This is a genomic window from Marinobacter sp. (genome assembly GCF_044799475.1).
Lineage (GTDB): Bacteria > Pseudomonadota > Gammaproteobacteria > Pseudomonadales > Oleiphilaceae > Marinobacter.
In genome coordinates this window covers 1,483,878-1,945,250 of sequence record NZ_CP085217.1, presented here as the reverse complement: position 1 = coordinate 1,945,250, position 461,373 = coordinate 1,483,878, and the positions used below count along the sequence as shown (strand labels likewise).

Sequence of the window (461,373 nt, the reverse complement as noted above, 5' to 3'; positions counted from 1 at the left end):
TTTTCCAGCGAGGAGGAACCGCCGGGCGCCAGCAGCGACAGGGCTGTCACAATTTCCAGTTTCAGTGAGCTGTCCTGACAGGCGCGGTGGTATAACGCGTTGGCAAGGCGGACAGGCTTGCCGAGCCCCAGTGGCAGCCCCAGAATGATGTGCCTGCCCACCTGTTCGATGATTGCATCCACACAGGCATCAGCATCAGCCAGCGTCACTGGGGTATCAGCCATGAGCGATTCACTCCCTTGATGAACGTAATTTGGAAACAGCCACCGGGATGATCACATGTCGGCAGGAAACAGACAATGCGCTGAACGGTTGCGCCAACAGTCAGGTTTCGGGGACCGGAACGGCAGAGGGAGATTTCAGGGGTGATCAAAAGGTCAGGCAGTTCAGAAGTTCCAGCGCAGATTCAGGCAGGCTCCATCTTCGATAAGCGCCACGCCGTGATCTGCATGGGCCATGTCCGATGCGTAACTACGGGCAGCCGATTCAGTGCGGCTGAATCGCCAGCTCAGCAGCCGTGAGCCGAGCGTTGCAAGCACATCCACCTCTTCCTGAGCATCATAGTTACCGGACATGCGCTCCTGCAGCTCCGTGAGTTCCTCCGGATAGAGTAGCTCAGTGACCATCGGACGCTCACCGGCTTCCGCACGGACCACGAAGGCAACCATATTGAGCGCGAGGAGGAGAAGAAAAAGACGGATTACCATGACTGACCTGACCTTTACCAAGGAGACGAATATTAAAGATCTCTAAGGCCAAAGTCTAACGCCACCTTGATTTAACACTGTGATTCTGGACACATTCCTGCGCATTTTTTGTCACCGGATCACCGTCCTTCTGTTAACTTTCCTCCAGGTACCGTTTCATAATGTAACGACCGGGCCGACATCCCCGCGCCTCTACTGCTACCAGGAGCTTCAGGGGCAGGGATAAGTGAAGTCCCGGTGCACTTTTTCAATGCTTTCCAGCAGATCCGGCGTCAGACTTACGCTCGTGGACGCAAGGTTCTCACGCAACTGGGACAGGCTGGTGGCGCCGATTATGTTGCTGGTGACAAAGTCCCGGCTGTTTACCCATGCCAATGCCAGTTGCACCGGCGACAGACTGAAGTCCCGGGCCAGGTCGGCCCAGGCCTGGGCGGCAGCTTCAGCACGATCCCCGGCGTAACGGGCAAACCGGCTGTAACGGGTCAGCCGGGCGCCCTCCGGCCGCTGGCCGCCGAGGTACTTCCCGGTGAGCATGCCAAATGCCAGCGGCGAATAGGCCAGCAGGCCAACCTGTTCACGGTGGGAGATCTCGGCCCCACCAACCTCAAAGGTACGGTTCAGGAGATTGTAAGGGTTCTGGATGGATACCACTCGTGGCCAGCCATGTTTTTCTGCCAGAGCCAGATACTGCATGGTGCCCCAGGGGGTCTCGTTGGAGATGCCTACGTGCCGTACCTTCCCCTCTTTCACCAGTTCATCCAGGGCTCCCAGAGTCTCCTCCAGGGCCACCGGCCGCTCCTCCGGGTTGTGCTGATAAGCCAGCTCACCGAAGAAATTGGTGCTGCGCTCCGGCCAGTGCACCTGGTACAGGTCTATATAGTCCGTTCGCAGCCGCCTGAGGCTCTGCTCGCAGGCATCCCTGATATGGTCCCGGGACAGCCGGGGCCCGTTGCGGAGATAGCCCAGGCCATTGCCCGGCCCTGCCACTTTTGAGGCGATCACCAGATCATCCCGGCGGCCGCGATGGGCAAGCCAGTTCCCCAGGTAGCTCTCGGTCAGACCCTGGGTCTCGGCCCTCGGCGGTACCGGGTACATCTCTGCCGCATCGATGAAATTGATACCCTCGGCCGTGGCAAGATCCAACTGATCGAAGGCCTCTTCCTCGGTGTTCTGCTCTCCCCAGGTCATGGTCCCCAGACAGATCAGGCTCACGTCCAGATCCGTACGACCAAGCTTCCGCTTTTCCATGTTTTCTCCCGATGATTGATAACAGTCATAGTCTTACGACACAGATCCGCCCGCGGACGGCCACCCGTTTTCACCCGGCAGCCAGATGGACTATCGCCGATCACTCTTTAAACAGAATGTCATGGAATCGTAGCCGCGCTGTCACAGGCAATTTCCATAGTGGACTCATATGAAAAGACCACTGGAGACTACCGCCATTCCGTGGCTTCATCCAGGAGACCTCATGAACGAGCCCCGTCAGCCAGCCACAGCCAGCCGGCACATCGCACTGGTAACAGAAACTTTCTTCCCGGAAATCAATGGCGTTGCCAACACTCTAACCCATTTGCGCCAGGGTCTGATGCAACGCGGGCACAGGGTCAGTCTGGTTCGTCCCAGGCAGTCCCGGGACATGGGTTCCCTGGTGCGGGGCGCCGACAAGGATCTGTTTTCCGATGAGCATCTCGTCGCCAGCCTGCCCCTGCCGGGCTACCCTGGCCTGCAGCTTGGCCTTTCCAGAACGGCCACCCTGACTGGCCTCTGGCGCCGGAACAGGCCGGATTCCGTCTATGTAGCCACCCAGGGGCCGCTCGGTCTGGCTGCAGTTTCCGCGGCACGCCGCCTTCATATACCAGTGTGCTCCGGTTTCCACACCAATTTCCACGCCTACAGCCGCTATTACGGCGCCGGCTTCCTCGAAGCTATCCTGTGCCGCTATGGCCGCTGGTTCCACAATCGAACGGATCTGACCCTGGTACCCGCCCGCCGGACGCAGCAACTGCTCCGAGCCATGGGGATAGGGCCGACCGCTGTTCTGAACCGCGGTGTCGACTGTCAGAAGTTCTCCCCGTGCAAACGCAACAGTTCACTCAGGGAGACATGGGGGCTGGGGGCCAATGACCGGGCCATTCTCCATGTTGGCCGGCTGGCGCCGGAAAAGAACCTGCAGATGGTCGTGGCCTGCTTTGAGCGGATTCGTGCACTTCATCCCCGCGCCCGCCTGATTCTGGTGGGAGACGGGCCCCTTCGCAACCGTCTTGCAGCCCGGCACCCTGACTATATTTTCTGTGGCATACAGCAGGGAGAGGCCCTGGCACGGCATTACGCCTCCTCGGATGTCTTCCTGTTTCCCAGCAAAACCGACACATACGGCAATGTGGTTCTGGAGGCCATGGCAAGCGGACTCGGCGTGGTTGCTTTCAATGATGCTGCTGCCAGCGAGCACCTGCGGCATGAAGAGAACGGCATGGCTCCAGAACTCGGGGAGGATGAAGGATTTATCCAGAGTGCGCTGAAACTGCTCGAGCAACCAACGCTGCTTAGCCGTATCCGTGCCGGGGCAAGACTGGACGCCCTGGATCTGCAGTGGTCGCACATAATTGATCAGTTTGCCGAACTGACATTCAATGCACAGATGAGGGTTTCCCGGAATGACAACAGGCAGGGTATCCAGGTTTTTTAGTCAGGTTGACCAGCGGGAACTCGCACTCTGCCAGATGATCAATCGGTCCCAGCGATTTCGTCCGCTGCATCTCTATTTCCACATTGTCAGCCGACTTGGGGACGGCTGGTTCTGGTACGCGCTGATTCTGGCCATGCCAGTGCTGCGGCCCCGGGATGGTCTGGCCATTGCCCTGTTGATGGTCGCAAGTGGTCTGACCTGCACCATTACCTACAAATACCTGAAAAGCCGACTGGTCAGGGAACGCCCTTTCATTTCCTTCCCATCAATCAGTTGCGGCTCTCCGCCTCTGGACCGCTACAGTTTTCCCTCGGGCCATACGCTCCATGCGGTCTGCTTCAACACCATTGTCGCCGTAATGGCACCGGATCTCGCGCTGGCGCTGATACCTTTCACCCTCAGCGTGGCAGCGTCGCGAGTGGTGCTGGGACTGCACTACCCAACCGACGTGGCGGCGGGAGCCGTGATCGGCGGAGGAGTCGGCCTGCTGGCCAGCTACCAGCTCTCGGAGAATTTCATCATGTTGTTCGCCCTCTGAACCGCCTGCGGCTGCCGCTCAGTCAAACAGCCTCAGTTGGGTCACGGGCGCTTCATCATCCCGGAACCGCACACCCAGCCCCAGAAGCCGGACCGGCCTTGCGGTATCCGTCATCAGCTCCGCCAGCAGGGGCGCAAAATCTTCAGAATGAGGCTCGCGAATGCCCTCCCGTACCCGCTCCAGGGTATGGGTGGAAAAATCACTGTAGCGGATTTTCACAAACAGCTTGTGAATGGGCTTTTGCCGGGATTTGCGGGCCAGGCGTCTGTTGAGATCTTCCACCAGCGCCGGCACGACGCCATCACTGGCCGATTTGTCCGGCAGATCCTGGGAAAAGGTGCGCTCGACACTGACAGACTTGGGATTCCGGGTGACCACCACCGGCCGGTTGTCCTGGCCGTTAGCCATTTCGTGAAGCCTGAGGCCCTGGCGGCCGAACCTGTCCACCATAAACTCCGGCTTTAACTGCTGGATGTCACCGCAGGTGGCCAGCCCCAGGGCATGAAGCTTGCCGGCGGTTACCTGGCCCACTCCGTGAAGCTTCTCTACCGGGAGGGAGCGCACAAACTCATTCACGTCCTGGGGACGGATCACAAACAGACCGTCCGGCTTGCGCCAGTCGCTGGCAATCTTGGCAAGAAACTTGTTGGGTGCCACCCCAGCCGATACCGTGATCCCCACCTCTTCCCGGACCCGGGCGCGCAGGTATTCCGCCATCAGTGTGGCGCTGCCCCTGTGGCTTTCAACATCGCTGACATCCAGAAAGGCTTCATCCAGGGAGAGGGGCTCCACCTGATCGGTAATATCCCGGAAAATCGCCATTACCTGCTGTGATACCGCCCGGTAACGCGTCATGTCCACCGGCACTGTCACCAGGTCGGGACAGCGGCGCCGGGCCTCGGAGCCGGGCATGGCAGAGCGCACGCCGTATTCCCGGGCCCGGTAATTGCAGGTAGTCACCACGCCGCGACCACCCTCACCGCCAACCGCCAGCGGCACCGCGGCAAGAGAAGGGTCATCCCGCATTTCCACCGCGGCATAGAAGCAGTCACAATCTAGGTGAATAATCTTGCGCTGGGTCATGTCGGCCTGGGCATCATGGATACGATCTGTACATTCATACAGCCTTGTATCTTACGATAACATGCAGAGAATGTCAGGATTCCTGACCTGCCAGAACCAGGTCGACTTATCATCATTCAGTGATTTCCAGTCAGCCCTTAACAGGATGCAAAAACCTCATGGCAGATCAGATCCCGGAAGCTACCCAGAACGCCATCGAAGCCGCCGCCTTTCGTCGCCTGGTGAAGCACCTGCAGGAACGCACGGAGGTGCAGAACATCGACCTGATGAATCTGGCCGGCTTCTGCCGCAACTGCCTCTCCAAATGGTACCGGGCGGAAGCTGCCGAACGGGGCGTCGAGGTAAGCGATCCGGAAGCGCGGGAACTTATTCACGGCATGCCCTATGAAGACTGGAAAGCCCGCTATCAGACCGGATCGAAGAAAGATCACAAGGAGCGCCACCAGCCATGAACCTGACCCGGGCCATGCAGATCCACCTGGCGTCCCTGAGCGCCGGCCACGCGGATTTCGAGGACAGCCTTGCGCTGGTGGAACGCTACTTTGAATACACTCCCTCCGCCTTTCGCAACGGGCCTCTCCATAACGCGGCCGGAGAGAACGAGGGTTCCTGCAAACTCTTTGCCCTGGCCCAGCACTGCTACCTCACCGAAGCAGACACCCTCACCTGCTTTGGCAGACATTACCAGCAGGTGCTGGGTGACCCGGCAGGTTCCACTCATGGTAACATCCGTCAGTTCATGGGCAGCGGCTGGTCTGGCATCGAATTCGAAATCGCCCCGTTGCGGCCCCGGCCAGCGGGCGACTCCAGCAATCCCAGGGAAGAGACAGCACAATGACCGAAACCGCCACGACCGGCGCGCAACAGAGCTTCCAGCTCAAAGGGGCGACCGTCCCAATGACGGCACTGGAGCTGCACTATTTCGACACTGACGCCTTCGAAAACAATCTCCGGGAGAAGATCCGCCAGGCGCCGGGCTTCTTCCGCGACATACCGCTGATCATCAGCCTGGAAAAATACCAGGGTGCGGATACTGACCTGGATTTTTTCCAGATCATTGGCATCTGCCGCCGCCATAGCATCCAGGTGGTGGGGGTCCGTGGCGGCAACGAGGACCAGAATCGGCTTGCCCGCAATGCGTCCCTCGCCCTGCTGCCTTCAGCCAGCAACCGTGAACGCCCCGCGCCGGTGGCAGATGACATTACCGTAACCACCGAGCCATCAGAGCCCGCCCCTGCCGTTTCACCGACTCCGGCGAATGGGCCTGTGGCAGCACGGATCATCACCCAGCCGGTGCGCTCAGGCCAGCAGGTATACGCCCCCGAGGGCGATCTGGTGGTTCTGGCATCGGTGCAGCCGGGGGCCGAAGTACTCGCTGCGGGCAACATCCACGTTTACGGTCCGCTGCGGGGCCGGGCCCTGGCGGGGGTCCATGGGCTGGAATCAGCCCGAATCTTCTGTCAATCACTGGAAGCGGAGCTTGTGTCTATCGCCGGACACTATAAAATCTCCGAGGATCTGCAGGGCCAGGGCTGGAAGTCCCCGGTCCAGATCCAGCTCAGGGAGGACCTGCTGGTGGTCACACCACTGGACAGGGTCTGAGCCCGGACACACATTCGAACACAGCAAACAGGACTGCAACCTTGGCTAAAATCATTGTCGTTACCTCAGGTAAGGGCGGCGTAGGCAAAACCACCACCAGCGCATCAATCAGTACCGGTCTCGCCCGCCGCGGCCACAAGACGGTGGTGATTGACTTCGACGTGGGCCTGCGCAACCTGGATCTCATCATGAACTGCGAACGCCGGGTGGTGTATGACTTCGTCAACGTCATCCAGGGGGAAGCCACCCTCAACCAGGCACTGATCAGGGACAAACGGGTCAACACGCTTTACATTCTGCCTGCCTCCCAGACCCGGGAAAAAGAAGCGCTCACCCCGGAAGGCGTTGAAAAAATCATTACCGAGCTTTCAAAAACCTTCGACTACATTGTCTGTGACTCTCCTGCGGGGATTGAGCATGGCGCTCTGATGGCGCTTTACTACGCCGACGAAGCCATAGTGGTCACCAATCCGGAAGTTTCTTCCGTGCGTGACTCTGACCGGATCCTTGGCATCCTGCAGAGCAAATCCCGCCGTGCCGAAAAAGGTCTTGATCCGGTAAAAGAGCATCTTCTGCTTACCCGCTACAACCCGATCCGCGTGGAAAAAGGTGAAATGCTCTCGGTGGCCGACGTTGAGGAAATCCTCGCGATTCCGCTACTGGGCGTGATTCCGGAATCGCAGGTTGTGCTGAATGCCTCCAACCAGGGCCTTCCGGTCATTCTTGAGGACGACAGCGACGCGGGCCAGGCGTACGAGGACGCTGTCGCACGGCTGCTGGGTGAAGAGCGTGAGCATCGCTTCATGACAGCGGAGAAAAAAGGATTCTTCTCACGGATGTTCAAGGGGTGATGGCCGATGAGTTTTTTTGATTACTTCAAGAGCACCAAGAAAAACACCTCGGCCAGCGTCGCCAAGGAACGCCTGCAGATTATCGTTGCTCACGAGCGCGGCCAGCGGGACCTGCCAGACTACCTGCCGCAGCTGCAGCAGGAACTGCTGGCGGTGATCCGCAAATATGTCCAGATCGACGATGACATGGTCCACGTAGAGCTGGACAGAAACGAAAGCTGCTCGGTACTGGAACTGAACGTCACCCTCCCGGAAAAGTGATTCCGGACCGGGAATGCGGCTGGCTACAGGCCCGGTCGCATTCCGACACCACCGCTGGGACGTCATTTCAGGCCAAATCCCGGAGGTGGTCCGGCACCGGTTCACAAACCGCCAGGGCCCGCACTCTCCCCCGGGTGTGGGCATGATAAACTGGTCCGGTCTTTCTCAGAATGTTCCCGACGCGCTTTGGCCCCCACCGGAGTTTTTCCCTATGCCAAATCCCAGGACCCGCAGGGTATCGGCTGCGATAGTCACACTCGCGGGTGTATTTCTTGTCTCAACGGCAGGCGCGGAACTGCCCGGCGAGAATGCAGACTGGACACTGCAAAAAGAAGCTGACGACATCCGGATCTATACCATCGAACATCCCGATTCCCGCTTCCGCGCCTTCAAGGCTGTTGCCCTTCTGGATGCACCCATCGCCAACGTCATGGCCGTGATGATTAATCCGGAATCCTGCCTGGAATGGGTCCATGGCTGCTCCGACTCCTATGCGTTCGGTGAGGGCGACTTTTTCGACCGCTATGCCTACTCCGTCAATGACATGCCCTGGCCTGTGAGCGACCGGGACTACGTCATCCGTATCAGGACGCAAGGCAGTGAAGAAACTGGCGAAATCGTCATGAACCTGAATGCCACTCCTGACCGCCAGGAAGAAAAGGCCGGACTGGTCCGGGTGGATCGCTCGGATACCCTTTACCGCTTCATCCCCGAGGGCGATCAGACCCACATGGTCTGGGTACAGCACACGGATCCCAACGGCGCCCTGCCTGGCTGGCTGGTGAACTCGCTGGTGGTGGACATCCCTCTGAACTCAATGGAAAAACTGGAGGAAGTTGCCAACCGGCCGAGGTACCAGAACCATGAACTGGTCTTTGATGACAGCGGCCAGCTCGTTGCAGTAGAGGCCGAAGCCCAAACAGGTGATGACGAGAAGGAAGGGAACAGATAAGCTCAGCTATAAAGGACCCACCCAATCAGGACCGTGAAGCATGACTGTTCTTGCCCACGAGATCATGACGCCCAGCGTCAAGGCTGTGCCCCAATCATGGACCATGGAACATCTGGCCCGATTCCTGACCGACAACGAAATCACCGGCAGTCCGGTAACGGACGATGACGGCGAGATTGTTGGTATTGCCACTCTCAAGGACATCACCGAATTCCGCTGGTCTTCCAGCCGACCGGATCACGGCCAGGCGAACCTCACACCGGAAGAAGAAATTGAAGCCAGGCGCCTGCGGATGGCCATTTTTGAAGAGATGGGCAAAGTGCCAGTTGAAGTACGGGACATCATGACACCCATTGTTCTGTGCGTAGATGAAGACACCGCGGTAAAGCACATTGCCGACGTCATGATGAAAGAGCACGTTCACCGTATCTTTGTTACCCGGGACAAAAAAATCACCGGCATCATCACCACCTATGACATGCTCAAACTGATATCCGACAAAGCGCTGACCCGGCGCTGTGCCAGCGACGACTGAGTCCGTCAAGCCGGCAAGCCTGAATAGCACATGACCACCGCCCGCAAGAGAGGAATCGAGCCCTATGCCAAGAGCGCCGCAAGCTCGGAGAAAAATGTATGTCCTCGACACCAACGTCCTGATCCACGACCCCAACGCCCTCCTCAACTTTGAAGAACACGACGTCATCATTCCGATGACGGTACTGGAAGAGCTTGATGGCCTGAAATCCGGCAAACAGTCGGTTGCCGCAGACTGCCGCCAGGCCATCCGCACCATAGACCGGCTTCTTGGCGACGCCAGCCCAAAGGAGATAGAGCGTGGAGTGCCCATCGTCCGCGCCCTGAAGTCAGAGCCCCTCGGTACCCTGTCCATCCTGATGAGCACGGAGCACAACGGCGCCCACGCTCTCCCCGAGCACCTGAACGACAACAAGATCATCAACAATCTGGCCGCACTCCAGGCACGTCACAAGTCCCGGGACATCATCCTTGTCAGCAAGGACATCAACATGCGGCTCAAAGCTCGTGGCTTCGGTGTCGAAGCCGAGGATTACCACACCGATCAGCTGATCGATGACATAAATCTGCTCCCCCGGGGCTACAGGGAGTTCCCCAACTCCTTCTGGGACAATATCGCCAAGGTGGAGACTGTTCAGAGGGAAGGTATCACTGAACACATTCTCAAGCGGGAAGGCGAACTGGCAAAGCTGAACATCAATGAGTTTGTTATCGATGAACAGGGCTTTGTAGGCAAGGTGACAGACATAGAGGATGACCGCCTGGTGCTCCAGGACATGCACCAGCGTGACCTCATGAGCGAGGAGGTCTGGGGCCTGATGCCGCGGGATATCTACCAGTCCCTGGCCCTCAACCTGCTTCTGGACCCGGAGGTGCATCTGGTCAATCTGACCGGTTCCGCCGGTTCCGGCAAGACCATACTGGCGCTGGCGGCCTGCATTGAAATGACCGTGGCCAGCAAACAGTACAAACGCATTATCGCCACCCGGAGCACCCAGGGGCTGGATGAAGATATCGGCTTTCTGCCGGGCACCGAGGCCGAGAAGATGGAACCCTGGCTGGGCGCCATTGTCGACAACCTGGAGGCCCTGCACGAAGACGACGAGAATATGACCGCCAGTGTCGACTACATCCTCAGCAAGGTGCCCCTGCACTTCAAATCCCTGAATTACATCCGCGGCCGCAGCTTCCAGCACAGCCTGATCATCATTGATGAATCCCAGAACCTGACGCCGCACCAGATCAAAACCATCATCACCCGCGCCGGCACCGGCTCCAAGGTGATCTGCCTGGGCAATCTGGCCCAGATCGACACACCCTATCTGAGTGGCCTGAGTTCAGGACTGACCTACATGACTGAGCGTTTCAAAGGCTTCCGGCATGGTGGTCATATCCACCTGCAGGGCGTGCCCCGTTCGGCGCTGGCCGAGTTCGCAGAAGCCAATCTCTGATCCTTCGAACGACAGAGGCACCCCTCAGGGTGCCTCTGTCCCAGCCTCAAACACAGCTGCAATCAGACCCGGAATTCCTCAGCCGTCGTCCTCAGCTCACCAACAGCAGCTCCGATGGCCTGGCTGGCACTGTCGGAACGCTGGATTGCCACCACCGTCGATTCTGCCGCACGGGCCATATCGGCTACGTTTTCACTGATCTGCTGGGCCTGGGTGCTCTGCTCTTCAGCTGCTGCGGATATGGTCACCGCCCGCCCCTGAAGCTCGCCAAGCAGGCCGCTGATCTGCTCAAAGTGCTCATCGGCAGAGCGGAACTGCCGGCTGGACTCAGCCACCCGTTCGGAGGCCTGACCAATGGTGGCCACGGCCTTGTGACTGCCGGCCTGAAGCCGGTCAATGATGGCCCGTATCTCTGTTGTGGACTGCTGGGTCTTGCTGGCGAGGGAGCGCACTTCATCCGCCACCACGGCAAAACCCCGGCCACTTTCCCCGGCCCTGGCTGCCTCAATGGCCGCGTTGAGCGCCAGAAGGTTGGTCTGTTCCGCAATGCCGCCGATGACTGAAAGCACCGATCCAATCTGGTCACTCTGATGGTTGAGTTCCGTGACCACCGCGACGGCGGCCTCAACATCCGTGACCATCAGATCAAGCTGGCCCCGGGCCTCACGGGAAATGTCAGCGGTGGTTTCGCTCTCGGCATTGATGCTTCGAACGGAGTCAGCCACCTGCTGGATATTCTCCGCCACCTCCTGGATGCTGCCGGACATTTCACTTACCGTTGTGGCGACCTGATCAATCTCCTGCTGCTGCTGGTTAACCACCGCAACCGCCTGGCTGCTTGCTGCGCCCTGCTCCCGTGCCTGATCCGCGGCGGTATGGGCGGCAGCGTTGACCTGACTGATCATGGTCTGGATCCGGGCGATGAACCGGTTCATTCCATCAGCCATATGGGTCAGTTCACTGTTGCCGCCCAGATGCACCCTCTGGGTGAGGTCAGCATCACCATCCGCGATATCCCAGATTGCGTGATTCAGCCGGTGAATTTTCCTGAGTACGCCAAATCCCAGCACCAGAGCAATGAGGATCAGCAAAACCAGGGTCGAAACCACCAGCACAACCGAAAGGCTGGTCGTGAGGGCGCCTGTCTGATTTCCGATTCCCGCCACCGTGGTCTGGATTTCACTGCGGGTGGCTTCCTCGATGCCATTCAGCTGTTGTTGCAGCCGCTGGCTCACTTCTTCGGTCCGGGAGGACAGAATCGAACTTACTGCTTCGGCGCTCTCTGCTATGGTCGCCCCAAAGTCCGCCTCAAGCTGTTGCATGTCTCTGGCAATTGACTCGGTGGACAGCCCCAGTTTCAACTGACCTATGGCAGAGCCCTGGGGGGAGATATCCGCAGAGATGATGACCGTATCCGGATCGCGCTCTGCCGCATCCATCACCCTGCCGACTGCCCCGCGACCCTCCCCCTCGGCCATGAGGGCCTTGACCCGAGGGTCTGTGCGATCCACATAGCGGGTCATGCGCTCACCGTACTGATCAAAAAAAGCGGCGAATACGACCGATTCCCGGGCATCCATCAATTCCACAAGGCCCGTCAGTTTCGGAATATCACGGTCCCAGATCAGCGGCGCCGAAACTGCGGCCATCGCATCCGCAAGGCCCTGGGCCTCGGACATGACAGCCTGCTCCAGACTCTGGGCAATCTGCTGCTGGCGCTCATTCAGCTGCGCCTCCAGCTTCTGTGTCAGTTCCCTTGAGGCCTGAGCCCGCATTGCACCCAGACGCTGGTCGACATCTTCGTTAGCGGCAGAAAATTCCGCCCCCACCCTCTCCCTGCCAGCTTCAAGGGAGCTTTCCACCGATTCGCTCAGTGCGTTGACCTCGGTACGAATCAGCCACTGGCTAAGCAGCAACTGGGCGATGCCCGCCAGCACCAGAATAATGAAAACCGGTCGCAGCAGACGGCTGACCAACAGGTTCCTGAAGAACGATGAATGCATGTAACACTCCGATAAGCCGACCACTGGATCATGGGCATAAATCTGCCGATATCGCACAGTATGCTAGCTTAAACAGCGGGACCTGCATCTTTTTGTGTGGCCGTTTGGCAACCGGGCTGTTAACTTTTGTTGTCCCGCGTGCCTGTGTTCAGCGGCGCTCGCCAAGCCGTAGGGAGGGATTCAGTCATGCGAGGCCGGATTGGCTGTCACTGCCCCTGCAGCGTAGCCACAATCCTGCGGCCACCGGCCTGGTCCCGGTGCTCGCAGAGACAGATGCCCTGCCATGTCCCAAGGGCAAGCCGGCCCTCGGTGACGGGGAGAATGAGGGAGGGGCCGATGAGTACGTTCTTGATGTGGGCAGGCATGTCGTCCGGCCCTTCCGTCACGTGCTCATAATAGGACTGGTTTTCCGGCACCATCACATTGAAATGCCGTTCCAGGTCGCCGCGCACATCCGGGTCGGCGTTTTCACTGATCACCAGGGATGCGGAGGTGTGCTGCAGGAAAAGATGCAGAAGCCCTGCCTGGCAGCTGGTCAGGTCCGGCGCCTGCGACATCACGTCGTCTGTGACCAGATGAAACCCCCGGCCCCGGGGCCGGAGTTCAATGATGGTTTGATCCTGAATCATGGCAGCGTCCCCCCTATTCCTGCTGCTGTTCATCCCAGGGGTGAACCGGCATCACCGTTTCATTGCTGCCTTCCGGCTCGATTGAGGAGCGGAAATAGTCCATTGCCTTGCCCGCCTCCGCCAGTTCATCGAACCGCGCAATGTGATAGATCGCCTCGCCCTCGTTGACCAGTGGCAGGTTGTTCATGCCCACCACTATGCCAGAGCAGGGAGTGATCAACGCAGTCTCCGTTTCACCAAAGGGGTCCGCTATGAGCGCCAGCTTCTGGCCCTTGCGAACCTGTTGTCCCAGACGCACCAGGGGGCGCATGATGCCGTCTATCTCAGCCCTCACCCAGAGTGACGTGGCGGCCACCTCCGATCGCTTTCTGGGCATTGACCGCCCACCCTTTGCAGGCAGCATTTCGAGGGCCCGCATGACCCGGTTGACGCCCCGCACTCCACTGGAAATGACCACGTCGTCGAACCTCAATGCCTCGCCGCCCTCGAAGGTGATGACCGGTATACCCTGGGAGTCGGCGTATTCCCTGAGCGTACCTTCCCTCAGGCTCGCATTCAGAATGATGGGCGCGCCGAAGGCTTCAGCGATAAGGGCGGTTTGCGGATTGGCGAGTTCAGCCCGGATCTGGGGCAGATTGAAGCGATGAATGGCCCCTGTGTGGAGGTCGATGATGTGTGTCACATTTTCCATAATCTGGGTACGAAACAGGTAGGCAATGCGGGCCCCCAGGGAGCCGCTTTCGGAACCGGGAAAGCAGCGATTCAGGTCCCGCCGGTCGGGCAGGTAACGGGTGCGCTGGACGAAGCCGAACACATTGACAATCGGCACCGCAATCAGGGTGCCTCTGAGGTGACGCAGGGATGCATTCCGCAGAACCCGGCGGATGATCTCAACGCCGTTGATCTCGTCGCCGTGAAGCGCTGCGCATACCAGCAGTACAGGTCCGTCCCGGCGGCCGTGAACCACTTCCACGGGAATATGCAGAGGAGTATGGGTGTAGAGTTTGGCGACGGGCACTTCCACTGTCTGCCTGGTTCCAGCCTTTATTTCGGTGCCGGCAAAATGAAAAGATGCGCGGGCCATATCAACCTCTTCCCTTGGTCCGGGTCTTCCAGGGCGCCTGGTTGCGCTCGGTCCAGTCAATGATCATGCCGGCAACATTCTTGCCAGTTGCCGCTTCTATGCCTTCCAGTCCGGGAGAGGAGTTCACTTCCATGACGAGGGGCCCCCGGCTTGAACGCAGCAGGTCCACGCCAGCCACATTCAGGCCCATGGCCTTGGCGGACGCAATCGCCGTGCGACGTTCTTCGGGGGTGATACGTATCAGGGATGCGGTACCACCCCGGTGAAGATTGGAGCGAAACTCGCCGTCGGCTGCCTGTCGTTTCATGGCAGCGATCACCTTGTCGCCGATCACGAAACAGCGGATATCCGCGCCACCCGCTTCCTTTATGTATTCCTGCACCAGAATGTCTGCCTTCAGGCCCATGAAGGCCTCAATCACGCTCTCGGCCGCCTTGCGGGTTTCTGCCAGCACAACGCCTATGCCCTGGGTGCCCTGGAGGAGCTTGATGACCACCGGCGGGCTGCCCACCATCTTGATCAGATCCGGTACATTGTCCGGCTTGTTGGCGAAACCGGTAATGGGCATGCCAACGCCCTTGCGCGCCAGCAGCTGCAGGGAGCGCAGCTTGTCGCGGCTGCGGGTGATGGCGACGGACTCATTGACCGGAAAACAGCCCATCATTTCAAACTGACGCAGCACCGCCGTGCCGTAAAAAGTGACGGATGCCCCGATGCGAGGGATCACCACGTCAAAGTCAGTCAGGGTTTCGCCGTGGTAATGAATCTGCGGGTTGGCCGAGGTGATGTTCATGTAACAGTGCAGAGCGTCGATTACCCGGACTTCATGGCCCCTGTTCAATCCCTCTTCCACCAGGCGACGAGTGGAATAGAGGTTTTTGTTGCGCGAAAGCACAGCAATTTTCATTTCTTGGTCCTTACAACCGGTTCTCCGGCAAGGTAGGAAGATTCAGGCAGGACAACGCTGCGACCGGCCATGGCCGTGCGCCCGATCAGCATGCGGAAACGCATGGTATCCCGGTTGGTCAGCGTCATCTCCACGGGCCAGTGGCTGTCACCGACCTGCAGGGTTGTTTCTATAACCAGCCTCAGTTCCCGGTGACCACCGGAATCCGAGACCATCCGCTCATCCAGGATGGCAGCATCACACTCCACGACCTCATGGAGATCATTCTGGAGAGGATGCACCCAGAATCGGACCCGGCGCTGGCCATTCTCGTCGTAGGGTTCGGTGCGAAAGGTATGCAGACAGGAAGTCCGGGCCCCGGTATCTACCTTGGCCTTGATGCGATTGATGCCAAGGTCCGGCAGCGCCACCCATTCGCGCCAGCCCAGGGGTACCAGGTCCGTCGTGGCAGAGATATTCCCGGCGTTGGTTTCAGCCGTTTCCGTCGACATCAGCCTCTCCATTTCTGGTCCTTGTCGGGTGAAAGGGAATTCCGACTTCCCTCAGGGCCCAATGTTGTGTCTGAATGAATTATTGAGGCGTTTACTATAATCCAATTGCGGCGCCCCAGCGAATACACAAGTCCGTGATTTTTATTGATTTGCCTACAGGACGCCCAATGACCCAACTCGTCTGGTTCCGCAATGATCTGCGCACCTCTGACAACGCTGCTCTGACCGCCGCCTGCAGCCAGGAAGGGCCGGTACGGGCCTGTTTTATAGTCACCCCGGGCCAGTGGCGGGAGCATGACTGGTCTCCGGCACGCGTCCGATTCGTGGTCGATCATCTCAACAGCCTGTCACAGTCTCTGGCACAACTCGGCATTCCCCTGCACATTCTTGATGCCGACCAGTTTCGCGACAGCCCAGCTCTGCTTGAGTCCCTCTGCAGGGAATATGGAATTAGACAACTGCATCTCAACGAGGAATACGGAGTCAACGAGCGCCGCAGAGACAGGGCTGTTCAGGAAGCCCTTGGCGACAAAGGCGTCCAGGTCAGCAGGTACCGGGACCAGACGGCGGCCCCCGTAGGCACCATCCTCACCCAGCAGGATGAACCCTATTCCGTATTCACTCCCTTCTCCCGCCGCTGGCGACAATGGCTCGACGCCAACTCGCCCTCGCTTTATGGCACACCCCGGGCCGTGGCGGAATCCGTGCACCCAACCGAACTGGCGACAAGCCTGAAGGGCTACAGCGACGCCCCTGAGCCGCTGGTGCCCGTTGGTGAAGACGCCGCGCACAGGCAGCTTGAGCAGTTTCTCGAAAACCATGCGCAGGATTACAAAAAGCTTCGGGATTTCCCCGCGGTCGATGGCACCAGCCGCCTGTCTCCCTACCTGGCCAACGGGGTTCTCTCAGGACGCCAGTGCTGGCATGCAGTCAGGGAGGCAACAGCTGCCCGCGGGGAACAGGAGGGTTTGCTCACCTGGATGAACGAAATTGCGTGGCGGGACTTCTATATCAACATTCTGTATCACTATCCCAGAGTGAGCATGCATCGTGCCTTCAAGCCGGAAACCGAAGCGCTCCGGTGGAACGATCCTGGCGAGGAATTTGAAGCCTGGAAGGAAGGCCGGACCGGCATCCCCATTGTTGATGCTGCCATGCGTCAGCTGAACGAAACCGGCTGGATGCACAACCGCCTGCGCATGGTCACGGCCATGTTCCTGTCGAAAAACCTGTTTCTGGACTGGCGTCTGGGCGAGGCATACTTCATGTCCCGGCTGGTGGACGGTTTTCTAGCCTCAAACAATGGGGGCTGGCAGTGGAGTGCTTCCACGGGAACGGATTCTGCACCCTACTTCCGGGTCTTCAACCCAGCCACCCAGAGCGAACGCTTCGACCCGGACGGCGAGTTTATCCGCCTCTACGCACCCGAACTCTCAAAACTTGACAATAAACGCATTCACCAGCCCTGGACTGGCGTGATACCGAAGGGCTACCCACGGCCAATCGTGGACCTGAAGGAGAGCCGGAAAGAGGCTATTGCCAGGTTCCAGGCACTGAAAAATCAATGAGGGGTCAGATCAGGCTTGATCTGACCCCTCAAAGATCTGACCCCTCAAAGATCGTGTCCTGCACCACATACCGGACACCCCGGATCCTGCGCCAGCCTCATTTCCCGCCATTCCATGCGCCAGGCATCCAGCAACAGCAGTCGCCCGGTCAGAGCCTGCCCCACACCTGCAAGCACCTTTATGGCTTCCATGGCCTGGGCCGCGCCGATCATGCCCACAAGTGGGCCGATCACGCCCGCCTGGGAACAGCTGAGTTCCTCATTGCCCTGATCTGCATACAGGCACTGGTAACAGGGTGCGCCCGCCACCCCTGAATCAAAGACCGCCAGCTGACCTTCACCGCGAATGGCGGCTCCCGATACCAGAGGCACCCTCGCAGCCACACAGGCACGGTTGATGGCAAAACGGGCCGTGAAATTGTCGGTGCAGTCGAGAACCAGATCCACCGAAGCCACCTTCCGCACAAGCTCGTCCCCCATCAGGCGGCGGTCGACGGCCTCCACGGTGATCAGGGGGTTGATCTCTTTCACTCTGGCAGCCAGAACCTCAGCCTTGCTGCTACCGATCTGGCCATCCTCAAATGCGATCTGGCGCTGGAGATTCGCGACTTCGATATCGTCATCATCAGCGATCGCCAGATGCCCCACACCGGCGGCGCCCAGGTAAAGGGCGGCAGGACAGCCGAGTCCTCCCGCCCCCACGATCAGCACCCGGGAGGATTTGAGAGCAATCTGCCCGGGCACATCAAAGCCCGGCAGAAGGATCTGGCGGCTGTATCGCAGCAGTTCATCATCAGTAAGCATGCAAATCTTCCATCCGGTTATCTTCGCCGGCTTATGACAAGGGCAGACGACCACGGGTCAGCCGCGGCTGCCCGCCGTAGTCACGGATAGTGCTGACATCTACGAGCCCTGCTGCTTCGAAAAGCTCCCGGACCGCCGAGCCCTGATCATACCCGTGCTCAACCAACAGCCATCCCCCGGAGGACAGCCAGCCAGGAGCCTCACAGATGATATGCCGGAGGTCGTCAAGGCCCTCCACCCCGGCGACCAGGGCCGTCGCAGGTTCAAAGCGCACATCCCCTTCCCTGAGGTGCCGGTCATCCGCCGCAATGTAAGGGGGGTTTGAGACGATCAGGTCGAAGCGTCCCGGCGGCAGATCATCAAACCAGTGGCTCCGGGTCACTTCCAGGAGCAGTTCCAGTCTCCGGGCATTGGCCCGCGCCAGTTCAACAGCGGCAGGGACCGCATCACACGCAACTATCTGCCACGTGGGTTTTTCACTGGCCAGCGCCAGCGCAATGGCGCCGGTGCCCGTTCCCAGATCGAGAACCCGTGCGTCAGCGGCCAGGGGCAGATCAAGGGCTGTCTCAACCAGGCGCTCGGTGTCCGGCCTGGGAATCAGGGTGGCGTCACTGACCATCAGGGGCAGTGACCAGAACGCCTGCTCTCCCAGGATATGGGCGATGGGCCGTCCAGCCGCCCGTTGCGCAACACGGTGACCGAATTCCGCCAGCTGCTCGTCGCTGAGGGTCCGCTCCGGCCAGGCACGCAGTGAGGTGCGGGACCAGCCGGTAACGCTTTCCATGATCAGCTCCACATCCAGCCGGGGGGTTTCGCTGTCAATCCGGGCCACAGCCTTTCGTATCAGCTGCTCGCAGGTAAGCGATGACTCACTCATTGCCCAGGCTGGCCAGCAGTTCGGCCTGGTGCTCCTGCTGCAGGGGCACCACCACGGAATCCAGGTCGCCGCTCATCACCTCTTCCAGCTTGTATAGTGTCAGATTGATCCGGTGGTCGGTCACCCTGCCCTGGGGAAAATTGTAGGTGCGGATGCGTTCGGAACGATCGCCGCTCCCCACAAGGCTTTTGCGGGTTGCCGCCTGGCTTTGCTGCTGGCGCTCCGTCTCGGCGTTAGCAAGTCGGGCCTGCAGAAAACTCATGGCCCTGGCCCGGTTCTTGTGCTGGGAGCGTTCTTCCTGGCATTCGATCACTATGCCGCTGGGCAGATGGGTGATTCGAATGGCAGAGTCGGTTTTGTTCACATGCTGACCGCCAGCACCGGATGCCCGGAAGGTATCCACCCGGATATCCGCCTTGTTGATTTCAATCGCTTCCGCTTCATCCGCTTCCGGCATCACCGCCACGGTGCAGGCCGAGGTATGGATCCGCCCCTGGGATTCGGTTTCCGGAACCCGCTGCACCCGGTGGGCACCGGATTCAAACTTGAGGGCCCCGTATACACCCGTACCAGCCACACGGCTGATAACCTCCCGGTAGCCACCGTGCTCGCCCAGGCTCTCGCTGATGATCTCCACCTGCCAGCCCTGTCGTTCGGCGTAACGGAGGTACATCCGGAAGAGGTCGCCGGCAAAAATTGCAGCCTCATCGCCGCCCGTACCTGCCCGGATCTCGAGAAACACATTCTTGGTGTCGTCGGGATCCCGTGGCAGCATCAGGCGCTGCAGCTCTTCCGCAAGCTCTTCACTTCTCTGCCGGGCGGCCGCCAGCTCATCCTGAGCCATTTCCCGCATATCCGGGTCGCTGTCACGGGCCAGTTCTCCGGCTTCCGCCATGTCCGCTTCTGCCACCTGCCAGGCACGGAAGCAATGGACCACCGGTTCAATTTCAGCGAACTCCTTTGACAGCTCGCGGAAACGGTTCTGGTCGGCAATAACGCCCTGATCGCTCAGCAACGCACTGGCCTCATCAAACCGGTCGTTGAGCTGCTCAAGTCGGTTCTGTAACGATTCTTTCATAGATTTTCCGGGGTGGGGATAAGGGCATCGTCCTGGATCTCAAGCTGGTGCAGTTCCCGCAGCCAGTTGGTCACTTCCACCCGACCCTCGGCAGTCGCCTTGCGGACCTGGACCGAAGGCTCGTGCAGCAGTTTGTTCGTCAGCCCCCGCGCCAGCGCGCGCAGGACGGTTTCCGGATCACCGCCATTGCGCAGCAGACGCAGGGCCTTTGCGGTTTCCGCATCCCGCAGATCCTCGGCGTAATGACGGAACTGTTTCAGGGTGGCTACGGCATCCAGCGCCCTGAGCTGGGACATGAACTCCTGGGAGCCAGCGGTGATCAGGTTCTCAGCTTCGCGGGCGGCGCCCTCCCGGGTTCGCACATTTTCTTCGATCACCTGTTTCAGGTCATCAATGCTGTACAGATAGACATCGGCCAGGGAGGCCACTTCCGGCTCTATGTCCCTGGGTACGGCGATATCCACCATGAAATAAGGGCGGTGTTTGCGACGCTTCATTGAGCGTTCGACTGCCCCCTTGCCCAGGATCGGCAACTGACTGGCAGTGGATGAGATAACAATGTCCACATCAGCCAGTACATCGGGAATCTCAGAGAGCAGGATGCCACGCCCGCCATGAACCTGCGCCAGCGACTGGGCCCGCTCCAGGGTCCGGTTTGCCACCACAAAGTCCTTCACACCGGCTTCGGCGAGATGACGAGCCACCAGCTCGATGGTCCGGCCGGCACCAATCAGCAGTGCCCGGTTGCGCGACATGTCGGAAAAAATGTGATGAGCCATGCTGACAGCGGCATAGGCGACTGAAACCGGGTTTTCACCAATGGCGGTCTGGGTCCGTACCCGCTTTGCCACGGAAAATGTCTGTTCGAACAGGCGGGACAGAAAGGTTCCACTGGCACCATGCTCCCGGGCAAGGGCATAGGCGTCTTTCAACTGGCCAAGAATCTGGGGTTCCCCAAGCACCATGGAGTCAAGACCCGACGCGACACGCATGGTATGGCGAACGGCTTCAGCATCACGGTAAATATAGAGAGCCTGCTCAAGCTCAGCGGCATCAAGGCCATGAAAACCCGAAAGCCAGCGCAAAACGGTTGCAGCGCAGTCGTCGTCACCGGCAAAATACAGTTCCGTGCGATTGCAGGTAGACAGAATGGCCGCTTCGCTGGCACCCGAGGCTGCGCGCAGTTCAGCAAAGGCCGAGGCCATACGTTCCGGCGTGAACGCCACCCGCTCCCTCAGTTCCAGAGGGGCGGTGCGGTGATTGATTCCGAGGATAAGCAACGCCATATGCCGCTGAAACTGCCTTTTGCCAGATTGATTTCCTCTCCGCAGGTACCGGTCATTTTTTCCCGGTTGCGGGATCTGTCTCACGTCTTCTGCATTTTACCTACCGCACCGCACGGGTGCCACCTAATCCCCGCCAGGTCATGGAAATTACCGCTATTGCCCCGTCACCAGCAACGGATTGGGCAAGGTAGAAGGCTTGTGCCATCATAGTCCCTGCAAAAATCGTCCCGGCACAGATCGCTGCCCTCAGGGGCGCACCGTACAACAACTTCAGGATGTAACATGCACAAATCCGCCTTCTTGTTGTTAACCGGCATGCTTGGACTTGCCCTGACCGGCTGCGCCGGCATGATCGAAGACCGGGCTTCCGAACCGGCAGCCGGCGAGCAGACTCCGGTCAGCACGGTAAAAACGGCAGAACCCGGAGAGCTCCCGGAGTCCGGAGCCGGCTATGGAGAATTTGAGCCAGAGACCCTGTACCTGTTGCTGGCCGCGGAAATTGCCGCCCAGCGGGGCCGCTACGATGTGACCCTGGTCAATTACGTCGAGGCCGCCATGCAGTCCCGGGATAGCGGCGTCATTGAGCGGGCGATGCGAATTGCCCAGTCCCTCAATGCCGACAATGCCCAGCGTCAGCTCTCTGAACTGTGGCTTGAAACCGATCCTGACAATCTGGAAGCCCATCGCGTCGCTGCGATCCAGCAGATCAAGAAGAATAATCTTGAGGCCGCACTCCAGCACATGGAAACCATCCTTGATCTGGGCGGGGATGCAGATTTCGACAGTCTGGCCGCCATGGCTGCCAACCTGCCGCCAGACGATCAGCAGGAGTTGCTTGGGCTTTATCAGGCTCTGGAGGACCGGCATCCGGAAAACCTCGAGATCCAGTACAGCATTGCCCTTCTCCTCAAGGTCACCGGCAAGCCGGGAAAAGCCCTTGAGCAGCTGAATCCGCTGCTGGCCGAGCATCCGGATTTCCAGCCCGGACTGGTTCTCAAGGGCGATCTCCTCTACGAAACCGGCGAGAAGCAGGAAGCGCTGAGGCATCTGCTACAGAACACCCGGCGCTACCCGGATAATCGCCAGATGGGCACCCTTTACGCTCGCATGCTGATCGGCGAAGGCGAATTTCAGGCCGCGCAGGACGAATTCGCGCGGCTGATCGAACGGTTCCCGGAAGTGCCCGGCCTGAAACTCTCCCATGCTCTGGTGGCCCTTGAGAATGGCGAAACCGGCGTAGCCCGGGAAGATCTCACCCGGCTTATTGAGCAGGGCCACCACGTCAATGCCGCCCACTACTATTTGGGGCGTATCGCGCAGGAAGCCGGCAATATCGAGAACGCCATCGAGTACTACCAGAAAGTAGAGGAAGGACGCCACTTCTTGCCTGCCCTGGAACGCCTCAGTGCACTCAGGGTCGAGACTGGCCGGGTCGATGAAGCCAGGGAAGCCGTGGCAGAACTGCGCAAGCGCAATCCCGACAGGGCGGAGACTTTCTGGCTCATTGAAATCAACCTGCTGCTGGATGCAGACAGGCGGGAAGAAGCACTGGCAGCCGCCAACGAAGCTCTCGAATCCTATCCGGACAACATCCGCATTCTGTACGCCCGCGCCATGCTGCTGGACAGCCTGGGACAGCTGGATGCCGCGGAACGGGACCTTCGCCGGATCATCAAACTGCAGCCGGACAACGCGGTTGCCCTCAATGCCCTCGGTTACATCCTGACCACCCGGACCGATCGCCTGGAAGAAGCCAGGGATCTCATCGAACGCGCCCTGCGGATTGACCCCGACAACCCGGCAATTCTGGACAGCATGGGCTGGGTGCTGTTTCAACAGGGCGAAACAGACCGTGCGATAGACTATCTCAGGCGGGCCTACGAGGCTTTTCCGGACCCGGAAGTCGCAGCCCATCTTGGCGAGGCGCTCTGGGTAGACGGACAACAGGAACAGGCCCGGATTATCTGGCGGCGGGCCATGGAAGAAAACCCTGAGGATGAGCTTATTCCCGAGACCATTGAGCGCCTGCAGGTGGAGATGACCCAGTGACCGGCTCCCGCTCAGCGATATGGCTTCGCGGGACATGGCTGGCGCTGGCAGCGCTGGTGCTCGCCGGCTGCGCCGCAAAACCACTGGAGCCACTTCCCGAGGGCCTTACTGAACAGCCACCCGAAGACTGGAGCCAGCGACAGCAGGCCCTCCTGGCCTTTACCCACTGGACGCTGACGGGCAAGCTCGCTGTCCGCCAGGGGGAGGACAGCGGTTCTGCGGTCATCAACCGCTGGACACAAAGGGGCGCCAGCTATGAGCTGTCCCTGTCCTCCGCCTTCCTTGGCATGGGCCACACCAGGCTTTCAGGGGTACCCGGTTATCTGGAGCTCACCCTGCCGGATGGCGAAACCTACCGTTCCAGCGATCCTGATGCACTCACTGAGGCAGCGACTGGCTGGCAACTTCCCCTCGACAGCCTGGTGTGGTGGATCCGGGGCCTGCCGTCGCCAGCAAGTAATTTCCGTCTGCTTTTCGACGACCAGGACAGGCTTGCGGTCATTTACCAGCAGGGTTGGGAAATACGTTATGACCGATGGCGGGAATTTGTGCCCGGGAAGCCCGAGCTTCCTGCACGAATCAACGCCCTGAAGGAGGACAGACGGGTGAGAGTGGTGGTGACCAGCTGGCAGACCCTGGATGCTGAAGGCCGGTAATGCTTATCCTCCCCTCCCCTGCCAAGCTCAACCTTTTCCTTCACATCAATGGCCGCCGTCCCGACGGCTACCACGAGCTTCAGACCCTGTTTCAGTTTCTGGACTACGGCGATGAAATTGGGTTCGAACGGCGGGGCGATGGCCACATTCTGCTTGAAAATTCGCTGGACGGGGTGCCCGACAGCGATAATCTGATCATCCGGGCTGCCTGCCTGTTGCGGGCCTCCACCAGCCTGCCTGTGCCGGGGGTGAAGCTGTCCCTGATCAAACGCCTGCCCCTGGGCGGCGGCCTGGGTGGGGGGAGCTCCAATGCCGCCACCACCCTGCTCGGACTCAACCACCTCTGGGCGCTGAACAAATCCATCGATGAGCTTGCAGACCTGGGGCTGGAGCTGGGCGCCGACGTGCCTGTGTTCGTTCGCGGCTTCGCCGCCTGGGGGGAAGGCATCGGCGAAAAACTGACGCCGGCACAGCCTCCGGAGGACTGGTATGTGGTTCTGAAGCCCCCCTGCAACATCAACACCGCCCTGATTTTTTCCCGGCTGGACTTGACAAGGGACACCCCGCGAATCAAAATAGCGCCCGCTTTTGAGGGAGACGCCTCGAGGTACCGAAATGACTGTGAGGATGTAGTTTGCAGACTGTATCCCGAGGTTCGGCAGAGCCTGGAATGGCTGGCAAAATTCGGACCTGCAAGATTAACCGGAACCGGGGCTTGCATATTTGGACGTTTCCCAACAGAATCCAAAGCCCAAAAAGTCCGGGCACGCAAACCTTCCGGCATCACCGGGTTCGTAGCTAAAGGGGTGAACCATTCACCTCTACACAAAAAGCTGACTGAGCTGAAATGATGCCAAAAGAGCAAGATACTGGGGTGTCGCCAAGTGGTAAGGCAACGGGTTTTGATCCCGTCATGCGCAGGTTCGAATCCTGCCACCCCAGCCAATTACCCCCCGCTACTTCTGAATCCAACACCGAAATCGAAAAGGATACCCTCGTGTCCAAATTGATGATCTTTGCCGGTAATGCCCATCCGGAACTGGCCAAAAGCATTGCCCAGAAACTGCACATTCCCATGGGCCAGGCCACCGTCGGTAAGTTCAGTGATGGCGAGACCACCGTTGAAATCAACGAAAACGTCCGCGGTCACGATGTGTTCATCATCCAGCCCACCTGTTATCCGACCAACGATAATCTGATGGAACTGATTGTCATGGCCGATGCCCTGCGCCGGGCCTCTGCCACCAGAATCACGGCAGTCATTCCCTATTACGGCTATGCCCGTCAGGATCGCCGGGTCCGCTCCACCCGGGTTTCCATCAGTGCCAAGGTGGTGGCGGACATGATCACCAGTATTGGCATAGACCGCGTGCTGACCGTGGACCTTCACGCAGACCAGATTCAGGGGTTTTTCGATATCCCGGTGGACAACATCTACGCCACGCCGGTCATGCTGGAAGATATCGAAAAACAGCGTTTCGAGAACTTCATCGTGGTGTCACCGGACGTTGGCGGCGTGGTTCGCGCCCGTGCCGTTGCCAAGCGCCTTGATGATGCGGACCTCGCCATCATCGACAAACGCCGGCCAAAAGCCAACGTATCCCAGGTCATGCACATCATCGGTGACGTCAGGGACAAGACCTGCATCCTTGTGGACGACATCGTCGACACTGCAGGCACCCTGTGCAAGGCAGCCAACGCCCTGAAAGAGCATGGCGCGGCCCGCGTGGTGGCGTACATCACGCACCCGGTGCTCTCCGGCCCCGCGATTGACAACATCAATGCGTCACAGCTTGATGAACTGGTTGTCTGCGACACCATTCCACTGGATGACAAAGCGGCCAACTGTGATAGAATCCGCCCCCTCGGAATGGCGGACCTGCTCGCTGAGTCCATTCGTCGCGTCAGCAACGAAGAGTCAATCAGCGCACTGTTCGAATAAAGATCCATTTTCGCCAGCATTCAGACCGGGAGCCTCTTCAGGCTCCCGGTCTGTTTAACACGCCGGAAACAGACGTTTTTTATCCGGCAACACCAGAGAACCACCTGCAGTGTACTTGGTCGCGAGTCCTTCAGGTGTCAATGAGGTACATATCATGGCCCAGGAATTTGTAATTGAAGCATTCGCTCGTGGCGATCAGGGGAGAGGTGCGAGCCGCCGCCTGCGTCGCGAGGAACGGAAAATCCCGGCAATCATTTACGGCGGAAGCGGAGAAGCCGTATCGATTTCCATCTGGCACAACGAACTGAAGAAAGCGCTTGAAAATGAAGCCTTCTTTTCGCACGTTCTGACCCTCGATCTGGAAGGCAAGAAGGAATCCGTCATTCTCAAGGACCTTCAGCGCCATCCTTACAAGCCTCTGCTGACCCACGCTGACTTCCTGCGTGTAGACAAGGATCATGAGATCCACGTCAACGTCCCACTGCACTTCCTGAACGAAGACTCGGCACCGGCGATCAAGCTCCAGGGTGGCGTGCCGCTGCACCAGATGACCGAAGTGGAAGTCATCTGTCTGCCCCAGAACCTGCCGGAGTTCATTGAAGTGGACATGGCCAAGGTCGAAATGGATCAGGTCCTGCACCTGAGCGACCTGATTCTGCCAGAAGGCGTTCGTGTTGCTGCACTGCAGCAGGGCGCAGATCACGACCTGCCGGTCGTATCAATTCACAAGCCCCGCGGCGCAAGAACGGATGAAGTCGGCGAGGAAGGTGAAGAGGAAGAAGGCAAGGAGTAATCACTCCGGGGGTGACGGCATATGGCACAGCAGATCTTCGTGGTGGTGGGCCTGGGAAATCCCGGCAACGACTATGAAAATACCCGCCATAATGCCGGCGCCCTTTTTGTCGAAGCGCTGGCCCGCACTGCGGGCCAGACTCTCCGTCCGGAGAAGAAATACCACGGGCTTTATGCCCGTATCCATTGGCAGGGCCTGGACCTGCACCTTCTGAATCCTTCCACGTTCATGAATCGCAGCGGGCTCGCTATCAAGGCACTGGCTGATTTTTTCAAAATCCTGCCTGAACAGATCCTGGTGGCCCACGACGAGCTTGATCTTCCCCCCGGCACGGCGAAGCTGAAACAGGGCGGCGGCCATGGCGGGCACAATGGTCTAAGAGACACCATTGCCCATCTTGGCAGCAACAGCTTTTACCGCCTGCGTCTTGGCATTGGCCACCCAGGTGACAGCCGCCAGGTGACCAACTACGTCCTGGGCAGGCTTGGCAAACGGGAAACGGCGGATCTGGACGATGTCATTGATCAGGCCATCCGGGTTTTACCTGACGCGGCCACCGGCAACATGGCCCGCGCCATGAATGCACTGCACACCTTTCAGCCTGAAAACCGCTGATCCCGTTCGCGCCAGAGCGGCCACACCGGTATAATTCCGCTTTTCGCATTTTCATTCAGTTTTCGCATCCAGCAGAGGCTTTTCATGGGTTTCAACTGCGGCATCGTCGGCCTTCCAAACGTCGGCAAATCCACCCTGTTCAACGCACTGACCAAGGCCGGCATAGGTGCCGAGAACTTTCCGTTCTGCACCATTGAGCCCAACGCCGGGGTTGTTCCCATGCCGGATCCACGGCTGAACAGGCTCGCCGAAATCATCAAACCCCAGCGGGTCATCCCGACCACCATGGAGTTTGTCGACATTGCAGGCCTGGTAGCCGGAGCGTCCAAAGGCGAAGGCCTCGGCAACCAGTTTCTCGCCAACATTCGGCAAACCGATGCCATTGCCCATGTGGTTCGCTGCTTCGACGACAGCAACGTCATTCACGTGGCCAATAAAATTGATCCGGCCGCTGACATTGAGGTGATTAATACCGAACTCGCGCTGGCGGACATGGACACCGTCGAAAAAGCCATCAAGCGGGTTCAGCGGGTCGCAAAAAGCGGTGACAAGCTAGCCAAAGCCCAGCTGGAAATATTTGAACAGCTGCTGCCCGTGCTCAACGAAGGCAGACCGGTGCGAAGCATGGACCTCAGCGATGAGCAGCGTAGCCTGATCCGCGAGCTGTGCCTGCTGACCATCAAACCCACCATGTACATCGCCAACGTCGATGAGAATGGTTTTGAGAACAACCCGTACCTGGACACTGTGCAGAAAATCGCCGAGAGCGAAAATGCGGTCGTTGTGCCCATCTGCAACAAGCTGGAAGCTGAAATTGCCGAACTGGAAGACGACGAAAAATCGATCTTCCTCGAGGAAATGGGCATGGACGAGCCGGGCCTGGACAGGGTCATCCGCGCCGGCTACGGCCTGCTGGACCTTCAGACCTATTTCACGGCCGGACCCAAGGAGGTGCGGGCATGGACCGTCCGTGTGGGTGCAACAGCGCCCCAGGCAGCTGGTGTGATCCACACCGACTTTGAGCGCGGCTTCATCCGGGCCGAAGTGGTCAGCTACGAGGATTTCGTCAAATACAACGGCGAGGCCGGGGCCAAAGAGGCCGGCAAATGGCGTCTTGAAGGCAAGGACTATATCGTTAAAGACGGTGACATTATTCATTTCCGATTCAACGTCTGATTATTTCACCGCATTTGGCCATGGCACCGGCCAGGGCCTTGACACACACCCGTGAAATAATGAAAATACGCGCCTCGTTTGGGACCAGTTTCCCGATCGATGTGGCAAGGTAGCTCAGTTGGTTAGAGCACAGCACTCATAATGCTGGGGTCGGCGGTTCGACTCCGCCCCTTGCTACCAGTATTGCAAAAGCCCGGCTCGCAAGAGTCGGGCTTTTTTAATGCCCGGAAACATCGGAGTTGAACCGACGAAGGCGGTTTGGCCGGAGCATGCAACCTGCACATCCCTTGATGATTACCTTTTTTACAATTTGATCGACGTGGCATACTTGTCGGGCTGCCGCTGTAAGCGACTACATTCTTCCCCGTGACCTGACAAGGAATCAGAAAAATGAAGCTGGAAACACTGGCTCTACACGCCGGCTTTAGTGGCGACCCCACGACTCACGCTGCCACTACGCCCATTTATCAAACGACTTCTTACACCTTCGACGATACACAGCACGGGGCCGATCTTTTCGATCTCAAAGTCCAGGGCAACATCTATACCCGGATCATGAACCCGACCAATGCGGTACTTGAGGAAAGGATGACCCAGCTGGAAGGTGGAATCGGAGCGCTGGCTGTTGCTTCCGGCATGGCCGCCATCACCTATGCCCTTCAGACCATTTGCCGCGTTGGCAGCAACATTGTAAGCACCGGCCAGCTCTATGGCGGCACATACAACCTGTTTGCCCATTCGCTCCCCAATCAGGGAATCGAATGCAGATTTGCCGGGCACGATGACTTCGATGCGGTGGAAAAAGCCATCGACGACAAGACCCAGGCCCTGTTCTGCGAATCCATCGGCAACCCGGCTGGCAACGTCGTGGATATCCAGCGCTGGGCGGAAATTGCACACCGCCACGGCATTCCCCTTATTGTCGATAACACCGTGGCTACCCCTTTTCTCTGCCGACCCTTTGAGCACGGAGCGGATATCGTCGTTCACTCACTGACCAAGTACATTGGTGGCCACGGCACCACCGTGGCTGGCGTCGTAGTGGACTCAGGGAAGTTTGACTGGGCAGCCAACAGGGAAAGGTTTCCAATGCTCAATGAGCCGGACCCTTCCTACCATGGCGTCGTGTACACCGAAGCACTGGGTGAAGCTGCCTTCATCGGACGCTGCCGGGTGGTCCCTCTGCGCAACACGGGTGCAGCGCTGTCTCCCTTTAACGCATTCTTGATCATGCAGGGTCTTGAGACCCTTGGCCTGCGCATGGAGCGGCACTGCCAGAATGCTGAGAAGGTGGCGAATTATCTCGCAGATCATCACAAGGTCTCCTGGGTCAACTATGCCACCCTTGAAGACAGCCCCTATCGCGAGACCTGCGAGAAAATCTGCGGTGGCCGCGCTTCGGGCATCCTCAGCTTTGGCATCATTGGCGGACGCGAGGCGGGCGCCAGATTTATTGACGCGCTCCAACTGATCTACCGGTTGGTGAACATCGGGGACGCCAAGTCCCTGGCCTGTCATCCGGCCACTACTACGCACCGCCAGCTCAGCCCTGAAGAGCTCAAAAGCGCTGGTGTGAGCGAAGATCTGGTGCGCCTGTCGATCGGCCTTGAACACGTGGACGATATTCTGGCCGATATCACCCAGGCCCTGGATGTGGCTACCGCCTGATGCCTCCCGGCCAGGACAAATGTCCTGGCCGGGAATACCAGTGTTTCCCCGTATGCGCCTTGTATCACCGCCGCCACGCCATTACCCTTGAGGGTATTATCCCTTCACAATGAGAGTCCGGTTGTCATGAGCGACAGCGCCAAGCCCCGCATTATCAGTGGTTCCAAATTCCGCAACGAGCATGGCTTTTCTGCCATCAAGGATGGCCAGAAGAAATCTGCCCATGCCGAGACTCCTGTGGAGCGGAAACCCAGGTGGCTGCGCGCCAGAATGCCGGGGGGCGAGCGTTTTGAAGCAGTGAAACGCAACGTTCAGGACCACAAGCTCAGCACCGTCTGCCAGGAATCCCATTGCCCCAATATTGGCGAGTGCTGGAACAACGGCACCGCCACCATCATGGTCATGGGCTCCGTCTGCACCCGGGCCTGCCGCTTCTGTGCGGTGGATACGGGCAATCCCAGGGGCTGGCTGGATCATGACGAGCCGGAAAATACCGCCAAATCCGTCGAACTAATGGGGCTGCGTTATATTGTCCTGACCTCGGTGGACAGGGATGACCTTGAGGATGGCGGCGCGGCGCACTACGCAGCCTGCGTCGCGGCCATCAAGGAGCGGGCTCCGCAGGTTGCTGTGGAGGCCCTGACCCCGGATTTTGATGCCGTGATGGAGCATGTTGAACGGGTTGTGGATTCCGGGCTGGATGTATTTGCCCAGAATGTGGAAACCGTAGAGCGCCTGACCCATCGGGTGCGGGATCCCAGAGCCGGTTATGACAAGACTCTCAGTGTACTGGCTCATGCGAAACGCTACCGCCCTGATGTATTGACCAAAACCAGCCTGATGCTGGGCCTGGGCGAAACCGATGAGGAGATACTGGCCACCATGGATGACCTTCGGGCCATTGGCGTGGATATCCTTACTCTGGGCCAGTACCTGCGCCCCACGCCGAATCATCTGCCGGTGGAGCGTTATGTAACCCCCGAAGAATTCAACCGTTACCGTGATATCGGTCTGGCAAAGGGCTTCATGGAGGTTCCCTCGGGGCCCATGGTCCGGTCGAGCTATCGGGCCGACAGAGTCTTTGAAAAAAACAATCTGGGCCTGCCCGTGCCAGCTGTGCCCGCAAAAGCGGAACAGATTCCCGTTAAGAGCCTCGACTGAGCAGACGGACATACCGTCTGTCGAAAACCCGGTCCGGTATGATCCACCGCAAGGAAAACCTGCTGCTCCGATGCTATTCTGACCAGGCCTACCAACCCCCCCTCTTTTTATGGCTGACATGGGTCCTTCATGCTGAACCTGCTCAGAAATGCGCGTCTCAAATATAAATTCTGGCTGCTTAATATTGTTGTTCTTGCGGTGCTTGGGCTGCTGGCACTTTACGCCATGCAGCAGATTACCAGTGCCACCGGCGATTCTTTTGCCAACGTATTCCATGCCCATGCCGCCGGTTTTGCGGCGGTGGTGGCCGGCCTGATGATCCTGGAAATGGCCGGGTCGCAGTTGCTGATCTCGTTCATTGAACGGCATGTCAACCGGCTCAGGGACACCATGGTTTCGGTGCAGTCCTCAGGTGATCTGTGCGAGCGCGCCATGGTCGATTCCAGTGACGAGATTGGCCAGATGGGCCTCGCTTTCAATGCCATGCAGGAACGCACCATGAGCGTGGTCAGCGGCATAAAAGAAGCTATTTCAAGACTCCAGGCGGAAGCAGGAGAGCTCTCTGCGGCCGCCGAAAAGCGGCGTCACGATCTCGAGCGCCAGCAGGCCGGAGCCGACCGGTCTGCTGAAGTGGTGGAAAGCATGCTGCGCAGTTTCGCAGGCATAGCGGAACAGGCAGGCATGGCGCGAACCCTCTCCCAGGAAGCCCGTCTTTCAGCGGTCCAGGGGGAGGAGCAGGTTGCCCGCACAGCCAATTCCATTCAGGAGCTTGCGGGGGTGATCCGGGCTTCTGCTGAGAGCGTCCAGGCACTGGCAGAAAACAGCCAGGAAATCAGCCAGTCGGTGGCCGAGATCAAGGGTATTGCTGAGCAGACCAACCTGCTGGCACTGAACGCCGCCATTGAGGCTGCCCGCGCCGGAGAGCAGGGCCGCGGATTTGCCGTGGTAGCAGATGAGGTACGCAACCTGGCCCAGCGGGTCCAGGATTCCACCAGTCAGATACAGAACACTATTGATCGCCTGCTGGCTGCCATGGAGGCCAGCGTGGACCAGATGACAGGAAGTTCGGAAAGCGCCAGCCGCTGCGTCGACGAGGCCAATGAAGGCCGGAGGGCGCTGGAGGCGATAAATGCAGTGGTAACCAGGATAACCCAGGCCAATGAAGACATAGCCAGCGTTTCCGAGGAGCAGACCTCAGCCACGGACGAAGTACGGCTGAACGTTCAGGGAATCCGCGACACCACCCAGCAGATGGTTACCCAGCTTGCCGACAGCGCCGACATGGCGCGGAGACTGCGCGCTCTGGTGCAGGAACTGGAAACCTCTGCCGCCCGGGTTTCTGTGGGAAGCCAGAGCAACTGACAGGCTTCTCCCCTGCCGGACTCCATTCCGGCAGATTCTGTGGCAGACTGCACCCTGATTCAGAACCAGATGGCTACAACCTTCATGACTACCGCTGCCTCTCTCTATCGCCGGGTGATACTTGCCCACCCGGCTGCTGTATTGATCGCATTTGCACTGCTTCTGGTACTTGCCAGCCTCCGCCTGGACCAGTTCAGGCTGGACGCCTCGGCCGAATCGCTGGTACTGGAGGACGACCGCTCCCTTGAGCAGTACCGCATGGTCAACCGGCGTTTCGCCAACTCGGACGACTTTCTGATTGTTACCTATACGCCGGCCGGTGAGCTTTTCACTGAGCAGGCCATCGGTCGGCTCAAGTCCCTTCGCAACGAACTTGCGGAACTTGAGGCGGTCGGCTCAACCAACAGTATCCTGAGTGTCCCCCTGCTCTACAGCGCCGACCTGACTCTGGATAATGTAGAAGAGGAACTCCGCACCCTCGATGACGACGAGGTGCCCCTGGATACTGCCCGTCAGGCGCTGCTGGAAAATCCCCTCTACCCGGATCTGCTGATCAGTGAGGACGGCAGAACCACCGCCATCCAGGTCAACCTGCCGACTCCGGATCGATACTATGAGCTGCTGAATGAGCGCAATGACCTGCGGGACCGGGCCGACTCGGGCAATCTTGCCGAATCCGGTCAGCAGAAGCTCGAACAACTTGAACAGGAATTCATTGATCTCAAGGAGCGCCTGATAAACCGCCAGGACAAGACCATCACCGAAGTGCGGGCCATTCTGGAGAATTATCGGGAAGACGCCGAACTCCATCTGGGGGGAGTGCCGATGATTGTTGCCGACATGATCAACTTCATTGAGAGCGACCTGGCCACGTTTGGTATCGGCGTACTGCTGTTCATGATCCTGACGCTGGCGGTAATCTTCCGTCAATGGCAGTGGGTCGTTGTTCCACTGCTGTGCTGCACGTTTACCGTGTGGCTGGTAACCGGTTATCTGAGCTGGACGGACTGGCCCGTCACGGTGATCTCATCGAATTACATTTCGCTGCTGTTGATCATGACCCTGTCACTGACCATTCACCTGACCGTGCGCTATCGGGAGTTCCAGCATGAGGACCCGGAAGCCGATTCCCGGGAGATCGTCATGCGCACCGTCAGTGCAATGATCAAGCCCTGCTTTTTCATGGCCATTACGACCATCGTGGCCTTCGGCTCCCTCACTTTCAGCGGGATCCGGCCCGTCATGGATTTTGGCTGGATGATGACACTTGGTCTGGCCCTCGCATTCCTGATCGCCTTTCTCGTTTTTCCTCCCATGCTGATTCTGGTTTCGCCGCCAGCGACAGACCTGCCTGCAGATGAGGGGCGCGCTTTCACCCGGATCTTTGCAACGCTCACCGAACGCTTCGGCAAGCCGGTGCTGCTGACCTCCCTCGTGCTGGCAACGGTGTTCACCCTGGGCGTCAGCCGTCTGTCAGTTGAAAACAGCTTTATCGACTACTTCAAGTCCGACACTGAAATCCATCAGGGCATGATAATCATCGACAACAAGCTTGGCGGCACATCGCCGCTTGACGTGATCATCACGGACGAGCCTGCGCCCGAAGGGAGTGGAGGCGACCCTTTCGCCAGTGACTGCGACCCATTTCTTGAAGACTGTGAGGAACAGGAGACATACCGGGACACCTGGTTTACCCACCAGAAGATGCAGGAGCTGGAAAAGGTTCATGAGTATCTGAACGGACTGGAAGAAACCGGCAAGACGATTTCAATTACCACCACGCTACACCTGCTGGCCCAGGTCAATCAGGGACAGCCACTGGATCCGGTGCAACTGGCGTTCGTGCCGGCTGCACTGCCCCCGGATCTGGAGAAGATACTGCTTGATCCCTATATCTCGGAAGAGCATGACCAGGCACGCTTCAGCATCCGCCTGAGGGATTCCTCTCCGGATCTGAAACGGGATGCTCTGCTTACGGAAATCCGCCAGCATCTGACAGAAGATCTGGGCTACGAGGAGGACAGGATTCTGCTCACTGGCATGACAGTGATGTACAACAATATGCTGCAAAGCCTGTTTGATTCCCAGATCAAAACCCTGGGTCTGGTGTTTCTGGCCATCAGCATCATGTTCCTGGTGCTCTTCCGGTCCCTGAAGCTGGCATTTATCGGGATCGCACCCAACCTGCTTGCGGCCGCCAGCGTGCTGGGCCTGATGGGCTGGCTGGGAATTCCCCTGGACCTGATGACCATCACGGTCGCCTCCATCACTGTCGGCATCGCCGTGGACGATACCATCCACTATCTCCACCGCTTCCGTGTGGAGTTTGACCGGGACAGGGATTATCTGGCCACCATGCACCGCTGTCACCAGAGCATTGGCCGCGCCATGTTCTACACGTCGCTGACCATCATAATGGGCTTCTCGATACTGGTGCTGTCCAATTTTATCCCCACCATCTACTTCGGCCTGTTTACCGGCTTTGCCATGGCTGTAGCTCTGCTCGCATCATTGACCCTGCTGCCCGGGCTGATTGTTCTTGTTAAACCCTTTGGCGAGCCTCAGGAGAGCTAATGGCGGGGGCAGCTTGCGACCTGCCGGGGTAGCCACAAAAAAGCCGCCCTGAGGCGGCTTCGTACTGACACGACTGAGGCCGGAGGCCTTACTGTGGCATGCCCTGCTGCTGTTGCTGCTGCATCTGCTGCATCTGTTGCTGCATTTGCTGCATGCGCTGGTTCAGCTTCTCCCGCTGCTCTTCGGTGAACACCCTGTCCACTTTCGCCTGCATCAGTGTGGAGAGGGCGGAAATTTCACCGGTCAGCTCGCCCAGCTCCTCGGCTTCCCTGCGAATGGCCTCTTCATCGAAATCCGGTTGGACGCGGCCCTGAAGCTGCTGCTGAAGCTGCTGTGCCTCGACCTGCAGCGCCTGGATCCTGCTTTGCATGTCATCCAGAATGCCCCGGATCTCTTTCTGCTGCTCGTCGGTCAGGCCGACGATTTTGGCCAGCTGGTCCACCTGATCCCCCTGGGCCGGTGGCTGTTGCGCCATGACTGGCAGGCTCAGGCCGAGGGTGAGGATAGTTGCGCCAACAAGTTTGCTGAGTTTCATGGGTATCTCCAGGCTGTAGGATTGTTTTATAACGTGTTAGCTGTACACCCTAAAACAAATGACCAGATAATTTCACCCCGCTGAAGCCTTATTTGCAGCACATGCATGCGGGAACTGCAGCCAGGCCCGCTCCATGGCCGCGGCGAAGCCCAATGTGAAAATTTATTCATTCGCGTCCATAATGGCGCGATTCCATGCTGATCCTTCATTATCAGCAACGTTCAGCACCACATACGGAGCGCCCATCATGGCGATCAACTGGTTTCCCGGCCATATGCACAAGGCCCGCAAGGAAATCAAAAAAGTAATGCCCCAGATGGATCTCATTATCGAGGTTCTCGATGCCCGCCTTCCTTTCAGTAGCGAGAACCCCCTGGTTCCCGCTCTGCGACAGGATACGCCCCTCATCAAGGTGCTCAATAAACGGGACCTGGCGGATCCGGAAGTCACCCGCCAGTGGCAGGAGTCGATGGAGCGCGACAAGGGAGTCCGGGCTATTACCCTGACCCATAATCAGCGTGGCGAAGCGCTGGGGATCCTGAAGCTTGCCCGGGAAATGACTGCCCACCGCAACCTTGAGCGCAGCGCCCTCAGGGTGATGATCCTGGGCATTCCCAATGTCGGAAAATCCACGCTGATCAACACCCTCGCCGGCCGACCCATTGCGAAAACCGGCAATGAGCCAGCGGTAACCAAAGCCCAGCAGATAATAAAGCTGCCTGATAATATCCTGCTCTATGACACCCCCGGATTTCTCTGGCCCAAGCTGAGCCCTGCAGCCTGCGGCTACCGCCTTGCAGTGTCGGGAGCAATCCGGAGCGCCGTCATTGAGTACGATGATGTCGCCATGTTTGCCGCCGAATACCTTCTCCGGGCCTACCCTGAGGCCCTGAAGAGTCGATACGGGCTGGACCCTCTGCCCGCCGATGGCCTGGCCGTGCTTGATGCCATTGCTTCCCGGCGCAACTTCTTCTCCCGCGGGGGTGTGCCGGATCTTCACAAGGTCTCCGAGGTGCTGCTCAATGAACTGCGCTCCGGCAAGCTCGGTCGGATCAGCCTCGAAACACCAGTGATGGTCGCCGCGGAGGCCCAGGCGGAGGAGTCAGAAAAGCCGGCCCCCGGATAATTCCGGCATCGGGATCCTGCCCCTTACCAAGGTCAAATACACTCTGATAACAAAAGTCCCTACACTGGACCGAATGAATAATCATGAATTCTGTCCGTCCCGAGACGGATAGCAGTCAGGAGGTGTGTATGAGACGGGTTGTCATCACCGGAATGGGTATTGTGTCCTGTCTGGGCAATTCCACCGATGCGGTACTGGAGAGTCTGAAGAACGGCACCTCTGGCATCCGTTTCAACGAGACGTACCGGGACAAAGGGTTTCGCAGCCAGGTCTCCGGTTCGGTGGATGTGGATACCACGGCCATCGACCGTAAGCTCCGGCGCTTCATGGGACAGTCGGCCATGTACAGTTACCTGGCCATGCAACAGGCCATTGAATCTGCTGGCCTGACTCCGGACCTGATCTCCAATGACCGGACCGGCATCATTGCCGGCTCCGGCGGCGCCTCGTGTGCCAGCCAGGTCGAAGCCATAGATCTGATGCGGGAAAAAGGCGTCAAACGGATCGGCCCCTACATGGTGCCCCGCATCATGACTAGCACCGTCTCAGCCTGTCTGGCCACTGCGTTCCATATCCGGGGCGTGAACTACTCCATGTCTTCGGCCTGCGCTACCAGCGCCCACTGCATCGGCCACGCCATGGAGCAGATCCAGCTCGGCAAACAGGACATGGTATTCGCCGGCGGTGGTGAAGAAGAGGACTGGAGCCTGACCATGCTTTTTGACGCCATGGGGGCGCTTTCCACCAAGTATAATGATGCTCCCCACACTGCCTCGCGCCCCTTTGACAGTGGCCGGGACGGTTTTGTCATCGCAGGTGGCGGTGGCATGGTGGTGGTTGAAGAGCTGGAGCATGCCCGCAGGCGGGGCGCCAATATCATCGCCGAACTTACCGGCTACGGTGCCACCTCCGATGGCCACGACATGGTGGCACCCTCCGGCGAAGGCGCCGTGCGTTGCATGGGCCAGGCCATGTCGACCGTGAAGAGGCCCATAGATTACATCAATGCTCACGGCACCAGTACGCCCGTGGGCGACGTTGCGGAAATGGGGGCAGTGAAAACCGTGTTCGGCGAGCATATTCCGGCCATTTCGTCCACCAAATCCCTGTCCGGCCACTCCCTGGGGGCCGCCGGTGTCCAGGAGGCCATTTATTCACTTCTGATGCTCAAACACAACTTCATTAGTGGAACCGCCAATCTGCACTCCACCGATGCCAGAATCGCCACAGACATCCCCATTGTCGGGCCCGAAGCCAAAACTGCCCACCTGGAAACCGTTATGTCCAACAGCTTTGGCTTTGGTGGAACCAATGCCTCTCTGGTTTTCCAGAACCTCTCGTGATCCGGCCCTTCGGAGCTGCCGGTTATCCGCGCAGCTCCGCCTGTTGTGGTGGATGCTTACATGGTTTCGCTTGGCAAGACGCTCCGGGGCCATTAAGGTATATATTTGACATGTATCAACTCCACCGCGGAAAAATCCCATGGGCCAACCGATCGCCAGAAGCCATCCGTCAGCACTCAAGGCATCCTGCCACTCCTGCAGCCTTAGTGAGCTGTGCCTGCCTATCGCGGTAGGCGCCTCCGACATTGATCGCCTGGAAGACATTATCCAGCAGGGCCGGTCCTTCAGCCGGGGAGAAACCGTATTCAAACAGAGTGAACGGGCCCGCTCCTGCTTTGCCGTACGTAGCGGGGCCATCAAGACCTCGGTCGTCAACCACAGCGGTGAGGAGCAGGTGACCGGCTTTTTCCTGCCGGGTGAAATCATGGGGCTGGACAGCATCAGCGATGACCGCTACGCCTGTTCGGCCTTTGTCCTGGAGAGAACCAGTGTCTGCGAGCTGCCCATCTCGCACCTGGAGGAGCTGTCACGGAAACTGCCCAGTCTGCAGCACCATTTTTTCTCACTGATGAGTTCGGAAATACGGCATAGCCAGCAACACGCCATGCTGTTGAGCAGGAATACGGCCGAGGAGCGGATTGCTTCCCTGCTGCTATCCCTGTCTTCCCGCTTCGAGCGCCGGAAACTGTCGCCAACCCGGTTCACCCTGCCAATGGCCCGCAACGACATCGCCAATTTCCTGGGGCTGGCAGTGGAAACCGTGAGCCGGGTCATGACGCGTTTTCAGGGACAGGGCCTGATACAGGCAAAGGGAAGGGAAATTGAGCTTCTGGATCTCACAGCATTACAGGAAATAGCGCTGACCTTCGCGCGCTGCCGACCCTGAGGATGCATGCCCGGAAGCACCTGAGTGCTCCTGTGGGCGCGTTTTCAGGAAAAGTCAGCTCACCGTTTCATCCACCGGAGAGAGCGTGTGATCCTGGCGCAACAGCGCTGCCTCTGCTTCCAGTCCGCTGCGCCAAGGCAGCTGTTTGATGCCAAAGGCGTTGCGTATCCTGGTGCAGCCCAGCGTGGTGTTCTCCGGCTCCAGGGCTGCCCATTCCGGGACCTCATCGACCACCCTGACATTCTCAGGCATTCCCGGCATGGCCAGGATCGCCAGCCCCAGATCGTACTGGGAAACCTCTTCCGCCCCCGCATACTGATAGGTTCCCCAGACTTCGGCTCCACAGTCCATCTGAAGAATCACGGCTGTTATCACCCGGGCAAGATCATCGGACGACACAGGCTGGCCACGATGTCGGCTCGACAACGAGAGCGTATTCAGGGCACCCCCAAGTCGCTGGACCTTGCCCAGAAACCGACCCAGGCTCCAGCCTGTCCGCAGGATCAGGTGGCGTGGCAGAAGAGTCCGGATTGCCTGCTCGCACTCCCATTGCCAGTTGCCCAACTGACTGAAAGGCTGCCCGGGATTGGAGGCGATATACGCACTCTGCTTGCGACCGTCAAAGACATAGGCCGTCGACAGCTGCAACAGGGCCATGGAATGCTCGCGGGCGTGTTCGGCCAGCGCTATGGGCAGCGAGAAGACAGCCTGACGGGTAGCCTCGGGATCTTTCTCTGCTGCCTCGGGGTCGGCCAGCCATAGTGCGTTGACGATCAGATCCGTGTCGTCCGGAATCCAGTCAGCCAGCACGGACAGCTCCACGTTTTCCGGCTCACTGACAAGCAATGGGCTGATGCGTAGAGAGGTCTGCTTCAGGCGTTCCAGCAGGGCCCGGCCAAAGGGGCCATAATCATGTACAACAAGGACATTCACAGCGCGTCTGTCACTCCGCGTTTAACAACAGGATTTCCCGGCCACCAGTCTCCGGCTGGCGCCCGGATGCTCTGACTCTATTTGTATCACTTATCTGACAGTTGCGCATTCAGATTGAAGCCAATGGCTGAATACGCATGCGGACTACAATAGATGGCTCATGAAAGGATGTGCCGACAGATGAGCATACAACAACAGGACCATTTATGCTTAAACAACAAAGTCATATCGTTGCGCCTATCTCCGATCAGCTGAAAAACCGGGCGTTTTACACCGTAGCCGAGCTGCGGGAGCGCGGCACCGCCGACAAGGCTGCCATTGATCAGCTTTACGAACTCATTGTAGATCTGACAGAGGCCGGGCTGGACTTCTATTTCATGGAGCCGCTACGGAGGCTTCATGCCAGCAGCATGATGATGGGTATGGCCAGAATGGGTATTGGCAGCATGCTGAAAGGGAGCAAAATGGTCATTCACAAGGTGCTCAAAAAACTGGATGACCGCAGCATGAGCGACATTCTGGACTTCATCGAGGAGATCATCTGCGAGCCGGAAGCCGAGCCTGCAGACTGAACGGCGCCAGGGCCATCAGCCAGTGTAGACTCTCGGCACCCTCGCCGTGACGCCTGTCAGAAGTTCATAGGCAATGGAGCCGGCCGCGCCCGCGACTTCATCGATTCCCACGGTCTGGCCCCAGAGTTCCACCGGATCCCCCGGTCGGGCGTGAGGGACTGCCGACAGATCCACTGCCAGCATATCCATGGAAACCCTGCCAAGAAGGCGAACCCTGCGGCCATTGACGGCCACAGGGGTGCCTGTCCCGGCATGACGGGGGTAACCGTCGCCGTAGCCGACGGCCACTATGCCCATGGGCGTTGCTTTATCGGCCACCCAGGTGGCGCCATAACCAACCGTCATGCCCGCCTCAAGTACGCGCACCGTAATCAGCTCGGATTCCAGGGACATTACCGGCTTCAGCCCCAGCTCAGGTCCGGTGGCATGAAGCATCGGCGTGCCACCGTAGAGCATGATACCGGGGCGGCTCCAGTCGAACAGAGGCTGCCCCGAACGAAAGTGGGCAGCCGAGTTGCCGACACTGAGAAGCAGATGGGGAAATTCTGCACCCGCGGCCTGGATTGCCCGGGTCTGAACTTCAGTGAAACCATCTTCCCGGTCGTCGGCACAGGCAAAGTGGGTCATCAGGCCGCGAACAATAACGCCCGCTTTTTTCAGCTCTGCCATCAGGGCGGGCAGACGGGCCGGGGGGAAACCCAGACGATTCATGCCGGTATTGAGCTTGAGCCAGATGACGGGGCGGGAACCATCTTTGGTGAGCCAGTCTATTTGCACCTGGTCATGGAGCACCGGCTCAAATCCCTGGGCCTGACAGACCGCCAGGTCCTCGCCGGCGTGAACGCCTTCCAGCATGATCACCGGATGCCTGAGACCCGCCTGGCGAATGCTCAGGGCCTCCTCAAGACAGGCTACGGCATAGCATGGCGCCTCATCGGCCAGTGCGCGCGCCACGGCAGCAATGCCATGACCGTACCCATCGGCCTTGACCACAGCCATGGCCTCGCCCTTGCCTACAAGCTGCCGCGCGATGCGGTAATTATGGCGAAGTGCGGAAAGGTCAACTCTTGCCCGGGTATGTCGGGGCATCAGTAGTCCCCACCATAATCGCCGTGGGCAAGGTCCTCAAATTTGGTGAACTTGCCGATAAAAGCCAGACGGACGGTTCCTATGGGACCATTCCGCTGCTTGCCTATGATGATCTCTGCAATGCCCTTGTCCTGGGTGTCCTCGTTATACACTTCGTCACGATAGACAAACATGATGACATCCGCGTCCTGCTCGATGGCCCCGGACTCCCGGAGGTCGGAATTCACCGGGCGCTTGTTGGGCCGCTGCTCCAGACTCCGGTTAAGCTGGGAAAGCGCCACCACCGGGCAGCTCAGTTCCTTCGCAAGGCCCTTCAGGGAGCGGGAAATCTCGGAAATTTCCGCCGTGCGGCCTTCGGTACTTCCCGGGACCCGCATAAGCTGCAGATAGTCGGCCATGATCAGACCCAGCCGGCCGTTATTTTCCCTGGCGATGCGACGGGCCCGGGAGCGCATTTCCGTCGGGCTAAGACCGGGGGTATCATCAATGTAAAGCGGCTTGTCCTTGAGCAGACTGACGGCCGAAGTCAGTCTGGGCCAGTCATCCTCTTCGAGCCGGCCACTGCGCATGCGGCTCTGATCGATGCGGCCGAGGGAGGACAGCATACGCATGACCAGAGCATCGGCCGGCATCTCCATGCTGAATACCAGAATGGCCTCCTCGGAACTCAGCAGCGCATTCTCGACAATATTCATGGCGAAGGTGGTCTTGCCCATGGATGGGCGGCCAGCCACGATGATCAGATCCGATGGCTGCATGCCTGACGTCCACTCATCAAGATCCTTGAAGCCGGTTGTCAGGCCGGTAATGGAGTCCCCGGACTCGAAGAGCTGTTCGATCCGGCTCAGCGCCTTGGTGAGGATCGGATTAATAGCCTGGGGCCCGGATCCGTGCTTGGTCCGGGACTCTGCAATACGGAAAACATTGCGCTCGGCCTCATCCAGCAACTCGTCACTGTTTCGCCCCAGCGGGTTGAAGGCGGAGTCGGCAATATTTCCCGACACCTCAACCAGTTGCCGCATGATCGAACGCTCACGGACGATCTGGGCGTAGGCCTTGATGTTCGCCGCCCCTGGCGTTTTCTCGGCCAGCTCGGCAAGGTAGGACAGGCCGCCGGCGTCCTCGATATCGCCTGCACGCTCAAGGAACTCCGCGAGGGTAACCACGTCCAGGGGCTCACTGTCCCCTGCCAGACGCTCCGCCGCGCCAAAGATCAACCGATGGCCCTGACGGTAAAAATCGTCCGCCGTGATTATCTCCGACACCTCGTCAAACCGGCGGTTGTCGAGCATAAGACCACCCAGGACCGCCTGCTCCGCCTCTATGGAATGAGGAGGAACCTTGATCCGGCTGGTTTCACTGTCGGTCTGGGAAAGCTTCAGATTCGGGTTTGCCATGACTGCTTCTTCGGTGGTTTCACTGCCTGAATACTGGCCATCGCCTGGAGGTGGCCCAGCCATACTGATCCCGCAAGCATATCAGAAACAAACAGGCCCGGAAGCCGCTGTTGCGACTCCGGGCCTGTTTCTCCCCCTCCTTTTCCCTGGGGCAAGAAGAGAGGGAATCATCAGATCACGCCGGCGAACCGGTCATAGCCGGATTATTCGGCTACAACTGTGACCTTGATCTCTGCCGTTACATCAGAATGCAGCTGCAACTGGATGTCGTACTCTCCAGTCATCCGCAGCGGACCTTCCGGCAGGCGAACTTCGCTCTTGTCGATTTCCGTGCCGGTGGCGCTTACTGCGTCAGCGATATCACGGGGACCGATAGAACCAAACAGTTTGCCTTCGTCACCAGCTTTGGAGCTGATTGTGACCGAAGCACCGTTAAGGGCCTCGGCACGCGCCTGAGCCTGTGCCTGCTTGTCTGCCGCAGCCTTTTCAAGCTCCGCCCGACGCTCTTCAAATGCCTTTACATTGCTTTCCGTTGCCGGTACGGCTTTGCCGTAGGGCATCAGGAAATTGCGGCCATAGCCGGACTTTACTTTAACCTTGTCACCCAGGGATCCCAGGTTTGCCACTTTTTCGAGCAGAATAACTTCCATCTCGTTAACCTCTTCGCGCTTTATTCAGCTGGTCCGGCAGGCCTGATTCGCCCCCGTATATCCAGCCAGCTATCCACAAATGCCAGTACAACCAGTAACAACAACAGACTCGGACCAAGAATCAGCAGTGCTATATAAAAAATCACCAGCCACTGCGTGCCCATATTCCGAAGACCAACGACGCCGTGCACAAGGGCTATGGCAGCAACCACCATCGGGAAGCCCGCAGCCCAGACCACCAGCACCGGGTTCAGCCCCAGCAGAGAGCCACCCACCATGGCCAGCACACAGACAATGCCCGACGGCCCGGAGAGCCTGAAAGCATGAAACTCCTCCCGGAAACCGCCGGGGTTGTAGAGCTTTGCCTGCCAGGAGCGGGCCAGCATCGTCAGAACCACCCCGGCCACCAGGAATGTACCGGCCATGCTGGCATTCATGGTCTGACGGATGACCGGCTCCAGCTGATCTCCGAGTTCCCTGGCCACCTCAGCGTTATACTGCTGATAGAAGGAAACACCGGTCTGCACCAGCTGCTCCAGCATCGCCGGATACATCACCGGCAGCAGCAGGCCAATCACAATGGTCATGACACTGGCCGTCAGCAATGCCCGCTCCCAGGAACCCCGGGTACGCAGAATGGCCGTCATCACCACCACTATCATCAGAACGGCCAGCGACGTGGGGTCTCCCCCAACAGTCGCCCAGCCCAGCGCCGGTAATAGTGCCCAGATGCCAATATTGACACCCTGCCTGAGGCCAAGCCTCAGTATTACCAGACCGATGACGGCGGCTCCGATCCAGAACAGCAGGGGTATCGCCATGGTGACGACGGATACGCCGGCCGCCTGCAGGGGACCGCGCATTACAAACTGTGCCAATGCACGCATGGTCCCGAGTCCTGTTGTTACTTACTTGTCGTGGCTGTCCGAGTAAGGCAGCAGTGCCAGGAACCGAGCGCGTTTGATCGCACTGGACAGCTGACGCTGATAACGTGCCTTGGTGCCGGTAATGCGGCTGGGCACGATTTTGCCGGTTTCAGTGATGTAACCCTTCAGTGTGTCCAGATCCTTGTAATCGATCTGCTTCACACCCTCTGCCGTAAAGCGGCAGAACTTGCGACGTCTGAAAAAACGAGCCATGAATAACTCCTCAACTCCGGTGGTGGTTTACTCTTCTTCGTCCTGGGTTTCAGCCTGACGACCTTCGTCAGATTCGGCTGAACGTCTCGGCGCGCGCTCTTCGCTACCTGGGCGACGATCTTCGCGGGACTCTGAAGCTTTCATGGGTGACATCTCAGTAACCGCTTCGTCAGCGCGGGTGACAAGGTCACGGATTATCGCGTCATTGAACCGGAAGTTGTGAGCCAGCTCGTCCAGTGCTGCCTGTGAACATTCGATGTTCATCAGGACATAATGAGCCTTGTGAATCTTGTTGATCGGGTAAGCCAGATGACGACGGCCCCAATCTTCCAGGCGATGCACCTTTCCACCATCTTCAGTGATGGCGTTGGTGTAACGCTCGATCATCGCGGGCACCTGCTCGCTCTGATCCGGATGTACCATAAATACGACTTCGTAGTGACGCATGGGTTCTCCCTACGGTTTGAACAGCTTCTACAGGGGACGGGCCCGTGCGAAGCAAGGAGGTGACAGTCTGGAACTGCCGGTTTTACTGATTTTTTACAGTCGGCGCCGATCAAATGAAGTGTTTTCAGACAATACGGAACCACCCCCGCAAAAGGGGGAGACGCATTTTAGGCGTGTACCGGCTGCTATGCAAGTCTTTGGCGCAGAGCTTCGTAAAGACAGACACCAGTCGCCACGGAGACATTCAGGCTATCGACCTGACCCTGCATGGGGATATTGATCAGCAGATCACAGTGCTCCCGGGTCAGGCGGCGCATGCCCTTGCCTTCGGCTCCCATCACCAGCGCCACCGGGCCCCGGAAATCCGCCTGATAAAGTGACGTCTTTGCCTCCCCGGCGGTGCCGATCAGCCAGACGCCCTGATCCTGAAGCGTACGGAGAAAGCGCGCCAGGTTGGTCACCCTGACCAGAGGCACGGTTTCCGCAGCGCCACTGGCGACCTTCCGGGCTGTGGGTGTGAGCGATGCCGACTTGTCTTTCGGCACCACCACCGCCTGCACGCCGACCGCATCGGCGGTGCGAAGGCAGGCCCCCAGATTGTGGGGATCAGTCACGCCATCCAGGACAAGGAGAAAAGGCGGCTTGTCTGCGGAGGACAGGGCCGCGAGAAGATCCGCCTCATCCCATTCACGGCTCTCGCTGACCTGGGCAACAACCCCCTGATGAACTCCTGCCACCCGTGCATCCAGTTCCCGGCGATGCACAATCTGCCAGGGCACGGAAAGCTCATTCAGGACCTCAGTGATTTCCTGCACCCGCCGGTCCTGACGACCAGTCTGGATCCATACCTGCTGCAGGCGGCCAGGCTCCTGCTTCAGCACCGCCTCAATGGCATGCCAGCCAAAAACGAATTCATCAGCCACGGACAGTCTCTCTCACAGACGGTCAGTCTGACTTGCGGGATTTGGCGGGACGACGCGCACCACCGTCAGCACCGGCCTTTTTGCCGGCGGGCTTCTCCGCCTTGCCGGCACCGCCTCTGGATCGACCTTTGCCCGAGCCCTTGCCACCTGCACTTTTGGCAGCCTCTTCCGAGAGTTTTTCCTTGGCGCTCCGGGGCTTTGACGCTTTGGCTGCGGACTGCTTGCCGCGACTCTCACCCTTGCCCTTGCCCGATCCCTTTCCTGCAGGCTTGCGGCCACCGTCCTTCTTCCTGACCGGCAGGGCGTCCCGGTCGGCCTGACGACGCTGGGGCTCGCTGACAAGCTCCAGGTCCACTTTCCGGTCCTCAAGCCCGACTCGCACGATTTTCACCCGCGCGGCGTCGCCCAGCCGGAAACTGATTGCGGTCCGTTCGCCGATCAGGCGATGCTTGGCGGCGTCGTGGTGGAAATAGTCGCCACTCAGTGTTGAGACATGCACCAGACCCTCGATATAGACATCCTTGAGCTCGACAAAGAAGCCGAATGGGACCACCGCGGCGATCACGCCCTCAAATTCTTCCCCTACATGATCACGGAGATATTCACACTTGAGCCAGGCCATGACATCCCGGGTGGCGTCGTCCGCCCGTCGTTCCGTCATCGACACGTGCTCGCCGAGCCTGGTCATCTGGGCCTGGTCATAGGGGTAGGCCGCCAGTTCCGGATCTTTCTTTTTGGGCGCGGTTACCGTGTCCGTCGCTTCGTCGCCGTGGACAACGGATTTGATCGCGCGATGCACAATCAGATCCGCATACCGACGTATGGGGGAAGTGAAGTGGGTATAACTGGCAAAACCCAGACCGAAGTGACCGCTTTCATCCGGGCTGTACACCGCCTGACTGAGAGAACGGAGCATAACTGTCTGGATTACGTTGGCATCGGGACGGTCCTTGATGGAGGACAGCAACTCCTGGTAATCGGCCGAAGTGGGCTTGTCACCTCCGCCAAGCTGAAGCCCCAGCTCTCCAACGAATGACCGCACGGCCGCCAGGCGCTCCTCCGAGGGCCCGTCGTGGACACGATACAGGGCCGGAATTTTGTGCTTCTTGAGAAATCTTGCCGTCGCCACGTTCGCGCACAACATGCATTCCTCGACAATCTTGTGGGCATCGTTACGGTGAACCGGAACAATTTCTTCGATTTTCCGGCTGGCATCAAAGATAACCCGGGTCTCCGTTGTCTCGAAATCGATCGCACCGCGTTCCGTGCGCGCTTTGCGGAACAGCTTGTAGGCATCGTAAAGCACGTCCAGATGCGGCACGACATCTGCGTACTGGGCCCGCAGCAGCCTGCCCTGCTCGGAATCCGGATGCTCCAGCATCTGGCTGGCCTTGGTATAAGTCAGACGGGCATGGCTGAGCATGACCGCCTGATAGAACTTGTAACTGCTGATGCGGCCGGCGGCGCTGATGGTCATGTCGGCCACCACGCACAACCGGTCTACTCCGGGGTTGAGGGAGCAGAGGCCATTGGAGAGTTTCTCCGGCAGCATGGGCACCACGTGATCGGGAAAATACACCGAGTTGCCGCGATTGGTTGCCTCTTCATCCAGGGGCGAACCTGGCCGGACGTAGTGGGAGACATCGGCAATGGCCACAATCAGCCGGTAACCGCCACGGGGGCGGCGTTCGCAGAAAATGGCGTCATCGAAATCCCGCGCGTCCTCTCCGTCTATGGTGACCATGCGGAGGTTTCTCAGATCCACCCGGTTGGCCTTGTCGGCCTCGGTTACTTCCGCAGGAATATTCGCGGCCTGAGCGGTGGCCGCCGGCGGCCAGCTGTTGGGTATGTCATAGGAACGTATGGCAACGCCTATTTCCATGCCCGGCGCCATGTGGTCGCCCAGTACTTCCACCACCTTGCCTGTCGGCTTCGCCCGCATGGTGGGCTGGCGCATGATATCAACGACCACGTACTGGCCATCGTAAGCATCGCCGCAGAACTCTTCAGGAATCAGCACTTCATGGTTGATGCGCGCATTTTCGGGCACGACAAAAGAAATGCCGCTTTCCCGAAACAGTCTGCCAACCGTCTGCTGGGTACGATGTTCCAGCACTTCCACAATCACTCCTTCCCGGCGACCGCGGTCGTCCACCGCTTCCACCCGCGCAGCAACCCGGTCCCCATGAAACACCTGGCGCATCTGCCGGGCACTAAGGAACAGGTCCGAACCTTCGTCGTCGGTGATCAGGAAGCCGAAGCCGTCTCTGTGACCGACGACACGACCCGAAACCAGGTCTGCCTCATCAATGGGGAGGTAGGCGCCCATACGATTACAGATGGCCTGGCCATCCCGGCACATGGCAATCAGGCGCCGCCGCAGTGCTTCTATGCCCTCCGGTGTGCCCTGCCCGAGCTCTTCGCAAAGCGTCTCATGGGTGGCCGGAGCGCCACGCTGGCGGAGGTGGTCCAGGATGAATTCCCGGCTCTGGATCGGGCTTTCGTATTTCTGGGCCTCACGCTGGGCATGGGGATCGCTGTCTGTCTTTTTCCTGGACGCCATTCGTTGCTATGCCTTTAGTCTGCGGCGCAACCTGCTGATCAGGCTGCCTGGAATGAATTTACGCTGAGTATAACGCCGGGAAGCACTGGTGGCTAACCAGGTCGGCTTTTTGAGCCTGACAAAATTCTCTCAGGCAACGCAAAAATAATGTTTGACAGTAATTTTCCGAATGATTAAAGTACGCGCCATTGGTCGGGGGCAAGCCCCGAGCAGCGCAGAAATCCCGGCAATTCAGTAGCTAAAGCTGCAGAGAAGCCGGACACACTGCGAGTCACCTGCCGAGGTGGTGAAATTGGTAGACACGCTAGCTTCAGGTGCTAGTGGGGGCAACCCCGTGGAGGTTCAAGTCCTCTCCTCGGCACCATTCTAATTGAATGGCCTTCCGAATCAGATACTTACCCTAGAAACAGTAACTTACGGACCTCGCTGGTACACCATACTGGTACACAGGGTTAATCGTGAGTCTACGTATGTGCTCCCCTTATCGTCCGAAGAATAGTGGTAAGTACTGGGTTCGTAAGCGCGTCCCCAAAGAACTCAAAGCCGCTGTTGGACAAACTGAAATCAAGCGCTCATTGGGCACCACTGACCCAAGGGAAGCCCGGCGACTGGCTCCCATTGTCTGCGCTGAGATTGACCAGATCATCACAAAAGCCCGACGCTCACTCACTATGGATGCGTCAGACGTACAAGCCCTGTCCGGTGAGTACTCAAGGGAACGCCTGTCAGAAATCAAAGCAGATGCTATTAAACAGAACTGGGATTCCGGCACCTTTAGCCTTGCCCGTGAGCGGCTGATAGAGGCGCTAGACCGGAACCTACCATCCGGAATGGACACGCCCGAATACAGCCAGGCACAAGCAGAGCGGGCCTCTGAGTGGGGCTTGAAGGCCATACAACCTCTACTCGACCAACACGGGCTAAATCCCAACGACCGCATAAGGGACCGCTTGGGAGTCGAGGTATTCAAGGCAGAGCTTGAAGCATACGCAGGGGCAGACGCGGAACTACACGGAGACACCAGTTGGCAGGCGGCTCCTCTTGCAAAAGCGTCAGTACTGGAAGACCCAGCCACCCTGCCCGAACTGTTCGCCGATTTCGTGCGGGTCACTCCAAAGCTGGCGGCGCGCACCCGTGAGAGCTGGAAAACTTACATTGACCGGGCGCACAAATTCTTTGACAGCAAGCCTGCCGCTCGGGTCACACGAAAGGATGTCAGAGCCTTTGCCGACGCGCTACTTGCTGGAGACAAGAAGGCCGCACCCAAGGGTAAGCCCCTCGCCGGAAAGACCGTCAAAGACAATTACCTCGCGGCTCTCTCCGTCGTCTACAAGTTTGCCATTGACCGGGAACGACTCAAGGAAGACCCAACATTCAAAATTAAGATTCAGACCGAGAAAACAACCATCGTTGGCTACAGTCGAGAGGAAGCCTTGGCCGTGCTTCGCGCATCACGAGAACCACAGAGCAGCAGAACGCGGCCTGAGATTGTCAACGTCATACGCTGGGCACCATGGCTTGCCACCTTCACAGGCGCTCGGATCGGCGAACTGCTTTGGCTGGAGCGCAAGGACATCAGGTTTACTCAAGGTATCGCGTACATCAACATTCAGGCCGGCGCAGACGAGGGGGACGCACGGACAGTCAAAACTGATAGCTCTACGCGAACCGTTCCGCTTCACCCTGCGATCATCAATGAAGGCTTTCTCGACTACTGGCGCTCCCTGCCGGAAGGTGCGAGGTACTTATTCCCCGGTGACTGGTCTGACAAGAACGGTGACAGAACAAAGACACCAGCAAACAAGCTCCGTAACTGGATCAAACGCCAGCTACCTGACGCGGACTGGCAGAGACTCAGCCCCAACCACAGCTTTCGGCATTGGCTGATAGCAGAGTGTCGCCGGGTAAACATTGACGGTGACTACAGCCGCGTGTTGACTGGACATGAGGCTAAGGACGTCCATGGGCGCTACGGACCAGCAGACATCCCGACACTCTATGAGGCAGTCAAGCGGATACCTGCACCTGACGACTGGAACAACCAGACAGATGCACCCCAATAGCTATTAGAAGAGCTCAGGGTGCGTCAATGACGCAGTGAGGGTGACGCAGCGTCACCTCAAGCTACCTCAGAAACTGTTCATGTCTTCTTTAAGGTACTGCTCGAAAGCGGCAGGATTTTCAAGGTAGGACTCAAAGCGCTCCGCCAACTCCTCCTTGGAAATCCATTCTTGATTCCACGCTCGGAACAGCTCAATGAGGACTGCCTGCTCATGCTCGCTCTCTGCATTGATCTTCTCCAAAGTGGTCAGCCACCCGACAAGCCGCTCCTTCGTTGAGTACTCCCGGCCGGTATTCGACTGACGGGCCTGCTTCCAGGTCATTTGTGCTGCATCTTCTCCGAGCTCCACTCTTGCACTGACCATGCGATCCACCGTCTTGGGTGCAATTCCCATCAACCCCGCCAGCCTGCGTGCTGAAAATCCATCAGCCCATTTAGTGCCGTCGTGAAGCCTACCTACTTCACGCCATATCATCTGACTCTTTTCCTCATTGCCCAATGGGATGGTAGCGCTGTAGGAATTGAGGACCGTGGCGAGTAGGTGGGCTTCAGACTCCGTACACTCAATGACCCTAGCAGGCACAGTGTCGCGCTGGGCCGCCTTATAGCTGTCATACCTATGATGACCATCAACCAAGATCAGTCTCCCACCTACGTCACAAACCGTAACCGGCTCCGCGTGATGGTCCGGCCTCGCTGAAAGGTCGGCGGTTAGCTTTTTGACAATCTCTACTTCCTTCTCGCGGATGGCATTCCTCTGCGCATTAGCTTCCGTACTGGCGGCGCGTTTTTGGAATGTCCGGCGCTGCTCGATGTCGCTTAGCTGAATCGTGGTTGGTGTCTGGCTTTTGGTCTGCGCTATGAGCGCGTAAACCCGGTCATTTAATGTAAGCGTCCGGGCATCACACCTTGTCAGGTATAGCCGGCTGCCAGTTGTGGGGCAATAGCTCGTCGATGGCACTGTTCTTCTGCGTCGGTAGACGCGTCATTATATCCTTCAGATAGGCGTACGGATCATGCCCGTTCAGCTTGGCCGACTGGATCAGGCTCATGATGGCCGCCGCACGCTGGCCACTGCGCAGTGACCCGGCGAACAGCCAGTTGGAACGGCCCAGTGCCCATGGCCGGATCTGGTTTTCCACCCGGTTGTTGTCGATGGGTACAGCTCCGTCGTCCAGGTAGCGCGTCAGCGCTGCCCACCGTTTGAGGCTGTAATCCAGGGCTTTGGCCGTGCCGGAGCCATCCGGCACTTTCTGTCGGTGGGCCAGCATCCACTGATGCAACGCATCAGCAATGGGCCTGGCTTTCGCTTCCCGGATTTCCTGTCGTTTATCCGGCGGCAGGTCTCTGGTTTCCCGCTCGATCTCGTAGAGTCCGCCGATGTATTCCAGTGCCCTGGCAGCCAGCTCGCTCTTGTTGGCTTCGTGCAGGTCGTAGAACTTGCGCCGGGCGTGGGCCATGCAGCCGATCTCGGTAATGCCGTTGCCGAACCCGGCCTTGTAGCCGGCGTAATCATCACAGACCAGCTTGCCCTGCCAGTCACCCAGGAAGGTGCGGGCGTGTTCGCCTGCTCTACTCGGGGCGAAGTCGTAGACGGTCCCTTTCAGATCCGAGAACGGCGTGGTGCAGTAGGCCCAGACGTAGGCTTTATGGGTTTTCTTCTTACCCGGAGACAGCATGCTAACCGGTGTTTCATCGGCATGCAGAACATCGTGCTCCAGCAGGGTGTTTCTCAACGCATCCACCAGGGGCTGCAACTGCACACCGCAGGCACCGACCCATTCGGCCAGGGTAGAGCGCGGGATTTCAAGGCCGGCGCGACCGAAGATCCGTTCCTGACGGTACAGCGGCAGGTGGTCGGCGTACTTGGCCACCAGCACCTGAGCTAACAGACCGGCGGTTGGGATGCCCTTGTCGATCACTTGCGGTGGCACCGGGGCCTGGATCAGAGTCTCGCATTTGTCGCAGGCCCACTTGCCTCGGATGTGGCGCTCCACGGTGAACTCGCCCGGGACGTAATCCAGCTTCTCACTCACGTCCTCGCCAATGCGCTTAAGCTGGCAGCCGCAGCGGCACTGGGTGTTTTCGGGCTCGTGATGGATCAGGGTGCGGGGCAGTTCCGGCGGTAGCGGTGTGCGTTTGGGTTGCTGCCTGGGCCGAGCGGCTTTCTGCTCTTCGGTCATCGCCTGATCCAGTTCGGCTTCGATCGCCGCCAGGTCACTGTCGATCAGTTCGTCCAACAGCTTTCCCTGAACCGCGTCCAGCTGCTCGCTACGCCGGGCGTACTTGTGGCGCTTGAGGACGGCCAGTTCGTGGGTCAGCTTTTCGATGACCGCATCGCGATGTACCAGTGCCCGTTCCCTGGTCTCGACACGATCGAACAGTTCCGTAGCGAGAGCACGGAGCTGGTCGGCAGAGAGTTGGTCGAGATTGGGGCGCTGAGTCATGCCCGTTAGTATGCCAGGCCCTTGTGCTGCAAGCGATTCGCAGTTCTGGTTATGGCGATATCACGCAGCTTGTGGTTACAGGATGGAGATCACGCCGTCGGCCCCAAGACGCTGCCATGGTAAGCCCTGAACCATGGCGGACAACTGCTCTTCGGTCAGGCGCAACTGGTCACCGCGCCAGGATTCGCCCCAGTGGAACTTGCCCCGATTTAGCCGGCGGGCACACAACCAGATGCCCAGGCCATCGTGGATCAAGACCTTCATCCGGTTGCCCCGTTTGTTGGCAAACAGGTAGGCGCAATGTGGCCTGGCCGAACCAAAGACCTGAATAACCCGGGCCAGGGCCTTGTCGGGCCCGGCTCGCATATCCAGCGGTTCGGTAGCCAGCCAGATCTCGTCGATTCGGATCATCCCAGCAGGTCCCGCAACAGGGCAGCACACTGGTGCGCCTGCTCCGCCGGCCACTCCACCACCACCGCGCCACCCGCGCGGGGAATCTCGATGCGGATGGTGCTACGCTTGTCCGAGATCGACTGGTTGCCGGGCCCAGAGGGAACGGCTGGCAGATTAACCGGAACAAATGCCGGCGTTGCTGGTGCTTTATCCGCTCGCTGCGCTTCACTCATCCAGCGCCGGACCATGTTGGCGTTGAGACCGTTATCCAGCGAGATCCGGGAAACGGAGGCACCGGCCTCCAGGCATTGGGCGACGATCTCGGCTTTGAATTCGCGGGAAAACCGGCGACGGCGTTGGTAGGGCTTGGTTACGCTTACGTTGTTCATGTTAAGTGTCCACTAGAAAATAAGTGGACACTATCCTGACGGCGGCAGCGCCAGGCTCAAGATGGGATCACCGGACGCTTACCATTTAATGCTGTCATGGGATTCCGGTATCTAGGGCGTAGTGCGTCAATGACGCAGTGAGGTTGGCGCGGCGTGAGTTTACAATCCCGGCAGGTAAAACGACAGGGGATCAGACGTAAAGCAGTCTCTGACAGCTCTTTATCCCTAAGGTGTGGGTTATCAAATAACCAGCTCACCCGGCTTCTTTGGCATCTGCCAGCACCCGACACACGGTCGCTTTGGAGTACCCAGACAGCTTGGCGATGTCATTTAAGGTATGCCCTGCATCCCGCAATTCGATAACGCGCTGATGCCGCTTGGAGTCTGCCTGTCGCCCCCTGTACTTGCCTTCCTGCTTTGCCTTCTGAATGCCCTGCCCCTGACGCTTGCGCCGATCCTCGTAGTCCTTGCGGGCTATGGCTGCCAGCATATCCAGCATCATCGTATTGATTGCCTTCAACATTGACTGCATGAAGTCCTGGCCTTCCTTCACGTCAAACGCTTGGTAGGAGGTCGGGAGGTCCTTGGCCACCACCGAAAGCCCCTTGTCTTCGATCTGGCGCTTGAGACGCTGCCAATCTTCATCCTTGAGCCTCGTCAGGCGGTCTACTTGCTCCAAAAGCAGGATGTCACCGGGCTGTGAGTCATTGAGCAGACGCTGCAACTCGGGGCGGTCCAGCGTCGCCCCTGAGACGTTTTCGACGTAGTACGAGGCAATGCGTTGACCGTGCTCCTCAGCGAAGGCAGTCAGCTCCTCCCTCGCTCTCTCAGCATTCTGATCATCGGTTGAGGCTCGTAGATAAGCGCGGACAAACATGCAGTAGATTCCTTGTGTCTCATTAAGGTTGTCTCAACATTGCCTGTCTCATATAGGTTGTCAAGTAATTACTTTTCGGCGTGTATCAGGTGGTCGCATGGAGACATACCAATATAAGACATGGTCTAACCCTTGAGTGGGCAGTTTGGAGCATGAGCTGGGGCCGTGATCGGAAGATCTAGGGGCGAGAAAAGGACGAGGTTCAAGAACGTGAGAGAAGCCCCCGGCATGGGGGTATGCTGAGAGCTTATAGTTTGAAAATAGGGACGCAGATTTTTGTTGCAAATATGACCGAGAGTCACCATGCAAAACCTTTAGCGAGCTCCATCATGATTGAGACAATGCTGTTTCTCGCAACATCACGACTCTCGCACAGTCGCCCCTTCTGAAAATACTCAGCCTTTGCTGCATTGGACAATTAAGAACGTACACCTAAACTTCTAGTCAGGCACCTTTGCCCGGCGATGGCTTGGGCTCGCCACTAACTATCCATCAATGAGGACTTATGGGAGAAGCTAAGCGACGAAAACAAACCGATGCCAACTACGGGAGACTTCCCCAGTTCCGGGAGAAACGTGGTCTAGTAATCAGCCCACCTGTAGAAATCAATGGAAGCCAGCTCTACGCAAAAAGTTCCAACATTGATGAGATGGAGTTACGGTTCGCGCTCATGTATTGGGACAAGCTAGTCTGGCCTCAGTCGCGCGTCATCCACTTCTCCAGTAATCCTGACGAAGAATTTCTAGAAGCAGAGGGCGTGCTTCAACGTCCGGAGTACACCTTCTGGGGAGATGGAGCGCAGTCGATAGCTCAATCCCAAATTCAGGCATTCCTCGACCTAGACAAGAGTGAGCCAGGGGCTTGGGCCCTCTCCCAAGGCGAAAACTCGCTGTTACTTCATGACAACCATTTCGAGCGAGGTGGGGGCGGGCTGGTCGAATTATTCAGAGCCATTCCGATTCCCAGTCATGATGTTCCCTTAGCAGAAATATTAGAATTCAAACACCGCAGGAAAGATGAGCTGCACTTTCTTCGACTACACATCGATAAGCTGGTGTCTGAGCTAGAAAAGTCTGAGCACTCGGAAAGCATTATTAGGGAGCAAGTTGCAACAATTGATGAGGCATGCAGCGATCTGCTCAAACTCGGCAAGCAATGGCAGTTCCCAGCGTTTGTTTCTAACCTAAAGCTGTCTTTTACCTTAAGCGCTCAGTCGGTAGGTCCGTGGGCTGTCGGCGGGTGGCTCCTTGGGCAACAGTTCGGTTTGACTGCAGCCTCGTTAGCGTCAGCTGCAGGAGGGGCTATCAGTTCACTAGAATTAAAGGGAGACATCGGCCTGCGTTCCCCTCAAGCCCCCAAAAACCCTTTTCGCTACACCTACCTAGCACACGAGGAGCTACGTTGAACGTCTGCTTGACGCAAGACGCCAGGTTCGTCCGCTCCAAACCACCAAGGGCAGAAGCAAAACCAGATACGCTTCGTGCTCACACCGCTAAGCTGGCTGGGAATTCTGAAGTGTCAGGTATAAAACGCCAGCAGCGGACTTCTATTAAAATTCAGCTTTAGCTAGAATAAGCAGCAAGGGGCTGGCCACTCAACTGGTACACAAGCCCTGAAATGAGGTTCTGTAACCCACTGTTTTTAAAGCTATCACGAGGACCATGCAGCAAGTCCTCTCCTCGGCACCATTTCCTTCCTCAGGGAATGGCAAAACAGAATCCATTGAGAGATTTATCCCGTCAGTCCATCCGGTCTGAGTGTTTCCGTGCCGGAAATATTTGCGGCAGCGGACGATACTGCGCCGCGCGGACAGCAGAAATTCGTGCGTCCGTCCAGAGGCGGCGAGGCGTCAAGTCTACTCGGACTCCGCCACCAGCCGGTCGATGAGATAGTCAGACAGTGGCGAATACTCCGAGCCTATCCGTGCATAGATGCTGCCCCCGGAAAGCTCCACGGCACCGCCACAGCTGGCCACGCCACTGTATTGGTGAAGAGCCGCAGTTTTTACGAGACCCACCTGCATTGGCTCCCGCCCGGCATCCACCGGGAGGTGGTCGAATTCCCACTGTAGTCCGTTGTTGCTCACATCAACACCGGGATCGAGAAAGGCATAGCGCAGGAGGTTGTTCCGGTCTTCCCGGATATCCCAGTCCAGCCTGAGACCGCCAAAGCCCTGCGGCTGCGGCTCCTGACCGGTGAACTCATAGTCCTGCTGGGCAGATATGACTCTGGCCGCACCCGCGTCTTCTTCACTGACGAATCCTTCACAGGAATCCACGTCAGAGTTGAGAGCTACTGACTCAACAATCGTGTTGTCTGTATTGCTGGTGAGAGTGTAGCCAAAGAACGCGGGAGTAGCGTTTGTATAGTCCGGAGTCAGCGTCTGAAACCCATCGGTTATCGAGGTAACACGACCGGGATCCCCCTTCACCGTCCATTCATACACCAGTTCGGCATCTCCCCCCAGTTCCGGATTACCGACAAGAGCTGAATGGCAGGTGGTACCGGTATCAAACTCGGCTCTCTGGCCTGCCCAGTCCAGGGTCAGGCGCTCATCCACCGGCTCCTGATCTTCAAAATACAGAATACTACTCTGGGAAATCGAAATACCGGTCAACCCCTGCATGCTCGTCCTTGAAATACGCCCGCCGGCATTGGCCAGCCGCACCAGGTCTTTTAGTGAGGGTTTCATGCAGCCATTGGCTGTCACCGACTGCAGCAGGCCGGAGGCATCATAGTCATAAGTAAGCAGTGCAGACTGACCGAGATTGGCAGTGCTTCGCACGGGCAGAGTTTTGCCGCCGCCATCAGCAAAGACTTTCTGCCGACGCAGTACGACCGGATCATCCAGGTCCAGACCCTCTTCCGGTAACACCAGAACATCAATGTCCACGTTTGAATAGGAGCTGCCAGCCGCAGCCTGATCGACGGTATTAATTACAGCAAAAGCGTTTTTCAGCAGGGATATGCGGAGCAGGTTGAGGGCCTCGCTGTCCAGAGCCTGCTCAATGCCATCCTCCCCAAGAGCGCCTTCTGCTGAATCGGGAAACTGCTGCCCCATGAAGCGGGCCAGTGCCCGGGCATAGGCGTGGGCACGCTCGTTCTCCGCCAGCACATAGTCGCCCTGCAGGTTGATGTTTTCCAGGGCGCTGTCCAGATCCGCCAGGCTGGCCTCCTCCCGGTCAACGAACTGGGTACGCCTGGCCCGCTGGAGAGTGGTCAGAGGGGTGATATTGGTAACTCCGGGCTTCGCACTCATGGTGTAAGCGTGCTCGAGAGGAAAGCTGCCACTGCGGGTTTCTTGCATGGTTGTGCCGGGAATGACCACCGCAATGAGAGGATAATCCCTGGGGTCCAGGTCCGGCGCCAGCCGGGGAATATCCTCGGTTTCCCCCTGAAGCAGTTCTGTGGTGTCCAGGGTAAAACGGCCGCCAGCGCCACTCATGGCTGTTGGCTCACCGCCAGGAAGGATAACGGACTCGCCGGAGTCGAGCACAACCGTCAGAGGGCCAGGGGTGTACTGGTAATCTCCGTCCATATCCAGCCAGACCCGGGCCCCCTGCAGGTAGCCATCAATCACCCGGCCGCTGTACACGCCGGGCGTCTGATTGTTGACGCCATCAATCTCGCGACCGTCCACGGGAATATCTGACGATTCTTCACCGCAACCGGCCAGGGCGAGCATTAACAGGGTAAGAGGAACCAGGGCGAAACGTGTCATCTGCAACCGTTATCCTTGTCAGAGGTTGTGACGACACTTTATGCCATGTGGAAGCACGGAACCTTGATAGGCTTGGCAATTTGTAAATTCAGGTAACCGGAGCCCGCAGGACCCCGGAAGAAGAGAACTCGCTTCAGAAAGATCTGGCCACGATCTCCTTCATGATCTCGTTGGTGCCAGCGTAGATCCTCTGCACGCGGGAATCTGCCCAGGCCCGGGCGATGGGATATTCCCACATATAGCCATAGCCACCGTGAAGCTGAACGCACTCATCCATCACCCGGCACTGCAGATCGGTGGTGTGCTGCTTGAGCATGGCAGCCGTCGGGATGTCCAGTTTCTTTTCCAGATGCAGCTCCAGGCAGCGGTCGGTAAAGACCCTGGCGGCGGTGATCTCCGCTTTCATTTCCGCCATCTTGAAGCGGGTATTCTGGAACGCCATGACCGGCTTGCCAAAAGCCTTGCGCTCCTTGGTGTAGGCCAGCGTCCAGTCCCAGGCCGCTTCTGCTGCCGCCACGGCGGTCAGGGCCACCTGCAGGCGCTCGGCCGGCAGTTCCTGCATCAGCTGAAAGAAGCCCTGGCCTTCGCTTCTGCCGAGCAGGTGGGTTTCCGGAATCCGGACGTCCTGGAAAAACAGCTCGGAGGTGTCCTGGGACTTGAGCCCCACTTTCTCCAGATTGGTTCCTTTCTGGAACCCTTCCCAGGCCGATTCCACCAGAAACAGGCTGATGCCCTTCGCCCCTTCCTTCGGGTCGGTCTTGGCCACGACGATAACCAGATCCGCCATCTGACCATTGGTTATAAATGTCTTGGAACCGTTGAGAACATAGTGGTCCCCCTGCTTTACCGCCGTGCTTTTGACGCCCTGAAGGTCGGACCCGGCACCCGGCTCGGTCATGGCGATGGCGCCAATCATTTCACCGGAAGCCAGCTTTGGCAGATAGTTCTGCTTCTGGTCCTCGGCACCGTAGTTGAGGATATAGGGCGCAACTATGTCGGAGTGAAGGTTCCAGCCGATACCGGAGGTACCCGCCCTTGCCAGTTCCTCCATGATCACCGCACTGTAACGGAAATCCGCACCCACTCCGCCGTACTCTTCCGGCATGGTGGGACACAGGAAGCCGAGCTCCCCCGCCTTTTCCCAGACCTCACGGCTCACCTGCCCGTCCTTTTCCCACTGCGCCCGATGGGGCACCGCTTCCTGCTCAAGAAAACGGCGAACCGAGTCCCGGAAACCCTCAAGGTCGGCATCGAAGAGTGTGCGTGGAATCATTTTGAACCCCTGTGACTGTGCTGTTGTATTAGTCACCGAGTCTCATTGCCTGGCGGGGATTGCTCAATGGTGAAAAGCATCAATCACACTGACCAAATATATCGCCGGTGGCCGCCGGGGCGCTACGGCTTCACCAGTCCTTCAGGAAAGCTTTGTTCTGATCCTGTCTTCGCCCCAGCGGGGCATCAGGTCCTGGGGCAGGCCCAGATGATCAAGCAGGCGGGCAACCAGGAAGTCGATCAGGTCTTCAATACACTGCGGGCGGTGGTAAAAGCCAGGGCTGGCCGGCATGATCACTGCCCCCATCCGGGTAAGGCGGAGCATGTTTTCCAGGTGCACTTCGGAATAAGGCGCCTCGCGGGGCACAAGAATCAGTTGCCGCCGCTCTTTCAGGGCGACATCTCCTGCCCGCTCGATCAGGTTGTTGCTGGCGCCGGTGGCCAGTGCCGAGAGGGTTCCCGTGCTGCAGGGACAGATTACCAGCGGTGCCTTTTCCCCGGAGCCGGAAGCCGGAGGGGCAAACCAGTCCTCGCGGCCAAACACCAGAATCTGCCCCGGGTCCGCACCACAGTAATTGGCGAGAACCGTCTGGGCGCCCTCGGTGGAACCGGGCAGCCTGAGGTCGGTTTCGGTGGCAATCACCACCTGGGCCGCGCGGCTGATCATGACCTGCACCCGGCAGTCGGCTGCCACCAGACACTGCATCAGCCTCAGGCCATACTGGGCGCCCGAAGCCCCTGTTATGGCCAGATTGACCGTCCTGAGCCGGTCTGTTCCCGCTGCCCTGTTATCCAATCATCCGCTCCAGTTCCGCCACCAGTTTCCGATGAATACCGCCAAATCCGCCATTGCTCATGATCACAATGTGGCAGGGCCGATCCAGATCCGCCAGCGCCAGTTCTATCAGCGCCTCAACCGAGTCTTCCACCTGGTGCCGGCCAACACCCCCGGGAGAAACCGTGCGAATCAGCGCCGGCAGCCAGCCGAGATTCCCCAGATTCGCCCACAGCACCTGGTCTGCGGCCGCGGCGCTGGGCAACAGCGTTGTCTGATGTACGCCCTGCTGCATGGTATTGGATCTCGGCTCGATGATGGCAATGATGCGCTCCGCCCCCACCTTGTGACGCAGTCCTTCAAGGGTCGTCGCTATGGCTGTCGGGTGATGGGCAAAATCATCGTATACCCGGATACCGCCAATGTCGGCGAGCAGTTCCATGCGGCGTTTGACCCCGGAAAATCGACACAGGGCGGAAATGGCGTGATCCGGCGTCACCCCAACATGGCGGGCAGCGGCAATCGCAGCCATGGCGTTGCGCACATTGTGCAGGCCGGTCTGGGACCAGCGGACCTCTGCCACCGGCTGCTCTCCATGCATGACCATGAACTGGCTGCCGTCATCCGCAAGCAGCTCGGCGCGCCAGTCAGTGAGTTCAGCTTCGCCCCCCACTGCCGTGCTCTGGATGCCGCTCCAGCAGCCCATCGCCAGTGCCCGGTCCAGGTGCACATCAAGCGCCGGGCGGATGATCAGACCACTGGAAGGCACAGTGCGAACAAGATGATGAAACTGTCTCTCGATGGCTTCAACGTTTTCAAAAATGTCGGCGTGATCAAATTCCAGATTGTTCAGAATGAGGGTGCCGGGACGGTAATGGACGAACTTGGAGCGCTTGTCGAAGAAAGCGCTGTCGTACTCATCAGCTTCAATGACAAAAAAGTCACTGCCGCCCAGCCGTGCAGATACCGGGAAATCATTGGGTACGCCGCCGACCAGGTAGCCCGGGTCGAAACCCGCCTGCTCCAGAATCCACAGCAGCATGGCGGTGGTAGTGGTTTTGCCGTGGGTCCCCGCCACTGCGAGAACCCAGCGCTTGCGAAGCACCTCCCGGGCCAGCCATTCCGGGCCCGACATATAGTCCAGCCGGCGGTTCAGCACAGCCTCCAGCTCTACATTGCCGCGGGACATGGCGTTGCCCACGAGAACCAGATCCGGTGCCGGCTCCAGATGGCTGGCATCAAATCCCTCCATCAGCTCAATGCCCTGGGCTTCAAGCTGCGTGCTCATGGGAGGATAAACTCCCTGGTCGGATCCGGTCACCTTATGACCCAGTTGCCGGCCAAGTACCGCAAGACTGCCCATGAAGGTGCCGCAAATGCCCAGTATGTGAATATGCATTCCTGTACCGATCCCGCCCTGTTAACTGTTTACCCGACGGCCGTGCCTGTCGGCCCTGCCGAGGAGCCAAGCGTCCAGTATACACCCGATGCCGTCAAGCCTGTTCGAGCCGCCTGACGCTATCGGAGCCATGAAAAAGCCTGGCGTTTGGCGTATCATTCTCCCCACATGAAAATCCAGCAGGAGGCTCCAGCCCAAGATGTCTATCAAGAATGCGTTCTACGCACAGTCCGGTGGTGTAACCGCAGTCATCAATGCCAGCGCCTGCGGCGTAATCCAGACTGCCCGCAAACACCCGGACCAGATAGGCACCCTTTATGCGGGCCGAAATGGAATCATTGGTGCCCTGAGGGAAGAGCTGATCGATACCAGTGAGGAATCGGATGAAACCATAGCGGCACTCATGCACACCCCGGGCGGGGCGTTTGGGTCCTGCCGATACAAGCTCAAGAACTTCACTGAAAACAGACGGGAGTATGAGCGTCTGATCGAAGTCTTCCAGGCTCATAACATTGGTTATTTCTTCTACAATGGCGGCGGCGATTCCCAGGACACCGCCTTCAAGGTCTCCCAGATGGCCGACCGCATGGGATATCCCATCACCTGCATCGGAGTGCCCAAAACCGTCGACAACGATCTGCCCTTCACTGATTGCTGTCCAGGTTTCGGCTCTGTGGCGAAGTATGTCGCAACATCAATCCTTGAGGCCAGCCTCGACATCCGGTCCATGTGTGAATCCTCCACCAAGGTCTTCATCATGGAGGTCATGGGACGCCATGCCGGATGGATTGCGGCATCGGGAGGTCTTGCCGGCCAGAATGAACACGAGCCGCCACATATCATCCTGTTTCCGGAAGTGCCCTTCGACCGGGATACCTTCCTTGCGCGGGTTGAGCACTGCGTCAAGAGCTACGGTTATTGCGTGATTGTGGCCTCCGAAGGCGCCCAGTACGAAGATGGCCGCTTTCTGGCCGATGCGGGCAGCAAGGACGCCTTCGGCCATACCCAGCTTGGGGGCGTCGCACCGGCCCTCGCCAACATGGTAAAGCAGGCGCTTGGCTACAAAAACCACTGGGCCGTCGCGGACTATCTGCAGCGCGCTGCCAGGCACATTGCCTCCGCCACGGATGTGGAGCAGGCCTATGCCGTGGGCAAAGCTGCGGTTGAAATGGCGCTGGCGGGCAAGCAGGCGGTCATGCCTGTGATTGTGCGCGAACAGTCCCGGCCATACCGCTGGCGCATTGGCGAGGCACCGCTCAGTGAGGTGGCCAACCAGGAAAAGAAGATGCCGATCCACTTCATTACCGATGATGGCTATGGCATTACCCAGGACTGCCGGGATTACCTGCAGCCGCTGATTGCGGGGGAAAGCTTTCCGCCATTCGACAATGGCCTGCCGCGAGTTGCCCATCTGCAGGCAGTGCTGGCGGAGAAAAAACTGAGAACTCCGTTCAGCCTGCAGGGCTGAACAGAAGTAATAAAGAGGCGCCCGTAAGGGCGCCTCTTCGACCAGGCCGCGGGATCCTTATTTGATCATCGCTGCTTCACGCTGCTCCACGTATTTCGAGAACTGGTCAAAGCCGCCGATGTATTCCTGACCCACAAAGATCTGGGGCACAGTGGCCACCGGCCGGCCAACGGTTTTCTCCAGATCCGCCTTGCTGATACCTTCCTCTACGATATCCACATAACGGAAAGGTATGTCCTTGATCTCGCAAAGTTCCTTCGCACGCGTGCAGAAGCCGCAGCTGGAACGGCCGAAAATTGTTACACGATCCATAATGACAACCTCTTGAACCTGATGAGTAATGTGGGCGCCTCTGGACCTGACGGGAATCGGGCACCGGACCAACACGGCACGATATTGACAGACCTGGCCGGAAATTCAATCCCGGCAAAAGGATTGCCTCGATAGTTAAAACTGATCACCGGTGTATCGGCCGGCCACAAACACCCTCAGCTCTTCAGGCGTTCCTCCTAAAAATGGCCGGTAATGATCGTGCTGAGACCCATAAACAGAGGAAGTGAGATAACATGGGCCAGAGCTATGCTGGGAAAGCACTTTTTCATGAACGGGGCAGCCCTGCGGCCGGCGAGAATGTACTGATATGCCATCCGTCGCCGCGGGCCATCGCCAGAAACTGACATGCCGGAGTGACCTTTGGTTTACCTGAGCCTGTTCCTGACAGCCTTCGCAGCAGCTACGCTTCTACCCGCCTACTCCGAAGTCCTTCTTGGCGGGCTGATAAGCCAGGGGTATTCACCCTGGTGGCTCTGGTTCTGGGCCACTCTGGGGAACACTCTCGGCTCTGTCGTTAATGGGGTTATCGGCAGGCAGATCGAGCGCTTCAAGCACAAACGCTGGTTTCCGGTCCCGGAGAAGCAGCTTTTAAAGGGGCAGGAGCGTTTCAACCGCTACGGCCAGTGGTCGTTGCTGATGGGCTGGCTGCCCGTCGGCGGGGACGCCCTCACGGTGGTGGGAGGATTGATGCGGGTACCCTGGCTGAACTTCGTGGTGCTTGTGGCCATTGGCAAGGGACTGAGATACGCCGTGGTCATCTGGGTGGTATTTACCGCATCCTAGACTTTTCGGTCGCCGCTGTCGGCAACATCGGGGTTGCCGTAGAGATACTTCCGAAGCAGGTCCTCCCCGTTAAATTCAGCATTGAGGACCGCAATAAATGTATAAACGCCGATTAGCTTGCGATTGAGAAACACAAATTCCTTGGGCGGGATCCTGAAATAGCGGCTGATCGCCGAACGCGCCGCCTGACGCGCCACCCTCGAGGGCAGTTCGCTCTGTTTCCAGCGGTACTGGCCCTGTTCATTGACGGCTTCCGGCGGCCAGTTTTCCACGCCTTCCGCCAGCGGCTCAAGCACGGACATGCAGACCTCGCCGAAGCGCTTGAGCACATCGTCTGGCCAGCTGCGATCCATGAAGCGCAGCTCAATGCCGCCATCGATCACGCCCTGCAGGTCCTTTGCATAGGAAGCACGGATCATCCTGATCACCGGATCGAGAAATTCACTGGAATAGCTCTGTACGGCGCCGAAGTCCAGCAGCACAATCTGATCATAATTGGGATCGCCGTCGCGTTCGCCGGCAATACGAATTCGGTAATTACCAAAGTTGGGGTCGGTCTGCATCTCACCCCAGACGAACAGCTCCCGGAAAAACAGCTCCAGAGCAGCACGGCCGAGATCGCTGCGCCGGTCCAGCGACAGCTCCCGCACCGCCACCGAGCTCACGGAATGGCCCGGCTCATAGCTGGAGGCTATGACCAGATCAGTGGAGTAGTCCTCAAGCACCTGGGGAACCACAAATCGTGGATCATTCCTGAGCATCTGACGGAATTTTTCCGTGGTTTTGGCTTCCAGCCGGTAATCCACCTCCCGGTGCATCATGTCCCGGACTTCCTCCAGCCAGTCGCTGAACTCCGGGCCGAAAGAAACCAGGCGGGCCACCCGCAGCAGATTGGCAACGGAATCAAGGTCGCTGTCCACTGCATCGGCAACACCGGGATACTGGATTTTGAGTACAAGCTCGAGATCATCACTGCGCCGGCGGGCCCGATGCACCTGCCCGAGTGAGGCAGCTCCGATGGGATCCTGATCAATATCCAGATCGCTGAATCGCTTTTCTCCGAGTTCGCTTTTCAGCACTTTTTCAATGGCCGGCCAGGCCAGTGATGTGGTCTGGTCCTCCAGTGTGTGCAAGGCCTCAGTGACTTCCTCGGGCAGAAAATGCTCGCCGTAAAGAGCCATGACCTGGCCGATCTTCACCACGCTGCCCTTGAGCTTCCCCAGTTCGTCCACCAGGAATCTGGCCTGACTGGACATCATTGCCCGGTGACGGGCCTCCCGGGTTTCCTTGTTGCTGAACCAGTTGGTTGCCATGTGCGACGCCATGCGGGTACCTGCGAACAGGCCGGCCCGGGTGAGACTCAGGCGGCGCTCAAAACTGCCTGTCTTGATTCGGGAAACGGGAATTCTTGAGTCCTTGGAAGCCATCAATACCTGCCGTGTCCGGTAAATGGGTCATGGTTATCAGTATACGTTGATCGAGGATTTCATGGGTCACTGTCCAGCCGCAACCTTTCAGACCTGAAAGCCAATGTCCACGGGGATCAGGCTTCGTAAAAAGGGCGGCTCGCGAAGAGCACCGGCAATGAAAAACAGAACCGGCTTTATGCGGTAGGCAGATCTGAGAGCCCGGTGCTCCCGGGACTCGCCCAGGGATCGCTGGTCCGGTGAATAACCGAGCTGCCGGCCGCCAGCGAGGCTGTGAGGTGATGGAGCAGCCGCTCAGCTACTCTCTCCCGGGAGATTTCCGGCACAAGTTCACTGATCTGGCACATGGGCATTCCGGCGTAACCACAGGGGTTGATGCGGCTGAACGGTTCCATGTCCATGGCCACGTTTAGTGCAAGACCATGAAATGAACAGCCACGGCGCACCCGGAGCCCCAGGGACGCGATCTTCGCTCCTGCCACGTATACCCCCGGAGCGTCCGGCCTGGGCGCAGCCTCAATCTCCAGTTCCGCCAGGGTCGTAACAATTGACTGTTCCATGGCATCCACCAGGCTGCGGACACCCAGGCCCGCCCGCTTGAGATCGACCATCAGATACACCACAAGCTGGCCGGGACCGTGATAGGTCACCTGCCCACCCCTGTCCACCTGAACCACGGGAATGCTGCCGGGGGCAAGAATATGCTCGGGACGTCCCGCCTGCCCCTGGGTGTAAACCGGCGGATGCTCGAGGCACCAGAGTTCGTCCGGCGTTGCTTCATCCCTGGCCGCAGTAAATTCTTTCATTGCGGCCCAGGTTTCGGTATAGGGCCGGACCCCGAGAGACCTGACAATCATTTCGGCCATGTTTCAGAGCACCATGTGAACACGCCCGCTGGCCTTGAGCTCCTCAAACAGTGCCTTGAGCTGGGGCTCACCGGTTGCCACTATCTTCAGCTGAATGGATGAAAAACGGCCTTTGCTGCTGCTGTTCACGGCTACATCCTCCTCGGTAATGCCCGGCGCGTGCCGATCCACCACCGATACCACGAACTCCTGGAAGTCAGGCGCAGCATCGCCTATCACCCTGATCACGTAATCGCAGGGAAACTCGATTCTGGGTGGCTGTTGCTCAGTCATGACATGGTCCCCCTGTTCTGATGCTCTGCCATCAGGAAAAAAGCTGGGCAAAGAAGAGCTTGATGGCATCCCAGATGCGCTTGAAGAAGCCCCCTTCCTGCACTCCCACCAGGGCCACAACCGGCTCGTCTACAATAATTTCATCATTGAGGCTGACGGTGACCCGGCCAAGCTCCTGCCCGGTCTGAAGAGGAGCCTTGATGATGCTGTCCACGTCCACCACTGATTCCAGAGACCCTCTGGAACCCCGCGGGATGGTGATAAACACATCATCTCTGACACCAATCTGTACCTTCTCCGAAGCACCACCCCAGATCCGGCTTTCAAGCAGTTCCTGGCCGGCAGCGAACAGCTGATCGCTGACGTAGTAGCGGAACCCATAGTTGAGCATTTTCTGGATTTCCTGGGCCCGGGCCGCTGCACTGTCGGCGCCCATGACCACTGCAATGAACCGGGTTTCATCCCGTTTGGCCGAGGCCACCAGACAGTAACCTGCCTCCTGTGTGTGGCCGGTTTTCAGACCATCGACCGACGGATCACGCCAGAGCAGCGAGTTGCGGTTGGGCTGACGGATATTGTTGTAGGTGAAATGCTTTTCAGCGTAGAGAGGATAATTTTCCGGGTAATCGGTGATGATCGCCCGGGCAAGGATCGCCAGATCATAGGCCGACGAATACTGTTCCGGTGACGGCAGGCCCGTGGCATTGACAAAATGCGTGTCTTTCATGCCCAGCAACCGGGCCTGCTGGTTCATGATGTCGGCGAAGGCGGCTTCACTACCGGCGACAAACTCCGCCAGCGCAACGCTGGCATCATTGCCGGACTGGATAATCACACCCCGCAGCAGGTCGCCAACGGTTGCCTCAGTGCCCTCCTTGACGAAGGTACGCGAGCCGCCGGTTTTCCAGGCATTGACACTGATGGGCACCCGGTCACTCATGGCAATCCGCCCTTCATCCAGCTCACGCTCAACGATGTAGGCGGTCATCATCTTGGTCAGACTCGCAGGGGGCAGCCGCTCATGACTGTTCCCTTCCATCAGGACCATTCCGCTGAAAGGCTCCATGAGCACATGGGACGTGGCATCAATGGACGGTGGCGAGGGAATCAGAACCGCCTGCGCGTGGGCTCCGGCGGCGACCGCCAGCATGAGGACGGCCAGGAATGCTCTAAACATAGGAATGGTTGCCATGGTTCAATCGTAATCTGTTGGTTAAGTTCAGTTGTGTGGCGCGCTGCTGGAGCGCCGGTGCCGCTTCAGAGGTGGTCGGTCAGCACTGTGGCCTGGCCGAATCCCTGCCGCTCAAATGTTTTCTGCTCCTTCCGGGCTGCATTCGGATCCCGGAAGGGGCCTATCTGTACCCGGTGGAAAATCCCGGCAGCGGTATCCACCCTTCGCACCCGGACCGGATGGGAGGTCTGTCCACGTGCCTTCTCAGAGAGACTGCTGGCGCCTTCTGCAAGTCCAAAGGAACCGAGCTGCACGAACAGCCCTTCTCCTCTGCTCTCTGAAGGCGGGGACAGGGGCACGGGCGCACCGGCATCCGGAAACGGCTTGCCCGCAAGGCTCATGGTGCCGTCCTCACGAACCGTGATCGCTGCCACTTCTACCCGGGCCGTGCCCCGGGACTGGTAGCCAAGCTTTTTGGCGGCAGCCCAGGACAGGTCGATCAGCCGGTCACCATGAAATGGCCCCCGGTCATTCACCCGGACTATCACGGACTGGCCGTTATCCAGATTGGTTACCCTTGCATAGCCGGGAATCGGCAGGGACTTGTGGGCCGCAGACATGGCATACATGTCAAAGACCTCACCATTGGAGGTTTTGTGACCGTGGAACTTCTCACCATACCAGCTGGCAATGCCCCGCTCGACATAACCGTCCGCCGATGACATGACGTCGTAGCTTTTACCCCAGACCGTGTAAGGTGATCTGTTGCCCGCGGAGCGGGGAGCTTCGTACCTTGGGCTGGCATCCTCCAGACCGCTGACATCAACGTCACTGGCTGGCCCCCGGTCCTGGGAGATACTGTATCGGGACGAAGGCTCAGGGCTTTCGCTACGTGAGGCACAACCGGCGAGGACAAGGAGAGAAATCGTTGCCAGCAGCGCAAAACGCAATTCCGCAGCCGAAGACCGGCCTGTTCTGTTGATTGCAAACCTGTTCATTGGACGCCTGCATCCCGCGGAAGACACCTGTACGGCCGCACCGCACAAATGACTGCAATTATAGTGGATTGATGCCCTGAATCTGCGGGCATCAGGCCCGAGCGGCCAAGATTATCATGGGGCTTCCGTAATCCACCATCATCCGGATGCCATTCTAACCAAAAGGTAACCGCTGCTATGCAGTGATCATCCGTCTGTGGGTATGAATCGACATCAGAATGCCGAAAGCGGCCATCAGGGTCACAATGGATGTCCCGCCATAGCTGATCAGTGGCAAAGGCACGCCCACGATGGGCAACAGGCCGCTCACCATGCCCACATTGACGAAGATGTAAATAAAGAAAGTCATGGTAAGCGCACCTGCCAGCAGCCGGCTGAAGGAATCCTGGGCGTTCACCGCAATATACAGGCAGCGCAGAATTATCAGCAGGTACAGGGCCAGCAGCCCCAGTATTCCGAGAAACCCGAACTCTTCCGCCAGTACCGCCACGATAAAGTCGGTGTGGCTCTCAGGCAGAAACTCCAGGTGTGACTGGGTGCCCTGCAGCCAGCCCTTGCCGCTCCAGCCGCCGGAGCCGATAGCTGTCTTGGACTGAATGATATTCCAGCCAGCTCCCAGAGGGTCGCTTTCAGGATCCAGCAGGGTCAGCACCCGCTGTTTCTGGTAATCACGCATGACAAAGAACCACATCAGCGGCGCGGCCACCGATACCATGGCAAAAAAGGCGCCCACAATCCGCCAGCTGATGCCTGCGAAAAACACCACGAACACTCCCGCCGCTGCCACCAGTACCGAGGTTCCCAGGTCCGGCTGCTGGATGATCAGCGCCATGGGCAGGAACACCAGCACAAGCGCAAGTGCGACCCGGGACAGGCGTGGCGGCAGAAAGTGCCGCGACAGATACCAGGCGGCCATCATCGGCACCACCAGCTTCATCAGTTCCGACGGCTGGAAGCGCGGCAGTCCTGGCAGCGCCAGCCAGCGCTGGGCGCCCTTGGCACCCACGCCCACGAGGAGCACCGCTACCAGGCCAGCCAGGCCCGCCACGTAAAGCCAGGGAGCCCAGCGCCGGTAAACTGCCGGATCGAGCTGAGCAAACAGGACCATGACCAGAAAAGCGAGTCCAATACGCATGCCCTGGGCCTTGACGAGGGCAATCTCGCTATCGGCACCGCTGTACAGAATGAACAGCCCAAAAGATACCAGAGCCAGCAGCAACACAAGCAGAACCGGGTCCAGGTGAAGCATGGCCCAGGGACTTCTGGCACCGGAAAGGGGCTGAATGGTGGAATGATTCAGAAAGTTGCGGCCGGCCATCAGTGGGACTCCTCCGGCCGGGCTTCGGCAACCACCGGCGTCACCTCTGCCGGGAATCCGACCAGCCAGGCATCGAAGAGCGCGCGGGCAATCGGAGCAGCTGTTCCACTGCCGCTGCCGCCGTTTTCCACAATGACTGCGACTGCGATCCGGGGCTCATCCACCGGTGCAAACCCCACAAACAGGGCGTGATCCCGAAGCCGCTCCCGGACCTCTTCCTCTTCATACTCCTCGTCTTCCGCCAGACTGAAGACCTGGGCCGTTCCTGTCTTTCCTGCCATCAGATAGCTGGCTCCCCGCCCGGCTGCCCTGGCCGTCCCCTTGGGCCCATGCATTACGTCCTCCATGCCCTGGATCACATAATCCCAGTCGCTCTGATCAGCAAGCACTATGTCCTCCCGGGTGGCAGGCGGCGGACCCTGCAGAGAAGGCTGGTCGCCTATCACTTCCTTGAGCAGGCGCGGTTGTTCCCAGCGTCCCCGGTTTGCCATGACGGCGGTGGCGGTGGCCAGCTGCAATGGTGTAGCCAGCATAAACCCCTGCCCTATGCCAAGGTTGACGGAATCCCCCGGATACCACGGCTCATTGCGCGCCCCCCGCTTCCACTCCTTCGATGGAGCCAGGCCGGACAGCGCGCCGCTGATATCCAGGGACGTCTGTTCACCAAAACCGAACCTTGTGAGGTAGTCATGCATGGTGTCCACCCCCATCCTGACGGCCAGGTCATAGAAATAGATGTCGCAGGACTGGGCGATGGAGTCCTTCAGATCGACCCAGCCATGGCCGCTGCGTTTCCAGTCCCGGTACCGCCTGCCATTGGGGTTCAGCTTGAAATAACCCGGGTCCCAGATTTCGCGGTCACGGCTGGTAATGCCACTGTCCAGGCCGGCAATGCCATACATGGGCTTGATGGTTGAGCCGGGTGGGTATTGGCCCCGCAGGGCCCTGTTAAACAGCGGTTTGTCGGGGGACTCGTTGAGTTCGCGATAAGCTTCAACACCAATTCCGGTGACAAACAGATTGGCGTCGAATCCGGGCACACTGGCCAGTGCCAACACGCCCCCGGTGGCAGGTTCGATGGCGATCACGGCGCCACGCCGACCCTCAAGCAGGTTGAATGCCAGTTGCTGGAGCCGCATATCCAGATGAAGCCGGATATCTTCTCCGGACTCCGGATTTTCCCTTTCAAGAACTCTCAGGGTCCGACCCCTGGCATTGGTTTCCACATGCTGGTAGCCCACGGAACCGTGGAGCAGGTCCTCGTAAAATCGCTCAATGCCAGACTTGCCTATATAGTTGGTGCCCGCGTAGTCCACCGGGTCAATTCGCTGCAGTTCCTGGGGATTGATGCGGCCTACATAGCCAAGGGCATGGGCGGTCATTTCGGCATGGGGGTAGTAGCGAACCAGCTCGGCGCTAACCTCCACGCCGGGAAGTTCATGGCGGTGGATGGCCATGCTGGCTATTTCCTGCTCGGTCAGGTCATAACGCAGAGGCAGTTCCTGGAACGGGCGCCGGGGTTCCCGGAGCCTGCGCTGGAAACGCTCCAGATCCTCGTCTGGAATGTTCAGGATCCGCTGCAGCTCGGCGAGGGTCTCCGGCAGATTTTCCACCCGCTCGGGAACGATAGTGACACTGAATACCGGCCGATTTTCAGCCAGCAGGACACCATTCCGGTCATACACCAGGCCGCGAGTGGGAGCCACTGACTGCACCTGCACCCGGTTTTTGTCCGACATGGTTGAAAAGGTTTCGTGCTGTATAACCTGCAACTGATACATCCGTGCCAGCAGGATACCCATGAGCACTATCAGCATGACCACCATGAACAGGGTGCGGCTCTGGAAGATGCGGCGCTCGGCAGCCGTGTCTTTGAATTCACCCCAGGGCATAGGCTATTCCGGATTCAGGCACGGTGATAGGGGTGATTTCGGGTGACAGTCCATGCACGGTAAAGCTGTTCCGCAATCAGAATTCGAACCAGCGGGTGCGGCAGGGTGAGCGGCGAAAGTGACCACTGCTGAGCCGCCCGGTTACGGCAAGCCTCAGAAAGGCCATCCGGCCCTCCCACCATGAAGCTGACATCCTGCCCATCCTGTTGCCACCGCTCAAGCTGCTCCGCCAGATCTTCTGTCGACCAGGGCCGCCCTTTCACCTCCAGGGCTACAATCCGGTCTGCCCTGCCACAGGCAGCAAGAGCCGCATCTCCTTCACGCTGGACCAGCCGGGGAATGTCAGCATTTTTACCCCGGTGGGCAAGAGCTATCTCGGTTATCTCAAGAGGAAGCTCCGGCGGCATCCTCCGGGCATATTCCTGATAACCGTGACTGACCCAAGCCGGCATTTTCTGCCCGACGCAGATAAGCCTCAGCCGCATGCTTACTCGCTGCCTGCAGCGCCGATAGCGGGCGCATCCCGCCAGAGGCGCTCCAGATCATAGAACTCGCGGGTCGCAGGCATCATGACGTGCACCACCACATCGCCCAGGTCAATCAGAACCCAGTCACTGGCATCGGCGCCCTCAACACTGGCTGTTTTGAGGCCTTTGCCCTTGACCTCATTAACCACCGAGTCCGCCAGTGAACGAACATGACGGTTGGAAGTACCAGACGCCAGGACCATGTAATCCGTAACGCTGGTACGATCCCGGACGTCGATAATGCTGATATCCCGGGCCTTGACGTTTTCAAGTGCGTCAACCACTGCTTCTTTCAATTGCTCTGCCTGCATACTCACCCTGCTGAACCGCCGGGAGGCGGATTACCGCCCGGCAAATGATTTACGCCCCAATTGTATCACTAAAACCCCGCACCAGGTCATCCGGAAACGGCTCTGTGCTGCAGGCCTCAGGACTTCAGGCCATAAAGCTGCCGGGCCTGGATTTCCTCCCAGACCCGATCAGGCAAAAGGTAGCGGGGGGACCGCCCGGAGCGGATCCGGTCGCGGATCCCGGTTGCTGAGATCGCCAGCAGGGGGAGGTTCATCCTGAAGCACAGGCCCGCGGGGCTGGCCTCGAGTTCAGCGGCCTCCTTTGCCTGGCGTTCCGCAAGCAGGCGCCCGGCTTCGCTGTCCGGATCCAGATCCACCCCCGGGCGATTTACAATGATGATATGGGCCAGGTCCGGGATCGACTGCCAGTCCTGCCATTTGTGGAAAGAAGCAAAGGAATCAGTACCAACCACCATGGCAATGGATTTCTGGTCTCCGAGCTCCTTGCGCAGCTGACGAAGGCTCTCTGCTGTATAGGAGGCACCCGACCGGCCCAGCTCCCGGGGGTCAACGTGAAGACCCGGTTCATTGCCGATGGCCAGTTCAAGAAGATGAAGGCGGTCGTCACTGGATGTTCCTGGCTGCTCCCGATGAGGCGGGATGTGGCAGGGCATCAGTGCAACCCGGGGCACTCCCAGCCTTTCCCGGAGCTCCACTGCCAGCCTCAGGTGACCATTGTGAATGGGATCAAATGTACCCCCGAAAATCAGATGCATCGCATATCAGGTCCGTATGTGGCCGTCACCGAATACCACGTATTTCTGCGAGGTAAGCCCTTCCAGCCCGACCGGGCCGCGAGCGTGAATCTTGTCGGTGGATATGCCGATTTCAGCACCCAGGCCGTATTCAAAACCATCGGCGAACCGGGTGGACGCGTTAACCATCACTGATGCCGAATCCACTTCGGTGATGAAACGGCGGGCACGGGTGTAGTTCTCCGTCACAATGCTGTCGGTGTGCTGGGAGCTGTAGCGATTGATGTGCTCCATGGCTGCATCCAGGCCGTCAACCACCCGGATCGACAGCACCGGCGCCAGGTACTCAGTGGCCCAGTCTTCTTCCGTGGCGGTATTGATTCCACTCACCAGGCTTCGGGTCACTTCACAGCCCCGCAACTCCACGCCTTTTTCATGGAAGGCCTGGGCCAGCAATGGCAGGATGCTTTCGGCCACTTCCCGGTCCACCAGCAGGGTTTCCATGGTGTTGCAGGTGCCATAGCGCTGGGTTTTGGCATTCACTGCCACGCGCAGGGCCTTCCCGGGATCGGCTGCGCCATCTATATACACATGGCAGATCCCGTCCAGATGCTTGATGACAGGCACCCGGGCATCCCGGCTGATGCGCTCAATCAGGCCTTTGCCGCCCCTGGGCACAATAACATCGACGTATTTGGGCATGGTGATAAGCTCACCCACTGCTGCTCTGTCGGTGGTTCTGATCACCTGAACCCCGCTTTCCGGAAGGCCGGCCATCTCGAGCCCCCGCATGATGCACGCCGCAATGGCCTGGTTTGAGTGGATCGATTCGGAACCGCCCCGCAGGATCGCGGCATTGCCGGATTTCAGGCACAGACTCGCTGCCTCGACGGTCACATTGGGCCGGGACTCGTAAATAATGCCAATGACGCCAAGAGGCACCCGCATGCGCCCGACCTGGATTCCGGAAGGCCTGTAGGTCATGCCGGTGATCTCGCCAATCGGATCTGGCAGGGCGGCGACCTGACGCAGCCCTTCGATCATCGCGTCAATACGCGCAGAACTGAGTTCGAGACGGTCAAGCATGGCGGGTTCAAGACCGTTTTCCCGCCCTTTCTCCAGATCCCTGGCGTTCGCCATGACCAGTTCATTCCGGCCGGCATCGAGAATCTCCGCTATTGCCAGCAGGGCCTGGTTACGGACTGCGGTGGTGGAACGGGCCATGATTCTGGCCGCATCACGGGCCTGCTGGCCCACCTCAGCCATATAAGCTGCAATATCCATCTGAAACTATCCACATCTGACGTTAAAGTGACTACTGTACCTGCAGCGTGGGCGCTACGCACCCCGGATTTGAGTATCCGGACCCGCGTCTGGTATTGATTAGACATTGGCACTGGTTGCTCTATTATACCGCTGCAAAAGAGCTTTCAGGAAAATGGATTCAGAAGCCCGAGGGCGCCTGCGGCAAACAGGAAGACAGAAGGACGAGCGTAATGGCCCAGATGGCCGAAAAATTTTTATTGAGCCGCCTTGCCCGCACAGCCTGCCTGTTGCTGCTGGCCCTCTGTCTTTATGGCTTTCTGGCTTCGGGCTGGCTCCCAGCCCTTGCCGCAGCGACCGCTGCCGCCTTTATCTGGACCACACCCGCCGTACGCCCTGCCCACCAGCAACAACCCTGGCGCCACATCAACAGCGCACTGATCCTCCTGCTCGCTGTCGAGCTTTGTGCCAGCCTGTGGCTTGGACCGGCAAGCCTTAACTACTGGCTGTTCGTGCTGCCGCTGGCCCTTTTCGCAACCCTGCCTCTGGCACTGGCAGCAGTCATCACACTGGTATGCCTGACTGCAGTTGCTGTTTCTGATCTGACTGTCAGCGTTGGTCCGGACCGACTTCAGCTGATCGGCTCTCTTTTCCTGACAACTGCCCTGTCCTGCATCCTGGTGTTCATGCGGGAATACAAGAATCGCCAGCTGGCCCCGCTCAGGCGCACTGATGAACTGACCCAGGCCGCAAGCCGGGATTACCTGTCCGCTGACCTCCACAAGGAAATCCGGCGCAGCGAGCGGGAAGGCACTGACATGGCGGTGGCCATGATCGGCCTGGACACCCACCTCAGCAGCACCGACCCTGACGAAGACATTCGCGCAATTCTGCCCCGGATTGGCCGTTTTCTGCATTCCCAGCTGCGGGACTTTGATACCTATTACCGGGTGGCAGACCTCCAGTTCCTGATCATTCTGCCCGGCAATACCAGTGCTGAGGCAGCAGCGAGAGCTGCCGGAATCCGCAAAGGTCTGGGAGCCCTGCTGGCCTCCCATGACCTCGACCTGACAGTCAGCGCGGGGGTGGCAGGCCTGAACATTGGCGATACCGCCGACAGCCTTCAGCAATCTGTCGCCAATGCCCTGCGCCGTGCCCAGCGACAGGGAGGCAACCGGACCCAGTCCTACAGCGCCTGGTCGGATCAGCACGCCGCCGGAGCCGGCCCACGGGCAGCAGGAGCACAACCCCATGACTGAAACCCGCCTGCGCACCTATACCCATTTTGCAGGCTACCTGTTGGCCGCTCTGTTCATTATCGGGCTCGCCATCCAGAACCTCCGCTATGGCTTTTACGAGCTGTTTTATCTGGCAACGGCTCTCGTCATTCTTACTATCGCCGGGGCCGCATACACCCTGATATGGCGGCGTCAGCAACTGCGCGCCCCGGGCCACCTGGTTATTCTGTTTGCGCTGAATCTGGCACTGACGGGTGCCCTTATTACCATGGAGCGGGGGGATATCAGCTACTGGTGTCTCCCGGCCATCCTGCTTAACATTCTGATCCTGCCACTGCGCCAGGGGGTGATACTTTCCGTTGCCCTGTGTGTCCCGATGGCCTTTTATGTGTTCCGCCATCAGCCTTTGGCCGAGGCCCTGCTGATTATGGCTTCCGCGCTGCTGCTTCTGGCTACGGCAGGGCTCTGTATCTGGCAATACAATCACATGGCCCAGTCTGCGGAAGACCTGGCCATCACCGACCCCATCACCGGCGCTCACAACGCGAGATTTCTGGATGAAACGCTGCAGAAGGAGATCAGCCGTGCCACAGTTACCGGCCACTCCCTCTCGGTCATCATGCTGGCAGTCGATTACATAGATGAAATCAGGGACCTGCACGGCGAATCCGGCCGTCAGATGCTGGTCCACGAGGTCACCCAACAACTGTTTGAGGTGACCCGTGCCGGAGATACGCTATACACCCTGGATAACGGTGAGTTTTTCCTGATCCTGCCATTTACGCCAGAAGAAGGTGTCCGTGTTATCGCCGAGCGCATCCGGCGCACTCTCGGCGAGCACCGATGGCCGATTGTGGGCAGGCTGACCGTAAGCCTTGGCTGCACCACCCGGACAGCCACTGATACCCGCAGTGAAATCCTCCGCAACCGTGTCCGCCAGGCCCTTACAGAAGCGGTCCGGCGCGGCCATGACTCCATCTGGTATAGCCACGGGGCCCGCGGCTGACCATGGTTCCGGAATGGCTCGAAGGCATTTCCCAGTGGCTTTCCCTCAATCCCGGCTGGCTGGCCGTCGCGCTCGCCCTTGTTGCCTTTGCCGAGTCTCTCGCTGTGGTCGGCCTGGTAGTGCCAGGAGTGGCTATTCTGTTTGCCATCGCGCTGCTGGCTGGCCAGTCCGGCATGCCACTGATGCAGGTTCTGGTCTGGACGGCCCTCGGCGCAGTCGTTGGAGACAATGTGAGTTTCTGGCTTGGCCGCAGGTTCCAGGGTCGCCTGCATTCGATCTGGCCGTTCAGCCGCTACCCGTCAATGCTTGACCGGGGAGAAGTGTTTTTCCGCCAGCATGGAGGCAAGAGTATTGTGATTGGCCGCTTTGTGGGACCCATCCGGCCAGTCATTCCAATGGTGGCCGGAACGTTTGCCATGGATGGCCGCCGCTTTCTGGTTTTTAACCTGGCATCTGCCCTGGCCTGGGCGCCGTTTTATATCCTGCCTGGGTTTCTGGTGGGCAGCACCCTGGCCATGGACATTGATCTACCCCGCTATTTCTACCCGATTCTGGCGGTCAGCATTTTTTTACTCGTCATGTCCTGGCTGCTGTTTGTACGCGTCCAACTGGGGCTGGACAGCGGCAGCCGGTTTTATCTCCGGGTACAGTCGTGGATGGTGGGGGACGACGTTACTCATGGCGTCTGGCACGGCCTGAGCAGCCATCGGCCGGGGCAGCCCGGGGAGTTTCCGCTGGCATCACTGACACTCGCTCTCGCCGGCACGGCCCTGTTTCTCATCTGGTCGTCGCTGACACTGGCAACCGGGATGCTCGAAAGTCTCGACAGCTACGTACTCGGGTTCTTTCTCACCCTGAGGCATCCTCTCTTCGACCCCCCTGCGCTGGTAATGACACTGATGGGGGACCCGGAGTTTCTGGCCTTCACCGCCAGCGTCGCCATAGGGACCCTGGCGTTCCGGGGCTATTATGCGGCGGCCATTCATGTCGGTATGGCCATGCTGGTTACCGGGGTTACGGTCACACTGATGAAGAGCGGATTCGACATGCCGCGACCGGATGCCGTCCTTCGGCCGCCGGATTCCGGCTCCTACCCAAGTGGCCATGTCGCCGGCTCGGCGATTATACTCGGACTGGCAGCCAGCTTCGTCGCCAGGGAATCTGGCAGCCGTAAAAGATGGCGCGTTTACCTTGCATTTGGGGTACCGCTTCTGCTGATGGCCATCAGCCGTCTCTATCTTGGTGTCCACTGGCAAAGCGATGTCGTTGGCGGCCTGCTGCTGGGCCTGGCTATCTGCGGATTCACCCGGGTCAGTTACAGCCGCTATGATCAGACACCACTGTCCCTCGATGCTTTCAGCATTCTCGCTTTGGTGCTGTGGGTAGCCATGGCGATTATGTACACGGTTCTTTCATGGCCGGAAGCTCTGGTGATCTATGCTCCCACAGCTTCAGGCTGAGTCACTCCAGGGCTTCCAGCAGTGCATGGAGGCGTTCGAGGCGCTCAATGGGGTCCTGCAGCTCTACCAGCTTCTGCTTTTCCTGCTTGTCCAGCGGCAAAAGCTCAGTCAGACGCCACCCCACCTCCCGGGCATCCTCAAAGTCCACGGTCATTTCCAGGTCGTTGATTACAGGGTGTTTTAGCAGTGCCTTCAGCACAACGGGAAGCTCCGACAGGACGTCCGGCACGCCCGGATTCACCTCTGCTTTCAGCACGTCGACCTCGCCGAAATTCAGACCGTCGGGAGCCCGCCAGCACCGGCCAATGGCCACCTTGGACTCCCCCTCCACCGTGATTCCCAGCAGGCCGTTGTCCAACTGCTGAAAATCAACGATCCGCACGTACGTGCCCACGTCATGAAAGGGAGCAAACTGGCTGGTTTCGGTACCGTCCCGCAGCAGCACCACCACGAAACCGCTGTCCTCCTTGAGGCAACGGGTGAGCATGTCGATATAGCGGGGCTCAAACAGCTGGAGCGGAATCCGCCCGCGCGGGAGGACAATTGAATTTAGCGGAAAAAGCGGTACCTGCATGGACAAATCATTCACCTGGGGATCACTCCGGAATCTGCTTCAAGTGTAACTGGAGGGCATCAAAACAACCACGCGCCCGATTATTTATCTGGTATATTTCCGGCTTTCCGAACGACTACAAGAGACATTAACACCATGCCCCAGTATCGCTCCCGGACCTCAACCGCAGGCCGCAACATGGCCGGCGCCCGCGCACTATGGCGCGCCACCGGTATGAAGGATGATGATTTCGGCAAACCGATCATCGCTGTTGCCAACTCCTTCACCCAGTTTGTGCCCGGCCACGTGCACCTCAAGGACCTGGGCCAGTTGGTATGCCGGGAGATCGAGGCTGCAGGCGGCGTGGCCAAGGAGTTCAACACCATCGCCGTCGACGATGGCATTGCCATGGGGCACGATGGAATGCTGTATTCGCTGCCGTCCCGCGAGATCATCGCCGATTCCGTCGAATACATGGTTAACGCCCACTGCGCTGACGCCCTGGTATGCATCTCCAACTGCGACAAAATCACCCCTGGCATGTTGATGGCGGCCCTGCGTCTCAACATCCCCACAGTGTTTGTCTCCGGCGGCCCCATGGAGGCTGGCAAAACGAAGCTCTCCGAACACAAGCTGGACCTGGTTGATGCCATGGTGATTGCGGCGGATCCTGACGCCAGCGACGACAAGGTCGCGGAATATGAACGCAGTGCCTGCCCCACCTGTGGCTCCTGTTCCGGCATGTTTACCGCAAATTCCATGAACTGCCTCACCGAGGCCATCGGCCTGTCGCTGCCTGGTAATGGCTCACTGCTGGCGACACATTCTGACCGGGAAGAGCTGTTTTTGAAGGCAGGCCGCCAGATTGTGGAGAATGCCAGACGCTATTACGAACAGGATGATGCGAGTGTACTGCCCCTGAGCATCGCCTCCATGGCGGCGTTCGAGAATGCCATGGTGCTGGATGTGGCCATGGGAGGCTCCACCAATACCATCCTGCACCTGCTCGCGGCAGCCCAGGAAGGCGGGGTGCCTTTCACCCTCAACGACATTGACCAGCTATCCCGGAAAGTCCCCCAACTATGCAAGGTGGCCCCCAATTCTCCCAGGTATCACATGGAGGACGTGCACCGGGCCGGCGGAGTCATGGGCATACTTGGTGAGCTGGAGCGGGCGGGACTGATTGACGCCAGCCTGCCCACCGTCCATAGCAGGACCCTCGCCGAAGCTCTGGACCGCTGGGACATCATGCGCAATCCCACACCGGAAGTGATCGAATTTTTCCGGGCCGGGCCTGCTGGCATACCCACCCAGCAGGCTTTCAGCCAGAGTACCCGATGGCCGTCGGTGGACGGCGACCGCGCCACCGGCTGCATCCGTTCGGCAGAAAACGCCTACTCTGCCCAGGGGGGTCTGGCTGTTCTCTTTGGCAACATCGCCCTTGACGGATGTGTGGTCAAGACCGCGGGTGTCGACGAGAGCATTTACGTATTCGAGGGACCTGCCAGGATTTTTGAGAGTCAGGAAGACGCAGTAGCCGGTATTCTGGACGACCAGGTGAGGGCAGGCGAGGTCGTGATTATCCGCTACGAAGGGCCAAAGGGCGGCCCTGGTATGCAGGAAATGCTGTATCCGACCAGCTATCTGAAATCCAGAGGGCTGGGCAAGGACTGTGCCCTGCTGACAGACGGACGATTTTCCGGCGGAACGTCGGGCCTTTCCATCGGCCATGCGTCACCGGAAGCTGCAGCGGGAGGCGCAATCGGGCTGATTGAAAATGGCGATCTGATCCGTATAGATATTCCCGACCGGTCGATCCACGTACAGCTGGATCAGCATGAGCTGGATCGGCGCCGGGAACATCGTAACGCAACCGGATGGAAGCCGGATCAGCCCCGCCCACGCAAGGTCTCTGCGGCGCTCCGGGCCTATGCCCTGCTGGCAACCAGCGCCGACAAGGGCGCGGTGAGGGACCTGTCCAAGCTGGATTGAAGGCTCAGGCGGTGGGCCGGGCGTTATTCAGGCACGCCTAGAAAAACGACCAGCCACCGTCATCTTCTTCCGTCACAACCGGAGGGGCATCAGCCGCGGCTGGCTCAGCGGGCACCACGAGATCATCCTCGGACTCCCCGCCCGCCTGTTGAGAGTTGGCGGCAATCTCCACAGACACAATACCAAGCGCTTTTCTGGTTGGCTCATCAACTTCACCGGTAACGGCGAGGTCAGGATGGTCCTTCTGGAAAGCCTTCAGCGCCTCGCGAGTCGCGTCACCCATCTCCGGACTGACATTGTCGATGTCATAGCCTGCGCCATAAAGGGCATGCTTGACCGCAACCGTCTCATTCGCCTGGACGCCGGCTCCGGCTCCGACCAGGGCCGCAAAAACAGCTCCGGCAGCCAGAGACCTGCCCCCGAAATTCCTGAAAAATCCTGTCATGCCTGTCTCCTGCTACGCTCCTGTTATAAGAATCCGGCCTGATCGCGAGCTTCGGTCAGGCCTGCTGCGAGGCTCTGGTGTCCGCCTCCCTGCTCATACTTTAGCACAACGCCCCGGAGGTGAACCCGTAATGACACCCGGGTGAGCGCGCTCCCGCTATTCCCCGCCCTGATCCCCGGTTCCGCCAGCACCACCTTCGCTGGCGGATTCCGTGGCGCCGGTCGGCCGGCGCGTGCCTTCACCTTCGCTGAACTCACGCATAAAGATCCCCCAGAATGCCATGAACAGGGCGGCTACCAGCGGTCCCATCACAAAGCCATTAATGCCAAACATCACTATGCCGCCGAGGGTCGAGAGCAACACTATATAATCGGGCAGCTTGGTGTCCCGCCCAACCAGAATGGGCCGCAGAACGTTGTCCGCGAGCCCTATAACCACCACCCCGAAGGCGGTCAGGATAATCGCCGGGATAATGCTGCCGATGGCGGCGAGATAGAGAGCTGCAGGTACCCATACCAGTGCCGCCCCTACCGCCGGAAGCAGTGACACAATGGCCATCACTACCCCCCAGATCAGGGCGCCCTGGATACCCAGGGCCCAGAAGATGCCACCGCCGAGTGCACCCTGGATCAGGGCAATCAGAAGATTCCCCTTGACCGTCGCCCGGGTGACCTCGGCAAACTTGTTGAAGAGCAGGCGTTCCCGCTCATCTCCCAGCGGCAGAGCCCTGATGAGCAGATCCACGAGGCGGGTGCCATCACGGAGGAGGAAGAACGCCAGGTAGACCATCAGGGCAAGACCAAGAAAAAACTGAAAGGTGTTCTGGCCAAAACCCAGGGCCTGCTTTGCGAAGAACTGGGTGGCGCCTACAAACGCATTGGAAGCTCTGTCCCGGAGTTCCGCGAAATCGATATTGAACTGGCCGAGAAACCCCTGGATGGCAGGAAATGACGCATTGATCCTGTCGATATATTCCCCTGGCCGGATTTCTCCTGCCTGTATCTGCTGGTACAGGCTCACGCCCTCTGCCACCAGGGAAGAAACCAGAACGATAACGGGAATCACCACGATGAACATGCAGGTCAGCAATGTCAGCAGTGCCACGATATTTGGCCGGTTACCCAGCCGCCGGATCAGGACCCTCTGCAAGGGGTGGAAAATCAGGGCAATGGCCACCGCCCAGAATATGGGACCGGCAAACGGTTTCATCAGCAGCAGGAATGCCAGAGTCACCAGCACAAGCATGGCGAGAAATGACCGCCTTTCCAGAGCGTCGTACATAAACCCTTCCATCATTTGTGTTGCTGTTCAGGAGCCCCGCATTCCATCGTCCGATGTGCGATCAGGCGGTTGCATACCTTACCATGAGGCCCATGGTAAGGGAGATTGCAGGCAGGCTATAGTGATTGTCCGCGACGGCCAACAGAAACTGCACAGCGGGACCGAAAAGGGACCAGGAACGGACCAGATCATTGAATACTGATACGTTTGACACAGACACAGCGCTGGAAGCTGCCCGCGCCCTTGACCGAATCCTGGCGAGCCGAATGCATCGCAGAAAGGTCATGGGGCAGGAGGTGCTCGTTCCTGGGCAGCTGGGCCAGGCGCTTCGCCTGCCGCTGCTGCTTCGACGCCTGCAAAGCCGCCAACTGCGACAGCGGGAAAAAGGCCTGGAGGATTTCAATGCCCTCTGGGAGACCCTCTCCGGACCCACCCGGCGGAGGGTGCTTGATGCTCTGGGCCGGTATGACCCCCAAGCCCTGAGCTGGGAAGACAAGCGTTCCAATCGGCGTCCGCGCGGTAGCATTGACGATCCCTGAACTCTGCTGCCCTTTAAATGACACACTCGTACCTTATAGTTTAAAGATAGACAAAAAATTAAACGGAAGGGCCCAGCCGGCCAAGGAGCATGCTCAATGACCCACCAGACACATTATCAGGCACAGCTGGCACAGAGCTCAGTCAACCCATCACTGCTATGCGGCCACTGCAACTCCATACTGTCGCCATCAAAAATCTTCCGTAACCCGGGGGACCGGGATTTCGACGGCTCATGTGCTGTCATAGGCCTTTGCAGCGCTGATGACTGTGGCTCAGTAAACTGCTGTGATGACGCTCTCTCCCGGGTGGACAATCCATCCCGCATCGTGGATCTCGCATCCTGAAGCAATCGGGCAACGCGCTGTTACGCAAACGAAACACATCTTTTTGCCATCTGATTTAAGCTGGTATCGAGCTCGCCATACAACGGCCGGGCATCCTATCAGTCAGGACAGTCGATGGCATGCGCATCCTAAAAACCGACGAAGCCCGCTTTGCCGGGTTGGCAGATTATCCTTTTGCTCCAAACTATCTGGACGTCGATCCCCGACTGAGAATGCACTATGTTGACGAGGGACCAGGGGATCAACATCCGGTTGTAATGCTGCATGGCGAACCTTCCTGGTCCTATCTTTACCGCCACGTGATTCCCCGGGTTGCAGGGGAGGGCCACAGAGTACTGGCGCCGGACCTGATCGGTTTTGGCAAATCGGACAAGCCGTCCGAGATTGCGGACTACAGCTACGACAATCATTTACGGTGGCTGAATTGCTGGCTGGAAAGCCTGAATCTGCATCACATCACCCTGGTGTGCCAGAACTGGGGCTCACTGCTGGGCCTGCGGCTGGTGGCCGAGCATCCGGACCGTTTTGAGCGGATCATCGTGGGCAACGGGATGCTCCCTACTGGAGAAGAAACTGCTCCCACCGCCTTCACCGTCTGGAAAAATTTTGCCAGATACAGCCCCTGGTTCCCCATCAGTCGCATAATTCAGCTGGGCACCGCCCGGACGCTCAGCCGTGCAGAGCTTTCTGCCTATGAAGCGCCCTTTCCCACAGCACTCCACAAGGCTGGCGCCCGCGCCTTTCCCCGCCTCATGCCCACATCCCCGGAGGACCCCACCAGTCTCGCCAACCGCGAAGCCTGGGAGGTCCTGAAGAAATGGCGCAAGCCGTTTATTACCTGCTTCAGTAGCGGCGACCCCGTTCACCAGGGCGGTGACCGGTATCTTCAGCGCCACATTCCGGGCGCCCACGGACAGCCTCACATAACCCTGAAGGGTGGCCATTTTCTGCAGGAAGACTCACCGGAGGACTTTGCCCGCATTATCACTGATGCCTGCAAGGCCTCGCTCGCGGCCTGACAAATCCGCCCGGGCCGGCATTCCTGAACACTAGCCGAATACGGTCACCGCCTGGCGGCTGACTGCCACCAGCTCGCCTTTTCGTGTCCATATTCCGGCATGGGTGTGGCCATAACCATGCCCGGCCTGATCAATGGTTGCGCGATAGAGAAGCCATTCATCCGGATTGATGGCAGGGCGGGGGTGGACGATATCAAATGACCAGCTCAGGGTGCTCGTCAGGGCGGGGCTCTTCAGGTGCGGCAACAGCGTAGGTGGCCAGGCATCAATGAGCGCAATCAGCTGGGCATCACCGATGGAGGAAGGGGGTGATCTGAATCTCATCCAGCCGCCCATGTGTCGACCTCCCCGGCCGCTGAAAGGCATCGAGCCGAAGGCCCAGCGCATCTCTATATGCTGGATGAATTCCGGAGTAACGCCTTCCGTGTAAGGCAGGCCCTGACAGGCCTCCGGGTCTGCCGCCTCGGGCGCGGGCTCAGCTTCCACATGTACCGTCGATTCACGCCCGCCACCAAAGCTCGCCAGGGCCGCCAGCCTGGTCTCGCCCTCCTGAATGATATTGGCCCGGGCCTGGCTGACGCCTCTGCCCTCACGAAGAAGCTCTGCCTCAATGGCCAGCTCGCAGTCCGGGGTCACCGGTCCCACGAACGAAACCTGCATTGAGCGCATTGGACGGTCCGCAGCGACGGTTCTGGCCATACGATCATAGGCAAGAGCTGCCACCAATCCGCCAAAGGTGGCACGTCCCTGTGCCCAGGATGCAGGTGCTTTGAGACCCTGACTGGCCGGGCTCGCCAATAGTTCATCGAAATTCATTTACAATTCTCCAGGATTTTCGAAGGGTGGCAGGACGAGCCTGCGAACAAGACCCGACGAACCGGGCAATTACCTACGCCCGGTCGTCGCGAATGCGTACAAAACCATACGACAAACAGGTATACTGTGTCACAACCCGCGCGGTCTCTGCTGCGCCTTACACTCCGAATTCTGAGTTATTTCATGTCTATAGAATCTTTTGCCAATCTCGGTCTTGACCCGGCTGTGCTTGAAGCCGTTGCCGCTGTTGGCTATGAAACGCCCTCGCCCATCCAGGCTCAGGCCATCCCTATTCTGCTCGCCGGCGACAATCTGCTGGGCACCGCCCAGACGGGTACTGGCAAGACCGCAGCCTTTGCCCTTCCGCTGCTCAGCCGCATTGAACATACAGCCAATGTGCCACAGATCCTGGTGCTGACTCCCACCCGGGAGCTTGCCATCCAGGTGGCAGAGGCTTTTACCACCTACGCCAGCTCCTTCCGGAACTTCCATGTCCTGCCAATTTACGGCGGCCAGGATTTCCATCCGCAGCTCAAGGCACTCAAGCGCGGAGTCCAGGTAATTGTGGGTACACCGGGGCGGCTGCTGGATCACCTGCGGCGCGGCACTCTCAAACTGGACACGCTGAAGGCCCTGGTGCTGGACGAAGCGGATGAAATGCTCCGGATGGGCTTCATTGATGACATTGAAGCCATCCTGGCGGCAACACCGGAAAACTGCCAGCGGGCACTATTCTCGGCAACCATGCCTCCGGCAATCAGGAAAGTTGCCCAGACCTATCTGAGCAATGCGAAAGAAGTCAAAATCGAGAACCAGGCCAAAACTGACAAGCTGATCAGACAGTTCGTTCTGCCGGTCTACGCCGAACGCAAACTCGATGCCCTGACCCGGATACTGGAAGTCGAGCCCTTTGATGCAGTGATTATTTTCGTGCGCACCAAGGCCGAGACCACGGTTCTGGCGGAAAAACTGTTCGCCCGAGGCCATGCGGTTGCGCCGTTGAATGGCGACCTGAACCAGCGCCAGCGTGAGCTGACGGTGGACGAACTCCGTCGTGGTAAAAAGGACATACTGGTAGCCACGGATGTGGCGGCCAGAGGTCTGGATGTGCCCCGCATCACCCACGTCATCAATTACGACGTGCCTTATGATGCTGAAGCCTATGTGCACCGGGTCGGACGTACCGGTCGGGCCGGTCGCGAAGGCAAGGCCATTCTGCTGGTCACACCACGGGAGCGAAGCTGGCTGCGTACTCTTGAGCGTGTAACAAACTCGCCCATGGAGTCCTATCAGCTGCCGTCTCCGACGGATCTCCAGAAGCTGCGGGAAGAGCAGTTCGAGACCCAGTTAATTGGGCTCGCCGGGGACACCAGGCTCCCCAGAGCCATTGAGTTGCTGCAAAGTATTGCGGAACGCAATGACATGGATATATCCCAGTTGGCCGGTGCCATGGCCTGTCTGATGGAATCGATTCAGCCGGGCACACTGCCTCTGGAACAGCCGACGGCTCTGCCCATTCCCTCCGCCGAACGCCGGGGTCGGGACGACCGGGGAAGCCGTCCGGGCGACAAGCGCGGTCCCAAACCAGGCTTCAAAAAGGGTCCTGGCGGCGGCGACAAGGGCAAACCCAATCGCCCATCAGCGCCGCCCAGAGGCGGAAAGCCCTCGGGTCCTGGTGGCAAGCCGCCGACCAAACGGCCCGTGCGTCAGTCAGACGACAATCGCTGATAGACCAGAAAGCTGTAATCATAGGGATTGTTATCGGACGCGGAGAAATCCTCCCGTCCGATTTCTTCCCACTCCTGCCAGTTCACCTCTGGGAACCATGCGTCTCCCGGAACCTCATCATGAACCAGCGTGACGTACATCCTGTCCACGTGGGGTAGCGCTTCGGCGTATATCTGTCCTCCGCCGATCACCATGATTTCCTCCCGATTCTCAATTTCTGCCCGGGCCTCCGCCCTGACAAAAGCATCTTCCAGTGATCCCGCTTTGACCGTCCCGTCCGGGGCCTCCCAGTCAGGGTCCCGTGACACCACCACATTCAGCCGTCCCGGCAGGGGTCGCCCGATGGAATCCCAGGTTTTACGACCCATGATGATGGGTTTGCCCATGGTTACCTGTTTGAAGTAACGCAGGTCGCCTGGCAGATACCAGGGCAACTTGTTGTTACGGCCGATGACCCGGTTCCGGGACATGGCCACTATCAGGGCTTTTCTCATAGGTAGTCCTTATGGTTCGAGGTTTAAGCTGCGGGCTGCGGGCAAATGGGGGTAATGGTTCAGAAATGTGCGGAGCCAGGGATGGCGGAGCCCAAGCGTACAGGGACGTATTCACAGCGTTTTTCGGAAAACCCTACCCGCCGGTGTGCCACTCCCAGCTATCGATCAAATTGCAATTGGCGCCCTGATCAATGGATGCGGGTTATAGCCCTCGAATTCAAAATCCTCCAGCTCATACTCGAAAATGGAAGCCGGCTTGCGCTTGATCGCCAGTTTCGGCAGAGGCCGTGGCTCGCGCCGGAGCTGCTCGAACACTATGTCGTCTGTCAGATGGTTCTGGTACAGATGGCAATCACCAAAGGTATGAACAAAGTCGCCGACCTCCAGATCACACTGATGGGCAATCATGTGTGTCAGCAGACTGTAGGATGCGATATTGAACGGCACCCCAAGAAAAAGATCAGCACTGCGCTGGTAAAGCTGGCAGGACAGGCGGCCCTCTGCCACGTAGAACTGGAACAGGCAGTGACAGGGCGCCAAGGCCATTCGCCCCTCTTCCACGTTGGCCTGTGGGGTGAGGGATTCATCCGGCAGCTCCGCCGGATTCCACGCGGATACGATCAGGCGACGCGAATTGGGTCTGGTCCGGATCTGGTGAATCACCTCAGTGATCTGGTCCACCACTTCACCATTGGGACACTGCCAGCTGCGCCACTGCTTGCCATAGATTGGCCCGAGATCGCCGTTTTCCAGCGCCCACTCATTCCAGATGCTGACTTTGCGCTCCTGCAGCCAGCGGTTGTCGGTGGAGCCCTGCAGAAACCAGAGCAGCTCATAAATGATACTGCGCAGGTGGATTTTCTTGGTGGTGACCAGGGGAAAGCCTTCCGAAAGGTCAAACCGTATCTGCCGTCCGAACACCGAGCGGGTGCCGACTCCGGTTCGGTCGCCCCGGTCCAGACCGTTGTCCACCACGTCTTTGATGAGATCCAGATAGGCTTTCATTGAGCCTCTCTCCTGTATGCGTACACCATCATCGCCACCCCGGCCAGAATCATCGGGAAAGACAGCACCTGGCCCATGGTGAGCCAGCCCCAGGCCAGATATCCCAGATGGGGATCGGGCTGTCGTACGAACTCAACTGCAAATCGGAAAATCCCATACAGGGTCAGGAAGCAGCCGCTGACCGCCATCCGCGGCCTCGGTTTTGACGAGAACCACCAGAGCACGATGAACAGCACTACCCCTTCAAGAGCAAACTGGTAAAGCTGGGAGGGGTGGCGCGCCAGGGAATCCGGCGCCTGGGGAAACACCATGCCCCAGGGAAGATCCGTTGGCTTGCCCCAGAGCTCGCCGTTGATAAAATTGCCTATGCGCCCTGCCCCCAGACCAACCGGAACCAGAGGTGCCACAAAATCAGCGATCTGAAAAAAGGTGCGCTCAATCTTGCGGCCAAACCACCACATGGCCAGCAGCACGCCAATCAGCCCGCCGTGAAAGGACATGCCGCCTTCCCAGACTCGGACCAGTGACAGTGGATCGCCGAGAAACTGGTCGAAGTTGTAGAAGAGCACATAACCCATGCGCCCCCCCAGGATCACACCCAGGGCGATATAGAACAACAGATCGCCCATCTGGACTTCGGTGATGGGCGACCAGGGCTTGCGGGCGCGGATGCGGCCAAGCCACCAGCCAACCAGAAATCCCACCAGATAGGTCAGGCCGTACCAGTGAATCTTGATGGGCCCCAGGGAAATGGCCACGGGATCGAATTCGGGATGTCGAAGCATTAGCAGGTTCTCATATCAGGAAACGGATACCGACCACAATGAGCAGCACGGCAAAAAATCGTTTGAGCAGGCGGGCATCCAGCCGGTGTGCCAGCCCCGCACCGTAACGGGCAAAGAAAACACTGGTCAGGCCAATGCCCAGTAACGCCGGCATATAGACAAGACCCAGGCTGAACCCGGGCAGCTCCGGATGCTGCCAGCCGGTAAAACCATTGGTGAGGGCCCCTGCCATTGCTATCGGAAGACCACAGGCGGTCGAGTGACATGTTTTTACGGCGACCTGAATGAAATCAAGGCTGGTATGATACACAAGCACGGCTGCGATTATTACCACTCGCAACAACACACGGAACGGGATCACATCATGTGCCTGATACTTTTCGCCCTCGGCCAGCACCCCGAGTTCCCCCTTGTACTGGCGGCAAACCGGGACGAGTTTCATGCACGGCCCACCAGCCCCATGCACTGGTGGGCGAGGGGCAGCGTATTGGCGGGGCGGGACGAGCGTTCCGGCGGCACCTGGCTGGCGGTCGACTCACAGGGCACTGTTTCCGCTGTGACCAATGTACGGGAACCAGGGGCGCCATCCGCTCCGGAATCACGGGGAGTTCTGCCCCTGAAAGCGCTGAGTGAGAGCCCGGCAGAGCTGGCCATGGAAATGCGACAGGAAGGAACCCGGTATGGCGGCTTCAATCTGGTGAGACTGCAGGCACAGGATGGCTGGTATTTCAGTAACCGGGACCCGCACCCGGGCCGGCATCTTCATCGGGGCGCTTATGGAGTCAGCAACGAGCTGCTGCAGAGCCCCTGGCCCAAGCTGGTCAAGTTGCGTCAGGAAATGATCGGCCTGCTGCATCAATCGGAAGGCCGGGGCCCGGACATGATGCATCAGCGGCTTATTGAAAAACTCCAGGACGACACGCCCGCTCCCGACAGTCTTCTCCCGGACACAGGGATCGGGCTGGAGGCCGAACGGTTCCTGTCGTCACCGTTCATCAAAGGCGAGAAATATGGCACCCGGGCCACTACCATTGTCACGGTGCAGCGCGGTGGGCACATCCAGGTCACGGAGCAGAGCTGGCGTCCTGGTGGCATCCCCGGCGAGCAGCTCCGCTTCAGCTGGCAGTCCTGCTGAACGGGGAAATCTCTGACAGGCACACTGTGTTTCATGCCTGGATCCTCTCCGACTGGCACCAGAGCGATAGCGCGCGCGGAATACGTCTGGACTCCGGGATTTGTTATACTGCCGCCCCAACGCCAAAACTGCCGGGAGCCTAGCCCAATGGCCGAGCAAACAAGCCAGACGTCAATTGCGGACTTTGAGAAATCACTGAATGAACTGGAGACCCTTGTGCGCGATCTTGAGCAGGGCGAGCTCTCACTGGAGCAGTCCCTGAGCGCTTTCGAGCGGGGTGTCCGACTGACCCGAGAGTGTCAGCAGGCACTCAGAACGGCTGAGCAGAGAGTCGAGCAGCTGGTTCAGCTTGACGACGGCAGTCTGGAGACTCGCCCTTTCCATCCTGACGAATCCGTATGAGAGCGGAAATGGCCCCTGAAACCGGCTTTATGGACGAATGTCGGGCCCGGGTCGACGCAGAACTGACACAACGCCTCGCCATTTCCGTGCCCGAAGCCGGTCCACTCTGCGATGCCATGGGCTACAGCGTACTGGGAGGCGGCAAGCGGATTCGCCCGGCACTCTGTCTGGGCGCCGCCCTTGCCATGGGCCAGGAGGATCGGCGAGCCGTCGTCCCCGCCTGTGCAGTGGAGCTGATTCACGCTTACTCCCTTATTCACGATGATCTGCCTGCGATGGATGATGATCACCTGCGCCGGGGCCGTGCCACGACCCATATCGCCTATGATGAAGCCACGGCGATTCTGGCCGGGGATGCCCTTCAGGCACTCGCATTTGAATGGCTCAGTGAAGCGCCCGGAGTGACTGACAGTATTCGCCTGCGGATGGTGCGTGAACTGGCCATTGCAAGCGGCTATCTGGGAATGGTGGGAGGCCAGGCCATTGACCTGGCCTCCGTTGGCCGTGAAGTGGCACTTGCAACACTGGAACTCATGCACCGTCGCAAAACCGGCGCGCTCATAGAAGCCAGCATCATCCTGGGCGCCCTTACTGCAGAAAAAGTCAATGAGAGACGTCTGGGGCACCTGAACAGCTATGCCCGGGCTCTGGGACTGGCCTTCCAGGTCCAGGACGATCTGCTGGACGTAGAAGGTGAAACCGAGGTGATTGGCAAACCCCGGGGCTCCGACGCCGCGAGGTCAAAACCCACCTACCCCTCACTGCTCGGCATCGAGGGAAGCCGCAGGCATCTGGCCGGCCTGCTGGACCAGGCCCAGCAGAGCCTGGCCGGCTTCGGGCCAGAGGCAGATGCGCTCCGGGACATGGCTGACTTCGTAGTTGCGCGCACCCATTGATCATTGGCCGGAATGGGTGTGAAAGTGGCATGGTTGATCCCGTATAATACCATGCCATGACATTCCGGAAACCAGCGAACACCGGGTGCTGATACAGCACAGCACCGCAAACATTACCGCCGGGGTTCCTTACAGAGCCTCCAGCCGAACCATCGGAAAAGATTGAAACGGATGCAGGATACTTACGTTTTCAGGGAAATCCCGTCACAGCAGCCCAGCACGCCGCTGCTGGACCAGATTGATACCCCCGTCCAGCTTCGCCTGCTGTCCGATGAGCAGCTGCCCCAGCTGGCGCGGGAACTGCGGGCCTTCCTGCTGTGGACGGTTGGCCAGACCGGCGGGCATTTCGGTGCCGGGCTTGGCGTTCTCGAGCTCACAGTCGCACTCCACTACGTATTTAACACGCCGGAGGACCGGCTGGTCTGGGACGTGGGACATCAGGCCTATCCTCACAAGATCCTTACCGGCCGCCGGTCCCGTATGGCGAGCATCCGCAAGAAAAACGGCCTTGCGGGCTTTCCCAAGCGTGCAGAAAGCGAATATGACACTTTCGGCGTGGGCCACTCCAGTACCTCGATCAGTGCGGCTCTGGGCATGGCCATTGCGTCACGGATGCAGCAGTCTGCCCGCAAGAGCATTGCGGTGATCGGCGACGGTGCAATGACGGCAGGCATGGCCTTTGAGGCACTGAACCACGCCGGCCATACCCGGGCAGACCTGCTGGTGATCCTGAACGACAACGACATGTCCATCTCCCACAACGTGGGGGGGCTGTCGACCTATTTTGCCAAGCTTCTGGCCAGCCGCACCTACAATCAGATGCGGGACAGCAGCAAGCGGGTGCTTCAGGCCACTCCGAATCTCATGGCCCTGGCCCGCAAGACCGAAGAACATTTCAAGGGCATGATTGCGCCCGGGACCCTTTTCGAAGAGCTGGGGTTCAATTACATCGGCCCAATAGATGGTCACGACCTGCCACTTCTGGTGGAAACCCTGGAAAACATCCGCGAACTGGACGGCCCACAGTTTCTCCATGTGGTTACCAGGAAAGGCAAAGGGCTGGCCCAGGCCGAGGCCGATCCGATTGGCTATCACGCCATTAACAAGATTGAACCGGCTCCGGCGATAAAACCGGCACCTCTTGAAGCCGAGCCGAAAAAACCGAAATATGCCAATGTATTTGGCCAGTGGCTCTGCGATGCAGCCGAACAGGATGACCGGGTCGTCGGCATAACCCCGGCCATGTGCGAGGGATCAGATCTGGTGGCCTTCAGCCAACGATTTGGCGACCGCTACTACGATGTGGCAATCGCCGAACAGCACGCAGTAACGCTTGCTGCCGGCCTCGCCTGCGATGGCGCCAAACCGGTCGTTGCCATTTACTCCACCTTTCTTCAGCGGGCCTACGACCAGCTGATCCACGATGTGGCAATACAGAACCTCGACGTGCTGTTCGCCATTGACCGGGCGGGGCTGGTCGGAGAAGACGGTCCCACCCATGCCGGGGCTTTCGACCTGAGCTATCTGCGATGCATTCCGAACCTGATAGTGATGGCGCCCTCGGATGAGAACGAAACCCGCCAGTTGCTGCATACCGGACTCATGTTTCAGGGGCCAGCTGCCGTGCGTTATCCCCGTGGCACTGGGCCCGGCACCGCCATCCAGCAAGCCCTGGTGCCACTGCCCATCGGCAAGGGGCGCCGTATCCGTGACGGAAGCGGCGTGGCCATCCTGAATTTCGGAACCCTGCTGGCTTCCGCGCTGGAGGCAGCCGAATCACTGGGAGCGACGGTGGTCGACATGCGCTATGTGAAACCCCTCGATGAAGACCTGATCCTGGACCTGGCCGGCCAGCATGACCTGCTGGTGACTCTTGAGGAAAATGCGATCGCGGGTGGCGCAGGTAGCGCCGTGTCTGAATTTCTGAACAGGGAGGGGGTGCCTGCGGTGGTTCTGAACCTGGGGTTGCCTGACCGCTTTGTGGAGCATGGCAAGCACGGCGAGCTACTGGCCGAATGTGGCCTGGACACTCCGGGAATCAGGGCGTCCATTAGCCGGCGCCTGGAGCGCATGAAGACCGGAAAGTCCCTGAAAGCCCTGCCCTGACAGCAGCCCGCGCATCAGAGCCCCGGGTCGTCGTCCTGATGCGTTTCCAGCCAGTGGCCCAGCTTGGCCTGCTTGGTATCCAGGTAGTGCTCGTTGTGAGGGTTGCGGCCAACCTGAATCGATACCCGCTCGGCAATTTCGATGCCCAGGGCCTCCAGGGCCATGACCTTCTTCGGGTTGTTGGTCATCAGCTTCAGGCTACGAATTCCCAGGTGTCCAAGCATGTCCCGGCACATGGTGTAATCCCGGAGGTCGGCTGCGAAACCAAGCCGCTCGTTGGCCTCGACTGTATCCGCCCCCTGGTCCTGCAGGTTGTAAGCCCGGATCTTGTTCAACAGGCCGATGCCCCGTCCTTCCTGTCGAAGGTAGAGAAGAATTCCCCGGCCTTCACGAGCGATGCTGCGCAGCGCTTCCTCAAGCTGGTAACCACAGTCGCAACGCATGCTGTAAAGGGCGTCCCCGGTCAGGCATTCGGAGTGGGTTCGCGCCAGCATGGGATCGGGATCGTCCAGGGCTCCCAGCGTCAGGGCAATGTGCTCCTTGCCGGTAGCCAACTCTTCAAAACCATGCATGTCGAACACGCCAAATGGCGTAGGCAGGCGACAGGTCTGGACGTAACGAACGACCACAACATTCCCTCATATCAGATTAAGCGGGGCGCATTTTAACAGAACAGCGCCAGGGCGCGTAGTTCAAATGCGCCGGATGATGCCAGGCCCGGAGCGCAGGACTGCCCCCCTGGAGCGCCGAAGATATCCAGAGAAAAAGACGTTTACGCCTGCAGAGTGATTCCAGATTGCCGGACCAGTGCAAAAACGGGCATAACCCCGCATCTAGCCGCCTGTCGCACTCATGAACCTCAACACCTGAGGTTCCTCGCCGAGGTCGAAATGGTGTTTTTCAGGCTTTAGAGCCATGGACTCATGAAGCGCCGACTGAACCCGCTTATCCACCGCGGCGGACGCCTGATCACCTTCCCGCAGCACAGCTCTCAGATCCATCGAATGTTCATTGCCCAGGCATAGCAGCAGCCGCCCTTCCGTCGTTACCCTGACCCGATTGCAGTCGCCGCAGAAGTTGTGACTGTGGGGAGAAATAAAACCGATTCGGATGTTATGTCCAGGTATCCTGTAATACCGGGAGGGCCCGCCGGTATCGTCCGCAACCGCCTCAAGGGAATAGCGGCCACGTATCAACTGCCTCAGATCGGCACTGGACACATAGGTTTCCGCGCGATCATGCTCGGTGATAACCCCAAGGGGCATCTCCTCGATAAAGCTCAGATCAAGGTTATTTGCCAGCGCATACTCCACCAGCGGAAGGACTTCGTCGTCATTGCGTCCACGGAGTATCACGGCGTTGAGCTTGGTACGCTCGAACCCCGCTTTCCGGGCCGCCTCAATACCCGTCAGCACCTGACCGAGGCGACCGGTGCGGGTCAGTTCCCGGAAACGATCTGCGTCCAGGCTGTCCAGGCTTATGTTGAGCCGGTCAAGCCCTGCCGCCCGCAGAGGTTCCGCCAGATCCTGAAGCCGTCCGCCGTTGGTGGTCATGCACAGTTCATGCAGGCCTGGCAATTGCCGGATTGATTTTACCAGGCTCACTATACCGGGGCGCACCAGGGGCTCGCCTCCTGTGAGCCGGATTTTGGTGACACCGCAAGCTACAAGATTGCGGGCCAGCACTGCAATTTCCTCCAGGGAAAGCACCTCCGACTTGGGCAGAAAAGTCATTTCCTCGGACATGCAGTATACGCACCGGAAATCACAGCGATCGGTAACCGACATCCTGACATAGGTTACCCTGCGGCCGAAGCCGTCGATCAGCCCACTTTCCTGGCTCATGTCAGGACACCTGCCAGTGACCGCTACGGCCACCCTTCTTCTCCAGCAGCCGTACCTGGTCTATGGTCATGCCACGGTCCACGGCTTTGCACATGTCATAGAGGGTCAGGGCGGCAATCGAGGCAGCAGTCAGGGCTTCCATCTCCACGCCGGTCTGTCCCGACAGTTTACAGCGGGCCTCAATGTGAACCGACACAGGATCATGACGGGGTGTCAGCTCTACTGTCACGGAGCTGAGGTTTAACGCATGGCAAAGGGGAATGAGATCATGGGTCTTCTTGGCGGCCATGATGCCCGCAATCCGGGCCACGGCAAGCACATCTCCCTTGGGATGCTGGCCGTCCACAATCATTGCAAGGGTCTCCGGGGCCATGCGGATACTCGCCTCAGCCCTGGCTTCCCGGACGGTGTCAGGCTTGTCGGAGACGTCAACCATGCGGGCTGCGCCCTTCTCATCCAGATGTGTCAGCTCGCTCACAGGCTCTCCTGGCAGGGAATTTCACTCAGCATACCAGATATCAGCGTCACCACCAGGCACCTATGCCTGAAACCCCCTGGGCACCGGTATCCTTCGCCCTGGCCAGATGCTCCATACCCAGGCCGCCAAGGCCATAAACAGGCACCGGTGCGCCTTGCACCAACTGCTGCAGGCCCTGCCAGCCAAGAGGGGTCGCACCCGGATGGCTGACAGTCTCCTGCACCGGGCCAACAGTGACAAAATCCGCCCCCAGGGCAACGGCATGAGCGATCTGATGTTCGCTGTGGCATGAAACAGCCAGCCACTGCTCTGCTGGAAGAGGACGCGATACAAGCTTTGAGGCCAGGGCCCAGGGCAGGTGGCAGCCGACAAATCCATGGCCGGCTGGCTCCGCGCGCCCGCCATGAAGCATGAGGCCTGCGCCCGATTGCCTGCACAGATCCCGCGCCTGACCGGCCATGGCTGCATAGTCCGCCGGGGCAAGCCAGGGCGCCCGGAGGAGCACCAGAGCGGGTCGCACGGCCGCCAGGCTACGCTGAAGCCGCTCGAGGCCCTCGGTGATGGTGCTGAACCTGCCAGTGATGGCATAGAATCCGGGCAGCCGGAGCGCCCGGATAATGGAGCGGTTGGCCGCGGGAAAGTCATGGTCGTGAAGGGCATCAAGCTCCCGCCAGCCAATTTTTTGTCCTTCTCTGCCCTCGGGTTCTCCCTGCGCATCCCTGGTCTGCCAGACATCAAGGAATACCCGTTTGTCGCCATAGTCGTGGCGGATGCCGATAACAGGGGTCAGGGAGCCGGCGGGCACGGCGAGCCCGGTCTCTTCGGCCAGTTCCCGCACCAGCGCATGCTGGACAGTCTCACCCGGCTCCACCTTGCCGCCGGGGAATTCCAGCAGGCCGCCCTGGTCGGCATGGTCTGGCCTTCGGGCAATCAGTATCCGGTCACCCCGGCGGATTACACCCACCGCGACGTGAACTTCTTTCACCCGATCAGCTCCGGTACTCAGCATTGATGGTTACGTAATCGTGGGAGAAATCGCAGGTCCACACCCGCTCGCGCATCTCACCACGCCTGAGGTCAACCCCGATGGTGATTTCCGGCTGGATCATTACCGCCTTGCCGCGCTCCTCACTGTACTCCGGCGCCCGACCCCCGTTCCGCACCAGGCACACATCGTCCAGATGAATGGTGAGAGCGTTCAGGTCGAGATCCGTTACGCCGGCCCGCCCGACTGCCGCCAGTATCCGCCCCCAGTTTGGATCGGAAGCATAAAGCGCGGTCTTCACAAGCGGCGAATGAGCGATCGTGTAAGCTACATCAAGAGCCTCCCGGCTCGACGCCGCACCCTGCACATCAATGGTGACGAACTTGGTGGCACCTTCGCCGTCCCTCACGATGGCATGGGCCAGGGTCATGTAGACTTCCCGCAGAGCTTCCTCGAAGCGGGCAAGATCCGGGCTTTCCCGGGTGATTTCCTGATTACCGGCCTGGCCGGTGGCAATCAGCATGCAGGCGTCATTGGTAGAGGTATCGCCATCAATGGTGATGCGATTGAAGGAAATCTCACCAAGTTCCGAGGCCAGACTCTGCAGCAGTTTCGGCTCAACCGCGGCATCGGTGGCAATAAAGCCCAGCATGGTTGCCATGTTTGGCCGGATCATTCCCGCGCCTTTGCTGATGCCGGATATGGTGACGGTCCGGTCTCCAAGGGTGACCTGTCTCGTGGCCCCCTTGGGCAGCGTGTCGGTGGTCATGATCCCGTGGGCCGCGTCCGCCCAGCCATTGGGATCCAGTGCCTTCAGGACTGCAGGCAACGCCGGTAGAATACGATCCACCGGCAGGGGCTCGCCGATGACACCGGTAGAGAACGGCAGAACTTCCGAAGGGGCAACCCCTGCTTCCACTGCGAGAGCTTCACAACAGGCCATGGCGTCTTTCAGGCCCTGTTCGCCAGTACCGGCATTGGCATTGCCGGTGTTAATCAGCAGGAAACGGGGCTGACCGCGGGACATATGCTCCCGCGTCAAGGTGACCGGGGCGGCACAGAACTGGTTGCGGGTAAAAATCCCCGCCACATGGCTTCCCGGAGCAGCCTCGATCACCACCAGATCCCTGCGCCCTGGCTTCTTGATACCGGCGCTGGCAACGCCCAGCCGCACACCGGCGACCGGAAAAAACCCGGGCAATGGCCCTAACCCTACTGCCATGATGGCTCTCCTTTGTAATTGGATTCTGACCCTGCAAGCAAAAACCCGCAGCCTGACGCTGTCAGGGTGCGGGTTTTTGCAGCCTGGCCTGTCACGGACCTGTCAGCTGATCCTGCCGTGACACTGCTTGTACTTCTTGCCAGAGCCACAGGGACACGGCTCATTGCGCCCAACCTTGCGGTCCTGCCGCACGAAAGTCTCCGGCATTGCCTGCTGCTGGCCAGTTTCACCCTCAGGGCTGGCCGGCTTCGGGCCGGTGGCGGCGCTGGTCTCGTCGTGACGCAGTTTGGCTGCGGCCAGTTGTCGTTCCAGCTCTTCCCGGCGACGACGCTCGACTTCCTGCATTTCTTCCTGGGACTGGACCTTGACGTGACATAGCACGCGGGTCACGTCACGCTTCATGGATTCAAGCATGGTCTGAAAGAGGTTGAAGGCTTCGCGCTTGTATTCCTGCTTGGGATTCTTCTGGGCATAACCCCGCAGATGGATGCCGCGACGCAGGTGGTCCATGTTGGAAAGATGCTCCTTCCAGAGCGTATCCATCACCTGCAGGAATATCTGCTTTTCAAAATTGCGCATGGGGCTGGCGCCCACAACTTCTTCCTTCGCCCGATAAGCGGCAACCACTTCATCAAGGATGCGCTGGCGCAGGTTTTCTTCAAACAGCTTGTTGTCTTCATCCAGCCACTTCTGAATGGGCAGCTCAATATCCATTTCTGAGTGCAACTGGGCTTCGAGCCCCGCCACATCCCACTGTTCAGGCATACTCTGGGGTGGAATGAACTCACTGATAACCGAGTCCACCACATCTTCCCGGATGGTATTGACCATGTCTGAAATATCTTCAGAGGACATGACCTCGTTGCGCTGCTCGTAGATCACCCGGCGCTGGTCGTTGGCCACATCGTCATATTCCAGCAGGGTTTTACGCATATCAAAGTTGCGGCCTTCGACCTTCCGCTGGGATTTTTCAATGGCGTTGGTAACCATCCTGTGTTCGATGGCCTCACCCTTTTTCATCCCCATGGCCTGCATGATGTTCTTGACCCTGTCCGGGGCAAAGATCCGCATCAGGTTGTCTTCCAGCGACAGGAAGAAACGGGAAGATCCCGGGTCGCCCTGACGGCCGGCACGGCCCCGCAGCTGGTTGTCGATGCGGCGGGATTCATGGCGCTCGGTACCGATGATGTGCAGGCCTCCGGCCTCCAGCACCTGGTTATGGCGCTCGGTCCAGGCCGCCTTGATTTTCGCTATATCCTCCTCGGACGGATTCTCAAGGGAAGCCACTTCGTGCTCCCAGTTACCGCCAAGCACGATATCAGTGCCGCGACCCGCCATGTTGGTGGCAATGGTGACCGCGCCCGGACGGCCCGCCTGGGCGATGATCTGGGCCTCGCTCTCATGCTGTTTGGCGTTGAGGATCTTGTGCTCGATCCCGGCCTTTTTGAGGAGCATGGACAGCAGCTCCGATGCCTCGATGGAAGCCGTGCCCACGAGAATCGGGCGGCCTTCAGCGGTGACATCCTTTATTTCATCAATAATGGCGTGGAATTTTTCTTCCTGGGTCAGGTAGATCAGGTCATTGTAGTCGATCCGCTGAATGGGCTTGTTAGGGGGAATGACCACCACGTCGAGGCCGTAGATCTGACGGAACTCGAAGGCCTCGGTATCAGCGGTACCTGTCATGCCTGCCAGCTTTTCGTAAAGCCGGAAATAGTTCTGGAAGGTAGTGGAGGCGAGCGTCTGGCTCTCTGCCTGAATCGGCACCCCCTCCTTGGCCTCGATGGCCTGGTGCAGACCCTCGCTCCAGCGCCGGCCAGGCATGGTGCGGCCCGTATGCTCGTCCACTATGACAACCTGCTCACCCTGCACAATATAGTCCACATCTTTCTGGAAAAGATGGTGCGCCCGCAGAGCGGAGTGGACATGATGAAGGAGGTTCAGGTTGGCGGCTGAATACAGGATCTCGCCCTCATTCAGGAGTCCCCGCTCAGAAAGAAGCTCTTCCACCTTTTCATGCCCGGCCTCAGTCAGATCCACCTGCCGGGTTTTCTCGTCGATGGTGAAATCGCCTTCCGGCTCACCTTCCTCCGGAACTTCAGCCTTCTGGAGGCTGGGCACCAGAAGATTGACTTCCCGGTACAGGCGGGAGCTGTCTTCGGCGGCGCCTGAGATAATCAGGGGGGTTCGGGCTTCGTCGATAAGTATCGAATCCACTTCGTCCACGATGGCATAGTTCATACCGCGCTGGACCTTGTCCGCCGTGCTGAATGCCATGTTGTCGCGGAGGTAGTCAAAGCCGAATTCGTTATTTGTGCCGTAGGTGATATCGGCAGCGTAAGCGTTACGCTTTTCTTCCGCGCTCTGGCCCGCCACCACTACGCCAATCTGCAGGCCGAGGAACCGGTACAGCTTGCCCATCCACTCGGCATCACGGCGCGCCAGATAGTCGTTTACCGTGACTACGTGAACGCCCTTGCCGCTCAGCGCATTGAGGTACACAGCTGCCGTGGCTACCAGCGTCTTGCCCTCACCGGTTTTCATTTCGGCAATATGCCCTTCATGGAGGGTGATGCCCCCGATCAGCTGCACATCAAAATGCCGCATTCCCATGGCACGCCGGCTACCCTCGCGGACTGTGGCGAAGGCCTCAGGCAGAAGCTGGTCCAGACTTTCTCCTTCGTCGAGACGACGACGGAATTCCAGTGTTTTGCCCTGCAGTTCAGTATCCGACAGCGCACCAAAAGCTTCTTCGAGCTCATTAATACGGGCGACAATTTTACGCATGCGCTTGATTTCGCGCGCGTTTTTACTGCCGAACATCTTGGTTGCAAGCTTCGTGAACATAGACCACTGCTTCTCTGGTGATTCGGAGAGCGTTTCATTCCTGGAAACGAACGCGCGGCGCCGAAAGGGGTCGGAGTCGGGCATTTATGACCTGCCCGGGGCCTGAGCCCGTCTCGGTGAAGACGGCATTCTAACCCTATTTAACGGGAGGACAAAAGGCACAACGTCAGGCGGCCCCTGAAAGGGGCCGCTATACCGGAATCAAAACGTTTTAGCGGCTGGCCCGCTGGATGTAGTCTTCCGGGTTCCGGCTTTTGCCGTTTTGCAGAACTTCAAAATGAACGTGCGGGCCCGTGGAACGGCCCGTACTGCCCATGAGCGCCACCACCTGGCCCTTCTGGACAATATCACCGAGCTTGACCTTGATGGTTTTGGCGTGGCCATAGCGTGTGACCAGGCCGTCACCATGATCGATCTCGACGAGATTGCCATAACCATACCGCTCGTCTGCCCAGGTTACCACGCCTGCGGCCACCGCAATGATGTCACTACCGTCCTTCCCCGCAAGGTCGACCCCGTCATGCCAGGTGCGGCGCCCGGTAAACGGGTCGGAGCGATACCCATACCGGGATGACAGCCAGCCCCAGGTGATCGGCCGACCGGCCACAAAGCGCTCGTCTTCAAGTTTCTTGCGGGACATCAGATTATCAAGCAGACGCAGCTGTTTCTCACGGTCCGCCACCCGGGTTTCCAGCTGCTCAATCATGGTGGCAAGTTCTGGCACGGAGAAGGAATCCCCCGCCAGGCCTTCTTCCGGCCCCCCGACTGCAGCTGGCTGATCAAAGTTGAACTCTTCACTGCCCACCAGTCCGGTCTCGACAAACCGTTGACCAAGGGCATCCAGCCGTAACAGCCGGCCCTGGATCTGACCCATGCGAAGCGTGAGAGCGTCAACCTGCTGACGGCTCTGCTCAGTGAGTCGGCGAATTTCGTTTCGCTGGGATTCCAGCCTCCCCTGCCATTCTTTCACCACGGGTTCGTCAAGTACCGTAGAATAGCCAGGCGCTGCGCTGGACGAAGCGAAGCTGAAACCGATCCAGGCAGACCCGGCTACCATAAAGAAAAGGGTACCCGTGAGCAGCAGGACAACGGCCAGGTTCACCGGCAGAACGCGGGATTTGCCGTGACGTTTACCGACAAGAATAATATTCATAGAATGTTCTGAAGTCATACGGAGCCGCAAAGTCGTCCTGTTGCCGTGCGTCTCTCGTGAACCGACTGGTCTGCCAGGCTTCCATCGCCAGATTGCGGGGCTGAGACCCCCGGAAACTCAATCATGGGCAGTGCTTGATGGAGTGTTCGTCATTATCCGTACCGGGCGTTCCGGGCACTGATAATGCGACAGGTACCTGGTCACGGCAGCTCTGCAACGGCTGTCAAGGCGTGCTGGACTAACACTCCAACTCAATGTAAAAGAGTGTAATACAGGCATCGCCATTTAGTTGTGCGAAAGTGTAACCAATCGTAACCACAGCCGTCGAGTAAATCCTGAGCCCATGAAGAAAAAACCAGCACTTGAGCTCCGACCCGAAAGCGAGGCAAGAAGCCCCAACCTGCAGAAACTTCTGGCCGGGGCGCAAGCTCACCTGGAAGCCGAGCAGCGGGTGCTCGCTGCAATTCCCGCCTCCCTAAAGGGCCAGGTGCGCTTCGTCAGCCTGCGGGATGGTGACATGACGCTCAACGCAGAGTCTTCCACCACGGCCAGCCAACTGCGCATGCGCCAGCATGAAATCATGGAAAAGCTTCGGGAAGATCCGGTTTTCCAGTATGTCTGGCGGTTGCGGGTGAAGGTCGCACCACCACGGTTCACGCACCGCCCGGCGATCCGCAAGACAGCCCTCAGTAACGAAAATGCCCGACTCCTCAAAGAGGAAGCCGGGCACACGAAGGACAAACAGTTACGCGAGATTCTCGAAAAGCTCGCAAGCCATGTCCGGGATCAGGGCCTCCTGCCCTAGCCCTGGGCCGCCAGCACGGGCTTGACATAGGAAATCGGCGCGGTGGATTCGTCGTCGAAGGTAACGACTTCCCATGCGTCCTTTTCCGCCCTGAGCTTGCGAAGCAGCTTGTTATTCAGGTCGTGGCCGGATTTAACACCACGGAACTCACCAATGAGGCTGTTGCCGAGCAGATAAAGGTCGCCAATGGCGTCCAGCACCTTGTGTTTGACGAATTCGTCTTCGTAGCGAAGACCGTCTTCATTCAGGATCCGGTAGTCATCCACTACGATGGCGTTATCCACGCTGCCACCAAGAGCCAGATTCATCGCGCGCAGCTTTTCGATGTCGCGCATGAAGCCGAAGGTCCTGGCCCGGCTGACTTCCTTCACGAATGAGGTGCTGGAAAAATCAACAGTGGCAGTCTGTGACCGCCCCTTGAAAGCGGGATGATCAAAATCGATGCCGAAGCTCACTTTGAAGCCCTCGAAGGGCAGGAAAGTGGCTTTCTTGTCGCCTTCTTCCACGGTCACTTCCCGCTTGATCCGGATGAAACGCTTGGCCGAGTCCTGCTCTGCGATTCCGGCCGACTGCAGCAGGAATACAAAGGGGCCAGCACTGCCATCCATGATGGGCACTTCGGCTGCACTGAGTTCGACAAAGCAGTTGTCTATACCCAGTCCCGCCATCGCGGACAGAAGGTGCTCGACAGTCGCAACCCGGACATTCCCTTTCAACAGCGTCGTCGAGAGCATGGTCTCGCCGACATTCTCGGCACAGGCCCTGATCTCAACCACCGGATCCAGATCGGTCCGGCGGAAAACGATCCCCGTATCGATCGGAGCGGGCTTCAGGGTGAGGTACACTTTCTCTCCCGAGTGCAAGCCAATGCCGGTCGCGCGAATGGTGTTTTTAAGCGTCCGTTGTCTGATCATCAGTACATTAATCCGTCACAAAAGTAAGATATTGCCCAGGGAAATGCTGCCCGGAGAATATCAAGAAACAGAACTGAATACCATTTAACCAATCCGGCAGGGCCCGATCGTTATTCAGTCCGCGACCTGGTTCTCGACCTGAGCCGCCACTGGCGACCATCAGGCACCGAGAAAACCTTATTGCAACATGTTATCAATCAGCCTGACGACGCAGGAATGCGGGAATATCGAGATAGTCGACCCCCTTTTCCTCACGATCATGTCGCTGATCGACGGCCAGGTTGCCCTGCGCCACAGCACGACGGCGCAATACCGCCGGACGGTCCAGCTGATTGTAGTCAGTGGTGCCATCCAGGGTGCGGGAGTTATCCACCACCTTGGTTGGTTTTTCGTTGCTGCCACCGAGACCGGTCGCTACCACTGTCACTTTGAGCTCATCCGTCATCTCCGGGTCGATAACCGTACCCACGACCACCGTAGCCGTATCAGATGCGAACTCCCGCACGATGTCGCCTACCTCGGAGAATTCGCCCAGGTTGAGATCCATGCCGGCGGTAATATTGACCAGGATACCCTTGGCGCCCTGCAGATTGATATCTTCCAGCAGGGGGCTACGTATTGCAGCTTCAGCTGCTTCACGGGCGCGGTTCTCGCCTGTTGCACGGGCGGTCCCCATCATGGCCATGCCCATCTCTGACATGACTGTCTTCACATCAGCGAAGTCGACGTTGATCATGCCGTTGCGGGTGATCAGGTCAGCAATACCCTGAACCGCTCCCAGCAACACATTATTGGCTTCGGCGAAGGCATCCAGCAAACTGGTTTTTTTGCCCATCACTGATAGCAATTTTTCATTGGGAATCGTGATCAGGGAATCAACGCTCTCCTGCAATTCCTTCAGGCCGGTTTCAGCCACGGTCATCCGCTTGCCACCTTCAAACAGGAACGGTTTGGTGACCACGGCCACCGTCAGAATTCCCATCTCCCGCGCCACTTCGGCAACGATGGGAGCAGCACCTGTGCCAGTACCGCCACCCATTCCGGCGGTGATGAATACCATATCGGCACCCTTCAGGGCTTCAGCAATGCGATCACGGTCTTCCATCGCCGACTGTCGGCCCACTTCCGGGTTTGCTCCGGCTCCAAGACCCTTGGTGATGTTGCCGCCAAGCTGGATGACCTGTTTGGCCCCCATACCGGTCAGAGCCTGGGCATCGGTGTTGGCGCAGATGAAATCCACACCTTCGATGTCGCTGTTAAGCATGTGACGGACAGCATTACCGCCACCGCCGCCTACGCCAATTACCTTGATCACAGCGTTCTGCTGGACATTATCGACTAGTTCAAACATTCCCCTACTCCTTCGTGCTGTTGTCGACCTTTTTGTGGGCCGATTTCTTTTCGAGATACCTTCGTGCTCGGGCTGGAGATCCAGCTACTGCCACATCTTTCTGCTCCGGTTAGCCGTCAGAAATGCCCGGCAAACCAGCTCCTTACGCGCTCGAAGAGAGACGGTGCATTTTCTCCTTTGAGCACAGGCCCCCGCCCAGCATCCATCTGCCGGAAGCCGTAGATCAGCAGCCCCACGCCGGTTGCGTATATGGGGTTGTTGACTACTTCGGTCATGCCCGCCACCGCCTGCGGTGACGCAAGCCGGACAGGCATGTGAAATATTTCTTCAGCCAGGTCCACGACGCCTTCCATCGTGGAGGAGCCTCCTGTAATCACAATTCCCGCGGGAATGAGATCCTCAAAACCCGAGCGCCGCAGCTCCGACTGGACGAGCGTAAACAGCTCTTCGTATCGGGGCTCAACGACTTCAGCCAGGGCCTGCCGTGACAGATCCCGGGGTGCCCGCTCCCCGACACTGGGGACCTTGATGGTTTCGTCGGCGCCCGCCAGCTGGGTCAACGCACAGGCATACTTGATCTTGATCTCTTCCGCGTTCTGGGTCGGCGTACGCAGGGCCATGGCGATGTCGTTGGTCACCTGATCGCCCGCAATGGGGATCACAGATGTGTGACGGATGGCGCCACCGGTAAATACGGCAATATCAGTGGTGCCTCCACCGATATCCACCACGGCTACTCCCAGCTCTTTCTCATCTTCGGTGAGCACGGCATAACTGGAGGCCAGTTGCTCCAGGATAATATCGTCCACCTCCAGCCCGCACCGGCGCACGCATTTTTCAATGTTCTGGGCGGCATTCACCGCACAGGTCACCAGATGCACCTTGGCTTCAAGCCGGACACCGGACATGCCCATGGGCTCCTTGATTCCCTCCTGGTTATCAATGACAAATTCCTGGGGCAGGATATGGAGTATTTTCTGGTCGGCAGGGATGGCCACCGCCTGGGCTGCATCAATAACCCGGTCAATGTCGGCCTGGGTTACTTCGCGATCCCGTATCGCCACTATGCCGTGGGAGTTCAGGCTCTTGATGTGGCTGCCTGCAATACCTGCATACACCGAGTGAATCCGGCAGCCCGCCATCAGTTCCGCTTCCTCGACCGCCCGCTGAATGGCCTGAACGGTGGTTTCAATGTTGACGACCACGCCACGCTTGAGTCCCCGGGACGGGTGCGAGCCAATGCCCACCACCTCGATGGTGCCGTCCATTTTGCGCTTGCCCACAATGGCAACCACCTTGGACGTCCCAATGTCGAGGCCGACAATCATGTTTTCCGTTTCAACCGATGACATGTGTTTCACCAAATCCTGGGTTCATCAAATGAATCTATGTGTTGTTTCCAGACGTCGCAGCCGACAGCTTCCATTTCACCGCCACACCATTGGTATACCTGGCGTCAATTCGTGTTACCTCATCGGCCCGCGCGGCAAGCTGGCCTTCATAAACCACCAGGAAACGCTCGAAACGTTCCTCGATCTGGTCCCGACCCAGAGCCACCTGGATGCCGTTACCGAGCACCAGTGTCCAGGCACCCCTCGGTTCCAGACTCAGGCCGGCAAAGCCTGAGCCATGTCTGGTCAACGCCTCGGCCATGGATCTGGCCACTGCAACCACTTCACCGAGCCGTTCGTCGGGCCCCGACAGCCGCGGGAGAGAGCCCACAATATCGCGGTTACTGGGGCTGAAAAGCCTGCCGGACCGGCTGATCAGCTGATCATCATTCCAGTAGGCCAGGGGCTTCTTCTCCCGCACTTCGATTTCAAGGCCGTCAGGCCAGACCCGCCGTACAGCCGCAGTCTCAATCCAGGGCCGCTGCTCAAGTTCGTTCTTGATGTCAGCCAGGTCAGTTGCAAAAAAACTTCGCCCCACCCACCGACTTGCCCGGCGGTAGAGCGCTTCCCGGTCTTCTCCGATCAGCGGACCCTGGATCTGCACAGAGGCGATCTGCCGATCGAGCGCTGATAACGCTTTCCCTGTACCCCAGGGCACCATCGCAGCCAGAGCCAACACGGCCAGACCCAGACCCGCCTGGAACCAGGGTACCCCCCGCAGCATCGACTTAAGAAAACCGAAGTAATCCGGCTTCGGTGCCGTTGAAGTGGCACCGCGGCGGCGGGGAGGCGGATCCGATGGAATCTGCCGGCTACGAAGTAACATGCGATCAAACATGGGCGGCCTCCAGGGTGTCCCTCAGTATCCGGACCACCAGCTCTTCAAAGCTGATTCCTGCCGCCCTTGCTGCCATGGGAACCAGACTGTGGTCGGTCATGCCGGGTACCGTATTGACCTCCAGTATCCAGAACTCGCCCTCGCTATCCTGCATGACATCCACCCGCCCCCAGGTTTTGCAGCCCAGAACCCGCATTGACTCCACCGCCAGTTCATGAAGCCGCAGCTCCATCTCTGGCGAGAGCCCGCAGGGAATCTGGTAGCGGGTGTCGTTGCTGACATACTTGGCGTCGTAGTCATAGAAGGTGTGGTCGGTGCTGAGGCAGATCGCCGGAAGCGCCCGCCCCTGCAACACGCTTACCGTAAATTCGGGCCCTTCGATCCACTCTTCGACGAGCACCAGTGGATCGTGATGGCTGGCTTCGGTGTAGGCATCAGCCAGTTCCTGCCGGCTGGAAACCTTCCGGATACCAATGCTGGAGCCCTCCCGGGACGGCTTTACGCTCAGGGGTACCCGCAGGTCTGCCAGTACGGCGTCGGCGTCGGCTACCGAAGCCATGGCCCGAAATCTCGGGGTCGGCAGCCCACAGCCGGCGAATACATACTTGCTTCGCAGCTTGTCCATGGCGAGGGCGGAGGCCAGGGTTTCGCTTCCGGTGAACGGTATTCCCGCCTCGGAGAGAATGGCCTGCACCGTTCCGTCTTCGCCGCCGCGCCCGTGCAATGCTATGAAAACACGGTCAAATTGTGGCTCGTCCACGACCTTCAGCAGACTGCCCCGGACATCAAGGCCGAAGGCGTCCACGCCGGCTGCCAGCAGGGCATTGAGCACGGCCTGACCACTCTTCAGGGAGACCGCCCGCTCGGCGGACTCGCCGCCCATGAAAACAGCAACGCGGCCCAGAGCTGCTCCGGTGGCCCGGTCCACCTGAAATCCACCCACTTCATGCCCCTGTGCGTTCATCTCACTCACTTTGAATCACTCCTGCAGCCGCCAGGCGGGCTGCCACACCACCAATGTCCCCGGCTCCCTGGGTGATCAGAAGGTCCCCGTCCTGGAGAATATTGGCCAGCAGACGCTCAACTTCACTGGTGTCTTCAACAAAAACCGGCTCCAGCCTGCCCCGCTGGCGGATGCTCCGACAGAGTGCGCGGCCATCTGCCCCTGGCACTGCAGGTTCGCCCGCGCTGTAGACCTCCATCAGCAGGAGGGCATCCACGTCGGAAAGAACCTTCACGAAATCCTCGTAAAGATCCCGGGTGCGGCTGTACCTGTGGGGTTGGTAGAGCATGACAAGACGTCGCTCGGGCCAGGCATCACGTGCTGCCCGGATGACCGCTGCAACCTCGGTTGGATGGTGACCGTAATCGTCGACCAGGGTGATCCGGCCTTTGCGGGTCTGATAATCGCCATAGACCTGAAAACGCCGGCCAACCCCTGCAAAACCCGCCAGACCGGCGCAGATGGCCGAGTCTGCAACCCCCTCGTCAGTGGCCACTGCAATGGCCGCCAGAGCGTTCAGGACGTTGTGGCGGCCGGGCATTTTAAGGTCCACGACCAGATCCGGACGGCCCCCTGGACGCTTGACGATGAAATGTGTCCGCAGGCAGTCGGAAACTATGTTCTCGGCGCGATAATCGGCTTTGGGATTGTCAATTCCGTAGGTGATGATGGCGCGGGAAATCCGGGGAATGATTTCCTGTACATAGTCATCGTCCACACACATGACCGCCACGCCGTAGAAAGGCAGATTGTGCAGAAAATCCACAAATGTCTGCTTCAGCTTGCCCACGTCCCCACCGTAGGTATCCATGTGGTCGGCTTCCACATTGGTCACCACTGAGATGACCGGCGTCAGATGCAGAAAGGAGGCGTCACTTTCGTCCGCCTCGGCCACGAGATACCGCGAACCTCCCAGCTGGGCGTTGGTTCCGGCACTATTGAGCTTGCCGCCGATAACAAAGGTGGGGTCCAGTCCGGCCTCGGCGAGGATGGAGGCAATCAGGCTTGTTGTCGTGGTCTTGCCATGGGTTCCCGCTACGGCTATGCCATGCCGGTATCGCATGATTTCAGCCAGCATCTCTGCCCTCGGCACAACTGGCACGCGTCGCTCCCGCGCGGCAGCGACTTCCGGGTTGTCGTCACTGACCGCGGAAGAGATAACAACCACGTCTGCCAGGGCTGTGTTCTGGCCCGCATGGCCGATCTGCACCGTGATACCCAGCCGGCTCAGCCTCTCAGTTACGGGGCTGCTGCGCAGGTCCGAACCGGACACATCGTAGCCCTGGTTCCTGAGCACTTCGGCGATGCCACTCATGCCGGCACCGCCAATACCCACAAAATGAATATGGCGGATCCGGCGCATCTCGGGCACCTGGAATACCAGCGGCGGATTTGTTAATTCAGGCATTGGCAGCCTCCAGACAGTAATTCACAACTCTCTCCGTCGCATCGGGGCGCGCCAGCGTTCGTGCTGACTGCGCCATTTTCAGTACCTGATCCCGGCTGTTCGCCAGATCGCTCAGAATTTCCGCCACAAGCTCCGGTTTTAGCCTGGACTGCGGCACCAGCAGCGCGGCCTTTGCTTTCACCATGTATTCCGCATTCCGGGTCTGATGGTCATCCACCGCATGAGGAAATGGCACAAGAACAGCTCCCAGACCTGCGGCACAGAGTTCCGCGATTGTCAGCGCACCGGCGCGACAAATGACCAGATCGGCCCAGTCATAGGCTTGCGCCATGTCTTTGATAAACGGCTCGATGCGTGCGCTGACTCCTGCGGAATCATAGGCTTTCCGTGTGCTGTCCAGGTGGCGCTCGCCGCACTGATGGCGCACTTCCGGCCGGGCGTCTTCCGCAAGGCCGGCCAGAGCAGCCGGCAGGACCTGGTTGATGGCGAGAGCTCCGAGACTTCCGCCAATAACCAGCAGCCGCAGTGGTCCTTCCCGACCCGCCATCCGCTCTTCCGGAGCCGGTAACGCGGCGACATCAGCCCGCACCGGATTGCCGGTGCAACGGGTCACCACATTGGGGCCAAAGCTGTCAGGAAAGGCCTCCAGTACCGAGTCGGCAAAACGCGCCAGCAGGCGATTCGTCATGCCTGCCACGGCGTTCTGTTCATGAACAAGAAGCGGCGTGCCTGTAAGCCTGGCGGCCACACCGCCCGGCCCGGTAACAAAGCCCCCCATTCCGATAACACAGTCAGGCCGAACGCTACGGAGCACCGCCAGGGCCTGCCACAGCCCCCGGGCAAGCCGGAATGGGGCCGCCATCAGGGCCAGCCGCCCCTTGCCACGAAGGCCCGACACTGCGATCAGCGACACTGGAATATCCGTGTCGCCGATCAGCCGTGCTTCCATGCCGCCAGCAGAACCAAGCCAGTGCACGGAATGCCCTTTTTCCTGCAGCATTCTTGCCGTGGCAAGCGCCGGAAAGACATGGCCGCCGGTGCCGCCGGCCATGATCAGGAAACGCCGGCTAGTCATAGACGGCACCTCCCCGGAAAACCGGCTGAGCCTCTTCGGCTGATTCGCTCCTGTCGAGCCGTTCCATCTCGACCCGGGCCAGGATGCCAATTGAAATACAGGTCATCAGCAGACTGCTGCCGCCATAGCTCATCAGGGGCAGAGTGAGACCCTTGGTTGGCAGCAGCCCGGTGGCTACAGCCATGTTTATGGAAGCCTGCAGACCAATAAGCAGCGTAAGACCGTAGGAAAAACAGGCTCCAAAGCTCATGCCCGCCTGTTCGGCTCTTCTGGCAATGGCAAACCCGGTGAGCACCAGCACGGTGAACAGCGCCAGAACAAACAGAGAGCCAAACAGACCAAATTCCTCGGCGATAATGGCGAAAATGAAGTCGGTGTGCGCCTCTGGCAGATAAAACAGTTTCTGTATGGAGTTGCCCAGCCCAACGCCTGCCCAGTCGCCACGGCCAAATGCAATGAGCGACTGAGTGAGCTGATATCCGGAATCAAACTGGTCCTTCCAGGGATCGAGATAGCTCACCACCCGCTTGAGCCGGTAGGGCTGGGTGAAGATCAGCGCGGTGCCAACAAAAACGCAGCTGGCAATCAGCGGGAGGAATCGGCTCAGGGGAACCCCGCTCAGGAAAATCATGCCGAGCGCCGCAGTCATCAGGATGACCGTGGCGCCAAAGTCCGGCTCGATGACCAGCAATATGGACGCGAGCGAAAGAACAAATACCGGCTTTATGAAACCTGCCCAGGTGCTGACCAGCTCTTCGCGCCGCCTGACCACGTAGCCCGCCAGATACGCAATCAGACAAAGCTTGGCGATTTCCGATACCTGTACATTGAAAAGTCCCAGAGATATCCAGCGGGTGGACCCATTCACTGTGCTTCCCAGCGGCGTCAGCACCACCACCAGGACAAACAGGCCCACTCCCAGCAGCAGCCAGCCACTGCGCTCCCACCAGGCCACGGGCACGTTGGCTGCAGCGAGACCCAGGGCGCAGCCAAGGCCGGCGAAAATGAGCTGACGCACAACGAAGTGATAGCTGTTTCCGGTCAGTTCTTCTGCCATGTCCATGGAGGCGGAAGAAATCATGATCACGCCCATTACCAGCAGCGCGCCAGAGCTGAGCAGGAGGATCGGCAGCAGGCTCACCGGAACTCCCGAGTGCCCATTCAGCTTCAGCACTGATTTCATGTCAGGGCCTCCACATACTGGACAAAGTGACTACCGCGATCTTCATAGTCGCGAAACATGTCGAAACTGGCGCAGGCAGGAGAAAGCAGGACCCGGTCACCTGGCTCGGCGACTTCGGCGGCGCGGATCACTGCGGCTTCAAGACTGCTGACCGTGGATAACTCGCTGCAGCCTTCCAGGGAGCGGGCCAGCAGAGGCGCGTCACGACCTATCAGAATCACGTGACGACAGTGAGCACTGACCGGATCAACCAGTGGGCCGAAATCGGCACCCTTGCCCTCACCACCGGCAATCAGAACGATGCGGCCTTTCTTTGGCACGAGGCTGCGGATGGCTGCAACCGTGGCGCCCACATTGGTGCCTTTGGAGTCATTGACGTAGTCCACGCCTGCCAGGGTACGCACATGCTCACAGCGATGGGGGAGACCGCGGAATGACCGGGCGACCTCGAGCATTGTTGCCATGGGCAATCCGATCCCATGCCCCAGAGCCAGCGCCGCCATGACATTGGTTACATTGTGCATTCCCATGACATTCAGGGACTCTGCCCGCAACAGGTTATCGAAGCCAAAGGTGATCCAGGTGCCGCCTTCGTCTTCACGGGTGCTGAACGTCTCGGGATTGACCCTGTTCATGCCAAAACAGATGAATCTGAGAGTGTCCCTGGCCATGGGTGTGCTGAGGGGGTCATCAAGGTTGACCACAGCGGTTCTGCAACCGTTGAAAATGCGCTGTTTGGCCTGAAAATAGGCCATTTTCGAGGGATAACGATCCATGTGGTCGTCACTGACATTGAGCACCGTTGCCGCCTCGGCCCCAAGTTCAGCCGTGGTTTCGAGCTGAAAACTGGAAAGTTCGAGCACATAAAGGTCCACATCCTCCGCCAGCAGGTCCAGCGCCGGCGTGCCTATGTTGCCACCAACCGCTACACGACGACCGGCAGCTTTTGCCATTTCGCCGACCAGGGTTGTGACGGTTGTCTTGCCGTTGGAACCTGTGATGCCCACGATCGGAGCCCGGGCGGCAGCACTGAACAGGTCTATATCACCGGATATGTGCGCGCCTCGCTCAGCTGCCAGGCGGATTGCCGGCTCTTCAACACTCAGGCCGGGGCTTACAATCAGCTCGTTAAAACCGCTGAACAGCTCGGAATCAAAAGGCCCCAGATACACCGGGACTTCCGGCCAGTCCCGCTTCAGCTCTTCCAGGCCCGGAGGCGCTGCCCTGTTGTCAGCCACAGCAACGTCCCGTCCCTTTTTGCAAAGGTAACGCACGCAGGAAAGCCCGGTTTTGCCGAGCCCTACCACCAGTGTGCGACGATCCGAAGCTATAACGCTCATTCCAGTTCCATACGCCTAACGAAGTTTCAGTGAGGCGAGCCCGATCAGGACCAGCACGACAGTAATAACCCAGAAACGGACAATGACCCGGGGCTCGGGCCAGCCCTTGAGTTCAAAATGGTGATGCAGTGGCGCCATCCGGAAAATCCTGCGCCCGGTGAGGCGGAAAGAGGCCACCTGAAGGATCACCGAGACGGTTTCCATGACGAACACCCCGCCCATGATAAACAGCACGATTTCCTGCCGAACGATCACCGCAACCACTCCGAGCGCAGCACCCAGGGCCAGTGCGCCCACATCCCCCATGAACACCTGGGCGGGATAGGTGTTGAACCACAGGAAACCGAGCCCGGCGCCAACCAGGGCGCCGCAGAAAACAATCAGCTCACCGGTTCCGGGCAGGTGGGGAATCAGCAGATAGCTGGCAAACTGGGCATGGCCGGAGACGTAGGCGAAAATGCCCAGCGCACCGGCAACCATCACCGTAGGCATGATGGCCAGCCCGTCCAGGCCATCGGTCAGGTTGACCGCGTTGCTGCTGCCGACAATCACGAAGTAACTCAGGAGAATGAACAGAATCGGCCCCATGACCAGGGAAACATCCTTGAAGAAGGGCACAACAAGGGATACTTCCTGGGGGAGCGTCGCGCTGTAGAAAAGGGTAACCGCAGCTACCGCTCCAATGACCGACTGCCAGAAATACTTCCACCGCCCCGGCAGGCCCCGGGGGTTGCGCTCAACCACTTTCCGGTAGTCGTCCACCCAGCCAACAATGCCAAAGAACAGGGTGACCAGCAGCGTGACCCATACGTAGCGATTGCTCAGATCTGCCCATAGCAAAGTGCTGACACCAATGGCCACCAGAATCAGGGCGCCCCCCATGGTTGGTGTGCCCGCCTTGCTAAGATGGGTCTGGGGTCCGTCATCCCGCACCGACTGACCGATCTGATACTGGCTCAGTTTGCGGATCATCACCGGCCCCACGATGAGGGAGATCAGCAGTGCGGTCAGCACCCCGAAAATCCCCCGCAGCGTCAGATACTGAAACACCGTCAGCACCGGGAAGTATTCCGCCAGAATCCCTGTCAGCCAGAGTAGCATTGGTTTTTCACCCTCTCTTTTAACTCCTCTACCACGCGGTCCATGGCAGAACTCCGAGAACCCTTGACCATCACCGTTACCGGTGTATCAAGCTGTTTAATGAGGCGGGACACAGCTTCTCCCTGATCCGTACAGCGCTCTGCGCCTTCACCAAAGCCCTCCAGATATCCTTCGCAGCGGGGGCCAACAGCCAGCAGCCGATCGATCCCCAGACTTCTGGCTCTCTCCCCCACTTCCCGGTGCATCCGGAGGCTGTCTGCTCCAAGCTCCGCCATGGCTCCCAGCACCGCGATACGCAGGCCAGGACGGGTGGCGAGAACGCCAAGGGCAGCCTTCATTGACGATGGATTGGCGTTATAGCTGTCATCAATGACCTCAATGCCCGGAGCCAGCACAACTGGCTGCAGCCGGCCCTTCGCCGGCAGCACTGTTGCCAGGCCCTGCCGGATGGCGTCATCCGAAATACCGAGCGACCGGACTGCGGCGATAGTCAGCAGGGCGTTGGTCACGTTGTGCTCCCCCGCCAGCGCCAGGGTGACTTCACAGTTCCATCCATCCGGGCCATCGACTGTCAGTCGCTGGTCGCCGCTTTCACTGGTATTACTGCTGGCGTGATAGTCGGCAGCCACTTCCCGCTTCCGGCTTACGGTCACTACCCGGCAACCGGACGCCCGCCGGCGCCACTGCTCGCAGGCGGGGTCGTCAGCATTCAGTACCTGGGTACCGCCTTCGACAACGCCTTCGATGATTTCACCCTTGCCCCGAACAATATTCTGATAACTGCCAAAGCCTTCCAAATGGGCCTCTCCGGCATTGGTAATAATGGCCACATCCGGGAGGGCAGCGGACACCGTGTGAGCTATCTCCCCCATCGCGCTGGCCCCCAGTTCGATCACTGCAAATCTGTGCTCCGGAGCAAGCCTGAAAAGAGTCAGGGGTGCACCAATGTGGTTGTTCAGATTGCCCTGGGTGGCCAGGGTTGCACCTTCCTGGGCCAGCACACCGGCAAGCATCTCCTTGACGGTGGTCTTCCCGCTGCTGCCGGTAACGGCGACAACGGATGCACGGCTTTCCAGACGGTTGCCGCGGGCCAGCCGGGCCAGAGCCAGAATGGCGTCAGGCACCACCAGTTGGGGGATAGCAACACCGGTTATGAAAAATTCCACCACTGCGCCTGTCGCTCCGGCAGCCTCCGCAGCTCCAATGAATCTGTGTCCGTCGAAGTTTTCACCGCGGATGGCGACAAAAAGATCACCCGGCTGAATGGAACGCGTGTCGGTGGAGATGCCAGTGAAGGAGCGGTCGCCGTCAACCGGTTCCACGCCCAGCCAGCTGGCCGCTTCCGCCAGCGAAAATGCCCGGATCATGCCACACCACCAGTGAGAGACAGGGCCGCACGGACCTGTTCGGCATCGCTGAAGGGCATCCGCTGGCCCGCCATTTCCTGCCAGGCCTCATGGCCCTTGCCTGCTACCAGAATGACGTCTCCGGACTTCGCCTGTTCGACGGCTGAGCGGATGGCGGTGGCGCGATCATGAATCACCTGGATGCGGTCCGGGGCCGAAAAGCCTTTCATAATGTCTTCTGCAATGGCGCCGGGATTTTCGCCGCGGGGATTGTCGTCGGTCACGATCACCCGGTCGGCACCGGCTTCTGCTTCACGGGCCATCTCCGGCCGCTTGCCGGCATCCCTGTCACCTCCGCAACCGAACAGGCAGATGAGCTCGCCCCTGGTATGGGGCCGCAGCGCTGCCAGGGCATTCTTGAGGGCATCAGGCGTATGAGCATAGTCAACGACCACCTGCACGCCCTCGACGCCCATGTAGGACTCGAGTCGTCCGGGCGGCGGCACCAGCCGGGAAACCGCCTGCACCACCCTTTCTGCCGGAACACCAAGGCTCAGAACTGCGGCCATGGAGGCAAGCAGATTACTCACGTTAAAGGCGCCCAGCAGTGGCGCCCAGACCGTAAAACTTCCCCACTGACCATCCACGGTGGCAGTGAAGCCCTCCATTTCCGGCGCGAAGCTGGTAAGCCAGAGTTCGATCTGGGCCTCATGCAGGCTGTAGCGGACGCGATCACATTTGCCTTCAAGCTGCTCGTAAAGCTGCCGGCCGAAGGGATCGTCAAAATTGATGACGGTAAAGTGCAGCCCTTCCCGGGTAAACAGCTTTGCCTTGGCGGCGCCGTAAGCTTCCATGGAGCCGTGATAGTCCAGATGATCCCGGGTCAGATTGGTGAAAATGGCGCCCACCATGTGGATGCCATCAATCCGGCCCTGCTCGAGAGCATGGGAGGAGACCTCCATCACGGCCGTGCGGCCACCCTGCCCGAGGATGCGGGCCAGGTTCCGGTTTACCTGGACCACATCCGGAGTAGTATGAGTAGCAGGCACAAGCCTGCCGGGCATACCGTAACCCAGCGTGCCCAGCAGGCCGCAGGGCATCCCGGTGTCATTGAGCAGTTGCGTTATATAGTGACTCACCGACGTCTTGCCGTTGGTCCCAGTCACTCCCAGGACCCGGAGGCGCTGGGAAGGATGTTCATGAAACCGGTCGGCAATGGCACCAAGCCTGGCTTTGAGGTCCGGTACGGGCACTACCAGCGCGCCCATCCTCTCCTCACACTCTCCGGCCTCCGCAGACTCCAGAAGCACAACAGTGGCTCCGGATTCGATGGCGTTTCCGACGTGGTAGTCTGCAGGCGTTTGCGGGCCAGACAGGGCCAGGAACGCGTCCCCCTGGCGCACCTCACGGCTGTCTGTCGTGAGACCATGAATAGTGACGTCAAAGACAGACGGAACGGTCACAATACCCTGCAACAAAGTACTGAGAGATGTGATGCTCATGATTTCATCCCCTCTCCGCGGAAACTGGCCTGCCCAAAGCTGTGCGCATGTCTGCAGAATCCAGCTCGGGCTTCACGTCCAGCAGGCGCAGGGCATCGCCCATGACCCGGGCAAACACCGGCGCTGCCACTTCCCCACCGTAATATTCTCCCCCTTGGGGGGCATCCACTGCGACGACTGTTACAATCCTCGGATCGTCAACCGGCGCCATGCCGGCAAAAATTGCCTTGTACTGGCTTTTTTCATAGCCGTCCCGGCCCACCAGATGCACCGTGCCAGTCTTGCCTCCAGCCGAATAAAAGCTCAGCTGGGCACGTTTTCCGGTGCCTTCTTCCACGGCCACTCGAAGCATCTGGCGGACATCAGCTGTGACTTTTTCGGAGAGCACGCGCTCTCCCACTGCTGGTGACTCAAGACGAACCAGGCTGAGCGGATAACGAATACCTCCGTTGGCCAGCACCATATAGGCCTGCGCCAGTTGCAGCGCACTGACACTCATGCCATAACCATAAGACAGAGTGACCTCCTCCACTGGCCGCCAGCGGGGCGGGCTGGGCAGGACACCAACGGCTTCACCGGGAAATCCGATGCCGGTGGCCTGACCCATGCCAAGCCGGTAATAGAGGTTTCTGATCGCATCCCCGCCGAGATCCGACGCAATACGGCTGATACCCACATTGCTCGATTTGACTACAATGCCTGTAAGGTCGAGGACGTTGTAATTGTGGGAATCACGAATCGTGAAACGGCCAAAGCGCCGGAAGCCCGGCGCTGTATCTATCTGGGTATCCGGCCGGTAGCGGCCGCTTTCAAGGGCTGCGGCTATGGTCACGGGCTTCATGGTCGAGCCTGGCTCGAAAAGGTCGGTTATGGCCTTATTACGAAGCCCCTCCGAACTGATCCGACTGCGGTCATTGGGGTTGTATGAGTCCTGGTTCACCATCGCCAGCACTTCACCGGTATCGACATCCAGCATGACCAGGGTTCCACCGCGGGCGTCGTGAGCCTGAACCACAGCTTTCAGTTCCCGGTAAGCCAGATACTGCAGACGAAGGTCGATACTCAGAGACATACTCCGGCCGGGATCGGCGTCCCGGATAAGGGAAAGATCCTTTATTACCCGTCCCCGATTGTCCTTCAGCACACGCTTGCTACCCACGCGGCCACTGAGCCAGTCATTGAAAGACAGCTCGATACCTTCCTGACCACGCTCATCGATATTGGTGAAGCCAACGACATGGGCCGTGACTTCGCCGGCGGGATAATAACGACGATATTCCCGGCGCTTGTACAGGCCGGGGATCTCAAGAGCCACCGCAGCTTCCGCCAGGGAAGGCGGGATCTTGCGCTTCACATACATGAACCCGCGGCCTTCGTTGGCCCGCACCCGGTTCCGGAGCGCAGCCTCTTTCATTCCCAGCAGTCGGGCCAGGTTGGCGAGGCGGGGGTCATCAACGCTCATTTCCCCTGGGTTTGCCCAAAGCGTATGTACAGGTGTGCTCACCGCCAGCGGCTCGCCATAGCGGTCCGTGATCATGCCACGATGGGCGTCGATTGTTTCAACGCGAATGGTGCGCACATCGCCCTGCTCACGGAGAAATGCCTGATCGACCACGTGCAGATCGACCAGGCGCCAGCCCAGGGCAGCCACAACAGCCATAAAAACAGCCAGCACAGATGCGAAGCGCCATGCTTTAAGCCCGGCCTTCAAGCGCTGAAAACTGTTTCTGGTCTGCTTCTGTTCTGGCAAGGTCGCCACCCATTCTGCTGCCCGAAAGCAGTGTTCATTGAGGTTCTTGTTATCTGCCGGCTGCGACTGCAAGAGGCGCAGGGACAAGGACTATGCTTCCCCGCCCCGGCACTATCATGTCCATGTCCTCTGTCGCCCTGCGCTCGATGCGGCCGTAGGCGCTGAGTGCGCTCTGCTCCAGCAGAAGCTGACTCCATTCCCGCTGGTAGTTGTCCCGCTGCATGTGAAGTTCCGACAGGGTGTTGAAAAGCTGTCGATTCTCGTGAGCACTGATTACCACGCCGATGGCCGATGCGATCAGCACCGCAACCAGTCCCAGCGATATGGCCACATCCCGCCGGCAGAGCGCCTGAAAAATCCGCTGGGACAGACTGACCGTTCTGGAGAGACCCTGTCTGACCTTCTGCCTGCTCAGGACCGCTTCTCTTGGCGGCCGTTCAACTGTTACTGCGCTCATTCGCGGTCTCCTTTCGCGGAAACGTCCAGGCGCCTTTCCAGCACCCGCATCACTGCACTCCGGGCCCGAACGTTATCACTCACTTCACCTGTTTCAGCTTTCAGAGCCTTGGTGACAAGACGGTACGGGGTTTCTGTCTCCCGGGCTGTAACCGGCAATCCACGGGGCAGCTGTGGCCCCCGGGCAAGATCTCTCATGAAACGCTTTACGATCCGGTCCTCGAGGGAATGAAAACTGATCACGACCAGTCGACCTCCCGGCGCCAGACGGTCTACACCGACCCGGAGCCCGATTTCCAGATCCTCCAGCTCGCGATTGATGAAAATCCGGATTGCCTGAAAGGTCCGGGTGGCAGGATGTTTGTGCTTTTCCTTCTTCGGAACAGCTGCAGACACCAGTTCGGCGAGCTGCCGGGTTGTCTCCAGCGGCGCCTCCTGACGCCGGGACACAACGGAACGGGCAATTCGGCGCGAAAAACGCTCTTCACCGTACTGCCAGATAACATCCGCTATCTGTTTTTCGTCCGCCGTATTGAGCCATGTGGCGGCGCTTGGCGGCTGCTGGGGATTCATGCGCATGTCCAGCGGGCCTTCCCGCATGAAACTGAAACCGCGGCTGGCGTCATCCAGCTGCGGAGACGACACCCCCAGATCCAGCAGAATTCCATCCGCCTGAGGCCAGCCTCTGGCGTCCAGCTCCTGATCCAGGTGCGCGAAGGATCCGTGAGCCATGTGGAAACGGCTGTCCTGGCCTGTAAGTTCCTGGCCCACAGCCACTGCGACCGGATCCTTGTCGATCCCCAGAAGCTCGCCGTTTTCGGAAAGCCGGGAAAGAATCAGCCGGCTGTGGCCACCACGGCCAAAGGTCCCATCCACATAACGGCCGTCCGTACGACCAACCAGGTAATCAACAGCGGAATCCAGCAGAACCGAGCGATGCTCCTGGACGCTTTCCTGATCGGGAGTGGCAGGCTTCATAGTGACAGTGCCTCCATCTCGGAGGGCATGTTCTCGTCATCTGCGGGCTCATCAAGCCATGCAAACCAGCGCTCTTCACTCCACAGCTCCAGCTTTTTACCCTGTCCGATCAGCATAAGCTTCTTGTCCAGCCGGGCATAACTGCGGAGGGTCGGCGGCACCAGGATCCGGCCGGCAGAGTCAAGCTCCAGGGGCGTCGCGTGGCCGAGCAGCAGCCGCTGCAGCCGTCGGGCCATCCGGTTCATGTTCGGCAGTGCTTCAATCTGGGGACGGATGGTTTCCCATTGGGATTCCGGGTAAAGCAGCAGGCAGCGCTCCTCATCGGCATTCGCTGTCAACACAATGCGTCCGCCACAGGCCTGGGCGAGATCCTCGCGCACCCGTGCAGGGATCGCCAAACGACCCTTTGCATCCATGTTGATGGCATGACTGCCAAGAAAGTTACTCATCCGCGCTGGTCCTGAGGTGTCTAACCGGAAAGGGATCCTGATTCCTGATGGAGGGCGGAGAGCGAGAACAACACCTGATTTCCCACTTCACTCCCGAACAACCCACCAAAAACCACCAGAACCCACTTTTTCCCACACCTGCACACTATAGGAACACGCAGAACACAATGCAAGCGGCGTTATGGGTGCCGCGCATGGAAAAGTTTCTTTGATGACAACGAGTTACGATGCATGACTTGATGCATCAGGAGTATTTCAGGGAAGAAAAACAGGTAAATCATGTACCTGGGGGAAACATTGAAGATGACAAGTGAGGTTTAAGATTATTTTGGTATATGAACTCCCGACACATCTGTTGCCGGGATCACAAAAACCCCGCTCCCGATCGGAGCCGGGGCAGGACAGAAGATGGCGAGTTCGCCGATAAGCCGGGTTCTGTCGTGGACAGTCATTCATCTAGAGCCTGCGTCACCACAGGCTTCAAGCAACCTACCCGAGTCCAGCGCGGGCCACGCCATCGGACTCCTATTTGGTCTTGCTCCAGGTGGGGTTTACCATCGCCGTGAACTGTTACCAGTCACGCGGTGCGCTCTTACCGCACCGTTTCACCCTTACCGGCGCCCGAAGGCGCTTAGGCGGTCTACCTTTCTGCTGCACTTTCCGTCGGCTCACGCCGCCCAGGCATTACCTGGCACCTTGCCCTATGGAGCCCGGACTTTCCTCCCCCAGCGAACTGGCGGCGACTGTCTGGCGAACTCAGGCGAGACGATACCGGCGCCCCGGGTTCCACGCAAGCAAAACCTGCACCGTTTGTCAGCCCTCCCCCTTGAGACCCAGCGCGCGCTGGTATAGTTCGTTGCGGGAAAGCCCTGTCAGCTCGGCGCCAATCTTCGCCACTTTCTTTACCGGCAGCTCTTCCATCAGAAGTACCAGAAACCGGTCTACATCCAGGCCCTCATGAGCTTCCGCCCGGGCGCTCGCGCCCTCCACCATCACCACAAACTCGCCTTTGGCCCCATAGGCATCCTCTGCGAGCTGCTCACAGACCCTGACCGCCTGGCCCGAATAAAAGGTTTCAAAGGTCTTCGTCAGCTCCCGCGCGAGAACTACCGGCCGCTCCGGCCCCATTACTTCTGCTATGGCTGCCATGGTTTCCAGAATCCGGTGGGGGGACTCGTAAAAAATCAGAGTGGCGGTTTCCCGCTTCAGGACATCCAGAGCGGCCCTCCGGGGACCCCGCCTGGCGGGCAGGAAGCCCTCAAACAGAAAACGATCGGTGGGCAGGCCGGCAGCACTCAGGGCCGCGACAAACGCACAGGGTCCCGGTACCGGGGAAACCCTGATCCCGCGTTGCCGGGCCTCCCGGACCAGGACATAGCCCGGGTCTGAAATCAGCGGCGTGCCTGCATCCGAGATCAGCGCAATCTGGGCACCTGCCGCCAACTGGTCAATCAGGCCGGCGCTTCGGTCACGCTCGTTATGATCGTGAATCGCGACCATTTTTTTCTGCAAGCCCAGATGCTGCAACAGGCGACCGCTATGCCGCGTGTCTTCGGCGGCAACAATGTCTGCACGGGCCAGGGTGCTGACGGCACGGGGGGACAGGTCATCGAGGTTGCCAATCGGCGTCGCGACTATATAGAGCACTCCCTCCGTCGGAGCTGCACGCATGGGTTCGGGGGTCACAAAATACCTTCTTTTATCAGACTGGATGACAGCAAGGTCATGAGAAATGGGCCGCGAGCTGTTAAACTCCGCACTGAAGCATGATGCCGGCGTTTGACCGGCGCCACAAGCGTAACTCCCGGGAGCTGTGTGACCCAGATATGACAGACCAACCTCGCAATCGCATTCGCTCCGGCCATTGTTCCTGCCGGCGTTACACGCGGCACTCAGTCGCCATGCTGGCCCTTGTGGTGCTGCTCGCCGGCTGCGCGCCGGTGTCTCTGAATCAGGAAGACCTTGAATCGCCGGACCGGATTATCTCCATGGCCAGCGACATACGGGACAGGGCAGAAGCGCAGCGCTTCCTTCTGGACGCCGCCGACAGGCTGCAGAACCAGAACAGCCACGCCGACGCGCGCCAGTTGTTGCGGAGCGAACGGCTTGATCCGCCGCTGGAGCCGCTCAGGTTGCAGTACATGCTGCTTTCCATGGCTGGCGCCGCTGCCCTGGAAGACCGGGATTGGGCAGAAGAGCTGGCTGACTCACTGAATGTGACCCATTTCCGGCAATACCGGGAAGATCTGGTCGCCCAGGCAGCCCGGCTTCAGGTGGAAATCTTCAGGCTTGCCGGGCAGCCCCTGCAGGCAGCTCTTACCCTCCTGGACACCAGTCCCGGGCTCGTAGCGGACGCCCAGAGCAGGAATGATCAGATATGGCAGCTACTCAAGCGCACGCCGTCCGAGGAGATCCGAGAATATAGTGAAAAGGCTATTGGTTACGATACCCAGGGCTGGCTGGAACTCGCGCTGATGCTGCGTGGACCGGAGATGAACCTGGAGACCCGCGGCAAAGCTGTGCGGGAGTGGCAGTTCAACTGGCCAGGGCACCCGGCGGCAAGCCAGTTGCCCGACGAGCTGGCAATGTTGACCCGGCTTTCCCAGGAACGGCCCGAAAAGATCTATCTGGCACTTCCTCTGACCGGTCCACTGGCAGGCGCAGGAGCCGCCATCAGGGACGGTTTCATGGCAGCGTTTTACGCGGACGAGAGCGCCAGTGATTACGAAATCCAGATCACAGTCACCGACACCACCGATCGCAGGTTTGCTGATCTCTATGAGGAACTGGGAAAGGAAAGCCCGGATCTTATCGTCGGCCCTCTGGAAAAAGAAGCTCTGGCTACCGTAATGAACCGCAATTCCATGCCTGTGCCTTTGCTCGCGCTCAACTATTCCAGCCAGTCCCCGCCCCCGGCCCGGCTGTATCAATTCGGACTGTCAGCTGAAGATGAAGCCCGTCAGATTGCATCGCGGCTACAGAGCGAGGGCCATAGCCAGGTACTGGTACTGGTTCCCGAAGGCGACTGGGGCAGCCGGGTGGAACAGGCACTTGTTGAAACCCTGGATCAACAGGGAGGTATCGCGCTCGATGTCAGGCGCTTCTTCCGTTCCGACAACTTCCGCGAGGTGACTGCTGATCTGCTGGGAATTAACACCAGCCGGGAAAGGGCGATCGCTGTCGAGCGCACTATTGGCCTGAACATCGAGTTCGAACCCCGGCGCCGGCAGGACGTGGATGCAATCATCATGGTGGCTCAGCCCACCATTGCGCGACAATTCAACCCTCTTTTCGCATTTTATTTCGGCGGAGACCTGCCAGTGTACGCGCCCTCACTGGTATACGAGGGTCGCGCCGATCCCTCCAGGGACAGGGATCTGAACCAGGTCCGGTTCACCGATATCCCCTGGGTTCTCAACCCGGACAACCCTTTTCGGGAGGCCGCCACCAGTGCGTTTCCCAATATGAGCGGTCAACTCGGCCGGTTGTTTGCCATGGGAGCAGACGCCTACCGCCTCAGTGCTCGCCTGCCCCTGCTTGAGCAGGTCGAAAACAGCGCCATTCAGGGTCTGACCGGGCGCCTGACAATGACAGAAAATGGCACGATCAGGCGGGAGCAGCTCTGGGCGGTCTTCGAACAGGGCAAACCGGTGCTTTTGCCCGGACAGAGCACCGGTGAGCAGGATGAAAGCGAGAGCGACCGGCAGAACGACCCACTTCTCTGATGACAAAAGGATGAGGCCCACAGATGATTGCCAGGGAAGGCAGCAAGGCATCCGGATTTCGGGCGGAAGGAGTAGCGGCACGCTATCTTCAGCGCAGAGGCGTCCGCATACTTGAGCACAACGTATATAGCCGGGGCGGGGAAATCGACCTGGTGGGAATGGATGGCGACGTCCTGGTGTTCTTTGAGGTGCGCTACCGGGGCAGATCCAGTTTCACCGGTAGTGCGGAGTCCATTACCTACCGGAAACAGCAGAGACTGGTGCGGGCCGCCTCGTTTTACCTGCACCGGAACGGGCTCTGGAATGTTTCAAGCCGGATCGATGTGGTGGCCATGGCGCCGGGAACCATCAAACAATATCGGATCCAGTGGATCAAAAACGCAATTCAGGCATCGCCATGAATGATAGTGAAAACCTCGTGAACCAGTTGTTCGCAACGCACATGGAGCACACCGCCGGGGCGGCCAGCATGGCTGTAACCGACATCAGCCTTGCAGCCGATGCCTTGGTGGCCTCACTGCTCATGGACGGCAAGATCATCGCCTGTGCCAACGGCAGCGCCAATGTCCTTGCCCAGTATTTCTGTACTGCCCTTCTGAACCGCTACGAGCACGACAGGCCGGCGTTGCCCGCGATTAACCTTGGGGCTGACGCCACAACCTACTCTGCCATCTGCCGGGATAACCGCTTTAACGAAACCTTTTCACGGCAGGTCCGCGCCATCGGCAAAGCCAATGACCTGCTGCTGGTCATCGTGGACGACGGACACAAGGCAAATCTTATTCAGGCAATACAGGCTGCCCATGATCGGGAGATGAAAGTCGTGGTGCTGAGCGCAAAGGAGAAAACCGATATCACATCTCTGCTGAATCCGGACGATCACGAAGTCGCCCTGGACAATCTTGCGCCGGGCCAGGCGGCCCCGCTGATGATGGTAATCATCAATGCGCTCTGTGAACTCATTGATCGCAAGCTTTTTGGCGGATAACAGAAGACCGCGCCGGAAGAGAGCCAAACGCGCCTGACGACAAACACCAGGCGCGAAAACTGCTCTATTTAACCACTTTCAGACTGGGTTTCCCCGACGGCCGCTGCCCTGTCGACGTATCCGCCTCGGGCTGACCATCCGGATCCGGAGAGCCAGGCTCGCTGCCAAACACCATCCCTTCACCATTCTCACGGGCATAAATGGCCATCACGGCCTGAAGAGGAATAAAAACCTGCATTGGCACACCGCCAAAGCGGGCACTGAATTCCAGGGCACCGTTGCCTATTACCAGAGCCTTGACCGCACCCGGGCTTATATTCAGCACGATCTGGCCATTGGCAACGTGTTCGGAAGGCACTTGCACTCCCTGCACCCCCGCGTCTACCACAATATAGGGCGTGCAGTCGTTATCCAGTATCCACTCGTTGAAAGCACGCACCAGATACGGCCTGCTGGATGCCATCTTCACTGTCTTGTCAGACACTCACTCCCCCTTGCCCAAGCTGGTGACAGGTAAATCAGTTGCGAATATCTTCCTCAAGATCGGAAAGACTGGCCTTGAAGCCATCCCGGCTGAAGATTCTTTCCATGTACTTCTGTAAGGGCTTCGCCTGCTTTTCCGTAAATTCGATCCCCATGGCTGGCAGGCGCCAGAGAATGGGCGCAATACAGCAGTCTACAATCGTAAACTCCTCAGACAGGAAAAATGGCATTTCGCCGAACAGAGCCGCCGTTGCCAAAAGGCTTTCACGCAATTCCTTGCGGGCTGTCTCCGAAGCCTTGTGGTTCGGCTGGGCAAGGATCTGGTCTACCAGGCCGCACCAGTCCTTCTGAATCCGATGAATCATCAGCCGGCTATTGGCACGGGCTACCGGATAGACAGGAAGCAGTGGCGGATGCGGAAAACGCTCATCGAGATATTCCATCATGATGTTGGGCTCATAAAGCACAAGATCACGATCGACGAGCGTCGGTAACGCATTGTAGGGATTGAGGTCAGCAAGTTCCCCTGGCGGATTATCAGGATCCACGTCCACCACATCCACGGTTACGCCCTTCTCTGCGAGCACGATACGGACACGGTGGCTGTAATGACTGGCCGGATCCGAAAAAAATGTCATTGATGACCGCTTGGTCACAACGCCCATAGAGCTACCCCATGATTAGACAAATCAAAATGATGTTGCATAACGAAAAAAACCAGCGGGCCCGATGAAGGCCCGCTGGACATTCCACGTCACCAATTATACCCGAATCTTCAGTGTACGTCCTTCCAGTACTCGCGGTTCAGGAGCCAGGCGAAAACGAAGAAAATGGCAATGAAGATCAGGACAAACACGCCAAGCCGTTCGCGCTCGACCTTGACCGGATCCCCCATATAGGAGAGGAAATTCGTCAGGTCGTACATCGCAGTATTGAACTCGGACGGGCTCATCGACCCTTCGCTCGCCCACTCAGGGCAGACGCCGGCATTTCTCTCGTTGCCACTGAGCGGATCAATGCTCGATTTCTGGCCGATTTTCGGCTTGACTGCGCACAGCCCCTGCTGATCCACCAGTACGTGGGGCATACCGACATTGTCGAAGACCACGTTATTGACGCCAAGCGGCCGGGTTTCATCCTTGTAGAAGCCGCGCAGATAGGAATAGATCCAGTCCTCTCCCCGCAACCGCGATTCCAGGGTAAGGTCCGGCGGGGCATTACCAAACCAGTTCGCCGCCTGCTGTTTGTTCATACCGATTTTCATCAGCTCACCGATCTTTGCGCCGGTGAAGATGAGGTTCTCTTCCACAAGCTGATCGGATATGTCCAGACCCTCTGCCACATGCATGTACCTGGCATACTCCAGGGAGTGACAGCCCATGCAGTAGTTCATGAAGGTTGCAGCGCCGCGCTGCAGAGACGCCTTGTTCGTATGATCAGGCTCCATGTTATCGAGCGGGACACCCGGAGCCGCCGCCAGGGCGAGGCCCGGCAGCAAGGCCACTACGAGAACCAGAAATAACTTTTTAATCATCCTGTCACCCTCTCTGGCACTGGCTTGGTTTTCTCCATTCGTGTGTAAAAGGGCATCAGAATGAAGTAGAGGAAGTACAGCGTTGTCAGTATCTGGGCCACCATCGTGCGCCCTTCCGTCGCCGGAACAAGGCCAAGATACCCCAGAATCACGAAACTGATCGCCAGGATGGCAAGTGCAATTTTGCTCAGAACGCCTTTGTAACGGATCGACCGCACCGGACTGCGGTCCAGCCAGGGAAGCACGAACAGAATGGCAATCGCACCACCCATGACGACCACACCCCAGAACTTGGCATCGAGACCAAAGAGATCCACGGTTACTGCACGGAGCATTGCGTAGAAAGGCGTGAAGTACCATACCGGCGCTATGTGATCCGGCGTCTTCAGCGGGTTAGCGGGTTCGAAATTCGGCTTCTCAAGGAATAGCCCGCCCATCTCCGGGAAGAAGAACACCACCACACAGAAAACAAAGAGGAACACGCCTACGCCAAGCAGGTCATGGACCGTGTAATAGGGGTGGAACGGAATACCATCTTTGGGTTTGCCGTTTTCGTCCTTGTTTTTCTTGATGTCGATGCCGTCAGGGTTGTTTGAACCCACTTCATGCAGTGCCAGAATGTGCAGTACGACAAGACCCAGCAGCACGATGGGCAGCGCTACCACGTGGAGCGCGAAGAACCGGTTCAGTGTAATGCCGGATATCAGGTAGTCACCACGAATCCACAGGGAGAGGTCTTCCCCAATAATCGGGATCGCACCAAAGAGGTTAACGATGACCTGTGCACCCCAGTAGGACATCTGGCCCCAGGGGAGCAGATAGCCCATGAAGGCCTCGGCCATCAGAACCAGATAGATGGTCATGCCAAACAGCCAGATAAGCTCACGGGGTTTCTGGTAGGAGCCATACATGATGCCGCGGAACATGTGGAGGTAAACCACCACAAAGAAAGCCGAGGCACCGGTGGAGTGCAGGTAGCGGAGCAGCCAGCCCCATTCCACATCTCTCATGATGTACTCAACCGACCTGAACGCGCCCTCTCCGCTGGGGTTATAGCTCATGGTCAGCCAGATACCGGTGACCAGCTGGTTGACCAGAACCAGCATCGCAAGGGATCCGAAGAAGTACCAGAAGTTGAAGTTTTTCGGGGCATAGTAGTCGCCCAGGTGCTTGTTGTAGGCCTCAACTATGGGAAGCCGCTCGTCTATCCAGTTTATGATTTTTGACATTATGCTGCCTCCGGATCCAGCCCAACGGTGACTGTGTCAGCCGTTTCATAGCGATAGGGTGGCACCTCAAGATGCGAAGGCGCAGGCTGGTTCTCGTAAACACGCCCTGCAAGATCGTACTTGGAGCCATGACAGGCACAAAAGAAGCCACCAAGCCAGTTTTCGCCAAGATCAGCGGGTGCCACTTCAGGACGGTAGTTTGGCGAGCAGCCCAGGTGAGTGCAGATGCCTACGACAATCAGGTACTCATCTTTGATTGCACGATAGATGCCCTCAATATAGGGGGGCTGGGCAGCTTCTTCGGACATGGGATCCTTGACAACATCATTGAGCTTCTCGATGTTTTCCAGCATCTTTTCAGTGCGGCGTACTACCCAAACCGGCTTGCCCCGCCACTCCACCGTAATCTGCTGACCCGGCTCAACCTTGCCAATGTTAACGCTGACCGGTGCGCCGGCAGCCTTTGCTCTGTCACTGGGGTTCCAGGACGCCACAAAAGGCACAGCCGCACCAACCACGCCGACTCCACCCACGACCGATGTTGCACCGATCAGAAACCGGCGTCGGCTCTGGCTTACGTCGCCATTATTCATTATGGTTCTCTCCCATCAGGCACCACATGTATGGCTGACAAGCCAATCATGCATCGTAAAGGACATCTCGACCCAAAAAGTTAAACGGTCCAAATGGTAATGAAATTACCACCTTCTTACAAGTAAGAAAGGCGCCGGCAAGGCTTGGGCAGCATCCGGAGGAGACTGCGGAACCTGTTGTCTGGACACAAAAAACCCGGCATAACGCCGGGCTTCGAGTCTGGACCAGCCAGCAATTAACGCTTGGAGTACTGAGGACGCTTACGCGCCTTCCGCAGACCAACTTTCTTACGCTCAACTTCACGCGCATCCCGGGTTACATAACCCGCCTTGCGCATTGCAGGGCGCAGGGTCTCATCGTAGTCCATCAGTGCGCGCGTCAGACCGTGGCGAATAGCGCCGGCCTGACCACTGATGCCGCCGCCTTCGACGGTGACCTTGATGTCGAAACGATCACCTGACTCTGCAACAACCAGAGGCTGACGCACGATCATGCGCAGGGTTTCGCGACCGAAAAAATCTTCAATGGAACGCCCATTGATGGAAATGTTGCCGCTTCCAGGCTTGATAAAAACCCGAGCCGTGGATGTCTTGCGGCGACCCGTACCGTAATTTTGTGCTACAGACATATCCGCCTTCCGTTAAATGTCGAGTTCTTTGGGCTGCTGGGCTGCATGAGGGTGCTCAGCCGTGGCATAGATTTTCAGCTTCCTGAACATGGCGCGACCCAGGGGGCCTTTGGGCATCATGCCCTTCACCGAATGCTCAATTACCTGTTCTGGCGCCTTGACCACCAGCTTCTCGAAGCTGATCGACTTGATACCACCCGGGAAGCCGGTATGACTGTAGTAAATCTTGTCAGCTGACTTCTTGCCCGTAACCCGCACCTGACCGGCATTGATAACAACAATGTAATCGCCAGTGTCGACGTGGGGGGTATATTCAGGCTTATGCTTGCCCCGCAGACGACGGGCGATCTCGGTTGACAGACGACCCAGCGTCTTGCCGGCTGCGTCTACAACGTACCAGTCACGTTTTACGGTTTCCGGTTTCGCACTCAGAGTCTTCATTGATTCCGCCTTGAACGCTATATAAGAAACGTTAAAAACCACCGCTGACAGGCGCTTGACGCTCAGCGGGGATCTTTGACCTGTTAAGTTTGTCGGCACTGACATCAATCGGGGCTGATGTTGATGACAACGCCTTGAAAAGCCAGGGGGCGAAGTATATCCGAACTGACATGCTAAAGCCAACCCCAGATTGCAGCTCTTTTAGTCCTTCCGCTCCCAGCGATAAAGCCTGGACACGTTGTCTTCAAGTGCACTTACGACTTCCTCCTCAGACTCCTTTCTGAGTTCCAGCAGAGAGCCCAGGATCTGCTTCAGGCGAACAGGCGAATTGGCACCCTTCTCCACACCCGCCGGCGGCATATCTGGCGCATCTGTCTCCAGCACCAGAGCGCTGAGCGGCAAAGAAGCAATCGCACGGCGGGTCTTGCGGGCACGATCATGCGTGATTACACCACCAACACCAATAAAGGCGCCAAAATCAGCCAGCTTTTGTGCCTGCTGCTCGCTACCGGAAAAACCATGGAGCAATACCGGTGAATCAAATTCGTACTGCTTGAGAGTGGCAAGCACCTCATCATGGGTCTTGACCGAATGCACGACCAGCGGCCAGCCCAGATCCCGGGCCATCTCTACCTGGGCTTCAAACCACCACTGCTGCCTGTCGAGATCGCCATGAATGCGATCGAGGCCGCACTCACCCAGAGCTACGCAGCCTTCCGGCCGAGCCTGCAGCTGCTGCCGCAGGCTCTCCAGAGCGCTCTCTTCATGGTCATCGATAAACCAGGGATGCAATCCGAGGCAGTAGTGGATGCCGCGATGAGCGGATGAGACCCGCTTGACACGATCCCAGTCCTGCTCACGCACTCCCGGGATCACAATGCGATCAATACCCGCCGAGGCAAGCTGATCCATAATGGCCGCTCTCTGTCCGTCGAATTCCGGGAAATCGAAGTGACAGTGGGCGTCGACAAGTCCCATGGCGAACTCCTGCGCTCAGTGCTCTCTGGTCTTGTGAAATTCGATATCAGGATAACGCTCCTGGGCCAACTGGAGGTTGACCATGGTGGGAGCAATGTAAGTCAGCTGATCGCTGCCATCCATGGCAATGTAGTCGTTGGCCTTGCGCACGAACTCATCGAGTTTGCGGGCGTCGTTGCTGGTAACCCAGCGGGCTGTCGCCACATTGATCGGTTCATACACAGCTTCCACCTTGTATTCCGTTTTCAGGCGGCTGACCACAACATCGAACTGGAGAACACCTACGGCGCCAACGATCAGATCGTTGTTTTTGACCGGCCGGAATACCTGTACCGCGCCCTCCTCGGAAAGCTGAACCAGACCTTTCTGAAGCTGCTTGGCCTTGAGGGGATCCCTGAGCCGGATACGACGGAACAGCTCCGGTGCGAAGTTGGGGATACCCTTGAACTTCATGTCTCTACCGGAGCTGAAAGTATCACCCAACTGGATGGTGCCGTGGTTATGCAAGCCGATAATATCGCCCGCATAGGCAACTTCAGCGTGCTCCCGGTCGCCGGCCATAAACGTCAGGGCATCGGAAAAACGGACCTCTTTACCAATCCGGACATGACGGGTTTTCATGCCCTGCTCATAATGGCCGGACACGATTCTCAGAAAGGCCACACGGTCGCGGTGCTGTGGGTCCATGTTTGCCTGGATCTTGAAGACGAAACCGGAAAATCCTTCATCGGTCGGCTTCACTAATCCCTGATCAGTTTCCCTGGGCTGTGGCGGTGGCGCCCATTCCACAAGGCCGTCCAGCATGTGATCCACGCCAAAATTGCCCAGCGCCGTGCCGAAAAAAACCGGAGTCAGCTCACCGGCCAGAAAGGCCTCGTGATCGAATTTATGGGAGGCGCCTTTCACCAGCTCAATTTCGTCGCGGAGCTCAGGAGCATAGGCCCCTAGCACCTCATCCAGCTCGGGGTTATCCAGGCCGCTGATGACTCTCTTTTCCTGGATAGCGTGCCCCTGTCCGGACTTGTAGAGAACGACCTCATCCCGGAGCAGGTGGTACACGCCCTTGAAGTTTTTACCCATACCGATGGGCCAGGTGATGGGAGCGCAGGCTATTTTCAGAACCTCCTCCACTTCATCCATCAGCTCGACCGGATCTCTCGTTTCCCTGTCCAGTTTGTTCATGAACGTGAGGATCGGCGTATCCCGCAGGCGGGTGACTTCCATCAGTTTGATGGTCCGCTCCTCAACACCCTTGGCACTGTCGATCACCATCAGGCAGGAATCAACCGCAGTCAGTGTACGGTAGGTGTCCTCGGAGAAATCCGCGTGACCGGGCGTATCCAGCAGGTTGATCAGACAGCCGCCATAGGGGAACTGCATGACCGATGTCGTCACCGAAATGCCCCGCTCCTTCTCCATCTCCATCCAGTCAGACTTGGCATGCTGACCCGACTTCTTGCCCTTCACAGTGCCCGCTTTCTGAATGGCATTACCGAACAGAAGAACCTTTTCTGTGATGGTGGTTTTACCCGCATCAGGATGTGAAATAATGGCAAAGGTGCGGCGCTGACCGACTTCCTTGGAAAGGGTAGACATAGTGAACAATGGCCTGGACTGGAAAGTTTTAAACGGGCGTCATTATAGATTTTGTGACAGCCGGACGCGAGTTATGAAGTAGGGAGCGACAAAGCCATGACCCGCGCAGCTTCCCGCTCCCCTGCGGCGGGATAGTATTGCGGGCGTATGCCTATCTGCTCAAAGCCCTCACTTGTGTACAGATCTGCCGCTGTCTGGTTGCCCATCCTGACTTCCAGCACAACCCGACTCATGCCCTCTTGCGCGGCCAGGGTGATCAAGTGGCGGAGGAGAAGCCGGCCCGCACCGCTTCGACGAACCTCAGGTGTTACGCAGAGATTGAGCAAATGCGCTTCATCCACCATGTAGGCGACCACGGCATAACCCAGAAGAAAGCCATCCTCGGACAGCGCCCAGAGGCGGTAATCAGAACGGAAGCAGTCGTGAAAAACTCCTTCACTCCAGGGATGGGAATACCCCCGACGCTCAATCTCCAGCACTCTGGAAACATCCTCGCGCCTGAGCGGCCGGACCTCCCGGGCCGGACTCAGGGCTGTATGCCAGGTACTACTCATCAGCCAGCCACCAGTGGCCTGAGGCGGGACCAGAGAGCCCGCTTGCGGCCCGGGTCAGTGGCAAGAGCAGCCAGGCTGAATTCGAAATCCACCACCGGCATGCCAAGGGACGCCTCAAGCCAGCCGGATCTATCATCCCACGACTCATCCTGACAGAGACCCAGCGCAATAAGACTATTCGGGGGGAATCTCGTGGCGAGCTCTTTTAACAGCTCCCTCAGACCAGACTCATCATTGCCCGGCACAGCCGGATTACTGAACACGGGCCACTGAAGCATTTTCGGCGGGCCTGCCTTCATGCCCATGGCACCGAGGATGCTCCGGGCAAGTGCATGCTGAAGGTCGGCACTGGCATCGGTCGAAATGGCACTGACCAAAACGTAGCTTTCGGACATCCAGACGCCCCAGTTGACGCTGAGTACCGCGCTGCCTGGCAACTCCCGGACAGGAGCCGGGGATACTGAAGGGGAATCCGGCGATACTGCTTCCGGTTCGGCTTCCGCGGGAGTTTCCGGCTGCTCCCTCGATGGGACAATTGGTGGATCCGGCACGGCCTCCCGAAGTCTGCTTTCAGGCTTTGTCACCTGGACTTTTATATCCGGGCGCGGCCCATCCATCAGGCCGCGAAGATTGGCAAGGCCCGCCTTTCGCCCGGTGTCCGCAGAATCAGGTGAGCTGACAGCAGGCGCCGCCGTTTCTGGCCAGACACTGGCGGGAGCCATATCTTCAAAGTCAAAATCCGGACTTGGGGCGGCTCCTGGCTGCACGGAGCGGGCATACCAGAGTCGGACCCCCATCCTGCCCAGGTAAAACTGCCGTTGCGCCTCATTAACCATGGTCACCTGATGCCTCTCTCCTCAACTCGCATTTGTCAGCCTCCTGTACTCCTGGATCGTCGGGCCAATCAGACATCAGCTCCCTGTGGGTGCTGCCGGGCCGCATTCATCGAGATGAGATTCAGTGCCTGGACATAGGCGCGGGCGGAGGCAATGATAATATCCGTATCCGCACCCAGGCCATTCACAATCCGGCCACCCCTCTCCAGGCGGACCGTCACCTCCCCCTGGGCATCGGTTCCACTAGTAATCGCATTGACTGAGTAAAGCTGAAGGTTGCAGCCCGACTGAACCAGAGTTTCAATTGCCTTGAAGGTGGCATCCACGGGCCCGCTGCCTTCCGCGTCCATCTGATGTTCCCGGCCATCCATCAGCAGAGTCACCTCAGCCCTGGGCACCACTCCCGTTTCGGAACAGACCCGCATGCGGACCAGCGCGAACCTTCCTTCCTCCTCCTTCTGACGGGCATCACTGGCAATGGCCTGAAGGTCTTCGTCGAAGATCTCGTGCTTGAGGTCCGCAAGTCCCTTGAACCGGCCGAAGGCTTCATTTAGCTGGGCCTCTGTCTCAAACTGAATGCCCAGTTCCTGAAGCCGGGTCCGAAAGGCATTCCGGCCGGAATGCTTGCCCAGGACCAGGCTGTTGGTATGCCAGCCTACATCCTGAGCGCGCATGATTTCGTAGGTCTCCCGGTGCTTCAACACACCATCCTGATGGATACCGGACTCATGAGCGAACGCATTGGCGCCGACAATCGCCTTGTTGGGCTGAACCGGAAATCCGGTCACAGTTGACACCAGCCGGGAGGCAGGAACGATATGAGAGGTGTCGATGCGGGTATCAATGCCGAAAAGGTCCTGACGGGTACGCACAGCCATCACCAGTTCTTCCAGGGACGCATTGCCTGCACGCTCTCCCAGACCATTGATGGTGCACTCCACCTGCCTGGCCCCCTGACTCACCGCAGCGAGGGAATTGGCAACCGCCAGGCCCAGATCGTTATGACAGTGCACCGAAAAGATGGCCTTGTCTGCATTGGGTACACGGTTCAGGAGTTGCCTGATCGTTTCTCCAAACTGCTCGGGGATGGCGTAGCCGACCGTGTCAGGAATGTTGATGGTCGTTGCGCCCGCGTTTATTGCCGCCTCAATGATACGGCACAGAAAATCCAGCTCTGAGCGGCCTGCGTCTTCGCAGGAAAACTCAACGTCATTTACGTGATTTCTTGCCCGCCTCACTGCCCGGACTGCCTGCTCCACCACCTCGTCGGGCGCCATCTGCAGCTTGTGCTTCATATGGATCGGGGAGGTCGCAATGAAGGTGTGAATCCGCTTTTGTTCGGCAGGCAGAATGGCTTCGGCAGCGCGATCAATGTCCTTGTCCAGCGCACGGGCAAGACTGCAGACGGTGGAGCCGGTGATAGCTTCGGCGATATTGCGGATGGCCTCGAAATCGCCCTGGCTCGCTATGGCAAAACCGGCCTCTATGACGTCCACCCGAAGCTTCTCCAGGATTTTCGCTATCCGTAACTTTTCTGCCCTGGTCATGGTGGCGCCGGGGCTCTGCTCGCCGTCACGCAGGGTGGTGTCAAATATGACCAGGTGATCCGGGGCGGACATAGTGCTCTCCAATTCAAAGACAGGCAGGGCTAACGTTTTTCCGGAGTATAACATTGAATATGACCCGCCCCTCGCCGGACTTTTCACAGGCCATAAAAAAAACCCCAGTACCGGGTGGTACTGGGGTTTTCGATATTTGGGAGCCTGACGATGACCTACTCTCACATGGGCAGAAGCCACACTACCATCGGCGCTGGTCTGTTTCACTTCTGAGTTCGGGATGGGATCAGGTGGTTCCAGACCGCTATGGTCGTCAGGCAAAACGGTTGATCACTGGGAAGGACAGGATTGAAACGGGTGTTCTGATAACGATCGCGGCGTCATCCGCAGTTGTCTTGGGTGTTATATAGTCAAGCCTCACGAGCAATTAGTACCGGTTAGCTCAACGCCTCGCAGCGCTTACACACCCGGCCTATCAACGTCCTGGTCTTGAACGGCTCTTCAGGGACCTCAAGGGTCCAGGGAGATCTCATCTTGGAAGGGGCTTCCCGCTTAGATGCTTTCAGCGGTTATCCTGTCCGAACATAGCTACCGGGCAATGCCACTGGCGTGACAACCCGAACACCAGAGGTTCGTCCACTCCGGTCCTCTCGTACTAGGAGCAGCTTTCCTCAAATCTCCAACGTCCACGGCAGATAGGGACCGAACTGTCTCACGACGTTCTAAACCCAGCTCGCGTACCACTTTAAATGGCGAACAGCCATACCCTTGGGACCGGCTTCAGCCCCAGGATGTGATGAGCCGACATCGAGGTGCCAAACACCGCCGTCGATGTGAACTCTTGGGCGGTATCAGCCTGTTATCCCCGGAGTACCTTTTATCCGTTGAGCGATGGCCCTTCCATACAGAACCACCGGATCACTATGACCTGCTTTCGCACCTGCTCGACGTGTCTGTCTCGCAGTCAAGCGGGCTTGTGCCATTACACTAACCGCACGATGTCCGACCGTGCTTAGCCCACCTTTGTGCTCCTCCGTTACGCTTTAGGAGGAGACCGCCCCAGTCAAACTACCCACCACACAGTGTCCTTATCCCCGATAAGGGGACGAAGTTAGAACCTCAAACAGTCCAGGCTGGTATTTCAAGGTTGGCTCCACGATGACTGGCGTCACCGCTTCAAAGCCTCCCAGCTATCCTACACAAGACTGCTCAAAGTTCACTGTGAAGCTATAGTAAAGGTTCACGGGGTCTTTCCGTCTAGCCGCGGATACACCGCATCTTCACGGCGATTTCAATTTCACTGAGTCTCGGGTAGAGACAGCGCCCCCATCGTTACGCCATTCGTGCAGGTCGGAACTTACCCGACAAGGAATTTCGCTACCTTAGGACCGTTATAGTTACGGCCGCCGTTTACCGGGGCTTCGATCAAGAGCTTCGTCCGAAGACTAACCCCATCAATTAACCTTCCGGCACCGGGCAGGCGTCACACCGTATACGTCCACTTTCGTGTTTGCACAGTGCTGTGTTTTTAATAAACAGTCGCAGGGGCCTGGTATCTTCGACCGGCTTCTGCTCCGCCCGCAAGGGACTTCACATACCACCGGCGTGCCTTCTCCCGAAGTTACGGCACCATTTTGCCTAGTTCCTTTACCCGAGTTCTCTCAAGCGCCTTGGTATTCTCTACCTGACCACCTGTGTCGGTTTGGGGTACGGTCCCACGTGACCTGAAGCTTAGAAGATTTTCCTGGAAGCATGGCATCAATGACCTGGCGCCCTCAAAGGGCGCTGGTGTTCGTATCTCGACATTGAGGGACCGGATTTGCCTGATCCCCCTGCCTACATACTTAAATCGGGACAACCATCGCCCGACTCACCTAGCCTTCTCCGTCTCTCCATCGCAGTCACGCGAGGTACGGGAATATTAACCCGTTTCCCATCGACTACACCTTTCGGTCTCGCCTTAGGGGCCGACTCACCCTGCGCCGATTAGCGTTGCGCAGGAAACCTTGGTCTTCCGGCGTGGGAGTTTTTCACTCCCATTGTCGTTACTCATGTCAGCATTCGCACTTCTGATACCTCCAGCAGGCTTCTCAACCCACCTTCACAGGCTTACAGAACGCTCCCCTACCCCGTGCACTTGCGTGCACAGCCGCAGCTTCGGTATCCAGTTTGAGCCCCGTTACATCTTCCGCGCAGGCCGACTCGACTAGTGAGCTATTACGCTTTCTTTAAAGGATGGCTGCTTCTAAGCCAACCTCCTAGCTGTCTGAGCCTTCCCACATCGTTTCCCACTTAACTGGAATTTCGGGACCTTAGCTGGCGGTCTGGGTTGTTTCCCTCTTCACGACGGACGTTAGCACCCGCCGTGTGTCTCCCGGATAGTACTCACTGGTATTCGGAGTTTGCATCGGGTTGGTAAGTCGAGATGACCCCCTAGCCGAAACAGTGCTCTACCCCCAGTGGTATTCGTCCGAGGCGCTACCTAAATAGCTTTCGGGGAGAACCAGCTATCTCCGGGCTTGATTAGCCTTTCACTCCGATCCACAAGTCATCCCCTGGCTTTTCAACGACAGTGGGTTCGGTCCTCCAGTGCGTGTTACCGCACCTTCAACCTGCTCATGGATAGATCGCCCGGTTTCGGGTCTATATCCAGCGACTGATTCGCCCTATTCAGACTCGGTTTCCCTACGGCTCCCCTATACGGTTAACCTCGCCACTGAACATAAGTCGCTGACCCATTATACAAAAGGTACGCCGTCACGGAACAAGTCCGCTCCGACTGCTTGTACGCATACGGTTTCAGGATCTATTTCACTCCCCTCACAGGGGTTCTTTTCGCCTTTCCCTCACGGTACTGGTTCACTATCGGTCAGTCAGGAGTATTTAGCCTTGGAGGATGGTCCCCCCATGTTCAGACAGGATATCACGTGTCCCGTCCTACTCGTTTTCACTGAACTCAGGTTTCGGATACGGGGCTATCACCCACTATGGCGGTCCTTTCCAGAACCTTCTCCTACCAGTTGTCCAGCTTAAGGGCTAGTCCCCGTTCGCTCGCCGCTACTTAGGGAATCTCGGTTGATTTCTTTTCCTCGGGGTACTTAGATGTTTCAGTTCCCCCGGTTCGCCCTGTACACCTATGTATTCAGTGCACAGTACCTGGCCGAAACCAGGTGGGTTTCCCCATTCAGAGATGCCCGGATCACAGCTTGTTTGCCAGCTCCCCGAGCCTTATCGCAGGCTTCAACGTCTTTCATCGCCTCTGACTGCCAAGGCATCCACCGTATGCGCTTAGTTGCTTGACTATATAACCCCAAGACAACTGACAGGCAACCGCACCTCACCCAAAGGTGAAGACAGTTACAGGACAGTCGCTGGAAGTCATAAACAACACTTCAACGACAACACCGGATAACGCTTGATCGTTATCATTTGAGATGAACAGACCCCTCACCATCAATCCGGCCCGAAGGCCTGACTGTCAGTCAGGGAATCCATCCTCTCGGATGTTTCAATCTTGTCCGTATTTTTAAAGAGCAGTTCTGACCCAGTGATCAGAAAGGAAGGCTTCATGAAACTGAAACATTCGTTTCTGTACACTGATCCAACCCAGGGGGCGGTTCAGGCAATGTGTATCTTTCAGGTTTTGGTGGAGCTAAGCGGGATCGAACCGCTGACCTCCTGCGTGCAAGGCAGGCGCTCTCCCAGCTGAGCTATAGCCCCGGTATATTACCAAAGTCCAATCGTGCACGGACTCTCAGGCTATAGAATTTTGTGGATCCAGGCGCTTTGAAGCGTAGTGTGCGAACAGCACATGAGCTTCGAAGCAACGCCGAGCCACGAAATTCTGGTGGGTCTGGGTGGATTTGAACCACCGACCTCACCCTTATCAGGGGTGCGCTCTAACCAACTGAGCTACAGACCCGATTATCACTGCATCTTCTGCCACCTGATCTGCGTTGCGGCTTTCGCTCGCTCAGTCACGTACTCATGTACGCTCCTTCACTCACTCAATCCGCGCCTTGTCAGCTGTCACAACCTGCAGCGCTAATACCCTGCCTGACCACTCAGTGACCCAGGCAGTGCGGGCCTGAAAGACCCTTTGCTCTCTTCTGCTGATCAAGTAATTCGTGTGGACTCTGACCGTGATGGCCGACTTCGTTTAAGGAGGTGATCCAGCCGCAGGTTCCCCTACGGCTACCTTGTTACGACTTCACCCCAGTCATGAACCACACCGTGGTGATCGTCCTCCCGAAGGTTAGACTAACCACTTCTGGTGCAATCCACTCCCATGGTGTGACGGGCGGTGTGTACAAGGCCCGGGAACGTATTCACCGCGACATTCTGATTCGCGATTACTAGCGATTCCGACTTCACGCAGTCGAGTTGCAGACTGCGATCCGGACTACGACGCGTTTTCTGAGATTGGCTCCCCCTCGCGGGTTTGCAGCCCTCTGTGCGCGCCATTGTAGCACGTGTGTAGCCCTGGCCGTAAGGGCCATGATGACCTGACGTCATCCCCACCTTCCTCCGGTTTGTCACCGGCAGTCTCCCTAGAGTTCCCACCTTTACGTGCTGGCAACTAGGGATAGGGGTTGCGCTCGTTACGGGACTTAACCCAACATCTCACGACACGAGCTGACGACGGCCATGCAGCACCTGTGTCTGAGTTCCCGAAGGCACTCCCGCATCTCTGCAGGATTCTCAGCATGTCAAGGCCAGGTAAGGTTCTTCGCGTTGCGTCGAATTAAACCACATGCTCCACCGCTTGTGCGGGCCCCCGTCAATTCATTTGAGTTTTAACCTTGCGGCCGTACTCCCCAGGCGGTCAACTTAGTGCGTTAGCTGCGCCACTAAGGATTCAAGATCCCCAACGGCTAGTTGACATCGTTTACGGCGTGGACTACCAGGGTATCTAATCCTGTTTGCTCCCCACGCTTTCGCACCTCAGTGTCAGTGTTGGTCCAGGTAGCCGCCTTCGCCACTGGTGTTCCTTCCTATATCTACGCATTTCACCGCTACACAGGAAATTCCACTACCCTCTACCACACTCTAGCCTGACAGTTCGAAATGCCGTTCCCAGGTTAAGCCCGGGGCTTTCACATCTCGCTTATCAAACCACCTACGCGCGCTTTACGCCCAGTAATTCCGATTAACGCTTGCACCCTCCGTATTACCGCGGCTGCTGGCACGGAGTTAGCCGGTGCTTCTTCTGTGGGTAACGTCAATCCCGGCGAGTATTAATCGCCGAGCCTTCCTCCCCACTGAAAGTGCTTTACAACCCGAAAGCCTTCTTCACACACGCGGCATGGCTGGATCAGGGTTGCCCCCATTGTCCAATATTCCCCACTGCTGCCTCCCGTAGGAGTTCGGGCCGTGTCTCAGTCCCGATGTGGCTGATCATCCTCTCAGACCAGCTACGGATCGTCGCCTTGGTAGGCCTTTACCCCACCAACTAGCTAATCCGGCATAGGCTCATCCGATAGCGCAAGGTCCGAAGATCCCCTGCTTTCCCCCGAAGGGCGTACGCGGTATTAATCCGGGTTTCCCCGGGCTATCCCCCACTATCAGGCAGATTCCTATGCATTACTCACCCGTCCGCCGCTCGTCAGCATCCCGAAGGACCTGTTACCGCTCGACTTGCATGTGTTAAGCCTGCCGCCAGCGTTCAATCTGAGCCATGATCAAACTCTTCAGTTTAAATCATACAGAAGCCGAAGCTTCAATTTCTGCTCAAGACAAAACTCAAATTCGACGAGTCACTGTCTTGATATTTCTTGTCGAAACATCACAGCCAGCGCCCACACGAATTACTTGATCAACTTTTTAAAGAGCGGAGCCGTTTGGCTCAATCGAGGTGCGCATTTTACAGCGTTCCCCGTGCCTGTCAACTGCTAAATCTGATTATCAATATGTTCAATCAAATCAACCTGTTAACAGACTCCTCCGGCCCGGCGTAACGCCTGTTGCCCCGAAGGAGATGCGCATTCTACAGACACAGCCGGTGGTGTCAACGAGGTTTCGGAAAAGTTTCTGTTTTATTTCACCGACCCGGAAAATCTGATCAAACCCTGAACATAGTGGTCATTTTTCCGCCTTATCCGGGTCAAATTACCTCCTCGGCTCAATGATTTTATGTCTTATCTGTACCAGTTTCACCACCACGCCGCGCTTTTCGCATAAGCGCACGGCCGGGGCCGGACAGTGCGTAAAGCAGGAATATGACAAAAAGAACGGTACCCGGGTCCAGCGCAATCACAACGAAGACCAGCACCACCCCCAGAATCGTGGCAAATGGCACCCGGCCCCTGAGATCCAGATCCTTGAAGCTCCGGTAAAGGATGTTACTGACCATCAACATGCCAGAACCACCCACTATGACAATCGTCAGCAGGGTCAGCCAGCCGGCTGGCTCGTAAAGGTGGAAGCACCAGACGAGGCCTGCCACGGCCGCGGCCGCTGATGGGCTGGGCAATCCAACGAAGAATTTTTTATCCACTGATCCAATCTGGGTGTTAAAGCGGGCAAGACGGAGCGCCGCCCCGGCGACATAGATAAAGGTGATAGCCCACCCCACCTGGTTCAGACCGTTCAGTGACCAGAAAAATGCCACGAGACCGGGCGCAACGCCGAAGGCCACCATGTCTGCAAGACTGTCATACTCCTCGCCGAACTTGCTCTGGGTATTGGTCATGCGAGCCACACGCCCATCCAGACCATCGAGAATCATGGAGACGAAAATTGCTATGGCTGCGTTGTCAAAAACACCGTTGGCAGCAGAGACAATCGCGTAAAAACCGGAAAACAGCGAAGCTGTCGTAAGGGCGTTGGGCAACAGATAAATACCCTTGCGCCGCACCGGCGCACCTTCTACCAGTTCTTCTTCGACCACTTCGCCACTGGTGATGTCAGCATCTGATTCTGAACCGTTATCCGGCCTGTCTTTTCTGGTTGTCATTCCACTCATCCAGCAAAACATGTCTGGGAAGTATAGCCGATCCTGATCCGGCTATGTGCAGTAACGAAAAGCGCGGCCCTTGGGCCGCGCTTTTCACTCTTTCAGCAATCAGTTCTTTGCTTTATCCACGATCTTGTTGGCAGAAATCCAGGGCATCATGGAACGCAGCTTTTCGCCAACGATCTCAATTGGATGCTCTGCATTCTGGCGACGGCGTGCCGTCATGGACGGGTAGTTGGTGCCACCTTCCTGAATGAACATCTTGGCGTATTCGCCAGTCTGGATCCGCTTCAGTGCATTTCTCATGGCATCACGGGACTGCTGGTTGATAATTTCCGGCCCGGTAACATACTCCCCATACTCCGCATTGTTGGAGATGGAATAGTTCATGTTGGCAATGCCGCCTTCGTACATCAGGTCGACGATCAGCTTGAGCTCGTGCAGACACTCGAAGTAGGCCATTTCCGGCTCGTAACCGGCCTCGGTCAGAGTTTCGAAAGCGGCCTTCACCAGTTCTACAGTGCCGCCACAGAGAACAGCCTGCTCGCCGAACAGGTCAGTCTCGGTCTCGTCCTTGAAGGTGGTTTCGATGATGCCGGTACGGCCGCCACCGATGGCGCTGGCGTAGGACAGCGAGATATTCTTGGCGTTACCTGAGGCGTCCTGATGGATGGCAATCAGGTCCGGAATGCCACCACCACGGGTGAACTCAGTGCGCACTGTGTGGCCGGGGGCCTTGGGCGCGATCATGATTACGTCCAGATCTTCGCGGGCCACAATCTGGTTGTAATGAACATTAAAACCGTGGGCAAACGCGAGAACACCACCCTGCTTGAGATTGGGCTCAATGTCTTTTTCGTAAATGGCCTTCTGGTTCTCATCCGGCGCCAACAGCATGACGATATCAGCTTCCCGGGAAGCGTCGGCCACACTCTTGACGGTCAGGCCGGCAGCCTCTGCCTTTGCAGCGGAGGATGAACCTTCGCGCAGGGCAACCACGACATCAACACCTGACTCTTTCAGGTTGTTGGCATGGGCATGCCCCTGGGAACCGTACCCCACGATGGCCACTTTCCTGCCCTGGATGATCGAGAGATCACAATCTTTATCGTAATAAACCTTCATGACAAACCCCTGTCTTTGTTATCTGACCACTTGGGTCATGAGTATTGGTGATTCAATTCTGCGGAGTCAGAGACTCAAAACCTTCTCGCCCCTGGCAATACCGGACACCCCTGAGCGCACGACCTCAAGCACGCCAGAGGCTCCGACCGCCTGGATAAACGCATCAAGCTTGTCGCTGTCACCCGCCAGCTGAACGGTGTAGATCGTACTGGTGACATCCACAATCTGGCCCCGGAAAATATCCACAGTGCGCTTGATTTCCGCACGCTGGGAACCAGTCGCTTTCAGCTTGACCAGCATCAGCTCCCGCTCGATATGGGAGCCCTCCGTCAGATCCACCAGCTTGACCACTTCAATCAGCTTGTTGAGCTGTTTGGTGATCTGCTCGATGACCTTGTCAGAGCCTGTGGTGGTTACGGTAAGACGGGACAGGGTCTCATCTTCCGTCGGCGCCACCGTCAGGGTTTCAATGTTGTAATTGCGCTGGGAGAAAAGGCCGACCACACGTGACAGCGCACCCGGTTCGTTTTCCAGCAATACAGATATGATGCGACGCATGATGATCAGACCCTCTCCGTTTTGCTGAGCCACATATCTTTCATGGAACCGCGGGCCACCTGCATGGGGTAGACGTGTTCGTGCGGATCAACGTAGATATCGAGGAACACCAGCCTGTCTTTCATGGCGAAGGCCTCCCTGAGCTTGGGCTCAAGATCTTCCTTCCTGTCGATGCGGATGCCAACGTGACCATAGGCCTCGGCCAGTTTGACGAAATCCGGCAACGAGCCCATGTAGGACTGCGAGTGACGAGACTCGTAATTCATGTCCTGCCACTGTTTGACCATGCCGAGCGCCTGGTTATTCAGATTGACGATTTTGACCGGCAGGTTGTACTGGCTGCAGGTCGACAGCTCCTGAATATTCATCTGGATGCTGCCTTCGCCGGTGACACAGACCACGTCGCTGTCCGGGTAGCTCAGCTTGACACCCATGGCAGCGGGCAGGCCGAAGCCCATGGTGCCCAGGCCACCGGAATTGATCCAGCGGTTGGGCTTGTCAAACTTGTAGTACTGAGCAGCGAACATCTGGTGCTGCCCCACATCTGATGTCACATAGGCATCGCCATTGGTTATGCGCCAGATGGCCTCAATGACTTCCTGCGGCTTGATGTGCGTGTCACTGGTTTCATAACGCATACCATGGAATGCTCGCCATTCTTCGATCTGCTTCCACCAGGCATCAAGGGCATCTGCATCGGGCTTTTCCTGGCTTTCGGCCACCAGTGCCAGCATTTCTTTCAAGACGGCATCAACCGGCCCGACAATTGGCACGTCGGCATCAACTGTCTTCGAAATGGAGGCAGGGTCAATATCGATGTGGACAATCCGGGCTCCCGGACAGAATTTCTCAGTCGCATTCGTCACGCGGTCGTCAAACCGGGCGCCAACCGCCAGGATCAGGTCCGAGTGGTGCATGGCCATGTTGGACTCATAGGTGCCATGCATGCCGAGCCACCCAAGGCTCTGTTTGTCGGTCGCCGGAAAACTTCCGATACCCATCAGCGTGTTGGTAACCGGAAAGCCGAGAGCGTGCGCCAGTTCGGTCAACTGCTTTGACGCCTTGCCCAGAACCACACCGCCACCGGCATAGATGATGGGCCGCCGGGACGCCAGCATCATGTCGACGGCTTTCTTGATCTGGCCGGCGTGACCACGGATGGCCGGGCTGTAGGAGCGCAGCTTTACCTTCTGGGGGAAGACGTATTCATAACGCTCATTGGGGGTGGTCATGTCCTTGGGGATATCCACGACCACCGGCCCAGGACGGCCGGTCGATGCAATATAATAGGCGCGACGGATAATTGCCGGAATTTCCTCCGGATGTCGGACGCTCATGTTGTGTTTAACCACAGGCCGGGAAACGCCGATCATGTCGGTCTCCTGAAAAGCATCTTCGCCAATCAGGGTGGACGCGACCTGGCCACAGAGTACGACCATTGGAATGGAATCCATAAAAGCCGTTGCAATGCCGGTGATGGTGTTGGTTGCTCCCGGGCCAGAGGTCACCAGCACGGTGCCGGGCTTGCCACTGGCGCGGGCATAGCCGTCCGCCATGTGCACAGCCGCCTGTTCGTGCCGCACCAGAATGTGCTTGACCTTGTCCTGTCTGAAGAGCGCATCATAGATATGCAGCGCTGCTCCCCCCGGATAGCCGTAAATGTATTCGATGCCTTCGTCCTGAAGGGACCGGATCAGCATGTCGGCGCCAGACAATAGCTCCACGTTGTTCTACCCTCTATTGCAAGTGAATGTGCCGGGTTCATCCCGGTTGCCTGGATATCCGCTACAGGCTCCTTTTGAAAGCCGGACCGGATGTTCCGCCACACCATAAGACGAGAGGTTGTCTCCTGGCCAAACCATGTCCCTGAGGGTGCCGGGACATGGCTAAACACCGGGTTGCCACTGGCAACGACCATTCCACGCAGGCTGCGTGGAGCGTTCAGTGTGGTAATCACGGGGAATGTTGCTCGGGATTGCCTGCCGCATTGACCCCAATTTTCAGGCAGTCGGTAATTTTGACAGCCGGAAACTCTCTGTCAATAGCAGCGAGGCGATTAACGATACAAGCCGTGACAAAAACAGACGTTCATTAGTCCACAATTCCAGGCTAAGCTTCAGCAAAAATGCGCTATCCATGGCAGGATAGACCCCTGTTCACTCGGGTGAAGGCTGGCTGGCCCATGGCAGCACTTCCTGTTTCCAGCAATGTGGTGTGAGTCGACTCATGAATGCGAAAATATTTCTGATGGCTGCGGCTATCGCTCTGCTTCCTGCACTCGCAACCGGTGCGTCCGTCTATAAATGGACCGATGATGAGGGCGTGACCCATTTCGGGGATCGTCAGCCAACGGGCAGGGACGCCGAATCCGTGCAGATCCGTTCGGGCACATCAAGCCGGGTTACGTCGCCCCGTTCGGCACAGGAGCAACTGGGAGAATTGAATGAACGACAGGAAGCGGAAGGCGAAAAAAAGCAGGCCAGCGCCAGAGAAGAAGCTCAGATGAAGCAGCGTCAGGCAAACTGTGAAAATGCGCGGCAAAACCTGGACATATTGAATTCCAATGCCCGCATCAGGGTTGAGGAAGATGGGGAGCAACGTTACCTTGCGCCGGAAGAGATCGAGGAACAGCGGCAACGCTTCCAGGAAATCGTAGACGAAAACTGCTAGAGCTCCCCCCGAAACCGGGACGCAGCAGAATCACCGCTGCGTCCTCGCTCCGTTAACCTCACTCCTTTCTGAAGACCAGGCGACCATCATCCACGGTCGCCCTGATTGTATCGCCAGACACGAACTCTCCCTGCAAAAGCCGTTGCGCCAGTGGGTTCTCTATCATCCGCTGAATGGCGCGTTTGAGCGGCCTCGCCCCATATACCGGGTCATAACCAACCTCCGCAAGCAGTGCCATGGCTGAGCCATCCAGCTCCAGCCCTATATCCTGCTCCCTGAGACGCCGGTCCAGCATCTGGATCTGAACCCTTGCGATCCCCTGGATCTGGCTTTCAGCAAGCGGGTGGAACACAACCACTTCGTCGACGCGGTTGATGAACTCTGGACGGAAGTGGGTTCCGACAACTTCCATCACGGCCTGCTTCATGTCTTCGTAATTCTCTTCCCCCGCCTTCTGCTGAATGATGTCCGATCCAAGGTTGGAAGTCATGACAATTACAGTGTTGCGGAAGTCCACAGTCCGTCCCTGGCCGTCAGTGAGGCGGCCGTCCTCCAGAACCTGCAGCAGTATGTTGAAGACATCCGGGTGGGCCTTTTCCACTTCATCAAGAAGAAGGACCGAATACGGACGCCGGCGCACTGCTTCAGTGAGATAGCCGCCCTCCTCATAGCCAACATAGCCGGGAGGTGCGCCGATCAGGCGCGCCACTGAATGTTTCTCCATGAACTCCGACATGTCGATGCGGACCATGGCCTCCTCTGTGTCAAACAGGAAGGCAGCCAGCGCCTTGCAGAGCTCGGTCTTGCCCACGCCGGTTGGGCCAAGGAACAGAAACGAGCCGTTTGGCCGGCTCGGATCGGAAATTCCTGCCCGGGATCGCCGTACGGCATTGGACACAGCCTCCACAGCCTCGTCCTGACCGATCACCCGCTGATGGAGTTCAGACTCCATGCGCATCAGCTTTTCGCGTTCACCTTCCAGCATTTTGGAAACCGGAATTCCTGTCCACTTGGACACCACTTCGGCGATCTCCTCATCGGTCACCCGGTTCCGAAGCAGCTTCATCTCCATCATTTCGGCCTGGCTGGCCATGTCGAGCTGACGTTCAAGCTCGGGGATGCGACCGTATTGCAGCTCGGACATCCTGCCAAGATCCCCACTCCGGCGGGCGTTTTCCAGTTCGATTCTGGCCTGTTCAAGCTGGCTCTTGATCTTCTGGGAGCCGTGGAGGGCGGCCTTTTCCGTGTTCCAGACTTCTTCCAGGTCGGCATATTCACGCTCCACACTGGCAATCACGTCCTTCAGTTCATCAAGGCGCTTTTTCGAAGCCGGATCCGTTTCCTTTTTCATCGCCTCCCGCTCGATCTTGAGCTGGATAAGACGACGTTCCAGACGATCAAGGGCCTCCGGCTTGGAGTCCATCTCCATCCGGATCTGGCTGGCAGCCTCATCGATCAGGTCAATTGCCTTGTCGGGTAGCTGACGATCCGTGATGTACCTTTGGGAAAGCTTCGCTGCTGCGATAATGGCGCCGTCTGTCACTTCTACCCCGTGATGCACCTCGTAGCGCTCTTTCAGCCCCCGAAGTATGGCGATGGTGTCCTCTTCACTGGGTTCGGACACCAGCACCTTCTGAAACCGGCGCTCCAGGGCAGCATCTTTCTCGATGTTTTCGCGGTATTCGTCCAGAGTAGTGGCACCGACGCAGTGCAGCTCACCGCGGGCCAGAGCCGGCTTCAACATGTTGCTGGCGTCCATGGACCCTTCAGCCTTGCCGGCCCCTACCATGGTGTGAAGCTCGTCGATAAACAGGATGATCTGGCCTTCCTGTTTGGACAATTCGCTAAGCAGGGCTTTGAGCCGCTCCTCGAACTCTCCCCGGAACTTGGCCCCAGCGATAAGGGCGCCCATGTCCAGTGACAGCACTTTCTTGTTTTTCAGGCCTTCCGGCACCTCGCCATTGACGATCCTCTGGGCAAGCCCCTCAACAATCGCCGTCTTGCCCACTCCGGGCTCGCCGATGAGAACCGGGTTGTTTTTGCGGCGGCGCTGAAGCACCTGAATAGTGCGGCGGATTTCGTCATCACGACCAATCACCGGGTCCAGCTTTCCGGCGTGCGCCAGCTCCGTGAGATCGATGGTGTATTTGTCGAGGGCCTGGCGGTTTTCTTCTGCGTCGGGATCGTTCACTGCCTGACCGCCCCGGACTTCATCAATGGCGTTTTCCAGTGCCTTTCGCTCAAGGCCTTGTTCCCGCAGGACGCGACCGAGGGTTCCCCGGTCCTCCAGTGCCGCCAGCAACATCAGCTCACTGGAAATAAACTGGTCATTTCGTTTCTGGGCGAGCTTGTCAGCTATATTGAACAGGCGCCCCATGTCGTTGGACATGGCCACATCACCGGCGGAACCGGCCACTTCGGGCAGCAGTTCGATTTCCTGGGCAATGGCCCTGCGGACCCTGCCAGGCTCCACGCCTACCTGTTTCAGCAGAGGTTTGATGGAGCCATCACTCTGATCCAGCATCGCCTGCATGAGGTGCAGTGGCTCGATGAAATTGTGGTCTTTGCCTACCGCAAGGGACTGCGCGTCAGCGAGTGCAGTCTGAAGGCGGCTGGTAAGCTTATCCATTCTCATAATTCGGTCATCCCCGATTCAGTGTTACAGGCGCTCTGATCCAGCTCGGCCGTAGCGGCATGGAGCTCTGGATGAAGCGCCAGGTCATGCCTTTAATGTAGGGGCAGTCGGGGGGACTTCAAGCCGGCAGGAAAACAATCTGTCAGAAATTTGACGCCGGTCAAGCCAGCCAGACCAGGCTGGCCATACGGCCTGTCTGACCCTCACGTCGGTAGGAGTAGAAGCGATCCGGCTCTGAAAACGTGCAGAAACCGCCGCCATGAATCCGGGTAAGGCCCGCCCGCCGGAGGCGCTGGGTCGCCAACTGCCAGAGGTCCGCCATGAAATGGCCGGGACGGGCATTCGAAGTAGTGAAGGCCTCATCTGATTCTTCGTCAAGGGCCAGAAATGCCTTGCGGACCTCGGGGCCCACCTCAAAATGCGCGGGGCCGATGGCAGGGCCAAGCCAGGCCATCAGACTCCTGGCGGGCCCCATTTCCGCAATGGTCTTCTCAAGGACGCCGGCACAGAGGCCCCGCCAGCCAGCATGGGCGGCGCCCACCCGCGTGCCCTCGACATTGCAGAAAAGGACAGGGAGGCAGTCCGCGGTGAGAATGGCGCAGGCATGGCCACGCTGGTCAGTCACGCAGGCGTCCGCCACCGGAACGCCCTTCTCTGGCAACCGGGCTACATCCACGCCATGGACCTGACTGAGCCAGCCGAAGGCCTCCGGAGGCAACCCCGCGGCCCTCGCCAGGCGAGTCCGATTGGTCGCCACGTGGACCGGGCTGTCGCCCACATGATCACCCAGATTGAGCGTATCCCAGGGCGCATTACTCACCCCGCCCAGCCGGGTCGTCGCCATGCTCCTGACCGAGGCTGGCGCCGGCCAATCGGGGATGATCAGGGAAAGATCAGAGGTCATGGTTTTCCCGGCCCTGCATATGAGCCCGCAGAGCATCCACCAGCACATTCATGTCTTCGGGGCGTGGGACCTCCCAGCTCAGGGTTTCACCGGTTACCGGATGTTGCAGGGTGAGCTTCCGGGCATGAAGGGCCTGGCGGTGAAATCCTGCCAGAACTTCCCGCAGCGCTTCCGTGCTGCCTCTTGGAAGACGCAGCCGGCCACCATACAGCTGGTCGCCGACCAGGGGATGGCGGACATGGGCAAGATGCACGCGGATCTGATGGGTGCGTCCACTCTCAAGCTTGCAGTGAATATGGGTGTGAGCAGCAAACCGCTCAAGCACCCGGTAATGCGTGACTGCCGGCTTGCCGGAGGGCACCACGGCCATTTTCTTGCGCTCCCGCGGGTGACGGCCAATGGGGGCATCCACGGTTGCGCCTCCGGTCATTGTCCCGACCACAACGGCTTCGTATTCCCGGCCCATGGAGCGGGTCTGCAACTGGTCCACCAGGGACGTGTGGGCGACCAGACTCCGCGCAGCCACCATGATGCCGGACGTGTCCTTGTCGAGACGATGCACAATGCCGGCGCGGGGCAGGTTTTCCACCTCCGGGGCATGGTGCAGGAGGGCGTTGACCAAGGTTCCCGCCGCGTGACCGGCCGCAGGGTGCACCACCAGACCCGCCGGTTTGTTGATTACCAGCAGGTGTTCATCTTCATAGACGATATCCAGAGTGATCGACTCTGCCTCCCAGGTGACCTGGGCTTCAGGTTCCGCATCCAGGTCCAGGCGATCATCCAGCATCACCTTGTCCCGGGGCCTGTAAATATTTCCGTTCACTCTCAGGGCCCCGCTTCTGATCCAGGTCTGAAGCCGGGAGCGTGAGTGTTCCGGCAGGAGTTCAGCTGCGGCCTGATCCAGGCGGCGGTCGCTGAGCTCGGGAGGAATCGAGAATTCGGCAGTAATACGGTTATCGGAGGACATTCAGGCCCCAGGGCAGTGGTGGATGTGTCGGACGGCCGGACTGCTTTCGCGCCCGGCTCCGGGATCGATTGACAGAAAAAACGCTGAAAACGGAATGGCCCCTGCACAGGGACCATTAAGCCCGCTACAATGGCGGCCGTTCGATCGTTATTTCATTATACGGGATTCCGGCATGAGATCAGTTTTTCGATTACTCCTGGTGTGCATTTTTGTCATGATCAGCGCCTGCGCATCGAATGAACAGGAAGAAGTCCTGCCAGAAGAGACCTACTACGAAAATGCCCGTTCGGCGATGGCCTCCGGCAACTTCAACGAGGCGGAGCAGAATCTCGATTATCTTGAAACCTATTATCCCTTCGGGCGCTACGCGGAACAGGCCCAGCTCGACCTGATCTATGCCCGCTACCAGAACCTGGATCTTGAAGGTTCCAGGTCCGCAGCCGACAGGTTCCTGCGCCTCAATCCCCAGAGCGAAAACGCCGACTACGCGCTTTACATGCGAGGGTTGGCATCCTACAACCTGGATATCAGTCTTGCAGCCCGTTACTTTCCGATAGACATTTCGGAGCGTGACCCGGGGGAGCAGCGTCGGGCTTTCCGTGATTTTTCGGAATTGCTGAACCGCTATCCGGACAGCGAATACGCGCCTGACGCCCGTCAGCGGATGATCGCCATTCGCAACCGCCTGGCCGCGCTGGAGCTTCACGCAGCCCGCTATTACATCAAGCGGGAGGCCTATGTAGCAGCCAACAACCGGGCCAGGTATGTGGTGGAAAACTTCCCCAGTACACCCTCGACGGAAGAAGCCCTGATCATTCTTGCCGAAACCTATCAGTTCCTCGATCTCAAAAAAGCCGCCGAGGATGCCATCCAGCTGCTGGCAGTGAATTATCCGGACAGCGAAGCTTTCGACGACAACATGGAGTTCCAGTCGAACAAGCTCAAACGGGAAGATCGCTCACTGGGTAGCGTTGTGACCTTTGGCCTGATGGGCGACGAATAACCGGAAGCGGGCCACGGCGAAAAAAAGCCCGGCCCACTATCTCTGCATTACTTTCCGATCTTCCAGGCATTGGTAATCGGATACCGCCGATCCTTACCAAAGCCCCGCTCTGTGATCCGGATGCCGATGGGCGCCTGACGCCTCTTGTATTCGTTGCGATCCACCAGCTGGGTGACCCGCTCTACATCCTCCCGCTCAAAGCCTTTTGCGATAATCGCATCCGCGCTGAAGTCCCGTTCCACATAAAGATTGAGAATCTGATCCAGAACGTCATATTCCGGCAGGCTGTCCTGATCCTGCTGGTCAGGGGCCAGCTCCGCCGATGGCGGACGCGTGATGACACGATCAGGTATCACCGGAGACACGCTGTTACGGTAGCGCGCAAGCTGGTAGACGAGAGTTTTCGGAACGTCTTTGAGAGCATCAAAGCCCCCTGCCATATCGCCATAAAGGGTCGAGTATCCCACCGCCATTTCGCTTTTGTTGCCGGTTGTCAGGACCATGGCGCCAAACTTGTTGGAAAGCGACATGAGGATTACGCCCCGGATCCGGGCCTGGAGATTTTCCTCGGTGGTGTCCGGTTCAGTGCCTTCAAATGGCTTTGCCAGAGTGTCCATGAACGCATCGTACATTGGCTCGATCGAGAAAACCTCATACTGGACGCCTAGCGCTCTGGCTTCAGAATCCGCGTCCTCCTGACTCATGTCGGCGGTATACCGGAACGGCATCATCACGGCGCGCACCCGGTCAGAACCCAGCGCATCCACGGCGATGGCCAGCGTGAGCGCCGAATCAATGCCGCCTGAAAGGCCCATCACCACCGACTTGAAACCATTCTTGTTGACGTAATCACGAACCCCCAGCACCAGTGCACTGTATATGTTGTGTTCCAGCGAAGGTTCCTCGATGGCCGGCTGGGATATCGGCTGGCAATGATGCTCATTGATAAAGTCCACCGGAAAGAGCCCTTCGCTGAACTGGGGGATTTCCACCGCCAGTGCGCCAGAGTGGTCATATACCAGTGAGCCGCCATCAAACACGAGTTCATCCTGCCCCCCCACCAGGTTGGCGTACACGATACTCACCTGATTATCACGGGCTTTGCGCTCAAGCAGAGCCTTGCGGCGGGCCTGTTTGTCTATGTCGTAGGGCGATGCGTTCAGATTCAGAAGCAGTTGAGCGCCTGCGGCGGCGGCAGATTCCACAGGGCCATCAGACCAGATGTCTTCACACACCGTCAGGCCAACCGAAACCCCGCGAATATCAACAACACAGGGGCTGTCACCGGATGCGAAGTACCGTTTCTCGTCAAAGACCTGGTAATTGGGGGGGAACTGTTTGAAATAGCGGGCGGTCACTTCGCCGCCGTCAATGACGACCGCAGCGTTATATAGCAGCCCCCGTTCCCGCAGCGGCACGCCAATCACCATGGCTGCATTGAGATCCGCGGCGAGCAGTTCATCCATTGCTTCCTGCACGCGCAGATCCAGACTGGGCCTCAGCAGCAGGTCTTCCGGTGGATAACCCGTCAGACAGAGCTCGGGGAAAACCACCAGATCGGCACCGTGGAGCCGTTCGGCACTGCGGACCGCATCAATTATGTCCCGCGCATTGCCTGGAATATCACCGACCAGAAAATCAAGTTGCGCTATCACCACCCGGAAATTTCCGGAAGAAGGGTTTTGGGACGGCTGGCCCGAACGCTGAGACATACGTTGCTCCTGTAACTTGTTGCCATTAAAAGGCTATTATAGGACTTTAACCCGGACATTCTCCCGTGTCGGGCCCAGGTAAAACAACCAGAAGATCCGTCAAAATGCCGAAAACCCGCGCGCCCGGCAGTATTCCCGCGCCAGCTCCTGCCCGCCCCGACCAGCGGGAAAGGCTTTTCCGCATCTACAATCAGTACCGGCTGGTGATCAGCCTCAGCCTGGTAGTACTCCTGTTTGTCGACATCGACGGGTTCGACACCCGCTATCGGCTTCTGGGCTATTACCAGACCATGGTGATCAGTTATCTGGCCCTCAATATCTTCACCGGTCTGGTCATGCTGGCCGGTTTTCACCCCCAGCAGCGGCACATTACGCTCTCCATACTGCTGGACATAGTGTTCATGCATGGTTTTCTGGTGTTCAGTGGCGGCATTACAAGCGGCCTCGCCAACCTGATCATTATCGCCGTGGCCGCCGGCAACATCCTGATTCCGACCCGGGTGGGAATTTTCTACGCTGCCCTGGCCGCTCTGGGTTCCCTCGCCGTGGCCTCCTGGTCGGTTCTCGCTTTCGGCGAAACAGCAGACGAAATAGTGAGGGCCGGGTCGCTGGGAATACTTTATTTTGCCGCCGCCTTCCTGCTGCAGAACATTACGCGCCGGATGATCAAAAGCGAAGAACTTGCCAGCTCCCGGGCACAGAGCATCCTTGAGCTGGAGCAGATCAATCAGCAGATCATCCAGCGCATGCGCACTGGCATTCTGGTGACGGACCGATTCGGCCGCATCCGGCTTGCCAACGCTGCTGCCGAAGAGCTGCTTTTCGGTAACAGCAACGAGGACACATCCCGCCAGCTTGCCCTTCCCGCACCATTGCGTTCGCGACTTGAGCAGTGGTTGAGAAGCCCCGCCCTACGGGCTGAACCCTTTCAGGCCAATGCGACGTCTCCGCCTCTGCAGGCAAATTTTACCCGTCTGCACCAGGAAGAAGGCGACCAGATCCTGGTTTTCATCGAAGACATGAGCAAGGTGACCCAGCAGGCTCAGCAGATGAAACTTGCCTCACTTGGCCGCCTTACCGCGGGAATCGCCCATGAAATCCGCAATCCCCTGGGGGCCATCAGCCATGCTGCGCAGTTGATGAATGAATCCAGACATCTCGAGGCGGCCGACCGCAAGATGCTTGAGATTGTTCAGCGCCATTCCCGCCGTGTGAATGGCATCATTGAGAATGTGCTGGACCTCTCGCGGAGACAGCCGGCCGACAGTGAACGTGTGGACATCGCACAATGGCTTGAGGAATTTGTGGAAGACTACCAGCAGACGGCCAGGTCAGCCTCTTCAAGGCCCGTGCAGATCCAGCTGGAACTGCCCGCCAGGCTCCCTCCCGCCCCTCTGGATCGGAGCCAGATGGAGCAGGTTCTGGTAAATCTCTGCGACAATGGCCTGCGGTACAGCGAGGCACAGACAGGAGAACCCCTGCTGAAGATTTCGGCGGGTGCCACGGCCGATGGCGAGCGCACCTACATTGATATCCGGGACTACGGCCCGGGCATCAGCGCGGAGAACCGTACCTCGGTTTTTGAGCCCTTCTTCACAACGGACAAAAGTGGCACAGGGCTCGGACTTTATCTGGCCCGGGAACTGTGCGAGGCTAATCAGGCCCATCTCGCCCTGCTTCAGGACAACCTGCCCGGCTGTTGCTTCCGCATCACCTTTGCCCACCAGGGCCGACTCATATGAAGGATGGGCAACTGAAAAGCCCGTTTCCCCGAAACAGTACGGACGAGAAAACTTCCCGATGACCACCCATACCGCGCTAATAGTTGATGACGAACCTGACATCCGGGAATTGCTCGAAATCACCCTGACCCGGATGGGCATCGAGACCCGCACAGCAGCCGACATCACCACAGCGAAAACCATGCTGAGCGAGGCGCCACCACACCTTTGCCTGACTGACATGAACCTGCCGGACGGCAATGGCATAGAGCTGGTCAACTGGATCCAGCAGCATTGCCCCAACACACCGGTCGCGATGATTACCGCCTATGGCAACATGAACACGGCTATTGAATCCCTCAAGGCCGGCGCTTTCGACTTTGTGTCCAAACCCGTGGAGCTTCCAGCACTGAGGGATCTGGTCAACAGCGCACTGAGGCTTTCTGAATCCGACCGGCCGTCCAGCGGCCCGGAGAAGGACGAGCCAGGCCTGCTGCTGGGGGAGTCATCGGAGATACGCCGTCTGCGCACCCAGGTCCGCAAGCTCGCCCGCAGCCAGGCTCCGGTCTTTATCAGCGGTGAATCCGGCAGCGGCAAGGAACTGGTGGCAAGGATGATCCACATTCAGGGGCCCAGAAGCGAAGCCCCCTTTGTCGCCGTCAACTGCGGCGCCATTCCCTCTGAGCTGATGGAAAGCGAGTTCTTCGGACACAAAAAAGGAAGCTTCACCGGCGCCACCGACAACAAGGATGGCCTCTTCAGATCCGCCCATGGCGGCACACTTTTTCTCGACGAGGTGGCCGACCTTCCCCTTGCAATGCAGGTCAAGCTGCTCCGGGCGATTCAGGAAAAAGCCGTGCGCCCGGTCGGAGAATCAAAGGAGTTTCCCGTGGATATCCGCGTGCTGAGCGCGACCCACAAGAACCTTCCCGAGCTGGTCCAGGAAGGCCTTTTCCGCCAGGATCTGTTTTACCGGGTCAACGTGATTGAGCTGAGCGTGCCGCCCCTCCGGGCCCGCCCAGACGACATCCCCCTCCTTGCAAACCATGTGCTGGAGCGTATCGCCAGAGAATACGACTGTGAGCCCGCCCATCTGACCGCCGGCGCAATCGAACGGCTGAAGCATTACGAATTTCCCGGCAATGTGCGGGAGCTGGAAAACATCCTCGAGCGCTCCTTTACCCTCTGCGACGCCATCACCATCGATGCCGCTGACCTGCACCTGGGCACCACGCCAGCTCTGTGCTCCGGTATTCAGGCGGAGGGCGAAAATCCCATGGCACCGGAGCTGCCTGAAGGGGAAATCGATCTGGAGAATTATCTTGAAAGCATCGAGCGGCAGGCCATCGAAAAGGCTCTGGAGGCCACGCGCTGGAACAAGACGGCAGCGGCGAAGCGGCTGGGAATAAGCTTTCGGGCGTTGCGGTACAAGCTTAAAAAGTTGGGGCTGGAGTGATACCTCTCCGGGGAAAGCCTGTTCAGTCTGTTTGCAGGAGAGGTGACGAGTATCCGGGCCGGAGCTGACGATACCCGCTTAACAATTACCTACATGCGACGGAGTTAATGACTCACAGACATCCGTCGAAACCACAGTAAAATTCCCCACTGAAGCTCAGGAAGAGCTGAAAAGATCTGATTACGGATCAGAAAACAGAGCTACTCAGGGATGAAAATATGTTTAACAGGGACCGAAACCGTGGTCTGTCGCTTGTGGAACTTGTGGCAACCGTTGCCCTGCTGGCATTGCTGGCTACATTTGCCATTCCAGGCGTCGGAGCCTGGGCGAACGCCGAGCGACATCAGGCACTGATCAATTCCTACAACGGATTATTCAGTTACGCCCGCTGGATGGCCGCCAGCAACCGCCACCGTGTAACCGTCTGTCCTCTTTCGCCGGCTGGCGAGTGCGTGGATGACTGGGATCTTCCTGTCCATGTTTTTCCTGACCGGGACAGTAACCAGAAACCGGACGCTGGTATGATCTGGCGGACGCTTGAAAGCCCTCCCTCTGGCTTCAGTACAAGATCACGGACGGCGGGCCGGGGCTACTTCCGTTTTTCCGCTCAGGGCATCAGTCACGGTTCCATGGGAAGCCTGGTTGTCTGCTCGTCTGCCACTGCCCCGAGGGCCAAAATGAGCTATCTGGCCATCAATATGGGCGGAAGGTTCCGAGCACTCCATGACAAAGACGGAGACAGACGCATCAAGCTGCCTTGGGGGGCGGTTATCAAATGCTGAAGATTCCGCTCGGTTGAAAATTCAACCAAAAAGGCTCCCAACCTTGCGGTTGGGAGCCCGGATCTCCGCTGGATTTAAAAACTCGATGCTGCTTCTTTACCAGCCATCGGCTCCATCCCAGCGCCTCGCACCGGTCGAATCCAGCTCCAACTGTCCATCACCCACCTGAGCATTTTTGGGTGTTGCGCGAAGCGTATAGGAAGTATCCGTCGCAGCCTGAATGGTCAGGTCATAAAACTTGACGCCCCCATCAACGGGTGATTCATCGGGGTAGATAGCCGGTGCGCCGGTGTCAGCTCCTCCTGGACCGGCCCCTTTATAGGAGTTGCTCGATGTGTAATGTCTTTCCATAGCACTGGCAAGGCCGGTCAGGGCCCCCTGAGCATCAGATCGCCTTGCCTTCTCAACGTATTGGACATAGCTGGGGTAGGCTATTGCTGCAATGATCCCGATAATCGCTACCACGATCATCAGCTCAATAAGCGAGAAGCCACTGCCTGTTTTATGTTGATGCTTCAAGTCTCATTCCTCATACCAGTAGGTTTCGACTACACCCGTGAGGGAGTCTATTTTTTTACATTCCGCACCAACACACACGATGTCCGTATCGTCCACTCGCATGCGCTGGGGATCCGGTGGGATGCCAATCGTATTCAGCTCTACTTCACGATCGCCACGGGTAAGCTCATTTGGGTCGGGGTTGTCCACCAGGTCATAGTTGATGATTGCTCTTCCATCAAAGGCAGAAATATGGTAAAGCCGTGAGGTTCCTGCGGAAGGCACGCAGGGGTTGGTACTTGGCGTTGGTTCATAGGTTGTAATGAAGGTTTCATTGTTGATTGTCTGACTGGACGAAAGAACCTTCTCCCCGGAGTTCTCCAACTTTATGAAGTAGCCCTGAGCGCTATTGAGAGCCAGCGCGGCGGCCTGCTGCTCCGCCGATGTGCCTTCCTGAATCAGGTTCTCAGTCGCGTCGTAGAGATCCACTTCAGTCAGCGTGCTGTACTCCACGATCTCTTTGTTATTGGCATCCAGAACCGGATCTCCATTTGCGTCCAGCTTGATCGGTGGCGCAGTCACATCAGGGATCCGCAACATGTAGATCCGGTCTTCGATGTCCTCATCCAGCGGATGAGCCTGGAAGCCTGAACCAATCACCAGTCCCAGGTAACGCCTGCCGCCTGTTTTGATGCCAAAGAGATCGGGCGAGTGATAGAAACGACGATTATCAGCAGTTGCAGAGCCTGCGAGGCTGGCAATGCTTGCGCCTGTTGCCAGGGTGGCTGCGTTGTTGCCGTTGGTGATATCAAAGCGGAAGATCTGTCCACCCATGTCACCTACGTAAATCTGATTCGCCAGGCCATCACCGGTCACGTCCAGCACCTTCGGAGAAGCAGGAATGCTGTATTGCATGTCAGGCAGCTCAAGGTCGGCTCCACTTCCCGCAGGGCCTGCCCACCAGAGCCTGGCGCCTGATTCTGCATCAACGATATACATTGCCCGGCCCACCGAGTCCGCCGTTCTGGTGCTCACGTCGTCCTGATTGTCGTCGTAACCGCCACCAAAAATAAGTACTTCCTTGATCTGATTGCCGATTTCCACCTTGGTTTTGACGGGCTTCGACCAGGTCTGTCCTAGTTCGTCAAAACCACTAGTAACCCCACCTTTGATGGTCCACAGGAAGGAAGGACTGGACGGGTCAGTGACATCCAGTGCGTAGTAATTCCTGCCTCCGCGCCTCATGCCACTGTAGATATAGGCCTGGTCGCCATTGGCATTGCCAATCTCGCCATTGCCATCATCATCTTTCACCCAGCTGACAATCGTGCCGTCCATGCCATAGATGCGGGAGGTAGTAGCCTGGTTCTCCATCAGGGCATTCTGATTTGAGAGAAGCTCCTCGGGGATAAAAGAGAAGTGCGTGGCGCCATCTTTACCGTTAATTCCGTGAATGAATCCCTGGTTGTCGCCAAAAAAGACTGTGGTATCAGGATCGCTTTCGGTGCCACCGTATACAATGAGATGGGGTACTGAGTGCAGGGGATCAGCAATGAACTTGCGGGAGTCGGCAGTGCTTCCATCGCCATCAGCGTCGAATACGTCCGCACCGCGGGTCCAGTTGATAAGCTGCTGATAGAGCGCATCGCTCATGGCGGCATCGCCGAACATGGCCTTGGTCAGCTTGTTGTTGCCCACCTCCATGGCATTGGCGTTCTGCGTCAGATCGGACGTATTGGAGTCGGAAGGGTAGGTGTAGACCTTCCGGTTGGATGCAAGATCTGCATGCTGGGATGCCGCACCGCCCTCTTCCACCTTCTTTCCATCAGTGGATGGGCTCCACCAGCTACGCGCGTTGTCATTGAAAAAGCCGGTATTCGGATCAACGGCCTCAATCCCGTCAGCATCAAGGATAACCGCTTCGCCATTCTTGATGGCGAGCTTGTACCGCTTCAGGTTTCCACTCCAGCGAGGGGTCTTTTTCGGCTCAAACAGGGCGAAGTAAAGCGAATCAAGGTGGTTCAGGCGGTCAAAAGTATTGACGGCTATGCCGGGGGCCGAAAATGTGGACGATTTTGCAAGAATATCGGTAAAGACGTCGCTGAAAGCCGTTTTGAGTGACGCCGCGTCATTGGCAAGTACATATTTGCCGTTGGCCTTTGTCGCAGTATCCGAGAGCAGCTGCTGATCCGTTGCAAAGCCCACGGTATAGGTGGAAACCCGCTGAACTCCGTCTTTTCCATCAAAAATGTCGTTGTTCCACATGTAACTGGACACTTCGTCGAGGCAATTTCCATTGCTGTCACTTCCCGTGCCACACTCTCCAACAACACCGCCTATTTCACTGATATGGTTGCTGTCATTGGTGGGCTCGCCATCAGTAAGAAGAATGACGTTGTTTGGCTGGCACTCATAGGCAATCGGACTTTTGTACTCAGTAGTGTTCTCCATCACCCCCGCGACCGATGAGGACCTGATGAAATAGTCCTCCCCCTGGTAGTACCTCATCGCCTCAAAGAGAGTTTCCGACAGCGGGGTTCCGCCCTTGGGTGAAAGGCTATTGACCTGCGTTTTGAGGTTGGCCCTGTTTCCCTCTATGTCCTTTACGGGTGCAAGGAAGTCACCTCCATCGCTTCCGCCGAACTTCATAAGCCCCACATTGACATTTGTCATGTCGTCAATCAGCTCATTTGTGACCTCCTGGACTACCTGCAGGCGTGTTTTCCCCGTGGCACCAACCTGGTTTACCATGCTGCCAGACTTATCGATAATGAAGAGAATATTGGGCTGGACCACACCCGTTGTATTGGTAAAGAATATTTCGGAGTCGTCCGCCAGTGCCGGTACTGAACAGAAAAGCGGCAGCAGAAAAGCAAGGACGCGGCTGGTGCATGCTTTAAGAGGTCTCATTGCAGCTCTCCTTCAGTAACATCGTAAATTACCCGTTCAGCACGCCCGTTCCGCGCATCATAAATCACCGTTCCTGCCTGACCCTCATAACGGATAGCTTCAGAGCGGGACAGCTTTTTCTGACCCACCAGGACCGTAAAGCCGGGTGACGGGAAAAGGGTCCTGGCCGGACAGTGCGGGCAGTCCTCCGCAACAACCTGAAGCACCTTGGATGAGCTACCCCTCAGAATAATGGATCCCGCCTCGGCGGCCTGAATTGGGCTGTCAATTACTGTGGCATCGGCCATGTCCGCATTTGCGACAGGCGCCAGCAGAAAAAGAAGCGAAATAGCCGAACCTTTTAAAAACATTCTGTAACTCAACATTTTATACCTCCGCCCAGGCCGGGAGCCCTGAGTCATCAATAATATTCGATGCCCTTGAAGACAGTTGTCTCAGCACCCGTGTTTGCCATTGTTGCCGACCCACTCACCTGGTATCGGAAGCCTTTCAGTAATGTCGAACTTTCGTTGGCATCCATTGAACTGCCGCTGTTAATGATGATTTCGCCCAGAAACTCGGCCTGATAAACCCCAGTGATGTCATTCCCACTATCAGCAGTGAAATTCGTGGTGCTGCTCATCCCATCTGCGGCCTTCATTGATTCTCTCAGGACGGAGAGATCGTCGGCATATAGCCTCTCCACAAGCGCCACGGCAGCACTTTCTGCACCCTGAAATGCTCGGTTGGAGTTCTGGGCATTGGCTGCCATGCGCTCCTGCATGACCGAATTGTTCATGCCTGCCACGCCCATCAATGTTATGGCCAGCAGAACCACGAGGCTTACAATCAGCACAGCCCCTCGCTCTCTTGGCACCGTCATTTGTTGCATTCTTTTGTTCATGGCCCGAACCACCTCTGTGAATAAGCTGCATCAATCCCGGTTGCGCAATGCAACGGTTGTTGTGAAGGTCCGCCGCAGGCGCTGGTCCTCGGCATGGGTCACCGCGCCCGCGGCTCCTGCCGGTACAATGGTTTCTCCCGGCAGGTCGTAGCTTGCGGTATCGTTATTGTCACGGGTCTTCTCGGAATCACTGACAAGAACGCCGAGCCGGATGGCGACCACGCGTTTCATGTCCAGGCCAGCTTCATCCGCGGGCACATAGCGAATGTTGTTTGTCGGTAGTAGTTCGCCGTAGAGAATCTGAAGGGACTCAACACCCTCCACCAGTTCATCTATCTGAAAAGTGGTCCCGGCCAGGGCAAGGTTGTTGCTGGCGCGATAGAGGGCGTAAATCGGTGCACCCTGTGCATCGTCGCGATTAGTGTCAGCGACGTAATAAACCGACGCGGTAAACCTCAGGATGCTGGACTTTTCGTTATAAGCCTGACTAAGAAAGTTACCCGCATTCACGTTATTGGCATGGGCCCAGGCACCACTGGTGGGTTCGCTTGAAATCCGGAAAAGATCCGCACTTTCACAGTCCGATATCATGACAATGTCGTTTTTGGAGAAAAGGTTGATGTTCCCCCCGGAAACCTTGATGTTCGCGTTGGCGGCATTCATCTTGTCGTAGACGGCAATATCAGTATTCACCCCCCGCTGGATGGCAATTACGTCGCTGCCAATCCGGGCCGAAGTTTCAATTGAAGTGCCGCCATACTCAGTGCCGTTTGCCCAGTTGGCACCGGTTACCTCCCAGCCGCGGAGCGTATTTTCCATGAAGTCGGAACTTGGTGGATTGTTCGCGATGATGTTCATGGTCACGTCGTCCGGATCGGCACAACCCTGATAGCCAACAGCCCTCATATCCCTGGCCATGATATCGAAGCCGATACGACCGCTTTCCTGCACCCGCGCCAGGGAGTTGCTCATCCTCGAGGTCTGGGTTGAGTCAAGATAGATCGTAAAAAGACCAAAGATCAGCGTGCTGCTGAGCGCCAGGGCAATCATCAGCTCAACAAGTGAAAGACCCTTCTGCTTTCTGCCTTTCATCGCGTTCAACCCCAGTGTCGTGTCAAGCATAAGCGGCCTCAAAGACTGACTCTCATTTCGTATTTGTTGTCGTCGGCAATTGCTTCCCCGGCATCACCTTCGCGTTCTATTTCCTGCCAGCTGACCGAGACAGTGAACGTATTCGAGCCTGCGTCATAGGCTATCTCGCCCACTCCGCCGGGGAGAACGGCCATACCAGCACCAACTCCCTGAAGCTGACTGGTCCACTGGGCCTTGTCTGCAATAGCCTGCTCAGCCGGGGTGCAGCCAGCAGCATCCGTGGTACATGCAGGAATCGCCGTGGAAGCACCAACCGTGCTGAACCCGGCGTAGTCTCCTCCACCCGTCGCCCGGCTATGGTTCGCCCGCATCCTGTCTGCCATGTCGTAAGCCAGAATGCTGGCCTGGGTTCTGAGATAGGCCCCCTGGTTATTTCGCATTCCATCCATCACCAGTCCGGCGAGACCGAGGAGGCCTACGGCGAGAATGACCATGGTCACCAAAATCTCGATCAGGGTGAAACCCCGGCAGGTTTTTGTATTTTCGAATATCTTTATCATTTTCATCTGATGCCTCAGAACAGAATCAGGGACATGAAACGTCGTCGTCGTCATGGTCATTGAGTATCCCATTGCCGTCCGTGTCTCTGGCCAGGCGCGTCTGGCCGGAGACAGCCACGACCACGGCGTTTGCCCCGGCTGCGCCGGTATCGTTGCACACAATCAGAGTGCCGGCAGAGGAAGTTCCAAGGCCAGGCGGGACGGGGAACCCCGAATCGGCAAACTGGATAAGAGAGCCGTCGTTGCTGGACAGCCCCCGCACCCGTAGCGTATTCCCACCTGAAAGCTCCGGGAATATCTTCAACAGTTGATCATCTGCGGCATTCAGGGTCCCGTCGCCGTTCTGGTCCCGGAAGATAATCCATCCGGAGTCCCAGACCGAGCCGCCGGTACAGCTTGACTGATCCGTGGAGGGGCAAAGAGTAACCACTGATCTGGCCCCCTTCGCCGCCTCACTTCTTGCGTAACTGACAAGGCTACTCAGCTCATTGGTCTGCGAGGCAATGCGATTATCCCTGATCATTCCCTGAAAATTGGGAACGGCAAAAAAAGCGACAATGGCCAGTACAGCAAGGGTTATCATCAGCTCAAGCAGCGTAAAGCCCGAATTCCTGCTTCTGTCTGCGATGGAATATCTGTCTGGGTATGACATGGTTCTCTTCCATTCTGGTTTATGGAGACATTAAAGGACGCTCACCCTCCCTGCCACACGAAGACGACGAACGGTTTTTCAGAGGGGATGACCGGTAGGAAAAGCGGCCGCAATGTGAACTCTGTCGTTTTTTGCGACCGACTGTCAGGAAGGAGGCGATCAGGTAATTTCGACGGTGTCGATGCGCAGTTCCCTGGGCATGGAGAAAACGATATTTTCCTCCCGTCCGGAAACTTCCTCCGGCGTTTCGCCCCCCAGCTCCCGCAGTCGGGCAATGACATCATTGACCAGCACTTCCGGGGCGGAGGCACCGGCGGTTACGCCCACGACCTGCCGGCCTTCCAGCCAGGCCGGATCAATCTGGGCTGCTTCATCGATGAGCCAGGCAGGCGTGCCCATGCGCTCGGCGAGTTCCCGGAGGCGGTTGGAATTGGAGCTGTTCGGTGAACCCACCACCAGCATCAGATCGCAATCGGCTGCCAGCTGTTTGACGGCGTCCTGGCGGTTCTGGGTGGCGTAGCAGATGTCGTCCTTGCGGGGGCCCTGGATTTTCGGGAACCTGGCGCGAAGTGCATCAATCACCCGGGCGGTGTCATCCATCGAGAGAGTGGTCTGGGTTACGTAGGCGAGACGGTCGGGGTCCTGGACTTCCAGGCTGGCGACGTCTTTCTCATCTTCCACGAGATAGATCCTGCCGCCGCTGCTCTGGTCATACTGGCCCATGGTGCCTTCCACCTCCGGGTGCCCATGGTGGCCAATCAGAATGCATTCGTCGCCGCTGCGGCTGTAGCGCATGACTTCCAGGTGGACCTTGGTCACCAGCGGACAGGTGGCATCAAATACCTTGAGGCCCCGGCGGGAGGCTTCATTCTTGACGGCCTGGGATACCCCGTGGGCGCTGAAGATCACCAGATGATCGTCCGGAACCTCGTCCAGCTCGTCCACGAAAACCGCACCCCTGTCCCTCAGATTGCTGACCACGAATTTGTTATGCACGACTTCGTGACGCACATAGATGGGCGCACCAAACACGTCGAGAGCGCGGTTGACGATTTCGATGGCGCGGTCGACGCCGGCGCAAAAGCCTCTGGGATTGGCAAGTCGGATCTGCATGGCTGGTCCTGCTGGTCGTTCAGTGGGCGGCCTGGGCCGGCTCCACATCGATGATTTCCACTTCAAATACCAGTGTACGCCCGGCCAGCGGATGATTGAAGTCGACTGTCACCTGGTCGCCCTCGGCCCGCTCCACCACACCCGGCAATTCGCTCTGGCGGGCATCGGCGAATGAAATCACGACCCCCGGCTCAAGCACCATGTCGGCGCTGAAGTCCGAGCGTTTGAACATCTGGATATTGCTGGGGTTTCTCTGACCAAACGCTTTTTCCGGCGGAACCTCGAAGGTGGCTGATTCGCCAGCCTTCATGCCCATCAGGTAGGCCTCGAAATTTTCAGGCAGGCTTTCGTCACCGATTTCCAGGGTGGCGGGACCCTTGCCGAAGGTGGAGTCGATGACCTGGCCGTCGGTGAACTTGAGCGCAAAATTCAGGGTTACTCTGGTACCCCTGTCTACGGGCAGCTGGTTCATCCTGCTGATTCTCCTTTGCCGGAGCCGTGGGACGGGTTCCGGAACATGTCGATGATCATCATTACCGCCCCCACTGTAATGGCAGAGTCGGCGATATTGAATGCGGGAAAATGGTAATTGCCCCAGTACAGATGGATGAAGTCCACCACGTAGCCATGCACCATCCGGTCGTGCACATTACCCAGCGCGCCTCCCAGGATCAGTACGATGGCAATCGCCAGCCAGGTCTCATTCTGCCTGAGCGTGCTCAGCCAGCGCACAAGAACCACACTGATCACCAGCGCCAGGGAGACGAAAAACCACCTCTGCCATCCGGATTCGCTGGCCAGGAAGCTGAACGCCGCGCCTGTGTTATGGAGCAGAGTCAGGTTGAACATCGGCAAAACCGGCACCGGGTCGGCATAGTTCAGCCAGGCTGTTGCCATGGTCTTGGTGGACAGATCCAGAATGACCACCAGGGCTGCCAGCCAGAGCCAGCGCAGCATGGGCCAGCGCTTTCCTTCCCCCGTCATGGTCTGCTCCATCAGGCGTATACCCGGGATTCACCCTGGCCCTCAAGGTTTTCTACACAGCGGCCACAGAGGTCCTTGTAGCTGCTGTGCTGGCCAACGTCCGGGCGGTGATGCCAGCAACGCTCACACTTGGGAGCCTGGGCCGGAGTCACCTGAACCCGCAGACCTTCGTGGCTGGTGGGCTGAGCATCCCCAGCTTCCGATAAAGGCCGGACACGGGCATCGGAGGTGATCAGTACGAAACGCAGCTCATTTCCGAGCAGTTCGAGAGACTTTGCCAGTTCGCTGTCACAGTACAGCGTCACTTCGGCAGTCAGGGAGCCCTTGATTTCACCCCGGCCCCGGGCCTCTTCGAGAACCTTGTTGACCGCTTCTTTTACACTGTATAGCTCGCGCCAGTATTCCCGACCCAGTTGGGCATCCTCCGGCAAAGCCGCCAGCTGTTCGTACCAGGTTTCGTAGAAGACACTGTCTCCGCGCTTGCCGGGCAGATGCTGCCAGATTTCATCGGCCGTGAAGCTGAGGATCGGCGCAATCCAGCGCACCAGGGCCTCGGCAACATGGAACAGCGCAGTCTGGCAGGAGCGGCGAGCCAGACTGTCCGCCTGGGTGGTGTACTGCCGGTCCTTGATGATATCCAGGTAGAATCCGCCGAGGGTGGCTTCGCAGAAGTTGTAGATCTTCTGGTAGATGCGGATGAAGCTGTAGTTGCGGTAGTCTTCCTCAAGCTCCTGCTGCAGGACCCGCGCCCGGTCCACCATCCAGCGATCCAGGGCCAGCATGTCTTCCGGCTGCACCATGTGCTCTGACGGCTCAAACCCGCTCAGGTTGCTGAGCAGGAAACGGGCGGTATTACGGATACGGCGATAACCATCCGCTGTCTGCCGGAGGATGTCCTTTGATACGGTCATCTCGCCGCTGTAATCGGTGGCAGCGACCCACAGCCTCAGAATGTCCGCTCCCAGCTCATTCATGACCTCCTGGGGAGCGATCACATTGCCAAGAGACTTGGACATCTTGTGACCCTTGGCATCCACGGTAAAGCCGTGGGTGAGGACCTGCCTGTATGGGGCCACACCATTGATTGCAATGGACGTTTTGAGGGATGACTGGAACCAGCCCCGGTGCTGGTCAGACCCTTCCAGATACAGATCAGCGGGAAACTGGCCCAGCTCGGGGCGTTTGCGCAGGACCGAAGCATGGGTAACGCCGGAATCAAACCAGACATCCAGGGTATCCGTGACCTTTTCATACTGATCCGCATCGGCACCCAGCAGGGTGGCAGCATCCAGCTCGTACCAGACGTCAATTCCGCCCTCTTCCACCTGTTTTGCGACCTGCTCAATCAGCCCCAGGGTGTCCGGGTGAAGCTCTTGGGTTTCCCTGTGAACAAACAGGGTAATGGGCACACCCCAGGTGCGCTGGCGGGAAACACACCAGTCCGGAGACTGCTCAAACATGGCTTCAATGCGGTTCTGGCCCCAGCCGGGAACCCAGCGCACGCCCTTGATGGCTTCCAGAGCGTCACGACGGAGGTGATTTTTGTCCATGCTGATAAACCACTGGGGCGTGGCGCGGTAGATCAGCGGAGTCTTGGTGCGCCAGCAATGGGGATAGCTGTGGCGGAACTTCTGGGCCCGCACCAGCTTGCCTTCCCGGCTCAGGGCCTCGCAGACAGGCTCATCGCTCTTGTAAACGTGAACCCCGGCAAACTCTCCGGCGGCCTGGGTGTAGGTGCCGTCGGCCTGGACCAGGTTGAGGGTCCCAATGCCGTATTCCCTGCCCACCACGAAGTCTTCCATGCCGTGGTCCGGAGCGGTGTGAACGGCACCGGTACCGGCATCGGTGGAGACGTGTTCACCCAGAACAATGGGAACTTCTTTGTCAAAGACCGGATGATGCAGCAACTGGTTTTCGAGGGTCTGGCCCTTGCAGGTCGCCAGAACCTCTGCGCCCTCCACCTCCCACCTGGCCATGATGTCATTCACCATGTCCGCCGCCAGAATCATCCTTTCCGGACCCTGGCCCACATTCACCTGAACCAGCGCATAATCCAGCTCGGCATTCAGGGCAACGGCCTGGTTGGCCGGGATGGTCCAGGGGGTGGTCGTCCAGATAACCACCGAAATGTCGCCCTCGCCTGCACCTGTGCTAAACAGGGCCTGCATTTTCTTCTGCTCAACGGCGGTAAAACGCACATCAATCTGGGTGGAGGTCTTGTCCTGATACTCCACTTCCGCCTCGGCCAGCGCCGACTGGCCCACGACGCTCCAGTACACGGGTTTGAAACCACGGACGAGGTGCCCATTTCCGGCAATCTGGCCGAGGGCGCGGATGATATCGGCCTCTACCTTCGGGTCCATGGTCAGGTAGGGCTTGTCCCAGGCACCCATCACCCCGAGGCGTACGAAATCTTCCTTCTGACCGGCAATCTGTTTTGCGGCATAGTCGCGACAGGCTTGGCGGAAGGTCTTGTAGTCCACCTTGACGCCTGCCTTGCCTATTTCCTGCTCCACTTTGTGTTCAATGGGCAATCCATGGCAGTCCCAGCCCGGAACGTAAGGGGCGTCATAGCCCATGAAGCCGCGGGATTTGACAATCATGTCCTTGAGGATCTTGTTGACCGCATGACCGATATGAATGCTGCCATTGGCGTAGGGAGGGCCGTCGTGAAGGATGAATTTTTCCTTTCCTTCCCGAGCCTTGCGCAGCTCACCATAAACGTCCAGCGCCTGCCAGCGCTTGAGCATGTCCGGCTCGCGCTTAGCCAGGTTGCCACGCATGGGAAAATCGGTTTCAGGCAGATTGAGGGTGTGCTTGTAGTCTGTCATGGGGTCTCTGTGAATGCTCTGTCGTCGGTCAGTTCTGGTCTGTCGGATTGGGATGATCAGCGCTGGCTTGCCAACCAGGCCCGGGCGGCGCGCATGTCCTGTTGTATCTGGGACTTGAGCGCATCGACCGAGTCAAAGCGCACTTCGTCACGCAGCGGATGACAGAAAGTCACCCGTAATCGCTGGCCATACAGTGTGCCAGCAAAGTCAAACAGGTGCACTTCCAGGGAAGGCTGTTTGCCATCAACCGTGGGCCTCAGGCCAATGTTTGCCACGCCATCCCTGTGGCTGCCGTCTGGCATTTCAGTGGTTACCACATAGACCCCACGCAGGGGCGGCATGTGCTTCAATACAATATTTACGGTTGGCGCGCCGATCTCCCGGCCCAGCTGGCGACCATACACAACATGCCCCTCAATGGCGTAAGGGCGCCCCAGGAGCTTTGCGGCCAGATCCAGCCGGTTTTCGGAAAGAGCCTTGCGAACACGGGTGCTGCTCACCCTTGCTCCCTTAACCATGACCGTTCTGGTATTTTCGACATCAAACCCGGCTTCCAGACCCACTTTTTTCAGCAGATTAAAGTCTCCCGAGCGGTCGTGGCCAAAACGGAAGTCGTCCCCTACCACCAGATGCTGGATCTTCAGGCCGTCAAGTAACGCCTCTTCAATGAAAGCCGTGGCCGGGTACTGGCGGAAACGCTCATCAAACCGGACGCACAGCACCATATCGATGCCTGACTCGGTCAGCAGCTCAAACTTCTGCCTGAAGTCCGTCAGTCGTGGCGGTGCTTCCCGCCCCTGGAAAAATTCCTGCGGCTGGGGCTCAAATGTCATGGCAACACTTGGCAGTTTCAGCCTGGCGGCCCTGTCCCGAACCTGCTCAATGATTTTCTGGTGCCCCAGATGAACACCATCAAAGTTGCCGATGGTTGCCACACATCCTTTCCGGAGGAGGGAATCTGGCTGCTTTGACAGCGACTGCAGATTGGTCAGGCCACGGATCAGCCTCATTTAAAACGCACCCTTCTCATTGTGTACCCGGTTGGAGCCTGTCCGGCCTGGACGTGTAATACCAGCATCACTCCGAAAGGACCGGAGCGCTGGCGAGAAAACGCGCAATTATACCCCATCCCTCGGACTGGCATAAGAGAACAGAGACCACTAGTGCTGCCTGAAATGCCGCAACCGGATGCCAGCCAGACCCAGCGCCACCAGATAGACAGCCACGCCAGCCGTCACCAGTACTGCCATATCGGCCGACCGCCGGAGTCCGCCGACCGCCAGCCACTGATCGACCGGCGCACTCAGATACAGAATGACCGCTACCAGAGCACCGTTGGCCACAGCAAGCTGCAGCAGAAATCTGCCCCACCCGGGCTGGCTCCGCCAGGCTCCTTCCTTTTTCAATCCCCGCCAGAGAAGGCCGGTATTCAGCCAGGCGGATAGTGACGTTGCAAGGGCAAGGCCGGCGTGGGCCATCGGAAATACCAGAATCAGGTTGAATACCATGTTGGCGACCATCGCAATAATGCCAATTTTCACCGGCGTGCGGGTATCCTGGCGGGCAAAGAATCCCGGAGCCAGTACCTTGATCAGCATAAAGGCCAGCAATCCCGCGGAGTAGGCTCGCAGGCTCTGGCCGGACATGGCGACATCCCGTGCTGTCACCTCGCCATAGTAAAACAGCGTCGCGATCAGCGGTTCTGCAAGCAGCACCAGTGCCAGGGCAGCGGGGAGGCCAATCAGCAACACGCCCCGAATGGCCCAGTCGAGGGTGGCGGCAAACTGGTCCCGGGATTCAGCTGCGTGTTTGCGGGAAAGGCTGGGAAGAATGACGGTGGCAATGGCAATACCGAAGACCCCCAGGGGAAGCTCTGCCAGTCGGTCCGAATAATACAGCCAGGACACACTGCCGGTCTCAAGAAAGGACGCCAGCACTGTGTCCAGCAACAGGTTGATCTGGCTCACCGAGACCCCGAAGATTGCCGGCGCCATCAGCGTCAGCACCTTCCGGACCCCTTCATGTCGGTAATCCACCCGGGGCCTGGGCATCAGCCCCAGGCGCATCAGAAAAGGCAGCTGGAAAAACAGCTGAATGGCGCCGGCAATAAACACGCCCCAGGCAAGCGCCATGATCGGCGTAGCCATCAACGGGGACAGGAAAATGGCAGCACCGATCATGGTCAGATTAAGCAGAACCGGAGTGAAGGCCGGCACTGCAAACCGGTCATAGCTGTTCAGAATTGCCCCTGCAAATGCCGTCAGGGAAATCAGCAGAAGGTAAGGAAAGGTTATCCGGAGCATGTCGCTGGCCAGGGCGAACTTTTCCTCATCATCCACAAAGCCCGGCGCGAACACAGCCGTCAGCACCGGCGCGCCCAGCATGGCGACCAGTGTAACCCCCAGCAGCACCAGCCCCAGGGAGCCTGCCACCGCATTAACCAGACGCTGCACCTCAGACAGGGACTTCTGCTCCCGAAAGGAAGACAGTACCGGCACAAACGCCTGGGAGAAGGCGCCTTCGGCAAACAGCCGGCGCAGGAAGTTGGGGATCTTGAAGGCCACAAAGAATGCGTCAGCACCGGCGCCAGCGCCGAAGTAGCGGGCAATGACCATGTCCCTCACCAGTCCCAGTATGCGGGAAAGCATGGTCATGGAGCCCACCAGGCCCGATGACCTGAGCAGTCCCGGAGGACCTGGCGGCACAGAGGGGCTGGAGGGCAGATCAGATCTGGCAGAGGGCTCGGACATTGATGGCCTTGCAGTGTTAGGGTTGGCTGGGTGGTGCCGGAAACAGCTGGCCGGGATCACGGCTCTGCTGCCCCTGAAAATCCGTGCCGGCGAGTGTAGCACAGGCACCGGAAAAACAGGGATCCCGCGTGCGCCAGCCTTGACATTGCGGGACTTAAGCGGCATCATCTCGCGTCATTTAATTCGAGGCGCTGGATGTTCGCGCGCCCGCGATTTATCCAGAAACGCATACAGCAATATCAGGAGTTACACGGTGGCCAATTCCCCGCAAGCGAAGAAGCGCGCACGTCAGAACGAGAAGAACCGCAAGCACAATGCAAGCCTGCGTTCCATGGCGCGTACGTACATGAAGAAAGTGGATGCCAAGATCGAATCCGGCAACTACGAAGAAGCACAGGCCGCATTCAAGACCTGCCAGCCGATTATTGACCGCATGGTCAACAAGGGCATTTTCACCAAGAACAAGGTGGCCCGACAGAAGAGCCGCATGGTCGCCCGCATCAAGGGAATGCAAAGCGCCTGATCCGCGCCTTCATTCAAAAAAACCGGTCATTGGCCGGTTTTTTTGTGTCAATGCATTAGCAAGCGGACATCAGACAATAACCAGGTTATCCCTGTGGATCATCTCCTCGTCCGAGATATAACCCAGCAGATCCGCAATCCGGTCGCTGGAGCGGCCTGCGATCGCCCGCGCCTCGTCCGCATTGTAGTTAATCAGCCCCCGCGCCACTTCCCGCCCCGACTCGTCCGTACAGGACACCATTTCACCCCGACGAAAAGAGCCTGCTACGGATTTCACACCTACAGGAAGAAGACTGCGGCCTCCCTTGCAGAGAACCCGCACCGCCCCTTCATCGAGCATTAGCTGACCCCGGGTCTTGAGATGACTGGCCAGCCACTGTTTACGGGCAGCTGTCCGGCCCTGGTTTGGCAGCAGGAGGGTACCGAGCATCTCTCCCGCACGAAGCCGGCAGAGAACGGCGGGCAACCGGCCGCCGACAATGACTGTAAAAGCGCCCGAACGGGAAGCCAGCCTGGCAGCCTTGACCTTGGTCTGCATCCCGCCACGACCAAGAGCACCGGCACCGCCCGCCGCCATGGCATCCAGAGCAGTGTCGCTGGCATGGCGCTGCTCAATAAGCCGGGCCTCGGGATTTTTCCGCGGATCCTGGTCAAACAGCCCCTCCTGATCCGTGAGGATGATCAGGCCATCCGCTTCGATCAGATTGGCTACAAGAGCACCCAGGGTATCATTGTCACCGAAACGGATTTCATCGGTCACGACCGTGTCGTTTTCATTTACGATTGGCACTACCCCAAAATCCAGCAGCGCCCGGAGGGTGCTGCGTGCATTCAGGTACCGCTTGCGATCGGAAAGGTCGTCATGGGTTAACAGGATCTGGGCGGAATGCAGATGGTGACGCTGGAGCTGCGCCTCCCAGGTCTGAACCAGCCCCATCTGGCCCACGGCCGCAGCCGCCTGCAATTCATGCAGCTGCTGGGGTCGCACAGCCCAGCCGAGGCGGCTCATGCCCTCTGCCACGGAACCGGATGACACCACAACCACCTCAACACCGGAAGCGATCAGGGCGGCGATCTGGTCGACCCAGCCGCCCAGTGCAGCAACATCCAGCCCCCTGCCGTCGTTTGTCAGCAGGGCACTGCCGATTTTGACCACCAGGCGGCGTGCCCGGCTAACATGCTGGCGTTCAGTCATACTGATTCCGACTACTCCCTGTGATTACTCCGGCGCATAGACCACTTCAACATCATCGTCGTCGTCATCTTCGTCAAAGTCATCGTCGTCATTCTCACGGGCGGCGCGACGGGCCTGCTTCTCCGCTTCGATCTGGGCCCTGGCCTCTTCATCCATACGCCGCCGGCGCTCAGCTTCAAGTTCGGCCACTTCCGGATTCTCCGCCTCTTCTTCTGCCCGCAGCTCAATCCAGCGCATCACGGCCTGGGTGAGCGGCCGGGTGCCTTCCCCGCTAAGAGCAGAAATGGCATAAACCGGGCCATCCCACCCAAGGTCCTCAATGATGGTCTGGCAATGAGCTTCCCGCTCATGCTCGGGAATCATGTCCACCTTGTTCAGCACCAGCCAGCGGTCGCGGCTGGCAAGGGTTTCACTGAACTTTTCAAGCTCGTGCTCGATGGCTCGCGCATTCTGCGCCGGAGAGGATCCGTCGTAGGGCGCCACATCCACCAGATGCAGCAGCAGCCGGGTACGAACCAGATGCTTCAGAAACCGGATGCCCAGGCCTGCGCCTTCAGCCGCGCCCTCGATGAGACCCGGAATATCCGCAACCACAAAGCTCTGGTGCTGCTGCACACTCACCACGCCGAGATTCGGAACCAGCGTGGTAAACGGATAGTCGGCCACTTTCGGCGTCGCTGCAGACACGGAACGGATAAATGTGGACTTGCCCGCGTTCGGCATCCCCAGCAGACCCACGTCTGCCATCACCTTCAGCTCCAGCCGCAGATTGCGTAGCTCGCCCTCGGAGCCTTTGCTCGTCTGGCGCGGCGCCTGATTGACCGAGGACTTGTAGCGCGTATTGCCAAGGCCGTGAAAACCGCCCTGAGCCACCTTGAGCGTGTCTCCCGGCCGGGTGAGGTCCCCAAGCACCTCGTGGGTATCCATATCCACCACGGTAGTGCCAACCGGCACCGGAAGAAACAGGTCTTCACCCTTGCTGCCGGAGCAGTTTCGGCCACTGCCCTGCTCCCCTGTCTGGGCCTTGAATTTACGCTGAAAACGGTAGTCCACGAGCGTATTGAGAGCCTCGGCAGCCTCCAGGTAGACAGAGCCACCGTCGCCGCCATCACCCCCATCCGGGCCGCCGCGGGGAACATATTTTTCCCGGCGAAAGCTCAGACAGCCATGGCCGCCCTTACCCGCTTCCACCTGAATGGTGGCTTCATCAACAAATTTCATCAGTTACACACTCAGGCCGAATACAGAATACTTAATGCAAAACCAAAAAAGCCCCGCAAGCCTCAGAGAAGCACTGCGGGGCTTTCGGTTCGCAAAAACCGGAGATCGTCAGCTCAGACGGCTGGAACGATGCTCACAAACTTACGGCTTTGCGGACCTTTGGTCTCGAACTTCACGTGACCGTCTGCAGTTGCAAACAGTGTGTGGTCGCGGCCCAGACCAACGTTTGAACCAGCGTGAAAACGGGTTCCGCGCTGACGAACGATGATGCTGCCGGCGGAAACGTTTTCGCCACCGAAGCGCTTCACACCAAGTCGTTTCGACTCGGAATCGCGACCGTTACGGGTACTACCTGCTGCTTTCTTGTGAGCCATTGCTAGCCTCCTTCTGTTCGGGGGTTAACCGAGAGCTTCAGCCCTTGATACCCGTGATCTTGACTTCAGTATACCACTGACGGTGGCCCTGACGCTTCATGTGATGCTTGCGGCGACGGAACTTGATGATGTGGATCTTGTCCGCACGGCCGTGGCTGACCACTTCCGCGGTGACTCTGGCACCGTCAACAACCGGCGCGCCAACCTGAACATTGTCGCCATCCGCGATCAGCAGAACGCGATCAAACTCCACGTTGCCACCGGTTTCAACTTCCAGTTTTTCGAGCTTCAGGGTTTCGCCTTCCACTACCCGGTGCTGCTTGCCACCGCTTACAATTACTGCGTACATGGATTATCTCCGCTATTGACCCATCCCTGCTCTTATCCACCTGGTTCTAAGGGAGGCGCTCTGGCGACCCTATAGCAGGGAGCGCAGGTTGGGATGAGTTTGGGCGCGTGATTGTACGAAAAGCGCTCCGCCATTACAAGCCAAGTTGACACCACCGGCGGCAATACCTAGCATTGCCGCTTCCTGCCCGTTCTCCACACACCATGGACCTGGATCAGCCGCATGACAGCGCAGCGCATCTACGACCCCGTCAGCGACGACTTCAACCGCGTCAATGACCTGATCACCCGCCGACTTGCTTCCAGTGTTCCTCTGGTTGAAAAGATTGCCCAGTATATTGTAGATAGTGGCGGCAAGCGCCTGCGGCCCCTTCTGGTGCTGCTTGTAGCAAGAGCTCTGGACCACCGCGGCGACGATCACCTGAAGCTTGCCGCGGTGATCGAATTCCTGCACACCGCCACTCTGCTGCACGACGATGTGGTGGATACCTCGGACCTGCGCCGGGGGAAGACAACTGCAAATGCCCGATGGGGCAACGCGCCCAGTGTTCTGGTCGGGGATTTCCTCTACTCCAGGGCATTCCAGATGATGGTGGAGCTGGGCAGCATGCCGGTCATGGAGATTCTGTCCAGGGCCACGGCGGTGATTGCCGAAGGTGAAGTACTGCAACTGATGAACGTCAGGAACCCGGATGTCACAGAGGCCCAGTATATGGAGGTCATCCACAACAAGACTGCCATGCTGTTCGAAGCCGCATCCCACTCTGCTGCACTGCTCGCCGGTGTCGATGATAGCCGGGCACTGGCCATGCAGCGCTACGGCAAACATCTCGGGCTGGCCTTCCAGCTGGTGGATGATGTGCTGGACTACCGGGGGGACGCCGGAGCCATGGGCAAAAATGTTGGCGATGACCTGGCCGAAGGCAAGGCCACCCTCCCTCTGATTCATGCGATGGCCAACGGAGTGGAAGAGGATCGCAAGCTTATCAGGAATGCCATTCGCAAAGGCGGCCTGGACGATCTTGAAGCCATTGTAAAGGCCGTGGAAGCTTCCGGCGCCCTGGATTACACCATGCAACAGGCCAGCTACCAGGCCACGGAAGCTCTCAGTTGCGTTGACGACCTCCCGGACTCGGACCACAAGACAGCCCTCATACTGCTGACCGAAGTGGCGGTTGCCCGGGTTTCATGAAACCCTGCTGACTGGCCGGTTCAGCCTTTGCCGAAACCGGGTCCCAGGGCTCCTCTCTGGTGAGGCGCATCAAAATCCAGATATGGACCTACCGGCACAATCTGCGTGGGGTTGATGGTGCGCTGGCTCACGTAGTAATGACGCTTGATCTGCCCGATATCAACAGTTTCTGCCACCCCTGGGACCTGGTACAGGTCTCTCAGGTAGCCCGACAGGTGGTGGAAATCGGAAATACGCTCCCGATTACACTTGAAGTGGCTGTAATACACGGCATCAAACCGGATAAGTGTGGTGAACAGGCGCCAGTCGGCTTCGGTTAACCGGTCACCAACCAGATAGCGGTGGGCAGCCAGGCGCTGCTCCAGCCAGTCAAGGGATTCAAAGAGTGCATCCCAGGATTGCTCATAGACGCTCTGGGCTGTGGCAAAGCCTGTCTTGTAGACCCCGTTGTTGACATCGTGGTAGACGCGTTCATTGACCTCATCGATGTTCTGCTGCAGATCATCGGGGTAGAAGTCGAGCCGGTCATTAACCCCCTCAAGATGATCAAATGCGCTGTTCAACATCCGGATTATGTCCGCCGACTCGTTGCTGACAATGTCCGATGTCTGCGTATCCCAGAGTACCGGCACGGTAACCCGGCCAGTGTACTCGGGATCCACCCGGGTATAGATCTGATGCAGATAGCGGGCGCTGTTCACGTAATCATGGTGCTCAGGATCGTCCTCCCGGAACTCCCAGCCGTTTTCCAGCATGTCCGGATGGACCACGGATACCGAAATATGGGCATCGAGTCCCTTGAGCTTCCGGAAAATCAGGGTCCTGTGCGCCCAGGGACAGGCCATGGAAACGTAAAGATGATAACGGCCGGACTCTGCCCTGAAGCCGCCCCTGCCACTGGACCCCGCAGCGCCATCTGGCGTCACCCAGTTGCGGAACCGGGCACTCTCGCGCTTGAACTTGCCACCGGTTCTATCGGTGTCGTACCACTCGTCTTGCCACTTGCCATCTACTAGCAGTCCCATGACAGCCTCCCGGCCTGATTTATCGGATAACCTGCCCACCAGGAACAGGTTGCTGGCCGCCTTCTGCCACGAGCGCGGCCAGGATGCGGTTGTGCTGATTGACAGGAAAAGGGTAACGTCAGGCTTACCTTGCCTTCAAACGATGATTCCTGGCCAACACTTTCAGATTATTCGAACATGCATACCGCCATAACAATTGATGCCCTCAGAGTTCTGGATGCCATTGACCGCAGGGGAAGCTTTGCCAGCGCTGCGCAAGAGCTGTTCCGCGTCCCCTCCGCCATCAGTTATACGATCCAGAAACTTGAGGATGACCTTGATGTCGCGATATTCGACCGCAGCGGTCACCGGGCCTCTCTGACGCCAGCCGGGCGCTACCTGCTGAATGAGGGGCGGGTCCTGCTGGAAGCTACCGATGCCCTTGCACACACCACCCGCCAGGTGGCCCAGGGCTGGGAAACCAGGCTCAAGATTGCCTTCAATACCCTGCTGCCTGCAGAGGCGCTGTTCCCGGTCATCCGGGATTTTTATGGTCTGGGTATCCCGGTGGAGATTCAGCTTATCGAAGAAGTTTTCGCCGGCGCCTGGGACGCGCTCCAGAGTCGCCGTGCCGATCTGGTGTTCGGCGCGGACGAGCTCAGTCGGCCCGCCGGCTCTTTTACTACGCGGGTGCTGGGCGAAATTCCCTTTGTTTATGCGGCGGCTCCCGGCCACCCCCTGGCTTCCAGAACCCATCCCCTGTCGGAGGGTGACATAGCTCCCTGGCCGGCAGCCGTCGCAGCAGACAGCTCTCGCGACCTGCCAGCGGGATCCGCAGGAATATTCCGGCGACAGGCGACACTAACCGTCTCCAACATTGAACAGAAGATTGCAGTCCAGGAAGCCGGACTCGCGGTAGGCTGGCTACCCGAGCCGAGAATCCGCGAGCAGCTCAGGGATGGCGGGCTAGTCAGTCTCGCTGTCGTTGAGCCAAGACAGCCCATCATCCTTCATCTGGCCCGCCACACGGATGACAGGGGGAAGGCCCTGATGTGGTTCTGGGATCAGCTTGCCCAGCCCGAGCGCTTCCAGCGTTGGCTCAGGTTGATGGAACAGAATTGAAATACCCTGCAGGCAACAGGGACCCGGCGCAACGGCCAGACTGTATGGCATGCTGCCAGGGTATACTCCTGTCTGGAAATCAGCACCATGGAGATCAACATGCGGCAACTATCGGAACTGGATGCCTCCTTCCTCTATCTCGAATCGGACACCGCCCCCATGCACATAGGCGGAATCTACCTGTTCGACGGCCAGGGCTGTGACAGGCCCCTCGCATTCAGCACGTTTGTCGCCTATCTGCGCAGCCGCCTGCATGTTGTGCCTTTCTTCCGGCAGCGTCTCCAGAATATTCCCCTGCGCCTGGGCCAGCCTTACTGGATTGATGACCCGGACTTCAGCATCGAGCGGCATCTGGCCTATGTAAATCTGGGGGATAAAACCGGGCTGGACAACCTGATAACACTGGCGTCAAGGATCCTGGAGGAGCCACTGCGACGCGACCGCCCCCTGTGGCACATCACCTTTGTCGATGGCTTCCGGAATGCTGATCAGCCGGACGGCAGACAGAACTTCGCCCTGATCGTCCGGCTTCATCACGCGGCCATTGATGCGTTCAGTGGTGAAGAGATCATGGGCAAGCTGCTGGAGTATACGGCGGATGCCCGCAAGATCACTCCACCCCGGCCCTGGTGGCCGGAGCCGGCGCCGTCGAGTGAGCGGGTGGCGCTTCAGGCCGGAGCAAACCTGGTCCGAAAACCCTTCAGGATCGCCTCTCTGGCCACCAGCGCCATTGAAGCCACGACCAGAGGCCTGATTCATCGTCAACTGCGCAGGCTTCCGCTCCCATTTCCATTATTTTCGGCGCCTCACAGTCCGTTTAACCGGCAGATAACAGGTAATCGACGCATTGTCGCCGCCAATATGTCACTGGCCCGCCTGAAAGCCATTAAGGCCACTCTGGGCGATGTCACTCTCAATGATGTGGTGCTGGGAGTCTGCGCCGAGACACTCAGGCGCTATATGGAATCGCAGGCGGCCGACACCCGGCGCTCTCTGGTAGCCATGACACCTGTCTCTGTCCGCTCCAGGAGTCTCAGACGGGCAACAGGCAACCAGATGTCCGCCATGCTGCTGGATCTTGCGACCGACGAGCCGGACCCGGCCCGCCGAATCCGGCGGATTCACTGGAATGCCGTGGGCTCGGAGCCCTACCAGGAAGCCATATCCGCTGACCGGCTGACCGAGCTGGTACCCTCGACCATGCTTGCCCTGTCCGCCCGCCTGTACACGGAACTGCAGATGGCGCAGCGCTATCAGCCTGTGTTCAATGTACCCATTACCAACGTTCCCGGGCCACAGGTGCCCCTGTACCTGCAGGGCGCCCGGCTCGTGCAGCAATACAACACGGCCCCGCTTTTCGACAGCATGGGGCTGGTAATTGTGGCAGTGAGTTATCAGGGACAGCTGACGATCAATTTCACCCTCTGCCCGGATGTGGTCGCAGACGGAGAATCACTGCGCGATCTGACCCTGGCGAGCCTCGCCTCCATTGAGGATGCCGCCCAGGAACTGCCAGCGGAGTCGGAGGAAAATCTGCGGGCTGATCATCCGCCCGCAACGCTGACGGATGAAGCTCTCAATTACATGGAAGGAATTATCCGGAAAACCGTGACGCGGCTGCGGCAGTGATCTGCTATCGGCCCGCCACCGTGCCCGTGACTCCCGGATCGGAGCCATGGGCACGGTGCTGGCTATTCAAATGCCCAGCGAAGGAACTCCCGTTTCTCCTCGGCGCTGGCGCGCTCCCACATGAGCTTGAGGGCATCAATAGTCTCCAGTCGCTCGCCGGTGGGAGCCTCCGGGCGCCCGGAGCCGGAAAGGTCGAGCGCGCCTGCTGCCTGCCGGTTGCTGCCAGGACTCCAGGAAGAGGCTGTAGCTACCACCTCGCCGCTCTGATTGACTACCTGGATTTCGGGCTCGGCAGCGAACTGTCGCGCCTCGCGCAGATTTTCCAGCTCCGGCAGATCAAACCGGTACACTTCTCCTGCCCGGGCGTTGATAACGACCTCCTGGGGTTCTGAAACCGCAACGTCCACCTTGGATTCGCCATCCCGGACCACTGTCGTCTTTCCCCAGATCGTCTTGTGAGTGAAAACAACCCTGTTACGCCCGGGCTGAAGCTCGTAGTCAAGGGCCATGTCATCCACCAGAAAGTTACCCATGGACCGCCCGTTGACAGATCGGACATTGATTTCTCCGGGTGCTTTCAGCAGGGCCACCTGTTCCGGCGAAGCCCCCTCACCATCCCAGGTCTGGACACGCTTCATTGAGCTGCTGCATCCGCTCACCAGAACGAGACTGACAGCAAGCAAAACAAAAAGGATGAATCTGGGTTGGACGGGCAGCCATCGAAAATTCATGAAGTTCTCACTATATCGTTGAAATACGAAGAATCCGGAGGCTCCCTGAAATTCACATTTTCGGGGAACGGCGACAGCCTGGAGCGGTCTTCTGCATTCTGCCCACAGGACCGGCGATTCGCAAGTGGTGTTACAGAATCACAGACTTTAATTACGTCTTTATATCAGCCACTTACGTACCAATCAGAATCATGGAAAAGAAAAATGTAAAAAAATGTTGAATTTTGCAGCGATTGATTTAGTTTGATCAAGAGTACCTGTACACAATGACGGCCCATCAGCGGACAGGAAAAACATACCCCAAGGGCAGGAGAGATCATGGACACCCAGACCCGCACCGGTGAAGCAGGCCCGGTTCCATTCCGCTGCAGCCGTTTTTTCTGTGTCGGTGGCAAATGGTACTTCACCACCCGGGAAGGATTTGACAGCGGGCCCTTCGCCTCAAGGGAGCGGGCTCACATCGGTCTCAAGCGATTTCTTCACGTAGTTCGCCTTTTGCCAGAGGAAGAGCGGTTCCACTGACGCCGTCTGCAGCCCACTCAGTGCAGGCCGGGGATCCTTTATTCCCGTGTTCCAAAGTGGTCATAGCCTGCCGCTTCAACCTTCCGTTTTCCCTCCTGTCCGGCAAGCCAGAGCCCCTGCTCTTTGATGACGCGCCCGATCACTGTCAGATCGGGGGCAAGCGCCTTCAGCGCATCCCACTGTGCCGGCGGAAGGGTAAAACAGAGTTCGTAGTCATCTCCGCCGTCAAGGGCATGGGCCTTCGCTTTGTCCGGATCCAGGGCCTGCAGTGCTGGTGACAGCGGGAGGGAATCCTCCTCGATAATAGCTCCCACACCTGACGCATCGAGAATATGGGACAGGTCAGACAGCAGGCCGTCTGAGATATCGATGGCCGCGGTGGCGCGATTACGCAGCATGGTTCCGAGCAGGAGTCTTGGTTTCGGGTGGTGATAGCGTTCCAGCAGTTCCCGGGCCGCCGCCGGCGGCGCAGGGTCATCCAGCCACTGGAGTGCGGCACTGGCATCCCCCAGGGTCCCTGAGACACATACGACATCTCCCACTTGGGCACCGCACCGGAGAATGGCCTGACCTGCGGGTACTGTCCCATGAACCTGCACAGTGATAGTCAGCGGGCCCCGTGTAACATCTCCTCCAGCGAGTGTCAGCCCGAATGCATCAGCGGCTTCCTGAAGGCCCATTCCCATGGCAGAAAGCCAGGGTTCACTGCTATCGGGAAGTGTCAGAGCAAGAGTGAAGCAGGCCGGATCGGCCCCCACGGCGGCCAGATCACTGGCGGCGACGGCGAGACAGCGCCAGCCAAGATACTCCGGCGGATAGTGTCGGGGAAAGTGGACCCCCTCCACCAGTGTGTCCACCGAAAAGGCGAGCTCTGTATCGGGAGGAAGAGACTGAATCGCACAGTCATCACCCGGCCCGAGCAGAACTCCGGCAGAAGCTGTGGCCCGGGCAATCGGCATGAAAATCTGGCGAATCAGTTCGAACTCACCCATGAATCAGCGGGGGCGGGTTTCGGCCAGCCTGAGGCGGCGGCTCAGCTTGTCCAGAATGCTGTTCACAAACCTGTGGCCCTCGGTGCCACCAAAGCGCTTGGCCATCTCAATGCCCTCATTGATGACCACCTTGTAGGGCACATCAATACGGTGCCTGAGTTCGTAGGCCCCGAGGCGGACAATCGCCAGCTCCACCGGATCGATTTCCGGAATGGGCCGGTCCAGAAACGGCTCGAGCACCCGGTCCAGTTCTGCCTGCTCCCGGTGCACGCCCCGAAGGAGATCCCGGAAATAGGCGGAGTCCACCTTCGACATGTCGTTGTCGACCAGGAACTCCGCTTCAATATCGGAAATCGGGCTCTTGCTGAAATGGCGCTGATACAGCGCCTGCATGGCAAGAATACGGGCACGGCGGCGCTCACCGGCTTTCGGTTGAGCGCTTTTGGGGCTGTCTGGCTGCTCGCCGCCAGCCAGGGGCCCAGTGTCATCTGATTCTGTCATCATTCACCCAGCTTCCTGAACAGACTGACCATTTCCAGCGCGGTGAGGGCCGCCTCGGCGCCCTTGTTCCCGGCCTTGGTGCCGGCACGCTCAATAGCCTGTTCGATGGAGTCAACGGTCAACACGCCAAAGCTGACCGGGATGTCCGTCTCAAGGCTCACAGCGCCCAGCCCACTGGCGGCCTCGCCAGCCACGTATTCGAAGTGCGGTGTACCGCCGCGGATAACCGCCCCCAGGGCGACAATGGCGTCATACTGACCGGTTTCTGCCACCTTCTTGACTGCAAGCGGCATCTCGAAGGCGCCTGGCACCCTGATGACAGTCATGTCGTCATTGCCAATTCCATGCCGGCGCAGAGCGTCAATCGCACCTTCCACGAGACTCTCGACGACAAAACCGTTAAAACGGCCCACCACCAGCGCGTAGCGGCCGGTACAATGAGTGAAGTCGCCTTCTACTACTTTGATATCTGACATTATCTGGCTCCTTTCAAGGCCTGCTGCCGCGGCAGACCGATAAATTCATTTCGGGTTGTAGGGAACATACTCAACCACCTGGAGATCAAAACCTGAAATTGCTGAAAACTTGATGGGGGCACTCAAAAGACGCATCTTGCTTACGCCAATATCTCTCAGGATCTGGGAGCCGGTGCCCACGGTAAAATAAACACCGGAGCTGCCCTTTCCGGCCGAGGAGCCGCCTTCGTTGAAGAACTCGTGGATCCGGTCCTCCAGGTTGTAACTGTCTTCGCCGCTGTTCAGCAGCACAACGACGCCATTGCCATCATCACCCACTGCCTGCAGGGCGTGATGGAGAGGCCAGCTGTGGGAGCCCTGGCGGCGGGCGCCCAGCAGGTCCCGCAGAGTATCGGTTATGTGAACCCTGACCAGAGCAGGCTGATCGGCGCTGATTTCTCCCTTCACCATCGCCAGGTGGGTTGCACCCTGGATGGTGTCGCGGTAGGTCCGCAGGTTGAACACCCCGTATTCGGTCTCAAGGTCGTACTGCTCGACGCATTCAATGGTACGCTCGTGCATCGTACGGTAGTGAATCAGGTCGGCAATGGTTCCGATCTTCAGATCGTGGGCCTGGGCAAAAACTTCAAGATCTTCCCGGCGCGCCATGGAGCCATCATCGTTCATGATCTCACAGATCACACCTGCCGGCTCACAACCGGCGAGGGCCGCCAGATCGCAGGAGGCCTCGGTATGGCCAGCCCGGCTGAGAACACCACCGGGATTGGCCATTAAAGGGAAAATATGGCCAGGCTGGACAAGGTCCCTGGGACCGGCATCAGGGGCAGCTGCGGCCTGTACCGTGCGGGCCCGGTCCGCTGCAGAAATGCCGGTGCTGACGCCCTCTGCGGCCTCGATGGATACAGTAAACTTGGTACCAAAGCCGGAAGCGTTGCGATTAACCATCAGTGACAGCTCAAGTTGCTCGCAGCGCTCACGCGTCATGGGCATGCAGATCAGGCCGCGGCCAAACCTGGCCATGAAATTGATGTCCGCAGCCGTACAGAACTCCGCCGCCATCACCAGATCGCCCTCGTTTTCACGGTCTTCGTCATCCATCAGAATGACCATTTTGCCCTGACGGATGTCCTCAATAATGTCTTCAATCTTGTTCAGTGCCATATGGCGTCATACCCCTGAGCCGGCTTATCCAGGACAGGCCGGCGGTCAATTATCTGTTTTATCGCACAGCCTGCGGCTGATCCTGCTGGCGCCTGAGTATCAGGCGCTGGTCATCTCCCACCTGGCGGCGGTCCAGAACCTGCCACTGTATCTTCTCGCACATTCTGGTGAGCGGAAGGGCCGCCGTCGGCCGTCCTTCGCTACCAAGGAATATGGGCGCCTGGTAAAGCCAGAACTCGTCAACGAGATCCTCTGATACGAACGCGCCAGCGAGCCGGGGCCCGGCCTCCACCAGTACCTCGTTGATGCCGAGTTCACCGAGCGTGTCTAGCACCTCCCCCAGGTTGACGCCCTCCTCCCGCCAGCCAAGGCCGGTGATACCAACCCCCAGAGCGGCGAGGTCCTGGGCGGGAGCAGTCTCGAATGCCTGGGCAGAACAGAACACCTGCACGTTGCCACCCTGGAGAATCCTTGCCTCTGGAGGGGTCCGGGCATCCCGGTCGGCAATTACCCTCAGAGGCTGACGCGCCGGCTCCGTGGCCAGACCTATGTCACCCAGTTCGGCGCGCCGGACGGTAAGGGACGGGTCGTCCGCCAGCACAGTACCCACGCCTGTCAGGATGGCATCACTCAGAGCCCTGAGGCGCTGAACGTCCTGCCTCGCAGCCGGCCCGGTAATCCACTGACTCTCGCCTGAGGCCATTGCTGTCCGTCCATCCAGACTGGCCGCCACCTTGACCCGGACATAGGGCCTGCCTGTCCGCATGCGTTTGAGGAAGCCGGGGTTCAGCTTTTCTGCGGCTTGCGCCAGCAGCCCTTCCGTTACCCGAACGCCCGCCTCCCGCAACTGCTGGATGCCGCGGCCCGATACAGCCGGATTTGGGTCCGTGGTAGCTGAAAACACATGGGCAACGCCGGCATCGATCAGTGCCCGGGAGCAGGGCGGCGTGCGGCCAAAATGACTGCAGGGCTCAAGGGTTACATAGACAGTTGAACCCCTGGCTTCCGGCCCAGCGCGACTCAGCGCCCGCACTTCAGCATGGGCTTCACCAGCACGCTCGTGCCATGCCTCTCCCAGGATCCGACCTTCCTTGACCACCACACAGCCCACTCTGGGGTTAGGGTGGGTCGAGTAACGGCCGCGCCAGGCCAACTGAATCGCCCGCGCCATGAACGCAATATCCCGGTCATCAATCATGCCTTGCCTTCTGACTCACCGTTATCAGCCAGCACCCGGGCGACATCCGCTGCATCTGCGTTGTCGCCCATCTGGGCGGAGAGTCGCTCAATCTCTTCCTTGAACTCATTAACGTCCTGGAAGCTGCGATAGACAGAGGCGAAACGGACATAGGCAACCTTGTCCAGCTGTCGCAGCTCGGTCATGACCTCTTCGCCAAGCTGCATCGACTTCACCTCCCGCTCCCCGGTCGCCCGCAGTCGGAACCGAATGCGATTCAGCGCCGCTTCGATTTTCTCAATGCTGACCGGCCGCTTCTCAAGGGCCTTCATCAGCCCGGCCCGGAGCTTTTCTTCGTCAAAGGGCTGCCGTGTGCCGTCCTGCTTGACGACCCTCGGCATAACCAGCTCTGCCGATTCAAACGTGGTAAAACGCTCATGACAGGACAGGCACTCCCTTCTGCGACGCACCTGATCACCATCGGCGACCAGCCGGGAGTCGATGACTTTGGTATCAGCTTCACCGCAAAAGGGGCAATGCATGTTCGGCGCTCCGGGAAACAGGGGGCCAGATAAATCCGGCCTTTCGATTAAAAGCAGTCTCAGCCGGCATATACCGGAAAGCGAGCGCAAAGGCCTTCGACCTTCTGCTGGACGCTGGCGTTGACGTCTTCGTTGTCCAGATCATCAAGGATATCGCACATCCAGCCGGCCAGGTCACGGCACTCGGACTCGCCAAAACCGCGGGTGGTTACCGCCGGTGTACCAATGCGCAGGCCGGAAGTCACAAACGGCGATCGCGGATCATTCGGAACCGCGTTCTTGTTAACAGTGATATGGGCACGACCAAGAGCGGCGTCCGCGTCCTTGCCAGTAATGTCCTGTTTGATCAGGCTGACCAGGAAAAGATGGTTGGTGGTGCCACCGGAAACCACATCAAACCCGCGTTCGATAAATACTTCCGCCATGGCGCTGGCGTTTTTGACCACCTGGCCCTGATAGGCACGGAATTCCTCACTCATGGCCTCCTTGAAGCAGATTGCCTTGGCTGCAATCACGTGCATCAGAGGGCCGCCCTGCCCGCCAGGGAAGACGGCAGAGTTGAGCTTCTTCTGCAGGTCAGCGTCGTCGCAGGCCAGAATGAGCCCGCCACGGGGTCCACGAAGGGTCTTGTGGGTGGTTGTTGCCACTACGTGGGCGTGGGGCACCGGGTCCGGATAGACGCCGGCCGCGACCAGCCCGGCCACATGAGCCATGTCCACGAAAAGCCAGGCGCCGATCTTGTCGGCAATTGCCCGGAAGCGGACAAAGTCCAGTGCCTGAGAATAGGCAGAGAAGCCGGCGATGATCATCTTCGGCTTGTGCTCCAGCGCCAGACGCTCAACTTCGTCGTAGTCGATCAGCCCTGTTTCGACGTTCAGACCATACTGCACCGCATTGTAGATCTTGCCGGAGAAGTTTACCGATGCGCCGTGGGTCAGATGGCCGCCATGGGCAAGACTCATGCCGAGTACGGTATCGCCTGGCTTCAGCAGGGCCATGAACACGGCTGAGTTGGCCTGGGAGCCGGAATGCGGCTGAACATTGGCATAGGCAGCCCCGAACAGTTCCTTCGCACGTTCAATAGCCAGTTCTTCCGCCACATCCACGTGTTCGCAGCCACCGTAGTAACGCTTGCCGGGATAGCCTTCGGCGTACTTGTTGGTGAGAACCGTGCCCTGGGCTTCCATCACCCGCGGGCTGGTGTAGTTCTCTGACGCAATCAGCTCGATGTGCGCTTCCTGCCGTGCGGTTTCCGCCTGGATCGCAGTCCAGATCTCGTCATCATATCCGGCAATTTTCATATCACGGTTAAACATGGATGTGCTGCCTCTTGTGCTTTGTCTGGCGCCCAGACTTTCAAGGATGCGGGTAAAGGAAAGGGGCGCTATTCTAGCGTATTCCGGCCCCTGAAATCATCTTTTCGCCACCGGACTCCGGGGCGGCACTGCCGGCGGGCGCAATTGCCATGAGCCCGCAGTTTCGCTACCTTTACATTCCTCTTCCCAGATACCGGTCATCAATCGAAAGGATCCTGCCAGCTATGGCTCAGTACGTATTTTCCATGAACCGGGTGGGCAAAGTTGTCCCTCCCAAGCGCGAAATCCTCAAAGACATCTCGCTGAGCTTCTTTCCGGGCGCCAAGATTGGCGTACTGGGCCTGAACGGTTCCGGCAAATCGACTCTCCTGAGAATTATGGCGGGCGTGGATCAGGATTACATGGGTGAAGCCCGCCCCCAGCCGGGTCTGAATATTGGTTATCTGCCTCAGGAGCCGGAGCTGGATGACGGCAAGAACGTCAAGGAGATCGTGGACGAGGCGGTTGCCAGCGTACATCAGGCTCTGGCCGATCTGGATCAGGTTTACGCCGATTACGCCGAGCCGGATGCCGACTTCGACGCCCTGGCAAAAAAGCAGGGAGAGCTGGAAAGTTTTATCCAGGCCGTGGACGGTCATGACATTGAACGCAAACTGGACGTAGCTGCGGATGCGCTTCGCCTGCCACCCTGGGATGCCAGCGTGGCGACCCTCTCCGGCGGTGAACGGCGCCGGGTTGCGCTTTGCAGGCTGCTCCTGTCAGGACCGGATATGCTACTGCTGGATGAGCCGACCAACCACCTGGATGCCGAGTCAGTCGCCTGGCTTGAGCGCTTCCTTCATGACTTTTCCGGCACAGTGGTCGCTATCACCCACGACCGCTATTTCCTCGACAATGTTGCAGGCTGGATTCTGGAGCTGGACCGGGGGCATGGCATACCGTTTGAGGGCAATTACAGCCAGTGGCTGGAAAACAAGGAGAAACGGCTGCAGACCGAGGCCAAACAGGAAGCTGCGCGCCAGAAAAGCATCAAGCACGAGCTGGAATGGGTTCGCAGTGGCGTGAAGGGCCGTCAGTCCAAGAGCAAGGCCCGCCTGGCCCGGTTCGAGGAACTCAGCTCCCAGGATTTCCAGAAGCGAAACGAAACCAATGAGCTCTACATTCCGCCAGGACCCCGCCTTGGCGACAAGGTGATCGAAGTCGAAGACATTGCCAAGTCCTTCGACGGCAAGCTGCTATACGAAAACCTGAGCTTCAGTGTTCCCCCGGGTGCCATTGTGGGCATCATCGGCGGCAACGGCGCCGGCAAGTCCACCCTGTTCCGGATGATCGCAGGTCACGATGAACCTGATGCGGGGAGGATCACCATCGGCGAAACGGTCAAGCTTGCCTATGTTGACCAGATGCGGGATCTGGATGACAGCAGAACGGTCTGGGAGGAGCTGAGTGACGGCCAGGATATCATCCAGGTCGGCAACTACCAGACGCCTTCCAGGGCCTATGTAGGCCGTTTCAACTTCAAGGGCGGCGACCAGCAGAAACGGGTTGGCGACCTCTCCGGGGGCGAGCGCAACCGTCTGCATCTGGCCAAACTGCTGAAAGAGGGCGGTAATGTCCTGATGCTGGACGAACCCACCAACGACCTTGATGTGGAAACCCTGAGGGCCCTCGAGGAAGCACTCCTCAACTTCCCCGGTGCCGCCCTGGTTATTTCTCACGACCGGTGGTTTCTGGACCGGGTAGCAACCCACATCCTGGCTTTCGAGGGCCAGAGTGAGGTGACCTTCTTTGAGGGCAACTTCAGTGAATACGATGAAGATCACAGGAAGCGCAAGGGCGACTCGGCTCTGGTCCCCGAGCGAATGAAGTACAAGAAGCTGGCCTGAAGCTCCGGCTTCTGGTGCTTGCAGGGAGGGCCGGGCGTGCGCCGGTCCAGTCCTCCCTCAGCCGCAGCCGTGCCACTCCCGTTAACCCTTTCCCTACCATCCGGACAATTCATGGCAAAAGTCAGAACAGCCTATGTCTGCACCGAATGCGGTGCTGATTATTCCAAATGGCAGGGCCAGTGCACTGCCTGCCAGGCCTGGAACACAATCTCTGAGTTCCGCGGTGTCAGTGCAGGCGGTAGCGGCTCAGGTGGCAGCCGCGGAGCCAGATTTGAGGGATTTGCCGGCAGCCTGTCAGCGGTCCAGACGCTGGACTCGGTCAGCCTGAGCGAACAGTCCCGCATAAGTTCGGGCATCCAGGAACTGGACCGGGTGCTTGGGGGAGGCCTGGTGCCTGGCTCTGCTGTCCTCATGGGCGGGCATCCGGGAGCCGGTAAAAGCACTCTCCTGCTTCAGGCCGTATGTCACCTGGCGGGGAGACACCCTGCCCTCTATGTTACCGGTGAGGAGTCCCTGCAGCAGGTTGCTCTCCGTGCACAGCGGCTGGGCCTGCCCACCAGCGACCTGAAGATGCTGTCGGAGACCAGCGTTGAGCGGGTCATCCAGATTGCCGAAAAGGAAAAACCCCGCATTCTGGTAGTGGACAGTATCCAGGTCATGCACGTTGCGGAGACAGAGTCCGCCCCCGGCAGCGTATCCCAGGTGCGGGAGAGCGCCGCTTTTCTGACACGTTTTGCCAAACAGACCGGTACCATTCTGTTTCTGGTGGGTCATGTCACAAAAGATGGCAGCCTGGCCGGACCCAAGGTTCTTGAGCACATGATTGACTGTTCAATCCTGCTTGAAGGATCCAGCGACAGTCGTTACCGGACCCTGCGCGGAATCAAGAACCGCTTTGGTGCGGTTAACGAACTCGGAGTCTTTGCCATGCTGGAGCAGGGCCTGAAAGAGGTAAAAAACCCCAGCGCCATTTTCCTGAATCGTGGAGACGAGGCCGCCCCTGGTAGCGTGGTCATGGTGGTCTGGGAGGGTACCCGGCCCATGCTTGTGGAAATCCAGGCTCTGGTTGACGCGGCTCAGGGAAGCTATCCACGCCGGGTCGCTGTTGGCCTGGACCAGAACCGGCTGGCCATGCTTCTGGCCGTGCTGCACCGGCATGGCGGGCTGCACTGCTCGGATCAGGATGTTTTCGTCAACGTGGTGGGGGGAGTAAAAGTCAGTGAAACCAGCGCTGATCTGGCGCTGCTTGCCGCTATTGTCTCGTCATTCCGGGACAGGGCACTGCCGCAGGATCTGGTAATCTTCGGGGAGGTCGGGCTTTCTGGCGAGATCCGCCCGGTACCCAGCGGTCAGGAGCGCATCTACGAAGCATCCAAGCATGGGTTCACACGGGCTCTTGTGCCCAAGGCCAACATGCCCAGAAAGCCCATCAACAACATGAAGGTGATACCGGTTAGCAAGCTCAGCGATGCGCTGAGCGCGCTGGAGGATCTATGAGTCCGGTGGCTTCCCGACCTGGTTCGCCAGCATATGGCTCAGTTCACGTTCGAGTTCGGCCTGGTCTCCGAGGTTGAGTTCAACCAGCCGTTTGAGATGGGACGCACTTTCAAGATCAATGTACTGGCACACAAATCCCAGTCGGTCAGTCTCGATGTGGCGCAATTTTACAGCCATGACGATGGCACTGACGTCACCATTCAGATGAATGGTGATTTCACAGGGCTGACCGGGGAAGGCTTTCCACCCCTCCGGTCGGCGCGCGAGCACACCTTTCATTGAAATATCCAGCACTTCACTGGACCACACCCGCTCACCCATCTGTATTTCGCAGGGGGCATCGAAAAAGATTCGATGAAACAGACGTTTATCCGTCGGCAATTCGTGCAAGACCACACCTCTCGACCAGCTTTGTCCTGCCATGTTCCGCAGGCCTTTCCGGACTATAGCCTTACCAGTCAGTCAGCGCCAATGCAGTTCGCTACTGGTTCTGATGCCACGCCGGACTCAACTCAACCACCGCCTCGATGAATGCGCCGGCATGGGCTGGATCCACATCCGGGGTAATGCCATGACCCAGGTTGAAGATGTGGCCGGAGCCCTCGCCAAACCGGGCCAGGATATCTGCTACCTCGGCACGTATGCGCTCGGGTGGGGCAAACAGCATGGACGGGTCCATGTTGCCCTGCAGCGCAATACGATCACCCACCCTGGCCCGGGCATTCCCGATGTCCGTAGTCCAGTCCAGACCCAGAGCGTCAGCGCCGCTGTCCGCCATGGTTTCAAGCCACTGGCCGCCATTTTTGGTGAAGAGAATCACCGGCACCCGGCGGCCCTCGTGTTCCCGGATCAGCCCCTTGACGATCTTTGTCATGTAGGACAACGAGAACTCCTCATACGCCCAGCTGCTCAGCAGCCCGCCCCATGTGTCGAAGATCTGCACAATCTGGGCGCCTGCGCGTATCTGACTGTTGAGGTAGTCGGTAACCGCATCGGCAAGATGATCCAGCAACCTGTGCATCACCTCGGGCTCCGCGTACATCAGACGCTTTGCTTCGCGAAAGTCCTTTGAACCGCCGCCCTCGACCATATAGGTTGCAAGCGTCCAGGGGCTGCCGGAAAAACCGATCAGCGGTACGCTACCGTTAAGCTCGCGCCGGATGGTGGACACCGCATTCATGACATAGTCAAGGTCCACATCGGCCTTGAGCTTGGGCAAAGCATCCATGTCCGCGCTGGAGCGGATGGTATGCCGGAATTTGGGCCCCTCTCCGGTTTCGAAATACAGGCCCAGCCCCATGGCATCGGGAATGGTCAGAATGTCCGAGAACAGGATAGCGGCATCCAGCGGATACCTGGCCAATGGCTGCATGGTTACTTCGCAGGCCAGAGGCGTGTTCTTGCAAAGACTCAGAAAGTCTCCTGCTTTGGCCCTTGTAGCCCGGTATTCGGGAAGATATCTACCGGCCTGGCGCATCATCCAGACAGGCGTGCGGTCAACGGGCTGGCGCATCAGCGCCCGCAGGATTCGATCGTTCTTCAGCTCAGTCATGCAGATCCTGTCTGGTAAGAAAATAAGAGTTACACATCGAGGTAATCCAGAATGCCCTCGGCAGCCTGGCGGCCTTCCCAGATGGCCGTGACCACCAGATCCGAGCCGCGAACCATGTCGCCACCGGCGAAAATCTTCGGGTTGGATGTCTGGAAAGGAAATTCATCCCCCTCCAGCGCATGAACGCGCCCGGAATCGTCCGTGTTCACCTCAAGCTCGCCGAACCAGTCGGCGGGGCTGGGACGGAAGCCGAACGCCACCAGGACCGCGTCTGCCGGAACCACTTCCTCGCTGCCTGCAACCACTTCAGGGCGGCGACGGCCGTTCTCATCGGGTTCGCCCAGGCGGGTCTGGACAAACTTGACCCCTTCCACCTTGTCTTCACCAATAATGGCGATCGGCTGCCGGTTGAAGAGGAATTTGACGCCCTCTTCCTTGGCGTTGATTACTTCCCGGCGGGAGCCCGGCATGTTGGCCTCGTCACGGCGGTAGGCGCAGGTAACACTGGTCGCCTGCTGACGAATCGAGGTGCGGTTGCAGTCCATGGCTGTGTCGCCGCCACCCAGAACCACCACGCGTTTGTCCTTCATGCTGATCAGGCCTGCATCGGCCTGGGCAAACCCCAGCCGGTGATTCACGTTGGACACCAGGAATGGCAGAGCATCATGCACCCCGGCGAGGTCTTCACCAGGGAAGCCCCCCTTCATGTAGGTATAGGTTCCCATGCCCATGAAGACCGCATCATAGTCGTTGATGATGTCCTGCATCATGACGTCCGTGCCTACTTCGGTGGACAGCCGGAATTCCACGCCCATTTCCTCGAATACCTGGCGCCGACGGGTCATGACGGTCTTCTCAAGCTTGAATTCGGGAATACCAAACGTCAGCAGGCCCCCTATTTCCGGATAACGGTCGAACACCACCGGTTTGACACCATTACGGGCAAGGATGTCAGCACACCCGAGACCGGCAGGGCCCGCGCCTATAACAGCCACCTTTCTGTCTGTCCATTTCACATGGGACAGATCCGGCCGCCAGCCCAGGGCGAAGGCCGTGTCAGTGATGTACTTTTCCACGGAACCAATGGTCACTGCCCCATAACCGTCGTTCAGGGTACAGGCTCCCTCACAGAGACGGTCCTGGGGACAGACCCGGCCACAGACCTCAGGCAGGGAGTTGGTCTCATGACACAGCTCCACCGCCTTCATGATGTTGCCTTCAGAGACCAGTTTGAGCCAGTTGGGTATGTAGTTGTGCACCGGGCACTTCCACTCGCAGTACGGGTTTCCGCACTCCAGACAGCGGTGTGACTGCACAGCCGCTTCCTGCTGCTTGAAGGGCTGGTAGATTTCACCAAATTCTTTTTTCCGCTTTTTCGCCGGTACCTTTTTGGGGTCAATCCGGCCCACTTCGACGAACTGGAAGTCGTTATTCAGTCGTTCTTTCATCGTGATGCTCTCATCGGATCAATTTCGGGGGCCGCTCGGCCCCGGGCTCACGTCTCTGGTGCCTGACTTACTCAGGGCGGCCACGGGTGGTCGCCAGCAGGCTCCTCAGGCTGGCAGCCTTGGGCTTTACCAGCCAGAAACGGCCGACGTAGTCATCGAAATTGTCAAGAATATTCCCGGCCCACTCACTGCCGGTTTCCGCAACCTGTTCCCGGATGACACCACGCAGGTGGTTCCGGTAAGGCTCCATGTCTTCGCTGGAAATCCGCTGTATCTCCACCAGCTCATGGTTGTACTTGTCTACAAAGGTGTTTTTCTCATCCAGAACGTAGGCGAAGCCCCCCGTCATGCCGGCACCGAAATTGTTTCCAGTGGTGCCAAGGACGGTAATCAGGCCACCTGTCATGTACTCGCAACAGTGGTCACCTACCCCTTCCACAACCGCGTGGGCCCCCGAATTACGGACGCCAAAGCGCTCACCCGCGGTGCCCGCAGCGAACAGCTTTCCGCCGGTGGCTCCGTACAGGCAAGTGTTGCCAACGATAGAGGCTTCCTGGGATTTGAAAGTGCTGGCGGCTGGCGGGCGAACAACCAGTTTGCCCCCGGTCATGCCCTTGCCAACATAATCGTTGGCGTCACCTTCGAGATTGAGATTCAGCCCTGAAACGTTCCACACACCAAAACTCTGACCCGCTGTACCCGTCAGGTTCAGGGTGATGGGCGCATCCAGCATGCCCTGATTGCCATGTCTTGCCGCAATCTCGCCAGACAGGCGGGCCCCGATGGACCGGTCGCAGTTGGTGACACGGTAAGACCAGGTGCCTCCCTTCTTCTCTGCTATGGCCTCCGCCGCATCTTTCACCATCCGCTCAGCCAGTACGCCCTGATCAAAAGGCTCGTTGCGCTCAACCTGGCAGGTATGCGGCTTGTCAGCTGGAATCAGATCATTCGCCAGCAAAGGCGAAAGATCCAGCTTTTCCTGCCGCGGCGTGTTGCCCGGCAGGCGCTCCAGCAGGTCGGTACGTCCAACCAGGTCTTCCAGCGACCGCACGCCCAGGCGGGCAAGCCATTCCCGGGTTTCTTCCGCAACAAAGCGGAAGAAGTTCATGGCCATTTCCACCGTGCCTTTGAAATGCTCATCCCGCAGGTACTGGTTCTGGGTGGCAACGCCGGTTGCACAGTTGTTCAGGTGGCAGATCCGCAGGTATTTGCAGCCCAGGGCCACCATGGGGGTGGTGCCAAAACCAAAGCTCTCCGCACCCAGAATGGCGGCTTTCACCACGTCGAGCCCGGTCTTGATTCCACCATCCGTCTGCAGCCTGACCTTGCCTCGCAGATCATTGGAGCGGAGGGCCTGCTGGGCCTCACTCAGCCCCAGTTCCCAGGGAGAACCAGCATAATGAATGGAGGTCAAGGGACTTGCAGCCGTACCGCCATCATAGCCCGAGATGGTAATCAGATCCGCATAGGCCTTGGCAACACCGGCGGCGATGGTTCCCACGCCCGGCTCGGATACCAGTTTGACCGAAACCAGCGCCTCGGGATTGACCTGCTTGAGGTCGAAAATCAGCTGGGCAAGATCCTCGATGGAATAGATGTCGTGGTGAGGCGGCGGCGAAATAAGGGTGACGCCCGGAACCGAGTATCGCAGGCGTGCGATCAGGTCATTGACCTTGCCGCCGGGCAGCTGTCCGCCCTCGCCCGGCTTCGCCCCCTGGGCGACCTTGATCTGCATGACATCAGCGCTGCGCAGGTATTCAGCCGTCACGCCGAAACGCCCGGAAGCGACCTGCTTGATCTTCGAGCGCTTCTCGGTGCCGTAGCGGGCTGGATCTTCACCGCCCTCCCCTGAGTTGGAGCGCCCACCCAGGGTATTCATCGCTACCGCAAGCGCCTCATGAGCCTCGGGCGACAGGGCGCCCAGAGACATGGCGGCCGAGTCGAAGCGGGGAAATATGGCCTCGACTGGTTCCACATCGGCGATGTCCACCGGTGAAATGTCCTTGCGGAAGACCAGCAGGTCCCTCAGGGTCGACACCGGGCGCTCATTGACCAGGGCCGCGTATTCCCGGTACAGGCCATACTGGCCGCTTTTTACGGCATCCTGCAGGGTTTGTATGACGTCCGGATTGAACGCGTGATACTCCTGGCCATGGATGTATTTCAGCAGCCCGCCCGGAGAAATCGGCTTGCGCGGCTTCCAGGCTGTGGCGGCCAGCATCTCCTGGTCCTGCTGGAAGTCAAAGAATCCTGCGCCCTTGATCCGGCTGGGAACTCCCCTGAAGCAGAGGTCCACTACTTCTTCGGCGATACCGATAGCTTCGAACAGCTGGGCGCCCCGGTAAGAGGTAATGGTGGAAATGCCCATTTTCGAGAGGATCTTCATCAGACCCTTGTTGATGCCTTTCCGGTAGTTGTTCTTGGCCTCGATCGGGTCCATCAGGACCTCGCCAGTGCGGATCAGGTCGTTCATGACCTGATAGGCGAGATAAGGATAGACAGCGGTGGCGCCAAAGCCGAAGAGGATGGCGAAGTGATGGGGATCCCGTGCCCAGCCCGTCTCAACAAGAATATTCGTATCACAACGCAGGCCCTTTTCCACCAGGTGGTGGTGAACCGCGCCGGTTGCCATCAGAGAGTTGACCGGCAGTTCGCCCTCGGTCAGTTCCTTGTCCGTCAGAACCAGAATCGCCTTTCCCTTGCGCACGGCGTTCTCGGCCTCTTCACAGACGGCCTCAATCGCCTTGCTCAGGCCAAGCTCCGGGCGGTAACTCAGGCGAATCTGCTCGACCTCGAACCCCGGCCTGTCGTTGTTGATGATCCGGAGAAACTTGGCCGGGGAAAGCACGGGCGTCGAGAGGATGAGGCGGTTGGCATGCTCCGGGGTTTCCTCGAAAACATTCCGCTCGGCCCCCAGGCAGGTTTCCAGGGACATGACAATGGATTCCCGCAGCGGATCGATGGCGGGGTTGGTCACCTGGGCAAACTTCTGGCGGAAATAGTCACCCACGTGTCTGACCCGGCTGGACAGAACCGCCATGGGCGTATCGTCTCCCATGGAGCCCACAGCTTCCTGGCCATTTTCCGCAAGAGGCCGCAGAATCTGGTCCCGCTCTTCATAGGAAATCATGAACATTTTCTGGTGCACCAGAAGCTGGTCTACTTCCATGAGCCTGAATTCCGGAGTTGCCTGGTTCAGGGTCGCTTCCACCCTGAGACCGTTGTCCCGCAGCCAGCGCTTGTAAGGCTGACTGCTTTTGAGGCGGTCATCCACGTCTTTGGTATGAAGGAGCTGACCGGACTCAGTATCAACAGCCAGCATCTGACCCGGCCCGACCCGGCCTTTTGCCACTACGTCTTCCGGCTGGTAACCGTAGGTGCCTATCTCGGAAGCAACCGTAAGGAAATCATCTTTCGTGATGACATAGCGCGCGGGCCGCAGGCCATTACGGTCGAGCATGCAGACCGCATGGCGCCCGTCAGAGAAAACCAGGCCGGCCGGGCCATCCCAGGGCTCCATATGCATGGAATTGTATTCGTAAAAGGCGCGGAGCTCGGAGTCCATGGTATCCACGTTCTGCCAGGCTGGTGGCACCATCATACGAGCCGCGCGGAACAGGTCTACGCCACCGGCAAGAAGCACCTCCAGCATATTGTCCATGCTGGAGGAGTCGGAACCCGTCAGATTGACCAGCGGCTGAAGCGTCTGCAGGTCGGGGAGATCCGGCGAACTGAACTTGGAGGCCCGGGCGATTGCCCAGTTGCGGTTACCGGAAACCGTGTTGATCTCTCCATTGTGGGCCAGATACCGGAAAGGCTGAGCCAGGGGCCAGCGGGGCATGGTGTTGGTGGAGAATCGCTGGTGGAACACACAGATTGCGGTTTCCAGAGACGGGTCGCCGAGATCCCTGTAAAAACTGGTGATATCCGCCGGCATCATCAGGCCTTTGTAGGCCAGAGTCCGGTGGGAAAGGCTGCAGATGTAAAACTCTTCGTCGTCTGTCAGATCCAGCTCAGCATAGCGCCGACCAACGAACAGACTGATGGCAAACTCCCGCTCAGCCTTGCCGGAGGACTCGACAAAGATCTGCTCGATCCGGGGAAGGCAGTCCAGCGCCATTGGCCCGAGGCATGTGTTATCAGTAGGCACCTGGCGCCAGCCGACAACATCCAGCCCCTGCTCTGCAAGGCGCTTTTCAAGGGTTTCCCGGGCAGCGCTCGCCCTGGCTTCGTCCTGGCTAAGAAAAACCTGACCAACCGCATACAGGTCGCTGAGAGTTTTGCCAAAGGCCTTGTCGGCCGCCGCGCGCAGAAACGAGTCTGGCTTCTGGATCAGCAGGCCGCAGCCATCACCGGTCTTGCCGTCTGCAGCGATCCCACCACGGTGGGTCATGCAGGTCAGTGACTCGATGGCAGTTTGCAACAATCTGTGACTGGTCTGCCCTTTCATGTGGGCAATGAGACCAAATCCGCAGTTGTCCCTGAATTCATCGGGATGATACAAACCTGTCATCATAAGCGTTCTCTCGCAAAGGAATTCTTTTTCAATCAAAGGATTATTTCAGACAATCGATAAAACCACCCTTTGACACTGAAAATGGGGGCTGGCTATTTTACACACGTGGAAGTACCTACTCAAACAATGGAGTAGATTTAGGGAATTTGCGACCGGGTCGGGAGGAAAGATTTAACCCCAGGCGCCTGGCAGGTCCCCAGGCGCTGTTGACGGGGCCTCACGTTCAGAAACTTTCAAGCGACCGAATCCAGGTGTCCTGCTGACTCAGGCCGGAAGGCAGCGATGCCAGCGCCTCCCTGACCGCTCCCGGCGACTCGAACTTACCGTAGAATACCACAAACCAGGGGCGACCCTTTCTTTCACTTCGGGTGTACCTCAGCCCATCGACATCTTCATGTCGTGCGAGAAAGCTGAGCACCGTAGTTTCCTCATAGCCAGCAATGTACTGTGCCGTATAGCCTCCGGCGGCCCGGAGTTGCTCCACCGGGACAAACCGCTCAGGCAGGGCCGGTGAAAAAGCGGGTTCGGGTTCGGGTGCAAGTGCAAGCGCAGCTTCATCCTCATCAGGTCCGGGCGGAAGCTCTTCTTCCGGCACTGGCGGCGGAGTTTCGGGAACTGGCTGGACAATCCCCTCATCCGATAGAAGTTCAGAATCCCTGTCTGGCCCCACGGGAGCTGTCACAGGCGCCTCTTCTTCCGGAGGCAGCCGAGCCGGACCATCTTCTGGCGTCACTGGCCCCGGCTGTGGTGACGCATCCCGGTCCACAGAGTCCCTGACTGAAGGTAACTCCGGGTTTTCCGGCCCAATACTGATGGTTTTACGGGCAACCGGGGGCGCATCGGGAAGCTGGGCCGTGTCTGACACAGAGTCATACTGGCTCGATACCACCCACCAGGAAACGGCCAGCAACAGCAGTGCCAGTGCCGGCCACCGGAGGGCAGAAAGTCCTGGGAAGCGCCCTTCTGAACCTCTGGCAGGTGGTGAACCAAGACCAAGCCATACTGCAGGAGCGACCCGTTTCAGGCGGCCGAAGCTTCCCTGACTCAGGCCATGAATCTGGTCAAGATGACGGGGCGCCAGAAGAACCTTTACATCTCCGCCAGCGGCCCGGACTCGTGGCTCCAGGTAAGTATAGGTCTCGCCCCTTGTAAGAGGGCGCAACTGAATGTGATGAATGCCAGCATAATCCGGGTCCCCGCCGGGCTGCACGAACACCTGAGCCAGCTGGTCGGAGCCCGCAAATACGGGTACCGCCGCCGAACCCCGTTCTGAAGCCTGGTAGGCCGCCAGCATGAGGCGGAGCAGCTCGCCCGGGATCTGATCCGCATCGTCGATGAGCAGTACCCGTCGCTGCCCCTTGCGGGCGCCAGCCTCACTCCAGCGGAAAAACCGGTAGACGACATCCCGGGCAGAGAAGTCGTTACTGGTCACGGACCCTTGCATCAGGCTCATCAGCGCGCGCGCCAGAGCCTGGGTGCTGGTAAGTGTCCCGGCCGGCAGATGATGGAATGCAAGCCGTGATGATTCACTGCGGACCAGTTCGGCCAGGATGCGGGATTTTCCGGCACCTCTGGCCCCCGTTAACACAAGCGCCATGTCCCCGAACCCGCAGAGGTGCCGCAGTGATTCCAGCGCATGCTGGCGCCCGGCATCCGGAAAAAACGGAGCCTCCATGGCAAGGGGATCACTGTGCAGCCCGTAAGCCGACTGCAGCCTGGGAAACAGTCCCCCTGTGTCGAGGCCGCTCAGCGCCTCACCCTGTGTCGTCATCTGCTGTCCTTCGGAACTCAGGCGCTGCGGCAAAAGTGAAACAATGTCTCCCGGAGCTTCGACTCATCAAAATCCGATGTGACGACAGCGTCTCCCAGCGAGCGCAGAAGGACGAGGCGCAAGGATCCCCCGGTGTTTTTCTTGTCTACGGCCATGAGTTCCAGAAAATTCTTCGGCGTCATTCCGGCTGGCGGGGCTGTTGGCAGACCGGCACGCAGGATGAGTGTCTCACCCCGGAGGCGATCTGTTTCAGAAATCAGGCCCAGCCGTGCAGAGAGATCCAGCGCCATCAGCATGCCGGTCCCAACCGCTTCGCCGTGCAGCCACTGGCCATACCCGGCATGGGTCTCAATGGCATGACCAAAGGTATGACCAAGATTGAGGATCGCCCGTAACCCGCCCTCTCTTTCATCAAGGGACACCACCTCCGCCTTGCAGGCACAGGAGCGATAGATGGCCTCGGCCAGCCCTGCCCTGTCCATTCCGGCAAGAGCATCAACGGAAGACTCGAGCCACGACAGAAAGGCAGGATCCCGGATAAGGCCATATTTGATCACCTCGGCAAGGCCAGCCGGCAATTCCCGGGCAGGCAGTGTCGCCAGGGTGTCAGTATCAATCAGCACCGCCTGGGGCTGGTGAAATGCGCCAATCATGTTCTTGCCAAGAGGGTGATTGATACCTGTCTTCCCGCCAACCGATGAGTCAACCTGTGACAACAGTGTTGTTGGTATCTGGATGAAAGGCACGCCGCGCTGATAGCTGGCAGCGGCAAACCCGGCCATATCACCTACGACCCCGCCACCCAGGGCAACCAGAGTGGTGCTTCGGCTGTGTTTTCTTTCCAGAAGGGCATCAAATATCAGATTAAGGGTTTTCCAGTCCTTGTACTGCTCGCCATCAGGCAGAACAACTGTGTCCACCTTCCGGCCCGGGAAACAACCGGATGCCTGGGCAAGATAAAGCGGAGCAACTGTCTCATTGGTCACGATCATCACCCGGTCGCCGGCGACAAACGGGGTCAGGTCTTTTGTGCCAAGCAGACCCTGGCCGATCATGATGGGATAGCTGCGATCTCCCAGCCCCACCTCCAGCTCATGAATCTGCTCATACATGGCGGTGGCCTTCCTTTCTGACCTGACGGCGTTGTCGGGGAGTTTTGGGATTGATCAGGTTGATCAGCTGCCGGACCACCAGCCTGGGACTCTTTCGATCGGTGTACATAATCAGGTCAGCAAGCTTGCTGTAAAGCGGATCCCGAATGTCAAAAAGCTCCCTTAGAACGGCTTCCGGGTCTTCCGCCTGGAGCAGCGGCCGGTTTTTGTCCCGGCGTGTCCGCTCTACCTGCTGTTCGACGGAGGTCTTGAGATAGACCACAAAAGCATTCCGTTTGAGACTGTCATGATTCCCGGCTTTCATGACGGCACCGCCTCCGGTTGCCACTACGACCGACTCCTGTTCAGCAAGTTCCGAGAGCATCGCAGCTTCCCGCTGACGGAAGCCCTCCTCTCCCTCAACGTCAAATATCCATGGAATATTGGCGCCGCAGCGCTCCTCTATCAGACGGTCGGAGTCAACAAAACGATAACCCAGCTCCCTGGCCAGCAACCGGCCAATTGTGCTTTTACCCGCACCCATGGGGCCAATGATAACTATGCGTCTGGGCAAGGACATCTGATAATTCGCTCTTCTGAAAGCTGGCGGGTGAGGATAGCACAGGTCCCCACTTTCCATAAGATTCGGGAAATACGGGACAAAAAAAAGCCGCCTCTGGAGGCGGCTTTATGAACCACTCACTTATTCAATCAGGTCGCCCTTGAGAATCTTCGGAGTGATGAATACCAGCAGCTCGCTGCGCTCATCCACGTTCTCTGTCCGCTTGAAAAGGCGCCCAAGGTAAGGAATGTCCCCGAGAAAAGGCGTCTTGGTGACCGTGGTTGAGACTTCAGACTGGAAGATACCGCCCAGCACAACGGTTTCACCATTTCTCACGAGCACCTGGGTGGTGACTTCATTGGTATTGATGGCCGGAATCCCCTGGGTGACCTCACCTCTGGAATCCTGACTGACCACCAGGTCCATGATGATCTTGTCATCCGGCGTGATCTGGGGAGTAACTTCCAGTGCCAGCACCGCCTCTTTGAAGGATACGGACGTTGCACCACTTGATGACGCTTCCTGGAAGGGAATTTCTTCACCGGACTTGATGGACGCCGCCTGTCGATCCGCCGTAACCACTCTTGGCTGGGATACGATTTCGGCCTTGCCATCACTCTCAAGGGCCGACAGTTCCAGATCAATCAGGAAATCATCACCACCAAAACCGATTGCAAAGGACGATGCACCGCCCTGAGTGACGCCCAGGTCCACTGCCAGTGCGTCAGGGAAACTTATCGCACCGGAGCCACCACCGGCGGCTGTCCGGCCTTCCCGAACGGTATTCAGGCTCCCGCCAAGCGACGTTACGTTTCCGTCGCTAACATCGAACGCTGCACCGCCCCAGCGAACACCAAGGTTTCTGGCAACATTAGACTGAGCCCGCACAAGCCTGGCCTCAATCAGCACCTGGCGTACGGGAACGTCCCAGGTATTCACCAGACGCCTGATCTGTTCCCGTTTCTCCACGGTTTCCCGGACACTGATGGTATTGGTACGACCATCCGAGGAGATGAAGCCCCGGTCTGAGATCAGCTCCGCGTCTTCCTGAATGAGGGAAACTATGTCAGCAGCCTTGGCGTAATTGACCTGGATAATGTCCAGTGACACAGGTGCCAGTTCTGCAATCTGCCTGCTGGTTTCCAGCTCCAGCCGCTCCCGGGCGGCAATTTCATCTGCCGGTGCAACCAGCAGGACGTTGCCTATCTGCCGTTTGTCCAGACCCTTGGTCTTCAGGATAAGGTCAAGAGCCTGATCCCAGGGAACGTTCTGGAGGCGCAGCGTGATGCTGCCGCTGACCGTGTCGCTGGCCACCAGGTTCAGGCCGGTGAAATCAGCAATCAGCTGCAGCACGGAGCGCACTTCGATATCCTGGAAGTTCAGGGAAAGCTTGTCGCCTGTATAGGGGAAGCGATCTTCCCGGCGGCTCTCCGCTTCTTCTTCGGTCAGCGGCTCGACACTTACGGTAAAGGTAGTGTCCGCCTGATACGCTATGTAGTCGTAACTGCCTTCGGGCCGAATCTCTATGACTGCGTCGTTACCTTCCATGTAGGTATCAACACGGCTCACGGGAGTAGCAAAATCGGTGACATCCAGACGGCGGCGAAGCTCCGGAGGAACTTCGGTGTCTTCCAGCACTACACGAATACGGCCGGCTGACTCGGAAAGGTCCACCGGTGTTTTACGGTCTGAAAGCTGGATGACGACCCGACCTTCACCGTCATCGCCGCGCCGGAAATCCACATCCCTGATTCCACCGTCCACGACGCCTGATCCGGACCTGGCAGCAGTTGCAGTGGTCGGCGCAGCCGCAGAAGTGCCAGCACCTTCACCAATTGTCAGAACAATGGAATTGTCGCTGCGGCTGGATGTATAAGGGGTAAGCTCGACAAGGTTGAATATCAGGCGTGTGCGATCCTTTGTCTCCACAACCGTCATGCTCTGTGCATTCCCCGACCCCAGGGACAGGTTTCGGGTATCCAGCCCGCTCCGGGTATCCCGCAGATCTATTGCAATGCGTGCAGGACGCTCAATAGTGTAACCAGTCGGCTCCGGTGGCTGGCCGTCAAATTTGAGGGTCACCTCCGTTCGCTCTCCAGGGAGTGATGAAAAAGACACATCCTCCAGGGTCACAGCAGTCGCCAGTCCGGACATCATTCCAAAAGCAATCACGCTGACGCATAAAGTTAGTTTTCTGAACATTGCGAGCCTCGACCCCAAACGGTTTTTTTCGTGCATTTTTCTTTCGATAGTCATAGTGCCGCTCCTCAACCCTCATCATCCAGTGAAAGGGATCGGGGGCGTTCGACCCAGCCTCCCCGGCCATTGGGTACAATCTCTATAAGCTCGAGACGGTTTTCATTTACGCCGATAATCCGACCGTAATTCTGTCCCATGTGATTGCCCGTGCTTACCCTGTGCACTCCCCCTTCGCTGTCCGCAATCAGTGCGAACAGCCTGTCGCCGGAGCCGCTCAGTGTGCCGACCATCTTCAGTTCTTTGAGATCAAAATTCTCAAGCACTTCTTTCGGACGATCCAGGTCCGGCTCCACATCACTCTGTGGCTGTTGATCAACCATGGTGAGCTGCACTTCCATTGGCGGCTCAAAGGGTGAGCGGCGATCTGCGGCCGAATAACTGAAGGCCTCATAGGCCTTGAACTCGGGTAGAGGCTCTACATAACCGCGCGGCTTGGCGCGGGTTTCGTCCATGAAGCGGTCAATATCTGAAAAGCCACTGTCCTGGGCACAGGCCGCCAAAAGCGATGCCATGCACACACTCAGCCAGGCCTTTCCCGCATGCTGTCGTGCCATGCTCACTCTCCAGCCTGGTAGCGATAAGTGCGCGCCAGGACCTGCATGTCCAGTCTGTCCGCCTCACCGCCAGTTGGTTTGATGGTAAAATCGTGCAAGGTTACGATCCTCGGCAGGCTTGCCACGCTGCTAACAAACGTTGCCAGTTCATGGTAAGTGCCGGACACCCTGATGTTGATGGGAAGCTCAACATAGAAATCACGGCGCTGCTCCGACTGGAGCGCCACTTCCTGAAGCGCAAGACCACTACCAACTGCCGTATTGGTGATGTCTTCCAGAAGGCCCGGGACCTCGGTATCGCTCGGCAGCTGTTTCACCAGAGCACCAAAGGTTTCTTCCATCTCGACCATCTGGCTCTTGAACACTTCAAGGTTGGCCACCTTGTAGGCTTTTTCTTCGTACTGTTTACGGAGGTCTGCTTCCCGGCTTTCCGCCTGGTCCAGCCGGACATACTCATCAGCGATGAAGAACCAGTAGCCGCCGCCTACTATCAGGCCAAAGACGATCAGCACCACAATCGCCTTGACGGGCGCAGGCCAGATTCCCGCATTGTTGACATCGAGGTCATTGATGTCGAATTCATTAAGGCCTTTAAGCGAGTCCGCGAGGCTCATTTTCCTTCCTCCACTTCGGGCTCAGGTGTCTGCTGATTCACAGACAGGTTGAACTGGCTGTATCCTGCGCGCGCGCCGTCAGCCGCTGCCACATTGGTAAGATTGGGCTCATTGAACCAGGCTGATTCGTCGAAACGCCGCATCAGTGCTGAAATACGGCTATTGGATTCCGCCATGCCCTGAATCGCTATGGTTTCGCCTTTTTTCTGAAGGTCGCTATAGAAGAGCCCTTCCGGAAGAGTTCGGACCAGTTCATCAAACACCCGCACGATAACCGGACGCTTACCCTGAAGATCCTGGATGACCCGCATGCGGGCCAGCAGTTCGTCACGTTTGCGCCTGAGGTTCTCAATCTCCTTGATCTGCGAGTCCAGCTGCGATGTTGCGGTCTGAATATAGGCGTTGCGGGATTCCTGATAGGCAATCCGCGATTCCATGTCTGACTTCCAGAGGAAGGTCAGGCCAGCCGCCAGAATGACAGTACCCAGAAGCACGACAACAAATTGCTGCTGCTTTTCGGCCCGAAGTTCTTCGCGCCACGGTCGGAGGTTAATTCTGGCCATCAGTCAAAGCTCCTCATCGCAAGCCCGCAGGCAATCATCAGCGAGGGCGCATCGTTACTGAGGGCAGAGGCGTTAACCCGGGAACCCACGGCCATATCAGCGAAGGGATTGGCCACGAGGGTAGCCGTGCCGGTCTTCTCTTCCACCATGGTTGTGAGACCCTGAATCGAGGCAGTGCCACCGGCCAATATCACGTAATCTACGGCATTGTACTGGCTGGCACCGAAAAAGAACTGCAGGGCCCGGGCTACCTGCTGGACCACCGCTTCGCGGAAAGGGGAAAGCACTTCGGACTCGTAGTCGTCTGGCAGGCCGCCCTGCTTCTTGGCGAGGCCCGCTTCCTCAAGGGAAAGACCGTAACGGCGCTGGATTTCTTCGGTAAGCTGTTTGCCCCCGAATATCTGCTCCCGTGTATAGACCGTCTCGCCCTCGGCAAGAACGCTGAGAGTCGTCATGGTTGCGCCAATATCGACAATGGCGACAATCAGCTCTTCGCCCTGGGCGTCAAGCTGAGGCTCGATCAGGGAGAAAGCCCGCTCGAGCGCATAGGCCTCGACATCCACGATTTTTGCCGTCAGTCCGGCAATGCCAAGGGCGTCTTCCCGGATATCAACGTTTTCCTTGCGGCAGGCTGCCAGTAAAACGTCGACCTGATCGGGGTTTGCATCGGATGGCCCCTGGACTTCAAAATCGATGGCCACCTCGTCAAGCGGATAAGGAATATACTGATCTGCCTCGAGGGTGATCTGATCTTCCATCTCGAACTCGTTCAGCCCGCTGTTCATCTGGATCAGCTTGGTTATGACCGCCGAACCGGAGACTGCAACAGCCGCCTGTTTGACACCGGTGCGAGCCTTGCCGGCGACACGCTTCAGCGCCTCACCCACCGCCTCGACATCGGTGATATTTTTCTCGACTACAGCGTTTGGCGGCAGCGGTTCCACTGCGTAGCTTTCAACCCTGTAGCGTTCGCCCTGCTTTGAGAGCTCTAGCAGTTTCACCGAGCTGGAGCTTACGTCCACTCCCAGTACTGCATTGGATTTCTTACCGAACAATCCGAACACGCGCTCACCCTATTACCTGGTTACATGCACCCGGTTTTATGTTTTTTAATTAAGAGAATTTCTCTCGCTTTCGGGCTACACTGCCCTTTCATTATTTTTGAGAGGCTATGCAGTGGCGAGACGAGCTCGTCCTTCCTAAAGCAATTTCTCAAATGATAGACCTATATCCAACAGTTGTCAGAAAAAAATGTCCCGATTCCTTCGCACATCCCGCATCCTTGTCTGGTTCTTTCTCGTCGGATTAAGCCTTGCCATCATGATGGCTTCCAGCTTTTACCTGTATCTTCGACCAGGACTTCCGCCAGTTGACCAACTGCTGGACATCCAGCTCCAGACTCCTTTGAGGGTCTACAGCGCAGACCACAGATTAATAGCAGAATTCGGGGAAAAGAGAAGGGCGCCGGTCACAATCGAACAGATCCCTACAATTCAGTTACATGCTTTCCTGGCCGCTGAAGACGCCCGTTTCTACGAGCACATCGGGGTCGATTTCAAAGGCCTGCTGCGGGCTGCAATCGAACTGGTCACCACCGGCAGCATCCAGTCTGGCGGCAGTACCATCACAATGCAGGTTGCAAAAAATTACTTTCTGTCACGTGACCGGACGTTTATACGGAAGTTCAACGAGATACTCCTGGCTCTTCAGATTGAGCGTGAACTGGAGAAAAACCAGATTTTTGAGCTCTACCTTAACAAGATTTATCTGGGCAACCGGGCATACGGCATTGAGTCCGCCGCCAGGGTTTATTACGACAAAAGCGTCAGCGAGCTGAGCCTTGCCCAGATGGCCATGCTGGCCACTCTGCCCAAAGCGCCCTCCGCCTATAACCCTCTCGCCAATCCGGAACGCGCCCTGATCCGGCGCAACTGGGTACTTGGTCGGATGCAGGAGCTGGGGCACATCACGGAAGACGCCTACAGGCTCGCAAGGGCGGCACCGATAACAGCCAGCTACTATGGCCCGTCGACGGAAGTAGACGCAGATTATGTAGCCGAGATGGCCCGCTCGGAGATGGTAAACCGGTTTGGGGACGCCACCTACACAGATGGCTACAAAGTGATGCTCACTGTTGACAGCGAATCGCAGCAGGCCGCCACGGACGCCCTCAGAAAAGGCCTTGAGGAATACGACAGGCGGCATGGCTTCCGCGGCCCGGCTGGCCATATCGACGAAGACATCCTTGCGGGAGGAGACCTGGGGCAGGCGCTCTCCCGCTACCCAAGGGTGGAATCCCTCTACCCTGCTGTCGTCACTGGTGTGAGCGCCACCCAGGCAACCCTCTTCTCTCCCCAGCTCAGTGATGTGGTAATGCCCTTTGAGACCATGACCTGGGCACGGCTTTATATTAATGAGAACCGCATGGGTCCGGAACCGACTCAGCCAGCTGACGTTCTGGGCCGCGGGGATGTGGTGTATGTGAAGCCCCAGGCGCCGGCCATCGAGATAGCCGCCCCCGAACCGGAGAGCCCGCAGCCGGAGTTTTCTGACGCTGGAGGAGAACCCGCTGAACGAAAACTGACGACTGGACCAACCATCGTCGCTCTGGCCCAGATTCCGGAAATACAGGGTGCACTTATCTCGCTTGAGGCGAAGACCGGCGCAATCCAGGCACTGTCCGGGGGCTACAGTTTCGGTCAGACAAAATACAACCGGGCAACCCAGGCCCGGCGCCAGCCCGGCTCCACATTCAAACCATTTCTCTACCTGGCGGCACTGGAAAACGGCATGACGCCGGCCACCCTGTTCAACGATGCCCCAATCGTGTTTGACGATCTGGACCTGGAGACAACATGGCGTCCGCAGAACTCATCTGGACAGTTTTATGGCCCCACCCGTCTGCGAGAAGCCCTATATCGCTCACGCAACCTGGTGTCAATTCGCCTTCTCCAGGACCTGGGAATCAACACGACCATCAATTACCTGGAACAGCTCAGGATTCCCACCAGCGGGATGCAGAAAGACCTGTCACTGGCGCTTGGCAGCGGAAACCTGGCTCCAATGGACGTTGCCCGGGGATTCGCGGTGATTGCGAATGGAGGCTACGACGTTGAGCCCTACCTTATCCAGGAGATCCGGGACGACCAGGACAGGGTTATCTACCAGGCACCCAGAGTGGTGCTGTGTGACGAGAACTGTGAAGGTCTGACCACTGAATCAACGGAGGAGAAGGGGGACGAACCCGAAATCCGGATTGAACCCAGGCTGGCAGAGGAGCGGGCCGTTTACATCATGCACTCCATGCTTCGGGACGTTGTCCGTCGGGGAACCGGACAGCGCGCCCGAGCCCTTGGACGCGAGGATATAGGGGGCAAAACAGGCACCACCAACGAGCAGAAGGACACCTGGTTCGCCGGATTCAACCATGAAGTGGCCACCACGGTATGGGTTGGCTTCGACCAGCCCGAGCCACTGGGACGCTCCGAATACGGCGCAACCGCTGCTCTGCCCGTGTGGCTGGATTACATGAAGGTGGCACTGGAGGGCCAGCCCCCCGCCTTCATGCCTCAACCAAACGGGATCGTGAGCATCCGCATAGACCCTGAAACAGGCGAGCGAGCCAGGCCCAGCCAGGATGACGCCATATTTGAACTGTTCCGCGAAGAGGAGGCCCCTGAGCCCCTGAGCGGGTCAGAAAGCAGTGGCGAGGATAATGGCGGCTATGATGATCTGCAACGTGAACTCTTCTAGTGGAAAGCATCCTGGGCGGGATGATTGATCAACTCGAAAAATGATCTGTTCCAGGCATAAAAAAACCGGCGCAAGCGCCGGTTTTTTTATGCCGAACATCAATCACGCATTCAGGATATCCTGAAGGGATGTCAGCGGATAATGTGCCGGGTAGCCTTTGCGGGCCACACCGGAATCCACTGCAGCACGGGCTACCGCAGCAGGCACCACTTCAAGCAGCCGGACATCCATCGGCTTGGGGATGATGTACTCACGCCCAAACTCGAAGCTTTCCACGCCGTAAGCCTCACAGATATCCTTTGGCACCGGGGCCTTTGCCAGTTCCCGGATGGCATTGACCGCCGCAACTTTCATCTCTTCGTTGATGGCAGTGGCCCGCACATCGAGGGCGCCACGGAAAATGAAGGGGAAGCCCAGAACATTGTTGACCTGGTTCGGATAATCCGACCGGCCTGTCGCCATGATCAGATCGTCACGGGCCGCCAGCGCCAACTCGGGGCTGATTTCCGGATCCGGATTCGAGCAGGCAAATACGATCGGATTCGGCGCCATCTTTTTCAGGCACTCAACCGGAAACAGATCAGGACCGGACAGGCCAAGAAACACATCAGCGCCCTCGATGGCTTCTTCCAGAGTGCGCTTGTCAGTCTCGTTGGCGAACATTGCCTTGTACTGGTTGAGATCGTCACGTCCGGCGTGGATTACGCCCTTGCGGTCGAGCATGTAAATGTTTTCGGATTTCATGCCACAGCTGATCAGAAGCTTCATGCAGGCAATGGCTGCCGCGCCCGCCCCAAGGCAGACAATTTTTGCTTCCTCGACCTTCTTGCCGACAAGCTCAAGAGCGTTCAGCATGCCGGCCGCCGTTACAATTGCCGTGCCGTGCTGGTCATCGTGAAAAACGGGGACATTGCATTTCTCGATCAGAGCCCGCTCGATCTCGAAGCACTCAGGGGCTTTGATGTCTTCAAGGTTGATACCACCGAAGGTATCGGCGATCCGCTCGACTGTTTCGATGAAAGCCTGGGGGCTTTCGGAGTTTACTTCGATATCGAATACGTCAATGCCGGCAAACCGCTTGAACAGTACGCCCTTGCCCTCCATTACCGGCTTGCTCGCCAGCGGGCCAAGGTTGCCAAGACCGAGAATTGCAGTACCGTCGGAGATGACAGCTACCAGATTTCCCTTACCTGTGTACTTGTAGGCATTTTCGGGATCTTTCGCGATCTCGCGGACCGGCTCTGCAACGCCGGGACTGTACGCCAGGGAAAGATCACGGGCTGTCTGTGTCGGCTTGGTGATTTCCACACTCAGCTTACCCGGCCGTGGTTTGGCGTGATATTCAAGGGCTGCTGCTTTCAGATCTTGAGACATTGCCACTGTTCCGTTTGTCACGTTAAAAGGAGACGGAGATACGTTGTCACTGGAGGCCGGACATGGAGCTGCCGGGGCGTGGGCCAGCGCTGTTCTCTCGATATCCGCTGGCGGCTCGGCCAGCAGGAGCGCGACATTATGGCGCGAAGGCACACAGCAAACAAGGTGCGCATTACCCCGAGCAGGGCCTGCGCTCAGACGAACGACCTTTCAGACATAAAAAAGCGCGCCTCCGGGGCGCGCTTTTTTATGTCTCGTTCTGCCGTCCGGAGCCTACTCTTCGGCTTTCTTGCCGCCGGCGATCCGACCACCAAAACGTTTCTGGAAACGGTCAATACGGCCACCGGTATCCATAACTTTCTGCTTGCCAGTATAAAAAGGGTGGCACTGGGAGCAAACGTCCAGCTGCAGGTCACGACCCACTGTTGAACGGGTTTTTATCACGTTACCGCAGCTGCAGGTAGCGGTGATTTCCTGGTACTTTGGGTGGATACCTTCTTTCATGGGGAAACCTCTGTCGGTCGTGCCGCCACCTGGTCATGCTACTGGCTTAACCAGCCTGACTGCCAGGCACCGCATCGTTTGAATCAACTGGAAAGACGGGGCACAATCAGCCCTGCCGTAATTAAGACCGCGAATATTACGTGCAAAGCGCAGTGTTCGCAAGCATATCAGAGGCTCCCTCACCCTGGGGCCGATCCGCAATTTCCGTTACCCAAGACCGGAGCATGCCTTGACCCGATCCGCCCGCATTGCCCTGGCCCGCCCCATCCGGCGCCTGTTCGATTATCAGGTACCAGATCACCTGGATATCCTGCCGGGCCAGCGGGTGAGGATTCCCTTTGGACGCCAGACAGCTACCGGGCTGGTTGTAACTGCCGACGCCATTCCGCCGGAAAACATCGCCCTCAAACCCATCAGTTCCACTCTTGAGAGCTGGCCGGCGCTGCCAGACGAAACCCTGCGGCTGCTAACCTGGGCGGCGACCTACTACCAGCACCCGCTTGGCGAATGCCTGTTTATGGCACTTCCTCCCGCACTGAGACGGGGTCAGGCAGCAGAGCGCCGCCAGCAGGTCCTCTGGCAGGTAATTCCCGGAGCCCCTCAGAATCTGTCCGGCAACGCCAGAAGGCAGCAGGAGCTGCTGGACTGGTTACGCCAGCAATCAGTTCCCTGCACAACCCGGGAGGTTGCCGCCGCCGGCTTTAACCGCACACAGCTTAAGGGATTGCGGGAAAAGGGGCTGGTACATGAGACTGCTGGCACCCCGGGGCCCCGGCCCCCAGAGGAAAGTCTGCAGGATCTGCCGGAACTGTCAGCCGCTCAATCGGCCGCCTTTAACAGCCTTCCCGGACCGGCAGCTGGATTTTCAGCTGCCCTCCTTTATGGCATCACGGGTAGCGGCAAGACTGAAATCTATCTGCATTACCTGAACCGGCACCTGGCCCCGGACAGCCAGGCACTCGTGCTGGTGCCCGAGATCAACCTGACTCCACAGACAGTCGCCAGATTCCGACGCTATTTTGGCAGCCGCATCGCCGTCTGGCATTCCTCTCTCAACGACAGCGAACGCCTGGATACCTGGCTCCGCATTCGGGAAGGAGAGCCTGTAATTGTAATCGGAACCCGTTCCGCAGTGATGCTCCCTTTCATCACGCTCGGCACCATCGTGGTGGACGAGGAACATGACAGCTCCTACAAGCAGGGCGAGGGTTTCCGTTACTCCGGACGCGATCTGGCTGTTTATCGTGCCAGTCTGAACCGCTGCCCGGTCATCCTGGGCTCGGCCACACCTTCCCTCGAATCTCTTCACAATGCCCGCATCGGCAAATACCGGCTTGTGCGCCTGGAAGAGCGTGCCGGTCACGCCAGGCTGCCCGAGATCAGGCTGCTGGACATCCGCAGCCGCCCTCTGGAAGGGGGGCTTTCAGCCCCGGCAATCCAGGCTATCCGGGAGTGTCTTGAGGGGGGCAATCAGGCCCTTGTATTTGTTAACCGGCGAGGCTACGCCCCAGTAATGATGTGTTTCGATTGCGGGCACATGGTGGAATGCCCCCATTGCGATACCCGTCTTGCCTACCACCGTCGGGACCGGGCCATGCGCTGCCACCACTGTAACTTCCAGATGGCGGCGAAAGACCACTGCCCGAAATGTCAGAGCGAAGCCTTCAAGCCCGTTGGCCAGGGCACTGAGCGCACGGAAGACGTTCTTGCCACAGGTTTTCCAGACATTCCGGTAATCAGGGTCGACAGGGACAGTACTCAGCGCAAAGGAAGCATCCAGGCCATTATCAGGGAGGTGGGGACGGGCGCACCCTGCATTCTGGTCGGGACCCAGATGCTGGCCAAAGGACACGATTTCCCGGGGGTTACCCTCGTCGTGGTGGTCAATGCCGACGGCGGACTGTTCAGTGTCGACTTCCGGGCGCCGGAGCAGATGCTTCAGACCCTCCTGCAGGTCAGCGGACGGGCCGGGCGTGGCACTGCGTCCGGGCGGGTGCTGATTCAGACCTGCCACAGTGACCACCCCTTCATGCAGACTCTGAGCGAAGGGAAGTACCTGCCTCTGGCGGAACAGCTGCTGGAAGAGCGTACAAGCGGGAACTTCCCCCCATTTCGGGCAATGGCCCTGGTAAGAGCGGAAGCACTGACCATGGCGGGCAGCCTGGCATTTCTGGACAGCGCCAAGGCGCAGCTCACCGACCCCGCCCTGGAAGTCTGGGGCCCCCTGCCCTCAGTCATGGCGCGGCGGGCAGACCGTCACCGGGCCCAGCTGGTGGTGCTGTCCAGTAGTCGAAAACAGCTCAGTCAGACACTGGCGAGACTCTGCCAGTCTCTCGATGAGAAGCGGCAGACACCAACACTGCGCTGGCAGATTGATGTAGACCCCCTCGAAACCAGTTAACGCCCCGGGCTCCGCATTCGGACACACAATGCCTACAAACTTTTTCATAATTAGGCTGAGTCGACAGTAGGCTTTTTCCACGATGTGCTATGATTTCAGCACACTAAGCGCACTTCTTTATTAAAAGCGTAAGCAACGCCGTTCTTCGTGCGAGGAATACGTTGATAACCATGGTCTTTGACCAGTCAAAGCGGAAACTGGAGATAGAATAATGTCAGGGAAAATCCTTGCGCGTGCAGTAGCTATCACGCTTGCACTTTTTTTGGCGGCTTGCGGTGGAGATGATAGTTCTACGCCATTGGCACCGATTGGCTCTGAAAACACCAGCCCTGACGGCGGCGGTGATGACGGCGTCGGAGATTCAGGTGGAGGCGAAACGGCTACCTCGCTGGAACTTGGCACAGGCAGCGGATCGAATTTTCAGTCCGGACAGATTCAGGTGTCTGCCCCGAATTTGACTTCTGGTGGCGTGACAAGACTCGATTTTAATGTTGTAGACGCGGCCAATGGCAACACTCTGTTTAACGCGGAAGAAACAACTGTCACTCTGTCTTCACTCTGCGAAGCAGCAGTTTTTGATCGCACAATCATTACAACATCCGGAAGCGTGAGTACAACCTATGAAGCCGGGTGCCCAGGCATTGATACCATAACATCCAGACTGGCGAGTGGCGCCTCAGCCACAGCAAATGTGACTGTAGCAGCCCAGGAAGTGGGAGAGCTTGAGTTCATCAGTGTCGACCCAAACTCAATCTCACTCAGTGGGAGCTCAGATGGCACTCGCGGAAGTGTTTCCGAGGTGACTTTCAGACTGGCTGACAAAAATGGTAGCCCAATATCCGGAGAGGAACTCTCATTCAGCCTGTCAACGACGGTAGGCGGAATTACACTTTCACAAGTCAGCGCAGAAACAGATCAGGAAGGGCAGGCAAAAACCCGTGTCAATAGCGGATCGGTAGCGACTGTAGTCAGTGTTACGGCAACTGCAACTCTGCCTGATGGTGACATAATTCAGACTGCCTCGGATCCAATTTCCATTAGCTCAAGTATCCCAGATCAGGACAGCTTTTCTCTGGCAATTAGCGAGAATTTCCTTCCCAACGCAAGAAATTATGATGGAGAGAGAGTATCTGTCCCAGTACGAGCAGCGGACCGTAACAACAACCGGGTTAGTGGCGCTGTCGTCAACTTCATTACAAATGGAGGATCTGTTCAGAGCGAGTGCATCCTCGAAGATGGCGCCTGCACGATCGACTGGATCAGCCAGGATCCCAGACCAGAAGATGGCGTTGTGCTGATCCTTGCGAGGACCGTTGGGGAGGAAAGCTTCCGAGACCTTAACAGTGACGGAAAATTCACGCTTGGCACTGATTCATTTGATGTGACCACTGATGATCGAGGCGAGGCGTTCCTGGACAGAAACCTCAACCGTACGCGAGATTCAGACGAAGAATACTTCGATTATAATTCGAACAATCAATACGATGGTGCTAATGGGATTTACAACGGCACGGCTTGTGCTGATGAAAACTGCACACAGGATCTTCTCGAAATAAGTCAAACCGGAAAGATCTTTATGGCTAGCGACTCTCTTCTGTTGACATTCATTTCACCAGAAGACCCCAGTCCGGCGTCACCAATATTGCCCGGGTCTGTATGTGTGGAGGTCGCTGGCGTGTTCACCGATAGCCGCGGAGTTCTCGTTCAGGGCCCCCCCCCAGGAGGAACCGAAATTTCATTCTCCACCACCAACGGAACGCTCATAGCGCCTAGCACATTCACCTCGACCACAAAGTTCACAACTGAACCTGTCGAATTTTGCGTCACGGTGGAGTCTGATTCCACTCCAAGCACAGGCACATTTACTATAGAAGCGACACCGCCAGCGCCGTTTACTGGCGACCCTTTCATTCAACAGGCACCAATCTCTGACTGAGCATTTCATAGACGGGCGTCATTCATCAATGCCGCCCGATTTGAGTCCCTCCCCCCTTTCCGCGATAATACCGCCCCCGTTTACTGACGGGGGCAGCCTTTCCCTCATACATCCCGATAACCCGAGTCGCCCAACAGCATGAAAGAGACAGTTACCCAACTCCTTGAGTCCGCGCTGGCATCACTGATTGCCGAGGGCGTGCTACCCGAAGGCTCTTCCTTCCCTGTTAACGTGGGGCCCACAAAAGACAAGGCCCACGGCGACTATGCCTGCAACATCGCCCTGATGGCCGCGAAACCAGCCGGCTGCTCTCCGCGACACCTGGCCCAGGCACTGATTGATCACCTGCCTGAAAATGGTGCAGTAGACCGCGTTGAGATTGCAGGGCCGGGCTTCATCAATTTTTTCATGAGCACGGCAAGCGCCTTCGGGGTTGTTGAAGAGATTCTTGGCCGGGGCGAAGAGTTCGGGCGGAACAGTTCCGGCCAGGGGGAGCCGGTACAGGTGGAGTTCGTTTCCGCCAACCCTACCGGGCCGCTGCATGTCGGCCACGGCCGGGGCGCTGCAATAGGCGACTGCATCTGTCGCCTGCTTGAGGCTACCGGTTACCGGGTCACCAGAGAGTTCTATTACAACGATGCAGGTGCCCAGATAGCGAATCTTGCTCTGTCCACCCAGGCACGCATCAGGGGGCTTACTCCGGACGATGAAGGCTGGCCGGCGGATGGCTATCGGGGCGAGTACATAAGCGACATGGCCGGCGCCTATCTGGCCGGGGAGATGGTGATTGCGGACGACCGGGAAGTGACCGCCAAAGGCGATCCGGATGACCTCGCTGCGATCCAGGAGTTTGCAGTGGCGTATCTGCGCCGGGAGCAGGACCTGGACCTCAAGGCTTTTGGTGTCCAGTTTGATGTCTATTTCCTGGAGTCCTCTCTCTACAAGGAGGGCAAGGTGGAAGCCACAGTCAAGCGGTTGACCGAAAACGGCTACACCTATGAACACGAAGGCGCCACCTGGCTGAAGACCACGGAGTTCGGCGACGACAAGGACCGGGTAATGCGCAAACAGGACGGCGGCTATACCTACTTCCTGCCGGACGTCGCCTATCATCTGGACAAGTGGCAGCGCGGTTTTACCACGGTCATCAATGAACAGGGTGCCGACCACCACTCTACGGTCACCCGCGTGCGGGCAGGCCTCCAGGCTCTCAATGCAGGCATTCCGAAAGGCTGGCCGGAATATGTGCTGCACCAGATGGTGATGGTGACCCGCTCCGGGCAGGAAGTGAAAATTTCCAAGCGTGCCGGAAGCTACGTTACGGTCCGGGACCTGATCGACGAGGTTGGCCGGGACGCCACCCGTTTCTTCCTTGCTGCGCGAAGGGTGGACTCGCAACTGACCTTTGACATAGACCTTGCCCGGTCCCAGACCAACGAAAACCCCGTCTATTACATCCAGTACGCCCACGCCAGAATCTGCAGCGTGTTGCGGAAACTGAAGGAGGAAACAGGAATCGCCCGGGGTTTCAGTGAATGTGCTGGCGATCTTTCCCTGCTCACCCTTGACGAAGAAAAAGACATTGCCAACCAGCTTGCGCAATATCCCGATCTTGTGGCCAACGCAGCAAAGCTCCGGGAGCCCCATCACCTGACGCACTACCTGCGGGACCTGGCAGGGCATTTCCATACCTACTATAACGCTCACAAGGTTCTCATTGAGGACACCGGCCTGCGTGACGCCCGGCTCAGCCTTTATCTGGCTGTGCGCCAGGTCATTGCCAACGGCCTGGACATACTCGCTGTCAGCGCCCCGGAAGAGATGTGAGAACCACAAGCACAATCAGGATCAGGATCGTTTCCCGTCATGCCCCATGACTATGCAAAGAAAAACCGCACGCCCACGAAGCGCGCCCGGGGTAGCCAGCCCCGGAGCTCCTCCCCGGCGAAAAAATCGGGCAAATCTCCGGAACCCCGGCGGGCGCCTGCTCCCCGGCACAGCCAGGCGGGGGGTCTGTCCCTTAAGTGGATACTGTCTCTCGCCGCAGTTGGAGGCTTCATCGGCTTTATTGTCTATCTGAATTCCTTCCCCGTTTCGGAGGGGCCGGTACAGCCCACGGCCGGTCAGAAGCAGCAGCAGCCACAACCCCCGGCAGATCAGCCCAGGGACGGTACGGGTTTCCGATTCTATGACATTCTGCCGGATTCCGAGGTAATACCCCCCAGGGTCGAGGAATACACCCCGGGACCGACAGAACAGAACTTCGACTATCTGGTCCAGGCTGGATCCTTCCGCAGCAGGGAAGATGCCGAGCGCCAGCGGGCACAGATCGCCTTTCAGGGGCTGCGGGCGAAAGTGGACAGAATCGACCTTGATAGTGGCTCTACCTGGTACCGGGTCAATGTAGGACCCTTTACCAGCCGCAGCCAGATGAACGCCGCCATCGACAGGCTGGTAGCCATCAGCATCCAGCCGCTGGTGCGCCGGATACCGAAGGATCAGGGGTGACCACCAGGATCCGTCCCTGCTGATCGGGTCGGACCGAATCCGCCCCTTGAAAAGCTATTCATTGCCGCCATATCCGATGGACTATTCACCCTCCGGCTTATGGAGCAGACATGACCACGATTCTTTCGGTGCGGCGCGGCGACACCGTTGCCATGGGTGGCGACGGCCAGGTGTCACTGGGCAATACCGTCATGAAGGGCAATGCCCGCAAAGTCCGGCGCCTGTACGGCAACCAGGTGATTGCAGGCTTTGCCGGCGGCACCGCCGATGCTTTTACCCTCTTCGAACGATTTGAAGCCCAACTGGAAAAGCACCAGGGCAACCTCACGAGGGCCGCGGTGGAGCTGGCCAAGGACTGGCGGACGGATCGCGCTCTGAGACGCCTGGAAGCCCTGCTGGCTGTGGCCGACCATACAGCCTCACTGATTATCACCGGCAATGGCGACGTCATTGAGCCCGAACAGGGCCTGATTGCCATTGGCTCCGGCGGCCCCTTTGCCCAGGCGGCATCCCGCGCACTGCTCGAAAATACCGAACTGGACGCCGAGACAATCGTCAGCAAGGCGCTTGATATCGCCGCTGACATCTGCATCTACACCAATCACAACCGTACTCTTGAAGTGCTGTCTGCCAATGACTGACCCGGAGCTATCATGTCTGCAATGACTCCCCGCGAAATTGTCCATGAACTGAACAAGCACATCATCGGACAGGACGAAGCAAAAAGGGCTGTTGCCATTGCCCTGCGCAATCGCTGGCGTCGCATGCAGGTCGACAGCGAGCTGCGGGACGAAATCAGCCCGAAAAACATTCTGATGATTGGGCCCACCGGCGTTGGCAAGACTGAAATCGCCCGGCGTCTTGCCAAACTGGCTGATGCGCCCTTTCTCAAGGTTGAAGCCACCAAATTCACTGAAGTGGGCTATGTTGGCAGAGACGTGGAATCCATTATCCGTGATCTGGCGGATATGGCAGTCAAGCTGCTGCGTGAGAAAGAAATGAAGCGCCATCAGCACCGTGCCATGGACGCAGCGGAAGACCGAATTCTGGATGCCCTGCTACCACCGCCGCGGGATTTCAAGGAGGAAAGCCGGCCCGCCGAGGAGTCCTCCACTCGCCAGCTGTTCCGGAAAAAGCTGCGGGAAGGACAACTGGACGACAAGGAAATCGAGATTGATCTGAGTAATTCCGGCGCCGGTGTGGAGATCATGGCCCCGCCAGGCATGGAAGAAATGACCAGCCAGCTTCAGAGCATGTTTTCCAGCATGTCTTCAGACCGCCGAAAGACCCGAAAAATGAAGGTATCTGATGCCTTCGCCCGGGTTCGGGACGAAGAGGCGGCCAAACTGGTAAATGAGGAAGAAATCAAGCAGAAGGCCATCGAGGCGGTGGAACAGAATGGCATCGTCTTTATTGACGAGATCGACAAGGTGGCAAAACGCTCCGAAAGCGGGTCCGGCGACGTCTCCCGGGAAGGCGTCCAGCGGGACCTTCTGCCGCTGATCGAAGGCAGTACCGTGAGTACCAAGTTTGGCATGGTTCGCACGGATCACATCCTGTTCATTGCCTCCGGCGCGTTCCACCTCGCCAAGCCATCCGACCTGATCCCGGAGCTTCAGGGGCGCCTGCCAATACGGGTCGAACTCCAGGCCCTGACACCGGAGCAGTTCAAGCGGATTCTTACCGAGCCTGATGCCTCCCTTGTGCAGCAGTATGTGGCCCTGATGGCCACAGAAGGCCTGACACTGAACTTTACCGACGATGCCATTGAGCGCATCGCCCAGGTAGCTTTCAAGGTCAACGAGACCACGGAAAACATAGGGGCCCGTCGTCTCCATACCGTGCTGGAGAGGCTTCTGGAAACTCTCTCCTTTGATGCGGGTGACAAGGTGACCGAAACGTTCGAGGTGACCGCTGATTACGTGGAAGAGAAGCTGGGTGAACTGGCCGAAGATGAGGATCTGAGCCGCTACATACTCTGACCCCACCGTCAAAGCGCCCGACAGCCGGCTGATTTGATTCTGCCGTGCTGTTGGCCCTGCTTTGAGCCGTGGAACCTTCACCCTCAGGAATACCGGAGCCGCTGTGAGCGAAACCCCACGACCCACCGATATCCGCATCCGCAGAAAAAGCCGGGTTCTCAGGCTTGAGTATGCCGACGGCACCTGCCATGAGCTGCCTTTTGAACTGCTGCGGGTCTATTCGCCGTCGGCTGAAGTGCGCGGCCACGGTTCCGGTCCCGGAACCCTGCAGACCGGCAAGGCCGATGTCATGGTGGAAGACGCGGAAATTGTCGGAAACTATGCCCTGAAGCTGGGCTTCAGTGACGGCCACGATTCCGGCCTGTTCAGCTGGGAGTATCTCCGGCAGCTGGGCGACAGCCAGCAACGGTTGTGGCAGGACTATCTGGAACGCCTTGAACAGGAAGGCGCCAGCCGGTTCTGACTGCCGCTCCGGCCGACAGCCACAGTGTCAGGGCTGCTAAAGGGCCTTGTGAATCAGATCCGAGACATTATCCAGTCCACTGCCAAGGCGACTTTTGCGACCCCGTTTCCGGCGCCCCCTGGCGACGTACAGAGGCAGCATCTCGCCATAAAGGCTGGTACTGATGGTGCGCTGCTCATCTTCCAGCCGATCCCGGCGCAGCCGGATACCATATCTGGCCAGCCTGGGTTCAAGCTCATCCGCCCGGTTTAGCAGATCCCGACGGGTCATCTGGTAAGCATGCTCGCAGACCATCCTTCGGGACTGGAAGCTGAAGACGTTGGAGAAGAAAAGTTTGGCGTCGTCCCTGGTGGGCTCGAACAGCAGGATGTCCTTGTCGGGATAGTCCCGTGCGTACTGTGCGATGCCCGACTGCATCCGGGAATAGACCATGGTGCGGAACATCTGGGACAGCAGGTTTGGCATGCCTGAGCGTGTCAGCGCGCCTGGCTCCATGGAACCAGCTCTCACTGCTTCACTGGCGTCTATGGGCACCTGGGGGTTGACCGCGAACACCAGATCCGCACCGTCCTCAAATGCCACTGAGGCGTGGAGCCCCTTGCGCAGGGTGCCATCCACGTAATAACGGCCATCTATCTCCACTGGCACGTAAAGTCCCGGCGAAGCAGTACTGGCCTGAATGGCCCGTGAAATGGGCACATGGTCAAATCCCGGGGCTCCGAAACACACAGCCTCGGTGCTTTCAACGTCGGCAGCCACAATGTACAGGCTGCGGCGCAGTTGGCGGAAATCATTGGTGCGGCCCAGCACGGTGAAGGTGCGCTTCAGGTAGTCGTGGAGAGCATCATTATCGAAAATACCGGCCGGAACCGCCTGTGCCAGCAGGGTCAGAGCCTCCAGCAGGCTCTGGTCATAGGGATTACTGACAAATCTGCTGAGGGCGCTGGCCACAAGGCCCGGTACCGCCAGCAGGCGCCCGCCGAATTCCCGGAAGGCCGGACGGTAGAACACCTCGGGATGAAATGGATGAACCTCCGCCTCATTCCGCACAAAGATGCGGCACAGCTGGGCTGTGGTCATCTGATTGGCCAGATTGGCGGCCACGAAGGATCCTGCGTTAACTCCCACATAGACATCGAGGTTATTGAAATCTATGCCATCAAGGGCTTCGTCCAGCGCCCGCATGGCGCCGATTTCATAGATTCCGCCCAGAGGGCCGCCACCGCCAAGAGCAAGACCTATGCGCGGTCTGGGCTTTATGTCTGTGCGGGTTGCCGTCATGAGTCGCCCATTGATCGAGTTTTACAAGGTTCCTACGCCGCCAAAGGCGTTATATGTACAGTAACAGCGCAAACTAGAATACTCACCCTGGTATTCTGCCCGGACTCAGGACGACTGGCTAAGCGCGTCAGATGAGCTCCTTCCCGGTCGCAGATAGCGGCCAAATCCGGCACTGCGCAGGGCAAGATCGACACAGCTTTTGATCACGTGGGGCGAATCCAGCAGCAATATGTCTTCCAGCAGCTGGGATGCCCATTCCCGGCTGATACTCCGGATTACCGATTTCACCCGTGGCAGGCTCGCTGCGTTCATTGAGAGCGCATCGTATCCCATTGCCATGAGAAGAACGGCTCCACCAGGATCCCCCGCCAGCTCGCCGCAGATGCTCACCGGTTTGCCCACAGCATGGCAGTCATGGGCAATTCGCACCAGGGCCTGCAGTACCGCCGGATGATATGAGTGGTAGAGCTGGGCCACTCGCGGATTGTTACGGTCCACGGCCAGCAGGTACTGGGTCAGGTCATTGGACCCGACCGAAAGAAAATCCACCCGCTCTGCGAACTCCCGGACCTGATAGACCGCTGCCGGAATTTCCACCATCACGCCGACCTTGGGCATGTGGATGTTGAATCCCTCCTCGCGAACCTCGTGATAGACCCGATAGATCAGGTGCAGGGACTCCTCCACCTCGGAAATATTGCTGATCATGGGCAACATGATCTGCAGGTTGTTGAGCCCTTCACTGGCCTTCAGCATGGCCCGCACCTGCACCAGAAAAATCTCCGGATGGTCCAGGGTTACCCGAATGCCCCGCCAGCCCAGAAACGGATTTTCCTCCGAAATGGGAAAATAGGTCAGCGACTTGTCACCCCCGATATCAAGGGTACGCATGGTCACAGGACTGGGGGCAAAGGCTTCCAGCTGCTCACGATAGTATTCCCGCTGCTCCTGCTCCGACGGAAACCGCTCCTTGATCATGAAGGGCACTTCCGTGCGATAGAGACCTATGCCCTCCGCACCATGATTCAGGGAACGGACGACATCGGTCATCAGGCCGGTATTGACCAGCAGCGATACGCGATGGCCATCCGTGGTTTCACAGGGCTTGTCCCGAAGCACCTCCAGCCCCCGGAAAAGCGCGTCCTCTTCCTTGCATATTTCCTGATAATAGGTCCGGAGTTCGTCTGAGGGGGAGGCGAAGATCTGACCTTCAAACCCATCCACGATCAGCTCCCGGCCATCCAGCTGATTGACGGGAATATCCACCATCCCCATCACCGTGGGCACACCCATGGCGCGGGCGAGAATGGCAACATGGGAGTTGCCCGAGCCACGCACGGATACCAGACCCACCAGCCTGCCACGGGGCACCTCGCCCAGCATGGCAGGGGTGAGTTCGTCGCTTACCAGGATGGTCCGCTCGGGGTAGGACACCTCATCCAGATCAGATTCCTGCAGGTGGGCCAGAAGCCGGCGACCAAGGTCGCGGATGTCCACCGCACGTTCACGAAGGTAAAGATCCCCCATCTTTTCAAAATGCCGGACATACTGGTTTACCACCTGTTTGAGGGCACCCTGGGCCCAGTAGCCTTCGCCAATCCGGTTGACCACCTCATTGGGCAGAGCATTGTCGTCCAGCATCCGCAGATAGACTTCGAAAAGGGCCTGTTCTTCCGGCCGCAGTTGCGATGCCAGTCGCTCCGCCACCCGCTCGATATCTTCACGCACGGCGGTAACGGCGCCCTGGAAAAGAACCAGTTCGTGGTCGATATTGTCGGTCTGTTTTTCAGGCACTGCATCCAGATCTGCCGGCGGATAGACCACAACGCCCTGACCCACCGCTATGCCAGGAGCGCCGGCAACTCCGCGGAAACTGACATCCCGGGTTTCCTGGCCGGTAAGAGAGAGGCCGCTGATGGCGCCGGTGGCTTCGCTGTGGGCAATCACCCCGGCCAGCTGAGCCGATACGGTGACAAGAAAGGCTTCTTCGCCTTCATCAAAACAGCGGGAGCTTTCACGCTGCTGAACCACCAGCACACCCAGCACCCGCCTGTGGTGGATAATCGGCACACCCAGGAATGAGCTGAAACGCTCCTCACCGGTTTCAGGGAAATAGCGATAGCGGGGGTGGGAAGGAGCATCCTCCAGATTGATCGGCTCCTCCCGGGAACCGACGAGACCGATGAGACCTTCGGAGTGGGCCAGGCTGACGTGGCCAACCGCTTTTTTGTAGAGCCCCTCGGTCGCCATCAGGATGTAGCGATTGGTGTCGGGGTCCAGCAGATACACCGAGCAGACCTCGGTGGACATGGCCTTCTGCACGCGCGACACAATGATACCCAACGCCTCGTCCAGATCCCGGGCGCTATTGACCTCTTGTACGATACTCCGCAGCGTGTTCAGCATGGCCGGCTCAGTCTTCTGTTGTTGAGGATACTGCTCAGGTCCGCCAGCGTCCCGGAACGACGTCTGACTGGCCAGTTCCCCTGGCTGTGAAGTTTACCAGCCGGAACCGGCCTTCAGCGGGTATCCGCCCGCTGCCACTGTTCCATGGTTCGGAACAGTCGTGGCGCCAGTTCCCGGAGTGCCCTCCGGTACACTTCGCGTTTAAACGATACAACCTGCCCCAGCGGGTACCAGTAACTTACCCACTGCCAGCCGTCAAACTCCGGTGAATCCGTGCCGTCGACGCAAACCTGCTCGTCCGGCGAAAGCATCCTCAGCAGGAACCATTTCTGTTTCTGTCCCACACAGACAGGGTGCGAATGCTGTCGCACCATCCGTCGGGGGAGGCGATATCTGAGCCAGCCACGGGTACAACTGATAATTTCCACATCGCTCGCGCTCAGGCCAACCTCTTCGGCCAACTCCCGGTAAAGTGCCTCTTCCGGTGACTCGTTCTGTTTGATGCCACCCTGGGGAAACTGCCAGGAATCCTGCCCTATACGCCTTGCCCAGAGGACTTCTCCCCTGTGGTTGACAAGAATGATTCCGACATTGGGTCTGAAACCGTCTGAATCGATCACGGCACAGTCCTGTATAGTGAAGTCGGTGTAAATCCAAGTTGGCTTCATTCTTACAGAAAGACCAACCTTCGGCAAACAAAGCTGTTATCTTTTCAGCATGTTAGAATTGCCACTTTGTCAATTCACTGTTTGACGTGTAACCGTGCAGAAGGAGCGCCCCTTGACCCTCGCCATTTTTGACCTCGACAACACCCTGCTGGCTGGCGACAGCGATCATGCCTGGGGCGAATTCCTCGTGGAAGAAGGCATCGTTGATGCCGAGATCTATCGGCAGGCCAACGATCGCTTTTATCAGGAATACCTCAGCGGCGGCCTGGATATTCATCGCTACCTCCGCTTCGCGCTGGAACCTCTTGCCCTTCACGAACCCGAGCAGCTTGCGCAGTGGCGGGAAGAATTCGTCGCCCGGAAAATTCAACCGATGATGCTGGCAAAAGCCGCGGCTCTCGTCGAGGATCACCGGCGCCAGGGTCACACGCTGCTGATCGTTACCGCGACCAACCACTTTGTTACCGAGCCGATCGCTGAACTGCTGGGCATCGAGCATCTGATTGCCACCGAACCGGAGATGATCAATGGCCGTTATACGGGTGCGGTTGCCGGCATTCCGAGCTTTAAGGAAGGCAAGGTTGCCCGGCTTGATGACTGGCTTCAGCATCAGGACCTTTCCCTCGAAGGGGCCTGGTTTTACAGCGATTCCCACAATGATCTGCCCCTGCTGGAAAAAGTAACCCATCCGGTCGCTGTGGACCCGGATCCAGTACTCGCTGAGCATGCACGCAGCCATGGCTGGAAAATTATTTCACTCAGGGACTGATCAGGGAACCTGCCATGACTCGCCTTCCTCTATTCCTGCTGTTGGGCCTTCTTGCCGCCTGCACCGAAGGGCCGGATCAGACGGCCGTGCTCAGCCCACCCCTGGTGACAGAAAGCTCCGAGGCAATCCAGTTCGCGGTCACCCGTCACAGCCAGGCCGCCTGTAATGCAACCGGCACTCTGCAGACCAGCGTATCGACCTTTCTTGATACCCCTGAGGCCGACACCCTGATGGCTGCGCGATCACAGTGGCAGGAATCTCACCAGACCTGGTCCCGCCTGCTACTGGCCTATCAGCTGGCACGGATGAAACCACCCCAGGCTCAGCAGGACCGGGACCCTATAGATGCCCATCCCATTCTGCCAGGCTATCTCGACCGGGTGCCCGGCTATCCCCGCAGCGGAATCGTTTATTCGGATGTCCCTCTGACCCCGTCGTTCCTGCAGCAGGAGCACCAGTCAACGGACTTCTTCTATGCAACCCTGGGCTTCCACCCTGTCGAAACCCTGCTCTGGGGAGGCATCGATCAGCGCCCGGAGCATCGCTCCCAGCTTTTCCAGAGACCCGGGAACCTGCCCGAGGCGCAATTCGATTCGCGTATACGACGAATCGAGCTTCTGCGAATGCTTGCCCATGGCCTGAACCGGGACATGGCAGTAGTCTGCGTGCACAGCAACCGCCTTGCTCTCATGCATGCCCTGTCCGAGGTTCGCAGCCAGCCTGAAGTGGCGCTTGCCTCCCTCACCGACGCCCTGGAGGTGCTGGTGGACACGAAGCTGGCGGAATGGGAAGAGAATTCGCAGGGAGAGACTCGCAATGGCATGCCACTCTGGCATTCCAGGTTTGCCAGAACGGATTTTGAAATCATGGCGCTGCAGGTCGAAGATATTCACGGGCTCTGGCTGAGCACCCTGCTCCCCGACGCCGCGCCAGACAGAGAAACGGCCGGCAGGCTGGCTGATCAGGCCACGGCCCTGACAGTCAGCCTGCGGACCCATCATGAGACCCCTGCCGATATCAGCGCTGAAACCATCGGACAGACCAGAGCCCTGGCGCAGGCCCTGAGGGAGGGGCTTGAGGGATTGCTGCCAGAGCAATCCGCCTCAGAGGAAGCCGGTCAGTGAGCGTACAAAACAGGACTTGATATAGGCAGTTTCGGGAATACCCGGCACGATGGGGTGGTCAGGAGCCTGATGGCCCTGTTCCAGTAACTGGACAAACCGGTCGATCTTGCGGCCGCTGCCGCGAATAATGTCGATCAGCGAGTCCTGGGACAGGTGCATGGAACAGGAGGCCGATACCAGCAGGCCATCCCTCTCCAGGAGGCGCAGACCCAGCTGGTTCAGCCTGGCATAGGCCTGCTCACCAGCTTTCTGATCCCGGCGCCGGGGAATCAGTGCCGGCGGGTCCAGCACCACTATGTCAAACTTCTCCTTTTCGTCACACAGGGCCTTGAGCGCCAGAAAAGCATCACCTTCCAGGGTATCCACGTTGCTCAGGCCGTTGAGAGCCGCATTGTGATGGACTGACTCCAGTGCCTGGGAGGAACTGTCAACGCAGGTGACCTGGGCGGCACCGGCGCGGGCCGCCTGGATGCCCCAGCCCCCGACGTAACTGAACACATCCAGCACCCGCTTGCCCGGGGCATAGGCCTGCAGACGCTGGCGATTCATGCGATGATCGTAGAACCAGCCGGTTTTCTGCCCGCCGGACAGCGGAACCTCGAACTCCGTGCCATTCTCCCGCACCCTCAGAGTGGCGGGCTCCTCCCCCTCGAAGGCCTCGGTATAACTGGCCAGACCTTCCACGTCCCGCATCTTGCCGTCATTTTTGAACACAATGGACCTGGGATGCACCAGCCGCTGAATGGACCTGCCAATCGCCTCCTTCATGGTCTCCATGCCTGCCGTGGAAATCTGCACCACCACCACATCGTCGAACCGGTCCACCACCAGGCCTGAAAGGCCGTCACTGTCCCCGAAGACCCAGCGATAGAATGGTTCGGCGAACAGCCGGTCACGCAGCGACAGGGCAACCTCCAGGCGCTGGGACAGGCGCTGAGGGGTCATGCCCTGGGAGGGATCCCGGCTGATCAGGCGACCGCAGATGAGGGTATGGGGGTTTACGAACACCGTGCCCAGGGGCTTGTCGAGAGAGGACCGCAGCTCAGCCTGGCTGCCGGTGTCAAAACCGGCGAGTGGCGACCGCTGGGTGTCGACCTCGTTGCTGTAGACCCAGAGATGGCCCGCCCGCAGGCGACGCTCCGCCCCCTTGCGCAGATAGAGTATGGGAAATTTCATGGTTTTCTTCCTGCAGAGGGAATCCGGGAGCCGTCGGAGACTCCCGGAAAAACAGAGAATAGGCTTCGGGTGATCCAATACCGGACGGGAACTACTCCTCGTCCTCAACAAGCGCGGCGTAGGCCTCGGCGTCCATGAGCCCGTCGATTTCACCCGGGTCCGATAGCCGCACGCGGAACAGCCAGCCCTCGCCGTAGGGATCCTCATTGACGATTTCCGGCTCATCTTCAAGCTTTTCGTTCACTTCAAGAACTTCGCCAGTGACTGGACTGAACACATCTGAGGCGGATTTTACCGATTCCGCCACACCTGCCTCCTCTCCCCCCGTCACCGTTACGCCAACGTCAGGCACACCGATGTAAACCACGTCACCCAGCTGGCGCTGGGCAAAATCCGTAATACCCACCGTCGCGGTGCCGTCACTTTCGACCCGGACCCACTGATGGCTTTCGATATAACTGAGATCGCCTGGAATTTCGCTCATTTGATGCATCCTTGTCCTGCTTTTCCGGGAAGTTTACCGAAAGCGGGAGAGATGAAAAGCCTGCAGCCCAAATCAGGAGATTTCTCCGTCAATAACCCGTGCTTTCCGAGTCAAGCTCATAGCTGAACTCAAGGGCGCGGGAGACGCCGGTCTCAAATTCACCGGTCTCGTGGAAATTGAACCAGCGGTAGCCCGGGGCCTTGTCTTCCACAGAGAACTGGCGGGAGTTTTCTTCAAACTGGATACAGGTGGAAGGAGTGGCCAACAGCTGGACTCCATTACGCTCCCGGTCCAGGTCCTGGTGGATATGCCCCCAGAGCACAACCCGGACCTGCGGCCAGCGGTCAATGACCCGCCAGAAAGCTTCACGATTTCGAAGCCCGATATCGGCCATCCAGTCACAGCCGATATCCACCGGATGATGATGGAGCGTGACCAGAGCTGGAAGCTCGGGGTGTTCCGCCAGTGCGGTGTCCAGAAAAATCAGCTCATCGGCCCCAAGCTCACCATGGACGTGTCCGGGAACAGACGAATTGAGTGCAATGAACTGCCACCCACCCTGCAGAATCTGGCGTCGGTCTGAACTGGTCCCCGCGATGGCGCGGTTGAGGTTTGCCTGATGGTCGTGGTTGCCAGCCATCCAGATTGCCGGGCAGGAAAAGCGGGCCAGGCGGTCAGCAAAAATACGGTAGGCCTCGTCGGAACCATCCTGCGCCAGGTCCCCGGTAGCCAGGATCAGATCCGGACTGAAACCGTCTTTCTTCACCTGACCGATCACCGCATCCAGACTGTCACGGGTGTTAATGCCCAGTAACGAAGCTGAAGGATCAGCCATCAGATGAGGGTCAGTAAGCTGGAGCACCCGAAACGGCGGGCGGCTGGAAAGTGGCATCATATTATCTGCTGTCTGAACCATGGCCTGGGCAAGAGTAAAGCCAATTGAGAGTGGTTTCCAGAAACCCCATCACACAAACGGCTCTCTTTCCCTGATTCAGCAACTATGTCCCAGGATGAATGCGACAGCCATTCAACCTTCGTCCACCTCACTACCATCGGGCCGGCGGGCCAGGGCCAGCGGAACATGGCCAAAACGCAGGCAGAACTCCAGCCAGTCGGCAAGAAAACCGTTTACCTGAACTTTTTCATCGGGATGGTGCATGTAACGGTTGGGGTAATCATTGACCGCTGCGATCTGGCGGTCCCGATAGCAGCTGATGACCTCCACCATGGCCGCATCGTGGTACATGCGAACAGTCAGGCGGGGGTTGTTGAGCCACCGTCCAGCGTTGTGAATCTGCTCAAGCAGCAGGGTTTCGGTAAATCTCGCGGTTTGCAGCACCTGCATTCTTACCCGCCCGAAATACTGCTCGCCCCGATGCAACTCGAATTCGGACACCGCCCTGCCTTCCGCTTCCAGCTGCCTGAGCCTGGCAAGACGCATGTAGTTACCCTCACAGAGGGCTCCCAGCCGCCGGAGATCCGGCACATAACGTCTCGGCTTCATGGTCCATTCGCGCATGATCAGGACCACTCACCGCGCAGGCGGGAACGGTGCAGTTCGAGCCACTGCAGCGCAATAATGGCCGCAGCATTATTAATGCGGCCATCGGCCACCATGGCGAAAGCCTCCGCGGCGGAAAACACGTGGGCCCGGATGTCTTCATGCTCGACTTCAAGTCCGAACAGGCCGCCAGCGGCTTCCGTTTTCACCCGGCCACAGAACAGATACACCATCTCGGTGGTGCCGCCGGGGGAAACCAGGTAATCGCAGATTCTTTCCATGGCGGCAAAAGTCAGACCGGCCTCTTCCTCGGCCTCCCGGTGAGCCACGTCTTCGGGGCTTTCTTCCGGCTCGTTCATGCCGGCCACCAGTTCCAGCAGCCAGGGCGACTGATCGCGGCCAATAGCGCCCGGGCGGAACTGTTCAAGCAGCACCACTTCATCCCGCTGTGGGTCGTAGGGCAGAACGCAGGTTGAATCGCCGCGAACAAAAATTTCACGGCTGAACACCTCACTGGTGCCACCATCAAAACGGGCATGGCTCAGCGTGAGCTTTTCCATCCGGAAAAATCCGTCAAAGACCGTTTCCCGGTCCTTGATATCGACATCCTTTTCGGAAAACTGGAAGGGGGCTGGTGTGTTCCTGGACATTGAGGCTCTACTTCTTTGAGGTGAAGCAGAACAATAGCTGGCCAGGCCGGAGCGTTTCAAGCCCCAATGCCCGACCATACGGCCGGGCACGGGGAATCGTCCTCAGACCTTGTCGTAAAGCTTGCCGCCAGTGGCGCGGAACTGCTCGGACTTCTCCCTCATTCCCTCGTCTACGGCTGCGATCTCCTCAATGCCTTTGTCCCGCGCGTACTCCCGGACTTCCTGCGAAATCTGCATGGAACAGAACTTCGGGCCGCACATCGAGCAGAAATGAGCGACCTTTGCGGAGTCCTTGGGCAGGGTTTCATCATGGAAGGCCCTGGCCGTATCAGGGTCCAGCGCAAGATTGAACTGGTCTTCCCAGCGGAACTCAAATCTCGCCTTCGAAAGCGCATTGTCGCGAACCTGGGCTCCGGGATGCCCCTTGGCCAGATCAGCTGCATGGGCTGCAATCTTGTAGGTGATGATCCCGGTTTTGACATCATCCTTGTTGGGCAGGCCCAGGTGTTCCTTGGGCGTGACGTAACACAGCATGGCGCAGCCGAACCAGCCAATCATGGCGGCGCCGATGCCCGAGGTGATGTGATCGTAACCCGGCGCAATATCAGTGGTCAGGGGCCCCAGGGTATAAAATGGCGCCTCGTCACAGCATTCCAGCTGCTTTTCCATGTTTTCCTTGATCAGGTGCATGGGCACGTGGCCGGGACCTTCAATCATCACCTGAACATCGTGCTTCCAGGCGATTTTGGTGAGCTCTCCCAGGGTTTCCAGCTCACCGAACTGGGCGGCATCGTTGGCATCCGCGATGGAGCCTGGGCGCAGGCCATCGCCCAGGCTGAAAGCGACATCGTAGGCCTTCATGATCTCGCAGATGTCCTCAAAGTGGGTATAGAGGAAGCTCTCGGTGTGGTGCGCCAGACACCATTTGGCCATGATGGAACCACCACGGGAAACAATACCGGTAACCCGGTTTGCGGTCATGGGCACATGATGCAGCCTGACCCCGGCGTGAATGGTGAAATAGTCCACCCCCTGCTCTGCCTGCTCGATCAGGGTATCCCGGAAGATTTCCCAGGTCAGGTCCTCCGCCACGCCACCAACCTTTTCCAATGCCTGATAGATCGGAACCGTGCCAATGGGCACTGGCGAGTTGCGGATGATCCATTCACGGGTTTCATGGATGTTCTTGCCCGTGGACAGATCCATCACGGTATCCGAGCCCCAGCGGATGCCCCAGGTGAGCTTCTCCACCTCTTCTTCAATGGAGGAACTTACCGCTGAATTCCCCAGATTGCCGTTGATTTTCACCAGGAAATTGCGCCCAATGATCATGGGTTCGGATTCCGGGTGGTTGATGTTGTTGGGAATAATTGCCCGCCCCCGCGCCACTTCCTCACGGACGAATTCGGCAGTGATTTCGGCCGGCAGCGAGGCACCGAACGACTGGCCCGGATGCTGCTGGTCCACCAGACCCTGGGCGCGGGCTTCCTGCAGCTTCATGTTTTCCCGGATTGCGACAAATTCCATCTCCGGGGTAATGATTCCCTGCCGGGCGTAATGCATCTGACTGACATTCCGGCCTGGTAGCGCCCGTCGTGGTTTGCGTCTGTCCGTAAAACGCAGGGGGTCCAGTTGCGGATCACGCATGCGCCGGCGGGTGTAGTCCGAGGTGTAGTCCGCCAGACGCACAGTGTCACCACGCTCGTCGATCCAGGCATCCCGCAGCGGCTCAAGACCTTTTCTGAGATCGATCTGGGCCGTGGGGTCCGTGTATGGACCAGACGTGTCGTACACCATCACGGGAGCATTTTTTTCTCCCCCAAGCTCAGTGGGAGTATCACTGACCGAGATCTCACGCATGGGAACACGCAGGTCCGGGCGGCTTCCCTGTACGTAAATTTTTCTGGAATTGGGCAAGGGCCTGATAGCGGCCGCGTCAACGCTGGCTGCATCACTGAGATAGCGGGGTATTGTTGTCATGACGGCGTCCCATTGGAGGAATAAATTGGGTCGCGCATGACGGAGATCGTCGGCTCTGGTCTCAAATCCCTACGCCGGTACTAACCGGATCAGGTTCGCGGGTTCTGCACTGCAGTCTCAGCCGGCTCTATGCCGGCACCCCGTCAAGACGCGATTACTAAGTACCCGGTGAGGCCACAGGAGCTCACATGCATACGCATCGGCTTCAGCCAGGTTAGGTACCTTTTGCAAGTGTAGAGATCAGGGCAATTATTGTCCATAATGTTGACCGCCTGCGTGCCCAGCATCTCCAGCCATGACGCTTATGCATAATCCGGAGTCTGTATGAAAAGAACAGTGCTTTCAGGGCTCATCGCTCTATTCACCGCACCATCAGTTGTTGCGATCGACCTGGTCGACGCCTATGAAAAAGCTCTGTCCTACGACTCCAGCATCGCCGAAGCAAGGGCAGCCTTCGATGCCCAGCGGGCCAGCATAGACGTCAGCCGCAGCTCGCTGCTGCCCCAGATCAACGCCTTTGGGGACGTTGGCCACGAGAGGACAGAAACCGATCTGACCACCGACAGCTATACAATACAGAGATACGGTGTCCGGTTGACCCAGCCCGTATTCCGGGCCGAACTCTGGTTTGGACTCGAGGCCAGCAAATTCGAGAGTGAGTCCGTCCGGGCCGACTACAGCCTGGCTCAGCAACAACTGGTTCTCGATGTTGCCACGGCCTACTTCAACGTTTTGCGGGCAAAGGACACACTCACCACGGCCCGCGCCACGGAAGCGGCCATCCGCCGTCAGTACGAACAGACCCAGGAGCGTTATGAAGTCGGGCTGATCGCAATAACCGAAGTCTATGAATCCCGCGCCAGCTTCGACGACAGCACCAGCCAGCGCATCGCAGCGGAAAACGACCTGGACATTGCCCGGGAGAGGCTCGCCCGGCTTACCGGGGAATACCCCGAGAATCTGGACAATCTGGAACAGGCCTTCCCGCTTGCTCGCCCCGAACCGATGGATCCGTCCGCCTGGGAAAATATCGCCCTGCAGCAGAACTGGCAGATACGGTCGGCCATGTACCGGGTGGATGCCAGCGAGGCCACTCTTGACCGGGCCCAGGCCGGGCACTACCCGACCCTTGACCTGACCGCCTCCTATACCGATGTCACTATCAGAGGACTTGAGCGGCGGGGCCTTGCCGTCAATCAGACATCCGGGGGCTCCGACAGCACCGATGCGGCAATCACTCTCTCTCTGAATGTCCCGCTCTATCTGGGCGGCGGCACACAGGCCGGCGTGCGCCGGCAGCGCTCGCTGGTGGACCAGGCCGAACAGTCTTTACGGACGGTACGCAGGGATGTCCGGGTCAATGCCCGCAGCCTGTTCCGCACCGTCGGCACCAATATCGAATCGGCTTCCGCTCTTGAGCAGACCATCGTCTCCCGGCGCAGCGCACTGGAGGCGACCCGGGCCGGTTATGACGTCGGCACCCGCAATATCGTCGAAGTGCTGGATGCAGAGCGCAATTACCGCATCGCCCTGCGGGACTTCGCCAATGCCCGCTACGACTATGTGATCAACACTCTGAGCCTGAAGCAGGCCGCTGGAACCCTGAGTCCCCAGGACCTGCTCGATCTCAACGAGTGGCTCAGTGCCAGTGCCCCCGGCATTGAGGCCCTTGCAACCGAGGACGAAACTCTCGGGGAGCCAATACTCAACTGATTGGTCCCGCACCGCTCACACCCGTTCAACGATGCCATTGACCACTTTCTCCAGCGCGCCCCGGTTGGCTTCCACCACCGCCAGCGCGTTGCCGCCAAGGCTGGCTGCCAGCGCGGGACTGGCAATGATTTCAAGGATGCAGTCACCCAGGGATGCCGAGTCGCCGACGGACGCCAGAGCATCGCCTCTGGCCAGTCGACCATAAATGGTTTCAAAGTTAAAAACATGGGGTCCGGACAACACCGGGATACCCCATGCGGCCGGTTCCAGCGGATTGTGGCCGCCCCTTTCGATCAGTGACCCGCCGACAAATGCCATGTCCGACGCGCCATACAGCATGAACAGCTCTCCCATGGTATCGGCCAGATACACCTGACACTCCAGAGCCGCCTCGCCCCGCGAACGCCTTGCCAGACTAAGCCCCGCGTGCACCACCAGAGTGGCGACATCGTCAAACCGCTCCGGGTGCCGGGGAACAATCACCAGCAGAGTCTCAGGACAGGCCCTCAGTACCCGCCGGTGTGCTTCCAGAATCTGACTGTCCTCTCCTTCATGGGTACTAGCCGCAATCCAGACCGGTCGGCCAGCTCCAAGCACCTCCCGCCTGAGCCCCGCTGAAGCCTCCCGAATGGCTGGAGTAACCTCCACGTCGAACTTGATACTGCCGGTGACCGAAACGGACTGGGGACGGGCACCAATACACAGAAACCGTTCCGCGTCTTCCTCGGCCTGGGCCGCGATCCAGCTGATACTGCCCAGCAGAGGGCGAACCAGGGAACGCACACGCCGGTAACCCTGGGCAGAGCGTTCGGAAAGGCGGGCATTTATCAGGAAGATGGGCACATTGCGCTGCCGGCAAAGGGCAATCATGTTGGGCCAGAGTTCGGTTTCCATGATCACCAGCGCCCGGGGGTTCACCCGGTCCATAAAACGTCGAACAGCTCCGGGGGTATCATAGGGTGAAAACGAATAGCGGACTCTGGAGCCAAACAGCGCTCTCGCCCTCTCAGCTCCTGTCGCGGTCATGGCGGTCACGAGAATGGGAATGTCTGGGTTGCGTGCAAGCAGGGCCTTGACCAGGGGCGAGGCGGCTATGGTTTCCCCCACCGAAACCGCATGCACCCAGATAACCGGCTCCGGCTCCGGCTCCGGGTAGCCCAGCCGCTGGCGCCAGTTGGCCAGAGCCTCGGAAGAATGCCGCCCCTGCCACCAGAGACGCAGCAGAACAAAAGGCAGCGCCAGACGAAAAAACAGGGAATAAAAAAAGTGAAGCATTATGACTCCGTGCTTGCCGATCCGGCCATTATCCTACATAAAATGGCGTGAATTCGCTCAAGGAATGGAACCAGTCCCTGCTTTCGGGATTTCCAGAAGCTGCGGACTTCTGCACCCGGTCCAGTGGCTGCTAAACTGCTGCCAGATTACATAACCCCACTTCCACCAGACGGCCCCCAACCAGCGTGAGTAAAAAAAGAAATAAAACCCGGGACACCCGCTATTCAAACTACCTGCATCCGAAATGGTGGCCCACCTGGCTGCTTGTGGGAATCATCTGGCTGATATCCCGGCTGCCCCTCGCAGCCCAGTGGCGCCTGGGAGCCTGGATCGGAGAACTTGGTCACCGGTTTCTGGTATCAAGGCGAAAAATTACCGCCACCAACATCCGCCTGTGTTTTCCCGAGCTGTCCGCTGATGAGCAGGCGGCACTGGTTCGCAGGAGCTTTCGCTCCAACGGCATAGGCATTATGGAGATTGGGCTGGCCTGGTTCCGGGACCCCGCCAGCTTCCTGCCCATCACCCGGGTGCACGGCCTGGAGCATGTGGATGCAGCTCTGGAAAAAGGCAACGGCATTCTTCTTCTGGGGGGCCATTACAGCACCCTCGACCTTGGCGGCAGCCTTGTAACCCAGTTCATCGAGGCGGACGTAATGCAGCGGGATCACAACAATCCGCTGATGAACGCAGTCATGACCCGTGCGCGGGAAAGACGGTACGGTAAGGTGCTGGGCAGCAGGGATCTGCGCGGACTGCTGAAAAACCTGAAAGCCAACCGGATCATCTGGTATGCCACAGACCAGGACTATGGCCGCAAGGGCACCGTTTTTGCGCCCTTTTTTGGCGTGCCGGCGGCAAGCATCACTACCACCTCACGGATTGCCGAGCGCAGCGGCTGTGCCGTCGTTCCATTCAGCCACTTCCGGCGGGAAGACGAAATCGGCTACGACATATACTTCCAGAAGCCCCTGGAGAACTTCCCTTCCGGGGATGACATGGTTGACGCTACACAGGTAAATGCCGCTATCGAGCGGGAGATACGCCGCCATCCGGATCAGTATCTCTGGATGCACCGGCGCTTCAAGACCCGGCCTTCCCCGGATGAGCCCCGCTTTTACGGGAAAAAACGCAAGTGACCCGGGCCCAGGGAGAGGGAAAGGAAGCGGCGGGAAAAACGCCAGTGGTCTGGCTACTGACCGACCACAAACCCGGGCATCGCAATCAGCTCAAGGGCCTGGGCAACCGGCTGAGGGTGCTCGCTGGCGCATCACTTCACTGGATCGACGTCAGAGATACCCGGGTGCCTGCCTGGCGCGCCCTGGTGGGTGCTTCGCCCTCGCTGGACCTGCCCCGTCCCGATCTGATCGTCGCCGCAGGGGCTGCCACTCACCGACTGCTACTCGCTCTGAGACGCAAAAGAGGCGCGAACACTCTGGTCCTGATGAAGCCTTCCTTTCCTCTCTGGCTGGTGGATGGGGCGATCATTCCCGAGCACGACGGAGTTAAACCTGGCAGGCGCGTATTTGTTACTGAAGGTGTCATCAACACCATGACCCCCATGGCGAAACTCACCAGCAAGCCTGAAGCCCTGGCACTGATAGGCGGCCCTTCAAAGCACTATAAATGGGACGGGGACCTCGTCCTCGATCAGCTTCTGCAACTGATGCAGGAGTATCCTGAATGGCGCTGGACCCTCAGTGGATCCCGACGCACACCTCCCGCTGTGCAGAAACGGCTGGAAGAACTGGCCGGCCCCAGGGTGACCGTGGCCGATCCCGAGCGTACCCATGAAGACTGGCTGGCCCATGCCCTGGCCGGCTGCCGCGCTGCCTGGGTCACACCCGACAGCGGGTCCATGGTCTACGAAGCGCTCACTGCCGGCCTGCCTGTGGGCATTTTCGGACTCCAGCCACAGCCCTCCAGCAGAATTGCCCGTAGCGTCGAAGACCTGGTCGCGAGGGACCGGCTCGCCCGCTGGCAGGATCATCACGCCATCATGAGTCTTCAGCGGGAGACACCCATCCCTCTTTGGGAAGCGGACAGAGCGGCTCGCTGGACAATCCGGAATCTGCTGAAGGGGGAGGGGCATTGAGGATTCTGCAGGTATTGCCAGCCCTGTACAGCGGCGGTGTCGAACGGGGCACCGTTGAATTTGCCGCCGAACTTGTCAAACGGGGCCATGAGTCCTTTGTGCTCTCAAGTGGCGGCCCCATGGTGGGGCAACTTGAGCGTGAGGGCTCAAGCCACATCACCATGCCGGTCCACCGCAAGTCGGTTGTTTCCCTGCGCCAGGTCAGGCCCATGCGTGAGCTTCTGCGGCAGCTTCGTCCTGATGTGATCCACATTCGCTCACGCATGCCCGCCTGGATCACCTGGATGGCATGGAAAGGGCTTCCCGAAGACAGGCGCCCGGTGCTTGTTTCCACTTTTCATGGCATGTATTCGGTCAACCCCTACAGCGCCGTCATGGCCAGAGCCCAGCATGTAATAGCCGTCTCCACCTGCGTGAAGGACTATGTACTCAGCAATTTTTCTGTAGACCCGGAGAAGCTGACAGTGATTGAACGGGGGGTCGATGTCGCCGGCTTCCGGGAACGCACCCTGAACAGCGGCTGGCTCGACACACTGCTGCAGGAACACCCACAGCTACGGGGCAAACGCATCATCATGATGCCTGGCCGGATCTCCCGATGGAAAGGCCACGCGCTTTTTCTCAAGGCAATGAACACCATCATCAGGGCAAGGCCTGACTGTCACGGCATTGTCATTGGCGGGGTCGAGCCGGGCAAAGACAGATTCATGAAAGAGCTAAAGGCACAACAGCGTGCACTGGGCCTGGAACAGGCCGTTACCTTCCTCGGCCAGCGCAGCGACATCGCCGAATTTTATCTTTTGTCCAGCCTTGTCTGCCACATGTCCACCAAACCGGAGCCCTTTGGAAGGACAGTTACCGAGGCCCTGGCATCCGGAACCCCAGTGGTGGCCTTTGACCGGGGCGGCGCAGGAGAGACCCTGCAGGCCTGCTTTCCGGCCGGGCTGGTGGAGCCCGACAACACTGAAGCTTTCGCCCGCAAGGTCCTGGAGCTGATCGATAAAACGGACCACCAGATCATGCTTCCCGGGCGTTTTCACCTTGAGAATCAGGCCAGCGCAACCCTGGAGGTCTACCAGGACCTGCTTCGGCAGCGGCGAGAGGAATAACCCACACCATGCGAATACTTGTTATTCTGGCAACCTCGGACGGCCGCTCCGGAGGTATGGAAAAGCATGCTACGGACCTGGCCAACGGCCTTGCAAAGCGGGGGCATGAGATACATTTTGCGTCCCTCTCGGCCTACCATCCGCGCCTTGATAAGGGAGTCAGAGCGGTTCCGATCCCCGCCGGAGCGTCCCGTTTCAACCCCCTCCTGCTATTTTCTCTGGCGCCCCTGGTGAAAAATGGCGGGTTTGATCTGGTGCACGCCCAGGGCAGCAAGGCGGCCCAGATAACCGGGATGCTGAAAACCCTCTTCCCCCGTCAGCCCTGTGTAGCAACCATACATGGTTTCAAATCCCGCTACCCCCGCGCCTCCGCTTTCTGTCGCATCATTGCGGTGAGCCGGGGCCTGGCCGAGCACATAGGCTCGGACAATGTTTCCGTGGTGTACAACGGCATTGATGCACCACCAGGGGCCCGGGAACTGTCAGAACCTGTCCCGCCACCCCCCGCCACCCCTCTGTGGCTGGCGGTTGGACGCCTGGTGCCGGCCAAGGGCTTTGATATCCTGATCGAGGCCTTCAGCACTGTGCCCGGCACTCTCTGGATTGCCGGAGAAGGGCCTGAGCGGGCGCGACTGGAGCAGCTGATTCAGTCCAGTGCCCAGCAGGATCGCATCCGGCTCCTCGGCCACCGGTCTGATACCGGGGCGCTGATGGACCTGGCCGATGCGGTGGTCATCTCCTCCCGCCGGGAAGGCTTTTCCTACGTGTTCGCTGAAGCCCTGCTGGCAGAAAAGCCGGTGGTGGCCACTGACGTCCCCATAGCCAATGAATTCCTTGATCCCAGGTTCATCTGCCCCACCTCGAACCCGCATGACCTGGCCGGACTGATGCGAGGGATGACGTTCGAAGCAGGCCAGCAACAGGAAGCCCGGCAGGCGGCCAAAACCAGCCTCACCCTGGATGCCATGACCGAAAACACCCTGGCTGTGTACGCCGCCTGCATCTGATATTCTGCGTTCTGCGGAAAGACCGACTGCCAGCCTCTTTCAGCCACCAGCATCCAGAGTACCGGCCAGCCCCATGATCGATCTGAGCAACAGCAAACCTTTTGCCTCTGGCGCCAACCGGGACTGTTTCCGTCATCCGGATAACCCTGACCTCTGCCTGAAGGTCGTCCGTCCCGAGGCTCGCACCAGGCAACAATCCGTCGTCCGCACGCTGCCAGGCCGGAGGCGGCCTGACGACAATCAGCAGGAGCTTGCGGCTTACCACCAATCCGCCATCCGGAATCTGCTGGGACAGGGGCGGGAAGAGCTGGTCTGGGCCCATCTGCCGCGATTTTACGGGACCACGGAGACCTCCCGGGGGAAAGCCAATGTGAGCCAGCTCATTCTCGATAGTCGGGCAATGCCGGCGAAAACCCTTGAGCGCTACCTGCAGGACCAGAGACTGGATCCGGCCATTGAAGCTGCCATTGCGCGGTTTGATGCATGGCTCGCAGCAACCGGCATTCTCACCCGCAATCTCCTGCCCCACAACCTGGTCGTGGCGGAAACCGGGCCGCAGCCTGAGCTCTTCCTCATCGACGGCCTTGGCGCACCCGCCGTCCCGAACAGACTTGCGATCCTGAGACCGTGGCGCAGACGGTACGTATCACGAAAGATCAGGCGCTTTCATCTGCGAATCCGGTGGGAGCTGGCCGGCCGCAAAGGACGGTGGAGGGATGCACAAAAGCTCTGACTTGCCGGACCGTATTTATGGTGATAGCTTCCGGCTCATTCCGACAACACGATGACGTGCCGAGACATCATGGCCCAGATGAAAATGAAGCTCCTCGCGCTGGCCCTCAAACTGGCCGGCAAGCTGCCGCTGCGCACCGCACAGCGCATCGGCCGGGCCCTGGGCATGCTGGGGTGGTGGCTGCCGTCCCGGGCCAGGGAGGTGACAAAGGTCAACCTTGAGATCTGCTTTCCCGAGCTGAGCGACGGGGAACGAAAAAGACTGGCTCGCTCCAGCCTGCGCCACACCGGTCAGACCCTGATGGAAATCCCGATGATCTGGGAATGGCCGGTGGAGCGCTGTCTGGAACTCATCCGCGAAATCCAGGGGGAGGAACTGGTGCAGGAAGCGCTGGAGAATGACAGAGGCCTGATTCTGGTGGCTCCCCACCTGGGAAACTGGGAGCTGATAGGACTGTATTTTTCCGCCCGATATCGCATGGCCACCCTGTACAGCCCCCCCAATCTGCCGGAATTTGAAGATTACATGATCGGCGTGCGGGGCCGTCTGGGTTCCGAGCTGGTCCGCGGAGACCGGCGGGGCCTTGCCCGCCTCGTCACCCTGCTCCGGGAGGGCGGCATTGCCGGCATCCTTCCGGACCAGAGCCCAAGGGGAAAAGGCAACGTACATGCGCCTTTTTTTGGCATGAAAGTGCGGACCATGACCCTGGTTTCCAAACTGCTGCAGAAATCCGGCGCTACCGCGCTGATGGTCTACGCCGAACGCCTCAAGGACAGTGAGGGGTTCCGCCTGGTGATACAGAGGCCGGAGCCGGGGCTGGACGACCCGGACCCTCTGGTCGCAACCACTGCACTCAACCTCTCTGTTGAAAGCTGCGTCCGCCAGGTTCCGGAACAGTACCAGTGGGAATACAAACGATTCCGGCACCGCCCTGCAGGCGAAATCAACCCCTACACGCCTGGCAAGGTCTGCAAAGGCTGAGCCAGCAGTTGGTACAACACCCTACCCTCCAGGCGGTGCGCCTCCCTGGCCAAAAACTGTATAATCCCTGCACTGAATCGCTTTCAAGTTCCCCCAACGTAATCCGGGCCGTTTAATGTCTCCGAAAAACATCGGGGTGGTCATCACCACCTACAACTCTCCGCTCTGGCTCACCAAGGTCCTGACCGGTTACGAAAACCAGACCCTCCGCGACTTCCGGACCATAATCGCTGACGATGGCTCAACCGACGAGACCCGGGCAGTGATTGACCAGTTCCGTGCCAGGGGCATACTGCAGATTGATCACGTGTGGCACGAGGACAGGGGCTTTCGCAAATGCGAGATTCTCAACAGGGCCATCGCCCAGACCGACTGCGACTACCTGATTTTTACCGACGGCGACTGCATACCGCAGCCGGATTTTATCGCTACCCACCAGCACCTGGCAGAGCCGGGTTACTTTCTTTCCGGCGGCTACATCAAGCTCACCATGCCGGTCTCGGAACAGATTTCCGAAGAAGACATAGCCTCCGGGGAAATTTTCGATCCCCGCTGGCTCATTGCCCATGGCCAGCGCCGAAGCCACAAACTGTGGAAACTCTCCAGCTCCGCACTCTGGAAGAGGCTGCTTAACAGTTTCACGCCGACAGCCGCCAGCTGGAACGGCATGAACAGCTCAACCTGGACAAAAGACCTCATTGCAGTCAATGGCTTCAACGAAGACATGCAGTATGGCGGGCTGGACCGGGAGCTGGGCGAGCGTCTGTGGAATTATGGTCACAAGTCAAAGCAGATCCGCTACAGCACCGTGTGCCTGCACCTGGACCACCCCCGGGGCTATTCAAAACCGGAAATCTGGGCAAAAAACCGCGCCATCCGCAAAGCCGTGAAGGACAACCGCAGGTGGTGGGCGGACAATGGCATTGTGAAATCGGCCGGACCGGCATGAGAACACTGGTTGTCATTCACAGCCTGAAGATGGGCGGCATGGAACGGGTCGCCGTTAACCTGGCGGATGCCTTTGCCGAAGAGGGCCATGAGAGCCATCTGCTGTCCTGCCGCAACCAGCCCAATGACCTGCAGCCTGCCGACCCGGCGGTGCATCTGCACCATCACGATCAACAGAAAGCCCTGCTCAAATCCATCGTGGGCATTCCGGTATTTCTTCTGTCCCGACTGGTGCTGGGGGTGCTGCTGCCAAGATCCCATTTTATCTGGACGGGCTGGCTGAACGGATGGCTGCTCAGGATCCGTATAAGTTCTCTGGAGAAGCGTTTCGGCCGATTCGACCGGATTGTTTTCCGGGGTCTGGGCACTTTCAAATATTTCTGGTCCTTCCGGGATGATCGCGCCATCTACGTGCTGGAAAACGTCATCCACTACGACCGGCCGCTCTGGCAGAAAAAGCTGGAATGGAAGCTGGTGTTTCATGATCGTCATCTTGCCTGCGTGTCCTCTGGCGTCAGGGAGTCCGCGCAAGAGGCCTTTGCCCTGGGCCGCATCAGGCCAAAGAGCCTGAGGGTCATCACCAATCCCTGCCCGGTGGAGCAGATCCGGCAACTGGCCGAAAAGTCAGAACCCGATCTACCGGGTGAACCCTACATCCTGAATGTGGCCCGTCTGGTGCCCCAGAAGGGCCATACCCTGCTGCTGGAAGCGTTTGCCAGGGCGGAGATTGACCAGAAGCTGGTTATTGTCGGCGAGGGTCCCCGCCGTAAAGATCTGGAAGAGAAGGCAGACACCCTGGGTATCCGGGAACGGGTGATTTTCGCTGGCAAGCGGACCAACCCCTATCCCTGGATGCGCGGCGCGGATCTTTTTGTACTTGCCTCTGAGTATGAAGGCCTGGGCATCGTACTGACTGAGGCCCTGGCCTGTGACACGCCGATTGTCTCCGTGGATAACCAGGGGGTGCGGGAGGTTTTCAGGGGAGACCTGAAAGATTTTCTGGTGGAAAGAGATGCCGCCATTCTGGCAAAAAAACTGGAAAATCTGTTGAAGGGGGAGCTGCCACAGGTAAAATCCCGCTGGCTTGACCCGTTCAGAAGCCCCGTGATCGTGTCCCAATTCCTGGCCAGCCCGGCGACGGACATCGGCGACTGACACCAGATCCATTCGTCTTTAACCGGAGCAGGAGCCCCATGCCGTCCAATCCCCCATTAAACGTTCTTGTCTGCGGCATTTACCGCTCCGGCTCCAGCGCCATCGTGGACTACCTCAAGGGACACCCTGAATGCTCTGCTGCCCCGGGGGAGTTCACCGAGTTCAAACGGGAAGGCCGTATCGGAAGCATGCTGACCGCAGGCGCTCCAGAGGAGGCTCTTAAAATTGCTCGGAGGATGCGGCTGGAAACCCTGTTTGCACGCCTGCCCCGGGCATGGCTGACCCAGCGCAGAAAATCCGGCAGTCGGGCCCTCAAATACAGGGTTGACCAGAATCTGCTGAAACTGGAACACCTCAAAAAGTACAGCGATGACCTGCGCAGAGGTGCAGCTCCTGCCTCCACATCTCATATGAACCGGTGGATCCAGGAAACCGGTAAAAGAGTAGCGGGAGACAGGGATATCCTGGTGTGGAACCAGCCAGTCTGGATCGGCGCTCATCACGAGGTCTGGCCGGAGGTTTTTGAGCCTTTCCGGTTTGTCGGAGTCCACAGGGACCCGATCGATCAGTTCGCGGACATTGTCAGGCAGGGAACCCTGGGCAAACCAAAAACGGATCCGCTCTATGAGGGCAACGGCTACCAGCAAGACCCCATCGACTATCTGTTCACTGGCCTGACCCGAAAGCTGGAAAGCCTGCTGGAGCTGAAGAAACAACTGCCGGAAGACCGCTTCCTGGCGATGCCCTTCGAATGGTTCGTCCAGGATCATGACAAGGCAAAAAACGTCCTCTGCAATTTTATCGGCGTCGAGCCGGGACAGGTCAGCAAACCGCGCTTTGACCCGGCTCAGTCCAAGGGCAATATCGGGATCGGCCATACTGATGAAATAAAAGAACAGCTGGCGCCCTACCAGCAGCAGCTGGACCGGATGGCGCAGATCCGCCGGCAGCTATGGCCCACCCTGGACTGAACTTGCCCAGGGCCATCCTTTCAGGCATCGGGCAGAAGGGCTGGGTCCAGAGCAGGTCCGAAATCGATTGGGCCTTCAGAGAAGCTTTCCCGACCGGCCAGGCCAACTCACAGCAGCCGCTGACAAAGATGAAATCCAGGACCGCAGGACATCTTCCGCGGGTTTCGAGATGTAATCCAATAGTCTTCTCTTATCTCCGGATAACCCCGCCGCAACACCTGACGTTACAAACCCCGCGCAGTTCTTTTCCTGATCAGGTTTGATAAAAGCCTGCTGTTTTCCTGATATTTTCTTGAGGCCGCTGTGGCGGCATTCCAGCCACACCCGCGCTGCCATCAGGCGCTGAACGGTGCGATTGCAACAGAGCAGTCACATGGGAATGCGATCATTTGAAGGGTCAACCAGTGAGCTGAGCGGGATGAATTCCATGAAGTACCGAAAGACGAGTTCGAGAGGCCTCCACAAGATCTGCTTCTATGCCCGCAATGCCCTGCTCTCGATGATCCCCCCTCTCGTCTGGCGTCAGCGCGGGAGACGGCTGCTGGCGGAATTCGCCCGCATGAGTCCGGATCAGCAGGCCAACATCCAGGCTCGCGTGAACTATTACAACCAGTTGGAGCACAGATTCCCATTGCCGGCGACCGCCGAGCCCATTGAAGACTTTTCCTCCAAAGGGAAGAGCAGCGCCTACAGTTGTGATTTCAGAAATCATGCCCGATATTTTCCCGGCCACCTGAAGCTCAGCTACCTTTTTGGCGATGTTACCGAGGTGCCGGCAGAGGCCCGGATGCTGAAAAGCAGACCGATAACCGGAGATTCCTCTAATCGTAATTCAGTCATTCTGAAGCTCAATACGGTCCGGCATTATCATTTTGTTCCGGACCCTCTGGCCTTCCGGGAGAAAAAGCCAATGGCTGTGTGGCGGGGAAAATCCAACCAGCCGCACCGGATCGAATTTGCTCGTCAGTATGCCGACCATCCACTCTGCAATGTTGGCTGTACGGTTCACAAGGAACCACAAGCCCTGGGCTATCACCGCGACTTCCTCAGCGTGGAAGAGCAACTGAAATATCAGTTCGTGGTGAGTCTGGAAGGAATCGATGTCGCCACCAATCTCAAATGGATCATGGCTTCCAATTCGCTGTGTCTGATGAGACGTCCGCGGTTTGAAACCTGGTTCATGGAGGGAACGCTCATTCCGGGCTATCACTATGTGGAGCTCAAAGACGATTACTCTGATCTGGTGGAGAAAACAGAATACTACCGGGAAAACCCTGAAAAAGCCGAGGCCATCGTGCGTAACGCGAACCACCACGCGAGCCGTTTTATGGATGCGAAAATGGAGGAGCTGGTGTCCATTCTGGTTGTCGACAAATACCTGCGACTTAGCGGTCAGGGCTCACCACGCCGGAGCATGCCTGCCACGTATCCTGCGAAAATCCCCACTTCCTGAAAAGAGCGATATTCTCTCTGGGGCAGACCTGAACACCCATGACCAGAAGCCCGAGGCCTGTCCGGAGTCGAACTCTGCAAACGTATTCGCCGTGACCTAGAGTCCAGGACGCCTGGCCATATTCATGACAGCCACATTGACCAACCGGCAGTGCATTTGCGGACACCGGTCCTTCTTACGGCAGTTTATGTGCCTGAAGGTACGGACAATCCGTCGATGCCGGAAATTTTTCGGGAGGTCACATGCAGAAAATACACGAATAGCCGGGTGTGCCCTGTGGAAACGCGCCATCAAGGCCTCTAATCCACTTACCCCAAAAGATCTCCCACTGAGTTGACCCTGAAATCAGCGCTCTCAAAGGAATAGGCGGACTCACTCCACCCGCTGACAAAGATGAAATCCAGGCCAGCCCGGCTGGCGGCTTCATAATCGTACTGGCTGTCCCCAAGGAACAAGGCCGGGAAAGCGATCAATCCGGATGCAACCTCCCGGGACAGAATTTCATCCTTGGTATCCGGGCTTCCAAATATGCCTCCGTCGAACAGCTCGGCGAGGCTGCGGGTCTGAAATACGGCCCTCAGCTCGGCCTGGTCACCGCCGGAAACCACCATCCATCGGCTGCCCCGGGTCAGCTCTCGCAGCTCAGTCAGGCCCGGAGCCACCTCGCATTCCGCCAAACCCTGCCTCACCTGGGAGGCGTAGCTTTCGATAAGTTCTTCAAGTTCTTTCCGGTCCACCGCTGGACGGCCAACGATTTCTTTCAGGAAATACTCAAACTTCGCGTAACGGGAAATACCTCCGTTCCGGACGTGATGCTCCACCAGCCTGCGGGCGGCATCTTCTCCCCAGGGTTTTGCGGCGGAATAGAATGCGTCGGTTTTCACCCGATTGGAGTTCAGGATCACCCCGTCACAGTCAAAAACCCAGGTCCGGTATTCAGCAATCTTGTGCATCAGAGGGTGTTTCCTTGAGATTCGTATCCTGTCAGAAGGTCTCGCCACAGCTGTTGCAGCACAGCTTCAGGCCAGTCCTGCAACTCCTTGTGCAGGGACCGGTGCAAACGGGCCAGGTTGGAATCCTGCCATTTCGCCCTGGACTGCTGGGCACTATGGAGCCGGCATTTGTCGAAATCCACCAGGTAAATACCGGCAGGCGCGAGCAGGATGTTGTTAAGGTTTAGGTCCACATGGTCAAGGCCGGTCAGGTGGAACCTGCGGATCTGTCGGCCGGTCTCTGCCAGGGTTTCGGAATCAGGAAGTTCGGAACCCCGGCTTTGAGCTGCTGACAGCAAAGTGCGGGCTCCGGGTATCCGTTCAATGAGTATGCTTGCGCGGTAGAGTCCGCCGCCTGCGCGGTCATATCTCGCCGCCACTGGTGTGGGCACAGGGAGGCCCTGCTCAAGCAGAAAATCCAGCAGACGCAGCTCCTGAAAGGACCTGACCCGCTCTTCTCCCAGAAACAGAAACAGGTCATGGGAAATCCGGGCCACCAGGCCGCCACGCAGGTAATGGCGCAGCACCCAGTCCTGTTGCGCCGGGCGCTCAATGAACCAGGCACTTCCGCGGCCACCGTTGGACACGGGGATGGCCGCGTCTCCCCAGGTTTCCGGGTCAAAAGCGTCCCATCTCACATCCTCCTGGCATTTTTCTTTCATTAACAGAACGGACGGGCCGCGCGCCTGACGGACAAAGTGCTCGCTCATTTCTGGCTCTCTGTAATCATGGTCAGGCCAACGTCTTGTGGGATCATTTGGCGGGTTTTGAGCGGATCACGCGCCTGAGCTTGCGCTTCGCATTACGCATGCCAAACAGCAGGCGATCCACCAGTCTTGCCAGCTTCAGACTGAGCCCGGTATCTGAAGCTTGCAGATGCCGCTCTGCCGCGGGAAAGCCCCGCAGAAATTTTGCCAATTCCAGGTTGCGCCTGAAACGGCCCAGAAGCCCGGGCCGTTTGAGACGGAAATCAATGAAAACCACCCCTTTCTCCGACATCAGAAAATTGGCCGGCTGAGGATCGGTTCGTATATAACCGAGACTGTGCAGGCGGAGCAGCGCTTCCAGCACCCGGCCTGCATCTTCCTCCCCCGCGGGGGCCCCTTCTGCGAAGTGATAAAGCACAAAACTGCCGGTCACCACCCCATTCTCGCGCTTTTCCGCTGCCAGTACCGGCGCCGGAGCATTCAGCCCCAGGCTTTTGAGAAGGCGCAGATTCTGAAAGATTCGAACCCCCTCGCCGTGACGGAAACGGGTGAGAAACCGCTCCCATCTCCGCAGATTTCTGGCCCTCGGCACTTTCAGCATGAGGGACCTGCCTTCAAACGCTACCCGGGCACTCAGGGTCCGGCGGTTGTCACGGAAAACCCGGACGCGCTCAATCCGTTCGTCCAGTACGGCGTCCACCAGTTGACGAGCCAGACTCTGGTCTTCGTCCGAATAGACTTGATAATCTCGATGCTCAAAACAACGGGTCATTGATGTTCCGTTTCCGGATACGAGGCAGCGAAGGCTGATGCGAAGGGCAATTGTAGCAATACCACCATCCTACGGCGAAGGGGTTATGCCCCGCTTTGCGGTCTGAAGCGGAAATCCTTCAGTTGTGGCAGGGCAGTCCTGTGGACCAGGCCAAGCTGGGCAGGAAGGGGAAGATCCAGAACCAGAGCCATGGCGAACCGGTGCGCGCCAGCACCTGCGAAGAAAGGCACAGCATTCGGGCCCAGGTGAATGAGGGTTGCCCCGGTTTCCCGGAAATGGTCGCCGCTCAATTCCCGCGCTTCCCTGAAGCGGCCTTCTGCCCGGACGGTTTCAAATATCCGGTCGAGCTGCGCCAGCCGTTTATCAATATCTTCTCTCGTACGACAGCCATCGAAGCTGCCGGTTTGGGAAGAAGCCATTCTGGACAGCATATAGTCGTGGGCGCCGGCCTCCTCCCAGGAAAGCCCTTCTCCCCATCGCCGCAGGCAATAGTGAACTTTGGGATGGGAACTCAGAGGGAGGATGCCACTGGAGGGCCATTTTGAAACTACCAGCGCTGAAGACGAACGCGGGCGCTGGCGAAAAAACTTCCGCACGACCTGGGTCGAGAGGTAGCCGCGACAATCCGGGGCATTGACCCATATCCGCTCTCCATAACGGGGTGCAGCGCGACCGAACCTCAAGCGGTTCAGGGTGTCTCTGAGAAGAGCCCTATAAAAGTGCTTGTTCAACACACCCGTGCACCTGCTGAAGTCGCGAAAGGTATGTGTCTATGCCCATCTCCATGACTTCCGTGAACCCCTGGTCGCCGGTGATGCAGCCCGCCTGCCAGGCGAGACGCATGAACTCATACTGGAGAACCGGATCGTGGGTCTTGATGAAAGAGCGGGTGTAGTCGATCTGCCGCGCACCAGCGGGACGGTAACCCTCAAAGCGCCCGGCGGAAAGCATCAGGTCCGTGTTGAATACATGGACTCCGGCAGGCGCAAACCGGAGAAGGTCGAACAGGGCATTGGGGCCAGCGTTGAAATGGGTATCCGGCAGCAGCCAGAGAAAGGGGGTCAGCCGGCGCATTCTGCGCTCGGATTCGGGAAACAGGGAGCGCCCCTTGCGGTTCAGAAAGACCGCAAATTTCAGCTCTTTCAGTACCTCCGCATAATCGATTTTCGACAGTGCAGCAGCCTGGGAGTTGTTGTAATAACTGATATCGATCCGGCGACCCTGACTTTGCGGGTCCCTGCCCTTCTCGCCACCGCGGTAACTGAACTTGACCACACAGTCGAAACCGTCAATCTCAGGCCCCTTGGGCAGGGTCGTTGGCACCGGGCCAACCAGCGCCAGTTTTTTCCCCTTCACAAGATCGGCAAATTCCTGGTCTTCGTCGGGCATTTTGTCCCTGCGGGTGTAATCGGTACTGTCCCCGGCTCCCGACAGCAGCCCCAGCAACCACTGCACCTGATCGATCCGGCCACCGGAGAGCTCCGTTGCCTTTAACCTGTCCAGCAGCATCTTGGCCTCGTCCCACCGGCCTTTCTCCAGCGCGGCATGAAATCCCGGAATCAGCACCTGCTCATCCACTGCAGACCGGGCGCGGTTCGCTGCAACAGCAAGCCCGTGGTCCCGCAGGGTCTTTCCGGCAGAGAAAAATCCCACCGCCAGGCACAGCCGGTACATATCAAGCCATCCCGGCATCGGGAGAAGATCTGGCTGGAGTTTCTCACCGAGGGATATAAGCTTCGCCTGCCGGACCTCCATATCCAGCGCCTGCTCACAGAGACGGCTGGCACTGACGATTTCTTCCCAGAAGGCCTCCAATGCCGGCGCTGGCGTGCCATAACCCAGCCTGGAAAATGCGCGGCGCAGTGGTGTCGCCACAGGCTCCCCTGCTCTGGCCAGGGAGGCGGCTCTGGTATAGGCATCTTTCAGAAGATTGAAGCGCCACCAGCGGTCACGTCTTCTGGATGAGTACAGGATGTCATGAATGATCATTGGCAACTCTCTGATGAACCGTGACCAGGTGGTCAAAAATGTCGATGATCACGCCGTCTTCCAGCTTCAGGCTGCTTTTTCTGGAGTAAAACAGAAAGCAGAAAAAAAGCGAACACATCTGTAACTGCGCCCTGTTGCCCAGAGCATCGAGATCAAAGTGGCGCTGAATCTCGGCGACCAGGCTCTCACCACCAGAAACCGGAAGGGACTTGGACAGGGCAAGCCCCAGATCGTAGCCAAAAGGGTAAAAGCCACAGCTGTCCCAGTCCAGAACGGCGCCATTGCCAAGCATGTTCTTGTAGTGCAGGTCGCCATGGGTGAGATAGCGCTGCGGCGTTTCGGCGACCTGGCCGGTAATCCGGTCAAGCACCGCGTTCGCCTCTGGCCTGAGTCGGGTCACCAGCGCCCTGGCGCTGGCCAGTGCCTGACAGTAAATATGCTGGCTCTGATAATCCTGGTACTCGGGGATTGACGGAACGGAGGAAACGTCCATCAGAACCCTGATAATTGCCACCGCCCGGCTGACGGCCTCTTTTTGCGGGATCCGGCCCGCTGCCATGAACCTGGAATAGACCGCCACCGCTCTGGCCCCGTGATTCAGACTCAGGATTTCCGGCAGGAGCACACCCCGGGACCTCAGAAGCTCACCGAAGTTGCTCTCAAGCCATTCAATCCGGAAAACATCATCGAACTGTGTGGAGTAGACCTTCTCAAACATCACCGGACCGCCCGCCGTACCAGACAGGATCTTCCTGTAGCAGTTCAGAGTCGATTCGCCATGACCACTGCCAAAAAAGGTGGCATGGCCGTCAGCTCCCTGCCTCAGAAATTTCAGGGCCGGGTCGTACCGCTCCAGGCAGGCCTCGTAATAGACATGGTTTTCACAGCGGGAGGCGATGTAGGTGCGGAGTTTGAGGTCCTCCCAGGCATCTTTCTCTGGCTCCGCGCCAGATACGGCCTGTGCAGGTTCCGGAAGTTTCACTATCCGGAAGAGGGGTTCGTCCTCCTGCTCGAGGCGCCTCACGAGGCGGGCCCAGAAATAATCCGCCAGGCTGCGGTGCCCAGGCAGACTCAGCCGATCCCATACCTTCAGGACTGCGCTGACTCTTTTAAGATAGCGGTTATGCCGCTTGCCAAGAACCGGGGTCAAAGCCGGCTGTCTCCGAGCGACTTAGCGCCAGCCTGGCTCATTTGACCTGGCGCCTGGCGAGCGCAGCTTCTACCCCTGCAACGTCACCCGGAACATCCACCGCAAGGCTGCCGGGCCGGGTCTCCACCATGAGAACGGACTTGCCCAGCTCCAGAAACCTGAGGATTTCTATATCTTCAGACCTTTCCAGCGTGCTTTTCCGGCCAAAACCCCGGAACATCTGAAGTTCGGCAGGGGTAAAACCGTAGATGCACACCTGTTTCCGGTAACGCTCGGGGGCATTCTTCGCATCCTTGAAACCCGGCAGCGCTTTTCTGGACATGTAGACCAGTTCGTTCTGTTCGTTGGTGATAACCTTGGGAATATTGACGTTCTCCGGATCCTCTTCTTCCGAGATCCAGCTGAAGCCGTTGACCACCTGGCTCATGTTCTGCAGTTTGACATCCCGGACCCGCAGAATGTCGTCGGGCTCAACCAGTGGCTCATCGCCCTGAACATTGATGATGATGTCCGCCTCGATGGCTGCCGCGGCTTCTGCCAGCCGGTCCGTTCCCGTCAGGGCATCATCGGAGGTCATTACCGCTCGAAAACCTGCGGCTTCGACAACCGCGGCTATCCGGCTGTCTTCAGTGGCAATATAGACATTTTCCATCCCTACTGCCCTTGCGGATAGCTCCGCGACCCAGAGAATCATCGGCCTGCCAAGGAGTTCAACCAGGGGCTTTCCCGGGTAACGGCTTGACCCGTAACGGGCCGGAATGACAACAACACTACGCATGGGCAACCTCAAAGGGCATAGACAGACTTTGCCGGAATGTTATAACGGGTGGGTGTAACCGCCATCATATCCAGGGCTTCCGGATGGTTCTGGTAAAGGGCCAGCAGCTTCTGCATTTCCACACTGCGGGGATCATCTGCCCCGTAGCCGTCGAAACCTGCCATCAGGATCTGACGGGCCCTGCCGCTGGTTGCCACGGCCAGGGCGTAGGCGATGACCAGGGACGTGGGCACCAGGCAGTGGTGCTCTCCAAACTGGAAAACATCCCGCTCAACGCTGAGACCGTAATCCAGCAACTCCTTGTCCGCCAGCGATTCCCGGACATCGTCCGGCAGCATGGAGGCCGGGGTAATCAGCGGCTGGGGAAGCCGGACATGGGTTTCACAGTCCGCCAGCAGCCTCACCGGATGGCACGCAACCCTCACGTCAATCAGGTCAGCTGCTATGGATGTCTGGGTGTTCAGCGCCATGACCAGTGGCCGACGCTCGCGAATATAGGCCTCAAGAGCCTGCCGGTGCTGCGAAACACCTGGTCCCGAGCCCAGCAGGAGCAACTCACGGCCCTCCATGAGTCCAGCCGGATCCCAGCTGCCCGACGGGGGGCCCTGATAGAAATGCCGCGCAGCGTCGAGGGTGTCGAGGCTGAATTTCTTGCCCCCTTCCCGCCTGAGGTGATCGATAACCGCCAGGATATCTTCCTCGTCATAGCGGGAATCGCTGAGCATCTCCTGGATGTAAGTGGGGTGTATCCCGTATTTGCCCGCCAGGTAGTAATAGGGATTGGTGCCCCACCCGTGACTGCGCTGCATCGGCTGCAGATGCCGGCGGATCAGGCTCATCAGGGGGATCATGTTGGAACGGGTTTCCAACCGCTCACGGAGCTCGATGCAGAGTTCCTCAGTCCGGGCGTTTCCGGGGCCGCGACCCATGCCTGTCACCGTCGAATCCACCCAGGTCACCCCGTCATCCAGCGCCCGAAGGGTATTCTGCAATGCCAGTCCCATGTTGTCGTGGGTGTGAATGCCCAGAGCACCGTCCCACTCCTGCCGAAGCCAGCCAATAATCTGTGAGGTCTGCTCAGGGTCCATGCAGCCAAGGCTGTCCGCGAAGTAAAGCACATCGGGGGCGAACTCCTGTGCGTTCCGGGCGAGGGCGACTATGTCTTCCCGGGAGCGATCGGAAATCTGCATCAGGTTGAAGCCCACACGGTAGCCTTTTTGACGCAGCCACTGGGTGGCGGGAAGCGCCTCCCGCACTTCATGAATGTGGCAGGCCACCCGCACCAGCTTTACCGGTGACTCATCCGCGGACAGCGGAAAAAGCTTCGCCAGCACGTCTTCCAGAGGCTGCTCCCCGAGAAGCTCGCTGGCATTCACCATCACACCAATGCGCACATTCGGAGGCAGGGAAAGGGTTTTCAGAAAAGAGTCCGTAGAGAAGGCATAGGGCCCCTTGAAGCCCTCATTTTTCAGGGAGCGAAGCCCGATTTCAACAGTGTTGACCTTCGCCTCGCCCATGGCTTCAAGGTAATCCCGCACCAGCTCGGGGCTGAAATTCCAGGCGTTGTAATAGCCGCCATCGCGAAGAGTACAGTCGAGATGCTCAATCGCCTTCATTCACTTTCCCCCGCCGCAATGCTCACTTTGTATTGCACCATACTGGCAAAAATAAACGTACCCGTCGCCCCCATCATGACGTTGAACAGCAGCACACCCTCATCCTGGAACAGGATGCCGTCAAACATGTTAGTGCCCAGGAAAAAACAGAAGAACACCCAGAAAAACACAAAGAAGTCCGTGGGTAGCTGGCCGGACCGCCAGAGTCGATAACTTCCGGCCAGAGCCCAGACAAACAGCCCCAGGATTATGATGATGCCACCAACGCCGTAGCGGAGGCCCGCCTCCAGATATGAGTTGTGGACCTGTCCAAAAGAACGACCGCCTTCATCAACTACGTTTTCCTGCTCCAGGACCAGGTGGCCGGCCCGGTAACCCCATCCGGCCAAGGGCCGCTCCGCAAACCATTCGGCGCCAGCCACCCAGAACTGAACCCGCAGCCCCCAGGCGCTCTTGGGCATCTCGTCCACATTCCCTTCCAGCAGTTTGTTCACAACCTGGGCCTCACTCTGAAAACGCTCTACGGTGGTATCCAGGAGACCTGTGGTATAAGCGGTTCCAGCCACGCCGCCGGAAAGGACGACCGCAAAAACGGCATAGCTCAGTTTTTTCTTCAGGGAGACGCCGCTGATCACGAACACCAGAATAGCCGCAAAAATCAGCGCTGGAATCAGAGCCACCATGGCCGTGCGGGACTGGGTCATCAGCAGGCATACTGCAGCGTAAACCAGCAGAAAAGCCCACAGCACGAAGCGTGCGAGAGAGAACTGTGGAACAGAGAATATACGGCGCCAGAAACACAAGAGCCCCAGCATGACCGCAGCAAACAGCATCCCGGTCCTGATGGGATTGATACCAAAGCCGATGCGCTGGCCGGCAAGACCGTCGGCAAGATCAGACCAGCCTTCCCCTGAAAGCCATGGCATCAGGAGAACAAACACCCCAACCACAGCGAGATAAGTAGCCACATTGCGCACTTCGCCCGCCAGAGCCAGCGCAATAAACAGGAAAATGAACTTATCCAGGTAGTCTTCCAGTGCCGGTCCGCTCCGGGCCCATTCGGGATGATCCAGTGTCATCAGCGCCCAGGACAGGGTAAGCAGAATAACCGACGCCAGCATGAACCATACGGGCACCGAATTGCGCAGACCCGTCGGATAGCGAAAGAATGCGAACAGGCCGACCAGAAGGAACAGCCCCTCAACCGCTTTTACTGCTCCCGCATCTGTCAGATTCAGGGCGGAATAGAGAAAAACCAGCCCAACCAGCACCAGGTGCAGAGCACGGGGCACAGGCGCAAACCGGCGATCAACCCAGAGGTCCGAACCGAACTTCCGGGCACTGGAAACAACTGCATTCATTGGGGACCCCATGTGGAATAAACGGCAAAACAGTCTTTGCCCGCGGCTGGATATCAGCACATCTGAGCCATACGGGGGAGACGGTTTGCCGATGGTAGACTAAAATGGCGGCCAGTTTACCAATCAGCGCTCTCTGGCTCCACATGCCTTATCACTCAATCGCAACGGACGGTACTTTGGTTAATCCTTCGGTTCATCCTGTGATTCACTCTGTCTGCATTCTCCGCCTCTCTGCCATCGGCGATGTCACCCATGTCATTCCCGTGGTGCTCAGTCTGCAGAAGCAGCTTCCGGGCATCAGGATCACCTGGGTGATAGGCCGACTCGAGGCAAAACTGATAGGCGACCTGCCTGGTGTGGAATTCATTGTTTTCGACAAAAAAGCGGGACGGCGGGGCTATGCTGAACTCCGGCGGGAAATAAAAGGCCGAAGGTTCGATGTGCTGCTGCACATGCAGGTGGCACTGCGGGCGAACCTGGCCGCGGCCCTGATCCCGGCCAGAACCAGGGTGGGCTATGACAAAGCCCGCAGCAAGGACCTGCACAGCCTGTTTATTAACCGGCGCATTGCGCCTGCCGCAAACCAGCATGTGAGAGACTGCCTGGCAAGCTTCCTTGAGCCACTGGGGCTCCAGCCTGCTCCTCCGCAGTGGCATATCCCCCTGTCCCCGGCCGACCACGAATTTGCCGGCCAGCATCTGGCGCAGGGCCGCAAAAACCTGGTGATCAGCCCCTGCGCGAGCCATACCCTGAGAAACTGGCCGGTTTCCCACTATGCTGGGCTTGCCGACCATGCCATCCGCCAGCATGGAATGAAGGTAATCCTTACCGGCAGCCCGGCTCCCTTTGAGATTGAAACATGCGCTGCCATCCAGGAAGCCATGTCCGAACAGGCCCACAACATCTGCGGCAAAGACACCCTCAAGCAACTGACCGCCCTGCTCACCCACGCCGACCTGGTGGTGGCCCCGGACACAGGTCCGGCCCATATCGCCAGCGCAGTGGGTACCGACGTACTGGGCCTGTTTGCCGCCAGCAATCCCTACCGCTCAGGTCCTTACAACTCCCTGCAATGGTGTGTAAACCGCTACCCGGAAGCGCTGAAGAAATTCACTGGCAAAACAGTGGACGAGGCGAGATGGGGGACGAAGGCCGAATTTGAGGGAGCGATGGAACTGGTGACGCTGGAGGAAGTGACGGCGAAACTGGATGAGTGGATCGCTGAAAAGAGCTAGTTGCCACGGAATCCACGGAAGAACACGGAAGTAAAAAAGAGAAAAAGAATTTTAGCCACTGACACTCACGGACGAGCACGGACAAAGACAAAAGATCTTTTAAGCACGCCGGGGGTCAGATCAGGCTTGATCTGACCCCCTCCTCCGTGAATGCCCATGTCGTCCGTGGCTAATTTTTTAGTGTCTTTACTTCCGTGTTCTTCCGTGGATTCCGTGGCTAACGATTATTTTCTGGCCGTGTAGTCCCTGTAGGACTTCTCTTCCACAAACCGGGAGCCCAGCGCCAGATTGATTTCCTTTTTCAGAGCCGCGCGCCTGTCATTGGTGAAATACACCGCCCGGGCCAGTTCGATGAATCTGGGACCGAAATCCTGGTCGGCTTCCTGATCCCGTATGTGGTCCTCTATCTCCCACAGCTCTTCGTTCACAGCCTTGAGATCCCGACGGAGGTCGGCAATAACCGCCTGGTCGTCAATTGCCTGATCCCACGTCTGGCTCAGTTCTCCAAGCTCCCGGCGGACGTTCATGACCTTGTCCGGGTCTGCGATCCGTTCGGACTTGATTTCCAGAATGGTGATCTTGTCGAGAACCTCGCCGAAAGAAACCGGCACCCTGATTACGTCTGCCATTGCTCTGCTCTGATTCCAGAAAATTGAGTAAATAAAGCCCGGCAGAGCCGGGCGGAGGCTTTAATGGATGCGTTACTGGGTGCGTACGTGCGAGAGCCACTCAAGGTTGGCTGGCCGCTTGCCCTTGACCGCATCGAAATACATGCTCTGCAGCTTCTCCGTGAGAGGGCCGCGCTTGCCAGCACCGATTACCCGGCCGTCAAGCTCCCGGATTGGCAGAACTTCAGCGGCGGTGCCGGTGAAGAACGCCTCTTCAGCGATGTAGACCTCGTCACGGGTAATCCTGCGCTCACGGACCGGAATATCCAGCTCCCGGCAGAAGTCCATGATGGTCTGACGGGTGATACCTTCCAGGCAGGAGGTCAGCTCCGGCGTATGAAGCACACCATCCCTGAAAATGAAGATGTTTTCTCCGGAACCCTCAGCTACATAACCTTCATTGTCCAGCAGCAGGGCTTCCTCGCAGCCACTGGCAATGGCTTCATTCAGAGCCAGCATCGAGTTGATGTAGTTGCCGTTTGCCTTGGCCTTGCACATGGTGATGTTGACATGATGACGGGTGTAGGAGGATGTCCTCACCTTGATGCCAATTTCCTTTGCCTCCGGCGACATGTAGGAAGGCCAGCTCCAGGCGGCGACCATCAGATGCACTTTCAGATTGTCTGCGCGCAGACCCATGCCTTCGGAACCCAGAAATGCCATGGGGCGGATATAGGCTTCATCCAGACCGTTCTCGCGGACCGACTGGATCTGGGCGTAGTTCACCTCTTCCTTGGTAAACGGCATGGTCATGTTGAGAATATGGGCAGAGCGGAACAGCCGGTCGGTATGCTGCTGCAGCCGGAAGATCGCGGGGCCCTGGTCCGTGTTGTAAGCCCTCACGCCTTCAAAACAGCCAAGGCCATAATGCAGGGTATGAGTAAGCACATGAACCTTGGCATCCCGCCAGGGAATCATTTCGCCATCCAGCCAGATCAGGCCGTCGCGGTCCGCCATTGACATTGTATTCGCTCCTAAAACCAGCATGTTGCGGAAAACCGCATTCTAGCAGGAAAAATCCTGCGGACGAAGGCCAAAAAGGAAGCCTGGCCTAAAGCATAACCCTGTCCCAGATCCGGGCAATAAAGGCCCGTTCATCGGCGAACTGGCCAGCATCTACCTGACTGTTCAGATTCTGCAGGGCCCTGTGATGGATAATGGATCTCAGGGTGATGTAGGCCTCCCGCAGCTCTTCGGTATCCGTCACCGGCAGGATACCCGCCCGACCAAGCTCCTCGAGCTGCCGGATGTTGTCCGACCACTGTGTGAGCTCCGGGTGGCTGGATGAATGGGCAAGCATCAGATACTGAACCATGAATTCGATATCAATGATGCCTCCGCGATCATGTTTGACATGGAATATCTCCGCCGGCCGATCCGTCTGGGGGGTGCCAAGGTTCGCCCGCATACGCTCGCGCATCTCCACAACTTCCGTGCGTAACTTCTCCGGATCCCGCTGCTGACAGAGAATGTCATGCCTGATGCGCTCAAACCTCTCCAGTGTATCCGGACAGCCAGCGACCCCCCGGGCCCGGGCCAGCGCCTGATGCTCCCAGGTCCAGGCATCATTACGCTGATACTTTTCGAACGCCGGCAGAGTGCCTACCAGAAGCCCGGAATTACCGGATGGCCGCAGCCGCATGTCCACTTCGTAAAGCTGGCCGGCCGGCGTCTGAGTGCTGAGAATGTGGACAATCCGCTGGCCCAGCCGGGTATAGAAAACCGCATTATCGATCGGTTTGGCACCATCGGTGGACTCTTCCGGATCGGCGTCGTGGACGAATACCAGGTCCAGATCGGAGGTGTAGCCGAGCTCGATACCCCCCAGCTTGCCGTAGCCGATAACCGCGAAATCCGTGTCGCAGACAGAGCCGTCGGCGCGGCGGGGATAACCGTGACGGCTCACCAGGTTGGAAAAGGCAACGGTTACCACATGGTCCAGCACCACCTCTGCAATCCAGGTAAGGTAATCACTCACTTTCATCAGAGGCAGCGTACCTCTGAGCTCCGAGGCCGCCACCCGCAGGATGTGAGCTTTTTTGAAGTGGCGGAGCGACTCCATCTGCTCCTCCAGGTCCTCGAGGGGAATTCTCAGCATCTGCTGGCGCAGATCATCCTGCAACTCAGCCCGGGCGGGAGGGTGATACAGGCTCTCCGCATTGAGAAGCTCATCCAGCAGCAGCGGAGTTTCAGCCAGCTGACGGGCAATCCAGGGGCTTTCGCTGCAAAGGCGAACCAGCTGGCTGCGGGCGCCCGGGTTCTCCAGTAGAAGAATCAGGTAGGCGGTGCGGCGAAGCACAGCTTCCACCAGTTGCAGAACCCTCTGAAGCGTCTGGGATGGGCGATCAACCTCTGACAGGGCTTCCAGCAGCACGGGCATGAACTGATTCAGACGCCGCCGCCCCTGGGTCTGCATGGTCTGGACTGGCCGGCTGGACCGCAGGTCCACCAGCGCCCGGAAGCTCACCTCCGGCTCTTCGTAGCCCTGCTCCTTCAACCATTGCTGCGCTGAATCCTCTTCCATTTCTCCCAGCCAGAGTTCCTGCCAGGCCTCGTCGGGGCCTGTTTCTTCCTGCTCGTCTTCCTCAAGCGTGATGATATCGGCAAAATGATGGGCCACCCGGTCCCGGTGATGATCCAGTTCAGTCATGCAGTCCGCCCAGGACTCAAATCCCATGATCAGGGCCACCCTTGCCTGCATCGACGGCTCTTCCGGCAACAGCTGGGTCTGCTGATCGTTGATGCCCTGAAGGGCATGCTCCAGGTTGCGCAGAAAGACGTAGGCGTCCCTCAGCTCTGCCACCACCCCGGATGGCAGCAGGTCGAGCTTCTCCAGTTCCGGCAGGATATTCAGCAGCTCGCGCTGTTGCAGCTCCCGGTCCCGGCCGCCCCGGATAAGCTGGAATGCCTGAACCACGAACTCAATTTCCCGGATACCGCCCCGACCCAGCTTGATGTTGTTTTCCAGACCCTTGCGGCGCACCTCCCGATTGATCATGGACTTCATGCTGCGCAGCGACTCAAACGCACTGAAATCAATGTACTTGCGGTAGACAAACGGCCGCAGGCTGTTCATGAGCTCTGCCCCGGCTGCCTGATCTCCCGCCACCACCCGGGCCTTGACCATGGCGTAGCGTTCCCAGTCCCGCCCCTGATCCTGGTAATAGGTTTCCAGGGCCGCGAAACTCAGCGCCAGGGCTCCGCTCTGGCCATAGGGCCTCAGCCTCATGTCGACACGGAACACGAAGCCATCGGCGGTCAACTGGTCCAGAGCCTGGATCACCCTCTGCCCCAGCCGGACAAAGAACTGCTGATTGTCCATGACCCGACGCCCGCCGCGGGTCTCGCCCTTGCCCGGAAAGGCGAAGATGAGGTCTATATCGGAGGAAACGTTCAGTTCCCTGCCTCCAAGCTTGCCCATCCCGAGAACAACCATCGACTGGGGGGCCGGTTCTCCCGTCACCGGGCTGATCCCCCAGGGCGTTCCGGCCTGGCTGCAGGTATCCTCATAAAGCCAGTCAAGAGCCGCCTGAATGCAGGTATCGGCCAGGGCGCTGGTGGCGGCAAGGGTTTCATCCAGATCGGACCAGCGCAGAAGATCACGCCAGATAATGCGGAACTGGGTTTCATTACGAAAACGCCGGAGTGCACGGTGCAGAGCAGCCTCACTGTCCACTCCTGCCAGGTATTCCTGCCAGCGCTCTGACAGGAACCCGGGCGTAACAGGCTCGGCAAGAGGGCGCGCCGCCAGCACCCGGTCCACCAGCTCAGGATGACGCACGAGAATGTTCTGCAGAAAGGTACTGCGCGCCATCGCCTCGACAAGAGACTTTCCGTCCACGCCAGGCCACCGCGACTCCGGATTTTCAGCATCAAGGGACACCCAGGCCTCGGAAACTTCAGGCTGAAGAATTTCAGGGAGCGCGCCCCAGGACTCAGACATAATACAAACCCCTGTCTCTCTGTTATATTTTCCGTACTGTATACCGAAGCGGTGGCGCCCTCCACCGGTACACGACAACCCAAAAGACCCAGCATGCAACGAAATCGCCGGCCGCTGAATCCGGAGCACCAGCTCTCACACCTGCCGATGTCCGGCATTATTCGCAGCCGTATCAAAAGGCTGTTCGTAATTCTGGCGGGACTGCTTGTTTTCCAGACCACCGTTCTGAGTCTGGTTGAAGACCTCAGCCCTTTTGAAGCCGCATGGCTCACCATGACAACCCTGGTGACAGTCGGCTATGGAGACTTCTCCCCCGAGACAACCATAGGCCGCGTGAGCACCATGGCGGTAATGTTTGTCATGTCGATCACCATCCTCACACTGATCGTCAGTGACTTCATTGAATACCGTTTCTATCGCAGGGAGCGCATGGTCACCGGACGCTGGAGATACCCCATGAAGAACCATATCGTAATCATCAACACACCCCAGAATGGCGGCGAACAGTATTTTCACCGCATCGCCCAGCAGGTTCGCCAGATACCTGGCTATGAAACCATTCCCATCCAGATCCTCACCCAGAAATATCCGACCGGGCTCCCACCCGAGCTGAAGGATGAGGGCCTGACCCACTATCACGGGTCCGGAAGTGACCCGGAAGCACTGAGAGCTGTGCAGGTAATAGATGCAAAGCACATTCTCGTACTGGCTCCGGATGAAGCGGATCCGGTCTCGGACAGCCTGACCTTTGACATCGCCCACCGCCTGAGCGAGATGAAACTGGAAGCCCGGGTAACGGTCGAATGCGTGCGGGACGAGAATCGTCCCAGGTTCAAGGCCCTCGGCATCCGCTCGATTATCCGGCCAGTGCGAACCTATCCGGAGATCATGGTTCGCGCGGTAGTATCCCCCGGCTCCGAGAAAGTACTTGAGGACCTGTTCAGCTATCAGCAGGACCATCCCCATCGTTACGACATCGAGCTGGATGATCTTAGCTGGTCAGACATAGTCTCGGCGCTGATTCGGGACAGCATTGGAACGGCTCTGGCCTATATCAATCACGATAACGAAGTGATCTGTCATCCGGTGCCCACGACGGATGTCGAGGGCAAAGGACTGATTGTTCTGGTCAAATCCAGCGAAACTCCCGATATCAAAGTTGTAGAAGCTGCGCTGGAGCGTTACCGCAAGTTCATTGCAAAATGGCATGCCATGCAGGAAAAGGCGGGCACGAACACCAGAACAGAGGGAGAAAATGGGTTTCACTAGCCAACCGGAAACTCGACTTTGGCGTATCTCATATGTGCCTTGCGCCTTACAGTCAGCGCATAACCCAGCGTCAGTGGCCCTACCCGCCCCACGAGCATGATAACCATGATGACGAGCTGGCCGAACGAACCCAGCTCACTGGTCGCTCCACGGGACAGCCCCACCGTGCCAAACGCAGAAACCACTTCAAAGGCAATATCCAGGAACTCCGCTTTCACCGAAATCGTGAGCGCAAAAATCCCCAGAAAAATAATGGCCATCGCGATGGTTGCCAGAGCGAGCGCTTTGGTGATGGTCTCCCTCGTAAGTGACCGCTTCAGAACAGTCACGTGGGTATTGCCCTGCAGGAATGCACGGGTGGTCGCCAGCAGAATGACAAATGCAGAAAGCTTGATACCACTCGCGGTCGAGTTGGGGGCACCACCAATGAACATCAGTAAAAGAAACAGAACACTGGTAGCCATGGTGACCGAGCCGATATGAACCGTGTTGAACCCTGCAGTGCGCGGCGTGGTGCCCTGAAACCATGAGGCCAGCAGTTTGCCCGACAAGCTTTCAATGTTGCCCAGGGTCAGGGGGTTGCCATATTCCAGAACGAGGAACGCCAGCGTTGCTATCACATTCAGCGCCAGAGTAGTGATCAGAATAAGGCGGGCGTATACGGAAAGTCGGGAAAAACTTCTTTTCTCAATCAGTTCACGCACAACGATATATCCCAGGCCGCCTGTTATGAACAGAAAACTGATGGTCAGGGAAATACCGGAGTGGGATACATAAGCCGACAGGCTGTCCGGGGACAGAGCGAAGCCGGAATTGTTAAAGGCTGAAATGGTATAGAAAAAGGCGTGCCAGAGGCCGTCCCCCCAGCCTATTTCAGGAACGAAAAAACCGGCCAGCACCAGGAAGCCGAGAGCCTCTACGGTGAGCGCGAACAGAGCAATGGAGATATATGCCCGTCGGGTGGACTTGAATGAAACCTCATTCAGTGCCTCCCGGGCAACCATCTGCTGGGTGAGACCGAACCGGAAGCCCAGAGCGAGGGCGGTCAATACGGCAAAGGCCATCAGACTGAGGCCGCCCAGCTGGATCAGCGTAAGGATCACAAGCTGACCGAACACCGTGTACTGGCTGCCCGTGTCAACGACTATCAAGCCGGTGACGGTCACCCCGGAGGTAGCCGTAAAGGCGGCCTCAAGCCAGGATACCGGTTCATGAGTGGCCCAGGGCAGCTTCAGGAGCAGGGTGCCCAGCAGGATCAGCACCAGATAAACCTCAAGGAGCAGACGGGGCGGACTCACCCGGCGGGGGCCTGGCTGCCGGGAGGCCGTGGACCCGGGAACAAATGAAGGCGGCCAGAGCTTCATATGCGATCCGCGAGCCTTCTCAGTTCGGACAGAGGACCGGCAACAATGGCACGGTCATCCACCTTCAATCGGAAACTGTCCGGTGGCTTCAGATGGGTCTTGCTGCCCCGTTTCACGAGAAGAAAAGCCGATTCAGTCGGGTCGTCGCTCAGAAGCTCTGAAACGGCAACCCCATCCAGGTTCTCCGATACAATGATCTCGACGACGATCTCATCATCCCCCAGAGTGATGAAATTATTCACCATCGGGTAATTGAGTTCTTCGGCCACCATGATTCCCAGTTCAGACTCGGGTGTTATGACCCTTGTCGCGCCCATACGCTCGAGGATGCGCGCGTATTGCCGGCTTCGGGCTTCGGACCAGACTTCTTCAACCCCCAGATCCCGCAGGTACATGGTGGCCAGAATGGCAGCCTCCGCATTGTGGCCGACGGCGACAATGCCGACGTCATAGCTGCCTGCGTCCAGATCTTTCAGGGCATTTTCCCTTGTGACGTCGGCAATCACCGCATGAGTAATCTCTTCCGCCAGATCATCCACCTTGGCTTCATTGGAATCGACACCCAGCACATCATGTCCCAGACGCGTGAGCTCGCGGGCGATGGTTGCACCAAAAACGCCGAGGCCAATAACGATAAACTGCTGTTTCTCAATCATATGGATTCCTGCATCACAGTGAATACAGCTGAATGAGGCAAGAGCGGGATTTCACCTGTCGCTTAGCAAACCAAGCTGCAGCCGCCCCAGATCAGGATTGTTCATGAGTTCATCCGGCCTCACGCCGGCTTCAAGCTTCTGGCGGAGCCACTGCCACTCGGCCAGCAGGTCGCTGCATTCAGCACGATCACGAAGCAGGTCCAGAGCCTCAGCCAGGGGCCTGGTGTCCTCTCCCGTGAGCCAGCATACACTCAGCCCTCTCAATAGCCGCTCCAGCGCCTCCGGGGCGTCGGGAAGCCCCGGCTTGCGCAGTCCGGCGTGATAATAGCCCTGCTCCGCCTTGCTGATCAGATTGAGAAAAACCGGAACCTGCCCGGCTATCTGTGTAGCCCAGTGCAGCAGACGCTGCTCGCCCCCTGACTTCAGCTCCAGTTCCAGTTCATGGAGCGCCAGTTCCCGGCTGCCTGCGCGTATGACACCGGAATCGAAGGCGCACTCAATCACCGCCTCCCCGTCATCCACCATGAGTATGCGCCGCTGGAAATCTGTTTTAAATACGGGGGCCAGCTTCGTGAGGTCCAGCTTTTCGCTCACCGGTGTATCCACAAGCAGCCCCGTATCCAGTTCCGGTGTGGACAGGTTCCATTCATGCTCTTCCCGCCTATGCGCGCCCTTCTCAAAATCCCCCCGGCTCTTCAGGGTCTGGATAAACCCGTCTCCCGTCTGGCGAACCCGCAAGGCCGCCCGCTGGCGGTTGAGATCGGCAGCAGGCGTATCGTAGTACTGATTGATCAGGGTTCTGGTTTTGCCATGGCTCGACTGTTCCTGGCGCCCCAGCCAGTCATGGGCAATTTCGAGTGCCTCAGGGGTCAGGGTGAGCTTGAGTTCGAGTTCCTGGGGCATGCTGGTTTCGCTCCATGATTAAAGGTCGCCTCAGAACATGTTAGCAAAGATAGTGCCCGGGAAGCCCCTGAGCGTAAACCAGGGGCAAAAAGCACACATAAAAAAACCGGTGATCCGAGGATCACCGGTTTTCGTTACGACTTCAGGTCAGACGTGAGTCTGAGATCAGAAGTAGTAAACAGCACCAACAGCAGCAATGGAACGCTCGTCAGTTGCCTGAACTACGCCGTTTTCATCGACGTATTCATAGACGTCGTCACCACCGCCCAGATAGCCTTCGACATACACATACATGTTGTCGGACAGGTTATGCAGTGCCTGGGCCGTGAGAGTGTCAGTCTCCAGGTCATTACCAAAGTCGTTTTCCCGGTACTCATAAGCCAGGGCAAAGGTGTTGGCACCCATGGTATAGAAGCCAGCCAGACCGAAGAGATCAGCCTTGTCGTCGGTGGTCTGATACTCAGCGGTCAGGCGGAGCTGATCCATTGTGTAGCTGCCGCGGACGCCGTAGGTGTTGTCGTTAGCACCCTTGCCGTCGTTGGAATCCATGGCGAAGGCCAGAGTCAGCGCATCCATCTCATAGATGGCAGCCAGCTGATAGGGATAGGACTTCTCGCCCTTGGTCTTGGTGTCATTATCGCCGTTGACCTGGATGGCAGCACCCAGAGTCAGGCCGTTGAAGGAAGGGCTGGAGTACTGAACCAGGTCCCCTTCGCCGGTGGTGAAGCCAGAGCCGAGGCCAAGATTGAGGGCGCCAACTTCAAAATAGTTCGCGATTTCAACAATAGCCCGCTCGTAGGTGGAGTCATCGGAACCGACCCACAGTTGACCGAATTGCTCGCTACGAATGCCTACGTAGGCTTCGTCCAGGCCGTCGATGCCGTTGCTGGCAGCTTTGTCGTCAGCGTTGATGCCTTCCAGTTCAAGCTTGAAGAAGCCGGTGACGCCATTGGCAATTTCGTGATCGTGCAGCACACCAAGAGTGGTGCCGTTGTCGAAGTGCTCAATGGAAGATGGGCCATTGTCGAAGTTGTCGTGGGTGATTGCGTACTGAATGTTACCGTATACGCTGGGCATGGAATCCATGCGGGCAGCCAGCACGTCGGCGCGTGCGTCTGCTGCTTCGATAGCACGTTCGGTAGCTGCGTCCATGGCGAGGGCGGAGCCGGAGAAAGCCATCGCTGCGATAGCTGATGCGATTAGTGTCTTTTTCATTTTTGCGTCTTCCTTTTTTGAGTTAACTCAGTTTTAGCGACGGGTTTTTCCCGCTTTCTTAATGATCAGGCTGTCATCCGGCCCAATTCTGTGTCGGCAAAATGGCAGTTTAATGACATTTTGTAAATGCCGATTAAAGTTTTATTCCATTAACTTCCGCTGGTGTTTTGCTGCCCTTCTGACGCACCTGCGATGGACGTTCCCTGCCTGATTCGGGAGGCCCGGTCCGACTGTCTCGTCCGAAACCCATCGAACCCTTAACCGTCAATTACTTACAGCGCCAATTTAAAGCTCTGCATGAATCCATGTTTTAATACAATGACTGACTATTTGCAAACTGTTATACCAGCTTTTTTAGTCAGTTTTGTGACAAGCCTGACATCTTTTATTCCGGCATCACTGGTCATCCCGAAGCCCTCAGGGGCTTGCCACAACCTTACAAATAACGGGCCACAATTCATTAACTTATTTTGTTACAAATGCCTGAAGGCCCTCCAGAGCCTGAAAGGGCATTTCGATACGGCCAGGCCGCACCAGCCGGATGCCACTGCAGGTGCCATGCACTAATTCGACCCACAGCTAACCTCCAGCAGAAACGTGGCAGGGCCATCATTAACAAGGGACACTTTCATGTCCGCCCCAAAGCGGCCACATTCGACTCTGGCCGCCCCAAGCCGGTCCCGGGCGACCCCTACAAATACATCGTAGAGCTCATGGGCCAACTGCGGACCCGCGGCACGGGAAAACCCAGGGCGCGTGCCGGAACTGGTATCTGCAACGAGAGTGAACTGAGGGACGATCAAGAGCGATCCGCCGATATGCTCCAGGCTCCGGTTCATACGGTTGCTGGAATCGGCAAACAGGCGAAAGGAAATAACTTTTCCACAGAGTGCGCTGGCTTCAACCTGGCTGTCATTTTTTTCGACACCTAATAAGACCAGCAGACCGGTGGAAACACTCCCTGTAATCTCACCATCAACTGTCACACTGGCGCGGGTAACACGCTGAATCAGCCCCTTCATGTACTTCCCATGTCCTGAAGGTAATATTAATTGGCGGTAAGTCTAGCGACTTACCCGACCGCTCGCAACCCACGCTCAGGACGAATGCTCCAGCTGATCGGCGAGTTCATCACAGGCCCGCATCAGAGCATCGATAATCGCGGGTTCCGACGCCGAGTGCCCGGCATCCCGTATGATCCGCAGATCGGCTTCCGGCCAGGCCTCGCTCAGGGCCAGCGCGTTGTCCAGCGGGCATACCATGTCGTAGCGGCCATGCACAATGATCCCCGGGATTCCCGCCAGGCGCCCCGCATCCCGCACAATCTGGTCAGGCTCGAGGAATACATTGTTCATGAAATAATGGCACTCAATCCGCGCCAGGGCGATGGCAACGTGAGGGTGTCCGAAATGCTCAACAACCCGGGGATTAGGGTGCAGCGTGGCGCACCGGCCCTCCCAGATGGACCAGGCCTTGGCTGCCTGAATCTGCTCCAGCTCATTGGTGCTGGTCAGTCGCCGGTAGTAGGCTGCCACCAGATTGTCTCGCTCGGATTCGGGAATGGGAGCAAGAAAATCTTCCCAGTAGTCGGGGAAAACACGACTGGCGCCATTCTGATAAAACCAGTCAATGTCTATCGGCCGGCAGAGGAAAATCCCCCGGAGAATCAGGCCGAGCACTCTTGCAGGCCATGTCTGGGCGTAAACGAGGCTTAGCGTGGAACCCCAGCTGCCGCCAAACAGAATCCAGCGGTCGATACCGAGAAACTGACGCACGCTCTCCATATCCTCAACCAGCCGTGCTGTGGAGTTACCCTCCAGCTCCGCCAGTGGCGTTGAGCGCCCTGCCCCACGCTGATCCATCAGAATGATGCGGAACCGCTCCGCGTCGAAAAAACGCCGGTAGTAGTCCTGGCAGCCGATGCCAGGCCCGCCGTGCACGACGAGAACAGGCACGCCATCAGGATTGCCGCTCTCCTCAATGTACAACTCATGTGGATGATCCACAGCGAGGCGGTGTTCGGCGTAGGGGCGGATTTCGGGATAGAGATTCAGCATCACAAACTCCGTTTCGGGGACCTCAGGAGTCTAGCTGACATTGGCGGGGTAAATCACGGTTTGCCGGGGAAACTGCGGAAACAAAGATCGGAAATAGCCACGGAACCCACGGAAGAACACGGAAAAAAGAATGTTTGGCACGGACAAAGGCTCCCAAGGAGGGGGTCAGATCAAGCCTGATCTGACCCCCTGCGTGCGTGTCCGCGTCGTCCGTGGCTATCCTTTATCTTTTCTTTCCGTGTCCTTCCGTGTTTTCCGTGGCTAACCTTTTCCTTTCCGCGGCAAAAAGCTTACTTCTTGCTGGCGCGCTTGCGCTCGTTTTCCTTGAGAACCTTCTTGCGCAGGCGGATCGACTTGGGCGTCACTTCAACCAGCTCGTCGTCGTCAATGAACTCCAGCGCCTGCTCCAGGGTGAACTTGACTGGCGGCACCAAGGCAATGACTTCATCCTTGCCGGAGGCGCGCATGTTGTCGAGTTTCTTGCCCTTGGTCGGGTTGAGCACCAGATCGTTGTCACGACTGTGGATACCACACAACTGGCCTTCATAGACTTCCTGGCCGGGATCGAGGAACAGCTTGCCGCGGCTCTGGAGGGTTTCCAGAGAGTAGGTCAGAGCGGTACCAGTTGCCATGGAGACCAGCACGCCATTCTGGCGACTGGTGACGTCACCGAGTTTGATCGGGCCGTAATGGCTGAACGTCGAGGTCAGAATGCCGGTACCGGAGGTCATGGTCAGGAAGGTATTCCGGAAGCCAATCAGGCCACGTGCCGGAATGGTGTATTCCAGGCGCATACGGCCCTTGCCATCCGGTACCATGTTCGTCAGATCGCCCTTGCGAAGACCCATCTGGTCCATAGTGGCACCCTGGTGCTGCTCCTCGATGTCAACGATGACATTCTCATAGGGCTCCTGCTTCACACCGTCGACCTCGCGGATGACCACTTCGGGCCGCCCAACCGCCAGCTCGAAGTTCTCCCGGCGCATGTTCTCGATAAGAACCGACAGGTGCAGCTCACCGCGACCAGACACTTTGAACTTGTCGGCCGATTCGCCTTCTTCGACACGCAGGGCTACGTTGTGCAGCAGCTCCTTTTCCAGGCGCTCCCTGATGTTGCGACTGGTGACGAACTTGCCCTCCCTGCCGGCGAACGGTGAGTCGTTCACCTGGAAAGTCATGGAAACCGTGGGCTCGTCAACGGTCAGCGGCGGAAGCGCCTCTACGTGAGCGGGATCGCACAGGGTGTCGGAGATGAACAGCTCGTCCATGCCGCTGACACAGATAATGTCGCCCGCCTGGGCCTCATCCACTTCCACACGGTGCAGACCGGAGTGTCCCATGATCTTCAGGATACGGCCGTTACGCTTCTTGCCACTGGCGCCAATCGCGGTCACCGGCGAATTGGTTTTGATCTTGCCGCGGGCGATGCGGCCAATACCAATGACACCCAGAAAGCTGTTGTAGTCCAGCTGGGAAATCTGCATCTGGAACGGACCGTCCAGATCCACGTTCGGTGCAGGCACATGATCAACAATCGCCTGGAACACGGCATCCATGTTGTCATCCAGGTTTTCGTGGTCCAGGCCTGCAATGCCGTTGAGGGCGCTGGCAAAGACAATCGGGAAGTCAAGCTGCTCTTCGGTCGCACCCAGGTTGTCAAACAGGTCAAAAACCTGATCCACAACCCAGTCCGGACGCGCGCCGGGACGGTCAATCTTGTTGACCACCACGATCGGGCGCAGACCGGCCGCGAAGGCCTTCTGGGTCACAAAGCGGGTTTGCGGCATGGGGCCGTCGATGGAATCGACCACCAGCAACACGCAGTCAACCATGCTCATCACCCGCTCGACTTCGCCACCGAAGTCGGCGTGGCCCGGAGTGTCCACGATGTTGATGTCGTAGTCTTTCCATTTCAGTGCCGTGTTCTTGGCAAGAATGGTGATGCCACGCTCTTTTTCCTGATCGTTGGAGTCCATCACGCGCTCGCTCTCGAGCTCTTTACGATCCAGGGTTCCGGATTGACGCAGCAATTTGTCCACAAGGGTGGTCTTGCCATGGTCAACGTGGGCAATAATGGCGATGTTACGGAGTTTTTCTATCACAACTGTATCCTGCGGCATGCATGAGGACCTGAGAGGATCGTCTGGTCGCAGTCTCGCTGCCACGCGCATGCCATCTCAAATCTGATAAGGAACCGGTACCTACACCATAAGGGTGAATCCGGGCGCGCAGTATATAGCAAAGTCCCCCCAGTAACTATGTAGGGATATGCCGATGGGTGGCCGGTTTCGCCAGGAGCCGCGTTTTACTGACTTGCCGGCGGTCAGGAAGGCCGCATATGCACTGTATTTGTGCGCATCGTAATTTTTTGCACCATGTTGGCGCATCCTTTGAGGTTCTGGCAGACCCTGAAGTCCGGTAGAAGACCACGAAAAATGCCCATAAGAGCGCTGCTGCGCTGTTGTGGCGCATAGCGGGAAAACTGGCAAGCAGATTGCTTTCACTTCGGGCAGGATTGCCGGACATCAGACCTCGTGGCCCTGCTATCCGTCAATCAGAGCCGTCCGGTATAATCCGGCGTCCAGAATTACAGGCAGGCAGCCAAGGCTTTTGCTAAGCTGCCGAGACCTGAAAAAACAGGTCGGAAGTCGGAGCTTCTGAAAAAACCTTCGGCAATTAACAGTCCGACACCAGGATTACAGAACTTTCCCGCCCGAGGCGGAGTAACAGACGGAGCATTCAATAATGTCCAGAACAGTTGATCTGATCAAAGAACACGAAGTTAAATGGCTTGATATGCGGTTTACCGATAGCCGCGGCAAAGAGCAGCACGTAACTATTCCCGCGACAGAGGCCGATGACGACTTTTTTGCCGAAGGCAAGATGTTCGATGGTTCTTCGATTGCTGGCTGGAAAGGCATCAACGAATCCGACATGATCCTGATGCCTGACGATTCCAGCTCCGTACTGGACCCCTTCACTGAAGAAACCACCGTCAACATCACCTGCGACATCGTTGAGCCGTCAACCATGCAGGGTTACGAGCGCGATCCCCGCTCTGTTGCCCGTCGCGCCGAAGAGTACCTCAAGTCCACCGGCCTGGCCGACGGCGCCCTCTTTGGCCCGGAACCGGAATTCTTCGTGTTTGATTCCGCACGGTGGAAAATCGACATGCAGGGTGCAATGTATTCCATTCACTCTGAAGAAGCTGCCTGGGTATCCGGCGACGAGTTCGAGCTTAACAACATCGGCCACCGGCCGGGCGTCAAGGGCGGTTACTTCCCCGTTCCGCCGGTGGACAGTCTTCATGACCTGCGTGGCGCCATGTGTGCCGCCATGGAGTCCATGGGCCTCGATATCGAAGTTCATCACCACGAAGTAGGCACAGCTGGCCAGTGTGAAATTGGCGTTGGCCCGGCCACCCTGGTGAAGAAAGCAGACGAAGTTCAGATTCTGAAATACTGCGTACATAACGTGGCCCATGCCTACGGCAAAACCGCCACCTTCATGCCCAAGCCGGTGGTTGGTGACAATGGTTCCGGCATGCACGTACACATGTCGCTGAACAAGGACGGCAAGAACCTGTTCGCTGGCGACAGCTACGCAGGCCTGAGCGAAATGGCCCTGTATTACATTGGCGGCATCATCAAGCACGCCAAGGCCATCAACGCCTTTACCAACCCGTCAACCAACAGCTACAAGCGTCTGGTGCCCGGTTTTGAAGCCCCGGTCATGCTGGCCTACTCGGCCCGCAACCGCTCGGCTTCCATCCGCATCCCCTACGTGAGCAGCCCCAAGGCCCGCCGTATCGAGGTGCGCTTCCCTGATCCCTCAGCGAACCCCTACCTGGCCTTTGCAGCCCTCATGATGGCTGGCATCGACGGCATCCAGAACAAAATCCACCCTGGCGATGCCATGGACAAGGATCTGTATGACCTGCCGAAGGAAGAAGCACTGAACATCCCGACTGTCTGCCAGACCCTGCAGGAAGCGCTGGATGTTCTCGCCGAAGATCACGAGTTCCTGACCCGTGGCGGCGTCTTCACCGAAGACATGATTGCCGGTTACATCGGCATCAAGGAAAAGGAAGTCGAGCGCCTGAACATGACCACTCACCCGGTCGAGTTCGAACTCTACTACTCGGTGTAAGCCAGCAGAGATGAAAATGCAAAACCCCGCCCTGTGCGGGGTTTTTTTGTGCCCGACTTCCGGGATTAACCGGTTGTAACGGTCAGTGGCATGCAACTATTTGCAAAGCCCCAGGCCTCTGCCGATAATCAGAAAACAGTTATTGCACAGGCCCATACGATGAATACAGCAAAGACAGTTCTGGCCGCGTTACTGATTTCCCTTGCCATGCCTGCCTGGTCGGAGGTGTACCGGCACGTGGATGAAGACGGCAATGTCACATACTCCGACGAGCCCCGGGAAGGTGCAGAGGAGATCAAGGTAAAGCCCGTCACCACGGTAACTCTGCCAAAACAGGAGGATATTGGGACCATCGAGATACGCTCCAGTGGAGAGGAAAATACCAACAACGCCCCGTATGAGCGCATTGAGTTCAGATCCCCGGAGGACGAAGAATCCTTCTGGAGTGGCAGCGGGGACATAGCGCTGCAGGTGTCCAGCACGCCTTCCCTCAAAGAAGGCCATATGTATGAGGTAACCCTCGACGGACAGCCGGTTGGCCAGTCCACCAGTGGCCGCTTTACCCTCGAAAACGTTTTCCGCGGCACCCACGAAGCCCGGGTATCGGTGGTGGACAGCCGTGGCCGGCCGGTGCAGCAGGGCGAAAGCATCACATTCACCCTTCATCGCCCTTCCGTTCAGACACCGCCCTTTCCCCAGCAAAATTAACGCACCATAATTGTGCGCCCGCCCTGGAAAGGCGCCATACTCTGATCTTTCAGAGTGCGCGCCTGAATCTCTGCGACTGGAACTAACGCCGCCAGCTCCGCTCCTGCAGGGCCTGAGCCCGGGATTGCCTGCCAGCGGCGCACCAATCAACCGCCGGCGCCATTCTGGTTCGTTTTTTGCAACTCTCGTCCTGAAGAGTGCTGCGTGGACCACAGGAGAAAGGCATGGCAACACCGGCGGGCTACAAACACATACTGGATAACCTCACAACGGCGGTGCTGGTGCTGAGTGGGGATCTGAAAGTCCGGTATCTCAATCCTTCTGCCGAGAGCCTGCTGGAAACCAGCCTGACCCGCATTCAGGACTCACCAGTGCTAAACCTCTTCGTGGAGTCCGATCAGGCACTGGAAACCCTTCAGAACGCGGCGGCGAATGGCCAATCCTACACCAAACGTGAAGCGGAGTTCGTACTCATGTCCGGTTCCCGCTTTGTGGTGGACTATTCCGTTGCGCCACTGGGCAATGAGGCAGGCGACCTGCTGCTCGAGGTACAACCCCGGGACCGGCTGTTACGGATCAGCCGCGAAGAGGAAATTATTTCCCAGCAGGAAACCACCCGGATACTGGTTCGCGGCATGGCCCATGAAATCAAGAATCCCCTGGGCGGCATTCGGGGAGCCGCTCAACTGCTGGACCGGGAACTGGACAGCGAGGAACAGAAGGAGTACACCCAGGTGATCATCGCCGAGGCGGACCGTCTGCGGGGGCTGGTAGACAGAATGCTGGGCCCAAACCGGGCCCTGCGCATGGCCCCCACCAATATCCACGAGGTGCTTGAGCGGGTACGCACCCTGCTGGAAGCCGAGAGCCGGGGGCGGCTTCATTTCCGCAGGGATTACGACCCCAGCCTGCCGGAATTCCCGGGGGACATGGAGCAGCTCATTCAGGCATTCCTGAATATTGCACGCAATGCCATGGAAGCGGCCTTCGAACAAAGGGATGCGCAAGGCCTGCGTAACGGGGAGCCTCCAACCATCACTTTCCGCACCCGGGCCTTTCGTCAGTTCACCATCGGCAGCCGACGTTACCGGCTGGTCTGCCGGGTTGATGTGATCGATAACGGACCGGGTATCCCCCCTGACCTGCTTCAGAACATCTTTTATCCGATGATCAGTGGCCGGGCTAGCGGTACAGGGCTGGGGCTTTCCATTACCCAGAGCATCATCGGACAGCACCATGGCCTGGTGGAATGCGAAAGCGAGCCAGGCTGCACCAATTTCATTATTTTCCTGCCGCTGGAGGAGACAGAATGACCCAATCGGCAAACGTCTGGATCATCGACGACGACCGCAGTATCCGCTGGGTGCTTGAGCGTGCCCTGAGCCAGGCGGGCATGCAGCCCCGGACCTTTGACAGCGGCGAGAGCATTCTTGCCCGGCTGGATCACGAACAGCCGGAAGCCATCATCAGCGACATCCGCATGCCGGGCATCGACGGCATCGCACTTCTGTCCGGCATAGTGCAGGCCCATCCCGATCTGCCCGTCATCATCATGACGGCACACTCCGACCTTGAAAGCGCGGTGACCAGCTATCAGACCGGTGCCTTTGAATACCTTCCCAAACCCTTCGACGTTGACGACGCAGTCGCCCTCGCCAGGCGGGCCGTTGCCCACAGCCATGAACGCCGCGCCACGGCTGAGCCGGTGGCCGACACCTCCCAGCGTACGACCGAGATCATTGGCGAAGCCCCCGCCATGCAGGAGGTGTTCCGGGCCATCGGCCGCCTCTCCCATTCCAACATCACGGTTCTTATCAACGGAGAAAGCGGCACCGGCAAGGAACTGGTCGCCCAGGCCCTTCACAACCACAGCCCCAGGTCACGGCATCCGTTTATTGCCCTGAACATGGCAGCGATTCCGAAGGATCTGATCGAGTCGGAGCTCTTCGGGCACGAAAAAGGGGCATTCACCGGGGCTGCCGCGACCCGTCAGGGGCGGTTCGAGCAATCCAACGGCGGCACACTGTTTCTGGATGAGATCGGCGACATGCCTGCCGACACCCAGACCCGGTTGCTGCGGGTGCTGGCGGACGGAGAGTTTTACCGGGTAGGCGGCACAACACCCATAAAGGTTGACGTGAGGATCATAGCCGCCACCCACCAGGACCTGGAGAAACTGGTGCAGTCCGGCAGCTTCCGGGAAGATCTTTTCCATCGCCTCAATGTCATCAGGATTCACCTGCCCAAGCTTGCGGAGAGACGGGAGGACATTCCACGGCTGATGCACCATTTCCTGAAACAGGCGGCGAAGGAACTGGCGGTGGAGCCCAAGATCCTCCGGCCGGATGCCGAGGAATACCTCACCACCCTGCCCTGGCCGGGCAACGTCCGCCAGCTGGAAAATACCTGCCGCTGGCTGACGGTCATGGCAAGTGGCCGGGAAATCCACGTGGACGATCTGCCACCGGAACTGCTGAACCAGGCGGATGCGCCGCCCACCGGCCAGACCTGGCAGGAAGGCCTTCAGAACTGGGCGGAACAGGAACTCAAGCGCGGCCGCAAAGGCATTCTGGACACAGCCATACCGGAATTTGAGCGGATCATGATCGAGACATCCCTCAGACACACCGGCGGGCGCCGGCGGGATGCCTCGCTGCTGCTGGGATGGGGGCGAAATACCCTCACCCGCAAAATCAACGAGCTGGGAATCGACAGCGAGGAGGAAGGCTGAGCCTGCTTCTTTAAATCTTACCTTTCACGCCAGTAAATCACCCGGTCGTGGCCGCGGTAGACCCCGAAAGTAGCAAGAGCCGAGGGGTTTTCCAGGCTGCCGGAGCCGCTCCAGAAGTCCTGGAGCCAGACAGGCATACCCCAGATCAGGGTATCCGTGCCCTGGGAGCCGGCAGGTGACAGCACCAGGGGGCCGCCAACGCCGCTGGCCAGGGTTCCAGTGTCTGCTTGAAGGCTGTGGTGATCACTGCTGCCGGTTATGTCTGCGGTTGACCAGCCTGTGCAACCATCATCCGCAGTGTTCAGCTCAAACCGCCCACCATTCCAGTATTCCGCCTGAAAGGGCATTTCGAGAGCCGCAATGTTTTCCGGGCCAAATACATTCTGCATGGCCAGGCGGCCGTAGCGCATCTCGAAGGAACTCTGCGGGGACAGGACTGCCGGCAGCCCCATGCCTGAAACTCCGTCCGAATCCATGATGGCGTCAATGCTCAGGGTCAGGTCGGGCGTGAAAGGCGCAAGGCGCGTGGACTCAAGCTTGCTGTATGTCACCTCGTCTGCAGAGGAAAATGCATAACGGAGCATTCCCGGTGCCACCACCCCCAGGCTGGCAGGGTTGACGTCATAGATAACCGGCACCAGTGCCGGGCCGTCTGAAAGCTGCTGGGTATCATCGGTGGCAGGAAGCGTGCGCGAAATCCCATTTGCGTCCAGCTTCTGGAATCCGCCGAGGGTGTAGTTCGTGGTCACGCTGCCGGCACGGTTCAGCGCACGAATCTGCACGTCAGGAACCACGGACCAGCCCACAGGCTCGCCGGTATAGCTGAAAGCAGTTCCGGCGTTGCAGGTTGCATCCAGAACGCCGTCGATGGTGGCGGCTGAATCAATATCGAAAAATGCCGGTGTGAACCGCCCGACAGCTTCGCTGGCGCCACCGGGAAGAACAGTGCCCAGGTATGGCTGGCCGGCAGGCACCAGAAGATTGAAGACTCCGACTTCTGATATTTCCTGGCTGAACGCAGCCGCTCCGGCATCCGCCGGGGTCATATCCCTTATCGTCACCTCAAGATCACCGGTTTGTCCCCCTGTCGGCGCCACCAGTTCATGGGCAAGTGCCAGGGATGCTATCCGGAAATTTGCAGCGGTGGCATTGCCGGTACAGAACTGAGCGCCGGATTCACCTGCGGCCTCCCAGGCCACCGCACGAAGGGATACATCAAACGGATCCCCGGCCGCTGTCAGCACAGAACAGTCGCTTGCGGTTCCGGTGCAGGCGGCAGGGGCTTCCGTTGCTTCAATGCAGAAACCGGCCGGAGCGCTCACAAACAGGTCAGCACCCGGCATGCTCAGGCCATCGTCATCATTGGCGGCCGAGCCGGTATACAGAGCGTCAAGCTGCATCTGACCCGAGTCCGGGTAGGCCACGTCGATTTCGGCCACCCCTGCGGAATCAAAACTGAGGGCAATGCTCGTCGCCGCCGCGGCAGACTGGCCAGTCTGGGTGCCAGAGACCGATACGGAGGGCGTGGCGGACAGGTCACCCCCGCTGGGATCCACAAATGTGGACCAGAAGCCAACATCCCGGGTAACGTCCGAAAAAGCCGGAACGCAGGCCTGGGTGACATCGTCCTGGCGTACGGCACTGACCTGGATGGTGGTCGAAGTCTGATTGGCAATCAGATCCGGCACATCAAACGCGAGGCCAGAGGCGTAAAACATGAGGGTACAGTTGGCCGCACTCAGGCCGCTGCTTCCGATCTGGCAAAGTGTAGTGGACTGGGGTCTGGCGGATGGCTGGGAGCCAACAACATCCAGCACCACGCTTTCCGCCGTGGTATGGCGCAACATGGCCGTGGTTGTAACCCCATTGGCGATGTTCACCGTATCTCCGCCCACCCAGCCACTGGGGCTCATGTTGGCAGCGACCGGATCCGTGAACAGGTTGCTGCAGTCCTCATTGGCACAGGCCCGGATAGTCACCGTTTCGGGCTGGCAGGTCAGCGCGGTGCCGTCGTGGACAATCTCGAAATGATCCACCTGGGCGCCCACGGGATTGAGTTTCTCGGCGCAGAGCTGGACGTTGTCCAGTTCGTGGATGTTATTGGAGCCGCCCGTAGAGCCGGTCAACGACAGCAGAAAGTTTTCCGGCACGCCAGGCTGGCCTGACTGGCCAAGCGCATTAAACGGCGCTATCAGCTCATCGTAATTATTGCCGGTTGCAGTCAGGTCACGTTCCACTGAGATAAGCGCCTGCCCTGGTGCCCGGGAATCCACGGTAATGCGGTACCGGTGGGGCGAAGGATTGCTGGTATTTGGCTGGTCAATACCCGTGCTCAGGGTGGGGGTGCCGGCAAGGTACCGGTAATCCGGAGCAGCGCCCCGAATGGCCACTGCGTCCTCGCGAAACCCGGCCCCCCCAACACGGCCTTCGTTGGACCTGGAAAAATTCCCATACTCGTCCAGCCCAATGCCAATCCAGCCCCCCGCAAATCCCGGATCACCGTTGTTCCGCTGGGCATAGCCAAGGGAGCCGCCATAACTGCCTGGCTGGGGAGTGACCGTCGCATCTGACAGGGCAATAGCCAGGCCGTCGGCGCCATTACCTCCGTATGCGAAGTAGTTAAACTCAAGAATCACCAGGTTGTCTGCCCCGGGAATTTCCCGCTGCAACGTCGCCGCCGTGGCCTGGTTGCTGATCGCCTGGGTCATTCGCAGACGACCGTTCGAGGCAATAGCCGGTGTAAAATTCCCCCGGGACACGGATGTAACCCAGTCATCCGCGCTCAGGGTGCCACTGGTGAAGTCATCGTTGAAACAGGTAAGCGGCGGCTTGACGATGATGGTTATGTCGTCGCTCTGATCGACCTGCCATCCCCCGCCCTTGCATTCATTGTCCTTCAGGTTCCGACAGAACTCTGAAACGTAGGAAACGGTGTAGGTTCCAGGAGTTCCGTAACTGACGGTTCTCCCAAAAGGCGAGTCATCACAGGGGCTGGTCGTGAATACCTGTTGTTCCGGGCCGCCAGCATTGGTCCAGGTGTCACGCCAGGCCGAGTTATTTCCCCCAGCGCCTTCGCAACCATCCGCCACTACCTCAAGAAACACCGTATCATCGACAAAAACAGTCACCGGGCCGGCGGGGTCTCCATTGGCGAAAACTGTAATCGTGGCCATGGCAGCAGCCGGAAACAGAAGTGCCAGCAATAGCATCAGATATCTCATCGCACCCGTACCTCCACAACCCGCTGTGCAAAATCAGGCCCGGCACCGCACTGTCCGGTGCTGGTCAGGGTGAATACCGTTTCCAGGTCGCTGTTTCCCTCGATGTCGGCCTGGACCGAGCTGCAATCCAGCAGGGCTTCGCAGCCGTTCAGGCCGCTGACGGTGAATGTCTTTGGTGAATTGACCGCCCCACAACTGGCCCCTGACAGCACTTCGGCAACGCCGGCCTGGGCACCGCTCTCAGCGGCAAAAAAGGCCCGCTGGGACTGGATCTGGAGGCTGACGGCCCCGGCTGAGCTTTCCTGCAGCTGGGCCATGCCGGCCACAAGCAGGGCCAGAACCGTGATAATGAAAAGCGCCAGCGGGAGGCCGGCTCCGCGCTGATTGGCAGGAGAGCTGTCAGGGCACATTGCGGATCTGTACCTCCTGGCGCACGGGCATTGTTTCGCCAGAATCCGTGTCTTCAAGGACATATTCAAATGCCACCACCGCGCCGCGCTGGAGGGTGGGCGGCATCACCTCGAAGTTCAGGGAATTGGCCTGGAGTGTGGCCGCGAGCACCTGGCGGTTCGGCATTGCGGGGGACAGGCTGGCCCCTATGCCGCTCTGGATGCCGTAGTTGCTGTAGCGGTAGAGAAAACGCCCTGACTGGCAGAAGGTCACCGGCTCACTGACCACATAGAAGCGTTTTTCCGGCGAGTTGGTATTGAATCTGTGGGTCGCGCCGCCGTCGAAGGTAACTGTTACCGGCGAAGATCCCCCCGGCACTGTGGCAGGAGGCGAAATTGGCCCGGGGCTGGAGGGATTGTAGAGGTCGCCGCCATAGCCATACACCACGATGCGGCCATTTGCGGACTGTCCACCCGCCAGGGGCACCGCCTCGAAGGAATCCGGATTACTGCCCCGGGGAAGGTCAAGGTAGTTCGATGCTGCCACCGTCGGCATCCACTCGATGCAGGACCCGTTGGTGCGAACCGAGGTGGGCAGCGCCTCCCGCAGGGCCCGGGTAACCTGCTCGCTGATCACCACGCCGGCCAGTGCTCTCTGCTGCCGCGCGCCGGTATCTATGGCACCCCCTGTCGAAAGCGCCACAAAGCGGACGGAAATGGTGGCAACAATGGCCAGCAGCACAATCACGATCACCAGTTCGACCAGGGTAAAGCCGTTGCGCCGGGCCATCAGAAGTTGGCCCTGTAGGCAGAGAAGACAAAACTCTGATCACCGGGAGCAACGATGCTCAGGTCGATGCGCTTGCCATCTTCATTGGCAAGCCCCACCTGACTGCCGGCGCAGGTCACGGTAACCGTGACCCGGAAGCCGTTGTAGCCAGTCAAAGCCCCGTCGGCCGCGGCGGGCGGTTCATCCACAAGGTTGTGGTAGTCGTCCACATCGTCAAAGGTGTCCCTGGACTCGCCGGCTTCCGGCCCAATATCGCAGAGATTGCTGGTCTGCTTTGGCCTGCCGCCCTGGGGCGTGTTGTCGTTGTATTTTTTGGTGATGATTTCATCCATGTACAGCTGGGCCAGTTCCACTGCACGGGTCTGGTTCAGCGGATCGGCACTGCGGCCCGTAATCAGGGCGAATGCCCCCACCACTCCGGCAATGGCGATGCTGATAATGACAATGGTCATCACCAGTTCCACCAGAGTGGCGCCAGCCTGTGGAGTGCAGCGCAAAGGTCGCCTCATGGCTGACAGCTCCCGGCATAAACGGCACCCAGGGAGCTCAGGCAGACACTGTAGATGCTGTCACCGGTGAAGGTCAGTTGGGCATTGCCACCGGTATCCGGGATACCATCAGCATTGAAGGAAATGGGGAAAGAAGCCCCGGAGACGGAAAGGCTGGTGCCTTCCCGGGCAATGCGGAATTCCTGGGCGACAGAGCCGCTATTGCGGATGGTAAACAGGAAATCATTTGTACTCTGTGTGACGGAAAGCTCGCTGGCGCCGTTGCCCGCCAGGCCGGCCTGCTGCGCCAGCAGCACTGAAGAGGCTAACTGCTGGGTTGCCAGAAGAGGGCTGAAGGCGGATCGGCCTGCGAACAGGCCGACGCCAAGGGCAGAGATGACTCCAATGAGGATGAGCACCATGACCAGTTCAACGAGCGTAAAGCCAAGGGCGCGGGACAAATTTAGGTCAGCCATGGGCTTCGAGCTCAAATCCGGCTCCCGACCAATCAAATTAAGGGCCGGGATGATGGAGGCTATCACCTGCTCGATGCCAAGATTACACGCAATCGTCTGTTGTGATGTTAGTCACTCGGCCCGTCGAAGCCGTGTAGGTAAACGAGCATTCACCCGCTGTGCTATCGCCATCAGCGTCAGAGGTTGCATCAAAACCATTGGGCGTGACCGTTGTCCCCGTCAGCGTATAGTCATCTGTCAGCTGCGCAGCGGCCATGATGCCATCCGCATCGGCGGTAGGATATCCCTCGGCGCTAACAGTGATGTCGACACCCTCAAGGTCTACAGGAGCAGTCCTGCCTGTAGCAAGCCATGCTGAATGGACGATCGAAGACGCTGACTTTGCTGCCCCAGCGGCGCCTTGAAGGGAAGCAGCACGAGCCTCACCCCCCAAATCCGCAAACCGCGGCAAAGCAAATGCCGCCAGAATGCCCAGAATTACAATCACCATGACCAGTTCGATCAGGGTGAAGCCTTTTTGCTTTCTTGTTGCGAGTGCCTGCATTGCGTTCATGGTTCTACTCCGTTATTTGGTTTTCTGATTTTTGATCTGAATGATCAATTGACTACTGTTGAAACTTCGCCTGTGTTGGCGTCGTATTCGATGAAACTTGTCTGGCCATCCAACTGGTAGGTAAACCTGCAGTCGCCGGTTACTTCCGTGGCAAGAAAATCCGGATTGTCTGTGGCAGCAGCCGACACTGAGGGGGCATTCGACTGCAGCACGCCACGCCATACCTGGAGGCAGCGGCCCGCAGTCATTTCCGCGGTGTTATTTCCGCCCGTAGCCGTCGGCCAGCCCTCGGCACTGACATCAACATTGTCATTGCCAAAACCAATGACATCGTCGGCTGCACCTGTAAGACCATTGGCCACCCACTGTACTTTCACCAGAGCCACACCAGCCGCAAAGGCGCCAGCCGTGCCCTGAATGCTCGCGTCGTGCGCCTGCTCCGAAAGCTGGGCAAAGCGCGGCAGCGCAAAGGCCGCAAGAATGGCGAGAATGGCGATAACCACGACCAGCTCGATCAGGGTAAAGCCTTTCTGCTGTTTTCTGTTCGATAATTGCATTGTTTCGCCTCTTTCCAGGTTTCAGACTTCGTTTTTTTGAGATGCGATTTCTATCGCACGTCCACGTCCCTGGTCAGCGTGACCGGCACGAGCTTCAGGCCCGTCAGGCTTTCCGTCTGCTCCCGGAGGCCATTTCCGTTCCGGTCCACAAATTCTGCTGCCACCTCCCACGCCAGAGGTTCACCAGCATTCGCCGACCGGCCCTGTATGGTTATCGGCTGCCCCGGGTTATAAATTAGCCAGCCTTTATCGATTTTGTCTGTTTCTTTTCGTGTCCGTGTTCGAAAGCACCAGTCTCCCTGCTCCGGGAGCATTCCCGAACACGCCCCCTTGTAGGAGCGCCACTGATGATCAATCAGCTCGAACGGGTTTATCCCCTCGTGGTCCGCCAGCTCCTGCTTGCGGCTGAGCATGACTTCGGCTCCCTTGATCACCAGGGCGGATCTCAGCTGCCCCAGTATCATATTGGCTGACAGCTCCGTTGCCCGTTCAGCCTCCCGCTCCAGGGCATCCATTACCCACCACCACAAAATGAACAGAATACATAGACATAGCCAGAATCTCAGCTGCCGCCCGATCAGCGGTCGCCTGTGGCCGCCGAGTGGCGGTGTGCGCGCCACGTCAGCCCCGGCCCATGGCCGCCGACCCCAGATCCCAGATCGGGAGGAAGACCCCCAGCGCCAGAATCAGCACCAGCACGCCCATGGCGACGATCAGAATCGGCTCGATGGACTCCGCCAGCTGTTTGAGGCCGTAGTCTACGTCCTCGTCGTAAAAATCTGCCACATTGACCAGCATTTCATCCACCGCACCGGTTTCCTCCCCCACCGCGATCATCTGCAGTATCAGGGGCGTGAACATTTCACTGGCCCGGGCCGTCCGCAACAGGCTGTCCCCACGCTCGATTCCCATCCGCATGTCCTTGATGTGCCTGGCTATCCAGGCGTTGTCGGTGGCGTCGGCGACCACGGTCAAAGCGTGGGTGACCGGCATGCCGGCTGCCAGCATGCTGGCAAAATTGCGGGCAAAGCGGCTGAGGGTAATCAGCTCCAGAAGCGGCCCGATAATGGGCATTTTCAGCTTGTAGCGGTCCCAGGTAAGCCTGCCCTGCTCGGTGTTCTTCCATTGCCGTAAAAGTACTGCCGCAGCTGCCACTGCAAACAGAAGCACCCACCAGTAATTGATCAGGAAACTGGAGGTGCCCACCAGAATCTGGGTAAGAAAGGGCAGATCCGCCCCCAGCTTGTCGAAAACCGAGGCAAACTTTGGAATGACCAGGAAATTCACCACCATCAGGGCGGCCAGTAACGCTACGACCACAAAGGTGGGATAGCGCAGAGCCTGTTTCATCCGCCGTTTGGTATCCCGTTCCAGGGTGAGTATTTCCCCCAGTCTTTTGAAAGCGTCGTCCAGCTGACCGGTGTTTTCTCCGACGTGGATCATCGCGATAAACAGGTCGGAAAACACTTTCGGATGCGCCTGCATGGCGGTGGCCATGGTCACCCCCCCCTCCAGCCGGTCGGTAATGTCGTCGAGCACTTCGCTCAGCACCTGGGAGCGGGTGGTGTCCGCCAGGCCTCGCATGGTCCGGATCAGCGGTATGCCGGCTTTTGTCAGGGCGTGCATCTGGCGGCAGAACACCAGCAGTTCATCCAGCGTGATCCTGCGCCGGAAAATGGGCATGGCCGCAAGGTTGAAATTCGCCCCGGCAGAGGCCGCCTTCTCGGTGATCTGCAAGGGAGTAATACCGCGACGCATCAGCTCCGAGGCAGCCGCATCCGCACTGGAGGCTTCAAGGGCTCCCTGCTGCTGGCTGCCGCTGCTGTCTTTTCCGCGGTAAGTGAATTCCATGGTCAGTCAGTGCTCCTGTCTGGCCTGTTCATGATTCCGGTAAATCCATGATGGTGGGCGGCACCGGCTCTTCCGGGCCAAATTCCGGCTCAGACATGGCTGTCACCCTGGCCACTTCCTTGATGGAAGTCACCCCTTCCAGTGCGTAATCCATGGCGCACTGGGCCAGCGGCCGGTAGAGCTGGCTGCGACGGGCGGCTTTGGCAAAGGCAGAGACATCCTGTCGGCGCAGGGCATCCAGCATGGTTTCATCAAGCACCAGCATCTCATAGACGCCAATCCGGCCCTTGTAACCTGTGTTGCCGCACTGGTAGCAGCCCCGGCCCTCCACGAAGCCACCGGCGATGTCCAGCGGGTCCCGGTGGAAAGTGTCCAGCCAGATCTGTTCCTGTTCCGTGGGCTCATAGGGATCTTTGCAGTTGTCGCAGATACGCCGGATCAGGCGCTGGGCCATCACGCCCAGCAGCGAACTTGCTACAAGGAACGGCTGGGCCCCCATGTCGATCAATCGCATGGCACTGCTGATAGCATCGTTGGTGTGCAGTGTCGACAGCACCAGATGGCCCGTCATGGCAGCCCGCAGGCCAATCTCCACGGTTTCCCTGTCGCGCATCTCCCCCACCAGGATGACATCCGGGTCCTGTCGGAGCGCAGCGCGGAGAACGGTGGCGAACTCCAGGCCGATCTTGGGGTTCACCTGCACCTGGGTGATTCTTGGCAGCCGGTATTCCACCGGGTCCTCGGCGGTGATGATCTTGACCTCAGGCCGGTTGAGTTCGCTCAGCGCGCCGTAAAGCGTTGTGGTCTTACCGCTACCCGTAGGCCCGGTTACCAGAATCATGCCATGGGGTGTATGAATGAGTTTTCGGAAACGCTCCAGAATGGCGGGAGGCATGCCGCCGCTGGCAAGATCCAGGGTGCCTTCCGACTGGTCCAGAAGACGCATGACCACGGATTCGCCGTGCTGGACCGGCATGGTGGACACCCGCACGTCGATGCTGCGGCCCTTGACCCGGACATTGAAACGGCCATCCTGGGGCATCCGTTTCTCGGAAATATTGAGTCCGGCCATCAGCTTCAGGCGGAGAACCAGGGCGGAGTTTACCCGCTTCTCCTTCATCACCTGCTCCTGGAGCACGCCGTCTACCCGTTGACGTATCCGCACCACGCTTTCGTCAGGTTCAATGTGAATGTCTGAACTGCGAGCCTGAACAGCATCCTCGAAGAGTGTCTGCAGGAGCTTGACCACCGGAGCCTCGGCGGCTTCACCTTCGGCACCCAGTTCTGCCAGATCGTAGGCGTCTTCGCCCAGTTCGTCTTCCAGCTCTTCCGCCAGGGAGGCGATTTCATCGGTGCGGCGGTAAACCAGATCCAGGGTATTCAGCAGTTCACTTTCCCGGACCACCGCCTGCTTGACCGGCTGCCGCAGTACCCGGACCAGCTCATCATAGGCGAAAATATCCATGGGGTCGGCCATGCCTACCAGCAGTTCGCCACCCTGCTCCGCCAGCACGATACTGCGAAACCGGCGCGCCAGGGTTTCAGGCAGGCGCTTGATCAGCTCATTGTTGAACTGGAAATGCCGCAACTGCACAAAGGGGATATCCAGCTGGCGGGACAGGAAGTTGAGCAGGTTGTCCTCTTCCACATAACCCAGATCCACCAGGGTGCGCCCCAGTTTACGGCCGGTATTTTTCTGCTCCCGCAGGGCGGTCATCAGCTGTTCTTCAGTGATGACCTCGTTCTGGACCAGCAGGTCCCCGATGCGGATTTTCTTTCTTGGCTCAGCCATATTCTTCGCGTCAGCCATGGTTGCCATACCGGTTAGCGGTTGTGTTCATGGTCAGCCTCCCCTCAGCGCGGCCAGCCGCTGCCGACAGTATTCCGCCAGCGACCGGGGCAGCCCTGGCATGGTCATGGCCTGGCGGTAGGCTCTCTCGGCACTGCGCAGCTGCTGGTCGGCCTCTAGCGCTATGGCCAGACCCACCCACCAGCGGCCCTGGCTGCTGTCGTGCTCAATCAGCTCCGCCCAGCGGGTCACCGCAGCATTGTGCCGGCCCTGCTGCTGCAACAGAGTGGCCAGGGTAACTGTGTACTCGGGGTTCCGGGATACCGGAGGCACCTCCCACTCCAGAATGTTCAGAGCAGCATCAGCCTGCCCCTGGGCGAGCAGGGCCCTTGCTCTGAGAACTCTCAGGCTGGCGTCAGGACGGGCGACATCTTCCGGCAGCCACTGCAGGGCCCGGCCAGCCTGCTGCTGGACTATCAGGTGACGGGCCAGCTGCCCGCGACTCAGAGGCGCTTGCTGTTTCTCCAGCAATTCACTGAGCATCCGCTCCGCCTCGTTAATCCGCCCCCGGCTTAACAGCTTGCCAATGCGTGATTCGGCGCGGCGATCAAGCCGTTCGGGAGTCTCCTGCTGCTGTTTTATGGCCTGAGGCTGGGCGGTCTGGTCCGCGCCGTCTTTCTGTGCCGGGGCAGACGCAACGTCATCGCCGGTGTTGTTGTCAGCAGGCACGAGCTCAGGTTCAGGCACAGCCATGCTCACCCGCTCTGCCTGTTGGGCCGGTTCCGGCGCAGGCGATGAAACGCTTTCCCCGGGCCTGCCGGTGGCCGCTACAGCGGCTGTTTTTTCCGGCAGCGGTGCCGGGTCGGCTGCTGTCGGCTGAGCTTCCCTCCCAACGGCCTCTCCAGTGGGGATTATGGGCTCGGGAGCAGGGGAACTGACGACGTCGGGCTGCAGCTCACTCGCAGGCGCTGGTTTTTCCCGCACCACCAGACCTGTCGCTGGCTCTGATATCACGCTGGCAGTACCCGGCTCAGGTTCCTGCGGCCAGAACATGATGCCAGCTGCGACGATGGCCACCACCAGAAGCAGCAGAAGAGGCCAGAGCCACGGGCCCCGACTGCTCCTGGATGAATCGGAGGGCGCCGCCTGGCCCGGGTAAGCGGCCGGCGCAACCGGCCGCTCCTGCCTCTGTTCGGCGCCGCGCAGGGCGTCGTTCAGCAGACTCACAGCCACCTCCCCAGAAATCCCGGGCGGTGACAGCTGTCGGTATCCCGGATGGCCTGCAGCACATGCCAGCGGGCAATCTGCCGGTCGCCACGGCCCCAGGCTGCCAGCAGAGCCTTGTGGGCCAGAATATTCAGCAGCCGGGGAATGCCGCCAGACGCCCGGGCAATCAGGCGCAGGGCTCCCGGCGCAAACAGATCGCCGCCGTTATAGCCAGCCCGGGCCAGCCGGTGACGCAGATACTGGGCTACCGCACCGCGGTCGAGAGGGCTCAGCCGGTACTGGAAGGTAATCCGCTGTTTCAGCTGGCGCAGGCTGGATTTGTTAAGCAGAACGTCAAGCTCGGGCTGACCGAAAAGAACGACCTGCAGAAGGCGGGCATTCTCAGTCTCAAGATTGGTCAGTAGCCGCAGTGCCTCGATGGTTTCCTCCGGCATGGCCTGGGCTTCATCAATCACCAGCACCACCTGCTGACCGTCACTCGCTAATTCAATCAGCCGACCGGTCAGCGCCTTGAGTACCCGGTGGGTATTGTCATTTTTCCCCAGTGTAACCCCAAGCTCGTCTGCCACGGCCTCGTAAAGGGTTTCCGGCGTAAGGCCCGGGTTGGGAATATAGGCAGTAGTGGTTGCCCCCTCTTCAAGAGCATTCAGCAGCAACCGGCAGAGGAGTGTCTTTCCGGTGCCTACTTCGCCGGTGATCTTGATGAAACCCTCACGCTCCCGCAGGGCCACCAGCAGCAGCTCCAGCGCATCACTGTGACTTCTGGCCCTCAGGAAGTAGCGGGTGTTTGGCGTGAGCGCAAACGGCGCTTCCTGTAATCCAAAGTGGGCTTCGTACATCTATGACCCCGGTTACTGCTGCTCTGGACGCGCAGGCTGTGGTGTAACGGACTTCGGCGATTCCAGCAGTTCCCTGAGCACTCTCATTCGTTCCTTCGTCGCCGAAATGTCCTGCTGATAGGGGCTGACACCCGCAACGACAGGGCGCAGCAGTATGACCAGTTCGCTCTTTTCACTTTCGAAATGGCGCTGGCGGAAGAGTTCCCCAAGCAGCGGAATCTCGCTGAAGAAAGGCACGGCGGAATTACGGTCTTCGCTGTTGTTCTGGATCAGCCCACCGATCACTACAATCTGCCCGCTCTCGGCCCGAATCATGCTGTCAGTTTCACGGACTGTGCTGAGCGCAAGCGGCAGGGCTACGTCCTGATCACCGATGGTGATTACTTTTTCCTGATCATTGACCTCACTGACGGACGGATGGACGTGCAGCGTAATTGAGCCGTCCTCGGCAATCTGCGGGGTAACATCCAGCGAGATGCCGGAAAAGAACGGCGTCAGCTCAATGGATGTGGTGGTGTCCGACGTTGCGCCGAGAGCCGCGTCATCCTCGTTGAAATCCACATCGGTCACGAAGAACTCATCGGTGCCGACCTTGATCACGGCTTTCTGGTTGTTGAGGGTGGAGATTCTGGGGCTTGAAAGGATCTGCACGTTGCCCTGCCTTCCCAGCAGTTGAATCATTGCATTGAAGCTGCCTTCACGGAAGGTGGCCGAGAAAACGCCGCCAATGTCCCCGCCACTCACAACGCGCCCCATCAGACTCTGCGCCGAAAAGTCCTCGGGAAGGCCGTCACTGCCGGTGGCACTTGAGCCGCTCTGAACATCCGACCAGTCCACGCCCTGCTGATAACCTTCGTTAAGTGTGATCTCCAGGATTTTTGCTTCCAGGATAACCTGACGCTGCATGATCAACTGGGTCTGGGTCAGGTAATCCTCCACCTGGCGCAGGTCAGCCGCGGGTGCACGCACCATCACCAGCCCCGAGCCTGCGTTCGTGATGACCTGGCGGCCGTCGTTACTGCCGACAATCATGCGGATTGCCGTATCGAGAGAGCCCCAGAAATCCGACTCAGTGGTGGTGGAAATGCGGGTACCCACAAGAGGAGATACATCCCTGCCCCGGTTACCCGTGCCTGTGCCGTTGTCAGTGCCACTGCCACCCCCGCTGCCCGCAGCAGACACGCTGCCGGAGCTGACCTGGGTTTCCGACCCGCCCTGACGCTTCAGGTGGAGGTAGTCAATGGGAAAGATTCGGGTCTGTATGCCACCCGGGAGCACCCGGTAGAGCTGGCCGTTGCGCTGAATATCCAGATCGTAAAGATCCCCGGCGATGTCCATTACTTCCGGCACGGTGACATCCCTCAGGCTGAGCCTGATGGACTCGTCGACGCGGGGGTGAACAACTACATTGTAATCGCTACCCTCGACCAGGGCCTGAAAAAAGGTGGGCGCTGCCAGATCCCGGGCACTGATATCAAACCGGTCACCATCCGCTTCATCAGCCTTCAGGGAAGGCAGCAGTGCATCAGTAATTCCTGAAGGCACTCCGGACTCTGGTGAACCTGCTGTCCTGCGTTCCGCTTCCCGGGATTCGGCCTCAGCAAGTGAGTCTTCAATTGCCCTGGCGGCATCGGAGGAGGTTGCCTTGCTCGTGCGCATCAAGGGGTTGTTACTGCAGGCTGTCAGCAGCATCACCAGAGCCAGGCCGGCAGCCAGTTTACACCTTGTCATAGAGAACCCTTTGAAACATGTCATGGCGATACCCGCACGGACGGCGGCATTTTCCAGCGCAGAATTCTTGTCCGTCCCTGCTCTTTCAGCGTTACCCGGTCGGGGTATATCCGCACCAGGGTTTTTCCGCTGAAGCGCTCCCCCTCAATGCGGGCAATGCCATCAATCACCGCAACCCGACGATCCGGACCTACCACAATGGAATCAAGGGAATACTCCCTAACTTCCCGGGCGGCCGGGGGCGCGACCCGGAAATCCGGCGGTCTCGTGGGGTCTTCCAGAGCCTGGGCCACCGGGGTGATCAGAATCGCGGGAAGTATCAGGCTCAGAAGCCGCAGCCGTGTCATCATGTCAGACTCCCAGTCCTGCCTGGCTCAGGCCAAGGGTGCGGACCCGCACCCTTGCCTCAGCTTTGGGAAACGCCCCTGTTTCATAGTACAGTCGGCTCCAGCCAAGACGCTGATCAAGAGCTTCGAGACGCTCCAGGTAACCCAGCAGCTCAAGGTAGCGGCCACTCACTACCAGTTCCACATCGTGGGCATAAAGCAGCGGTTCTTCACCTTCGGCCTTGGCTTCGGCGCTGCTATGAACAGGGACTGGCGGCAGCAGTTCCAGCGCAACCAGATCCAGCCCTTCCTGAGTGGCCAGCATGTTGCGCAAAAGCAATACCATGGCCTCCGGCGCTATCAGGCCATCAGTCGCTGCGGCCAGTTGCTGATTCAGACCCGCCAGCCGCTCCTGCCGACGCACAAGCCTTTCTTTCAGCTCAGCCGCCGGGTCCTGCCGCAGCCTCTGGGTCAGCAGTTCCACCTGATTCTGCCAGTCCTGCTGGCGCTGCTCGGCCTGCAGCAGTTGGCCCTGCATGCGCTCACGTTCCTTGAGCACTGGCGCCACAGCCAGTTCCCAGCCAGCCAGCAGAATGACAATGACAAGAGTCGCCAGAATCAGCGTCCGCTCCCGGTAGGGTCGCGCGTTGTACCACTGGGCGCCCTGATTCAGCTGCTCGCGAATCCTGCTCATGAGCCACCTCCAGGCGTCCGCTCCGAAGCGATCTCGAAATTTATCCAGCGGCCACTCTCATCCCGCTGCAGATTCAGATGCTCAAAGCGCCGGCCACTGAACACAGGTTCCCGGCCCAGCTGCTCCAGATAGACCGGCACCTGGTCTCCCTCACGGGTGCGGCCTGAAAGCTGCACCTGGTTGCGGGTCAGGTCTACCATGAAGCCAGTGAGCCAGACCTGTTCCGGAGCCTGGCGCGCCAGAGCTGTCATAAAGGGAGAAAAACCCCTGCGGTCAGTGGAGACAAGACGGGACACCTCGGCAAGCAGCCGCTGACGCTGGGCGATATCCCCGGTTACCTGATCGACCGCCCGCACCATGTCCGGATCCACCTGCTGTGCTTCTATTTCGGCGGTTAAACGGCCGACACGGCGTTCCATCTGCTGGATCCGGTCATTCAGGGTTTGCAGCCGGGCTTCCTGGTCTGCCGCCTCCACGCGCACAAAAATGGCAATGGCCAGCACAACCACCAGGGTGACAGCAAGTGCGGCAAGCAGGGTGCCCGCCTGCAGGGGTTCCCGGCGCGGGCGTAATTCGTCGGTGTAAAGATTGACCTGCTGAATCATTGGCTTTCACCCTTGCGCGCTGCTGGCGCCAGAGGCTGGCCGGCGCTCCACACCGTAAGGCACCGGCTGTCCAGGGGTTCAGTCAACCCGTGCTGTGTCCAGTCGATCTGTTCAACCGACGGCGCCATGTAGGCGGAAAGCATGGAAGACAGGGGGAGCATCGCATCCCGCGCGACCAGGTGAATCGCCCGCGGAGGCACCTGACCCAGCTGACTTTCAAAATAGTCGAGGGACCGCTGGGCTTCCAGCGCCAGCGACTGTACCGCATTCTCCTGGCGGGAGGCATCCCGCAGGTCATCCGAGGTGACGTCAAGTCGCCGGGACAGGTAAAGAACCGGCCCCTTGCAGACCACCATCTGGCCGTAGCGATCCCGCAGATGCACCAGAGCGACACCCCGACCCTGCGGGTCCAGCGAGGCCGCGAAATTGCGCAACGCCAGCTCCGCTATGTCAATCCGGTCAAGCTCGAGGTTCGCCTCACTTACCAGATCCGCCAGTTCGGACGCCATGGACTTGCGGGCCGCAACCACGTTGATCAGATCGCCACGACCGCGAGAGGCATCACTGGGAAAGGGAAAAACATCGCAGACTGCGTCGGAGGGGCTGTAGTCAAGCAGATCCTTGAGCTTCCAGCGCAGGGCGGAAGCCAGTTCGGTATCGGCAAGCTCGCTCGGGCGTTCGAGCTGAAACACACTGTACTGATCCAGTGGCAGAACCAGTGTTGCTTTAAAGCCCGACCAGTCCCGTTCGGTTACCAGTTGGGACAGGGCTTCCCTGCGTCCGGCGGGAGTGCATTGCAGAAAGCCAAAGGATGCCTGCTTTTCTGGCGCTGAAAGTACTGCAGACCAGCCAATGCCGTCGGCCCGTACTTCGAGGCAAACCCGACCCTTTCCCGCCGATCGTCTAAACAGCCATTTCAAGAGAGACACCGTCACCCGGGAACCTTCTTACTACGATATGGTGATTTGAATAAGCGTCGACCTCAACGCCTGCATTGCCGTGGCTGACTGAAAACACCTGGCCGGAAACAATCGGCTTGCTCTTCGCGCCAACAGCATACAGCCCTGACCATTAGCGGCCAAATTCTGTGCTCTTATGCGCAGTTTGACAAGTCACTGAGCAGCCCATACACAAAGTATGACAAGTCCGGAAGGCAAAAGATTAGCTGAATTTGTCGCGACCAACCTGCTGCGGCTGATAAGTGACCAATATAAAGTGGCTACCCTGATCAACCAGGGTCGAGGCGGGAAGTAAAACCAACTGCCGGAAAAGGGGGGGAACTCCCTGCCTGAACAGGCAGGGAGTCAAATTCAATTAATCTTCAGGTGGCCAGGTCTGCAACACCTCGACAAAGCGGCTCAGCCAGGCATTGGTCTGGCTGCCATCGAGAACACGATGATCAATGGTGAGGGAAACATAGGCCATGGGCCGGGCCTGGAAGCTGTCTGCGCCATCCACTTCCCGCACAACGACCCGTTTTTCCAGTGCGCCTATGCCAAGAATCGCGGACTGGGGCTGATTGATAATGATTGGTGAAGCGAACAGCGAGCCTGAGACTCCGTGGTTGGAAATGGTGAACGTGCCGCCCTGCACATCCCCACCTTTCAGGGTATTGTTCCTGGCGGCTTCGGTAAGGGCCTGCAGCCGCGCGGCGATGCCCAGCAGCGACAGGTCCTGGGACTTGTGGATCACCGGCACTATCAAACCTTTCTGCCCGAGGGCTGCACCGACACCGATATTGATGTCCTTGTACAACTCCAGATAATCCTCATGCCAGCGGCTGTTCACTTCCGGGGCCGCGCTCATTGCCTTGACGGCCGCAGCCACGAAATAGGCCGTAAATGTCAGGTTCACGCCCTGCTCCGCAAATTTCGCCTTGTGCTTTTTGCGATGGGCGATAATGGCACTGAAATCTGCCTCAAATACCGCGGTTACGTGCGGAGCCTCGGTTACCGAACGCTGCATGTGCTCGGCAATACTGCGACGCATCCGGCTGTGAGGCACATGCGCTGCAACCTCTGGGCCTCCAGCCCGCGTCGGGGCGGGGACTATTCCCCCCGGCTTTTCCGCTTGCGGCGCATTTTCCGGAGCGGCTTTTGCGGTGTGCTGGGCGCTTGCAGGCTTCTGCTCCATCTCGGAGATGGCCTGAACCACGTCCGCCCGGGTAAGGCGGCCGTCTTTCCCTGTTCCCCGGATTTCCGCCGGCTCCAGGTCATGTTCTGCCACCAGGCGTCGTACGGCAGGGGACAGACGAAGCTCACGTTCGGATTCGCTAACGTCTTTGCCTTCGCCTTCCGGCGCTGCTGGCTTTTCTGGCTTTTTCGGGGCCAGGGCCAGGCCACTTTCCGGCTCTTTCGGTGCTTCTGCTGAAGCAGTCGCGGCAGCAACGCGGCCAAGTACCGCACCCGGTTCGGCCTGTGCGCCTTCCGCCAGAACTACTTCCAGGATGCCATCGGAAGGAGCGGAAACCTCCACCACCACCTTGTCGGTTTCCAATTCCACCACAGGTTCGTCCTTGCTGACGAAATCGCCGGATTTTTTGAGCCAGCCTGCGACAACGGCCTGGGTGCCCTCCTGCTCCAGGGGGGCGATCACATCCTGAACTTCGCCCTGGGTTTTCGAATCAGTCATTTCAGAACTCCACCAGGAAATCAATTTTGGCGCGGATATCCTCCACTGACGGGAGGGCGTACTCCATTAACAACGGATGATGAGGGCTCGGAATGTCGGGCATGGTCAGGCGGACGACCGGTGAATCCAGATCGAGGAAGGCCTCATCGGCCACCACGGCAGAAATCTCGGCGCCAAAGCCAGCGGTACCGAGGTCCTCATGCACGATCAGACACCGGTGGGTGCGACGGACCGATGCCAACACCGCCTCCCTGTCCCAGGGCATCAGTGTGCGCAGATCAATGATGTGAACTGAGCGTCCTTCTGCAGCTTTCTCGCAGCGTTCAACCATTGCGCCCCACGTGACGATGGTCAGATCATCACCCTCGACCACCGTCCGGGCCTTGCCGAACGGCAGGACAAAATCGTCCCCCGGATAGGGCCGGCGTGCGGAGGCCGCATCAAGCATCGCACGGTGCTCGAAGAAGATAACCGGATCGTTGCCGCGCATGGAGGTTCGCAGCAGACCGACAGCATCCTCGGCGTTGGATGGTACCGCCACTTTCCAGCCAGGTGAATGGACAAACTGGACTTCATTGGTCTGGCTGTGCCAGGGATCGCCACACTTAAAGAAGCCACCGGGAATCCTGACCACCATGGGGGCGGCAAAACGGTTATTGGTCCGCCAGCGCATGGTGCCGCAGTCATTAATCTGTTCCGCTGCCGGATCCGCGTATTTGCGGAACTGGATCTCGGGAACGGGCATGAGACCGGCCATGGCCATGCCGACGGCCCGCCCGATGATGCCTTCCTCCGACAGACTGGTGTCGAATACGCGCTCTTCCCCGTATTTGTCCTGCAGGCCAAGTGTTACCGCGTGCACGCCGCCCTTTGGCCCAACATCTTCCCCGAAAACGAGCACCCGCGGATTGGTGGCCAGCTCATGATCCAGGGTCTTTCGGATCGCGGCCACCATGTTGATGCGTGGGCCCTCCGGTTTCGGATTTTCCTGAGGTGCCGGTGCGCTATAGCCCCTGGTCCACTGGCCGCCACGCTGCTGTAATTCATCCTCATAAAACACGTTGCGGGTGACGCGGAGAGGGTCACTGACCGGGCGAGCCTCAGCTTCTTCCCGCGCCTTCTCCACAGTGGCTCTCGCATCTTCCTCGATCGCGTCCCACTCAGCGCCGGTAATCACTTCCGGAACGAGAAACTCCCGCAACCTGGGCAAGGGGTCCTGGGCCCACTCATTTTTGACGAACTCCGCAGACTTGTAAGTCTGAGTGTCCTGAAAGCTGTGACCCTGAAGGCGCGGGACCTTCAGTCGTAGCAGACAGGGCCCTTGCCGGGAGCGAACGTGTTCGATGGCGTCACTGATGAGCGTGGCACTTTCTTCGGGTTTGGAGCCATCGCCCGTCAGGATGTGCAAGCCCTGGAAGCCCGAAAGGTTCTTAGCTATGTCCCCCCCGGGAGTCTGGAATGTGGAGGGCACGGATATGCCGTAGCCGTTGTCTTCCACATAGAACAGCATGGGGAGTTTTTGAGTGGTTGCGGCGGTGAGCGCCGCCCAGAATCCGTTGGTTGCCACAGAGCCATCGCCGCCAAGAACTACGCTCATCGCATCGTCGTAGCTCGAGTCTTTAAGCACTTTGCTACAATAGTCAACAGCTTGCGCCCACCCCGCCGTTGGAGTGTACTGGGCGCCAACGCCGCCACACATGGGCAGGGCAGCCGGACCGCCAGGATTGGGGTAATTGAACACGACCCCGATATCGCGGCCGTCCGAGTACCCGCCGGCCCGCGCCATGGATGAACCCAGAGCGTCAGCCAGTTCGACGCCCATAGCCAGCAGTAACGGGCGGGAACGGTAGTAACCGCAGGCGGCATCATTCACGTTGGTCAATTTGAGCCCCAGCAGAATCTGGGCAAGATCGTGGCCGCGGGCCGAGAACTGGTAAAGTACCTTCTTCTCTGGAACCAGCACACGCTCCTCGAGATCATCCAGGGCACGTGAGACTTGAATGAGATACGCCACTCGCTTCCAGTCATACGACTGGGAAGCCGACTTCGAAGGGCTCGATTGGGAGGTCTTTTTCTGCGGGGCTGACATGTCGTTTTCCTCGCGGGATTCGCTGGGGCATTGGAAACAACGATGGTAGGGCTGAAGATTGAAAAAGTGCTTCCCCTTTTCCCGCCATTTAGGCATTTTGGAGAAAAATAATCCTGTCAGGTCCTTTATGAAAAAAGAAATATCTTCCGACCCCTTTGCAGCGAAAATTCTCAAGGAGCTTCAGATCGATGGACGCCTCACCGTGCAGGACCTCGCGAGCCGGATTGGCCTTTCCGCCACCCCCACCTGGAACCGGCTCCGGGAGCTGGAGCGAGCAGGTGTGATTCACCATTATACAGCGGTCGTGGATCGGGCCAGCGTCGGACTGGGCAGCTGTGTGCTGGCTGAGGTCAACCTGTCGCGTCACGTCGATAACGTGGTGGAGGAATTCGAAGAGGCGGTAAGAGAGTGCGCCGCGATCATCGAGTGCCAGAGCACCACGGGGTCCGCGGATTACCTGATCAAGGTCGTGACAGCCGATATCGCAGAGTACGATTCCTTTCTGCACAACGTCATCTTCAAGCTGCCGGGCGTTCGCGAAATCCGTTCAAGCGTGGTTTTGCGGGAAATCAAGAGTCAGTCGCCCCTGCCCCTGGACCACCTGGGTTCTCCATCGACCAACAGGTAATAACGCATACTTCTTTGGCTCTGGAGCCCGGTCTGCCCGCTAACTTCCCTGGTGGCCGAGTTACTCTTTTACGGGCACAGCTATGGTGTTTTTGATTTCCCTCAGGGCGAAATTGGAATTCACCTGAGCGATGCCTTGCAGAGTGAATATCTTCTCATTGAGGAACCGGTCATAGGCCGCCATGTCCGGAACCAGAACCCGCAATACAAAATCCGCATTCCCGGTGACAGCGAAGCACTGGAGCACCTCGGAATAACTGCTTACCTGTTGTTCGATCGTCGCCGTACTGTCGATGGTATGGCGCTGGAGCGACAAATTGACCAGCACGCAGAGACCCTGGCCGAGACGGGCGGGATCCAGGCGTGCACTGTAACCCAGGATGACTCCCTGCTCTTCCAGAGTGCGGACCCGTCGCCAACACGCCGCGGGTGACAAACCCACCTTTTCCGCAAGCATCTGGTTACTCAGACGGCCATCTTCCTGCAGCACCGACACAATACGACGGTCGATCTTGTCCAGCTCAAGCTGTTTCATTCAGTAACACCTTTAATATTTCGAGTTTCCTTTCTTATTATTGTCATTTATCAATAATTCTTTCGTGAGTGTTTATCGGAGATGCTCGAAAAGCAAGCACATTCGGCAGGATTATCCCTAGAATCTTCAGTTCTTGTACCCCTGCTCCGAACCGCAATGCCCGGGAGATAGAACATGTTTGAACACCTCAAGGTCCTGCCGCAGGATCCTATCCTGCAACTGATGCAAAGCTTTCGCGATGACCCCCGTCCTGACAAGGTGGATCTGGGTGTGGGGGTTTACCGCGATGCCACCGGCAACACTCCCATTATGGGCGCCGTCCACAAGGCGGCAAGACGCCTCCTGGAACACGAAAAAACCAAAAGCTATGTAGGCCCAGCGGGCTCGCCGGGCTTTAACTCGGCTGTAACAGAGCTGCTTCTGGGTGGGGACAACCCCCTGTCCCGTGACAACAGAGTGTCCACTATCCAGACGCCGGGTGGCTGCGGCGCCCTTCGAATGGCGGCGGAATTCATCAAGTTGTGCAAGCCCGATGCAGCTGTCTGGGTCAGCACGCCCACCTGGGCCAATCATATGCCGCTCCTGGGAGGCGCCGGACTTCGGATCCAGAGCTATCCCTACCTCAACAGCGAGACGCTGGAGGTGGATTTCGACGACATGATGGCAGCCCTGGAGATGGCCCGGAAAGGCGACGTAGTGCTGCTCCACGGCTGCTGCCACAATCCTTCGGGGGCAGACCTGACCGCATCGCAGTGGGCAGGCATCACCGACCTGATCCTGCGCAAGGAATTGCTGCCTTTTGTCGACATGGCCTACCAGGGTCTGGGCGATGGTCTGGAAGAGGATGCGCAGGGACTACGACACCTGGCACAGGCGGCGCCGGAAATGCTGGTTGCCGCCTCCTGCTCCAAGAATTTTGGCCTTTATCGGGAGCGCACCGGCGCCCTGATGCTGATTTCCGGGAATGCCAAAAGCCAGAAAGCGGCGAACAGTCAGTTGTTGAGCATCATCCGCGCTCATTATTCCATGCCCCCCGCCCATGGCGCGGGCCTGGTGGAAACCATCCTTCAGGACGATGAGCTCAGGCGCGAATGGCAAGCGGAACTGAGTGGCATGCGCGATCGCATACAGCAGTTGCGCCACGCCTTTAGCCGGGAACTGGCGTCGTCCGGTGATTTTGACTTCATCGCACGCCAGAAAGGAATGTTCTCATTTATCGGAATCAGCGAAAAACAGGTCAATTATCTGAGGGCGCATCATGGTATTTACCTGCTTGAATCCAGCCGGATAAACATAGCCGGACTATCAGACAAGACTCTCCCACGGGTTGCCGCAGCAATTCGGGAAGCAGTGGCTTCGGCCTGACGCTCACCCGGGCAGCAACATTTTGAGCTGCCCGGTCCCTTTATTAGAACAATAAAGACATACTGGAGAAATCTGTATGAATCACACGGACAAACCCCATCAACAGGCATCCACCCTGTGGACTTCCCGGATGGCTTTTATACTGGCCGCCGCAGGCTCTGCAGTGGGCCTGGGGAACATCTGGAAGTTTCCCTACATTACGGGCGAGAACGGTGGCGGTGCTTTTGTACTTGTTTATCTTGCCTGTATCGCACTTATCGGTATCCCGGTACTGATCGCCGAAACCATGATCGGCCGGCGCGGCGGGCGCAGCCCGATCGGGACCATGCGCTACCTGACCACCGAAGAAGGCACTTCCCGGGGCTGGCGTGTCATCGGCTGGAACGGAGTGATTGCCTCTTTTCTGGTCCTGTCCTTTTATTCGGTAATTGGCGGCTGGTCCCTGGTTTATATCGGCAAGACCGCGTTTGGCGCCTTTACCGGCGCTGACGCCGATGCCGTTGGCGGCCAGTTTGGCGGGCTTCTGGCCAGCCCCGGCCAGCTTCTGCTTTGGCACAGTGTGTTCATGGTGATTGTTGTCTTCATTGTCGGCAGGGGTATCCGGGCTGGCCTTGAGAAGGCCGTTAAACTACTCATGCCACTACTGTTCCTGCTGCTGACGGTCATGGTGATCTATGCCATGACCACGGGCAGTTTCGGTGAAGGCGTCAACTTTCTGTTCTCCCCCGACTTCAGCAAACTCACCACGACCGGCGTGCTCACTGCCCTGGGGCATGCAGCCTTCACTCTGAGCATCGGCATCGGCGTTCTGATGGCCTACGGCTCCTACCTGCCACAGAACGTCAACATCGCGAAAACGGCCATGAGTATCGCGATACTGGATGTGGCGGTTGCCCTGATGGCGGGGCTGGCCATCTTCCCGCTGGTGTTTGCCAACTCTCTGGAACCCGGCTCAGGCCCGGGCCTGATCTTCGTCACACTACCGCTCGCCTTCGGCCAGATGCCCGGCGGTATCTTCTTCGGGACTTTGTTCTTTGCATTGCTTCTGGTGGCAGCCATTACCTCTGCCATTTCCATGCTGGAGCCGGTGGTGGAATGGCTGGAAGAACACAGGGGCGTGAGCCGCTTCAAGAGTGCTTTGGTCGGCGGCCTGGCTATCTGGTTCATCGGTATTGGCACGGTGCTATCATTCAATATCTGGGGCGACGTCCACCCGCTTGGCTTCATTGCGGCTTTCGAAGGCAAGACCGTCTTTGACCTGCTTGATTTCCTGGTCTCCAATCTGATGATGCCACTGGGTGGCCTCGCCATTGCGCTCTTTGCCGGCTGGGCGATGCAGCGGGCACGTCTGCCCGAAGACATCGGTCTGAGCGGCCGGAGCTATGAAAGATTCATGTTCGTGCTGCGGTACGTGACCCCGGCCGGCATTCTGGTGGTATTCCTTTACAACGTCACTTGACCCTCCAGCGGGCGGGCGTCTTCTTCGGGCTCCCGCCCGCTCTCCTCTCCAGGGTGACGTGCCCTGATCAAGTCCCGGGCGCCAGAAGCCTGACTTATCGCCCGGCACTGCTTGAAGCCAGGTTATTTTCTTATCGGTAAGAATAAAAAAAGCCCCGAAAAACGGGGCTTTAGATTTAATAATTTGTCTATATTAGTCTATGGTCAACTCTAGAAGGGGATGTCGTCGTCGAAGTCGTCCACGGGCTCAGGCATTGGACCCTGACCTTGGGGCGCCGGGCTGTAACCACCGGAATCTGAACCCTTGCCCTGCTGGGTCTGACCAGCACTTGCTGCCTGCTGGGGCCGGCCAGCCGGCGCGCCCTGATTACTGCCGGCGGAGTCTCCACCCTTGCTGTCCAGCATCTGCATCTGGCCATTGATATCCACAACCACTTCCGTGGTGTAAACGTCCTGCCCTTCCTTGTTGGTCCACTTGCGGGTCTGTAGTTTGCCCTCGATGTAGACCTTGGAGCCTTTCCGGAGATACTGGCCCGCCACTTCCGCAATCTTGCCGAACATCACAATGCGATGCCATTCGGTCTTCGGGACCATCTGTCCGGTCTGCCGATCCTTGTAGCTCTCGTCTGTGGCCAGGTTGAGGTTGACCACTGCATTGCCATTCGGGGTGTAACGGGTGTCCGGGTCCTGCCCCAGATTGCCGATCAGGATAACTTTGTTGACGCCTCGTGCCATGATTCGCTCCTACCGTCTGGACCTGCTGGATCACTTCTCTTTGAATAATCCAGCAAACCCTGTCTTTTATATTCACCGGCATTCCGTCGCCGGCACTGTTAATTCAGAATGACGCTGATTCAGGATGACGCTGCGGGCCGTATGAACGGGAATTCAGACAGCCTTTTCTCATCGAAATGCAGCCGGTCCACTTTCAGCCAGGCTGTTTCCGAGTCTTCGAGGATCACTACATCTTCCACTCCGGGCAGGCTGCGAAGGCTCCGGTCAACCTGCCCTGCAGACACCCCTGCAGCGTTGTGCAACTGTACCATGAAACTCGCCGTATGACTCGGCCTCGGCATGGTCAGGGCAACCCCCAGCCAGAGCACAAGGGCCACTGCCATCATCGCCAGAACCCCGGCCAGGCCGGCGCTCGCCAGCAGAACGCCACCCAGCGCACCACCGATAAATGCACCCAGAAACTGGGACGTGGAATAGACCCCCATTGCGGTGCCCCGGGTTCCGGCCCTGGCTTCCTTGCTGATCAGTGAGGGCAGGCTTGCTTCCAGCAGATTAAAGGCCATGAAAAACACAAAAAGAATGATCCAGACGGCCGTGAGAGTGAGAGAAACCAAAGCGAAGCCTGCAATCGCCGCCAGGAGCAGAACAATCGCGCCGCATAGCACGGCTTTCATCTGGCGCTTCTTCTCCCCCAGGATGATGAAGGGAATCATGGCAAAAAAGGAGGCGATCATGACCGAGAGATAAAGCCACCAGTGGGAAGACGAAGGCAGGCCGACCTCGCCGGCAAGCAGGCTGGGCACCACCAGAAACAGTGCTGTCAGCACCAGATGCAGCACAAAAATGCCAAAGTCCAGCCTTAAAAGACGCTGGTCACTGAGTACCCGGCGCAACATGGCGCGGGCAGGCAGGGCCTCGGAATTGACAACGCTCAGGTGGGGCTGGGGCACAACCTGTCTGACCAGCACCAGCGCCACAACTGCCAGGGCGGCAGTAAAAAAGAAAATGCCGGACAGCCCAAAAGAATTTCCGATCAGAGGTCCCAGAACCAGCGATACGGAAAATGACAGTCCGATGGAAATTCCAACCAGGGCCATGGCCTTGGTGCGCTGCTCTTCCCGGGTAAGATCGCTGAGTAACGCCATCAGAACACTGGCTATGGCGCCGGACCCTTGAAGAATCCGTCCGGCAATCACACCGTATATGGAATCAGACATGGCCGCGAGGAGGCTGCCAAGAGCAAAGAGCACCAGGCCAAGGTAGATCATCCGCTTGCGCCCGAAGCGGTCGGACAGCATCCCGAAAGGTACCTGCAGAAGCGCCTGGCTCAGACCGTAACCACCGATGGCGACGCCGATCAGTACCGGAGTGGCACCCTGGAGATCGTCGGCGAGAAGCACGAAAACCGGCAGCACCATAAAGAGGCCGAGCATGCGCATCGCATAGACCGAGGCAAGGGCTGCTACGGAACGTTTCTCAAGTGCATTCATGGAACGTGCAGTTTCCTCAGGTCATTGGTCAACAGCGAACCGGATCCGCCGGGCATTGTATCAGATGAACACAGAGGCGTTTGCATTTCACCGCCGTAGTCTGAACACGGTATACTGATCGTTTTTCAACGGGGAGTAATATGGACCGCATCCAGATCAAGGGGGCTCGCACCCACAATCTGAAAAACATCGACCTGGATATACCGCGGGACCAGATCATCGTGATCACCGGCCTTTCGGGCTCCGGGAAGTCATCGCTCGCATTCGATACCCTCTACGCAGAAGGCCAGCGACGTTACGTCGAATCCCTCTCTACCTATGCCCGCCAGTTCCTGTCGATGATGGAGAAGCCTGATGTGGATCACATCGAAGGCCTGTCTCCGGCGATCTCGATTGAACAGAAATCCACATCCCACAACCCCCGTTCTACGGTGGGAACCATCACCGAGATCTACGATTACCTGCGGCTGCTGTTTGCCCGCGCCGGGGAACCTCGCTGCCCGGACCATGGCCAGCCCCTGGAAGCCCAGACCGTCAGCCAGATGGTGGACCAGGTTCTGGCCATGCCGGAGGAGAGCAAGCTGATGATCCTTGCGCCTGTGATCCGGGACCGCAAGGGCGAACATCTGAACGTAGTGGACACCATGCGCAGCCAGGGCTTCATCCGCCTGCGGGTTGACGGCCGGGTATACGACATTGACGATGTTCCGGCCCTGGACAAGAAACGCAAACACCAGATCGACGTGGTGGTCGACCGGTTCAAGGTCAAGCCCGGCCTGGAACAGCGTCTGGCTGAAAGCTTTGAAACCGCTCTTGGCCTTGCCGAAGGGATCGCTCTGGTCGCGCCCATGGAGGGCGACGGTGAAGAGCACATCTTTTCCTCCCGCTACTCCTGTACCCAGTGCGGCTATGCCCTGAGTGAACTTGAGCCGAAGCTCTTTTCTTTCAACAATCCCGCCGGAGCCTGTCCGACCTGTGATGGCCTGGGCGTCCGGCAGTTTTTCGATCCGGAGAAAATCATCCAGCATCCGGAGGCTACTCTCGCCGAAGGTGCCATCAAAGGCTGGGATCGTCGGGCGGTGTATTACTTCCAACTGCTGAAAAGCGTGGCGGACCACTACAATGTCGACCTGGATACACCTTTCGTGGATCTTCCGGATGACTTCCGCCAGGTCGTCCTTTACGGCTCAGGGTCAGAAGATATTTCTTTCCGCTACGTAAACTCCCGGGGCCAGGTCATGGAAAAGGCCCACTCTTTCGAGGGTATCCTGCCCAATCTGGAAAGACGCTATCGGGAAACCGATTCCCAGAGCATGCGCGAGGAACTGGCTCGAAACCTGAGCCAGCAGCCCTGCGTCGACTGCGGCGGATCGCGTCTGCGCCGAAGCGCCCGCAATGTCTTCATCGAAGAACGGGCTCTGCCGGATATCACGAGACTTCCCGTTGGTGAGGCCCAGGATTACTTTGAGGAGCTCGGACTGCCTGGCCGGCGTGGCGAAATCGCCGAAAAGATCCTGAAGGAGGTCCGTCAGCGGCTCCAGTTTCTGGTCAACGTAGGCCTGCAGTACCTGACCCTGGAACGCAGCGCCGACACCCTCTCCGGGGGCGAGGCGCAGCGTATCCGCCTGGCCAGCCAGATAGGCGCCGGCCTGGTGGGGGTGATGTACATTTTGGACGAACCCTCCATCGGCCTTCACCAGCGTGACAACGACCGGCTGCTGGCGACCCTCACCCACCTGCGGGATCTGGGCAACACGGTCATCGTAGTTGAGCATGACGAGGAAGCCATCCGGGCTGCTGATCATGTCATCGACATAGGCCCGGGAGCCGGTGTGCATGGTGGCGAAATCATCGCCCAGGGCACGCCCGAGGACATTATTGCCTGCCCTGATTCCCTTACCGGCCAATATCTCAGCGGCACCAGAAAAATTGCGGTTCCCGGGGAGCGCCTCAAAGGCAACGGTGAATGGCTGTCCCTCAGCGGGGCCACAGGCAACAACCTGCAGGACGTCACTCTCAGCCTTCCCCTGGGAGTCATGACCTGTGTAACCGGCGTGTCCGGCTCGGGCAAGTCCACTCTGATCAACAGCACTCTGTATCCGGTTGCAGCCACCAGGCTCAACAAGGCCACCACCATGAGCCACAGCCCCTACGACAAGCTGACCGGGCTGGAGCATCTGGACAAGGTCATCGACATCGACCAGAGCCCGATCGGCCGGACCCCAAGGTCCAATCCGGCCACCTATACCGGGCTCTTCACGCCAATCCGGGAGCTTTTTGCCGGCACCCAGGAGGCACGCTCGCGCGGGTACAAGCCGGGGCGATTCAGCTTCAACGTCAAGGGCGGACGCTGCGAAGCCTGTCAGGGTGATGGCATGATCAAGGTGGAAATGCACTTTTTGCCGGATATTTACGTATCCTGCGATGTGTGCAAGGGCAAACGGTATAACCGCGAAACCCTCGAGGTGCGCTACAAGGGCAAGAACATTAACGAAGTCCTGCAAATGACGGTGGAGGAGGGCCGGGAGTTCTTCGACCCAGTGCCATTCCTTGCGCGGAAACTCCAGACCCTGATGGATGTCGGCCTTTCGTACATCCGCCTGGGCCAAAGTGCCGTTACCCTTTCCGGCGGCGAAGCCCAGCGCGTCAAGCTTGCCAAGGAGTTGTCAAAACGGGATACCGGAAAGACACTGTACATACTGGACGAGCCCACCACGGGCCTGCATTTCTATGACATTCAGCAGCTTCTCAATGTGCTGCACCGCCTCAGGGATCACGGCAACACCATTGTCGTCATCGAGCATAACCTGGACGTGATAAAAACCGCAGACTGGATCGTGGACATGGGCCCCGAAGGAGGCTCTGGTGGCGGCAGGATCATCGCAGAGGGAACCCCAGAAGACGTGGCCGACAACCCCACATCCCATACCGGGTATTATCTGAAGCCGCTGCTTGACTGACTGATTAGACGCGGAAAAAAGACAAAAGATCTTTTAGGTAGTAAATCTTTTGTCCGTGAATGTCCGTGCCGTCCGTGGCTTATCTTTTCTTTATCCCTGGTCTTTCCTTCCGCGGTTTCCGCGGCAAAAAAAAAAGCCGGAGGCTTCGCAGCCCCCGGCTTTCATTGAACTCCCCCGATGTTACTCGTCGTCGTTCACTTCTTCCGCTTCCACATCCGTAGGACGGCCAATTACCTCGACATACGCCATAGGCGCGTTGTCGCCGGCACGGAAGCCGCACTTCAGAATGCGAAGATAACCACCCGGGCGCTCAACGAAACGCGGGCCCAGCTCGGTGAAGAGCTTGGCGACCGCTGCATCGTCACGCAGGCGTGAGAACGCCAGACGACGATTCGCGACCGAATCATTTTTTGCGAGCGTGATCAAAGGCTCGGCTACACGACGAAGCTCTTTGGCTTTCGGCAGCGTTGTCTTGATCAGCTCGTGATCAACCAGCGACGCAGTCATGTTGCGAAACATGGCCTTGCGATGCGCGCTGGTCCTGCTGAACTTACGACCACTCTTACGATGACGCATTGCTCTGATTCCTTACCTTGAACTACCAATTCGGCAATTAACCGCCCAGAACCCGGTCGTCGCCACGAAGGCTAGCCGGCGGCCAGTTATCCAGACGCATACCAAGGGACAGGCCACGGGAGGCCAGCACATCCTTGATCTCGGTAAGCGACTTTTTACCCAGGTTAGGCGTCTTCAGCAGCTCGACTTCGGTGCGCTGGATAAGATCGCCAATGTAGTAAATATTTTCAGCTTTCAAGCAGTTGGCTGAACGAACCGTCAGTTCCAGGTCATCCACCGGACGCAGCAGAATCGGATCAACCTCTTCCTCTTCCTCAACGCGCTCAGGCTCTTTCTCGTGATCGAAATCAACGAAAACGGCCAGCTGCTGTTGCAGGATGGTCGCCGCCCGGCGAATGGCTTCTTCCGGATTGATGGTGCCATTGGTTTCCAGATCGATCACCAGCTTGTCGAGATCCGTACGCTGCTCTACCCGTGCACTTTCCACGGCATAGGAGACACGACGGATCGGACTGAAGGTCGAATCAAGTTGCAAGCGCCCAATCGCACGGGTCTCATCTTCTTCAAGCCCCCGCTGATCAGCAGCCTCGTAACCACGACCACGAGCCACTTTCAGACGCATGTTCAGTTCACCGTTGGCACTCAGGTGACAGATCACATGTTCCGGGTTCGCAATCTCGACATCGTGACCCAGCGTGATATCACCGGCGGTGACAACACCCGGCCCTTTTTTGCTGATTGAAACTTCAGCTTCATCACGGCTACCCATTATCACGGCCACGCCCTTGAGATTCAGAAGAATCTCAATGACGTCCTCCTGGACACCCTCGATTGCGCTGTACTCGTGCAACACGCCGTCAATCTGCGCTTCGGTAACTGCACAGCCCGGCATTGAAGACAAAAGTATACGGCGGAGTGCGCTGCCCAGTGTGTGGCCGAAGCCCCTTTCCAGAGGCTCAAGTGTCACTTTGGCGCGCGTACCGCTCGATTCCTTCACGTCAATGGTGCGAGGTGTCAATAACTCATGTACTGAACGCTGCATAGACGCCCCTATCTCTCGTTGCTAACTCGGCTTTACTTGGAGTAAAGCTCGACGATGAGGTTCTCGTTGATGTCGGCCGGCAATTCAGTGCGCTCGGGCATTGACTTGTATACGCCGGACATCTTGTTGGCGTCGACATCGATCCAGGTCACCGGTGCACGGTTTGTGGACAGATCCAGTGCGCCTTTGACGCGCAGCTGATTCTTTGCCTTCTCACGAACGCTCACAACATCACCCGGCTGTACCTGAAACGACGCGATGTTAACCATCTTGTCGTTAACCAGAATGGCCTTGTGAGAAACAAGCTGACGGGACTCCGCACGGGTCGAACCAAAACCCATGCGATAAACTACGTTGTCCAGCCGCGCTTCAAGAAGCTGCAGCAGGTTCTCACCGGTTGCCCCCTTGATACGCGCCGCCTGGGCATAATAATTCCGGAACTGCTTCTCCAGTACGCCGTAGATACGACGGACTTTCTGTTTTTCCCGGAGCTGAACGCCGTACTCTGACAGACGACCACGACGTGCACCGTGCTGACCCGGAGGGGTCTCAAGGTTACACTTCGAGTCCAGCGCGCGAACGCCGCTCTTCAGAAAAAGATCTGTCCCTTCACGACGAGACAGCTTACATTTTGGACCTATGTAACGTGCCATATCTAACTGTCTCCTTTAAACGCGGCGCTTCTTGGGCGGACGACAGCCGTTATGGGGAATCGGCGTCACATCGGTGATGTTGGTGATCTTGTACCCGCAGCCATTCAGCGCGCGTACAGCGGATTCACGTCCGGGGCCTGGACCCTTCACTTCTACATCCAGGTTTTTAAGGCCGTATTCAGCAGCCGCATTACCGGCTCTTTCAGCTGCTACCTGCGCAGCAAAAGGTGTGCTCTTGCGTGACCCACGGAAACCGGAACCACCAGAGGTGGCCCAGGACAGGACGTTGCCCTGCCGATCGGAAATCGTCACGATAGTGTTGTTGAAGGACGCGTGAATGTGCGCGACGCCATCAACAACCGTCTTTTTCACCTTTTTACGGGTACGTGTACCTGGCTTTGCCATGATTGCCTACCTGTTTACTTGCGAATAGGTTTGCGAGGACCTTTACGGGTGCGGGCGTTGGTCTTGGTGCGCTGGCCACGGACGGGAAGTCCATGACGGTGGCGCAGACCACGGAAGCAACCGAGATCCTTCAAACGCTTGATGTTCATCTGAACTTCACGACGCAGATCGCCCTCAACTGACAGTTTGCCCACTTCACTACGAAGTGACTCAATCTGCTCGTCGGACAGGTCTTTGACCTTGACGTCCGGCTTGACGCCGGTTGCATCGCAAAGCTTCTGGGCTGCCGTCTTCCCGACTCCAAAAATGTAAGTCAGTGAGACAACAGCATGTTTGTGATCGGGTATATTGACACCGGCTATACGTGCCATCCAAATTACTCCGCGTTCAAAGCTTTGCTGTGTGAATTTTCCGCCACAAAAAGGGCGCGAAATAATAACGCCTGACCTTGAAAAGATCAAGCGTCACTATTTCGTCCCCCTGCGATTCGAGTGAAATCCTTTCCGGATCTCAGCCCTGACGCTGCTTGTGGCGAGGCTCCGCGCAAATGACCCTTACTGCGCCATTGCGACGAATTACTTTGCAGTTACGGCAAATTTTCTTTACCGAAGCGCGTACTTTCATTGTCGACTCCAGTTTTCAATGGGAGCTGAATCAGCTCCGACTATAGCCCTTGAGATTGGACTTCTTCATCAGTGATTCATACTGATGCGACATCAGGTGCGACTGAACCTGGGCCATAAAATCCATTACCACGACTACAACAATCAACAGCGATGTGCCGCCCAGATAGAAGGGCACATTCCCGGCAACCATCAGAAACTGAGGGAAGAGGGACACTGCTGCGATATACATCGCGCCGAACAGAGTCAGGCGCGTCAAAACACCGTCAATGTACTTCGCTGTCTGCTCTCCGGGCCGGATTCCCGGAATGAAAGCACCCGACCGCTTCAGGTTGTCCGCAACTTCCTTCGGGTTATACATCAACGCCGTATAGAAGAAGCAGAAAAACACAACCGCCGCGGCAAACAGAATGATGTACAGAGGCTGACTCGGCGCCAGTGCCTGGGATACATCGCTCAGCCACTCCATCCCTTCGCCCTGGCCGAACCACTGACCCAGCGAAGCCGGAAACAGAAGGATGGACGAGGCAAAAATGGGAGGAATTACGCCTGCCATGTTCACCTTCAGAGGAAGATGACTCGACTGCTGCGCAAATACCTTGCGACCCTGCTGGCGTTTCGCATAGTTGATGGTCAAGCGACGCTGACCACGCTCCATGAACACCACGAAGCCAACCACGGCTATAGCCAGAACCCCGATACCAAGTACGAGCAGTACGCTCATCTCACCGTCACGGGCCTGCACCAGTGTCTGGCCAATGGCCCCGGGCAACCCGGCAACAATACCTGCGAAAATCAGCAGTGAGATGCCATTACCAACGCCACGCTCGGTAATCTGTTCCCCAAGCCACATCATGAAGACTGCGCCACTGACAAAACTCACAACTGCCACAAAGTGGAAGCTCAGGCTGTCATTGAATGTCACACCCTGGGATGCGAGGCCGACCGATATGCCCATACCCTGGATCAGAGCCAGAACCACCGTTCCATAACGGGTGTACTGACTGATCTTGCGTCGTCCGGCCTCACCTTCCTTCTTCAGCTGCTCCAGCGTCGGGCTGACCGCTGTCATCAGCTGCATGATGATGGAAGCTGAAATGTAAGGCATGATCCCCAGAGCGAGGATACTCATTCGCTCCAGGGCACCACCGGAAAACATATTGAACAGACTGAGAATGGTTCCCTGCTGCTGTTCAAACAGCGCCGCCAGACGATCCGGGTTAATCCCCGGCACTGGGATGTGCGCACCGACACGGTACACAAGCAGTGCCAGGAAAACGAACCAGAGCCGCGATTTCAGCTCTGCAAGTCCCTTTCCCGCGCCCGCAGGCAATGATGCTGTCTTGGCCATTTGGTCCTCGACTCGTCTTAGTCTTCGACTTTACCGCCCGCAGCCGTTATGGCCTCGCGAGCGCCTTTGGTCACTTTCAGACCTTTGACGGTCACCGCACGCGTAAGCTCTCCTGACAGGATCACTTTTGCGCCGCGAATTTCTTCCCGAATAATGTCAGCCTTTTTAAGAGCTGCCAGATCCACGACATCGCCTTCCACGTTCTCAAGCTCGTTCAGACGAATTTCAGCAACATAGCGCGCCTGGCGCGAAGTGAAGCCAAATTTCGGCAGACGACGGGCCAACGGCTGCTGGCCGCCCTCGAAACCCGGGGCGACACTACCGCCCGACCGGGCCTTGAGACCCTTGTGGCCGCGACCGGCTGTCTTGCCCAGACCGCTACCGATACCCCGGCCAACGCGCTTGGCGGTGGTCCGTGAACCGGGCTCTGGACTAAGTTCATTAAGACGCATCTTAGTTCTCCTCAACCCGAACCATGTAATAAACCCGGTTAACCATGCCCCGAACGGAAGGTGTATCTTCCAGTTCAACGGTATGACCAATCCGACGAAGACCCAGACCCTTCACACAGGCTTTGTGCTTGGGCTGGCAGCCAATCGGGCTGCGGGTCAGTGTTACCTTGAATGTTTTTGCGTTCGCCATGACTTCAACCCAGAATATCTTCCACGGTCTTGCCGCGCTTGGCTGCGATATCTTCCGGCGCATGCATTGCCTGAAGACCCTTGATAGTGGCACGGACTACGTTGACCGGATTGGTCGAGCCGTAACACTTGGACAGTACGTTGTGAACACCTGCCACTTCCAGCACTGCACGCATCGCGCCACCGGCGATGATGCCTGTACCGTCTGAAGCTGGCTGCATGTACACCTTTGAAGCGCCATGGTTGGCCTTGATCGGGTACTGCAGAGTGGTACCGTCCAGCGGTACATCAATCATGTTCTTGCGCGCAGCTTCCATTGCCTTCTGGATCGCAACCGGCACTTCACGTGCCTTGCCCCGACCGAAGCCAACACGACCCTTGCCATCACCAACAACCGTCAGCGCGGTAAAAGCAAAAATACGACCGCCTTTGACGACCTTGGCAACGCGGTTGACCTGAACCAGCTTTTCCTGGAGCTCAGGCGCCTTCTGTTCGTTAACGCTCATCTTCTCCACCTCTTAGAATTGCAAGCCAGCTTCACGAGCCGCATCGGCCAGAGCCTGAACCCGACCATGATAACGGTAACCGGAGCGGTCAAATGCTACCTGCTCCACTCCTGCCGCTTTGGCGCGTTCAGCAATTAGCTGACCGACCTTTTTGGCGGCGTCCACGTTACCGGTTGCACCCTGGCGCAATTCCTTATCCAACGTGGAGGCAGTTGCCAGCACTTTGCTGCCATCCGCTGATGTGACCTGAGCATACATGTGCCTCGGTGTACGATGTACACACAGGCGAATGGCTCCCAGTTCACGGATCTTGGTGCGCACTTTACGTGCGCGACGCAATCTTTCGTTATTCGCGCTCATAGTCCCGCCTTATTTCTTCTTGGCTTCTTTACGTCTGACCTGCTCATCCGCATATCGAACACCTTTGCCTTTGTAAGGCTCGGGCGGACGGAACGCGCGAATTTCAGCAGCGACCTGGCCAACCTGTTGCTTGTCGAACCCGCGAATGACAACTTCCGTCTGTGTCGGAGTTTCTGCGGTGATCCCCTCGGGCAGCTCATACTCAACCGGGTGAGAGAAACCCAGTGTCAGATTGAGCTTTTTACCCTGTGACTGGGCGCGATAACCTACGCCCACAAGCTGGAGCTTGCGCTCAAAACCCACAGTCACGCCGGTAACCATGTTGTTAACCAGCGCACGGGTGGTGCCTGCAAGAGCACGGGACTGTTTTGCGCCGTCGCGGGCGGCAAAGCGGAGAATATTCTCGTCCTGCTTTACTTCGACGACATTATGCACGGTGAATTGAAGCGCTCCTTTGGAGCCCTTCACACTGATTTCCTGTCCGTTCAGCTTAACCTCAACACCGGGAGGCAGCACGACAGGATTATTGGCAACCCTGGACATGTGTTTCTCCTAGAATACGGTGCAGATGACTTCGCCACCCACGCCTGCAGCACGTGCGGCGCGGTCTGTCATTACGCCCTTGGACGTAGAGACAATCGCGACTCCCAAACCACCGGCAACTTTCGGCAGTTCCCCAGCGCCATTGTAACGGCGCAGACTTGGTTTACTGATCCGTTTGATGTCCTCAATAACCGGTTTCCCTTCAAAATACTTGAGGGTAATGGTCAGCTCGGGCTTGGAATCAGCTGAAACGGCAAAATCCTGAACGTAACCTTCGTCCTTCAGGACCTGGGCCACGGAGATTTTCATTTTTGAAGACGGCATGGCGACATCCGCCTTGGCTGCCATCTGTGCATTACGGATGCGCGTAAACATATCCGCAAGCGTATCTTGCATACTCATTGGTATGAGTCTCCTGATCTTTTTAGTTGTGCAGCGATGGTCTACCGCACCGCTTACCAACGGACACCGGTACAGGTGTCTCTGTTACCAACTGGCTTTCGTCAGTCCCGGTACGTCACCACGCATGCCAGCTTCACGCAATTTGATGCGTGACATCTGGAACTTGCGCAGAACACCGTGGGGCCGACCAGTTATCTGGCAACGGTTACGAAGGCGAACCGGGCTTGCATCGCGGGGCAGCTTCTGGAGCTTTACCTGTGCTTCCCAGCGCTCATCGTCGCTGATATTCGGGTTCTTGATAATCGCCTTGAGCTCCGCGCGACGGGTTGCGAATTTTGCAACCGTCTCTTCGCGTTTGCGCTCACGGTTCTTCATGGAAACCTTAGCCATTACATTCGTTCCTTATTTCTTGAACGGAAAGCCAAAAGCTTTCAGCAATTCGCGGCCTTCGTCATCGCTTGCGGCAGAGGTCGTGATGGTGATATCCAGCCCGCGGATCTTGTCGACCTTGTCGTACTCGATTTCCGGGAAGATGATCTGCTCACGTACACCCATGCTGTAATTGCCGCGACCGTCAAAGGATTTCGGGTTCAGACCACGGAAGTCACGAACACGCGGAATCGCAATGTGAACCAGACGGTCAAAAAAGTCCCACATACGCTCACCGCGCAGAGTCACTTTACAACCGATTGGCCAGCCTTCACGGATTTTGAAGCCCGCAACCGACTTCTTCGCCTTGGTGACGATGGCTTTCTGACCGGACAACCGCTCAAGATCCGCAACTGCGTTCTCGATCAGCTTCTTGTCGCCCACCGCTTCGCCAACACCCATGTTCAGGGTGATTTTCTCGATACGGGGCACCTGCATGACGTTCCTGTAACTGAACTGTTCGCGCAGAGCCGGCATCACTTCCTTTGTATACTGCTCTTTCATGTTAAGCATCGTAACCACCACCGCTTACTGGTTATCGACAGCTTCTTTCGTGGACTTAAAGATCCGCGTTTTTGCCCCGTCTTCCGTAATCTGGAAGCCGACACGATCGGCTTTGCCGGTCTGCGGATTAAAAATAGCCACGTTGGAAGCCTGGATAGGTGCTTCTTTTTCGACGATGCCACCCTGGGTGCCGACCATCGGGTTCGGCTTGGTGTGCTTCTTGATCATATTGATCCCAGAAACAATCACCCGGCCGTCATCCTGAACTTTCAGGACCTTACCACGTTTACCCTTGTCTTTGCCCGTGGTGACGATTACTTCGTCATCTCGTTTGATCTTTCTCATAACCGGCCTCTAGTCCTTACAGTACTTCGGGTGCCAGCGAAATAATCTTCATGAACTTTTCAGTACGCAGTTCCCGTGTCACGGGCCCGAAAATACGGGTGCCGATGGGCGCATCCTGTTGGTTCAGAAGCACAGCCGCATTACCGTCGAAGCGAATCAACGAACCGTCTGAGCGACGTACGCCCTTACGGGTGCGCACGACAACAGCCTTGAGTACCTGGCCTTTCTTCACCTTACCGCGGGGGATGGCTTCCTTGACGGTCACCTTGATGATATCTCCCACGCCGGCATAACGCCGATGTGAACCGCCCAGGACCTTGATGCACATGACTCTTCGTGCACCACTGTTGTCCGCGACTTCAAGCATTGTTTGAGTCTGAATCATGGTTGTTCTCCAGCAGAAACCACTTTGCCGTTACGACAAGACTCACCGTCCGGGCGAGTTACACCTTCGATGCGGCTTCGACGATACCGACCAGAGCCCAGCTTTTGGTCTTGGAGACCGGGCGGGTTTCTTCGATCGTTACGATGTCGCCAATGTTGCACTGATTGTTTTCATCATGAGCATGAATCTTGGTTGAACGCTTCAGGTACTTCCCGTAAAGGGGATGCTTCACCTGACGTTCCACCAGAACCACGATGGACTTCTCCATCTTGTTGCTCACGACCTTCCCGCTCAGGGTTCTGGCAGTTTTGGTAGCTTCGGTCATGTCACTGTCCTGCCTTTTCATTCAAAACCGTTTTCACGCGAGCGATATCGCGCTTCACCTTGCCGGCGAGGTGCGACTGATTCAGCTGACCTGTTGCCTTGCGCATGCGCAGGTTGAACTGTTCTTTCCGCAGACCGATCAGTTCCTGGTTCAGCTCGTCGACTGATTTCTCACGCAGCTCTGTTGCTTTCATCACATCACCGTCCTCGTAACAAAGGTGGTCGATACAGGCAACTTGGCAGCGGCCAATGTGAAGGCCTCACGTGCGACTTCCTCAGGAACGCCTTCCATCTCATACAACATACGGCCTGGCTGAATTTCAGCTACCCAGTACTCGACAGAACCCTTACCTTTACCCATCCGTACTTCCAGCGGCTTGCCGGTGATCGGCTTGTCCGGAAAAATCCGGATCCAGATCTTCCCGCCCCGCTTGATGCGGCGCGTCATGGTACGACGCGCTGCCTCGATCTGACGCGCATTTATACGCCCCCGAGACGTCGCTTTCAATCCGTACTCACCGAAGCTCACCTTGTTAGCGCGGTGCGCCAGGCCACTGTTACGGCCTTTCATTACCTTGCGAAATTTGGTGCGTTTTGGCTGCAGCATACGAGTGCCCCTTTACTTAGAACCTTTCTTCCCAGAGGCTTTCTTGTCAGCACGGACCTGTTCCATGCCCCCAAGAATCTCACCCTTGAAGATCCATACCTTGACGCCGATGATCCCGTAGGTGGTCTTCGCTTCATATGTCGAGTAATCAATATCTGCACGCAGTGTGTGCAGCGGAACACGACCTTCGCGATACCACTCGGAGCGGGCGATTTCGGCACCCCCAAGACGGCCACCTACCTGAATCTTGATACCCTTGGCGCCCTGGCGCATCGCATTCTGAACCGCGCGCTTCATGGCACGACGGAACATCACACGGCGTTCAAGCTGACCGGCAACGTTTTGCGCTACCAGTCGGGCATCCAGATCCGGCTTGCGGACCTCTTCGATGTTGATGTGAACAGGCACCCCCATCATGTCGCTGACTTCACGACGCAGACGGTCAACATCTTCACCCTTTTTCCCGATAACAATACCCGGGCGGGCGGTATGGATCGTGATACGGGCGTTCTGAGCAGGGCGCTCGATCACAATCTTGCTGACAGACGCCTTCAACAGACGCTTGTCGAGGAATTCGCGAACCCGAATGTCATTCAACAGGTTTTTCGCGTATTCCTTTTTCTCGGCATACCAGACTGAGTTGTGCTCTTTAATCACACCCAGCCGGAAACCGGTCGGATTTACTTTATGACCCATCTGAGCATCTCCTACTTGTCGGCGACCTTGACGGTTATATGGCAACTGCGCTTGAAGATCCGATCAGCGCGCCCCTTGGCTCTCGGCTTGATACGCTTAAGCGTCGGACCTTCGTCCACCATGATGGTGGCAACCCGCAACTCGTCAACGTCCAGACCTTCGTTGTGCTCAGCATTGGCAATGGCTGATTCAAGAGCCTTCTTGATTACAACCGCCGCCTTTTTTGGGCTGAAAGTCAGAATATTCAGGGCGTCCTCAACAGCCTTGCCGCGAACCAGATCTGCAACAAGACGCGCTTTCTGAGCAGAGAGGCGAGCGCCCTTGTACTTAGCCGCTACTTCCATTTCTATTCCCCTCGCGATCAGCGTTTGGCTTTCTTGTCGGCAGAATGGCCACGGTAGGTCCGCGTTGCCGCGAACTCACCCAGCTTGTGACCGACCATGTCTTCTGTGACATGAACAGGCACATGCTGCTTGCCGTTGTGAACTGCAATGGTCAGGCCAACCATCTCCGGAAAAACCGTTGAACGACGCGACCAGGTCTTGATTGGCCGCTTATCGTTCGTTTCCAGAGCTGCTTCGACCTTCTTCAACAGATGCAGGTCTATAAAAGGACCTTTCTTTAAAGAACGTGGCACAGCATTTACCTCTATGTAGTCGTTTACTTGGCCGAACGACGACGTACTATCATTCTGTCAGTACGCTTGTTCTTACGAGTCTTATGCCCTTTGGTCGGAACACCCCATGGAGTAACAGGGTGACGTCCACCAGAGGTACGCCCTTCACCACCACCATGCGGGTGGTCAACTGGGTTCATAGCAACACCACGCACTGTTGGCCTTTTACCGCGCCAACGTGATGCACCCGCTTTACCAAGCTGCTTGAGGCTGTGTTCGCTGTTGGATACTTCACCCAACGTGGCACGACAGTCCACAAGCACCTTTCGCATTTCCCCTGACCGAAGGCGTATCGTTGCATACGACCCTTCACGAGCGACCAGCTGTACGGATGTACCCGCACTACGGGCAAGCTGGGCGCCTTTGCCAGGCTTGAGTTCGACGCAGTGAACTACGGAACCGACCGGGATATTCCGGAGCGGCAACGTGCTTCCTACTTTAATCGGCGCGTCGATGCCGGAGCGCACAGGGTCTCCTACCCGCACACCTTTGGGAGCGATGATGTAACGGCGCTCGCCATCGGCATACTTCAGGAGCGCAATGTGCGCGGAGCGGTTAGGATCATATTCCAGGCGCTCAATTGTCGCCGGAATACCATCTTTGATCCGCTTAAAGTCAATAATACGGTAGTGCTGCTTATGGCCTCCCCCAACGTGGCGGGTAGTGATCCGGCCAACGTTGTTACGACCACCGGACTTGCTCTGCTTTTCGACCAACGGCTCGTACGGGCTGCCTTTGTGCAGGTCAGGGTTGTAGAGCTTTACAACGTGACGGCGGCCAGGAGATGTTGGCTTGGTTTTGACGATCGGCATATTACGACCCCTTTACCTTATTCCACATCCAGAAAATCGATGTCCTGACCTTTCGCAAGCTGCACATAAGCCTTGCGAATGTCATTACGCTTGCCGAACCCGCGGGCAGTGCGTTTGAGCTTGCCCTTGCGGTTCAGAATCTGAACACCTTCCACGGTAACGTTGAACAGCTGCTCAACGGCCTTTTTTACTTCCGGCTTGGTTGCATCGGGCGCTACGCGGAAAACGACCTGGCTGTTTTCCCCAACCATTGACGCCTTCTCTGATACGTGCGGACCCAGCAGAACCTGATAGATACGTTCCTGATTCATCCCAGCATCTCCTCAATCTTCTTAAGAGCCGGAACGGTCACCACGACCTTCTCGAAGGCCACCAGGCTAACCGGGTCCAGGCCGGCCACATCGCGGACGTCAATGTGCGGGACATTGCGCGATGCCAGGTGAAGGTTCTGCTCAACGCTTTCCGAAAGGATCAGCGCGTTGCTGACACCAAGATCTTTCAGCTTTGCATTGAACGCTTTGGTCTTGGGTGTCTCAACTGAAAAATCGTCGACCACAACAAGACGGTCCTGGCGAACCAGCTCTGACAGAATCGAGCACATGGCTGCACGGTACATCTTGCGGTTAACTTTCTGATCGTAGCTCTGGGGCTTGGCCGCAAACGTTACGCCACCTGAGCGCCACAGCGGGCTACGGATGGTGCCAGCACGGGCACGACCTGTACCCTTCTGACGCCATGGCTTCTTGCCACCGCCACGCACTTCTGAACGGGTTTTCTGGGCACGGGTACCCTGGCGGCCACCAGCCATGTAGGCAGTAACAACCTGGTGAACCAGCGCCTCATTAAAATCTTTGGCGAATGCAGCATCGGAAACCGAAATTCCCTTGCCGCTACCTGTAATTGTCAATTCCATCGCACCGCTCCTCAGGCTTTAACTGCTGGCTTGATGACAACGTTGCTGCCCGTCGCGCCGGGTACAGCGCCACGAATCAGCAGCAAGTTACGCTCAGCGTCGACACGGACAACCTGAAGGTTCTGCACAGTCACCTGCGCATTGCCCATCTGGCCCGCCATCTTCTTGCCCTTGAATACCCGACCCGGAGTCTGGTTCTGACCAATAGAACCCGGTGCCCGGTGAGACAGGGAGTTGCCGTGAGTGGCATCCTGCATGGCAAAGTTCCAGCGCTTAACACCGCCCTGAAACCCTTTACCCTTGGACTGGCCAGTGGCATCAACGACCTGGCCATCGGTAAAGACAGCAGCTGTGAGCTCACCGCCTGCAGCCAGATCTTCGCCTTCGCCATCAGCGAGACGGAATTCCCAGAGTCCGCGACCAGCTTCTACGCCAGCTTTGGCGAAGTGACCTGCCGCGCTTTTGACAACACGAGAGGAACGGCGCGATCCGACAGTTACCTGAACTGCGCGGTAGCCGTCTGTTTCGAGGGTCTTGAGTTGAGTAATGCGGTTAGCTTCAACCTCAATTACTGTTACAGGCAGAGACTGCCCATCTTCCGTAAAAATACGGGTCATACCGGCCTTGCGACCGACAATTCCAATTGCCATGTTTCACCTCTAAGTGTACGGGGCTCTCACCCTCTATGGCCTTCTGACAGTTACACTGGTTAATGCCGGGGCATTAACCGAGGCTGATCTGAACGTCTACACCAGCTGCCAGATCAAGCTTCATCAGAGCATCCACTGTCTTTTCCGTCGGCTCAACGATGTCGAGCAGACGTTTGTGGGTACGAATTTCATACTGGTCACGCGCGTCTTTATTGACGTGCGGAGAAACCAGGATGGTGTACTTTTCCTTCCGCGTCGGCAGAGGGATAGGTCCACGCACTTGGGCGCCGGTACGTTTTGCTGTATCGACGATCTCCTGCGTTGACTGGTCGATAAGGCGATAATCAAATGCCTTCAACCGGATTCTTATCTTTTGGCTTTGCATGACGCACCAAACTCCACTCGTAGCAGCTACTTTAGCCGACCTTAAAAAAAGGAGCCGCATTGTATGCATAATGCCCAACCCTGTCAAGCAGGGTTATGACGTGCCAGCAGCGCAGACAATGTTCTCCGGGATAGAAAAAGGGGCTGCAGACTGCAGCCCCTTTTCTGCAGGGAACCGAGCGAGCCTTACTCGACGATCTTTGCAACAACCCCTGCGCCAACGGTACGGCCGCCTTCGCGAATCGCGAAACGCAGGCCTTCTTCCATTGCAATCGGCGCGATCAGGGTGACGTCCAACTTTACGTTGTCGCCAGGCATGACCATCTCCACACCTTCCGGCAGTTCACAGGACCCGGTCACATCAGTGGTCCGGAAGTAGAACTGGGGACGATATCCTTTGAAGAACGGCGTATGACGGCCGCCCTCTTCCTTGCTCAGCACGTACACCTCTGACTCAAAACGGGTGTGCGGCTTGATGGTGCCCGGCTTTGCAAGCACCTGACCACGCTCAACGTCGTCGCGCTTGGTGCCGCGCAGCAGCACACCTACGTTCTCGCCCGCCCGACCTTCGTCAAGCAGCTTGCGGAACATCTCAACGCCGGTACAGACAGTCTTGACGGTATCCTTGATACCAATGATCTCGACTTCCTCACCAACCTTGACAACGCCCCGCTCAACACGACCGGTCACTACGGTACCACGGCCGGAGATGGAGAACACATCCTCAATCGGCATCAGGAACGGCTGATCGATGGCACGCTCCGGCTCCGGAATGTACTCATCCAGGGCCTGAACCAGCTTCTTGACAGCCGTGGTGCCCATCTCGTTGTCATCCTTGCCTTCCAGCGCCATCAGCGCGGAACCAGTGATGATCGGCGTGTCGTCAGCCGGGAAGTCGTACTGAGCCAGCAGCTCACGCACTTCCATCTCGACCAGCTCAAGCAGCTCTTCGTCATCAACCATGTCCGCCTTGTTCAGGAACACGACAATGAACGGAACGCCAACCTGGCGCGACAGCAGGATGTGCTCGCGGGTCTGCGGCATCGGGCCGTCAGCTGCGGAACATACCAGAATTGCACCGTCCATCTGCGCCGCACCAGTGATCATGTTCTTCACATAGTCAGCGTGGCCCGGGCAGTCAACGTGAGCATAATGACGCGTCGGGGAGTCGTACTCAACGTGAGAGGTCGCGATGGTGATACCACGCGCGCGCTCTTCCGGAGCATTGTCGATCTGATCGAATGCACGGGACTCGCCTGTTCCCCACACTTCGTGACACACGCGCGTCAGCGCAGCTGTCAGCGTTGTCTTGCCATGGTCAACGTGGCCAATGGTGCCCACGTTCAAGTGCGGCTTCTTACGTTCAAATTTTGCTTTAGACACGGTTACACCTCTTCCTGTTTCTTGAAATCCGGGGATCAGCCCTTTTTAATGATCGCATCGGCAATGCTCGATGGCGCTTCCATGTATCTGGAGAACTCCATCACATAAGACGCCCTTCCCTGAGTTGCAGAACGCAGGTCTGTGGCATAACCGAACATTTCCGACAGCGGAACCTCTGCACGGACAATCTTGCCCGCAAGACCGTCTTCCATGCCTGAGATCAGGCCGCGGCGACGGTTAAGATCACCAACTACATCGCCCATGTAATCTTCTGGCGTAATGACCTCGACTTTCATAACCGGCTCAAGCAGTGCTGGATTCGCTTCGAGGGCACCTTTTTTCATTGCCATGGAGCCGGCAATCTTGAACGCCATCTCGTTGGAGTCAACGTCGTGATATGAGCCGTCGTGCAGGGTTGCCTTGATGCGCAGGAGGGGATAACCCGCCAGAACGCCATTCTGCATCTGCTCGTAGATACCCTGTTGCACCGCAGGAATGTATTCCTTGGGTACGACACCGCCCACAACTTCGTTGACAAAGACGAAGTTCTCGCCTTCTTCATCGTCCAGCGGGAGCGGCTCAAATCTCACATGAACGTGGCCATACTGCCCGCGACCACCGGACTGACGGACAAACTTGCCCTCAACGTCCACGGATTTGCGGATGCACTCCCGGTAGGCAACCTGTGGCTTGCCGATGTTGGCCTCGACCTTGAACTCGCGACGCATACGGTCAACGATGATATCCAGGTGAAGCTCACCCATGCCCGAAATAATTGTCTGACCGGACTCTTCGTCAGTGCGCACACGGAACGACGGATCTTCCTGAGCCAGCTTGCCCAGGGCAACACCCATCTTTTCCTGATCGGCCTTGGATTTGGGCTCAACCGCAACCGAGATAACCGGCTCCGGGAACTCCATCCGCTCCAGTACGATCTTGGCGTTTTCGGCACACAGAGTGTCCCCCGTGGTGACATTCTTGAGGCCGATAGCCGCAGCAATGTCACCAGCCAGAACTTCCTTGATTTCCTGACGGTCCTTGGAGTGCATCTGCACCATACGGCCGACGCGCTCTTTCTTCTGCTTGACCGAGTTGTAAACGGCCATGCCTGACTCGAGCCTGCCCGAGTACACGCGGAAGAATGTCAGCGTACCCACAAATGGGTCGGTGGCGATCTTGAATGCCAGAGCGGCGAAGGGCGCCTCGTCGTTGGCCTCGCGAATTTCCTCGGTTCCATCCTCGTCGACTTCGCCACGGATGGCCTTGACTTCGTCCGGCGCCGGCAGGAATTCAATGACAGCATCAAGAACAGCCTGAACACCCTTGTTCTTGAACGCCGACCCGCAGGTGGCGAGAACAATTTCGTTCGACAGGGTGCGCAGACGCAGACCCTTCTTGATCTCTTCGTTGGTCAGCTCGCCGCCTTCCAGATACTTTTCCATGAACTCTTCGGTGGCTTCAGCAGCCGCCTCAACCATCTGCTCACGGTATTTCGCGCACTCATCCTGCATTTCTGCAGGAATTTCACGCTCCTCGTAAGTCATCCCCGCATCTTCTTCGTTCCAGTAGATCGCCCGCATGCGAATCAGGTCGACTACGCCCTTGAAGTCCTCTTCCGCGCCGATAGGCAGCTGGATCGGGACCGGAGTTGCGCCCAGGCGTTTTTTGATCTGCTCAACGACACGCAGGAAGTTGGCGCCGGCACGGTCCATCTTGTTGACGAACACCATGCGGGGAACTTCATACTTGTTGGCCTGGCGCCACACTGTTTCGGACTGGGGCTCAACACCGGAGGAGCCACAGAACACTACGACCGCACCATCAAGGACGCGGAGCGAACGCTCCACCTCAATAGTGAAGTCAACGTGTCCGGGGGTATCGATGATGTTGATCCGGTGCTCCGGGTACTGCTTGTCCATGCCGCTCCAGAAACAGGTGGTGGCAGCGGAGGTGATGGTAATCCCGCGCTCCTGCTCCTGCTCCATCCAGTCCATGGTGGCGGCGCCGTCGTGTACTTCACCGATCTTGTGGGAAATACCTGTATAAAACAGGACCCGCTCGGTGGTGGTGGTTTTGCCCGCATCCACGTGCGCGCAAATACCGATATTTCTGTATCGCTTGATGGGAGTCTTGCGTGCCACTGTATAAACCTCGGCCTGATTAGAAACGGAAGTGAGAGAAAGCCTTGTTGGCTTCTGCCATGCGATGAACGTCTTCGCGCTTCTTAACAGCTGCGCCCTTGCTCTCAGCGGCATCAAGGATCTCGCCTGCCAGACGCTGGGCCATGGACTTTTCACCACGCTTTCTGGAAAAATCAACGAGCCAGCGCATTGCCAGCGCGTTTTGACGTGAAGGCCGGACTTCGACAGGGACCTGGTAGGTAGCACCGCCCACACGACGGGATTTTACTTCCACCATGGGCTGAATGTTTTCCAGGGCCTTTTCGAACATGTCGATCGGCTCATCTTTTGACTTTTCGGCAACAATAGTGAGCGCGCCGTAAACAATGCGCTCAGCAACGGCTTTTTTGCCACTTTCCATCACATGGTTGATGAACTTGGCAAGCCGGGTGCTTCCGAACTTGGGATCCGGGATAATTTCCCGTTTAGCTGCAACTCTTCTTCTAGGCATCGATAAGCCCTTAATAATTGAAAGGTCTTCAGGAACCCCTGAGATAGACTCTGCTACTCAGCCTTACTCTTACCGTCAACAGCAACGATAAAAGACACCCGCGTGGGACATCAGGACTTGGGTCGTTTTGCACCATATTTGGAGCGGCCCTGCTTACGGTTCTGCACACCCTGGGTGTCCAGCGTTCCGCGAACAGTGTGATAGCGCACACCGGGAAGGTCTTTTACTCGACCGCCGCGGATCAGCACAACACTGTGCTCCTGAAGGTTGTGACCTTCACCGCCAATGTAAGAGGAAACCTCGTAGCCGTTGGTCAGACGCACACGGCAAACCTTACGGAGTGCTGAGTTCGGCTTCTTCGGCGTAGTAGTGTATACACGAGTACATACACCCCGACGCTGCGGGCAGCTTTGCAGCGCCGGAACGTCGCTTTTCGCCACTCTGCGTTTACGAGGCTTACGCACCAACTGATTAATCGTTGCCATGTAAGCAAACTCCAAGAAAAACTGGACCATTGAAAACTTGCCCCTGAGGGCAAAATTTAAGGGACGCAAGTGTAAGCCTGCGTCCCTCGTCAGTCAAGATGACTGATTTCTTTTTGACCAGCGGCCGACTGAATTCACAACCGACAGCTGACCAGTTCCGAAGCGTCAATCAGCGATTGAGCTCGGCACTCAGCGCTTCCGCCACATCTTCTGCAGTCGCTCCCCGCTCTTCAAGTTCACGCTTGCGCCGACGTTCGGCGTGATAAGCCAGACCGGTACCGGCAGGTATCAGGCGGCCAACCACCACGTTTTCCTTCAGGCCGCGCAGGTAATCCCGCTTGCCGGTTACTGCACCTTCGGTCAGGACACGGGTTGTCTCCTGGAACGAAGCAGCCGATATGAAGGACTCGGTGGCCAGCGATGCCTTGGTGATACCAAGCAGCAGTCTTTCGCAACGGGCAGGCTGCTTGTCGGCAGCTTCGGCCGCAGCATTTTCCTCGATGAACTGGTGGTATTCCACCGTGTCCCCGCCAATGAACGAAGTCTCGCCAGGGTTGGTGATCTCAACCTTGCGCAGCATCTGGCGAACAATCACTTCAATGTGCTTGTCGTTGATGACAACGCCCTGCAGGCGATAGACGTCCTGGATCTCGTTGGTGATGTACTTCGCCAGTTCCACCACACCCAGCAGACGCAGAATGTCGTGCGGGTTTGACGGACCATCGGAGATGACCTCGCCTTTCTCGACAGTTTCGCCCTCGAAGATATTCAGCTGACGCCATTTGGGAATCAGCACTTCGTAGGCATCACCATCTTTCGGCGTGATCATCAGACGCTTCTTGCCCTTGGTTTCCTTGCCAAAGGACACCACACCGCTGGTCTCAGCCAGGATGGAAGGCTCCTTCGGACGCCGGGCCTCGAACAGATCCGCAACCCGGGGCAGACCACCGGTGATGTCGCGGGTCTTTGAGCTTTCCTGCGGTATACGCGCGACGACATCGCCAATTTCGACCGGGCCTTCGTGGGTGACCGTGATCAGGGCATTCGCAGGCAGGAAGTACTGCGCCGGACTACCGCCTGGCAGCTGCACTTCATCGCCGTTTTCGTCCACGACCTGGATCATCGGACGAATGTCCTTGCCAGCCGCAGGACGCTCTTTCGGATCGATAACCTGAACGGTGGAAAGACCTGTCAGCTCATCGGTCTGGGTGCGCACCGTAATGCCCTGGTCCATGCCGACAAAGTTCGCGATACCCTTGCCTTCCGCCACGATCGGATGGGTGTGGGGATCCCACTTGGCCACAATCGCACCGGCCTCCACCCTGTCGCCGTGCTTGACGGAGAGCATTGCGCCATAGGGAAGCTTGTACCACTCCCGCTCACGACCCTGCTCGTCTGCGACCGCAAGCGCTGAGGAGCGTGAAACCACTATCAGCGTGCCATCCGTGCGCTCGATGGATTTGAGGTTGTGCAGACGAACCGTGCCACCGTGCTTGACCTGGATGTTGTCCACCGCAGAGGCCCGGCTTGCCGCGCCGCCAATGTGGAATGTCCGCATGGTCAGCTGGGTACCAGGCTCACCGATCGACTGGGCCGCAATGACACCAACAGCCTCACCAACATTAACCAGATGACCGCGGGCCAGGTCCCGGCCGTAACAGCTGGCACAGACACCGTGTCTGGTTTCACAGCTGATTGCGGAACGGACCCATATCTCGTCCACACCGGCAAGCTCGACCATCTCAATGGTTTTTTCGTCCAGCAGCGCACCGGCAGCAACAACCGCATTTTCCTTGTCGGTCGGTGTATACACATCACGCGCCGTAACACGACCAAGCACCCGGTCACCAAGAGGCACAACCACGTCACCGCCCTCGATGTGCGGTGTCATCAGCAGACCCTCTTCGGTTCCGCAGTCAACCTCGGTAACCACCAGGTCCTGCGACACGTCTACAAGACGGCGGGTCAGGTAACCTGAGTTTGCGGTCTTCAGAGCCGTATCGGCCAGGCCTTTACGTGCGCCGTGAGTCGAGATGAAGTACTGGAGTACGTTCAGGCCTTCACGGAAGTTGGCGGTAATGGGAGTCTCGATGATCGAGCCGTCCGGCTTGGCCATCAAACCACGCATACCAGCGAGCTGACGGATCTGCGCCGCGGAACCCCGGGCTCCGGAGTCCGCCATCATGTAAACCGAGTTGAAAGACTCCTGAGTCAGGAATTCGCCATTCTCGCCCTTGACCGGCTTCCCGTCGGGACCGATTACCTGTTCCTGGGACAGCCGCTCCATCATGGCCTTGGAGACCTTGTCGTTGGCCCGGGACCAGATGTCGATAACCTTGTTGTACTTCTCACCCTGGGTCAGAAGACCGGAAGCATACTGACTTTCGATTTCCTTGACCTCCGCCTCGGCGGCGTCAACCATTTCATACTTCTCTGGCGGGATCTCGAAGTCATTCACACCGATGGACGTGCCGGATACCGTGGCATAGTGAAAGCCGGTATACATCAGTTGGTCCGCAAAGATGACCGACTCTTTCAGGCCCACGGTGCGGTAGCACACGTTGATCAGGTTGGAGATGGCCTTCTTGACCATCGGCCGGTTGACGATATCGAAAGCCATGCCATCCGGAACAATATCAAACAACAGGGCGCGGCCCACCGTGGTATCCACGATGTTGATATGCTCTGACAGTCCGCCTTCTTCGTCTGTCCGGATTTCCCGGACACGGACCTTGACCTTGGCCTGGAGATCCACCTTGCGGGCGCCATAGGCCCTGTGGACTTCCTTGATGTCCGCAAACACCATGCCCTCGCCCTTCGCCGTCTTGCGTTCCCGGGTCATGTAGTACAGACCAAGAACCACGTCCTGCGAAGGCACAATGATGGGCTCGCCGTTGGCGGGCGAAAGCACGTTGTTGGTGGACATCATCAATGCGCGGGCTTCGAGCTGGGCTTCCAGCGTCAGCGGCACGTGGACCGCCATCTGGTCACCGTCAAAGTCCGCGTTGTAGGCTGCGCAGACCAGCGGATGCAGCTGGATGGCCTTGCCTTCGATCAGAACCGGCTCAAATGCCTGGATGCCCAGACGGTGCAGAGTAGGCGCCCGGTTGAGCATGATCGGATGTTCCCGGATAACTTCATCCAGGATGTCCCATACAACTGCTTCTTCACGTTCGACCATCTTCTTCGCGGCCTTGATCGTGGTCGCAAGACCGCGATGCTCAAGCTTGGAGAAGATGAAAGGCTTGAACAGCTCCAGCGCCATTTTCTTGGGCAGGCCGCACTGATGCAGCCGCAGATAGGGCCCAACCACGATGACCGAACGGCCCGAGTAGTCGACCCGCTTGCCCAGCAGGTTCTGACGGAACCGGCCCTGCTTGCCCTTGATCATGTCGGCAAGTGATTTCAGGGGACGCTTGTTGGTGCCGGTGATGGCACGCCCACGCCGGCCGTTGTCCAGCAGCGCATCAACCGCTTCCTGCAGCATCCGCTTTTCGTTGCGGACAATGATGTCAGGAGCATTCAGCTCGAGTAGACGCTTGAGACGGTTGTTCCGGTTGATCACCCTGCGGTAAAGATCGTTCAGATCAGAGGTAGCGAACCGGCCACCGTCCAGCGGAACCAGCGGACGAAGATCCGGCGGCAGCACAGGCAGCACCGTCATGATCATGTCGCCAGGACGATTACCTGAGTTCAGGAAGGCCTCAAGGATCTTGAGGCGTTTGCTGAACTTCTTGATCTTGGTTTCGGAGTTGGTCTGCGGAATTTCTTCACGCAGATTGTCTACCGCTTCCTGAAGATCGATATCTTCCAGAAGAGCCTTGACGGCTTCCGCGCCCATGCGGGCGTCGAATTCATCACCGAACTCTTCCAGCGCTTCGTAATACTGTTCGTCGTTCAGCAGCTGGCCACGCTCAAGCGTCGTCATGCCTGGGTCGATGACGATGAAGGATTCGAAATAGAGTACACGCTCTATGTCACGAAGCGTCATGTCCAGCATCAGGCCGATACGGGAGGGCAGTGATTTCAGGAACCAGATGTGGGCGACAGGGCTCGCCAGTTCGATGTGACCCATGCGGTCACGGCGAACACTGGCCAGCGCCACTTCAACGCCACACTTCTCGCAGATCACACCACGGTGCTTGAGGCGCTTGTACTTGCCGCACAGGCACTCGTAATCCTTGATCGGGCCGAAGATCTTGGCACAGAAAAGGCCGTCACGCTCAGGCTTGAACGTACGGTAGTTGATGGTCTCAGGCTTTTTTACTTCACCAAAGGACCATGAGCGAATCATATCAGGTGATGCCAGTCCGATTCGGATGGCATCAAAGTCCTGCTTCTGGTTCTGGCTCTTGAGAAGATTCAGTAAATCTTTCATCAGTAACAAGCTCCGGATGGCGTTAATCTCGGGCGGACACCTGACGGTGTCCGCTCACGCTGCCAAAAAAACAATTCGGCTCAGTCGGATTCCAGCTCGATGTCGATACCCAGCGAGCGGATCTCCTTGATAAGAACGTTGAAGGATTCGGGCATGCCCGGCTCCATGCGATGGTCGCCATCGACAATGTTCTTGTACATCTTTGTCCGGCCGTTCACGTCGTCAGACTTCACAGTGAGCATCTCCTGCAGCGTATACGCCGCACCGTAGGCTTCCAGTGCCCACACTTCCATCTCACCGAAACGCTGGCCGCCGAACTGAGCCTTACCGCCCAGCGGCTGCTGGGTAACAAGACTGTATGAGCCGGTAGAGCGCGCATGCATCTTGTCATCGATCAGGTGATTCAGCTTCAGGATGTACATGTAACCAACAGTGACCGGACGATCAAATTCGTCACCGGTGCGGCCATCGTACAGCCTGATCTGGCCACTGGTGTCCATGTCGGCAAGCTCAAGCATAAGCTTGACCTCAGATTCCTTGGCACCATCGAACACGGCGGTGGCCATGGGCACACCTTCGCGCAGATTGTGCGCCAGCTCCAGAATCTCTGCATCTGACAGACTGTCCAGATCGACCGGGGTCACTTCATCACTGTGGTTGTAGATCTGATCCAGCAACTCACGGATATCGGTAACCTTGCGCTGAGCCTCAAGCATGTCGTTGATCTTGTAGCCCAGACCTTTGGCTGCGGCGCCAAGGTGGGTTTCAAGGACCTGACCCACGTTCATCCGTGAGGGAACGCCCAGCGGGTTCAGAACCACATCAACGGTGTTGCCCTGCTCATCGTAGGGCATGTCTTCCACCGGCATGACCGCGGAAATGACACCCTTGTTCCCGTGACGACCAGCCATTTTGTCACCCGGCTGAATACGACGCTTGATAGCCAGGTACACCTTGACGATCTTCAGAACGCCCGGAGCCAGATCATCACCCTGCTGGAGCTTGCGCTTCTTGCTCTCAAAGCGGGCTTCGTGATCTTTTTTCCGGTCAATAAGACCTTCCTCGGATTTCTCAAGGAGTTCGTTCAGCGATTCGTCCTTCATCCGGAGCTTGAACCAGTCTTCCCGGGGCAGCTCTGAGAGGAATGCGTTATCCAGCTTCGCGCCCTTTTTGAGACCGGGCCCACTGATCACTTCCTGACCACCCAGTGCACTCACGAGACGTTCGAACGTGGCACCTTCAACAATGCGGTACTCGTCCTTCAGGTCTTTCCGGTACTGATCCAGCTGCTCTTTCTCAATGGCGAGTGCCCGCTGATCTTTTTCGATCCCGTCGCGGGTGAATACCTGAACATCGATGACAGTGCCGCGGGTGCCGGTGGAAACACGACTGGACGTGTCTTTCACGTCTGACGCTTTCTCACCGAATATGGCCCTCAGAAGTTTCTCTTCCGGCGTCAGCTGGGTTTCACCCTTGGGCGTCACCTTGCCAACCAGGATATCTCCCGGGCCCACTTCGGCACCTATGTAAACAATGCCCGACTCATCCAGTTTGGACAGAGCACTCTCACCCACGTTCGGGATGTCCGCGGTGATTTCCTCACTGCCAAGCTTGGTATCCCGGGCGACACAGGTCAGCTCCTGGATATGGATGGTGGTGAAGCGATCCTCCACAACAACCTTTTCGGAAACCAGTATGGAGTCCTCAAAGTTGTAGCCGTTCCAGGGCATGAATGCGATCCGGATGTTCTGGCCAAGGGCAAGCTCACCCAGATCTACAGACGGGCCGTCAGCCAGAACGTCACCTCGGGCGATTTTGTCGCCCTGCTTGACGATGGAGCGCTGATTGATACAGGTGTTCTGATTCGAGCGCGTATACTTGGTCAGATTGTAGATATCCACACCGGCATCACCGGCTTCGGTCTCTTCATCGTTTACACGAATTACAATCCTGGCCGCATCCACACTCTCAACCACGCCGCCCCGGCGACTGGTCACACAGACCCCGGAGTCCTGGGCCACGATGCGCTCGATACCGGTGCCGACCAACGGCTTGTCGGCGCGCAGAGTGGGCACTGCCTGACGTTGCATGTTCGAGCCCATCAGGGCCCGGTTAGCATCGTCATGCTCCAGGAACGGAATCAGCGACGCTGCAACAGATACCACCTGGCGCGGCGAAACGTCCTTGAAGTTGACGTTTTCCGGCGGAGTCACGGTGAATTCGTTCTGATGCCTTACGGTTACCAGCTCATCCACCAGACGGTTGCTCTCGTCAACCGCCGCACTTGCCTGGGCGATGATGAAATTGCTTTCCTCAATGGCCGACAGGTAAACAATCTCGTCGGTCACCACGCCATCAATAACCTTCCGGTACGGGCTCTCGAGGAAACCGTAGGAATTGGTTCGGGCATAGGTGGCCAGCGAGTTGATCAGACCGATGTTCGGACCTTCCGGCGTCTCGATGGGACACACCCGGCCATAATGGGTCGGATGCACGTCCCGGACTTCAAAGCCGGCGCGTTCGCGGGTAAGACCACCCGGGCCGAGAGCAGACACACGGCGTTTGTGTGTCACTTCCGACAAGGGGTTGTTCTGATCCATGAACTGGGACAGCTGACTGGAGCCGAAGAATTCCTTGACGGCAGCAGCCACAGGCTTGGCGTTGATCAGGTCCTGGGGCATCAGGCCTTCACTCTCAGCCAGGCTCAGACGCTCACGGACCGCCCGCTCGACACGCACCAGCCCAACACGGAACTGGTTCTCGGCCATCTCGCCAACACAGCGGATCCGCCGGTTACCCAGGTTGTCGATATCGTCGGTAGTGCCCTGGCCATTACGGATATTGATCAGGGTCCGAAGCACATCAATGATGTCAGCGTGGGTAAGAATCGCTTCGCCCGTGCTTTCCTCACGACCCAGGCGGCGGTTGAGCTTCATTCGCCCAACGCCAGACAGGTCATAACGCTCTTCCGAGAAGAAGAGGTTGTTGAAAAGGTTTTCAGCGGATTCCTTGGTCGGGGGCTCGCCCGGACGCATCATCCGGTAGATCTCAACCAACGCTTCCAACTGCGTGCGGGTCGGATCAATGCGCAGCGTGTCCGACATGAACGGGCCACAGTCAAGATCGTTGGTGTAAAGGGTATCGATTTCCTCAACCCCTGCCGCCAGGATCTTGCTGACAACTTCGTCGGTCAGTTCGGTATTGCATTCGACGAGCAACTCACCGCTTTTTTTGTCGACCAGGTCCCGGGCAAGAACACGCCCATACAGATACTCTGTAGGAACTTCGAGCTCGGTGATTCCGGACTTTTCAAGCTGGCGGATGTGGCGCGCAGTAACACGGCGCCCTTCCTCGACAACAATGCTTCCGTCTTTGTCCTTGATGTCAAAGGTCGCGATATCACCGCGAAGACGGCTTGGGACCAGATCCAGCTTGCAGGTCTCTTCCCCGAGCCTGAAGTGGCTGGTGTCAAAGAACATCTCAAGCATCTGCTCGGAAGTGAAATTCAGCGCACGCAGAAGAATCGATGCTGGCAGCTTTCGCCGACGATCGATCCGTACAAACACGCAGTCCTTCGGGTCAAACTCAAAATCGAGCCATGAACCACGGTAGGGAATGATCCGCGCCGAATACAGGAGCTTGCCTGATGAGTGAGTCTTCCCTTTGTCATGATCAAAGAAGACACCCGGCGAGCGGTGCAACTGGGAAACTATGACACGCTCGGTGCCATTGACAACAAAGGTGCCGTTTTCGGTCATCAGGGGCATTTCGCCCATGTAGACTTCCTGCTCCTTGATGTCCTTGATGGCTTTGTTTGATGATTCTTTATCGTAAATAATCAGACGTACTTTAACCCGCAGCGGCGCTGCGTACGTCACGCCCCGTAGCTGGCATTCCTTGACATCAAATACCGGCTCTCCAATGCGGTAGCTCACGTATTCGAGTGCCGCGTTGCCAGAATAACTGGCAATCGGGAATACGGATTTGAACGCTGCATGCAGGCCAGATTCCTGGCGAGCCTCAACAGCCGTTTCCATTTGCAGGAAGTCCCGATATGAATCCAGCTGAATAGACAGCAAATAGGGGACATCCATCACGGAAGGCAATTTACTAAAATCTTTGCGAATCCGCTTTTTCTCAGTGTAGGAGTAAGTCATCTGCATTCCCCAGCTTTAGACCTGATACCTGGTATCAAGAAGCAACCATTTTCCTGCTTCGGGGCCGAATTGCTCGGCTGACTGCGCCGTCTTGAACAAGACTTGGACTGTATGATCGGGGCTACTGCCATATTAAAAGATCGAACCTCGACTGCCACAGCAGATACAACAGAAAAAGGCCGGTGGCGCATGGCCACCAGCCCGTCCATGCTCAACGCATGGTAGCGAACAACAATCGGCTCTTACTTGAGCTCAACTGAAGCGCCTGCTTCCTCAAGCTTCGTCTTGGCCGCATCGGCATCTGCCTTGCTGGCAGCTTCCTTGACGGTGGAAGGCGCGCTATCAACCATTTCTTTCGCTTCCTTCAGGCCAAGACCTGTAAGCTCACGAACAGCCTTGATAACGTTTACCTTCTTCTCACCTGGACCGGTCAGAATTACGTCGAATTCGGTCTGCTCTTCAGCAACGGCGGCTTCGCCACCAGCAGCTGCAGGCGCAGCAGCAACCGCTGCAGCGGCAGAAACACCGAACTTCTCTTCCATTGCTTCAACCAGCGCAACAACATCCATTACGCTCATTTCAGCAATTGCATTCAAAATATCGTCTTTAGACAGAGCCATGACTTTCTCCCAAAAATATAAAAATGGTGTTCAACAGAATCAAGCAGCGTCTTGCTTCTGGTCGCGAACTGCCGCTACTGCACGGGTCACTTTCGAAGGAATCTCGTTTAGTGTCCGCGCCAGCTTGGTAACCGGTGCCTGTGTTACGGCTGCCAGCATCGTCAACGCCTCATGGCGTGTCGGAAGCTTGGCGAGGCGATCAATCTGGTCTGCGCCCATCAGCTCACCGCCGACTGCAAGACCCTTGATATTGAATGCCTCTTTCTCCTTGGCAAAATCCTTCAGCAGCCTTGCAGCCGCTCCGGGATCTTCCATTGAGAATGCCAGAATCGTCGGACCAACCAGCACATCACGGATGCACTCGTACTCGGTACCCACAATCGCAAGCTTCGCCAGGTTGTTACGAACAACCTTCAGGCGAACCTGCTCTGCGCGGGCCTTCGCACGTAACGCCGTCATATCACCGGAGGTGATACCACGGTAGTCAGCCAGTACGACGGACAGAGCACCACCGGCAGTCTCGTTGACTTCAGCGACGATCGCCTTCTTGTCTTCGAGTCTAATTGCCACTGGATTTCTCCTCGATTTCGCCGGGATATCCCAGCAAACCCATCAATGCCCTCGGAGCCTGACTGCGATTTGACGCAATTGGCTCCGTTTTGGGCGCCCTACGGTGTTTGGGTTCAGAGAGAACGTCTTCACACCGTCTGCGCAGGCGTTGCTTTAACCCTTGCGACCCATGATCGGGTCTCGGGGGCCTGCGGTCTTTGACAGCCTTGGCTTCCGCCCAGACTACAAAGTGCCTATCGATTGGCGGTGGTCAAACAGCCAGACCACCCATATCGATAGTGAGACCAGGACCCATGGTCGATGAAAGGGTGATCTTCTTGAGATAAACCCCTTTCGCCGCCGAAGGCTTGGCCTTTTTCAGATCCGCGACAAGCGCTTCCAGGTTTTCCCTGATCGCGCTCGCGTCAAAATCCACGTTGCCGAGAGGCGAATGGATAATACCGTTCTTGTCGGTCCTGTAACGAACCTGACCTGCCTTGGCATTTTTCACTGCTGTGGCAACATCCGGAGTCACGGTGCCAACCTTGGGGTTTGGCATCAGGCCACGCGGGCCCAGAATCTGACCCAGCTGACCAACAACACGCATGGCATCCGGGGTCGCAATGACGACATCGAAATCCATGTTGCCCTTTTTGACTTCCTCGGCGAGATCTTCCATGCCTACGATGTCAGCACCAGCCTCTTTGGCTTTCTCGGCATTGGCGCCCTGGGTAAACACTGCCACCCGGACGGTCTTGCCTGTGCCGTGAGGAAGGACCGTGCTGCTACGTACAACCTGATCGGATTTACGCGGGTCGACGCCCAGGTTTATGGCCACATCAATCGACTCCTTGAACTTGATATCTTTACCAAGTTCAACCAGAAGCTGGACAGCCTCATCCATGGGATATGCCCGCGTGGCTTCCACTTTTTCACGAATCAATTTTTGACGTTTGCTCAGCTTTGCCATGTTACAGGCCCTCCACGTTCAGACCCATACTACGGGCAGTGCCTGCAATTGTTCGAACGGCAGCATCCATATCAGCTGCAGTCAGATCAGGCTCTTTGGTTTTCGCGATTTCTTCGAGCTGGGCCCGGGTCACAGTACCAACCTTGTCGGTATTGGGCCGCGCCGACCCACTTTTGATCCCGGCCGCCTTTTTGAGCAGAACCGGCGCCGGCGGCGTCTTGGTAACAAAGGTGAAGCTGCGATCACTGTATACGGTGATAACCACAGGAATCGGCAGACCAGGCTCAACATCCTGGGTCTTGGCGTTAAAAGCCTTGCAGAATTCCATAATGTTCACGCCACGCTGGCCGAGAGCCGGCCCTACGGGCGGACTCGGATTGGCCTTGCCGGCGGCAACCTGAAGCTTGATATAAGCGGCGATCTTCTTTGCCATGATATTTCTCCTGGTGGGTCTAGCGCCTTCCGGCTCCCCTTTATAGACAACTGCTAAGAGCAGACACAAAAAGCCCGCAACACTTTACCAGTGCGCGAGCTCAGTACAGCTGTTCCGATCAGTCCTTTTCGACCTGACCGAACTCCAGCTCAACCGGCGTAGACCGGCCAAAAATAAGCACAGCCACTTTGACACGACTCTTGCCGTAGTCAACTTCCTCAACCACACCGTTGAAGTCCGCAAAGGGACCCTCGGTAACCCGGACAATTTCGCCAGGTTCGAAGAGAGTTTTCGGCTTGGGCTTGTCAACACCGCTTTCAACACGGCGAAGAATGGCCTCAGCTTCTTTCTCCGTAATCGGGGCCGGCTTGTCTTTCGTGCCCCCAATGAAACCGAGCACTTTAGGTGTATTCTTTACGAGATGCCAGCTCCTGTCGTCCATTTCCATCTGGACCAGCACATAACCGGGATAGAACTTGCGCTCGCTCTTGCGCTTCTTCCCTTCCCGCATCTCTACAACTTCTTCAGTCGGCACCAGGATATCACCAAAGTGATCCTCCATGCCTTCAAGCGCCACACGCTCCTTGAGAGTGCGCATAACCTGCTTTTCGAAGCCAGAATACGCATGAACCACGTACCAGCGCTTAGCCATTGCCCACTCCTGTTACCCGATAACCCCGGAAACCAGCATGCTGATCAGGGAGTCCATTGCCCACAAAAGAAGCGCCACCACCAGAACGAATATGACAACGATAACCGTCGTCTGAATCAGCTCGGGCCTGGTTGGCCAGACTACTTTGCGGATCTCGACCCGCGCCTCTTTCAGCAGGGCTGCGAAACGCCTGCCCCGATCAGTCTGCAGAGCAACGAGAGTCGCAACGACAGCCAGAGCCACAAGAGCAAGAACCCGATAAAGCACGGATTCAGCGCTGTAATACTGATTGCCCACAACACCTGCGGCGATCAACACGAAAACAACCAGCCACTTGATCGCATCAAAGCGACTGGTTGAATGTTGGGCTTTTGACTCCATAGGAATCAGCTTATGTATCCGGAAGTTTAAAAATGGCAGGCCAGGAGGGAATCGAACCCCCAACCTGCGGTTTTGGAGACCGCTGCTCTGCCAATTGAGCTACTGGCCTGCACCGAAACTACTCAGCGCACTTACTCGACGATCTTTGCAACAACCCCTGCGCCAACGGTACGGCCGCCTTCGCGAATCGCGAAACGCAGGCCTTCTTCCATTGCAATCGGCGCGATCAGGGTGACGTCCAACTTTACGTTGTCGCCAGGCATGACCATCTCCACACCTTCCGGCAGTTCACAGGACCCGGTCACATCAGTGGTCCGGAAGTAGAACTGGGGACGATATCCTTTGAAGAACGGCGTATGACGGCCGCCCTCTTCCTTGCTCAGCACGTACACCTCTGACTCAAAACGGGTGTGCGGCTTGATGGTGCCCGGCTTTGCAAGCACCTGACCACGCTCAACGTCGTCGCGCTTGGTGCCGCGCAGCAGCACACCTACGTTCTCGCCCGCCCGACCTTCGTCAAGCAGCTTGCGGAACATCTCAACGCCGGTACAGACAGTCTTGACGGTATCCTTGATACCAATGATCTCGACTTCCTCACCAACCTTGACAACGCCCCGCTCAACACGACCGGTCACTACGGTACCACGGCCGGAGATGGAGAACACATCCTCAATCGGCATCAGGAACGGCTGATCGATGGCACGCTCCGGCTCCGGAATGTACTCATCCAGGGCCTGAACCAGCTTCTTGACAGCCGTGGTGCCCATCTCGTTGTCATCCTTGCCTTCCAGCGCCATCAGCGCGGAACCAGTGATGATCGGCGTGTCGTCAGCCGGGAAGTCGTACTGAGCCAGCAGCTCACGCACTTCCATCTCGACCAGCTCAAGCAGCTCTTCGTCATCAACCATGTCCGCCTTGTTCAGGAACACGACAATGAACGGAACGCCAACCTGGCGCGACAGCAGGATGTGCTCGCGGGTCTGCGGCATCGGGCCGTCAGCTGCGGAACATACCAGAATTGCACCGTCCATCTGCGCCGCACCAGTGATCATGTTCTTCACATAGTCAGCGTGGCCCGGGCAGTCAACGTGAGCATAATGACGCGTCGGGGAGTCGTACTCAACGTGAGAGGTCGCGATGGTGATACCACGCGCGCGCTCTTCCGGAGCATTGTCGATCTGATCGAATGCACGGGACTCGCCTGTTCCCCACACTTCGTGACACACGCGCGTCAGCGCAGCTGTCAGCGTTGTCTTGCCATGGTCAACGTGGCCAATGGTGCCCACGTTCAAGTGCGGCTTCTTACGTTCAAATTTTGCTTTAGACATTCGACCGTTCTCCCTAATCAACCAATAAGCGTAACGTTGACCGGACAAATAATGGAGCTCATGACCGGAATTGAACCGGTGACCTCATCCTTACCAAGGATGTGCTCTACCGACTGAGCTACATGAGCACTTGACCTTACTTCGAAACTGGAGCGGGCAGCGGGAATCGAACCCGCGTCATCAGCTTGGAAGGCTGAGGTAATAGCCACTATACGATGCCCGCGAGCAAAAATATGGTGGAGGGGGCAGGATTCGAACCTGCGAAGCTTGCGCGTCAGATTTACAGTCTGATCCCTTTGGCCACTCGGGAACCCCTCCAAAACAGGCTTCCTGACTGCGAAACCTGCCTTGATAACAAAAAAGTGGAGCTGGCGGACGGAATCGAACCCCCGACCTGCTGATTACAAGTCAGCTGCTCTACCAACTGAGCTACGCCAGCCCACATTCGCCTGTTCAGCGAGGGCGGTATACTACGGATTTTTCTGAATAGTTGCAACACCTTCGCAGTCATTCAGTTCCACAGATTCAAACCTGCTGCCAATGCCTGCCAGAGCCTCTTCAAGCTGCTCTGACCCGGGACTGGCCCTCACCTCAAAAACGAGGGAGTATCCTATCTTATTTCGGGGGAAGGTGGCCAGCGTCGCCTCCAGTCCGCGAGCCTGGCTAAGACTGAGAACACGCTCTGCAGAGGCCCGCGAACTGAATAGACCGAGGGAGATGGCATTTTCCTGGTCTCCCTCCCGGACAAGATAGGAGTCGATGTTCCACTCCTGCAATGTCCGGAAGCGCTTCAGCGCTGCAGCTCTCGATTCTGCGGGTGGAATTATTACCCAGTAGTAGGGATCTGCAGGCTTATCCTTCTGCTTTAAGGTAACCTCGCCCACAACCCCTGAAATTTTTTCTGCCCTGGTCTGGGCTTCGGCAGGGTCTTCAAACCAGCCTGCCTCGATACAGATGCGCGGGGCAGCCACCGGTGGCAGTTCGCTTTCAGGCTGAGGGCGCTTCGGGCCCGCCTCTGAAGCCACGCGCACCGGCTCTTCCGGATGCTTCCCGGCGCCAGCAGAATCCTCGCTCATGGCCGACTCCGGCATGGACTCAGGCTGAAACTGGAGAGATGCAACTCGCGGCAATCGGCCGCTGGCCAGCGGCTCCGACCAAGGCTCTGAGGAGGACCCTGTCATGAAGAACCATAGTGCCAGATTGAAGGCAATCAGTATCAGAGCCAGCCACTTCATGGTTGCGACTCGGAATCTATCGCCGCCAGGCCTTCAAAAACGAGGTCCGGAACCAGTTCAGCCGCAAGCCCAAGTGACAGCAATTCATCAGCATCGCCCCCTGTTAACAGGATTCGATCTACACCCATCTGACGACAATCTTCATGCAGGCTGTTTACCAGCCCCCGCCAGAGCCAGTGAAGGCCATGATGAACACATTCAGTAGTCGAAGTGCCAGGCAGCAGGGACCCCGCCTGCGCATCGACAAAGGCAATACGGGCCGCATCCTGACGCAGACCCCGCAGCATCATGCCACGACCCGGAACAATATAGCCTCCAGCATGCATGCCAGAAGCGGTAACAAAATCGATGGTCACAGCGCTGCCAGCATCAACCACTACCAGCGCAGCCCGGTGCCGTCGCCAGGCGCCGTAGAGCGCATGCCAGCGATCCGCGCCCATGGTGTGGGGGTCTTCATAGGCACACCTGAGTTCATTGCGTTGCGCCTCGGTCCAGTAAAAACGTACAGGCGCACTGGTAAACGCCGACACGGCCTGCATGAGCTGTTCCCGCCCCGCTTCCGAAGCCACTGTTGAGATGGCAACACGCTCAATTGATGAGGCATAAGGCCGGGCCTCCTGGAAGATGGGTTCCTCACCCAGGGTGCCCCATCCAGAGCGGAGCTTCTGGTTTTGCTGCTGCACCTGCCATTTCACACGAGTGTTACCGGCATCAATCAGAAGCTTCATGACATCACCCGCATGCTGACCTCTCCGGCCCTTACTGTCTGAATGCCCTGCTCTGTCTCAATCTGGTAATGACCTGAGGCATCGATACCGCGGCCAATCCCCTCCATCTCCCCCTGAACAGCCCTGAGCGAATGTCCGTAAAACACATCTCGCTGCTGCCAGCGGTCCCTGAACGCCTCGAAGCCATTCACCGCAAATTCATCAACTGCCGCAAGCACTGAGGAAGTCAGTTCAGCAGCAATGTCATTCCGGCGCCAGGGAGTCTTCTCCTGTGCCTGGGAAAGACTGGTCCAGGGCTGATCCACTCCTGCCGCTTCCCGCATATGGACATTCAGACCGACACCGGCCACAACCTGTACAACACCTTCAAGCTCTCCCTGCAATTCAACAAGGATACCTGCGAGTTTACGACCTTCATGCTGGAGGTCATTCGGCCATTTGAGGCCAACATTCCGCAGGCCAAGCCGCTCAAGGGCTTCAGCCACCGCGACTCCGATCACCAGGCTGAGGCCTTCCAGCGCGGTAAAGCCTCCCCGGAGCGTCAGGCCCATGCTCATGTAAAGATTTTCGCCTGGCGGGCTCAGCCATGCCCGACCACGGCGACCCCGCCCTGCAGTCTGGGTATCGGCCAGACAGACCATCACTGCCCCGGCACCAGGGTCATCTGAATGGCCAGCGCGATACCGCGCCACTTCAGCATTGGTTGAATCCACACTTTCAAGAACGCGAAGGTCAATGCTTTCCTGCAGACTCCCCGGGAGTGATGCCCGGATCCTCTCTGCATCCAGCAGGTCCACATGATCCTCAAGACGGTATCCGCGGCCTTTGAGGGTTTCGATCCGGTAGCCGCGACCCTGGGCACGCCGGATCTGCTTCCAGATAGCCGTACGACTCACTCCCAGTTGCGTAGCCAGAGAGGCACCCGAGTGGATCCGGCGGTCGGATAACAGATTGATGAGAGCCTTTGTCTTCATGAAAGAGTGCCTGACAGGAAATTCGGGGATGGCAGGGCGGATTAAACAACAGCAGGCGCAAAAAAACAAAGGCATCGGCGGGAAAGGTCGCGCCGGGCGGGGTGCCCGGCGAGGCTGGGGTATATTCTCAGGGAATGGGGGTGGCGGTCAGATTCGCTTTCACGTCAAAGTTCTGGAGTTTCATTCCGTAGATCACTGTCTGCCCCTCGGTTGGCTGGTTGGGGTGAACAAGATCCACATTATTGATGGAAAGTTCCTTGAACCGGGAGCGCGCCTGCACGGCGAAGCCCAGGGGCCGGTTATCCAGGTCCGCGGTAGTGGGAGAGGTTTCATAGCGATAACCAGCGGCTGCAGAAGCATCCATGATCTTTTCATCACCACGGCTGCCGACAACTCCAAGTGAATCCGCCCCATCGGTCTTTTTGACCACTTTGGTCTGGTGTACATCGACGGAGATGTCAGTCCGAATGCCAAAGGTGTTGCCTTCCACCTCGTTTCCATCGATATCACCACCATCACTGGTGTAGATATCATTCAGCACCAGCTTCATGCCGGTGCCATTTTCTGGCCGGCCATCGGAACCCAGGGCACGATTGGTTTCCCAGACGAAAGCATTCCTTTTTGTGTCACTGACAGCCTTCGCGAATATCTGCTTCATCCGGATGGTGATACCTTCCTCGCCCCGATCTTCCCAGATTCCGCCAGAGGCCGAACAGCCCGCAGCATCGCTGCCGGAACCGCCAACACATACCTGACCCGCTCCACCCGGAAGAATGGTCATACTGCTTCCCTTTTCGTAATTCTGGAAAACAAAACGGCCGAAACTTCCACCGGTCTTCTTGTCACCAATCCGCAGATTGCCGATATCCATCGTGCTCCAGGCTTCACCCTTGATGATGGCAAAACCTTCCTCCGTGACGTCAACTGTCATGTCCCGGACGTGAATGTCGTAGTTCAGGTCGCTGGCCCAGAGCCCCTTCTGTGAAACCTCGCCCTGACCTTCGTCATAAGGTGCCGCGATCAGTGCAGCGTTGCCGTTTTTGATCTGGATATCGGAGTTGATGGTCAGGCCTTCTCCCGAAGCCCCCCCGGCCCCAATGGTGATATGGCCGTCCAGGTCAAACTCGTAAGCTGGATAAATCCCCAGCGTCAGTAAAAGCTCGGTGCCGCCCTGCAACTGGGCGTCATCACTGCCAACCCTCAGGCCATTCAGACGGTAACCCCCCTCGATATTCTCGAACCCGATTCTCAGACCATCATAGAACCGGGTGCCGTTGAGAGTTCCATCACTGGTGACGTTCACAGTGACATCACCATGACCCCAGGACTGAAGCCCACTGAAAATCACCCGGTTGCCGTCTTCGGTATAGCTGACGTCAGCCAATTGAAGACTCCACTCTGTAGCCAGCCTCAGACCCTGCGGACCGGCGTCCTGGTGACCACCACCCTGGAGGTAGACGGCATTGGTAAAGGTCTCCCCATCGTAAACCTGATCCGCGAACAGGAAATTGACGTTGAGCGAGCCAAGGCTTTTGCCACTAGTCCCCATTTCAATGCTACCAATATTGAAGCCCCCGGAGAGGGAGTCCAGAGTCAGTCCGAGTGCTTCGCGGCCGTTCCAGTCCTGGGTAACATCCAGACGCAGGTCGTTTAGCTGATAGGACCCGGTGATATCCCGGAAAGCCAGCGGGTTACCGTCATCCCTGTAGATGAAGTTGGCACTGTTGATTGTTGTTTGTCCATCAAAACGGATACCCTCTGCGCCATCACGTCCTCCACCCTGAATCTCCAGCCTTGACGACAGGTCAAAATCACCCTCCAGACTGCCATAACTGGGCAGCGCGGAACCGGTGATCACGTCGAAACTGTTGCCGTGGTTGGCAGAGTTGTCACTGTAGCGGATGGCACCGACACTATAAGAACCTGTGATGGAGGGTGAGTCCAGAGTAAGAGCGCCGTTTTCCACATCCAGAATCATGCCGACAGAGGCAAAATCCATGGTTATATCGTCGAGAAAGACTTCGTTGCCGTTTGTGCGATAGCCCAGCCGCCCGCCCGTCATTGTGTATGCTGAATCAAACCTGTACCCGGTGCCTCCTGTCGATGAAATTTTCAGAGAACCCTTGAGGGAATGGTCAAAGAAGATCCCACCCATGCTCAGACCCGGAGCTCCCGCCAGGCGGATGTCCCCGAACTCGATACGGCGATCCTCGACGAGATAGTCAAGATTGAGGGCGCCATCCTCCTCAATGTCGATGTCAATCTTGTGGTAGACACCCTCTCCCGCATCTGTCGCGGAGCTCAGCCGAAAACCCTCCAGGTGGATTCCATTGTCGTCGTCAAAATAGGAAATACTGGCTGCACTGGCCTCCAGCTCCCCTTCCAGGGTAATTCCGCTCTGGCCACTGATGCCGGCCATGTCAGACTCATCCAGACTCTGAAGATCAGCGCGAGCAAGCGGAATCGACGCTGCCAGAGCAAGGCTGAGGATCGAGCCTTTACGGAAAACATTTGAACATCTGGTCATAGGAAAACTCCCCATCAGGGGTTACCAGTTGGAAAAACGAGCAGATTGCCCTCAAGCACTACGTCGCCCTCCATCTCAATGGCCAAGATGTCAGTCTGCTGAAACCCCGGGTCGGTGGGGCGCGCAGTACTGCTGGCAGCGATCTTGAACTGGACGGAGTCGTATCGGACGATATTGGGCAGCCCTACCTCGAGAACATCACGATTGAACAGAGCACCATCTCCGCCAAACCCGGAGTCAATGGTCCGGACACGCAGTGTGAGCCCCTCGAAGGAGAACTTGCCGCGGATATCATCCAGAACCATCCAGCCACCGTCCTGTTTCAGTTGATAGGCCAGGCGGGCGCCGCACTTTTTCGTGGTATCACTGCAACTGCCAAAATAGCTGTTCTGGACCGGCCCGCCCAGTTCGTTAATGCTCACATCCCCCGAGAGGTAAATGCCGCCCTGACCAGACACCGTGGCCAGATCACCATCATCCAGCTTTGCCAGTTCGGCATAAACTGGCCCGGTCGTTACAAGACTGACAGCCAGAGCCAGTCCGAAAGCTAATGGTAACGAAATGCGGGGCATCATGGCGCAAGGTCCTTTGTCTCGATTTTGAGATGCTGGATCAACATGCCTTCAATTCGTGAGGAGCCAAAGTCCCGGTCGCCCACCGAAAGATTGCCAATCGTCAGGTTGCTCCGATGGTCAGGGTTTGTGTAATAGTCATTGTAGAAGTTCCACGTATCCTCGTTGCTGTCCGTCACTAAGCCCTCTGGGCCAATAGTGCCGGCCTGCGGTTTGGGAATGGCCGCAACTTCGACCACGAAGTTTCCTGACCCATCCACATCAAAGAACATGGGCTGGAACTGATTACCCAGAGCAAGTTCCAGGGCAAAATTTTGCATGGTAATCCGTGAACCACAGGTTGTGCCATCCTGGTCACATGCATTGATTGAAAGTTCGGGCGTGTAAAAATTCAGCTTGAACTGACCGACCATCTGACGCCGGCTATTATCGCCCCACAGCCGAATATAGCTGCCGTCGATTACAGCACTCTGGGCGTGGATATTGATATTTGCCGACTGATCGGTTCCAACAGCCACATCCATCTGCAGCCCGATGTCCGGCCGTTCGCCATGAAAATCAGCGGTCGCGGGCCGACTCGAACAGGTGCCTGACCCAGCTAGCGCTGATGCGCTCATGCAGTCAAAACCCTGGGATGCAGCAACCATGGTGGGGGCGGCAAATTGCATAACGGCCTTGTCGGCCACCCCAATCGTATTGCCGTCAACAAGATCGATAGTGTAAGGGTTGACCAGGCGCCCCAGGTTAACAGACCCCAGGTTCTCGCCGTAATTACTGCCTGAGCCTGAAATATAGAGTTTGTTTACCACAACCTCCACATCCCGCCCATCAGTGCTTTTAAGGCCTCCGATCCTGAAAATGCGTCCGTTCTCGACATCCGTTCCATGGGCAAACTTGAAGTCCTCCAGAACCATACCGATGCCGGCACCATCGACTTCGGCAAGCTCTGTCTCGGAAAGGCTTTTCATGTCCGCCCGGGCAGACTCGCCGGCAAACAGCGCGGCAGATACCAGCACTACGGCCTTGCCTTTCATTTGCAGCATTTTGATCATTGATTCCATTCCCTAAAACAGCCCCCGCCCTCGATCTATATACTCCGTGCGGTAGCCCTGGACGCCATTAAGTGCTTCATTGAGACTCACCCCAATGCACCATTTGGAATATTGGAAAACGCTCCCGCTGTTGCCCGTATGAAATCGGTGGACTGGGTCTGTATTTTTTACATCGTCGAGCCAGTCAAAATCCCGGCCGCGGCGCCTCCCGGTTCTCGTCAAAGTAAGCCTGGCTGTTATGTAGCCGAGTGCAAAATCGTTGATTAACACGTCAGATGTACCAGCCGTCTCTCCATCCCGGTCAGACCGACCGAGTTCGAGAACATCAAGCTCGCTGTTGATCGTTTGATGAGCCTGTCTGACCTGCCAATTGTTATTTTTCTTGACCAACTTGTAACCAATCTTATCCTGGTGAGCGAAGCCTCACTGTGCGCAGCGTCATAGATTGGGGACAGCATGGATTGTTCGCCGGACTTTTCACAGGCCATAAAAAAACCCCAGTACCGGGTGGTACTGGGGTTTTCGATATTTGGGAGCCTGACGATGACCTACTCTCACATGGGCAGAAGCCACACTACCATCGGCGCTGGTCTGTTTCACTTCTGAGTTCGGGATGGGATCAGGTGGTTCCAGACCGCTATGGTCGTCAGGCAAAACGGTTGATCACTGGGAAGGACAGGATTGAAACGGGTGTTCTGATAACGATCGCGGCGTCATCCGCAGTTGTCTTGGGTGTTATATAGTCAAGCCTCACGAGCAATTAGTACCGGTTAGCTCAACGCCTCGCAGCGCTTACACACCCGGCCTATCAACGTCCTGGTCTTGAACGGCTCTTCAGGGACCTCAAGGGTCCAGGGAGATCTCATCTTGGAAGGGGCTTCCCGCTTAGATGCTTTCAGCGGTTATCCTGTCCGAACATAGCTACCGGGCAATGCCACTGGCGTGACAACCCGAACACCAGAGGTTCGTCCACTCCGGTCCTCTCGTACTAGGAGCAGCTTTCCTCAAATCTCCAACGTCCACGGCAGATAGGGACCGAACTGTCTCACGACGTTCTAAACCCAGCTCGCGTACCACTTTAAATGGCGAACAGCCATACCCTTGGGACCGGCTTCAGCCCCAGGATGTGATGAGCCGACATCGAGGTGCCAAACACCGCCGTCGATGTGAACTCTTGGGCGGTATCAGCCTGTTATCCCCGGAGTACCTTTTATCCGTTGAGCGATGGCCCTTCCATACAGAACCACCGGATCACTATGACCTGCTTTCGCACCTGCTCGACGTGTCTGTCTCGCAGTCAAGCGGGCTTGTGCCATTACACTAACCGCACGATGTCCGACCGTGCTTAGCCCACCTTTGTGCTCCTCCGTTACGCTTTAGGAGGAGACCGCCCCAGTCAAACTACCCACCACACAGTGTCCTTATCCCCGATAAGGGGACGAAGTTAGAACCTCAAACAGTCCAGGCTGGTATTTCAAGGTTGGCTCCACGATGACTGGCGTCACCGCTTCAAAGCCTCCCAGCTATCCTACACAAGACTGCTCAAAGTTCACTGTGAAGCTATAGTAAAGGTTCACGGGGTCTTTCCGTCTAGCCGCGGATACACCGCATCTTCACGGCGATTTCAATTTCACTGAGTCTCGGGTAGAGACAGCGCCCCCATCGTTACGCCATTCGTGCAGGTCGGAACTTACCCGACAAGGAATTTCGCTACCTTAGGACCGTTATAGTTACGGCCGCCGTTTACCGGGGCTTCGATCAAGAGCTTCGTCCGAAGACTAACCCCATCAATTAACCTTCCGGCACCGGGCAGGCGTCACACCGTATACGTCCACTTTCGTGTTTGCACAGTGCTGTGTTTTTAATAAACAGTCGCAGGGGCCTGGTATCTTCGACCGGCTTCTGCTCCGCCCGCAAGGGACTTCACATACCACCGGCGTGCCTTCTCCCGAAGTTACGGCACCATTTTGCCTAGTTCCTTTACCCGAGTTCTCTCAAGCGCCTTGGTATTCTCTACCTGACCACCTGTGTCGGTTTGGGGTACGGTCCCACGTGACCTGAAGCTTAGAAGATTTTCCTGGAAGCATGGCATCAATGACCTGGCGCCCTCAAAGGGCGCTGGTGTTCGTATCTCGACATTGAGGGACCGGATTTGCCTGATCCCCCTGCCTACATACTTAAATCGGGACAACCATCGCCCGACTCACCTAGCCTTCTCCGTCTCTCCATCGCAGTCACGCGAGGTACGGGAATATTAACCCGTTTCCCATCGACTACACCTTTCGGTCTCGCCTTAGGGGCCGACTCACCCTGCGCCGATTAGCGTTGCGCAGGAAACCTTGGTCTTCCGGCGTGGGAGTTTTTCACTCCCATTGTCGTTACTCATGTCAGCATTCGCACTTCTGATACCTCCAGCAGGCTTCTCAACCCACCTTCACAGGCTTACAGAACGCTCCCCTACCCCGTGCACTTGCGTGCACAGCCGCAGCTTCGGTATCCAGTTTGAGCCCCGTTACATCTTCCGCGCAGGCCGACTCGACTAGTGAGCTATTACGCTTTCTTTAAAGGATGGCTGCTTCTAAGCCAACCTCCTAGCTGTCTGAGCCTTCCCACATCGTTTCCCACTTAACTGGAATTTCGGGACCTTAGCTGGCGGTCTGGGTTGTTTCCCTCTTCACGACGGACGTTAGCACCCGCCGTGTGTCTCCCGGATAGTACTCACTGGTATTCGGAGTTTGCATCGGGTTGGTAAGTCGAGATGACCCCCTAGCCGAAACAGTGCTCTACCCCCAGTGGTATTCGTCCGAGGCGCTACCTAAATAGCTTTCGGGGAGAACCAGCTATCTCCGGGCTTGATTAGCCTTTCACTCCGATCCACAAGTCATCCCCTGGCTTTTCAACGACAGTGGGTTCGGTCCTCCAGTGCGTGTTACCGCACCTTCAACCTGCTCATGGATAGATCGCCCGGTTTCGGGTCTATATCCAGCGACTGATTCGCCCTATTCAGACTCGGTTTCCCTACGGCTCCCCTATACGGTTAACCTCGCCACTGAACATAAGTCGCTGACCCATTATACAAAAGGTACGCCGTCACGGAACAAGTCCGCTCCGACTGCTTGTACGCATACGGTTTCAGGATCTATTTCACTCCCCTCACAGGGGTTCTTTTCGCCTTTCCCTCACGGTACTGGTTCACTATCGGTCAGTCAGGAGTATTTAGCCTTGGAGGATGGTCCCCCCATGTTCAGACAGGATATCACGTGTCCCGTCCTACTCGTTTTCACTGAACTCAGGTTTCGGATACGGGGCTATCACCCACTATGGCGGTCCTTTCCAGAACCTTCTCCTACCAGTTGTCCAGCTTAAGGGCTAGTCCCCGTTCGCTCGCCGCTACTTAGGGAATCTCGGTTGATTTCTTTTCCTCGGGGTACTTAGATGTTTCAGTTCCCCCGGTTCGCCCTGTACACCTATGTATTCAGTGCACAGTACCTGGCCGAAACCAGGTGGGTTTCCCCATTCAGAGATGCCCGGATCACAGCTTGTTTGCCAGCTCCCCGAGCCTTATCGCAGGCTTCAACGTCTTTCATCGCCTCTGACTGCCAAGGCATCCACCGTATGCGCTTAGTTGCTTGACTATATAACCCCAAGACAACTGACAGGCAACCGCACCTCACCCAAAGGTGAAGACAGTTACAGGACAGTCGCTGGAAGTCATAAACAACACTTCAACGACAACACCGGATAACGCTTGATCGTTATCATTTGAGATGAACAGACCCCTCACCATCAATCCGGCCCGAAGGCCTGACTGCCAGTCAGGGAATCCATCCTCTCGGATGTTTCAATCTTGTCCGTATTTTTAAAGAGCAGTTCTGACCCAGTGATCAGAAAGGAAGGCTTCATGAAACTGAAACATTCGTTTCTGTACACTGATCCAACCCAGGGGGCGGTTCAGGCAATGTGTATCTTTCAGGTTTTGGTGGAGCTAAGCGGGATCGAACCGCTGACCTCCTGCGTGCAAGGCAGGCGCTCTCCCAGCTGAGCTATAGCCCCGGATGCTTGTCCAGCTTCCGTTACTCGGCGTTGCAACACTCGCTCGCTTCAGTCATGACCCATCGAGGGTCACTCCTTCACTCGCTCCCGCTGCGCCTGGATTAACGAAACCTGTCCGGCGCCTCCGCGATCGTCTCAAACCAGTGGTTCAAGCACTCCCGGAAAATTGGGTTAGCCTAGGCATCGGAACGTGTAGCGTGCGAGTAGCACGTGAACGTTACGATAACGACGGATAACGCAATTTTGGTGGGTCTGGGTGGATTTGAACCACCGACCTCACCCTTATCAGGGGTGCGCTCTAACCAACTGAGCTACAGACCCGGCTTTGCCTGTCCTCCCGGACAAGCCAGTTCGGGCCTGAAAGACCCTTTGCTCTCTTCTGCTGATCAAGTAATTCGTGTGGACTCTGACCGTGATGGCCGACTTCGTTTAAGGAGGTGATCCAGCCGCAGGTTCCCCTACGGCTACCTTGTTACGACTTCACCCCAGTCATGAACCACACCGTGGTGATCGTCCTCCCGAAGGTTAGACTAACCACTTCTGGTGCAATCCACTCCCATGGTGTGACGGGCGGTGTGTACAAGGCCCGGGAACGTATTCACCGCGACATTCTGATTCGCGATTACTAGCGATTCCGACTTCACGCAGTCGAGTTGCAGACTGCGATCCGGACTACGACGCGTTTTCTGAGATTGGCTCCCCCTCGCGGGTTTGCAGCCCTCTGTGCGCGCCATTGTAGCACGTGTGTAGCCCTGGCCGTAAGGGCCATGATGACCTGACGTCATCCCCACCTTCCTCCGGTTTGTCACCGGCAGTCTCCCTAGAGTTCCCACCTTTACGTGCTGGCAACTAGGGATAGGGGTTGCGCTCGTTACGGGACTTAACCCAACATCTCACGACACGAGCTGACGACGGCCATGCAGCACCTGTGTCTGAGTTCCCGAAGGCACTCCCGCATCTCTGCAGGATTCTCAGCATGTCAAGGCCAGGTAAGGTTCTTCGCGTTGCGTCGAATTAAACCACATGCTCCACCGCTTGTGCGGGCCCCCGTCAATTCATTTGAGTTTTAACCTTGCGGCCGTACTCCCCAGGCGGTCAACTTAGTGCGTTAGCTGCGCCACTAAGGATTCAAGATCCCCAACGGCTAGTTGACATCGTTTACGGCGTGGACTACCAGGGTATCTAATCCTGTTTGCTCCCCACGCTTTCGCACCTCAGTGTCAGTGTTGGTCCAGGTAGCCGCCTTCGCCACTGGTGTTCCTTCCTATATCTACGCATTTCACCGCTACACAGGAAATTCCACTACCCTCTACCACACTCTAGCCTGACAGTTCGAAATGCCGTTCCCAGGTTAAGCCCGGGGCTTTCACATCTCGCTTATCAAACCACCTACGCGCGCTTTACGCCCAGTAATTCCGATTAACGCTTGCACCCTCCGTATTACCGCGGCTGCTGGCACGGAGTTAGCCGGTGCTTCTTCTGTGGGTAACGTCAATCCCGGCGAGTATTAATCGCCGAGCCTTCCTCCCCACTGAAAGTGCTTTACAACCCGAAAGCCTTCTTCACACACGCGGCATGGCTGGATCAGGGTTGCCCCCATTGTCCAATATTCCCCACTGCTGCCTCCCGTAGGAGTTCGGGCCGTGTCTCAGTCCCGATGTGGCTGATCATCCTCTCAGACCAGCTACGGATCGTCGCCTTGGTAGGCCTTTACCCCACCAACTAGCTAATCCGGCATAGGCTCATCCGATAGCGCAAGGTCCGAAGATCCCCTGCTTTCCCCCGAAGGGCGTACGCGGTATTAATCCGGGTTTCCCCGGGCTATCCCCCACTATCAGGCAGATTCCTATGCATTACTCACCCGTCCGCCGCTCGTCAGCATCCCGAAGGACCTGTTACCGCTCGACTTGCATGTGTTAAGCCTGCCGCCAGCGTTCAATCTGAGCCATGATCAAACTCTTCAGTTTAAATCATACAGAAGCCGAAGCTTCAATTTCTGCTCAAGACAAAACTCAAATTCGACGAGTCACTGTCTTGATATTTCTTGTCGAAACATCACAGCCAGCGCCCACACGAATTACTTGATCAACTTTTTAAAGAGCGGAGCCGTTTGGCTCAATCGAGGTGCGCATTTTACAGCGTTCCCCGTGCCTGTCAACTGCTAAATCTGATTATCAATATGTTCAATCAAATCAACCTGTTAACAGACTCCTCCGGCCCGGCGTAACGCCTGTTGCCCCGAAGGAGATGCGCATTCTACAGACACAGCCGGTGGTGTCAACGAGGTTTTCAGGGATTCCTTGAAAAAACCGCAAAGTGCCTATTCCGTGATCAAAACCCGGGCAATTTTCTTTTTGCCCGCCTGCAGCACACAGTCTTCTCCCTGCACAAACTGCCTGTCCGGAGCGGCCTGCTCTCCATTTACATACACAGCGCCCCGACCAAGCACGTCTTTTGCTGCTGCGCCATTCTTTACCAGACCTGCAAGCCTGAGCACGGATGCTATGGGCAACTGCGGCTGACCCTCGAGTGACACTTCAACAACCGGGACATTCTCAGGAATCTCTCCCAGCGCAACACGGTTACCCGCTGACTTGTGTGCAGACCGGGCCGCCTCTTCGTTATGGAATCGGGTAATGATCTCCTCGGCCAGAAGTTTTTTGAATTCCTGGGGATTGGCACCAGCGTCCACAGCCTGGCGGTATTCGGCCACCTCAGCCAGGGGACGGAAACTGAGCAGCTCAAAGTAGCGCCAGAGCAGCTGGTCCGGAATCGAGAGCAATTTCGTGTACATCTCGCCCGGAGCATCATTTACCCCTATATAGTTACCAAGGGACTTGGACATTTTCTGCACGCCATCGAGACCCTCGAGTATCGGCATTGTCAGAATGACCTGCGGGGCCTGACCATAATGCTTCTGGAGGATACGCCCCATCAGTAGATTGAACTTCTGATCTGTGCCCCCAAGCTCAACGTCGGCCTCCATGGCCACGGAGTCATAACCCTGCACCAGCGGGTACAGGAACTCATGAATGGCGATTGGCTGCTCTGCCCGGTAGCGCTTGGTGAAGTCATCCCGCTCCAGCATGCGCGCAACCGTATACTGACCGGCAATCCGGATCATATCCGCTGCGCTCATCCGGCTCATCCATTCGGAATTGAATACCACCCGGGTCCTGGCTGGGTCGAGGATCTTGAACACCTGCTCTTTATAGGTTCGGGCATTCTGCGCTATCTGTTCATCGGTAAGGGGCGGTCGGGTCGCGCTTTTACCAGTAGGATCGCCAATCTTTCCGGTAAAGTCGCCGATCAGGAACATGACCTCGTGACCCAGATCCTGGAACTGCCGTAATTTGTTGATCAGAACAGTGTGACCCAGATGGAGGTCGGGCGCGGTCGGATCGAAACCCGCCTTAATACGGAGTGGGCGGCCGAGCCTGAGCTTTTCAACCAGCTCTTCTTCCGGAAGCAATTCATCTACACCACGCTTGATAACAGCGAGCGCCTCATCGATTGATGACATGAGCCCTGGTTCCCCTATATTACAGTTGCGAAAAGTAGGTGCCGGCAGTTACAGACCCCAACAAAATAACGCTGAGCGTTACCTCAAACCCTGCTAGAGTTCGTACTGCTCATAAACTGGTCAGCCGAAAACAAACAGGCCGGGCATTATAACAAGCGTGGCGAGAAAAGCTTTGACTGTGCCGGGCTGCCGAAAGGCAGGAACATTACGGTTTCGGTACATCCATTTTTTTAGGGTTTGGGTTGCTCTATACTTGAATTGCGACTTTAATAATTTTTCACAACTTACAGAATTAACGGCTAAAACAGGTTAAAAACGTGCTCAAGACCTTCCCCAAAAAGCATCTGGCTGCAGTTTTCATGGCCGGCGCCGCTATCAGCGTCGCGGCAATCTTCAGCCCAAGTTCCGATGTTGAAGCCAGAAGACTGTCAGTATCACTGGACCTTGAGACCGGCCAGGTGACTGAGCAGCCAGCCTCAGCACGCCTCCAGAACCTGAGCGAATCCGCTCCTGAACCCGTAATTGATGAAACCGCAGAGCTGGCACAGGAGGGCGGTGAGGAAAATCTGGAGAGCATGGAAGCCCAATCTTTGCGCAAGGAGATTGTCGAAGACATAGCCCTTGTGGCGGAAATGGAGCAGAAGAAACAGGAATCCCAGCTCACCTGGACAGATTACCTGGTCAAATCCGGCGACAGTCTTTCCGGTCTGTTCAAAAAAGCCGGCTTTTCAGATGGCCTGATGCTCTCTGTCATCCACGGCGAAGGTGAGGCTGACAAAATCCAGCGTCTTTACGCAGGAGAGGCCATCTCCTTTGCGACTGACGGTGAGGGTGAACTGGCGGCGATCCGGTTGCAGAGATCCCGGCTGGAATCACTACTGGTCGAGCGTACTGACACGGGCTTCGTTGGAGAGCGGGTGATAAGGGAACCCGAGGTCCGGAACACCTTTGCTGAAGCGGAGATCTACAGTTCCCTTTTTGGCGCTGGCCAATCTGCGGGCCTGACCGACAAGCTGACCATGGAGCTGGCAGGCATTTTCGGCTGGGATATCGATTTTGTGCTGGACATCCGCAAAGGTGACCGATTCAGCGTCGTTTACGAAGAACTGTTTCTCGATGGGGAGAAAATTGATAACGGCCGTATTCTCGCGGCGACCTTTCATAACCGGGACCGCGAACTGAGTGCTGTGCTTTATACCGATGAGAACGGAGTGAGCGACTATTTCGCACCTGACGGCCGCAGCATGCGCAAGGAATTTCTACGCACGCCAGTGGACTTCGCCCGCATATCGTCCAATTTCAATCTGAAACGCCGCCATCCGGTTCTTAATACAATTCGTGCTCACAAGGGCACGGATTATGCTGCCAGAACGGGCACGCCAATCAAGGCAGCAGGAGACGGGAAAGTGATACTTGCCGGCCGCAAAGGCGGTTATGGCAAAGCAGTGGTACTCCAGCACGGCAACAACATCACCACTCTCTATGGACACATGAACGGCTTCACGCCCGGAATCCGCTCCGGAAAATATGTCAAACAGGGTCAGATTATTGGCTACGTGGGCTCAACCGGTCTTGCCACTGGCCCTCACCTGCACTATGAATTCAGGGTGAATGGAGCCCACCGCAACCCGGTTACAGTTAAGCTTCCGGATGCAGCTCCCATCCCCAAGGCCCGACTGGCTCACTTCAGAGCAGCTACCAATGGGATGCTGGCTCAACTGGAAACCTATCAGGATACCCGCCGCATTACCCTCGCACGGGGAGAATAAAATGCAATCGGAGGCCTGTTACATAGGCCTGATGTCTGGCACCAGCATGGATGGCATTGACGCCGCGCTGGTGTCGTTCCCCGATCAGGGCCTCAAGCTGCATGCCACCCATTCTGTCCCCTACCCTCATGACCTGCGCGAGCGACTGCATCGTCTGAGCCAGAATCAGGGAGGTCCGGATGAAATCGGAGAAATGGATCACCAACTGGGCGTGCTGTTCGGTGAAGCAGCCCAGCGGGTGATGGAAGCCGGGAACCTGACCTCCAGTGAGATAGCTGCCATTGGCAGCCATGGCCAGACCATCCGTCACCAGCCACGTGGCCAATGCAGTTTTTCGCTGCAGTTAGGCGACCCCAACATTATTGTTGAACAAACCGGCATTGCCACGATCGCCGATTTTCGCCGCCGGGACATGGCAGCAGGTGGCGAGGGAGCCCCCCTTGTTCCGGCCTTCCACCGCGCTTTCTTTGGTAAAAGCGGCGAGAACCGCTGTATTGTCAATATCGGAGGCATTGCCAATATCAGCTGGCTGCCTGGTGACGATCCTGATCAGGCATCCGGCTTTGATACGGGCCCCGGCAATGCCCTGATGGACGCGTGGTGTCACCATCACACCGGACGACATTACGATGAAAACGGCAGGCTGGCCCAGGAAGGCGAGATAAATGAAGATCTGCTGGAGGACATGCTCAGCGACGGCTATTTCGCCCAGGCAGCTCCGAAGAGCACCGGCAAGGAGAAGTTCAATCTGGCCTGGATCCAGACGGTACTTTCACGCCACCCGGAGCTTTCAATGGCAGACGTGCAGCGAACCCTGCTTCAGCTTACGGTGACCACCATTGCCCAGCAGCTGGACGAACTGCCTGCCGAAATGGTTTACCTTTGCGGCGGTGGTGTAAGAAATCCGGAACTGGTGGCAGCGCTCACCCAGGCATGCCCACGCCATCAGATTGCTTCAACTGACGCCCTGGGGATGGATCCTCAATGGGTGGAAGCGACGGCCTTCGGCTGGCTTGCAAGGCAGACCCTGAACGCCAACACCGGCAACCTGCCGAAAGTCACCGGAGCCCGGGGCAAGCGTATTCTGGGGGCGATCTACCAGCCCTGACCGGACTGGCGTTTTCCACCTGTGCTGGCAGACGTCAGATGCTGAATGATGATCCACAGCCGCAGGTTGAGCTGGCATTTGGATTCTGGACGATGAACTGGGAGCCCTGAAGCCCCTCTTCGTAAACAATGGTGGCGCCGATCAGATACTGATAGCTCATCGGGTCAACCAGCAGGGTGACACCGCTGTTTTCAATAGCTGTATCGTCGTCGTCCTGGTTGTCATCGAAGGAAAATCCGTACTGGAAGCCGGAACATCCGCCACCAGTTACAAAAACCCGCAGTTTCAGGTCAGGATTTTCCTCCTCTTCTACCAGTTCACGTACTTTTGCAGCCGCGCTTTCGCTGAAAAACAGCGGTGTCGGCATTTGTTCCTGAACAAGACTCAAGCTCGCCTCCGGTGGTCTTCGTTGTGCGATGTCTGATCGATTATCGTATTCCTGACCAAAACAATCAACTATTCCCCGGAATCTTTCCCGGATCCGATTTCATCGGCTTCTCTCGTACCGGTTATGCCGGACTCATCTTCGTGAGGCCTGGGGGCCTGGGCATCCTGCCGGAGAAGCCCAACAGGCTCTTTCCGGTGGACAAGATTACCGTTCACCTCAGCGCCCATCGCCATCTCCAGGAGGTTGTAATAAACGCTCCCATGGATCACAGCCCTGGCTGCCAGCTCAAGGTGGGCTCCGGCATACACGTCACCCTCCACCGTACCATTGATGATCACATGGGGCGCCATGATATCCCCTTCAATCCGCCCGGCCTCCGATATCCTCAGCACGGCATCGCTCCCCTCCTCAGCGATCACCTTGCCTTCAATTCTGCCATCTATATGGAGACCGCCGGAAAAATGAACATCCCCTGATATGGAAGTCTTGCGGGAAACCAGGGTGTCAAAGTTGCCCACTGGACGTCGTGGCTTCTGCTTTTTGCTGCCAAACATGGCTATTTCTCCGTCAGAGTTGCCCAATCAAATGTACGCTCTGCCTTGGTCGATCTCGCGCCCTTGGCCTGAGCCACCGCCTGCACTTCCAGCGGCTCGAAACCGTCCGGGAGGGAAAGCCCACCTTCAATATCCTGAAAATAGCGAAAACGGAACTTTATCCCGAGCTCATCAATGTCCTGCGAGAGATCCCGGAGCGCTATGACTTCTTTTTCTCCGTCTCTCCTGCCAATCACGTTTACCGCGACCACGCCTGAGATGTAGTTTTTGTTGTTGCCAATCTGCGTCAGAACCAGTTTGAAACTGTAACCATCCCCCGACCGATCCGGGCGCAGAGTCAGCTGGTCGACCTGGAGGCCAGTGCTTGTTTCTGAAGGCGCCATAATGTTCCGGTAAAATGTCAGGTCCGCCCGGAGGTCTGAGATTCTGGTTTCCAGAGCCGCGATGGTCCGTCTGGCCTGATTGAGGGCGTGCTCATCCATGCTCGTGCCACGCTCAAACGCGATCAGTCGCTGCTGCGAATCACGATGGGCTTCCCGCAGGCTTTCCAGCTCACTTCTCAGCTCGGCCTTCGTCTCAACCAGACCAGCGAGGCGAAATCCCTTCTCGTTCACGCCCGCCGTGTATCCCAGTACCGCCGAAACAACTGAAAACACCAGAAGGATCGCCGTGCGCCGTAATCGGTAACCCGGTCGATGACGGATAACAACGTATTCATCGTGATTTTTGTCGCCCGTCACGAAATGGCCTATGGCAGCAAAGCAGGAAGATTGAGGGCAAGGGTTTCGTCCAGGCCAAACATGATATTCATGTTCTGAACAGCCTGGCCGGCCGCCCCTTTCACAAGATTGTCGATAACCGATGACACGATCACCATGGAACTGTCTCCCTGCCGGTGCAGAGCCATGCGGCAGGTATTTGCGCCACGGACGCTTCGTGTTTCCGGATGGCTGCCAAAGGGCATCACATCCACAAATGGTTCATTGCTGAAACGCTGCTCGTAGAGGTCCTGAAGCCGGTCAAAATCACCAGGCACCCGAAGCTCGGCATAGAGGGTTGCCTCAATACCCCGGATCATGGGCACCAGGTGGGGGACGAAAGTCACTCCCACATCCTGACCGTGTGCGGCGCTCATCAGCCCCTGGCGGATTTCCGGAAGGTGGCGGTGGCCGGAAGCCCCATAGGCCTTGAAACTCTCACCCATCTCGCCGTGCAGGGTTCCAACACTTGCCTGACGTCCGGCACCGCTTGCCCCGGATTTGGCATCCGCAATCAACCGTGAGGAGTCCACAAGGCCGGACTCGAGCAGCGGCAGAAAGCCCAGCTGGACAGCTGTGGGATAGCAGCCCGGGTTCGCCACCAACTGGGCTTCCCGGATTTCACTCCGGAAAACTTCCGGCAAGCCATACGCGGCTTTCTCCGCCCATTCAGCGCTTTCGTGAGGCATTCCGTACCAGGAGGCCCAGAGCTCAAGGTCCCTCAGACGGAAGTCGGCAGACAGGTCCACCACTCGTGTGCCCCTGGCCATCAGCTCGGGGACCATTCGCATGGCCACACCGTGAGGAGTGGCAAAGAACACCAGATCACAGTCACCCAGGACTTTGACATCCGGCTCGGTAAACCTGAGATCGAAATGTCCCCGCAGGTTGGGGTAGAGGTCAGCCACAGCCAGTCCGGCTTCCGAGCGTGAGGTAATCTGCGTCACCTCAACCTCGGGATGCGCTGCCAGAATCCGTAGCAGTTCAACCCCGGTGTAGCCGGTACCACCCACAATGCCTACCCTGATCACTCAAACCTCCGTTACCAGTAAAGTTGCCGTTCCGATGCCGCCGGGAAAACACCAGGCTTCTGCAAAACCGGGGCGGCCACATAGTCTATCATGATACTGCAGTGACACATTGCGACCAGAGCCGCGACGGTTACAATACGTTTAACATCCAGCGCGCCATCCCCAATCATCCGGAAATTCAATGCGAAAGCTCAGACGCAGGATTACTGACAAGCTGGTTCCAATGTTCCGCCGGCGGCTGTCCGATGTGGACGCGCTGCCGCAGCTTGCCCTCCTGGGCCTGCTTTCGGGCCTGGTGACCGGGGGCGTCATCCTGGCTTTCCGGTTTGCCATTGAGTTTCCGCTGCGGTTTCTGCTCCCGGGCGCGGGCTCGGAGTCTTTCGAGGAGCTGGACATACTGACCCGGGGCCTGCTGCCTCTGATAGGAGCAGTCGGTCTGGGGATTTTCTTCCACCGCATGGCCAGCCAGGATCGGAAGGTCGGTGTTGTGCATGTCATGGAGCGGCTGAATTACCACCAGGGCTATATCAACCTTCGCAGTGCCATCGTCCAGTTTGTAGTAGGGGTCACGACAATTGTGACTGGTCAGTCGGCGGGCCGGGAAGGGCCGGCCGTTCACCTGGGCGCATCTTTTTCCAGCCTTATGGGGCAATGGATGAAGCTGCCCAATAACAGCATACGCACCCTGGTTGCCTGTGGCTGCGCCGCGGCCATCTCCGCCTCTTTCAACACCCCCATCGCAGGGGTCATATTTGCGATGGAAGTGGTCATGATGGAATACACCATCGCGGGTTTTACCCCCATCATTCTGGCCTCTGTCAGCTCCGCAGTCATCGCCCAGGCCACGTATGGACCTGCACCGGCCTTCACCGTGCCTCCCCTGACCATGAATTCCCTGCTGGAGATTCCCTGGATACTGGCGATCGCCGTACTCATCGGTGTTGCCGCCGCGGCGATGATCAAGCTGATGTCAATCAGTGCCGGTTTTCAGCACCGGCCTGTACTGTTACGACTGACTATCGCCGGCCTGCTCATGGTGCCCTTCGCCCTGGCCATCCCGGAGGTCATGGGCATTGGTTACGACACGGTACAGCAGACCATTGGCAATGAGCTTCCCTTCTGGCTCCTGCTGGCAGCTGGCGTTGCCAAACTGGTGATAACCGCCGTCACCATTGGTCTCGGCATGCCCAGCGGCGTCATTGGCCCGACCATTTTCATTGGTGCCACCCTTGGCGGCGCCATGGGTCTGATTGGCGCCAGCGCTGCACCGGATACTGCCTCGTCTGTTGGCTTCTACGCCATGCTGGGGATGGGGGCCATGATGGGGGCCGTGCTGCAGGCGCCACTGGCGGCCCTCATGGCACTGATGGAGCTGACCCGGAACCCCAACATCATTCTTCCTGGAATGCTGATCATCACAAGCGCGAGTCTGATTACCAGCGAGGTATTTGGCCAGAAGTCCTTTTTTCTGACAATCCTCAAAAACCAGGGCATGAGCTACCAGAACTCGCCGGTCATCCAGGCCCTGCGGCGGGTTTCGGTGGGGGCGATCATGGACCGGAGCATAGTAAGGAGTGAACGAAAGCTGTCGAGAGAGAAGGCCAGGGATATCCTCAGGGCTGAACCCAAATGGTTGATTGTTGAGGGCAGCAAGGGCCCAACAGCCCTGTTGCCCGCTGCAGATCTGGCGAGGCACCTGGATGCGCCGGTGCAGGAAACCGAGGCAACGGCAGCGGAGCCGGCGGAGGATGACACCGTCGACCTGATGGAAATTCCTGCCAATCGACGGGACCTTGCCTCGGTTCAGTACCAGGCCACACTGGAGGAAGCGCTTGATATCTTTGAAAGCACCCAGGCGGAAGCGCTTTATGTGCAAAGACATGTAGCACCGATGATCCAGCGCATTTATGGTGTGGTGCTGAAATCCGATATCGAGAGCTACTACAAATACAAGGGCACCTGATGCTGCAATCGCGTCCGGCGCCGGCGGAATCGTCCACCGGTCACACCGACTGATAGTTCAGATCAGAGGAATTTCCATGCTTTGGGTAAAGGCGTTTCATATCATTTCCATGGTGTGCTGGTTTGCGGGCCTGTTCTACCTGCCGCGGCTCTTCGTCTACCATGCGGACTGCTCCGACCAGCCAGGAAGAGAAAGATTCAAGATCATGGAGAGGAAGCTCTATCGTGGCATTACCACCCCGTCCATGATTGCAACGGTCGTGTTTGGCCTCTGGCTGATCGGCTACAATCCGTCGGGTTACCTCAGCCAGAGCTGGCTGCACGCAAAGCTGGTGCTGGTACTGCTGCTGATCGGCTATCATTTCTACTGCGGTCACCTGGTAAAGGTCTTCCGGGATGACCAGAATCGGCGGAGCCATGTATTCTACCGGTGGTTCAATGAAATGCCGGTACTGGTGCTGGTGGCCGTGGTGATACTTGCCACTGTCAGACCTTTCTGAAAGCAATTCTTCCGAGTAAAAAGGAGACCCGGACATCAAACTCCAACAACGCCCCCAGGTACTGATTCTTTCCGGACTCGATCCCTCCGGCGGCGCCGGCATCCAGGCCGACATTCAGGCGGTCACGGCACTGGGCTGCCATCCCCTGCCCGTCCTTACCTGCCTCACTGTTCAGGACACGAAAAATGTCTACAACAGTGCGCCTGTGGATGCTGGCCTCATAGAACAACAACTGGCCTGCCTTGCGGCGGATACGCCTTTTCAGGCCATCAAAACCGGTGCCCTGGGCAATGCCGATGTCGTGGACGTGCTGGTACGTTTTCTTGACCGTTATCCAGACATACCGCTGATTGTGGACCCGGTCATCAAGGCTGCCGGCGGTGGCGACCTCGCAGACGAAGCGCTGATAGACCGCATGCGGAGCCGCCTCTTCCCCCTGGCGGATGTGATAACGCCGAATGGTGTCGAACTGGCCTTGCTGGGCAACAGCGACGACCCGGAAAAAGCTGCAGTGCAGCTTCTTTCCGGTGGCTGCCATTCCGTTTTAGCCACCGGCGGGCATGGAACCGGAGAGCAGATCATCAATATTCTTCACCGGGAGAACCGTCGCACGGAGGAATGGCCGCTGGAGCGGATTGGCGGGGAATATCACGGAAGCGGCTGCACCCTGGCGGCCGCCATTGCAGCTGGAAGGGCCAAAGGCCTGTCCCTGGAAAACGCCATCGACCGGGCACAGCTGTTCGTGCTGGAGGCCATCCGCAATGCACTTGAAGTGGGACAGGGCCAGCCCGTACCCGATCGCAGCAGGACGGAAAGCACCTAGTGTTCCACAAAGGTATTCGGCCCGGCCTCTATGCCATCACTGATACGGAAATGATGCCGGGACAACGGCTGCTCACTGAAGTGGCAGCAGCCCTTCGGGGGGGCGCGGTGATGGTTCAGTACCGGGACAAGATCAGCACCGTCAGCGAACGCCTGCATCAGGCCGAAGGCCTGCAGGCTATTTGCCAGGAAGCCGGCGTACCCCTGATCATCAACGACGACCCGAAGCTTGCTCACCAGGTAGGCGCAGCCGGTGTTCACCTTGGCCAGACCGATACCTCCCTTGCTGATGCCCGGGCTTTGCTGGGAGACAAGGCAATTATCGGAGCGACCTGTCATGGAAGCCTGGCACTGGCGGAAAAGGCTGTTGCAGCCTCGGCGGATTACCTGGCTTTTGGCCGCTTTTATCCATCCGGCACCAAGCCAGGAGCCTTCCCGGCAGACCCCAAAATACTGGGACAGGCCCGGAGGTGGGATCTGCCCCTGGTTGCCATTGGCGGCATCACTGCCGAAAATGGCGGACCCCTGATCGAGGCCGGCGCTGACTGCCTCGCCGTAGTCGGTGGTCTGTTCGGAGAGGGCGACACAGAAAAGCGCGCCAGGCAGCTTTCAGAACTGATCCGACAGCATCATCTGGCTGCAGACTGATTTTGCCGGCTTGCATTTCCATGATCCGGCAAACAACACGTTATCCGATTCACATTCCAACCCGGGGAGTTCTGACCCATGACGCAATCCGAAGATCTTTTTGAACAGGCACAGAAATATATTCCGGGGGGCGTCAATTCTCCGGTACGGGCATTTCGTGGTGTAGGCGGAACACCGTTGTTCTTCAAACATGCCCAGGGAGCTTATCTGTACGATGAGGACGACCGCCGCTACATCGATTACATCGGCTCCTGGGGGCCGATGATTCTTGGTCATGGCGACCAGCGCATCAAGGATGCGCTCCATGCCCAGATCGACCTGGGTGTAGGCTACGGCGCGCCTACGGCTATCGAAACAGCAATGGCGAAGAAAGTCTGCGAGCTGATGCCCTCCATTGATCTGGTGCGCATGGTCAACTCGGGCACCGAGGCCACCATGAGCGCCATCCGGCTGGCCCGCGGCTATACCGGCCGGGACAAGATCGTGAAATTCGAAGGCTGCTACCACGGCCACGTGGATTCATTGCTGGTAAAAGCCGGCTCCGGAGCCCTGACTCTTGGCGTACCCAACTCACCCGGTATCCCGGCCAGCCTGGCCGAGCACACGCTGACGCTGGACTTCAATGACATTGAGGGCGTGAGAAAGGTCTTCGCTGAAATGGGCGACCAGATTGCCGGTGTCATAGTAGAACCTGTCGCGGGCAACATGAACTGTATTCCGCCGGTACCCGGCTTCCTGCAGGGATTGAGGGAGGTATGCAACGAGTCCGGAGCGGTGCTCATCTTCGATGAAGTCATGACCGGCTTTCGGGTAGCCCTGGGTGGGGCCCAGGAGTACTACGATGTGACGCCGGACCTCACGGCTCTGGGCAAGATCATTGGTGGGGGCCTGCCGGTAGGGGCCTTCGGCGGCAAACGGGACATCATGGAACACATCTCGCCTCTGGGCCCGGTTTACCAGGCCGGCACTCTCTCCGGCAATCCCCTGGCCATGACCGCAGGCCTGACCACGTTGATGGCTATTTCCGAGCCAGGTTTCCATGACGCGCTGGGGGCGAAAAGCCTTGCCGTACAGAATGGCCTGCGGGCCGCGGCCAACAAAACCGGCATTCCGCTAACGGTGCAGGGTGCGGGGGGCATGTTTGGATTCTTCTTCACTGAAGAGCGCAGCGTCACCCGCTTTGACCAGGTCATGGCCTGTGATGTGGAGCGTTTCAAAGCCTTTTTCCAGGGCATGCTGAAAGAAGGTGTCTACCTGGCTCCCTCGGCATTCGAAGCCGGGTTCATCTGCGCGGTTTTATCGGATGACGACGTCGAACACACCATCCGCGCTGCGGAAAAAGTCATGGCCACACTCTGACCTGATTCGCTGGCCTGATTCGCTGCTGGCATGGCCCGGAAACCCTGTCTTTCCGGGCCATGCCTGTGAACCGCGTCACACCGGAAGGCCCTCTGGCTGAATTTTGTGCAAGCTTTGTTGACATAAGTATCTTCCTGTTCAAAAAATGAACTCTGTTTCACAACAGACGCACTGACTGCGACAATCTGATCAGCACAGTCTGATGCAGCGTCAGAGCAGGGAAGCCCGTGGGTCAAGGCACCCTTCCAGAACCAGGAACGAGTAAACAGACGCTATCCAGGATTGACAGGAGCCTCGACGCGGCCCCGACGCAGTTTGATAACAAAGACAAAAGCAGACTGACGAAAGGTGCAAGCAATGAAACACTGGATCAAGGCATTAGCCCTGGTAAGCGTACTGACGTGGTCAGCCCCCGCCATGTCCTGGTGGTGGACTCCCTCAAACTACACAGATACCCGTTACCCGATTGTGCTGGTACACGGCATGTTTGGTTTCGATTCCATTGCCGGCATAGATTACTGGTACGGCATCCCGGAAGAACTCCGCCGTTATGGTGCCGACGTCTACACTACTCAGGTTCCCGCGCTGGACAGCACCATCGCCCGCGGTGAAGCCCTGCTCCCCCAGATCCAGGCCATTGCGGCCGTCCACGGCAAGGTCAATCTGATCGGCCACAGCCATGGCGGCCCAACGGCACGCTATGTCGCACGGGTACGGCCGGACCTGGTCGCCTCCGTCACCTCAGTGGGTTCTCCCCATAAAGGATCTCCGGTTGCTGACCTCATCTATGGCTCTCCTGCGGAAAGCCTGGCAGCAAAACTGGGCGACGCCCTGGGCGGCCTGATTGATCTTCTCTCCGGCGGCGGCTTTGACCAGAATCTGCGTTCCAGCCTCTACTCCCTGACAACCCAGGGCAGCAACGAATTCAACCGCTTTGCGCCGGCTGGTGTTCCCGCCACCTCCTGCGGTGAAGGTGCCTACTCATCCAGCGGCGTGCGTTTTTATTCCTGGGGCGGGACCGGCGTGCTGACCAACGCTTTTGACCCCTCCGACGCCTTACTGGGCGCTACAAGCCTGGCTTTCGGCTTCAGCGCCAATGACGGCCTGGTGGGGCGGTGCAGCAATCACTTCGGCAGGGTCATCCGGGACAATTACTTCATGAACCACCTGGACGAAGTGAACCAGGCCATCGGCCTTCACAGCCTGTTTGAGACAGATCCGAAAACCGTGTTCCGCCAGCAGGCCAATCGTCTGAGGAACGCTGGCCTCTGACCTGAAAGAAATATTTCAGGGACGGCAGTTGCAGTTTGCCGCCCCTGAAACCACAGAAAAACGAAAACGGAACATCAGAAGAGGTAACCCAAGCTTAGCTGGGTGATGTAGTTATCGTATGTGAACTGCTCCAGTGAGCTGTCATTTCTGCGGTAGATAGCTTCAGCTGAAACCGACCATTGCGATGACAGGGCGTAGTCTGATCTCAGACTCACCGAATACCGCTGTTCTGTCCGCCGTCCGGCCTCCACCCCTGAAGCCTCCAGCAATTCGTAATCATCCGGGTAGTCGCTGTAGCGGAAACCCAGCCACCCGCCCACGGACAGCTGTCCGAAACCATGAAAATCAAGGCCGGCTTCAAGCTCCTGGCGCCTGGGTGACACGCTGATGAACTGATCGCCCTGTCTCAGATCATCCCTGTCATTGAATTCCAGACGGATGCGGGAATGCGCCTCCCACTGGTCCCATTGGTAGAGATAGCCACCCTGAAAGAAATAACGGGTGCCCTCATAGGCTTCAAAGCCATCAGACGGATTCACCAGAGACAGATTTGCTCCCAGATCGCAGCGACCTCCGGCCACACCGAGACAGCCGGCCTTTCTGTATTTGAGATCCAGCGTCGTATGGAATTCCCGGTTTTCACCGCCAATTCTGAACCAGGACTGCTGGAGACCAAACTGATAGCGGTCTGTGCGGCCCCGGGAAACCCAGGATACCGCCGCCTGGAGGGCATCGTTGCTGTAGTCACTCTCCGAATGGTAGTGACGGCGAAAAGCGCTGCCGGACAGGTTGATGGAATCTGCCCGATCCGCCCGACCGTTCAGTTCCCATAGCGGCCCCGCGGCCACCACAAAGCCATCATTGAAAGTGTCCGACAGATCCGTCGCGGCGTCGTCCGGCAGAAGGGCAAGGTTGTCTTCGTAGCCAGGACCCAGTGAAGCAAAGCCCGACCAGGGAGCTGGAAAAACCCGGGTGTCTGCCTGGTCCTCCAGTTGCAGCAGCGCGAGTTTGCGCAGTTTCTCCTGCTCCGCATGTTCTGCAACTTCGGTAAAATAGTCCCGGGCCTGGCGGTGATCTTCTTCCGCCTGTGAGATCAGTCCGAGGTTATAGAGTGCAAGATCACGGTGGGGCGTATCGAGGAGAATCCGGAACTGTTCCCGGGACCGGTCGTAAAGCTCCAGCCGGTAATAAACCACCCCAAGGTTGTAGCGCAGGGACGCGCTTTCCAGTCCTTTGGACAGGGCCTGTTCCAGCAGGAGTCTGGCGCGAGTCAGGTCGCCCTGATTAAACGCCTGCACCCCCTCTCTCACAGACGAAAGGGCTGACGACACAGACGCGCCGGATGCAGCATCGTCAGCGGACAAAGGTGCCGCAAGCAAGGCGCAGACAAGAAGGCTCAGTGGGTATTGACAGGAAAAACGGGCCAAACAGAACTCCTACCGGAGGCCCCGCAGAACGGGATATTGATACCGGTTGAAGTATAGCAGGATCTCAATGATTCCCAATGCTCATTGGCAGGCGGGAATCGCTGAATTCAGTCTGGGTTAGCGGGGGTTGCCAGCGTCCGGTTGCGGTTTCATGTCCATATCAGGGAGCCCATCGCGCCCTGAGCCAGGCCCGGGCTCCGGTAGTTCGTTACCCATGTCCGGTCTGCTGGCCGAGGGCAGCTCAATGCCCTCGTCGGGACTGCCCCGGCGGAGCTCACTGCGGTTACTCCTGGCTTCCTCTGATATCTCCCGGCCCAGGGCGCGGCCACGCTCCCTGGCTTCAGCGGCTCTCTCACGGCCGGCGGCACCGGGCTGGCCTTCGCGACTCCGAATCCCGGCGGGCTCCGGCAGTTGCAGCTCCTGTACAACGCGACCGGAAAGATCCTCATCGTCAACGACCATGCGCATGGTCACATCCAGATCATTTTCCTGAGCCATCACACCGCCCGAGGCCAGCATGAGACAGATTGCCGCGACGGCATACACCAGCCGGTCCACTCGATACTTCCCTTTCATCCTGCTCATGAGGATGGCTCCTGATCCAGTGATTCCATGCCCGGGATGGGGGCACGGAAGGTTTTACGTTTTTCACCGTCGTCCAGATGTGCCACCAGCTCGCCGGCTTCGGGCCAGGCAACGCGCAGGGGCAGTGCGATAACATTGTCACCCGCTTTGAGGTCGACCTGCCAGGTCAGTTCGCGATGACCCGGAAAACTTGCCAGCTCTACATTGGCCGGCAGTTCCAGGGTAAGGCTGACGTCATCCAGCTCCGACTTTGCACTGAAGGCCAACCTGACCGTCTGCTCCCGGTAGCCGGGAACACTGGTCGGGTTTTCATCCTGAGCCTGCTGACCACTTCCACTGGCAGCGAAGGTTTCAGGAGAATCCTGGTTTTCAATGCCGCTTCCCAGAAACAGGCCCAAAGCCAGCGCAGCTGCAACTGCTCCACCCACCACCGGCGACGCCCACTTGCGGCGGCCTCTGCTGCCTGACGCTGCAGAGCTGCGCCCGGTTGCTGCCGCCAGCACGCGGGCCTCGAAATCCGGCCCAGGTGCCGGAATTTCATTACGCTGCAGCTCCTCGCTGATCCGGTTTTCCCAGCGCAGGCGGATGGCGCATGGCTGGCAGCTGGCAGTATGCTGTTCAAGAGCCCGGGCATCCGCGGCAGTGAGTTCTCCGGCGGCTGAGCGTTCAATGTATGTGTGGGCCTGCTGGCACGTTGTCATTTCGATCACCTCAATCCCTGAAACGAGTTCCGGTGAGAAAAGGTTCCAATTCCTCGCCAATTTTTTCTTTCAGACCTGCGCGACACCTGTGCAGGCGGGATTTGACCGTACCTACCGCGATACCCAGAACCTCGGCAATATCCTCCTGACGCCATCCGTCCACGTCATGCAACAGAAGAAGGCTGCGGTGGTCGGGGGACAGATCTGTCAGTGCCCTGTCCATTGCCTGCCGCAGCTGCTCGCTGTCCAGCTGGCGGTCCGGCTCCACTCCTCTGTCTACCAGGCTGTCGAGAAAATCCCGCCCCACCTCTTCGGACATGATGCTGCTGGCTGGACGATCGGCCTGACGCGCGTATTTCCGGGTGAGGTCTATAAAGTGCCGGTAAAGCACCCGGTTGAGCCAGGGGCCTGGCTGGTCGACTGCCAGCAGCTCATCCGCTTTTGGAAAAACTTTTGTCAGCACATCCTGCACCAGGTCTTCCGCGTCGTCCCTCTGGCCGGTAAGCCGGTAAGCAAACCGGTACATTGCCCCAAGGTGGGGTTGAACGCAGTCTTCAAACTGTTTCGCGCGCGAGCGCCTGAAAGGAATCAATGCCACATCAGCAACCTGCGGATTCTGGTTTCAGAACGCCTTATATCATAAAAACGCCCGACTGCCCGGATTCCGACTCTATCCTGCAAAAATTGCTCCTGTACATTTGGTAACACGAGAAAGAAAAACAGTAACACGATAAATGGGAACGCTTCGAAGGCAGCGCACGTTCTACTCTCAGGCGCCGAACTCTGCAGGAGTACCAGGTGACCAGACAGATCATAAAAAACCCGGCGAGACATTCACCGACCGGGCAAACCTTCGGAGACGATTTATGAAGAATGCACTGATCAAGGGTTTTACAGTTGCGGCACTGGCAGCAGCAGTGGCGGCGTGTGGTGGAAGTGGCAGCAGTGATAGCGATTCTACCGGGACCATGTCACTGGGTCTGACAGATGCTCCGGTAACCGATCTGAGCCAGGCAAACCTGAATATCACTTCGGTTGAAGTGAAGTCTGCAGACGGCGAAAGCGTAACCATCGAACTGGCAGAAGCATTGGACATCAACCTGCTCGACTTCCAGGGCGGCAAGGTTGCACAGCTTTTCGAAGGCCAGGAATTCCCTGCAGGTCAGTATGAGTGGATTCGACTTCACCTAGGCGCAGATCCATACGTTGTTGAAGCATCAGACGTTAATGAGACACCAGTCTTTCTGTTCCTGCCTTCGGGTCGTCAAACCGGACTCAAGCTGAATGGCGGCTTCGTAATTCCTGCTGGTGGCTCTGCAGATTTTACCATCGATTTTGATGTCAAGAAGTCCATCTTTAATGCCGGCGGAAATGCTCCGGCAAACCGTGACAAATACATGCTGAAGCCTTCCCATCGTCTGATAGACAATGTTGAAGCTGGGTCAATTGTCGGGAAAGTTGACGTCATTAACCTCGCTGCCCAGCGGGCTGACACCCCCCAAGCCTGCGACTACGACGGGTCTGTCTACGTTTACGCAGGAAGCGGCACAACACCGACTGATCTCGTCTTTAATCCCGAGACCGAGAAGATGGAAGGCCCTGTCGTAGCAGTGCCGGTAACCAATGAGGAGCAAGAAAGCCTGTTTAGCTTCAAGGCTGCATTTCTGCCGGCCGGCGACTACACCATCGCCTATGCGTGCCAGTCTGATGATAACCAGACAGTAGACGACCTAGAGTTCATTGGCGTTCAGGACGTTACTGTTATAGCGAAGGAAGACGCCCTAGCCGAAATCATTCAATAAACCGTCTCAGAAAAAGCAATCTAGAACCAAGCCCCCGCACCGCGGGGGCTTTTTTATTGCCCGATTAAAGCGCCGACGCCCGCTGCTCAGCCTGATTCGCCCCCGCCATATTGCCATTTGCCCGCCGGATATCCGCCAGCAGGTTCCAGCCGGAACGCTGGAGCTTCGTATTGCTTCCTGCCAGTGACAGTCCTTTCAGGGTGAACTGCTCGGCGGTGTCCAGCCTGTCCATCTGCACATAGGCTTCAGACAGTTTGTAGTAAATTTCAGCGGATCTGGGGGATATGCGCTGGGCCCGTTCGAGCTGGCTGATGGCACCCTGGGTATTGCCCTGGGCCAGCAGGCTGTCGGCCTGCATCATGAGGCTTGCCGCCGCCGGGGACAGGGTTTCACCCTGGCTCTGGTGGTCCGGGGCCGGGATGGGCCGGGATTCAATCACTTCTCTTTCGGCGGGCTGCTCCGACTTGAGAACTCTGGTGTCACCAGCAGCCCGCTCAGTCTGCGGCGGTTCCGGCGCCTGCTGGTCGTAAGCGGGCTCCTGAGACGCGGGAACATAGATCGGGTAACCCGTGCCAGTAGCACAGCCAGCCAGCACGAGGGTAGCTGCACCGACAAGGGTCAGGGGAAATCGCTTATTCATCATTGAAACAGTCCTTCAAACCAGCCTTTCAGGCGTTTGCTCATGTTGCCGGAACAGCCTACCCGGTCACGGGGTTCACTGCCGGCAATGAATGGCATGAAACGGGCATTGTCGCAGTGCTCATCTGTCAGGGCCCCCTGATCGGCATTTACCCAGTGGTATTGCACGCCGTCAGGAACCACCGGTGAAAATCCATGCTGGGGCACCGCGGCCATGAAACGGGACCACACAGGCAGTGCCCCGGTGGCGCCGGTCAGGCTGGTGGAGGTGTTATCGTCGCGACCCACCCAGGCTACCGCCAGCACGTCGCCACTGAAGCCGGCAAACCAGCTGTCCCGGCCATCATCGGTGGTCCCTGTCTTGCCTGCAAGCCCAAGGTCACCAGGTAGAGACCGGTAAGCGGATCGCCCGGTACCTTCCCGCATGGTTTCCTGCATGGCGTACTGGACCAGATGCACTGCAGCCGGATCCACCACCTGGTCGACCGCCAGGCTGTAGCGGCTCAGAGACTGGCCATCCGCCGTAGTGACGTCCCGGATGCTGCGCAAAGGCATGTTGAAGCCGGAGGTGGCGAGGCCCTGATACAGGGAAGCCACCCCAACCGGCGTCATGGATACCGCACCCAGCAGCATCGACGGATACCCGGAGACGGGGCTGGTCACACCAAGGCGCTGCAGGGTTTCGGTGACTGCGCCGACGCCCACATCCAGCCCCACCCGCACAGCCGCGAGGTTGTATGAGTGCGACAGTGCCTGGTGCAGCGGCACCATTCCATGCTCCTGGCCGTCATAATTGTCCGGTTCCCAGCGCTGGCCGTTGTCAAAAACCAGAGCAAAGCGGCGGTCTTCAACCTTCGAAATCAGAGTGTAAGTATCGGCATTACCCAGCGCCGTGAGATAGGTGAAGGGCTTGATCAGGGAACCAATCGGCCTGCGGGCATCCAGTGCCCGGTTGAAGCCGGCAAACTGGGCATCCCGGCCGCCGACCAGGGCAAGTACTTCTCCGGTATCCCGGGAGGTGACCACCATTGCCGATTCCAGCGGCGAGGGGCTCCCACCCGGTTCCAGCGATTCCAGGGTTTCAGCAACCGCGAACTCCGCGGCGTACTGGATGGCGGGGTTGAGGGTGGTGAATATCCGCAAACCATCGTTCTGCAGGTCTTCTTCCCGGTAGTCCCGTGCCAGGTGACGACGGACCAGATCGATGTACGCCGGATAGCGGTTTTCCGAATAGGATGGCTTTGCCGCGACCCCCAGCGGCTGCGCCTGGGCAGCCAGAGCACGGGACTCGCTGATCAGTCCCTGGGATGCCAGAGTATCGATAACCAGGTTGCGACGGGCAAGGGCCCGCTGGGGATTCCGGCGGGGGTCGTAATAACTTGGTCCCTTTACCAGACCAACCAGCAGGGCGTACTGGTGGAGCTTCAGGTCCCCGAGGGATTCGCCAAAGTAAAACTGGCTGCCCAGCCCGAAGCCATGAATGCTGCGGGTGCCCGCCTGCCCCAGGTATACCTCGTTGAGGTAGGTTTCAAGAATCTCCCGCTTGTCGTAATGAACTTCGAGCAGCAGCGACATCAGAGCTTCATTGCCCTTGCGGACGAATGTCTGATCCCGGCTGAGGTACAGATTCTTGACCAGCTGCTGGGTCAGGGTGCTACCGCCCTGCACCACCCGACCGGCCTGCAGGTTGGCCCAGAAAGCCCGGGCAATGGAAAGGGGTGACAGGCCAAAGTGGTCGTAAAAGTCGCGGTCTTCAACGGTCAGAAGGGTTTCTTCAAACCCCTGGGGCAGATCCTCCATCTGCACCAGCACCCGGTCCTCCTTGTGGGCGGGGTAGATGCCACCGATCTGCACCGGCTCAAGCCTTGCCACCGGCGTGGCCTCCCCAGAAAGTACTCGCATGCCGCTGACACGATCTCCCGCCAGCGAAACGGCAAGCCGGCGACGGGGTTCGGCGCCATCGGCAAAGCGGAAGCCCCGGGTGCTGATCACGAAACGACTGCCAGACTGGGTGAAGGTACCTGGCTTTACCCCATCGCCCTGCCGGTAACCGGCCATTTCCAGCTCACGGCGCAGACTGGCCGCACTGGTGCTGGCACCGTCGTAAAGTTCCAGCGGTCTGGCGTAGACCCGGGATGGCACCTCAAATCTCTGGCCTTCAAACCTGGCCGTGACAACCGCATCAAGATACACCGTCCAGCCGGCCAGAATCGCCAGCCCCAGCAGGGCAAGGCGCAGGAAAATAGCCCTGAAACGGCTCCGGCGGCGGGTTGGGGACTTTTGTGAAGGTTTGCGGGCAGACTTGCCTGGAGTGCGGGATTTTTTCATGTCGGGATTATAGCCAAACAGGGGGGCCCCCGAGCAGCCCTTCTCTGTGTCATTTATGTAATGCGATGGTTATGATGAGCACCGATCACAACTGCAAATGTTCAAGGAGAGGCCTGTGAGTGACGCATTACCCGGAGATCTGATTCTCGCCCTGCAAGATCCAGCGCTGTACGACCACCCTGTAACCGACTTCCAGGTTCTTGAGACTCACATTTCCTGGGTCATTCTGACCGGCCACTACGCGTACAAGATCAAGAAACCCATGGACTTCGGCTTTCTTGATTTCTCCACCCTTGAGCGCCGCAGGTATTTCTGCGAGGAAGAGCTCCGGCTGAACCAGCGGCTGGCAGAAAGACTCTACCTCGATGTCGTGCCCATTACCGGCACACCGGAAGAGCCTCGCCTGGGAGGCGATGGCGAGCCCTTTGAATATGCCATACGAATGCGCCAGTTTGACCAGTCCGAACTGCTGGATGCCCGCCAGGAGCGCAGCGAACTTGAACCCGGGCTGCTCACTGCGCTGGCCCGCCAGACTGCAGACTTCCATGGGCGGATTCCCCCGGTACCCGAAGACAAGCCGTTCGGCACCCCCGAATCCGTTTATGCGGGAATGCAGGAAAACTTCGACCAGATCCGGCCGATGATTGACGACCCGGCGCTGCTGGAACAGCTCGACCGGCTGGAAGGCTGGACCAGCTCCACGTTTGAACTTCAGAAAACGCTCATCGAAAAGCGCCGTGAACACGGTTTTGTACGCGAATGCCATGGCGATCTCCATCTGGCCAATATCACGGTCTTTGAAGGCGAAGTGACCATCTTTGACTGTATCGAATTCAGCGAGTCCTTCCGCTGGATTGACGTGATGAATGATCTCGCCTTCCTGCTGATGGATCTTGAGTCCCGCCGGGAACAGCCTCTGGCCACCCTGGTCCTGAATACCTATCTGGAATTCAGCGGTGATTTCGACGGTGTGGCCCTGCTGCCCCTGTACAAGGCCTACCGGGCACTGGTGCGCGCAAAAATCGCCCTGTTCACCATGGGCAATCCTTCCCTGAGCGATGCAGACAGGCTTGGCCTGATGCAGAAATACCGGGACTATGCGGCTCTGGCCGAATCTTACAGCGTCATTCCAACCCGGCTTCTGCTTGCCACCACAGGCCTTTCCGCCAGCGGGAAGTCAGTGGTGAGCCGTGCCCTGGCCATGGAACTGGGGCTGGTTCACCTGCGCTCCGACGTGGAACGCAAGCGACTGTTCGGGCTCGGGCCACTGGATTTCAGTGGATCAGAGCCTGGCACCAACATCTACACTCCCGAGGCGACCATCCGGACCTACGACACCCTGGCGAGGCTGGCCATGCAGCTGCTGGCGACGGGAACAGCCGTCATTGTGGACGCTGCCTGCCTGAAAGCCGGTGAACGGGGTCGCATCCAGCAGGTGGCCGAGGAACAGGGCGTACCCTTTGCCCTGATCGACTGTGAAGCCCCGGAAGAGCTGCGCAGACAGTGGATTCGCCAGCGTTCCGGCGATGCATCCGAGGCCGACGAGAGCCTGCTGGACCAGCAGAGAGAATGGCTTGAGCCGCTGACCGACGATGAGAAAGTACACACCATTCACGTGCATACCGAGCAGGACCATGTGGCGGAAGCCCTGGCTGACAGAATCAGGCAGCATTTCGGACTGCCTGGCCGCTGATCCCAGGCACCGGGGCATCGTAGCTGACCGGGAGAATGCTAGACTGAAATCTCCACCACTGTTTTGGGAGCAGGACAATATGGAAGACATACGAATCATCGACGATCCGCTCTACGAGACGCTGCGCAATGAAAACGTGGAAGCGTTCAATGCCGCCAAAGCCCTCATGGAGCAATACCCCAGCTTCTCCCACGGAGATTTCCGGGGCCTGGACCTGCGTTCAATGAATGCGGATGGTCTGGACCTCAGTCACGCCTACCTCCGGGGGGCCGATATTCGTGGCGTGGATTTCGGCAACACCAACCTGGAGGGGGCCAGCATTGCCGGAGCCAAGATTTCAGGCTGCCTGTTCCCCCGGGAGCTGCATGCCGATGAGATAGTCATGTCACTGAATCATGGCACCCGCATGCGCTATAACATGATGAAATGAAGACCGCCTGGCACGATGTGGCGGCAACGGACGCAGTGCCGGAAAACGGCGGCCTGGAGTTCCGCATTGACGGCACACCCGGTTTCATCATCCGCACGGGCCGCGGCCTTCAGGCGTACGTGAACCGCTGCCCACACCTGGGCATCGAACTGAACTGGATGCCAGGACGCTTCCTGGAAGCCAGCGGCTGCTTCATCCAGTGCGCCACTCATGGTGCTCTTTTCACCCCTGAAACCGGCCACTGCATCGCCGGCCCATGCCAGGGTGAAAACCTTTCACCTCTTGAAGTCAGCAAAGCCGACGGCCGGGTGCTGGTGCGACTCAGTCCAGAACGACAGGCAGAGGCCTGACCAGCGCCAGCGAGCCTGACGGGGCGCCTCTGGAGGCAAGATCCGCCTGCCAGGCCATCAGTTCGACACCAACAGCCCCCGCTTCCCGCAGCATCCGGCCGTAGACCGGGTCAATATGATCCGCCGGCCGGACTTCCGTAATGCCCGTATGATTGACACAGAACAGCAGCACCGCGCGGTCCCCCGCCGCAGCCTGCGCCATCAGTTCCCTCAGGTGCTTCTGTCCCCGGGCCGTGACGGCATCGGGAAAATAGCCAGCAGCATCCTCGCAGAGAGTGACATTTTTCACCTCAACCCAGGTATCTGGCCGGCTGTCATGACCGGAAAGATGGAGATCAATACGGCTTTTTTCACTGCCATAGCGCTTCTCGGCCTGGATCCGCGGGTAATCTGACAGTTCCGGTACCACACCTGCCTCAATCGCCGCCCTCGCCTGGTGGTTTGGCCTGCCAGTATTGATGCATGCCAGAACCCCCGGGGCGGTTTCCACCAGCTCCCAGGTATAACGGAGCTTTCGTTTTGGGTTATCACTGACACTGAGCCAGACCCGGGCGTTTTCCGGCTGACAGCCAAGCATGGAGCCGGTGTTGGGGCAATGGGCGATCACTTCCGAACCATCCGCAAGACGGACATCTGCCAGAAATCGCTTGTATCGGCGTATCAGCCGGCCTTCAACAAGTGGAGGGGTGGCAATCATGACAGGCTCCTGACAGCATGTGGGTATGGGGTTTGCCATGATACGCAAAGCCGATCAATGCGCCAGCACCCGGCTGGCGATACAGGGCTGGCGCAGACTTCCCATATCTGCTATTTTCCGGCAATTCCGGGCGCCTGAAGTAGCCCGCAGTTTCCGGTGATGGCCGCATTCTTCCAGGAATGGCAGCAGGAAGAAAGTTCGCAATTGCAGATAGCAATTTCAGATAACAGGGCCGCAGTAAAACTGGTAGGCTGAGAGCATGAAACCCTGACAGACTGGATGTAACAGCACGGCCGGTGCAGTGATTCACCGGTTCCAATTTCACAGGGGCGCGCGGCCGGCGTGCTCAGTTGAGATATACAGGAAGAGGCCGGGTTCAATGGCAAAAACTGAAGAGAAAGCACGCGAGACGTTTACCAACTTCACGCCCTATGAGATGAAAAAGGGCGAAGAGTACATGAGCCCGGAGATGCTCAAGCACTTCCGGCAGCTGCTTCTTAACTGGCGGCAGGAGCTCATGGAAGAAGTGGATCGCACCATGCATCACATGCAGGAAGATGCGGCCAACTACGCAGATCCCAGCGACCGCGCGAGCCAGGAAGAAGAATTCAGCCTGGAGCTGCGAACCCGCGACCGGGAGCGCAAGCTGATCAAGAAGATTGACCAGACCATTGATCGTATCGACAAGGACGATTATGGCTTCTGCGATCAGTGCGGCATCGAGATCGGCACCCGCCGCCTTGAAGCACGCCCGACCGCAACACTCTGTATTGACTGCAAGACCCTGGCGGAAATCCGCGAGCGTCAGACCGGCATCTGAATTCCGTGGGTCTGCCGCCTCAGGGCGGGCCCCGGCTTTCCGGGTTCAAGCAGGCTTCAGCCGATGCCGCGCCGACCTGTCGCCAAACTCTCCCTGCCCCTGACTGACCGGCCATGACAGCTACGGCTTATCGCGGACGTTTTGCACCTTCCCCTACCGGACCCCTGCACTTTGGCTCTCTCGTTGCTGCCCTTGCCAGCTATCTGGAAGCCAGGTTCAGAGATGGCTCATGGCTGGTGCGCGTCGAAGATCTTGACCCTTTGCGGGAACCCGCCGGCGCCGCCGAAACCATACTTCAGAGCCTGACGGCCCACGGCCTGGAAAGCGACGAACCGGTTCGCTATCAGTCCCATCGCGGCGACGCCTACGCTGCAGCCACAGAGACTCTGATCGCAGCACACCGGGCCTATCCATGCACCTGCTCCCGGAAGCTTCTGAAAATGAATCACGGGCGCCATCCCGGGGGCTGTCGCCAGGGGCGGCTGATTGACCCGGAGAGCAAGCCCCATACAATCCGCTTTGCCCTCGAGGACGAGAATGCCATCTGGCAGGACCAGCACCTTGGGCTCCAGCACCAAAGGGTTCACGGCGAGATTGACGACCCGGTAATCCGCCGGAGAGAGGGCTTCTACGCCTATCAGCTTGCAGTGGTAGTTGACGACATTGACCAGGGCATCACCAACGTGGTCCGGGGCTCGGACCTTCTGCCAATGACGGCCCAGCAGCAACAGGTATTCCGGGCTCTGGGCCAGGAACCTCCGGGCTGGCTGCATATTCCTGTCATCGTAAACGCCAGCGGGCAGAAGCTCAGCAAGCAGTCCCATGCGCCAGCACTGGACGACAGTCTGACCGGCATCAACCTGTGGCGAGCCCTTGCCGCGCTGGGTCAGCAGCCGCCGGAGAAGCTGGTCACCGCGCAGGCCAGCACCATTCGGGACTGGGGTATTGAGCACTATCGCCCGGACCGGCTGCCCCGCGCCTCACAAACACCCGGCTGAGGCCGGGGCCGGCTTCGGAACTGACAGCCAGGCGGGAGCCGTGTTATAAACGCAGCTCCCGTTATCAGCCCGGATAGGATGTCAGATGTATATCTACCGCCTGGTCTTCCTCCTGGTACTGGCCATCTACATTTTTTCTCCGACTATCCTGGACTGGTGGATTGCTCCGGGTAATGCCTGGTATACACCTTTCCTGATCTGGGGAGGTCTGGTTGCCATGGGCTTCTGGCTGGAATGGCGGCGGGACCCAAATGAGTTTTAGCCTGCCGACGTTGCTGCTTGTCAGCCTTCTCTATCTGACCCTGCTGTTCGGCCTTGCTCATGTGACCGAGCGGGAGCTGATTCCCAGAAGCTGGCTCCGCCACCCACTGGTGTATGTGCTGAGCCTCGGAGTTTACGCAGGCATCTGGGCGATTTACGGGGCCGTGGGCATGGCCGCCGAATCGGGATTTGGCTTTCTGGCCTATTACCTGGGCATCAGCGGCGCTTTTCTGCTGGCCCCGGTGCTGCTCAACCCCATCATGCGCATTGGCCGTGCCTACCAGCTCACTTCCCTGGCCGACCTGTTCGCTTTCCGCTATCGCAGTCAGTGGGCCGGCACGCTGGTCACCCTGTGCTCCGGGTTGGCGATACTGGCTCTGCTGAGCATGCAGATCAAGGCCGTTTCCACCTCGTTCAGCCTGCTCTCTCCTGACGCCTCGCCGCAGTTGATCAGCGCCCTGTTCAGCGTGACCGTGGTGCTGTTTACGGTGCTTTTCGGTGCCCGCAGAGCACAGGACACCCACGGTCACCAGGGGCTGGTCATAGCAATCGCATTCGATGCAGTGATAAAGCTGATATCCATGCTCCTGCTGGGCGGCGTAATACTGATCACCGTCTTCGGCGGGCCAGCCGGCCTCGACCAGTGGCTGGCAACCCAGGCATTTCATGCGAGCACCCTGGAACTGAGCATTGACGATGGCAGCTGGCGCGCCCTTCTTCTGATGTCCTTTGCCGGGGCGCTGGTGCTTCCCCACATGTACCACATGATCTTCAGCGAAAACCCCAGCCCCAGAGCCCTGTCCCGCGCCAGCTGGGGGTTACCGCTTTATCTGTTGCTGCTGGGCCTGCCGGTGCCCATCATTCTCTGGGGTGGACTGGAACTGGGCGCAGGCACGCCCCCGGCTTTTTACGCAATCGGCACTGCCATGGCCCTTGATAGCACATCGCTCACCCTGCTGATGTACATCGCCGGCCTGTCCGCTGCCAGCGGGCTGATGATTGTCAGCACTCTCGCGCTGTCGGGGATGGTTCTCAATCATGTTGTCCTGCCCCTTCGCACCCCCCGGGACCAGGGCGACATCTATCACTGGTTGCGGTGGGTCAAGCGGGTGCTGATTGCAGTCATCATCCTGGCGGCACTGCTGTTTCATGAGACCCTGGGCAAGAACCTCGACATAGCGATCCTCGGCGCCCTGTCGCTGTCAGGAGTGCTGCAGTTGCTGCCCGGGGCACTGGGAGTTATCTACTGGCCGGAAGGCAATCGCCGCGGCCTGATCGCCGGCCTGCTGACAGGCACCCTGGTGTGGGGGTTGACACTGGTGCTGCCGTTTTCCAATACCGCCGACATCACGGCGATGCTCGACATGCCCCTGCAGCCAGGCCTCGACAACTGGTATGTATTCACCTTTGTCAGCCTGGCGCTCAATGTCACGGTCTTCGCCCTGGTGTCCATTCTGAGCCAGACCACAACGGAAGAGAGCAGTGCCGCCCAGGCCTGCTCCCTCGGCGCCCTTTCCCGCCCCCAACGCCGTGAACTGCTGGCAACCTCGTCCGATGATTTTATCCGGCAGTTGACCGGGCCTCTGGGAGAACGCGTTGCCCAGCGGGAAGTGACCCGCGCCCTGGCACAGCTGAAGCTGCCGGAGGTGGAGTACCGCCCCTACCAGCTGCGACGGCTCAGAGATCAGGTGGAAGCCAATCTGTCGGGCCTGCTCGGGCCTTCTGTCGCCCGGCACATGGTCATGGAGCATCTGGGATTCAAACCCATGGCCGGCGGCCGGACACCCCAGGATATACAGTATGTAGAGCGTGCTCTGGGCGACTACCAGAATCAGCTGACCGGGCTGGCCGGAGAACTGGACAACCTGCGGCGGCATTACCGCCAGACGCTCCAGAATCTTCCCATTCCAGCTTGTTCGGTGGGCGACGATGGTGAAATCCTGATGTGGAATCACGCCATGGAGCAGCTCACCGGCATCCAGGCCGAGGAAGTTACAGGTGCCAGGCTCCAGGCACTGCCGGAGCACTGGCAGACCCTGCTGGAGGATTTTGTGGTCGGGCCGGAACTGCACAGGTACAAGCACCGTCTGGATCTCCATGACAGGCCCCACTGGCTCAACCTGCACAAGTCCAATCTCAGTGGTCCCGATCACAATGAGGGCGGCGGCAGCATCATCCTGGTGGAAGACCAGACGGAGACCCGCCTGCTGGAAGATGAGCTGATGCACAGCGAACGCCTGGCTTCAGTGGGTCGCCTGGCAGCCGGGGTCGCTCATGAAATAGGCAATCCGGTCACCGGGATTTCGTCGCTGGCCCAGAATCTCAGGCTGGAAACCGACAGCCCCGAGATCCTCACAACCGCCGACCAGATCCAGCAGCAGACGCGCCGCATCAGCGCCATTCTGCAGTCGCTGATGAATTTCGCCCGCAGCGGCAATCACTCCCAGGCGAATCGTCACGAGCCGGCCGTTATCCGCCGCTGTGTGGAAGAGTCCATTAACCTGCTGTCTCTGAGCAGCGCAGGACGGGGCATCCATTACCTTAACCAGTGTCCGGAGGACCTGGTCGTACTGGGGGACGAACAGCGTCTGGTGCAGGTCTTCATCAACCTGCTTGCCAACGCCAGGGATGCCTCGCCGGAAAACGGCCAGGTACGGATTAGTGGAAACCGCGAGGGCTACTCGGCTATTATCGAGGTCACCGATGAGGGATCCGGCATCCCCGCCGACCAGCTGGATCACATCTTCGAACCCTTCTACACCACCAAGGGTCCCAACCAGGGCACCGGCCTTGGCCTGTCACTGGTATACAGCATCATCGAAGAGCATTACGGTAATATCCAGGTGGAAAGCCCGGCCGTCCCCAATACCACCCGCGGGACCTGCATAAGACTGAGGCTGCCCGCATACGAACCCGGGGTGGACGCAGCAGGCGCCACCCTGAACGAAAGGTCCTGACACCACTATGCGCCGCATCCTGATCGTAGAAGACGAAGAGATCATCCGCTCCGCGCTGAGAAAACTGTTGCAGCATGCCGGCTACGAGGTTTCAGACGCGGGCTCAGTGACCGATGCAGAGCAGCGTTTCGACCTTCAGCAGTTCGATCTCATCATTTCCGATCTCAGGCTGCCTGGGCCTCCAGGCACCGAACTGATCACCCGGGCGCCGAAAACGCCGGTTCTTATCATGACCAGTTACGCCAGCCTGCGTTCGGCGGTGGATTCCATGAAACTCGGGGCAGTGGAATATATTGCCAAGCCCTTTGATCATGATGAAATGCTGGCTGCAGTGGAAACCATCCTCAGCCAGTCAGCCGCCCGGGCGGGCGCAAGCCCCGATGCCGGTGTCACCGAGACTGAGCGCCAGCAGAGCGACCCCTCCCGCGTGATGTTTGGCCACTGTGCCGCCATGCAGCATGTTTTCACTCTGATCCGGAAGGTCGCGCCCACGGAAACCACCGTGCTGGTTCAGGGCGAGTCCGGCACCGGCAAGGAGCTTGCAGCCCAGGCCCTTCACAAGCTCAGCCCGAGAGCGAGCCGGCCATTGATCTCGGTGAACTGTGCGGCCATTCCCGAAAGCCTGATCGAATCAGAGCTTTTTGGTCATGAAAAGGGCGCCTTTACCGGCGCAGTGTCTGCGCGGACCGGCCTGATCGAGGCAGCGGACGGCGGCAGCCTGTTTCTCGACGAGATAGGGGAACTGCCAGCCGAAGCCCAGGCCCGCCTGCTCCGGGTGCTCCAGGAAGGAGAGATCCGCAAGGTCGGCTCAACCCAGAGCCGCAAAGTCAGCGTCCGGATGATTGCAGCTACTCACCGGAATCTGAAGGCCATGACCCGGACCGGAGAATTCCGGGAGGACCTTTACTACCGCCTGAATGTCATGCAGATCCGCATACCCCCCCTGCGGGAAAGGCAGGACGACATCCTGCGTCTCGCCGCAAAATTCCTTGATCGCCAGGCCGAGCGCATGGGGAAGCCCGGCCTCAGGCTAAGCCCGGAAGCCATGCGGACGATGGAAAGGCATCGCTGGCCAGGCAATGTCCGGGAACTGGAAAACGCCATTGAGCGGGCCACCATTCTCTGCGATGACGACACCATTACCCCTTCACTGCTGGATCTGGACAGCAACGGTGGTGACGTGAGTATCCCCGAAGCCCTCGTGGAGGGCGACCCTGCGCCGGCTGCGCCCCAGGAACCCGAAACCTCAAACGACCTTTCACTGGAGGATTATTTCCAGCATTTCGTACTGGAGAACCAGGATCGCATGAGCGAAACGGAGCTGGCACAGAAGCTTGGTATCAGCCGCAAATCCCTCTGGGAAAGACGCCAGCGCCTGGGCATACCCCGCAAGAAAACCTCCAGCAGTCATGGAAGCGTTGCCGGCGACTGAAAACCGGTTCCAACTGTTACCAGGTGTTACCGCAAGGAACACAGGTCTCAGAAAAAGTGAGACCCAGGTAACACTCTGACTCGACAAGTCTGGGCTCTTCCAGGTTAATTAAATTTAAGTGGCTGTTAATAAAGGATTTAGAAATTCTGGCACATGCAGTGCATTCAATAGGGCGCACAACAACAAAAACAATGTGACAAAGCAGCGTGGAAACAAAAACAAAAAGCTGCAGGAAAACGTTCAGCAACAACAACAAAAATAGAACGAGCGAACTGAGTGTTTTGAGTGCTGAGCTTTTTAGGGGTGCCATTGGCCTGTTTGAGTTGTAGATGTAGAGAAGAATCGTCCTCCAGACGCCGCTATATCCACTCTGATCTCATATCCGGTCGTTACTGCTCTCTGTATTCAAAGCGTTCCGCTTGCCTAATGAGCCTCGCGTAGAGGCAGATAAGGGGCCAACCCCCAGCAAGAACAAGAACAATGCAGATCGTCTAATCTTTCAGGGCGGGTTCGTGAAAACGGATCCGCCTTTTGATTTATGGGCAAATGCTCCCCAAACCGTTAAACTCCCGGTTTTGCTCACGGCAGATACGGATTCAATGTTTAAAAGACTGATGTCATTCATGCCGGGAAACGGCAAAAAGAAGATCCCCACCTACATCCGCAAGGTGATTCCCCGGGACCAGCACACGGTATCCCGCTCCTTCATCAGCGACCCCGCAAAAAAGGTACTGAACCGGCTTAACACGGCAGGCTTTGAAGCCTATCTGGTGGGCGGCGGCGTACGGGACATCCTGCTGGGCGAGCGGCCCAAGGATTTCGACATAGCCACCGATGCAACGCCGGAAGAGGTTCATGAACTGTTCCGGAACTCCCGCCTCATCGGCCGGCGATTCCGTATAGTTCATGTGCTTTTTGGCCGGGAAGTGATTGAAGTTACCACCTTCCGGGGCAATGCCACGGCTCCCGACGAGGACCAGAATGACGATGACCGCAAAACCAGCGAGCACGGCCTGCTGCTGCGGGACAACGTTTACGGCAACATGGAAGAAGATGCCCTGCGCCGCGACTTTACCGTCAATGCGCTTTATTACTGCATCCGGGATTTTTCCGTCATTGATTTTGCCGATGGCATCCGGGATCTGGATAACCGCCAGCTGCGCCTGATCGGTGATCCCGAGACCCGCTACCGGGAAGATCCGGTGCGCATGCTGCGGGCCGTCCGCTTTGCCGCCAAACTGGACTTCGATATCGAGCCGGAGACAGAAGCCCCCATGACCCGGCTTGCTCCCCTGCTATCCCACATTCCGTCAGCCCGGCTTTTCGAAGAAGTTCTCAAGCTGTTTTCAGCGGGTTACGGCGAGGCCTCCTGGGACCACCTGAACCGTTATGAGCTGCTGGAGCCGCTGTTTCCCGACACAGCCCGTGCGCTGGCCGCCGGCGAGCCAGACACGGTTATCCGCCAGGCTCTGCAGAATACCGACCGCAGGCTCCAGCAGGGCAAATCGGTCACGCCCTACTTTCTTTACGCCGCCATGCTCTGGCCCGCACTCCAGGTCGAGTGGCGCCGCCGCCAGGACGAAGGTGAGCCGGCACAGCCAGCCCTGCATCAGGCCATTGCAAAGATCATTGGCCGCCAGGTGCAGGCCACAGCCATACCCAAGCGTTTTTCCGGCCCGATGAAGGAAATCTGGGAACTTCAGACCCGCCTGCCGCGACGCCAGGGCAAACGTGCCCTGGTTACCCTTGACCATCCCCGTTTCCGGGCCGCCTATGATTTCCTGCTGGTCCGCGAGGCCGCTGGAGAAATTGAACCCGGGCTGGGCCAGTGGTGGACAGAGTTCCAGGAGATGGATGAGCGCGGTCGCGAAAAAATGCTCAGCGAACTTTCCTCCAGCGATGCTCCGCGCAAGCGCCGGCGGAGCCGCAAGCCTGTCAGCAAAGACTGAACCATGAACCGGGTAACTGCCTACGTGGGGCTCGGGAGCAACCTGGAAAACCCGCTTCGCCAGCTTGCGACCGCCATCACTGCACTTGCTGCGCTGCCGGACACAAGCCTGGTGGCGCAGTCGCCGTTTTATCGCAGCCGGCCGGTAGGACCACAGGACCAGCCTGACTTCGTCAATGGGGCCGTCGGGCTGAGCACCGGGCTTCCTGCCCTGATACTCCTGGATGAACTGCAGCGCATAGAAAAAAGCCACGGCCGGGAACGGGGGCGGCGCTGGGGACCGCGAACACTTGATCTCGACCTTCTGCTATACGGCCATGAAATCATCCATAGTCCGCGGCTGGTCGTACCCCATCCAGAACTGACAAATCGTGACTTCGTGCTGCAGCCGTTGCTGGACATTGCCCCCTCGCTGGCCCTGCCAGACGGCCGGACCCTGGAGGACCTTCGTGCTCAGTGTCCGGACAACGGCCTCCACCGCCTGGAACCTCGACACGGGCCCCAGACGGGTCCCTGACACCGCCGGCTCCGCCAGAATCCCGACCAATGGCTTAGGTGCCGGCCTTGCCTCGGGGGCTGGGCCGGGATTAACCTAAAGCGCTGATCAAGCTGCAGCGCCTGACTGATCACAGTCCATCGAACCAAAAGGCAAGGATTCCATGGCCGTAACCATCAATACCCTTCGTGATTTCAAAAAGAACGGCGAAGCTTTTTCCGCCCTGACAGCCTATGACGCCGCCTTTTCCCATGTGGTGAGTGAAGCCGGAGTGGACGTTATTCTGGTTGGAGATTCCCTTGGCATGGTGCTTCAGGGCCATGACAGCACGCTGCCGGTTACCATGGAACAGATGTGTTATCACGTGCGTTCTGTTGCCCGGGGCAACCAGGGGGCCCTTATCATGGCCGACATGCCCTTCATGAGTTATGCAACGCTGCCAACCGCTCTCGAGAACGCGGCCGAACTCATGCGCTCCGGGGCCCACATGGTCAAGCTTGAGGGCACGGACTGGATGGCCGAGACCATCAGTGCTCTGAGCGAGCGGGGCATCCCCGTCTGCGCTCACCTGGGTCTCACCCCTCAGTTTGTCAACAAGCTCGGTGGCTACAGGATCCAGGGGCGGGAAGAGAAGCAGGCTGAGCAGATGATTGACCACGCCTGCCAGCTGGAAGCTGCGGGTGCAGATGTGATCCTGCTGGAATGCGTGCCAGCACCGCTTGCTGCAAGGATCACCCAGGCGGTGCGGGCACCGGTAATCGGCATCGGCGCCGGGGCAGACACCGACGGCCAGGTACTGGTGCTCCATGACATGCTTGGCATCACTCCAGGCCGCAGACCCAGATTCGTCAAGAACTTTCTGGCGGAGGCCGATTCAGTCCAGGACGCCATCGCCGCTTACGTCGAAGCCGTCAAAAAACGCACATTTCCCAGCGAAGAGCACACGTTCAAGGCATGAGAACCGTACACACTCTGAAAGAACTCCGGGCCGTCCTCAATGGTTATCGCCGCCAGGGAAAACGTATTGGCCTGGTGCCCACCATGGGCAACCTGCACGAGGGCCACATCGCCCTGGTGGAAAAAGCACTGCAGGCTGCGGACGTGGTGGTCACCAGCATTTTCGTCAACCCCATGCAATTCGGGATCAGCGAGGACCTGGACAATTATCCCCGCACCCTGCAGGCCGACCAGGACAGGCTGCGGGCGGCCGGCAACACCCTACTGTTCGCCCCGGCGCCCAGTGAAATCTATCCGGACGGCCTGGCCTGCCACACCAGGATCACCGTGCCCGAGGTCAGCGAGGGCCACTGTGGCGCTGCTCGTCCAGGTCATTTCGAGGGCGTGGCGACCGTGGTCACCATGCTGTTTAACATGGTCCAGCCAGGCGTGGCCGTGTTTGGCGAAAAGGACTACCAGCAGGTGGCCGTAATCCGGAAGCTGGTAGAAGATCTTTTTATTCCCGTGGAGATTATCGCGGCTCCCACCGTCCGTGACGCTGACGGTCTGGCCAAGAGCTCCCGTAATGGCTATCTCACCCCGGAAGAGCGCAGTCTTGCCCCTGCCATCTATCGCCTCATGCAGGAGACAGGAGAGCGCCTGAAAGCGGGTGACACGGATTATGGCCAACTGGAGCGGCAAGCGCTGGATTCTCTCTACCTTGGGGGGTTCCGCCCGGACTACTTCACCATCGTCAACAGCCATACCCTGAAGCCCGCCCAGCCGGGCGACACCGAGCTTACAATTCTGGCTGCAGCCTTTCTGGGCGTTACGCGGCTGATCGACAATCTCTCCATTACCCGCTCCATCGGTTAATAGAGACAAACCGGCAATAGCCGGAGGAGGAGGGACCCACCATGACAGAGACCACAAACGCAGGCCTTACCCGGCGCCCCGAGTGGGAGGCCCTGAAGGATCACCAGGCCGCCATGTCGGAAGTCCACATGCGGGACCTTTTCAGCGGGGATCCGAAACGCTTCGAGCGGTATTATGCCGAAGCCGCCGGCCTGGTCCTGGATTACTCCAAGAACCTCATTGTGGATGACACCCTCGGCCACCTGATGGCCCTCGCCAGAAGCTGCCAGCTTCCGGAGCGGATAGAGGCCATGTTCCGGGGAGAGCGGGTCAACGCAAGCGAGGATCGCCCCGCCCTGCACACCGCTTTGCGTAACATGAGCGACGAACCTGTGTTCGTGGACGGCAAGGACATCATGCCCGAAGTTCGCGCGACGCTTGCCCGGATGGAAGAATTTGTCTGGCGCATTCGCAGTACCCAGTGGCGGGGCTTCACCAACAAGCCGTTTACCGATGTTGTCAGCATCGGCATTGGCGGCTCTTTCCTTGGCCCGAAGCTGGTCTCCGCCTCGCTGAAACCCTATTGGCACGGCCGGCTGGACTGTCACTACGTCGCCAATATTGATGGCAGTCATATCACCGAAGTGCTGCGTCACATCAATCCGGAAACCACCCTGTTCCTGATTCAGTCAAAATCCTTTCGCACCCAGGAAACTCTGGAAAACACCCGGGTGGCCCGGGAGTGGTTCCTTCACAATGGCGGCACCGAGGAGCGCATCAGCAAACACTTTGTGGCGGTTACTGCCAACAGCGAAGAGGCCATCACATTTGGCATAGCAGCAGAGAATATATTCCCCATGTGGGACTGGGTTGGCGGACGCTACTCCCTCTGGTCCGCCATTGGCCTGCCTACGGCGCTGACCATTGGCATGGACAACTTCCGCGCTCTGCTTTCTGGCGCCCAGGCCATGGACCGGCATTTCCGCAACGCTCCTCTGGAGGAGAACCTGCCGGTCATAATGGCCCTGCTGGGAATCTGGTACGGCAATTTCTGGGGCGCCGATGCCCATGCGATTCTGCCTTACGACCACTACCTGCGGGGGCTGCCTGCCCACCTCCAGCAACTGGACATGGAGAGCAACGGCAAGTGCGTCACCCAGGCCGGCAAGCCGGTGGATTATCAGACCGGCCCCATCATCTGGGGCGGCGCCGGAGCAAACGGCCAGCATGCCTATCACCAGCTGTTGCACCAGGGCACCAAACTGTCTCCGGCCGACTTCATTATCCCCCTGCATACCCACAACCCGGTTGGCAATCACCACGCCATTCTCTTTGCCAACTGCCTGAGCCAGACCCAGGCGCTGATGCAGGGCAAGACCCAAGCGGAAGCCCGGGCGGAACTGGCAGACCAGGGCCTGGATGCAGCCACAATTGACCAGCTTGCACCCCACAAAGTGATCCCCGGCAACAAGCCCACTAACACCCTGCTGTTCGAGCGGGCCACGCCGCGCACCGTCGGAGCCCTCATTGCCCTGTACGAGCACAAGACCTACGCCCAGGGGGTGATATGGGATGTGGACTCATTTGACCAGTGGGGAGTGGAGCTGGGCAAACAGCTGGGGAAAGGAATCCTGGATCAGCTGCTTGATAGCCAGGCCGGTGGCGCTGGCGACAGCACCGATAGCTCGACAGAAGGCCTGATCCGGATATTCCGTGACCGTCACATGAACGGTATCTGAGCAGGCTTACTGCCTGGGAGAGATCGCCCGCCCGTGCCAGTGGAAACTCACGGGCCACAGCCGCTGGTCCCGGTCATAGCTCTGCCAGAGGTCGCGGTAGCATCTGCCATTCACCGGATGCCGCCGGTCCGGCACTATTTCCGCCAGCGGCCGCAGAACAAAGGCGTTATAGAGTATTTCGGCCCGGGGTAACTGGACACCGTCCAGGGTTCCCCGGAGTTCGCCGTAGGTCAATATGTCCAGATCCAGAGTGCGGGGCGAAAACTTCGCTGCGTTACGGCGCCTGCCGTTGTTCTCCTCCATCCCCTTCAGGAGATCCGACAGCTCTCCAACCGGCCGTTCGGTATGCAGGCCAACCACCAGGTTCAGGAACGGCGAGCCGTCAAAGCCTACTGCCTCACTCTCATAGACCGAAGAGATGTCCAGCGTCCCGAACTCCGCTGCCAGCGCGTCCAGGCCCGCGGTGATATAGCGCTCCCTCTCAATATTGCTGCCCAGCCCCAGGTAGACCAGATTGGGATCTGTCATGGCCGGTTTCCCCGTTCGATGCTGACGCCCACACTCCGCGCCTGGGGCACAGCCCCAGGTTTGCGGATAACAAGGCGCAGCCAGGGCACGCCAAAGTCCTCCCGGAGCTTCCCGGCCAGCGCCTCGGCCGCGGCTTCCAGCAACTGGGGCTGATGGGTCCGGAAGTGGGCGACGACGACCTCACAGACGGCGGCGTAGTCCAGAGCATGGGAGAGGTCGTCGCTCTCGCCCGGGGCCAGGTTGTCCCAGGCAAGCTCGAGATCGATCAGCAGCTGCTGACTGATTTCACGCTCCCAGCCATACACTCCGATAACGGCGTCCACCGCCAGGCCTTCGATCAGAACTGTATCCGTCATTCGCCTCTTGCTCCGGGTCATACCCGCTGAAGGGGCATGACCGACTGATGGCTGATTGATTGGCGGGCAGCGACGCTATAACGTGGCTGAAAGCAACCCGCGTCTGCGTGATCCCAGAGCGATTTTCGCACAGATTCCAACCCCGCGTCTGCGACGGAAAAGCCATGAACGAAGCCCTCCTGCTGGTATTAATCTGCACTCTCGCCTATCTGGCAGGCTCTGTTCTGTTCGCACTGCCGGTCTGCCATTTCTGGCACCTGCCGGACCCCCGTGCCCAGGGTTCCGGCAATCCGGGTGCCACTAACGTATACCGCACTGGTGGCTGGCGCCCGGCGGCCGTCACCCTGACCCTTGATGCTGCCAAAGGCTGGCTTCCGGTCTGGCTGGCGGGACAGCTCGACCTGTCCGTCTACGCCCAGGCCATGGTCGCACTCTGCGCCGTCACCGGACACATGGTGCCAGTATTCTTCCGTTTTCAGGGAGGCAAGGGAGTGGCGACTGCCCTGGGTGCAGGGCTGGCACTTGCGCCCGTCACCACGGTCATCCTCTGCGCCGTCTGGGCCTTTGTTATCTGGCGCTGGCGCATGTCCGCCCTGGCTTCCATCATTGCCATAATCAGCGGGCCAGTGATCAGCGCGCTGATCGAACCGGAGACCCTCCCCCTGTTCGGTTTGCTGGCCATACTGATCGTGGTGCGCCACCGCAGCAACCTCATCCGCCTCGCCCAGGGCCGGGAATCCCGTTTTTAGGGCTGAAAATCCACCAGGCCATCGGTCCTCGGTGTGTCGATTGATGGCAGCTGGTCCATGGGCCAGCGTGGTACTGCCAGAATGCGGTCGCCATCCCGCTGCCCCGCCTTCATCCGCTGGCAGCCTGCGTAGGCGATCATGGCGCCGTTGTCCGTGCAGAACTCAGGCCGCGCATAGAACACACTGGCTCCGAGCTTTGCCGTCATGGCCTCCAGCTGAGCTCGCAGTCGCCGGTTGGCACTGACGCCCCCGGCAATCACCAGGCGCTTGCTCTGTGTCTGTTCCAGCGCTCGGCGGCACTTTATGGTGAGGGTTTCAACCACGGCCGTTTCGAAAGCCAGGGCTATATCGGCACGGGTCTGGTCATCCAGCTCCCCGGACTCCGCCGCCCGGGTGACGGTATTGAGAGTGTAGGTTTTCAAGCCACTGAAACTGAAATCCAGCCCCGGCCGGTCAGTCATTGGCCGCGGAAAACGGTAGCGCCCCGGCGCTCCCTTCTCTGCCAGTGCCGCCACACGGGGACCCCCCGGATAATCCAGCCCCAACATTTTGGCAGCCTTGTCAAAAGCTTCACCGGCCGCATCATCCACGGATTCCCCCAGCAGCGTGTACTCCCCGATGCCCTTTACCAGCACCAGCTGGGTATGGCCGCCGGAGACCAGAAGTGCGATAAAAGGGAAGCCTGGGGGTGACGACTCCAGCATGGGCGCCAGCAGATGCCCCTCCATGTGGTGCACCCCGAGAACCGGAATATTGAGAGCAAACCCCAGGGCATGGGCGACGGAGCCGCCCACCATCAGCGCCCCGACCAGCCCCGGTCCCGCCGTGTAGGCTATGCCGTCGATGTCAGCCCGGGTCCGGTCCGCAGCGTCAAGGATTTCATCGCACAGAGGCAGGAGTTTGCGCACATGATCACGGGACGCCAGCTCCGGAACCACGCCGCCGTAATCCGCGTGCATGTCGATCTGGCTGAACAGGGCATGAGCGAGAAGGCCCTGGTCGCTGTGGTACAGAGCCACCCCGGTTTCGTCGCAGGAGGTTTCAATTCCGAGAATCAGCATAGTTACAGGGCTACCATCGTTGAGCGGCTGGATTGGGTCGGGGAACGGGCGTGGATTTTACCAGAAAGCTGGCGAATCCCGGGAGATTAATCTGGAAGGCGTTGACCTAATGCAGGATGAGGCGCTATCATTGCCGGCCTTAAATAGGCACTGGTCGAGTTTTGTTCAACGCCGCCAGGCCCAGAGTCGAAGAGCCCGCAGCACGGGCAGGCAGGCGAAAGCCGCTCCGTGCCGCAATCAGGACGGGAAATTCCCTCCGCTCTTCCAAACCAGAAACGATTCTACCAGGTAGGTGATTCCCGAATGCCAGAAGTCAAAGTTAAAGAGAATGAGCCGTTTGACGTAGCCCTGCGTCGCTTCAAGCGTTCCTGCGAAAAAGCAGGTGTTCTGTCGGAAGTGCGTCGTCGTGAGCACTATGAGAAGCCGACAGCGGTACGTAAGCGCAAGGCAGCCGCTGCTGTAAAGCGTCATCTCAAGAAGCTTCAGCGGGAACAGCGCAAATTTGAGCGTCTGTACTAAGCAGCGCTCGCAGCACGCAGAACTGATCGCTTCGCTTCGCCTGACGAAGCGCTAGCTGATAGAAAATGCCGCCGGGGCCTGGCTTCGGCGGCATTTTTGCCTATGGCGGTTTGACCATCGGGTTCCGGCGCACTCCATGTAACTGTTGATCGTAACGGTAGATCTCATGAGCGGACTGATCCCTCAACGATTTGTTGAAGACCTGCTGGATCGGGTTGATCTGGCGGAACTGATCGGTTCCCGCATCACGCTGAAGAAAGCCGGCGGCAGCTACAAGGCGCGCTGCCCCTTCCACGATGAAAAAACACCATCGTTCAATGTTCGCCCGGACAAAGGCTTCTATCACTGTTTCGGCTGCGGCGCTCACGGTGACGCAATCAGCTTTATCCGGGAGTTCGACGGTCTCGGTTTTACCGACGCCGTCGAGGAACTGGCAAAGCGGGCCGGACTTGAGGTGCCTTATGACCAGGGCGCCAGGCAGGAAATGCAGCAGGCGCGCACGCTGACCGATGCGCTGGATTTTGCCACACAGTTTTACCGCTCAGCCCTCGCCAGACCGGACGCCGGCTTTGCCCGCGACTACCTGAAACAGCGCGGACTGGACCAGAAGATTGCCGAGCAGTATCAGATTGGCTACGCCCCGGGCACAGGCACAGCTCTTTACGAGGCGGCAGGCGAGGACCTGCGGGGACCACTGATTGAAACCGGTACTGTTTCCGACCGTTACGGCCGGCCACGTGACCTCTTCCGTAACCGCATCATGTTCCCCATCCGCAACACACGGGGCAGAACGGTTGCCTTCGGCGGTCGCACGCTGGGAGACGACAAGGCGAAATACATCAACTCTCCGGAGTCCGATGTGTTTCACAAGAGCCGCGAAATTTACGGCCTGTTCGAGGCCCGTCAGGCCATCCGCCAGCTGGACAGACTGCTGGTGGTGGAAGGCTACATGGATGTCATCGCGCTGGCCCAGCACGGCATTCATTACGCCGTGGCCACGCTGGGCACAGCGACCAACCAGGACAGCCTGACGGCACTGCTGCGTCAGGCCCGGCATCTGGTGTTCTGTTTTGATGGTGACAGCGCCGGTTTCCGGGCCGCCGACCGCGCCATGGAAAACGCGCTGGAGCTGCTGACTGATGGCCTGCATCTGCAGTTTCTGATGATGCCTGACGGAGAAGATCCGGACACGCTGATCCGGAAAGAAGGACCGGAGGCATTCCAGCAGCGGGTGGACGGTGCTACACCGCTGTCCCGCTATCTGTTCAACCGGCAGAGCGAAGGCCTGGACCTGACGCTTCCGGAGCACAGGGGTGAGCTCAGAGCCAGGGTTGAGCCCATGCTCAACAGGATGCCCAGAAGCACGCTGCGGGACGCCATGTGGCATGAAATGCTGCGGCTCTGCGGCAACCGCCGGGAATGGCAGAACAACCGGAGCGCGGGCTCAGGGGCAGGGTTCTCCCGGGGCGGCGAGCGCAAAGGCTGGACACCGGAAGCGCGGGTTGATGTCCGCCTGAGCAAGGACAGCCTGCTTTGCGTGGCTCTTCTGGAAGCGCCGGAGATGGCTTCCGAGCTGCAGGACCTGTGCCGGGAAGACCGGCAGCTGCATCAGGCACGGAATTTTGCAGAGTGGATCCTTGCCCGTGAAGTGCGGGACAGAAAACAGCTGATGCAGGCCCTGGCCTTCGACAGCGAAGCCAGGGCCAGATTTTTCAGGCTGTTCGACGGAATTGAACACCTGCCGTCCCGGCAGCACGCCATGGCCAGCGCCCGGGAAATGCTTACGCCAAACCGGGAGGCCGCACACAAACAGCGCCTGGCAGCCCTGCTGACACAGAAGCGCAGCATCAGTGATCTTACCGATGCCGAACGCAGGGAACTGCAGGAGCTGAGCCGCCAGAACCAGGAATAACCGGGAGTGTCCCGGGCCCGGGCCGGAGTCAATCGGACGGGATGGCAGCCGCAGATGCAGCCACGCACTTGAAACTTAGCGGGTTGAACACCATCTAACCACTTGGTGGCGGACCCAGCAAGCCACAGCTATAATGGCTGTTTAACTTTTTCTTTTTATTAGTGAGTCCACAGGGTGTCTATGTCAGGCAATTCGCAAAAATCACGTTTGAAAGATCTCATTGCCAGAGGCAAAGAGCAAGGTTACCTGACTTACGCCGAGGTAAACGATCATCTCCCGGAAGACATAGCCGACCCGGATCAGGTTGAAGACATCATCCGGATGATTAACGACATGGGTATTCAGGTGTCGGAAGTCGCACCGGATGCCGATACGCTCCTCATGGCCGAGGGCGACTCCACCGCCGATGAAGCGGCCGCCGCGGAAGCCGCAGCAGCCCTGGCTGCCGTGGAATCCGACGCAGGCCGGACCACGGATCCGGTGCGCATGTACATGCGCGAGATGGGGACCGTCGAACTGCTGACCCGCGAAGGCGAGATTGTCATCGCCAAGCGCATCGAGGAAGGCGTCCGTGATGTCATGGCGGCCATTGCCCATTTCCCGGGCACGGTGGGCACGGTCATCCAGGCTTACGATCGCATCATCGAGAATGAAGGTCGCATCAGTGACATAGTCACCGGCTTCCTCGACCCGGACGATGCCGAGCCGTTCATGGGCGAAGAGACCGCCGCCGATACCAGTGAAGACAGCGGCAGCAGCGACGATGACAGCGCAGACAGCGAAGAAGAAACCGAGAGTGGCCCGGACCCGGAAGAAACCCGACTGCGCTTCGAGCAGGTAAGGGAAAGACTGGAAGTCGCCAACGAAGCTCTCGCCAAGCATGGCCGCAACCACAAGGTTACCCAGGCAGCGCTCAATGACCTGGGCCAGGCCTTCGCCCCCTTCAAGCTTGGCAACAAGGCATTCGACGAACTGGTCAATGTTATCCGCTCCACCAACGAGCTGGTCCGTGAAAACGAGCGCACCATCATGCGCATCTGTGTGCGTGAGTGCAAAATGCCCCGGAAGGACTTCATCAAGTCCTTCCCCGGCAACGAGACCAACCTCGAGTGGGCGCCAAAGATCGCCAAGAGCAAGAAGCCCTACGCTTCGCCCATGAGCGAGCGTCTGGACGAGATCGTCCGCATGCAGAAGCGTATTGCCAATGTTAAGGCCGAAGTGGATCTGGACATCCCGGACATCAAGGAAATCAACCGCCGGGTTTCCATTGGTGAAGCCAAGGCTCGGCGCGCCAAGAAAGAGATGGTGGAAGCCAACCTGCGTCTGGTTATCTCCATTGCCAAGAAGTACACCAACCGCGGCCTGCAGTTCCTGGATCTGATCCAGGAAGGCAATATCGGCCTGATGAAGGCGGTGGACAAGTTTGAATACCGTCGTGGTTACAAGTTCTCGACCTATGCCACCTGGTGGATTCGTCAGGCCATCACCCGCTCCATCGCGGACCAGGCCAGAACAATCCGGATTCCGGTTCACATGATCGAGACCATCAACAAGCTGAACCGCATCTCCCGCCAGATGCTCCAGGAGATGGGCCGCGAGCCCACCCCGGAAGAGCTGGGCGAGCGCATGGAAATGCCGGAAGACAAGATCCGCAAGGTGCTGAAGATCGCGAAAGAGCCGATCTCCATGGAAACCCCGATCGGCGACGACGAAGACAGCCACCTGGGAGATTTCATCGAGGACATTCAGGCCCTGTCGCCGGTGGATTCCGCCACTGCCGAAGGCCTGCGTGAAGCCACCCGCTCCGTGCTGGCCGGACTGACCGCAAGGGAGTCCAAGGTACTGCGCATGCGCTTCGGCATCGAGATGAACACCGACCACACCCTGGAAGAAGTCGGCAAGCAGTTCGACGTCACCCGGGAGAGGATCCGCCAGATCGAAGCCAAGGCCCTGCGTAAACTGCGCCACCCTTCCCGCTCCGACCACCTGCGCGGCTTCATAGACGATCAGGGTTAACGGCAGTAGCGGGCGCCTGCCCTCATGGGTATAATGGCGCCCGCTACCCCGGACACCTCCCACAGGGAGGCATAATCCAGCAGTCTTGAGGGCGCAAGGCCCGGGAAGCTGCCAGTGCGAACCAGAAAAAAGTTAGATCAGGGCCTATAGCTCAGTTGGTTAGAGCAGGGGACTCATAATCCCTTGGTCGCAAGTTCGAGTCTTGCTGGGCCCACCACTCCTTTTGGTTGCTAACCATCAATCCCTTCAGGAAAGGCTTTGTCGAATTCCTGCATATCGTCTACAACTGTTACAGAGCCCCTCATCCCAGAAGGAAACCTCATGCCCTTTTCCCCCGAACATATGGACGAACTCAACCTGCTCTCCCTGTTCAATCTGTCCTCCGCCCAGGAAGGCATCAAGGTTCACCAGCATTCTGCCGCTCCGGAAGCGGTTGCCGCGGCCCAGAGGCTTTATGACAAGGGCCTGATTACCCAGAAAGATGGGGGTTATCTGACCAGCCTGGGGATTGATACTGCAGAGCACGCCCAGAAACTGCTGGCGGTTCTGTCGAGCCAGTAAGCTCTCGCCATCTTCGGGTGCTACCGGAAGATGGAATTAACACCCGAAGGATGCAGTTTTTTTACAGGCGCTGTGGGAGACTACTGGTATCCCAGACTTCCGGATTCCTGGTGAACACTGATGTTCCGACTGCCAATCATTTTTATGAGCGCCGCGCTGCTTGCCAGCTGTGCAAATCTGCAGTTCAGGCAACCAGCTACTACCTCTGACTTTCCCACAGAGAAGGAGCGGATTTCCTCTGAGGAAATCACGAATCCGGAATTGCAGGCGCTTTTTTCCCAGCCATATATCGACCCGCTGAGCCACTACCTGAGACGTTACGCCGACGATCCATCACGTCTGGGGGCGGTAAAAGAAGTGCGCGAAGAGCGGGCGTGGCGTTGCAACGCGATCTTCGAAGGCTTCATTTCCAGATCATTATCTGCGCAGGTACTTGCAGAATATCGCGCCGGTTACAGTTTTTCATGCCCGGAGGAAGTCGGGGCCTACGCCACGCGGCTGGCAAGTCAGGAAAAGCAAAAGCAGGCCGGCAGGGTTGCCTCACCCCCACCCCCCTCCCCATCGGGAAAAGGGGAAACGCAAGCGCAGCAGGAGCCGCCCAGACAGACAACGACCAGCCCACCTTCAGAGCAACTGAACGACTGCTACCTTCTGACCAAGATACGCAACTTCAGCGCGGCACTGATGGCCTGCCGGGAACCCGCCGAAGCGGGCGATACCAGAGCCCAGACAAACATGGCGCAGATATCCCATGCCCTTGGGGATCATAAGGCGGCTCACCTGTGGGCGCGGAAAGCTGCACCGGCCTCCGGTGACGCGGCCTTTCTCCTGGGCCGGATGTACGCGGCCGGCCAGGGTGTTCCGCAGGACCGCAAGGAAGCACGGAAATGGTACACTCTGGCTACCAGCATGGGGCATCCGGAAGCGGGAGCGGTTCTCGCAGAGGACCCCGGTTCCAGGGAGGGCGGCGAATGAGCAGAAAGGTCAGACGGTTACGCGGGCATGGCTCGAATCCATGCTGAAGCCTTCTGGAAGCAATGCATCCATGCGCTCAGTCGTATTCCTCCTGACCCTGCTCATCGCGCTTTTTGTCACTGGCATGCTGTTGCTGTCCCATCTGAACCTTTCCCATTCCCAGCAGGCCCTGTCCGAGCTGCGGCGTCATCAGATCAAGGACGCCTTTTTCACCAACCTGACGCGCATTGATGCCCGCCAGGCGGCCCTGGAGCGGCGGACAGCCACCCTGGCACTTATCGGCGAGACTTTTTACCGGCTTTCCTCGAATACCCAGGCAGATTCTCTTACCCAGCAGAAACTGAAAAAGGAACTGGAAAACGCCATAAGCACTCACCTTCGTGAGTTCAGCGGCGCCTCCGGCGCAGGCCTCTGGTTTGAACCCGGTGTGCTCGCACCCTCCGGCCAGGCCTGGTCCCCCTACTTTTCGGTCACAGGGAACGCACTTCTTCCACAAACGATCGAAAAATCAGGAAATTACCGGGAAGAGCCCTGGTTTGACCGCGCCCTTGGCCCGGCCTGGACTGCGAAAGAACACCCGGAGGGCAAAGTCTACTGGTCTTCAGCCTACTTTGAGTTCACCACGGATCGTGCCCTTTTGACCCTTGTCAGCCCCATGTTCAGCAGCGATGGAAAACTCATCGGCATGGCCACCACTGACTGGGCTTCAGATCAGATCATTGATCTGGTGAGCCGGGCCGAAGTCACCGCAAACAGTTTTTCGTTTCTCAATGATCGGAATAACCGCAACCTGTCAAGCCTTAGCCGCTCGGATGACCCTGTTCTGGAACAGAAAATCATTGATGCCCTGCTCTCGCAGCAGCTGCACACTGAAATGATGGACGCCTCCGTTGCCATAAACCCTGGAACAATTCAGCCGGAAAGGCTCCGGAAAAGAGTCATGGGGGTGGAAGGGCGATTCTATGAGCTCTACTACGCCGTCACGCCAGCGGGCATGATTTATGGCACCGGCGTTCCAAGGAATGAGATAAATCAGGTACTCGTGCCCATGCGGGACACAAATTACCGGATACTCATCACCACAGGTGCAGTGCTGCTGATTCTGAGCCTGTATTTCATCTACCGCATTCTCCAGCTTGTGCGGGAATTGCAGGCGTCCTACACCGATCGCCTTACTGGCCTGCCCAATCGGGCGCGGCTCCTGAAAGATCTGGAAAAGCTGAACAGTCCAAAAGGTGACTGCCTGGTTATCATCAATCTGGACCGGTTCAGGGAGATCAACAGCCTTTTTGGAAGCGCCTGTGGAGACACGGTACTACAGGCCTTGGCCAGACAGCTCCAGAGGTTCATCGGGGACTCAGGGAAAATCTTTGACGCCAGGCTTTACCGGCTGTCCGGGGACGAATTCGCCCTGCTTGGGCCGGCCATCCCGGAACCAGTCGCCCGGGCCCTTGCCAGCGACCTGAGTAGCTTCATCCGCAACCAGCAGATCTGCTGGCAGGAACAGCAACTCAGCGTGGATGCCACCACAGGCATCGCTTTCTGGAAGAATGATGGGGAGCAGACGCTACCGGACGGTCTTCTCACCCATGCCACCATCGCCCTGCGTCAGGCCCGGGAACAGATGCGCAATTACCAGATCTACGATGCCGGAGATCAGATAGAGCGAATTTACGAGCGTAACCTGTACTGGGCCAGGCGCCTGAAAAATGCCCTGGACAAGGATCAGATCATCCCCCACTTCCAGCCCATCCATGACAACCAGATCATGCGCGTGACCAAATATGAGTGCCTGGCGAGAATGGCCGGGCCGGACGGGGAAATCATCAGTGCTGGCGGATTCCTTGGCATTGCGGGCAAACTGCGGCTTGACCGGCAGATCACCCGCATCATGATTGAAAAGTCCTTTGCCCGTTTTCGTGATGAGGCCTGCGACTTTTCAGTCAATCTTTCCTACGCGGACCTGGTGGAGCCGGAAATCCTTCAGTTAATCCTGGCCCAGCTGAAATCCCGGGATATTGGCAATCGGGTCATTTTTGAAATTCTCGAGTCCGACGGCATCAGGAATTACAGCGAAGTGCTTCACTTCATTGACCAGGTCAAGCAGTTCGGCTGTCAGATAGCCATTGATGATTTTGGCACCGGCTACTCGAACTTCGAACACCTGCTCCGGCTCAATGTGGATATCATCAAGATCGATGGCAGCCTGATAAGACACCTGCACGAGGACCACACAGCCTTTGCGGTCACCAGAGGCATTGTGGAGTTTGCCCGGGGACTGGGAATCAGCACCGTGGCGGAATTTGTGCACAGCGAGGAAGTTCAGGCAAAAGTCGTTGAGCTGGGCATCGATTTCTCCCAGGGAGAGCTTTTCCAGATGCCGGGGCCTGACATGGTCAGCGATGAATCAGCTTTCCCCAGGCCAAATAGCGAAGCCGGACAGGCACGGCGGCGTACGGCCAAATCACGGCAAGCCTGACCCGGTCTTTGCGATCACGACGACTGGTCCGGATGCTATCGCACTACGAAAACGGATACCTCGGCGTGCTTCACCACATAAGCGGCATTGGAGCTCATAAGATGCAGATGATCCGCAATTCCTGGCACATGGGACGCCATGACAACCAGGTCTGCCCCAACTTGCGGGATAGCGGCCACCAGAAGGTCGTTCACTTCTGCCACCGGGTCAGTACTTGGGAGAACTCGCGCCCGCGCTCTGATGCCGTGGGTGCTGGCCTGTTCGGCGGCAAACTGTTCCATCTTTTCCCTGAATTCGTCCTCGGACGAGGCGATGTCAGTAGGGGCAGTGGGAGCGACAGCGACATAACAGATACCTGCATCGTAGAGTCGGGCCAGATCTCTGCCGACATCGAGGGATCTGGTCAGCCGGTCAACGTGGGAAAGATCAACGGGAACCATGATTGTGTTGTACATCAAGCAATCTCCTGTTTTGGGGAATCTTCCGAATACTATTGACCATCCCATCATCGCCCCGATGTTTCAACCACGATCACAATCAGGGCAGGCTTCCTCCGGCCCCCCTGCTTTTCCCCTTCCCGGCATTTCCTGATAATCTGGTTGCCTTATAAAACCTGTATTACAGATCCTGAAACAGGGACACCCTGGAGAGAAACCATGGAGAACGGCACCCACCTGCGCACCTGTCACCTTTGTGAGGCCATGTGCGGCGTGGCAATTGAAGTAACGGACGGCCGGATTTCATCCATAAAAGGCGATGAAAACGACCCGCTGAGCCATGGGCACATCTGCCCCAAGGCGGTGGCTCTCCAGGATCTGCAGGAAGACCCGGACCGTCTCAAACGGCCTATTCGCAGGACTGCCGAAGGCTGGGAGGAGATGACCTGGGACCAGGCCTTCGACTACGTCGCCGAAAATCTTTACCGGGTCCGGGACGAGCATGGCAGGAATGCAGTAGGCGCCTATCTGGGCAACCCCAACGTGCACAACCACGGCGCCATGATAGCCACCCTGCCCTTTCTCCAGGCACTGGGCACCCAGAACCGCTTCTCCGCCACCTCCAACGACCAGCTGCCCCATATGCTGGCCAGCCTGGAAATGTTTGGCCACCAGATTCTTTTCCCCATCCCGGACATCGACCGCACGGACCTGTTCATGTGCATTGGCGCCAACCCCATGGCTTCCAATGGCAGCCTGATGACGGTGCCGGACTTCCGGGGCCGCATCAAGGCGATGAAGGCCCGGGGCGGGCGCCTGGTGGTGATCGACCCCCGCCGTAGCGAAACCGCGAAACTGGCAGACGAATTCCACTTTGTGCGGCCCGGCAGCGATGCGCTCCTGCTGATGGGGATGGTCAATACCCTGTTTGAGGAGAACCTGGTCAATCTGGGACATGCAGCGGCCTGGACCCGCGATGTGGATCTGGTCCGCCTTGCAGCCCTGGCCTTCACTCCGGAAGCTGTCAGCGCCCACACAGGCCTGGAACCCGAGGCCATCCGCTCACTGGCCAGGCAGCTTGCCAGGACGCCCAGGGCAGCACTGTATGGCCGCATCGGAACCAGCACCCAGGCCCACGGCGGCGTAGCCACCTGGCTCATCTACGTACTGAACATCATTACCGGCAAGCTCGACAGCACCGGCGGTGTGATGTTCAGCCAGCCTGCCATCGACATGGTTGCTCTGGGTGCCATGTCCGGCCAGAAAGGTCATTTCGGTCGAAGGACCAGCCGGGTAAAGGGCTTGCCGGAATTCGGGGGGGAATTCCCGTCCAGCACCATTGCTGATGAAATCCTGACACCCGGGGAAGGCCAGATCCGGGCGTTTGTCACCGTCGCTGGTAACCCAGTGCTTTCCAGTCCAAATGGGGGCCGGCTGGAGGAAGCCTTCGGCCAGCTGGACTTTATGGTGTCGGTGGATTACTACCTCAATGAAACCACCCGGCACGCAGATGTCATCCTGCCGCCCACCGCGGCTCTGGAGCGCAGTCACTACGATCTGATTTTCAGCATGTTTGCGGTCCGCAATACCGTCAAATACAGCGAGGCCCTGTTCGATGCCGGCCCGGGTGCCAGGCACGACTGGCAGATTCTGCTGGAACTGGCTCATCGCCTGCAAAAACGGCGCCGGGGCGGCCGACTGCCAGCCCGGCAGGAACTGGGGTGGCGGGCATTCAAGAAAATGGGCCCCGACCCCCTGCTGGATCTGATGCTCCGGAGTGGTCCTTATGGCACGGATGTCCGCAGCCTGCGGCCGCTGGTGCAGCCGGCATTCGACCTGCTGGTGGATGTGCTCCCGGCAAAGCATCCCCTGCGCAATCTGGCGCGCCTCAGCCCGCTGGACCGCAGGTGGCAGGATCTGCCCAAGGGGTTTTCCCTGGCCACTCTGAAGGACAACCCGAGCGGCATGGATCTCGGGCCACTGCGGCCCTGCATGCCAGAGCGCCTGTTCACCAGGGACGGCAGGGTAAACCTGGCCCCCCGACGCTATCTGCAGGATCTGGACCGGCTCCATGCCAGGCTGGAAAAACCGGCCTCCAGTGAGCTCATGCTGATCGGCCGGCGCCATGTGCGGAGCAACAACTCCTGGATGCATAACAGTCAGCGCCTGGTAAAAGGCAGGGAGCGCTGCACCCTGATGATCCATCCAAAGGATGCGTCCCGCTGTGGCCTGACTGACGCCGACAGCGCCCAGGTGACCAGCGACGCCGGCCAGATCGTGCTGCCCGTTGAGATTACCGAAGACCTGATGCCCGGAGTTGTGTCCATTCCCCATGGCTGGGGCCACACCCGTCAGGGTACCCGCCAGGCAGTGGCCGAGGCCCATGCGGGGGCCAGCATCAACGATGTGATCCGGGACGACCAGGTTGACCCTCTGAGCGGAACTTCAGTGCTCAACGGTCAGTCAGTCACCATAAAAGTCTGGAAGGCCGAGCGCAGCCGGAAACGCGCCTGAGCCAGGCCATTGATCGCGGGGCTGCGTATGCCTGAGGGCGTTGAGCTTTCAACGCCCTCAGCGAGTTCAATTCGAAATCGGGGAAAACAGACATGCCAGTGTGGCTTCAGTGGACACTCATCGTTGCCGGCATTGCGGTTATAGCATTGCTGGCAGCGTTCATAATAAGGCAGGCCGGCACCCTCAGAAAGGCCCGGGCCCGCGCCTCGCGCAACCAGGCCTTCCGGGAGGAACGCCGTGACAGCATGATCCAGAGCATCCAGGTGCTGGCCATGGCCATTGAGCAGGACCAGGTGGAGTACTCCGAAGCCTGTTTGCGCATCAAGGGCCTGCTGGATCATGTGTCACCCGGTCTGCTCGCACAGAGCCCCTACCGGATTTTCCAGGAGATGCACGATCACCTGGAGCACATGCCAACCCACCAGGCCCGGCAGGACACGGATGTCAGGTTTGTCCAGAAGATGGACCGGGAGCGTTACGCGCTGGAAACCGAACACGCCGACAGCATTCGCCGCGCCGCAACCGCCATCCGTCATCACAGGTTTTGATCACGGGCTCTGATCAGGGGGCCAGACACAATCGCCCATCCCTGCTCCCGGCAGGGCCGGCTCAGCTGTTCATCATGCCGGCCATGGCCATGATGGCCTGCCGGTTGCTGACCAGTTCGTCAAACTGCTCGTCCACCTTTGCACGGTCCAGACCCAGCGCCTGATAAATGGAATCCGGCACCTCTTCCGCCGCGCCCAGGGGAACGCCGCGGGCAATGAGAAGCTGCCGGCCCAGCCAGAGAATTCTCGGGTAAACCTCAAACTCCCCCTGATAGTCCGGATTCTTCTGATGCCGGATGGCGACATTGATTTCATCGGGCATGCCCCAGTTGCTCATGAGCTGGGCACCTATCTGCTCTCTCGTCACGCCCAGCAGGTAATGCTCAATAACCGAGGTATCGAGGTGCGGATTTACTTCCCAGCAGCGGCACGCCAGTTTGAAATGGGGCGGAAAGACCTGAGCCAGCACCAGATAACCGAAATTGTGCAGAAGCCCGGCCAGGTAGGCCAGGCCAAAAGCCGGACGCTCTGCCCTGGGCATCATGCTGGCCAGAACACCGGCAGACTGGGCCTGCCAGATCGCCTGCTGCCAGTACCCCAGATAACCCTCGGGCTGGTCTGTGGGCTGTTTGAGAGCACGCCCCAGGGCAAGGCCCATTGCGAGGTTCATCACCAGATCAAAACCCAGCACGCGGGAGACCGCGTCGTGCACCGACCGCACCTGGCCGGCGGCGGCATAGAAAGAGGATGAAGCCCAGCTCACCACCTGAGCCGCCAGGCTTGGATCACTCTCCACCACATCAACCAGGTCCCCCATGACCGCATTGGGATTGACCCTCAGATGAATGATCCTCTGTGCGGTTTCCGGCAGAGGTGGCAGCTCCAGGGTGTCATCCAGACGTTGCTGGATCCTGAGGCTGGTGAAGCGTTTGAGGGCCGAATGGAGCTGTTCCCGGTCCTTCTCGGGCTGGCTGAGATTGACTGACACAGATGCCACGGACACGGCAAAGGACAGGCGGCGGGCGTTATCAGTCAGTTGGCGGAAATGCTCGCCGGTCAGCTCCAGACGGGCGTTCTGGTCCACGAACAGGAGCGTGACCCTGCCGAGCCGGTCCACCGCGGAATCCACCAGGGTGGGCCAGCCGGTCAGTGACGGAATGGGAGGAAGCTCCCGGCGCAGGCCAAGGCGTTCCCTGATGCGGGCCTGCTGCTTGCGGGAGACTAGCGCCAGGTCCCGCCCAAGGTCCTTGTTGAGGGCGGCAAGATCCAGCAGATCGTCTTTCCGACAGATGGCCTGGATCTGGCCCAGACCGTCCTCCAGCAGCACCATGCGCAGAGGTTCATCCATCTCTGTATTGCTGGTTTCACGCAGCTTCAGCTCCGGGACAAACTTTTCCAGTGCCTGTCGCACTGCAACGGGTAATTCCATAGTGTCCACCTGTTTCTTTCGTCAGCAGCACAGAGTCGTGCCTTATTATCGTTTTTAATGAGTGTAACCCGGCCCGTCAGGATAACGAGCCTGCAGCAGCAGATACCAGAGCAGCCGTTCAGACATCGCCGTAGCGAATGCGCTCCCCCAGCCATCGGCGAATGATGGCATCGACACTGCCGGAGTCTCCCATCATCGCCGGCGCCATTTCGCGGACGGCCTCTATCCAGCCCTTGTCCCGCTCAAAATCCGCCAGCCGGAACTGCATCATGCCAGTCTGGCGGGTGCCGAGTACCTCGCCCGGCCCCCGTATTTCCAGGTCTTTTTCGGCAATTACGAAACCATCCTGACTCTCTCTCAGCGCCTGGAGCCTTGCCCGGCCATTCCCGGACAGGGGTGGGTGATACATGAGCACGCAGAAACTGGCCTCTTCGCCCCGGCCCACCCGGCCCCGCAGCTGGTGCAACTGGGCAAGTCCGAGCCGTTCCGGATTCTCTATAATGATCAGCGAGGCATTGGGCACATCCACCCCCACCTCGATTACTGTAGTGGCCACGAGCAGATCCAGCTCACCCTCCTTGAACCGCTGCATGACAGTGGCTTTCTCCTGGGCCTTCAGGCGGCCATGAACCAGCCCCACCTTGAGTTCCGGCAGCCGCTCCCGCAGCGATTCAGCAGTAACCTCGGCGGCCTGACACTGCAATGCCTCGGACTCCTCGATCAGCGTGCAGACCCAGTAGGCCTGACGCCCGGTGCGGCAGGCATCGCGAACACGGCCGATGATATCGTCCCGACGGCTGTCAGGAAGGGCAATGGTTTCGATGGGTTTTCGCCCTGGTGGCAGTTCATCGATCACCGAGGTATCCAGGTCGGCGTAGGCGCTCATCGCCAGTGTTCGCGGGATCGGTGTGGCCGTCATGATCAGCTGATGGGGTGCCAGCGCATCAGCCGCCCCCTTTTCCTTCAGAGCCAGGCGCTGGTGGACGCCAAAACGGTGCTGCTCATCAATAATGACCAGGCCCAGGCGGTCAAAAAGGACATCATTCTGGAACAGAGCATGGGTGCCAATCACCATGGCACTTTCACCGCTGGCCACCTGCTCCAGCATCGCGGCGCGGGCTTTTCCCTTCACTTTGCCGGACAGCCAGCCAGGCCTGATTCCCAGCGGTTCCAGCCATTCCCGGAAATTGTTGTAATGCTGCTCCGCCAGGATCTCGGTGGGCGCCATCATCGCCACCTGGACACCGCTGCCAATAGCCTGCAGCGCCGCCAGAGCGGCTACTACCGTCTTGCCGGAGCCCACGTCACCCTGGACCAGACGGAGCATGGGCACTGGCTGACTGAGGTCCTGACGGATCTCGCTCATCACCTGCTGCTGGGCGCCGGTCAGACGGAATGGCAGGCTGTCGAGAAAACGCTCCACCAGGTCGCCCCGGGGCAACAGCGGCAGTGCCTCCCGGGCCTGAATCTGCTGCCGAACCCGGAGCAGGCTGAGCTGGTGTGCCAGCAGCTCTTCCATCACCAGTCGCTGCTGGGCCGGATGCCTGCCTTCCATCAGCAGATGCACGGGGGCATCCGCCGGGGGGGCGTGTACCAGTTCGACCGCCTCGGAAATGCCGGGCAACTGATAGTCCGCCAGCATGGCTGGGGGCAGCCAGTCGCGGATGGGATAGCGTTTCAGGTACGCCAGCGCCTGCTGGCAGAGGCTGCGAACCCTGGGCTGCTGTATCCCTTCGGTCAGGGGATAGACAGGTGTCAGCGTGGCTTCGCTGTGGGACGCCATGGGGGCTGGATTGACCTGGTATTCGGGATGATAGAACTCATACCCCGCCCGGCCCGGCCGGACTTCGCCATAACAGCGGACCCGCTGGCCCTCGGCAAGCTGGTTCTTCTGGGCGGCACTGAAGTGAAAAAACCGCATCACCAGAAAGCCGGAATCGTCACGCAGGGTGACCTGCAGGCTGCGTCGCCGCCCCATCATCAGATCTGCCTTGGCCACCTCCCCCTCGACCACGGCAACGTCCCCCACCCGAAGACTGCCCATGGGGACAATGCGGGTGCGGTCTTCATAACGGTGCGGCAGGTGGAACAGCAGGTCCTGCAGGGAGTGAACACCCAGCCGTGCAAGGGTGGCTGCCAGCGAGGCACCCACGCCCTTGAGCGCCGTTACCTGGATATCCTCCAATGATGTCATCGGGGTTTCTTTTCCTCAGGCACTGGCCGCAGCGACAGGGGTATCCTTGCGGGCTTTCTCCATGACGCGACACTGACTGGCCGCCAGCGAGAGCACGTCGATGGCTTTGGGCCGGGGGAAGGTTACCCGCCAGGCCAGTGCCACTGTCCGGGAAGGCACGGGTGCCACAAACGGACGCACCGCAAGAATATTCTCCTGATACTGCATCGCTGTCGCCGCAGACAGCGGCAGAATGGTGATGCCCAGGCCGGAGGCCACCATGTGGCGGATGGTTTCCAGGGAACTGCCCTCGGTCACGAGGGACGGGCCGGAGGGGGAAGCCGCCCGCGCGGTCATTGCCTCCACCAGAGGCGGGCAGGATTCCAGCACCTGGTCCCGGAAGCAGTGCCCCGGCCCCAGCAGCAGAAGCTGCTCCTGGGACAGTTCCTCGGCGGTCAGCGCCTTCCTTTCGGTCAGGGGGTGATCTGCCGGCAGCAGCACCACGAAAGGCTCGTCATACAGAGGGAGAGTGACCACCTCGGGTTCTTCGAACGGTAGCGCAATGATGATGGCGTCAAGCTCGGAGTGGCGCAGTTTCTGCCTCAGGTTGGCGGTGTAGTTCTCCTCGATGAACAGGGACATCTGTGGCGCGGCGCGTCTCAGTTCCGGTAACAGATGGGGGAACAGGTAGGGGCCTATGGTATAGATGGCACCCACCTTGAGGGGGGAATTGAGCTGGTTTTTACCATCCTGGGCCATGTCCCGTATAACTCCGACCTGGTCCAGCACCCGCTGGGCCTGCTCAATGATACGCAGGCCTGTCTCGGTAACCCTTATACTGCTCTTGCTGCGCTCGAACAGGGGTACGCCCAGTTCGTCTTCCAGCTTTTTCACCGCGACACTGAGAGTGGGCTGGCTTACATGACAACGCTCCGCCGCACGGCCAAAATGCTTCTCCCGGGCCAGGGTGACAATGTAGCGCAACTCGGTCAGGGTCATGGGCGGCTCCAGTCTGGGATTTCATTTATCGCATACAGAATAAGGATTGAAATTGACTATGGCAATGATCCACAACACAAACCTGCCACGAATCCTGGTGGCAGGCTGCGGCGCCCTGGGCGGCATGATCGCCCGGGATCTGAGCGGGAAACACCAGGTATTTGGCCTGCGGCGCACGCCTTCCAAAGTACCGGCGCCGGTCGAGGCAGTTGGCGCGGACCTGCTGGATGCCGAAGGGCTGACCAGGGCAGTACCTGAAAATCTTGATGCCCTGGTGTATTGCCTCACCCCTTCCAGCTATGACGAGGAAGGTTATCGGGCCGCCTTTGTGACCGGGCTTCAGAATCTGCTTGGCGCCATCAGAGGGACCCGGCCAAAGCGGCTGATTTTTATCAGTAGCACCAGTGTCTATCATCAGGACGACGATGGCTGGGTGGATGAGACCAGTCCGACCAGACCAGCGCGGGCCAGTGCAAAACAGATCCTGGAGGGAGAAAGGCTGGCACTGGATAGCGGCATACCCGCGACGGTGATCCGTTTCAGCGGGATTTACGGCCCCACGCGGCGACGCTTTCTTGAGGCAGTTGTAAAGGGCAGGATGGCGCCATCAAAACCCGCGCCCTACACCAATCGCATACATGAGGAAGACGCGGCCCGTGCCGTGGTTCACCTGCTGACACAGTCCCTGGTGGGCGCGGAAATCCAGAATTGCTACCTTGCCAGCGATTGTGCGCCGGCAGGTCTGGATGAAGTGGTGGAGTGGATCAGGCAGCAGACACCCTGTGCGCCGCCGGCAGCGGATGCCCGCACCGGAGGCCGGGCCGGCAGCAAGCGCTGTGACAACCATCGCCTGCGGGACAGCGGCTTTGAGTTTGACTACCCGGACTACCGGGCAGGATATGGAGAGATGATCGGCTGATCAGCTCAGAACCATGACAGCATCCATCTCTACCGGTACACCCTTGGGCAGGCCCGAGACCTCGATGGCGGCGCGGGCGGGATAGGGCTCCTGGAAATAGGTCGCCATCACTTCATTGACCGTGGCGAAATTGGTCAGATCCGTCATGTAGATGTTCAGTTTGACGATATCCTGCAACCGACCGCCGGCCGCCTCGCATACAGCCTGCAGGTTCTCGAATACCTGCCGGGTCTTGGCGGCAAAATCCCCGGCTACCACTTCCATGGTTTCCGGCACCAGCGGGATCTGGCCCGACAGGTATACTGTGTCCCCGGCCTTGACGGCCTGGGAGTAAGTGCCTATTGCCTCAGGCGCATTCTCTGTCTGAATCACCGATTTGTTGGTCATGGCCCTCGATCCTTCTCAATTATGGGAAATGAAAAAAGCAGCCATACTCACCCCGACCGCCAGGCATGTCAACTCCGGGGCGGCCAGCAATCAGTGTCTGATCCGGCTGATATGAGTTACTGCACGGATGTTGCGTATCCGCCTCATCACCCGAGCCAGGTGGCGGCGGCCATTCACATGCACTACGAGACTGACGATGCTCAGGTGGGTATTCTGCTCTTCCACGTTGATTCGCTCAATGTTGCCATCCGCCACCGCGACCGCGTTTGCCACCTCGGCAATAATTCCGCGCTGGCGCTCAAGTTCAACTCTCAGCTCAACGGAGAATTCATCCGCAATGTCCTTGGCCCACTTGAGATGGGTTAAATGCCCCTGGGCATCATTCATTTCGGGCAGACGGGAGCAGGTGTCGCTGTGAATGACCATACCATGCCCGGAGTCCATGACCCCCACCACCGGATCACCCGGAATCGGCTTGCAGCAGTTGCCGAAACGCACCACCATGCCTTCCGTGCCGTGGATGGTAAGCGGACTACGGGAGCCAGGTGCGCCGCTGCGGCCTTTGTGGGGCTCAGCCTCTGCTTCGGCGGAAGCCCCGCCGCTGAGCAACTGCCGTGCCACCAGATAGGCCATGCGGTTACCCATGCCGATCTCGCTTAACAGCTCATCGAAACTGTCCACCTGATTGTGCTGCACCACCGAATCGATCTGGCTTGCGCTGATATCCGAGAGACTCCGGTCGAGGCCGTTAAAGGAACGTTTGAGAAGAGTTTTACCCAGCTCCACGGATTCGGTCCGCTTCTGGGTCCTGAGCACCTGCCGGATACTGCTCCGGGCCTTGCCGGTGACCACGAAACTGAGCCACGCAGGATTCGGTCGGGCGCCAGGAGCAGTGATGACTTCGACGGTCTGGCCGCTCTGCAGTGGCTGGCTCAAGGAAGCGAGATTGCGATTGATCCGGCAGGCCACGCAGGCATTGCCGATATCCGTGTGAATGGCATAGGCGAAATCCACCGGCGTCGCCCCGCCGGGCAGTTCCAGAATCTTGCCTTTGGGCGTGAACACGTAGATCTCATCCGGGAAAAGGTCCACCTTGACGTGCTCGATGAACTCCAGCGAGTCATCCGCCCGCTCCCGCATTTCCATCAGCCCTTTGACCCACTGGTTCACCCGGTTCTGGTTAACGAGGGACACCCCGGATTCACCATTCTTGTACATCCAGTGGGCGGCGATGCCGTTGTTGGCAATATGCTCCATCTCTTCCGTGCGTATCTGGATTTCGATATTCACATGCATGCCGAAGAGAGTGGTGTGCAGGGACTGATAGCCATTGGCCTTGGGCATGGCAATGTAATCCTTGAACCGGCCCGGAAGCGGCTTGTACAGGCTGTGCACGGCTCCCAGGATGCGGTAGCACTGCTCCTCGCTATCAGTGATGATGCGAAAGGCATAGACGTCCATGATTTCGTGGAAGGATTTCTGCTTGAACTTCATTTTGTTATAGATGCTGTGCAGATGCTTCTCACGGCCGATGATCTTCCCCGGCAGTCCCCTTTCAGCAAGTCTGGCCTCCAGCCTGCTCCGGATTTCCTCGATGATTTCCTGGTGGCTGCCCCGCAATTTGCTTACCGCCTGCGAGATGTATCTGGAGCGCATGGGATAGAGGGAAGCAAACCCGAGATCTTCCAGCTCCGTGCACAGACTGTGCATGCCAAGGCGGTTGGCGATGGGCGCGTAAATATCCAGGGTTTCGGTGGCAATCCGCTGGCGTTTTTCGTAGGGGAGAGGGCCGAGAGTCCGCATGTTGTGCAGCCGGTCGGCGAGCTTTACCAGGATAACCCGGATGTCCCTGGCCATGGCGAGGGTCATTTTCTGGAAGTTCTCCGCCTGGGCCTCCGCCCGGGTACGAAATTCGATCTGGGTAAGCTTGCTGACACCATCCACCAGGTCGGCAACCGGGTCCCCAAACTGTTCTGACAGGGCATCCTTGGGTATGCCTGTGTCCTCGATCACATCGTGCAGCATGGCCGCCATCAGGCTCTGGTGATCCAGCTTCAGGTCGGCGAGTATGTGGGCAACGGCCAGGGGATGGGTGATGTAGGGCTCGCCGCTACGGCGCTTCTGGCCCTCGTGGGCCTGTTCGGCATAATAGTACGCACGCCGCACCTGATTGATGCGGGACGTATCCAGATAGGTACCAAGCTGATCTGCCAGCCTGTCGACCGTTGCCTCTTCTGACACCGTGCCCCCGTATACAGCAAAAATGCGTTCCAGAAATCCAGCGACAAAAAAACCCGAATGCGTGCATTCGGGTCCTTCCGATGCTCTTCCAGAGAAGGCGACTGCTGTCACCTTCTTCTTTAACACTATAAAAGCGTCAGAGCAGAATTCAATGCCTGTCCGGCGACAGCAGAGAAAATCTTATTCCTCGTCATCCACCTTCAGCAGATCACGGCTGATCATGCCTTCGGCAATTTCACGCAGGGCAATGACGGTCGGCTTGTCGTTCTCTTCCGCAACCATCGGCTCATAGCCCTTGGTTGCCAGCTGACGGGCACGCTTGGTGGCCAGCATGACCAGCTGGAAACGGTTATCAACGTGCTCAAGGCAATCTTCAACAGTTACTCGTGCCATATATTCCCCGACTGTATTCGTGACTGATGCTTGGTGGCTGGTGTTGCGGATCCGGACCTGCGGAGTCCCACAGACAAGCGAGCCGCCTAGTTTAATCGCAAGCGTTCAATTTGTATACATGCGCACTCGGAAAGGCCCGGGCGGCCTCCCAGAGTCAGGCTCCGCTTCTGTCTCAGCTGACGCCAATCAGCTGAGACAGAAGCGGGCCATGGCGTCGCTGCTGGGCATCCATGCGGAGACGCTGGGCAGACACAATCGCCTGGAGATCGTGAAGGGCCACGTTGAAGTGGTCGTTGACCACCAGATAATCGAATTCAACCGCATGACTGCATTCTTCGCCGGCTTCCCGAAGCCGGCGCGCAACTACTTCCGGAGAGTCTGTACCACGGCCCAGGAGCCGGGCCTGGAGCACTTCCGGCGACGGAGGAACGATGAAGATGCCGACACAGTCCGGCATCAGCCGGCGAACCTGTTCGGCTCCCTGCCAGTCGATCTCCAGGATGACGTCCCGGCCTGAGCGCAGGGTCTGCTCCACCCACAACTGAGACGTACCATAATAGTTGCCAAACACATCGGCGTATTCGAAAAACTCACCGCGACCAATCATGGCCTCAAAGGTCTCACGATCAACAAAGTGATAGTTGACCCCTTGCTGCTCGCCCTTGCGCATTGGCCGGGTGGTGTGAGACACGGAGACCTTGAGCCTCTCGTCCTTCTCAACAAGTGATGTCACGAGACTGGTCTTGCCGGCCCCTGAAGGCGCTGATATTACGAACAGCGTGCCTTTTTCTACTGCCTGATTCATTGCTGGCTCTACTCCACCCTTGGGTTAATCCGCCGCCGCGGCCTATTCCAGATTCTGCACCTGCTCGCGCATCTGTTCGATCAGCACCTTCAGGTCAACCGCGACCCGGGTCACCCGGGCGTCAATGGACTTGCTGCTGAGGGTATTGGCCTCGCGATTGAGTTCCTGCATGAGAAAGTCCAGCCGCCGGCCTATACCCCCTTCCCGCGCCAGGGCCTCTGTTACCTCGGCAATATGGGCGTCGAGGCGCTCCAGCTCTTCTGCCACATCGGATTTCTGCGCCAGCATGATCATCTCCTGGGCCAGCCTGTCCGGATCAGGCTCTACGCTCGCGGCCCTGAATCGCTCCTGCAGGGTCTCTTCCTGCCGCGCCAGCAATTCAGGCATCAGTTTGCGCACCTCGGCCACCCCCCGGGACATGGCCGCAAGACGCTCCTGAAACAGCGGCAGAAGCCGCGCGCCCTCCCGTTCCCGGGCAGCCACCAGGGTGGCGACCGTGCGCTCAAAGAGCTCTGCGGCTGCGGCCTTCACCGGAGTGAAGTCAAGCTCCGGCGAAGCAAGAACCCCAGGCCAGCGAAGCACCTCCAGGGCGTCAATATGGGCCGGGTTGTCCAGAATCCGGTTCACCTGATTGGCTGCATCGCTAAGGGCTGTTACCAGTTCCACATTGACCTGGAGGTTCTGTGCCGGAGCTTCCGCTGTCTGCAGCCGCATGCCAACTTCCACCTTGCCCCGGCTGAGCTGTTTGCGCAGAGATTCGCGAAAGCTGTTTTCCAGTTCCCTCAAAGCGTCAGGCAACCGGAAAGAGGGCTCGAGATAACGGTGATTCACAGTCCGGATCTCGCACGTCAGTACGCCCCAGGAGCCCTGGGCATCCTCCCGGGCAAAGGCTGTCATACTTCTGATCATGGCGGCTCCGAAAAGATCAGTAAACGGGGAGGCCCAGTTTAGCAGCCCTCCAGCGTCCGAGGCGACCTTCCGCCGCAACGGAGGTCCTGCATGTTATACTTTTGCATCTTCTTCGGCCGGCGCGCGCCGACCATTCATGACCCAATTCAGGATTGACTATGCGACCAAGCGGAAGACCTCCGGAGCAACCCAGAGATATTCGAATCACGCGCCATTACACGCGCCATGCCGAAGGTTCAGTGCTGGTGGAGTTCGGGGACACCAGGGTGATCTGTACCGCCTCCGTTGAAAACCGGGTTCCGCCGTTTCTGCGGGGCGAAGGCAAAGGCTGGATTACCGCAGAGTACGGCATGCTGCCACGATCAACGGGCAGCCGCATGGGCCGGGAAGCGGCCCGGGGCAAACAGGGCGGACGCACGGTGGAAATCCAGCGCCTGATTGGCCGATCTCTCCGTGCAGCAGTGGATCTTTCCCAGCTTGGCGAGCACTCGATCACTATTGACTGCGACGTTATCCAGGCTGATGGCGGGACCCGTACAGCGGCCATCACTGGCGGCTGCGTTGCCCTGGTTGATGCCCTGAACAGCCTGGTCAAGAACGGCCGGCTCAAACGCTCACCACTGGTTCAGATGGTGGCGGCGGTTTCCGTGGGCATATACAAAGGCACGCCGGTAGTGGACCTGGATTATCCGGAAGACTCAGAGGCGGAAACCGACATGAATGTGATCATGACGGACAAAGGCGGCTTTATCGAAATCCAGGGGACAGCGGAAGGTGCGCCGTTTGTGCAGGAGGAGCTTGATAACATGCTGCAACTGGCCAAAAGCGGTATCGCCCAGCTGTTTGAAATCCAGAATGCTGCGCTCGAAAAGGCGTGATAAGTGGTGCCCTCAGCCCTGAAAAGGGCTGAGGGCCGTCAGAACCCGATCAGTCCGTAACTACAGACCTGGTTCAATGTCGTAGTCCATTATAACCGGCGCATGGTCGGAAAACCGGGTGGAATTGTCGATCCAGCCATCGGCGACGGTTTTGCGGATCCCCGGTGTCACTATCTGGTAATCCGTCCGGATACCCGCATTTCTGCGCCACCCCTCTGCCCATTCAGGCCACCAGGTATACTGATTGCTCTGGCGGTTGATTTCCCGGAACGCATCAACGGCCCCCATCTCATCGAACAGACGGTCGAACCAGGCCCGCTCGTGGGGCAGAAAACCTGAGACATCCAGCTTGTGATACCGGGAACTGGCATCGGTGACGTGGTGGGCAGCCTGGAGATTGGCGCACAGGATAAACTGACGACGCTTGCGCAATGTCTTCTGCATATGAAGGCCAAACGCCTCCATGAACGCATCCTTGTGATCCAGCGCTGTCATTTCCCCGCCGGCCAACAGCTCATCCTCCCGACCAAGGGCGGACGGTGCCAGCACGGATGCCACACTCACCCGGTCAAAATCGGCCTGTATGAAGCGGCCTTCCCGGTCCGCCTGCTCGCTGGCAAACCCGTACATGATGGCCTTGGGAAAGTGCCGGGTATAGATACCGACACCACCATCCTCATTCTTTTCGCCGTCGATGAAATAGGCCTCGTAGCCTTCCGGAATCAGGCCGAGGTCTTCGATTTCCCAGGCCCTCATACGGTGGTCCTGGACGCAGACAACGTCAGCGTCCTGGCTGGCCAGCCAGTCAAAGAAGCCCCTGTCAACGGCCTGTGCCAGACCATTGACGCTGATCGAAACTACCCGCATACGTGTTCCCTGATTCGGTTTGAGTGTATGATACCGGTTTTATACGCTTTTAAAAGAACCCAGCCTGCCAGAAGCCTTGCCATGTACGACTACCAGCGTGATTTTATTGAATTTGCCATCCAGCGGGAGGTCCTCCGTTTTGGCGAATTCACCCTGAAGTCCGGACGCAAAAGCCCCTATTTTTTCAATGCCGGGCTGTTTAGCCAGGGTGATGATCTGGTCCAGCTCGGTCGCGCCTATGCCGCGGCAATCCGGGATAGCGGACTGAATTATGACGTAATTTTTGGCCCTGCCTATAAGGGCATCCCCTTGGCTGCCGCGACAGCAATGGCACTGGCCCAGGCTGGTGACAACCGGCCCTGGGCCTTCAACCGCAAGGAAAAAAAGGCCCACGGTGAGGGAGGCACTCTGGTTGGCGCGCCCCTCCGCGGTCGCGTGCTGATCGTAGATGACGTTATTACCGCCGGCACCGCCATCCGGGAAGCGATCGCTCTCATCCGCCAGGCAGGCGCCGAGCCGGCGGGAGTACTGATCGCTCTTGACCGGCAGGAGCGCGGCAATGGCAACCACTCCGCCATCCAGGAGGTGGAAGCCGAATTCGGAATCCCCGTGGTCAGCATTATCCGCCTGGACCAGATACTGGCCTGGCTTCAGAACCGGCCGGACTTTACTGACAATGCCAGACTGGTCGAGGATTACCGGAAGACCTATGGCGTCTGACCGACCCTGCCGCTGGCAGCCAGGACTGCCTGAAAAGGTCCCTGACACACTGCAACACTGCTTAACCAGATAGAACGTGGACCCGGCGCACAGATTTGCTATGCTCAGATGAAGGATCTCACCACCTCTGGAGCCAATCCGTCCAATCATGAACCGCCCGGTCAAAGCCAGCCTTTTCGTTTCCCTGGCCTCGGCATTGCTCATCAGCACTGCCGTGGATGCCCGCATGTATCGTTATATGGACGAGAATGGCCAACTGGTGATCAGCAACACCGTGCCTTCGGAGGCATCGTCCCGGGGCTATGAAATCCTCAATGAAAAAGGCTGGGTGGTGGAAACCATTGACCCTGCCCCCACTCAGGAGGAGCTCGCCGAGCGCGCAGCCGCGGAAGAACGGGCAAGACAGCAGGCTCTTCAACAGCAGGAAGATGCCAAACTGCTACGCCGCTTCAGTCACCCGGACGAAGCCGTCAAGGCCATGTATCGCAAGCTCCAGGAAATGCAGAGCCTGAACCAGCTCAAACGCGGCAACATTGCGGTACTTGTCAACCAGCTTGACGAGGTGCAATCCCGCGCCGCTGATCTTGAGCGCTCGGGCCGGGAAATACCCCAGACAACCCTCGAAAAGATCGACCGACTGCAAAACCAGGTCCGTGAAATCGAACGGGAAATCGTTGTCCAGAATGCCGAGATAAGCGCCGTCAGAAAGGTGTTTTATGAAGACATAAGGCGTCTGGAAAACATCACCGGCAAAGAGCGCACACTCCCCCTGGACCCAGCAAAAGCCGACATGGCCGACAGCGACTAGCTTTCCGGTAAACCTCTGCCCGACAACACAGGATTCTACAAACAAAAGGCCGCCCGTAGGCGGCCTTTTACTTACAGCTTACAATCTGCTTTCGAAACCTTGCTGCCTCAGGCAGAAGTGGTTTCTGAAGAGGCTGCAGACTTCTTGGCTGTGGAGCTCTTGCGGGTTGCAGTCTTCTTCTCACCGGCAACTTCTTTCTTGGCAGTCTGGGCTGCAGAAGATACTTCTTTTGCGGTGTCGGATACGGAATCCGCTCCTTCAGCAGCTTCTTTCTCCAGCTTGGCGGCCAGATCAGCAGCAAAGCTGCCAACACGATTGTTCAGGCTGCGAAGCTGGTCGAACAGGTTTTCGCTGTACTTGTTGTAACGCAGACGTACGTTGTGGATGTTGTACTGACGTACTTCTGTTTCCAGCCTTTCAGCGTAATCAAAGGGCTTGGCAGCCAGCTTCTTCTGCTGCTCTTCTGCTGTGTTGATGCCCTTGTCTACAATTTCCTGAATCTGTTGCTGATAGCTTTTGAGCTTACCCATGATAAATCTCCTACTGAGTGTGATCTTCGTGCCTGAAGAAGCACGAGTAGCATTGACCGGCGACTATCCGCCGTTCTCTGAGTTCAGGAGCGAGATTACGCACTAAAATTAGAATGTTCATACTAAAGGAAGGAAACAACAGCGAAAAAGCTGACGAGAGCTTTGCATCCCTGTCACCAGCGAAAAATAATCCAGTTGGGCACCATTGTCCGAGGCCGGTCCTCCCGCATGAGGTCTCCGCTTTCACCCGGAACCAGGTAATAGGCAGGGCCCACCTTTGGCACCACCTTGATCTCCTGCAACTGGCCGTTCACCCGGTATTCGTAAAAGGTGGCATCTTCACCCGATGTGATGATCACCTGGGGCTCGTTGGGGTTGCGCTGGTAGTCCGAGGTTACCACTGGCTCATCGGGAGTTTCAGCCGGCTCGTCAAGCGCTTCGGAACCCTGTGCCAGCGCCAGAACAGGAAGTAGAAGTGTCAGTGCGAGCAGTCCGGGGACAGGGTTCGTTTTCATGATAACCTTGCTGATCAGATGGTTGAGGTGCCTGTGAAAACTGTCATCAGCAGGCGCTTCTACCGAGATTTACACAACGCTTCCCAGTCTTCAATCAGAATCCGGACCGATTTGATATGAGCCAGCAAAAGACCCCGCCGGTCGTTCTCGTGGACGGTTCCTCCTACCTGTTCCGCGCCTATCATGCCCTGCCCCCGCTCACTAACAGCAAGGGTCATCCCACCGGAGCAATCAAAGGCGTGATCAGCATGATCCGCCGGCTGGAGCATGATTTTCCCGACTCCCCCATTGCCGTGGTGTTCGACGCCAAGGGCAAGACCTTTCGCCATGAACTCTACGAAGAGTACAAGGCTCATCGGCCACCCATGCCCGATGACCTCGCCAGCCAGATAAAACCCATTCATCAGATCATCGAAGCCATGGGGCTGCCCCTGCTGATCGAACCGAATGTCGAGGCTGACGACGTCATTGGCACACTGGCGGACGAAGCCACGGACAAGGGTGTGGGCGCAGTCATCTCTACCGGCGACAAGGACATGGCCCAGCTGGTCAGTGATCATGTCACCCTGATCAACACCATGACCTCCACCGCCATGGGCCGGGAAGGCGTTATCGAGAAATTCGGTATAGCTCCGGAACAGATCGTGGATTATCTGGCCCTGGTAGGCGACCCGGTGGATAACATCCCCGGCGTTCCCAAGTGCGGGCCCAAAACTGCCGTCAAATGGCTCCAAGCCTATGGCGACCTCGACAACCTCATGGCCCATGCTGACGAGATCAAGGGCAAGATTGGCGAGAACCTGAGGGCTGCCCTCGACACTCTGCCCCTGAGCCGCGAACTGGCCACCATCAGAATGGACGTGAAACTGGAATTCGGCATCGAGGAACTGGATCCGAGGCCCAGGGACAAGGCACGGCTGAAGGAGCTGTTCGGCGAGTTCGAGTTCAGGAACTGGGTTGCCGAACTGGACGAACAGAATGGCTCCGCCGCCCCTGCCATGAATAGCCCGGAAAAGAACGGCGCAAACACGGCCACAGAGGCGCCCCTCCCGGGGGCGGAGCCGGTTCCAGCATCTGCCGTAACCAGAACCTACACCATGGTGACCCGCCAGGATGAGCTCGACGAATGGGTGCGGCGCCTGGAAGCGGCTGATCTCTTCGCCTTTGATACCGAGACCACCAGCCTGAACTACATGAATGCGGAGATTGTGGGCCTTTCCTTTGCCATTGAGCCAGGGGAAGCGGCCTACGTGCCCCTGGGCCATGATTACATGGGAGCGCCGGAGCAGCTGGACAGAGACACGGTACTGGCACAGCTCAAACCACTGCTGGAGAGCCCGGCCCACGCCAAGGTGGGCCAGAACCTCAAATACGATAAAAATGTACTGGCCAACCACGACATCCATCTTGACGGCATTGCCGAGGACACCATGCTTGAGTCCTATGTCCTCAACTCAGTGGCCTCCCGGCATGACATGACCAGTCTGGCACTCCAGTACCTTGGCGAGCCCACCATTACCTTCGAGTCCATTGCCGGCAAAGGGGTAAAGCAGCTCACTTTCAACCAGATAACCCTGGAGCAGGCTGCTCCCTATGCCGCGGAAGATGCCGACATCACTCTGCGCCTGCATCATGTGCTGCGCCCCCGGCTCGCTGAAACTGGCAGGTTGAGAGAAGTGTATGAAAACATCGATCTGCCCCTTGTACCCGTGCTCTCCCGTATGGAAAGACGCGGGGCACTGATCAGTGCAAGCACTCTCAAACAGCACAGCCAGGAACTGGCAGAGCGCATGGCCGAACTCGAAAAGGAGGCCCACGAGCAGGCAGGCGAGGTGTTCAACCTGGGTTCCCCCAAACAGCTGCAGGTCATTTTTTACGACAAGCTGGGGCTGCCGGTCATCAAGAAAACCCCAAAAGGGGCGCCCTCCACGGCAGAACCCATCCTGCAGGAACTGGCCCATGACTATCCCCTGCCCAGGGTGATCCTGGAGCATCGCAGTCTGAGCAAACTCAAATCCACCTACACCGACCGCCTTCCGGAAATGATCAACCACCGCACCGGTCGGGTGCATACCTCCTATCACCAGGCGGTGACGGCAACCGGCAGGCTGTCCTCTTCCGAGCCCAACCTGCAGAACATTCCCATCCGCAGCGAACAGGGACGGCGCATCCGCCAGGCCTTTGTTGCGCCGGAGGGCCGCAAGCTGGTGGCCGCGGATTACTCCCAGATCGAGCTTCGCATCATGGCTCACCTTTCCGGGGACCGGGGCCTGCTCGACGCCTTTGAAAAGGGGGAAGATATTCACCGGGCAACGGCGGCTGAGGTGTTCGGCACCTCTGTCGATGATGTGAGCGATGATCACAGACGGAGCGCAAAGGCGATCAATTTCGGCCTGATCTACGGCATGTCCGCCTTCGGCCTGGCCCGGCAGCTTGGCGTTGAGCGCAAGGTGGCACAGGAGTATATCAACCGGTATTTTGAGCGTTACCCCGGGGTGCTGGAGTACATGGACAACATCCGCCGCCAGGCCCACGACGATGGCTATGTCGAAACCCTGTTCGGACGGCGCCTGTACCTGCCGGAGATCAACGCCCGCAACAAGCAGATGCAGCAGGCCGCAGAACGGACCGCCATCAACGCCCCCATGCAGGGAACCGCCGCCGACATCATCAAACTGGCCATGGTGACCGTGGAAGACTGGCTGCTAAGGGACTATCCGGACGATGCCCGGATGGTGATGCAGGTCCACGATGAGTTGATACTTGAGGTGCGGGAAGCGGTCATGGAAGAAATCCGGGAAGGCCTGACCAGCCGCATGTCCGCAGCAGCCAGCCTGAAGGTACCGCTGCTGGTGGAAGCCGGGGCTGGCGACAACTGGGACGAGGCCCACTGAGGCGGCGGCCCCGGCTGCCCCCATTCCTTCCGGCAGGAGTCAGGGCCCCCTGGCTCAGTCGCCCTGGATCGACAGCTTGTCGATGCTTTGCGACAGTCGGTCGGCTCCCTGTGCGTCTGTGCCCAGCTTGATCATCAGCCTCAGATCGTTGGCGGAATCGGCATGAGCCAGAGCGTCCTCGTAGGTAATGGCACCTTCGGCGTACAGCTCGTACAGGGCCTGATCGAAGGTACGCATGCCCGCTTCCCCGGACTTGGCCATAAGCTCTTTCAGCTTGTGCACATCACCCTTGCGGATGATGTCTGCCACCAGCGGTGTATTGATAAGCACTTCAATAACCGCCCGGCGCCCCTTGCCATCCGGCGTAGGGATCAGCTGTTGGGCTACTATGGCCCGGAGGTTCAGGGAAAGGTCCATCCAGATCTGGTTGTGCTGATCAGGATGAAAGAACTGGATAATCCGGTCCAGAGCCTGGTTGGCGTTGTTTGCGTGCAGGGTGGCGAGACACAGATGGCCGGTTTCGGCGAACTGCACTGAGTATTCCATGGTCTGCCGCGTGCGCACCTCCCCGATCAGAATCACGTCGGGCGCCTGCCGCAGGGTGTTCTTGAGGGCCACCTCAAAGCTTTCGGTGTCCACCCCAACTTCCCGCTGCGTCACGATACAGCTGTGATGCTGGTGAACGAATTCAATGGGATCCTCAATGGAGATGATGTGACCGCGGCTGTTGCGGTTGCGGTGGCCGATCATCGCCGCCAGCGAAGTGGACTTGCCTGTGCCTGTGGCCCCCACAAACATAATCAGGCCCCGCTTCGTCATGGCCAGGTCCTTGATGATGTCCGGCAGGCCAAGCTCGTCCAGCTGGGGAATCTTCACCTCGATCCGGCGCAGCACCATGCCGCAGAGGTTGCGCTGGAAAAACGCACTGACCCGGAAACGGCCGACCCCCCGTTCACTGATGGCGAAGTTGCACTCCTGGGTTTCGTCGAACTCGGCCCGCTGCTTGTCGTTCATGGAGCCATAAACAAACTCCCGGGTCTGCTCCGGAGTCAGTGCATTTTTGGTCACAGGCAGCACTTTGCCGTTGACCTTCATGCTGGGCGGCACACCCGCCGTGATAAAAAGGTCTGAACCGCCTTTTTCGACCATCAGACGAAGCAGTTTTTCAAAATCCATGAGCGCACCTGTGCAGTTCTACTGAAAATAGACCGGCTAGAAGTTGTCCGGCATCTTGGCCTTGGCCCTGGCCGCCTCGCGGGAAATCAGTCCTTTCTGCAGCAGTTTCAGAAGGGTCTGGTCGAGCGTGGTCATGCCAAGGGAGCCACCGGTCTGGATGGCTGAATACATCTGCGCGACCTTGTCTTCCCGGATCAGGTTCCGGATAGCCGCAGTACCAATCATGATTTCATGGGCTGCAATCCGCCCGCCCCCCATTTTCTTCATCAGGGTCTGGGAAACAACCGCCTGCAGGGACTCCGACAGCATCGACCGCACCATCGACTTCTCGGCGGCGGGGAATACGTCCACTATCCGGTCAATCGTCTTGGCGGCGGAGGTGGTGTGCAGCGTGCCGAATACCAGGTGGCCGGTTTCCGCCGCGGTAAGCGCAAGGCGGATAGTCTCCAGGTCCCGCAACTCACCCACCAGGATGATGTCCGGATCTTCCCGGAGAGCGGAGCGCAGGGCCTCGTTGAAGCCCAGAGTATCCCTGTGGACCTCGCGCTGGTTCACCAGACACTTTTTGGATTCGTGGACGAATTCGATCGGGTCCTCGACCGTCAGAATATGCTCATAACGGGTGTCGTTGATGTAATCGAGCATCGCTGCCAGGGTGGTGGACTTGCCGGAACCGGTTGGCCCGGTCACCAGCACCAGCCCGCGGGGCACCGAGGAGACATCCTTGAAGATCTGGCCCATGCCAAGATCTTCCATGGTCAGCACCTTGGAAGGGATGGTCCGGAAGACCGCGCCGGAACCCCGGTTCTGGTTGAAAGCGTTGACACGGAAACGGGCAACACCAGGTACTTCAAACGAAAAGTCGGTTTCAAGGAATTCTTCAAAATCCTTGCGCTGCTTGTCGTTCATGATGTCGTAAATCAGCCCGTGCACTTCCTTGTGGGCCATGGGCGGGAGGTTAATTCTGCGAACGTCACCATCAACGCGGATCATCGGGGGAAGCCCGGCGGACAGGTGTAAGTCGGACGCACCCTGTTTTGCCGAGAAAGCAAGCAGTTCAGTAATATCCATGGAATTCCTCGGAAAGCTTTTTACCTTGGCATTTCAGTGGCCTGCGGGTAACGTGTCAGTCTGTTTCAGCCGCCAGTGATCGCCGGATTTGCACTATGACCAGCATAGCAGACAACCTCGGGAGCGTAACCCGACGCATACAAAAAGCAACATTGGCTGCCGGCCGCGCGCCACAGGAGGTCCAGCTGCTTGCCGTGAGCAAGACCCGGGGCCCGGACGAGCTGCGTCTGGCCGCCGCCGCCGGTCAGACGGCCTTTGGCGAAAACTACCTGCAGGAGGCGCTGGACAAGATGAAGGCCCTCGCTGATCTGGAAGATCTGGAGTGGCATTTCATCGGCCCCATCCAGTCCAACAAGACCCGGGACATAGCCGGCCAGTTTCACTGGGTTCACAGCGTTGACCGCCTCAAGGTCGCCCGCCGCCTGAGCGAACAGAGGCCCGCCGGCCAGCCTCCCCTGAACATCTGCCTTCAGGTCAACATCAACCGGGAAGCCAGTAAATCCGGCTGCACCCCGGAAGATCTTCCGGAGCTGGCGGCTGCAATTGCCGAACTGCCCGGCCTGAGCCTGCGGGGGCTGATGGCCATACCCGACCCGGACCAGCCTGACGGGGATCTCAGACAGAGCTTTCGCGCGCTCGCCCACGCCCTTGAGAACCTGCGCGCCGGGGAACCTCGGCCAGGCCCGCTGGACACCCTTTCCATGGGGATGTCCGATGACCTGGAGATGGCCATTGCCGAAGGCGCCACCATTGTGCGCGTGGGCACGGCGATTTTCGGCGAGCGTCACCCCGGGAGCTGAATCGGCTTTATCCTGTTACTATTCTTACACACACTCGCCAGACGGGGTTTTACCGTGAGCAGATCTCCAACCATTTCCTTCATCGGTGCCGGCAACATGGCCAGTGCCATTATAGGCGGCATGCTGGACAGCGGCTTCCAGGCCACAAGCCTTTGGGTCAGCGCCCCTGACGACAGTCACCTGCAGACCATCAAACGCCGTTTTGGCGTCAGCGTCACTACCGACAACCGTCACTGCGCCCAGCAGGCTGACCTGGTGGTACTGGCGGTCAAACCCCAGGTGATGCGCCAGGTATGTGAAGACATAACGCCCATTGTCCAGAACACGCGCCCGCTGGTGGTTTCCATCGCTGCCGGCCTTGAGGCTGCAACCCTGGATGAATGGCTGGGCGGCGGCTTGCCGCTGGTGCGGGTCATGCCCAACACCCCCTCCCTCGTCGGGAAAGGGGCCGCCGGCCTTTTCGCCAACGACCAGGTCAGCGGGAAACAGCGGGAGATGGTGGAAAGCATTTTCAGCAGCATAGGTACCGCTCTCTGGGTGGAAAAAGAGTCACTTCTGCACGGCGTAACCGGGCTGTCCGGCAGTGGCCCGGCCTATTTTTTCCTGATGCTGGAAGCGCTCGAAGAGGCCGCCACTGAAGCGGGACTCGAGCGCGAGACTGCCCGCGCCCTGGCCATCCAGACCATGGCAGGGGCCGCCGAAATGGCTGCGCGCAGCGAGCATGACCCGGCGCAGCTGAAGCGCAATGTCATGTCTCCCGGGGGCACCACCGAACAGGCCATCAATACATTTGAGCAGGGCGGCATGAGAGACCTGGTCCGCAAGGCCTACCGGGCAGCATTTGACCGCTCCGAACAGATGGCAAAGGAGCTTGCCAGTCAGGGCAGCAACGGAAAAACCTGACAGGGGAACGTCCTGGCTGCAAGCCGGGGCGACTGCCACTACCAAAAGATGATGATTCACAACGGAGTTTTCTTTCATGCTGGCGCAGATCCTGATCACCTCTCTGCAGATTATCTCGACCTTTTACATGACAATCGTCCTGTTACGTTTCCTGCTTCAGCTGGCCCGCGCTGACTTCTACAACCCCATTTCCCAGTTTGTGGTCAAGGCCACCAGCGCCCCACTGCGCCCCCTGCGCAAAATCATCCCCGGCTGGGGCAGCGTTGACGGGGCCGCGCTCGTGCTTGCCATTCTTGTCCAGATGATCACTTTTCTGCTCATCCTTATGGCGCTCAGTGGCGGGCTGCCCTCCATCAACCCCCTGACGCTCCTGACATGGTCTGTCATTACCGTGCTCAGCCTCATCGTAAAAATCTACTTCTGGTCCGTGATCGCTGTGGTGGTGGTCAGCTGGATCGCACCAGGCAGCAACCATCCTGCAATCCAGCTGGTCTCCCAGATTACCGAACCGGTCATGCGCCCGGTACGCAACGTGATGCCTTCCCTGGGCGGCCTGGACCTGTCACCGATCGTGGTCTTCCTGATCCTCAATGCCATTTCCCTGATGATCAACGAAATGGCGATGGCAGCCGGTCTTGGAAGCATCGGCGTAGTGCTGTGACACAGACCTCACGGAAACAACATTTTACAATCTGAAACGCGATGTAACGGCCGATGCGTCGGCCGCACACAACTGATTAACAAAGATTTTTTGACCAGGCAGCCGACCTCTGGTATACAAGTGTGTCCTGATTGCATACAGGTTCACGGACCTCCGTCCGCGGACCGCCTAAGCTGTCACAAGAGACCAGTCACGCGCCTTCCCCTGGCGCACCCAGGATCAGAAGGCCGGCGCAATGAATTCAAACGGAAGCTTGTCGCAGCAGGTTGAGGCGTACCACGCCTGGAAGAAAGAGCTTATCCGCCAGATAAGCCGGTATCGGCTCTGGCTCCAGGACAACGACCTTTTTTCCGACGATATCAGCAACCGCATCCGCCGGGGGCTTGAACTGCTTATTGAAGATGAGCTTACAATCGCCTTTGTGGGGGAGTACTCCCGGGGCAAGACCGAGCTGATCAATGCTCTGTTTTTTGCAGATTACGGCCAGCGCATGCTGCCTTCCCAGGCAGGCCGCACCACCATGTGCCCCACCGAGCTGTTCTATGACCGCACGGAAAACCGGAATTACCTGCTCCTGCTACCCATAGAAACCCGCCGGGGCGAACGCTCTTTGCAGCAGCTGCGGCGGGAAGCGGAGCATTGGGTGCGCCACGATCTCGACGACCGCGACCCGGAAGTCATGCGGGAGGTCCTGGCAGAAGTGGCCAGGGTGAAGAGCGTGTCCAGCAACGAGGCGCGGGAGCTGGGCTTTGACCAGGACATGCTGGAGCACGACCGCCAGAACCCGGGCCAGGTACTGATCCCGGCCTGGCGAAGCGCCCAGATAAGTATCCGGCACCCCCTGTTTGAGCGTGGGCTTCGCATTCTCGATACTCCTGGCCTCAATGCCCTGGGCTCGGAGCCGGAACTGACCATCACGCTGCTGCCCAGCGCCCACGCTGTAATCTTCCTGCTCAGTGCAGATACAGGGGTTACCGCCAGTGACATGACCATCTGGAAAGAGCACATAGCCACCGAAAACGCGGACCATCGTGCCGGCCGGTTTGCGGTGCTCAACAAGATCGACGTGCTCTGGGATGACCTTCAGGGTGAGGCCCACACCCGTGAATCCATCAACAGGATCAGGCACTACACCGCAGATCACCTGGGCATCCGGCCCGCTGATGTGCTGCCGGTATCTGCCAAACAGGGCCTGATTGGCAAGGTGCGCAAGGATGACGCTCTGTTCCGGCGCAGTCAGCTCCCGGAGCTTGAGCGTCTGATCATCGATCGCATTCTGATGCAGAAAGAGCAGTTGATCACCCAGACCCTGATCAACGATCTCGTGGGCATGCTCCAGAACAGCCAGGCTGCCATGCAAAGCCGGCTGGACAACCTGCAGGAGGAACTTGCCGCGTGCTCGGAAACTCACATGGACCGCGATGCCCTGGGCCGTCTGGCCGACCGGGCGCAGCAGGATTATGATTTCTATTACAGGAAACTGATTACCCTGCGCTCCAGCCGGCGCCTGATGCAGTCCCAGGGCAACACACTCGAGGAACTGGTGAGCGAGGAGCGTTTTGAAGGCCACGTGGAAAAAGTCCGCGAGCTGATGACATCCAGCTGGACGACCGCAGGCATGAGCCGGGGCATGAACCATTTCTTTGAACTGCTGGAGGGCGACCTCACCAACCTGATGAGCGAGGGCAATCTGGCAGAGAAAATGGTGGGTGCCATTTACCGCCGCTACAATGAAGACGCCCGGGCCCGCCATCTTGAGCCCATACCCTTGAGGGCGGGCCGCCATGTGATTGCCATACGCGAGCTGCGCAAGAAAGCCAACCGATTCCGGCGCAACCCCCGCAGCATGTTGACCGAGCAGACACTGCTGATCCGGCGCTTCTTCAATGTCATTGTCGGGGAGGCCCGGACCCTGCATCAGCGGGTGCGCAAAGATGTTGAGCGCTGGCCGGAAGAGGCACTGCTCCCGATCATGCAGTACTCGATGGAACAGAAACAGCTGCTGGAACACCAGATCCGCCGTATCCGGGACATGGTCCGGAATGACAAAGGGGCCAGGGAAGAGCGGGCGAGGCTCCAGGACACCATCGCTGACCTTCGCCGGCAACTTGAACTGGCAGAAAACATGCACCGTCAGATCCGCAAACCCGCCCCCACCCTCATTCAACAGAAAGTGGTCAATATTTCCGGCATCGCGTGATGCCGGCTGCGGGCGCGCTGGTTGCAGCCGCCCCTCCCCCCCTTTAAACTGCTTGGCTGACACCGGCCTGGTCCGGCTACCCGACGGCCCGGACATACGCCCATTTCCCGGGGCGGCTCATGGCCACTCCACTACCGATCGATTCAGGAAACCATCGCATCGATGCCCGATTCCCTGCCAGCGGACTCCGTAGGAATAGTCATTCCGCAAACCCTGCACTTTGACGAGCCAATTTCACTCGCCTGCGGCCGGACACTTGCTTCCTGGGATCTGGTCATCGAGACCTACGGCACCCTTAACCGGGACGCCAGCAATGCCATCCTGATCTGCCATGCCCTGAGCGGACACCACCACGCCGCCGGCTACCACAGCGGAGACGAGCGTAAGCCCGGCTGGTGGGACAGCTGCATCGGCCCGGGCAAACCTATTGATACCTCCCGGTTTTTCGTGGTCAGCCTCAACAATCTTGGCGGCTGCAACGGCAGCACAGGCCCCAGCAGCACGGACCCTGCCACCGGCCGGCCCTATGGCCCCGACTTCCCCGTAATCACTGTAAGAGACTGGGTCCAGAGCCAGGCGATGCTGGCGGACCGGCTGGGAATTGACTGCTGGGCGGCAGTGGTGGGTGGCTCCCTGGGTGGCATGCAGGCCCTGCAGTGGAGCCTTTCCTACCCCGACCGGCTGCGGCATGCGGCGGTAATTGCTTCCACTCCCCGCCTCACGGCACAGAACATCGCCTTCAATGAGGTAGCCCGCAAGGCCATCACCTCGGATCCGGAGTTCCACGGCGGGCGCTATTACGATCACAATGTCATCCCCCGGCAGGGCCTGATGCTCGCTCGCATGGTGGGTCACATTACCTATCTCTCGGACGCCTCAATGGGCGAGAAATTCGGCCGTGAACTGCGGGACCAGGCTTACAAATTCGGCTACGACGCCGAGTTCCAGGTGGAGAGCTATCTGAGGTACCAGGGCGAACGTTTTTCAGAGTCTTTCGATGCCAATACCTATCTTCTGATGACCCGGGCGCTGGACTATTTCGATCCGGCCTACGAGTTCGACAACAACCTGGCGAAGGCCATGGAACAGGCAAAATGCGAATTTCTGGTGCTGTCTTTCAGCACCGACTGGCGATTTACGCCGGCGCGCTCCGCCGAACTGGTCAATGCCATGATCGCCGCCAGACAGCGGGTGAGCTACGCCGAGATAGACGCTCCCTGGGGCCATGATGCCTTTCTGATCCCGACTCCCCGTTACACCGACGTATTCAAAGCCTATCTCGACCGTGTGGGCCGGGAGGTGGGTGCATGAGACCCGACCTGGAAATCATCGGCCAGTGGATCAGACCCGGCAGTCACGTGCTGGATCTGGGATGTGGCGACGGCGTTCTGCTGGACTACCTGCAGAAGGAGAAGCAGGCTTCGGGATTCGGCCTGGAGATCAACCCGGACGACATAACTGCCTGCATGGCCCGGGGTGTCTCGGTGATCGAGCAGAACCTCGACACCCAGGGCCTCGGGAACTTTGACGACCAGACCTTCGATACCGTGCTGATGACCCAGGCCCTGCAGGCCGTGCGGCGCCCGGATCTGGTGCTGGATGAAATGCTGCGACTGGGCCGGGAAGGCATTGTAACCTTTCCCAATTTTGCCTATTGGCGCCTGCGCTGGTATTTAATACGTAAGGGGAGAATGCCGGAATCGGAGACACTCCCCTACAAATGGTACAATACGCCCAACATCCATCTTTGCACGTTCAAGGATTTTGAGGCGCTCTGTTACCGCAAAAATGTTCGCATCAAAACCCGCACGGTGGTCGACGGGGAACACCGTGACCGATGGCTCAGCCGTCTCTGGCCCAACATGCTGGGCCAGATAGCCATCTACCGGATCACCCGGCAAGAGGAGGACTAATGACAAACCCTATCCGCACCACAGTGACCCTTTTGACAGCATTCATGCTGGCGATCCTTGCGCCAGCTGTGTCGGCAGACTCGGTTGACTTCGGCGACTACAAGGTCGAGTACAGCATTTTTCCCAGTACCTTCCTGAGCCCGGAAATAGCCGAGCAGTACAAACTCCAACGCAGCCAGTCCATCGGCGTAGTCAACGTCAGTATCATGAAAAAGCAGGACGATGGCGGCCTGAAGCCGATCTCCGGCCAGGTGGAGGGGCAGGTCTTCAACGACATACAGCAGAGCAACTTTCTCGGCTTTCGCCGGGTCACCGAGGGTGAAGCCGTGTATTTTCTCGCCCAGTTCCAGTACAGCTCGGGTGAACTGCTGACTTTCCAGATCACGGCCCGCCCCCAGGGCCAGGATCTGGAGCTTCCGATCCGGGTGACCCAGACCCTCTATGATGACCGCCAATGAGCAGCCAGAGAATGCAACTGGTCATCGCCAGCAACAACACCGGCAAGCTGAGGGAATTCGCGGACCTGCTCTCGCCACTGGGGATTCAGCCGGTAGCGCAGAAGGACCTCGGGGTCACCGAGGCGGACGAGCCAGCCGTTACCTTTGTGGAAAATGCCATCCTCAAGGCGCGCCACGCCTGCGTCATGACGGGGCTGCCCGCTCTGGCCGATGATTCCGGGCTGGCGGTGGATGCACTGGGCGGGCAGCCCGGCGTCCGCTCTGCACGGTTTGCCGGTGAGAGCGCCAGTGACGCGGACAATGTTCGCGCCCTGCTGGACGCCCTTGCGGGTGTACCCGAGGGCGAACGCCGGGCCCAATACCACTGCGTGCTGGTTTACCTGGCCCACGCCAAGGATCCCACACCGCTGATCTGCCATGGACGGTGGGAAGGCGAAATACTGACAGAGCCCCGGGGCGAGGGCGGATTTGGCTACGATCCGGTCTTTGAGGTCACTGAAACCGGCTGCACAGCCGCAGAGCTGTCACGGACGGAAAAGGGCCGCATAAGTCACCGGGGCCGCGCCCTGAGATCGCTGATGGACCAGCTGGCCCTGATCACACCGGCCAGGTGAGCCTGCAATGAAAGAAGGTTTCCCCGGCCTCCCGCCGTTGAGTCTCTATATTCATGTCCCCTGGTGTGTGCGCAAGTGCCCCTACTGCGATTTCAACTCCCACGCCTACACGGGCGAGCTACCAGAGCAGGCATACCTGAAGGCACTCCTCAGTGACTTTGAGCAGGAACTGCCGGCCGCAGCTGGTCGGTCCATAGAATCGGTATTCATTGGGGGTGGCACGCCATCCCTGATGTCACCGGCGTTTTTCCAGCAGCTCTTTGAAGGCCTTCGACAGAAACTCAGCTTTGCAGAGGACTGCGAGATTACCCTCGAGGCCAATCCTGGCACAGTGGAGGCCGGCCGCTTCCAGGGTTTCCGCGAAGCCGGCATCAACCGGCTCTCCATTGGCATCCAGAGCTTCGATCCTGCCCAGTTGAAGGCACTGGGCCGCATCCATGACGAAAAGGCTGCCCACAGGGCCGTCGAAGCGGCGCTTTCTGCCGGCTTCAGCAACTTTAACCTGGATCTCATGCACGGATTGCCCGGCCAGTCGCCAGAAGCTGCGACTGCCGATCTTGAGGCGGCCCTTGCCTGGAAACCGCCCCATCTGTCCTGGTACCAGCTGACCCTTGAGCCAAACACGGAGTTTTATTCCAGACCGCCGGATCTTCCGGATGATGATCGCCTCAGTGACATTTATGATGCCGGCGCGGGGCTTCTTCGGTCCTCAGGCTATTCGGATTACGAGATTTCTGCCTGGTCCCGGCCCGGCCGGGCCTCAAGGCACAATCTCAACTACTGGACCTTTGGGGACTACCTGGCGATTGGAGCCGGCGCCCACGGCAAGGTCACCAGCCCGACAGGCAGTATCCGGCGATACTGGAAAACCCGCCAGCCTGAGGCCTATCTCAACCGGATCGGAAATTTTCTGGCCGGCAGCAGCGACATCGAGCCGGACGAACTGCCGCTGGAATTCCTCATGAACGCACTTCGCCTGAATGAAGGCGTTCCTGAGCACCTGTATGCAGAACGCACCGGCCTGTCCCTCGACTCCATCACAGCCACCCTGCACATCCTTCGCAAAGAGGGCCTGATGCACCAGGGCCGGCTGCAGGCAACGCCCCTTGGCCGGCGTCACCTGAACACACTGCTGGAACGGTTTCTCTAACGCTTCCTCTGAAACATCCTCAGTTGGTGCGGCGGAACACCAGGTCCCAGACACCATGGCCCAGACGGGCGCCACGCTGCTCGAACTTGGTGACCGGCCGATACTCCGGCCGGCTGGCAAACTGGCCTTCGCCCTCGGCATTGGCAAAACCTTCCGAGGCGCTGAGCACTTCCATCATGTGCCCGGCATAGTCTTCCCAGTCTGTGGCAAGGTGGAAAATGCCGCCCACCCTCAGCTTGTGCCGGATGCGCTGGACAAATTCCGGCTGAACGAGCCGCCGCTTGTGATGACGCTTCTTGTGCCAGGGGTCGGGGAAAAACAGCATCACCCGGTCCAGCCAGGCATCCGGCAGACAGTGGTCGATCACTTCATTGGCATCAATGGCGTAGATCCGGACATTCTCCAGACCCCGGTCTTCGATCTCTTTCAGCAGGGCCCCGACACCGGCCTGGTGCACCTCCACTCCGATGAAGTCCTGCTCAGGCGCCGCCTCAGCCATGTCTGCCAGGGAATGCCCCATGCCGAAACCGATTTCCAGGTTGAGCCAGGCTTCCCGGCCAAAAACTTCCCGCGGGTCGATCACCCCCTGCTCCCGGGTAAGGCCATATTTGGGCCAGCAACGCTCATAGGCCTTCTTCTGGCCTTCGGTCATGCGGCCCTGGCGCAGTACAAAGCTGCGAATGCCCCGGCGCGTAGTCACCGGCTCCCTGGGGGGATTGGTATCAGATGAATCATGCTGCTCTGTCATTGCTCTCCCTCACGGTGATGCGGCTCACCGGCTGCTCTGGCATGAAATAAAGAACTTCAGTTTACCAGAGGATAGCCGGTTGCGCGCTCGATGGGAGAGGCCAGGTTCTATACCTGTGGCACTGCCTGAGTCCGCGGCCGGTCCAGTTTTCGATAACCCAGAGCCTCCACCAAATGGGGACGGCCTATGGCTTCCTCTCCCGCCAGGTCAGCGAGGGTTCTCGCCACCCGCAGGATGCGATGCAGAGCGCGAGCTGACAGACCGAGCTTTTCCATGGCGCGGGACAGCAGCAGCTCGCCTTCCTCGCCTGGCGCACAATGCTGGTTGAGCAGCCTGCCCGAAAGCTGGGCATTCACGCACCCCCGGGCCACCTGGAGCTGGCGGGCCGCCTCCACCCTGGTCCGGACCTGGGCGCTGTCTACTGGCTCGGCGGTCCGTTTCATGAGCACATCGCCACTCTGCACAGGAACTTCCACATGGAGGTCAAAGCGGTCCAGCAGAGGGCCGGACAGTTTGTTCTGGTATCGCATCACCTGCTGGGGCGAGCACTGGCAGTCAATGGAGGGGTGGCCCCGATAGCCGCAGGGGCAGGGATTCATGGCGGCTATCACCTGAAACCTGGCGGGATAGGTCAGCTGGCGGGCAGCCCGGGAAATCACGATCTCGCCGGATTCCATGGGCTCCCGGAGCACTTCGAGCACCCGACGGTCGAATTCCGGCAGCTCATCCAGGAAAAGCACGCCACGATGGGCCAGGGAAATCTCCCCCGGTCTGGGGCTGCTGCCGCCACCGACCAGGGCCACGGAGGAAGCCGTGTGATGGGGTGCGCGGTAAGGCGGTCGGCGCCACTGGCCGTGACGCACCGGCAGCCCCGCCACCGAGTGAACACTGGCCACTTCCAGAGCATCGGCATCAGTCAGGGGCGGCAGAATGCCGGGCAGGCGGCTCGCCAGCATGCTTTTGCCTGTTCCCGGAGGCCCAAAAAGCAGAAGATTGTGACCGCCAGCCGCAGCAATCTCCAACGCCCGCTTGGGAACCTGCTGACCCCTCACATCGGAAAGATCCGGGGCTTCCGGGTCCGTGTCCCGCAGAACGACTGGTTGCAGAGGCGCCAGTCGTTCAGAGCCGGTCAGATGGGCACAGACACCCAACAGATGATCCGCAGCCATCACATCGTCACCGCCAGCGAGGGATGCCTCCTCGGCATTGGCGGAGGGAATCAGCATCTGCCGGCCGTCGGCCCGGGCCGCCAGAACTGCCGGCAGCACACCGCGGACAGGCCGCAGGGCGCCATCCAGGGACAGCTCTCCGACGCACTCGACCCCGGTCAGGCCTTCCATGGGAAGCTGGCCGGAGGCCGCAAGGATGCCCAGAGCAATGGCCAGGTCAAAACGGCCGCCCTCTTTGGGCATGTCAGCGGGAGCAAGATTGATGGTTATGCGTTTGGCCGGGAACTCAAACCCGGCATTGAGCAGAGCGCTACGCACCCGCTCCCGGCTTTCCTTGACCCCGGTTTCCGGCAATCCGACGATAGAAAGCGCCGGCAGGCCATTGGAGAGATGGATTTCCACGGTTACCGGGGGTGCGGAAACGCCCAGCCGGGCGCGGGTATGAACAGTTGCAAGCATGACAGCCTTCCCTGGTGTCTTTGTATGAAGTCAGTGCGCCCCTTCAGGGTGCAGCAATATCAGTATGGTGGCCTGCGTCCTGCAGCCACCTGCCGGCCTGTCAGCCAAGCTTCCGTTCAAGCTCGGCGACCTGCTTTTCAAGTGCTTCAACTTTTTCCCGTGTCCGCATCAGTACCGCCTGCTGGGCGTCAAACTCGTCACGGGTCACCAGATCCAGTTTGGCGAGCACGCCCATTACGGCGGCCCGGGCGTGATTTTCGAAGTCATCCTTCGCCGCGCGGGCCATATCAGGGACGAACTGGCCAAACTGGCCCTGCAGCTGATTCAGAAAATCCTGGGGTCCTTTCACAATCCACCTCTTTCTGGAAGATCTCCGGCGCTGGCAGATTCCAGGGCCGGAAGATTTCGGATAGCTGATTCGCGCCAATCCGGAATTCTCGACGAAGATCCCATTCAAACAGGACACTATTGACGCCACAATGAAGGCGTGGAGTGTAACATAACCGGCCGCCTGCCATACTGTCGGCGATGCTCCGGGCGGGTCTTCTGTCCGGAACCGGCGTTCTGCACCAGACTGGTTCATTGCGTTGACCAATGCTCTATAATGGCGCACCCAAATGGGCCATTATAGAGCCAATATCGGCTACGCCATTGTTATTAAACTGTTTTTTTGCGTTGGCACACCCGATGCTAGAAGCCTTGTACGCAATCCGCACAGAGTGTGCGAGGTGGCAGCATCCCGAACCCGTTACCAGCATCCCAGGATCCGATGTACCGGGGCGGCTTTACCAAGGAGAAACCAATGAAACTTGTGACAGCGATCATCAAGCCTTTCAAGCTGGACGACGTTCGTGAGGCGTTATCCGAGATTGGCGTACAGGGCGTTACCGTAACCGAAGTAAAAGGCTTCGGGCGTCAGAAGGGACATACCGAGCTTTATCGCGGTGCCGAGTATGTGGTGGATTTCCTGCCCAAGGTCAAAGTGGAAGTTGCCATCGGTGACAGCCTGCTGGACCAGGTCATCGAATCCATCACCAAGGCCGCCAACACCGGCAAGATCGGCGACGGCAAGATCTTTGTGACAGAGCTCGAACAGGCCATCCGGATTCGTACCGGCGAAACCGGTGAAGAAGCGGTCTGATCGCTATCTGAACCGGAAGCAAGCCAGCGCAAAAAAACAGTAACCCCTGACAGGCCTCGTGCGGAGGGCTTCACATGGAAAGCAATCTTTTTCAGCTACAGTACGCTATAGATACCTTTTATTTTCTCATTTGCGGCGCATTAGTAATGTGGATGGCAGCAGGCTTCGCCATGCTGGAATCCGGCCTTGTACGCGCCAAGAACACCACCGAAATCCTGACCAAGAACGTCGCGCTCTACGCCATCTCCTGCACCATGTACCTGGTCTGCGGCTACGCGATCATGTACGACGGCAACCTTTTCCTGTCCGGCATAGGGAGCGTTGATTCAGCCAGCATTCTGGGCGATTTCGCCGCCCGTGAAGACGGCTTCGAAGGCGGCTCCATCTATTCCGGCGCCTCCGACTTCTTCTTCCAGGTCGTGTTTGTGGCAACAGCCATGTCCATCGTGTCCGGCGCTGTCGCCGAGCGCATGAAGCTGTGGGCCTTCCTGGTGTTCGCCGTGGTCATGACCGGCTTCATCTACCCGATGGAAGGGGCCTGGACCTGGGGCGGTGCTTCCGTGTTCGGCATGTACACTCTCGGTGACCTTGGTTTCAGTGACTTCGCCGGTTCAGGCATTGTTCACATGGCTGGTGCGGCTGCTGCTCTTGCCGGCGTAATCCTGCTGGGTGCCCGCAAAGGCAAGTACGGGCCCAACGGCGAGATCCGCGCCTTCCCCGGCGCCAACCTGCCGATGGCGACACTGGGTACCTTTATCCTGTGGATGGGCTGGTTCGGCTTTAATGGCGGCTCGGTACTCAAGCTCGGGGACATCAACAGCGCCCACTCTGTCGCCATGGTGTTCCTCAACACCAATGCCGCAGCTGCCGGTGGCGGTATAGCCGCGCTGATCGCGGCTCGCCTGATGTTTGGGAAGGCTGACCTCACCATGCTGCTGAACGGTGCCCTGGCCGGACTGGTAACCATTACAGCCGAGCCCTCCACGCCCAGCGCACTGACGGCTACCCTATTCGGCGCAATCGGCGGCGTGCTGGTGGTCTTCAGCATCGTCACCCTGGACAAGCTGCGTCTGGATGACCCGGTCGGCGCCATTTCCGTCCACGGCGTATGCGGCCTGCTGGGCCTCCTGCTGGTGCCCCTCACCAACAGCGATGCCAGCTTCTCTGGCCAGATCATTGGCGCCCTGACCATCTTCGTCTGGGTATTCGGTGCCAGCATGATCGTCTGGGGAATTCTCAAGGCGGTCATCGGAATCAGGGTTACCGAAGAAGAAGAGTACGAAGGGGTGGACCTGTCCGAGTGTGGCATGGAAGCCTACCCCGAGTTCGTCAGCTCGAAATAACACGGAGCTGCAGTACGCAGGGGCGCCTACGGGCGCCCTTTTTGATGGGTGCCTGCCCGGTGTCTGACACCGCAGCTTTGCTCAGAAGCGGTAGCGAATCCCTGCCCCCACAAAATTCGACCCGCCCTTGATTCCGTCTATAAGCCCGAAAACGCCGGAGCGATGATGAACGCGCACAAAGCCGCCCCATTGCCCCGCGGACGGAGGCGCAAACTCCAGCTCCGCCATCAGATAGTTGAGAACTTCGGAAGACTTCTCGTTCGGGTCCCCGCTGGGCTCAAGAGACGGCGGCTCGGTTGCCCAGGAAATCCCGTGCCCAAACGCAAATGCCGGGGCCACCAGTTCTTCCAGAATGGGAAGCTGCCATCGGGCAAGGTAAAGGGCGTTGAACTCAAAGTTGGTCTGGTCTCCCCAGTGGCGAACCACCTGCCCTTCAACGTCCCACTCCAGGCCCCAGAAATCCGCCAGGGGACGGCCGATGGCCAGAGCAGCCAGGCGGGATCGTGAGGACAGTTCAACATTTACCGGGGCAACCAGTTCCAGGAATGATGAAGGAGAATAGGTGGCGGCGTATACGCTGACATAAGTCCGTTCCGAGGCCGCTGTCAGACCGGCAAAAAGACTACTGAGCAACGATATGCCAGCGCATGCAACAGACGGGAGAACCCTGTGCGGACCTGGCCAGGGGCGCGCCAGATTTACCTGTGCGCGCTTTCCCCGCGCACGGCATCGCTCACTGAGAATCTGCTTCCAGACTGGCCAGCGCCTCATTCCAGAACCTCGGTCAATCCCCTGTGCTTATCCGCATTATGCAGAGCCGCCTCCTTTTCACGAAGGACAGGAATCCGCTCCTGCCATCCCTGTCGAACTGCTACGCGTCCCTGAGTGGGCCTGTATAATCCGGACCTCCGAAAAAGCCGGCTTGCCGGGTCAGTCTATTGCTTCCCGGGGAGGCCGGTCTTCCAGCGCATCAATCATGAACTGGGGCTGAGCCAGCGCGGCCCTGTGGATGCCTTCGTTGTAGTAACGGGTCACGAATGGGCGCTCTGCAGCATCAGCCTCGCGGAAATACTTCAGCGGCTTTTCCTTGCCAGCCATGGTGCAGCTCCACCAGCCAGTGGGATAGACCGGCTGGGGGAATGGCAGGGTCTGAACATGGTCGAAGCCGGCTTTTTTCATGTCATTGTGCACGTCACGGATGATGGTTTCCGTATGCAGCAGGGGCGACTCGCTCTGCTGAACCACAATGCCGCCCTCACGCAGCGCCATCACGCAGTCCCGGTAGAAGTCCACGGCGAACAGCCCTTCTGCCGGACCCACCGGGTCGGTGCTGTCGACAATGATGATGTCCACACTGCCGGGCTCAATGTCCCGCATCCACTGGATGCCGTCCCCGAAAAAGAAATTGGCACGCGGGTCTCCATTGGACTCGCAGAGTTCGGGGAAGTACTTCTCGGACAGGCGGGTGACCCGTTCATCAATCTCCACCTGCCAGGCTTCTTCCACACCGGGATGGCGCAGAACCTCTTTCAGGGTTCCGCAGTCGCCACCACCGATGATCACCACCTTTTTCGGATCCCTGTGGGTAAACAGGGCGGGATGGGTCATCATCTCGTGGTACAGGAAGTTGTCACGGGTGGTCAGCATGACGCAGCCGTCGAGCACCATCAGGTTGCCAAAGGTTTCGGTCTCGTAGATCTCCAGCGTCTGGAACTCGCTCTTTTCCTCGTGAAGCTTGCGCTTAACCTTGAGGGAAAAAGCCGTGCCCTGGTCCTGAAACACCTCAGTAAACCAGCCCTCGTTCAATGCGGTCATGTCTGATCTCCACCCCTGTTGAATCTTCTGATTTGTCCGCCATCAGCGGATCCACGATCTCTGCGCTATTGTAGGGGGCATGGCTTCCGAGCTAAAGCACCGGAAAGGATTTATCCCGAGGCTTTCAGTCGCTGAGCCTTTTAGCCTGACTGCTGAACTCTTACAATGCCCCTGCCTGCCGGCACACGACCGGTAATCGCCCCGGCCTCTGCACAGGAACAGCACAATGACTGAAGTTACCGGCACCAACGCCCAGAAGGTTTACAACATCTCCCACTGGAGCGATGGCTACATTGACGTCGATGCGGCGGGCGACGTGGTGATTCGCCCCGACCGCGGCCGTTCAGGCGAGGACATCAACCTGCCGGAACTGGCCAGAACTCTGGCTGAAGGCGGCACCCAGCTGCCTGTACTGGTGCGCTTTACCGACATCCTGCACGACCGGGTCAATACCCTGTGCAATGCCTTCAACTCGGTGGCCAGCGAGCAGGGGTACCGGGGTTCTTACACTGCCGTCTACCCCATCAAAGTCAACCAGCAGCGCCGAGTGGTGGAAGAGCTGATCCGCGCCGAACCGGCCGCCAGCCGGAAACAGATTGGCCTTGAAGCTGGCAGCAAGCCGGAACTGATGGCTGTACTGGCACTGGCAAAGGATAAGGGCTCGGTGATTGTCTGCAATGGCTACAAGGACCGGGAATACATCCGTCTGGCCCTGATCGGCCAGAAACTGGGCCACCAGGTGTTCATCGTGGTTGAGAAGAAGACCGAGCTGCCGCTGATTCTGGAAGAGGCTGCCAGACTTGAAGTTCAGCCGCTGATCGGCGTGCGCGCCAGACTTGCCACTATTGGCAAGGGCAACTGGCAGAACACCGGGGGTGAGAAGTCCAAGTTCGGCCTGTCCGCCAGCCAGATACTGGATGTGCTGCAGCACCTGAAAGAAGCCGGCGCCCTGGATTCCCTTCAGCTTCTGCATTTCCACCTGGGATCCCAGATTGCCAACATCCGCGACATCCAGACAGGCCTGCGGGAATGCGCCCGTTTCTATACCGAACTGCGGCAGCTCGGTGCCCCCATTGGCACGGTGGATATCGGCGGTGGCCTGGGCGTTGATTACGAAGGCACCCGCTCCCGCAGCAGTTGCTCGATCAACTACAGCATGTCCGAATACGCCTACAACGTCATTCACACCCTGCAGGCCGAGTGTGACCGCACTGGGACGCCTCATCCCGATCTGATCAGCGAGTCCGGCCGGGCCCTGACCGCACATCACTCGGTACTGATTACCAACGTTACAGACCGGGAAACCCCCGACGACCGGATTCCGGAGGCCCCTGCGAGCACTGCACCCGGCCCGCTGCAGGATCTCTGGCGTGACTATCAGAGCCTGCAAGACACGGCTTCGACCCGGTCACTGGTTGAGATCTATCACGACGTCCTTCACGCGATGAGCGACGTTCATGCCCAGTTTGCCCACGGCCTTCTTTCACTTGTCTGGCGGGCCGAGGCGGAAGGGCTTTACATAGCCAGCTGCCGGCTGCTGCGGAGCCAGCTCACCACCAGCAACCGGGCCCACCGGGAAGTGATTGACGAGCTGAATGAAAAGCTGGCGGAAAAGCTGTTTGTGAACTTCTCGCTTTTCCAGTCCCTGCCCGATGTCTGGGGCATCGACCAGGTTTTCCCGGTACTGCCACTGTCCGGTCTCAACCGTCCACTTACCCGGCGGGCGGTAATCCAGGACATCACCTGCGATTCCGACGGGCGAATTGACCGTTATGTGGAAGGCCAGGGCATGGAAACAACCCTGGCCCTGCCGGAGGATGACCCGGAAAACCCTCAACTGGTGGGTTTTTTCATGACCGGCGCCTATCAGGAAATTCTGGGGGACATGCACAACCTCTTTGGCGATACCCACTCGGTGGATGTACAGAGAGACAGCGAGGGCAGGTTTCGCATCAGTGACCCCATTGAAGGAGACACGGTGGCCAAGGTGCTGCGCTACGTGAATTTTGAACCCGAAGCACTGGTCGCCGCCTACCGTGAGAAGTTCCGAACCAGTGGGCTGCCGGCGAAAGAGCAGATGCAACTGCTGGCGGATCTGGAGAACGGCCTTAACGGATATACCTATCTGGAGGAATGATGCCGGCGCTGGTACAGAGATAATTTTAGCGGCTCATGATCTGCCACTATAGACATGCCGTACATACCGTCACTGACATTTGCAGGGCGAGTGCTAAAATGATCCAGACCAACACAATGAAAGCCACGGCCAAGGAGCGCCCGGTGTCCACACTGGAGCCAAAGACAGCAAGAGCCGAGGGGCGCAAAGACCCCTGGAGCCAGCTGCTGGAAAAAGTCGGCAAGAATCAGGACCGCGAGGCCTATCATGCCCTCTTCCAGCATTTCGCCCCGCAGCTAAAGTACTACGCCATGGCCAATGGCATGGCGAGCCATGCTGAAGAGCTTGTGCAGGAAGTGTTTGTGTCCATCTGGCGGCGGTCCTGCCTTTATGACTGGCGCAAGGCAGCAGCTTCTACCTGGATTTTCACTATTGCCCGTAACCAGCGCATCGACATGCTGCGCAAGATGCGGCGCACCAGTGCGGAAATACAGGTCGAGACGGAAGATCTGTGGCAGATTCCGGGAGATAACGCCGAGGATGACCCAGTCACCTCGCTGCATCGCATGATGTCAGAACGACGGATTCGAGAATCCCTGCAGCATCTGCCTGAGGAGCAGACGACTGTGATTGCAAAAGTGTATATGGAAAACAAGTCTCATCAGATGGTCGCTAACGAGCTGAATATTCCGCTGGGGACAGTAAAAAGCCGTGTGCGCCTTGCCCTCAACAAGCTCAAAGTGATCCTTCAGGACCAGAACGTATGACTTCGCATCATCCTGAGAGCCTAACCCTGATGGAATTCAGTGCGGGTAATCTGAGCGATCCCCATGCGCTCTGCATCCGTCTGCATCTGGATCAGTGCCCTCACTGCCGCAGCCGTGTCGATATGCTCGAGAGTCTGGGCGCAGTGATGATGGAACAGCAGGACCAGGTCAGTGTATCCGAGTCCGCTTTCGACTCCATTCTTGCCCGCATTGAGTCAGAGCCGAGGCAGGAAAACCGCACCCACTCAGCTCAGCGCCCCATGGGCCCTTTGCAGAAACTGCTTGGTGACGATCTCAACAGCCTGCCATGGAAACGCCAGCTGGGCGACGTGAGTATCCTCGATATCAGCGACCGGTTTCCGGACCAGTCGGAACAGGTGGTGCTGCAGAAACTCACCGCGGGCGGCAAAGCACCGGCTCATACCCACCGTGGACAGGAAACAACGATAGTGCTTCAGGGCGCCTTTGCTGACAATAAAGGGGTTTTCCACCAGTGGGACTTCGTCGTGCTCAATGAAAAGGACGAACACAAGCCTGTCGCACTGGAAGGCGACGACTGCATCACCCTGTCGGTTCTCAGCGCTCCGCTGAAGCTGACTGGCATGTTTACCCGAATGTTGAACCCGTTTATCCGCTAGGCTTCGCCTCCACTCCAAAGCCGCGCGCGCTTGCTGACCATCGGTCAGAGGGTTCAGAGGCGGATCAGAGAAAGAGTTGAGTCACTGTCTGTGCACAGGGTCCAGTTTTTGCAACAGAGTCGATGCAACTCCGTAGATCTCTGGTTTATGGGACATTAACTGCAGAATTTAGGGTCTTGGTGCCATGAAACTGATGTCTGCATCTGAAATCGTCCAAAGAGCCTGATTCGGAAAGCTTTCGCGACCTTAATGGAGAGTTCGAATGGCCGATGATGATAAAGAAGCAGGGCCTGGCCAGTCACCGCCAGAGAAACGGCACGAACTCCATCAGGAACTTCCGACTGATTTCCCCGATCCTCTGTTCCGAGGCCTGCACCACATCATTCGCTTTGCGATCCGGGTGCTGGCGGTTTTGATGGTGGCCGTCATCCTATGGGGTGTCGGCGATGTTATTTACATCATTTACGACAGACTGGTCACGCCACCTATCCTGCTTCTGACTATTAACGACATTTTCTACACTTTCGGCGCCTTTATGGCGGTGCTGATTGCAGTGGAAATTTTCATTAATATCCGGCTTTATCTTGGCACCAATGTCTTTCCAGTACAGCTGGTTGTCGCAACCGCGCTGATGGCCATTGCCCGGAAAGTGATCGTACTGGATTTTGATACATTGACGCCCATGTACCTGATCGGTATTGCCGCCACCACGCTGGCGCTTGGTATTACCTATTGGCTGTTGCGACGGAGCAATCAGTCTCAGGAGTGGGATGACTGATTGCATTTTCCGCGGAGGCTGCCCGGCTATATGCCTGTGGCACTCTGAATTTGCCGTTCCAGCTCTCTGGCAAGGCCCGGCTCCAGCCTGAGGGCAACAGCCAATTGGTCCAGCCAGGCCCGCTCCATGGGATTCTGATCGTCAATCATAACTGCGCTCACGATGTAGATTTCCCGACTCGCCTGAGGAGAGTCCGTATTCCGGGCCAGCGCACTGGCGTCCAGAGGAGCGTCGAATTGCTGCTGAATCCAGGCGTGCAGCTCGTCGTCCGGCCCGAGCTTTTCGATCTCGGCAGTGAGCAGCGCGCGCTCGTTGGCGTCAACATGCCCATCGGCCCTTGCCGCCATGATCATGGCTTGCAGTATTTCCAGTCCGCGCTGTTCCTGGGCATTGCCTTGCAGCTGCTCCAGGGGCTGGCCCTGACGAAGGGTTTCAGGTCCCTGGCTGGAGGATTGTGCCTGATAGTTCTGATAGGCTTTCCACGCCAGCACACCAACACCCGCCAGGGCCCCATATTTCAGAGCTTTACCACCCATTTTCCGCCCGCGTTTCGACCCCAGCATCAGACCGACAGCACCACCGCCGAGCAGGCTCTTCACATCGATGCTCCCAGAGCCTGCGGAGCCTGAACCTCTGGATCCCTGTCCACTGAACTGCGATGCGAGATTTCCCACAATCCGATTCACATCGGAACTCCCTACGGCGTCACTCTGGTTGACCGAAGCCTGGTTCATCAATTGCTTGAGAATGTTCATGGCATTCATCTGTTCGCTCCCCAATCACATGTGTGGATAGTCTGGTCGTTTTGGTTGCAGGTATTTTCATATACGCTGGTATGACCGCCCTGCTCAACTTTGGTGCCCGAATGCAGAAAAGAGATCAAACAACAGATTTCTCGTAATGCTTGCCCCTGGAATCGAAGCGTCAGTGTATAACCAGTGCAGGCAAGGGCCCGGAGTCGAACGAGGAGGAAGGATAGTGAGGATCCGACAGCAAGCCACGGCGGTCGCCGCGACCGCCTGCCTCGCCCTGGCCGGATGCGGCGGCAGTGGACTGGGGCGGGGTGACTCACCGCAGCCAGATGCCGGACTGGATGCCACCTATACGTCTGAGTGGACTGCCGGAATCATCGATCAACCGCAGCCAGATGCACCCGCGGCGACCCTTGTCGCGGTCCGTACTGGCACCCACGACGGCTTCGACCGGATCGTCTTCGAGTTTGACGGCCGGCTTCCCGGCTATCACATTGAGTACATTGATCAACCCGTGCGTAAGTGCGGGTCTGGCAAGGCCACCCGGATGGCCGGCGATGGCTGGCTCGAGGTCCGGATGTATCCTGCGAATGCGCATAACCGGGAGGGCCGGCCGACGGTTTCCGAGCGTGAGCGTATGCCGAACCTGTCCGTGCTCTCCGAGCTGGAACTGACGTGCGATTTCGAGGCCGTCGTGACATGGGTCTTCGGTGTCGACTCGCCGAACCGCTATCGGGTCCACGAGCTGGGCAGCCCGCCGCGCCTCGTCGTTGACCTGCGACATTGAGATCCGCCGTTTCGCTGAGCGTGGCACACCAGGTTCCCGGCCCCATCGGGCTGACTGGCATCCAGAATCTACCGTTTACCAGGGCAGATCCCCACCATCCCAGTCCACAAACCGTCCATTATCCTTTTCCGTCAGATTGTCGAAGATGGTCACCATGTTGCCAGCGGTGTCAGCCGGCTTGTGCACGTTCAATTGCTCCAGTGACTGTTTAAAGGGCTCGCTCAGCGCCGTAAGGGTAGTGCCCGGATGCACGGCTACGCAACACACCTTCTTCATTCGCCTTGGCAGCTCAATGGAAAGATTTCGCACAAACATGTTCAGGGCCGCCTTGGAGGCGCGGTAGGCATACCAGCCGCCCATGCGATTGTCTTCCAGCGAGCCCACCTTTGCGGAAATGGCCATGAAGCGCTTGGGATCATTGTGTTCCAGCCAGGGGAGAAGCGCCTGTACAAGCATGGGGAAGGCAATGGCATTGACGGAGAAGGCATGGCTGAGGTTTTCCGGATCCAGGTCCTCGAGCCGCTTTTCCGGTTTTAACCCTTCGCCGTGCAGCAGGCCGGTGGCGTAGATCAGACCATCCATCTGGATACCTTCGGGCAGCAGATCGTCAAGATTTTTCCTGAAGTGCGCCGGCTCTGAGGCATCCCATGCTCCCAGGTGCAGCCGCCCTTCGTGTTCTCCCAGCCAGCTCTTTTCATCTTCCGGTGCGCGGCAAAGGCCCCACACCCGGATGTCGTCAGATTCAAGCAGTTTTTCCGCAATCGCACGACCGATACCGCCTGTTGCCCCCGCCAGCACTATGTTGCGCATAAAATTCCTCCTTTCCGGATTTGAATGTTTTACCGCTGCGGTCAGATATAAAAAAATACGCTGTTCTTCCACTTTCAGACCGGAATCGGTGAACCAGGGCATTCAAACGACCGTATGAAAACCTGTCATTACCCAGAATCGGCAAATGCCCGTCTTTCAAAAGGCGGGAAAGGCAATGTCTACCTGAGAGCGAGATCAATCATGAAGTACCAGGCACCTCTTAACGATATCCGGTTTCTCCTGAACGATGTACTTGGTGTGGACGAGCTTCATCACCTGGAAAAATACGCAGACGCCACACCGGACCTGATCGACGCAGTGATCGAGGAAGCCGCGCGGGTGACGGCGGAAGTAATCCATCCCACCAACAGCGTGGGAGACCGCCAGGGCTGCAAATACAACCCGGACACCCACGAAGTAACCACTCCGGACGGCTTCAAAGACGCCTACCAGCAATTCGTCGAGGGTGGCTGGACTGCGCTGGATGCTCCGCTTGAATACGGTGGCCAGGGTCTGCCCCACACCCTGAAATTCATCGTGGATGAGATGGTGTGCTCCACCAATCTGTCCCTCGGAATGTACGCAGGGCTGACTCACGGTGCTATTAGTGCCCTTTACCGCCATGGTTCCGACGAGCTCAAAAAGACCTATCTGGAAAAGCTGATCAGTGGCGAATGGACCGGAACCATGTGCCTGACCGAGCCCCAGTGCGGCACCGACCTGGGCATGATCCGCACCAGGGCCACTCCCCAGGATGACGGTTCCTTTGCCATCGAGGGCACCAAGATCTGGATCACCGGCGGCGAGCACGATCTGGTGGAAAACATTGTGCATCTGGTACTGGCAAAGCTGCCCGGCGCACCCAACACCACCAAGGGCATCTCCCTGTTCCTGGTGCCCAAGGTGATCCCTGACACAGGCGAGCGCAACCCGGCCTTCTGTGGCGGGCTGGAACACAAGATGGGCATCAAGGGTTCAGCAACCTGCGTAATGAACTTTGAAAGCGCCAAAGGCTGGCTGGTGGGAGAGCCCAATGACGGTATGCGGGCCATGTTCACCATGATGAACGAAGCCCGCCTGATGGTGGGCATGCAGGGCCTGGGGCTGGCTGAAATGGCCTGGCAGGAAAGTCTGGGCTTTGCCCGGGATCGCATCCAGGGCCGGTCCCTGAGCGGACCGAAGAATCCTGATGCGGCCGCGGACCCGATCATCGTGCACCCCGATGTGCGCCGCATGCTGATGCGCCAGAAGGTGCTAAACGAAGGCATGCGGGCCCTTGCCCTGTTCACCGGCCAGCAGCTGGATCTCTCAGTTGCTCATCCTGACGAAGCCGCGCGGGAGGCGTCCGACGATCTGGTGCAGCTGCTGACCCCGGTGGTGAAATCCTTCCTGACCGATGAAGGCTTCAACAACAGCAACGTGGGCCTGCAGGTGCTCGGGGGTTCCGGCTTCACCACTGACTGGCCGCTGGAGCAGCTGGTCCGCGACGGCCGGATTGCCCGCATTTACGAAGGCACCAACGGCATCCAGGCCATGGATCTGGTAGGCCGAAAACTCGGCCTCAAGGGAGGCCAACTGGTGAAAAGCCTGTTTGGCGTGCTGGCCGCCTACCTCAAGGAAACACCGGAAGCTCCTCATCGCGAAGCTCTGAAGGGAGCAATCAAGGCCCTGGAGGAAGCTACTATGTGGATTGCCACCAATGCCCCGAGGGACCCGGAGCAGGCCGGTGCCGCTGCCACCCCTTATCTGCGTCTGATGGCCCTTACCGTCATCGGTTACCTCTGGTCACGCATGGCCCAGATAGCGGGCACGCAACTCACGGCGGGAGAAGGCAACCGGGCCCTGCTGGAAAGCAAGCAGATCTCCGCGCAGTTCTATTTCGAAAAGATCCTGCCGGAGGTCAACTGGCTGCTACAGGACATCACCAGCGGTAAGGAGTCCATCATGGCGTTCGGTGACGATCACTGGTCTGCCTGAGGAATCCACCGACACCACATTCCGGCCTACCCTGACTGACAGCTGGCAGCATACGACATCGCTGCCAGCGCCAGCACGGCTATTATTCTGAACTCCTGTTTATCTGCCGCGCACTGCGCGGCTTTTTTCTGGCTGTACATCCCTCCGCTTTCCGTGTGTCCCACTCCTGCCTCTGCACAAGTCGCGGCCTTGCGATACAATGCGGAGCACTAAATGACTCCCGGGACCCATGAAGCATGATCCTGTCCGAAGATTATTCCCTGAGATTTGGCGGCATTGAGCGGCTTTATGGCCGCCGGGCGCTTGCGGCATTCCGGGAAAGCCATATTGCCGTGGTTGGCCTGGGCGGTGTCGGCTCATGGGCCGCCGAGGCTCTGGCCCGAACAGGAATAGGCGCCATCACCCTGATCGACATGGACGATGTGTGCGTTTCCAACACCAACCGTCAGCTTCATGCCCTGGCCGGGAACTATGGCCGCACCAAGACTGATGCGATGGCTGAGCGCCTGCGGGCCGTCAACCCTGAAGCGGATATCCGTGTGCATTTCGGCTTTGCCACGCCAAAGAACATTCCGGATCTCTTCGGACCGGATCTCACCGGAGTAATCGATGCCATAGACAGCGTCCGGCCGAAGGCGGCCCTGATCGCCCACTGCAAGCGCCGGAAGATCTCCCTTGTCTGCGCGGGCGGCGCGGGCGGGCAGATGGATCCCACCCAGATCCAGGTGGGGGACCTGAGCCGCACCACCCAGGATCCATTGCTGGCAAAAGTCCGTAATATGTTGCGGCGGGAATATGATTTCTCGCGGAATCCGAAACGCCGGTTCGGAATCGAGGCCGTGTACTCGCTTGAACAGCTCACGTATCCTGCGGCTGATGGTGAGGTCTGCCTACAGAAGCCGGTAACGGATGGTCCAGTGCGACTCGACTGCGCCTCAGGGTTTGGTGCCTCCAGCCCGGTAACCGCCACTTTCGGCTTCGTGGCGGCCTCCCGACTGATCAATCGTATTGCGGCGAAAGCGAAAAGGAGCCCGGATTAGGAGGCTGCGCGCACGGGCAGGCAAGACCACCCCGGTCTTCCGGGAAACCATGACAAAACAGGAATTCTGACCCCAATTATGTCTGTCAGCACAGTCATGCTTCTTGCCAGCATTGGCATTCTCTCTCTTTTCTGCCAATGGCTCGCCTGGCGCCTGCGGGTGCCCGCCATCCTGTTCCTTCTTGCTGGCGGCATTGCGGCAGGGCCCATGCTGGGCATGCTCAATCCGGAAGCCATTTTTGGCGACCTGCTGTTTCCGGTGATCTCACTCGCTGTTGCCATCATCCTGTTTGAAGGCAGCCTGACGCTGCAATTCGATGAAATCAAGGGCCACGGCCGCATGGTCCGCAACCTCATTCCCGTGGGCGCCCTGGTCACCTGCGTGGTGGCCACCCTGGCGACCCACTGGGCTCTGGGGGTGTCATGGGAAATAGCCCTGCTCTTTGGCGCCATCTCGGTAGTTACAGGCCCCACAGTGATAGCTCCCCTGCTGCGTTCGGTCCGGCCGACCGCCAAACTGGCCAACATTCTGCGCTGGGAGGGCATCATCATCGACCCGGTGGGCGCCCTGCTTGCGGTGCTTGTTTTCGAGGGCATAGTGTCCTGGGGCCAGGGCAATGTGTTCGAGCACTCCCTGTATATTTTCGGCACCACCATTCTCACCGGCACTCTGCTGGGGGCCGGTGCCGGCTGGCTCAATGGTCTGGCTCTGCGCAAGCACCTGCTGCCCCACTACCTTCACAATGCCGGCACCCTGACGTTCATGCTGGGAGTCTATGCCCTGTCCAACGAGCTGGCCCATGAATCCGGCCTGCTCACTGTCACGGTGATGGGCATCTGGATGGCCAATATGAAGCAGGTGCCCATCGACAGCATCCTGGAATTCAAGGAATCCCTCAGTGTTCTGCTGATCTCCGCGCTGTTCATCATTCTGGCGGCACGGGTGGAATTTGCAGCCATTGCCGAGCTGGGCTGGGGGCTGGTGCTGGTGCTGGGCGCACTCATTCTGGTGGCAAGACCTGCCAGTATTTTTCTGTCGGCCATAGGCACCAATCTGACCTGGCGTGACAAGCTGTTTCTCAGCTGGATCGCCCCCCGGGGCATAGTGGCTGCGGCCGTGTCTGCACTGTTTGCGTTCCAGTTGCAGAAAGCCGGCTATGAAAGTGCCGGCGTGCTGGTGCCGCTGATTTTCATGGTGATCATCACCACTGTCACCCTTCAGAGCCTGACCGCAAGGCCTGTTGCTCATCTGCTGAAAGTGGCCGAACCCGGCAATCACGGCTTCCTGATACTGGGCGCCAACCAGGTGGCCCGTCAGATTGGCCTGGCGCTGAAAAAACTGGAAGTGCCGGTGTTGCTCAGTGATACCAACTGGGAAAACGTGCGGGCCGCAAGGATGGAGAATCTGGATGTGTATTTCGGCAATCCGGCGTCCGCCCACGCCTCCACCCATCTGGACCTGAATGGCATAGGCAACTTCCTGGTGATTTCACCATACAAACAGCTCAACTCCCTGGCGACCTATCATTTTCTCGACTGGTTTGGCAGCCAGAGTGTGTTCAGCCTGTCGGAAGGCGATCAGGATCAGTATGCCCGTCACCAGGCAGCAGAGAAGATTCAGCAGACCCGGGGCCTGTTCGGAGATGTAAGCTATGCCAAGCTGGCGAGCATGATCAGCAAGGGCTGGAAGGTGAAAACGACCAGACTCAGCGATACCTTCACCTACGAGAATTTCAGGGAACGTTACGAGCAGCAGGCTCTGCTTCTGTTCACCGTTGATCCCCGGGACCACATCCATGCGGTCAAGGAGAAACCACCCTCCAAAGTCGACAGGGACTGGGTGCTGGTCAGTCTGGTGCCACCCCAGCCACCAAAGGAGCGCAGGGAGAAGGAGCCGGCTGAGCCTGAAGCGGCGGCTCAGCCGGGAATCTGACCGGGCATCCGGAAGTCATCAGTCCCCGGAACGGCAGTCGAGGACAACCTTGCCTCGCACGTGGCCCTGTTCCATCAGCCGATGGGCTTCCGCCGCCTCGGCCAGTGGGAATGTGCGGTCCACGTGGACCTGAACATCGCCGTCTTCAATAAGTTCGGCGATCTCTTCCAGGTGGAAAGCATCCGGTCGCACGGTCATGCCGTGTGCTCTCAGGCCCAGCTTTTCCCCTGCGGTAATGATGTCATCCGCGGTTACCGTTGGGAGGGTCACCATGACGCCGCCCTCCGCAAGAGTATGCAGGGAGCGCCGGCCTGTTTCCCCGCCGACCAGATCGATCACGGCATCCAGTCCATAGCACTCGTCCACCACATCCGTGGTGTGGTAATCAATGACCTCATGAACCCCCAGGGCTGCGAGAAAATCCCGGTTGGCTGCTGATGCAGTGGCTATCACATGAGCCCCGCACACCAGCGCGAACTGCACCGCGAAATGCCCCACGCCCCCTGCCCCGGCATGAATCAGTACCTTGTCACCCTCCCCCACCTGGGCCACCTCGAACAGCGCCTGCCAAGCGGTCAATGCTGCCAGGGGGAGGCCACCTGCGGTCACCAGATCGAGTTCTTCCGGCACCAGGGTAAGCTCATCAGCCCGGCCCAGTGCGTATTCAGCATAACCACCACCATGCCGGGGAAAGCCCACCATGCCCATTACCCGGTCTCCCGGGGTCAGCGTGGTCACATCCTCTGCCACCGCCACCACCTCCCCGGCAACATCATATCCGGGCGTCCAGGGCAGGTGCGCCTCGATCTGCCGGGCAGCAAACCCAAGGCCTTTGCGGGTTTTCCAGTCGATCGGATTGACCCCTGCACCCGCTACCCGGATCAGAACCTCGCCTGATTCCGGCTCGGGGCGCTCAGCGGTTTCCAGCCTCAGAACGTCAGGGTCGCCGAAGCGGTCGTACACCACGCGTTGCATCCTGGTTTCCATGGGTCTGTTCTCCTGGGTCGGGGCCGGCTTTCCCTGAGACTAGCAGAAAACCGGCGACATCATGTCCTCGTCGTTGTGTATCCTTTCTTTCAACTGCATGCGCCATCAGAACGCCCCGCGGCCACCCCGCACCAGAGCATCTCCGAGGATCTCCCGGTACTCCGGGGGCATCCGTGTCGGGCGCTGGGTATTCAGATCTACGCAGGCATGAGTGGAAAGGGCGCGCACCAGGGTTTTGCCATCAGCAGGGCGCAGCAGCTGGAACTGACGGGCAGAGCGAAAGCGGCCGTCAAAACCTGTCAGCCAGGTGCCCAGCACCAGCCGGTCACCGGCGTTGGCCGCCGCCAGGTAGTCAATCTCCGTGCGGCTGATGGCCATGGCCTTTCCGACAGCCTCATGCAGGGCCCAGGTCATTCCCAGACTCTCGATATGGGCCCAGCTCACCTCTTCCAGCCAGCGCACATAAACCACATTGTTGGCATGTCCCAGTCTGTCCGTGTCCTCCGGCCTGACCTCGATGGCCTGGGTGAAGGGATCCGGAAGATCCCATGCATCCCTGCCGGGCGCCCAGCTGTCCGCTGCAATATCACCTGTCACTGACTCGGATCCCCAATTGTGGAATTGCACTTAACGGTAGTCGACCGATGCGGTCGTTGTGAAGTGAACCAAAGTAGAGAAACCCATCGTGGGGATTCACCGAGGTGATTTCCTGGAGGTGATTGCCCGACGGATCATGCAGGCTGGCGAGAATGTTTCCTTCGGCATCCAGTGCGGCCACCATGCCATAGGGCTTGACCGGCGGCTGCATGCTTTCCGGCAGCTTTGCAATCTGGTTTTTGAGCCAGGGGTAGGGATGCAGGGAGTCTATCTGGTCGTTCCTCAGGGAAGGAAAGGCCACCCAGTAGCGGCCTGCCCCGTCGACCGCCAGATTATCGGGGAAGCCCGGCAGATTGTCGGCAAAAACCTCGGACTCCCCCTGGTTCGGCCCCTCCAGCCAGTACTTCAGGATGCGATACTTCCAGGTTTCGTTGACCAGCAGGTAATCCCCTTCCGGCGACACTGCCACTCCGTTCGCGAAATTCAGACTGGACAGGAGCACATCCGTTTCGCCACTGGCGGGATCGTAGCGCAACAGCCGGCCGTGAGGCCGCATCTCCAGAAGATCCATGCGGTAATCCGGCTGATTGAAGCGGGCGCTGGCATCGCTGAAATAGATCCGCCCATCCGGAGCGATGTCCACATCATCGGTAAAGCCAAACGCGAGTCCTTCCGCTGAGGCGGTGAGCACCTCAACTCTGCCCGTCGGGTCGATGGAGAGCAGCCCCTTCCAGGCATCCGCGACAATCAGGTTGCCCTGTTCGTCAAACACCATCCCCAGCGGCCTGCCGCCGACCTCAAGCCAGGTTTCCACCCGGCCGTCCGGCCAGACTCTCACTATCTTTCCATCCTGGGTGCCGGTATAGACCCGGCCCTGCCTGTCCACTGCAGTGTCCTCAGGGCCGTACACCGCTCCCTTTGCCAGCAGGTCCGCATCCTGCAACCGGCTGTTGGAAGCCAGGGGGCCATCCAGCTCCGGCGGTGCCGGAGGATGCCAGGCCAGGCTGTCCACGGGTGAGGGCACCAGCACGAAGCCACCAGCAACCAGAAGAACAACCAGAAGAATTCCCAGCAGCCATTTCATGGCGTTTCCCTCTTTTTATTGTGGTTTTTGATGATTGTCGCGAACACTAGCCCTGCAGAAAGCGCCGGCACAGCGTGGCAAAGGTTTCGGGCTTTTCCGCGTGAAGCCAGTGTCCGGTACCCTCGATAATCCTCAATTCAGCATTGGGAAACAGCTTTTCGGTCTGTTCCCGGTGCTTGTCCTGGATGTAGGCGGAATCCCCACCCTTGATGAACAGGGTCGGACCTTTGTATGGGCCTTCCGCCGAAGGCCCGGCCGCGAGGCTGGCATAACTGGCATCAATCGCCGGCAGGTTCAGTCGCCAGCGGAATTTACGGTTGTCCCCCTCTGCACGCTCTTCCTCGCTGACCCGGGCCAGGTTTTTCAGCAGGAACTGGCGCACCGATTCCATTTCCACAAACTCCTTCAGCGCGGCGTCCGCCTGCTGACGGGTACTAATATTTTCCAGATCAACAGACTTCAGCCCCTCCAGGACGGCGTCATGCCGGGGATGATAAGTAACGGGAGCTATATCGGCCACCACCAGACGGCTGACCCGCTCCGGATGGGACAGCGCCACCTCCATGGCGGTTTTCCCACCCATGGAGTGGCCAAGAAAGGCCGCCTCCTGCAGGCCCCGGTCATCCATATAGGAAAGAACATCTTCCGCCATGGACGGATAATCCATGGTGTCAGTATGGGGGGAACGGCCGTGGTTGCGCTGGTCCAGAGCATGGATCTGCCATTCGTCCCGAAGTCGGTGGGCAAGCCCTCCCAGATTCTCCAGCGAGCCGAACAGGCCATGGAGCAGAATCAGTGGCGAGCCTTCGCCCATTATCCGGTGGTTCAGTTTTACGCTCATTCAGAATCTCCTTGATTCATCACTCATAACCAGGCCCGCAACTCACCGAGAGCCGTTGAATTCAGCAGGTAGGACACCTGGTGGGCCACCGCCTGGTTCTGTATTTCGGCAGCTAGCCCGACAAGGTCCTCTGTGCCGGGATGCATTGCCGAATGCCTGGAGACATAACCCCACATGTGCTGCAGCGCGTTGCGCACTCCGCCCCGCAGGGGCGCAACCCGGCTGGCGCTGATCATGCTGAGCCAGAGTTCATCCAGCGGAATGGCCCTCGCCGCCACCCGCTGGCCGAAGCTCTGGTAGGCCCGGTCATTACGGGCCAACACGCTGTATTTGTAAGTGGCCCAGAGCTCATGATCGTTGCGGGGCAGGCGGATGCGACCAGCGTTATTTTCTTCCGCTCTGCTGCGGATTGTCGCCAGCTGGTTTCGGACCCCGTTCAGGTCCGGAATCGGCCAGATAACCGATTCCTCGGTGACCGGCACCCGCCCCGGAATGGCAAACTTGCGCAGGGCCGCTTCCTCCTGAATCTGGTTCAGACGCAGAGCCAGCGCGTCCTCGTGACCCTGCCAGCCGGCCGGCACGGCAGTCTGGGCGTCGCGGGGGTGGCCCGCCCCCGCAAGCCCTGTCAGCAGGCGCATTTGGCTCGCCAGTAGCTCATCATCGAGCAATCCGGCATCAATGTCGAAAACCGTTGATTTGGAATACAAGTCAAATTTCCTCTGATTCAGCTCACAGATTTCAACCCTTACCGTGCAAGAAAAGGCAAAGGCAGGTTACATTACCACTGAAGCTTTTCGAACGCCTTACCGCAGGTTCCCCGGATGCTGCCTGATTTCAGGTATCTTCCGGCAAGGCTGTCCCATTACCATCAAGGAAATCTGTCTTCCATGGCCGAACAGAATCAAGAGGAAAGACGTCATATTCGCCGGCTACCCGCGGCTGAGCTCAATGTTGAATGGCGACCCCGGAAGGGGCTTTTCAACCGCTTCCAGCCAGCGGAAGGCCAGGATTTCACGCGAAACGGACTGTCAGTATCCCTGAACAGTGGCGAGTCTCTCGAAATCGGCGATCCCGTTGAGCTGCGAATTGAACTGGTAATGGAAGCCGGCATGCTCCACCTGGACAGGGTAGCTGCGGTGGTGAGAAACATTCGTGAAACGGACAATGACAAGCCCCGCTACGGACTGGAGTTCGATTTCGGCGCCAGCCGGGCAATGAAATCGGACCAGACAAGGGCGCAACTGGGACGCATGGAAGGCATCCTTGAGCGAAGCGAAAAGCTCAAGCTGCGGATCCAGCCGCTTCAGGAAATAGATTCGCTTCGCAGAAGCTGACATCCTGAGCCAAATCCCGGAGCAATGAGATGTTTGATACGTCCATGCTGTTACCGGCGCTGGCGATTGTTTACGGCATTGCCCTGTATTGCACCTACCGGGTGCTGCTGACCTACCGGACAGCCCAGGGCGCGATTGCCTGGATCGTCGGCTTGCTGGCTTTTCCTTTTCTCACACTGCCGCTTTTTGTCCTGTTCGGGCGCAACCGGTTTTCCGGTTACGTCCGTGCCCGACGGCTTGGCGATCGCTCGCTCAACCACCTGCTCAGTCAGTTTGAGAGCCAGGCCTCGTCCATTCCAGGGCCCGGGCACGAGCATTTCAGCGATGAGCTGCAGGTTCTTTGCCAACTGGCCAAACAGCCATTTACTTCCGGCAACCAGTGCCACCTCCTGAAGGACGGCGAGGCCATTTTCGAGGCACTGTTTGATGCCATGGAGGACGCCCGGGACTACATCCTGATGGAATTTTACATTGTGCGGTCAGACAAGGTCGGCCAGCGCATAAAATCCGTGCTCAAACGCAAACTTGCGCAGGGCGTGAAGGTATATTTTCTTTACGACGACATAGGAAGTGTGTGGCTGCCGCGGGGCTACCTGCGGGAACTCAGTCATGCGGGGGCGAAGGTTGCATCCTTCGGCAACGGCAATGTCCGCAGGCGCCGCCTGCAGATGAACTTCCGGAACCACCGCAAGCTGCTGGTCTGCGATGGCAGGGTGGGTTTCCTGGGAGGGATAAATCTGGGTGACGAATACATGGGCGCGCCGATTGAACAGACCTCATGGCGGGATACCCACTGTCGCATCATAGGGCCAGCTGTGCTGGGCCTGCAGCTGGCGTGGCTGGAAGACTGGAACTGGGCGGCTTCCACCCTGCCGGAACTTAGCTGGGAGCCAGCGTCAGGCGGCGGAGACCAGGAAGTCCTGATCCTCCCAACCGGACCCGCGGACCAGTTTGAAACCTGCGCCCTGTTCTTTCTCAACTGCATCAACAACGCCCGCCAGCGAATATGGATTACTTCCCCCTACTTTGTGCCTGACTTCCAGGTAGTGAATGCCCTGCAACTGGCTGCTCTGCGCGGTGTAGATGTACGCATTATCATCCCGGAGAAACCCGATCACCAGATCTTCCGGCTGGCGGCCTATTCCTACCTGGTCCAGGCCAGCCGGGCCGGAATTGGCATCTACCAGTACCAGCCAGGTTTCATGCACCAGAAAATGGTGCTGGTGGACGACCGTTACGCTGCCATAGGAACGGCTAACCTGGACAACCGCTCCATGCGCCTGAACTTTGAAATCATGGCGCTCTCCACCGGCGCCGACTTCATCCGGGAAACCCGCACCATGCTGGAAACAGACCTCAGCCGCTGTCGACGGATGACCGCCTGGGATTATCGTGACCGGTCCGTGTTATTTCGCCTGACCTGCCGGGCAATCCGCCTGCTGGCTCCGGTGCTGTGACCCCGGGAGCCGCAGGAAGCTTCGGAATCACGCCGTTTTCCGCAAACCGGGAATATGCGAAGATTCGCCCACTATTGATCAGGCAGTTCAGAACGGAAACGACCAATGACAACCTTCAGACCCCGTGAAACACTTACCGAACAGGTCGCAAGGCATGTTGAGAACCTGATCGCATTTGGCCAACTGGCGTCCGGCGAACGCATCTACGAGAGCGTCATGGCAAAACAGCTGGACGTCAGCCATGGATCCATCCGGGAAGGCCTGCTTCTGCTTGAAAAGCGGCATCTGGTCAAGAACGTGCCGCGGCGGGGAGCCTTTGTAAAAGAACTGGACGCTTTTTTCGTCAAGAGTCTTTACGAAGTGCTCGAGCTTTACCTCTGCCATACCGGCCGAAAGCTGGTACGGCAGTGGCAGCCCTCCGATATGGAAAGGCTTGAGTCCCTTTACCAGCGCATGAATGCCTGTTACGAGAAAAAGGATCTGCTGCCTTTTCTGGAACTGGGGATCGAGTACACCCAGGCGTCACTGGCCTACGCCGACAATTACTTCATCGTGTCCGCCATTGACGATCTCTGGCCATCGGCAAAGCGATGCGCCTTTGTGGCGTTCCGCCATTCCAGCCACCAGGTACTGGCGGACAACCTCAATCACATGCGGGAGTCCATTGATGCCATTCGTGGCAGAGATGAACATCAGCTCACGGAAATACTCAGCCGCTATGCTCGCCAGCAGTGCCAACAGGTTCTGGCAAGCCTGGAGAAACAGGCCAGGGGAAATCATGCGGCAACCTGACAGCACCGCCGTCCTGTTTCCCCTGGGCCTGCTGATTGTCACGTTAATGATGAGCGCCTGCGCCAGCCGGGATATACCAGAGCCAGCCCCCCGCGGGGAACCAGCACCGGCCCCGGAAATCCCGCAGCCCAGGGAACAGGAAAAGCCCGCCGTCAGGCAAGTCCCGCCTCCGGAACGGGCGACCTGCGCCTGGAGCAGGATCCGTGGTGTGGCGACACTGCTTGCCCTGACAGAGACACCGGATCCTCCCAGGGGTACCTGGCAATTTTTCCCGGGTGACGATATTGTGTTTCACCCGGTACCGGCCGGCGCAAGCGAAGGAGATGAGTTCAAGGCACTGCTGCAGCGACCCATGAGCGGGCCCTGCCGCGATTCCAGAATGGTGCTGTTCGGGCCGCTATAGAAAGTCCCGGTCACACGCTGTGCGACAGGCTTTCAGCGGCTCTGCTGATCTTCATCGGCCAGCGACAGATGGGAAATATCCGGAGTCACCGGCGGCGGAGTTTCCCGCTTTTCACCCAGCTCACTGCCTGCTGGCGCAAGAGTCCAGCTGTCGAGGTGCTGGAACAGCGGGGGCGCTGTCTCTTGATGCTCCACCAGCGTGACTCCCGGGGGATCCAGGGAAAGGCCGGATCCGGCCAGGATGTCATCCACCTTTTCCCCGGCTAGTCTTGGCCGGTCTCCCGGCTCTACTGCGGGACCGCCAGCTTTGGCCGAAGCTCTTTCCGGGGAAGCTGACTGTGTTGCAGGCGCGGTAGGCCTCGGGGTGGCCGCGGCTGCCGGAGCGGGTTTGGGACTGGCTGCGGGCTCCTGTTCCGGCGGCCGCGTACCGGCCATGGTTTCCACGTATGCAACCATGCCATGCTTTTGCAGCACCAGCCGGTATTTTTCCGCCTGGCCTTCATCCAGTCGGTTGCGAATGACAACCGGCTGGCCGCTGAACATCCGCTCAACCTGCTCCAGGCTTGCCTTGAACAGGGCGCCCGCGTTGGCACGGGCGGTAGCGAGGTCCGTGCCCGCGGTGCACTCACCTTTGAATACAAGCTGAAACATGATGCGCCTCCGACAGGCTTTCTTTTCGCAGCAACACCCTGGTCGCTGACCCCATTCCCATGATAGTTGATTCCCCCGGCTCCGAAAACTGACAGGCCGGTCACAGCACGTTATTTAACGCCTTTGCAAAAAATTGAAAAACTTTGGCAGTCCTTACAGCGCAATTCACTGCATTCTGCAATAATGATTCGTAACGCAAACTAACATACTGTTACACGAGCAACCCGGTTATGCGCCACGCCCTCTTTTTTACAATCACATTCTTTCTGTTCCCGGCCGCCAGCCCGGCCCAGGCTGAGAATGTAGACCTGCTGATGAACGGGTTGTTCGCTGAGAATCAGCCCACCTATATCGGTTTCGACAGTGTGGAAAGAGAGGACGTCCCGGTTTCTGCCAATGTCGAGCGAAAGTACCTGGTTGTGGATTTCCGCTTCAATGCCCCGCCTGCCAACGAACAGCTCCAGGCCAGTGTCCACAGAATCTGCATGACCCTGATCGGTAATCGGGAGCTGATCCAGACCCTCTCCGACAGCGGCTATGACATGGTCTCAGTGGCCTTCGACCGCCGCTCCCAGTACGACTGTCTTTAAAATCTCTTGCCCGGAATCCGGCATCCCCGCATTCGCCCGGATCTACCCCGGCAGCTATCAGGATTCCTGACCGAGAAGAGAAGGAAACTCTTCCAGCGAGTGGTTGATTGCATCAAGATTGAAGGTTTCTACGTCCTCCAGCAGTTTTTTGCCGTAGTGGATCACCCGCTCCGATCCGTGATGCCTCCCCCACGCCAGAACCCGTTCGGCGAAATCCCGCATCTGCTCTGGGTCACCGCTCTCACGGACCGTCCGCCATTCGTCGCCGAAGTCGGCCAGAATCTGATACCGTAACCAGCTCCGTTCCCTGCGCTCGGAGATTTCCGTCAGAGGCTGTTCAGTCCGGGCAGGAGTTTCTTCCGGCGCCTGGTCATGCGCCGTCGTTTCAACCCCCGGCAAACGAAGAGTGAAGGTGGAACCCGCTCCAGGTTCGCTCTCGACTGAGATCTCCCCCCCCATCATGCGGGCGAGCTTTCGGCTGATGGCAAGCCCCAGCCCGGTACCACCGTATTTCCTGTTGCTCTGGCCCTCCTGCTGCTCAAAGGCATCGAAGATCCGCTCCTGCTGACCGGGGGGCACACCGATACCCGTGTCAGTTACCGTGACGATCAGCTCATGGCGCTGGGCCTCGCCCGGCTGGCGTGGCTGGGGCCGGGTCGAGGCTGTCACACTCACCCCGCCCTCGTGGGTGAATTTGATGGCGTTGCCCACCAGGTTGAACAGCACCTGTCTCAGGCGCGCTTCATCCAGGATCATCGCCCGCGGCACCTGCGGATCAACGGCCACTTCCAGCGCAATACCCTGCTCCTGTGCCCTGAGGTCAAAGATGTGCCGCACATCATCCAGCAGTCGCCTCACATCAATCGCTTCGAATTCCAGCCGCATTTTT

Annotated in this window: 424 protein-coding genes, 13 tRNA genes, 6 rRNA genes, 1 other RNA gene, 4 pseudogenes and 1 riboswitch (2 of these 449 running past the window's edge); of the genes and pseudogenes, 153 read left to right on the top strand and 295 right to left on the bottom strand. The window is 58.3% G+C overall.

The genetic code is table 11. The annotated features are described in order from the left end of the window. From LG327_RS09150 to LG327_RS09140, 3 genes are all read right to left on the bottom strand, one after another. Positions 1–224 carry the start of an acetyl-CoA hydrolase/transferase C-terminal domain-containing protein gene (locus tag LG327_RS09150; RefSeq protein WP_404368756.1) on the bottom strand. 1,975 nt of this gene lie to the left of the window's left edge, so 224 of the gene's 2,199 nt are visible here — the first part of the coding sequence; its start codon is at positions 222–224; its stop codon lies beyond the left edge, outside the window. Between the two features lie 162 nt (positions 225–386). After that, positions 387–707, bottom strand: coding sequence for a hypothetical protein (locus LG327_RS09145; RefSeq protein ID WP_404368753.1), 321 nt, complete (start codon positions 705–707; stop codon positions 387–389). Between the two features lie 210 nt (positions 708–917). After that, the gene (locus LG327_RS09140; RefSeq protein WP_404368750.1) at positions 918–1,955 is read right to left on the bottom strand and encodes an NADP(H)-dependent aldo-keto reductase; all 1,038 of its coding nucleotides are present in this window, start codon (positions 1,953–1,955) and stop codon (positions 918–920) included. Positions 1,956–2,178: 223 nt separating this feature from the next. Here LG327_RS09140 and LG327_RS09135 point away from each other — a divergent pair, with 223 nt between their 5' ends. Together LG327_RS09135 and LG327_RS09130 are read left to right on the top strand one after the other, a co-directional pair. Then, positions 2,179–3,396 (top strand): glycosyltransferase family 4 protein, encoded by a 1,218-nt coding sequence (locus LG327_RS09135; protein WP_404368747.1) that lies wholly within the window; start codon positions 2,179–2,181, stop codon positions 3,394–3,396. Then, complete coding sequence (locus LG327_RS09130; RefSeq protein WP_404368744.1) at positions 3,365–3,934, top strand: phosphatase PAP2 family protein; 570 nt, start codon at positions 3,365–3,367, stop codon at positions 3,932–3,934. The genes LG327_RS09135 and LG327_RS09130 overlap by 32 nt, the downstream gene beginning before the upstream one ends. A gap of 18 nt (positions 3,935–3,952) precedes the next feature. Here the strand turns inward: LG327_RS09130 and dinB are convergent, their stop codons facing one another. Continuing rightward, positions 3,953–5,017, bottom strand: a complete 1,065-nt coding sequence (gene dinB / locus LG327_RS09125; protein WP_404368741.1) for a DNA polymerase IV — start codon at positions 5,015–5,017, stop codon at positions 3,953–3,955. A gap of 158 nt (positions 5,018–5,175) precedes the next feature. Here dinB and LG327_RS09120 point away from each other — a divergent pair, with 158 nt between their 5' ends. The 8 genes from LG327_RS09120 to LG327_RS09085 all read left to right on the top strand — a co-directional run bounded on the left by LG327_RS09120 (position 5,176) and on the right by LG327_RS09085 (position 10,668). Then, positions 5,176–5,469, top strand: coding sequence for a DUF1244 domain-containing protein (locus LG327_RS09120; protein WP_404368738.1), 294 nt, complete (start codon positions 5,176–5,178; stop codon positions 5,467–5,469). Continuing rightward, on the top strand, positions 5,466–5,855 hold the full coding sequence (locus LG327_RS09115; protein WP_404368735.1) for a HopJ type III effector protein: 390 nt from the start codon (positions 5,466–5,468) through the stop codon (positions 5,853–5,855). The genes LG327_RS09120 and LG327_RS09115 overlap by 4 nt, the downstream gene beginning before the upstream one ends. Further along, positions 5,852–6,619, top strand: coding sequence for a septum site-determining protein MinC (gene minC / locus LG327_RS09110; RefSeq protein ID WP_404368733.1), 768 nt, complete (start codon positions 5,852–5,854; stop codon positions 6,617–6,619). The genes LG327_RS09115 and minC overlap by 4 nt, the downstream gene beginning before the upstream one ends. A gap of 41 nt (positions 6,620–6,660) precedes the next feature. Beyond that, positions 6,661–7,470, top strand: coding sequence for a septum site-determining protein MinD (gene minD / locus LG327_RS09105; protein WP_404368730.1), 810 nt, complete (start codon positions 6,661–6,663; stop codon positions 7,468–7,470). A gap of 6 nt (positions 7,471–7,476) precedes the next feature. After that, positions 7,477–7,731 (top strand): cell division topological specificity factor MinE, encoded by a 255-nt coding sequence (gene minE, locus LG327_RS09100; protein WP_404368727.1) that lies wholly within the window; start codon positions 7,477–7,479, stop codon positions 7,729–7,731. Between the two features lie 211 nt (positions 7,732–7,942). Next, on the top strand, positions 7,943–8,683 hold the full coding sequence (locus LG327_RS09095) for an START domain-containing protein (protein ID WP_404368724.1): 741 nt from the start codon (positions 7,943–7,945) through the stop codon (positions 8,681–8,683). Positions 8,684–8,723: 40 nt separating this feature from the next. Next, on the top strand, positions 8,724–9,218 hold the full coding sequence (locus tag LG327_RS09090; protein WP_404368721.1) for an HPP family protein: 495 nt from the start codon (positions 8,724–8,726) through the stop codon (positions 9,216–9,218). 94 nt (positions 9,219–9,312) lie between these two features. Further along, a complete protein-coding gene (locus tag LG327_RS09085) occupies positions 9,313–10,668 on the top strand; it encodes a PhoH family protein (RefSeq protein ID WP_404368718.1) in 1,356 nt (451 codons plus the stop codon). 62 nt (positions 10,669–10,730) lie between these two features. Here the strand turns inward: LG327_RS09085 and LG327_RS09080 are convergent, their stop codons facing one another. From LG327_RS09080 to LG327_RS09060, 5 genes are all read right to left on the bottom strand, one after another. Next, positions 10,731–12,671 (bottom strand): methyl-accepting chemotaxis protein, encoded by a 1,941-nt coding sequence (locus LG327_RS09080; protein ID WP_404368715.1) that lies wholly within the window; start codon positions 12,669–12,671, stop codon positions 10,731–10,733. A gap of 206 nt (positions 12,672–12,877) precedes the next feature. After that, the gene (locus tag LG327_RS09075; protein WP_404368712.1) at positions 12,878–13,300 is read right to left on the bottom strand and encodes a secondary thiamine-phosphate synthase enzyme YjbQ; all 423 of its coding nucleotides are present in this window, start codon (positions 13,298–13,300) and stop codon (positions 12,878–12,880) included. 13 nt (positions 13,301–13,313) lie between these two features. Then, positions 13,314–14,384 (bottom strand): succinylglutamate desuccinylase/aspartoacylase family protein, encoded by a 1,071-nt coding sequence (locus LG327_RS09070; RefSeq protein WP_404368709.1) that lies wholly within the window; start codon positions 14,382–14,384, stop codon positions 13,314–13,316. Position 14,385: 1 nt separating this feature from the next. Beyond that, positions 14,386–15,291 carry a 30S ribosomal protein S6--L-glutamate ligase gene (rimK, locus tag LG327_RS09065; protein WP_404368706.1) on the bottom strand — a complete coding sequence of 302 codons (906 nt, stop codon included), beginning with the start codon at positions 15,289–15,291 and terminating at the stop codon, positions 14,386–14,388. Next, entirely contained in the window at positions 15,288–15,782 is a 495-nt protein-coding gene (locus LG327_RS09060) for an ATP-dependent zinc protease (RefSeq protein WP_404368703.1), read from the bottom strand. Before LG327_RS09060 ends, rimK begins: the two co-directional genes overlap by 4 nt. A gap of 167 nt (positions 15,783–15,949) precedes the next feature. On the opposite strand from LG327_RS09060, the gene phrB reads away from it, so the two are divergent. Further along, positions 15,950–17,350 (top strand): deoxyribodipyrimidine photo-lyase, encoded by a 1,401-nt coding sequence (gene phrB / locus LG327_RS09055; protein ID WP_404368700.1) that lies wholly within the window; start codon positions 15,950–15,952, stop codon positions 17,348–17,350. 44 nt (positions 17,351–17,394) lie between these two features. Here the strand turns inward: phrB and LG327_RS09050 are convergent, their stop codons facing one another. The 4 genes from LG327_RS09050 to hemA are packed head-to-tail and all read right to left on the bottom strand — an operon-like array spanning position 17,395 to position 21,394. After that, positions 17,395–18,153: a HesA/MoeB/ThiF family protein gene (locus LG327_RS09050; RefSeq protein ID WP_404368698.1), complete on the bottom strand. Its 759-nt coding sequence runs from the start codon at positions 18,151–18,153 to the stop codon at positions 17,395–17,397. A 31-nt stretch (positions 18,154–18,184) separates the two neighbouring features. Beyond that, positions 18,185–19,030, bottom strand: coding sequence for a peptide chain release factor N(5)-glutamine methyltransferase (gene prmC / locus LG327_RS09045; protein ID WP_404368696.1), 846 nt, complete (start codon positions 19,028–19,030; stop codon positions 18,185–18,187). After that, entirely contained in the window at positions 19,023–20,108 is a 1,086-nt protein-coding gene (gene prfA / locus LG327_RS09040) for a peptide chain release factor 1 (RefSeq protein WP_404368694.1), read from the bottom strand. The genes prmC and prfA overlap by 8 nt, the downstream gene beginning before the upstream one ends. After that, positions 20,105–21,394: a glutamyl-tRNA reductase gene (gene hemA, locus LG327_RS09035; RefSeq protein ID WP_404368691.1), complete on the bottom strand. Its 1,290-nt coding sequence runs from the start codon at positions 21,392–21,394 to the stop codon at positions 20,105–20,107. The genes prfA and hemA overlap by 4 nt, the downstream gene beginning before the upstream one ends. A 282-nt stretch (positions 21,395–21,676) precedes the next feature. Between hemA and LG327_RS09030 the strand changes: the two genes are divergently transcribed. From LG327_RS09030 to LG327_RS08970, 13 genes are all read left to right on the top strand, one after another. Further along, positions 21,677–23,443 (top strand): tetratricopeptide repeat protein, encoded by a 1,767-nt coding sequence (locus LG327_RS09030; RefSeq protein ID WP_404368688.1) that lies wholly within the window; start codon positions 21,677–21,679, stop codon positions 23,441–23,443. Beyond that, complete coding sequence (gene lolB / locus LG327_RS09025; RefSeq protein WP_404368685.1) at positions 23,440–24,099, top strand: lipoprotein insertase outer membrane protein LolB; 660 nt, start codon at positions 23,440–23,442, stop codon at positions 24,097–24,099. Before LG327_RS09030 ends, lolB begins: the two co-directional genes overlap by 4 nt. Continuing rightward, complete coding sequence (gene ispE / locus LG327_RS09020) at positions 24,099–24,950, top strand: 4-(cytidine 5'-diphospho)-2-C-methyl-D-erythritol kinase (protein WP_404368682.1); 852 nt, start codon at positions 24,099–24,101, stop codon at positions 24,948–24,950. Before lolB ends, ispE begins: the two co-directional genes overlap by 1 nt. Before the next feature lie 19 nt (positions 24,951–24,969). Beyond that, a tRNA-Gln gene (locus tag LG327_RS09015) sits at positions 24,970–25,044 on the top strand. Positions 25,045–25,096: 52 nt separating this feature from the next. Then, positions 25,097–26,041: a ribose-phosphate diphosphokinase gene (locus LG327_RS09010; protein WP_404368679.1), complete on the top strand. Its 945-nt coding sequence runs from the start codon at positions 25,097–25,099 to the stop codon at positions 26,039–26,041. A gap of 154 nt (positions 26,042–26,195) precedes the next feature. Further along, on the top strand, positions 26,196–26,834 hold the full coding sequence (locus LG327_RS09005) for a 50S ribosomal protein L25/general stress protein Ctc (protein WP_404368676.1): 639 nt from the start codon (positions 26,196–26,198) through the stop codon (positions 26,832–26,834). 21 nt (positions 26,835–26,855) lie between these two features. Continuing rightward, entirely contained in the window at positions 26,856–27,449 is a 594-nt protein-coding gene (pth, locus tag LG327_RS09000) for an aminoacyl-tRNA hydrolase (RefSeq protein WP_404368673.1), read from the top strand. Between the two features lie 84 nt (positions 27,450–27,533). Then, on the top strand, positions 27,534–28,625 hold the full coding sequence (gene ychF / locus LG327_RS08995; protein WP_404368670.1) for a redox-regulated ATPase YchF: 1,092 nt from the start codon (positions 27,534–27,536) through the stop codon (positions 28,623–28,625). A gap of 103 nt (positions 28,626–28,728) precedes the next feature. Then, a tRNA-Met gene (locus LG327_RS08990) sits at positions 28,729–28,805 on the top strand. Between the two features lie 210 nt (positions 28,806–29,015). After that, positions 29,016–30,293, top strand: a complete 1,278-nt coding sequence (locus tag LG327_RS08985; RefSeq protein ID WP_404368668.1) for an O-acetylhomoserine aminocarboxypropyltransferase/cysteine synthase family protein — start codon at positions 29,016–29,018, stop codon at positions 30,291–30,293. Between the two features lie 126 nt (positions 30,294–30,419). Then, on the top strand, positions 30,420–31,454 hold the full coding sequence (lipA, locus tag LG327_RS08980; RefSeq protein ID WP_404368665.1) for a lipoyl synthase: 1,035 nt from the start codon (positions 30,420–30,422) through the stop codon (positions 31,452–31,454). A 129-nt stretch (positions 31,455–31,583) separates the two neighbouring features. Further along, a complete protein-coding gene (locus LG327_RS08975; protein WP_404368663.1) occupies positions 31,584–32,816 on the top strand; it encodes a methyl-accepting chemotaxis protein in 1,233 nt (410 codons plus the stop codon). A gap of 39 nt (positions 32,817–32,855) precedes the next feature. Then, positions 32,856–35,390 (top strand): RND family transporter, encoded by a 2,535-nt coding sequence (locus LG327_RS08970; RefSeq protein WP_404368660.1) that lies wholly within the window; start codon positions 32,856–32,858, stop codon positions 35,388–35,390. Between the two features lie 88 nt (positions 35,391–35,478). Here LG327_RS08970 and LG327_RS08965 read toward each other — a convergent pair whose 3' ends face one another. Next, positions 35,479–35,925 (bottom strand): Spy/CpxP family protein refolding chaperone, encoded by a 447-nt coding sequence (locus LG327_RS08965; RefSeq protein ID WP_404368658.1) that lies wholly within the window; start codon positions 35,923–35,925, stop codon positions 35,479–35,481. Positions 35,926–36,172: 247 nt separating this feature from the next. On the opposite strand from LG327_RS08965, the gene ylqF reads away from it, so the two are divergent. The 3 genes from ylqF (at position 36,173) to fnr (ending at position 39,280) form a co-directional block, all read left to right on the top strand. Then, positions 36,173–37,051, top strand: coding sequence for a ribosome biogenesis GTPase YlqF (gene ylqF, locus LG327_RS08960; RefSeq protein ID WP_404368656.1), 879 nt, complete (start codon positions 36,173–36,175; stop codon positions 37,049–37,051). Between the two features lie 128 nt (positions 37,052–37,179). Next, on the top strand, positions 37,180–38,394 hold the full coding sequence (gene fabB / locus LG327_RS08955; RefSeq protein ID WP_404368653.1) for a beta-ketoacyl-ACP synthase I: 1,215 nt from the start codon (positions 37,180–37,182) through the stop codon (positions 38,392–38,394). A gap of 139 nt (positions 38,395–38,533) precedes the next feature. Further along, a complete protein-coding gene (gene fnr, locus LG327_RS08950; RefSeq protein ID WP_404368651.1) occupies positions 38,534–39,280 on the top strand; it encodes a fumarate/nitrate reduction transcriptional regulator Fnr in 747 nt (248 codons plus the stop codon). A 54-nt stretch (positions 39,281–39,334) separates the two neighbouring features. Here the strand turns inward: fnr and LG327_RS08945 are convergent, their stop codons facing one another. Next, positions 39,335–40,213 (bottom strand): SDR family oxidoreductase, encoded by an 879-nt coding sequence (locus tag LG327_RS08945; RefSeq protein WP_404368648.1) that lies wholly within the window; start codon positions 40,211–40,213, stop codon positions 39,335–39,337. A 206-nt stretch (positions 40,214–40,419) separates the two neighbouring features. On the opposite strand from LG327_RS08945, the gene LG327_RS08940 reads away from it, so the two are divergent. Continuing rightward, on the top strand, positions 40,420–40,785 hold the full coding sequence (locus LG327_RS08940; protein WP_404368645.1) for a hypothetical protein: 366 nt from the start codon (positions 40,420–40,422) through the stop codon (positions 40,783–40,785). 15 nt (positions 40,786–40,800) lie between these two features. Here the strand turns inward: LG327_RS08940 and alr are convergent, their stop codons facing one another. The 8 genes from alr to rnr all read right to left on the bottom strand — a co-directional run bounded on the left by alr (position 40,801) and on the right by rnr (position 48,993). Further along, the gene (gene alr, locus LG327_RS08935) at positions 40,801–41,874 is read right to left on the bottom strand and encodes an alanine racemase (RefSeq protein ID WP_404368642.1); all 1,074 of its coding nucleotides are present in this window, start codon (positions 41,872–41,874) and stop codon (positions 40,801–40,803) included. After that, the gene (gene dnaB / locus LG327_RS08930) at positions 41,874–43,271 is read right to left on the bottom strand and encodes a replicative DNA helicase (protein WP_404369318.1); all 1,398 of its coding nucleotides are present in this window, start codon (positions 43,269–43,271) and stop codon (positions 41,874–41,876) included. Before dnaB ends, alr begins: the two co-directional genes overlap by 1 nt. Before the next feature lie 203 nt (positions 43,272–43,474). After that, complete coding sequence (gene rplI / locus LG327_RS08925) at positions 43,475–43,921, bottom strand: 50S ribosomal protein L9 (protein WP_404368639.1); 447 nt, start codon at positions 43,919–43,921, stop codon at positions 43,475–43,477. A 20-nt stretch (positions 43,922–43,941) separates the two neighbouring features. Then, entirely contained in the window at positions 43,942–44,808 is an 867-nt protein-coding gene (locus LG327_RS08920) for a hypothetical protein (protein ID WP_404368636.1), read from the bottom strand. A 21-nt stretch (positions 44,809–44,829) separates the two neighbouring features. Beyond that, the gene (rpsR, locus tag LG327_RS08915; protein WP_166251785.1) at positions 44,830–45,060 is read right to left on the bottom strand and encodes a 30S ribosomal protein S18; all 231 of its coding nucleotides are present in this window, start codon (positions 45,058–45,060) and stop codon (positions 44,830–44,832) included. A gap of 27 nt (positions 45,061–45,087) precedes the next feature. Then, positions 45,088–45,507 (bottom strand): 30S ribosomal protein S6, encoded by a 420-nt coding sequence (gene rpsF, locus LG327_RS08910; RefSeq protein WP_404368632.1) that lies wholly within the window; start codon positions 45,505–45,507, stop codon positions 45,088–45,090. 185 nt (positions 45,508–45,692) lie between these two features. After that, the gene (rlmB, locus tag LG327_RS08905) at positions 45,693–46,430 is read right to left on the bottom strand and encodes a 23S rRNA (guanosine(2251)-2'-O)-methyltransferase RlmB (RefSeq protein WP_404368629.1); all 738 of its coding nucleotides are present in this window, start codon (positions 46,428–46,430) and stop codon (positions 45,693–45,695) included. Between the two features lie 22 nt (positions 46,431–46,452). Then, positions 46,453–48,993 carry a ribonuclease R gene (rnr, locus tag LG327_RS08900; protein WP_404368626.1) on the bottom strand — a complete coding sequence of 847 codons (2,541 nt, stop codon included), beginning with the start codon at positions 48,991–48,993 and terminating at the stop codon, positions 46,453–46,455. Between the two features lie 277 nt (positions 48,994–49,270). On the opposite strand from rnr, the gene LG327_RS08895 reads away from it, so the two are divergent. The 3 genes and pseudogenes from LG327_RS08895 to LG327_RS08885 all read left to right on the top strand — a co-directional run bounded on the left by LG327_RS08895 (position 49,271) and on the right by LG327_RS08885 (position 51,056). Next, positions 49,271–49,357, top strand: a tRNA-Leu gene (locus tag LG327_RS08895). Positions 49,358–49,463: 106 nt separating this feature from the next. Beyond that, a pseudogene (locus LG327_RS08890) lies at positions 49,464–49,643 on the top strand (DUF6538 domain-containing protein); the annotation flags it as partial. 21 nt (positions 49,644–49,664) lie between these two features. Then, positions 49,665–51,056, top strand: coding sequence for a hypothetical protein (locus LG327_RS08885; RefSeq protein ID WP_404369581.1), 1,392 nt, complete (start codon positions 49,665–49,667; stop codon positions 51,054–51,056). 66 nt (positions 51,057–51,122) lie between these two features. On the opposite strand, the gene LG327_RS08880 is transcribed toward LG327_RS08885, so the two are convergent. The 6 genes and pseudogenes from LG327_RS08880 to LG327_RS08855 form a co-directional block, all read right to left on the bottom strand. Further along, positions 51,123–51,530, bottom strand: a complete 408-nt coding sequence (locus LG327_RS08880; protein WP_404369578.1) for a hypothetical protein — start codon at positions 51,528–51,530, stop codon at positions 51,123–51,125. A gap of 111 nt (positions 51,531–51,641) precedes the next feature. Beyond that, positions 51,642–52,016: pseudogene (locus tag LG327_RS08875) on the bottom strand (hypothetical protein); the annotation flags it as partial. Beyond that, complete coding sequence (tnpC, locus tag LG327_RS08870; protein WP_404366747.1) at positions 51,958–53,502, bottom strand: IS66 family transposase; 1,545 nt, start codon at positions 53,500–53,502, stop codon at positions 51,958–51,960. The pseudogene LG327_RS08875 and the gene tnpC, both read right to left, overlap by 59 nt. Before the next feature lie 75 nt (positions 53,503–53,577). Beyond that, positions 53,578–53,913 carry an IS66 family insertion sequence element accessory protein TnpB gene (gene tnpB / locus LG327_RS08865; RefSeq protein WP_404366744.1) on the bottom strand — a complete coding sequence of 112 codons (336 nt, stop codon included), beginning with the start codon at positions 53,911–53,913 and terminating at the stop codon, positions 53,578–53,580. Beyond that, positions 53,910–54,284, bottom strand: a complete 375-nt coding sequence (tnpA, locus tag LG327_RS08860) for an IS66-like element accessory protein TnpA (RefSeq protein ID WP_404366741.1) — start codon at positions 54,282–54,284, stop codon at positions 53,910–53,912. Before tnpA ends, tnpB begins: the two co-directional genes overlap by 4 nt. A 253-nt stretch (positions 54,285–54,537) precedes the next feature. After that, positions 54,538–55,161: a recombinase family protein gene (locus LG327_RS08855; protein WP_404368623.1), complete on the bottom strand. Its 624-nt coding sequence runs from the start codon at positions 55,159–55,161 to the stop codon at positions 54,538–54,540. A gap of 505 nt (positions 55,162–55,666) precedes the next feature. On the opposite strand from LG327_RS08855, the gene LG327_RS08850 reads away from it, so the two are divergent. Further along, positions 55,667–56,566: a DUF6236 family protein gene (locus LG327_RS08850; protein WP_404368620.1), complete on the top strand. Its 900-nt coding sequence runs from the start codon at positions 55,667–55,669 to the stop codon at positions 56,564–56,566. A 450-nt stretch (positions 56,567–57,016) separates the two neighbouring features. On the opposite strand, the gene LG327_RS08845 is transcribed toward LG327_RS08850, so the two are convergent. The 4 genes from LG327_RS08845 to mpl all read right to left on the bottom strand — a co-directional run bounded on the left by LG327_RS08845 (position 57,017) and on the right by mpl (position 62,328). Next, a complete protein-coding gene (locus LG327_RS08845) occupies positions 57,017–58,882 on the bottom strand; it encodes a hypothetical protein (RefSeq protein WP_404368617.1) in 1,866 nt (621 codons plus the stop codon). 133 nt (positions 58,883–59,015) lie between these two features. Then, entirely contained in the window at positions 59,016–60,155 is a 1,140-nt protein-coding gene (locus tag LG327_RS08840) for an acyl-CoA dehydrogenase family protein (protein ID WP_404368614.1), read from the bottom strand. A 141-nt stretch (positions 60,156–60,296) separates the two neighbouring features. Then, positions 60,297–60,950, bottom strand: a complete 654-nt coding sequence (locus LG327_RS08835; protein WP_404368611.1) for a flavin prenyltransferase UbiX — start codon at positions 60,948–60,950, stop codon at positions 60,297–60,299. Beyond that, positions 60,943–62,328, bottom strand: a complete 1,386-nt coding sequence (gene mpl / locus LG327_RS08830; protein ID WP_404368608.1) for a UDP-N-acetylmuramate:L-alanyl-gamma-D-glutamyl-meso-diaminopimelate ligase — start codon at positions 62,326–62,328, stop codon at positions 60,943–60,945. The genes LG327_RS08835 and mpl overlap by 8 nt, the downstream gene beginning before the upstream one ends. A 199-nt stretch (positions 62,329–62,527) precedes the next feature. Between mpl and LG327_RS08825 the strand changes: the two genes are divergently transcribed. Continuing rightward, complete coding sequence (locus LG327_RS08825) at positions 62,528–63,796, top strand: 6-phosphofructokinase (protein ID WP_404368605.1); 1,269 nt, start codon at positions 62,528–62,530, stop codon at positions 63,794–63,796. A 57-nt stretch (positions 63,797–63,853) separates the two neighbouring features. On the opposite strand, the gene LG327_RS08820 is transcribed toward LG327_RS08825, so the two are convergent. After that, entirely contained in the window at positions 63,854–64,108 is a 255-nt protein-coding gene (locus LG327_RS08820) for a GrxA family glutaredoxin (RefSeq protein ID WP_404368602.1), read from the bottom strand. Positions 64,109–64,489: 381 nt separating this feature from the next. On the opposite strand from LG327_RS08820, the gene LG327_RS08815 reads away from it, so the two are divergent. Continuing rightward, positions 64,490–64,912, top strand: a complete 423-nt coding sequence (locus LG327_RS08815) for a YqaA family protein (RefSeq protein WP_404368599.1) — start codon at positions 64,490–64,492, stop codon at positions 64,910–64,912. Here LG327_RS08815 and LG327_RS08810 read toward each other — a convergent pair. The 11 genes from LG327_RS08810 to LG327_RS08760 form a co-directional block, all read right to left on the bottom strand. Next, positions 64,909–66,339, bottom strand: coding sequence for an ABC1 kinase family protein (locus LG327_RS08810; protein ID WP_404368597.1), 1,431 nt, complete (start codon positions 66,337–66,339; stop codon positions 64,909–64,911). The two genes, LG327_RS08815 and LG327_RS08810, sit on opposite strands and share 4 nt — an antisense overlap. Positions 66,340–66,515: 176 nt before the next feature. Then, the gene (lipB, locus tag LG327_RS08805) at positions 66,516–67,205 is read right to left on the bottom strand and encodes a lipoyl(octanoyl) transferase LipB (protein ID WP_404368595.1); all 690 of its coding nucleotides are present in this window, start codon (positions 67,203–67,205) and stop codon (positions 66,516–66,518) included. Positions 67,206–67,208: 3 nt separating this feature from the next. After that, a complete protein-coding gene (locus LG327_RS08800) occupies positions 67,209–67,478 on the bottom strand; it encodes a YbeD family protein (protein ID WP_404368592.1) in 270 nt (89 codons plus the stop codon). Positions 67,479–67,509: 31 nt separating this feature from the next. Continuing rightward, a complete protein-coding gene (locus tag LG327_RS08795) occupies positions 67,510–68,670 on the bottom strand; it encodes a D-alanyl-D-alanine carboxypeptidase family protein (protein ID WP_404368590.1) in 1,161 nt (386 codons plus the stop codon). Positions 68,671–68,735: 65 nt separating this feature from the next. Further along, the gene (locus LG327_RS08790; RefSeq protein WP_404368588.1) at positions 68,736–69,647 is read right to left on the bottom strand and encodes a septal ring lytic transglycosylase RlpA family protein; all 912 of its coding nucleotides are present in this window, start codon (positions 69,645–69,647) and stop codon (positions 68,736–68,738) included. A gap of 175 nt (positions 69,648–69,822) precedes the next feature. Next, complete coding sequence (gene rodA / locus LG327_RS08785) at positions 69,823–70,965, bottom strand: rod shape-determining protein RodA (RefSeq protein ID WP_404368585.1); 1,143 nt, start codon at positions 70,963–70,965, stop codon at positions 69,823–69,825. Continuing rightward, positions 70,965–72,857: a penicillin-binding protein 2 gene (mrdA, locus tag LG327_RS08780; RefSeq protein WP_404368582.1), complete on the bottom strand. Its 1,893-nt coding sequence runs from the start codon at positions 72,855–72,857 to the stop codon at positions 70,965–70,967. The genes rodA and mrdA overlap by 1 nt, the downstream gene beginning before the upstream one ends. 14 nt (positions 72,858–72,871) lie before the next feature. Further along, the gene (gene rlmH / locus LG327_RS08775; RefSeq protein WP_404368579.1) at positions 72,872–73,342 is read right to left on the bottom strand and encodes a 23S rRNA (pseudouridine(1915)-N(3))-methyltransferase RlmH; all 471 of its coding nucleotides are present in this window, start codon (positions 73,340–73,342) and stop codon (positions 72,872–72,874) included. Positions 73,343–73,344: 2 nt separating this feature from the next. Continuing rightward, complete coding sequence (rsfS, locus tag LG327_RS08770; protein WP_404368576.1) at positions 73,345–73,695, bottom strand: ribosome silencing factor; 351 nt, start codon at positions 73,693–73,695, stop codon at positions 73,345–73,347. A gap of 116 nt (positions 73,696–73,811) precedes the next feature. Beyond that, complete coding sequence (gene nadD / locus LG327_RS08765) at positions 73,812–74,450, bottom strand: nicotinate-nucleotide adenylyltransferase (RefSeq protein WP_404368573.1); 639 nt, start codon at positions 74,448–74,450, stop codon at positions 73,812–73,814. Positions 74,451–74,456: 6 nt separating this feature from the next. Further along, positions 74,457–75,713, bottom strand: coding sequence for a glutamate-5-semialdehyde dehydrogenase (locus LG327_RS08760; RefSeq protein WP_404368570.1), 1,257 nt, complete (start codon positions 75,711–75,713; stop codon positions 74,457–74,459). Between the two features lie 212 nt (positions 75,714–75,925). On the opposite strand from LG327_RS08760, the gene LG327_RS08755 reads away from it, so the two are divergent. The 3 genes from LG327_RS08755 to LG327_RS08745 are packed head-to-tail and all read left to right on the top strand — an operon-like array spanning position 75,926 to position 79,396. Beyond that, complete coding sequence (locus tag LG327_RS08755; RefSeq protein WP_404368567.1) at positions 75,926–76,951, top strand: GGDEF domain-containing protein; 1,026 nt, start codon at positions 75,926–75,928, stop codon at positions 76,949–76,951. Beyond that, positions 76,944–77,936, top strand: a complete 993-nt coding sequence (locus LG327_RS08750; protein ID WP_404368564.1) for a GGDEF domain-containing protein — start codon at positions 76,944–76,946, stop codon at positions 77,934–77,936. The genes LG327_RS08755 and LG327_RS08750 overlap by 8 nt, the downstream gene beginning before the upstream one ends. A gap of 2 nt (positions 77,937–77,938) precedes the next feature. Then, on the top strand, positions 77,939–79,396 hold the full coding sequence (locus LG327_RS08745; RefSeq protein ID WP_404368561.1) for a bifunctional DedA family/phosphatase PAP2 family protein: 1,458 nt from the start codon (positions 77,939–77,941) through the stop codon (positions 79,394–79,396). Between the two features lies 1 nt (position 79,397). Here LG327_RS08745 and LG327_RS08740 read toward each other — a convergent pair whose 3' ends face one another. Beyond that, positions 79,398–79,970, bottom strand: a complete 573-nt coding sequence (locus LG327_RS08740) for an LON peptidase substrate-binding domain-containing protein (protein WP_404368557.1) — start codon at positions 79,968–79,970, stop codon at positions 79,398–79,400. Positions 79,971–80,105: 135 nt separating this feature from the next. On the opposite strand from LG327_RS08740, the gene ilvD reads away from it, so the two are divergent. Next, a complete protein-coding gene (gene ilvD, locus LG327_RS08735) occupies positions 80,106–81,941 on the top strand; it encodes a dihydroxy-acid dehydratase (protein ID WP_404368554.1) in 1,836 nt (611 codons plus the stop codon). A 37-nt stretch (positions 81,942–81,978) separates the two neighbouring features. Here ilvD and LG327_RS08730 read toward each other — a convergent pair whose 3' ends face one another. Together LG327_RS08730 and LG327_RS08725 are read right to left on the bottom strand one after the other, a co-directional pair. Then, a complete protein-coding gene (locus tag LG327_RS08730) occupies positions 81,979–82,386 on the bottom strand; it encodes a peptidoglycan-binding domain-containing protein (protein WP_404368551.1) in 408 nt (135 codons plus the stop codon). A gap of 156 nt (positions 82,387–82,542) precedes the next feature. Next, positions 82,543–83,667 carry an AI-2E family transporter gene (locus LG327_RS08725; RefSeq protein WP_404369315.1) on the bottom strand — a complete coding sequence of 375 codons (1,125 nt, stop codon included), beginning with the start codon at positions 83,665–83,667 and terminating at the stop codon, positions 82,543–82,545. A gap of 191 nt (positions 83,668–83,858) precedes the next feature. On the opposite strand from LG327_RS08725, the gene LG327_RS08720 reads away from it, so the two are divergent. From LG327_RS08720 to LG327_RS08710, 3 genes are all read left to right on the top strand, one after another. Further along, complete coding sequence (locus LG327_RS08720; protein ID WP_404368549.1) at positions 83,859–84,206, top strand: hypothetical protein; 348 nt, start codon at positions 83,859–83,861, stop codon at positions 84,204–84,206. Between the two features lie 96 nt (positions 84,207–84,302). Continuing rightward, positions 84,303–84,551, top strand: coding sequence for a hypothetical protein (locus LG327_RS08715; protein WP_404368546.1), 249 nt, complete (start codon positions 84,303–84,305; stop codon positions 84,549–84,551). A gap of 119 nt (positions 84,552–84,670) precedes the next feature. Beyond that, entirely contained in the window at positions 84,671–85,570 is a 900-nt protein-coding gene (locus tag LG327_RS08710) for a haloalkane dehalogenase (RefSeq protein WP_404368544.1), read from the top strand. A gap of 30 nt (positions 85,571–85,600) precedes the next feature. Here LG327_RS08710 and LG327_RS08705 read toward each other — a convergent pair whose 3' ends face one another. Further along, positions 85,601–86,386: an acyl-CoA thioesterase gene (locus LG327_RS08705; protein WP_404368541.1), complete on the bottom strand. Its 786-nt coding sequence runs from the start codon at positions 86,384–86,386 to the stop codon at positions 85,601–85,603. Positions 86,387–86,569: 183 nt separating this feature from the next. Here LG327_RS08705 and LG327_RS08700 point away from each other — a divergent pair, with 183 nt between their 5' ends. After that, entirely contained in the window at positions 86,570–88,114 is a 1,545-nt protein-coding gene (locus LG327_RS08700; RefSeq protein WP_404368539.1) for a DEAD/DEAH box helicase, read from the top strand. Here LG327_RS08700 and LG327_RS08695 read toward each other — a convergent pair. From LG327_RS08695 to LG327_RS08680, 4 genes and pseudogenes are all read right to left on the bottom strand, one after another. Further along, positions 88,093–88,608, bottom strand: a complete 516-nt coding sequence (locus LG327_RS08695) for a dihydrofolate reductase (protein WP_404368536.1) — start codon at positions 88,606–88,608, stop codon at positions 88,093–88,095. The genes LG327_RS08700 and LG327_RS08695 overlap by 22 nt on opposite strands. A gap of 165 nt (positions 88,609–88,773) precedes the next feature. After that, the gene (locus tag LG327_RS08690) at positions 88,774–89,613 is read right to left on the bottom strand and encodes a thymidylate synthase (protein ID WP_404368533.1); all 840 of its coding nucleotides are present in this window, start codon (positions 89,611–89,613) and stop codon (positions 88,774–88,776) included. Continuing rightward, positions 89,610–90,398 (bottom strand): prolipoprotein diacylglyceryl transferase, encoded by a 789-nt coding sequence (lgt, locus tag LG327_RS08685; protein ID WP_404368530.1) that lies wholly within the window; start codon positions 90,396–90,398, stop codon positions 89,610–89,612. Before lgt ends, LG327_RS08690 begins: the two co-directional genes overlap by 4 nt. A 10-nt stretch (positions 90,399–90,408) precedes the next feature. Further along, a pseudogene (locus tag LG327_RS08680) lies at positions 90,409–90,684 on the bottom strand (TSUP family transporter); the annotation flags it as partial. Between the two features lie 78 nt (positions 90,685–90,762). Here LG327_RS08680 and LG327_RS08675 point away from each other — a divergent pair. The 4 genes from LG327_RS08675 (at position 90,763) to dxs (ending at position 94,937) form a co-directional block, all read left to right on the top strand. Continuing rightward, positions 90,763–91,533: an NRDE family protein gene (locus LG327_RS08675; protein WP_404368528.1), complete on the top strand. Its 771-nt coding sequence runs from the start codon at positions 90,763–90,765 to the stop codon at positions 91,531–91,533. A gap of 147 nt (positions 91,534–91,680) precedes the next feature. Then, positions 91,681–91,935 (top strand): exodeoxyribonuclease VII small subunit, encoded by a 255-nt coding sequence (locus LG327_RS08670; RefSeq protein ID WP_404368525.1) that lies wholly within the window; start codon positions 91,681–91,683, stop codon positions 91,933–91,935. Between the two features lie 8 nt (positions 91,936–91,943). Next, positions 91,944–92,831, top strand: a complete 888-nt coding sequence (locus tag LG327_RS08665) for a polyprenyl synthetase family protein (protein WP_404368523.1) — start codon at positions 91,944–91,946, stop codon at positions 92,829–92,831. A 171-nt stretch (positions 92,832–93,002) separates the two neighbouring features. Next, positions 93,003–94,937 (top strand): 1-deoxy-D-xylulose-5-phosphate synthase, encoded by a 1,935-nt coding sequence (gene dxs / locus LG327_RS08660; RefSeq protein ID WP_404368520.1) that lies wholly within the window; start codon positions 93,003–93,005, stop codon positions 94,935–94,937. A gap of 14 nt (positions 94,938–94,951) precedes the next feature. Here the strand turns inward: dxs and ribA are convergent, their stop codons facing one another. The 7 genes from ribA to LG327_RS08625 all read right to left on the bottom strand — a co-directional run bounded on the left by ribA (position 94,952) and on the right by LG327_RS08625 (position 103,466). Next, positions 94,952–95,509, bottom strand: a complete 558-nt coding sequence (ribA, locus tag LG327_RS08655) for a GTP cyclohydrolase II (protein ID WP_404369312.1) — start codon at positions 95,507–95,509, stop codon at positions 94,952–94,954. Between the two features lie 261 nt (positions 95,510–95,770). Continuing rightward, positions 95,771–96,781 (bottom strand): GTP 3',8-cyclase MoaA, encoded by a 1,011-nt coding sequence (gene moaA, locus LG327_RS08650; RefSeq protein WP_404368518.1) that lies wholly within the window; start codon positions 96,779–96,781, stop codon positions 95,771–95,773. A 1-nt stretch (position 96,782) separates the two neighbouring features. Beyond that, complete coding sequence (gene moaC, locus LG327_RS08645) at positions 96,783–97,259, bottom strand: cyclic pyranopterin monophosphate synthase MoaC (protein ID WP_404368515.1); 477 nt, start codon at positions 97,257–97,259, stop codon at positions 96,783–96,785. A gap of 46 nt (positions 97,260–97,305) precedes the next feature. Next, the gene (locus tag LG327_RS08640) at positions 97,306–98,268 is read right to left on the bottom strand and encodes a Nudix family hydrolase (protein ID WP_404368512.1); all 963 of its coding nucleotides are present in this window, start codon (positions 98,266–98,268) and stop codon (positions 97,306–97,308) included. Further along, the gene (gene argJ / locus LG327_RS08635; RefSeq protein ID WP_404368510.1) at positions 98,249–99,466 is read right to left on the bottom strand and encodes a bifunctional glutamate N-acetyltransferase/amino-acid acetyltransferase ArgJ; all 1,218 of its coding nucleotides are present in this window, start codon (positions 99,464–99,466) and stop codon (positions 98,249–98,251) included. Before argJ ends, LG327_RS08640 begins: the two co-directional genes overlap by 20 nt. 102 nt (positions 99,467–99,568) lie before the next feature. Beyond that, on the bottom strand, positions 99,569–102,313 hold the full coding sequence (gene secA / locus LG327_RS08630) for a preprotein translocase subunit SecA (protein ID WP_404368507.1): 2,745 nt from the start codon (positions 102,311–102,313) through the stop codon (positions 99,569–99,571). Between the two features lie 211 nt (positions 102,314–102,524). Then, a complete protein-coding gene (locus tag LG327_RS08625) occupies positions 102,525–103,466 on the bottom strand; it encodes a M23 family metallopeptidase (protein ID WP_404368504.1) in 942 nt (313 codons plus the stop codon). A 343-nt stretch (positions 103,467–103,809) separates the two neighbouring features. Here LG327_RS08625 and LG327_RS08620 point away from each other — a divergent pair, with 343 nt between their 5' ends. After that, entirely contained in the window at positions 103,810–104,271 is a 462-nt protein-coding gene (locus LG327_RS08620) for a DciA family protein (RefSeq protein WP_404368501.1), read from the top strand. Here LG327_RS08620 and lpxC read toward each other — a convergent pair. The 18 genes and pseudogenes from lpxC to rsmI form a co-directional block, all read right to left on the bottom strand. Next, on the bottom strand, positions 104,268–105,185 hold the full coding sequence (gene lpxC / locus LG327_RS08615; RefSeq protein ID WP_404368498.1) for a UDP-3-O-acyl-N-acetylglucosamine deacetylase: 918 nt from the start codon (positions 105,183–105,185) through the stop codon (positions 104,268–104,270). The genes LG327_RS08620 and lpxC overlap by 4 nt on opposite strands. Positions 105,186–105,549: 364 nt before the next feature. Further along, a pseudogene (ftsZ, locus tag LG327_RS08610) lies at positions 105,550–106,536 on the bottom strand (cell division protein FtsZ); the annotation flags it as partial. A gap of 116 nt (positions 106,537–106,652) precedes the next feature. Further along, the gene (ftsA, locus tag LG327_RS08605; protein WP_404368495.1) at positions 106,653–107,888 is read right to left on the bottom strand and encodes a cell division protein FtsA; all 1,236 of its coding nucleotides are present in this window, start codon (positions 107,886–107,888) and stop codon (positions 106,653–106,655) included. Positions 107,889–107,922: 34 nt separating this feature from the next. After that, positions 107,923–108,765 carry a cell division protein FtsQ/DivIB gene (locus tag LG327_RS08600; RefSeq protein ID WP_404368492.1) on the bottom strand — a complete coding sequence of 281 codons (843 nt, stop codon included), beginning with the start codon at positions 108,763–108,765 and terminating at the stop codon, positions 107,923–107,925. Continuing rightward, entirely contained in the window at positions 108,758–109,729 is a 972-nt protein-coding gene (locus tag LG327_RS08595) for a D-alanine--D-alanine ligase (RefSeq protein ID WP_404369309.1), read from the bottom strand. Before LG327_RS08595 ends, LG327_RS08600 begins: the two co-directional genes overlap by 8 nt. A gap of 1 nt (position 109,730) precedes the next feature. Further along, entirely contained in the window at positions 109,731–111,176 is a 1,446-nt protein-coding gene (gene murC, locus LG327_RS08590; RefSeq protein WP_404368489.1) for a UDP-N-acetylmuramate--L-alanine ligase, read from the bottom strand. Next, on the bottom strand, positions 111,169–112,251 hold the full coding sequence (murG, locus tag LG327_RS08585) for an undecaprenyldiphospho-muramoylpentapeptide beta-N-acetylglucosaminyltransferase (protein ID WP_404368486.1): 1,083 nt from the start codon (positions 112,249–112,251) through the stop codon (positions 111,169–111,171). Before murG ends, murC begins: the two co-directional genes overlap by 8 nt. Continuing rightward, positions 112,244–113,434 carry a putative lipid II flippase FtsW gene (gene ftsW / locus LG327_RS08580; protein ID WP_404368483.1) on the bottom strand — a complete coding sequence of 397 codons (1,191 nt, stop codon included), beginning with the start codon at positions 113,432–113,434 and terminating at the stop codon, positions 112,244–112,246. Before ftsW ends, murG begins: the two co-directional genes overlap by 8 nt. Further along, entirely contained in the window at positions 113,431–114,774 is a 1,344-nt protein-coding gene (gene murD, locus LG327_RS08575) for a UDP-N-acetylmuramoyl-L-alanine--D-glutamate ligase (protein WP_404368480.1), read from the bottom strand. Before murD ends, ftsW begins: the two co-directional genes overlap by 4 nt. A gap of 15 nt (positions 114,775–114,789) precedes the next feature. Beyond that, positions 114,790–115,875 carry a phospho-N-acetylmuramoyl-pentapeptide-transferase gene (gene mraY / locus LG327_RS08570; RefSeq protein WP_404368478.1) on the bottom strand — a complete coding sequence of 362 codons (1,086 nt, stop codon included), beginning with the start codon at positions 115,873–115,875 and terminating at the stop codon, positions 114,790–114,792. Further along, entirely contained in the window at positions 115,860–117,242 is a 1,383-nt protein-coding gene (murF, locus tag LG327_RS08565; RefSeq protein ID WP_404368475.1) for a UDP-N-acetylmuramoyl-tripeptide--D-alanyl-D-alanine ligase, read from the bottom strand. Before murF ends, mraY begins: the two co-directional genes overlap by 16 nt. Then, positions 117,239–118,723, bottom strand: coding sequence for a UDP-N-acetylmuramoyl-L-alanyl-D-glutamate--2,6-diaminopimelate ligase (locus LG327_RS08560; protein WP_404368472.1), 1,485 nt, complete (start codon positions 118,721–118,723; stop codon positions 117,239–117,241). The genes murF and LG327_RS08560 overlap by 4 nt, the downstream gene beginning before the upstream one ends. A gap of 4 nt (positions 118,724–118,727) precedes the next feature. Beyond that, positions 118,728–120,473, bottom strand: a complete 1,746-nt coding sequence (locus LG327_RS08555) for a peptidoglycan D,D-transpeptidase FtsI family protein (protein WP_404368469.1) — start codon at positions 120,471–120,473, stop codon at positions 118,728–118,730. Between the two features lie 49 nt (positions 120,474–120,522). Continuing rightward, a complete protein-coding gene (ftsL, locus tag LG327_RS08550; protein WP_404368466.1) occupies positions 120,523–120,930 on the bottom strand; it encodes a cell division protein FtsL in 408 nt (135 codons plus the stop codon). Next, the gene (rsmH, locus tag LG327_RS08545; RefSeq protein ID WP_404368463.1) at positions 120,927–121,907 is read right to left on the bottom strand and encodes a 16S rRNA (cytosine(1402)-N(4))-methyltransferase RsmH; all 981 of its coding nucleotides are present in this window, start codon (positions 121,905–121,907) and stop codon (positions 120,927–120,929) included. Before rsmH ends, ftsL begins: the two co-directional genes overlap by 4 nt. Next, positions 121,904–122,356 carry a division/cell wall cluster transcriptional repressor MraZ gene (mraZ, locus tag LG327_RS08540; RefSeq protein WP_404368460.1) on the bottom strand — a complete coding sequence of 151 codons (453 nt, stop codon included), beginning with the start codon at positions 122,354–122,356 and terminating at the stop codon, positions 121,904–121,906. The genes rsmH and mraZ overlap by 4 nt, the downstream gene beginning before the upstream one ends. A 408-nt stretch (positions 122,357–122,764) precedes the next feature. Beyond that, an RNA gene (rnpB, locus tag LG327_RS08535) (RNase P RNA component class A) lies at positions 122,765–123,115 on the bottom strand. A 54-nt stretch (positions 123,116–123,169) separates the two neighbouring features. After that, a complete protein-coding gene (gene rsmI, locus LG327_RS08530) occupies positions 123,170–124,027 on the bottom strand; it encodes a 16S rRNA (cytidine(1402)-2'-O)-methyltransferase (protein WP_404369306.1) in 858 nt (285 codons plus the stop codon). A 155-nt stretch (positions 124,028–124,182) separates the two neighbouring features. On the opposite strand from rsmI, the gene LG327_RS08525 reads away from it, so the two are divergent. The 3 genes from LG327_RS08525 to LG327_RS08515 are packed head-to-tail and all read left to right on the top strand — an operon-like array spanning position 124,183 to position 127,069. Next, positions 124,183–126,081 carry a penicillin-binding protein activator gene (locus tag LG327_RS08525; protein ID WP_404368457.1) on the top strand — a complete coding sequence of 633 codons (1,899 nt, stop codon included), beginning with the start codon at positions 124,183–124,185 and terminating at the stop codon, positions 126,079–126,081. A gap of 23 nt (positions 126,082–126,104) precedes the next feature. Then, positions 126,105–126,482, top strand: coding sequence for a YraN family protein (locus tag LG327_RS08520; RefSeq protein ID WP_404368454.1), 378 nt, complete (start codon positions 126,105–126,107; stop codon positions 126,480–126,482). Continuing rightward, positions 126,479–127,069 (top strand): SIS domain-containing protein, encoded by a 591-nt coding sequence (locus LG327_RS08515; RefSeq protein ID WP_404368451.1) that lies wholly within the window; start codon positions 126,479–126,481, stop codon positions 127,067–127,069. Before LG327_RS08520 ends, LG327_RS08515 begins: the two co-directional genes overlap by 4 nt. Positions 127,070–127,133: 64 nt before the next feature. Here the strand turns inward: LG327_RS08515 and LG327_RS08510 are convergent, their stop codons facing one another. From LG327_RS08510 to LG327_RS08410, 21 genes are all read right to left on the bottom strand, one after another. Further along, complete coding sequence (locus LG327_RS08510; RefSeq protein WP_404369303.1) at positions 127,134–127,532, bottom strand: ClpXP protease specificity-enhancing factor; 399 nt, start codon at positions 127,530–127,532, stop codon at positions 127,134–127,136. A gap of 55 nt (positions 127,533–127,587) precedes the next feature. Continuing rightward, on the bottom strand, positions 127,588–128,217 hold the full coding sequence (locus LG327_RS08505; protein WP_404368448.1) for a glutathione S-transferase N-terminal domain-containing protein: 630 nt from the start codon (positions 128,215–128,217) through the stop codon (positions 127,588–127,590). A gap of 110 nt (positions 128,218–128,327) precedes the next feature. Continuing rightward, positions 128,328–129,086, bottom strand: coding sequence for a cytochrome c1 (locus tag LG327_RS08500; RefSeq protein WP_404368445.1), 759 nt, complete (start codon positions 129,084–129,086; stop codon positions 128,328–128,330). Beyond that, on the bottom strand, positions 129,083–130,315 hold the full coding sequence (locus tag LG327_RS08495; protein WP_404368443.1) for a cytochrome bc complex cytochrome b subunit: 1,233 nt from the start codon (positions 130,313–130,315) through the stop codon (positions 129,083–129,085). The genes LG327_RS08500 and LG327_RS08495 overlap by 4 nt, the downstream gene beginning before the upstream one ends. Continuing rightward, entirely contained in the window at positions 130,315–130,908 is a 594-nt protein-coding gene (petA, locus tag LG327_RS08490) for a ubiquinol-cytochrome c reductase iron-sulfur subunit (protein WP_404368440.1), read from the bottom strand. Before petA ends, LG327_RS08495 begins: the two co-directional genes overlap by 1 nt. A gap of 236 nt (positions 130,909–131,144) precedes the next feature. After that, a complete protein-coding gene (gene rpsI / locus LG327_RS08485) occupies positions 131,145–131,537 on the bottom strand; it encodes a 30S ribosomal protein S9 (RefSeq protein ID WP_404368437.1) in 393 nt (130 codons plus the stop codon). Positions 131,538–131,549: 12 nt separating this feature from the next. Further along, positions 131,550–131,978 (bottom strand): 50S ribosomal protein L13, encoded by a 429-nt coding sequence (rplM, locus tag LG327_RS08480; protein WP_404368435.1) that lies wholly within the window; start codon positions 131,976–131,978, stop codon positions 131,550–131,552. Between the two features lie 201 nt (positions 131,979–132,179). Next, on the bottom strand, positions 132,180–132,956 hold the full coding sequence (locus tag LG327_RS08475) for a TatD family hydrolase (RefSeq protein ID WP_404368432.1): 777 nt from the start codon (positions 132,954–132,956) through the stop codon (positions 132,180–132,182). Between the two features lie 15 nt (positions 132,957–132,971). After that, the gene (gene prfC / locus LG327_RS08470; RefSeq protein WP_404368429.1) at positions 132,972–134,552 is read right to left on the bottom strand and encodes a peptide chain release factor 3; all 1,581 of its coding nucleotides are present in this window, start codon (positions 134,550–134,552) and stop codon (positions 132,972–132,974) included. A gap of 71 nt (positions 134,553–134,623) precedes the next feature. Beyond that, positions 134,624–135,106, bottom strand: coding sequence for a ribosomal protein S18-alanine N-acetyltransferase (gene rimI / locus LG327_RS08465; protein ID WP_404368426.1), 483 nt, complete (start codon positions 135,104–135,106; stop codon positions 134,624–134,626). Further along, entirely contained in the window at positions 135,106–135,948 is an 843-nt protein-coding gene (locus LG327_RS08460) for a hypothetical protein (RefSeq protein ID WP_404368423.1), read from the bottom strand. Before LG327_RS08460 ends, rimI begins: the two co-directional genes overlap by 1 nt. Positions 135,949–136,010: 62 nt before the next feature. After that, positions 136,011–137,561 carry a 2-isopropylmalate synthase gene (locus LG327_RS08455; protein WP_404368420.1) on the bottom strand — a complete coding sequence of 517 codons (1,551 nt, stop codon included), beginning with the start codon at positions 137,559–137,561 and terminating at the stop codon, positions 136,011–136,013. 142 nt (positions 137,562–137,703) lie between these two features. Next, positions 137,704–137,819: ribosomal RNA gene (gene rrf, locus LG327_RS08450) — 5S ribosomal RNA — on the bottom strand. A gap of 88 nt (positions 137,820–137,907) precedes the next feature. Next, a 23S ribosomal RNA gene (locus LG327_RS08445) occupies positions 137,908–140,803 on the bottom strand. A 342-nt stretch (positions 140,804–141,145) separates the two neighbouring features. Then, positions 141,146–141,221: transfer RNA gene (locus LG327_RS08440), tRNA-Ala, on the bottom strand. Between the two features lie 125 nt (positions 141,222–141,346). Then, positions 141,347–141,423, bottom strand: a tRNA-Ile gene (locus LG327_RS08435). A 238-nt stretch (positions 141,424–141,661) separates the two neighbouring features. Then, positions 141,662–143,198 (bottom strand): 16S ribosomal RNA (locus tag LG327_RS08430). Together the 16S, 23S and 5S rRNA genes with 2 tRNA genes alongside form the textbook arrangement of a ribosomal RNA operon. A gap of 433 nt (positions 143,199–143,631) precedes the next feature. After that, positions 143,632–144,456, bottom strand: a complete 825-nt coding sequence (pssA, locus tag LG327_RS08425) for a CDP-diacylglycerol--serine O-phosphatidyltransferase (RefSeq protein WP_404368417.1) — start codon at positions 144,454–144,456, stop codon at positions 143,632–143,634. Between the two features lie 108 nt (positions 144,457–144,564). Continuing rightward, positions 144,565–145,581, bottom strand: coding sequence for a ketol-acid reductoisomerase (ilvC, locus tag LG327_RS08420; protein WP_404368414.1), 1,017 nt, complete (start codon positions 145,579–145,581; stop codon positions 144,565–144,567). A gap of 66 nt (positions 145,582–145,647) precedes the next feature. Then, positions 145,648–146,139 carry an acetolactate synthase small subunit gene (ilvN, locus tag LG327_RS08415; RefSeq protein WP_318998161.1) on the bottom strand — a complete coding sequence of 164 codons (492 nt, stop codon included), beginning with the start codon at positions 146,137–146,139 and terminating at the stop codon, positions 145,648–145,650. Positions 146,140–146,144: 5 nt separating this feature from the next. Beyond that, entirely contained in the window at positions 146,145–147,863 is a 1,719-nt protein-coding gene (locus LG327_RS08410) for an acetolactate synthase 3 large subunit (protein WP_404368412.1), read from the bottom strand. Between the two features lie 502 nt (positions 147,864–148,365). Here LG327_RS08410 and LG327_RS08405 point away from each other — a divergent pair. Continuing rightward, positions 148,366–148,809 (top strand): DUF4124 domain-containing protein, encoded by a 444-nt coding sequence (locus LG327_RS08405; protein ID WP_404368409.1) that lies wholly within the window; start codon positions 148,366–148,368, stop codon positions 148,807–148,809. 58 nt (positions 148,810–148,867) lie between these two features. Here the strand turns inward: LG327_RS08405 and clpB are convergent, their stop codons facing one another. The 3 genes from clpB to rluD form a co-directional block, all read right to left on the bottom strand. After that, positions 148,868–151,444: an ATP-dependent chaperone ClpB gene (gene clpB / locus LG327_RS08400; RefSeq protein ID WP_404368406.1), complete on the bottom strand. Its 2,577-nt coding sequence runs from the start codon at positions 151,442–151,444 to the stop codon at positions 148,868–148,870. A 160-nt stretch (positions 151,445–151,604) separates the two neighbouring features. Next, the gene (pgeF, locus tag LG327_RS08395) at positions 151,605–152,348 is read right to left on the bottom strand and encodes a peptidoglycan editing factor PgeF (protein WP_404368404.1); all 744 of its coding nucleotides are present in this window, start codon (positions 152,346–152,348) and stop codon (positions 151,605–151,607) included. Continuing rightward, a complete protein-coding gene (rluD, locus tag LG327_RS08390; RefSeq protein WP_404368401.1) occupies positions 152,338–153,315 on the bottom strand; it encodes a 23S rRNA pseudouridine(1911/1915/1917) synthase RluD in 978 nt (325 codons plus the stop codon). Before rluD ends, pgeF begins: the two co-directional genes overlap by 11 nt. A 172-nt stretch (positions 153,316–153,487) precedes the next feature. Here rluD and LG327_RS08385 point away from each other — a divergent pair, with 172 nt between their 5' ends. Continuing rightward, positions 153,488–154,318 carry an outer membrane protein assembly factor BamD gene (locus LG327_RS08385; RefSeq protein WP_404368399.1) on the top strand — a complete coding sequence of 277 codons (831 nt, stop codon included), beginning with the start codon at positions 153,488–153,490 and terminating at the stop codon, positions 154,316–154,318. A 47-nt stretch (positions 154,319–154,365) separates the two neighbouring features. Here the strand turns inward: LG327_RS08385 and LG327_RS08380 are convergent, their stop codons facing one another. Further along, positions 154,366–156,030, bottom strand: coding sequence for an NAD+ synthase (locus tag LG327_RS08380; RefSeq protein ID WP_404368396.1), 1,665 nt, complete (start codon positions 156,028–156,030; stop codon positions 154,366–154,368). 104 nt (positions 156,031–156,134) lie between these two features. On the opposite strand from LG327_RS08380, the gene LG327_RS08375 reads away from it, so the two are divergent. From LG327_RS08375 to LG327_RS08365, 3 genes are all read left to right on the top strand, one after another. Continuing rightward, the gene (locus tag LG327_RS08375) at positions 156,135–157,772 is read left to right on the top strand and encodes a sensor histidine kinase (protein ID WP_404368394.1); all 1,638 of its coding nucleotides are present in this window, start codon (positions 156,135–156,137) and stop codon (positions 157,770–157,772) included. A 58-nt stretch (positions 157,773–157,830) separates the two neighbouring features. Beyond that, positions 157,831–159,207 carry a sigma-54-dependent transcriptional regulator gene (locus tag LG327_RS08370; protein WP_404368392.1) on the top strand — a complete coding sequence of 459 codons (1,377 nt, stop codon included), beginning with the start codon at positions 157,831–157,833 and terminating at the stop codon, positions 159,205–159,207. Between the two features lie 218 nt (positions 159,208–159,425). Next, positions 159,426–159,989 (top strand): GspH/FimT family protein, encoded by a 564-nt coding sequence (locus LG327_RS08365; RefSeq protein ID WP_404368390.1) that lies wholly within the window; start codon positions 159,426–159,428, stop codon positions 159,987–159,989. Positions 159,990–160,085: 96 nt separating this feature from the next. On the opposite strand, the gene LG327_RS08360 is transcribed toward LG327_RS08365, so the two are convergent. From LG327_RS08360 to murJ, 13 genes are all read right to left on the bottom strand, one after another. Further along, positions 160,086–160,508, bottom strand: a complete 423-nt coding sequence (locus tag LG327_RS08360; RefSeq protein ID WP_404368388.1) for a type IV pilin protein — start codon at positions 160,506–160,508, stop codon at positions 160,086–160,088. Between the two features lie 3 nt (positions 160,509–160,511). Next, positions 160,512–163,397, bottom strand: a complete 2,886-nt coding sequence (locus tag LG327_RS08355; RefSeq protein WP_404368385.1) for a PilC/PilY family type IV pilus protein — start codon at positions 163,395–163,397, stop codon at positions 160,512–160,514. Continuing rightward, positions 163,394–163,762, bottom strand: coding sequence for a hypothetical protein (locus tag LG327_RS08350; protein WP_404368382.1), 369 nt, complete (start codon positions 163,760–163,762; stop codon positions 163,394–163,396). Before LG327_RS08350 ends, LG327_RS08355 begins: the two co-directional genes overlap by 4 nt. Positions 163,763–163,797: 35 nt before the next feature. After that, entirely contained in the window at positions 163,798–164,280 is a 483-nt protein-coding gene (locus tag LG327_RS08345) for a PilX N-terminal domain-containing pilus assembly protein (RefSeq protein ID WP_404368380.1), read from the bottom strand. Between the two features lie 30 nt (positions 164,281–164,310). Beyond that, positions 164,311–165,402, bottom strand: a complete 1,092-nt coding sequence (locus LG327_RS08340) for a PilW family protein (RefSeq protein ID WP_404368377.1) — start codon at positions 165,400–165,402, stop codon at positions 164,311–164,313. An 8-nt stretch (positions 165,403–165,410) separates the two neighbouring features. Beyond that, entirely contained in the window at positions 165,411–165,938 is a 528-nt protein-coding gene (gene pilV, locus LG327_RS08335) for a type IV pilus modification protein PilV (RefSeq protein ID WP_404368374.1), read from the bottom strand. A gap of 19 nt (positions 165,939–165,957) precedes the next feature. Next, the gene (locus tag LG327_RS08330; protein ID WP_404368372.1) at positions 165,958–166,584 is read right to left on the bottom strand and encodes a GspH/FimT family pseudopilin; all 627 of its coding nucleotides are present in this window, start codon (positions 166,582–166,584) and stop codon (positions 165,958–165,960) included. Positions 166,585–166,743: 159 nt separating this feature from the next. Continuing rightward, positions 166,744–167,697 carry a 4-hydroxy-3-methylbut-2-enyl diphosphate reductase gene (gene ispH, locus LG327_RS08325; protein ID WP_404368369.1) on the bottom strand — a complete coding sequence of 318 codons (954 nt, stop codon included), beginning with the start codon at positions 167,695–167,697 and terminating at the stop codon, positions 166,744–166,746. A 19-nt stretch (positions 167,698–167,716) separates the two neighbouring features. Then, positions 167,717–168,169, bottom strand: coding sequence for an FKBP-type peptidyl-prolyl cis-trans isomerase (gene fkpB / locus LG327_RS08320; RefSeq protein WP_404368366.1), 453 nt, complete (start codon positions 168,167–168,169; stop codon positions 167,717–167,719). Next, positions 168,166–168,681, bottom strand: coding sequence for a signal peptidase II (lspA, locus tag LG327_RS08315; protein ID WP_404368363.1), 516 nt, complete (start codon positions 168,679–168,681; stop codon positions 168,166–168,168). The genes fkpB and lspA overlap by 4 nt, the downstream gene beginning before the upstream one ends. Before the next feature lie 11 nt (positions 168,682–168,692). Next, complete coding sequence (gene ileS / locus LG327_RS08310; RefSeq protein ID WP_404368360.1) at positions 168,693–171,512, bottom strand: isoleucine--tRNA ligase; 2,820 nt, start codon at positions 171,510–171,512, stop codon at positions 168,693–168,695. Between the two features lie 56 nt (positions 171,513–171,568). After that, complete coding sequence (gene ribF, locus LG327_RS08305) at positions 171,569–172,522, bottom strand: bifunctional riboflavin kinase/FAD synthetase (RefSeq protein ID WP_404368358.1); 954 nt, start codon at positions 172,520–172,522, stop codon at positions 171,569–171,571. Between the two features lie 150 nt (positions 172,523–172,672). Continuing rightward, positions 172,673–174,262 carry a murein biosynthesis integral membrane protein MurJ gene (gene murJ, locus LG327_RS08300; protein ID WP_404368355.1) on the bottom strand — a complete coding sequence of 530 codons (1,590 nt, stop codon included), beginning with the start codon at positions 174,260–174,262 and terminating at the stop codon, positions 172,673–172,675. Positions 174,263–174,515: 253 nt separating this feature from the next. Here murJ and rpsT point away from each other — a divergent pair, with 253 nt between their 5' ends. Further along, on the top strand, positions 174,516–174,785 hold the full coding sequence (rpsT, locus tag LG327_RS08295; RefSeq protein ID WP_404368352.1) for a 30S ribosomal protein S20: 270 nt from the start codon (positions 174,516–174,518) through the stop codon (positions 174,783–174,785). A 69-nt stretch (positions 174,786–174,854) separates the two neighbouring features. Here the strand turns inward: rpsT and proB are convergent, their stop codons facing one another. The 4 genes from proB to rplU form a co-directional block, all read right to left on the bottom strand. Further along, positions 174,855–175,979 carry a glutamate 5-kinase gene (gene proB, locus LG327_RS08290; protein WP_404368349.1) on the bottom strand — a complete coding sequence of 375 codons (1,125 nt, stop codon included), beginning with the start codon at positions 175,977–175,979 and terminating at the stop codon, positions 174,855–174,857. 24 nt (positions 175,980–176,003) lie between these two features. Then, positions 176,004–177,200, bottom strand: coding sequence for an Obg family GTPase CgtA (cgtA, locus tag LG327_RS08285; protein ID WP_404368346.1), 1,197 nt, complete (start codon positions 177,198–177,200; stop codon positions 176,004–176,006). A gap of 113 nt (positions 177,201–177,313) precedes the next feature. Beyond that, on the bottom strand, positions 177,314–177,574 hold the full coding sequence (gene rpmA, locus LG327_RS08280; protein ID WP_404368343.1) for a 50S ribosomal protein L27: 261 nt from the start codon (positions 177,572–177,574) through the stop codon (positions 177,314–177,316). 37 nt (positions 177,575–177,611) lie between these two features. Continuing rightward, positions 177,612–177,923, bottom strand: coding sequence for a 50S ribosomal protein L21 (gene rplU, locus LG327_RS08275; protein WP_404368340.1), 312 nt, complete (start codon positions 177,921–177,923; stop codon positions 177,612–177,614). Positions 177,924–178,145: 222 nt separating this feature from the next. Between rplU and LG327_RS08270 the strand changes: the two genes are divergently transcribed. Next, positions 178,146–179,114 (top strand): polyprenyl synthetase family protein, encoded by a 969-nt coding sequence (locus LG327_RS08270; protein WP_404368337.1) that lies wholly within the window; start codon positions 178,146–178,148, stop codon positions 179,112–179,114. Positions 179,115–179,134: 20 nt separating this feature from the next. Here the strand turns inward: LG327_RS08270 and LG327_RS08265 are convergent, their stop codons facing one another. Further along, positions 179,135–180,139, bottom strand: a complete 1,005-nt coding sequence (locus LG327_RS08265; RefSeq protein WP_404368334.1) for a glutathione S-transferase family protein — start codon at positions 180,137–180,139, stop codon at positions 179,135–179,137. A 177-nt stretch (positions 180,140–180,316) separates the two neighbouring features. Between LG327_RS08265 and LG327_RS08260 the strand changes: the two genes are divergently transcribed. Together LG327_RS08260 and LG327_RS08255 are read left to right on the top strand one after the other, a co-directional pair. Continuing rightward, positions 180,317–181,240: a LysR substrate-binding domain-containing protein gene (locus tag LG327_RS08260; protein WP_404368331.1), complete on the top strand. Its 924-nt coding sequence runs from the start codon at positions 180,317–180,319 to the stop codon at positions 181,238–181,240. A gap of 99 nt (positions 181,241–181,339) precedes the next feature. Continuing rightward, positions 181,340–182,869, top strand: coding sequence for a wax ester/triacylglycerol synthase family O-acyltransferase (locus tag LG327_RS08255; RefSeq protein WP_404369299.1), 1,530 nt, complete (start codon positions 181,340–181,342; stop codon positions 182,867–182,869). Between the two features lie 62 nt (positions 182,870–182,931). Here LG327_RS08255 and LG327_RS08250 read toward each other — a convergent pair whose 3' ends face one another. Further along, the gene (locus LG327_RS08250) at positions 182,932–183,507 is read right to left on the bottom strand and encodes a DUF2057 family protein (protein ID WP_404368328.1); all 576 of its coding nucleotides are present in this window, start codon (positions 183,505–183,507) and stop codon (positions 182,932–182,934) included. 411 nt (positions 183,508–183,918) lie between these two features. Here LG327_RS08250 and LG327_RS08245 point away from each other — a divergent pair, with 411 nt between their 5' ends. After that, on the top strand, positions 183,919–184,122 hold the full coding sequence (locus tag LG327_RS08245) for a DUF6316 family protein (RefSeq protein WP_404368326.1): 204 nt from the start codon (positions 183,919–183,921) through the stop codon (positions 184,120–184,122). A 38-nt stretch (positions 184,123–184,160) separates the two neighbouring features. Here LG327_RS08245 and thiL read toward each other — a convergent pair whose 3' ends face one another. The 7 genes from thiL to glyA are packed head-to-tail and all read right to left on the bottom strand — an operon-like array spanning position 184,161 to position 190,287. Beyond that, positions 184,161–185,114 carry a thiamine-phosphate kinase gene (gene thiL / locus LG327_RS08240; RefSeq protein ID WP_404368323.1) on the bottom strand — a complete coding sequence of 318 codons (954 nt, stop codon included), beginning with the start codon at positions 185,112–185,114 and terminating at the stop codon, positions 184,161–184,163. Positions 185,115–185,117: 3 nt separating this feature from the next. Next, positions 185,118–185,615, bottom strand: a complete 498-nt coding sequence (gene nusB, locus LG327_RS08235; protein WP_404369296.1) for a transcription antitermination factor NusB — start codon at positions 185,613–185,615, stop codon at positions 185,118–185,120. Further along, positions 185,615–186,091: a 6,7-dimethyl-8-ribityllumazine synthase gene (gene ribE, locus LG327_RS08230; RefSeq protein WP_404368320.1), complete on the bottom strand. Its 477-nt coding sequence runs from the start codon at positions 186,089–186,091 to the stop codon at positions 185,615–185,617. The genes nusB and ribE overlap by 1 nt, the downstream gene beginning before the upstream one ends. A gap of 45 nt (positions 186,092–186,136) precedes the next feature. Next, the gene (gene ribBA / locus LG327_RS08225; protein WP_404368317.1) at positions 186,137–187,252 is read right to left on the bottom strand and encodes a bifunctional 3,4-dihydroxy-2-butanone-4-phosphate synthase/GTP cyclohydrolase II; all 1,116 of its coding nucleotides are present in this window, start codon (positions 187,250–187,252) and stop codon (positions 186,137–186,139) included. Between the two features lie 58 nt (positions 187,253–187,310). Then, entirely contained in the window at positions 187,311–188,450 is a 1,140-nt protein-coding gene (gene ribD / locus LG327_RS08220) for a bifunctional diaminohydroxyphosphoribosylaminopyrimidine deaminase/5-amino-6-(5-phosphoribosylamino)uracil reductase RibD (RefSeq protein WP_404368314.1), read from the bottom strand. Beyond that, a complete protein-coding gene (gene nrdR / locus LG327_RS08215; protein WP_404368311.1) occupies positions 188,447–188,971 on the bottom strand; it encodes a transcriptional regulator NrdR in 525 nt (174 codons plus the stop codon). Before nrdR ends, ribD begins: the two co-directional genes overlap by 4 nt. A gap of 59 nt (positions 188,972–189,030) precedes the next feature. Then, positions 189,031–190,287 (bottom strand): serine hydroxymethyltransferase, encoded by a 1,257-nt coding sequence (gene glyA / locus LG327_RS08210; protein WP_404368308.1) that lies wholly within the window; start codon positions 190,285–190,287, stop codon positions 189,031–189,033. A gap of 224 nt (positions 190,288–190,511) precedes the next feature. On the opposite strand from glyA, the gene ettA reads away from it, so the two are divergent. Together ettA and radA are read left to right on the top strand one after the other, a co-directional pair. Continuing rightward, the gene (gene ettA, locus LG327_RS08205) at positions 190,512–192,173 is read left to right on the top strand and encodes an energy-dependent translational throttle protein EttA (protein ID WP_404368305.1); all 1,662 of its coding nucleotides are present in this window, start codon (positions 190,512–190,514) and stop codon (positions 192,171–192,173) included. Positions 192,174–192,284: 111 nt separating this feature from the next. Then, positions 192,285–193,670 (top strand): DNA repair protein RadA, encoded by a 1,386-nt coding sequence (radA, locus tag LG327_RS08200; protein ID WP_404368302.1) that lies wholly within the window; start codon positions 192,285–192,287, stop codon positions 193,668–193,670. Here the strand turns inward: radA and LG327_RS08195 are convergent. The 12 genes from LG327_RS08195 to LG327_RS08140 form a co-directional block, all read right to left on the bottom strand. Continuing rightward, positions 193,665–194,093 carry a PilZ domain-containing protein gene (locus LG327_RS08195; protein ID WP_404368299.1) on the bottom strand — a complete coding sequence of 143 codons (429 nt, stop codon included), beginning with the start codon at positions 194,091–194,093 and terminating at the stop codon, positions 193,665–193,667. The genes radA and LG327_RS08195 overlap by 6 nt on opposite strands. Before the next feature lie 58 nt (positions 194,094–194,151). Continuing rightward, entirely contained in the window at positions 194,152–195,222 is a 1,071-nt protein-coding gene (hemE, locus tag LG327_RS08190) for a uroporphyrinogen decarboxylase (protein WP_404368297.1), read from the bottom strand. Between the two features lie 29 nt (positions 195,223–195,251). Next, positions 195,252–196,670, bottom strand: coding sequence for an FAD-dependent oxidoreductase (locus LG327_RS08185; protein ID WP_404368293.1), 1,419 nt, complete (start codon positions 196,668–196,670; stop codon positions 195,252–195,254). 67 nt (positions 196,671–196,737) lie between these two features. Next, a complete protein-coding gene (gene gltB, locus LG327_RS08180; RefSeq protein WP_404368291.1) occupies positions 196,738–201,186 on the bottom strand; it encodes a glutamate synthase large subunit in 4,449 nt (1,482 codons plus the stop codon). Between the two features lie 223 nt (positions 201,187–201,409). After that, the gene (locus LG327_RS08175) at positions 201,410–202,957 is read right to left on the bottom strand and encodes an AAA family ATPase (protein WP_404368289.1); all 1,548 of its coding nucleotides are present in this window, start codon (positions 202,955–202,957) and stop codon (positions 201,410–201,412) included. Between the two features lie 17 nt (positions 202,958–202,974). Then, positions 202,975–204,069 (bottom strand): 3-dehydroquinate synthase, encoded by a 1,095-nt coding sequence (gene aroB, locus LG327_RS08170; RefSeq protein WP_404368286.1) that lies wholly within the window; start codon positions 204,067–204,069, stop codon positions 202,975–202,977. Next, positions 204,062–204,628 carry a shikimate kinase AroK gene (aroK, locus tag LG327_RS08165; RefSeq protein ID WP_404368284.1) on the bottom strand — a complete coding sequence of 189 codons (567 nt, stop codon included), beginning with the start codon at positions 204,626–204,628 and terminating at the stop codon, positions 204,062–204,064. Before aroK ends, aroB begins: the two co-directional genes overlap by 8 nt. A 123-nt stretch (positions 204,629–204,751) precedes the next feature. Next, complete coding sequence (pilQ, locus tag LG327_RS08160) at positions 204,752–206,812, bottom strand: type IV pilus secretin PilQ (protein ID WP_404368282.1); 2,061 nt, start codon at positions 206,810–206,812, stop codon at positions 204,752–204,754. Between the two features lie 65 nt (positions 206,813–206,877). After that, on the bottom strand, positions 206,878–207,423 hold the full coding sequence (locus tag LG327_RS08155; RefSeq protein ID WP_404368279.1) for a pilus assembly protein PilP: 546 nt from the start codon (positions 207,421–207,423) through the stop codon (positions 206,878–206,880). Between the two features lie 2 nt (positions 207,424–207,425). Continuing rightward, a complete protein-coding gene (locus tag LG327_RS08150; RefSeq protein WP_404368276.1) occupies positions 207,426–208,037 on the bottom strand; it encodes a type 4a pilus biogenesis protein PilO in 612 nt (203 codons plus the stop codon). Further along, the gene (locus LG327_RS08145; RefSeq protein WP_404368273.1) at positions 208,034–208,600 is read right to left on the bottom strand and encodes a PilN domain-containing protein; all 567 of its coding nucleotides are present in this window, start codon (positions 208,598–208,600) and stop codon (positions 208,034–208,036) included. The genes LG327_RS08150 and LG327_RS08145 overlap by 4 nt, the downstream gene beginning before the upstream one ends. Further along, positions 208,600–209,664 carry a pilus assembly protein PilM gene (locus LG327_RS08140; RefSeq protein WP_404368271.1) on the bottom strand — a complete coding sequence of 355 codons (1,065 nt, stop codon included), beginning with the start codon at positions 209,662–209,664 and terminating at the stop codon, positions 208,600–208,602. Before LG327_RS08140 ends, LG327_RS08145 begins: the two co-directional genes overlap by 1 nt. Before the next feature lie 187 nt (positions 209,665–209,851). On the opposite strand from LG327_RS08140, the gene LG327_RS08135 reads away from it, so the two are divergent. Then, positions 209,852–212,353, top strand: a complete 2,502-nt coding sequence (locus tag LG327_RS08135) for a penicillin-binding protein 1A (RefSeq protein ID WP_404368268.1) — start codon at positions 209,852–209,854, stop codon at positions 212,351–212,353. A 102-nt stretch (positions 212,354–212,455) separates the two neighbouring features. Here the strand turns inward: LG327_RS08135 and LG327_RS08130 are convergent, their stop codons facing one another. Both LG327_RS08130 and rpmE read right to left on the bottom strand, forming a co-directional pair. Then, positions 212,456–213,727: a malic enzyme-like NAD(P)-binding protein gene (locus LG327_RS08130; RefSeq protein WP_404368266.1), complete on the bottom strand. Its 1,272-nt coding sequence runs from the start codon at positions 213,725–213,727 to the stop codon at positions 212,456–212,458. A 273-nt stretch (positions 213,728–214,000) separates the two neighbouring features. Next, a complete protein-coding gene (rpmE, locus tag LG327_RS08125; RefSeq protein WP_404368263.1) occupies positions 214,001–214,231 on the bottom strand; it encodes a 50S ribosomal protein L31 in 231 nt (76 codons plus the stop codon). A gap of 229 nt (positions 214,232–214,460) precedes the next feature. Between rpmE and LG327_RS08120 the strand changes: the two genes are divergently transcribed. From LG327_RS08120 to LG327_RS08090, 7 genes are all read left to right on the top strand, one after another. Continuing rightward, positions 214,461–216,632, top strand: coding sequence for a primosomal protein N' (locus LG327_RS08120; protein WP_404368260.1), 2,172 nt, complete (start codon positions 214,461–214,463; stop codon positions 216,630–216,632). A 211-nt stretch (positions 216,633–216,843) separates the two neighbouring features. Next, positions 216,844–218,568, top strand: a complete 1,725-nt coding sequence (locus LG327_RS08115; protein ID WP_404368257.1) for a hypothetical protein — start codon at positions 216,844–216,846, stop codon at positions 218,566–218,568. Positions 218,569–218,706: 138 nt separating this feature from the next. After that, positions 218,707–220,395, top strand: coding sequence for an arginine--tRNA ligase (gene argS / locus LG327_RS08110; RefSeq protein ID WP_404368255.1), 1,689 nt, complete (start codon positions 218,707–218,709; stop codon positions 220,393–220,395). A 39-nt stretch (positions 220,396–220,434) separates the two neighbouring features. Beyond that, the gene (locus tag LG327_RS08105; RefSeq protein WP_404368252.1) at positions 220,435–221,076 is read left to right on the top strand and encodes an SPOR domain-containing protein; all 642 of its coding nucleotides are present in this window, start codon (positions 220,435–220,437) and stop codon (positions 221,074–221,076) included. 110 nt (positions 221,077–221,186) lie between these two features. Next, positions 221,187–221,717 (top strand): ATP-dependent protease subunit HslV, encoded by a 531-nt coding sequence (gene hslV / locus LG327_RS08100; protein ID WP_404368249.1) that lies wholly within the window; start codon positions 221,187–221,189, stop codon positions 221,715–221,717. Positions 221,718–221,729: 12 nt separating this feature from the next. Beyond that, positions 221,730–223,058 carry an ATP-dependent protease ATPase subunit HslU gene (hslU, locus tag LG327_RS08095; protein WP_404368246.1) on the top strand — a complete coding sequence of 443 codons (1,329 nt, stop codon included), beginning with the start codon at positions 221,730–221,732 and terminating at the stop codon, positions 223,056–223,058. 103 nt (positions 223,059–223,161) lie between these two features. Continuing rightward, complete coding sequence (locus LG327_RS08090) at positions 223,162–223,521, top strand: gamma-butyrobetaine hydroxylase-like domain-containing protein (RefSeq protein ID WP_404368243.1); 360 nt, start codon at positions 223,162–223,164, stop codon at positions 223,519–223,521. Positions 223,522–223,557: 36 nt separating this feature from the next. Here LG327_RS08090 and LG327_RS08085 read toward each other — a convergent pair whose 3' ends face one another. From LG327_RS08085 to LG327_RS08075, 3 genes are all read right to left on the bottom strand, one after another. Then, positions 223,558–224,802 carry a patatin-like phospholipase family protein gene (locus LG327_RS08085; RefSeq protein ID WP_404368240.1) on the bottom strand — a complete coding sequence of 415 codons (1,245 nt, stop codon included), beginning with the start codon at positions 224,800–224,802 and terminating at the stop codon, positions 223,558–223,560. A 105-nt stretch (positions 224,803–224,907) separates the two neighbouring features. Next, positions 224,908–227,208 carry a phosphoenolpyruvate--protein phosphotransferase gene (gene ptsP, locus LG327_RS08080; RefSeq protein WP_404368237.1) on the bottom strand — a complete coding sequence of 767 codons (2,301 nt, stop codon included), beginning with the start codon at positions 227,206–227,208 and terminating at the stop codon, positions 224,908–224,910. A 113-nt stretch (positions 227,209–227,321) separates the two neighbouring features. Beyond that, positions 227,322–227,828 carry an RNA pyrophosphohydrolase gene (locus tag LG327_RS08075; RefSeq protein WP_404368235.1) on the bottom strand — a complete coding sequence of 169 codons (507 nt, stop codon included), beginning with the start codon at positions 227,826–227,828 and terminating at the stop codon, positions 227,322–227,324. A 160-nt stretch (positions 227,829–227,988) separates the two neighbouring features. On the opposite strand from LG327_RS08075, the gene LG327_RS08070 reads away from it, so the two are divergent. Both LG327_RS08070 and LG327_RS08065 read left to right on the top strand, forming a co-directional pair. Beyond that, complete coding sequence (locus LG327_RS08070; protein WP_404368232.1) at positions 227,989–228,645, top strand: HAD family hydrolase; 657 nt, start codon at positions 227,989–227,991, stop codon at positions 228,643–228,645. A gap of 14 nt (positions 228,646–228,659) precedes the next feature. Further along, a complete protein-coding gene (locus tag LG327_RS08065; RefSeq protein WP_404368229.1) occupies positions 228,660–229,769 on the top strand; it encodes an imelysin family protein in 1,110 nt (369 codons plus the stop codon). Here LG327_RS08065 and LG327_RS08060 read toward each other — a convergent pair. The 6 genes from LG327_RS08060 to thiC all read right to left on the bottom strand — a co-directional run bounded on the left by LG327_RS08060 (position 229,749) and on the right by thiC (position 235,560). Continuing rightward, the gene (locus tag LG327_RS08060) at positions 229,749–230,945 is read right to left on the bottom strand and encodes a class I SAM-dependent rRNA methyltransferase (protein WP_404368226.1); all 1,197 of its coding nucleotides are present in this window, start codon (positions 230,943–230,945) and stop codon (positions 229,749–229,751) included. The two genes, LG327_RS08065 and LG327_RS08060, sit on opposite strands and share 21 nt — an antisense overlap. Positions 230,946–231,036: 91 nt before the next feature. Beyond that, positions 231,037–231,429: a glycine cleavage system protein GcvH gene (gene gcvH, locus LG327_RS08055; protein ID WP_404368223.1), complete on the bottom strand. Its 393-nt coding sequence runs from the start codon at positions 231,427–231,429 to the stop codon at positions 231,037–231,039. An 88-nt stretch (positions 231,430–231,517) separates the two neighbouring features. Continuing rightward, on the bottom strand, positions 231,518–232,324 hold the full coding sequence (gene cpdA, locus LG327_RS08050; protein ID WP_404368220.1) for a 3',5'-cyclic-AMP phosphodiesterase: 807 nt from the start codon (positions 232,322–232,324) through the stop codon (positions 231,518–231,520). Positions 232,325–232,456: 132 nt separating this feature from the next. Then, positions 232,457–232,948, bottom strand: a complete 492-nt coding sequence (locus LG327_RS08045; protein ID WP_404368217.1) for a DUF1249 domain-containing protein — start codon at positions 232,946–232,948, stop codon at positions 232,457–232,459. Between the two features lie 2 nt (positions 232,949–232,950). After that, a complete protein-coding gene (locus LG327_RS08040) occupies positions 232,951–233,580 on the bottom strand; it encodes an NUDIX domain-containing protein (RefSeq protein ID WP_404368214.1) in 630 nt (209 codons plus the stop codon). Between the two features lie 102 nt (positions 233,581–233,682). Further along, positions 233,683–235,560: a phosphomethylpyrimidine synthase ThiC gene (thiC, locus tag LG327_RS08035; protein WP_404368211.1), complete on the bottom strand. Its 1,878-nt coding sequence runs from the start codon at positions 235,558–235,560 to the stop codon at positions 233,683–233,685. Between the two features lie 48 nt (positions 235,561–235,608). Then, positions 235,609–235,713: riboswitch (TPP riboswitch) on the bottom strand. Between the two features lie 171 nt (positions 235,714–235,884). On the opposite strand from thiC, the gene LG327_RS08030 reads away from it, so the two are divergent. Further along, entirely contained in the window at positions 235,885–237,273 is a 1,389-nt protein-coding gene (locus LG327_RS08030; protein ID WP_404368208.1) for a TolC family outer membrane protein, read from the top strand. A 15-nt stretch (positions 237,274–237,288) separates the two neighbouring features. Here the strand turns inward: LG327_RS08030 and waaA are convergent, their stop codons facing one another. Further along, the gene (gene waaA, locus LG327_RS08025) at positions 237,289–238,548 is read right to left on the bottom strand and encodes a lipid IV(A) 3-deoxy-D-manno-octulosonic acid transferase (RefSeq protein WP_404368205.1); all 1,260 of its coding nucleotides are present in this window, start codon (positions 238,546–238,548) and stop codon (positions 237,289–237,291) included. A 185-nt stretch (positions 238,549–238,733) separates the two neighbouring features. Between waaA and lpxL the strand changes: the two genes are divergently transcribed. The 10 genes from lpxL (at position 238,734) to LG327_RS07975 (ending at position 248,997) form a co-directional block, all read left to right on the top strand. Continuing rightward, the gene (gene lpxL / locus LG327_RS08020) at positions 238,734–239,684 is read left to right on the top strand and encodes an LpxL/LpxP family Kdo(2)-lipid IV(A) lauroyl/palmitoleoyl acyltransferase (RefSeq protein WP_404368202.1); all 951 of its coding nucleotides are present in this window, start codon (positions 238,734–238,736) and stop codon (positions 239,682–239,684) included. Further along, positions 239,681–240,640 (top strand): ELM1/GtrOC1 family putative glycosyltransferase, encoded by a 960-nt coding sequence (locus LG327_RS08015; RefSeq protein WP_404368200.1) that lies wholly within the window; start codon positions 239,681–239,683, stop codon positions 240,638–240,640. The genes lpxL and LG327_RS08015 overlap by 4 nt, the downstream gene beginning before the upstream one ends. After that, positions 240,637–241,749 (top strand): glycosyltransferase family 4 protein, encoded by a 1,113-nt coding sequence (locus LG327_RS08010; protein WP_404368198.1) that lies wholly within the window; start codon positions 240,637–240,639, stop codon positions 241,747–241,749. The genes LG327_RS08015 and LG327_RS08010 overlap by 4 nt, the downstream gene beginning before the upstream one ends. An 8-nt stretch (positions 241,750–241,757) precedes the next feature. Next, positions 241,758–242,756, top strand: a complete 999-nt coding sequence (locus tag LG327_RS08005; RefSeq protein ID WP_404368196.1) for a glycosyltransferase — start codon at positions 241,758–241,760, stop codon at positions 242,754–242,756. A gap of 73 nt (positions 242,757–242,829) precedes the next feature. Continuing rightward, entirely contained in the window at positions 242,830–243,489 is a 660-nt protein-coding gene (locus tag LG327_RS08000; protein WP_404368194.1) for a YrbL family protein, read from the top strand. A 69-nt stretch (positions 243,490–243,558) separates the two neighbouring features. Further along, complete coding sequence (locus tag LG327_RS07995) at positions 243,559–244,470, top strand: lysophospholipid acyltransferase family protein (RefSeq protein WP_404368191.1); 912 nt, start codon at positions 243,559–243,561, stop codon at positions 244,468–244,470. Positions 244,471–244,585: 115 nt separating this feature from the next. Further along, positions 244,586–245,419 carry a glycosyltransferase family 2 protein gene (locus LG327_RS07990; RefSeq protein WP_404368188.1) on the top strand — a complete coding sequence of 278 codons (834 nt, stop codon included), beginning with the start codon at positions 244,586–244,588 and terminating at the stop codon, positions 245,417–245,419. Next, entirely contained in the window at positions 245,416–246,573 is a 1,158-nt protein-coding gene (locus LG327_RS07985) for a glycosyltransferase (RefSeq protein WP_404368186.1), read from the top strand. The genes LG327_RS07990 and LG327_RS07985 overlap by 4 nt, the downstream gene beginning before the upstream one ends. 38 nt (positions 246,574–246,611) lie before the next feature. Further along, the gene (locus tag LG327_RS07980; protein WP_404368183.1) at positions 246,612–247,544 is read left to right on the top strand and encodes a sulfotransferase; all 933 of its coding nucleotides are present in this window, start codon (positions 246,612–246,614) and stop codon (positions 247,542–247,544) included. 427 nt (positions 247,545–247,971) lie between these two features. Then, positions 247,972–248,997, top strand: coding sequence for a glycosyl transferase family 90 (locus LG327_RS07975; protein ID WP_404368181.1), 1,026 nt, complete (start codon positions 247,972–247,974; stop codon positions 248,995–248,997). A 308-nt stretch (positions 248,998–249,305) separates the two neighbouring features. Here the strand turns inward: LG327_RS07975 and LG327_RS07970 are convergent, their stop codons facing one another. The 9 genes from LG327_RS07970 to LG327_RS07930 all read right to left on the bottom strand — a co-directional run bounded on the left by LG327_RS07970 (position 249,306) and on the right by LG327_RS07930 (position 258,362). Further along, positions 249,306–249,950, bottom strand: a complete 645-nt coding sequence (locus LG327_RS07970) for an HAD family hydrolase (RefSeq protein ID WP_404368178.1) — start codon at positions 249,948–249,950, stop codon at positions 249,306–249,308. Further along, positions 249,950–250,699: a 3-deoxy-D-manno-octulosonic acid kinase gene (locus tag LG327_RS07965; RefSeq protein WP_404368175.1), complete on the bottom strand. Its 750-nt coding sequence runs from the start codon at positions 250,697–250,699 to the stop codon at positions 249,950–249,952. The genes LG327_RS07970 and LG327_RS07965 overlap by 1 nt, the downstream gene beginning before the upstream one ends. A 43-nt stretch (positions 250,700–250,742) precedes the next feature. After that, a complete protein-coding gene (locus tag LG327_RS07960; RefSeq protein ID WP_404368172.1) occupies positions 250,743–251,468 on the bottom strand; it encodes a lipopolysaccharide core heptose(II) kinase RfaY in 726 nt (241 codons plus the stop codon). Between the two features lie 83 nt (positions 251,469–251,551). Continuing rightward, positions 251,552–252,202 carry a hypothetical protein gene (locus LG327_RS07955; RefSeq protein ID WP_404368169.1) on the bottom strand — a complete coding sequence of 217 codons (651 nt, stop codon included), beginning with the start codon at positions 252,200–252,202 and terminating at the stop codon, positions 251,552–251,554. Then, positions 252,180–253,457, bottom strand: coding sequence for a hypothetical protein (locus tag LG327_RS07950; protein ID WP_404368166.1), 1,278 nt, complete (start codon positions 253,455–253,457; stop codon positions 252,180–252,182). Before LG327_RS07950 ends, LG327_RS07955 begins: the two co-directional genes overlap by 23 nt. Then, complete coding sequence (locus tag LG327_RS07945) at positions 253,444–254,607, bottom strand: phosphotransferase (protein ID WP_404368163.1); 1,164 nt, start codon at positions 254,605–254,607, stop codon at positions 253,444–253,446. The genes LG327_RS07950 and LG327_RS07945 overlap by 14 nt, the downstream gene beginning before the upstream one ends. Before the next feature lie 37 nt (positions 254,608–254,644). Further along, positions 254,645–255,385 carry a 3-deoxy-manno-octulosonate cytidylyltransferase gene (locus LG327_RS07940; RefSeq protein ID WP_404368160.1) on the bottom strand — a complete coding sequence of 247 codons (741 nt, stop codon included), beginning with the start codon at positions 255,383–255,385 and terminating at the stop codon, positions 254,645–254,647. A gap of 8 nt (positions 255,386–255,393) precedes the next feature. After that, the gene (locus LG327_RS07935; protein ID WP_404368157.1) at positions 255,394–257,001 is read right to left on the bottom strand and encodes an aldolase catalytic domain-containing protein; all 1,608 of its coding nucleotides are present in this window, start codon (positions 256,999–257,001) and stop codon (positions 255,394–255,396) included. Next, complete coding sequence (locus tag LG327_RS07930; protein ID WP_404368155.1) at positions 256,998–258,362, bottom strand: O-antigen ligase family protein; 1,365 nt, start codon at positions 258,360–258,362, stop codon at positions 256,998–257,000. The genes LG327_RS07935 and LG327_RS07930 overlap by 4 nt, the downstream gene beginning before the upstream one ends. Before the next feature lie 203 nt (positions 258,363–258,565). Here LG327_RS07930 and LG327_RS07925 point away from each other — a divergent pair, with 203 nt between their 5' ends. Beyond that, complete coding sequence (locus LG327_RS07925; protein WP_404369293.1) at positions 258,566–259,597, top strand: glycosyltransferase family 9 protein; 1,032 nt, start codon at positions 258,566–258,568, stop codon at positions 259,595–259,597. Between the two features lie 224 nt (positions 259,598–259,821). Here LG327_RS07925 and LG327_RS07920 read toward each other — a convergent pair whose 3' ends face one another. The 3 genes from LG327_RS07920 to glnE form a co-directional block, all read right to left on the bottom strand. Beyond that, complete coding sequence (locus LG327_RS07920) at positions 259,822–260,226, bottom strand: DUF6165 family protein (protein WP_404368152.1); 405 nt, start codon at positions 260,224–260,226, stop codon at positions 259,822–259,824. A gap of 72 nt (positions 260,227–260,298) precedes the next feature. Beyond that, entirely contained in the window at positions 260,299–261,228 is a 930-nt protein-coding gene (locus LG327_RS07915) for a branched-chain amino acid transaminase (RefSeq protein ID WP_404368149.1), read from the bottom strand. An 88-nt stretch (positions 261,229–261,316) separates the two neighbouring features. Continuing rightward, entirely contained in the window at positions 261,317–264,208 is a 2,892-nt protein-coding gene (gene glnE / locus LG327_RS07910) for a bifunctional [glutamate--ammonia ligase]-adenylyl-L-tyrosine phosphorylase/[glutamate--ammonia-ligase] adenylyltransferase (RefSeq protein WP_404368146.1), read from the bottom strand. 93 nt (positions 264,209–264,301) lie between these two features. On the opposite strand from glnE, the gene LG327_RS07905 reads away from it, so the two are divergent. After that, positions 264,302–265,477: an ion channel gene (locus LG327_RS07905; RefSeq protein WP_404368143.1), complete on the top strand. Its 1,176-nt coding sequence runs from the start codon at positions 264,302–264,304 to the stop codon at positions 265,475–265,477. Here the strand turns inward: LG327_RS07905 and LG327_RS07900 are convergent. From LG327_RS07900 to typA, 7 genes are all read right to left on the bottom strand, one after another. Continuing rightward, positions 265,474–266,775 (bottom strand): TrkH family potassium uptake protein, encoded by a 1,302-nt coding sequence (locus LG327_RS07900; protein WP_404368141.1) that lies wholly within the window; start codon positions 266,773–266,775, stop codon positions 265,474–265,476. The two genes, LG327_RS07905 and LG327_RS07900, sit on opposite strands and share 4 nt — an antisense overlap. A 62-nt stretch (positions 266,776–266,837) precedes the next feature. Next, positions 266,838–267,497, bottom strand: coding sequence for a potassium channel family protein (locus LG327_RS07895; RefSeq protein WP_404368138.1), 660 nt, complete (start codon positions 267,495–267,497; stop codon positions 266,838–266,840). 51 nt (positions 267,498–267,548) lie between these two features. After that, a complete protein-coding gene (locus LG327_RS07890; protein ID WP_404368136.1) occupies positions 267,549–268,400 on the bottom strand; it encodes a CYTH domain-containing protein in 852 nt (283 codons plus the stop codon). Positions 268,401–268,565: 165 nt separating this feature from the next. Beyond that, positions 268,566–269,615: a porin gene (locus LG327_RS07885; RefSeq protein ID WP_404368134.1), complete on the bottom strand. Its 1,050-nt coding sequence runs from the start codon at positions 269,613–269,615 to the stop codon at positions 268,566–268,568. Positions 269,616–270,178: 563 nt separating this feature from the next. Beyond that, the gene (dtd, locus tag LG327_RS07880) at positions 270,179–270,637 is read right to left on the bottom strand and encodes a D-aminoacyl-tRNA deacylase (protein ID WP_404368131.1); all 459 of its coding nucleotides are present in this window, start codon (positions 270,635–270,637) and stop codon (positions 270,179–270,181) included. A 75-nt stretch (positions 270,638–270,712) separates the two neighbouring features. After that, a complete protein-coding gene (gene pip, locus LG327_RS07875; protein ID WP_404368128.1) occupies positions 270,713–271,672 on the bottom strand; it encodes a prolyl aminopeptidase in 960 nt (319 codons plus the stop codon). Between the two features lie 290 nt (positions 271,673–271,962). Next, the gene (typA, locus tag LG327_RS07870; RefSeq protein WP_404368125.1) at positions 271,963–273,774 is read right to left on the bottom strand and encodes a translational GTPase TypA; all 1,812 of its coding nucleotides are present in this window, start codon (positions 273,772–273,774) and stop codon (positions 271,963–271,965) included. A 643-nt stretch (positions 273,775–274,417) separates the two neighbouring features. Between typA and glnA the strand changes: the two genes are divergently transcribed. The 4 genes from glnA (at position 274,418) to glnG (ending at position 279,260) form a co-directional block, all read left to right on the top strand. Beyond that, positions 274,418–275,821, top strand: coding sequence for a glutamate--ammonia ligase (gene glnA / locus LG327_RS07865; protein WP_404368122.1), 1,404 nt, complete (start codon positions 274,418–274,420; stop codon positions 275,819–275,821). A gap of 90 nt (positions 275,822–275,911) precedes the next feature. Beyond that, the gene (locus tag LG327_RS07860; protein WP_404368119.1) at positions 275,912–276,529 is read left to right on the top strand and encodes a DUF4124 domain-containing protein; all 618 of its coding nucleotides are present in this window, start codon (positions 275,912–275,914) and stop codon (positions 276,527–276,529) included. Positions 276,530–276,753: 224 nt separating this feature from the next. Then, a complete protein-coding gene (glnL, locus tag LG327_RS07855; protein WP_404368117.1) occupies positions 276,754–277,842 on the top strand; it encodes a nitrogen regulation protein NR(II) in 1,089 nt (362 codons plus the stop codon). Further along, a complete protein-coding gene (gene glnG, locus LG327_RS07850; RefSeq protein WP_404368114.1) occupies positions 277,839–279,260 on the top strand; it encodes a nitrogen regulation protein NR(I) in 1,422 nt (473 codons plus the stop codon). Before glnL ends, glnG begins: the two co-directional genes overlap by 4 nt. Positions 279,261–279,277: 17 nt before the next feature. Here the strand turns inward: glnG and LG327_RS07845 are convergent, their stop codons facing one another. The 19 genes from LG327_RS07845 to LG327_RS07755 form a co-directional block, all read right to left on the bottom strand. Further along, positions 279,278–282,481, bottom strand: a complete 3,204-nt coding sequence (locus LG327_RS07845) for a DUF6701 domain-containing protein (protein ID WP_404368111.1) — start codon at positions 282,479–282,481, stop codon at positions 279,278–279,280. Beyond that, on the bottom strand, positions 282,478–282,891 hold the full coding sequence (locus LG327_RS07840; protein ID WP_404368108.1) for a hypothetical protein: 414 nt from the start codon (positions 282,889–282,891) through the stop codon (positions 282,478–282,480). The genes LG327_RS07845 and LG327_RS07840 overlap by 4 nt, the downstream gene beginning before the upstream one ends. Then, positions 282,881–283,660, bottom strand: a complete 780-nt coding sequence (locus LG327_RS07835; RefSeq protein ID WP_404368105.1) for a type II secretion system protein — start codon at positions 283,658–283,660, stop codon at positions 282,881–282,883. The genes LG327_RS07840 and LG327_RS07835 overlap by 11 nt, the downstream gene beginning before the upstream one ends. Further along, positions 283,660–284,169 carry a prepilin-type N-terminal cleavage/methylation domain-containing protein gene (locus LG327_RS07830; RefSeq protein ID WP_404368102.1) on the bottom strand — a complete coding sequence of 170 codons (510 nt, stop codon included), beginning with the start codon at positions 284,167–284,169 and terminating at the stop codon, positions 283,660–283,662. The genes LG327_RS07835 and LG327_RS07830 overlap by 1 nt, the downstream gene beginning before the upstream one ends. Next, entirely contained in the window at positions 284,166–284,624 is a 459-nt protein-coding gene (locus LG327_RS07825) for a Tfp pilus assembly protein FimT/FimU (protein ID WP_404368100.1), read from the bottom strand. Before LG327_RS07825 ends, LG327_RS07830 begins: the two co-directional genes overlap by 4 nt. 82 nt (positions 284,625–284,706) lie before the next feature. After that, positions 284,707–285,177, bottom strand: a complete 471-nt coding sequence (locus LG327_RS07820) for a type IV pilin protein (protein WP_404368097.1) — start codon at positions 285,175–285,177, stop codon at positions 284,707–284,709. A gap of 44 nt (positions 285,178–285,221) precedes the next feature. Further along, complete coding sequence (locus LG327_RS07815; RefSeq protein WP_404368094.1) at positions 285,222–285,734, bottom strand: prepilin-type N-terminal cleavage/methylation domain-containing protein; 513 nt, start codon at positions 285,732–285,734, stop codon at positions 285,222–285,224. A 50-nt stretch (positions 285,735–285,784) separates the two neighbouring features. Then, complete coding sequence (locus tag LG327_RS07810; RefSeq protein WP_404368091.1) at positions 285,785–286,249, bottom strand: hypothetical protein; 465 nt, start codon at positions 286,247–286,249, stop codon at positions 285,785–285,787. A 106-nt stretch (positions 286,250–286,355) separates the two neighbouring features. Beyond that, positions 286,356–287,585 (bottom strand): type II secretion system F family protein, encoded by a 1,230-nt coding sequence (locus tag LG327_RS07805; protein WP_404368088.1) that lies wholly within the window; start codon positions 287,583–287,585, stop codon positions 286,356–286,358. 28 nt (positions 287,586–287,613) lie between these two features. Next, positions 287,614–289,377, bottom strand: coding sequence for a GspE/PulE family protein (locus tag LG327_RS07800; RefSeq protein ID WP_404369290.1), 1,764 nt, complete (start codon positions 289,375–289,377; stop codon positions 287,614–287,616). Between the two features lie 51 nt (positions 289,378–289,428). Next, a complete protein-coding gene (locus LG327_RS07795; protein WP_404368085.1) occupies positions 289,429–290,601 on the bottom strand; it encodes an MSHA biogenesis protein MshN in 1,173 nt (390 codons plus the stop codon). Further along, complete coding sequence (locus LG327_RS07790; protein WP_404368083.1) at positions 290,598–291,440, bottom strand: ExeA family protein; 843 nt, start codon at positions 291,438–291,440, stop codon at positions 290,598–290,600. The genes LG327_RS07795 and LG327_RS07790 overlap by 4 nt, the downstream gene beginning before the upstream one ends. 12 nt (positions 291,441–291,452) lie before the next feature. Continuing rightward, a complete protein-coding gene (mshL, locus tag LG327_RS07785; protein ID WP_404368080.1) occupies positions 291,453–293,171 on the bottom strand; it encodes a pilus (MSHA type) biogenesis protein MshL in 1,719 nt (572 codons plus the stop codon). A gap of 20 nt (positions 293,172–293,191) precedes the next feature. Next, on the bottom strand, positions 293,192–293,521 hold the full coding sequence (locus tag LG327_RS07780) for a hypothetical protein (RefSeq protein WP_404368078.1): 330 nt from the start codon (positions 293,519–293,521) through the stop codon (positions 293,192–293,194). A 1-nt stretch (position 293,522) separates the two neighbouring features. Further along, a complete protein-coding gene (locus LG327_RS07775) occupies positions 293,523–294,191 on the bottom strand; it encodes an MSHA biogenesis protein MshJ (protein ID WP_404368075.1) in 669 nt (222 codons plus the stop codon). Next, positions 294,188–294,796 carry a PilN domain-containing protein gene (locus tag LG327_RS07770; RefSeq protein WP_404368072.1) on the bottom strand — a complete coding sequence of 203 codons (609 nt, stop codon included), beginning with the start codon at positions 294,794–294,796 and terminating at the stop codon, positions 294,188–294,190. Before LG327_RS07770 ends, LG327_RS07775 begins: the two co-directional genes overlap by 4 nt. Continuing rightward, the gene (locus LG327_RS07765; RefSeq protein ID WP_404368069.1) at positions 294,793–295,725 is read right to left on the bottom strand and encodes a biogenesis protein MshI; all 933 of its coding nucleotides are present in this window, start codon (positions 295,723–295,725) and stop codon (positions 294,793–294,795) included. The genes LG327_RS07770 and LG327_RS07765 overlap by 4 nt, the downstream gene beginning before the upstream one ends. A gap of 385 nt (positions 295,726–296,110) precedes the next feature. Next, entirely contained in the window at positions 296,111–297,427 is a 1,317-nt protein-coding gene (locus tag LG327_RS07760) for a dihydrolipoamide acetyltransferase family protein (RefSeq protein ID WP_404368066.1), read from the bottom strand. A 1-nt stretch (position 297,428) separates the two neighbouring features. Continuing rightward, positions 297,429–299,441 (bottom strand): transketolase C-terminal domain-containing protein, encoded by a 2,013-nt coding sequence (locus LG327_RS07755; protein ID WP_404368063.1) that lies wholly within the window; start codon positions 299,439–299,441, stop codon positions 297,429–297,431. Between the two features lie 202 nt (positions 299,442–299,643). Between LG327_RS07755 and LG327_RS07750 the strand changes: the two genes are divergently transcribed. Next, a complete protein-coding gene (locus LG327_RS07750; RefSeq protein WP_404368060.1) occupies positions 299,644–300,144 on the top strand; it encodes an Lrp/AsnC family transcriptional regulator in 501 nt (166 codons plus the stop codon). A 60-nt stretch (positions 300,145–300,204) separates the two neighbouring features. Here LG327_RS07750 and LG327_RS07745 read toward each other — a convergent pair whose 3' ends face one another. Further along, positions 300,205–300,678 carry an Lrp/AsnC family transcriptional regulator gene (locus LG327_RS07745; protein WP_404368057.1) on the bottom strand — a complete coding sequence of 158 codons (474 nt, stop codon included), beginning with the start codon at positions 300,676–300,678 and terminating at the stop codon, positions 300,205–300,207. A gap of 174 nt (positions 300,679–300,852) precedes the next feature. On the opposite strand from LG327_RS07745, the gene LG327_RS07740 reads away from it, so the two are divergent. Beyond that, on the top strand, positions 300,853–302,043 hold the full coding sequence (locus LG327_RS07740; RefSeq protein WP_404368054.1) for an aromatic amino acid transaminase: 1,191 nt from the start codon (positions 300,853–300,855) through the stop codon (positions 302,041–302,043). Between the two features lie 76 nt (positions 302,044–302,119). Then, positions 302,120–303,502 (top strand): sodium-dependent transporter, encoded by a 1,383-nt coding sequence (locus LG327_RS07735; protein ID WP_404368052.1) that lies wholly within the window; start codon positions 302,120–302,122, stop codon positions 303,500–303,502. Positions 303,503–303,711: 209 nt separating this feature from the next. On the opposite strand, the gene ssb is transcribed toward LG327_RS07735, so the two are convergent. Both ssb and LG327_RS07725 read right to left on the bottom strand, forming a co-directional pair. Further along, entirely contained in the window at positions 303,712–304,236 is a 525-nt protein-coding gene (ssb, locus tag LG327_RS07730; protein WP_404368049.1) for a single-stranded DNA-binding protein, read from the bottom strand. A gap of 119 nt (positions 304,237–304,355) precedes the next feature. Beyond that, positions 304,356–305,726 carry an MFS transporter gene (locus LG327_RS07725; RefSeq protein ID WP_404368046.1) on the bottom strand — a complete coding sequence of 457 codons (1,371 nt, stop codon included), beginning with the start codon at positions 305,724–305,726 and terminating at the stop codon, positions 304,356–304,358. A 140-nt stretch (positions 305,727–305,866) separates the two neighbouring features. Here LG327_RS07725 and uvrA point away from each other — a divergent pair, with 140 nt between their 5' ends. After that, the gene (gene uvrA / locus LG327_RS07720) at positions 305,867–308,686 is read left to right on the top strand and encodes an excinuclease ABC subunit UvrA (protein ID WP_404368043.1); all 2,820 of its coding nucleotides are present in this window, start codon (positions 305,867–305,869) and stop codon (positions 308,684–308,686) included. A gap of 180 nt (positions 308,687–308,866) precedes the next feature. On the opposite strand, the gene rplQ is transcribed toward uvrA, so the two are convergent. The 58 genes from rplQ to tyrS form a co-directional block, all read right to left on the bottom strand. Then, complete coding sequence (gene rplQ, locus LG327_RS07715; RefSeq protein ID WP_404368040.1) at positions 308,867–309,262, bottom strand: 50S ribosomal protein L17; 396 nt, start codon at positions 309,260–309,262, stop codon at positions 308,867–308,869. 37 nt (positions 309,263–309,299) lie between these two features. Continuing rightward, complete coding sequence (locus LG327_RS07710) at positions 309,300–310,304, bottom strand: DNA-directed RNA polymerase subunit alpha (RefSeq protein WP_404368037.1); 1,005 nt, start codon at positions 310,302–310,304, stop codon at positions 309,300–309,302. A gap of 32 nt (positions 310,305–310,336) precedes the next feature. Beyond that, on the bottom strand, positions 310,337–310,957 hold the full coding sequence (gene rpsD, locus LG327_RS07705; RefSeq protein WP_404368034.1) for a 30S ribosomal protein S4: 621 nt from the start codon (positions 310,955–310,957) through the stop codon (positions 310,337–310,339). A 15-nt stretch (positions 310,958–310,972) separates the two neighbouring features. After that, complete coding sequence (gene rpsK / locus LG327_RS07700; protein WP_004580767.1) at positions 310,973–311,362, bottom strand: 30S ribosomal protein S11; 390 nt, start codon at positions 311,360–311,362, stop codon at positions 310,973–310,975. A 14-nt stretch (positions 311,363–311,376) separates the two neighbouring features. Beyond that, a complete protein-coding gene (gene rpsM, locus LG327_RS07695; protein WP_404368030.1) occupies positions 311,377–311,733 on the bottom strand; it encodes a 30S ribosomal protein S13 in 357 nt (118 codons plus the stop codon). Between the two features lie 139 nt (positions 311,734–311,872). Further along, a complete protein-coding gene (gene rpmJ, locus LG327_RS07690) occupies positions 311,873–311,986 on the bottom strand; it encodes a 50S ribosomal protein L36 (RefSeq protein WP_404368028.1) in 114 nt (37 codons plus the stop codon). Between the two features lie 30 nt (positions 311,987–312,016). After that, a complete protein-coding gene (gene secY, locus LG327_RS07685; protein ID WP_404368025.1) occupies positions 312,017–313,336 on the bottom strand; it encodes a preprotein translocase subunit SecY in 1,320 nt (439 codons plus the stop codon). A 17-nt stretch (positions 313,337–313,353) separates the two neighbouring features. Beyond that, the gene (gene rplO, locus LG327_RS07680) at positions 313,354–313,788 is read right to left on the bottom strand and encodes a 50S ribosomal protein L15 (protein ID WP_404368022.1); all 435 of its coding nucleotides are present in this window, start codon (positions 313,786–313,788) and stop codon (positions 313,354–313,356) included. A 1-nt stretch (position 313,789) separates the two neighbouring features. Further along, positions 313,790–313,978 carry a 50S ribosomal protein L30 gene (rpmD, locus tag LG327_RS07675; RefSeq protein WP_166258781.1) on the bottom strand — a complete coding sequence of 63 codons (189 nt, stop codon included), beginning with the start codon at positions 313,976–313,978 and terminating at the stop codon, positions 313,790–313,792. Positions 313,979–313,982: 4 nt separating this feature from the next. Further along, positions 313,983–314,483 carry a 30S ribosomal protein S5 gene (gene rpsE, locus LG327_RS07670; RefSeq protein ID WP_404368020.1) on the bottom strand — a complete coding sequence of 167 codons (501 nt, stop codon included), beginning with the start codon at positions 314,481–314,483 and terminating at the stop codon, positions 313,983–313,985. Between the two features lie 12 nt (positions 314,484–314,495). Beyond that, positions 314,496–314,843: a 50S ribosomal protein L18 gene (gene rplR / locus LG327_RS07665; RefSeq protein ID WP_404368017.1), complete on the bottom strand. Its 348-nt coding sequence runs from the start codon at positions 314,841–314,843 to the stop codon at positions 314,496–314,498. Between the two features lie 9 nt (positions 314,844–314,852). After that, entirely contained in the window at positions 314,853–315,386 is a 534-nt protein-coding gene (gene rplF, locus LG327_RS07660) for a 50S ribosomal protein L6 (protein ID WP_404368015.1), read from the bottom strand. A 9-nt stretch (positions 315,387–315,395) separates the two neighbouring features. After that, positions 315,396–315,788: a 30S ribosomal protein S8 gene (rpsH, locus tag LG327_RS07655; protein ID WP_404368013.1), complete on the bottom strand. Its 393-nt coding sequence runs from the start codon at positions 315,786–315,788 to the stop codon at positions 315,396–315,398. A gap of 84 nt (positions 315,789–315,872) precedes the next feature. Continuing rightward, positions 315,873–316,178: a 30S ribosomal protein S14 gene (rpsN, locus tag LG327_RS07650; protein WP_404368010.1), complete on the bottom strand. Its 306-nt coding sequence runs from the start codon at positions 316,176–316,178 to the stop codon at positions 315,873–315,875. 12 nt (positions 316,179–316,190) lie between these two features. Next, the gene (gene rplE / locus LG327_RS07645) at positions 316,191–316,721 is read right to left on the bottom strand and encodes a 50S ribosomal protein L5 (protein WP_404369287.1); all 531 of its coding nucleotides are present in this window, start codon (positions 316,719–316,721) and stop codon (positions 316,191–316,193) included. A gap of 24 nt (positions 316,722–316,745) precedes the next feature. Beyond that, positions 316,746–317,066 (bottom strand): 50S ribosomal protein L24, encoded by a 321-nt coding sequence (gene rplX / locus LG327_RS07640; protein ID WP_404368008.1) that lies wholly within the window; start codon positions 317,064–317,066, stop codon positions 316,746–316,748. A gap of 16 nt (positions 317,067–317,082) precedes the next feature. Then, positions 317,083–317,451, bottom strand: a complete 369-nt coding sequence (gene rplN, locus LG327_RS07635; protein ID WP_404368005.1) for a 50S ribosomal protein L14 — start codon at positions 317,449–317,451, stop codon at positions 317,083–317,085. A gap of 58 nt (positions 317,452–317,509) precedes the next feature. Further along, positions 317,510–317,776: a 30S ribosomal protein S17 gene (gene rpsQ, locus LG327_RS07630; protein ID WP_404368002.1), complete on the bottom strand. Its 267-nt coding sequence runs from the start codon at positions 317,774–317,776 to the stop codon at positions 317,510–317,512. A 1-nt stretch (position 317,777) separates the two neighbouring features. Further along, positions 317,778–317,969: a 50S ribosomal protein L29 gene (rpmC, locus tag LG327_RS07625; protein WP_404367999.1), complete on the bottom strand. Its 192-nt coding sequence runs from the start codon at positions 317,967–317,969 to the stop codon at positions 317,778–317,780. Further along, positions 317,969–318,382, bottom strand: coding sequence for a 50S ribosomal protein L16 (gene rplP / locus LG327_RS07620; protein ID WP_404367996.1), 414 nt, complete (start codon positions 318,380–318,382; stop codon positions 317,969–317,971). The genes rpmC and rplP overlap by 1 nt, the downstream gene beginning before the upstream one ends. 12 nt (positions 318,383–318,394) lie before the next feature. After that, entirely contained in the window at positions 318,395–319,078 is a 684-nt protein-coding gene (gene rpsC, locus LG327_RS07615) for a 30S ribosomal protein S3 (protein ID WP_404367993.1), read from the bottom strand. A gap of 11 nt (positions 319,079–319,089) precedes the next feature. Next, entirely contained in the window at positions 319,090–319,422 is a 333-nt protein-coding gene (rplV, locus tag LG327_RS07610; protein ID WP_404367990.1) for a 50S ribosomal protein L22, read from the bottom strand. Positions 319,423–319,439: 17 nt separating this feature from the next. Continuing rightward, positions 319,440–319,715 carry a 30S ribosomal protein S19 gene (gene rpsS / locus LG327_RS07605; RefSeq protein WP_404367987.1) on the bottom strand — a complete coding sequence of 92 codons (276 nt, stop codon included), beginning with the start codon at positions 319,713–319,715 and terminating at the stop codon, positions 319,440–319,442. A 23-nt stretch (positions 319,716–319,738) separates the two neighbouring features. After that, positions 319,739–320,566, bottom strand: a complete 828-nt coding sequence (gene rplB, locus LG327_RS07600; protein ID WP_404367984.1) for a 50S ribosomal protein L2 — start codon at positions 320,564–320,566, stop codon at positions 319,739–319,741. Between the two features lie 17 nt (positions 320,567–320,583). Further along, on the bottom strand, positions 320,584–320,877 hold the full coding sequence (gene rplW / locus LG327_RS07595; RefSeq protein ID WP_404367982.1) for a 50S ribosomal protein L23: 294 nt from the start codon (positions 320,875–320,877) through the stop codon (positions 320,584–320,586). Further along, positions 320,874–321,479 carry a 50S ribosomal protein L4 gene (gene rplD / locus LG327_RS07590; RefSeq protein WP_404367979.1) on the bottom strand — a complete coding sequence of 202 codons (606 nt, stop codon included), beginning with the start codon at positions 321,477–321,479 and terminating at the stop codon, positions 320,874–320,876. Before rplD ends, rplW begins: the two co-directional genes overlap by 4 nt. Positions 321,480–321,490: 11 nt before the next feature. Next, complete coding sequence (gene rplC, locus LG327_RS07585) at positions 321,491–322,129, bottom strand: 50S ribosomal protein L3 (protein ID WP_404367976.1); 639 nt, start codon at positions 322,127–322,129, stop codon at positions 321,491–321,493. 73 nt (positions 322,130–322,202) lie between these two features. Next, on the bottom strand, positions 322,203–322,514 hold the full coding sequence (gene rpsJ / locus LG327_RS07580; RefSeq protein WP_041341420.1) for a 30S ribosomal protein S10: 312 nt from the start codon (positions 322,512–322,514) through the stop codon (positions 322,203–322,205). A gap of 185 nt (positions 322,515–322,699) precedes the next feature. Continuing rightward, the gene (tuf, locus tag LG327_RS07575) at positions 322,700–323,896 is read right to left on the bottom strand and encodes an elongation factor Tu (RefSeq protein ID WP_404367940.1); all 1,197 of its coding nucleotides are present in this window, start codon (positions 323,894–323,896) and stop codon (positions 322,700–322,702) included. Between the two features lie 35 nt (positions 323,897–323,931). Further along, positions 323,932–326,037: an elongation factor G gene (fusA, locus tag LG327_RS07570; protein ID WP_404367972.1), complete on the bottom strand. Its 2,106-nt coding sequence runs from the start codon at positions 326,035–326,037 to the stop codon at positions 323,932–323,934. A 19-nt stretch (positions 326,038–326,056) separates the two neighbouring features. Further along, positions 326,057–326,527: a 30S ribosomal protein S7 gene (gene rpsG, locus LG327_RS07565; protein ID WP_404367969.1), complete on the bottom strand. Its 471-nt coding sequence runs from the start codon at positions 326,525–326,527 to the stop codon at positions 326,057–326,059. A gap of 110 nt (positions 326,528–326,637) precedes the next feature. Next, positions 326,638–327,012, bottom strand: coding sequence for a 30S ribosomal protein S12 (gene rpsL, locus LG327_RS07560; protein ID WP_404367966.1), 375 nt, complete (start codon positions 327,010–327,012; stop codon positions 326,638–326,640). 169 nt (positions 327,013–327,181) lie between these two features. Continuing rightward, positions 327,182–331,390, bottom strand: a complete 4,209-nt coding sequence (gene rpoC, locus LG327_RS07555; RefSeq protein WP_404367963.1) for a DNA-directed RNA polymerase subunit beta' — start codon at positions 331,388–331,390, stop codon at positions 327,182–327,184. A gap of 80 nt (positions 331,391–331,470) precedes the next feature. After that, the gene (gene rpoB, locus LG327_RS07550; RefSeq protein WP_404367960.1) at positions 331,471–335,547 is read right to left on the bottom strand and encodes a DNA-directed RNA polymerase subunit beta; all 4,077 of its coding nucleotides are present in this window, start codon (positions 335,545–335,547) and stop codon (positions 331,471–331,473) included. Positions 335,548–335,789: 242 nt separating this feature from the next. Next, positions 335,790–336,167 (bottom strand): 50S ribosomal protein L7/L12, encoded by a 378-nt coding sequence (gene rplL / locus LG327_RS07545; protein ID WP_404367958.1) that lies wholly within the window; start codon positions 336,165–336,167, stop codon positions 335,790–335,792. Positions 336,168–336,206: 39 nt separating this feature from the next. Then, the gene (gene rplJ, locus LG327_RS07540) at positions 336,207–336,737 is read right to left on the bottom strand and encodes a 50S ribosomal protein L10 (RefSeq protein WP_404367955.1); all 531 of its coding nucleotides are present in this window, start codon (positions 336,735–336,737) and stop codon (positions 336,207–336,209) included. Between the two features lie 250 nt (positions 336,738–336,987). Beyond that, complete coding sequence (gene rplA / locus LG327_RS07535; protein WP_404367952.1) at positions 336,988–337,686, bottom strand: 50S ribosomal protein L1; 699 nt, start codon at positions 337,684–337,686, stop codon at positions 336,988–336,990. Position 337,687: 1 nt separating this feature from the next. After that, positions 337,688–338,119: a 50S ribosomal protein L11 gene (rplK, locus tag LG327_RS07530; protein WP_404367949.1), complete on the bottom strand. Its 432-nt coding sequence runs from the start codon at positions 338,117–338,119 to the stop codon at positions 337,688–337,690. A 118-nt stretch (positions 338,120–338,237) separates the two neighbouring features. Further along, positions 338,238–338,771, bottom strand: a complete 534-nt coding sequence (gene nusG / locus LG327_RS07525; protein WP_404367946.1) for a transcription termination/antitermination protein NusG — start codon at positions 338,769–338,771, stop codon at positions 338,238–338,240. Positions 338,772–338,783: 12 nt separating this feature from the next. Beyond that, positions 338,784–339,152, bottom strand: coding sequence for a preprotein translocase subunit SecE (gene secE, locus LG327_RS07520; protein ID WP_404367943.1), 369 nt, complete (start codon positions 339,150–339,152; stop codon positions 338,784–338,786). 33 nt (positions 339,153–339,185) lie between these two features. Beyond that, positions 339,186–339,261, bottom strand: a tRNA-Trp gene (locus tag LG327_RS07515). Between the two features lie 22 nt (positions 339,262–339,283). Beyond that, on the bottom strand, positions 339,284–340,480 hold the full coding sequence (gene tuf, locus LG327_RS07510; protein WP_404367940.1) for an elongation factor Tu: 1,197 nt from the start codon (positions 340,478–340,480) through the stop codon (positions 339,284–339,286). A gap of 52 nt (positions 340,481–340,532) precedes the next feature. Then, positions 340,533–340,608 (bottom strand) — tRNA-Thr (locus LG327_RS07505). A gap of 20 nt (positions 340,609–340,628) precedes the next feature. Next, positions 340,629–340,703, bottom strand: a tRNA-Gly gene (locus LG327_RS07500). An 11-nt stretch (positions 340,704–340,714) separates the two neighbouring features. After that, positions 340,715–340,798 (bottom strand) — tRNA-Tyr (locus LG327_RS07495). A 45-nt stretch (positions 340,799–340,843) separates the two neighbouring features. Continuing rightward, a tRNA-Thr gene (locus LG327_RS07490) sits at positions 340,844–340,919 on the bottom strand. Between the two features lie 31 nt (positions 340,920–340,950). Continuing rightward, positions 340,951–341,556: an SPOR domain-containing protein gene (locus LG327_RS07485; protein ID WP_404367937.1), complete on the bottom strand. Its 606-nt coding sequence runs from the start codon at positions 341,554–341,556 to the stop codon at positions 340,951–340,953. Between the two features lie 155 nt (positions 341,557–341,711). Next, a complete protein-coding gene (locus LG327_RS07480; protein WP_404367934.1) occupies positions 341,712–342,443 on the bottom strand; it encodes a type III pantothenate kinase in 732 nt (243 codons plus the stop codon). Continuing rightward, positions 342,440–343,417, bottom strand: a complete 978-nt coding sequence (locus LG327_RS07475) for a biotin--[acetyl-CoA-carboxylase] ligase (RefSeq protein WP_404367931.1) — start codon at positions 343,415–343,417, stop codon at positions 342,440–342,442. Before LG327_RS07475 ends, LG327_RS07480 begins: the two co-directional genes overlap by 4 nt. Positions 343,418–343,544: 127 nt before the next feature. Then, positions 343,545–345,944: a DUF6160 family protein gene (locus LG327_RS07470; RefSeq protein ID WP_404367928.1), complete on the bottom strand. Its 2,400-nt coding sequence runs from the start codon at positions 345,942–345,944 to the stop codon at positions 343,545–343,547. Between the two features lie 14 nt (positions 345,945–345,958). Beyond that, positions 345,959–346,519, bottom strand: a complete 561-nt coding sequence (locus LG327_RS07465; RefSeq protein ID WP_404367925.1) for a hypothetical protein — start codon at positions 346,517–346,519, stop codon at positions 345,959–345,961. Further along, positions 346,516–347,568 (bottom strand): hypothetical protein, encoded by a 1,053-nt coding sequence (locus tag LG327_RS07460; RefSeq protein WP_404367922.1) that lies wholly within the window; start codon positions 347,566–347,568, stop codon positions 346,516–346,518. The genes LG327_RS07465 and LG327_RS07460 overlap by 4 nt, the downstream gene beginning before the upstream one ends. A gap of 535 nt (positions 347,569–348,103) precedes the next feature. Next, a 5S ribosomal RNA gene (rrf, locus tag LG327_RS07455) occupies positions 348,104–348,219 on the bottom strand. Between the two features lie 88 nt (positions 348,220–348,307). Continuing rightward, a 23S ribosomal RNA gene (locus LG327_RS07450) occupies positions 348,308–351,203 on the bottom strand. Between the two features lie 342 nt (positions 351,204–351,545). Then, positions 351,546–351,621, bottom strand: a tRNA-Ala gene (locus LG327_RS07445). Between the two features lie 244 nt (positions 351,622–351,865). After that, positions 351,866–351,942: transfer RNA gene (locus LG327_RS07440), tRNA-Ile, on the bottom strand. 109 nt (positions 351,943–352,051) lie between these two features. Continuing rightward, a 16S ribosomal RNA gene (locus tag LG327_RS07435) occupies positions 352,052–353,588 on the bottom strand. A gap of 353 nt (positions 353,589–353,941) precedes the next feature. Beyond that, positions 353,942–355,144 carry a tyrosine--tRNA ligase gene (tyrS, locus tag LG327_RS07430; protein WP_404367919.1) on the bottom strand — a complete coding sequence of 401 codons (1,203 nt, stop codon included), beginning with the start codon at positions 355,142–355,144 and terminating at the stop codon, positions 353,942–353,944. A gap of 317 nt (positions 355,145–355,461) precedes the next feature. Between tyrS and LG327_RS07425 the strand changes: the two genes are divergently transcribed. Together LG327_RS07425 and LG327_RS07420 are read left to right on the top strand one after the other, a co-directional pair. Next, positions 355,462–356,913: an OapA family protein gene (locus LG327_RS07425; protein ID WP_404367916.1), complete on the top strand. Its 1,452-nt coding sequence runs from the start codon at positions 355,462–355,464 to the stop codon at positions 356,911–356,913. Position 356,914: 1 nt separating this feature from the next. Beyond that, complete coding sequence (locus LG327_RS07420) at positions 356,915–358,021, top strand: anhydro-N-acetylmuramic acid kinase (RefSeq protein ID WP_404367913.1); 1,107 nt, start codon at positions 356,915–356,917, stop codon at positions 358,019–358,021. Between the two features lie 34 nt (positions 358,022–358,055). Here the strand turns inward: LG327_RS07420 and erpA are convergent, their stop codons facing one another. The 4 genes from erpA to argC all read right to left on the bottom strand — a co-directional run bounded on the left by erpA (position 358,056) and on the right by argC (position 360,752). Beyond that, positions 358,056–358,388: an iron-sulfur cluster insertion protein ErpA gene (gene erpA, locus LG327_RS07415; RefSeq protein WP_404369284.1), complete on the bottom strand. Its 333-nt coding sequence runs from the start codon at positions 358,386–358,388 to the stop codon at positions 358,056–358,058. An 89-nt stretch (positions 358,389–358,477) separates the two neighbouring features. Next, positions 358,478–358,963 carry a polymer-forming cytoskeletal protein gene (locus tag LG327_RS07410; protein ID WP_404367910.1) on the bottom strand — a complete coding sequence of 162 codons (486 nt, stop codon included), beginning with the start codon at positions 358,961–358,963 and terminating at the stop codon, positions 358,478–358,480. A 2-nt stretch (positions 358,964–358,965) separates the two neighbouring features. Further along, entirely contained in the window at positions 358,966–359,703 is a 738-nt protein-coding gene (locus LG327_RS07405; RefSeq protein ID WP_404367907.1) for a DUF6776 family protein, read from the bottom strand. 8 nt (positions 359,704–359,711) lie between these two features. Further along, entirely contained in the window at positions 359,712–360,752 is a 1,041-nt protein-coding gene (gene argC, locus LG327_RS07400) for an N-acetyl-gamma-glutamyl-phosphate reductase (protein ID WP_404367904.1), read from the bottom strand. Between the two features lie 181 nt (positions 360,753–360,933). Here argC and LG327_RS07395 point away from each other — a divergent pair, with 181 nt between their 5' ends. From LG327_RS07395 to LG327_RS07370, 6 genes are all read left to right on the top strand, one after another. Beyond that, a complete protein-coding gene (locus LG327_RS07395; RefSeq protein ID WP_404367901.1) occupies positions 360,934–362,715 on the top strand; it encodes a chloride channel protein in 1,782 nt (593 codons plus the stop codon). Between the two features lie 70 nt (positions 362,716–362,785). Then, the gene (gene hemJ / locus LG327_RS07390; protein WP_404369281.1) at positions 362,786–363,214 is read left to right on the top strand and encodes a protoporphyrinogen oxidase HemJ; all 429 of its coding nucleotides are present in this window, start codon (positions 362,786–362,788) and stop codon (positions 363,212–363,214) included. Between the two features lie 61 nt (positions 363,215–363,275). Further along, complete coding sequence (gene thiD, locus LG327_RS07385) at positions 363,276–364,037, top strand: bifunctional hydroxymethylpyrimidine kinase/phosphomethylpyrimidine kinase (protein ID WP_404369278.1); 762 nt, start codon at positions 363,276–363,278, stop codon at positions 364,035–364,037. Between the two features lie 50 nt (positions 364,038–364,087). Beyond that, positions 364,088–364,684 carry a thiamine phosphate synthase gene (thiE, locus tag LG327_RS07380; protein WP_404369275.1) on the top strand — a complete coding sequence of 199 codons (597 nt, stop codon included), beginning with the start codon at positions 364,088–364,090 and terminating at the stop codon, positions 364,682–364,684. A 78-nt stretch (positions 364,685–364,762) separates the two neighbouring features. Next, positions 364,763–366,043 (top strand): glutamate-1-semialdehyde 2,1-aminomutase, encoded by a 1,281-nt coding sequence (gene hemL / locus LG327_RS07375; protein WP_404367898.1) that lies wholly within the window; start codon positions 364,763–364,765, stop codon positions 366,041–366,043. Between the two features lie 357 nt (positions 366,044–366,400). Continuing rightward, positions 366,401–367,315 (top strand): lipase family alpha/beta hydrolase, encoded by a 915-nt coding sequence (locus tag LG327_RS07370; protein WP_404367895.1) that lies wholly within the window; start codon positions 366,401–366,403, stop codon positions 367,313–367,315. A gap of 74 nt (positions 367,316–367,389) precedes the next feature. On the opposite strand, the gene LG327_RS07365 is transcribed toward LG327_RS07370, so the two are convergent. The 4 genes from LG327_RS07365 to LG327_RS07350 all read right to left on the bottom strand — a co-directional run bounded on the left by LG327_RS07365 (position 367,390) and on the right by LG327_RS07350 (position 370,626). Further along, complete coding sequence (locus LG327_RS07365; protein ID WP_404367892.1) at positions 367,390–368,613, bottom strand: hypothetical protein; 1,224 nt, start codon at positions 368,611–368,613, stop codon at positions 367,390–367,392. 246 nt (positions 368,614–368,859) lie between these two features. Next, on the bottom strand, positions 368,860–369,327 hold the full coding sequence (locus LG327_RS07360; RefSeq protein ID WP_404367889.1) for a hypothetical protein: 468 nt from the start codon (positions 369,325–369,327) through the stop codon (positions 368,860–368,862). After that, positions 369,324–370,028, bottom strand: coding sequence for an anti-sigma factor family protein (locus LG327_RS07355; RefSeq protein WP_404367886.1), 705 nt, complete (start codon positions 370,026–370,028; stop codon positions 369,324–369,326). Before LG327_RS07355 ends, LG327_RS07360 begins: the two co-directional genes overlap by 4 nt. 10 nt (positions 370,029–370,038) lie before the next feature. Next, positions 370,039–370,626, bottom strand: coding sequence for an RNA polymerase sigma factor (locus LG327_RS07350; RefSeq protein WP_404367883.1), 588 nt, complete (start codon positions 370,624–370,626; stop codon positions 370,039–370,041). 268 nt (positions 370,627–370,894) lie between these two features. Between LG327_RS07350 and LG327_RS07345 the strand changes: the two genes are divergently transcribed. Next, a complete protein-coding gene (locus LG327_RS07345) occupies positions 370,895–371,830 on the top strand; it encodes a DUF4382 domain-containing protein (RefSeq protein WP_404367880.1) in 936 nt (311 codons plus the stop codon). Positions 371,831–371,894: 64 nt separating this feature from the next. On the opposite strand, the gene LG327_RS07340 is transcribed toward LG327_RS07345, so the two are convergent. Further along, the gene (locus tag LG327_RS07340) at positions 371,895–372,473 is read right to left on the bottom strand and encodes a tetratricopeptide repeat protein (protein ID WP_404367877.1); all 579 of its coding nucleotides are present in this window, start codon (positions 372,471–372,473) and stop codon (positions 371,895–371,897) included. After that, positions 372,470–374,797 carry a penicillin-binding protein 1B gene (gene mrcB / locus LG327_RS07335; protein WP_404367874.1) on the bottom strand — a complete coding sequence of 776 codons (2,328 nt, stop codon included), beginning with the start codon at positions 374,795–374,797 and terminating at the stop codon, positions 372,470–372,472. Before mrcB ends, LG327_RS07340 begins: the two co-directional genes overlap by 4 nt. A gap of 115 nt (positions 374,798–374,912) precedes the next feature. Between mrcB and LG327_RS07330 the strand changes: the two genes are divergently transcribed. From LG327_RS07330 to LG327_RS07320, 3 genes are all read left to right on the top strand, one after another. Then, positions 374,913–376,490, top strand: coding sequence for an AAA family ATPase (locus LG327_RS07330; RefSeq protein ID WP_404367871.1), 1,578 nt, complete (start codon positions 374,913–374,915; stop codon positions 376,488–376,490). A 79-nt stretch (positions 376,491–376,569) separates the two neighbouring features. Continuing rightward, positions 376,570–376,920, top strand: a complete 351-nt coding sequence (locus LG327_RS07325; protein ID WP_404367869.1) for a pentapeptide repeat-containing protein — start codon at positions 376,570–376,572, stop codon at positions 376,918–376,920. Then, positions 376,917–377,270: a Rieske (2Fe-2S) protein gene (locus tag LG327_RS07320; protein WP_404367866.1), complete on the top strand. Its 354-nt coding sequence runs from the start codon at positions 376,917–376,919 to the stop codon at positions 377,268–377,270. Before LG327_RS07325 ends, LG327_RS07320 begins: the two co-directional genes overlap by 4 nt. On the opposite strand, the gene sfsA is transcribed toward LG327_RS07320, so the two are convergent. Continuing rightward, the gene (gene sfsA / locus LG327_RS07315; RefSeq protein WP_404367863.1) at positions 377,242–377,967 is read right to left on the bottom strand and encodes a DNA/RNA nuclease SfsA; all 726 of its coding nucleotides are present in this window, start codon (positions 377,965–377,967) and stop codon (positions 377,242–377,244) included. The two genes, LG327_RS07320 and sfsA, sit on opposite strands and share 29 nt — an antisense overlap. A gap of 379 nt (positions 377,968–378,346) precedes the next feature. Here sfsA and dksA point away from each other — a divergent pair, with 379 nt between their 5' ends. From dksA to pgi, 10 genes are all read left to right on the top strand, one after another. Beyond that, complete coding sequence (dksA, locus tag LG327_RS07310; RefSeq protein WP_404367860.1) at positions 378,347–378,787, top strand: RNA polymerase-binding protein DksA; 441 nt, start codon at positions 378,347–378,349, stop codon at positions 378,785–378,787. A 113-nt stretch (positions 378,788–378,900) separates the two neighbouring features. After that, on the top strand, positions 378,901–379,785 hold the full coding sequence (gluQRS, locus tag LG327_RS07305; RefSeq protein ID WP_404367857.1) for a tRNA glutamyl-Q(34) synthetase GluQRS: 885 nt from the start codon (positions 378,901–378,903) through the stop codon (positions 379,783–379,785). Positions 379,786–379,870: 85 nt separating this feature from the next. Then, the gene (locus LG327_RS07300; protein WP_404367854.1) at positions 379,871–380,047 is read left to right on the top strand and encodes a hypothetical protein; all 177 of its coding nucleotides are present in this window, start codon (positions 379,871–379,873) and stop codon (positions 380,045–380,047) included. Beyond that, the gene (locus LG327_RS07295) at positions 380,037–383,003 is read left to right on the top strand and encodes an ATP-binding protein (protein ID WP_404367851.1); all 2,967 of its coding nucleotides are present in this window, start codon (positions 380,037–380,039) and stop codon (positions 383,001–383,003) included. Before LG327_RS07300 ends, LG327_RS07295 begins: the two co-directional genes overlap by 11 nt. A gap of 7 nt (positions 383,004–383,010) precedes the next feature. After that, on the top strand, positions 383,011–384,435 hold the full coding sequence (locus LG327_RS07290) for a sigma-54-dependent transcriptional regulator (RefSeq protein ID WP_404367849.1): 1,425 nt from the start codon (positions 383,011–383,013) through the stop codon (positions 384,433–384,435). A 599-nt stretch (positions 384,436–385,034) separates the two neighbouring features. Next, a complete protein-coding gene (gene pcnB, locus LG327_RS07285) occupies positions 385,035–386,384 on the top strand; it encodes a polynucleotide adenylyltransferase PcnB (protein ID WP_404367846.1) in 1,350 nt (449 codons plus the stop codon). 3 nt (positions 386,385–386,387) lie between these two features. Beyond that, a complete protein-coding gene (folK, locus tag LG327_RS07280) occupies positions 386,388–386,900 on the top strand; it encodes a 2-amino-4-hydroxy-6-hydroxymethyldihydropteridine diphosphokinase (RefSeq protein ID WP_404367843.1) in 513 nt (170 codons plus the stop codon). Positions 386,901–387,042: 142 nt separating this feature from the next. Then, the gene (gene panB / locus LG327_RS07275) at positions 387,043–387,837 is read left to right on the top strand and encodes a 3-methyl-2-oxobutanoate hydroxymethyltransferase (protein ID WP_404367841.1); all 795 of its coding nucleotides are present in this window, start codon (positions 387,043–387,045) and stop codon (positions 387,835–387,837) included. Further along, positions 387,834–388,691 (top strand): pantoate--beta-alanine ligase, encoded by an 858-nt coding sequence (gene panC / locus LG327_RS07270; RefSeq protein ID WP_404367838.1) that lies wholly within the window; start codon positions 387,834–387,836, stop codon positions 388,689–388,691. Before panB ends, panC begins: the two co-directional genes overlap by 4 nt. Before the next feature lie 41 nt (positions 388,692–388,732). Beyond that, entirely contained in the window at positions 388,733–390,409 is a 1,677-nt protein-coding gene (gene pgi / locus LG327_RS07265) for a glucose-6-phosphate isomerase (RefSeq protein WP_404367835.1), read from the top strand. Positions 390,410–390,415: 6 nt separating this feature from the next. On the opposite strand, the gene folK (LG327_RS07260) is transcribed toward pgi, so the two are convergent. Continuing rightward, positions 390,416–390,937, bottom strand: coding sequence for a 2-amino-4-hydroxy-6-hydroxymethyldihydropteridine diphosphokinase (gene folK / locus LG327_RS07260; RefSeq protein ID WP_404367832.1), 522 nt, complete (start codon positions 390,935–390,937; stop codon positions 390,416–390,418). Further along, positions 390,934–391,293, bottom strand: a complete 360-nt coding sequence (gene folB / locus LG327_RS07255; protein WP_404367829.1) for a dihydroneopterin aldolase — start codon at positions 391,291–391,293, stop codon at positions 390,934–390,936. Before folB ends, folK (LG327_RS07260) begins: the two co-directional genes overlap by 4 nt. A 164-nt stretch (positions 391,294–391,457) precedes the next feature. On the opposite strand from folB, the gene plsY reads away from it, so the two are divergent. After that, a complete protein-coding gene (plsY, locus tag LG327_RS07250; protein WP_404367826.1) occupies positions 391,458–392,042 on the top strand; it encodes a glycerol-3-phosphate 1-O-acyltransferase PlsY in 585 nt (194 codons plus the stop codon). On the opposite strand, the gene tsaD is transcribed toward plsY, so the two are convergent. Continuing rightward, on the bottom strand, positions 392,039–393,103 hold the full coding sequence (gene tsaD, locus LG327_RS07245; RefSeq protein WP_404367823.1) for a tRNA (adenosine(37)-N6)-threonylcarbamoyltransferase complex transferase subunit TsaD: 1,065 nt from the start codon (positions 393,101–393,103) through the stop codon (positions 392,039–392,041). The two genes, plsY and tsaD, sit on opposite strands and share 4 nt — an antisense overlap. A 303-nt stretch (positions 393,104–393,406) precedes the next feature. Between tsaD and rpsU the strand changes: the two genes are divergently transcribed. From rpsU to LG327_RS07210, 7 genes are all read left to right on the top strand, one after another. After that, positions 393,407–393,622: a 30S ribosomal protein S21 gene (gene rpsU / locus LG327_RS07240; RefSeq protein ID WP_166252764.1), complete on the top strand. Its 216-nt coding sequence runs from the start codon at positions 393,407–393,409 to the stop codon at positions 393,620–393,622. A gap of 166 nt (positions 393,623–393,788) precedes the next feature. After that, complete coding sequence (gene dnaG, locus LG327_RS07235; protein ID WP_404367820.1) at positions 393,789–395,534, top strand: DNA primase; 1,746 nt, start codon at positions 393,789–393,791, stop codon at positions 395,532–395,534. A gap of 180 nt (positions 395,535–395,714) precedes the next feature. After that, on the top strand, positions 395,715–397,550 hold the full coding sequence (rpoD, locus tag LG327_RS07230) for an RNA polymerase sigma factor RpoD (RefSeq protein WP_404367818.1): 1,836 nt from the start codon (positions 395,715–395,717) through the stop codon (positions 397,548–397,550). Between the two features lie 140 nt (positions 397,551–397,690). Further along, positions 397,691–397,767, top strand: a tRNA-Ile gene (locus LG327_RS07225). A 104-nt stretch (positions 397,768–397,871) separates the two neighbouring features. Then, a complete protein-coding gene (locus LG327_RS07220) occupies positions 397,872–398,111 on the top strand; it encodes a TIGR02647 family protein (RefSeq protein ID WP_404367815.1) in 240 nt (79 codons plus the stop codon). Positions 398,112–398,231: 120 nt separating this feature from the next. Continuing rightward, complete coding sequence (locus LG327_RS07215) at positions 398,232–399,086, top strand: tetratricopeptide repeat protein (protein ID WP_404367813.1); 855 nt, start codon at positions 398,232–398,234, stop codon at positions 399,084–399,086. Between the two features lie 70 nt (positions 399,087–399,156). Beyond that, positions 399,157–401,565, top strand: coding sequence for an EAL domain-containing protein (locus LG327_RS07210; protein ID WP_404367810.1), 2,409 nt, complete (start codon positions 399,157–399,159; stop codon positions 401,563–401,565). A 35-nt stretch (positions 401,566–401,600) separates the two neighbouring features. Here LG327_RS07210 and LG327_RS07205 read toward each other — a convergent pair whose 3' ends face one another. Further along, positions 401,601–402,020 carry a universal stress protein gene (locus LG327_RS07205; protein WP_404367807.1) on the bottom strand — a complete coding sequence of 140 codons (420 nt, stop codon included), beginning with the start codon at positions 402,018–402,020 and terminating at the stop codon, positions 401,601–401,603. A gap of 201 nt (positions 402,021–402,221) precedes the next feature. Here LG327_RS07205 and LG327_RS07200 point away from each other — a divergent pair, with 201 nt between their 5' ends. Both LG327_RS07200 and LG327_RS07195 read left to right on the top strand, forming a co-directional pair. Further along, the gene (locus LG327_RS07200) at positions 402,222–404,516 is read left to right on the top strand and encodes a molybdopterin-dependent oxidoreductase (protein WP_404367804.1); all 2,295 of its coding nucleotides are present in this window, start codon (positions 402,222–402,224) and stop codon (positions 404,514–404,516) included. A gap of 92 nt (positions 404,517–404,608) precedes the next feature. Continuing rightward, positions 404,609–405,064: a DUF2489 domain-containing protein gene (locus LG327_RS07195; RefSeq protein ID WP_404367801.1), complete on the top strand. Its 456-nt coding sequence runs from the start codon at positions 404,609–404,611 to the stop codon at positions 405,062–405,064. Between the two features lie 61 nt (positions 405,065–405,125). Here LG327_RS07195 and LG327_RS07190 read toward each other — a convergent pair whose 3' ends face one another. From LG327_RS07190 to LG327_RS07180, 3 genes are all read right to left on the bottom strand, one after another. After that, the gene (locus LG327_RS07190; protein WP_404367798.1) at positions 405,126–406,493 is read right to left on the bottom strand and encodes an aminoacyl-tRNA deacylase and HDOD domain-containing protein; all 1,368 of its coding nucleotides are present in this window, start codon (positions 406,491–406,493) and stop codon (positions 405,126–405,128) included. A gap of 118 nt (positions 406,494–406,611) precedes the next feature. Continuing rightward, positions 406,612–408,687, bottom strand: coding sequence for an ATP-dependent DNA helicase RecG (gene recG, locus LG327_RS07185; protein ID WP_404367795.1), 2,076 nt, complete (start codon positions 408,685–408,687; stop codon positions 406,612–406,614). 15 nt (positions 408,688–408,702) lie between these two features. Further along, entirely contained in the window at positions 408,703–409,665 is a 963-nt protein-coding gene (locus LG327_RS07180; RefSeq protein ID WP_404367792.1) for a LysR substrate-binding domain-containing protein, read from the bottom strand. A gap of 58 nt (positions 409,666–409,723) precedes the next feature. On the opposite strand from LG327_RS07180, the gene LG327_RS07175 reads away from it, so the two are divergent. Beyond that, positions 409,724–410,584, top strand: a complete 861-nt coding sequence (locus tag LG327_RS07175; RefSeq protein WP_404367789.1) for an NAD-dependent epimerase/dehydratase family protein — start codon at positions 409,724–409,726, stop codon at positions 410,582–410,584. Here the strand turns inward: LG327_RS07175 and LG327_RS07170 are convergent, their stop codons facing one another. From LG327_RS07170 to LG327_RS07150, 5 genes are all read right to left on the bottom strand, one after another. Further along, a complete protein-coding gene (locus LG327_RS07170) occupies positions 410,585–410,971 on the bottom strand; it encodes a RidA family protein (protein WP_404367786.1) in 387 nt (128 codons plus the stop codon). Between the two features lie 90 nt (positions 410,972–411,061). Next, positions 411,062–413,212, bottom strand: a complete 2,151-nt coding sequence (locus LG327_RS07165) for a RelA/SpoT family protein (protein ID WP_404367783.1) — start codon at positions 413,210–413,212, stop codon at positions 411,062–411,064. A gap of 180 nt (positions 413,213–413,392) precedes the next feature. Further along, entirely contained in the window at positions 413,393–413,605 is a 213-nt protein-coding gene (gene rpoZ, locus LG327_RS07160; protein ID WP_404367780.1) for a DNA-directed RNA polymerase subunit omega, read from the bottom strand. A 172-nt stretch (positions 413,606–413,777) separates the two neighbouring features. Beyond that, positions 413,778–414,410 carry a guanylate kinase gene (gene gmk, locus LG327_RS07155; RefSeq protein ID WP_404367777.1) on the bottom strand — a complete coding sequence of 211 codons (633 nt, stop codon included), beginning with the start codon at positions 414,408–414,410 and terminating at the stop codon, positions 413,778–413,780. Positions 414,411–414,452: 42 nt separating this feature from the next. After that, complete coding sequence (locus LG327_RS07150) at positions 414,453–415,319, bottom strand: YicC/YloC family endoribonuclease (protein WP_404367774.1); 867 nt, start codon at positions 415,317–415,319, stop codon at positions 414,453–414,455. Positions 415,320–415,477: 158 nt separating this feature from the next. Between LG327_RS07150 and rph the strand changes: the two genes are divergently transcribed. Beyond that, entirely contained in the window at positions 415,478–416,197 is a 720-nt protein-coding gene (rph, locus tag LG327_RS07145; protein WP_404367771.1) for a ribonuclease PH, read from the top strand. Between the two features lie 60 nt (positions 416,198–416,257). On the opposite strand, the gene LG327_RS07140 is transcribed toward rph, so the two are convergent. Further along, the gene (locus LG327_RS07140; RefSeq protein WP_404367769.1) at positions 416,258–417,064 is read right to left on the bottom strand and encodes an exodeoxyribonuclease III; all 807 of its coding nucleotides are present in this window, start codon (positions 417,062–417,064) and stop codon (positions 416,258–416,260) included. Between the two features lie 81 nt (positions 417,065–417,145). Between LG327_RS07140 and pyrE the strand changes: the two genes are divergently transcribed. Together pyrE and LG327_RS07130 are read left to right on the top strand one after the other, a co-directional pair. Beyond that, a complete protein-coding gene (gene pyrE, locus LG327_RS07135; protein ID WP_404367766.1) occupies positions 417,146–417,784 on the top strand; it encodes an orotate phosphoribosyltransferase in 639 nt (212 codons plus the stop codon). A 148-nt stretch (positions 417,785–417,932) separates the two neighbouring features. Continuing rightward, positions 417,933–418,592 (top strand): DUF4124 domain-containing protein, encoded by a 660-nt coding sequence (locus LG327_RS07130; protein WP_404367763.1) that lies wholly within the window; start codon positions 417,933–417,935, stop codon positions 418,590–418,592. Positions 418,593–418,699: 107 nt separating this feature from the next. On the opposite strand, the gene LG327_RS07125 is transcribed toward LG327_RS07130, so the two are convergent. Together LG327_RS07125 and LG327_RS07120 are read right to left on the bottom strand one after the other, a co-directional pair. Further along, positions 418,700–419,122, bottom strand: a complete 423-nt coding sequence (locus LG327_RS07125; protein ID WP_404367761.1) for a hypothetical protein — start codon at positions 419,120–419,122, stop codon at positions 418,700–418,702. 173 nt (positions 419,123–419,295) lie between these two features. Further along, positions 419,296–419,637: a DUF2782 domain-containing protein gene (locus tag LG327_RS07120; RefSeq protein WP_404367759.1), complete on the bottom strand. Its 342-nt coding sequence runs from the start codon at positions 419,635–419,637 to the stop codon at positions 419,296–419,298. A 116-nt stretch (positions 419,638–419,753) separates the two neighbouring features. Between LG327_RS07120 and polA the strand changes: the two genes are divergently transcribed. After that, positions 419,754–422,531: a DNA polymerase I gene (gene polA, locus LG327_RS07115; protein WP_404367757.1), complete on the top strand. Its 2,778-nt coding sequence runs from the start codon at positions 419,754–419,756 to the stop codon at positions 422,529–422,531. 54 nt (positions 422,532–422,585) lie between these two features. On the opposite strand, the gene LG327_RS07110 is transcribed toward polA, so the two are convergent. Next, positions 422,586–423,707: a PilT/PilU family type 4a pilus ATPase gene (locus tag LG327_RS07110; RefSeq protein ID WP_404367754.1), complete on the bottom strand. Its 1,122-nt coding sequence runs from the start codon at positions 423,705–423,707 to the stop codon at positions 422,586–422,588. A 36-nt stretch (positions 423,708–423,743) separates the two neighbouring features. Then, a complete protein-coding gene (locus tag LG327_RS07105; protein WP_404367751.1) occupies positions 423,744–424,778 on the bottom strand; it encodes a type IV pilus twitching motility protein PilT in 1,035 nt (344 codons plus the stop codon). Positions 424,779–424,873: 95 nt separating this feature from the next. Here LG327_RS07105 and LG327_RS07100 point away from each other — a divergent pair, with 95 nt between their 5' ends. From LG327_RS07100 to hemW, 9 genes are all read left to right on the top strand, one after another. Further along, positions 424,874–425,578: a YggS family pyridoxal phosphate-dependent enzyme gene (locus LG327_RS07100; RefSeq protein ID WP_404367748.1), complete on the top strand. Its 705-nt coding sequence runs from the start codon at positions 424,874–424,876 to the stop codon at positions 425,576–425,578. Positions 425,579–425,632: 54 nt separating this feature from the next. Next, a complete protein-coding gene (gene proC, locus LG327_RS07095) occupies positions 425,633–426,481 on the top strand; it encodes a pyrroline-5-carboxylate reductase (RefSeq protein ID WP_404367745.1) in 849 nt (282 codons plus the stop codon). A 76-nt stretch (positions 426,482–426,557) separates the two neighbouring features. Then, positions 426,558–427,142 (top strand): YggT family protein, encoded by a 585-nt coding sequence (locus tag LG327_RS07090; RefSeq protein ID WP_404367742.1) that lies wholly within the window; start codon positions 426,558–426,560, stop codon positions 427,140–427,142. A gap of 235 nt (positions 427,143–427,377) precedes the next feature. Next, complete coding sequence (locus LG327_RS07085; protein ID WP_404367740.1) at positions 427,378–429,342, top strand: dynamin family protein; 1,965 nt, start codon at positions 427,378–427,380, stop codon at positions 429,340–429,342. Positions 429,343–429,504: 162 nt separating this feature from the next. After that, a complete protein-coding gene (locus LG327_RS07080) occupies positions 429,505–430,653 on the top strand; it encodes a homoserine O-acetyltransferase (protein WP_404367737.1) in 1,149 nt (382 codons plus the stop codon). Next, positions 430,650–431,255 carry a methionine biosynthesis protein MetW gene (gene metW, locus LG327_RS07075; protein ID WP_404367734.1) on the top strand — a complete coding sequence of 202 codons (606 nt, stop codon included), beginning with the start codon at positions 430,650–430,652 and terminating at the stop codon, positions 431,253–431,255. Before LG327_RS07080 ends, metW begins: the two co-directional genes overlap by 4 nt. Continuing rightward, on the top strand, positions 431,255–431,713 hold the full coding sequence (locus LG327_RS07070; RefSeq protein WP_404367731.1) for a DUF4426 domain-containing protein: 459 nt from the start codon (positions 431,255–431,257) through the stop codon (positions 431,711–431,713). The genes metW and LG327_RS07070 overlap by 1 nt, the downstream gene beginning before the upstream one ends. Continuing rightward, positions 431,710–432,327, top strand: coding sequence for an RdgB/HAM1 family non-canonical purine NTP pyrophosphatase (gene rdgB, locus LG327_RS07065; protein WP_404367728.1), 618 nt, complete (start codon positions 431,710–431,712; stop codon positions 432,325–432,327). Before LG327_RS07070 ends, rdgB begins: the two co-directional genes overlap by 4 nt. A 7-nt stretch (positions 432,328–432,334) precedes the next feature. Beyond that, complete coding sequence (hemW, locus tag LG327_RS07060; RefSeq protein WP_404367725.1) at positions 432,335–433,477, top strand: radical SAM family heme chaperone HemW; 1,143 nt, start codon at positions 432,335–432,337, stop codon at positions 433,475–433,477. A gap of 19 nt (positions 433,478–433,496) precedes the next feature. On the opposite strand, the gene trmB is transcribed toward hemW, so the two are convergent. The 3 genes from trmB to LG327_RS07045 form a co-directional block, all read right to left on the bottom strand. After that, on the bottom strand, positions 433,497–434,225 hold the full coding sequence (gene trmB, locus LG327_RS07055) for a tRNA (guanosine(46)-N7)-methyltransferase TrmB (protein WP_404367721.1): 729 nt from the start codon (positions 434,223–434,225) through the stop codon (positions 433,497–433,499). Between the two features lie 107 nt (positions 434,226–434,332). Beyond that, on the bottom strand, positions 434,333–435,853 hold the full coding sequence (locus tag LG327_RS07050; protein ID WP_404367718.1) for a YifB family Mg chelatase-like AAA ATPase: 1,521 nt from the start codon (positions 435,851–435,853) through the stop codon (positions 434,333–434,335). A gap of 100 nt (positions 435,854–435,953) precedes the next feature. Further along, positions 435,954–436,202 (bottom strand): accessory factor UbiK family protein, encoded by a 249-nt coding sequence (locus tag LG327_RS07045; RefSeq protein WP_404367716.1) that lies wholly within the window; start codon positions 436,200–436,202, stop codon positions 435,954–435,956. Positions 436,203–436,655: 453 nt separating this feature from the next. Between LG327_RS07045 and glnK the strand changes: the two genes are divergently transcribed. Next, positions 436,656–436,994, top strand: coding sequence for a P-II family nitrogen regulator (glnK, locus tag LG327_RS07040; protein WP_092020784.1), 339 nt, complete (start codon positions 436,656–436,658; stop codon positions 436,992–436,994). Positions 436,995–437,068: 74 nt separating this feature from the next. Beyond that, positions 437,069–438,337, top strand: a complete 1,269-nt coding sequence (locus LG327_RS07035; protein WP_404367713.1) for an ammonium transporter — start codon at positions 437,069–437,071, stop codon at positions 438,335–438,337. Positions 438,338–438,418: 81 nt separating this feature from the next. On the opposite strand, the gene LG327_RS07030 is transcribed toward LG327_RS07035, so the two are convergent. Together LG327_RS07030 and speE are read right to left on the bottom strand one after the other, a co-directional pair. Further along, positions 438,419–438,970: a hypothetical protein gene (locus LG327_RS07030; protein WP_404367711.1), complete on the bottom strand. Its 552-nt coding sequence runs from the start codon at positions 438,968–438,970 to the stop codon at positions 438,419–438,421. A 297-nt stretch (positions 438,971–439,267) separates the two neighbouring features. Next, entirely contained in the window at positions 439,268–440,152 is an 885-nt protein-coding gene (speE, locus tag LG327_RS07025) for a polyamine aminopropyltransferase (RefSeq protein ID WP_404367708.1), read from the bottom strand. Between the two features lie 226 nt (positions 440,153–440,378). Here speE and speA point away from each other — a divergent pair, with 226 nt between their 5' ends. The 4 genes from speA (at position 440,379) to LG327_RS07005 (ending at position 444,451) form a co-directional block, all read left to right on the top strand. After that, positions 440,379–442,289, top strand: a complete 1,911-nt coding sequence (gene speA / locus LG327_RS07020) for a biosynthetic arginine decarboxylase (protein ID WP_404367705.1) — start codon at positions 440,379–440,381, stop codon at positions 442,287–442,289. 116 nt (positions 442,290–442,405) lie between these two features. Then, positions 442,406–443,035, top strand: coding sequence for a sigma-70 family RNA polymerase sigma factor (locus LG327_RS07015; RefSeq protein WP_404369272.1), 630 nt, complete (start codon positions 442,406–442,408; stop codon positions 443,033–443,035). Then, the gene (locus LG327_RS07010; protein ID WP_404367703.1) at positions 443,032–443,673 is read left to right on the top strand and encodes a ChrR family anti-sigma-E factor; all 642 of its coding nucleotides are present in this window, start codon (positions 443,032–443,034) and stop codon (positions 443,671–443,673) included. Before LG327_RS07015 ends, LG327_RS07010 begins: the two co-directional genes overlap by 4 nt. Positions 443,674–443,935: 262 nt before the next feature. Then, on the top strand, positions 443,936–444,451 hold the full coding sequence (locus LG327_RS07005) for a phosphate-starvation-inducible PsiE family protein (RefSeq protein WP_404367700.1): 516 nt from the start codon (positions 443,936–443,938) through the stop codon (positions 444,449–444,451). 26 nt (positions 444,452–444,477) lie between these two features. Here the strand turns inward: LG327_RS07005 and LG327_RS07000 are convergent, their stop codons facing one another. The 3 genes from LG327_RS07000 to LG327_RS06990 form a co-directional block, all read right to left on the bottom strand. Further along, positions 444,478–445,215 (bottom strand): tellurite resistance TerB family protein, encoded by a 738-nt coding sequence (locus tag LG327_RS07000; RefSeq protein ID WP_404367697.1) that lies wholly within the window; start codon positions 445,213–445,215, stop codon positions 444,478–444,480. A 304-nt stretch (positions 445,216–445,519) separates the two neighbouring features. Beyond that, positions 445,520–445,987 (bottom strand): hypothetical protein, encoded by a 468-nt coding sequence (locus LG327_RS06995; protein ID WP_404367695.1) that lies wholly within the window; start codon positions 445,985–445,987, stop codon positions 445,520–445,522. 78 nt (positions 445,988–446,065) lie between these two features. Continuing rightward, the gene (locus tag LG327_RS06990; protein ID WP_404367692.1) at positions 446,066–446,800 is read right to left on the bottom strand and encodes an SDR family NAD(P)-dependent oxidoreductase; all 735 of its coding nucleotides are present in this window, start codon (positions 446,798–446,800) and stop codon (positions 446,066–446,068) included. Between the two features lie 201 nt (positions 446,801–447,001). Here LG327_RS06990 and LG327_RS06985 point away from each other — a divergent pair, with 201 nt between their 5' ends. The 3 genes from LG327_RS06985 to LG327_RS06975 all read left to right on the top strand — a co-directional run bounded on the left by LG327_RS06985 (position 447,002) and on the right by LG327_RS06975 (position 451,749). Beyond that, positions 447,002–448,777 (top strand): acyl-CoA dehydrogenase C-terminal domain-containing protein, encoded by a 1,776-nt coding sequence (locus LG327_RS06985; RefSeq protein ID WP_404367689.1) that lies wholly within the window; start codon positions 447,002–447,004, stop codon positions 448,775–448,777. A 236-nt stretch (positions 448,778–449,013) separates the two neighbouring features. Continuing rightward, positions 449,014–449,817, top strand: coding sequence for a tRNA cyclic N6-threonylcarbamoyladenosine(37) synthase TcdA (tcdA, locus tag LG327_RS06980; protein ID WP_404367686.1), 804 nt, complete (start codon positions 449,014–449,016; stop codon positions 449,815–449,817). Between the two features lie 78 nt (positions 449,818–449,895). After that, positions 449,896–451,749 carry a cation:proton antiporter gene (locus tag LG327_RS06975; protein ID WP_404367683.1) on the top strand — a complete coding sequence of 618 codons (1,854 nt, stop codon included), beginning with the start codon at positions 449,896–449,898 and terminating at the stop codon, positions 451,747–451,749. An 18-nt stretch (positions 451,750–451,767) separates the two neighbouring features. Here the strand turns inward: LG327_RS06975 and LG327_RS06970 are convergent, their stop codons facing one another. From LG327_RS06970 to LG327_RS06950, 5 genes are all read right to left on the bottom strand, one after another. Continuing rightward, positions 451,768–452,736, bottom strand: coding sequence for an NADP-dependent oxidoreductase (locus LG327_RS06970; protein ID WP_404367680.1), 969 nt, complete (start codon positions 452,734–452,736; stop codon positions 451,768–451,770). Positions 452,737–452,841: 105 nt separating this feature from the next. Next, positions 452,842–453,333 (bottom strand): acyl-CoA thioesterase, encoded by a 492-nt coding sequence (locus tag LG327_RS06965; protein WP_404367678.1) that lies wholly within the window; start codon positions 453,331–453,333, stop codon positions 452,842–452,844. Then, complete coding sequence (locus LG327_RS06960) at positions 453,323–454,417, bottom strand: SMP-30/gluconolactonase/LRE family protein (RefSeq protein WP_404367675.1); 1,095 nt, start codon at positions 454,415–454,417, stop codon at positions 453,323–453,325. The genes LG327_RS06965 and LG327_RS06960 overlap by 11 nt, the downstream gene beginning before the upstream one ends. 46 nt (positions 454,418–454,463) lie before the next feature. Continuing rightward, positions 454,464–455,258, bottom strand: a complete 795-nt coding sequence (locus LG327_RS06955) for an alpha/beta fold hydrolase (RefSeq protein WP_404367672.1) — start codon at positions 455,256–455,258, stop codon at positions 454,464–454,466. 23 nt (positions 455,259–455,281) lie between these two features. After that, positions 455,282–455,965 (bottom strand): hypothetical protein, encoded by a 684-nt coding sequence (locus LG327_RS06950; protein ID WP_404367669.1) that lies wholly within the window; start codon positions 455,963–455,965, stop codon positions 455,282–455,284. Positions 455,966–456,145: 180 nt separating this feature from the next. Here LG327_RS06950 and LG327_RS06945 point away from each other — a divergent pair, with 180 nt between their 5' ends. The 4 genes from LG327_RS06945 to LG327_RS06930 all read left to right on the top strand — a co-directional run bounded on the left by LG327_RS06945 (position 456,146) and on the right by LG327_RS06930 (position 459,244). Further along, a complete protein-coding gene (locus LG327_RS06945; protein ID WP_404367667.1) occupies positions 456,146–456,592 on the top strand; it encodes a PilZ domain-containing protein in 447 nt (148 codons plus the stop codon). 29 nt (positions 456,593–456,621) lie between these two features. Then, entirely contained in the window at positions 456,622–458,049 is a 1,428-nt protein-coding gene (gene cls / locus LG327_RS06940; RefSeq protein WP_404367664.1) for a cardiolipin synthase, read from the top strand. A gap of 105 nt (positions 458,050–458,154) precedes the next feature. Then, positions 458,155–458,841: a GntR family transcriptional regulator gene (locus LG327_RS06935; RefSeq protein ID WP_404367662.1), complete on the top strand. Its 687-nt coding sequence runs from the start codon at positions 458,155–458,157 to the stop codon at positions 458,839–458,841. Continuing rightward, positions 458,828–459,244 carry a hypothetical protein gene (locus LG327_RS06930; protein WP_404367659.1) on the top strand — a complete coding sequence of 139 codons (417 nt, stop codon included), beginning with the start codon at positions 458,828–458,830 and terminating at the stop codon, positions 459,242–459,244. Before LG327_RS06935 ends, LG327_RS06930 begins: the two co-directional genes overlap by 14 nt. Positions 459,245–459,276: 32 nt before the next feature. Here LG327_RS06930 and LG327_RS06925 read toward each other — a convergent pair whose 3' ends face one another. Then, positions 459,277–459,894 (bottom strand): hypothetical protein, encoded by a 618-nt coding sequence (locus LG327_RS06925; protein ID WP_404367656.1) that lies wholly within the window; start codon positions 459,892–459,894, stop codon positions 459,277–459,279. A gap of 230 nt (positions 459,895–460,124) precedes the next feature. On the opposite strand from LG327_RS06925, the gene LG327_RS06920 reads away from it, so the two are divergent. Beyond that, positions 460,125–460,484: a hypothetical protein gene (locus LG327_RS06920; protein WP_404367653.1), complete on the top strand. Its 360-nt coding sequence runs from the start codon at positions 460,125–460,127 to the stop codon at positions 460,482–460,484. A gap of 57 nt (positions 460,485–460,541) precedes the next feature. On the opposite strand, the gene LG327_RS06915 is transcribed toward LG327_RS06920, so the two are convergent. After that, a protein-coding gene (locus LG327_RS06915; protein ID WP_404367650.1) for an ATP-binding protein crosses the window boundary here: on the bottom strand, positions 460,542–461,373 show its end. The gene runs 1,955 nt beyond the window's last position; 832 of the gene's 2,787 nt are visible here — the last part of the coding sequence; its start codon lies beyond the right edge, outside the window — the gene reads right to left on this strand; its stop codon occupies positions 460,542–460,544.

Excerpts from the sequence above, each read along its gene's own strand:
- LG327_RS09145 (WP_404368753.1), bottom strand. The coding sequence starts at position 707 with ATGGTAATCCGTCTTTTTCTTCTCCTCCTCGCGCTCAATATGGTTGCC.
- LG327_RS09140 (WP_404368750.1), bottom strand. The coding sequence starts at position 1,955 with ATGGAAAAGCGGAAGCTTGGTCGTACGGATCTGGACGTGAGCCTGATC.
- LG327_RS09135 (WP_404368747.1), top strand. The coding sequence starts at position 2,179 with ATGAACGAGCCCCGTCAGCCAGCCACAGCCAGCCGGCACATCGCACTG.
- LG327_RS09130 (WP_404368744.1), top strand. The coding sequence starts at position 3,365 with ATGACAACAGGCAGGGTATCCAGGTTTTTTAGTCAGGTTGACCAGCGG.
- dinB (WP_404368741.1), bottom strand. The coding sequence starts at position 5,017 with ATGACCCAGCGCAAGATTATTCACCTAGATTGTGACTGCTTCTATGCC.
- LG327_RS09120 (WP_404368738.1), top strand. The coding sequence starts at position 5,176 with ATGGCAGATCAGATCCCGGAAGCTACCCAGAACGCCATCGAAGCCGCC.
- LG327_RS09115 (WP_404368735.1), top strand. The coding sequence starts at position 5,466 with ATGAACCTGACCCGGGCCATGCAGATCCACCTGGCGTCCCTGAGCGCC.
- minC (WP_404368733.1), top strand. The coding sequence starts at position 5,852 with ATGACCGAAACCGCCACGACCGGCGCGCAACAGAGCTTCCAGCTCAAA.
- minE (WP_404368727.1), top strand. The coding sequence starts at position 7,477 with ATGAGTTTTTTTGATTACTTCAAGAGCACCAAGAAAAACACCTCGGCC.
- LG327_RS09095 (WP_404368724.1), top strand. The coding sequence starts at position 7,943 with ATGCCAAATCCCAGGACCCGCAGGGTATCGGCTGCGATAGTCACACTC.
- LG327_RS09090 (WP_404368721.1), top strand. The coding sequence starts at position 8,724 with ATGACTGTTCTTGCCCACGAGATCATGACGCCCAGCGTCAAGGCTGTG.
- LG327_RS09085 (WP_404368718.1), top strand. The coding sequence starts at position 9,313 with ATGTATGTCCTCGACACCAACGTCCTGATCCACGACCCCAACGCCCTC.
- LG327_RS09080 (WP_404368715.1), bottom strand. The coding sequence starts at position 12,671 with ATGCATTCATCGTTCTTCAGGAACCTGTTGGTCAGCCGTCTGCTGCGA.
- LG327_RS09075 (WP_404368712.1), bottom strand. The coding sequence starts at position 13,300 with ATGATTCAGGATCAAACCATCATTGAACTCCGGCCCCGGGGCCGGGGG.
- LG327_RS09070 (WP_404368709.1), bottom strand. The coding sequence starts at position 14,384 with ATGGCCCGCGCATCTTTTCATTTTGCCGGCACCGAAATAAAGGCTGGA.
- rimK (WP_404368706.1), bottom strand. The coding sequence starts at position 15,291 with ATGAAAATTGCTGTGCTTTCGCGCAACAAAAACCTCTATTCCACTCGT.
- LG327_RS09060 (WP_404368703.1), bottom strand. The coding sequence starts at position 15,782 with ATGTCGACGGAAACGGCTGAAACCAACGCCGGGAATATCTCTGCCACG.
- phrB (WP_404368700.1), top strand. The coding sequence starts at position 15,950 with ATGACCCAACTCGTCTGGTTCCGCAATGATCTGCGCACCTCTGACAAC.
- LG327_RS09050 (WP_404368698.1), bottom strand. The coding sequence starts at position 18,153 with ATGCTTACTGATGATGAACTGCTGCGATACAGCCGCCAGATCCTTCTG.
- prmC (WP_404368696.1), bottom strand. The coding sequence starts at position 19,030 with ATGAGTGAGTCATCGCTTACCTGCGAGCAGCTGATACGAAAGGCTGTG.
- prfA (WP_404368694.1), bottom strand. The coding sequence starts at position 20,108 with ATGAAAGAATCGTTACAGAACCGACTTGAGCAGCTCAACGACCGGTTT.
- hemA (WP_404368691.1), bottom strand. The coding sequence starts at position 21,394 with ATGGCGTTGCTTATCCTCGGAATCAATCACCGCACCGCCCCTCTGGAA.
- LG327_RS09030 (WP_404368688.1), top strand. The coding sequence starts at position 21,677 with ATGCACAAATCCGCCTTCTTGTTGTTAACCGGCATGCTTGGACTTGCC.
- ispE (WP_404368682.1), top strand. The coding sequence starts at position 24,099 with ATGCTTATCCTCCCCTCCCCTGCCAAGCTCAACCTTTTCCTTCACATC.
- LG327_RS09005 (WP_404368676.1), top strand. The coding sequence starts at position 26,196 with ATGGCCCAGGAATTTGTAATTGAAGCATTCGCTCGTGGCGATCAGGGG.
- pth (WP_404368673.1), top strand. The coding sequence starts at position 26,856 with ATGGCACAGCAGATCTTCGTGGTGGTGGGCCTGGGAAATCCCGGCAAC.
- ychF (WP_404368670.1), top strand. The coding sequence starts at position 27,534 with ATGGGTTTCAACTGCGGCATCGTCGGCCTTCCAAACGTCGGCAAATCC.
- LG327_RS08985 (WP_404368668.1), top strand. The coding sequence starts at position 29,016 with ATGAAGCTGGAAACACTGGCTCTACACGCCGGCTTTAGTGGCGACCCC.
- lipA (WP_404368665.1), top strand. The coding sequence starts at position 30,420 with ATGAGCGACAGCGCCAAGCCCCGCATTATCAGTGGTTCCAAATTCCGC.
- LG327_RS08975 (WP_404368663.1), top strand. The coding sequence starts at position 31,584 with ATGCTGAACCTGCTCAGAAATGCGCGTCTCAAATATAAATTCTGGCTG.
- LG327_RS08965 (WP_404368658.1), bottom strand. The coding sequence starts at position 35,925 with ATGAAACTCAGCAAACTTGTTGGCGCAACTATCCTCACCCTCGGCCTG.
- ylqF (WP_404368656.1), top strand. The coding sequence starts at position 36,173 with ATGGCGATCAACTGGTTTCCCGGCCATATGCACAAGGCCCGCAAGGAA.
- fabB (WP_404368653.1), top strand. The coding sequence starts at position 37,180 with ATGAGACGGGTTGTCATCACCGGAATGGGTATTGTGTCCTGTCTGGGC.
- fnr (WP_404368651.1), top strand. The coding sequence starts at position 38,534 with ATGGGCCAACCGATCGCCAGAAGCCATCCGTCAGCACTCAAGGCATCC.
- LG327_RS08940 (WP_404368645.1), top strand. The coding sequence starts at position 40,420 with ATGCTTAAACAACAAAGTCATATCGTTGCGCCTATCTCCGATCAGCTG.
- alr (WP_404368642.1), bottom strand. The coding sequence starts at position 41,874 with ATGCCCCGACATACCCGGGCAAGAGTTGACCTTTCCGCACTTCGCCAT.
- dnaB (WP_404369318.1), bottom strand. The coding sequence starts at position 43,271 with ATGGCAAACCCGAATCTGAAGCTTTCCCAGACCGACAGTGAAACCAGC.
- rplI (WP_404368639.1), bottom strand. The coding sequence starts at position 43,921 with ATGGAAGTTATTCTGCTCGAAAAAGTGGCAAACCTGGGATCCCTGGGT.
- LG327_RS08920 (WP_404368636.1), bottom strand. The coding sequence starts at position 44,808 with ATGCGTGCATTGGCACAGTTTGTAATGCGCGGTCCCCTGCAGGCGGCC.
- rpsR (WP_166251785.1), bottom strand. The coding sequence starts at position 45,060 with ATGGCTCGTTTTTTCAGACGTCGCAAGTTCTGCCGCTTTACGGCAGAG.
- rpsF (WP_404368632.1), bottom strand. The coding sequence starts at position 45,507 with ATGCGTCACTACGAAGTCGTATTTATGGTACATCCGGATCAGAGCGAG.
- rnr (WP_404368626.1), bottom strand. The coding sequence starts at position 48,993 with ATGGCGTCCAGGAAAAAGACAGACAGCGATCCCCATGCCCAGCGTGAG.
- LG327_RS08885 (WP_404369581.1), top strand. The coding sequence starts at position 49,665 with ATGGATGCGTCAGACGTACAAGCCCTGTCCGGTGAGTACTCAAGGGAA.
- LG327_RS08880 (WP_404369578.1), bottom strand. The coding sequence starts at position 51,530 with ATGATATGGCGTGAAGTAGGTAGGCTTCACGACGGCACTAAATGGGCT.
- tnpC (WP_404366747.1), bottom strand. The coding sequence starts at position 53,502 with ATGACTCAGCGCCCCAATCTCGACCAACTCTCTGCCGACCAGCTCCGT.
- tnpB (WP_404366744.1), bottom strand. The coding sequence starts at position 53,913 with ATGATCCGAATCGACGAGATCTGGCTGGCTACCGAACCGCTGGATATG.
- tnpA (WP_404366741.1), bottom strand. The coding sequence starts at position 54,284 with ATGAACAACGTAAGCGTAACCAAGCCCTACCAACGCCGTCGCCGGTTT.
- LG327_RS08855 (WP_404368623.1), bottom strand. The coding sequence starts at position 55,161 with ATGTTTGTCCGCGCTTATCTACGAGCCTCAACCGATGATCAGAATGCT.
- LG327_RS08850 (WP_404368620.1), top strand. The coding sequence starts at position 55,667 with ATGGGAGAAGCTAAGCGACGAAAACAAACCGATGCCAACTACGGGAGA.
- LG327_RS08845 (WP_404368617.1), bottom strand. The coding sequence starts at position 58,882 with ATGACACGTTTCGCCCTGGTTCCTCTTACCCTGTTAATGCTCGCCCTG.
- LG327_RS08840 (WP_404368614.1), bottom strand. The coding sequence starts at position 60,155 with ATGATTCCACGCACACTCTTCGATGCCGACCTTGAGGGTTTCCGGGAC.
- mpl (WP_404368608.1), bottom strand. The coding sequence starts at position 62,328 with ATGCATATTCACATACTGGGCATTTGCGGCACCTTCATGGGCAGTCTT.
- LG327_RS08825 (WP_404368605.1), top strand. The coding sequence starts at position 62,528 with ATGTCTATCAAGAATGCGTTCTACGCACAGTCCGGTGGTGTAACCGCA.
- LG327_RS08820 (WP_404368602.1), bottom strand. The coding sequence starts at position 64,108 with ATGGATCGTGTAACAATTTTCGGCCGTTCCAGCTGCGGCTTCTGCACG.
- LG327_RS08810 (WP_404368597.1), bottom strand. The coding sequence starts at position 66,339 with ATGGCTTCCAAGGACTCAAGAATTCCCGTTTCCCGAATCAAGACAGGC.
- lipB (WP_404368595.1), bottom strand. The coding sequence starts at position 67,205 with ATGGCCGAAATGATTGTCAGGTCTCTCGGGGTCCGGCCCTATACCGAA.
- LG327_RS08800 (WP_404368592.1), bottom strand. The coding sequence starts at position 67,478 with ATGACTGAGCAACAGCCACCCAGAATCGAGTTTCCCTGCGATTACGTG.
- LG327_RS08795 (WP_404368590.1), bottom strand. The coding sequence starts at position 68,670 with ATGGCAACCATTCCTATGTTTAGAGCATTCCTGGCCGTCCTCATGCTG.
- LG327_RS08790 (WP_404368588.1), bottom strand. The coding sequence starts at position 69,647 with ATGAACAGGTTTGCAATCAACAGAACAGGCCGGTCTTCGGCTGCGGAA.
- rodA (WP_404368585.1), bottom strand. The coding sequence starts at position 70,965 with ATGGCCGGCCGCAACTTTCTGAATCATTCCACCATTCAGCCCCTTTCC.
- mrdA (WP_404368582.1), bottom strand. The coding sequence starts at position 72,857 with ATGCCCTGGGGTGAATTCAAAGACACGGCTGCCGAGCGCCGCATCTTC.
- rlmH (WP_404368579.1), bottom strand. The coding sequence starts at position 73,342 with ATGCGGCTGAGGCTTATCTGCGTCGGGCAGAAAATGCCGGCTTGGGTC.
- rsfS (WP_404368576.1), bottom strand. The coding sequence starts at position 73,695 with ATGCAGGCAGAGCAATTGAAAGAAGCAGTGGTTGACGCACTTGAAAAC.
- nadD (WP_404368573.1), bottom strand. The coding sequence starts at position 74,450 with ATGCATCTGATTTTCGGGGGTACATTTGATCCCATTCACAATGGTCAC.
- LG327_RS08760 (WP_404368570.1), bottom strand. The coding sequence starts at position 75,713 with ATGGATATTGCAGCTTATATGGCTGAGGTGGGCCAGCAGGCCCGTGAT.
- LG327_RS08755 (WP_404368567.1), top strand. The coding sequence starts at position 75,926 with ATGGCCCAGATGGCCGAAAAATTTTTATTGAGCCGCCTTGCCCGCACA.
- LG327_RS08750 (WP_404368564.1), top strand. The coding sequence starts at position 76,944 with ATGACTGAAACCCGCCTGCGCACCTATACCCATTTTGCAGGCTACCTG.
- LG327_RS08745 (WP_404368561.1), top strand. The coding sequence starts at position 77,939 with ATGGTTCCGGAATGGCTCGAAGGCATTTCCCAGTGGCTTTCCCTCAAT.
- LG327_RS08740 (WP_404368557.1), bottom strand. The coding sequence starts at position 79,970 with ATGCAGGTACCGCTTTTTCCGCTAAATTCAATTGTCCTCCCGCGCGGG.
- ilvD (WP_404368554.1), top strand. The coding sequence starts at position 80,106 with ATGCCCCAGTATCGCTCCCGGACCTCAACCGCAGGCCGCAACATGGCC.
- LG327_RS08730 (WP_404368551.1), bottom strand. The coding sequence starts at position 82,386 with ATGACAGGATTTTTCAGGAATTTCGGGGGCAGGTCTCTGGCTGCCGGA.
- LG327_RS08725 (WP_404369315.1), bottom strand. The coding sequence starts at position 83,667 with ATGTACGACGCTCTGGAAAGGCGGTCATTTCTCGCCATGCTTGTGCTG.
- LG327_RS08715 (WP_404368546.1), top strand. The coding sequence starts at position 84,303 with ATGACCCACCAGACACATTATCAGGCACAGCTGGCACAGAGCTCAGTC.
- LG327_RS08710 (WP_404368544.1), top strand. The coding sequence starts at position 84,671 with ATGCGCATCCTAAAAACCGACGAAGCCCGCTTTGCCGGGTTGGCAGAT.
- LG327_RS08705 (WP_404368541.1), bottom strand. The coding sequence starts at position 86,386 with ATGAATTTCGATGAACTATTGGCGAGCCCGGCCAGTCAGGGTCTCAAA.
- LG327_RS08700 (WP_404368539.1), top strand. The coding sequence starts at position 86,570 with ATGTCTATAGAATCTTTTGCCAATCTCGGTCTTGACCCGGCTGTGCTT.
- LG327_RS08695 (WP_404368536.1), bottom strand. The coding sequence starts at position 88,608 with ATGAGAAAAGCCCTGATAGTGGCCATGTCCCGGAACCGGGTCATCGGC.
- LG327_RS08690 (WP_404368533.1), bottom strand. The coding sequence starts at position 89,613 with ATGAAAGCCTATCTGGATCTCATCAAAGACGTGGTGGACAACGGTCTG.
- lgt (WP_404368530.1), bottom strand. The coding sequence starts at position 90,398 with ATGCTTCGACATCCCGAATTCGATCCCGTGGCCATTTCCCTGGGGCCC.
- LG327_RS08675 (WP_404368528.1), top strand. The coding sequence starts at position 90,763 with ATGTGCCTGATACTTTTCGCCCTCGGCCAGCACCCCGAGTTCCCCCTT.
- LG327_RS08670 (WP_404368525.1), top strand. The coding sequence starts at position 91,681 with ATGGCCGAGCAAACAAGCCAGACGTCAATTGCGGACTTTGAGAAATCA.
- LG327_RS08665 (WP_404368523.1), top strand. The coding sequence starts at position 91,944 with ATGGCCCCTGAAACCGGCTTTATGGACGAATGTCGGGCCCGGGTCGAC.
- dxs (WP_404368520.1), top strand. The coding sequence starts at position 93,003 with ATGCAGGATACTTACGTTTTCAGGGAAATCCCGTCACAGCAGCCCAGC.
- ribA (WP_404369312.1), bottom strand. The coding sequence starts at position 95,509 with ATGCATGGTTTTGAAGAGTTGGCTACCGGCAAGGAGCACATTGCCCTG.
- moaA (WP_404368518.1), bottom strand. The coding sequence starts at position 96,781 with ATGAGCCAGGAAAGTGGGCTGATCGACGGCTTCGGCCGCAGGGTAACC.
- LG327_RS08640 (WP_404368512.1), bottom strand. The coding sequence starts at position 98,268 with ATGCTGAGTACCGGAGCTGATCGGGTGAAAGAAGTTCACGTCGCGGTG.
- argJ (WP_404368510.1), bottom strand. The coding sequence starts at position 99,466 with ATGGCAGTAGGGTTAGGGCCATTGCCCGGGTTTTTTCCGGTCGCCGGT.
- secA (WP_404368507.1), bottom strand. The coding sequence starts at position 102,313 with ATGTTCACGAAGCTTGCAACCAAGATGTTCGGCAGTAAAAACGCGCGC.
- LG327_RS08625 (WP_404368504.1), bottom strand. The coding sequence starts at position 103,466 with ATGAATATTATTCTTGTCGGTAAACGTCACGGCAAATCCCGCGTTCTG.
- LG327_RS08620 (WP_404368501.1), top strand. The coding sequence starts at position 103,810 with ATGAAGAAAAAACCAGCACTTGAGCTCCGACCCGAAAGCGAGGCAAGA.
- lpxC (WP_404368498.1), bottom strand. The coding sequence starts at position 105,185 with ATGATCAGACAACGGACGCTTAAAAACACCATTCGCGCGACCGGCATT.
- ftsA (WP_404368495.1), bottom strand. The coding sequence starts at position 107,888 with ATGTCATCGGTTGAAACGGAAAACATGATTGTCGGCCTCGACATTGGG.
- LG327_RS08600 (WP_404368492.1), bottom strand. The coding sequence starts at position 108,765 with ATGTTTGATCGCATGTTACTTCGTAGCCGGCAGATTCCATCGGATCCG.
- LG327_RS08595 (WP_404369309.1), bottom strand. The coding sequence starts at position 109,729 with ATGAACGCACAGGGGCATGAAGTGGGTGGATTTCAGGTGGACCGGGCC.
- murC (WP_404368489.1), bottom strand. The coding sequence starts at position 111,176 with ATGCCTGAATTAACAAATCCGCCGCTGGTATTCCAGGTGCCCGAGATG.
- murG (WP_404368486.1), bottom strand. The coding sequence starts at position 112,251 with ATGACTAGCCGGCGTTTCCTGATCATGGCCGGCGGCACCGGCGGCCAT.
- ftsW (WP_404368483.1), bottom strand. The coding sequence starts at position 113,434 with ATGAAATCAGTGCTGAAGCTGAATGGGCACTCGGGAGTTCCGGTGAGC.
- murD (WP_404368480.1), bottom strand. The coding sequence starts at position 114,774 with ATGAGCGTTATAGCTTCGGATCGTCGCACACTGGTGGTAGGGCTCGGC.
- mraY (WP_404368478.1), bottom strand. The coding sequence starts at position 115,875 with ATGCTACTCTGGCTGACAGGGATTCTGGCGGAATACTTCCCGGTGCTG.
- murF (WP_404368475.1), bottom strand. The coding sequence starts at position 117,242 with ATGATCCGGGCATTTTCGCTGGCGGAAGCGGCCAGCTGGCTGGGCGTG.
- LG327_RS08560 (WP_404368472.1), bottom strand. The coding sequence starts at position 118,723 with ATGAGCATCACATCTCTCAGTACTTTGTTGCAGGGTATTGTGACCGTT.
- ftsL (WP_404368466.1), bottom strand. The coding sequence starts at position 120,930 with ATGAGCGCAGTAACAGTTGAACGGCCGCCAAGAGAAGCGGTCCTGAGC.
- rsmH (WP_404368463.1), bottom strand. The coding sequence starts at position 121,907 with ATGAAGCCTGCCACTCCCGATCAGGAAAGCGTCCAGGAGCATCGCTCG.
- mraZ (WP_404368460.1), bottom strand. The coding sequence starts at position 122,356 with ATGAGTAACTTTCTTGGCAGTCATGCCATCAACATGGATGCAAAGGGT.
- rsmI (WP_404369306.1), bottom strand. The coding sequence starts at position 124,027 with ATGCGTGCAGCTCCGACGGAGGGAGTGCTCTATATAGTCGCGACGCCG.
- LG327_RS08525 (WP_404368457.1), top strand. The coding sequence starts at position 124,183 with ATGACAGACCAACCTCGCAATCGCATTCGCTCCGGCCATTGTTCCTGC.
- LG327_RS08520 (WP_404368454.1), top strand. The coding sequence starts at position 126,105 with ATGATTGCCAGGGAAGGCAGCAAGGCATCCGGATTTCGGGCGGAAGGA.
- LG327_RS08515 (WP_404368451.1), top strand. The coding sequence starts at position 126,479 with ATGAATGATAGTGAAAACCTCGTGAACCAGTTGTTCGCAACGCACATG.
- LG327_RS08510 (WP_404369303.1), bottom strand. The coding sequence starts at position 127,532 with ATGGCATCCAGCAGGCCGTATCTGGTGCGTGCTTTCAACGAGTGGATA.
- LG327_RS08505 (WP_404368448.1), bottom strand. The coding sequence starts at position 128,217 with ATGGGCGTTGTGACCAAGCGGTCATCAATGACATTTTTTTCGGATCCG.
- LG327_RS08500 (WP_404368445.1), bottom strand. The coding sequence starts at position 129,086 with ATGATTAAAAAGTTATTTCTGGTTCTCGTAGTGGCCTTGCTGCCGGGC.
- LG327_RS08495 (WP_404368443.1), bottom strand. The coding sequence starts at position 130,315 with ATGTCAAAAATCATAAACTGGATAGACGAGCGGCTTCCCATAGTTGAG.
- petA (WP_404368440.1), bottom strand. The coding sequence starts at position 130,908 with ATGAATAATGGCGACGTAAGCCAGAGCCGACGCCGGTTTCTGATCGGT.
- rpsI (WP_404368437.1), bottom strand. The coding sequence starts at position 131,537 with ATGTCTGTAGCACAAAATTACGGTACGGGTCGCCGCAAGACATCCACG.
- rplM (WP_404368435.1), bottom strand. The coding sequence starts at position 131,978 with ATGAAGACTCTGAGTGCGAAACCGGAAACCGTAAAACGTGACTGGTAC.
- LG327_RS08475 (WP_404368432.1), bottom strand. The coding sequence starts at position 132,956 with ATGGGACTTGTCGACGCCCACTGTCACTTCGATTTCCCGGAATTCGAC.
- prfC (WP_404368429.1), bottom strand. The coding sequence starts at position 134,552 with ATGTCTACCCTTTCCAAGGAAGTCGGTCAGCGCCGCACCTTTGCCATT.
- rimI (WP_404368426.1), bottom strand. The coding sequence starts at position 135,106 with ATGAGTAGTACCTGGCATACAGCCCTGAGTCCGGCCCGGGAGGTCCGG.
- LG327_RS08455 (WP_404368420.1), bottom strand. The coding sequence starts at position 137,561 with ATGTCCGCCCCGGATCACCTGGTCATATTTGACACCACCCTGCGTGAC.
- pssA (WP_404368417.1), bottom strand. The coding sequence starts at position 144,456 with ATGACAACCAGAAAAGACAGGCCGGATAACGGTTCAGAATCAGATGCT.
- ilvC (WP_404368414.1), bottom strand. The coding sequence starts at position 145,581 with ATGAAGGTTTATTACGATAAAGATTGTGATCTCTCGATCATCCAGGGC.
- ilvN (WP_318998161.1), bottom strand. The coding sequence starts at position 146,139 with ATGCGTCGCATCATATCTGTATTGCTGGAAAACGAACCGGGTGCGCTG.
- LG327_RS08405 (WP_404368409.1), top strand. The coding sequence starts at position 148,366 with ATGAATGCGAAAATATTTCTGATGGCTGCGGCTATCGCTCTGCTTCCT.
- clpB (WP_404368406.1), bottom strand. The coding sequence starts at position 151,444 with ATGAGAATGGATAAGCTTACCAGCCGCCTTCAGACTGCACTCGCTGAC.
- pgeF (WP_404368404.1), bottom strand. The coding sequence starts at position 152,348 with ATGACCTCTGATCTTTCCCTGATCATCCCCGATTGGCCGGCGCCAGCC.
- rluD (WP_404368401.1), bottom strand. The coding sequence starts at position 153,315 with ATGTCCTCCGATAACCGTATTACTGCCGAATTCTCGATTCCTCCCGAG.
- LG327_RS08385 (WP_404368399.1), top strand. The coding sequence starts at position 153,488 with ATGAGATCAGTTTTTCGATTACTCCTGGTGTGCATTTTTGTCATGATC.
- LG327_RS08380 (WP_404368396.1), bottom strand. The coding sequence starts at position 156,030 with ATGTCTCAGCGTTCGGGCCAGCCGTCCCAAAACCCTTCTTCCGGAAAT.
- LG327_RS08375 (WP_404368394.1), top strand. The coding sequence starts at position 156,135 with ATGCCGAAAACCCGCGCGCCCGGCAGTATTCCCGCGCCAGCTCCTGCC.
- LG327_RS08370 (WP_404368392.1), top strand. The coding sequence starts at position 157,831 with ATGACCACCCATACCGCGCTAATAGTTGATGACGAACCTGACATCCGG.
- LG327_RS08365 (WP_404368390.1), top strand. The coding sequence starts at position 159,426 with ATGTTTAACAGGGACCGAAACCGTGGTCTGTCGCTTGTGGAACTTGTG.
- LG327_RS08355 (WP_404368385.1), bottom strand. The coding sequence starts at position 163,397 with ATGAGACCTCTTAAAGCATGCACCAGCCGCGTCCTTGCTTTTCTGCTG.
- LG327_RS08350 (WP_404368382.1), bottom strand. The coding sequence starts at position 163,762 with ATGTTGAGTTACAGAATGTTTTTAAAAGGTTCGGCTATTTCGCTTCTT.
- LG327_RS08345 (WP_404368380.1), bottom strand. The coding sequence starts at position 164,280 with ATGAACAAAAGAATGCAACAAATGACGGTGCCAAGAGAGCGAGGGGCT.
- LG327_RS08340 (WP_404368377.1), bottom strand. The coding sequence starts at position 165,402 with ATGCTTGACACGACACTGGGGTTGAACGCGATGAAAGGCAGAAAGCAG.
- pilV (WP_404368374.1), bottom strand. The coding sequence starts at position 165,938 with ATGAAAATGATAAAGATATTCGAAAATACAAAAACCTGCCGGGGTTTC.
- LG327_RS08330 (WP_404368372.1), bottom strand. The coding sequence starts at position 166,584 with ATGTCATACCCAGACAGATATTCCATCGCAGACAGAAGCAGGAATTCG.
- ispH (WP_404368369.1), bottom strand. The coding sequence starts at position 167,697 with ATGCAGATCCGACTTGCCAATCCCAGAGGCTTTTGCGCCGGCGTCGAC.
- fkpB (WP_404368366.1), bottom strand. The coding sequence starts at position 168,169 with ATGAACCAGCTGCCCGTAGACAGGGGTACCAGAGTAACCCTGAATTTT.
- lspA (WP_404368363.1), bottom strand. The coding sequence starts at position 168,681 with ATGACGGGGGAAGGAAAGCGCTGGCCCATGCTGCGCTGGCTCTGGCTG.
- ileS (WP_404368360.1), bottom strand. The coding sequence starts at position 171,512 with ATGACAGACTACAAGCACACCCTCAATCTGCCTGAAACCGATTTTCCC.
- ribF (WP_404368358.1), bottom strand. The coding sequence starts at position 172,522 with ATGAGGCTGATCCGTGGCCTGACCAATCTGCAGTCGCTGTCAAAGCAG.
- murJ (WP_404368355.1), bottom strand. The coding sequence starts at position 174,262 with ATGTCCGAGCCCTCTGCCAGATCTGATCTGCCCTCCAGCCCCTCTGTG.
- proB (WP_404368349.1), bottom strand. The coding sequence starts at position 175,979 with ATGACTGAACGCCAGCATGTTAGCCGGGCACGCCGCCTGGTGGTCAAA.
- cgtA (WP_404368346.1), bottom strand. The coding sequence starts at position 177,200 with ATGAAATTTGTTGATGAAGCCACCATTCAGGTGGAAGCGGGTAAGGGC.
- rpmA (WP_404368343.1), bottom strand. The coding sequence starts at position 177,574 with ATGGCTCACAAGAAAGCAGCAGGTAGTACCCGTAACGGTCGCGATTCC.
- rplU (WP_404368340.1), bottom strand. The coding sequence starts at position 177,923 with ATGTACGCAGTAATTGTAAGCGGTGGCAAGCAGCACCGGGTAGTGGAA.
- LG327_RS08270 (WP_404368337.1), top strand. The coding sequence starts at position 178,146 with ATGACAGCGCAGCGCATCTACGACCCCGTCAGCGACGACTTCAACCGC.
- LG327_RS08265 (WP_404368334.1), bottom strand. The coding sequence starts at position 180,139 with ATGGGACTGCTAGTAGATGGCAAGTGGCAAGACGAGTGGTACGACACC.
- LG327_RS08260 (WP_404368331.1), top strand. The coding sequence starts at position 180,317 with ATGCATACCGCCATAACAATTGATGCCCTCAGAGTTCTGGATGCCATT.
- LG327_RS08255 (WP_404369299.1), top strand. The coding sequence starts at position 181,340 with ATGCGGCAACTATCGGAACTGGATGCCTCCTTCCTCTATCTCGAATCG.
- LG327_RS08250 (WP_404368328.1), bottom strand. The coding sequence starts at position 183,507 with ATGAAGCGTGTCCAGACCTGGGATGGTGAGGGGGCTTCGCCGGAACAG.
- LG327_RS08245 (WP_404368326.1), top strand. The coding sequence starts at position 183,919 with ATGGACACCCAGACCCGCACCGGTGAAGCAGGCCCGGTTCCATTCCGC.
- thiL (WP_404368323.1), bottom strand. The coding sequence starts at position 185,114 with ATGGGTGAGTTCGAACTGATTCGCCAGATTTTCATGCCGATTGCCCGG.
- nusB (WP_404369296.1), bottom strand. The coding sequence starts at position 185,615 with ATGACAGAATCAGATGACACTGGGCCCCTGGCTGGCGGCGAGCAGCCA.
- ribE (WP_404368320.1), bottom strand. The coding sequence starts at position 186,091 with ATGTCAGATATCAAAGTAGTAGAAGGCGACTTCACTCATTGTACCGGC.
- ribBA (WP_404368317.1), bottom strand. The coding sequence starts at position 187,252 with ATGGCACTGAACAAGATTGAAGACATTATTGAGGACATCCGTCAGGGC.
- ribD (WP_404368314.1), bottom strand. The coding sequence starts at position 188,450 with ATGATTGATGACCGGGATATTGCGTTCATGGCGCGGGCGATTCAGTTG.
- nrdR (WP_404368311.1), bottom strand. The coding sequence starts at position 188,971 with ATGCATTGCCCCTTTTGCGGTGAAGCTGATACCAAAGTCATCGACTCC.
- glyA (WP_404368308.1), bottom strand. The coding sequence starts at position 190,287 with ATGTTTAACCGTGATATGAAAATTGCCGGATATGATGACGAGATCTGG.
- ettA (WP_404368305.1), top strand. The coding sequence starts at position 190,512 with ATGGCTCAGTACGTATTTTCCATGAACCGGGTGGGCAAAGTTGTCCCT.
- radA (WP_404368302.1), top strand. The coding sequence starts at position 192,285 with ATGGCAAAAGTCAGAACAGCCTATGTCTGCACCGAATGCGGTGCTGAT.
- LG327_RS08195 (WP_404368299.1), bottom strand. The coding sequence starts at position 194,093 with ATGGCAGGACAAAGCTGGTCGAGAGGTGTGGTCTTGCACGAATTGCCG.
- hemE (WP_404368297.1), bottom strand. The coding sequence starts at position 195,222 with ATGACTGAGCTGAAGAACGATCGAATCCTGCGGGCGCTGATGCGCCAG.
- LG327_RS08185 (WP_404368293.1), bottom strand. The coding sequence starts at position 196,670 with ATGAAAGAACGACTGAATAACGACTTCCAGTTCGTCGAAGTGGGCCGG.
- gltB (WP_404368291.1), bottom strand. The coding sequence starts at position 201,186 with ATGATGACAGGTTTGTATCATCCCGATGAATTCAGGGACAACTGCGGA.
- LG327_RS08175 (WP_404368289.1), bottom strand. The coding sequence starts at position 202,957 with ATGACGACACAGGGTGAGGCGCTGAGCGGCCTCGACACAGGGGGACTG.
- aroB (WP_404368286.1), bottom strand. The coding sequence starts at position 204,069 with ATGTATGAGCAGATTCATGAGCTGGAGGTGGGGCTGGGAGATCGCAGC.
- aroK (WP_404368284.1), bottom strand. The coding sequence starts at position 204,628 with ATGTCCTTGCCCAGACGCATAGTTATCATTGGCCCCATGGGTGCGGGT.
- pilQ (WP_404368282.1), bottom strand. The coding sequence starts at position 206,812 with ATGTTCAGAAAACTAACTTTATGCGTCAGCGTGATTGCTTTTGGAATG.
- LG327_RS08155 (WP_404368279.1), bottom strand. The coding sequence starts at position 207,423 with ATGGCACGACAGCATGCGGGAAAGGCCTGGCTGAGTGTGTGCATGGCA.
- LG327_RS08150 (WP_404368276.1), bottom strand. The coding sequence starts at position 208,037 with ATGAGCCTCGCGGACTCGCTTAAAGGCCTTAATGAATTCGACATCAAT.
- LG327_RS08145 (WP_404368273.1), bottom strand. The coding sequence starts at position 208,600 with ATGGCCAGAATTAACCTCCGACCGTGGCGCGAAGAACTTCGGGCCGAA.
- LG327_RS08135 (WP_404368268.1), top strand. The coding sequence starts at position 209,852 with ATGTCCCGATTCCTTCGCACATCCCGCATCCTTGTCTGGTTCTTTCTC.
- LG327_RS08130 (WP_404368266.1), bottom strand. The coding sequence starts at position 213,727 with ATGTCTCAAGATCTGAAAGCAGCAGCCCTTGAATATCACGCCAAACCA.
- rpmE (WP_404368263.1), bottom strand. The coding sequence starts at position 214,231 with ATGAAAGAAGGTATCCACCCAAAGTACCAGGAAATCACCGCTACCTGC.
- LG327_RS08115 (WP_404368257.1), top strand. The coding sequence starts at position 216,844 with ATGTCAGGGAAAATCCTTGCGCGTGCAGTAGCTATCACGCTTGCACTT.
- argS (WP_404368255.1), top strand. The coding sequence starts at position 218,707 with ATGAAAGAGACAGTTACCCAACTCCTTGAGTCCGCGCTGGCATCACTG.
- LG327_RS08105 (WP_404368252.1), top strand. The coding sequence starts at position 220,435 with ATGCCCCATGACTATGCAAAGAAAAACCGCACGCCCACGAAGCGCGCC.
- hslV (WP_404368249.1), top strand. The coding sequence starts at position 221,187 with ATGACCACGATTCTTTCGGTGCGGCGCGGCGACACCGTTGCCATGGGT.
- hslU (WP_404368246.1), top strand. The coding sequence starts at position 221,730 with ATGTCTGCAATGACTCCCCGCGAAATTGTCCATGAACTGAACAAGCAC.
- LG327_RS08085 (WP_404368240.1), bottom strand. The coding sequence starts at position 224,802 with ATGACGGCAACCCGCACAGACATAAAGCCCAGACCGCGCATAGGTCTT.
- ptsP (WP_404368237.1), bottom strand. The coding sequence starts at position 227,208 with ATGCTGAACACGCTGCGGAGTATCGTACAAGAGGTCAATAGCGCCCGG.
- LG327_RS08065 (WP_404368229.1), top strand. The coding sequence starts at position 228,660 with ATGACTCGCCTTCCTCTATTCCTGCTGTTGGGCCTTCTTGCCGCCTGC.
- LG327_RS08060 (WP_404368226.1), bottom strand. The coding sequence starts at position 230,945 with ATGAAATTTCCCATACTCTATCTGCGCAAGGGGGCGGAGCGTCGCCTG.
- gcvH (WP_404368223.1), bottom strand. The coding sequence starts at position 231,429 with ATGAGCGAAATTCCAGGCGATCTCAGTTATATCGAAAGCCATCAGTGG.
- cpdA (WP_404368220.1), bottom strand. The coding sequence starts at position 232,324 with ATGATGCCACTTTCCAGCCGCCCGCCGTTTCGGGTGCTCCAGCTTACT.
- LG327_RS08045 (WP_404368217.1), bottom strand. The coding sequence starts at position 232,948 with ATGCGCGAATGGACCATGAAGCCGAGACGTTATGTGCCGGATCTCCGG.
- LG327_RS08040 (WP_404368214.1), bottom strand. The coding sequence starts at position 233,580 with ATGTCCAGGAACACACCAGCCCCCTTCCAGTTTTCCGAAAAGGATGTC.
- thiC (WP_404368211.1), bottom strand. The coding sequence starts at position 235,560 with ATGACAACAATACCCCGCTATCTCAGTGATGCAGCCAGCGTTGACGCG.
- LG327_RS08030 (WP_404368208.1), top strand. The coding sequence starts at position 235,885 with ATGAAAAGAACAGTGCTTTCAGGGCTCATCGCTCTATTCACCGCACCA.
- waaA (WP_404368205.1), bottom strand. The coding sequence starts at position 238,548 with ATGCTTCACTTTTTTTATTCCCTGTTTTTTCGTCTGGCGCTGCCTTTT.
- LG327_RS08005 (WP_404368196.1), top strand. The coding sequence starts at position 241,758 with ATGCGAATACTTGTTATTCTGGCAACCTCGGACGGCCGCTCCGGAGGT.
- LG327_RS08000 (WP_404368194.1), top strand. The coding sequence starts at position 242,830 with ATGATCGATCTGAGCAACAGCAAACCTTTTGCCTCTGGCGCCAACCGG.
- LG327_RS07995 (WP_404368191.1), top strand. The coding sequence starts at position 243,559 with ATGGCCCAGATGAAAATGAAGCTCCTCGCGCTGGCCCTCAAACTGGCC.
- LG327_RS07990 (WP_404368188.1), top strand. The coding sequence starts at position 244,586 with ATGTCTCCGAAAAACATCGGGGTGGTCATCACCACCTACAACTCTCCG.
- LG327_RS07985 (WP_404368186.1), top strand. The coding sequence starts at position 245,416 with ATGAGAACACTGGTTGTCATTCACAGCCTGAAGATGGGCGGCATGGAA.
- LG327_RS07980 (WP_404368183.1), top strand. The coding sequence starts at position 246,612 with ATGCCGTCCAATCCCCCATTAAACGTTCTTGTCTGCGGCATTTACCGC.
- LG327_RS07975 (WP_404368181.1), top strand. The coding sequence starts at position 247,972 with ATGAAGTACCGAAAGACGAGTTCGAGAGGCCTCCACAAGATCTGCTTC.
- LG327_RS07970 (WP_404368178.1), bottom strand. The coding sequence starts at position 249,950 with ATGCACAAGATTGCTGAATACCGGACCTGGGTTTTTGACTGTGACGGG.
- LG327_RS07965 (WP_404368175.1), bottom strand. The coding sequence starts at position 250,699 with ATGAGCGAGCACTTTGTCCGTCAGGCGCGCGGCCCGTCCGTTCTGTTA.
- LG327_RS07960 (WP_404368172.1), bottom strand. The coding sequence starts at position 251,468 with ATGACCCGTTGTTTTGAGCATCGAGATTATCAAGTCTATTCGGACGAA.
- LG327_RS07950 (WP_404368166.1), bottom strand. The coding sequence starts at position 253,457 with ATGATCATTCATGACATCCTGTACTCATCCAGAAGACGTGACCGCTGG.
- LG327_RS07940 (WP_404368160.1), bottom strand. The coding sequence starts at position 255,385 with ATGCGTAGTGTTGTTGTCATTCCGGCCCGTTACGGGTCAAGCCGTTAC.
- LG327_RS07935 (WP_404368157.1), bottom strand. The coding sequence starts at position 257,001 with ATGAAGGCGATTGAGCATCTCGACTGTACTCTTCGCGATGGCGGCTAT.
- LG327_RS07930 (WP_404368155.1), bottom strand. The coding sequence starts at position 258,362 with ATGAATGCAGTTGTTTCCAGTGCCCGGAAGTTCGGTTCGGACCTCTGG.
- LG327_RS07920 (WP_404368152.1), bottom strand. The coding sequence starts at position 260,226 with ATGGCAGACGTAATCAGGGTGCCGGTTTCTTTCGGCGAGGTTCTCGAC.
- LG327_RS07915 (WP_404368149.1), bottom strand. The coding sequence starts at position 261,228 with ATGTCAATGGCGGACCGCGACGGCCTGATCTGGCTGGATGGCGAAATG.
- glnE (WP_404368146.1), bottom strand. The coding sequence starts at position 264,208 with ATGTCTGAGTCCTGGGGCGCGCTCCCTGAAATTCTTCAGCCTGAAGTT.
- LG327_RS07905 (WP_404368143.1), top strand. The coding sequence starts at position 264,302 with ATGCAACGAAATCGCCGGCCGCTGAATCCGGAGCACCAGCTCTCACAC.
- LG327_RS07895 (WP_404368138.1), bottom strand. The coding sequence starts at position 267,497 with ATGATTGAGAAACAGCAGTTTATCGTTATTGGCCTCGGCGTTTTTGGT.
- LG327_RS07890 (WP_404368136.1), bottom strand. The coding sequence starts at position 268,400 with ATGCCCCAGGAACTCGAACTCAAGCTCACCCTGACCCCTGAGGCACTC.
- LG327_RS07885 (WP_404368134.1), bottom strand. The coding sequence starts at position 269,615 with ATGAAAAAGACACTAATCGCATCAGCTATCGCAGCGATGGCTTTCTCC.
- dtd (WP_404368131.1), bottom strand. The coding sequence starts at position 270,637 with ATGAAGGGGCTGATTCAGCGTGTTACCCGCGCCAGTGTGACAGTTGAT.
- pip (WP_404368128.1), bottom strand. The coding sequence starts at position 271,672 with ATGCTGAATCTCTATCCCGAAATCCGCCCCTACGCCGAACACCGCCTC.
- glnA (WP_404368122.1), top strand. The coding sequence starts at position 274,418 with ATGTCCAGAACAGTTGATCTGATCAAAGAACACGAAGTTAAATGGCTT.
- LG327_RS07860 (WP_404368119.1), top strand. The coding sequence starts at position 275,912 with ATGCAACTATTTGCAAAGCCCCAGGCCTCTGCCGATAATCAGAAAACA.
- glnL (WP_404368117.1), top strand. The coding sequence starts at position 276,754 with ATGGCAACACCGGCGGGCTACAAACACATACTGGATAACCTCACAACG.
- glnG (WP_404368114.1), top strand. The coding sequence starts at position 277,839 with ATGACCCAATCGGCAAACGTCTGGATCATCGACGACGACCGCAGTATC.
- LG327_RS07845 (WP_404368111.1), bottom strand. The coding sequence starts at position 282,481 with ATGAGATATCTGATGCTATTGCTGGCACTTCTGTTTCCGGCTGCTGCC.
- LG327_RS07840 (WP_404368108.1), bottom strand. The coding sequence starts at position 282,891 with ATGTGCCCTGACAGCTCTCCTGCCAATCAGCGCGGAGCCGGCCTCCCG.
- LG327_RS07835 (WP_404368105.1), bottom strand. The coding sequence starts at position 283,660 with ATGGCCCGGCGCAACGGCTTTACCCTGGTCGAACTGGTGATCGTGATT.
- LG327_RS07830 (WP_404368102.1), bottom strand. The coding sequence starts at position 284,169 with ATGAGGCGACCTTTGCGCTGCACTCCACAGGCTGGCGCCACTCTGGTG.
- LG327_RS07825 (WP_404368100.1), bottom strand. The coding sequence starts at position 284,624 with ATGGCTGACCTAAATTTGTCCCGCGCCCTTGGCTTTACGCTCGTTGAA.
- LG327_RS07820 (WP_404368097.1), bottom strand. The coding sequence starts at position 285,177 with ATGAACGCAATGCAGGCACTCGCAACAAGAAAGCAAAAAGGCTTCACC.
- LG327_RS07815 (WP_404368094.1), bottom strand. The coding sequence starts at position 285,734 with ATGCAATTATCGAACAGAAAACAGCAGAAAGGCTTTACCCTGATCGAG.
- LG327_RS07810 (WP_404368091.1), bottom strand. The coding sequence starts at position 286,249 with ATGGATGCCCTGGAGCGGGAGGCTGAACGGGCAACGGAGCTGTCAGCC.
- LG327_RS07805 (WP_404368088.1), bottom strand. The coding sequence starts at position 287,585 with ATGGAATTCACTTACCGCGGAAAAGACAGCAGCGGCAGCCAGCAGCAG.
- LG327_RS07800 (WP_404369290.1), bottom strand. The coding sequence starts at position 289,377 with ATGGCTGAGCCAAGAAAGAAAATCCGCATCGGGGACCTGCTGGTCCAG.
- LG327_RS07790 (WP_404368083.1), bottom strand. The coding sequence starts at position 291,440 with ATGTACGAAGCCCACTTTGGATTACAGGAAGCGCCGTTTGCGCTCACG.
- mshL (WP_404368080.1), bottom strand. The coding sequence starts at position 293,171 with ATGACAAGGTGTAAACTGGCTGCCGGCCTGGCTCTGGTGATGCTGCTG.
- LG327_RS07780 (WP_404368078.1), bottom strand. The coding sequence starts at position 293,521 with ATGATGACACGGCTGCGGCTTCTGAGCCTGATACTTCCCGCGATTCTG.
- LG327_RS07775 (WP_404368075.1), bottom strand. The coding sequence starts at position 294,191 with ATGAGCAGGATTCGCGAGCAGCTGAATCAGGGCGCCCAGTGGTACAAC.
- LG327_RS07770 (WP_404368072.1), bottom strand. The coding sequence starts at position 294,796 with ATGATTCAGCAGGTCAATCTTTACACCGACGAATTACGCCCGCGCCGG.
- LG327_RS07760 (WP_404368066.1), bottom strand. The coding sequence starts at position 297,427 with ATGACTGATTCGAAAACCCAGGGCGAAGTTCAGGATGTGATCGCCCCC.
- LG327_RS07750 (WP_404368060.1), top strand. The coding sequence starts at position 299,644 with ATGAAAAAAGAAATATCTTCCGACCCCTTTGCAGCGAAAATTCTCAAG.
- LG327_RS07745 (WP_404368057.1), bottom strand. The coding sequence starts at position 300,678 with ATGAAACAGCTTGAGCTGGACAAGATCGACCGTCGTATTGTGTCGGTG.
- LG327_RS07740 (WP_404368054.1), top strand. The coding sequence starts at position 300,853 with ATGTTTGAACACCTCAAGGTCCTGCCGCAGGATCCTATCCTGCAACTG.
- LG327_RS07735 (WP_404368052.1), top strand. The coding sequence starts at position 302,120 with ATGAATCACACGGACAAACCCCATCAACAGGCATCCACCCTGTGGACT.
- ssb (WP_404368049.1), bottom strand. The coding sequence starts at position 304,236 with ATGGCACGAGGCGTCAACAAAGTTATCCTGATCGGCAATCTGGGGCAG.
- LG327_RS07725 (WP_404368046.1), bottom strand. The coding sequence starts at position 305,726 with ATGAATGCACTTGAGAAACGTTCCGTAGCAGCCCTTGCCTCGGTCTAT.
- uvrA (WP_404368043.1), top strand. The coding sequence starts at position 305,867 with ATGGACCGCATCCAGATCAAGGGGGCTCGCACCCACAATCTGAAAAAC.
- rplQ (WP_404368040.1), bottom strand. The coding sequence starts at position 309,262 with ATGCGTCATCGTAAGAGTGGTCGTAAGTTCAGCAGGACCAGCGCGCAT.
- LG327_RS07710 (WP_404368037.1), bottom strand. The coding sequence starts at position 310,304 with ATGCAGCGTTCAGTACATGAGTTATTGACACCTCGCACCATTGACGTG.
- rpsD (WP_404368034.1), bottom strand. The coding sequence starts at position 310,957 with ATGGCACGTTACATAGGTCCAAAATGTAAGCTGTCTCGTCGTGAAGGG.
- rpsK (WP_004580767.1), bottom strand. The coding sequence starts at position 311,362 with ATGGCAAAGCCAGGTACACGTACCCGTAAAAAGGTGAAAAAGACGGTT.
- rpsM (WP_404368030.1), bottom strand. The coding sequence starts at position 311,733 with ATGGCACGTATAGCCGGTGTCAATATACCCGATCACAAACATGCTGTT.
- rpmJ (WP_404368028.1), bottom strand. The coding sequence starts at position 311,986 with ATGAAAGTACGCGCTTCGGTAAAGAAAATTTGCCGTAACTGCAAAGTA.
- secY (WP_404368025.1), bottom strand. The coding sequence starts at position 313,336 with ATGGCCAAGACAGCATCATTGCCTGCGGGCGCGGGAAAGGGACTTGCA.
- rplO (WP_404368022.1), bottom strand. The coding sequence starts at position 313,788 with ATGCGTCTTAATGAACTTAGTCCAGAGCCCGGTTCACGGACCACCGCC.
- rpmD (WP_166258781.1), bottom strand. The coding sequence starts at position 313,978 with ATGGCGAACGCAAAAACATTCAAGGTAACACTGACCCGCAGCCCGATT.
- rpsE (WP_404368020.1), bottom strand. The coding sequence starts at position 314,483 with ATGAGCGTTAACGAACAGAAGGCGCCTGAGCTCCAGGAAAAGCTGGTT.
- rplR (WP_404368017.1), bottom strand. The coding sequence starts at position 314,843 with ATGAGCGCGAATAACGAAAGATTGCGTCGCGCACGTAAAGTGCGCACC.
- rplF (WP_404368015.1), bottom strand. The coding sequence starts at position 315,386 with ATGTCCAGGGTTGCCAATAATCCTGTCGTGCTGCCTCCCGGTGTTGAG.
- rpsH (WP_404368013.1), bottom strand. The coding sequence starts at position 315,788 with ATGAGTATGCAAGATACGCTTGCGGATATGTTTACGCGCATCCGTAAT.
- rpsN (WP_404368010.1), bottom strand. The coding sequence starts at position 316,178 with ATGGCTAAGGTTTCCATGAAGAACCGTGAGCGCAAACGCGAAGAGACG.
- rplE (WP_404369287.1), bottom strand. The coding sequence starts at position 316,721 with ATGAAAGAGCAGTATACAAAGGAAGTGATGCCGGCTCTGCGCGAACAG.
- rplX (WP_404368008.1), bottom strand. The coding sequence starts at position 317,066 with ATGAGAAAGATCAAACGAGATGACGAAGTAATCGTCACCACGGGCAAA.
- rplN (WP_404368005.1), bottom strand. The coding sequence starts at position 317,451 with ATGATTCAGACTCAAACAATGCTTGAAGTCGCGGACAACAGTGGTGCA.
- rpsQ (WP_404368002.1), bottom strand. The coding sequence starts at position 317,776 with ATGACCGAAGCTACCAAAACTGCCAGAACCCTGAGCGGGAAGGTCGTG.
- rpmC (WP_404367999.1), bottom strand. The coding sequence starts at position 317,969 with ATGAAAGCAACAGAGCTGCGTGAGAAATCAGTCGACGAGCTGAACCAG.
- rplP (WP_404367996.1), bottom strand. The coding sequence starts at position 318,382 with ATGCTGCAGCCAAAACGCACCAAATTTCGCAAGGTAATGAAAGGCCGT.
- rpsC (WP_404367993.1), bottom strand. The coding sequence starts at position 319,078 with ATGGGTCATAAAGTAAATCCGACCGGTTTCCGGCTGGGTGTGATTAAA.
- rplV (WP_404367990.1), bottom strand. The coding sequence starts at position 319,422 with ATGGAAGTAGCGGCTAAGTACAAGGGCGCTCGCCTCTCTGCTCAGAAA.
- rplB (WP_404367984.1), bottom strand. The coding sequence starts at position 320,566 with ATGCCGATCGTCAAAACCAAGCCAACATCTCCTGGCCGCCGTCACGTT.
- rplW (WP_404367982.1), bottom strand. The coding sequence starts at position 320,877 with ATGAATCAGGAACGTATCTATCAGGTTCTGCTGGGTCCGCACGTATCA.
- rplD (WP_404367979.1), bottom strand. The coding sequence starts at position 321,479 with ATGGAATTGACAATTACAGGTAGCGGCAAGGGAATTTCGGTTTCCGAT.
- rplC (WP_404367976.1), bottom strand. The coding sequence starts at position 322,129 with ATGGCAATTGGAATTGTCGGTCGCAAGGCCGGTATGACCCGTATTTTT.
- rpsJ (WP_041341420.1), bottom strand. The coding sequence starts at position 322,514 with ATGCAAAGCCAAAAGATAAGAATCCGGTTGAAGGCATTTGATTATCGC.
- rpsG (WP_404367969.1), bottom strand. The coding sequence starts at position 326,527 with ATGCCTAGAAGAAGAGTTGCAGCTAAACGGGAAATTATCCCGGATCCC.
- rpsL (WP_404367966.1), bottom strand. The coding sequence starts at position 327,012 with ATGGCAACGATTAATCAGTTGGTGCGTAAGCCTCGTAAACGCAGAGTG.
- rpoC (WP_404367963.1), bottom strand. The coding sequence starts at position 331,390 with ATGAAAGATTTACTGAATCTTCTCAAGAGCCAGAACCAGAAGCAGGAC.
- rpoB (WP_404367960.1), bottom strand. The coding sequence starts at position 335,547 with ATGACTTACTCCTACACTGAGAAAAAGCGGATTCGCAAAGATTTTAGT.
- rplL (WP_404367958.1), bottom strand. The coding sequence starts at position 336,167 with ATGGCTCTGTCTAAAGACGATATTTTGAATGCAATTGCTGAAATGAGC.
- rplA (WP_404367952.1), bottom strand. The coding sequence starts at position 337,686 with ATGGCAAAGCTGAGCAAACGTCAAAAATTGATTCGTGAAAAAGTGGAA.
- rplK (WP_404367949.1), bottom strand. The coding sequence starts at position 338,119 with ATGGCAAAGAAGATCGCCGCTTATATCAAGCTTCAGGTTGCCGCCGGC.
- nusG (WP_404367946.1), bottom strand. The coding sequence starts at position 338,771 with ATGGCTAAGCGCTGGTACGTGGTTCATGCGTATTCTGGCTTCGAAAAG.
- secE (WP_404367943.1), bottom strand. The coding sequence starts at position 339,152 with ATGGAGTCAAAAGCCCAACATTCAACCAGTCGCTTTGATGCGATCAAG.
- tuf (WP_404367940.1), bottom strand. The coding sequence starts at position 340,480 with ATGTCTAAAGCAAAATTTGAACGTAAGAAGCCGCACTTGAACGTGGGC.
- LG327_RS07485 (WP_404367937.1), bottom strand. The coding sequence starts at position 341,556 with ATGAGCGAGGATTCTGCTGGCGCCGGGAAGCATCCGGAAGAGCCGGTG.
- LG327_RS07480 (WP_404367934.1), bottom strand. The coding sequence starts at position 342,443 with ATGAAGCTTCTGATTGATGCCGGTAACACTCGTGTGAAATGGCAGGTG.
- LG327_RS07475 (WP_404367931.1), bottom strand. The coding sequence starts at position 343,417 with ATGAAGACAAAGGCTCTCATCAATCTGTTATCCGACCGCCGGATCCAC.
- LG327_RS07470 (WP_404367928.1), bottom strand. The coding sequence starts at position 345,944 with ATGACCAGATGTTCAAATGTTTTCCGTAAAGGCTCGATCCTCAGCCTT.
- LG327_RS07465 (WP_404367925.1), bottom strand. The coding sequence starts at position 346,519 with ATGATGCCCCGCATTTCGTTACCATTAGCTTTCGGACTGGCTCTGGCT.
- LG327_RS07460 (WP_404367922.1), bottom strand. The coding sequence starts at position 347,568 with ATGATCAAAATGCTGCAAATGAAAGGCAAGGCCGTAGTGCTGGTATCT.
- tyrS (WP_404367919.1), bottom strand. The coding sequence starts at position 355,144 with ATGTCATCAATCGATGAGGCGCTCGCTGTTATCAAGCGTGGTGTAGAT.
- LG327_RS07420 (WP_404367913.1), top strand. The coding sequence starts at position 356,915 with ATGCAATCGGAGGCCTGTTACATAGGCCTGATGTCTGGCACCAGCATG.
- erpA (WP_404369284.1), bottom strand. The coding sequence starts at position 358,388 with ATGCCGACACCGCTGTTTTTCAGCGAAAGCGCGGCTGCAAAAGTACGT.
- LG327_RS07410 (WP_404367910.1), bottom strand. The coding sequence starts at position 358,963 with ATGTTTGGCAGCAAAAAGCAGAAGCCACGACGTCCAGTGGGCAACTTT.
- LG327_RS07395 (WP_404367901.1), top strand. The coding sequence starts at position 360,934 with ATGCGAAAGCTCAGACGCAGGATTACTGACAAGCTGGTTCCAATGTTC.
- thiE (WP_404369275.1), top strand. The coding sequence starts at position 364,088 with ATGATGCCGGGACAACGGCTGCTCACTGAAGTGGCAGCAGCCCTTCGG.
- hemL (WP_404367898.1), top strand. The coding sequence starts at position 364,763 with ATGACGCAATCCGAAGATCTTTTTGAACAGGCACAGAAATATATTCCG.
- LG327_RS07370 (WP_404367895.1), top strand. The coding sequence starts at position 366,401 with ATGAAACACTGGATCAAGGCATTAGCCCTGGTAAGCGTACTGACGTGG.
- LG327_RS07360 (WP_404367889.1), bottom strand. The coding sequence starts at position 369,327 with ATGAGCAGGATGAAAGGGAAGTATCGAGTGGACCGGCTGGTGTATGCC.
- LG327_RS07355 (WP_404367886.1), bottom strand. The coding sequence starts at position 370,028 with ATGACAACGTGCCAGCAGGCCCACACATACATTGAACGCTCAGCCGCC.
- LG327_RS07345 (WP_404367880.1), top strand. The coding sequence starts at position 370,895 with ATGAAGAATGCACTGATCAAGGGTTTTACAGTTGCGGCACTGGCAGCA.
- LG327_RS07340 (WP_404367877.1), bottom strand. The coding sequence starts at position 372,473 with ATGATGAATAAGCGATTTCCCCTGACCCTTGTCGGTGCAGCTACCCTC.
- mrcB (WP_404367874.1), bottom strand. The coding sequence starts at position 374,797 with ATGAAAAAATCCCGCACTCCAGGCAAGTCTGCCCGCAAACCTTCACAA.
- LG327_RS07325 (WP_404367869.1), top strand. The coding sequence starts at position 376,570 with ATGGAAGACATACGAATCATCGACGATCCGCTCTACGAGACGCTGCGC.
- LG327_RS07320 (WP_404367866.1), top strand. The coding sequence starts at position 376,917 with ATGAAGACCGCCTGGCACGATGTGGCGGCAACGGACGCAGTGCCGGAA.
- sfsA (WP_404367863.1), bottom strand. The coding sequence starts at position 377,967 with ATGATTGCCACCCCTCCACTTGTTGAAGGCCGGCTGATACGCCGATAC.
- dksA (WP_404367860.1), top strand. The coding sequence starts at position 378,347 with ATGGCAAAAACTGAAGAGAAAGCACGCGAGACGTTTACCAACTTCACG.
- gluQRS (WP_404367857.1), top strand. The coding sequence starts at position 378,901 with ATGACAGCTACGGCTTATCGCGGACGTTTTGCACCTTCCCCTACCGGA.
- LG327_RS07300 (WP_404367854.1), top strand. The coding sequence starts at position 379,871 with ATGTATATCTACCGCCTGGTCTTCCTCCTGGTACTGGCCATCTACATT.
- LG327_RS07295 (WP_404367851.1), top strand. The coding sequence starts at position 380,037 with ATGAGTTTTAGCCTGCCGACGTTGCTGCTTGTCAGCCTTCTCTATCTG.
- LG327_RS07290 (WP_404367849.1), top strand. The coding sequence starts at position 383,011 with ATGCGCCGCATCCTGATCGTAGAAGACGAAGAGATCATCCGCTCCGCG.
- pcnB (WP_404367846.1), top strand. The coding sequence starts at position 385,035 with ATGTTTAAAAGACTGATGTCATTCATGCCGGGAAACGGCAAAAAGAAG.
- folK (WP_404367843.1), top strand. The coding sequence starts at position 386,388 with ATGAACCGGGTAACTGCCTACGTGGGGCTCGGGAGCAACCTGGAAAAC.
- panB (WP_404367841.1), top strand. The coding sequence starts at position 387,043 with ATGGCCGTAACCATCAATACCCTTCGTGATTTCAAAAAGAACGGCGAA.
- panC (WP_404367838.1), top strand. The coding sequence starts at position 387,834 with ATGAGAACCGTACACACTCTGAAAGAACTCCGGGCCGTCCTCAATGGT.
- pgi (WP_404367835.1), top strand. The coding sequence starts at position 388,733 with ATGACAGAGACCACAAACGCAGGCCTTACCCGGCGCCCCGAGTGGGAG.
- folK (WP_404367832.1), bottom strand. The coding sequence starts at position 390,937 with ATGACAGATCCCAATCTGGTCTACCTGGGGCTGGGCAGCAATATTGAG.
- folB (WP_404367829.1), bottom strand. The coding sequence starts at position 391,293 with ATGACGGATACAGTTCTGATCGAAGGCCTGGCGGTGGACGCCGTTATC.
- plsY (WP_404367826.1), top strand. The coding sequence starts at position 391,458 with ATGAACGAAGCCCTCCTGCTGGTATTAATCTGCACTCTCGCCTATCTG.
- tsaD (WP_404367823.1), bottom strand. The coding sequence starts at position 393,103 with ATGCTGATTCTCGGAATTGAAACCTCCTGCGACGAAACCGGGGTGGCT.
- rpsU (WP_166252764.1), top strand. The coding sequence starts at position 393,407 with ATGCCAGAAGTCAAAGTTAAAGAGAATGAGCCGTTTGACGTAGCCCTG.
- dnaG (WP_404367820.1), top strand. The coding sequence starts at position 393,789 with ATGAGCGGACTGATCCCTCAACGATTTGTTGAAGACCTGCTGGATCGG.
- rpoD (WP_404367818.1), top strand. The coding sequence starts at position 395,715 with ATGTCAGGCAATTCGCAAAAATCACGTTTGAAAGATCTCATTGCCAGA.
- LG327_RS07220 (WP_404367815.1), top strand. The coding sequence starts at position 397,872 with ATGCCCTTTTCCCCCGAACATATGGACGAACTCAACCTGCTCTCCCTG.
- LG327_RS07215 (WP_404367813.1), top strand. The coding sequence starts at position 398,232 with ATGTTCCGACTGCCAATCATTTTTATGAGCGCCGCGCTGCTTGCCAGC.
- LG327_RS07210 (WP_404367810.1), top strand. The coding sequence starts at position 399,157 with ATGCGCTCAGTCGTATTCCTCCTGACCCTGCTCATCGCGCTTTTTGTC.
- LG327_RS07205 (WP_404367807.1), bottom strand. The coding sequence starts at position 402,020 with ATGTACAACACAATCATGGTTCCCGTTGATCTTTCCCACGTTGACCGG.
- LG327_RS07200 (WP_404367804.1), top strand. The coding sequence starts at position 402,222 with ATGGAGAACGGCACCCACCTGCGCACCTGTCACCTTTGTGAGGCCATG.
- LG327_RS07195 (WP_404367801.1), top strand. The coding sequence starts at position 404,609 with ATGCCAGTGTGGCTTCAGTGGACACTCATCGTTGCCGGCATTGCGGTT.
- LG327_RS07190 (WP_404367798.1), bottom strand. The coding sequence starts at position 406,493 with ATGGAATTACCCGTTGCAGTGCGACAGGCACTGGAAAAGTTTGTCCCG.
- recG (WP_404367795.1), bottom strand. The coding sequence starts at position 408,687 with ATGACATCATTGGAGGATATCCAGGTAACGGCGCTCAAGGGCGTGGGT.
- LG327_RS07180 (WP_404367792.1), bottom strand. The coding sequence starts at position 409,665 with ATGACCCTGACCGAGTTGCGCTACATTGTCACCCTGGCCCGGGAGAAG.
- LG327_RS07175 (WP_404367789.1), top strand. The coding sequence starts at position 409,724 with ATGGCAATGATCCACAACACAAACCTGCCACGAATCCTGGTGGCAGGC.
- LG327_RS07170 (WP_404367786.1), bottom strand. The coding sequence starts at position 410,971 with ATGACCAACAAATCGGTGATTCAGACAGAGAATGCGCCTGAGGCAATA.
- rpoZ (WP_404367780.1), bottom strand. The coding sequence starts at position 413,605 with ATGGCACGAGTAACTGTTGAAGATTGCCTTGAGCACGTTGATAACCGT.
- gmk (WP_404367777.1), bottom strand. The coding sequence starts at position 414,410 with ATGAATCAGGCAGTAGAAAAAGGCACGCTGTTCGTAATATCAGCGCCT.
- LG327_RS07150 (WP_404367774.1), bottom strand. The coding sequence starts at position 415,319 with ATGATCAGAAGTATGACAGCCTTTGCCCGGGAGGATGCCCAGGGCTCC.
- rph (WP_404367771.1), top strand. The coding sequence starts at position 415,478 with ATGCGACCAAGCGGAAGACCTCCGGAGCAACCCAGAGATATTCGAATC.
- LG327_RS07140 (WP_404367769.1), bottom strand. The coding sequence starts at position 417,064 with ATGCGGGTAGTTTCGATCAGCGTCAATGGTCTGGCACAGGCCGTTGAC.
- pyrE (WP_404367766.1), top strand. The coding sequence starts at position 417,146 with ATGTACGACTACCAGCGTGATTTTATTGAATTTGCCATCCAGCGGGAG.
- LG327_RS07130 (WP_404367763.1), top strand. The coding sequence starts at position 417,933 with ATGAACCGCCCGGTCAAAGCCAGCCTTTTCGTTTCCCTGGCCTCGGCA.
- LG327_RS07125 (WP_404367761.1), bottom strand. The coding sequence starts at position 419,122 with ATGGGTAAGCTCAAAAGCTATCAGCAACAGATTCAGGAAATTGTAGAC.
- LG327_RS07120 (WP_404367759.1), bottom strand. The coding sequence starts at position 419,637 with ATGAAAACGAACCCTGTCCCCGGACTGCTCGCACTGACACTTCTACTT.
- polA (WP_404367757.1), top strand. The coding sequence starts at position 419,754 with ATGAGCCAGCAAAAGACCCCGCCGGTCGTTCTCGTGGACGGTTCCTCC.
- LG327_RS07110 (WP_404367754.1), bottom strand. The coding sequence starts at position 423,707 with ATGGATTTTGAAAAACTGCTTCGTCTGATGGTCGAAAAAGGCGGTTCA.
- LG327_RS07105 (WP_404367751.1), bottom strand. The coding sequence starts at position 424,778 with ATGGATATTACTGAACTGCTTGCTTTCTCGGCAAAACAGGGTGCGTCC.
- LG327_RS07100 (WP_404367748.1), top strand. The coding sequence starts at position 424,874 with ATGACCAGCATAGCAGACAACCTCGGGAGCGTAACCCGACGCATACAA.
- LG327_RS07090 (WP_404367742.1), top strand. The coding sequence starts at position 426,558 with ATGCTGGCGCAGATCCTGATCACCTCTCTGCAGATTATCTCGACCTTT.
- LG327_RS07085 (WP_404367740.1), top strand. The coding sequence starts at position 427,378 with ATGAATTCAAACGGAAGCTTGTCGCAGCAGGTTGAGGCGTACCACGCC.
- LG327_RS07080 (WP_404367737.1), top strand. The coding sequence starts at position 429,505 with ATGCCCGATTCCCTGCCAGCGGACTCCGTAGGAATAGTCATTCCGCAA.
- metW (WP_404367734.1), top strand. The coding sequence starts at position 430,650 with ATGAGACCCGACCTGGAAATCATCGGCCAGTGGATCAGACCCGGCAGT.
- LG327_RS07070 (WP_404367731.1), top strand. The coding sequence starts at position 431,255 with ATGACAAACCCTATCCGCACCACAGTGACCCTTTTGACAGCATTCATG.
- rdgB (WP_404367728.1), top strand. The coding sequence starts at position 431,710 with ATGAGCAGCCAGAGAATGCAACTGGTCATCGCCAGCAACAACACCGGC.
- hemW (WP_404367725.1), top strand. The coding sequence starts at position 432,335 with ATGAAAGAAGGTTTCCCCGGCCTCCCGCCGTTGAGTCTCTATATTCAT.
- trmB (WP_404367721.1), bottom strand. The coding sequence starts at position 434,225 with ATGACAGAGCAGCATGATTCATCTGATACCAATCCCCCCAGGGAGCCG.
- LG327_RS07050 (WP_404367718.1), bottom strand. The coding sequence starts at position 435,853 with ATGCTTGCAACTGTTCATACCCGCGCCCGGCTGGGCGTTTCCGCACCC.
- glnK (WP_092020784.1), top strand. The coding sequence starts at position 436,656 with ATGAAACTTGTGACAGCGATCATCAAGCCTTTCAAGCTGGACGACGTT.
- LG327_RS07035 (WP_404367713.1), top strand. The coding sequence starts at position 437,069 with ATGGAAAGCAATCTTTTTCAGCTACAGTACGCTATAGATACCTTTTAT.
- speE (WP_404367708.1), bottom strand. The coding sequence starts at position 440,152 with ATGACCGCATTGAACGAGGGCTGGTTTACTGAGGTGTTTCAGGACCAG.
- speA (WP_404367705.1), top strand. The coding sequence starts at position 440,379 with ATGACTGAAGTTACCGGCACCAACGCCCAGAAGGTTTACAACATCTCC.
- LG327_RS07015 (WP_404369272.1), top strand. The coding sequence starts at position 442,406 with ATGAAAGCCACGGCCAAGGAGCGCCCGGTGTCCACACTGGAGCCAAAG.
- LG327_RS07010 (WP_404367703.1), top strand. The coding sequence starts at position 443,032 with ATGACTTCGCATCATCCTGAGAGCCTAACCCTGATGGAATTCAGTGCG.
- LG327_RS07005 (WP_404367700.1), top strand. The coding sequence starts at position 443,936 with ATGGCCGATGATGATAAAGAAGCAGGGCCTGGCCAGTCACCGCCAGAG.
- LG327_RS07000 (WP_404367697.1), bottom strand. The coding sequence starts at position 445,215 with ATGAATGCCATGAACATTCTCAAGCAATTGATGAACCAGGCTTCGGTC.
- LG327_RS06995 (WP_404367695.1), bottom strand. The coding sequence starts at position 445,987 with ATGTCGCAGGTCAACGACGAGGCGCGGCGGGCTGCCCAGCTCGTGGAC.
- LG327_RS06990 (WP_404367692.1), bottom strand. The coding sequence starts at position 446,800 with ATGCGCAACATAGTGCTGGCGGGGGCAACAGGCGGTATCGGTCGTGCG.
- LG327_RS06985 (WP_404367689.1), top strand. The coding sequence starts at position 447,002 with ATGAAGTACCAGGCACCTCTTAACGATATCCGGTTTCTCCTGAACGAT.
- tcdA (WP_404367686.1), top strand. The coding sequence starts at position 449,014 with ATGATCCTGTCCGAAGATTATTCCCTGAGATTTGGCGGCATTGAGCGG.
- LG327_RS06975 (WP_404367683.1), top strand. The coding sequence starts at position 449,896 with ATGTCTGTCAGCACAGTCATGCTTCTTGCCAGCATTGGCATTCTCTCT.
- LG327_RS06970 (WP_404367680.1), bottom strand. The coding sequence starts at position 452,736 with ATGGAAACCAGGATGCAACGCGTGGTGTACGACCGCTTCGGCGACCCT.
- LG327_RS06960 (WP_404367675.1), bottom strand. The coding sequence starts at position 454,417 with ATGAAATGGCTGCTGGGAATTCTTCTGGTTGTTCTTCTGGTTGCTGGT.
- LG327_RS06955 (WP_404367672.1), bottom strand. The coding sequence starts at position 455,258 with ATGAGCGTAAAACTGAACCACCGGATAATGGGCGAAGGCTCGCCACTG.
- LG327_RS06945 (WP_404367667.1), top strand. The coding sequence starts at position 456,146 with ATGGCCGAACAGAATCAAGAGGAAAGACGTCATATTCGCCGGCTACCC.
- cls (WP_404367664.1), top strand. The coding sequence starts at position 456,622 with ATGTTTGATACGTCCATGCTGTTACCGGCGCTGGCGATTGTTTACGGC.
- LG327_RS06935 (WP_404367662.1), top strand. The coding sequence starts at position 458,155 with ATGACAACCTTCAGACCCCGTGAAACACTTACCGAACAGGTCGCAAGG.
- LG327_RS06930 (WP_404367659.1), top strand. The coding sequence starts at position 458,828 with ATGCGGCAACCTGACAGCACCGCCGTCCTGTTTCCCCTGGGCCTGCTG.
- LG327_RS06925 (WP_404367656.1), bottom strand. The coding sequence starts at position 459,894 with ATGTTTCAGCTTGTATTCAAAGGTGAGTGCACCGCGGGCACGGACCTC.
- LG327_RS06920 (WP_404367653.1), top strand. The coding sequence starts at position 460,125 with ATGCGCCACGCCCTCTTTTTTACAATCACATTCTTTCTGTTCCCGGCC.